This window comes from Flavobacterium sp. N3904 (assembly GCF_025947305.1).
In the GTDB taxonomy this organism is placed as follows: domain Bacteria; phylum Bacteroidota; class Bacteroidia; order Flavobacteriales; family Flavobacteriaceae; genus Flavobacterium.
The window spans coordinates 2757748-3219120 of record NZ_CP110009.1; the positions used below are offsets into that span (position 1 = coordinate 2757748).

General features: G+C 33.7%; 376 protein-coding genes, 4 tRNA genes, 3 rRNA genes, 1 other RNA gene and 2 pseudogenes (2 of these 386 cut by a window edge). 203 read left to right on the forward strand and 183 right to left on the reverse strand.

Translation table 11 applies throughout. The features are described 5' to 3' along the window. The 5 genes from nadC to priA all read left to right on the forward strand — a co-directional run. Positions 1–405, forward strand: partial view of a carboxylating nicotinate-nucleotide diphosphorylase gene (gene nadC / locus OLM57_RS11705; RefSeq protein ID WP_264563878.1) — the 3' end only. It extends 453 nt beyond the left edge of the window; 405 of the gene's 858 nt are visible here — the last part of the coding sequence; the start codon falls outside the window, past its left edge; it ends in the stop codon at positions 403–405. A 4-nt stretch (positions 406–409) separates the two neighbouring features. Continuing rightward, on the forward strand, positions 410–1342 hold the full coding sequence (locus tag OLM57_RS11710) for a YihY/virulence factor BrkB family protein (RefSeq protein WP_264563879.1): 933 nt from the start codon (positions 410–412) through the stop codon (positions 1340–1342). A 113-nt stretch (positions 1343–1455) separates the two neighbouring features. Next, positions 1456–1890 carry a DUF2147 domain-containing protein gene (locus tag OLM57_RS11715; RefSeq protein WP_264563880.1) on the forward strand — a complete coding sequence of 145 codons (435 nt, stop codon included), beginning with the start codon at positions 1456–1458 and terminating at the stop codon, positions 1888–1890. 16 nt (positions 1891–1906) lie between these two features. Then, positions 1907–2659, forward strand: coding sequence for a subclass B1 metallo-beta-lactamase (bla-B1-FLAV, locus tag OLM57_RS11720; RefSeq protein ID WP_264563881.1), 753 nt, complete (start codon positions 1907–1909; stop codon positions 2657–2659). Between the two features lie 24 nt (positions 2660–2683). Continuing rightward, entirely contained in the window at positions 2684–5134 is a 2451-nt protein-coding gene (gene priA, locus OLM57_RS11725) for a primosomal protein N' (protein ID WP_264563882.1), read from the forward strand. 8 nt (positions 5135–5142) lie between these two features. Here priA and OLM57_RS11730 read toward each other — a convergent pair whose 3' ends face one another. Then, the gene (locus tag OLM57_RS11730) at positions 5143–5838 is read right to left on the reverse strand and encodes a LytR/AlgR family response regulator transcription factor (RefSeq protein WP_264563883.1); all 696 of its coding nucleotides are present in this window, start codon (positions 5836–5838) and stop codon (positions 5143–5145) included. 165 nt (positions 5839–6003) lie between these two features. Here OLM57_RS11730 and rpsF point away from each other — a divergent pair, with 165 nt between their 5' ends. The 19 genes from rpsF to OLM57_RS11825 all read left to right on the forward strand — a co-directional run bounded on the left by rpsF (position 6004) and on the right by OLM57_RS11825 (position 23623). After that, on the forward strand, positions 6004–6345 hold the full coding sequence (rpsF, locus tag OLM57_RS11735) for a 30S ribosomal protein S6 (protein ID WP_103806287.1): 342 nt from the start codon (positions 6004–6006) through the stop codon (positions 6343–6345). A gap of 5 nt (positions 6346–6350) precedes the next feature. Then, the gene (rpsR, locus tag OLM57_RS11740) at positions 6351–6647 is read left to right on the forward strand and encodes a 30S ribosomal protein S18 (protein ID WP_007138295.1); all 297 of its coding nucleotides are present in this window, start codon (positions 6351–6353) and stop codon (positions 6645–6647) included. A gap of 65 nt (positions 6648–6712) precedes the next feature. Continuing rightward, entirely contained in the window at positions 6713–7156 is a 444-nt protein-coding gene (rplI, locus tag OLM57_RS11745; RefSeq protein WP_264563884.1) for a 50S ribosomal protein L9, read from the forward strand. A gap of 132 nt (positions 7157–7288) precedes the next feature. Beyond that, entirely contained in the window at positions 7289–7762 is a 474-nt protein-coding gene (locus OLM57_RS11750) for a DUF6495 family protein (protein WP_264563885.1), read from the forward strand. Positions 7763–7927: 165 nt separating this feature from the next. Further along, complete coding sequence (gene ligA, locus OLM57_RS11755) at positions 7928–9931, forward strand: NAD-dependent DNA ligase LigA (RefSeq protein WP_264566905.1); 2004 nt, start codon at positions 7928–7930, stop codon at positions 9929–9931. Next, positions 9921–10613, forward strand: coding sequence for a hypothetical protein (locus OLM57_RS11760; protein WP_264563886.1), 693 nt, complete (start codon positions 9921–9923; stop codon positions 10611–10613). Before ligA ends, OLM57_RS11760 begins: the two co-directional genes overlap by 11 nt. A gap of 283 nt (positions 10614–10896) precedes the next feature. Continuing rightward, positions 10897–11415: a DUF6913 domain-containing protein gene (locus OLM57_RS11765; RefSeq protein WP_264563887.1), complete on the forward strand. Its 519-nt coding sequence runs from the start codon at positions 10897–10899 to the stop codon at positions 11413–11415. Positions 11416–11423: 8 nt separating this feature from the next. Continuing rightward, positions 11424–12311: a 4-hydroxy-tetrahydrodipicolinate synthase gene (gene dapA, locus OLM57_RS11770; protein ID WP_264563888.1), complete on the forward strand. Its 888-nt coding sequence runs from the start codon at positions 11424–11426 to the stop codon at positions 12309–12311. 131 nt (positions 12312–12442) lie between these two features. Then, positions 12443–13237, forward strand: coding sequence for an outer membrane protein assembly factor BamD (locus tag OLM57_RS11775; protein WP_264563889.1), 795 nt, complete (start codon positions 12443–12445; stop codon positions 13235–13237). Between the two features lie 6 nt (positions 13238–13243). Continuing rightward, complete coding sequence (locus OLM57_RS11780) at positions 13244–13561, forward strand: DNA-directed RNA polymerase subunit omega (protein WP_116761231.1); 318 nt, start codon at positions 13244–13246, stop codon at positions 13559–13561. A gap of 8 nt (positions 13562–13569) precedes the next feature. After that, positions 13570–14781, forward strand: a complete 1212-nt coding sequence (gene coaBC / locus OLM57_RS11785; protein WP_264563890.1) for a bifunctional phosphopantothenoylcysteine decarboxylase/phosphopantothenate--cysteine ligase CoaBC — start codon at positions 13570–13572, stop codon at positions 14779–14781. Beyond that, positions 14774–15655: a DUF4835 family protein gene (locus OLM57_RS11790; RefSeq protein ID WP_264563891.1), complete on the forward strand. Its 882-nt coding sequence runs from the start codon at positions 14774–14776 to the stop codon at positions 15653–15655. The genes coaBC and OLM57_RS11790 overlap by 8 nt, the downstream gene beginning before the upstream one ends. A gap of 54 nt (positions 15656–15709) precedes the next feature. Further along, positions 15710–17362, forward strand: a complete 1653-nt coding sequence (recN, locus tag OLM57_RS11795) for a DNA repair protein RecN (RefSeq protein ID WP_264563892.1) — start codon at positions 15710–15712, stop codon at positions 17360–17362. An 89-nt stretch (positions 17363–17451) separates the two neighbouring features. After that, positions 17452–18642: an enoyl-ACP reductase FabV gene (fabV, locus tag OLM57_RS11800; protein ID WP_264563893.1), complete on the forward strand. Its 1191-nt coding sequence runs from the start codon at positions 17452–17454 to the stop codon at positions 18640–18642. A gap of 105 nt (positions 18643–18747) precedes the next feature. Continuing rightward, complete coding sequence (locus tag OLM57_RS11805) at positions 18748–19554, forward strand: enoyl-ACP reductase (RefSeq protein ID WP_264563894.1); 807 nt, start codon at positions 18748–18750, stop codon at positions 19552–19554. A gap of 118 nt (positions 19555–19672) precedes the next feature. Next, entirely contained in the window at positions 19673–20665 is a 993-nt protein-coding gene (locus tag OLM57_RS11810) for a glycosyltransferase (protein WP_264563895.1), read from the forward strand. A 7-nt stretch (positions 20666–20672) separates the two neighbouring features. Beyond that, the gene (gene coaE / locus OLM57_RS11815) at positions 20673–21269 is read left to right on the forward strand and encodes a dephospho-CoA kinase (protein WP_264563896.1); all 597 of its coding nucleotides are present in this window, start codon (positions 20673–20675) and stop codon (positions 21267–21269) included. Positions 21270–21328: 59 nt separating this feature from the next. Beyond that, positions 21329–22912, forward strand: coding sequence for a sensor histidine kinase (locus OLM57_RS11820; protein WP_264563897.1), 1584 nt, complete (start codon positions 21329–21331; stop codon positions 22910–22912). Positions 22913–22915: 3 nt separating this feature from the next. Next, complete coding sequence (locus OLM57_RS11825) at positions 22916–23623, forward strand: response regulator transcription factor (RefSeq protein ID WP_264563898.1); 708 nt, start codon at positions 22916–22918, stop codon at positions 23621–23623. Between the two features lie 39 nt (positions 23624–23662). Here the strand turns inward: OLM57_RS11825 and OLM57_RS11830 are convergent, their stop codons facing one another. From OLM57_RS11830 to OLM57_RS11860, 7 genes are all read right to left on the reverse strand, one after another. Next, positions 23663–24403 (reverse strand): acyl-[acyl-carrier-protein] thioesterase, encoded by a 741-nt coding sequence (locus OLM57_RS11830; protein WP_264563899.1) that lies wholly within the window; start codon positions 24401–24403, stop codon positions 23663–23665. A gap of 16 nt (positions 24404–24419) precedes the next feature. Then, positions 24420–25346, reverse strand: a complete 927-nt coding sequence (gene miaA / locus OLM57_RS11835) for a tRNA (adenosine(37)-N6)-dimethylallyltransferase MiaA (protein WP_264563900.1) — start codon at positions 25344–25346, stop codon at positions 24420–24422. Positions 25347–25493: 147 nt separating this feature from the next. Next, entirely contained in the window at positions 25494–26342 is an 849-nt protein-coding gene (locus tag OLM57_RS11840; protein ID WP_264563901.1) for an ion transporter, read from the reverse strand. A gap of 10 nt (positions 26343–26352) precedes the next feature. Continuing rightward, positions 26353–27714, reverse strand: coding sequence for an exonuclease domain-containing protein (locus OLM57_RS11845; protein ID WP_264563902.1), 1362 nt, complete (start codon positions 27712–27714; stop codon positions 26353–26355). 61 nt (positions 27715–27775) lie between these two features. Further along, on the reverse strand, positions 27776–28435 hold the full coding sequence (locus OLM57_RS11850) for a YggS family pyridoxal phosphate-dependent enzyme (protein ID WP_264563903.1): 660 nt from the start codon (positions 28433–28435) through the stop codon (positions 27776–27778). Positions 28436–28455: 20 nt separating this feature from the next. Beyond that, positions 28456–29343, reverse strand: coding sequence for a 3-hydroxyacyl-CoA dehydrogenase family protein (locus OLM57_RS11855; RefSeq protein ID WP_264563904.1), 888 nt, complete (start codon positions 29341–29343; stop codon positions 28456–28458). Between the two features lie 92 nt (positions 29344–29435). Continuing rightward, complete coding sequence (locus tag OLM57_RS11860) at positions 29436–30401, reverse strand: Gfo/Idh/MocA family protein (protein WP_264563905.1); 966 nt, start codon at positions 30399–30401, stop codon at positions 29436–29438. A 144-nt stretch (positions 30402–30545) separates the two neighbouring features. Between OLM57_RS11860 and OLM57_RS11865 the strand changes: the two genes are divergently transcribed. The 3 genes from OLM57_RS11865 (at position 30546) to OLM57_RS11875 (ending at position 35917) form a co-directional block, all read left to right on the forward strand. Continuing rightward, positions 30546–31187 carry a protein-L-isoaspartate(D-aspartate) O-methyltransferase gene (locus tag OLM57_RS11865; protein ID WP_264563906.1) on the forward strand — a complete coding sequence of 214 codons (642 nt, stop codon included), beginning with the start codon at positions 30546–30548 and terminating at the stop codon, positions 31185–31187. Positions 31188–31238: 51 nt separating this feature from the next. Further along, positions 31239–34991: a transglutaminase domain-containing protein gene (locus tag OLM57_RS11870; protein ID WP_264563907.1), complete on the forward strand. Its 3753-nt coding sequence runs from the start codon at positions 31239–31241 to the stop codon at positions 34989–34991. 287 nt (positions 34992–35278) lie between these two features. Next, on the forward strand, positions 35279–35917 hold the full coding sequence (locus tag OLM57_RS11875) for a PAS domain-containing protein (RefSeq protein WP_264563908.1): 639 nt from the start codon (positions 35279–35281) through the stop codon (positions 35915–35917). 78 nt (positions 35918–35995) lie between these two features. On the opposite strand, the gene OLM57_RS11880 is transcribed toward OLM57_RS11875, so the two are convergent. Then, complete coding sequence (locus OLM57_RS11880; RefSeq protein ID WP_264563909.1) at positions 35996–36664, reverse strand: hypothetical protein; 669 nt, start codon at positions 36662–36664, stop codon at positions 35996–35998. A gap of 87 nt (positions 36665–36751) precedes the next feature. Continuing rightward, complete coding sequence (gene smpB / locus OLM57_RS11885) at positions 36752–37204, reverse strand: SsrA-binding protein SmpB (protein ID WP_264563910.1); 453 nt, start codon at positions 37202–37204, stop codon at positions 36752–36754. A gap of 70 nt (positions 37205–37274) precedes the next feature. On the opposite strand from smpB, the gene OLM57_RS11890 reads away from it, so the two are divergent. Next, on the forward strand, positions 37275–37496 hold the full coding sequence (locus OLM57_RS11890) for a VF530 family protein (protein ID WP_264563911.1): 222 nt from the start codon (positions 37275–37277) through the stop codon (positions 37494–37496). A gap of 3 nt (positions 37497–37499) precedes the next feature. On the opposite strand, the gene OLM57_RS11895 is transcribed toward OLM57_RS11890, so the two are convergent. The 4 genes from OLM57_RS11895 to OLM57_RS11910 all read right to left on the reverse strand — a co-directional run bounded on the left by OLM57_RS11895 (position 37500) and on the right by OLM57_RS11910 (position 40596). Beyond that, positions 37500–38048 carry a DUF3575 domain-containing protein gene (locus OLM57_RS11895; protein WP_264563912.1) on the reverse strand — a complete coding sequence of 183 codons (549 nt, stop codon included), beginning with the start codon at positions 38046–38048 and terminating at the stop codon, positions 37500–37502. Between the two features lie 140 nt (positions 38049–38188). Next, the gene (locus OLM57_RS11900; protein ID WP_264563913.1) at positions 38189–38740 is read right to left on the reverse strand and encodes a GNAT family N-acetyltransferase; all 552 of its coding nucleotides are present in this window, start codon (positions 38738–38740) and stop codon (positions 38189–38191) included. After that, positions 38740–39681: an alpha/beta fold hydrolase gene (locus OLM57_RS11905; RefSeq protein ID WP_264563914.1), complete on the reverse strand. Its 942-nt coding sequence runs from the start codon at positions 39679–39681 to the stop codon at positions 38740–38742. Before OLM57_RS11905 ends, OLM57_RS11900 begins: the two co-directional genes overlap by 1 nt. 63 nt (positions 39682–39744) lie before the next feature. Next, positions 39745–40596 carry an aldose 1-epimerase family protein gene (locus OLM57_RS11910; RefSeq protein WP_264563915.1) on the reverse strand — a complete coding sequence of 284 codons (852 nt, stop codon included), beginning with the start codon at positions 40594–40596 and terminating at the stop codon, positions 39745–39747. Between the two features lie 169 nt (positions 40597–40765). Between OLM57_RS11910 and OLM57_RS11915 the strand changes: the two genes are divergently transcribed. Then, a complete protein-coding gene (locus tag OLM57_RS11915) occupies positions 40766–43030 on the forward strand; it encodes a M1 family metallopeptidase (RefSeq protein WP_264563916.1) in 2265 nt (754 codons plus the stop codon). Positions 43031–43135: 105 nt separating this feature from the next. Here the strand turns inward: OLM57_RS11915 and OLM57_RS11920 are convergent, their stop codons facing one another. Beyond that, on the reverse strand, positions 43136–44176 hold the full coding sequence (locus OLM57_RS11920) for an agmatine/peptidylarginine deiminase (RefSeq protein ID WP_264563917.1): 1041 nt from the start codon (positions 44174–44176) through the stop codon (positions 43136–43138). Positions 44177–44365: 189 nt separating this feature from the next. Between OLM57_RS11920 and OLM57_RS11925 the strand changes: the two genes are divergently transcribed. Next, positions 44366–45892: a choice-of-anchor I family protein gene (locus OLM57_RS11925; RefSeq protein WP_264563918.1), complete on the forward strand. Its 1527-nt coding sequence runs from the start codon at positions 44366–44368 to the stop codon at positions 45890–45892. A gap of 111 nt (positions 45893–46003) precedes the next feature. On the opposite strand, the gene OLM57_RS11930 is transcribed toward OLM57_RS11925, so the two are convergent. The 7 genes from OLM57_RS11930 to OLM57_RS11960 all read right to left on the reverse strand — a co-directional run bounded on the left by OLM57_RS11930 (position 46004) and on the right by OLM57_RS11960 (position 50728). After that, the gene (locus OLM57_RS11930; RefSeq protein WP_264563919.1) at positions 46004–46891 is read right to left on the reverse strand and encodes a carbon-nitrogen hydrolase; all 888 of its coding nucleotides are present in this window, start codon (positions 46889–46891) and stop codon (positions 46004–46006) included. Between the two features lie 175 nt (positions 46892–47066). After that, on the reverse strand, positions 47067–47720 hold the full coding sequence (locus OLM57_RS11935) for an NADPH-dependent F420 reductase (RefSeq protein ID WP_264563920.1): 654 nt from the start codon (positions 47718–47720) through the stop codon (positions 47067–47069). Between the two features lie 108 nt (positions 47721–47828). Beyond that, positions 47829–48233, reverse strand: a complete 405-nt coding sequence (locus OLM57_RS11940) for a VOC family protein (RefSeq protein ID WP_264563921.1) — start codon at positions 48231–48233, stop codon at positions 47829–47831. A gap of 47 nt (positions 48234–48280) precedes the next feature. After that, on the reverse strand, positions 48281–48646 hold the full coding sequence (locus tag OLM57_RS11945; RefSeq protein ID WP_264563922.1) for a DUF2200 domain-containing protein: 366 nt from the start codon (positions 48644–48646) through the stop codon (positions 48281–48283). A gap of 28 nt (positions 48647–48674) precedes the next feature. Then, positions 48675–49067, reverse strand: a complete 393-nt coding sequence (locus OLM57_RS11950; RefSeq protein ID WP_264563923.1) for a DUF1801 domain-containing protein — start codon at positions 49065–49067, stop codon at positions 48675–48677. Between the two features lie 36 nt (positions 49068–49103). After that, positions 49104–49502 carry a VOC family protein gene (locus tag OLM57_RS11955; RefSeq protein WP_264563924.1) on the reverse strand — a complete coding sequence of 133 codons (399 nt, stop codon included), beginning with the start codon at positions 49500–49502 and terminating at the stop codon, positions 49104–49106. 599 nt (positions 49503–50101) lie between these two features. Then, positions 50102–50728, reverse strand: coding sequence for a hypothetical protein (locus OLM57_RS11960; RefSeq protein WP_264563925.1), 627 nt, complete (start codon positions 50726–50728; stop codon positions 50102–50104). A 396-nt stretch (positions 50729–51124) separates the two neighbouring features. Between OLM57_RS11960 and OLM57_RS11965 the strand changes: the two genes are divergently transcribed. Then, positions 51125–52150 (forward strand): LLM class flavin-dependent oxidoreductase, encoded by a 1026-nt coding sequence (locus OLM57_RS11965; RefSeq protein WP_264563926.1) that lies wholly within the window; start codon positions 51125–51127, stop codon positions 52148–52150. A 326-nt stretch (positions 52151–52476) separates the two neighbouring features. Here the strand turns inward: OLM57_RS11965 and OLM57_RS11970 are convergent, their stop codons facing one another. Further along, positions 52477–53328 carry a L,D-transpeptidase gene (locus tag OLM57_RS11970; RefSeq protein WP_264563927.1) on the reverse strand — a complete coding sequence of 284 codons (852 nt, stop codon included), beginning with the start codon at positions 53326–53328 and terminating at the stop codon, positions 52477–52479. Positions 53329–53474: 146 nt separating this feature from the next. Between OLM57_RS11970 and OLM57_RS11975 the strand changes: the two genes are divergently transcribed. Further along, on the forward strand, positions 53475–55229 hold the full coding sequence (locus OLM57_RS11975; protein ID WP_264563928.1) for an ABC transporter ATP-binding protein: 1755 nt from the start codon (positions 53475–53477) through the stop codon (positions 55227–55229). A 174-nt stretch (positions 55230–55403) separates the two neighbouring features. Here the strand turns inward: OLM57_RS11975 and OLM57_RS11980 are convergent, their stop codons facing one another. From OLM57_RS11980 to OLM57_RS12030, 11 genes are all read right to left on the reverse strand, one after another. Next, positions 55404–55574, reverse strand: a complete 171-nt coding sequence (locus tag OLM57_RS11980; RefSeq protein WP_264563929.1) for a hypothetical protein — start codon at positions 55572–55574, stop codon at positions 55404–55406. Positions 55575–55612: 38 nt separating this feature from the next. Then, on the reverse strand, positions 55613–56086 hold the full coding sequence (locus OLM57_RS11985) for a DUF6169 family protein (RefSeq protein ID WP_264563930.1): 474 nt from the start codon (positions 56084–56086) through the stop codon (positions 55613–55615). 12 nt (positions 56087–56098) lie between these two features. Beyond that, positions 56099–56221: a hypothetical protein gene (locus OLM57_RS11990; RefSeq protein ID WP_255557953.1), complete on the reverse strand. Its 123-nt coding sequence runs from the start codon at positions 56219–56221 to the stop codon at positions 56099–56101. 123 nt (positions 56222–56344) lie between these two features. Further along, positions 56345–57214: a DUF808 domain-containing protein gene (locus tag OLM57_RS11995; RefSeq protein WP_264563931.1), complete on the reverse strand. Its 870-nt coding sequence runs from the start codon at positions 57212–57214 to the stop codon at positions 56345–56347. 422 nt (positions 57215–57636) lie between these two features. Beyond that, entirely contained in the window at positions 57637–58677 is a 1041-nt protein-coding gene (locus OLM57_RS12000) for a GMP reductase (RefSeq protein ID WP_264563932.1), read from the reverse strand. A 112-nt stretch (positions 58678–58789) separates the two neighbouring features. After that, entirely contained in the window at positions 58790–59173 is a 384-nt protein-coding gene (locus OLM57_RS12005; RefSeq protein WP_264563933.1) for a hypothetical protein, read from the reverse strand. Then, positions 59170–59523, reverse strand: a complete 354-nt coding sequence (locus OLM57_RS12010; protein ID WP_264563934.1) for a hypothetical protein — start codon at positions 59521–59523, stop codon at positions 59170–59172. The genes OLM57_RS12005 and OLM57_RS12010 overlap by 4 nt, the downstream gene beginning before the upstream one ends. Positions 59524–59541: 18 nt before the next feature. Then, positions 59542–59826 (reverse strand): YtxH domain-containing protein, encoded by a 285-nt coding sequence (locus OLM57_RS12015; protein WP_264563935.1) that lies wholly within the window; start codon positions 59824–59826, stop codon positions 59542–59544. 715 nt (positions 59827–60541) lie between these two features. Further along, entirely contained in the window at positions 60542–61210 is a 669-nt protein-coding gene (locus OLM57_RS12020; RefSeq protein ID WP_264563936.1) for an HAD family hydrolase, read from the reverse strand. A 13-nt stretch (positions 61211–61223) separates the two neighbouring features. Next, positions 61224–61553: a hypothetical protein gene (locus OLM57_RS12025; RefSeq protein WP_264563937.1), complete on the reverse strand. Its 330-nt coding sequence runs from the start codon at positions 61551–61553 to the stop codon at positions 61224–61226. Between the two features lie 437 nt (positions 61554–61990). Next, positions 61991–64474: a T9SS type A sorting domain-containing protein gene (locus OLM57_RS12030; protein ID WP_264563938.1), complete on the reverse strand. Its 2484-nt coding sequence runs from the start codon at positions 64472–64474 to the stop codon at positions 61991–61993. A gap of 398 nt (positions 64475–64872) precedes the next feature. Here OLM57_RS12030 and OLM57_RS12035 point away from each other — a divergent pair, with 398 nt between their 5' ends. Then, positions 64873–65355 (forward strand): hypothetical protein, encoded by a 483-nt coding sequence (locus OLM57_RS12035; RefSeq protein ID WP_264563939.1) that lies wholly within the window; start codon positions 64873–64875, stop codon positions 65353–65355. Between the two features lie 734 nt (positions 65356–66089). Here OLM57_RS12035 and OLM57_RS12040 read toward each other — a convergent pair. Further along, positions 66090–66608, reverse strand: a complete 519-nt coding sequence (locus tag OLM57_RS12040) for a hypothetical protein (RefSeq protein WP_264563940.1) — start codon at positions 66606–66608, stop codon at positions 66090–66092. A 250-nt stretch (positions 66609–66858) separates the two neighbouring features. Further along, positions 66859–67413 (reverse strand): hypothetical protein, encoded by a 555-nt coding sequence (locus tag OLM57_RS12045; RefSeq protein ID WP_264563941.1) that lies wholly within the window; start codon positions 67411–67413, stop codon positions 66859–66861. A 265-nt stretch (positions 67414–67678) separates the two neighbouring features. Here OLM57_RS12045 and OLM57_RS12050 point away from each other — a divergent pair, with 265 nt between their 5' ends. Further along, a complete protein-coding gene (locus OLM57_RS12050) occupies positions 67679–68680 on the forward strand; it encodes an IS110 family transposase (protein ID WP_264563942.1) in 1002 nt (333 codons plus the stop codon). A 274-nt stretch (positions 68681–68954) separates the two neighbouring features. Here the strand turns inward: OLM57_RS12050 and OLM57_RS12055 are convergent, their stop codons facing one another. The 4 genes from OLM57_RS12055 to clpB all read right to left on the reverse strand — a co-directional run bounded on the left by OLM57_RS12055 (position 68955) and on the right by clpB (position 76495). Then, positions 68955–69308 carry a DUF86 domain-containing protein gene (locus OLM57_RS12055; protein WP_264563943.1) on the reverse strand — a complete coding sequence of 118 codons (354 nt, stop codon included), beginning with the start codon at positions 69306–69308 and terminating at the stop codon, positions 68955–68957. Continuing rightward, complete coding sequence (locus OLM57_RS12060) at positions 69301–69600, reverse strand: nucleotidyltransferase family protein (protein ID WP_264563944.1); 300 nt, start codon at positions 69598–69600, stop codon at positions 69301–69303. The genes OLM57_RS12055 and OLM57_RS12060 overlap by 8 nt, the downstream gene beginning before the upstream one ends. Before the next feature lie 563 nt (positions 69601–70163). Beyond that, positions 70164–73460, reverse strand: a complete 3297-nt coding sequence (locus OLM57_RS12065; RefSeq protein WP_264563945.1) for a YCF48-related protein — start codon at positions 73458–73460, stop codon at positions 70164–70166. Positions 73461–73891: 431 nt separating this feature from the next. Beyond that, positions 73892–76495 (reverse strand): ATP-dependent chaperone ClpB, encoded by a 2604-nt coding sequence (clpB, locus tag OLM57_RS12070; protein WP_264563946.1) that lies wholly within the window; start codon positions 76493–76495, stop codon positions 73892–73894. Between the two features lie 153 nt (positions 76496–76648). Between clpB and ytxJ the strand changes: the two genes are divergently transcribed. Next, entirely contained in the window at positions 76649–77038 is a 390-nt protein-coding gene (gene ytxJ / locus OLM57_RS12075) for a bacillithiol system redox-active protein YtxJ (RefSeq protein WP_264563947.1), read from the forward strand. A 22-nt stretch (positions 77039–77060) separates the two neighbouring features. Here the strand turns inward: ytxJ and OLM57_RS12080 are convergent, their stop codons facing one another. From OLM57_RS12080 to OLM57_RS12155, 16 genes are all read right to left on the reverse strand, one after another. After that, positions 77061–77447, reverse strand: coding sequence for a GxxExxY protein (locus OLM57_RS12080; protein WP_264563948.1), 387 nt, complete (start codon positions 77445–77447; stop codon positions 77061–77063). Between the two features lie 51 nt (positions 77448–77498). After that, positions 77499–78686, reverse strand: a complete 1188-nt coding sequence (locus tag OLM57_RS12085; protein WP_264563949.1) for a hypothetical protein — start codon at positions 78684–78686, stop codon at positions 77499–77501. Further along, positions 78670–79668: a DUF2157 domain-containing protein gene (locus OLM57_RS12090; protein ID WP_264563950.1), complete on the reverse strand. Its 999-nt coding sequence runs from the start codon at positions 79666–79668 to the stop codon at positions 78670–78672. The genes OLM57_RS12085 and OLM57_RS12090 overlap by 17 nt, the downstream gene beginning before the upstream one ends. Positions 79669–79878: 210 nt before the next feature. Next, positions 79879–80457, reverse strand: coding sequence for a hypothetical protein (locus tag OLM57_RS12095; RefSeq protein WP_264563951.1), 579 nt, complete (start codon positions 80455–80457; stop codon positions 79879–79881). Positions 80458–80645: 188 nt separating this feature from the next. Further along, positions 80646–81926 carry an argininosuccinate lyase gene (gene argH, locus OLM57_RS12100; RefSeq protein ID WP_264563952.1) on the reverse strand — a complete coding sequence of 427 codons (1281 nt, stop codon included), beginning with the start codon at positions 81924–81926 and terminating at the stop codon, positions 80646–80648. 218 nt (positions 81927–82144) lie between these two features. Next, entirely contained in the window at positions 82145–83215 is a 1071-nt protein-coding gene (locus OLM57_RS12105) for a M20 family metallo-hydrolase (RefSeq protein WP_264563953.1), read from the reverse strand. Between the two features lie 4 nt (positions 83216–83219). Continuing rightward, the gene (gene argB, locus OLM57_RS12110; RefSeq protein WP_264563954.1) at positions 83220–83996 is read right to left on the reverse strand and encodes an acetylglutamate kinase; all 777 of its coding nucleotides are present in this window, start codon (positions 83994–83996) and stop codon (positions 83220–83222) included. Position 83997: 1 nt separating this feature from the next. Beyond that, complete coding sequence (locus OLM57_RS12115) at positions 83998–84951, reverse strand: N-acetylornithine carbamoyltransferase (RefSeq protein ID WP_264563955.1); 954 nt, start codon at positions 84949–84951, stop codon at positions 83998–84000. Positions 84952–84995: 44 nt separating this feature from the next. Continuing rightward, positions 84996–85709 (reverse strand): DUF3307 domain-containing protein, encoded by a 714-nt coding sequence (locus OLM57_RS12120; protein ID WP_264563956.1) that lies wholly within the window; start codon positions 85707–85709, stop codon positions 84996–84998. Further along, entirely contained in the window at positions 85706–86350 is a 645-nt protein-coding gene (locus OLM57_RS12125) for a SatD family protein (protein WP_264563957.1), read from the reverse strand. Before OLM57_RS12125 ends, OLM57_RS12120 begins: the two co-directional genes overlap by 4 nt. A gap of 139 nt (positions 86351–86489) precedes the next feature. Next, positions 86490–87251 carry a glutamate 5-kinase gene (gene proB, locus OLM57_RS12130; RefSeq protein WP_264563958.1) on the reverse strand — a complete coding sequence of 254 codons (762 nt, stop codon included), beginning with the start codon at positions 87249–87251 and terminating at the stop codon, positions 86490–86492. Between the two features lie 160 nt (positions 87252–87411). Next, positions 87412–88608 carry a glutamate-5-semialdehyde dehydrogenase gene (locus OLM57_RS12135; RefSeq protein ID WP_264563959.1) on the reverse strand — a complete coding sequence of 399 codons (1197 nt, stop codon included), beginning with the start codon at positions 88606–88608 and terminating at the stop codon, positions 87412–87414. A gap of 36 nt (positions 88609–88644) precedes the next feature. Continuing rightward, the gene (locus tag OLM57_RS12140; RefSeq protein WP_264563960.1) at positions 88645–89784 is read right to left on the reverse strand and encodes an aspartate aminotransferase family protein; all 1140 of its coding nucleotides are present in this window, start codon (positions 89782–89784) and stop codon (positions 88645–88647) included. Positions 89785–89866: 82 nt separating this feature from the next. Beyond that, positions 89867–90844 carry an N-acetyl-gamma-glutamyl-phosphate reductase gene (argC, locus tag OLM57_RS12145; protein ID WP_264563961.1) on the reverse strand — a complete coding sequence of 326 codons (978 nt, stop codon included), beginning with the start codon at positions 90842–90844 and terminating at the stop codon, positions 89867–89869. Between the two features lie 217 nt (positions 90845–91061). Continuing rightward, entirely contained in the window at positions 91062–92261 is a 1200-nt protein-coding gene (locus OLM57_RS12150) for an argininosuccinate synthase (protein WP_264563962.1), read from the reverse strand. A gap of 110 nt (positions 92262–92371) precedes the next feature. Beyond that, the gene (locus OLM57_RS12155) at positions 92372–92989 is read right to left on the reverse strand and encodes a GNAT family N-acetyltransferase (RefSeq protein ID WP_264563963.1); all 618 of its coding nucleotides are present in this window, start codon (positions 92987–92989) and stop codon (positions 92372–92374) included. A gap of 657 nt (positions 92990–93646) precedes the next feature. On the opposite strand from OLM57_RS12155, the gene OLM57_RS12160 reads away from it, so the two are divergent. Both OLM57_RS12160 and lpxA (OLM57_RS12165) read left to right on the forward strand, forming a co-directional pair. Then, positions 93647–94210 (forward strand): Crp/Fnr family transcriptional regulator, encoded by a 564-nt coding sequence (locus tag OLM57_RS12160; protein WP_264563964.1) that lies wholly within the window; start codon positions 93647–93649, stop codon positions 94208–94210. A gap of 64 nt (positions 94211–94274) precedes the next feature. Next, a complete protein-coding gene (gene lpxA / locus OLM57_RS12165) occupies positions 94275–95048 on the forward strand; it encodes an acyl-ACP--UDP-N-acetylglucosamine O-acyltransferase (RefSeq protein ID WP_264563965.1) in 774 nt (257 codons plus the stop codon). Between the two features lie 59 nt (positions 95049–95107). On the opposite strand, the gene OLM57_RS12170 is transcribed toward lpxA (OLM57_RS12165), so the two are convergent. Continuing rightward, positions 95108–96292: a hypothetical protein gene (locus OLM57_RS12170; RefSeq protein ID WP_264563966.1), complete on the reverse strand. Its 1185-nt coding sequence runs from the start codon at positions 96290–96292 to the stop codon at positions 95108–95110. 138 nt (positions 96293–96430) lie between these two features. Next, the gene (gene fahA / locus OLM57_RS12175) at positions 96431–97714 is read right to left on the reverse strand and encodes a fumarylacetoacetase (RefSeq protein ID WP_264563967.1); all 1284 of its coding nucleotides are present in this window, start codon (positions 97712–97714) and stop codon (positions 96431–96433) included. A 107-nt stretch (positions 97715–97821) separates the two neighbouring features. On the opposite strand from fahA, the gene glyA reads away from it, so the two are divergent. From glyA to OLM57_RS12190, 3 genes are all read left to right on the forward strand, one after another. Further along, positions 97822–99096 carry a serine hydroxymethyltransferase gene (gene glyA / locus OLM57_RS12180; protein WP_264563968.1) on the forward strand — a complete coding sequence of 425 codons (1275 nt, stop codon included), beginning with the start codon at positions 97822–97824 and terminating at the stop codon, positions 99094–99096. Between the two features lie 131 nt (positions 99097–99227). Beyond that, positions 99228–99821, forward strand: a complete 594-nt coding sequence (locus OLM57_RS12185) for a tRNA-(ms[2]io[6]A)-hydroxylase (protein WP_264563969.1) — start codon at positions 99228–99230, stop codon at positions 99819–99821. A 96-nt stretch (positions 99822–99917) separates the two neighbouring features. Further along, positions 99918–100439 carry a GNAT family N-acetyltransferase gene (locus OLM57_RS12190; RefSeq protein WP_264563970.1) on the forward strand — a complete coding sequence of 174 codons (522 nt, stop codon included), beginning with the start codon at positions 99918–99920 and terminating at the stop codon, positions 100437–100439. Between the two features lie 304 nt (positions 100440–100743). Here OLM57_RS12190 and OLM57_RS12195 read toward each other — a convergent pair whose 3' ends face one another. Beyond that, the gene (locus OLM57_RS12195; protein WP_264563971.1) at positions 100744–101037 is read right to left on the reverse strand and encodes a GIY-YIG nuclease family protein; all 294 of its coding nucleotides are present in this window, start codon (positions 101035–101037) and stop codon (positions 100744–100746) included. Positions 101038–101356: 319 nt separating this feature from the next. On the opposite strand from OLM57_RS12195, the gene OLM57_RS12200 reads away from it, so the two are divergent. The 4 genes from OLM57_RS12200 to OLM57_RS12215 all read left to right on the forward strand — a co-directional run bounded on the left by OLM57_RS12200 (position 101357) and on the right by OLM57_RS12215 (position 104975). Then, positions 101357–101821, forward strand: a complete 465-nt coding sequence (locus OLM57_RS12200) for a VOC family protein (RefSeq protein ID WP_264563972.1) — start codon at positions 101357–101359, stop codon at positions 101819–101821. Positions 101822–101941: 120 nt separating this feature from the next. Then, positions 101942–103036 (forward strand): efflux RND transporter periplasmic adaptor subunit, encoded by a 1095-nt coding sequence (locus OLM57_RS12205; RefSeq protein WP_264563973.1) that lies wholly within the window; start codon positions 101942–101944, stop codon positions 103034–103036. Next, positions 103036–104292, forward strand: a complete 1257-nt coding sequence (locus OLM57_RS12210; RefSeq protein WP_264563974.1) for an ABC transporter permease — start codon at positions 103036–103038, stop codon at positions 104290–104292. The genes OLM57_RS12205 and OLM57_RS12210 overlap by 1 nt, the downstream gene beginning before the upstream one ends. A 2-nt stretch (positions 104293–104294) precedes the next feature. Continuing rightward, on the forward strand, positions 104295–104975 hold the full coding sequence (locus OLM57_RS12215; RefSeq protein ID WP_264563975.1) for an ABC transporter ATP-binding protein: 681 nt from the start codon (positions 104295–104297) through the stop codon (positions 104973–104975). A gap of 4 nt (positions 104976–104979) precedes the next feature. On the opposite strand, the gene OLM57_RS12220 is transcribed toward OLM57_RS12215, so the two are convergent. After that, entirely contained in the window at positions 104980–105549 is a 570-nt protein-coding gene (locus OLM57_RS12220) for a pentapeptide repeat-containing protein (RefSeq protein WP_264563976.1), read from the reverse strand. A gap of 264 nt (positions 105550–105813) precedes the next feature. Here OLM57_RS12220 and OLM57_RS12225 point away from each other — a divergent pair, with 264 nt between their 5' ends. The 5 genes from OLM57_RS12225 to OLM57_RS12245 all read left to right on the forward strand — a co-directional run bounded on the left by OLM57_RS12225 (position 105814) and on the right by OLM57_RS12245 (position 113425). Next, positions 105814–106209, forward strand: a complete 396-nt coding sequence (locus OLM57_RS12225) for a hypothetical protein (RefSeq protein WP_264563977.1) — start codon at positions 105814–105816, stop codon at positions 106207–106209. Between the two features lie 327 nt (positions 106210–106536). Further along, positions 106537–107619, forward strand: coding sequence for an efflux RND transporter periplasmic adaptor subunit (locus tag OLM57_RS12230; protein ID WP_264563978.1), 1083 nt, complete (start codon positions 106537–106539; stop codon positions 107617–107619). A 22-nt stretch (positions 107620–107641) separates the two neighbouring features. Continuing rightward, positions 107642–110809, forward strand: coding sequence for an efflux RND transporter permease subunit (locus OLM57_RS12235; RefSeq protein WP_264563979.1), 3168 nt, complete (start codon positions 107642–107644; stop codon positions 110807–110809). After that, on the forward strand, positions 110802–112232 hold the full coding sequence (locus tag OLM57_RS12240; RefSeq protein ID WP_264563980.1) for a TolC family protein: 1431 nt from the start codon (positions 110802–110804) through the stop codon (positions 112230–112232). The genes OLM57_RS12235 and OLM57_RS12240 overlap by 8 nt, the downstream gene beginning before the upstream one ends. Positions 112233–112381: 149 nt before the next feature. Beyond that, the gene (locus tag OLM57_RS12245) at positions 112382–113425 is read left to right on the forward strand and encodes an NAD(P)-dependent alcohol dehydrogenase (RefSeq protein ID WP_264563981.1); all 1044 of its coding nucleotides are present in this window, start codon (positions 112382–112384) and stop codon (positions 113423–113425) included. 92 nt (positions 113426–113517) lie between these two features. On the opposite strand, the gene OLM57_RS12250 is transcribed toward OLM57_RS12245, so the two are convergent. The 26 genes and pseudogenes from OLM57_RS12250 to OLM57_RS12375 form a co-directional block, all read right to left on the reverse strand. Continuing rightward, the gene (locus tag OLM57_RS12250) at positions 113518–117252 is read right to left on the reverse strand and encodes a metallophosphoesterase (protein WP_264563982.1); all 3735 of its coding nucleotides are present in this window, start codon (positions 117250–117252) and stop codon (positions 113518–113520) included. A gap of 425 nt (positions 117253–117677) precedes the next feature. Beyond that, positions 117678–117884 (reverse strand): annotated as a pseudogene (locus OLM57_RS12255) (helix-turn-helix domain-containing protein); the annotation flags it as partial. A gap of 176 nt (positions 117885–118060) precedes the next feature. Further along, the gene (locus OLM57_RS12260) at positions 118061–121636 is read right to left on the reverse strand and encodes a T9SS type A sorting domain-containing protein (protein ID WP_264563983.1); all 3576 of its coding nucleotides are present in this window, start codon (positions 121634–121636) and stop codon (positions 118061–118063) included. A gap of 705 nt (positions 121637–122341) precedes the next feature. Then, positions 122342–123454, reverse strand: coding sequence for a hypothetical protein (locus OLM57_RS12265; RefSeq protein ID WP_264563984.1), 1113 nt, complete (start codon positions 123452–123454; stop codon positions 122342–122344). Positions 123455–123589: 135 nt separating this feature from the next. Next, positions 123590–128155: a DUF4157 domain-containing protein gene (locus OLM57_RS12270; RefSeq protein ID WP_264563985.1), complete on the reverse strand. Its 4566-nt coding sequence runs from the start codon at positions 128153–128155 to the stop codon at positions 123590–123592. A gap of 170 nt (positions 128156–128325) precedes the next feature. Further along, positions 128326–129264 carry a M91 family zinc metallopeptidase gene (locus OLM57_RS12275; protein WP_264563986.1) on the reverse strand — a complete coding sequence of 313 codons (939 nt, stop codon included), beginning with the start codon at positions 129262–129264 and terminating at the stop codon, positions 128326–128328. A 30-nt stretch (positions 129265–129294) separates the two neighbouring features. Continuing rightward, positions 129295–129882, reverse strand: coding sequence for a hypothetical protein (locus tag OLM57_RS12280; protein ID WP_264563987.1), 588 nt, complete (start codon positions 129880–129882; stop codon positions 129295–129297). A gap of 8 nt (positions 129883–129890) precedes the next feature. Next, positions 129891–131249 (reverse strand): ATP-binding protein, encoded by a 1359-nt coding sequence (locus tag OLM57_RS12285; RefSeq protein WP_264563988.1) that lies wholly within the window; start codon positions 131247–131249, stop codon positions 129891–129893. Continuing rightward, positions 131239–132162 carry a hypothetical protein gene (locus tag OLM57_RS12290; protein ID WP_264563989.1) on the reverse strand — a complete coding sequence of 308 codons (924 nt, stop codon included), beginning with the start codon at positions 132160–132162 and terminating at the stop codon, positions 131239–131241. The genes OLM57_RS12285 and OLM57_RS12290 overlap by 11 nt, the downstream gene beginning before the upstream one ends. 63 nt (positions 132163–132225) lie before the next feature. Then, positions 132226–133056 (reverse strand): hypothetical protein, encoded by an 831-nt coding sequence (locus OLM57_RS12295; RefSeq protein WP_264563990.1) that lies wholly within the window; start codon positions 133054–133056, stop codon positions 132226–132228. 10 nt (positions 133057–133066) lie between these two features. Continuing rightward, the gene (locus OLM57_RS12300) at positions 133067–135574 is read right to left on the reverse strand and encodes a hypothetical protein (protein WP_264563991.1); all 2508 of its coding nucleotides are present in this window, start codon (positions 135572–135574) and stop codon (positions 133067–133069) included. 66 nt (positions 135575–135640) lie between these two features. Beyond that, positions 135641–138934, reverse strand: a complete 3294-nt coding sequence (locus tag OLM57_RS12305; RefSeq protein ID WP_264563992.1) for a contractile injection system tape measure protein — start codon at positions 138932–138934, stop codon at positions 135641–135643. Then, complete coding sequence (locus OLM57_RS12310; RefSeq protein ID WP_264563993.1) at positions 138918–141647, reverse strand: hypothetical protein; 2730 nt, start codon at positions 141645–141647, stop codon at positions 138918–138920. The genes OLM57_RS12305 and OLM57_RS12310 overlap by 17 nt, the downstream gene beginning before the upstream one ends. An 8-nt stretch (positions 141648–141655) precedes the next feature. Further along, the gene (locus OLM57_RS12315; RefSeq protein ID WP_264563994.1) at positions 141656–145408 is read right to left on the reverse strand and encodes a hypothetical protein; all 3753 of its coding nucleotides are present in this window, start codon (positions 145406–145408) and stop codon (positions 141656–141658) included. Continuing rightward, a complete protein-coding gene (locus tag OLM57_RS12320) occupies positions 145408–145842 on the reverse strand; it encodes a GPW/gp25 family protein (RefSeq protein ID WP_264563995.1) in 435 nt (144 codons plus the stop codon). The genes OLM57_RS12315 and OLM57_RS12320 overlap by 1 nt, the downstream gene beginning before the upstream one ends. Then, positions 145835–146134 carry a PAAR domain-containing protein gene (locus OLM57_RS12325; protein ID WP_264563996.1) on the reverse strand — a complete coding sequence of 100 codons (300 nt, stop codon included), beginning with the start codon at positions 146132–146134 and terminating at the stop codon, positions 145835–145837. The genes OLM57_RS12320 and OLM57_RS12325 overlap by 8 nt, the downstream gene beginning before the upstream one ends. A 5-nt stretch (positions 146135–146139) precedes the next feature. Continuing rightward, positions 146140–147939: a type VI secretion system tip protein VgrG gene (gene vgrG / locus OLM57_RS12330; protein WP_264563997.1), complete on the reverse strand. Its 1800-nt coding sequence runs from the start codon at positions 147937–147939 to the stop codon at positions 146140–146142. Next, a complete protein-coding gene (locus tag OLM57_RS12335; protein ID WP_264563998.1) occupies positions 147940–148614 on the reverse strand; it encodes a hypothetical protein in 675 nt (224 codons plus the stop codon). It abuts the gene before it with no gap. Positions 148615–148625: 11 nt separating this feature from the next. Beyond that, positions 148626–148796: a DUF5908 family protein gene (locus tag OLM57_RS12340; protein ID WP_264563999.1), complete on the reverse strand. Its 171-nt coding sequence runs from the start codon at positions 148794–148796 to the stop codon at positions 148626–148628. 6 nt (positions 148797–148802) lie between these two features. After that, on the reverse strand, positions 148803–149267 hold the full coding sequence (locus OLM57_RS12345) for a phage tail protein (RefSeq protein ID WP_264564000.1): 465 nt from the start codon (positions 149265–149267) through the stop codon (positions 148803–148805). Further along, positions 149260–149724: a phage tail protein gene (locus OLM57_RS12350; protein WP_264564001.1), complete on the reverse strand. Its 465-nt coding sequence runs from the start codon at positions 149722–149724 to the stop codon at positions 149260–149262. Before OLM57_RS12350 ends, OLM57_RS12345 begins: the two co-directional genes overlap by 8 nt. 64 nt (positions 149725–149788) lie before the next feature. After that, the gene (locus OLM57_RS12355) at positions 149789–151366 is read right to left on the reverse strand and encodes a phage tail sheath family protein (RefSeq protein ID WP_264564002.1); all 1578 of its coding nucleotides are present in this window, start codon (positions 151364–151366) and stop codon (positions 149789–149791) included. A 36-nt stretch (positions 151367–151402) separates the two neighbouring features. Beyond that, positions 151403–152233, reverse strand: a complete 831-nt coding sequence (locus OLM57_RS12360; protein WP_264564003.1) for a hypothetical protein — start codon at positions 152231–152233, stop codon at positions 151403–151405. After that, on the reverse strand, positions 152230–152799 hold the full coding sequence (locus OLM57_RS12365; RefSeq protein WP_264564004.1) for a DUF4255 domain-containing protein: 570 nt from the start codon (positions 152797–152799) through the stop codon (positions 152230–152232). The genes OLM57_RS12360 and OLM57_RS12365 overlap by 4 nt, the downstream gene beginning before the upstream one ends. A gap of 353 nt (positions 152800–153152) precedes the next feature. Beyond that, positions 153153–154019: a helix-turn-helix transcriptional regulator gene (locus OLM57_RS12370; RefSeq protein WP_264564005.1), complete on the reverse strand. Its 867-nt coding sequence runs from the start codon at positions 154017–154019 to the stop codon at positions 153153–153155. 455 nt (positions 154020–154474) lie between these two features. Continuing rightward, a tRNA-Arg gene (locus tag OLM57_RS12375) sits at positions 154475–154548 on the reverse strand. A 114-nt stretch (positions 154549–154662) separates the two neighbouring features. Between OLM57_RS12375 and OLM57_RS12380 the strand changes: the two genes are divergently transcribed. Then, a complete protein-coding gene (locus OLM57_RS12380; protein ID WP_264564006.1) occupies positions 154663–155175 on the forward strand; it encodes an adenine phosphoribosyltransferase in 513 nt (170 codons plus the stop codon). Between the two features lie 129 nt (positions 155176–155304). Here OLM57_RS12380 and OLM57_RS12385 read toward each other — a convergent pair whose 3' ends face one another. From OLM57_RS12385 to OLM57_RS12400, 4 genes are all read right to left on the reverse strand, one after another. Further along, the gene (locus tag OLM57_RS12385; protein WP_264564007.1) at positions 155305–155445 is read right to left on the reverse strand and encodes an SsrA-binding protein; all 141 of its coding nucleotides are present in this window, start codon (positions 155443–155445) and stop codon (positions 155305–155307) included. A 70-nt stretch (positions 155446–155515) separates the two neighbouring features. Continuing rightward, a complete protein-coding gene (locus OLM57_RS12390) occupies positions 155516–157399 on the reverse strand; it encodes a M56 family metallopeptidase (protein ID WP_264564008.1) in 1884 nt (627 codons plus the stop codon). A 70-nt stretch (positions 157400–157469) separates the two neighbouring features. Next, entirely contained in the window at positions 157470–157838 is a 369-nt protein-coding gene (locus OLM57_RS12395) for a BlaI/MecI/CopY family transcriptional regulator (RefSeq protein ID WP_264564009.1), read from the reverse strand. 218 nt (positions 157839–158056) lie between these two features. Further along, a complete protein-coding gene (locus tag OLM57_RS12400) occupies positions 158057–161485 on the reverse strand; it encodes a polysaccharide lyase family 8 super-sandwich domain-containing protein (RefSeq protein WP_264564010.1) in 3429 nt (1142 codons plus the stop codon). 354 nt (positions 161486–161839) lie between these two features. On the opposite strand from OLM57_RS12400, the gene OLM57_RS12405 reads away from it, so the two are divergent. The 5 genes from OLM57_RS12405 to OLM57_RS12425 all read left to right on the forward strand — a co-directional run bounded on the left by OLM57_RS12405 (position 161840) and on the right by OLM57_RS12425 (position 166078). Further along, positions 161840–162442 carry a DUF1684 domain-containing protein gene (locus OLM57_RS12405; protein WP_264564011.1) on the forward strand — a complete coding sequence of 201 codons (603 nt, stop codon included), beginning with the start codon at positions 161840–161842 and terminating at the stop codon, positions 162440–162442. After that, positions 162442–163104, forward strand: coding sequence for a TatD family hydrolase (locus OLM57_RS12410; RefSeq protein ID WP_264564012.1), 663 nt, complete (start codon positions 162442–162444; stop codon positions 163102–163104). Before OLM57_RS12405 ends, OLM57_RS12410 begins: the two co-directional genes overlap by 1 nt. Positions 163105–163119: 15 nt before the next feature. Continuing rightward, the gene (locus OLM57_RS12415) at positions 163120–163836 is read left to right on the forward strand and encodes a tRNA threonylcarbamoyladenosine dehydratase (protein ID WP_264564013.1); all 717 of its coding nucleotides are present in this window, start codon (positions 163120–163122) and stop codon (positions 163834–163836) included. 143 nt (positions 163837–163979) lie between these two features. Continuing rightward, complete coding sequence (locus tag OLM57_RS12420; RefSeq protein WP_264564014.1) at positions 163980–164633, forward strand: HAD family hydrolase; 654 nt, start codon at positions 163980–163982, stop codon at positions 164631–164633. Between the two features lie 599 nt (positions 164634–165232). Continuing rightward, a complete protein-coding gene (locus OLM57_RS12425) occupies positions 165233–166078 on the forward strand; it encodes a DUF2911 domain-containing protein (RefSeq protein WP_264564015.1) in 846 nt (281 codons plus the stop codon). A gap of 106 nt (positions 166079–166184) precedes the next feature. Here OLM57_RS12425 and OLM57_RS12430 read toward each other — a convergent pair whose 3' ends face one another. Both OLM57_RS12430 and OLM57_RS12435 read right to left on the reverse strand, forming a co-directional pair. Further along, positions 166185–167918 (reverse strand): sodium:solute symporter, encoded by a 1734-nt coding sequence (locus OLM57_RS12430; RefSeq protein WP_264564016.1) that lies wholly within the window; start codon positions 167916–167918, stop codon positions 166185–166187. Positions 167919–168038: 120 nt separating this feature from the next. Continuing rightward, positions 168039–170570, reverse strand: a complete 2532-nt coding sequence (locus OLM57_RS12435; RefSeq protein ID WP_264564017.1) for a PIG-L family deacetylase — start codon at positions 170568–170570, stop codon at positions 168039–168041. Between the two features lie 288 nt (positions 170571–170858). Between OLM57_RS12435 and OLM57_RS12440 the strand changes: the two genes are divergently transcribed. After that, entirely contained in the window at positions 170859–171815 is a 957-nt protein-coding gene (locus OLM57_RS12440; protein WP_264564018.1) for an alpha/beta hydrolase, read from the forward strand. A gap of 78 nt (positions 171816–171893) precedes the next feature. Here OLM57_RS12440 and OLM57_RS12445 read toward each other — a convergent pair whose 3' ends face one another. The 8 genes from OLM57_RS12445 to OLM57_RS12480 form a co-directional block, all read right to left on the reverse strand. After that, on the reverse strand, positions 171894–173543 hold the full coding sequence (locus OLM57_RS12445) for a hypothetical protein (protein ID WP_264564019.1): 1650 nt from the start codon (positions 173541–173543) through the stop codon (positions 171894–171896). Positions 173544–173768: 225 nt separating this feature from the next. Next, positions 173769–174266, reverse strand: a complete 498-nt coding sequence (locus tag OLM57_RS12450; RefSeq protein WP_264564020.1) for a hypothetical protein — start codon at positions 174264–174266, stop codon at positions 173769–173771. 37 nt (positions 174267–174303) lie between these two features. After that, a complete protein-coding gene (locus tag OLM57_RS12455; protein ID WP_264564021.1) occupies positions 174304–175425 on the reverse strand; it encodes an AI-2E family transporter in 1122 nt (373 codons plus the stop codon). A 69-nt stretch (positions 175426–175494) separates the two neighbouring features. Beyond that, positions 175495–176028: a mechanosensitive ion channel family protein gene (locus OLM57_RS12460; protein ID WP_264564022.1), complete on the reverse strand. Its 534-nt coding sequence runs from the start codon at positions 176026–176028 to the stop codon at positions 175495–175497. 13 nt (positions 176029–176041) lie between these two features. After that, positions 176042–176626 carry a Maf-like protein gene (locus OLM57_RS12465; protein WP_264564023.1) on the reverse strand — a complete coding sequence of 195 codons (585 nt, stop codon included), beginning with the start codon at positions 176624–176626 and terminating at the stop codon, positions 176042–176044. After that, complete coding sequence (locus tag OLM57_RS12470; RefSeq protein ID WP_264564024.1) at positions 176619–177545, reverse strand: geranylgeranylglycerol-phosphate geranylgeranyltransferase; 927 nt, start codon at positions 177543–177545, stop codon at positions 176619–176621. Before OLM57_RS12470 ends, OLM57_RS12465 begins: the two co-directional genes overlap by 8 nt. 72 nt (positions 177546–177617) lie before the next feature. Next, positions 177618–178145 (reverse strand): KdsC family phosphatase, encoded by a 528-nt coding sequence (locus OLM57_RS12475; RefSeq protein WP_264564025.1) that lies wholly within the window; start codon positions 178143–178145, stop codon positions 177618–177620. Continuing rightward, positions 178129–178890: a Rossmann-like and DUF2520 domain-containing protein gene (locus tag OLM57_RS12480; RefSeq protein WP_264564026.1), complete on the reverse strand. Its 762-nt coding sequence runs from the start codon at positions 178888–178890 to the stop codon at positions 178129–178131. The genes OLM57_RS12475 and OLM57_RS12480 overlap by 17 nt, the downstream gene beginning before the upstream one ends. 197 nt (positions 178891–179087) lie before the next feature. Here OLM57_RS12480 and ccsA point away from each other — a divergent pair, with 197 nt between their 5' ends. After that, a complete protein-coding gene (gene ccsA / locus OLM57_RS12485) occupies positions 179088–182279 on the forward strand; it encodes a cytochrome c biogenesis protein CcsA (RefSeq protein ID WP_264564027.1) in 3192 nt (1063 codons plus the stop codon). Between the two features lie 404 nt (positions 182280–182683). On the opposite strand, the gene OLM57_RS12490 is transcribed toward ccsA, so the two are convergent. Together OLM57_RS12490 and OLM57_RS12495 are read right to left on the reverse strand one after the other, a co-directional pair. After that, positions 182684–183469 carry an anti-sigma factor gene (locus tag OLM57_RS12490; RefSeq protein WP_264564028.1) on the reverse strand — a complete coding sequence of 262 codons (786 nt, stop codon included), beginning with the start codon at positions 183467–183469 and terminating at the stop codon, positions 182684–182686. Further along, a complete protein-coding gene (locus tag OLM57_RS12495; protein WP_264566906.1) occupies positions 183469–183999 on the reverse strand; it encodes an RNA polymerase sigma factor in 531 nt (176 codons plus the stop codon). The genes OLM57_RS12490 and OLM57_RS12495 overlap by 1 nt, the downstream gene beginning before the upstream one ends. A gap of 229 nt (positions 184000–184228) precedes the next feature. On the opposite strand from OLM57_RS12495, the pseudogene OLM57_RS12500 reads away from it, so the two are divergent. The 5 genes and pseudogenes from OLM57_RS12500 (at position 184229) to OLM57_RS12520 (ending at position 192304) form a co-directional block, all read left to right on the forward strand. Next, positions 184229–185467 (forward strand): annotated as a pseudogene (locus tag OLM57_RS12500) (DUF4331 family protein). An 84-nt stretch (positions 185468–185551) separates the two neighbouring features. Then, the gene (locus OLM57_RS12505; RefSeq protein ID WP_264564029.1) at positions 185552–186847 is read left to right on the forward strand and encodes a tetratricopeptide repeat protein; all 1296 of its coding nucleotides are present in this window, start codon (positions 185552–185554) and stop codon (positions 186845–186847) included. 7 nt (positions 186848–186854) lie between these two features. After that, positions 186855–189068, forward strand: coding sequence for a TonB-dependent receptor (locus OLM57_RS12510; protein WP_264564030.1), 2214 nt, complete (start codon positions 186855–186857; stop codon positions 189066–189068). A gap of 258 nt (positions 189069–189326) precedes the next feature. Beyond that, positions 189327–190943, forward strand: coding sequence for an ABC-F family ATP-binding cassette domain-containing protein (locus tag OLM57_RS12515; RefSeq protein ID WP_264564031.1), 1617 nt, complete (start codon positions 189327–189329; stop codon positions 190941–190943). Between the two features lie 179 nt (positions 190944–191122). Continuing rightward, positions 191123–192304, forward strand: coding sequence for a DUF418 domain-containing protein (locus OLM57_RS12520; RefSeq protein ID WP_264564032.1), 1182 nt, complete (start codon positions 191123–191125; stop codon positions 192302–192304). Positions 192305–192430: 126 nt separating this feature from the next. On the opposite strand, the gene OLM57_RS12525 is transcribed toward OLM57_RS12520, so the two are convergent. Continuing rightward, on the reverse strand, positions 192431–192604 hold the full coding sequence (locus tag OLM57_RS12525; protein WP_264564033.1) for a hypothetical protein: 174 nt from the start codon (positions 192602–192604) through the stop codon (positions 192431–192433). A 258-nt stretch (positions 192605–192862) separates the two neighbouring features. On the opposite strand from OLM57_RS12525, the gene pyrR reads away from it, so the two are divergent. The 6 genes from pyrR (at position 192863) to OLM57_RS12555 (ending at position 197062) form a co-directional block, all read left to right on the forward strand. After that, positions 192863–193402, forward strand: coding sequence for a bifunctional pyr operon transcriptional regulator/uracil phosphoribosyltransferase PyrR (gene pyrR / locus OLM57_RS12530; protein WP_264564034.1), 540 nt, complete (start codon positions 192863–192865; stop codon positions 193400–193402). A 69-nt stretch (positions 193403–193471) separates the two neighbouring features. Then, positions 193472–194398 (forward strand): aspartate carbamoyltransferase catalytic subunit, encoded by a 927-nt coding sequence (locus OLM57_RS12535; RefSeq protein ID WP_264564035.1) that lies wholly within the window; start codon positions 193472–193474, stop codon positions 194396–194398. Between the two features lie 8 nt (positions 194399–194406). Next, positions 194407–194739 carry a ribonuclease Z gene (locus tag OLM57_RS12540; RefSeq protein WP_264564036.1) on the forward strand — a complete coding sequence of 111 codons (333 nt, stop codon included), beginning with the start codon at positions 194407–194409 and terminating at the stop codon, positions 194737–194739. A 68-nt stretch (positions 194740–194807) separates the two neighbouring features. Further along, on the forward strand, positions 194808–195713 hold the full coding sequence (locus OLM57_RS12545) for a ribonuclease Z (RefSeq protein ID WP_264564037.1): 906 nt from the start codon (positions 194808–194810) through the stop codon (positions 195711–195713). Positions 195714–195737: 24 nt separating this feature from the next. Then, positions 195738–196382: a pyridoxamine 5'-phosphate oxidase gene (pdxH, locus tag OLM57_RS12550; protein ID WP_264564038.1), complete on the forward strand. Its 645-nt coding sequence runs from the start codon at positions 195738–195740 to the stop codon at positions 196380–196382. A 173-nt stretch (positions 196383–196555) separates the two neighbouring features. Continuing rightward, positions 196556–197062 carry a CAP domain-containing protein gene (locus OLM57_RS12555; RefSeq protein ID WP_264564039.1) on the forward strand — a complete coding sequence of 169 codons (507 nt, stop codon included), beginning with the start codon at positions 196556–196558 and terminating at the stop codon, positions 197060–197062. A gap of 66 nt (positions 197063–197128) precedes the next feature. On the opposite strand, the gene OLM57_RS12560 is transcribed toward OLM57_RS12555, so the two are convergent. The 5 genes from OLM57_RS12560 to OLM57_RS12580 form a co-directional block, all read right to left on the reverse strand. Continuing rightward, complete coding sequence (locus OLM57_RS12560; RefSeq protein WP_264564040.1) at positions 197129–199069, reverse strand: OmpA family protein; 1941 nt, start codon at positions 199067–199069, stop codon at positions 197129–197131. 59 nt (positions 199070–199128) lie between these two features. Continuing rightward, positions 199129–199809, reverse strand: a complete 681-nt coding sequence (locus tag OLM57_RS12565) for a hypothetical protein (protein WP_264564041.1) — start codon at positions 199807–199809, stop codon at positions 199129–199131. Between the two features lie 85 nt (positions 199810–199894). After that, the gene (locus OLM57_RS12570) at positions 199895–200806 is read right to left on the reverse strand and encodes a type IX secretion system membrane protein PorP/SprF (protein WP_264564042.1); all 912 of its coding nucleotides are present in this window, start codon (positions 200804–200806) and stop codon (positions 199895–199897) included. Between the two features lie 142 nt (positions 200807–200948). Beyond that, a complete protein-coding gene (locus OLM57_RS12575) occupies positions 200949–208694 on the reverse strand; it encodes a gliding motility-associated C-terminal domain-containing protein (protein ID WP_264564043.1) in 7746 nt (2581 codons plus the stop codon). 49 nt (positions 208695–208743) lie between these two features. Next, positions 208744–209325 carry a hypothetical protein gene (locus OLM57_RS12580; RefSeq protein ID WP_264564044.1) on the reverse strand — a complete coding sequence of 194 codons (582 nt, stop codon included), beginning with the start codon at positions 209323–209325 and terminating at the stop codon, positions 208744–208746. 903 nt (positions 209326–210228) lie between these two features. On the opposite strand from OLM57_RS12580, the gene OLM57_RS12585 reads away from it, so the two are divergent. From OLM57_RS12585 to OLM57_RS12600, 4 genes are all read left to right on the forward strand, one after another. Further along, positions 210229–210729 (forward strand): CAP domain-containing protein, encoded by a 501-nt coding sequence (locus tag OLM57_RS12585; protein ID WP_264564045.1) that lies wholly within the window; start codon positions 210229–210231, stop codon positions 210727–210729. Positions 210730–211129: 400 nt separating this feature from the next. Next, positions 211130–211615 carry a SixA phosphatase family protein gene (locus OLM57_RS12590; RefSeq protein ID WP_264564046.1) on the forward strand — a complete coding sequence of 162 codons (486 nt, stop codon included), beginning with the start codon at positions 211130–211132 and terminating at the stop codon, positions 211613–211615. Between the two features lie 8 nt (positions 211616–211623). Beyond that, positions 211624–213693 (forward strand): polyphosphate kinase 1, encoded by a 2070-nt coding sequence (gene ppk1, locus OLM57_RS12595; protein WP_264564047.1) that lies wholly within the window; start codon positions 211624–211626, stop codon positions 213691–213693. 48 nt (positions 213694–213741) lie between these two features. Continuing rightward, entirely contained in the window at positions 213742–214632 is an 891-nt protein-coding gene (locus OLM57_RS12600; protein ID WP_264564048.1) for a Ppx/GppA phosphatase family protein, read from the forward strand. A 91-nt stretch (positions 214633–214723) separates the two neighbouring features. Here the strand turns inward: OLM57_RS12600 and OLM57_RS12605 are convergent, their stop codons facing one another. Beyond that, positions 214724–216823 (reverse strand): LTA synthase family protein, encoded by a 2100-nt coding sequence (locus OLM57_RS12605; RefSeq protein WP_264564049.1) that lies wholly within the window; start codon positions 216821–216823, stop codon positions 214724–214726. Between the two features lie 365 nt (positions 216824–217188). Between OLM57_RS12605 and OLM57_RS12610 the strand changes: the two genes are divergently transcribed. The 13 genes from OLM57_RS12610 to OLM57_RS12670 all read left to right on the forward strand — a co-directional run bounded on the left by OLM57_RS12610 (position 217189) and on the right by OLM57_RS12670 (position 229941). Then, a complete protein-coding gene (locus OLM57_RS12610; RefSeq protein WP_264564050.1) occupies positions 217189–218178 on the forward strand; it encodes a glycoside hydrolase family 5 protein in 990 nt (329 codons plus the stop codon). Positions 218179–218383: 205 nt separating this feature from the next. Then, the gene (locus OLM57_RS12615) at positions 218384–218827 is read left to right on the forward strand and encodes a ubiquinol-cytochrome c reductase iron-sulfur subunit (RefSeq protein WP_264564051.1); all 444 of its coding nucleotides are present in this window, start codon (positions 218384–218386) and stop codon (positions 218825–218827) included. Between the two features lie 16 nt (positions 218828–218843). Then, positions 218844–219278 carry a thioredoxin family protein gene (locus tag OLM57_RS12620; RefSeq protein ID WP_264564052.1) on the forward strand — a complete coding sequence of 145 codons (435 nt, stop codon included), beginning with the start codon at positions 218844–218846 and terminating at the stop codon, positions 219276–219278. Continuing rightward, on the forward strand, positions 219278–220261 hold the full coding sequence (locus OLM57_RS12625) for an FAD:protein FMN transferase (RefSeq protein WP_264564053.1): 984 nt from the start codon (positions 219278–219280) through the stop codon (positions 220259–220261). Before OLM57_RS12620 ends, OLM57_RS12625 begins: the two co-directional genes overlap by 1 nt. Positions 220262–220274: 13 nt before the next feature. Further along, a complete protein-coding gene (locus OLM57_RS12630) occupies positions 220275–220481 on the forward strand; it encodes a DUF4266 domain-containing protein (RefSeq protein ID WP_264564054.1) in 207 nt (68 codons plus the stop codon). 119 nt (positions 220482–220600) lie between these two features. Then, complete coding sequence (locus tag OLM57_RS12635; protein WP_264564055.1) at positions 220601–222046, forward strand: DUF3570 domain-containing protein; 1446 nt, start codon at positions 220601–220603, stop codon at positions 222044–222046. A 6-nt stretch (positions 222047–222052) separates the two neighbouring features. After that, positions 222053–222721: a response regulator transcription factor gene (locus OLM57_RS12640; protein WP_264564056.1), complete on the forward strand. Its 669-nt coding sequence runs from the start codon at positions 222053–222055 to the stop codon at positions 222719–222721. 4 nt (positions 222722–222725) lie between these two features. Further along, positions 222726–224102, forward strand: coding sequence for a sensor histidine kinase (locus OLM57_RS12645; RefSeq protein ID WP_264564057.1), 1377 nt, complete (start codon positions 222726–222728; stop codon positions 224100–224102). A 159-nt stretch (positions 224103–224261) separates the two neighbouring features. Beyond that, complete coding sequence (locus OLM57_RS12650; protein ID WP_264564058.1) at positions 224262–225380, forward strand: VIT1/CCC1 transporter family protein; 1119 nt, start codon at positions 224262–224264, stop codon at positions 225378–225380. 79 nt (positions 225381–225459) lie between these two features. Continuing rightward, complete coding sequence (locus tag OLM57_RS12655) at positions 225460–225972, forward strand: hypothetical protein (RefSeq protein WP_264564059.1); 513 nt, start codon at positions 225460–225462, stop codon at positions 225970–225972. Between the two features lie 87 nt (positions 225973–226059). Further along, positions 226060–226629, forward strand: coding sequence for a hypothetical protein (locus tag OLM57_RS12660; RefSeq protein WP_264564060.1), 570 nt, complete (start codon positions 226060–226062; stop codon positions 226627–226629). Continuing rightward, entirely contained in the window at positions 226629–227534 is a 906-nt protein-coding gene (locus OLM57_RS12665) for a cytochrome c3 family protein (protein ID WP_264564061.1), read from the forward strand. Before OLM57_RS12660 ends, OLM57_RS12665 begins: the two co-directional genes overlap by 1 nt. A 316-nt stretch (positions 227535–227850) precedes the next feature. Continuing rightward, positions 227851–229941, forward strand: coding sequence for a chitobiase/beta-hexosaminidase C-terminal domain-containing protein (locus OLM57_RS12670; RefSeq protein WP_264564062.1), 2091 nt, complete (start codon positions 227851–227853; stop codon positions 229939–229941). A 79-nt stretch (positions 229942–230020) separates the two neighbouring features. Here the strand turns inward: OLM57_RS12670 and OLM57_RS12675 are convergent, their stop codons facing one another. After that, the gene (locus OLM57_RS12675; protein ID WP_264564063.1) at positions 230021–231565 is read right to left on the reverse strand and encodes a hypothetical protein; all 1545 of its coding nucleotides are present in this window, start codon (positions 231563–231565) and stop codon (positions 230021–230023) included. 154 nt (positions 231566–231719) lie between these two features. On the opposite strand from OLM57_RS12675, the gene OLM57_RS12680 reads away from it, so the two are divergent. From OLM57_RS12680 to OLM57_RS12720, 9 genes are all read left to right on the forward strand, one after another. Beyond that, positions 231720–232889 (forward strand): 2-isopropylmalate synthase, encoded by a 1170-nt coding sequence (locus OLM57_RS12680; RefSeq protein ID WP_264564064.1) that lies wholly within the window; start codon positions 231720–231722, stop codon positions 232887–232889. 32 nt (positions 232890–232921) lie between these two features. Next, entirely contained in the window at positions 232922–234037 is a 1116-nt protein-coding gene (gene leuB / locus OLM57_RS12685; protein WP_264564065.1) for a 3-isopropylmalate dehydrogenase, read from the forward strand. 275 nt (positions 234038–234312) lie between these two features. Beyond that, the gene (ilvD, locus tag OLM57_RS12690; protein WP_264564066.1) at positions 234313–235986 is read left to right on the forward strand and encodes a dihydroxy-acid dehydratase; all 1674 of its coding nucleotides are present in this window, start codon (positions 234313–234315) and stop codon (positions 235984–235986) included. Positions 235987–236057: 71 nt separating this feature from the next. Beyond that, complete coding sequence (ilvB, locus tag OLM57_RS12695; protein ID WP_264564067.1) at positions 236058–237746, forward strand: biosynthetic-type acetolactate synthase large subunit; 1689 nt, start codon at positions 236058–236060, stop codon at positions 237744–237746. Between the two features lie 10 nt (positions 237747–237756). Further along, positions 237757–238278, forward strand: a complete 522-nt coding sequence (ilvN, locus tag OLM57_RS12700) for an acetolactate synthase small subunit (protein WP_264564068.1) — start codon at positions 237757–237759, stop codon at positions 238276–238278. 67 nt (positions 238279–238345) lie between these two features. Continuing rightward, the gene (gene ilvC, locus OLM57_RS12705; RefSeq protein ID WP_264564069.1) at positions 238346–239815 is read left to right on the forward strand and encodes a ketol-acid reductoisomerase; all 1470 of its coding nucleotides are present in this window, start codon (positions 238346–238348) and stop codon (positions 239813–239815) included. Positions 239816–240238: 423 nt separating this feature from the next. After that, on the forward strand, positions 240239–242149 hold the full coding sequence (gene acs / locus OLM57_RS12710) for an acetate--CoA ligase (RefSeq protein WP_264564070.1): 1911 nt from the start codon (positions 240239–240241) through the stop codon (positions 242147–242149). Between the two features lie 381 nt (positions 242150–242530). Then, a complete protein-coding gene (locus tag OLM57_RS12715) occupies positions 242531–242911 on the forward strand; it encodes an ankyrin repeat domain-containing protein (protein ID WP_264564071.1) in 381 nt (126 codons plus the stop codon). An 80-nt stretch (positions 242912–242991) separates the two neighbouring features. Further along, the gene (locus OLM57_RS12720; RefSeq protein WP_264564072.1) at positions 242992–243531 is read left to right on the forward strand and encodes a hypothetical protein; all 540 of its coding nucleotides are present in this window, start codon (positions 242992–242994) and stop codon (positions 243529–243531) included. Positions 243532–243626: 95 nt separating this feature from the next. Here the strand turns inward: OLM57_RS12720 and OLM57_RS12725 are convergent, their stop codons facing one another. From OLM57_RS12725 to OLM57_RS12740, 4 genes are all read right to left on the reverse strand, one after another. Further along, on the reverse strand, positions 243627–244223 hold the full coding sequence (locus OLM57_RS12725) for a DUF2238 domain-containing protein (RefSeq protein WP_264564073.1): 597 nt from the start codon (positions 244221–244223) through the stop codon (positions 243627–243629). Between the two features lie 13 nt (positions 244224–244236). After that, positions 244237–245274: a cytochrome d ubiquinol oxidase subunit II gene (gene cydB, locus OLM57_RS12730; RefSeq protein ID WP_264564074.1), complete on the reverse strand. Its 1038-nt coding sequence runs from the start codon at positions 245272–245274 to the stop codon at positions 244237–244239. 10 nt (positions 245275–245284) lie between these two features. Next, positions 245285–246637: a cytochrome ubiquinol oxidase subunit I gene (locus tag OLM57_RS12735; RefSeq protein WP_264564075.1), complete on the reverse strand. Its 1353-nt coding sequence runs from the start codon at positions 246635–246637 to the stop codon at positions 245285–245287. Positions 246638–246775: 138 nt separating this feature from the next. Beyond that, on the reverse strand, positions 246776–247864 hold the full coding sequence (locus tag OLM57_RS12740; RefSeq protein ID WP_264564076.1) for a M42 family metallopeptidase: 1089 nt from the start codon (positions 247862–247864) through the stop codon (positions 246776–246778). 82 nt (positions 247865–247946) lie between these two features. On the opposite strand from OLM57_RS12740, the gene OLM57_RS12745 reads away from it, so the two are divergent. From OLM57_RS12745 to OLM57_RS12815, 15 genes are all read left to right on the forward strand, one after another. Continuing rightward, the gene (locus OLM57_RS12745; RefSeq protein WP_264564077.1) at positions 247947–248615 is read left to right on the forward strand and encodes a DUF4294 domain-containing protein; all 669 of its coding nucleotides are present in this window, start codon (positions 247947–247949) and stop codon (positions 248613–248615) included. Positions 248616–249499: 884 nt separating this feature from the next. Continuing rightward, a 16S ribosomal RNA gene (locus OLM57_RS12750) occupies positions 249500–251013 on the forward strand. 140 nt (positions 251014–251153) lie between these two features. Further along, positions 251154–251227, forward strand: a tRNA-Ile gene (locus OLM57_RS12755). 138 nt (positions 251228–251365) lie between these two features. Beyond that, positions 251366–251439, forward strand: a tRNA-Ala gene (locus OLM57_RS12760). A 190-nt stretch (positions 251440–251629) separates the two neighbouring features. Next, positions 251630–254520: ribosomal RNA gene (locus tag OLM57_RS12765) — 23S ribosomal RNA — on the forward strand. 154 nt (positions 254521–254674) lie between these two features. Further along, positions 254675–254784: ribosomal RNA gene (gene rrf, locus OLM57_RS12770) — 5S ribosomal RNA — on the forward strand. Together the 16S, 23S and 5S rRNA genes with 2 tRNA genes alongside form the textbook arrangement of a ribosomal RNA operon. Before the next feature lie 442 nt (positions 254785–255226). Next, positions 255227–256462 carry an HD domain-containing protein gene (locus OLM57_RS12775; protein WP_264564078.1) on the forward strand — a complete coding sequence of 412 codons (1236 nt, stop codon included), beginning with the start codon at positions 255227–255229 and terminating at the stop codon, positions 256460–256462. A 124-nt stretch (positions 256463–256586) separates the two neighbouring features. Then, positions 256587–257630 carry a UDP-3-O-(3-hydroxymyristoyl)glucosamine N-acyltransferase gene (gene lpxD / locus OLM57_RS12780; protein WP_264564079.1) on the forward strand — a complete coding sequence of 348 codons (1044 nt, stop codon included), beginning with the start codon at positions 256587–256589 and terminating at the stop codon, positions 257628–257630. After that, positions 257623–259011 (forward strand): bifunctional UDP-3-O-[3-hydroxymyristoyl] N-acetylglucosamine deacetylase/3-hydroxyacyl-ACP dehydratase, encoded by a 1389-nt coding sequence (locus tag OLM57_RS12785; protein WP_264564080.1) that lies wholly within the window; start codon positions 257623–257625, stop codon positions 259009–259011. The genes lpxD and OLM57_RS12785 overlap by 8 nt, the downstream gene beginning before the upstream one ends. Before the next feature lie 69 nt (positions 259012–259080). Continuing rightward, complete coding sequence (lpxA, locus tag OLM57_RS12790; RefSeq protein ID WP_264564081.1) at positions 259081–259866, forward strand: acyl-ACP--UDP-N-acetylglucosamine O-acyltransferase; 786 nt, start codon at positions 259081–259083, stop codon at positions 259864–259866. A 105-nt stretch (positions 259867–259971) separates the two neighbouring features. Further along, positions 259972–260538 carry an elongation factor P gene (gene efp / locus OLM57_RS12795; protein ID WP_264564082.1) on the forward strand — a complete coding sequence of 189 codons (567 nt, stop codon included), beginning with the start codon at positions 259972–259974 and terminating at the stop codon, positions 260536–260538. Between the two features lie 69 nt (positions 260539–260607). Next, complete coding sequence (locus OLM57_RS12800) at positions 260608–261537, forward strand: UDP-3-O-(3-hydroxymyristoyl)glucosamine N-acyltransferase (RefSeq protein ID WP_264564083.1); 930 nt, start codon at positions 260608–260610, stop codon at positions 261535–261537. Between the two features lies 1 nt (position 261538). After that, positions 261539–261901 carry a nuclear transport factor 2 family protein gene (locus OLM57_RS12805; RefSeq protein WP_264564084.1) on the forward strand — a complete coding sequence of 121 codons (363 nt, stop codon included), beginning with the start codon at positions 261539–261541 and terminating at the stop codon, positions 261899–261901. 87 nt (positions 261902–261988) lie between these two features. Beyond that, the gene (gene sucD, locus OLM57_RS12810) at positions 261989–262861 is read left to right on the forward strand and encodes a succinate--CoA ligase subunit alpha (RefSeq protein ID WP_264564085.1); all 873 of its coding nucleotides are present in this window, start codon (positions 261989–261991) and stop codon (positions 262859–262861) included. Between the two features lie 74 nt (positions 262862–262935). Beyond that, the gene (locus OLM57_RS12815; RefSeq protein ID WP_264564086.1) at positions 262936–263364 is read left to right on the forward strand and encodes a hypothetical protein; all 429 of its coding nucleotides are present in this window, start codon (positions 262936–262938) and stop codon (positions 263362–263364) included. A gap of 72 nt (positions 263365–263436) precedes the next feature. Here OLM57_RS12815 and msrB read toward each other — a convergent pair whose 3' ends face one another. Next, entirely contained in the window at positions 263437–263829 is a 393-nt protein-coding gene (gene msrB / locus OLM57_RS12820; RefSeq protein ID WP_264564087.1) for a peptide-methionine (R)-S-oxide reductase MsrB, read from the reverse strand. A gap of 5 nt (positions 263830–263834) precedes the next feature. Next, on the reverse strand, positions 263835–264698 hold the full coding sequence (locus OLM57_RS12825; protein WP_264564088.1) for an alpha/beta hydrolase: 864 nt from the start codon (positions 264696–264698) through the stop codon (positions 263835–263837). Between the two features lie 188 nt (positions 264699–264886). Here OLM57_RS12825 and OLM57_RS12830 point away from each other — a divergent pair, with 188 nt between their 5' ends. The 7 genes from OLM57_RS12830 (at position 264887) to OLM57_RS12860 (ending at position 275900) form a co-directional block, all read left to right on the forward strand. Then, positions 264887–266317: a glycogen synthase gene (locus OLM57_RS12830; RefSeq protein ID WP_264564089.1), complete on the forward strand. Its 1431-nt coding sequence runs from the start codon at positions 264887–264889 to the stop codon at positions 266315–266317. After that, entirely contained in the window at positions 266307–267587 is a 1281-nt protein-coding gene (locus OLM57_RS12835) for a glucose-1-phosphate adenylyltransferase (protein ID WP_264564090.1), read from the forward strand. Before OLM57_RS12830 ends, OLM57_RS12835 begins: the two co-directional genes overlap by 11 nt. Positions 267588–267846: 259 nt before the next feature. Further along, positions 267847–269802 carry an alpha-1,4-glucan--maltose-1-phosphate maltosyltransferase gene (locus tag OLM57_RS12840; protein ID WP_319800248.1) on the forward strand — a complete coding sequence of 652 codons (1956 nt, stop codon included), beginning with the start codon at positions 267847–267849 and terminating at the stop codon, positions 269800–269802. After that, positions 269802–271430 carry a maltokinase N-terminal cap-like domain-containing protein gene (locus OLM57_RS12845; RefSeq protein WP_264564091.1) on the forward strand — a complete coding sequence of 543 codons (1629 nt, stop codon included), beginning with the start codon at positions 269802–269804 and terminating at the stop codon, positions 271428–271430. The genes OLM57_RS12840 and OLM57_RS12845 overlap by 1 nt, the downstream gene beginning before the upstream one ends. 42 nt (positions 271431–271472) lie before the next feature. Next, the gene (glgB, locus tag OLM57_RS12850) at positions 271473–273380 is read left to right on the forward strand and encodes a 1,4-alpha-glucan branching protein GlgB (RefSeq protein ID WP_264564092.1); all 1908 of its coding nucleotides are present in this window, start codon (positions 271473–271475) and stop codon (positions 273378–273380) included. A gap of 165 nt (positions 273381–273545) precedes the next feature. Then, the gene (locus OLM57_RS12855; protein WP_264564093.1) at positions 273546–274364 is read left to right on the forward strand and encodes a M48 family metallopeptidase; all 819 of its coding nucleotides are present in this window, start codon (positions 273546–273548) and stop codon (positions 274362–274364) included. 213 nt (positions 274365–274577) lie between these two features. Continuing rightward, positions 274578–275900: an MFS transporter gene (locus OLM57_RS12860; protein WP_264564094.1), complete on the forward strand. Its 1323-nt coding sequence runs from the start codon at positions 274578–274580 to the stop codon at positions 275898–275900. Between the two features lie 170 nt (positions 275901–276070). Here the strand turns inward: OLM57_RS12860 and OLM57_RS12865 are convergent, their stop codons facing one another. The 4 genes from OLM57_RS12865 to OLM57_RS12880 are packed head-to-tail and all read right to left on the reverse strand — an operon-like array spanning position 276071 to position 278987. Further along, positions 276071–276796: a head GIN domain-containing protein gene (locus tag OLM57_RS12865; protein WP_264564095.1), complete on the reverse strand. Its 726-nt coding sequence runs from the start codon at positions 276794–276796 to the stop codon at positions 276071–276073. 52 nt (positions 276797–276848) lie between these two features. After that, positions 276849–277916 carry a hypothetical protein gene (locus tag OLM57_RS12870; RefSeq protein ID WP_264564096.1) on the reverse strand — a complete coding sequence of 356 codons (1068 nt, stop codon included), beginning with the start codon at positions 277914–277916 and terminating at the stop codon, positions 276849–276851. Then, positions 277900–278436 (reverse strand): anti-sigma factor, encoded by a 537-nt coding sequence (locus OLM57_RS12875; protein ID WP_264564097.1) that lies wholly within the window; start codon positions 278434–278436, stop codon positions 277900–277902. Before OLM57_RS12875 ends, OLM57_RS12870 begins: the two co-directional genes overlap by 17 nt. Further along, complete coding sequence (locus OLM57_RS12880; protein WP_264564098.1) at positions 278433–278987, reverse strand: RNA polymerase sigma factor; 555 nt, start codon at positions 278985–278987, stop codon at positions 278433–278435. The genes OLM57_RS12875 and OLM57_RS12880 overlap by 4 nt, the downstream gene beginning before the upstream one ends. A gap of 282 nt (positions 278988–279269) precedes the next feature. On the opposite strand from OLM57_RS12880, the gene lon reads away from it, so the two are divergent. The 11 genes from lon (at position 279270) to OLM57_RS12935 (ending at position 300178) form a co-directional block, all read left to right on the forward strand. Further along, complete coding sequence (gene lon, locus OLM57_RS12885) at positions 279270–281723, forward strand: endopeptidase La (RefSeq protein ID WP_264564099.1); 2454 nt, start codon at positions 279270–279272, stop codon at positions 281721–281723. A gap of 179 nt (positions 281724–281902) precedes the next feature. Beyond that, positions 281903–282925 carry a type IX secretion system protein PorQ gene (porQ, locus tag OLM57_RS12890; protein WP_264564100.1) on the forward strand — a complete coding sequence of 341 codons (1023 nt, stop codon included), beginning with the start codon at positions 281903–281905 and terminating at the stop codon, positions 282923–282925. 63 nt (positions 282926–282988) lie between these two features. Then, the gene (cmk, locus tag OLM57_RS12895) at positions 282989–283681 is read left to right on the forward strand and encodes a (d)CMP kinase (RefSeq protein ID WP_264564101.1); all 693 of its coding nucleotides are present in this window, start codon (positions 282989–282991) and stop codon (positions 283679–283681) included. Positions 283682–283759: 78 nt separating this feature from the next. Continuing rightward, the gene (locus tag OLM57_RS12900) at positions 283760–285136 is read left to right on the forward strand and encodes a nucleoside permease (RefSeq protein WP_264564102.1); all 1377 of its coding nucleotides are present in this window, start codon (positions 283760–283762) and stop codon (positions 285134–285136) included. A 73-nt stretch (positions 285137–285209) separates the two neighbouring features. After that, complete coding sequence (locus tag OLM57_RS12905) at positions 285210–285563, forward strand: hypothetical protein (RefSeq protein WP_264564103.1); 354 nt, start codon at positions 285210–285212, stop codon at positions 285561–285563. Between the two features lie 314 nt (positions 285564–285877). Further along, positions 285878–287656: a 30S ribosomal protein S1 gene (rpsA, locus tag OLM57_RS12910; RefSeq protein WP_264564104.1), complete on the forward strand. Its 1779-nt coding sequence runs from the start codon at positions 285878–285880 to the stop codon at positions 287654–287656. 131 nt (positions 287657–287787) lie between these two features. Continuing rightward, on the forward strand, positions 287788–290418 hold the full coding sequence (locus OLM57_RS12915; RefSeq protein WP_264564105.1) for a leucine-rich repeat domain-containing protein: 2631 nt from the start codon (positions 287788–287790) through the stop codon (positions 290416–290418). A gap of 149 nt (positions 290419–290567) precedes the next feature. Next, the gene (locus tag OLM57_RS12920) at positions 290568–292718 is read left to right on the forward strand and encodes a T9SS type A sorting domain-containing protein (RefSeq protein WP_264564106.1); all 2151 of its coding nucleotides are present in this window, start codon (positions 290568–290570) and stop codon (positions 292716–292718) included. Positions 292719–292889: 171 nt separating this feature from the next. Next, a complete protein-coding gene (locus OLM57_RS12925; protein WP_264564107.1) occupies positions 292890–295106 on the forward strand; it encodes a leucine-rich repeat domain-containing protein in 2217 nt (738 codons plus the stop codon). A gap of 6 nt (positions 295107–295112) precedes the next feature. Continuing rightward, positions 295113–297638, forward strand: coding sequence for a T9SS type A sorting domain-containing protein (locus tag OLM57_RS12930; RefSeq protein ID WP_264564108.1), 2526 nt, complete (start codon positions 295113–295115; stop codon positions 297636–297638). An 11-nt stretch (positions 297639–297649) separates the two neighbouring features. Next, on the forward strand, positions 297650–300178 hold the full coding sequence (locus tag OLM57_RS12935) for a T9SS type A sorting domain-containing protein (protein ID WP_264564109.1): 2529 nt from the start codon (positions 297650–297652) through the stop codon (positions 300176–300178). A gap of 186 nt (positions 300179–300364) precedes the next feature. On the opposite strand, the gene OLM57_RS12940 is transcribed toward OLM57_RS12935, so the two are convergent. Next, the gene (locus tag OLM57_RS12940; RefSeq protein ID WP_264564110.1) at positions 300365–303484 is read right to left on the reverse strand and encodes a T9SS type B sorting domain-containing protein; all 3120 of its coding nucleotides are present in this window, start codon (positions 303482–303484) and stop codon (positions 300365–300367) included. Positions 303485–303647: 163 nt separating this feature from the next. On the opposite strand from OLM57_RS12940, the gene OLM57_RS12945 reads away from it, so the two are divergent. From OLM57_RS12945 to OLM57_RS12965, 5 genes are all read left to right on the forward strand, one after another. Beyond that, the gene (locus OLM57_RS12945) at positions 303648–306113 is read left to right on the forward strand and encodes a leucine-rich repeat domain-containing protein (protein WP_264564111.1); all 2466 of its coding nucleotides are present in this window, start codon (positions 303648–303650) and stop codon (positions 306111–306113) included. Positions 306114–306311: 198 nt separating this feature from the next. Beyond that, the gene (locus OLM57_RS12950; protein WP_264564112.1) at positions 306312–310649 is read left to right on the forward strand and encodes a gliding motility-associated C-terminal domain-containing protein; all 4338 of its coding nucleotides are present in this window, start codon (positions 306312–306314) and stop codon (positions 310647–310649) included. A gap of 23 nt (positions 310650–310672) precedes the next feature. Then, complete coding sequence (locus tag OLM57_RS12955) at positions 310673–311608, forward strand: type IX secretion system membrane protein PorP/SprF (protein ID WP_264564113.1); 936 nt, start codon at positions 310673–310675, stop codon at positions 311606–311608. 10 nt (positions 311609–311618) lie between these two features. Continuing rightward, on the forward strand, positions 311619–313871 hold the full coding sequence (locus OLM57_RS12960; protein WP_264564114.1) for an OmpA family protein: 2253 nt from the start codon (positions 311619–311621) through the stop codon (positions 313869–313871). Between the two features lie 188 nt (positions 313872–314059). Further along, a complete protein-coding gene (locus OLM57_RS12965) occupies positions 314060–314617 on the forward strand; it encodes a fasciclin domain-containing protein (RefSeq protein ID WP_264564115.1) in 558 nt (185 codons plus the stop codon). Positions 314618–314698: 81 nt separating this feature from the next. Here OLM57_RS12965 and pheT read toward each other — a convergent pair whose 3' ends face one another. From pheT to recG, 6 genes are all read right to left on the reverse strand, one after another. Then, positions 314699–317119, reverse strand: coding sequence for a phenylalanine--tRNA ligase subunit beta (pheT, locus tag OLM57_RS12970; RefSeq protein WP_264564116.1), 2421 nt, complete (start codon positions 317117–317119; stop codon positions 314699–314701). Positions 317120–317255: 136 nt separating this feature from the next. Then, on the reverse strand, positions 317256–318119 hold the full coding sequence (locus OLM57_RS12975) for a bestrophin family protein (RefSeq protein WP_264564117.1): 864 nt from the start codon (positions 318117–318119) through the stop codon (positions 317256–317258). A gap of 27 nt (positions 318120–318146) precedes the next feature. Continuing rightward, positions 318147–319457, reverse strand: a complete 1311-nt coding sequence (locus tag OLM57_RS12980) for a TolC family protein (protein ID WP_264564118.1) — start codon at positions 319455–319457, stop codon at positions 318147–318149. Between the two features lie 152 nt (positions 319458–319609). Beyond that, positions 319610–322708, reverse strand: a complete 3099-nt coding sequence (locus tag OLM57_RS12985) for an efflux RND transporter permease subunit (protein WP_264564119.1) — start codon at positions 322706–322708, stop codon at positions 319610–319612. A 66-nt stretch (positions 322709–322774) separates the two neighbouring features. Beyond that, complete coding sequence (locus OLM57_RS12990; protein ID WP_264564120.1) at positions 322775–323833, reverse strand: efflux RND transporter periplasmic adaptor subunit; 1059 nt, start codon at positions 323831–323833, stop codon at positions 322775–322777. A gap of 277 nt (positions 323834–324110) precedes the next feature. Further along, a complete protein-coding gene (recG, locus tag OLM57_RS12995) occupies positions 324111–326219 on the reverse strand; it encodes an ATP-dependent DNA helicase RecG (RefSeq protein ID WP_264564121.1) in 2109 nt (702 codons plus the stop codon). 191 nt (positions 326220–326410) lie between these two features. Between recG and OLM57_RS13000 the strand changes: the two genes are divergently transcribed. The 4 genes from OLM57_RS13000 (at position 326411) to OLM57_RS13015 (ending at position 329947) form a co-directional block, all read left to right on the forward strand. After that, positions 326411–327052, forward strand: a complete 642-nt coding sequence (locus OLM57_RS13000) for a hypothetical protein (RefSeq protein ID WP_264564122.1) — start codon at positions 326411–326413, stop codon at positions 327050–327052. Positions 327053–327069: 17 nt separating this feature from the next. After that, positions 327070–327516 (forward strand): YhcH/YjgK/YiaL family protein, encoded by a 447-nt coding sequence (locus OLM57_RS13005; protein ID WP_264564123.1) that lies wholly within the window; start codon positions 327070–327072, stop codon positions 327514–327516. A gap of 59 nt (positions 327517–327575) precedes the next feature. Beyond that, positions 327576–328121, forward strand: a complete 546-nt coding sequence (locus OLM57_RS13010; RefSeq protein WP_264564124.1) for a DUF1697 domain-containing protein — start codon at positions 327576–327578, stop codon at positions 328119–328121. A 341-nt stretch (positions 328122–328462) separates the two neighbouring features. Beyond that, positions 328463–329947, forward strand: coding sequence for an aminopeptidase P N-terminal domain-containing protein (locus tag OLM57_RS13015; protein ID WP_264564125.1), 1485 nt, complete (start codon positions 328463–328465; stop codon positions 329945–329947). Positions 329948–330168: 221 nt separating this feature from the next. Here OLM57_RS13015 and OLM57_RS13020 read toward each other — a convergent pair whose 3' ends face one another. Continuing rightward, entirely contained in the window at positions 330169–330906 is a 738-nt protein-coding gene (locus tag OLM57_RS13020; protein ID WP_264564126.1) for a diphthine--ammonia ligase, read from the reverse strand. A 102-nt stretch (positions 330907–331008) separates the two neighbouring features. Here OLM57_RS13020 and OLM57_RS13025 point away from each other — a divergent pair, with 102 nt between their 5' ends. Continuing rightward, positions 331009–333072, forward strand: coding sequence for a M1 family metallopeptidase (locus OLM57_RS13025; protein WP_264564127.1), 2064 nt, complete (start codon positions 331009–331011; stop codon positions 333070–333072). A gap of 83 nt (positions 333073–333155) precedes the next feature. Here the strand turns inward: OLM57_RS13025 and OLM57_RS13030 are convergent, their stop codons facing one another. Next, on the reverse strand, positions 333156–333677 hold the full coding sequence (locus OLM57_RS13030; protein WP_264564128.1) for a hypothetical protein: 522 nt from the start codon (positions 333675–333677) through the stop codon (positions 333156–333158). Positions 333678–333831: 154 nt separating this feature from the next. Here OLM57_RS13030 and OLM57_RS13035 point away from each other — a divergent pair, with 154 nt between their 5' ends. After that, positions 333832–334599 carry a sulfite exporter TauE/SafE family protein gene (locus OLM57_RS13035; protein WP_264564129.1) on the forward strand — a complete coding sequence of 256 codons (768 nt, stop codon included), beginning with the start codon at positions 333832–333834 and terminating at the stop codon, positions 334597–334599. Positions 334600–334656: 57 nt separating this feature from the next. Here the strand turns inward: OLM57_RS13035 and OLM57_RS13040 are convergent, their stop codons facing one another. Then, positions 334657–335139, reverse strand: coding sequence for a hypothetical protein (locus OLM57_RS13040; RefSeq protein ID WP_264564130.1), 483 nt, complete (start codon positions 335137–335139; stop codon positions 334657–334659). Positions 335140–335419: 280 nt separating this feature from the next. Here OLM57_RS13040 and OLM57_RS13045 point away from each other — a divergent pair, with 280 nt between their 5' ends. The 3 genes from OLM57_RS13045 (at position 335420) to OLM57_RS13055 (ending at position 339001) form a co-directional block, all read left to right on the forward strand. Next, positions 335420–335839 (forward strand): DUF1801 domain-containing protein, encoded by a 420-nt coding sequence (locus OLM57_RS13045; RefSeq protein WP_264564131.1) that lies wholly within the window; start codon positions 335420–335422, stop codon positions 335837–335839. A gap of 134 nt (positions 335840–335973) precedes the next feature. Next, positions 335974–338307: an ATP-dependent helicase gene (locus OLM57_RS13050; protein ID WP_264564132.1), complete on the forward strand. Its 2334-nt coding sequence runs from the start codon at positions 335974–335976 to the stop codon at positions 338305–338307. Positions 338308–338380: 73 nt separating this feature from the next. Continuing rightward, complete coding sequence (locus OLM57_RS13055; RefSeq protein ID WP_264564133.1) at positions 338381–339001, forward strand: L-threonylcarbamoyladenylate synthase; 621 nt, start codon at positions 338381–338383, stop codon at positions 338999–339001. Between the two features lie 274 nt (positions 339002–339275). On the opposite strand, the gene OLM57_RS13060 is transcribed toward OLM57_RS13055, so the two are convergent. The 3 genes from OLM57_RS13060 to OLM57_RS13070 all read right to left on the reverse strand — a co-directional run bounded on the left by OLM57_RS13060 (position 339276) and on the right by OLM57_RS13070 (position 341656). After that, positions 339276–340109, reverse strand: a complete 834-nt coding sequence (locus tag OLM57_RS13060) for a flagellar motor protein MotB (protein ID WP_264564134.1) — start codon at positions 340107–340109, stop codon at positions 339276–339278. Between the two features lie 74 nt (positions 340110–340183). Further along, positions 340184–341176 carry a glycosyltransferase family 2 protein gene (locus OLM57_RS13065; protein ID WP_264564135.1) on the reverse strand — a complete coding sequence of 331 codons (993 nt, stop codon included), beginning with the start codon at positions 341174–341176 and terminating at the stop codon, positions 340184–340186. Beyond that, the gene (locus OLM57_RS13070; RefSeq protein WP_264564136.1) at positions 341177–341656 is read right to left on the reverse strand and encodes a type I restriction enzyme HsdR N-terminal domain-containing protein; all 480 of its coding nucleotides are present in this window, start codon (positions 341654–341656) and stop codon (positions 341177–341179) included. An 84-nt stretch (positions 341657–341740) separates the two neighbouring features. Between OLM57_RS13070 and holA the strand changes: the two genes are divergently transcribed. The 4 genes from holA to ettA all read left to right on the forward strand — a co-directional run bounded on the left by holA (position 341741) and on the right by ettA (position 346773). Beyond that, positions 341741–342745 (forward strand): DNA polymerase III subunit delta, encoded by a 1005-nt coding sequence (gene holA / locus OLM57_RS13075; protein ID WP_264564137.1) that lies wholly within the window; start codon positions 341741–341743, stop codon positions 342743–342745. A gap of 75 nt (positions 342746–342820) precedes the next feature. Beyond that, positions 342821–344776 (forward strand): type I pullulanase, encoded by a 1956-nt coding sequence (gene pulA / locus OLM57_RS13080; protein ID WP_264564138.1) that lies wholly within the window; start codon positions 342821–342823, stop codon positions 344774–344776. Positions 344777–344848: 72 nt separating this feature from the next. After that, the gene (locus OLM57_RS13085) at positions 344849–345031 is read left to right on the forward strand and encodes a CAL67264 family membrane protein (protein ID WP_264564139.1); all 183 of its coding nucleotides are present in this window, start codon (positions 344849–344851) and stop codon (positions 345029–345031) included. Positions 345032–345081: 50 nt separating this feature from the next. Continuing rightward, positions 345082–346773 carry an energy-dependent translational throttle protein EttA gene (gene ettA, locus OLM57_RS13090; protein ID WP_264564140.1) on the forward strand — a complete coding sequence of 564 codons (1692 nt, stop codon included), beginning with the start codon at positions 345082–345084 and terminating at the stop codon, positions 346771–346773. A gap of 273 nt (positions 346774–347046) precedes the next feature. Here the strand turns inward: ettA and OLM57_RS13095 are convergent, their stop codons facing one another. From OLM57_RS13095 to OLM57_RS13105, 3 genes are all read right to left on the reverse strand, one after another. Next, complete coding sequence (locus OLM57_RS13095; protein WP_264564141.1) at positions 347047–347493, reverse strand: thiol-disulfide oxidoreductase DCC family protein; 447 nt, start codon at positions 347491–347493, stop codon at positions 347047–347049. Between the two features lie 4 nt (positions 347494–347497). Beyond that, positions 347498–347803: a GIY-YIG nuclease family protein gene (locus OLM57_RS13100; RefSeq protein ID WP_264564142.1), complete on the reverse strand. Its 306-nt coding sequence runs from the start codon at positions 347801–347803 to the stop codon at positions 347498–347500. Positions 347804–347967: 164 nt separating this feature from the next. Next, positions 347968–350133 carry an endonuclease MutS2 gene (locus tag OLM57_RS13105; RefSeq protein ID WP_264564143.1) on the reverse strand — a complete coding sequence of 722 codons (2166 nt, stop codon included), beginning with the start codon at positions 350131–350133 and terminating at the stop codon, positions 347968–347970. Between the two features lie 181 nt (positions 350134–350314). On the opposite strand from OLM57_RS13105, the gene ung reads away from it, so the two are divergent. Beyond that, the gene (gene ung, locus OLM57_RS13110) at positions 350315–350992 is read left to right on the forward strand and encodes a uracil-DNA glycosylase (protein ID WP_264564144.1); all 678 of its coding nucleotides are present in this window, start codon (positions 350315–350317) and stop codon (positions 350990–350992) included. A gap of 7 nt (positions 350993–350999) precedes the next feature. Here the strand turns inward: ung and OLM57_RS13115 are convergent, their stop codons facing one another. From OLM57_RS13115 to OLM57_RS13145, 7 genes are all read right to left on the reverse strand, one after another. After that, positions 351000–351932, reverse strand: coding sequence for a transglutaminase (locus tag OLM57_RS13115; RefSeq protein ID WP_264564145.1), 933 nt, complete (start codon positions 351930–351932; stop codon positions 351000–351002). 135 nt (positions 351933–352067) lie between these two features. Further along, the gene (locus OLM57_RS13120; protein WP_264564146.1) at positions 352068–353192 is read right to left on the reverse strand and encodes an SDR family oxidoreductase; all 1125 of its coding nucleotides are present in this window, start codon (positions 353190–353192) and stop codon (positions 352068–352070) included. A gap of 88 nt (positions 353193–353280) precedes the next feature. Further along, positions 353281–353838, reverse strand: coding sequence for a hypothetical protein (locus tag OLM57_RS13125; protein ID WP_264564147.1), 558 nt, complete (start codon positions 353836–353838; stop codon positions 353281–353283). Positions 353839–353912: 74 nt separating this feature from the next. Continuing rightward, entirely contained in the window at positions 353913–354173 is a 261-nt protein-coding gene (locus tag OLM57_RS13130; RefSeq protein WP_264564148.1) for a hypothetical protein, read from the reverse strand. A gap of 10 nt (positions 354174–354183) precedes the next feature. Then, a complete protein-coding gene (locus tag OLM57_RS13135) occupies positions 354184–355053 on the reverse strand; it encodes a nucleoside phosphorylase (RefSeq protein ID WP_264564149.1) in 870 nt (289 codons plus the stop codon). Positions 355054–355155: 102 nt separating this feature from the next. Then, complete coding sequence (locus tag OLM57_RS13140; RefSeq protein ID WP_264564150.1) at positions 355156–355485, reverse strand: translation initiation factor; 330 nt, start codon at positions 355483–355485, stop codon at positions 355156–355158. Between the two features lie 79 nt (positions 355486–355564). After that, on the reverse strand, positions 355565–356515 hold the full coding sequence (locus OLM57_RS13145) for an isopenicillin N synthase family dioxygenase (protein WP_264564151.1): 951 nt from the start codon (positions 356513–356515) through the stop codon (positions 355565–355567). A gap of 170 nt (positions 356516–356685) precedes the next feature. Between OLM57_RS13145 and OLM57_RS13150 the strand changes: the two genes are divergently transcribed. Then, positions 356686–358662, forward strand: a complete 1977-nt coding sequence (locus OLM57_RS13150; protein ID WP_264564152.1) for a dehydrogenase E1 component subunit alpha/beta — start codon at positions 356686–356688, stop codon at positions 358660–358662. A gap of 75 nt (positions 358663–358737) precedes the next feature. Here the strand turns inward: OLM57_RS13150 and OLM57_RS13155 are convergent, their stop codons facing one another. After that, the gene (locus OLM57_RS13155; RefSeq protein ID WP_264564153.1) at positions 358738–360438 is read right to left on the reverse strand and encodes a putative transporter; all 1701 of its coding nucleotides are present in this window, start codon (positions 360436–360438) and stop codon (positions 358738–358740) included. Positions 360439–360725: 287 nt separating this feature from the next. On the opposite strand from OLM57_RS13155, the gene pckA reads away from it, so the two are divergent. The 12 genes from pckA (at position 360726) to OLM57_RS13215 (ending at position 375663) form a co-directional block, all read left to right on the forward strand. Further along, positions 360726–362345: a phosphoenolpyruvate carboxykinase (ATP) gene (gene pckA / locus OLM57_RS13160; protein WP_264564154.1), complete on the forward strand. Its 1620-nt coding sequence runs from the start codon at positions 360726–360728 to the stop codon at positions 362343–362345. 409 nt (positions 362346–362754) lie between these two features. Continuing rightward, the gene (gene hisG, locus OLM57_RS13165) at positions 362755–363612 is read left to right on the forward strand and encodes an ATP phosphoribosyltransferase (RefSeq protein WP_264564155.1); all 858 of its coding nucleotides are present in this window, start codon (positions 362755–362757) and stop codon (positions 363610–363612) included. A 74-nt stretch (positions 363613–363686) separates the two neighbouring features. Continuing rightward, positions 363687–364979, forward strand: a complete 1293-nt coding sequence (hisD, locus tag OLM57_RS13170; protein WP_264564156.1) for a histidinol dehydrogenase — start codon at positions 363687–363689, stop codon at positions 364977–364979. Continuing rightward, positions 364969–366015: a histidinol-phosphate transaminase gene (gene hisC / locus OLM57_RS13175; RefSeq protein WP_264564157.1), complete on the forward strand. Its 1047-nt coding sequence runs from the start codon at positions 364969–364971 to the stop codon at positions 366013–366015. The genes hisD and hisC overlap by 11 nt, the downstream gene beginning before the upstream one ends. A gap of 4 nt (positions 366016–366019) precedes the next feature. Further along, a complete protein-coding gene (gene hisB / locus OLM57_RS13180; protein ID WP_264564158.1) occupies positions 366020–367156 on the forward strand; it encodes a bifunctional histidinol-phosphatase/imidazoleglycerol-phosphate dehydratase HisB in 1137 nt (378 codons plus the stop codon). Positions 367157–367167: 11 nt separating this feature from the next. After that, positions 367168–367515, forward strand: a complete 348-nt coding sequence (locus OLM57_RS13185; RefSeq protein ID WP_264564159.1) for a nuclear transport factor 2 family protein — start codon at positions 367168–367170, stop codon at positions 367513–367515. 4 nt (positions 367516–367519) lie between these two features. Beyond that, positions 367520–368107 (forward strand): imidazole glycerol phosphate synthase subunit HisH, encoded by a 588-nt coding sequence (hisH, locus tag OLM57_RS13190; RefSeq protein ID WP_264564160.1) that lies wholly within the window; start codon positions 367520–367522, stop codon positions 368105–368107. A 7-nt stretch (positions 368108–368114) separates the two neighbouring features. Next, entirely contained in the window at positions 368115–368837 is a 723-nt protein-coding gene (gene hisA, locus OLM57_RS13195; RefSeq protein WP_264564161.1) for a 1-(5-phosphoribosyl)-5-[(5-phosphoribosylamino)methylideneamino]imidazole-4-carboxamide isomerase, read from the forward strand. A 100-nt stretch (positions 368838–368937) separates the two neighbouring features. Beyond that, positions 368938–369693: an imidazole glycerol phosphate synthase subunit HisF gene (gene hisF / locus OLM57_RS13200; protein ID WP_264564162.1), complete on the forward strand. Its 756-nt coding sequence runs from the start codon at positions 368938–368940 to the stop codon at positions 369691–369693. A 44-nt stretch (positions 369694–369737) separates the two neighbouring features. After that, positions 369738–370337: a bifunctional phosphoribosyl-AMP cyclohydrolase/phosphoribosyl-ATP diphosphatase HisIE gene (gene hisIE / locus OLM57_RS13205; RefSeq protein ID WP_264564163.1), complete on the forward strand. Its 600-nt coding sequence runs from the start codon at positions 369738–369740 to the stop codon at positions 370335–370337. Positions 370338–370477: 140 nt separating this feature from the next. Further along, entirely contained in the window at positions 370478–372133 is a 1656-nt protein-coding gene (locus OLM57_RS13210) for a M1 family metallopeptidase (RefSeq protein ID WP_264564164.1), read from the forward strand. A 347-nt stretch (positions 372134–372480) separates the two neighbouring features. After that, positions 372481–375663: a starch-binding protein gene (locus OLM57_RS13215; RefSeq protein ID WP_264564165.1), complete on the forward strand. Its 3183-nt coding sequence runs from the start codon at positions 372481–372483 to the stop codon at positions 375661–375663. Positions 375664–375771: 108 nt separating this feature from the next. Here OLM57_RS13215 and OLM57_RS13220 read toward each other — a convergent pair whose 3' ends face one another. From OLM57_RS13220 to dnaX, 3 genes are all read right to left on the reverse strand, one after another. Continuing rightward, positions 375772–376329 carry an acetate uptake transporter gene (locus OLM57_RS13220; protein ID WP_264564166.1) on the reverse strand — a complete coding sequence of 186 codons (558 nt, stop codon included), beginning with the start codon at positions 376327–376329 and terminating at the stop codon, positions 375772–375774. A gap of 111 nt (positions 376330–376440) precedes the next feature. Beyond that, positions 376441–377004: a DNA polymerase III subunit gamma/tau gene (locus OLM57_RS13225; RefSeq protein WP_264564167.1), complete on the reverse strand. Its 564-nt coding sequence runs from the start codon at positions 377002–377004 to the stop codon at positions 376441–376443. Between the two features lie 95 nt (positions 377005–377099). Beyond that, positions 377100–378185 (reverse strand): DNA polymerase III subunit gamma/tau, encoded by a 1086-nt coding sequence (dnaX, locus tag OLM57_RS13230; RefSeq protein ID WP_264564168.1) that lies wholly within the window; start codon positions 378183–378185, stop codon positions 377100–377102. Positions 378186–378459: 274 nt separating this feature from the next. Between dnaX and OLM57_RS13235 the strand changes: the two genes are divergently transcribed. From OLM57_RS13235 to OLM57_RS13265, 7 genes are read left to right on the forward strand one after another with little or no spacing between them, the layout of a single operon-like run. Next, the gene (locus OLM57_RS13235; RefSeq protein ID WP_264564169.1) at positions 378460–379599 is read left to right on the forward strand and encodes an NAD(P)/FAD-dependent oxidoreductase; all 1140 of its coding nucleotides are present in this window, start codon (positions 378460–378462) and stop codon (positions 379597–379599) included. A 48-nt stretch (positions 379600–379647) separates the two neighbouring features. Further along, positions 379648–380358: a methyltransferase domain-containing protein gene (locus OLM57_RS13240; RefSeq protein WP_264564170.1), complete on the forward strand. Its 711-nt coding sequence runs from the start codon at positions 379648–379650 to the stop codon at positions 380356–380358. Between the two features lie 56 nt (positions 380359–380414). Continuing rightward, entirely contained in the window at positions 380415–381467 is a 1053-nt protein-coding gene (locus OLM57_RS13245; RefSeq protein ID WP_264564171.1) for a type III polyketide synthase, read from the forward strand. A gap of 17 nt (positions 381468–381484) precedes the next feature. After that, positions 381485–381913, forward strand: a complete 429-nt coding sequence (locus tag OLM57_RS13250; protein ID WP_264566908.1) for a 3-hydroxyacyl-ACP dehydratase FabZ family protein — start codon at positions 381485–381487, stop codon at positions 381911–381913. Positions 381914–381948: 35 nt separating this feature from the next. Continuing rightward, the gene (locus OLM57_RS13255) at positions 381949–383223 is read left to right on the forward strand and encodes a beta-ketoacyl-[acyl-carrier-protein] synthase family protein (RefSeq protein ID WP_264564172.1); all 1275 of its coding nucleotides are present in this window, start codon (positions 381949–381951) and stop codon (positions 383221–383223) included. A gap of 49 nt (positions 383224–383272) precedes the next feature. Then, complete coding sequence (locus OLM57_RS13260) at positions 383273–383527, forward strand: acyl carrier protein (RefSeq protein WP_264564173.1); 255 nt, start codon at positions 383273–383275, stop codon at positions 383525–383527. Beyond that, complete coding sequence (locus OLM57_RS13265) at positions 383524–384009, forward strand: 4'-phosphopantetheinyl transferase superfamily protein (protein WP_264564174.1); 486 nt, start codon at positions 383524–383526, stop codon at positions 384007–384009. Before OLM57_RS13260 ends, OLM57_RS13265 begins: the two co-directional genes overlap by 4 nt. A gap of 12 nt (positions 384010–384021) precedes the next feature. Here OLM57_RS13265 and OLM57_RS13270 read toward each other — a convergent pair whose 3' ends face one another. Then, the gene (locus tag OLM57_RS13270) at positions 384022–384618 is read right to left on the reverse strand and encodes a PolC-type DNA polymerase III (RefSeq protein WP_264564175.1); all 597 of its coding nucleotides are present in this window, start codon (positions 384616–384618) and stop codon (positions 384022–384024) included. A gap of 2 nt (positions 384619–384620) precedes the next feature. Next, positions 384621–386537 (reverse strand): DUF294 nucleotidyltransferase-like domain-containing protein, encoded by a 1917-nt coding sequence (locus tag OLM57_RS13275; protein WP_264564176.1) that lies wholly within the window; start codon positions 386535–386537, stop codon positions 384621–384623. 181 nt (positions 386538–386718) lie between these two features. Here OLM57_RS13275 and OLM57_RS13280 point away from each other — a divergent pair, with 181 nt between their 5' ends. From OLM57_RS13280 to OLM57_RS13290, 3 genes are all read left to right on the forward strand, one after another. Further along, a complete protein-coding gene (locus tag OLM57_RS13280) occupies positions 386719–387225 on the forward strand; it encodes a DUF2911 domain-containing protein (protein WP_264564177.1) in 507 nt (168 codons plus the stop codon). 134 nt (positions 387226–387359) lie between these two features. Further along, positions 387360–387902, forward strand: coding sequence for a hypothetical protein (locus OLM57_RS13285; RefSeq protein ID WP_264564178.1), 543 nt, complete (start codon positions 387360–387362; stop codon positions 387900–387902). 6 nt (positions 387903–387908) lie between these two features. Then, positions 387909–388589: a hypothetical protein gene (locus OLM57_RS13290; RefSeq protein WP_264564179.1), complete on the forward strand. Its 681-nt coding sequence runs from the start codon at positions 387909–387911 to the stop codon at positions 388587–388589. Between the two features lie 37 nt (positions 388590–388626). Here the strand turns inward: OLM57_RS13290 and OLM57_RS13295 are convergent, their stop codons facing one another. Both OLM57_RS13295 and OLM57_RS13300 read right to left on the reverse strand, forming a co-directional pair. Continuing rightward, on the reverse strand, positions 388627–389226 hold the full coding sequence (locus tag OLM57_RS13295) for an RsmD family RNA methyltransferase (protein WP_264564180.1): 600 nt from the start codon (positions 389224–389226) through the stop codon (positions 388627–388629). Beyond that, a complete protein-coding gene (locus tag OLM57_RS13300; RefSeq protein WP_264564181.1) occupies positions 389223–390035 on the reverse strand; it encodes a DUF3822 family protein in 813 nt (270 codons plus the stop codon). Before OLM57_RS13300 ends, OLM57_RS13295 begins: the two co-directional genes overlap by 4 nt. Before the next feature lie 164 nt (positions 390036–390199). Here OLM57_RS13300 and OLM57_RS13305 point away from each other — a divergent pair, with 164 nt between their 5' ends. Genes OLM57_RS13305 through kdsB form a run of 4 tightly spaced genes read left to right on the forward strand, consistent with a single transcriptional unit; the run spans position 390200 to position 393665 of the window. Beyond that, positions 390200–391624 carry an ATP-dependent DNA helicase gene (locus OLM57_RS13305; RefSeq protein ID WP_264564182.1) on the forward strand — a complete coding sequence of 475 codons (1425 nt, stop codon included), beginning with the start codon at positions 390200–390202 and terminating at the stop codon, positions 391622–391624. Positions 391625–391635: 11 nt separating this feature from the next. After that, a complete protein-coding gene (locus OLM57_RS13310; protein ID WP_264564183.1) occupies positions 391636–392034 on the forward strand; it encodes a VOC family protein in 399 nt (132 codons plus the stop codon). A 12-nt stretch (positions 392035–392046) separates the two neighbouring features. Beyond that, positions 392047–392880, forward strand: a complete 834-nt coding sequence (ygiD, locus tag OLM57_RS13315; protein WP_264564184.1) for a 4,5-DOPA dioxygenase extradiol — start codon at positions 392047–392049, stop codon at positions 392878–392880. A gap of 59 nt (positions 392881–392939) precedes the next feature. Next, positions 392940–393665, forward strand: a complete 726-nt coding sequence (kdsB, locus tag OLM57_RS13320) for a 3-deoxy-manno-octulosonate cytidylyltransferase (RefSeq protein ID WP_264564185.1) — start codon at positions 392940–392942, stop codon at positions 393663–393665. A 1-nt stretch (position 393666) separates the two neighbouring features. On the opposite strand, the gene OLM57_RS13325 is transcribed toward kdsB, so the two are convergent. The 3 genes from OLM57_RS13325 to OLM57_RS13335 all read right to left on the reverse strand — a co-directional run bounded on the left by OLM57_RS13325 (position 393667) and on the right by OLM57_RS13335 (position 397270). Then, complete coding sequence (locus tag OLM57_RS13325) at positions 393667–394377, reverse strand: potassium channel family protein (protein ID WP_264564186.1); 711 nt, start codon at positions 394375–394377, stop codon at positions 393667–393669. Positions 394378–394561: 184 nt separating this feature from the next. After that, complete coding sequence (locus OLM57_RS13330) at positions 394562–396430, reverse strand: glycoside hydrolase family 3 protein (RefSeq protein ID WP_264564187.1); 1869 nt, start codon at positions 396428–396430, stop codon at positions 394562–394564. A 174-nt stretch (positions 396431–396604) separates the two neighbouring features. Then, on the reverse strand, positions 396605–397270 hold the full coding sequence (locus tag OLM57_RS13335) for a spermidine synthase (protein WP_264564188.1): 666 nt from the start codon (positions 397268–397270) through the stop codon (positions 396605–396607). A 62-nt stretch (positions 397271–397332) separates the two neighbouring features. On the opposite strand from OLM57_RS13335, the gene OLM57_RS13340 reads away from it, so the two are divergent. After that, positions 397333–397887 (forward strand): 1-acyl-sn-glycerol-3-phosphate acyltransferase, encoded by a 555-nt coding sequence (locus tag OLM57_RS13340; protein ID WP_264564189.1) that lies wholly within the window; start codon positions 397333–397335, stop codon positions 397885–397887. Positions 397888–398048: 161 nt separating this feature from the next. Here OLM57_RS13340 and OLM57_RS13345 read toward each other — a convergent pair whose 3' ends face one another. Next, positions 398049–398504, reverse strand: coding sequence for a helix-turn-helix domain-containing protein (locus OLM57_RS13345; RefSeq protein ID WP_264564190.1), 456 nt, complete (start codon positions 398502–398504; stop codon positions 398049–398051). Positions 398505–398814: 310 nt separating this feature from the next. Between OLM57_RS13345 and OLM57_RS13350 the strand changes: the two genes are divergently transcribed. The 4 genes from OLM57_RS13350 to OLM57_RS13365 all read left to right on the forward strand — a co-directional run bounded on the left by OLM57_RS13350 (position 398815) and on the right by OLM57_RS13365 (position 403747). Further along, complete coding sequence (locus tag OLM57_RS13350; RefSeq protein ID WP_264564191.1) at positions 398815–399969, forward strand: M14 metallopeptidase family protein; 1155 nt, start codon at positions 398815–398817, stop codon at positions 399967–399969. Between the two features lie 76 nt (positions 399970–400045). After that, a complete protein-coding gene (locus OLM57_RS13355) occupies positions 400046–400525 on the forward strand; it encodes an Lrp/AsnC family transcriptional regulator (protein ID WP_116763001.1) in 480 nt (159 codons plus the stop codon). 95 nt (positions 400526–400620) lie between these two features. Continuing rightward, positions 400621–403206 (forward strand): phosphoenolpyruvate carboxylase, encoded by a 2586-nt coding sequence (locus OLM57_RS13360; protein ID WP_264564192.1) that lies wholly within the window; start codon positions 400621–400623, stop codon positions 403204–403206. Positions 403207–403231: 25 nt separating this feature from the next. Beyond that, positions 403232–403747, forward strand: coding sequence for a DinB family protein (locus tag OLM57_RS13365; RefSeq protein ID WP_264564193.1), 516 nt, complete (start codon positions 403232–403234; stop codon positions 403745–403747). Position 403748: 1 nt separating this feature from the next. Here OLM57_RS13365 and OLM57_RS13370 read toward each other — a convergent pair whose 3' ends face one another. The 6 genes from OLM57_RS13370 to aroB form a co-directional block, all read right to left on the reverse strand. Further along, the gene (locus tag OLM57_RS13370; RefSeq protein WP_264564194.1) at positions 403749–404225 is read right to left on the reverse strand and encodes a DNA-deoxyinosine glycosylase; all 477 of its coding nucleotides are present in this window, start codon (positions 404223–404225) and stop codon (positions 403749–403751) included. Between the two features lie 5 nt (positions 404226–404230). After that, complete coding sequence (recQ, locus tag OLM57_RS13375; RefSeq protein WP_264564195.1) at positions 404231–406342, reverse strand: DNA helicase RecQ; 2112 nt, start codon at positions 406340–406342, stop codon at positions 404231–404233. Positions 406343–406427: 85 nt separating this feature from the next. Beyond that, entirely contained in the window at positions 406428–406829 is a 402-nt protein-coding gene (locus OLM57_RS13380) for a DNA primase (RefSeq protein ID WP_264564196.1), read from the reverse strand. 96 nt (positions 406830–406925) lie between these two features. Further along, positions 406926–407897 (reverse strand): deoxyhypusine synthase family protein, encoded by a 972-nt coding sequence (locus OLM57_RS13385; RefSeq protein ID WP_264564197.1) that lies wholly within the window; start codon positions 407895–407897, stop codon positions 406926–406928. 101 nt (positions 407898–407998) lie between these two features. Next, complete coding sequence (locus OLM57_RS13390; protein ID WP_264564198.1) at positions 407999–409402, reverse strand: arginine decarboxylase; 1404 nt, start codon at positions 409400–409402, stop codon at positions 407999–408001. A 290-nt stretch (positions 409403–409692) separates the two neighbouring features. Beyond that, the gene (gene aroB / locus OLM57_RS13395; protein ID WP_264564199.1) at positions 409693–410760 is read right to left on the reverse strand and encodes a 3-dehydroquinate synthase; all 1068 of its coding nucleotides are present in this window, start codon (positions 410758–410760) and stop codon (positions 409693–409695) included. A gap of 93 nt (positions 410761–410853) precedes the next feature. Between aroB and OLM57_RS13400 the strand changes: the two genes are divergently transcribed. Then, positions 410854–412026 carry a proline dehydrogenase family protein gene (locus OLM57_RS13400; protein ID WP_264564200.1) on the forward strand — a complete coding sequence of 391 codons (1173 nt, stop codon included), beginning with the start codon at positions 410854–410856 and terminating at the stop codon, positions 412024–412026. A gap of 91 nt (positions 412027–412117) precedes the next feature. On the opposite strand, the gene OLM57_RS13405 is transcribed toward OLM57_RS13400, so the two are convergent. Beyond that, on the reverse strand, positions 412118–413905 hold the full coding sequence (locus tag OLM57_RS13405) for an ABC transporter ATP-binding protein (RefSeq protein WP_264564201.1): 1788 nt from the start codon (positions 413903–413905) through the stop codon (positions 412118–412120). Between the two features lie 215 nt (positions 413906–414120). On the opposite strand from OLM57_RS13405, the gene OLM57_RS13410 reads away from it, so the two are divergent. The 8 genes from OLM57_RS13410 (at position 414121) to OLM57_RS13445 (ending at position 421503) form a co-directional block, all read left to right on the forward strand. Next, a tRNA-Val gene (locus tag OLM57_RS13410) sits at positions 414121–414195 on the forward strand. A gap of 167 nt (positions 414196–414362) precedes the next feature. Then, on the forward strand, positions 414363–415193 hold the full coding sequence (locus OLM57_RS13415; protein WP_264564202.1) for a 1,4-dihydroxy-2-naphthoyl-CoA synthase: 831 nt from the start codon (positions 414363–414365) through the stop codon (positions 415191–415193). Between the two features lie 85 nt (positions 415194–415278). Continuing rightward, positions 415279–415794: a PH domain-containing protein gene (locus OLM57_RS13420; RefSeq protein WP_264564203.1), complete on the forward strand. Its 516-nt coding sequence runs from the start codon at positions 415279–415281 to the stop codon at positions 415792–415794. After that, positions 415794–417314 (forward strand): PH domain-containing protein, encoded by a 1521-nt coding sequence (locus OLM57_RS13425; RefSeq protein WP_264564204.1) that lies wholly within the window; start codon positions 415794–415796, stop codon positions 417312–417314. Before OLM57_RS13420 ends, OLM57_RS13425 begins: the two co-directional genes overlap by 1 nt. A 77-nt stretch (positions 417315–417391) precedes the next feature. Then, a complete protein-coding gene (gene menA, locus OLM57_RS13430; RefSeq protein ID WP_264564205.1) occupies positions 417392–418354 on the forward strand; it encodes a 1,4-dihydroxy-2-naphthoate octaprenyltransferase in 963 nt (320 codons plus the stop codon). 55 nt (positions 418355–418409) lie between these two features. Next, the gene (locus OLM57_RS13435) at positions 418410–419087 is read left to right on the forward strand and encodes a metal-dependent hydrolase (RefSeq protein WP_264564206.1); all 678 of its coding nucleotides are present in this window, start codon (positions 418410–418412) and stop codon (positions 419085–419087) included. Positions 419088–419214: 127 nt separating this feature from the next. Further along, positions 419215–420414 (forward strand): tetratricopeptide repeat protein, encoded by a 1200-nt coding sequence (locus OLM57_RS13440; protein ID WP_264564207.1) that lies wholly within the window; start codon positions 419215–419217, stop codon positions 420412–420414. 39 nt (positions 420415–420453) lie between these two features. Beyond that, positions 420454–421503 carry an o-succinylbenzoate synthase gene (locus OLM57_RS13445; RefSeq protein ID WP_264564208.1) on the forward strand — a complete coding sequence of 350 codons (1050 nt, stop codon included), beginning with the start codon at positions 420454–420456 and terminating at the stop codon, positions 421501–421503. Between the two features lie 44 nt (positions 421504–421547). On the opposite strand, the gene OLM57_RS13450 is transcribed toward OLM57_RS13445, so the two are convergent. The 11 genes from OLM57_RS13450 to OLM57_RS13500 form a co-directional block, all read right to left on the reverse strand. Continuing rightward, positions 421548–422420 carry a sugar phosphate isomerase/epimerase family protein gene (locus OLM57_RS13450; RefSeq protein ID WP_264564209.1) on the reverse strand — a complete coding sequence of 291 codons (873 nt, stop codon included), beginning with the start codon at positions 422418–422420 and terminating at the stop codon, positions 421548–421550. Positions 422421–422441: 21 nt separating this feature from the next. Then, complete coding sequence (locus OLM57_RS13455; protein ID WP_264564210.1) at positions 422442–423338, reverse strand: hydroxypyruvate isomerase family protein; 897 nt, start codon at positions 423336–423338, stop codon at positions 422442–422444. Between the two features lie 11 nt (positions 423339–423349). Beyond that, positions 423350–424588, reverse strand: a complete 1239-nt coding sequence (locus OLM57_RS13460; protein WP_264564211.1) for a nucleoside permease — start codon at positions 424586–424588, stop codon at positions 423350–423352. Positions 424589–424630: 42 nt separating this feature from the next. After that, positions 424631–425341, reverse strand: a complete 711-nt coding sequence (locus tag OLM57_RS13465) for a DUF1080 domain-containing protein (protein WP_264564212.1) — start codon at positions 425339–425341, stop codon at positions 424631–424633. Between the two features lie 108 nt (positions 425342–425449). After that, positions 425450–426913 (reverse strand): Gfo/Idh/MocA family protein, encoded by a 1464-nt coding sequence (locus tag OLM57_RS13470; protein WP_264564213.1) that lies wholly within the window; start codon positions 426911–426913, stop codon positions 425450–425452. Positions 426914–426924: 11 nt separating this feature from the next. Continuing rightward, positions 426925–427290, reverse strand: coding sequence for a c-type cytochrome (locus OLM57_RS13475; protein ID WP_264564214.1), 366 nt, complete (start codon positions 427288–427290; stop codon positions 426925–426927). Positions 427291–427305: 15 nt separating this feature from the next. After that, positions 427306–428358 (reverse strand): sugar phosphate isomerase/epimerase family protein, encoded by a 1053-nt coding sequence (locus tag OLM57_RS13480; RefSeq protein WP_264564215.1) that lies wholly within the window; start codon positions 428356–428358, stop codon positions 427306–427308. 10 nt (positions 428359–428368) lie between these two features. Continuing rightward, the gene (locus tag OLM57_RS13485) at positions 428369–429523 is read right to left on the reverse strand and encodes a Gfo/Idh/MocA family protein (protein ID WP_264564216.1); all 1155 of its coding nucleotides are present in this window, start codon (positions 429521–429523) and stop codon (positions 428369–428371) included. 18 nt (positions 429524–429541) lie between these two features. Continuing rightward, positions 429542–431245: a GMC oxidoreductase gene (locus OLM57_RS13490; RefSeq protein WP_264564217.1), complete on the reverse strand. Its 1704-nt coding sequence runs from the start codon at positions 431243–431245 to the stop codon at positions 429542–429544. Positions 431246–431295: 50 nt separating this feature from the next. Further along, on the reverse strand, positions 431296–431856 hold the full coding sequence (locus OLM57_RS13495; RefSeq protein ID WP_264564218.1) for a gluconate 2-dehydrogenase subunit 3 family protein: 561 nt from the start codon (positions 431854–431856) through the stop codon (positions 431296–431298). Positions 431857–432200: 344 nt separating this feature from the next. Continuing rightward, positions 432201–432599 carry a glyoxalase gene (locus OLM57_RS13500; protein ID WP_264564219.1) on the reverse strand — a complete coding sequence of 133 codons (399 nt, stop codon included), beginning with the start codon at positions 432597–432599 and terminating at the stop codon, positions 432201–432203. A gap of 70 nt (positions 432600–432669) precedes the next feature. Between OLM57_RS13500 and OLM57_RS13505 the strand changes: the two genes are divergently transcribed. Continuing rightward, positions 432670–433056, forward strand: coding sequence for an acyl-CoA thioesterase (locus tag OLM57_RS13505; protein WP_264564220.1), 387 nt, complete (start codon positions 432670–432672; stop codon positions 433054–433056). A 15-nt stretch (positions 433057–433071) separates the two neighbouring features. Here the strand turns inward: OLM57_RS13505 and OLM57_RS13510 are convergent, their stop codons facing one another. Further along, entirely contained in the window at positions 433072–434331 is a 1260-nt protein-coding gene (locus tag OLM57_RS13510) for a mechanosensitive ion channel family protein (protein WP_264564221.1), read from the reverse strand. A 3-nt stretch (positions 434332–434334) separates the two neighbouring features. Next, complete coding sequence (locus OLM57_RS13515; protein ID WP_264564222.1) at positions 434335–434610, reverse strand: DUF3817 domain-containing protein; 276 nt, start codon at positions 434608–434610, stop codon at positions 434335–434337. A gap of 103 nt (positions 434611–434713) precedes the next feature. Here OLM57_RS13515 and OLM57_RS13520 point away from each other — a divergent pair, with 103 nt between their 5' ends. From OLM57_RS13520 to OLM57_RS13565, 10 genes are all read left to right on the forward strand, one after another. Further along, the gene (locus OLM57_RS13520; protein ID WP_264564223.1) at positions 434714–435241 is read left to right on the forward strand and encodes a DUF6155 family protein; all 528 of its coding nucleotides are present in this window, start codon (positions 434714–434716) and stop codon (positions 435239–435241) included. A 109-nt stretch (positions 435242–435350) separates the two neighbouring features. Further along, a complete protein-coding gene (locus OLM57_RS13525) occupies positions 435351–436889 on the forward strand; it encodes a DEAD/DEAH box helicase (protein WP_264564224.1) in 1539 nt (512 codons plus the stop codon). A gap of 389 nt (positions 436890–437278) precedes the next feature. Then, positions 437279–438613, forward strand: a complete 1335-nt coding sequence (locus OLM57_RS13530; RefSeq protein ID WP_264564225.1) for a DEAD/DEAH box helicase — start codon at positions 437279–437281, stop codon at positions 438611–438613. A gap of 275 nt (positions 438614–438888) precedes the next feature. Next, the gene (locus tag OLM57_RS13535; protein ID WP_264564226.1) at positions 438889–440160 is read left to right on the forward strand and encodes an NAD(P)/FAD-dependent oxidoreductase; all 1272 of its coding nucleotides are present in this window, start codon (positions 438889–438891) and stop codon (positions 440158–440160) included. Positions 440161–440331: 171 nt separating this feature from the next. Continuing rightward, positions 440332–441123 (forward strand): hypothetical protein, encoded by a 792-nt coding sequence (locus OLM57_RS13540; protein ID WP_264564227.1) that lies wholly within the window; start codon positions 440332–440334, stop codon positions 441121–441123. 53 nt (positions 441124–441176) lie between these two features. Next, positions 441177–441680 (forward strand): AAA family ATPase, encoded by a 504-nt coding sequence (locus OLM57_RS13545; RefSeq protein ID WP_413614351.1) that lies wholly within the window; start codon positions 441177–441179, stop codon positions 441678–441680. A gap of 1 nt (position 441681) precedes the next feature. Beyond that, on the forward strand, positions 441682–442572 hold the full coding sequence (locus tag OLM57_RS13550) for a DUF4435 domain-containing protein (protein WP_264564228.1): 891 nt from the start codon (positions 441682–441684) through the stop codon (positions 442570–442572). A 200-nt stretch (positions 442573–442772) separates the two neighbouring features. After that, positions 442773–443549, forward strand: coding sequence for a hypothetical protein (locus OLM57_RS13555; protein ID WP_264564229.1), 777 nt, complete (start codon positions 442773–442775; stop codon positions 443547–443549). Positions 443550–443583: 34 nt separating this feature from the next. Further along, a complete protein-coding gene (locus tag OLM57_RS13560) occupies positions 443584–443721 on the forward strand; it encodes a hypothetical protein (RefSeq protein WP_264564230.1) in 138 nt (45 codons plus the stop codon). Between the two features lie 449 nt (positions 443722–444170). Beyond that, entirely contained in the window at positions 444171–445385 is a 1215-nt protein-coding gene (locus OLM57_RS13565) for a PAS domain-containing sensor histidine kinase (RefSeq protein WP_264564231.1), read from the forward strand. An 87-nt stretch (positions 445386–445472) separates the two neighbouring features. Here OLM57_RS13565 and OLM57_RS13570 read toward each other — a convergent pair whose 3' ends face one another. The 3 genes from OLM57_RS13570 to rnpB form a co-directional block, all read right to left on the reverse strand. Next, positions 445473–446702, reverse strand: a complete 1230-nt coding sequence (locus OLM57_RS13570) for a multidrug effflux MFS transporter (protein ID WP_264564232.1) — start codon at positions 446700–446702, stop codon at positions 445473–445475. Between the two features lie 216 nt (positions 446703–446918). Further along, positions 446919–447305: a DoxX family protein gene (locus tag OLM57_RS13575; RefSeq protein ID WP_264564233.1), complete on the reverse strand. Its 387-nt coding sequence runs from the start codon at positions 447303–447305 to the stop codon at positions 446919–446921. Positions 447306–447344: 39 nt separating this feature from the next. Further along, positions 447345–447690, reverse strand: an RNA gene (gene rnpB / locus OLM57_RS13580) — RNase P RNA component class A. A 260-nt stretch (positions 447691–447950) separates the two neighbouring features. Between rnpB and OLM57_RS13585 the strand changes: the two genes are divergently transcribed. The 4 genes from OLM57_RS13585 to OLM57_RS13600 all read left to right on the forward strand — a co-directional run bounded on the left by OLM57_RS13585 (position 447951) and on the right by OLM57_RS13600 (position 455843). Then, positions 447951–451364: a DUF2126 domain-containing protein gene (locus OLM57_RS13585; RefSeq protein WP_264564234.1), complete on the forward strand. Its 3414-nt coding sequence runs from the start codon at positions 447951–447953 to the stop codon at positions 451362–451364. 74 nt (positions 451365–451438) lie between these two features. After that, a complete protein-coding gene (locus OLM57_RS13590) occupies positions 451439–454030 on the forward strand; it encodes a circularly permuted type 2 ATP-grasp protein (protein WP_264564235.1) in 2592 nt (863 codons plus the stop codon). Continuing rightward, positions 454020–454889 carry a transglutaminase family protein gene (locus OLM57_RS13595; protein WP_264564236.1) on the forward strand — a complete coding sequence of 290 codons (870 nt, stop codon included), beginning with the start codon at positions 454020–454022 and terminating at the stop codon, positions 454887–454889. Before OLM57_RS13590 ends, OLM57_RS13595 begins: the two co-directional genes overlap by 11 nt. A 42-nt stretch (positions 454890–454931) precedes the next feature. Beyond that, entirely contained in the window at positions 454932–455843 is a 912-nt protein-coding gene (locus tag OLM57_RS13600; RefSeq protein WP_264564237.1) for a protein-glutamine glutaminase family protein, read from the forward strand. Here OLM57_RS13600 and OLM57_RS13605 read toward each other — a convergent pair. Then, positions 455840–456433 (reverse strand): 2OG-Fe(II) oxygenase, encoded by a 594-nt coding sequence (locus OLM57_RS13605; protein WP_264564238.1) that lies wholly within the window; start codon positions 456431–456433, stop codon positions 455840–455842. The two genes, OLM57_RS13600 and OLM57_RS13605, sit on opposite strands and share 4 nt — an antisense overlap. Before the next feature lie 229 nt (positions 456434–456662). On the opposite strand from OLM57_RS13605, the gene OLM57_RS13610 reads away from it, so the two are divergent. Beyond that, positions 456663–457454, forward strand: a complete 792-nt coding sequence (locus tag OLM57_RS13610; RefSeq protein ID WP_264564239.1) for an RMD1 family protein — start codon at positions 456663–456665, stop codon at positions 457452–457454. An 83-nt stretch (positions 457455–457537) separates the two neighbouring features. On the opposite strand, the gene OLM57_RS13615 is transcribed toward OLM57_RS13610, so the two are convergent. The 4 genes from OLM57_RS13615 to OLM57_RS13630 all read right to left on the reverse strand — a co-directional run. Beyond that, a complete protein-coding gene (locus OLM57_RS13615) occupies positions 457538–459001 on the reverse strand; it encodes a magnesium chelatase (RefSeq protein ID WP_264564240.1) in 1464 nt (487 codons plus the stop codon). A 130-nt stretch (positions 459002–459131) separates the two neighbouring features. Next, positions 459132–460250 (reverse strand): vWA domain-containing protein, encoded by a 1119-nt coding sequence (locus OLM57_RS13620; RefSeq protein WP_264564241.1) that lies wholly within the window; start codon positions 460248–460250, stop codon positions 459132–459134. A gap of 171 nt (positions 460251–460421) precedes the next feature. Beyond that, positions 460422–461210, reverse strand: coding sequence for an META domain-containing protein (locus OLM57_RS13625; protein ID WP_264564242.1), 789 nt, complete (start codon positions 461208–461210; stop codon positions 460422–460424). A 19-nt stretch (positions 461211–461229) separates the two neighbouring features. Beyond that, positions 461230–461373: the 3' portion of a YchJ family protein gene (locus OLM57_RS13630; protein WP_264564243.1), read on the reverse strand. The gene runs 237 nt beyond the window's last position; 144 of the gene's 381 nt are visible here — the last part of the coding sequence; its start codon lies off the right edge, out of view — the gene reads right to left on this strand; it ends in the stop codon at positions 461230–461232.

Below are 461373 nucleotides of genomic sequence, written 5' to 3' on the forward strand. Positions count from 1 at the left end.
ATAGGGGGCGGCGAAAACCATCGTTTTGCTTTATACGATATGGTTATGCTAAAGGACAATCACATTGATTTTGCGGGTGGTATTACATTGGCAATAGCCAAAACACAGGCTTACCTAAAAGAAAATAATTTAGACTTAAAAATCATTGTTGAAGCGAGAAACCTTGCTGAAATCGAAGAAATTTTAAAAAGCGATGGTGTACATAGAATTTTGATTGATAATTTTAATTACGAAGATACACGAACAGCTGTGGCGATGATTGGCGACAAATGTCAAACCGAATCTTCAGGAAATATCAATGAAGATACGATGAGATTATATGCAGAATGCGGTGTCAATTATATTTCATCGGGAGCTTTAACTCATTCAGTTTACAATATGGACTTAAGTTTAAAAGCAATTTAATACTATGAGTTTGATAATTGAGGCTAAACTCGAAAAAATTCCTGTAGTCAGAAACTTGATGCATATCTTAAAAAAAATTAAGATGCCGGGATTGGGAGGTTTTTCGTTTTATGATTTGTTAGAATTGTATTTTGAAGGAATAATAGATGGGGCTTTTTCGTATCATGCCAGTGCAGTAGCTTTTAGCTTTTTTATGGCCTTGTTTCCTTTTGCACTATTTATTTTAAATTTAATTCCGTTTATCCCTATTGAAGGGTTTCAGAATGATTTTCTTCAATTTGTAAAGGAAGGGGTTCCCCCAAATACCTATGATGCAATAGCCAATATAATAAATGATATTCTCAATAATAGCCACTCAGGATTAATGTCTTCAGGTTTTTTATTATCAATCTTCTTGATGGCCAATGGCATAAATGGAATCTTAGGAGGCTTTGAGTCTTCTCGACATGTTTTGGAAAAAAGAGGTTTTTTAAATCAATATTTCGTTGCTTTAGGAATTTCGTTATTGCTGTCCATTCTTTTGCTTTTGACTGTTTCTATTATTGTGGTTTTTGAGGTGTTTATTCAAAAAACAATGATTCAAGACGTATTAAGTGACCGTATTCCGTTAATTATTTTAGGAAGGTATATTTTTGTAATACTAATGATATTAATAACATCTTCCATATTATTGCGCTACGGAACAAAACAATCACATAAACCTCCATTTATAAGTATAGGGTCTGTTTTTACAACTATACTTATTATTATATCCTCGTATTTTTTCGGAATTTGGGTATTGCGATTTTCAAAATACAATGAATTATACGGTTCGATCGGAACACTGTTGATCATGATGTTTTATATCTGGATTAACTGTATGATTTTGTTGCTGGGATTTGAATTGAATGCTACAATTCATAAACTAAGAAAAAAAAATCACAGTATTAAAGTTTAGTTATAAATGACATTGTTTAAATGAAATTTTGTATTCTTGTTAAAGATTACCCAGACGCAGATTCTTTTTGTATTTGGGAATAATAAAAAAAGTGAGACAATAATTTAAGAAAAATGAAAAAAAGTATCGTATTTAGTGTAGTTGTGTTTTTTGCTATGGTTTTCAATGCCCAAAGCCAGAATGTTTTAGGTAAATGGAAAACCATTGATGATGAAACTGGGCAAGCAAAATCTATTGTAGAAATTTATGAAAAATCAGGAAAAATATACGGGAAGATTATTGATATCGTAAATCCGGAAAAAAGAAAAAATCTTTGTACAAAATGTTCAGGTGAAAATAAAAATGCCCCAATTCTGGGCATGGTAATCATTAAAGATCTTGTGAAAGATGGTGATGAATATAATGGTGGTAAAATATTGGATCCTTCAAAAGGGGAAGAATACAAATGTTTAATTGCCCTTGACGGAAAAGACAAACTAAAAGTGAGAGGTTTTGTTGGAGTTTCTTTGTTTGGAAGAACGCAATACTGGTATAGAGTGAAAAATTAATTTTCTTAAATATAAAATGAGAAAAGTAGCAGCAATAATTTTATTTTTCACAATACTGTCAAATAGTTTTGGACAATCTGAAAATTCGCCTTTGCAAATAAGTCATCTTATAGGTGACTTTTATGTTTATAAAACTTTTCATGATTATAAAGGAACTCTGATTTCAGCAAACGCCATGTATCTGGTTACGGATAAAGGTGTTGTTTTATTTGATGCTCCTTGGGATAAATCGCAATTTCAGCCACTGTTAGATAGTATAAAATCTAAGCACAATAAAGATGTTGTGATGTGTTTTGCAACACATTCTCATGATGATCGCGCTGGAGGTTTGGAATTTTTTAGAAAAAACGGAATTAAAACGTATACTATAAAATTAACTGACGCCATTCTAAAAAATAAAAATGAAAAAAGAGCCGAATTTGTAATTCCGAATGATACTATTTTTAAAGTTGGAGAATATAAATTTGAAGTGTATTATCCGGGGAAGGGGCATGCGCTAGATAATATTGTAGTGTGGTTTGATAAAGAAAAAGTACTTTATGGAGGATGTTTTGTTAAAAGTACTGATGCAAAAGATTTAGGTTATTTGGGGGATGCCAATGTGAATGAGTGGGAGAAATCCATTAAAAAAGTTCAGGCAAAATTTAAAAACCCAAAATATATTATTCCGGGTCACGAAGATTGGACAGATACAGGGTCTTTGGACCATACTTTAAAATTGGTTCAGGAATATAAAAATAATGCGTCTGTTGAATTAAATAAAAAGTAATTTTACAGAGAATAAAATCTTTACATGTATTTCGTCGAAGTCATTTTACCGCTTTCTTTAGCCAAAACATTTACGTATAGTGTATCTGAAGCTGAATTTCTTTTTATAAAAAAAGGAATGAGGGTTGCGGTGCCTTTTGGTAAAAGCAAGATCTACACGGCTTTGGTGATTGAAATTCACAATAACAAACCCACTTTATACGAAGCCAAAGAGATACATCAAATTTTAGATGATTTCCCTGTAGTAACAGAATTTCAAATTGCACATTGGATTTGGATAGCCGATTATTATATGTGTGCAATTGGAGATGTGTACCGTGGTGCTATGCCAAGTGGATTGTTATTGGAAAGTGAAACTCTAATAACAAAAAAAAGCGATTCCTTTGTTGATGAAAGTCTGCTATCGGATGATGAATATTTGGTTTATGAGGCTTTGCAACAGCAAAGTTCGTTGAAGATTCTAGACATAACTGCAATTCTCAACAAAAAGAATATTTTTCCTGTAATACAAAAATTGATTGATAAAAATATTCTGGTATTACAGGAAGAAGTTCAAGAAAGTTACAAACCAAAATTGGTACGGTACGTGCGATTACATTCCAAATATGATACTAACGAAGGCTTAAAGGATTTGCTCGAGGTTTTAAAAAGTGCCAATAAACAAAAAGAAATAGTTTTAAATTATTTCCAGTTAAGCGCATCCGAAAAAAAACCGATTACTGTAAAAAGATTAGTCGAAGCAGCACAATCTTCTCCTGCAATTGTGAAAGCATTGGTAGATAAAGAAATTTTTGAGGAATATTTTTTGCAAGAAGATCGAATAAATTTTTCGGGTAAAGGGCGAGAAGATGATTTGCAATTGAGCAATGCGCAACAATTTGCTTTTGAATCCGTAAAAGCAAGTTTCAAGCAAAAAGCAGTATGTCTTTTGCAAGGAGTTACTTCGAGCGGTAAGACCGAAATTTATATCAAACTTATAGAAGAATATTTGGCTACGGGAAAACAGGTGTTGTATTTGTTGCCCGAAATTGCTTTGACAACACAATTGGTTTCCAGATTGCGAGCGCATTTCGGAAATAAAGTGGCTGTTTTTCATTCAAAATATAATAATAATGAAAGAATTGAAGTTTGGAATCAAGTGTTGCAAAATGCTGACAAAGCCCAAATTGTTATCGGGGCCAGATCGGCTTTGTTTTTGCCCTTTCAGGATTTAGGTTTTATCATTATTGACGAAGAGCATGAACAAACTTTTAAACAGTCGGATCCGGCACCACGTTATCATGCTCGGGACGCTGCAATAGTTTTGGCCAATTCGCATCAGGCTAAAGTACTTTTAGGTTCGGCAACTCCAAGTATCGAAACCTTTTTTAATGCAAAATCAGATAAATATGGTTATGTTGAAATTACCGAACGTTTTGGGAATGTAATGATGCCCGAAATTGCATTGGTGGATTTAAAAGACAAATATTTCCGCAAAAAAATGAACGGTCATTTTAGCGATACTTTAATTGAAGAAATCACAACAGCTCTGACATTAGGGGAGCAAGTTATTTTGTTTCAAAACAGAAGAGGCTATTCGCCAATTATAGAATGTATAACTTGTGGGCATGTGCCGCATTGCGAGCAATGTGATGTAAGTTTGACCTATCACAAACATAAGAACCAGTTGCGATGTCATTATTGTGGATATTCTATGGCAAATCCTACTCTTTGTCATGCATGCTCTAGCATTGACTTGACTACCAAAGGTTTTGGGACAGAGCAAATTGAGCAAGAATTAATTGCTATTTTTCCAAATGCCAAAATCGGACGAATGGATCAGGATACAACACGAGGAAAATTTGGTTTTGAAAAAATCATTGACAGTTTCAAGAATCGAGAATTTGATATTTTGGTAGGTACACAAATGCTTGCCAAAGGATTGGATTTTGACAATGTCAATTTGGTCGGGATAATGAATGCCGATAATATGCTCTATCACCCTGATTTTAGAGCTTTCGAACGCAGTTTTCAAATGATGACGCAGGTTGCAGGACGTGCCGGTCGATCAGAGAAAAGAGGGAAAGTTATTATACAAACGTACAATCCCAATCACAACACAATACAGCAAGTTACCAATACTGATTATAATGGAATGTATAAAGAGCAATTGTATGATAGGCAAATTTATAAATACCCACCTTACTTCAGAATAATAAAATTAACCTTGAAACAACGAGATTTTGATAAGCTCAAAGAAGGGTCAATGTGGTTGTACAATGTTTTAAGCCAAAATCTTAATCTGCCTGTGTTGGGACCCGAAGAACCTGTTATTAGTAGAATTCGCAATGAATACATTCGCAATATAATTATCAAAATACCTCAAAATACGCCAATTGGAAGCACAAAAAAAACTATTCAGAAAATATTGAATAGTTTTGAGGCAGTGGCTCAATATAGAGCTATACGAGTAACGACAAACGTCGATTTTTATTAGAGTAAAGTTTATGAATAGGCAAGTGCTTTAACAAGGTCTTCTTTCTTATTGCGACTCAAAGGAATTTTTGTTACTCCAATTTCGGCAAATTTGCTGTTGAAACGGTCAATTTTGTCAATGTTAACAATAAAAGATTTGTGAACCCTTATAAATTTTTCTTTAGATAAGTCATTTTCAAAAGATTTCATCGTTGAAAGAACCAGATTGCTATCATCTTCGGTAACTACTTTTACATAATCTCCAAAAGCTTCAATCCATTTAATTTTAGAAGTAAAAATCTTTAATTTTTTGAGGTTGCTTTTGATAAAAATATGTTCGCCTTCGTCTTCCTTATTTTCTTTCTTTAGAAGAAATTGATCAATCGCTCTTCGTACAGAAGCATTAAAACGTTCAATAGAAATTGGTTTTTGCAAATAATCAGTTGCGTCATAATCAAAGGCCTTCATAGCATATTCGGCCTTAGAGGTGACAAATATAATCTGAGGTTTTGTTTTTAAACCATCAAGAAAATCAAAACCACTAATAACAGGCATCTCAATATCAAGAAATATCAAATCTACGTTATGTACAGTCATGCAACTTTTAGCTTCAATTGCATTCGAGAAATCTCCTATTAGGTTTAGATTGGTATGATTGTTTACTAATTTTGCTATAATCATTCTTTGTATTGAACTATCATCTACGACTACACAGTTTAGTTTCATAATGTCAAATTTTTGATTTGGTAGAGTAAAAATAGTTTATTTTTTTTTATAATAAGTAAAAAAACCTGTTTTTTTTCACCATTCGTCGATTAAAGTTGATTTGTACTTGTTTGTTTAAAATAAAACATTACTTTTGCACCCAAATTAACAAATAAATAAATATTTATGAATCATTATGAAACTGTTTTCATTTTAAATCCCGTTTTATCTGAAGTTCAGGTAAAGGAAACAGTAAGCAAATTTGAAGATTTTCTTACTAGTAGAGGAGCAGAAATGGTATCGAAAGAAGACTGGGGTCTTAAAAAAATGGCTTACGAAATTCAAAACAAAAAAAGTGGTTTTTATCACTTATTCGAATTCAAAGTAGCTGGTGAGGTTCTTATCGCTTTTGAAACTGAATTTAGACGTGACGAAAGAGTTATGCGTTTCTTAACTGTAAGTCTTGACAAACATGCTATCTCTTGGGCTGAAAGAAGAAGAGCAAAACTTAAATCTCAAAAAGCTTAATTATCATGGCAACATTACAACAATCTGCTTCAGGAAAAAAAGACGGGGATATCAGATATCTTACGCCTTTGAACATAGAAACCAACAAAACTAAAAAGTATTGTCGTTTCAAAAAATCAGGTATCAAATATATTGATTATAAAGATGCTGATTTCTTATTGAAATTCGTTAACGAACAAGGAAAAATTCTTCCTCGTCGTTTAACAGGAACTTCATTAAAATACCAAAGAAAAGTGTCTGTAGCTGTAAAAAGAGCACGTCACTTAGCTTTAATGCCATATGTGGCTGATTTACTAAAATAATAAAAATTAACAGTTGTTGGTTTTCTGAAACATGAAACCTAACTTCTATAAAAAAGGACAACAACATGGAACTTATTTTAAGACAAGACGTTCAAAATTTAGGATTTAAAGATGATATCGTTTCTGTAAAAAACGGATACGGTCGTAATTTTTTAATTCCACAAGGACACGCTCATTTAGCAACTGCTTCTGCAAAGAAAGTATTGGCTGAAAACCTAAAACAAAGAGCGCACAAAGAAGCTAAAGTAGTAAACGATGCAAAAGCATTGGCTGAAACTTTGAAAGCTATCGAAATTAAAATCGCTGCAAAAGCAGGTGGTGAAAAATTATTTGGTTCTATTACAAACATTGACATCGCTGAAGCTTTGGCTAAAGGTGGTCAAGTAATTGACAGAAAATTTATCACTTCTGGAATTGTAAAACGTACTGGTAAATATGCTGCTACTGTAAGATTGCACAGAGATGTTATTATCGAATTGCCATACGAAATTGTTGCTGAACAAGCATAATTTCTAAATCAATATTTTAAAATCCCATTCCGTTGTAAAACGAGATTGGGATTTTTTTTTGTTTAATTTAATTTAGAATATTTATGTTGATGCTTCACACTATAATCTAAAATTTAAAATCTAAAATTGTAAATGAAATACGCTAGATTAACAAAAGAACAATTTGAAGAGTTAACACAAGAATTTACTAACTTTTTGGCAACCCAGGCAATTGATAAAGCCGAATGGGATCAAATCAAAGCCGAAAAACCAGAAGTTGCTGAGCAAGAACTTGACGTTTTTTCAGATTTGGTTTGGGAAGGCGTGCTGTCTAAAGCAGAATATTTAGAGTTTTTCTCGAAAAATCATATTTTTCTATTTCATTGTTTCGAAAATCATGTGCAATCAATTGTTTTAAAATCATTGGTTCCCGAAACCGACTTTTTGACTAAAGAAGGTTTGCAATGGCTTAGTGACAATATGTTTACAGAAACAATTGAAATGAAAGTGGGAAAAAAAGAATTTACCGAAGAACGTAATCTTTCGATTTTTCAATTGATTCAGCAAGGGTCTTTTTTGAGTGATGGACAATTATACAATCAAATTAATACGATTATCAAGTCGTAAATTTGATTTTTAAAGTTAAAATTGGTTATTTTAGTAGATTATTTAATCGACTAGAATAGGCAATTTTGTTTTTTATGAAATGAGCATGCCGAAAAATGTTAGTAAAAACTAATATGCGATATGCGAATTACATATGACCAAAAAAAAAGCAAATATAATCTTCATATGAATATACAGCAGACCATCCAAACGCTTAGAGAAGAACTTAATCTTCACAATCATAGTTATTATGTATTGGATAATCCTACTATATCGGATTATGAGTTTGATTTGAAATTAAAGGAGCTTCAAGATTTAGAAAATAAACATCCAGAATTTTTTGATGCTAATTCTCCAACACAACGTGTAGGAGGTACTATAACCAAAAACTTTGAAACTGTTCCGCATGAATATCGGATGTATTCACTTGACAATTCCTATTCTAAAGAAGATTTGATCGATTGGCAAAATAGAATTCAAAAGGTTTTAGGGAATGTTCCTTTAGAATATACTTGTGAATTAAAATATGATGGAGCTTCGATAAGTATCACTTATGAGAATGGAATGCTAAAACGTGCTGTGACTCGTGGAGATGGTTTTCAAGGCGATGATGTAACTAATAATATTAAAACAATTAAATCAATTCCGTTGCAGTTGAAAGGAAATTTTCCCGAACACTTTGCTATTAGGGGAGAAATCATTTTGCCTTTTGCAGGATTTGAAAAAATGAATCAGGATTTAATAGAAATTGGAGAAACTCCATATTCCAACCCGAGAAATACAGCTTCTGGTAGTTTAAAATTGCAAGACAGTGCCGAAGTAGCCAAGCGTCCTTTGGATTGTTTGCTTTATTTTTTAATTGGTCCAAACTTGCCTTTTTCTTCTCAATTTGAAGGATTAGAAATAGCAAGAAATTGGGGGTTTAAAGCGCCAGCTGAAGCAAAATTGACTAAGAATCTGGATGAAGTTTTTCAGTTTATTGAATATTGGGATGTTCATCGTCATGAGTTGCCTTATGAAACAGATGGAGTGGTTATAAAAGTAAATGATTTTCGTCATCAGGAAGAACTAGGATATACTGCCAAATCACCAAGATGGGCTATTGCATATAAATTCAAATCAGAACAGGTTTCAACAAAATTAAATTCGATTTCCTATCAGGTAGGAAGAACAGGAGCTATTACACCAGTTGCTAATCTGGAGCCTGTTCAATTGGCAGGAACGATTGTAAAACGTGCTTCTTTGCATAATGCTGATCAGATTGAGAAATTAGATATTCGAGTGAATGACACGGTTTTTGTTGAAAAAGGAGGGGAGATTATTCCTAAAATTATTGCCGTAGATTTAAGTAAACGCACCGAAAATTCAAAGCCTACCCAATATATTACTCATTGCCCTGAGTGCAATACTGAGTTAATACGAGGAGAAGGCGAGGCCAATCATTATTGTCCTAATTTTTATGGCTGTCCTCCTCAAATAATAGGGCGAATTCAGCATTATATTTCTCGAAAAGCTATGGACATAGAAGGTCTTGGAGGAGAAACGGTTGCGCTGCTTTTTAATAACGGATTGTTACATAATTATGCCGATTTGTATGAATTGACAGTAGAGCAAATTTTGCCTCTGGACAGAATGGCGCAAAAATCAGCTGAAAATCTCGTAAATGGAGTTAAAAAATCAAAAGAAATTCCGTTTGAAAGCGTTTTGTTTGCACTCGGTATTCGTTTTGTGGGAGAAACTGTTGCCAAAAAACTGGCCAAACATTATAAAAATATTGATGCTTTGCAACAAGCAACTCTCGTGGATTTGATTTTGGTAGATGAAATTGGAGAAAGAATTGCGCAAAGCGTGATTGACTTTTTTGAAAATACTGATAATAAAATCATCATCGAAAGATTAAAACGTTACGGCGTACAATTTGAAATTGTCGAAAAAGTAAATCCAAATGCAACTAATAAATTCTTAGGAAAAACATTTGTCGTTTCAGGTGTTTTTTCGACTTTTTCTAGAGACGAATTGAAGACTTTGATTGAGGATAATGGTGGTAAAATTGGAAGTTCAATTTCTGCAAAAACTGATTTTGTAGTTGCAGGTGATAATATGGGTCCAGCTAAGTTAGAAAAAGCAAATAAACTTAATGTGCCAATAATCTCAGAAGATCAATTTATTACAATGTTAAATGAAAGCTAGTACTCCATCTCTTATATTGTTTTTTACAACTTCGGCTATGGTTGTGATATTTAAATTATTAGACTATGATGGTTTAGTATTATTTGGTAAGTCAATTATAATTCCCTCTTTGTTTATCTATTATTTTGTATCAAATAATTATAAGATTACTTTCTTTAAAGGATTAATTTTTCTGCTACTTTTTGTGAGAGATGTTTTTACGACGCTAAATATTAGTGAATCTCCAAAAGGTGCTTTTTTTTGCGTCTTGATGGTTTATGTTATGCTTTTATATTTAGCTCAAAAGGATTTTGAATACCTGAAATTTAGTTATAGAGATAGTATTTCGATTTTTATTTTAATTCTTGGAATTGGAAGTATTTGTTACTCCGTTTTAAATTTAGAACTTGAAAACTTAGAGATGGATTTTTCATTATACGTACTTTTTGGTATAGTTTTGAGTATTTTGAGTGTCGTTTCAATTACAAACTACATCAAAATTGGAAGTTATGCTTTTTTTAATGCCATGTTAATGTGTATTTGTTTTATAATTACAGATATCTTTTTTGTGTTGTATAAATTTTATTTTTATAATTATGCTTTTATGTTAATTAGTATTATCACTCAGTTTTTATCTTATTTTTTTATGGTAAATTATTTATTAGAGAAAGATAAAGTGAGTGAAGATTTAAATGATAATTAATTTTTTTTAATTCTATTAATCTTTCTCAAGTTAAAAGCGATGCCTATTTAATTGGTTTTAATTATTTCTTCATTATACAAAATAATTATAATTTCTTTACAAATAAAGGTTTTTAAAAATGCACTAAATCCAATTGATGAATTTGATATTTTTTGCTATAATTAATTAAAAAAATAAAATGTTAAGAATATAACAAAAAGTTTTAAAACGTCATTATACTTTTTTAGATTTACCATTTCAAATGCAACTTAATTATTTAAATTTGTAATCCTGTAAAAGTACTATGTTTTTAAATTATTTAAAGAACCTAATTTTAAATAGAAAAATAAAAAAAAGCCTGACCAATGTCAAAGCAAATAATTTTTCGGGTTCGATCAAAACAGTTGGATTGTTTATTGATGAAAGTTGTTTTTTTTATAAAGAAAAATTAATCGATGAAATTGTAAAAAATGGAATCGACATCAATAACATTAAAGTTATTTTATACAAAGAATCTTTTGAAAAAAAGGAAGTTTTTACTTATCCTACATTTGGATTAAAGGACTTCGATTTTAATGCAAGAATAAACCTTAAAGAAATTAATGCTTTTATAAATGAAGATTTTGATCTTTTAATTAATTATTATGATATTGAAAAACCAGTTTTGTTACTTTTGACAAATAATTCAAGTGCAAAATTTAAGGTTGGTTTTTCTTCAATTGACAAGAGATTAAATCATTTCATGATTGCTGTTAATGCCCAAGATTATTCCGTTTTTACTCAAGAATTATTCAGATATCTAAAAATATTAAACAAAATATAATTTAAATTATGCAATCATTAATAGGAACAGGAGTTGCCCTAATCACTCCATTCAAAGAAGATTTTTCTATAGATATTGATGCCTTAAAAAGAATAGTGAATTTTTCTATCGATGGTGGTATAGAATATTTAGTCGTGCTCGGCACAACTGCAGAAAATGCAACATTATCTCCTGATGAAAAAGAGTTGGTGATTCAAACCGTGATTGAAGTAAATTCAGGAAAATTGCCTTTAGTTCTTGGTGTTGGTGGTAATGATACTTTGAAAGTTGTTGAGGAATTAAAAACTAGAGATCTATCTGCTTTTACTGCAATTCTTTCCGTTTCTCCATATTATAATAAACCTACACAGGAAGGAATATATCAACATTTCAAGGCAGTTTCTGAGGCTTCGCCAATTCCAGTAATTTTATATAATGTTCCTGGAAGAACTGCAAGCAATATGTTGCCAAGTACGGTAATAAGATTAGCAAATGATTTTGAAAATATTGTAGCGATCAAGGAAGCTGCTGGAGATATGGTTCAAGCCATGCAAATATTAAAGAATAAACCAAAAGATTTTCTAGTGATTTCTGGTGATGACATGATTGCTTTGCCAATAGTTTTGGCTGGTGGTTCTGGTGTTATATCGGTAATTGGCCAAGGTTTTCCTAAAGAATTTTCCGAAATGATTCGTTTGGGATTGAATAAAAAAGTAGATGATGCTTTTAAATCCCAATATTTACTTTCGGATTGTATTGATATGATTTTTGAACAAGGTAATCCGGCCGGTATCAAAGAAGTCTTTAAATTATTGGGAATTTCTGAAAATGTTGTAAGATTGCCTTTGGTTACAGTTGACGAATCTTTATCAAAAGGACTATGTGATTTTATTAAAAATATTGATAAAAACAGTTGAAAATAGCCGCTTTTTTTTAAACAAAGAAATATTTTGTAATAGCTAAATTAATAACTAAATTTGCCACCAAAACTTTGGTGTCTTTTATTGTGGATTAATTTAATCCAAATAAATAAAAATAAGTAAAAAAAATGAAAAAAATAATATCTGTATTGCTTGTTGTTCTCTTTTTTTGCTCTTGTAGTGAATATCAAAGTGCCTTAAAAAGTGGAGATGTTGCAGTAAAGTTTGATGTTGCTACAAAATTATATGATGCCGGAAAATATACGAAAGCTATTCGTTTATTTGAACAATTAGCTCCAGCTTACCGTGGTAAACCTTCGGGAGAAAAATTGTTTTATATGTATTCTCAGGCTTGTTATAAAACAAAGCAATATTATTTAGCTGGTTATCAATTTGATAGTTTTGTTTCGGGGTATCCAAAAAGTGAAAAAGCAGAAGAATGTGCTTATTTAGGAGCTCAAAGTTATTCGATGCTTTCTCCAGTTTATAGTCTAGATCAAACCGATACATACAAAGCATTAGAGAAAATGCAAGGATTTATTGATCGCTATCCAAATTCAACATATATTGCTGATGCAAATGCTACATACAGAAAGTTAAGTGATAAAATTGAAAAGAAGGTGTATGAAAATGCATTAGAATATAATAGAATATCAAATTATAAATCTGCTATTATTGCGTTTGATAATTTCATTGCAGATTTCCCAGGAACTCCTTATAAAGAAAAAGCATTGTATTATAAGTTTGATTCCGCTTATTCATTAGCAATAAATAGTGTTCCTTCAAAAATGGAAGAAAGGCTGAATGCTGCTAAAACATATTATTTGAACTTGCTTAAATTCAAGCCAAATACAGAATATAAAACAAAAGCAGATGAAATGTCAGCTCAAATTGATTTAGAATTACAAAAATATAATAAATAAAAAGTCATGGATTTAAAAAAGACAAATGCTCCAGTAAACACAATAACATACAATAAAACTGTTATTGAGGAACCAACTGGAAATGTGTATGAGGCGATAACAATTATGGCTAAAAGAGCAAATCAAATTAATTCTGAGATAAAAAAAGAATTAACTGAGAAGCTGGAAGAATTTGCAACTTATAATGATAGTTTGGAAGAAGTTTTTGAAAATAAAGAGCAAATCGAAGTTTCAAAATTTTATGAAAAACTTCCAAAGCCTCATGCTTTGGCTGTACAAGAATGGCTTGATGGTAAAATCTACCATAGAGACGCCAACAAATAATTTATACAATGTCAGTTTTAAGCGGAAAAAAGATTTTGCTGGGCATTTCTGGCGGAATTGCTGCATATAAAACGGCTTCATTAGTTAGACTCTTCATAAAAGCAGGTGCACATGTCCAAGTGATAATGACACCTGCTTCTAAGGATTTTATAACCCCACTTACCTTATCGACCTTATCCAAGAATCCTGTTTTTTCGGAGTTTTACAACAAAGACGAAAAAAATGAAGAGTGGAATAGCCATGTTGAGTTGGGACTTTGGGCAGATTTGATGGTCATTGCTCCGGCAACAGCCAATACATTGTCTAAAATGTCAAATGGATTGTGCGATAATCTATTAATTGCCTGTTATTTATCGGCAAAATGTCCAGTTTATTTTGCTCCAGCAATGGATTTGGATATGTATATTCATCCTTCTACAATGGATAGCTTCAAGACTTTAAAAGGTTACGGGAATATTATGATTCCAGCCGAAAGTGGAGAACTGGCCAGTGGTTTGTCTGGAGAAGGCAGAATGGCTGAACCAGAAAATATAGTTTCTTTTTTGGAAGCAGATCTCGAAAGTAAACTTCCACTTAAAGGAAAAAAAATACTCATCACTGCAGGGCCAACTTACGAAGCAATAGACCCCGTTCGATTCATTGGAAATCATTCTTCAGGAAAAATGGGTTTTGATATTGCTAAAAGTGCTGCGAATCTAGGTGCATCAGTAATATTAATTTCTGGACCTACGCATCTTAACATAAACCATCCGTTAATTAAAGTTATACCTGTTGTGTCTGCACAAGACATGTATGAGGCTTGTCATGATAATTTTAATGGGGTGGATGTTGCAATTGCAGCAGCAGCTGTTGCTGATTATAAACCTAAAAATATTGCTCTTCAAAAAATCAAAAAAACGGCTGACGATTTTACCATTAAATTAGAAAAAACGAAAGACATACTCGCCTCTTTGGGTGAAATTAAAGAAAAACAGTTCTTAATTGGCTTTGCTTTAGAAACTGAAAATGAAATTGAAAATGCCAAAGCAAAAATCCAGAAAAAAAACTTAGATTTGATAGTTCTTAATTCGCTGCAAGATGAAGGAGCCGGATTTGGAAAAACGACCAACAAAGTCACTTTTATTGATAGTTCTTTCAATATTGAACCGATGGAACTGAAATCAAAGGAAGCCGTTGCCGATGATATTTTAAACAAAGTAATAGCACATTTTTATGATTAAATTTGTTTTATTTTTTTTTATGGGTTGTGGTTTTATTCAGGCACAACAGCTAAATTGCACGGTGACTTTGAATACCGATAAAATGAACAATGCCAATCAGCAAGTTTTTAAAACTTTGGAAACTGCCTTAAATGAGTTTATAAACAAAACAGATTGGACTGGACAAAGTTTGTCACAAAAAGAAAAAGTGAATTGTTCTATGTATATAACAGTTTCAAATTATACTTCGGATCAATTTATCGCCAATATTCAAGTGCAGTCTTCTAGAAACGCCTATTTTTCTACCTATTCATCTCCCGTATTAAACTTGAATGATAAAGATTTTACTTTTAATTATACGGAGTTTGAGAATTTGACATATGTACCCACAAGTTTTGATTCAAATTTGGTTTCTGTTATCTCTTACTATTGCTATATAATTTTAGGAATGGATGCAGATACTTTTATTCCTCTTTATGGAAATCAATATTTTGGAGAGGCTTTGAATATTGCAAATGTTGCTCAACAAGGCGGTTATAAAGGTTGGAACCAATCTGACGGTCCTTTGAGTCGATATACTTTAATAAATGATTTATTGTCTCCAACTTATAATGAGATAAGACAATCAACCTATCAATATTATGCTGGTTTAGATTTGATGTATCAAGATCAAAAAAAAGCAAAAGAAATTATTAAGGGATCGTTGATTAATTTGGAAAAGTTGAATGCCACAAAGCCCAATTCGTATCTTGTTAGAATATTTTTTGATTCAAAATCAGACGAAATTGTGTCTATTTTTTCTGGTGGTCCAAGCATTCCAATAACAGATATGGTTGACAGTTTAAACAAAACATCTACTTTGAATGCCAGTAAATGGCAATCTATTAAATATTAATTTTTATATTAGTATTGCATTATATTAATTCAATTTGTACTTAAAAATTCATAAATGATAACTTCTCTGTCGATAAAAAACTATGCGTTAATTGAAAAATTGACTATTGATTTTTCTAAAGGTTTTTCTATAATTACGGGTGAAACGGGAGCCGGTAAATCGATAATATTGGGTGCTTTAGGTTTGGCTTTGGGAAAAAGAGCTGATCTGACTTCACTCAAAAATAAAGAAGAAAAATGTGTTATTGAAGCTCATTTTGAAATTTCGAAATACAATTTAAAACCTTTTTTTGAAGCTAATGATTTAGATTATGAAAATGACACTATCATTCGCAGAGAAATTTTGCCATCCGGAAAATCAAGAGCTTTTATCAATGACAGTCCAGTAAATCTTCAGGAATTGCAGGAATTGAGTCTTTATTTAATTGATATTCATTCCCAACAACAAACTCAGGAATTGTCTGATGAGAATGTGCAATTTAAAATTATAGATGCGATTGCCAATAACCTGGAACTAATTTTTGAATATCAGGGACTTTTAAAATTGTATAAAACTCATAAGTCTCGATTGAACGCTTTGCTTAAAAGAAAAGGAGAAGCTTCTAAAGAACAGGAATACAACGCATTTCTTTTGGACGAATTGGTTGTTGCAAAACTAAAATCAGGTGAACAGGAAACGCTTGAAGCCGATTATGAGCAATTAAATAATGTTGAGATTATCAAAGAATCATTAGACAAATCTTTGGCAATTGCCAATGAAGAGCAAATTGGTGTTTCCCATAATTTGAATGAAATAAAAAATGCCATTCAAAAAATCGCATCTTTTTCAACGGATTATCATACATTATTTGAAAGAATAACAAGCCTTAAAATTGAATTTGAAGATATTGCGATTGAATTGAATCGTTGTTCAGAAAAATTGATTAATGATCCGGAGCAGTTAAATCTGATTGGCCAGAAACTCCAACTGATTTATAACTTGCAAAAAAAGCATCAGGTGATTTCGGTCGATGAGTTATTGGACATCCAGAGGAATTTGGAGAACACTGTTTTGGAACTTGGGAATATTGATGATGAGATTATAAATCTGACAGAAGTAGTTGATGACAATAGTAAACAACTCGATAAAATTTGTGATACCATTCACCAAAAAAGACTCGAGGCCATTCCTCTTTTGTCACAAAAACTGATTGCTATTTTAGAAACCTTGGGAATGCCGAATGTGCGTTTTCAAATGGAATTAAATAGTGCTTCAACGTATTTGGAAAATGGAAAAGACGAATTGCAATTTTTAATTTCGGCCAATAAAGGAACCGATTTCGGATTGTTAAAGAAAGTGGCGTCTGGAGGAGAAATGTCCCGAATTATGCTTGCGGTAAAAGCAATTTTAGCGCAATATTCAAAACTGCCAACATTGATTTTTGATGAGATTGACACTGGTGTTTCTGGGGAAATTGCCAACAGAATGGGGGAAATTATGAAAGTAATGAGCAGTCATATGCAAATATTTGCCATAACCCATTTACCTCAAATTGCGGCTAAAGGAACAGAACATTTTAAAGTGTTTAAATCTACTGTTGGTGAGGATACTCAGTCAGAATTAAAATTGTTGACCAGCGAAGAAAGAATCACAGAAATTGCACAAATGTTATCAGGAACTGTTATTTCGGATTCTGCCTTAAATCACGCAAAAGCCTTGTTGAACTAAATAAATGGACTATATTTGCCCATTCAATTTTAAAGCTTAAAAATTCAATTAATTGAAAACTTATAATATAAATTAACGTAAGACTAAATATGATTATAGAACCAAGAATGAGAGGATTTATTTGTTTGACAGCCCAACCAAAAGGATGTGAGCAAAGTGTTAAAAATCAAATTGAATACGTAAAATCAAAAGGAACTATAGACGGAGCCAAGAAAGTATTGGTTATTGGAGCTTCAACAGGTTTTGGGTTGGCTTCTAGAATTACGAGTGCTTTTGGTTCTAATGCCGCTACAATTGGTGTGTTCTTTGAAAAGGAACCTGCAGAAGGCAAAACAGCTTCTCCGGGGTGGTACAATTCTGCTGCTTTTGAACAAGAAGCTCAAAAAGCGGGTTTGTATGCAAAAAGTATCAATGGTGACGCTTTTTCTAATGAAGTAAAAAGACAGACATTAGATCTTATAAAAGCCGATTTAGGCCAAGTTGATTTAATTATTTATAGTTTAGCATCTCCAGTGCGATTAAATCCTAAAACTGGAGTTTTACACCGTTCTGTTTTGAAACCAATTGGAGCTACTTTTACAAATAAAACAGTTGATTTTCATACAGGAATTGTTTCAAATATTTCTATTGAACCATGTAATGAGGAAGATATTGCCAATACAGTTGCCGTAATGGGTGGTGAAGATTGGGCTATGTGGATTGACGCTTTGAAAGCTGAAAATTTATTGGCTCCAGGTGCTACAACCGTTGCTTATTCTTATATTGGGCCATCATTAACAGAGGCGGTTTACAGAAAAGGAACAATTGGCCGTGCCAAAGATCACTTGGAGGCAACAGCATTCACAATTACCGATAGCTTAGCCGATATAAATGGTAAAGCGTATGTTTCTGTAAACAAGGCTTTGGTAACTCAAGCTAGTTCTGCCATTCCGGTTATTCCATTATATATTTCCTTATTGTATAAAATAATGAAAGAAAAAGGAATTCATGAAGGTTGTATTGAACAAATTCAACGTTTGTACCAACAAAGATTGTATACTGGGGCACCGATGATTACTGATGAAAAAGGTAGAATCCGAGTTGATGATTGGGAAATGAGAGAAGATGTTCAGGCTCAAGTGGCAAAACTTTGGTTGGAAGCTACAACTGAAAATCTGGCAGAATTAGGAGATTTAGAAGGATACAGAAAGGATTTCTATAATTTGTTTGGTTTTGGGTTTGATGGTGTAGATTATAAAGCAGATACAAACGAAGTGGTTGCAATACCAAGTATTGGATAATTAGAATCTAGGATATTTATAATTTTAAAAACACCTTATTACTTGATGGTTTAAAATCAAGAAAATAAGGTGTTTTTTTATAATTTAATTTTAAATAATATTTTTATGTATAATTTATTAAAAGGTAAAAGAGGTATCATTTTTGGTGCTTTGGATGAAAACTCTATTGCATGGAAAACAGCTGAACGTATTCATGAAGAAGGTGGGATTTTTGTATTAACCAATGCGCCTGCGGCAATGCGGTTAGGTGATATTGATAAATTAGCCCAAAAAATCGGATGTCAAATTATTCCCGCTGATGCCACTTCGGTAACAGATTTAGAAATTTTGGTTGACAAAGCAGTTGAAATTCTTGGTGGTAAAATAGATTTTGTTTTACATTCAATCGGAATGTCGGTGAATGTTCGAAAAGGGAATCACTATACCAATCAGAATTATGAATATACTGAAAAAGGCTGGAATGTTTCTGCGGTTTCTTTTCATAAGCTAATGCAAGTATTATATAAAAAAGATGCCATGAATGAATGGGGCAGTATCATTGCCTTGTCTTATATGGCAGCTCAGCGTGTTTTTCCAGATTATAATGATATGGCAGACAATAAGGCTTTCCTGGAATCTATTGCGCGTAGTTTTGGGTATTTCTTTGGCAGGGACAAAAAAGTGAGAGTAAATACGATTTCGCAATCGCCTACAGCAACACGTGCAGGTCAAGGGGTTAAAGGGTTTGGAGGATTTATCGCTTTTGCTGAAAAAATGTCTCCACTAGGAAACGCTACAGCTGCAGAATGTGCTGACTATATTGTTGTTATGTTTTCTGATTTAACTAGAAAAGTGACTCTGCAAAACTTATTGCATGACGGTGGATTCTCCAATATGGGAGTCAGTCAAGAAGTAATGGAAATGTTTGAATAAATAATTATTAAGCTTTTTTGTTGTAAAACCATCAATCAAAAATTGATGGTTTTTTTGATGATAAAGAGTACCTTTGTTAAAATTTAAAATAAAAAATATTTAATACCGCTGTAATATTATGTTGTTTTCGTTGATCATCCCCGTTTATAATCGCCCAGATGAAGTTGATGAACTGCTGGAAAGTTTGTCAAAAACTACTTATGATGAGATTTTTGAAATTGTTCTTGTTGAAGATGGATCCACAATTCGTTGTCAGGAAGTTGCTCAAAAATATGGCGACAAACTTGATATTTCTTATTACTATAAAGAAAATTCTGGGCCTGGTGCTTCCAGAAATTATGGTATGAATAAGGCACGAGGTGATTACTATATTATATTCGACTCAGATTGTATCATTCCAAGTAATTATTTAAGCGAAGTACAGAAAGCATTAAATGAAAATTATGTAGATTGTTTTGGTGGTCCTGATAAAGCATTGGATAGTTTTTCGGATATACAGAAAGCGATTAATTTTGCAATGACTTCTTTTCTTACGACTGGAGGAATAAGAGGCGGATCCGAAAAAATTGGAAAGTTTCAACCCCGAAGTTTCAATATGGGATTGTCTCGAAAAGCATTTGAAACATCTAAAGGCTTTGGGAATATACATCCAGGTGAAGATCCAGATTTATCTATACGATTGTGGAATTTGGGATTTGAAACCAGACTGTTTTCAAAAGCATTTGTTTACCATAAAAGAAGAATTGATTGGGATAAATTTTCAATTCAGGTCAATAAATTTGGAAAAGCTAGACCAATACTCAATAGTTGGTATCCAGAGCATAATAAATTAACTTTTTTCTTCCCAACGGTTTTTATAACAGGATTTTTTGTATCTTTAATATTGTTGATTTTTAATCAAGATATTCCTCTTAAATTGTATTTTGGTTACTTTCTGGCATTATTTTTGCTTTCTTCCATACAGAATAAGAGTGTTAAAATAGGTTATTTGTCAATCGTAGCGGTCTGGAAACAGTTTTATGGATATGGAATTGGATTTTTACAGTCTTACGTTAAAGTTATTCTTTTAAAACAAAATCCAAAAGAAGCTTTTCCAGAGTTGTTTTTTTAAATTTAACATGACAAAAATAATTGGTTTGACAGGTGGAATTGGCAGTGGTAAAACTACAGTGGCCAAATTATTTTCAGAGTATGGAATACCTGTTTATATTGCCGATTTGGAAGCCAGAAATTTAATGCAGTCTGATTTAATTTTAAAGCAAATTCACAATAAATTTGGGGATTCAGTTTTTATAAACGGAGTTTTATTGCGAGACAAGTTATCTGAAATTGTGTTTAATGATACTGATAAATTAAAACAACTGAATGAAATTGTTCATCCTGCTGTAAAAAAGCATTTTAAAAATTGGCTTGCAGACAATAAAAACGCTCCGTACGTTATCTATGAAAGTGCTATACTATTTGAAAGTGGCAGTTATAACGAATATGATTTGATAATTAATGTTGTTGCTCCCCTTGAAATTAGGATTCAACGTGTAATAGAAAGAGATAAAACCACAAGAGAGAAAGTATTGGAAAGAGTGAAAAATCAATGGAATGATGAGCAAAAATCATCAAAAAGCGATTTTATATTAGAAAATACCAGTTTAGAGGGCGTAAAGTTAGAGATTGTTAAAATTCTTAAATTTTTAGGAATTAATCAAATCAAGTCTTAAATGTTAATCTTTGGTTAATGCATTATTTAATATATTGTTAAAATACTAATTTTGCTTAAATGAATAAGTTATTTTTTAGAGTACTAGTCTTGTTAATGAGTTTATCTTTGATTGGGATAATTCTTGTTCAAGTGTATTGGTTTAATAATTCATTTAAAAATAATGATGAGCAATTTAAATTTCACGTAAAACAAGTTATCGGTAATGTGGCTGATAAGTTGCAAAGCAGAGAAGCATATAGTTTTTATGATAAATACAATCATTATAAAGACAGTACCGGTAAAATTCCAAAAAGAGATGATTTATTGGAGTTTTATTATGTTCAGAAGAATCCAAAGACTAACAAAACTATTATTTATTCGAATAGTATAATTTCAGAGGATTTTAAAATTTCGGCAGGTTTATTCGATAAAAAATTTGATACTGAGAATTTTAAAAATTTTAACTCCAAAAGAGTTACCGAAGTTTACAATAACAATAAACTTGATAATTCGGGGTTACAGCAAAGTTTAATTCCGGACATCAAGATTGAAAAATCGGGTAATTTGGATGTATTGGATAATGCCCAGTTTGAAATATTTTTTAAAGACATTGCCTCTGCAATGCCTCTTGAAGAAAGAATTTCAAAAGAAGTATTAAGAGACCTCATTAAGAAAGAATTAGAAGAATATGGTGTTAAGACTAAATTCGAATTTGGAATTTACAGTAATGGGATAGCGACAAAAATAAAATCGGATGATTTTAAATACGATAAGGATGCTACCTATTCAATACCTATTTTTACTGATAACGAAGGAAATGAAAAATACAAATTGCTGGTTACTTTTCCTCATAAAAAGAAGTTTTTACTGTCAGAATTAGTGAGTATTACAATATTATCAATCATATTTACACTAATTATTATTATAGCTTATACAAGTGCATTAAACCAGTTAATACGTCAGAGACAGATATCCGAAATTAAAACGGATTTCATAAATAATATGACGCATGAGTTTAAAACACCTATTGCAACAATAAATTTAGCTTTGGATGCTATTCGGAATCCGAAGATTATTGATGATAAAGAGAAAGTTTTTAAATATCTCGAAATGATACGGGATGAGAATAAACGAATGCATGCTCAAGTTGAAAATGTATTAAGGATTTCTAAATTAGAAAAGAAAGAATTAAATATAATAAAAGAGTCTAGTGATATTGAAGAAGTCATAAATGATGCTATCGAACATGTAAGTTTGATTTTAGAAGATAGGGAGGGAAGTATAGATACTCATTTCGGAGCCATAAGGAAAACTGTTTTACTAAATGATGTTCACTTTACCAATGTAGTAGTCAATATCTTGGAGAATGCAATAAAATATACTCCGGGAGTTCCTAAAATTGATATTTATACAGAGAATATTAAGGACATGGTTCTTATAAAAATTAAAGATAATGGAGTAGGTATGAGTAAGATTGCTCAAAAAAGAATTTTTGAAAAATTTTACAGGGAGCATACCGGTGATATACATAATGTGAAAGGACACGGATTGGGTCTTGCTTATGTAAAGAGAATTGTAGATGACCATAACGGTCAAGTATATGTTGAAAGTGAAAAAGGGAAAGGAAGTACCTTCATAATAAAATTACCATTAATAAATTAAAATATGGAAAACGCGAATAAAAAAATTCTGTTAGTTGAAGACGACCTTAATTTTGGTGCTGTACTAAAAGACTATTTAATGCTTAATGATTTTGATGTTGTTTTGGCAAAAAATGGTATGGAAGGTTTTGAAAAATTCAAAAAGGATACTTATGATTTATGTATTCTTGATGTAATGATGCCCTATAAAGACGGTTATACTTTGGCCAAAGAAATAAGAGAAAAAAATAATGAAGTGCCTATTATTTTCCTTACCGCAAAATCTATGAAAGAGGATGTTTTAAAAGGATATAAAGCAGGTGCAGATGATTATTTAAACAAACCTTTTGATTCAGAAGTGCTTTTGATGAAAATTAAGGCTATTATTCAAAGAAAAGCATCTGATGCAAAACCAGAAGCGGTACAATTTGAGTTTAATGTTGGTAAATTCCACCTTAATTCAAAACTTCGTTTCTTGACTTTTAGCAACGAGGAACCTATTAAATTATCTCCAAAAGAGAATGAATTGCTTAAAATGCTGATTCTTCATGAAAATGATTTAATGCCAAGAGAGTTGGCCTTGACAAAAATATGGAGAGATGATAATTATTTTACTTCCAGAAGTATGGATGTTTATATTGCTAAACTAAGAAAATATTTAAAATTAGATGAAGATGTCGAAATTTTAAACATTCACGGTGAAGGATTTAGATTAGTTGTTAAAGCTAAATAATAAAATACAAAAAGGCTTCGATTAAATTCGAAGCCTTTTTTATTTCCAATTGAGTTGTAAGGCAAAGCATGTTTTATCCTCTTTGGTAATGCTGAAAACAGTTTCATCGACATTTATACATTCGTGTATTACAACTTTGTCTTTTAGGGAGAGTTCTTTTAAAAAGTTCATTTCAAAACTTTTTAGCTGTTGGGATATTATTTTTTTTTCATCCACTAAATCCAAACACCATTCGAGGTATTTTACATTATTGGCATGATTTACAATATCTAAATCAGATAAAAAAACTGTTCTTTCGAAAACCATTTCTTTTTCGTGAGTTAAATTTATTTTTGAAAATCCCATTTGGGTTGCTTTATTTTCAGGATACAATTCAAAATGCTGATAAGGAAGTGCCAAAGGTTCCGGTCTGCGGGCTTTGGTATTGAAAACTGCCCAAAAGGTTTCCGATCCTACTATTTTTCTCCCGTTGACATACATTTCAAGTGCTCTTACCGAACGTGAATTTTCTAAGGAATTGATCCACGTCTTTACTGTTACCACATCTCTCCATTTAGGAAGCTCCGTGATTTCTACGCGCATTCTACTCAAAACCCAAGCCTGATTGAATTCCTGCATATCGGTAAAACTGATTCCTCCAACTTCAGAATGGGCAGCTGCAGTTAATTGCAAAAGATTGCATAAATCGGTGTATTTTAAGTAGCCATTTGGAGTACATTGCGTAAAATTGATTTCCCAATCTTTGCTTAAAACAGAAGTGAAATTTGGACTTATTGGCATATAAATAAATTATGAATTATGAATTATGAATTTGATCATTTATGTAATTAATAATTTTCGTTGTATCCGTTAAATAATCGAACCATTTGGTGTTTTCATTTCGCTTGAACCAGGTAAGTTGGCGTTTTGAAAACCGGCGGGTGTTTTTTTTGATTTCTTCAATGGCAAATGGCAAAGTAAATTCACCATCAAAATAGCTGAATAATTCTCTATAGCCTACAGTTTGCAATGCATTCAGTTTTTTGTTTGGATATAGTTTTTCGGCTTCCGCCAAAAGTCCTTCATTGAGCATACTGTCAACTCGTTGGTTTATTCTTTCGTAAATTACAGTTCTATCGGCTTCTAGACCAATTAGAATTGGTGTAAAATTACGGTTGTTTTTCTTTTGATTCAAAAAAGAGGAATACGGTTTCCCGCTTCCAAGGCAAACTTCTACAAAGCGCATCATACGTTGAGGGTTTTGCAGGGTTTGCGGATTTTCGGAAGTTATTCTCTGGAAATAGTCGGGATCTAATGTTTCTAATTGCTGTTGAAGGTATTCTATTCCTAGTTTTTCGTAATTTAAATTTACTTTTTCCCGAGTCGAAGGATCGATGGAAGGAAACTCGTCGAAGCCTTTTAAAATGGCATCTACATACAATCCAGATCCTCCGACGAGAACCAGATAATCATTAGTTTGAAATAATTCCTCGATTTTGGTCAGCGCTTCTTTCTCAAAATCGCCAACAGTATAATTATCAAAAATGGATTTGTTTTGTATAAAATGATGCGTTGCCGCAGCCAATTCGTGTGGACTGGGAACAGCTGTTCCGATGGTCATTTCCTTGAAAAACTGTCGACTATCGCAGGAAACGATTTCGCAAGTATAATGGTTGGCCAAGCCGATACTCAGGGCTGTTTTCCCGATGGCTGTTGGTCCGACTATGGTGATTAAGTACTTCATGTTCTTTTTTAGCCCAGATGGAAACGGAAAGCCCAGAGTTATTCTAGTTTGTTTTTCTTGGTAAAAAAGAGCGACTGGAAGAAGCTCCTTTTGTGCCTTAGAAAAACTACTGGAATAATGAGGAGTTGCAGTGTACAGCTGGATTGGCTACTGATTATTATTTAAATTGTTACCGCAATGATAACAATATTTTGCGTTTTCGTTTTGTGTGAGCGTACCACATGCTGCACATGTAGTTTTGATAGTGTCTGCCTTTATGTCCTGATTTGTATTTCTTTTTGCAAATTCGGCCGTTACAATTCCAGTAGGAACGGCAATGATTCCGTATCCTAATATCATTACTAATGCCGCTAAAAATTGACCGAGAGGAGTTTGAGGGGAAATATCTCCATAGCCGACTGTGGTTAAGGTTACAATGGTCCAATAAATACTCATAGGAATACTTGTAAAGCCACTTTCCTTGCTTTCTACTATGTACATTATCGAACCAATAATAATGGTGCTAATGAGCACAAAATAGATAAATACTGTGATTTTTCCTCTGCTGGCCGTAAGAGCTTCTTTCATGTGTATGGATTGGCTCGTAAATTTTGGATGGTTGAGTATTTTGAATAGCCGTAACAACCGCAAGGCTCGAATGACAGATAATATTCTTGTTCCTGGGAAAAAAAGCGACAAATACATTGGTAATGTTGCGATAAGATCTATGATACCATAGAAACTGAAAATGTATTTTATGGGTTTGTTGATAGAAAATATACGTAATAAGTATTCAAGTGTGAAGAAAACGGTAATTATCCATTCTGTTAAAACAATTTCGCTGTGGTATTTTGCATCGAAGCCCTGAACGGTTTCCATCATGACTACAAATACGCTTAAAAGAATAAGTCCTAAAAGTATCAAATCGAATAACCTACCCGCTTTTGTGTTGGTGCCGTAGATTATAATTTGAGTTTTTTGTCTTAAAAGATTATATTTTGATTTGACTTTTTTCAATTATTAGTTTTTAAAAATTAATAATTTTCAGTACTCTGTTTTTTCTCAAATAGTTTTGGATATACGCCCTGATGTTTCTATTGTCTGGCATAGGGACAAGTATGTTTTTTAGAATTTCGGGATTGTTGATTTGATAATTCAAATCATAAAATGCATATCCTTTGTAAATTCCATTTTCAATCAAGATTGCACTATGTTCTCCCGTTTTTCGGCCTTTGTCTATGATGATCATATTTTTGTTGTCGAAAAGGTTTTTGTCAATGAATATCTGAACTCTGGCATTGTATTCGGCGGAAGTTATTTTCTGAATGCAAGCGCCATCGCAATCATTGTTTTCATTTTCAGAACAGGCTGTTTTTGCATCAGAAAGGCCGGTTAGTTTGGAACATAGTTGATAATTTGCCGTAATTCGATGTAGAGCTCCTTTACCTTCCTGTTGGTTAGGAAAAGCGGTTACTTCTTTTTTGCGCCCATCGGCTTTTTGCAGCTTTAAATTCAAATATCCGTGTTGGTCCTTTTCGGCATAAATGGCCCAAGACATTGTATTTTTGCGTGCCATTCGATTGTAAATGGGACGGTTTTTCTTTATTTCTTCAGATTCTTTTAATATGGAAATCAATTCGCTTCCGGTTTCTTCATAAGTTACGGTGAAAACTTCGGTTTGAATTTTTTTGGCACTGCTGGTTATTCCAGTAAAATGTTGATTGACTCTTTTCTTTATATTTTTGCTTTGGCCTATGTATATAATTTTGCCATCTTCCCGATGGATGTAATAGATACCTATTTTGGAAGGAAGGCTTTCAATTATGTCCAATAATTTTGGAGATACGCCTTTGATGACTTCAAATTTAATGAGCTCTTTTGTGATGGTTTTCTCCAAATCTTTGTCCAAAAGCATCTTAAACAGCTTGACTGTGGCCATAGCATCACCGCTGGCTCTGTGTCTGTCAGCCATTGGAATTCCAAGTGCGCGCACCAATTTTCCAAGGCTATGCGAAGGTTGTTCCGGTAATAAGCGTTGTGATAATTCGACGGTACAAAGGGTTTTTATATTGAAATCATAGCCCAATCGCCGAAATTCGGTGCGGAGAATTCGGTAATCAAAAGAGGCATTGTGTGCTACAAGTACACAGTCGTTTGTCATTTCGATAATGCGTTTGGCTACTTCAAAAAACTTTGGAGCGCTGCGAAGCATTTCATTATTGATTCCTGTAAGTTTGACCACAAACGGTTGAATGGGAATTTCGGGATTGATTAAACTGATGAATTGATCAACGATTTCATGCCCATCAAATTTATAGATAGCAATCTCCGTAATTCCTTCTTCGTTGAATTGTCCTCCAGTGGTTTCTATATCGAGTATTGCGTACAAAATTCAGTGTTCAGTTTACAGTTTTTAGTAATCAGTTTTAAAGCTGAGATCAAAAATCCAATTATCGTCCCCCAAAGATACTACTTCCAATCCGAACCATGGTACTACCGCATGCAATTGCCAATTGGTAATCACCAGACATACCCATGGAAACAGTTTGCAGTTTGCAGTTTGCAGTTTGCAATGGTTGTAATCTGTCAAAAATCGATTTCAAATGCGTGAATTCTTTCTGAATTTGTTTTTGATTATCCGTAAAAGTCGCCATACCCATTAAGCCTACAATTCGAATGTTTTTCATGTCTTTGAATGTAGGAGAGGTTAGTAGTGCTGTTAGTTCTTCTTCATCCAGTCCGAATTTTGATTCTTCTTCTGCAATGTATATTTGGAGTAAGCAATCAATAACCCGATTGTTTTTTGAGGCTTGTTTATTGATTTCTTCTAATAATTTCAAACTGTCCACACCATGAATCAAACTCACGAAAGGAGCCATAAATTTAACCTTATTGGTTTGTACATGTCCAATCATATGCCATTCGATATCTTTGGGCATTTGTTCCCATTTATCGACCATTTCCTGGATTTTATTTTCGCCAAAAATGCGTTGGCCTGCAGTATAGGCTTCCATCAAATCGGGAATGGGTTTGGTTTTGGAAACCGCTACCAAAGTCACATGTTCTGGAAGAGTAGATTTTATATGGAGAATATTTTGTTGAATGGACATTTGTTGATTAAATTTAAAGATTAAACAAACTGTTTCGAAATCTTTTCTGCTTTTTTGCTTTCACTATAATCATAAAAACCTTCTCCTGATTTCACTCCCAATTTTCCAGCTCTTACCATGTTTACCAATAATGGGCAAGGAGCATATTTTGGGTTTTTGAAACCGTCGTACATTACATTTAATATCGCAAGACAAACGTCTAGACCAATAAAATCGGCTAGTTGTAAAGGTCCCATTGGATGTCCCATTCCGAGTTTCATAACAGTGTCAATTTCATAAACACCTGCCACTTTATTGTATAATGTTTCGATTGCTTCATTAATCATTGGCATCAAAATTCTATTGGCCACAAAACCAGGATAATCGTTTACTTCAACAGGAGTTTTACCCAGTTTTTCTGATAATTTCATTATAATGTTTGTCACTTCGTCACTAGTGTTGTATCCGCGAATGATTTCGACCAGTTTCATAATCGGAACCGGATTCATAAAGTGCATGCCAATTACACGTTCAGGGTGTGCTACAACTGCTCCAATTTGAGTAATCGAAATTGAAGAAGTATTAGTTGCCAAAATAGTGTTATGGGAACAGGCTTCATTTAATTGTTTGAAAATATTGAGTTTTAATTCTACATTTTCAGTGGCGGCTTCGACTACCAAATCAACGCCAACAACACCATCTTTTATGTCAGTGTAGGTTATTATATTAGTGATTGTTTTGGCTTTGTCCTCTTCGGTTATAGTTCCTTTGGAAACCATTCGGTCTAGATTGGCAGCTATTGTTGCCATTCCTTTATCCAATGATTTTTCGGAAACATCAATTAATTTTACGGTAAAACCACTTTGTGCAAAGGTGTGGGCAATTCCGTTGCCCATCGTTCCTGCTCCTATTACAGCAATAATTTTCATTTTTATTATTTATTTATAAGTTAAAAAAGTTTAAAATTTAAAGACAAAAAATTGACTTTAAACCTTAAACTTTAATTGGATGTATTGAATTTTTATTTCTTGAAACAATCTATAATTTGATACGCTACTCTCAAAGCATCCGTTGCTTGCTCTAATGTTACGACAGGAGTTGTGTCGTTGTTGATTGCATCAGCAAATGATTCCAGTTCGTCAAGTATGGCATTGTTTTGTTCTACATCTGGATTAGAGAAATAGATTTGTTTTTTTACTCCTTCGGCATTTTGCAAAATCATATCAAAATCACCGGGCACTTCTGGAGCATCTTTCATTTTTACCACTTCGCATCTTTTTTCAAGAAAATCCACAGAGATGTATGCGTCTTTCTGGAAAAATCTTGATTTACGCATGTTTTTCATCGAAATTCTGCTGGCAGTCAAATTGGCCACACAACCATTTTCGAATTCAATTCTAGCATTGGCAATATCGGGAGTGTCACTTATTACTGAAACTCCGCTGGCATTGATGTTCTTAACTTTTGATTTGACAACACTCAAGATAGCATCAATATCATGTATCATTAAATCCAAAACAACAGGCACATCGGTTCCGCGTGGATTGAATTCTGCCAATCGATGGGTTTCAATAAACATGGGATTTTCGATCATGTTTTTGGTCGCAATGAAAGCAGGGTTAAACCTTTCAACATGACCAACCTGACCTTTTACATTATATTCTTTGGCTAATGCAATGATTTCTTCGGCTTCTTCAACCGTATTTGAAATGGGTTTTTCGATAAAAACATGTTTGCCTGATTTAATGGCCACTTTGGCACATTTATAATGGGAAAGCGTTGGGGTGACAATATCAATAACATCAACCGCATGAATTAATGTTGCAATGGTACTGAAATGTTTATAACCAAATTCTTTACTTATTTTTTCGGCGTTTTCTTGATTGGGATCATAAAAACCAACTAATTCATACTTTTCAGATTGTTGTAATAAACGCAAATGTATTTTACCTAGATGCCCAGCACCTAATACTCCAATTTTCAGCATAATAATGAAATTTCTACAAAAATAGTAATTAAATGATTAAATAATTAGGCATTAGCAACAATTATTATGTTAATTTAAAAAATAATAATCACCTGTATTTATTGAATTAGTTTTCTATTTTTGCTTTATATAAAACCCAAAATTTTGAAAGATACCTCCAAGCATCAAGGACTTCGTAATCAGTTAGTAAGTGTCTTACAACAAAAAGGAATTACCGACAAGAACGTTTTGGAAGCCATAAAAAAGATTCCGCGTCACTTATTTTTAAATTCCAGCTTTGAAGATTACGCTTATCAGGATAAGGCTTTTCCTATTGCAGCGGGTCAAACTATTTCCCAGCCTTATACGGTTGCTTTTCAAACTCAGTTGTTGGAAATAAAAAAAGGGCACAAAGTTTTAGAAATTGGTACAGGTTCGGGTTATCAGACGGCAGTTTTGTGTTTGGTAGGCGCACAAGTGTTTAGTATCGAAAGGCAAAATGAATTGTTCAAGCAAACATCTGCTTTATTACCAAAACTTGGAATTCGACCTAAGCACCTTTCTTTTGGGGACGGTTATAAAGGGCTACCCCAACACGCACCCTTTGACAGTATCATTGTTACTGCCGGTGCGCCTGTAATTCCGCAACCTCTTATGGCACAACTCAAAATAGGCGGAAGGCTTGTAATTCCTCTTGGAGAAGATATTCAGATTATGACATTATTGATTCGTAAAAACGAAACTCAATTTGAAAAACATGAATTTGGGGAGTTTCGATTTGTTCCTTTATTAGAAGATAAAAATTAAAATATCATTTATTAGCCAACCATTAATTTACTATTAAACCAACCAAAATTTATGAAAAAAACTACTATTTTGTTTTTATTGTTGTTTACAAATTTTATTTATTCTCAAGTAGATTATACGAATGTCCTGAATTTATTGATTAATAACAAGCGGGAAGAAGCCAGAATTCTATTTGATAAACAATTTGGTAAAAGCAAAACCACAAATATCGACTTGTTATTTTTGGATGCATTTATAGATGAGGAATCTGGAAAACTAAGTTTTGACGAAACACTGATTAAAAACTTAGAAAAACTCCCGAATTCTCAATATTATATTGCCCCATTTATCAATAGGGATATTGTACTAAGTGATATTTCTACCGATGCTTGCAATGATTTTACCTATAAAAAAATTGACTATCTGTCTTCGTCACCAAAGTTTAAAGATTTGCCAATTATTAAATACAGAAAAGCAGTATTTGAGCGCAAAAGAATGCAATTTGAAGAAGCCAAAAAATCATTTGCAGCAATGGAAACAATAAATGATTGGCAATTTTGCGGTGTCTTTGAAAACTTAAATGGAAGCGGTTTAGACATAGAATATGAGCCTGAACTTTATGCCAAAAATGATAAATTATTTGATGCCAACAGTAATGGAAGAATTGGCTGGTATAATCCAAAAAATGTAGAAGATGATGCGTATCAGTTTTTTATCAATGAAAGCGAATATGGTAACGGTATTATATATGCTCAAACCTTCATAGATTCGCCAGAAAAGAAAAGTTTTTTATTGAATTTTGGTGCGAGCCAAGGATTGAAAATATTTTTGAACGATAAAGAAATCTATTATAACCAGGATATAAAAAAGACCAATCTTGATGCCTATACTTTAAAAATTGATTTAGAAAAAGGAATCAACAGATTGCTTTTTAAATTATCAACATCTGGTGGTAGTGATTATTTCTCGGCACAGGTTAAAAATCTTGATGCTACTTTCCCAATTGATTTGAAATACTATAAAACATTTCAACCCTATACCGTTTCAAAAACGGAAAGTATTCAAGCAGAAATTTTGAAATTGGATTATGAGCAGTATTTTGATGATTTGGTAAAAAAATATCCCGACAATTTATTGTGCAAATTATTTCAGTTTACAGCTTATGAATCAAACAATAAAACGATTAATGCCTATGAAGCTATCGAAGGGCTGGATAATAAATATCCAAACAGTTCTTTTATAGCAAGTTATTTTTTAAGGTATTATGATTTAGTAGGAGACGAGGAGCAAAAGAAGCAGGAGATTATAAAAAATATAGAGAAAAATGATATTAATTATTATTATGCTACTTTTTCAAAAATATTAGATGGCAAATGGCTTGAAAATTCTTCTATTGCTGACTTGGAAGTGTATAGAGATCGTTCTAAAAAATACAAACAACGTTTCTGTGAGTTAATGTTTGACTTTATGATCGCTTCTAAAAAAGAAGATGTTGCAGAAATGTTTAAATTATTGGATGATATTGATAAAGATACTTTTGGAAATGAGAAGTTTAAAATAGCTTCTGCTAATTTGTATTTTAAACTTAAAAATGATAAAGCAAAAACCATTTCGCTTTTGGAAGATATCTCCAAAGATAAAATAATAAATGAAGTCGATAATTTATTGATTAATTATTATAACGAATTGAATGACAAAGCTGCAGTCGAAAAAATCGTCAAAAGAAGAATTAAAGAGTATGCCTATATAAATGTTTTTAGAGATGATTATATTAGAATTTTGGCAAATGAAAATCAATACGAGCAGGCATTAGCAGTGGTTGATGAGAATTTAAGTAATTTTCCTTATTCCTTTACAAATATGGAAAAAAAGGCAGCTATTTATAATTTAATGAAGAACAATAAAGAAGCAGAAAAATACATTCGTCAATCATTAACTTATAATTCTGGAAATGGAAAACTGAGAAAGCAATTGTATGACATTTCGAAAACACCGGATGAAATTGATGAAATTGCAACAAAGGATATATACAAATTAATTAAATCAAGAAGAAATTCAAAATTAAAAGGCGATTATGGAGTAGTACTTTTATTGGATGAATATTTGGTAAACGTTTTTCCAGAAGGCGGAAGAAAATCAAGGATTTCGTATATATACGAAATTACATCTGAGAGCGGTATTGAAAAAATGAAAGAATATTCTATAAATTTAGATAGAAATACAATTTTAAAATCTGAAATCATAAAAATCGATGGTACAATTGTTCCAGCCGAAGTGGGAGATGATGTATTAGTGTTTGCTAATTTAAAAGTTGGTGATGTTATCTATATGGAATATGAACGCATTGAAAATGGAACTGGGCGTTTCTATAAGGATTTTAACCTATCTTGTTATTTTGATAGTGATTATCCATCGACTGAAGCTATTTTTGGGCTGGTAAGTCCAGTTGATTGTCAATACGTAACCAGTTTTAGTAACGGAAATGTTGTTCCGGAAACGCGAAAAATAAATGGTAAGAATTGCAGTATTTGGAAAAGAAGTACCATCCCAGCTTTGGCGTTAAAAGAAGATTATGCTCCAACACCAGGCGATTTGACCAATGCAATTGAGGTTGGAACCATAAAATCTTGGGCCGATATTGCAAACTGGTATTCAGATTTGGTAAAGAAAAATTTAAAATTAGATAAAATTACTAAAGATACCTTTAATTCTATTTTTCCAAAAGGTGTTGCTGGGCTAAGCGATGAAGAAAAAGCAAAAAAGATTTATACTTATATAGAACAAAACATAACTTATAGTTCGTTAGATTTTAGACAAAGTGGTTATGTGCCCCAAAAACCATCCAAAACAATATCAACAAAATTGGGTGATTGTAAAGATGTATCAACCTTATTTGTTGCTTTATCAGAATATGCAGGTTTAAAATCTAATTTAGTGCTAGTTTCAACAAATGATAATGGTTTTAATTCAATGCGATTGCCTTCATTAGATTTTAACCATTGCATCGTGCAAACGAGAATAGACAATAAGCTCGTTTTTTTAGAACTTACGGATAAGTATTTGCCATACCGCATGCTTCCGACTTCTTTGTATAAGGCAAATGCATTAGTCATTTCATTCGATAAAAAAGAAAATGAAGCAAACAAATTAATAAACATCCCTTTTGATGATGCAATTCAAAATATTTTGAAAACCACTTCTGTTGTTACGTTAGACGATAAATCAAAAATATTTGTCAATACACATACTATTGAGGGAGCTACCAAATCGTATTATAATGAATTATTTTCAGACGCCACCACTGCCGATGTAAGAGAAAAAGAAATTGAAAAAGGATACAACAAACAATTGCAAAAAGTGATTAGTTTGCAATCGGTTAAACTTCTGTCAAACGAAATATTTGATAAAGGACTTATTTATGAAACTACATTTTCTATAAATGAGAATTTGCAAAAAGTAGGTGGACTCAAAATCACCGATATACCATTTATTGATAAAGTTTATACCAGAGATATTATTTCAACAGAAAACCGAAAATTTGACATCAACTATTTTGATTATGAGGCCAATAATAGATATGAATCAGAAGTTATTTTAAATATCCCTGAAGATAAAAAGTTTTCAGAAATACCGGAGAGTAAGACTTTTTTATTTAAGAGTCAGAGTTATACTTTAAATTTTGAACTTATAAAAAATAATTCTTTGAAGATAAAAAGAGATGTAACCATTCCGTGGGATAATATAGCTCCAAAGGATTATTTAGAATATAAGAAATTTGTAGAAGAAGTAATTGCTGCTGAGGAACAAATTATAGGTTTTAAATAATTTTTTTACATTTTACATTTTTTTAGAAACCATTCATTTTTCGAATGGTTTCTTTTTTTTTTTTTTATATCAGTCAGATTCATAGTAAGTTAAAAAAAAATACAACTATAAACCAGAGGATTTATTTCAGGATTTTTTTTCACAATCTATATCGATTTCGTTAATATTTGCAAAACTGATTTATATCATATTTTTAGCAAATAAGACGTTTTATATTTGTTTTGTCAAGCTTTAGTTAGTAAAACACTTGAAATACACTGAATTCTTTAATAATTTTAAAAAAAGGTATGAGCGAAGAAAAGGAAGTTACCAAAAGGCCAATCCCAATAGATAAAGAGGTGTCTTGGGATAAAACGCAAACCATTATGAGTAAAACGGATTTGTATGGTACTATCGAATATGCAAATGAAGTTTTTGTAGACGTTTGTGGTTATGAAGATTACGAGCTAATGGCTCAGCCTCATAATATTATCAGACATCCTGATATGCCAAAGATTGTATTCAAGGTGCTTTGGGAAAACATTCAAAAAGGAAATCAATTTCATGGAATTGTAAAGAACTTAGCCAAATCGGGTAGATATTACTGGGTAATTACCAATTTTGAATATTCAAGAGATGAAAATGGGAATATCGTAAATTATATCGCCAGAAGAAAAGCTGTTCCGCAGGATGTAATTACAAAGCACATTGAACCTTTGTATAAAAAACTTTTGCAGATTGAACAAGTTAGCGGAATTGGGGCGAGCGAAAAATATTTGATAGGCTTTTTAGAAGAACAAGGACTTAGTTATGTTGATTTAATTACAAAACTAATGGTCGAAAATGAAAAAGAGCAACAATTGCAAAGAGCTCCTCAAGAAGTAGTTCCAGTAGAAATTGAAGAAACAGAAAGCAGAGGCTTCTTTAGTAGATTTTTTGGGAGATAGATTTAATTTTTATATATTAAAAAAAAGGCAAAACTATAATTTTAGTTTTGCCTTTTTTTATATTTTGAGTTTGAACTTTTATTTAGACTTTGGAGCCATATAGCCGTCTTTTCTCATTTCATTTACACAAGCTTGCATGATTTCGTCAACAGTAGTATCAGTGTCAGATACATCTAGAGATTTTGTTGTTGCACTCCATACCAATTTGTTGTTTTTCAAATCAAAAATATTGGTTTCAACATAGTAATAGGTGTTTTCTTGGTAATATCCAGGTGAATAATAAGCTGGAGCATAAGCACCATACCAACCACCAAAACCAGCACCATAACCCATTCCGTAACCACCAGCATATCCATATCCCATACCAGGATACCCCATTCCACCATAATAACCGGCTGTTCCAGGAACATATTGAGTTTGAGTATCGGCTCTTATAAAACGCATTGTAATTACACCGTCAAAACCTTCAGTTTGAAGAATACTTAATTTTTGTTCTTGTGTAAGGTCAAGATTTTGTTGATTCAAATAATTATAAGATGCATTTAAAATCGCAGGATTAATAGATGCGATTCTGTTTTCGGTAGATCTTCTAGTACTTTCATCTTTTACCAGTGCTACAACTAACACTTTCTTGAAATTTTCAGTAGCAAGAGTTGCATTTGGATCTCTCCAACTTGATACTATAGAAGTGTTACTTCCACAACTTGTAAGACATACACATACAAGTGCAATAAATAGTTTTTTCATAATATTTTGTTTTTGTTTTAATGTAGTAAAAGTAATTATAATTTGATTAAACCCTAAATTATAAGATTAAATTTTGTATCAAAAGTGTTAAAAAGCCTTTTTTATTCTATCCAAATCCCGTTTGGTATCCTGTTCTTTCAACGATTCCCTTTTATCATAGGTCTTTTTACCTTTACAAAGTCCAATTTGTAGTTTGGCCAATCCTTTTTCGTTGGTAAATAATTTTAGGGGGACAATAGTTAGCCCTTTGGCTTGAACACTTCGCAACAAACCTTTCAATTCTCTCTTATTCAAAAGTAATTTGCGTTCGCTTCTCGCTTTGTGGTTGAATTGATTTCCAAAAGTATATTCTTCAATATAAGTATTGATGGCAAAAAGTTCGTTACCGCTAAATTCACAAAAACTTTCAGTAATATTTGCCTTTCCCAATCGAATGGATTTAATTTCGGTTCCAGCCAAAACGATTCCCGCCGTAAAGGTTTCAATTATTTCGTAATCAAATCGAGCTCTTTTATTGAGTATGTTAACAATTTTTTGCATAGTTGGGCAAATTTAGGAACAAATTAATGAAAGACCAATTGTTTTTAGGAAAATACCATAAATTTGCAAAATGGAAAAGCAACAATCAAAAGACCCGCTTCACGGCATTACACTTCAAAAAATAGTGGAAACATTAGTTGAATATTATGGGTTTGATACTTTGGGTGAACTCATTAAAATTAAATGTTTCAATGATAATCCAAGTATAAAATCGAGTCTTACTTTTTTGCGTAAGACCGATTGGGCAAGAAAAGAAGTGGAAGAGTTATTTAAAAGTTTAAAAAACAAATAGTTGTTATAATTTATATGATAACATTATACCACCTCTGTAAGGCAGCCATTCTCCGCTTTTGTTAAGATGTACAGCTTTTTCATATCTGTCGCCTGAACTGATATAATAGCCTTTATAAAAACCTTGATGCCAGCCCCCGCCTACAAAAAAATCAAGCATAAAGTGATTGCTTATTTTTTTTTCATATCCAATTGTAGCTCCAAAAAAATAGCCAAAGCCCTTTTCATATTTATCAGTATTTAAATAATTCCATTTTTGAAAATTATAGATAGTCATCCCAGTATTAGCCCCAGCATAAAAGCCACTGTATTTTTCTTTAAAATGATAGCGATATTCAGATGTAAAAGTGTAAAATTCTTTTGGTACTCCATTGACTGATTTCCAAAATGAGGCAACTACATCAAATTGGAAAGTTGATTTTTTACCTATACTTGTTTCAATTCCAAAATTTGGGACTAAAATAAATGCAGAAACGATATTTGTTTTAATATAAGTTTGGCTTTGAATCTGTATAGAAAGCATTATTAAAATGACAAAAATTAAGTTTTTCATATTATTATAGTAATGGATTTTTTTATACTGGTTTTTTAAAAAAATAAGTTAATAAATTATCAATGAATTTGTTTTTTTTGAGTTTACTATATTTATTAGACTTCGTTTAACTAAGTATAGTTGGATAAATACATTAATCTTTATTTATTCAAAATAGAATAGATCATAGAGTCCAGAAAACGACCTTCGTAGAATTCATTTTCAATCAAATGTGCCTCTTTTACAAAACCATTTTTCAATAAAACCTTTTCTGAACCCTTATTTTCAGGATCCAAAATAGCTTCTATAGAATGCAGTTGCATTTCTTTAAAGCCATATTCTACAACCTTTTGTAAAGCTTCCGATATAATTCCTTTTCCATTGTATTCCGGAAATAGCATATAACCCACTTCAGCTCTATAGTGTTCGGCTTTCATTCGGTAATACCCAATAATACCCAAAAGTTTTCCGGGTTGGTCATGAAAGTATATTCCCCAATTGATACCAATGCCATTTTCTATTTTGTCGTCAAACATAGCAATAAGTTCTAAGGCCTCTTCTTTGTTTTTAAGATAAGGTCTCGGAATGTATTTCATAACTTCATCATTCGAACGCAAAGCCAGAATAGCATCGGCATGATTGGTATTGACTTGTCTTAATGATAAACGTTCTGTTTTAAGATTAGGAAAAGGGTTAAAGTTGATGTGTAACATTATTCGTTTTTATTTAAAAATTCGACAATTTTTTTATTTATAATTACGGGTTGATCAATAGACATAAAATGTCCTGCGTTTTTGATAACAGCGGTTTCTGCATTTGGAACAAATTTATGCACTTTTACAAATATTTTTTCATTATTTACAATATCATGATCGCCAATCAAAACCAGCACAGGAATTGTGAGTGTTTTTAACTCCTTTTCGGAAAAGGGCAACATGTTTAGTAATCTGGGTCTGCTATTGCCGTATTTGTAAGCAAGATAAAGTTGATTTTTAAAAACACTGTTGATGTTGTCAGGACAATAGGAAAAGACGTCGAAAAATTTATTGGTGCTTTTTTCACTTGGAAATAGCTTTAGATTTATCCCGTAAAGGACTTTTCCTAAGTTTGCAACTCCTCCAAAAGTTTGTGCAGGACTTAATAAAATTATTTTTTTAATGCCGTTGTTGGGCTGTAAGGCTAAATAAGTTACCATCCATCCACCTCTTGATACTCCTAATAGATTAATATTTTCCATTTGAAAGTGTTTGAAAATTTCATTGTAAAATAATGCGGCATGTTTATTGCTTAATTTTATACAATTTGAAACCGATTTTCCTGCTTCCAAAGGATAGTCAATGGCATAAACTCTATATTCTTTACTTAGTTCTTTTATGTTAGGATACCACATTGTCGAGCTGGCATCTGTACCAGGAAATAAGACCAAAGGCTCTCCAGTTTTTGGACCACTCATGATAATGTGTGCCATCCCATAATTGGTCATTACATCTGTTTCTTCAAATGGCACATCCCATAATTTTAATGTATTGTCGTAGGAGTTGATATACAATGCTTTTTTATTAGAAGAATCAAAAACGAAAAAAGGAGTTATTTTGTTGCTGGAACAGCTTAGTAATAAGATAATTATAAGTGGTAAAAAAATGAAATTACGCATGGATTTTTGTTTACGAATTTCGTTTTTTTACTTTTATCTAAGTTTTATAGTTTTTTAAATTTCTTATATAATTACTATGCTAAAAGCAGATTGGAAAACTGCATTTGCATCTAAAAGCTGTATTCCCTCTTTTTTTAAAATATCACCAAATTTTTCGATAGTGTCAGAATAGCCATACCAAGGTTCAATACAGATGAAAGGAGCATTTGAGGGAGTCCAAATTCCTAAATCAGGAAAATTAGGGTAACACACTTTCAATATCGGTTTTGATTTTTCTAAAATGGTTATCGATTTTGAAGTTATTTTTTTGAAAACTAAGGCGTCATTTTCAAATAATTTATAATTCAAATGCAATTCGTTTTTGTCTAGTGGAAGATTATTGGTGGTATTCGAAATCAGACCTTCATCCAATAAATAATAGTCTAAAGATTCTTCTTTTTCAAAAGCTAAACTGTAATTTTCAAAATTTCCCGGCAAAGCAAATGCGGGATGCGCTCCAATAGAAAAAGGCATTGTTAATTCTCCATTGTTGAATACTTTGTATTCTATTTTCAATGATTTATTTTCCAAGGTATAAATCAAATGCAATTCAAACTGAAACGGATATTTTTTTAAAGTTTCTTCAGTCGCCTTCAACAAAAAAGTGGCACTGCTCTCTTGTTTGTCAATCAATTCAAAATCCATTTCACGAGCAAATCCATGACGGGATAAATGATAGTCGGAATTATCATATTGATAGGTATTATTTTTTATAGTCCCCACAATTGGAAAAAGAATAGGGGAGTGCTTTCCCCAAAATGCAGGATTTCCTTCCCAAATGTATTCTTTATTCGAATTGTCCTTTAAGGAAAACAATTCGGCTCCTGTATGTTTTATTTGTGCGGTTAAAATCGAGTTTGTAATAGTTGTGATCAAAATTTAAATCCGTTTTTTTTAATTAATATTATAATGTAAAGATATTTTATAATTTTCAGTTTTAAATAGAAATAGAGCAGATTATATTAAAAATAACTGATTAAATTCTCAATTTTAAGTGAAAATTTGATTTTTTTTCCATTAATTTGCTAGGTAAAACATTAAATATATGAAAAATATCCGTTTCAAAGCCATGCTGCAACTGGCTTTATTAATAGTAGTTACAATATCTTGGGCACAAGAAGCCCCAATTGACTCAACTGCTAAACCAATTTCAAAGTATGATTATCATGATGCCTTTGCTCCATTTTTTTATATGAATAATGGATCTACTACTCGTTCTGCAGGAGGTCAACCAGGTTATGAGTATTGGCAAAACAGAGCCGATTATCAATTGATGGCAAAATTGAATGAAAAAAATAACGAAATAGTCGGTTCTGCCATTATTACGTATACCAACAATAGTCCCGATAAAATGTCGTTTGTCTGGATGAATTTGGATCAAAATTTATTCAAATCCGATTCCAGAGGAAATGCTGTTATTCCATTAAATGGTAGCCGTAATGGTGCCCGTGGAGAAATTTTTGACGGAGGTCATAAAATCAAATCCGTAAAAGTAGTAAGTACTTCAAAAGGAAAATCGGTTGAAAGTGAAGCTAAATACTCTATTACTGACACCAGAATGCAAGTTTTTCTTTCGGACGATTTAAAATCAAAAGGGGGAGTTGTGAAAATCAAAATTGATTTCTCTTTTATTTCGCCAAAAGAAGGATCGGACAGAATGGGAGTTTTAGATACTAAAAATGGTAAAATTTTTACTATTGCACAGTGGTATCCACGCATGTGTGTGTATGATGATTTAAGAGGTTGGAATACTAATCCATATTTGGGAGCTTCTGAGTTTTATTTAGAGTATGGCGATTTTGATGTGAATATTACTGTGCCTTCAAACCATGTTGTGGTTTGTTCAGGAGAACTGTTAAATCCAACAGCTGTATACACAGCTACAGAACAAAAACGTATTGCCGAAGCCAAACAAAGTGAAAAAACGGTAATGATTCGCACCGCTGAAGAAGTGGCAGCCAATGCATCAAAAGCATCAGGATCTGATAAAACTTGGCATTTTAAAATCAAGAATGCACGTGATCTCTCATGGGCATCTTCACCGGCATTTATATTGGATGGAGCAAGAATTAATTTGCCAAGTGGAAAAAAATCTTTGGCATTATCGGCTTATCCGATAGAAAGTGCGGGTAAAGAAGCATGGGGACGAGCTACAGAATATACCAAAACTTCGATTGAAAATTATTCCAAAAGATGGTTTGAATATCCTTATCCTGTTGCAACCAATGTGGCTGGAAATGAAGGTGGAATGGAATATCCCGGAATTGTTTTTTGCGGATGGGAATCCAAAGGAGAAGATTTGTGGGGGGTGACCGATCATGAGTTTGGTCACGGTTGGTTTCCTATGATTGTGGGTTCTAACGAACGTTTATTCGGTTGGATGGATGAAGGATTTAATACTTTTATTAACTCATTGAGTTCTGTTGATTTTAATAATGGAGAATATAAAAGCAAGGTTACGGATCTTCATCAGAATGCTGAATATTTTACAGACCCAAAGACTGAAACCATCATGAGTTCGCCGGATAATATGAAAGAAAGAAACATAGGACTTTTGTGTTATTTCAAACCAAGTTCAGGTCTTATTGTTTTAAGAGAACAAGTTTTGGGCCCAGAACGTTTTGATTTGGCTTTTAGAACGTATGTAGAGCGTTGGGCTTTTAAACACCCGGCTCCAGACGACTTTTTTAGAACGATGGAAAATGTGAGCGGAGAAGATTTAAGCTGGTTCTGGAGAGGTTGGTTTGTAAACAACTGGCGTTTGGATCAGGGAGTAAACAGTGTCAAATATGTAAAAAATGACCCTGCCAAAGGAGCAGTTATTACTATTGAAAATTTTGATAAAATGGTCATGCCAATTGTATTGGATGTTAAAACAAAAAGCGGGAAAGTGACTCGTGTAAAATTGCCTGTGGAAATATGGCAACGTAATATTGACTGGTCATTTAAAGTTAACACTACTGAAGAAATAGAAAGCGTAGTTATTGATCCAGATCATGTATTTCCAGATAACAATGAAAGCAATAACACATGGACAGCAGGTAAAGGTGTAATCGAAAAAGATATCATTTTAGACGCTTATCTTGGCAAATTTTCTACCAAAGCAGCTCCTTTGAAAATAGAATTTACAGAGAAAAACAGCGTGCTTTTTGCAGAGATTACAAACTATCCTAAGTTTTCATTGACACCGATTGGTAAAGACACTTTCGAGTCTAAAGAAGCGGGTGTTACTTTTCAGTTTAACGAAGCAAAAACTGGATTTGACATGATCATAAGTGCAGACAAAAAAATACCTTTTACAAGAGACTAAAAGTGATTTTTTGAATAATAAAAAAGACTTGCAGTATTCTTCTGCAAGTCTTTTTTTGTTTTAATTATAATTTTAAATATTTTTTTTTAGAGTTAAGAAAATTACTTACTCTGGAATTTGCTGACTCAAGCAATGTAAAGTCCCAAATCCCCAAATAAAATCAATAGCACTGATTCCGATGATTTCTCGATCAGGGAAACATTCTGCTAAAATATTCAGGGCAACTCTGTCATTTGCATCATTGAATGTTGGAACCAAAACACAGTTATTCAAAATTAAGAAATTGGCATAACTGGCAGGTAATCGCAATCCATCAAAATCGATTCGTTTTGGCATTGGCAAGGCCACTATAATTGGACTTCTACCATTTTCTAGTTTGGCATTTTGAAGTCTTTTTAGATTGTCTTGCAACGGTTTATAGTTGTTGTCATTTGGATCCAATTCGACTATGGTCACAATCGTGTCTTCATTTACAAATCGGCATAAATCATCGATATGTCCGTGGGTGTCATCACCCTCGATTCCGTCACCTAACCAGATTACATTGGTAACTCCCAAATATTCTTTGAAAACCGCTTCGTAGTCTTCTTTGGTGAAACCTTGATTGCGAACCTGAATATTGGGATCCATCAAACATTCTTCGGATGTTAACAAAGTGCCGCGTCCGTTTACATCAATGGCGCCACCTTCAACAATTACGGGTTTGCCTTTGTATATCACTTGAGTAACAGGAATATTTAATGCTTCTCCAACTTTGTTTGGAACGTGTTTGTCCAGATTGATGTTTTTGTATTTGGCCCAGCCGTTAAAATTAAAATTTAGTGCTTCTCTTTCAGTACCATTTTTTACAATAATCGGACCAGAATCGCGCATCCAACTGCGATTGGTTTTATGAACTATAAAAGTCACATTTTCAAAATGCACATGTGCTTCTTCTAATAGTATGGCTACTTTTTCTTTTTGATTTTCATCGGCAACAACCAAAAAAACAGTTTCAAAATTGGCTACTTTCTTGATAAATTCAACAAATGCCCATTGAATGGCTTCGTATTTTCCCGGCCAATCTTTTCCGTTGTGAGGAAAACACAATAAAATTCCTTGTTGTTTCTCCCATTCTGCGGGGAAACGTCTCGTAAGTGTAGTCATAGTAAATGCAAATTGTAATGCGTACAAAGATAATCAAACAGTGGGATTAATAAATAGTATCGATGGTTACATTTTTTTGTGGATGAAATAAAATTGGGATGAATAGTTATGTTAAAGATTTTATAATGTTCCCGTAATAAGTGCCGAGAATTTGAAAGTTATTTTTGAAAAAACTTAAAACAAACCATAATGATCAAGAAAAGTATAACTGTATTTGCAGCAATGTTATTAATTGTAAGTTGTCAAAACAATAGCGATTCCAATGAAACTCCTGAACTAGTAGTAAACGAAAATCCTTCTACTTTCAAAGAAATTGGGACATTGACTATTGGAGGAACTGGCGCTGCTGAAATTAGCACCTATGATGAAACTTCCAAAAAATTATTTACAGTAAATAATAGCAGTGCCAATAAAATAGATGTAATTGATCTTTCAGATCCTACAAAACCTGTTTTGATTGCCAGTATTGATTTGGTCCCATATAATGGAGCGGCCAATAGTGTTTCTACTTTTAATGGAAAATTGGCAGTCGCTTTAGAATCCAAATCAAATAAACAAGATCCAGGTAAAGTTGTCGTTTTCGATACTTCGAATTATGCTTTAGTTAAAGAAATTACTGTAGGTGCATTACCTGATATGATTACCTATTCGAAAGACGGTAAATTCATAATGACGGCTAATGAAGGTGAGCCAAATGATACGTACTCACTTGATCCAGATGGATCAGTTTCGATTATTGATGTTGCTTCAAGTTATGCGGTAACAACTTTAACTTTTGGCAGTTTTAGCGGTCAATTAGCCGATTTAAAAACCAAAGGATTCAGAATAGCAAGTCCAACCAATAATTTTGCTGCCGATATCGAACCAGAATATGCTACTATTTCAGCTGATTCAAAAACGGCTTGGGTTACTTTACAAGAGAACAATGGAATTGCAAAAATTGATTTAGCAACAAAGAAAATTGTACAGATTTTCCCTTTAGGATATAAAGATTATAATTTGGCCGAAAATGCTTTGGATATAAGTGATAAAGATGGAGGTGTTGCTTTTAATCCTTGGAAATTAAAAGGAATGTTTCAACCCGATGCCATCAGCAATTTTGAAGTGAATAATGTTCAGTATATTGTTACTGCAAATGAAGGTGATGCCAGAGAATACAGTGCTTTTGTTGATGTTAAACGAATTAATAATGTTGCAGTACTATTAGACCCGACAATTTTTCCAAATGCTGCGGTGCTAAAAGCGGATGCAAGTATGGGAAGATTGAATATCAATACCAAAATGGGAGATACCGATGGTGATGGTGATTTTGATGAGTTAGTGGGATTTGGTGCACGTTCATTTTCAATTTGGAATGGACTTACAGGGCAATTGGTTTTTGACAGTAAAAACGAATTGGACAAAAAAGCTCAAGAATTTGGTGTTTATGATGATGCACGAAGCGATGACAAAGGAGTAGAACCGGAAGCGGTTTATGTAACTAAAATGGGAGATAAACAGATTCTTTTTATAGGATTAGAAAGAGCTGATGCTTTTATGGTGTATGATGTGAGTAATCCAATAGCACCAAAATATTTGCAAACCATAAAAACAGGAGATGCTCCAGAAGGTTTACTGTTTATTCCTGCCTCCAAAAGCCCAAACAAAAGAAGTTTGGTTGTCGTAAGTAGCGAAGGAGATGGAACTATCAAAATATTTCAACCCGATTTGAATTAGGGTTAGTTACTAAGATTATAAGAATCTTAGAGTTGTTTCTTAAAAAAAATCTACCAAAAGTAAAGATATACTCTTGGTAGATTTTTTATTTATAATTGTTTGATAAAACAATTAGTCTATTGCTCGTTTGGTAATATCTCCAAAGGCATCGATTCTTCTGTCTCTAAAGAAAGGCCAGTTTTGACGCACATTTTCCTGTAAATCCAAATCTACTTCAGCAATCAGGATTTCTTCTTTATCGTGGGAGGCTTGTGCCAAAATTTCACCTTGTGGACCCGCTATAAAGGATGATCCCCAAAACTGAATTCCGGCAGTTCCTTCAATATATTGTTCCAAACCTATTCTATTGGCAGCAGCTACATATACACCATTGGCGACAGCGTGCCCTTTCATAACGCTCATCCAAGCGCCGTGCTGGTTTTCGCCATATTGTTCTTTTTCTTGTGGATGCCATCCTATTGCTGTTGGATAAAATAATACTTCAGCACCTTGCAAAGCAGTTAAACGAGCTGCTTCCGGATACCATTGATCCCAACAAATTAAAGTTCCGATTTTTCCTTTTTGGGTTGGAATCGTTTTGAAACCTAAATCCCCAGGAGTAAAATAGAATTTTTCATAAAAATGAGGATCATCCGGAATGTGCATTTTACGGTACAATCCTGCTTCAGATCCGTCAGTATCGATGATGTATGCACTGTTGTGATAAATTCCTGCCATTCTTTTTTCGAAGAAAGGAACGATAATTACCACTCCCAATTCTTTTGCCAAAGCACTAAAAGCGATAAACGATGTGCTGTACAATGGTTCTGCCAAAGCAAAATTATCCACATCTTCACTTTGACAAAAATAATGACTGCTGTATAATTCCGGTAACGAAATCACTTCAGCTCCTTGTTTGGCAGCATCACGTACCCAACTCAAGCATTTTTTAAGGTTGTTTTCGGCAACGTCGTTTAAATTCAATTGAATGACTGCTATTTTGTATTTCTTATTTGACATGGTAAAAAAATTAGACTGCAAAAATAGTTATTTTTATAAAGAGTAGCGGTACTGACTTTTGGATTTTTTTTAAGCTCCAAGTTATTGTCTATGTAGAATGTAAATGTAAAATGCCTTCGACAGAACATATCTTACAGAAGGCATTTTAAATAATGATTTTATAAACGATTGTTTTTTAATTGACAACTTTAATGCTGAAAGTTCCCATAGTGACTCCCCAAATTTTCCACCACAATTGGAGCATTGCTTCAGTACCTCTAGAGCCTGTAATATCACCCAAATCGATAATGGCTTCTTCTTTCCATCCAATTTCTTTTAGCAAATTTCTCACTATGCTTTTGGCTTCCTCATCATTGCCACATATAAAATTGGTATGATCTCCATCATTGAGCATGGAGGGAATCATCATCAGGGTGCTCCACATGGTGTTTAGAGTCTTTACCACTTTGGTATTCGGAAAGACTTTTTGAATTTCTTCTCCCAATGAATTGGTGTTGCAAAGTCCCGGAATTAAACTAAATGTCATTCCTTTGCTCGTATCGATAGGGTTAGAAATGTCAATGAGAATTTTATTGATAATTCCATTGCCCGCTTGCCGCAATGCCTCAATCGCAAATTCACCTTTAACACAATTGAAGATGATTTCTCCAAAAGTTGCCGCTTCTTCAAAAGTACCATTACTGGCATTTTTGTCAAATTTATTTACAAATTCAATTGCTTTTTCGTTGGTTTTACTTCGGGAACCTATCATTACTTGATGACCTAATTCAATCAATTTAGTGGCTATTGTTGTGCCAACGGCTCCAGTTCCTAAAATTGCTATTTTCATTATGATTTTTTATGAATTGTTGAGTTATAAAGTTAAAAAAATAAACCAAGTAGACAAGATAAATATGAAGTTTATTGTTGTTTATACTAGATATTTTCTGTTTTCGAATCAGGGTTCCCAGAGTTCGATTTTGTTGCCTTCTGTGTCCATAATATGCACAAATTTACCATAATCGTAAGTTGCAATATCGTTTAGTACAGTCACTCCGTTTTCTTTTAGTTTACTTACCAGGTCTTCAATGTGCTGAACACGGTAATTAATCATGAAATCTTTTTTGGAAGGGGAAAAATAGTCGTCTCCTTTTTTGAAAGGGCTCCACTGAAGCGATTCGATTTCGTCTGGTTTTGTACTATTTCTGGATTCAAAAGTTGATCCCCATTCATTGACTTCAAGTCCCAAATTTTTGGCATACCACTCTCTAGTTTCCTGCGGGTTGTCTGAAAAAAAGAAAATACCGCCAATTCCGGTTACTTTTGGTGTTGTTTCGTCTGATTGATTTTTAGAGTCTTCCATTTTATTTGTGTTTTATTATACTATAATTCTATCGTTTGCAAATAGGTTTAAGCAAGTCGCAAAATCTTCTCCATCTTACGGCCTTTAGCCAATTCATCTACTAATTTGTCTAAATATCTGACTTGTTTCGTCAGCGTATTTTCGATTTCTTCCACCCGATAGCCGCAAATTACGCCAGTAATGAGGTGAGCATTGGGGTTTATGGAAGCATACTGAAAGAAGTTTTCAAAAGTTACTTTTTCGGCAATAAATTCTTGCTGTTTCTTTTCGTCATAATTGGTTAACCACTTTATTACCTGATGCAGTTCTTCTTTTGTTCTACCTTTTTTCTCGACCTTTGCGAGATAAAGCGGATATACCGAAGCGAATGTCATTTTGGCTATTCGCTCATCATGATGGCTTGTATTGTTCATTACTTGTGATTTAATTCGCACTTTCCTTTTATTTCAGCCTTTCTAATTGTCCTTTTCTTTTTACTATATTTTTATAGTCCCATTGAATGTCTCTGGATTTTTTGAGCCAACGTTTTAAATCATTTGTTTCAATTTCAGAAACAGTACTGTAGAATATGGAGGCGTCTTTAAATTTTTGACCTTTTGCGCTTAAAGATTCCTCTTCAAAGTCGGCACCGCTCCAAAACATCAATCGCAGACCTGCTTTTTGTTTGCTGTAACCAACAATTGGATTTCCGCCTAAAAACCAAACAGGGTGGGCGTGCCAAACTTTACTTTCGGCTTCGGTCAGTTCGTTATCAATGATTGCTGCAAGCTGGTCACAAATTTCTTTGTCGACCAAAGTTTGTCTTTCATTGTATGCTTTAATTTCTGGATTCATTTTTGTCTCGATTATGTTGTGTTGTCTAGTGCTGTCTTACCATAACTTTTTCTGTATTTGCCAATAATGTCCAAAAGGATCTTTGAACATTCCTTGTCTATAACCATAATCGTGGTCTGTTGCAGGACTTATTTCTGTTGCTCCTGCCTGTATGGCTCTATCCATTACTTTATCTACATCTGGGACAAATAAACCAATAACTGCAGTTAATCCATTTGTATGTATTGGTTCAAGCGCATTAAACCATTTCATTGTTTCGTGCAGGTGAAAAATGGCACCGTCGATTTCCAATTCAGCAACGTGGATGCTGCCGTCATCGTTGCGAAAACAAAAATGTTCTGTTGCCCCGAATTTTGTATAAAAATCAATGTTCATTGTCCCATTGGGAATATGCAGTTCGGGAGCAAAGTGTGTGGTATTGTCTTTTGTTGTCATACTGTTTTTGTTGTTATCTGTCTAAACATTGTAGGTAAGGTTCCTATTGCAAGGTTTTGCAAGTTTTGTAAACGAGTATTTGAGCTAAACGAAAATACGAATTAAAAAGTAAATTTCTATATATTTATACACTCACAGCAGATATTGTTTTGCTTTTATGACTTATTTGTATCTCTTTCTGCAGTGACAAGTTTTCTTTCCGCAGTTAGGAGTTTTCTCGTCGCAGTTGTGAGTTTTCTTTCCGCAGTTACGAGTTTTCTCGTCGCAGTTGTGAGTTTTCTTTCCGCAGTTGCAAGTTTTCTCGTCGCAGTTACGAGTTTTCTTTTCGCAGTTACGAGTTTCCTCGTCGCAGTTGCGAGTTTTCTCGTCGCAGTTGCAAGTTTTCTTTCCGCAGTTACGAGTTTTCTCGTCGCAGTTGTGAGTTTTCTTTCCGCAGTTACGAGTTTTCTCGTCGCAGTTGCAAGTTTTCTTTCCGCAGTTGTGAGTTTTCTTTCTGAGATTTTCTTATACTTTCAGTATTTGCAATGATCTAGGATAGAATAAAATAGGATTAAAAAACATTAATTCTACCAAAGTCCCATATCTTGCCAAAATGCTGGTTAGATACCATTTTTGTTGTTTCTAAATTCTTTGAATGAAAAATAGTTTATAAGAATTTGATTGCTCAAAAGCATATAGTAACCAAATTTAATTTGTGCAATTTCTTCCAGATATTCAGCCATATAGAATAGTATTAATGGAATAATTAACAAACAAAAATTGCTAATGCTAAGAATGAAAATAAGCTTGAACTTTTCTTTATATGATAGATATACTGAAAGTAAACACAATGCGATAACAATCGTAAAAGGTAAATAAATCATTTGTGATGCATCTTTGAGAAATTCACTTCCAAGTTCATAGCCATTTGATGTCATTTCTGATTTCCGCTTGTTAAATAAATTTATGGCAGTAAGCTTCTTTTCTCGTAACTCATCGAATGATAAATGATATTCCTTAATGGAATTTGAATCCTTTGCAAGGCTAACTTTTTCAACTGTTATTTTTTCAGGATGTGGACTATCTGATGTTGATACGGTAATTTGTGTGATTTCGGATAATGGGCCACCTTTTAAATACGGATTTTCAATAATATTTTTATCAGAACAAGTTTGAAAAAATGGAAAGAAGAGAATCAATAAACTAAATAAGGAAAGTCTTCTGATAATAGTACTTGCTGTGATCATGAATTATATATTTTGATTCTTTTAAATAGAATGTAACTTATTTATTGTTTTATAATACTTTATCACTGCATCTAATCTCGGTGAGTTTGCATTATGATTACAGTAAATGTATGTATTTAATTTTAATGTTAAACTCGCGCTATTAATATTCACAATAAAGCATCATTCCAACTGAAAAAATGAATTTCTCTTTTAGCCCCGATAGCAGTGAAAATCCTCTCTCGTTTTTTTTACGAGAGAGATTGTAACGGATAGCGGGACAATCGTTGATGAAATAGCAAATACTTCTGCTCCCAAAAATTAAACAGCAACCCCATAAATATTATAATTGAATTAACAGCGTGGACTGAATACCTGCGGTCTTAATGCCTAAATTTGTGCAAACTTGAAATGAGTATGAAAACTTCTATTCCGATCTCCTTATTAGAACTGGCGATAATTACGCAAGACAGCAATGCGAGCGAAACGATGCAAAAAACCAAAGAGTTGGCGCAACTTGCCGATGGGTTGGGGTACAAACGTTTCTGGCTGGCCGAACACCACAATATGGCACATGTGGCGAGTACGGCAACCGTTGTTTTGATTGGGTATGTAGCGAGCCAAACACAGCACATACGTGTTGGTTCGGGTGGAATTATGTTGCCCAATCATTCGCCTTTGATCATTGCCGAGCAGTTTGGGACATTGGGAATTTTGTATCCGGATCGAATTGATCTTGGTTTGGGAAGGGCTCCCGGCACCGATTCGCTAACGGCACAAGCTATTCGGACTGATTTTTTTGAGGAGTCACAACGATTCCCGAAGAATGTGTCGGCATTGCAGGATTATTTTTCGGAAGCGAATGCAACGTCGAAAGTGCGTGCTTTTCCGGCGGAAGGGACCAATGTGCCGATTTGGATTTTGGGTTCGAGTATGGACAGCGCCACGTTGGCAGCCACTTATGGATTGCCTTATGCTTTTGCGGGACATTTTGCACCAAGGCAAATGATTACTGCTTTTGAGTTTTATCGGGATAACTTTAAGCCATCTCCCTATTTGGACAGGCCTAAAACAATGGCTTGCGTAAATGTGATTGCCGCTGATACAGATAATGAAGCCGAAGTTTTATCGACGAGTTTGTACCAGATGTTCTTGAATTTGATTCAAAATACCCGAAAACCGTTGCAGCCTCCTGTAGATTCTCTAAGCGATCTTATGAATAATATGAGTGAAGAAGCTCGTTTTCATGTTAATCAAATGACGGCGGGTTCCTTTATTGGCAGTAAGCAAACATTGACCGACGAATTGAAAAAATTCATTGAATATTCGCGGGTTGATGAGTTGATGATTACCAGCCCAATCTTTGACCATCAGGATAAATTGAAGAGTTTGCGAATTGCAAAAGAGGTGATTGATGGGATAAATGAGCTTGATTTAGCTTAATGTTGCTTAAAAAAAATAGCCACATATTACACAAATTTTCACAAATTAATTAGTTGATGATTGCCTGTCCAATCTTTTACCATCAGGATAAATTGAAGAGTTTACGGATTGCTAAAGAGGTGATTGATTTGGTATTGATATAGCCCACGGTTTCAACCGCGGGCAACGTATATCTGAGAATTCTTTTTGAATCTAAATTTTCCTGGATTGTCTCCAACGGTTGAAACCGTTGGCTATGGTATAATTAAAAACATGACAAGTTTGAGGATAGTTGGAATGTTAAAAAATATTGTACCTTTTAACAAGTTTGCAAACTGTAGTTTGTTTCATCCCTTAATGGGCTGTTTTTCTCTCTTTTTCTGTTCAGCTAAAATACTGTTTAAATGTGGTTTTGTTGTTTTTGCAATTTCATCGGCTGAAATATTTAGAGCTTTTGGGTTTTGAACCAGTTGCAGCCAGGGTTTTGGTGCATCAAAATCGTATTTGCCAAAAACTATTACGGGAGTACCTTTTACAAGTATGTTTTCATCATCTTTTAATATCCATTGATCGGCCCAGGTATAAAGGTATTTGGCGTCTTTTTCCTGAAGCCTTAAACAGGAATGGGAAGCAGGATAACCGGGCAATTCATATTGATGCCAACCCACGCCCAACTTATTGGCGATATTGAAGTTCCAACGCAAATCCCACTCATCATTAAACGTGCTTGTTGTTTTTTCGGCTTTCCAATTAGTGAAGAAAAGTCCGGTAGGCGTAGGGTCTTTTTTTCGTCCCATATTGGTGGGGCCGGTGTAAATCAGATCACCGTTTTCGTAAGCGGCAAATGTTTGTGTAGGATACGAAAAGAAGATAATTTTATTGATGTCTTTCAGATAGGGAACCTCTAGCGGAAATGAAAGATAAAACTCAATATCGCCTGTCAAATCTTTGGGTACAATGATAGAATCCATTTTTGGGATATTGGTTTTGTCGGTTCTATTAACGGCTAGAGCGATTCTGATTTGTGTGCTATCGATATTCTTTGCCAACCATTCTTTTGATTTTTCGAAATGAAATGAAATACTTTTTGGGTGTTTTCGAACGATTGTTTTTTTGGGTTCCATAATCTCCTGATTCTGCTGTTTGCACGAACAGAAAAGGACAAGAAGGATTATCGATATGAGGGTTGTCTTTTGCATCGCAAATATATTTAGTGTAAAAATGAGAAATCTTGCAAAAGAGATTGTTATATAATAACGGAAAATAGTTGTGTTATTATTGTGTGAATTTTAATTTTTTGAACTCAATAGTTGTAGTTTTGCATTTCAATTTTTTAAACAAATCGATGAAAATTTTATATACCTACATAAAAGAACACAAACCACTATTGTTCTTAGCCTTGTTTCTGGCCGCCATTAACCAATGTTTTTCTTTATGTGATTCCATTATAATTGGTAAGTTATTGAATGAATGCGGCGTTGGAGTTACCAATTTCAATCATAATTTTCCAAATTTCACTAAAGCGGTTTTGGGCTGGCTGGCGCTGTCTTTGGGAGCGGCAATGCTCTCCCGAATAGCCAAGAATTTTCAGGATTATTTTACCAACATCATCATTCAGCGTACGGGTGCAAAGATGTACACAGACGGGATTCAAAAAGCGTTGGAGTTGCCTTTTCAGGATTTTGAAGACCAGCGAAGCGGTGAAACATTGGGAAAACTTCAGAAAGTAAAAATAGATTGCGAAAAATTTATCACTTTGTCTATTTCATTGGTTTTCCAATCCCTAATTGGTATCACATTTGTGGTGATTTATGCTATTTCTATCGACTGGCTGTTGGGACCTATCTTTTTAGCAACAGTCCCGGTTATCGCTTTTATCAGTTCTTTTTTGGGTAAAAAAATCAAAAAAGTTTCCAGAGAAATTTTGGGTGAAACCACTGCTTTGGCTGGTGCTACCACCGAATCATTACGTAATATAGAATTGGTAAAAAGTTTAGGTTTGACTGAACAAGAAGTGAACCGTTTGAACAGTACAACCATAAAAATATTAGGGCTAGAATTGAAGAAAGTACGTTTTATCCGTTCGCTGAGTTTTATTCAAGGAACAACGGTTCATTTTATGAGAACGGCCTTGGTTTTTGCATTATACATGTTCATTTTTAAAGGGATTATCAAGCCGGGAGATTTGATTACGTTAATGTTTTTCTCTTTCTTTTTGTTTAATCCGTTGCAGGAATTGGGGAATGTAATAGCGACTTATAACGAAACAAAAGCTTCGATGGATAATTTTGGTGATTTGATGAACGCCAAAAGCGAAGAGAAACCTTTATTTCCAAAAACAATTGGTTTTATCAATAATTTGAGGTTTTCAAATATTTCATTTAAGCACCAAACTGCCACTTCTTACGCTGTCAAAGACATTTCTTTTGAGGCCAAAGCGGGAGAAACTATTGCTTTTGTTGGACCATCGGGAAGCGGAAAAACGACTTTGGTCAAAATGTTGGTTGGATTGTACACTCCAGAGGAAGGTGCTATTTTTTACAATAATATAAACGCCAAAGAAATTGATTTAACCGAGTTGCGCCAACAATTGGGTTTTGTAACTCAAGATGCACAATTGTTTTCGGGAACGATAAAAGACAATTTACTGTTTGTAAAACCCAATGCAACCGATGAAGAAATCAATGATGTACTGCAAAAATCGGCTTGTCAGAATTTACTAGAACGCGCCGAAAAAGGCTTGGACACGACTATTGGCGAAGGCGGTATCAAAGTATCTGGTGGGGAAAAACAACGATTATCTATCGCAAGAGCATTATTGAGAAATCCAAGATTACTGTTGTTTGACGAAGCTACATCTGCATTAGATTCTATCACCGAAGAAGAAATCACACAAACTATCCGAAGCATTTCATCCAAGCAGGACCAGATTACTGTATTAATAGCCCACCGTTTGTCTACCATTATGCATGCTGACCGAATATATGTATTGGAGCAGGGAAATATTATAGAACAAGGAAGACATCAAGATTTACTGGATGAAAAAGGTTTGTATTACGCTATGTGGAGACAACAAATAGGGGAGAGAAAAATAGTTTAAGTCTCAGTTTTTGGAGCAGAAATATTTGGTATTTTTGGCAGCATGGGTCCCGCTATTCGTTGCAATCTTCCGATGAAAAATCGGAAGGATTTCCACTTCTATCGGGGCTAAAAGCGAATATTTTGCATTTTTTCAGTCATCCCAAAGAAAAAAAATAAAAGCCAAACCCAATAATTATTCGTTATTTGGTTTGGCTTTTATTTTTGCAATTTCCTCCAAGAGTTTCTCTGGAATTGGTCTGCATTGGCAATTCTTTTCGTGTTCCAAATGCCATTGAATTCTTTGTTCTAAAGTTGGGTTTTTGGGCATCTTGTTATTTAGATGCCATTCGCGATTGATGTTCATATCTATTTACTTTTGTATTGATAACTATGACTATCGGCTTATTTAAGACTGGTAAATTCATCTAGTTGTAGAGTAATATTTTCAATTACTTCATTCATTTCATAACAATCATTTTTGAATATAAAACCTAGATTGTAATTTATATTTTCTTCCTGAATTTGATATTCAAAATTAAGTTTTGAAAATTCCTTAGTTTGAAACTTTTTGTACCATTGGTCAAATAGTCTTTTTCTATAATCTTGTTTCAAATCCATACTGTCGCAGACATAATGTAGTATTGAATTTGGATGGCTCTTGAAATAATTACAAATAATGGTTGTAATTGTAATTTCAATTTTAGCGTCTTTGTAAAATTTTTGATTACCCATTTCCCAAAAATCTACAGAATATAAATTTTGAAAATAGGCATTGCCAAAATCCATTTTTCTGAAAGTTATAAAATAGTTTAGACCGTGTTTAGTCGTAAATGAAAAAAGAGGATCAACGCCCTCTTTTAGAATATATTCATACATAAAGCTTCTACTTTACTTTGTCTTTTTTACTGTTTTTTCCATAACAACCTTACGGTACTCTTCTTTCAAAGTAACCATTTTTTTCAAAACAGCAGTTGTTTTTGAATTTGGTTTTAATGTGATTGTTTTTTCCATGATTATTTTAATTTAAAGTACAAATATAATAAATGTTTTTATTATTTGTAAACTATTTTAATTCATTGTTTTATAATGGGTTATGAGCTAGTAATTGGCGCATATAAAATTATTCTGTTTCCCTTACTTTTTCCCTAACATCTTTTTGAATAGGTTTATAATTCCCAAAACAGCAAACCCAACTATAAGTCCTGTACTGAATTCTTTTACAATGGAAGGCAATTGGGGAAATAAATGATGTAAAAAATCGATATTATGTACAAATATACCGCCAGCAACTAACAGCAAAGCAATTGTACCAATAACAGCTAAACTTTTGATGACTTTTGGTAGTGCTTGTACCAGAATATTACCAATAGTTTTGGATACACTGCGTTCTTTGGAGCTCAGTCCGATAAGTTTAAAACCCAGTTCATCCATTCTGACAATTAGGGCCACAATGCCATAAACCCCAACAGTTGCTAATATTGCAATTATGGAAACTACAACAATCTGTGATAGAATCGATTCGCCTATAACGGTGCCTAGCGCAATGATTACAATTTCTACGGATAAAATAAAATCGGTTACTATGGCTGATTTTATTTTTTCTTTTTCAAAAGTCAAAATTTCTTCTTCAGTAAAAGTTTCCATTGTGATTTCGGCTGTTGAATGGGAGTGTGGAAAGAAGTATTCGTATATTTTTTCGGCACCTTCATAGGCTAAGAAAAGTCCGCCAAGCACCAGAATTATTATAATTGCCAAAGGAAAAAAAGCACTTAAAAGAAAGGCGATTGGCAAAATAATTAATTTGTTGATAAAAGAACCTTTTGCAATTGCCCATAATACGGGGAGTTCTCTCGAAGAAATAAATCCCGAAGCTTTTTCGGCATTTACGGCCAAATCATCGCCTAAAATGCCAGCTGTTTTTTTAGCAGCAATTTTGCTCATTACGGCAACATCATCCATAATTGCTGCGATATCATCTAATAGTGCGAAAAAACCTGATGCCATTATAATTTGTTTTAAGAAGTGTATTGATTTTGGGATTGTTTGATTATGCGAAACTAGTACTTTTTGATTGAACCAAGAATAAGCATTAGATTTTATTTCGCAGAGAAACGCGAAGTATTCTCAGAGTTTCACAAAGTTTTTTAAACTTAATGTCAAAATCCTTTTTTTCTTTGCGAATCTTTTGGCTGTCTTTGAGCATCTTCGCGAAATCTATTTTTATTGAGTGATTTCGATTAATGTTTTTTGAAATCAATGTTTTGAAACACTAAATTTATCGTCTAGCCCCGATGGAAGCAAGTATCCTTTTATGCCGGCGTTCGGCATAAAAGATACTGTGTACAGCGGGAGTAAAGCTGTCATGAAAAACTATTGCTTTGCTCCTAAAAAAAACACCGGCTTTCGACCAGTGTTTTCGTTTAAAATTACTTATTGAAAATGACATTTTCTTGTTCTAAAACTCGAATAAACGTGGTTCGTTTGGTCAATTCCTTCAATTTGGAGGCGCCCACATACGTACAAGTGCTTCTGATGCCGCCAAGAATGTCTTTTAAGGTAATGATAACGTCACCTTTGAAAGGAACCTGAACCGTTTTTCCTTCACTGGCCCTGTATTCGGCAACTCCGCCCACGTGTTTGTTCATGGCAGTTTCTGAACTCATTCCGTAGAATTTTTTGTATTTTTCACCTTCGATTTCGACTAATTCACCACCACTTTCGGTATGTCCCGCTAGCATTCCGCCTAGCATTACAAAATCGGCACCGGCACCAAAAGCTTTGGCTACATCACCCGGTGTGACACATCCGCCATCACTTATAATGTGCCCTCCTAACCCATGAGCGGCATCGGCACATTCGATGATGGCTGAAAGTTGGGGATAACCTACACCCGTTTTTACTCTTGTGGTACAAACCGAGCCAGGACCTATGCCTACTTTTACAATATCGGCGCCGGCCAATAGCAATTCTTCGACCATTTCTCCAGTAACGACATTTCCGGCAATAATTACTTTATCTGGGTATTGTTCGCGTGCTTTTTTCAGGAAACTCACAAAATGCTCCGAATAGCCATTGGCTACATCGATGCATATGAATTTTAGCTGTGGATTGTGTTCGAATATTTCTCCTATTTTCTTGAAATCATTCTTTCCGGTTCCGGAACTTACCGCAATATAATCGGGAATGTTCTCGGGTGCATTTTTCATGAATTCATTCCATTGTTCTAGCGAATAATGTTTATGAATGGCCGTAAAAAGGTTTTCTTTGGCTAGTGCCAATGCCATTTCAAAAGTGCCTACCGTATCCATGTTGGCTCCCATAATTGGAACTCCTGACCAATTGGCGGAACTGTGCAAAAACTTGTATTCTCTCTCCAACGAAACCTGTGATCGACTCTTTAAAGTAGAGCGTTTAGGTCTGATCATTACATCTTTAAATCCTAATTTAAGTTCGGTTTCTATTCTCATGATTTTCAAATATGGTTACCTAACAAATGTAAAGTTTTAATGAAAAAACAGCGATAAATATGAGTTAAATATTTGAAGGTCTTTTGATAATTATTTGGATTATGAAGTTTTTTTAGTTTTTGCGTTTGTTCAAAAAATGCTTCAAAAGATTGTTTCCAATTGTTTTAATCGTATCTGAATGTTTGGCAACCAGATTGGCTATGGCAAATTGAGCTACGGTTCCAATTATTCTTTTTATCGGACTGTGAGAGCCGTCAACCAAAAGTTTTTTGGAAAGAAATCCAGTGCCCAATCCAATAACATTGCTAGCCAAATCATTTTGTATTTCAGGAGAAGCAGTTACGTCGTGAAATACATTTTTGATAAGGTTGATAGGTTTTAAACTTTCATAGGCTACTTGAAATTGTTCTCTTAGGAGTTCCAATTCAGTATCATATTTTTGTTCCTGAAGAATTATCAATTCATTCAATGAATCCGTTTCGTTTGTGTTTTTCATACAATTTTCTCTTTTAGCATTTGCTTAATAATAGAATTACTAACTGGATATTTAAGCCATTTTTCGCGGAACAGGTGAAGAAGAATTGCAATAAATGCATAGAAACCGCCAACTATGAAGAAACCATAAAATGCATCGCCAAGTAGTTTCCCTAACCATAATGCCACTCCTATACTAGTAATTAAAACTGAAAATACAACGGTCATGATAACGGCAAGTCTTGAAACGAGAGAGGAAGCTACATCGGCCGATTTGTCTATGGCGTTTAGCCGTAACAACTTTAGTGATGTTTTGCTATAATCTTCTGCTCGTTCAAAAAGCGTTGCTATGGGTGTTGTATCTTCAGTCATAATTGGTATTTTTTAATATTAATAATTTGATGGACTGTGATTTACATCATTTTTTACTTCATCAAACTCTGCTTTTCCATTTTCGACAAGTTCTTGAGTAAAATCCTTTGCTCTTTGTAGTTTTTCTGAAATAGAATCTGCAAACTCGCTGTATTTTGACTTTAAATCATCTGCATAATCACTTCCTTTGTCCATGATTTGTTTGCGGGTTACCGAACCTTTTTCGGGAGCAAAAAGAATCCCTAAAATTCCGCCTATAGCAAGACCTGCTACTGTTCCTAATACTACTTTACCTGTGCTCATAATTGTTTTGTTTTAATTGTTGAAAATATTGTTTCTTAGAATATAAATTTTTAGCTACATTGACCCAAAAGCATATAGATAATTATAAAAACCAAAATGGTACCGAAGCATCCACCTCCCAGTTTTTTTGCTCCATAACCCGCTATAAGACCTCTGAATATGTTGTTCATCTTGTTTCTGTTTAAGTTGTTGTACTTAATTTTAATTTACTTATTTGGGGTCAGTTTTGATTTTGTAAAGTTGGGATTCTTATTCGAGGGTTGTTTTATAATACTTTTATAAAAAGTTACATGATTTACAGATGTCTTAATTGTCTCGTTCGAAAATTGCTGCTGTAAATCCTTGCTGTTTATGATTTTGCAATCGCCAACAGCTTTTATATCGAAGTTATAATTAACGTGTTGGATGCAATTATTAAAAACGTCAGTTCGAATGTTTTTTGTGGAGTAAAACGTAACAAAAAATGTATCGAGAACCGTTTTTAATGAAATTTTTCTTGTTCTCGATACGATTTTCTAACGAAAATCACTCGAACTGACGAAAAATTATCATCAAAAACTAATTGCACCCAACGGTTTATGCTTATAAAAAGTAAGGCATAAAAAAACTGCAAAGTGTTAGTGCTTTGCAGTTTTTTCAAAAGTATTGTTTTTGGTTGCTAACCAAAGATAAAGAATTTTTTTATCGATTTTCGCTTCCTATCGCTATGGTTGTGTTAGAGGGTGACACCATCAAGCTGTAAAATCGAGATTAAATGCAACGGATGGTCGAGAACATATTTTGCTCCATTTGCAACTAGTTCTTCTTTGGGACGATAGCCCCATGAAACTCCCACCGCAAGCATATTGGCATTGGTCGCCGTTTGCATATCAATACCAGAATCGCCCACAAAAATGATTTCTTCGGATTTTAATCCTAATTTTTTGCCTATTTCTAAGGCTTCAGATGGATTGGGTTTCTTGAGCGATTCAGTTGTTAAACCCACAATAGGATCAAAATAGTTGGGGAATAAAGCTGTCGTAATTTTTTTGGTAAGTTCATCTGACTTATTTGAAAACACACTCATTTTTATGTTGTGCAAAACTAAATGATCCAATAATTCAATAATTCCTTTATATGATGTTGTTTTACGTGTACAATTATCACGGTATTCTTCAATCATCAAATGGTAACAACTATCGATATCTTTTTCATCATTATGTGTTGTGGGAAGTGATTTGCTTACTAAATTCCGTAAGCCACTACCGATGAAATATTGATAATCATCATAACTGTGAGTAGGGTAGTTTTGGTTTTGCAGCACGCTGTTCATAGCATCTGCAATGTCTTCCAATGAATTTACGAGTGTTCCGTCTAAGTCAAAAATAACTCCTTTAAACTTCATTTTTTTTTATAAATTATAGGATTTCCAAAGGAATTTGAGGGGCTACAACTATAGGTTTCTCGACAGGCGTATCAATTTCTGCAGATCTGTAGGAACGCATATTGGTAGCCCATTTTAGATATTGCCCCAAAAAGAATATAAAAGCATAGACAACATCGTATTGAAAGGCAAAAAAATCAATTACCATTTCCAATGGTGATGCTTGCTTAATCTTCGATCCTAATTTTACCAAAGGGTTCAATATTAAAAGTATTGCATCGTAAACCAAGTCATATATAGAAGCAAAAAAATCAATTAAGATGTTCAATGGTTCTACTTTGTTGCCTTTTACTGTTAATCCCATAGTAGTGATAGTTAAGTTTTTTATCCCTTTTTGCTACTGCAATAAATAGTTTTTTACGGCAGATAATTTTTAAAGGCTGTACCAAAGTTAGTTAAACTTTATTTAAAAATCGATAAAATGCATTTTTTTTAAATTATAATAAGAAAAAACGTTATTGTCGTACAAAAGCAATAATGTGAGTATCCCTTACCCGAAAACAAAAATTCTCCCATGTTATACGGCCATTGGTGATGATGTTTATCTTTTATTTGGTTATATACAAAATGTCAAAGCAACCCGTTTATGGAGTTGCTTTTCTATTTTTGGATTGTAAGGACTCGGCTTGCGTTTACGAGCTGGAGGCATCGTATGAGTGAAATTGATTCTCAATCAAGTGGGTAAATAAGCTGGGCCTAATTTCTTTATTATACAATTAGTTAGATTAGATTTTTTTTAATTTACTCCTTTATAAACTTACTTATAAATTTATTTCCAACTTTTAATAAGTATAGCCCATTTAATAAGTTATGTATATCTATACTATTGCCCTCTTCAACTTTACCTCTAGAAACCTCTTTACCTGAAAAATCTATAATTGTATACTCAGCCCCTTGTTGTTTTGTAGTACTGAATAATTGAAAATTACTTTTGGTAGGGTTGGGGTAGAGTATTATCTTGGCAGTGTCCTTTTGTTCATTAATTGGGACATTATCGTTTGCATATATTCTTGCAATTCTATTTCTACCAATAGTATTATAACTAGTAAAATCTCCACCAATAATAATTTTACCATCCGACTGAATCGCAGAAGATTTAATAGAACTAAATTGATTGATACTTGTTCCAGGATTAAAATTAGTCTCTAAGCTACCGTCTTTATTTAAACAGACAATACTATTTATTTCTGTATCATTATACTGTTTAAAATCACCAGCAGCAATAATTTTACCATCCGATTGAAGTGAAATAGTATAAATAGACCCATTAGGTCCTGTTCCTGGGTTGAAACTGGTATCTAAACTTCCGTCTGAATTCAAACGACTAATAGATCTTTCCTGTATGTTGCTATTCCCAGAATAACTTCCGCCAATGATAATTTTGCCATCTGACTGAACTGCGATAGCCAGACAAAAAATATTTTTTATACGTGGGTTAAAGCTTGTATCCAAACTTCCATTGATATTTAGTCGTGCAACCGTATTGGTAAAAACACCACCAATAAGGATTTTACCATCAGATTGAAGTGCTGTATGCCATACACCATTGTCTGCAGCATTTCCTGGCTGGAAACTATTATCTAAGCTGCCATCTGAATTTAATCGTGCAATATTTTTTATAACCGTACCATTATATTCTCCAAAATAACCGCCAATAATAATTTTGCCATCGGTTTGATATGAAATAGAAAGAATATTACCATTTGCACCACTACCAGGATTAAAACTAGTGTCTTTACTGCCGTCGGAGTTCAATCTAATTATAGAGTTAATTATTACTCCATCTTTTACATAACCTCCACCTATAATAATTTTACCATCGGGTTGCACAAACAAAGTACTTACTATATCCTCAGCAAGCAAATCAGGGTTAAAAGTCATGTCTTGGCTACCATCATCATTAAGCCTTGCGATGTGGTTGGTTGGTTTACCGTTATATCTTTTGAAATTACCACCAATTATAATCTTGTTATCAGCTTGAAGTGCGACAGTAGATACTGCATCATCTGCGGCTGTTTGAGGATTGAACGTAAAATCTAAACTACCGTCTGCCTTTAGTTTTACTATATGACTTTTATTTGTTGCATTGTAGCCACCAAAATGTCCTCCGATAATAATTCCTCCAGAGGGTTGAATTAAAACCGTAGAAACTCCTCCATTATAATAGCTTTCATCTTTTCCATTAACAGGATTTTTTGAAAGCGATCTAGGATCAAAACCAGCGTCTAAACTGCCATCAGTATTTAATCGGGCAATAGAATGTATGATAGTTTCTTTGTAAATACCAAAATCACCACCAATTAAAATTTTACCATCTGATTGAGTGGCAGTAGTTGAAACACCTCCAAAAAAATCCTTATCAATACTAAAACTACTATCCAAACTTCCATCTGGATTTAAACGAAATATTCCTTTTCCGTTACCAAAATTACCACCCATTATAATTTTGCCATCAGACTGAACTGAAGTAGTCGAAACAACTTCTCCCTGATTTCCTATTTGAATAGGAAAATTAGAGTCTAAACTACCGTTTGAATTTAATCTCACGATAACTGTTCTATTTGTTTCAGCGGTATTATAAAACACACCGCCAACCACTATTTTGCCGTCATTTTGAATTGATGTAGTATGAATTAAACCCTTTGGTGGCACTCCTGATGAGAAACTATTGTCAATACTGCCATTGGTATTCAAACGAATAATATAGGTCATAGCACTGCCAAATTCATAATAATAACCACCAATTATGATTTTACCATCATTTTGGATTAAAGAGGTCGTAATACTAGTATCAACATCTATATTTAAATTTGGATTAAAGCTTTCATCCAAACTACCATCTGGGTTTAATCTGGCAATATGATTTCTGGGTGTGCCATTATAACTCGTAAACTCACCTCCAATAATAATTTTACCATCCGATTGAATTGATATGGTTTGAATATCCTTATCAGTCCCTAAGTCTGGATTAAAAGATCTGTCCAAACTACCGTCAACATTCAATCGAGCTATATTTTTACAAGCAGTGTCATTATAAGAATTAAAATTTCCTACTATAACAATTTTACCATCAGTTTGAAGTGAAGAATCCAAAACATTAGAGTTTGCTCCGGGTGCATTACCATATCCAACATCCAAAGGGTTGAAGGTGTAGTCAATAGTACCCGATTGAGAAAAACAAAGTAATGAGAAATGCAAAATTAAAAGAGTAATTATTTTTTTCATATTCGTTTATTTAAGATTTTTAAATTTTGATAAATTTAAGTTTTTTTCGCTCTTATTATTCTTGGAGCAAATGTAGTTTGTTTCCCCTAGAAAAAAAATAGTCTAACTTTTAATTCTATAAGTTCTTGATTCTAAAAGAATAATGATATCCTAAGATAGTGCAGACGGTAGGAGAGAAGTTGACGAAAACTAAATGCTGCTGCTCAGGATCGTGTGGCAGCTTTAGCCCAACACTCCATTTTTGAATTATTAGGATAATAGTAAGTTAAAATTTATGAATATAATTTTCTTTGTAAGAAAGAATAGTATATTAAATTCATGTTAATTGTTTAAAGTAAGAATAGTTTGATTTAATTTTTTTTAAATTTCAATTATTATAAACAAACAACACCTATTTTATGGCAAAAATGATTACGACCTTTGCGTCACCAGCAGTACTTACTGCTTTCACTACCGCTGTTAATACAGCATTAACTCCGCTGAATCCGTTTAAGATCAATCTGAGAGATGAGCAAAAAAGAGGCACACGCTCTATGGCTGAAGGCAGAGAGGGTTATGCCCGTTTGATTTCGAGAATTGCCAACCAATTTCCCAACTCATTGAGCCGTGTCGATGTACCGTCGGAGCTTGCATCAATTTTGGATTATTACAACAATCTCGAAGCCAGTAGAATGGCACTGTTGCAAGCCATGGAAACTATCGAAGAAATTCAGTTGGCTGCCGCTACCGATGTAATGACTTTGGTAGATCGCTATGCTGCCAACCTGCAAGTGTCCCGAGGAAACGAAGGTTCTCTTAATCTTGCGATGGGCGAAGTGGATGAATGGAATAAGCGTTATGCCAATAAAAAGGAAGAGCCAGCAACTCCTGCAGTAAAGTAACAACTGTAGTAATACCGATTGTTTAAGGATAAATTTACTTCGGCTGTGTCATTTCGACGAAGGAGAAATCACATTAGTTATTCTCTTTATGTGATTTCGCCCGTTGGTCGAAATGACAAATAACCCCCAGCTAAGCGACATTGATTCCTAAACGGTATAATTTCTGTCCCTACAATTTTAATTTCAAAAACCAAGCTACCTAAAAAATAGCTTGGTTTTTTTTTGGAATGCCGCGCCATAACAATATTACGGCGCGCCTCGCGATTTGGTAGGCGTTGCCTTTGTTTTTGATAGGCCCGCCTTCCATTTTTGTAGGCGTCGCGTACTATTTTGATAGGCGCGCCTATCGATGTGGCAGGCATCGCCTTTGTTTTTTATAGGCGGGCATCTCGATTGTTTAGGCGGGCTGTAATATTAAATAGGCACGCCTATGGTTTTGGTAGGCACGCCTATAGTTTAGGTAGGCGTGCCTATGGTTTAGGTAGGCGTGCCTATAGTTTTGCTAGGCGTGCCTATGATTTTGGTAGGCATGCCTATGGTTTTGGTAGGCTCGCCTATAGTTTTGGTGGACGCGCCTATGTATGTGGGAGTAGTAATTAGATTGTGTAAACAAAAAAAAGCAACCCGTTTTGGAGTTGCTTTTCTATTTTTGGATTGTAAATATTTGTCTTGTTGGCTCGAGCCAGAGGCATCGCGCGAGCGGAAAAGATATTCAAACCAGTGGGGGAGTAAAGTTATTCCTCCTCATTTTCATTGTCTTCACCATCCTCAAAATTGAAAAAATCATCAGAATTAAAAGGAATGTCTGCATCGGGGTCTTTATCGTGTGCATTTACACCAGGAGGGTTGAACAAACCCCAATCGTCTTTGATATAATTCCAAACATCAAAGCCAGCAACCCAATCAATAAACAAGAATCGGAATTCATCGATTTCTTTTCTAAGTAAATGGATGTAGTCTTGGTCTAAAATAGCTTCTTCAAAGCGCAAACTACCTGCTTGGACATATAATTCTCTTGCTGCTTTTCGAATGATGGTCGCGTTTTCCATTTTCAAATCATACAACGTAAGAGCTTGCGATCCAGAAACTTTGGCTAGTATAATCAATGCATTTTCCATCATAAAGCGAGCCGTAGTTTCTTGTAAAAATTCATTATCAGCAGGAATAATTGCAACTAATCCTTGTGTGATTTTAAAGATCTGTTCTGCTTTTTGATATAAAGGGAATTTCTGTAATTCGTCTCGTTTTGACATACATATTAATTTAAATTCAATGATATGTTTAGGAATAGATTCATAGCAATGATCTGATATTAGGTTTGATTGCAGAGCTACGCAAAGTGTCCTATGCGTTTTTAAAAAGTTCTTGATAATCGTAAATATATCAAAAGTCCTCTGCGAGCGCGAGCGTCCCGCTCGTGCCGATTTCAAATTTATAATCGCTTGCTTATGCTAGTGCTGACGAGCGGGACGCTCGCGCTATCTGGCTGTTGTCAGTAGTTTTTTAATTTTCGATTTTTACGATTGTCTTTTTTTCAAAGTTTTTATTGTCGGAAGTGCTACAATTAAATGTAACTTCGTAGTTATCAGAAGTAAATTTGCATTCGCTTTTTAGTTTTTTGCTAAATTCAAATATTTTATCATCATCATAAGTATCATAAATTTCTATTTGATTTTTTATTTCCTCAATTGCAAATAAATTTTGATTTGCATTTATAGTTGCATTTTTATATTTAAAAGGGTGGTCAAATTTTAACGAATATGTATTTTCTAGTAAAGAATTATCGTAGACCGTTCCTCTTTTAAAAGCATAGCATTTTGCAGATAATCCTAAATCTAAACTGGCAATAAACTTGGCATTATATCTAATTCTAAAAATTATATCTTTTTTCAATACATCTGTTTGTGTAAAAATATAAAATTCTTTTTCTTTATCTCTTTTATAAATTGTGGCTCCGTTAAACTCAATATCTGAAATCAAATAATGTTGTGGTGACCAACATTCACTCATAACAATTAGAAAAAGATAAATTCCTATAATCTTAAATAGTTTTCTCATATCAATGATTTAATTTTCTTCTTTTTCGGGTAACGTTCTGGCACTACCTTTAGATTTGCATAATAAATTATTCGTAAATTTAAATTAACAACCAAACTGACAAAGTACACCATTGGTACTACAAAGTTTTTAGACTTATCCGCTGATTAGGACTTTGTCAGTTTATATTGAGCAAGCATCAAATAGTAATTCAGGTTTTAAGGCCTATTTTCAAGGTTACGAGTGTGTTCAATAATTTGGTTGCTAATCCTTAAAATCTTTTCTTATGAGTAAATTTAAACATTTTTTAGGTATTGATGTGTCAAAAGAATATTTTGATGCCGTAGTAATTTTGGATAGAAATAAAGAAAAATCAATTCACAGCCAGTTTGTAAATGATTACAAAGGAATCAAGTCCCTTTGCAAATGGCTCAAGGAACAAGGTTCGACGTTTGAAAACACGCTTGTTTGTTTAGAACACACAGGAATGTACGGTAAGTTAATAATCAAATGTCTAATGATTGAAAAGTTCTCACTTTGGGTCGAAATGTCACTGAAAATTATTCGCAGCATTGGGGTTCAAAGAGGCAAAAACGACAAAGTTGATGCCCAAAGAATTGCTTTTTATGCCATGAAAAATGTGGAGGAAGCAGTTATTTTTAATGCTCCCAGAATGGAAATCAACAAAATGAGAAATCTTTTGTCCCTGCGGGAAAAATTAGTTGCAACAAAAGCTTCTTTGTTGCGAAATGTAAAAGAACTCAAAGCCTTTGATTTGGAAGTAGCCAGACTCTCTGAAAAACTACAGAAAAGCACCATCAAGGGAATTGATTTGGATCTAAAAAACATTGAAAAACAATTGGACAAAACAATAAGTGACGATGAAAATATTTCTAGAATTTTCACTCTTGTCACATCTGTTATTGGCATAGGAAAAGTAACGGCTTTGTTTTTGATTTGTTTTACAAACGAATTTACAATGTATACAACTCCTCGCCAACTGGCTTGTTATGCAGGTGTTGTACCTTTTGAACATACCTCGGGGAAAAGTATTCGCTCAAAACCAAAAGTCCATTATGTGGCTAACAAAAAATTAAAAAAACAGCTTCATATGTGTGCCTTGTCAGCAATTACCAGTGATCCAGAATTAAAAAATTATTTTAATCGAAAGGTGGAAGAAGGTAAAAACAAGATGCTTATCATAAACAATGTTAGGAACAAACTTGTACATAGAGTATGTGCATGCATAAGAGAAAACAAAATGTTTGAAAAAAGACAAGTAGCGTAAAAAAAACATTAAATAAAATTTCTTTTGAAAGGAAAGAGAAAAAAATGCTCTTCCCCTTCGCAAGACTTTTTTGTTTTTTCTAAACCAAAGTTATTAATTATTCGCAAAAAATAGATGGCTTTTTTTATGAATTTTTATTTGGTAATTTCATAGTAATCAGCGGGTTTGGGACTAAATTAAGCCCATTATTCGGATTTGCCAAATATTCCAAATACAAAACCAATTTCCTATTAAGCCAAATGCCCAAATTGCTTGTAGCGTGTGTTGGCAGTAGTTATTTTTCTTCTTTTTGGATTAAATTGTCAATCTCTATTTTCAATTTCGGTAAGTGATTGATTAAGATTGACCAAATATTCTCGTCAGAAACATTATCATAAGCATGAATCACATGATTTCTGAGTCCAATAATTGCTTTTGCGTTTGATATTTTATCAACAAAAGAATCATCTCGAGTAATTATTCGGTTGATTGCTTCGCCAATAATTTCAAGATTTCTTTCAACAGCTCTTTTACGCATTAAGTTACTTCGATATTTGAAAAAATCTTTCTCTTCATTATGGAAGAACTCGTTTATTTCATCAATGGACATTTTTATATCAAACAACCATTTAAGAATCCTTTCATCCATAAATTAGTTCTTTTGAATTGTCGATTGATTTAATTAAGATTGGATTTTTTAAAGTCTGTTCTTCAAGTAGGTCAACTTCTCGACCAAATAAAGACTCTAATTTTTCTTTGAAGTTTATGTAGTTGTCAAAATATTTTGAAAGTTCAATTTGCTTAAACTTAACTAATAAATCAACATCGCTTTTTTCGTTAAAGCTGGAATTCAGGGATGAACCAAATAGATACATTTTTTCCACATTGTATATTACACAAAGCTTTTTTAAGTTATCTATATTATTGTCAATAATTCCCATACTACAAATTTAAACAAAAATATCTTTTAAAATCGATTCGTCGAATAATTACTGCCAACTCATTTATTGGTCTGACAAAATCCGACTTATCTACCTTAAATCAGATAGCTTGGTTTGATAAGGATCAGGTTTTATTTATTTTCAAATATATAAAAATATCATTACAAATGTTAATGGTTTTCACTTTACAATAAATTCAAATTGAAAATAAGTTTTTCGGAATAGTTCTTTGAAAAACTAAATATCTCGCTTAGCCCCGATGGAAGCAAATATCCTTTTGGGCTGGGGTTCAGCCCAAAAGATATTGTGTACAGCGGGAGTGAACTTGATGAAAAACCAAATACATATGCTCCTAAAACAAAAAAAAACACCAGCCTTTCGACCGGTGTTGTTGATGAGCTTTGCCAAAGTTCAAAATTTCGGCAAAGGTCTTAGTAAGCTCTATTAGTATAACAACTCGGTTTGATTTCTAAAAACGAGTTCGCCGCTCGTGACGATTTCAAATTTATAATTGTTTGCTTATGCTAGTGTTCACGAGCGGGACGCTCGCGCTAGCTTTTTTTTCAATTTAGAATTAATTTTTTAGTTATTTCTTTATTGTCCTCAAAACTAAATTTGACAAAATAAATCCCTTTTGAATGATTAGAAAGATTTATTTTAAAATTGTTTTTCAAATCTGGATTAACTTGCGAGTATATTACTTTTCCTAAAATATCAATTACCATTATTCTTTTTACATTTTTAAATTCATTTAGAAGTGTAATTGTCACTTCATTTTGAGCTGGATTTGGATATAAAAGGATTCTTGAATCATTTATAATTTCCTCACTTGTATTCAAAATACCAGAATTAAATTGAAATTTATCTGAATATAGAAAAGTTCCGTTATTTATTGCTTTTAGTCTATAATAATAAATTTGATTAGGCAAAAGGTCATTTATGGTTGCTGTTGTGATATTTGTTCCATATCCATAAGCATAATTAGGTGTACCATTAAGTGTAGAACCATAATTTTCAGTGATTCCATACTCAAACTGTATATTTGTTATGTATCTTCCATACCCATTAATTAACCCTGTTAGATTTGCAGAAGCATTGTTGTTTTTTACAGCGCTTGATGTTAAAATTATTTCTCCGGAAGTATTAAATACTCCTTCTTTGCTATAAATAATATTAGTGCCATTTAAAGCTTTTAGCCTATAATAATAATTTGTATTGGGATCTAAGTTTTGAATTGTTGTAGTTACATAGCCAGATGAGTTGTATAGAATTGTATTTGGACTAGTAGCCACACTGTTTTCATAGTTTATAGAGCCATATTCAAAAACAATATTGTTAATATCTTTACTATATGCATAAATATAGGCACTTAGTGTAGCATTGTTTCCATTAATACTAGGATTGTATAAAGAAATGGAGTATTCTGATTTTGTTGTAAATGATTTGACAGAACTAAATATTTCTATTCCATTTTGTACTGCTTTCATTCTTACATAATATTTAGTTTCTGGTTTTAGATTTATTAAATTACTTACAACATTACTCGTTGCTTTTGGAGCAATTATCGTATTATTTGATAAAACACTAAACTTTGAAAAATCTTCATTCTCTCCGTATTGAAATTCTATATTTGAAATCTCATTTTTATTCGAAGTTATGCTTCCTGTTAGTTCTGCAGTATTTGAAGAATAATTATATACATCATTCATTGTTATTACATAGTCAGCAAGAGTCGTGAAACTCATTTCTTCACTTGTATATTCAATATTATTATAAGTTCCTTTAAGTCTGTAGTAATAGGTAGTATTTGGATTTAAATTATCTATAGTAGTCGAAAAATCTAATGAAGTATCAAAAGGTACTGAATTCGGATTTGTATTAATGTTATTTTCAAAAGCAAAATAAGTACTATATTCAAATTTTATGTTTTCTATTAAACCTTCATTTGACGCGACACTTCCTGTTAGAGTAGCACTATTATTCGAAGCGTTTAAAACTGGGTTTGCAATAATTGAAATTGGATCGAATGAAATAGTGCTTTTTAATATTTTACCGTTACTGCTTCCTACATATATATTTTTTTCTACAATAGAAATAGAATTGGAGGAAGATCCATAAGAATCTATTCTAGTTAGATTTTTCCAACTTATACCTCCATTTATTGTTTTGTATAATTGCCCATAATCATCAAAAATGTAGCCTACATTTTTGGAGTAAAATTTCACAAATGTAAAATAGCCATACGGAACCTTTAATTTCTCCCAAGTAACTCCTCCGTTTTTAGTTTTATACATTAAACTATTATCACCAACAAAATAACCATTGTTCTCATCTAAAAAATCAAAACGATTGATGTTTTCATCTACATCAACATTTATATTCCAAGTATTCCCTCCGTCTATTGTCTTGTACATCCTACCACCCGAATAGCCAATACGGTGAGCATAACCTACTAGAGAATTTATAAATTGTATCTGCCCAAATTTTTCATTCAACACTTGTTGCCATGTACCACCTCCATCAATAGTTTTTAATGTTTTTCTTGTATTAAAACCTCCCGAAATAAAACCATTATTTTCATCAAGAAACGAAATAGCAGTAATTCCTTCTTCTATAAGATTCCATCCGTTATTTAGAACAACCCAAGTAATCCCGCCATCTGTGGTTTTATATACTTGACCACCATAGGTACCAGCTGTTGTCCAATAACCTAAGTTTTCATTTATAAATTTAAAGACACCTGCAAAAACGGATTGACCAAGATTTAAGAAACCAATGTTGATCCAATTAGTTCCGCTATCAGTTGTTTTATAGAGTTGATTGCCAACCCTTGCATATCCAATGTTTTTATCAAGAAATTGTAATTGATTTATATCATTATAAGTCGGAGAGTTTTGATTCCATGAATTTCCACCGTCACTGGTTTTGAGTATTATACCGCGAGCACCTGTTGCGTATCCGATATTATTATCTAGAAAATGTATGCCATAAATAGTATAGTTATAATAACGCCCATTTTGAGGACTAGCCCAATTCCATGTATTTCCTCCGTCTATTGTTTTAAAAATTACTCCATATTCACCAGTAGCATATCCAATATTTTCGCTTACAAAAGAAAAAGCGTAAATGGCATCAGAAACTCCATTCACTTTCGTCCAAGTTTCTCCGCCATCAATTGTCTTAAACATATCATTATGTTGTTTTGTATAAAAGCCAATATTTTGATTGATGAAATAAACGGTAAATAAATCTGAAGGGAAAGTATTTGTACTTTGAGTTATATACCAATTTTCTCCACCATCAATCGTCTTAAGCATTGTACCTTCTTTACAGGCAGCATGCCCAATCATGGCAGTCAAAAAAAAAGTTTTGTTAACACTTACATTAGGAATATTTTTGCTGATCCAGGTAATGCCTCCATCTGTAGATTTTATTAATGCATAAGGACTTGAAATGATTATATCGTTTTCATTGATTATGTTAACCGTATTAAAATCGAAATTAAAACCAGTTGTTACTTGTAACCAAGTGACACCGCTGTCTATAGATTTTAGTATGTATCCATTGTTACCAACTATATAACCAATGTTTTGGTTAAATTTTAAATCATTAGCACTTGTAATATCTTGTTTTTTTTGCCATGAAATACCAGAATTTGTTGTTTCTAGTAACTCATTCTCATTTATAATATAACCAGTAGTGCCTGTTGTAAAATGAATTTCTTTTCCAGTTTTGTAAGAAGGTTTTGGATTTAACAATTCCCAAGTATTTTGAGAATACATTCTTGAAATGCAACTAAGTAGAACAGCTATTAATAAAAATTTAAGCGTTATTCTTTTTTTTGGTAATAGTTGTATCATTTTTAGTTGGTTTTGGTTATGTTTTTTGAAATTATCTCAATCTATTCAAAAGAGACTTATTATAAGATATTGATTGTGTTAATTTTTTTTATTAAGATTTATTTTCAAAAATAAATAAAAAATACCCTTGAAACCTAAGAATCATTATATTAATTTTTATCTTGAATAAACGGAACTATTTCTTAAAATGAAGTTTTGCATTTTTAAAAATAATTGTTAGGATTATCGAGTTTTTCACTAAGCACAGCTGTCATAATACCTTTTGTCTCGTGCTCAAACGAGACAAAAGATATTGCGGACAGCGGGAGTGAACTTGATGAAAAACCGAATATTTCTGCTCCTAAAAACAAAAAAACACCAGACTTTCGACCGGTGTTTATGATGACCTTTGCCAAAGTTTTGAACTTTGGCAAAGGTTTTAGTAAGCTCTATTAGTGTACCAACTCACTTTGGTTTCTAAAAACGAGTTCGCCATCAAAAGAATCCAGTAAAATAATACTGTCGGGTTTTACTTTGCCAGCAAGTATTTCTTTGGAGAGTTGGTTGAGTACCTCTCTTTGTATCACACGTTTTACGGGTCTTGCACCAAATTGTGGATCATAGCCTTTCTCAGAAAGGTAGGCGATGGCCTCGGGCGTGGCGTCCATTGTGATGCCTTGTTGGGCAAGCATAGTGGTCACGCTTTTGAGTTGTAATCCTACGATTTGGGCAATGTTTTTGGCCGTAAGTGGCGTGAACATTACAATCTCATCGATACGGTTGATGAACTCGGGGCGCACGGTTTGTTTCAATAATCCTAGGACTTCGACTTTGGCAATTTCGGTGGCGGCTTCGACACTTCCTTTCAGATTCTCAAATTTTTCCTGTATAATCTGGCTTCCCATGTTGGAAGTCATGATAATAATCGTGTTCTTGAAATCGGCCAAACGCCCTTTGTTGTCGGTCAAACGCCCTTCATCAAGCACTTGCAACAAGATGTTGAAGGTGTCTGGATGGGCTTTCTCGATTTCGTCGAGCAGAATCACAGAATATGGTTTTCTACGCACGGCTTCGGTCAATTGTCCGCCCTCGTCATAGCCCACGTATCCCGGAGGCGCACCTACCAATCGGCTCACGCTGTGGCGTTCTTGGTACTCGCTCATATCGATTCGGGTCATCGCATTTTCATCGTCAAATAGGTATTCGGCTAGTGCTTTGGCCAACTCGGTTTTTCCCACTCCTGTTGTTCCTAGGAAAAGGAAGGTTCCCACTGGTTTTTTCATATCCTGCAAACCGGCACGACTTCGGCGTACGGCGTCACTCACAGCTTCGATGGCTTCTTCCTGACCAACTACACGTTTGTGCAATTCTTCTTCCAGATGCAATAGTTTTTCGCGCTCGCCTTGCAGCATTTTCATCACCGGAATTCCGGTCCATTTGGCTACTACTTCGGCAATGTCTTCGCGGGTCACTTCTTCTTTAATCAACGAAGTTCCCGATTGGTTTTCCTGTAATTGTTTGGTAAAAACGGCCAATCGTTCTTGGGCTTCCTTGATTTTTCCGTAACGAATTTCGGCTACTTTACCGTAATCGCCCTCACGCTCGGCACGTTCGGCTTCGTATTTGAAGTCTTCGATTTCGGTTTTTACGATTTGAATGTTATCAACGACTTCTTTCTCAGATTTCCATTTGGCGTAAATCTCGTTTCGGTCCTCTTTGAGATTGGCTAATTCCATTCCCAATATTTTGAGTTTGCTTTCGTCTTTTTCGCGTTTGATGGCTTCAATTTCGATTTCTAACTGCATTATTTTTCGATCCAAAACATCCAATTCTTCTGGTTTGGAATTGATTTCCATACGCAGTTTCGAAGCAGCTTCATCTATTAAATCGATGGCCTTGTCCGGCAGAAAACGATTGGTGATGTAACGTTGCGAAAGTGTTACGGCTGCAATAATTGCATCATCCTTGATTTGTACTTTATGGTGTGTTTCGTATTTTTCCTTGATTCCTCTAAGGATCGAAATAGCGCTTTCGGTATCGGGTTCTTCGATGATGATTTTTTGGAAACGGCGTTCGAGCGCTTTGTCTTTTTCGAAATATTTTTGGTATTCGTCTAAAGTCGTTGCACCAATTGCTCTCAATTCGCCACGAGCCAAAGCCGGTTTCAAGATATTGGCGGCATCCATAGCGCCTTCGCCACCGCCTGCACCTACAAGCGTGTGAATTTCGTCAATAAATAACACGATATCTCCTTCTGCCGCAATCACTTCTTTGACCACCGATTTTAAACGTTCCTCAAACTCCCCTTTGTATTTGGCACCCGCAATCAAAGCTCCCATATCGAGGGAGAATACAATTTTGTCTTTCAAATTATCGGGTACGTCGCCATCTACTATTCGGTGTGCGAGACCTTCGGCAATGGCGGTTTTACCCACTCCGGGTTCACCCACTAGCATTGGATTGTTTTTGGTTCGTCGGGTAAGGATTTGTAATACACGACGGATTTCTTCGTCACGACCAATTACGGGGTCTAGTTTTCCGTTTTTGGCGAGTTCGTTGAGGTTTTTGGCGTATTTGTTCAAAGAATTGTAATTTTCTTCAGCAGAAGCGGAGGTTACTCGCTCGCCTTTGCGCAATTCTTCAATAGCAGCTTTCAGTCCTTTTCCGGTTACGCCCTGATCTTTTAGGATTTGGGCAACCTTGCTTTTGGAATCGAAAATAGCCAGAATCAAATGCTCGATAGAAACGTATTCGTCATTCATTTTTTTTGCAATGATTTCGGCTTCGTTCAATGCAGAATTTGCCGTTCTGGAAAGCTGAATTTCGCCTCCCGAAACTTTTGGAAAACTCTGAATGGTACTGTCTAAAATTTGAAGAAACAAAGGCACATTGACGTTGAGTTTTTTCAAAATAAACGGAGCCACATTTTCGTCTACTTCAAAAATAGCTTTAAAAATGTGTTCGTTTTCGATTTGCTGTTGCCCCAAACTCTGAACCAATTGCTGTGAAAGCTGTATGGCTTCCTGCGATTTAATGGTAAATTTATTAATGTTCATGATTAAAGGTTTTATGTTTTTTTATGTTGTTTAATAACTAACTTTGCAGACTAAATATCAAATTATATTCCACTATAAATTTACGGACAATTTGACGTTTAAACTATGATTTTCATTACTTTATAAAGACAAAACGACATAAAATACGACAAAATGAGTATATTTAATTCCCTATTTGGTAGTTCAGAAGAAAAGAAAGAAACAACGAGTAAAATCAATTGGATTCCGTTAACCAACTTAGATCAACTGAATGAGATCGTTGCATTATCGAATGATAAACCAATAGCAATTTTCAAACACAGCACTCGTTGTAGTGTGAGTAGGTTTGCATTGAAACAATTTGAAAATGAATTTAATTCGGCTGAAGCAACCGACACCTATTTTCTGGATTTAATTGCGCACCGTGACGTTTCGAATGAAATTGCGAGCCGTTTTCAGGTAGAGCACCAATCGCCACAATTATTGTTGATTAAAAACGGAAAATCAGTTTATGATGCTTCGCATAGTGATATAGATGCAAAGGATTTGGCGGAGAGATTGTAGGTGTATACCGCAGATTCGCAGATTATTTATTTTTCGATAGTGCTATTCGTTTGTATTCTAATGAAAAAGAGTTGAAATTAACTAGAAGAGCTAATTCATTTTTTGATACTTTTAAATAATTTAAACATTGATTATAATGATTATTGTTAAAACAATCAACGGTTTTTATCTCTAAAATTATTTTATCAAATACTACAAAATCTGCATAAAATTTATGTTTTAGTATTGTAGTTTTATAATTTACTAGAAACTCTTTTTCTCTTTCGAAAGAGATGTTTTCTTGTTGAAATTCAAATTCGATGGCATCTTTATAGACAATTTCAGAAAATCCTTTTCCTAAATTTTTATGAACTTCAAAAAGAATACCAATAATTTTATAAGTTTCTTCTTTGTGTAAAAAATCTTCCATAATAACAATAATATTTCAAATCTGCGAATCTGCGGTCAAACCATTCTTGTTTTAAAATTCAGCACTCGAACCGCCGCCACTAAATCCTCCATCACCAAACTTCATAGGGGATTCATCTACTTTAACTTCAGGCTTCAGCCCAAATTGCGAAGCAACTACAAGAGTTTGTAGATTGGCAAAAGCATTTGGATTGGTAAAACGATCGGCTTTGAACGTGATTCCGGTTTCGTTGTGTTTTGTTCTTTTTATGGCAAAATAGGTAAAAGCGAATGTTGCCACACCACCAATGGTTAAGGCAATTTCAGGAGGTAAAATGTGATGATATATTCTAATGGTGAAAAAGGCAAAGCAGAGCGACAGAAAACCAATCCAAAGCATCATTCGGTCTTTGTTTTTCAAAGAAAAGACTAAGTAAACCACAGGAATTGAAATTGTAAATGCCCAAAAGAATAGGGCAAAAGGTATTTCAGGACTCACACCATTATAGAAATAGTCTTCAGATAAGTTGAAATTCAATTCTCTTACCACATAATAGTTTCCAGAGAGATAGAATAGAATTAGGCAGAAACCTTTGGCTAGCTTCAGTCCGTTGTAATAATAAGGAACAGTTAAATTTTGTAATGTTTTTTTAGAAATAAAATAAGATCCACCAGAAAAAAGCACCATCACAAAAGGCAATATGATTTTCCCGATTGCTAAATACTCGAATGTCGTGTACGCTAGACTTCCTGTTATTCCAAAACAGGCGAGTAGGGCTAAGGAAAGATTTAGGTATCGCAAATAAGCAATACTCGAAACGATTGCCATTACTAGGATAACAGCGAGATAGTTGGTATTGTAATTTTGTTCAAAGGTTAGTCCAACTGCCGCCAAAAAAGTTGCAATAGCTCCTAAAATAAAAGCATCATCTAGACCAAAACCAAAATAATTCATATTCTTAGACATATATTCTTTGGCTCCAAAGCCAATTGCAGCAAAAAGATAGATGAAAAATAAGTATGCATTGTCCATAATGGCCAACCCAAACAACGAAATAAATCCACAAATCGAAGAATACAACATGCAACCCAGAATAAAGAAACCAATTCGTATAAAGAGGTTGTTTTGACTTTTAAGCTTTGGTAATTGTTTCCCAATAGATTTGTATTGTTCGGTACTAATGAAACCTGACTCTTTCAATCGATTGGCTTCTTCGTCTATATAAACGTTGTCTAAAAGTGTTTTATCGTATGCTATCATCGCTAGTGTTTTTGTTAAAATGTTTAATCAATTTTATAAAACCAATTATGGAGCCAATAAAATAAAAAGGAGTAGTGAAAATGAAAACAGAGAATAGGTCTTCGAAATGGATGGATTCTAAAATCCTCACAAATAATATGTTCATACCAATATATCCGTATAAAACTGTGAAAATGAATTGAGAAATTGACCTGATTTGGAAGCTTAAATTATAAAAATAATAGGAAGTGATTCCCAACACTAATCCAAAAGCCAACCAATAATCCTGGAATAAATTGACAATACAGGCAATGCTAACCAAATGCAACGAAAAAGTAAGATAGACCAGATTGAAGTGTTTTTTTAGATTGATTTTGGTTGCATACAAAACCCAAAGCAACAAAGTCAAACCAAAGGCCAGCCCAACATAACTTAAGTAGGTATTATCAATCATCTCGTTTTCAAAAACATGTTTTGGGTCAACCGATAGTCCTAAATAGGCCGCCATTCCGGTGATTCCGATAGACAGAACGCTTTTGCTGTCGAAATAATACGCACAAAATAGACTTATAATAGTAGGTACTAAAGTAGCCAATCCATAATGAGTGGCAAATGTTTGATATTGAAACTGCAAATAACCCACAAATGTACAGCTCAATATAACTGCGGTAAGGACCAAATAATCATAAAGTGGATTAGGGAAAGAAACTTCCTCTTTTTTGAACCCTGGATGATTTTTAAAACAAAAATAAAAACATATGAAAGTTACCAAAAGCAATAATCCAAGAATTGCGGTGTGACCTATTGTATCAATATTTTGGTAAATCAGAATCCCAATACCCGAAGTAAACATCAGCATCGAAAGGTATAATAAGAACTTCAATTCGTTATGAACCGAAAACAAATTCAGTCCTCGGTATGCCTTAATAGATTCGAATTGTTCTTCTGAAATTTGATTTTTGTCAAAAAGTGTTTGCGTTGCTTGTTCTTCGAAATTCGCCATGCTATTTATTTAAGATATTACTCAAATATATAGAATTTTTAGTACTAATTAAAGAGGGAAGGAGTAGTTATTTTTAAAAGGTGAATGTGGCACAACAATATCATTTCTGCAGAATTACCTATAACTTTAATTTGCAGAAACTAAAAGCATAAAAAAACCAATTTTTCTAAATAGAAAAATTGGTTTCAATAATTGAATTAGTAAGCAATGTTATTTTTGTATTTTAATATCTACTACAATTCTGGGATCGTAACCCACTCTGTGAACGGATTTAATGTAGATTGCTCCTTTTTTACCAGCAGCATTTTTGAATAATACGACATTGGGTGTTTTATCATCTGGAAAAGAATCATCATCATCAGTGTCTATTTTAATTGACTCAAAATCAGATCCTTTTTCTATTTTGTTGAATTGATCAATAGTTAATAGGTCTTTTTGGGCATTGATAAATAAGGTAAGTGGTGCATTTTTGATTCCATAATCAGCATTATTGGGGCTCATAAAATAGTTTAAGCTATAATTTGCACTATAGAAAGCAATATCAATTTTGGGTAAAGTTGCGGCATCAATTTTACTGGTTTTAAAAGATTTTCCCAATTCTGTTGAAAAGTATAAAGCCGCATCGTATCCTTCAGATTGGTCTAAAGAAAAAGTTACATTGGTAAAGGTTTTTAGGGTAGCGGTATCCGTTGTATTCGAGTCAGTTTTTGTTTCATCATCACTTGAACAACTGTTAAATAAAAGAGAGCAGATACATACTAAAAATGCAATTGTGTAGGTTAATTTCATAGGGGGTTAGTTTTATAAATTTTTTGTGAAAATATATAATATTATGCGTGCATACTATTTTTTAATGTTAAAAAAATAGTATTTAATATGAGTTTTTGGGAATGTTTGAGTAAAGTTTTAGGGTAGAATAGGTTATAAAAAAAATCCATAAATACTTTTTATGGATTTTTAACTAGGTTTTTTTTGAATTAATATGAATTCTTCATTTTGTCTTTTATTTCCTCCAAGCACAAATTATTAATGCTTCCTTCGTGGGTGTGTTTGGTTTCTTTTGGTGATTGATAGGTTCCGTTTTCCAATTGCTCGGCAACGGCTTTGTAGGCATCTCTAAAAGGCATTCCGGCAACCACCATTTCGTTTAAAGTATCAACAGTAAATAAATAATTGTATTTTGGATCATTTAAGATATTGTCTTTTACCGTGATGTCTTTTATGGAGAAAATGGCAATATCCAAACAGGCTTTTAGGTTTTGAATCGCAGGAAACAACCCTTCTTTCAAGAGCTGTAAGTCCCTGTGGTAACCGCTTGGAAGATTGTTGGTTATCAAAGTGATTTCATAAGGCAAGGCTTGAATCTTGTTGCACTTACCGCGAATTAGTTCAAAAACATCCGGGTTTTTTTTGTGTGGCATAATACTCGAACCAGTGGTAAGATGCGAAGGCAAACCGATAAAACCAAAATTCTGGCTCATATATAAACACACATCCATAGAAAACTTAGAAAGGGTAGAGGCCACACTGCTCATGGCAAAAGCAACTGTTTTTTCAGATTTTCCGCGGCTCATTTGTGCTGCAACCGAATTGTATTTTAAGGTTTCAAAACCCAATTCTTTGGTAGTAAATGTTCTGTTGATAGGAAACGAACTTCCGTAACCTGCAGCAGAACCCAATGGATTTTGGTCCACAATTTTCAAAGCGGCGTTTAGCATCGTGATATCGTCAATCAAGCTTTCGGCATAGGCGGAAAACCACAGACCGAAAGAAGATGGCATTGCAATTTGAAGGTGTGTGTAACCCGGCAATAATACATTTTGGTGTTTTTCTGCCGATTCCATCATTAAATCAAAAAGAGTTTTTACCTGCGATTTGAATTCGGTTACTACATCTTTTAGATATAAATTTACATCTACCAAAACTTGATCGTTACGCGAACGCGCGGTGTGGATTTTTTTTCCAGCATCGCCGAGTTTTACCGTCAGTAAATATTCGATTTTGGAATGTACGTCTTCAAAACTGTCTTCGATTTCGAAATTTCCGTTTGCAATGTCCTTTATGATTTCGTTCAAAGCCAAGACCAAGGATTCGGTTTCGGCAGCTGTCAGTAGTCCAATTTGTCCTAACATTTTGGCATGGGCAATGGAGCCTAAAGCGTCGTATTTGGCCAAAACCAAATCGAGTTCTCTATCGTTTCCTACTGTAAAATGTTCGATTTGTTTGTCGGTTGGTATTCCTTTTTCCCAAAGTTTCATAAGATGTTTTTTTTAATTCGCAGAGATTCGCAGAGGAAGCTCAATCCCGATAGATATCGGGACACAAAGTTTCTTTTGGTTTCAATAATTTTCTTGTTTCCTGATGGCCCTAGCCCCGATAGAATCGGAAATCCTTTTTATTTTTTCTTTAAAAATAAAAAGATTGGAGTGGATAGCGGGATTAGCTCCTTCCTACGACTATGCTCAGGATGAATATTTTAGTTCTTCAAGAAGTCTCCCAGTATTTTGATGTATAATTGGATGCCTTCTTCAATTTCGTTTACATATATAAATTCGTCTGCCGAGTGTGACCGCAGGGATTCTCCTGGCCCAAGCTTCAAGGATTGACAACTCAAAACCGACTGATCCGAAAGGGTAGGAGAGCCATAGGTCGTTCTTCCCAATGCGATTCCGGCTTGCACCAAACCGTGCGAAACGGGAATAGACGAGGCATTCAAATGCATCGAACGCGGTGTGATTTGCGCGGTTAAATTCTTGTTGACGGTTTCCAAAATCTCGACATTGCTGTAACAGTCATTTACGCGAATATCGACTACCAAATGGCATTCGGCAGGAACTACGTTGTGTTGTTTTCCGGCATTGATTTGGGTAACGGTCATTTTTACAGGACCTAAAACTTCCGATATTTTTTCGAATTGGTAGGTGTTAAACCACTCAATTACTTTCATCGCATTGTAAATTGGGTTGTCAGGGTTGGTGTGAGCAGCGTGACTGGCGGTGCCTTTGACAACGACATCGAGTACCAATAATCCTTTTTCGGCTACAGCCAATTGCATCAAAGTAGGTTCACCCACGATGGCGCAATCCAACACGGGTAAATGTTTTAAAACACTGTTGAGGCCTTGTTTACCGCTGCTTTCTTCCTCGGCTGAGGCTACCATTACTATATTGTGAGAAAGGTTTTCGTTGGCATAAAAATAAACGAAAGTCGCCATAAGCGAAACCAAACAACCACCCGCATCATTACTGCCCAATCCGTACAATTTGCCGTCTTTTTCAATGGCTTTGAACGGGTCATTGGTATAGCCCTGATTCGGTTTTACAGTGTCGTGGTGCGAGTTGAGTAACAGTGTGGGTTTGGATTTGTCAAAATGCTCATTGTAAGCCCAAATATTATTGTTTTCCCGCTCGAAAGGAATACTGTTTTGACGGAACCAATTTTCGATTAAAAGCGCTGTTTGATCTTCTTCGCTTGAAAAGGAAGGAGTTTCGATCAACGATTTTAATAAAGCAATGGCCTCTTGTGTTAGGGTTTCTATGTTTTTCATGTTTTTATAATTCAATACTTGTATGAACGATTCCTTCGTTTTGCAACATGCTGTGGTGTCCAATTTTTATTTTCTGAACGCCTTTGGACAAACTGTTGAAACAATTGTCTAATTTAGGTATCATCCCCGAATGTATGGCTTTTTCGGCTTTTAATTTGGTGTACAATTCGTGGTTGATTTGTTCGATTACCGAACTGTCATCCTCTGCATCGTACAAAACGCCTGGTTTTTCAAAACAATAGGTCAAAGTAACTTCGAATATTTCGGATAAGGCGATGGCCAATTCACTGGCAATCGTATCGGCGTTGGTATTCAATAATTGTCCTTTTCCATCGTGCGTGATGGCACAAAAAATAGGAGTTATTCCGCTTTTTAGGAGCGTTTCCAATAAAGGCGTATTCACTTTTTGTACATCGCCCACAAAACCATAATCAATTGTGGGATGATTTCTTTTAGTGGACAGAATTAAATTACCATCGGCACCCGAAAATCCCATCGCATTGGTAGTATTGCCTTGCAGTTGAGCCACTATATTTTTGTTGATTTCACCTGCATAAATCATTACTACTACATCCAGCATTGGCGCATCGGTAATGCGGCGTCCATCAATCATTTGAGGAACTAGTCCGATACTTTGTGCCATTTTAGTAGCCGATTTTCCACCACCGTGAACAAGTATTTTGTAGCCTTCGATTTTAGAAAAATCAGTAAGGAATTGTGCCAATTCGGTTGGATCGTCGATGATGTTGCCACCTATTTTTATGATTGATAATTTTGTCATTTTATTTGTCTAATTTTTTCAAAATCTTCTGCAATACCAATTGAGCCGAATAGGTTCTATTATTAGCTTGTTGAATTACAATCGAATTTTCGCTGTCAATTACTTCATCTGTTACAATTACGTTACGTCTTACAGGCAAACAGTGCATGAATTTGGCATTGTTGGTCAGTTTCATTTTATCGGTAGTAATCGTCCAATTCGGGTCGGAATTGGTGATTTTACCATATTCTTTGTAGTTGCTCCAGTTTTTGGCATAGATAAAATCGGCATTTTCAAAAGCTTTGTCTTGGTCATACTCGATTTTTGAGTCTTTTGTGATTTCTGGATTTAGTTCATAGCCTTCAGGGTGTGTAATGACAAAATCCATTTCGGTTTGCAATTGCATCATTTCTACAAATGAATTGGGAACGGCCTGAGGTAACGCTCTCGGGTGCGGTGCCCATGACAATACCACTTTTGGGCGGTGTTTGGTCTTGTGTTCTTCCATCGTGATCGCATCGGCAAGGGATTGCAATGGATGTCCTGTTGCACTTTCCATATTTAGGATAGGCACTGTGGCATATTTCAAGAAACCGCTCATTACTGTTTCGGCATTGTCTTTTTCTTTGTCAACCAATCCTGCAAAAGCTCTAATTGCAATAATATCTGCATATTTCGAAACTACTTCAGCAGCTTCTTTGATGTGTTCTGATGCGCCTTGGTTCATGATGGTTCCGTCCTCAAATTCCAGTGTCCAGCCTTCGCTTCCAAAGTTCATTACCATAACGTTCATTCCTAAATTTATGGCTGCTTTTTGAGTACTCAAACGTGTTCTCAAACTAGAGTTAAAAAACAACATTACTAAGGTTTTGTTTTTTCCTAGTTTTTTGTTTTTGAGCGGATTTTTTTTGATTTTTATGGCTTGTTTCACCCATTTTTGGAGTGAATCTATTTCTTTTATTGAGGTGTAGTTCATGGTTGTTGTTTGTTAATTGGATAATGGACTTGCAGTTAATATATTCAGGTTTTTAATAGATATTGAGTTAATAATCCCACCAACAAGGCAATTCCAAAACTCAATAATGTTCCGATGAGTATATATTCTGTTAGTTTCCGTTCTTTTGATTCTTTTAAATCTCCAAATCTAAAAACTGATTTTGTAGCCAATAAAAAACCAACGGCCTCAAAATGATGTGTACAAATAAATAGAAATACCAACAATCTTTCGAGTATTCCAATGTATTTGCCTGCATTTTTGAGTGATTGCTCTTTTTCATTAGGTATTGCATCTGACCATGGTTTTATCAATACACCTAATATGATTGAAACAGGCTGTGTCAAAAAAAGTACTGCCGTTGCAAGAATAATAAATGTATCTGAAAGTAAAAATTCAAAAAGTTCTTTCTCTTTGTTTAGCCAATATAAGCCTAAAAATAAGATTACTACCAGGTGCATTATTTGATCAACAACAAACCAAGTGATTTTAGATTTTTCTGTTTGAAATTTTAATTTGATGTAATCTATAATTAAATGGCTAAGCATTATTATTGCTGGTAATTTCCAATCGGATATGTCAAATAAAAGCAGTAATGACAGCAAGCCGTGAATCAATGCATGAACATATAACTGCCAAGCTAATGCTTTTTTTTCTTCTTTTGCTTTTACCCAGCTATTGGGTTGCAGCAGAAAATCACCTAGAATATGTGCTAAAATTAATTTTACTAGTACTATCATTGTGTTAATCCTTTTAGCTTAAAACGATACATTTTTTCCAATTCCAGAATTTCGTCAACGTGGGCGCGTTTGAATCTGCCGCTCACTGAATTTTGACCGATACCCAAAATTGCTCCTATTTCTGCTTGTTTTTTTTCTGGATCTTCAAATAAGGTATTAAATAAGGCGGCCGAATTTACTGTCCAAGCGTCCATTTGTATAACGGCCAATTTTAGGTATAAATTCATTTCATAATCAAAATTTGGGAAAGACGATTGAATTGCCAGTGTTGTTTTTTCCTTTTTTAGCTTTTCAAACTTTTCACCCGAATTGATAAACGCTGTACCATTGCTCTCCGAAATTCTGTCAGCACTATATTCTTTTGTTCCTAAACCGATAGCCATTCGAACATCGATCGAAGTTGTTTTTTTTTGTCCTTCGGAGGCGTTGATGCTTTTTATCAATGCTTTTATTTTTAAAGATACTAGTAATGCTTCATTTGGATCTTCAATTTCGATTTGAAAATAATCACCTCTAAAGATTTCCCACTTTTTTGGTGTTGGACCATAAGTGTTTAATAATTTTTTTAGAGGAGTAATCCAGGTATCTTGATTTGTCAATTTCCTTGAATTGATAATGTCGGCTGTAATAATTGCTATCATAATTCAAATTTATGAAATAAAGATAATTCAAATTATCGTCTAAAACAATGATAAATTAAAATATCGTTTAAAAAGATGATAAATTAAATTATCGCCTAAATAAACGATAATATTAACTATCACATTAAAAACGGATATATTAAATAATCTTAGTAAATTTAATATCTCCCTTTAAAGCCTTCAACATAAAATTATCTTCCAGTCCATTTACAATCCAAGTTTCGATATTCGATTTTTTTGCAATGGCAGCCGAATCAATTTTGGATTGCATACCGCCCGTTCCGTGAGACGATTTTTTGTCGCCAATTTCTTTTTGCAATAGCGATAAATCGGTTACCAATTCTATTGTTTCCGGTACATCATCGTTTATTGACGATTTGGTGTAAATACCGTTGGTGTTGGTTGCAATAATCAGTATATCAACGTTTAATAATACTGCGGTTAATGCCGCTAATTTATCATTATCTCCAAATTTGATTTCGTCGGTTGCTACTGTATCATTTTCATTGATAATTGGTATATAACTGTTTTTGACTAAAACATTGATGGTGTTTACAATGTTGATTTTGGATTGTTCCTTTTCAAAATCAGAGTAAGAGAGCAGACATTGTGAAATATGCAATCCCAAATCACTAAAATTCTCATGGTAAATCCGCATCAAATGAGGCTGTCCAATCGATGCCAAAGCTTGTTTTACAAAAACATCCTGATCGTTATTGTCTAGTTTTACAAATTGTTTGGCAGCCGCAATTGCCCCTGAACTCACAATAATGAATTCGTATTCGTCTTGTAAAGCCGCTATTTGCACCCCAATATCCTCAATTTTTCCTCTCGAAATGTGATTGGTTTCTTTGGTTAAGGTGTTGCTGCCTAACTTTAGTAATATTCTTTTTTTAGCCATTTTTATATTTTTAAACGGTTTTAACCGCAAGGGGCGCAAAGTTTTTTATAATTGAAACGCTTAAAAACGCAATGTTCGCAAAGCATTATCTTCCTAAAAATCTTTATTCCATTATCTTTATTCTGAAATCAAAATCGTTAATCAACAATCTGCAATCTCCTCAGCGAATCTGTCCATCTCCATAAACATACCATTTATTGGTCACCAAATGTTGTAATCCAATGGGACCGCGTTGGTGCAATTTATCAGTGCTTATCGCTAATTCTCCACCTAGGCCAAATTGTCCTCCATCGGTGAATCGGGTAGAAGCGTTTTGATATACCGCTGCCGTATCCACGTTTTCCATGAATTCTTGAGCAACAGCGTCATTTTTGGTGATGATGGAAGCCGAATGTCCACCACAATATTTATTTATTTTTTCAATGGCTTCTTGATTGGAATTGATAACGCCAATTACAATTTTATAATCCAAAAATTCTTCGTACCAAACCAAATCCGATTCTATTTGAGAAACTTTTGTTGTTTTTGAAATCGTTTCGTCTCCTAAAACAGTGACGTTTTTTTGTTGTAATTCGGTAACCACTTTTTTGGCAAAAGCTTCCCAGTTTGGCAAATTCATGTCGATTAATACTTTGTCCAAAGCATTACAAACTGAAATATTTGAGGTTTTACCATTTATAATGATATTCAGCGCTTGGTCTAAATTGGCTTCCTTCTCTACATAAACAAAATTGTTTCCACGACCGCTGACAATTACGGGACAAGTAGCGTGTTTCTTGACAAAATCAATTAGATTTTCTCCACCTCTTGGTACAATTAAATCTACTTTTTGGGTTGGTTTTTCCAAAAAGGCTTGTGTTTCGTTTCGGTCGTAATTCAAATATTCGACCCAATTCGTATCTACATCATTGTCTTTTAAAGCTTGGTGCCAAAGACTGACAATCTTCAAATTGGAGCGTAACGATTCTTTACCGCCTTTCAAAAGGATTTTATTACCGGATTTGAAAGCGATACCGCCCGCTTCAACGGTTACGTCCGGTCTTGATTCATAAATAATCAATATCGTTCCGAAAGCCGCTGTTTTATTGGTGATTTTGATGCTATTATCATGTACAAAATGAAAGCGTTCTTTGCCAACAGGATCTTCTTGAGCAAACAATTGACGCAACGAAAGAATCATACCGTCAATTTTGGCATCATCCACAAGCAAACGTTTTTCCATTGCTAAATCATCACCTTTGTAATTTTCAAGGTCTTCCTGATTGCTTTTTTTGATGTTTGTTCTTTCTTGTTCGAGCAAATCTGCCATTCGATTCAGAACTGCATTTCTTTTTTGTATCGGTAATAAATGGCTCATTGGTTAGTTTTTTTGATTAGATTTTCGAATTAAAAACTACGCTTTCAATTCTGCTAAGCTTTCTTTTAAGGCGACTATAAATGTATCAATAGCTTCTTTTTTGACTGTCAAAGGAGGAAGGATTCTCAATAGATTTTTATTGTTGGCACTTCCTGTGAAAATCAGTTTTTCGACAATCAGTTTTTTACGTAAAGGACCCACTTCAAAATCAAATTCTACTCCCAACATCAATCCTTTTCCTTTTACTTTGACAATTTCAGGAACTTGTTTGATGGCCTCCAAGAAATACCCGTAAACGTCATTTACGTTGTCTATTAGTTTTTGATTTTCAATTACGTCCAAAACGGCAATACCGGCGGCACAAGCAAGATGGCTTCCTCCAAAGGTAGTTCCAAGTAATCCATGGCTAGCAGTGAATTTTGGTGCAATCAGGATTCCGCCAATAGGGAAACCGTTCCCCATTCCTTTGGCAAGGCAAATAATATCCGGTTTGATGTTGTGGTGTTGAAAAGCAAAGAATTTTCCACTTCTTCCGTATCCAGACTGTACTTCGTCCAAAATCAAAACTACTGCGTACTGATTACACAATTTCTCTAATCCTTGGAAAAATTCGGTTGTTCCTTCGTCCAGTCCACCAACACCTTGAATTCCTTCGATAATCACAGCACAAACATCGCCTTTTTTCAATTCAGCTTCGACCAAATCGAGATTGTTTAAAGGCAAGAAAGTAACAATTTGTTGTGCATTGATTGGAGCCACAATTTTTTTGTTGTCGGTTACTGCAACCGCTGCTGATGTTCTTCCGTGGAAAGAGTTGTCGAACGCAATCACTCTTGATTTTCCGTTGTGGAAAGAAGCGAGTTTTAGTGCGTTTTCATTGGCTTCTGCTCCAGAACTGCACAAGAATAAACTGTACTCTTCGCATCCCGAAAGTTTGCCAAGTTTTTCGGCCAATTCCACTTGCAATGGATTCTGAATCGCATTTGAATAAAACCCGATATTATCCAATTGATTTTTTAATTTGGCTACATAATCCGGTTGTGTGTGGCCTATGGAGATTACTCCGTGACCACTGTATAAATCTAAATATTCTACACCATTTTCATCTGTAATTGTGCAATCTAAAGCTTTTACAGGAGTGATGTTGTATAAAGGGTAAACGTCAAATAAGTTCATTGTTGTTTTTTTGTTTAAGGTTTAAAGTTTAAGGTTTAAGGTTACACGAGCAACTTTAAACTTTTAAACTTTAAACAAATTTTTAAAATCCACTTGGTTTCAAATGCAATCCCGTACTTTCTTCCAATCCAAACATTAAATTCATGTTTTGAATGGCTTGTCCTGAGGCGCCTTTGACTAAATTATCGATTACCGAAGTAATCAAAATCCGGTTTCCTTTTTTTTCTAAACTAATTATGCATTTATTCGTTTGGACAACTTGTTTCATATTGATACCAGACTTGGTGACGGTTACAAAAGGCTGGTTTTTATAGAACGCTTCGTATTTGGCTACAATATTCTCCAAACTTTCGTCGCAAGTGGTGTATAATGTTGCAAAAATTCCTCTCGGGAAATCCCCTCTGTTCGGAATGAACAGCAATTCGTTTGTGAAATCATTTTGCAATTGGTGCAAGCTTTCGGATATTTCACCCAAATGTTGGTGTTCGAAAGCTTTATAATGCGACATATTGTTGTTTCTCCAACTGAAATGCGAAGTCTCGGAAAGTCCAACTCCAGCTCCAGTGCTTCCCGTTGTGGCGTTGATGTGCACATCGCTGTTCAATAATTTGGCTTTCGCCAAAGGCAATAAAGCCAACTGAATCGCAGTGGCAAAACAGCCCGGATTTGCAATGAATTGGGCGTTTTTGATTGCTGTTTTGTTTAGTTCTGGTAAGCCGTAAATAAATTTTTTACCATTAAATACTTCGTCTTTGTGCAATCTGAAATCATTTCCTAAATCGATGATTTTGGTATGGCTTGCAAATTGGTTTTCGGTTAAAAATGTTTTTGATTTCCCGTGTCCTAAACATAGGAAAACCACATTCACATTTGGATTTACAGTATCGGTAAAATTCATTTCGATATCGCCCAACAAATCGTGATGCGCTACCGAAAGCGGTTTTCCAGCATTGGTGGTGCTGTAAACAAAATCGATAGTAACATCGGGATGAAACATTAATATTCTGATGAGTTCTCCGGCTGTATAGCCAGATCCGCCAATTATACCTATGTTAATCATAATTTTAAATTTTAAAACGTACTATAATTAGTGTTTTTTATATTTTTTTGTTGATTTGGATAACTCCAAAAATTCCTAATATTCCCTCTTTAGCCCCGACAGAAGGGAAAATCCTTTTGTGCCGGTGTTCGGTGCAAAAGATTGGAATGATGGCGGGAACCGATACCTTCTGAAAATGCTTAAACTTTCGCTCTAAATTATTCTTTGAATAACCGAATTAATCGTGTGTCAATTTGTTTACCGATGAGAATATGTTTTGTGCATTCCCCAGAATTTTGATAAATCCTTTGGCATCGTCAGACGTCCAAGCGTTGTTCATTTCGCCGTATTGACCAAAACCGGTATTCATCAAGTCGTTTTCGGACTCGATTCCGTCCAGCGTGAAGTGATACGGTTTAAGCGAAACAATCACAGTTCCGTTTACAGTAGCTTGAGTATCTTCAAGGAAAGCCTCGATGTTGCGCATTACAGGATCCAGAAATTGACCTTCGTGAAATAACATTCCGTACCAGTTTCCTAGTTGTTCTTTCCAGTATTGTTGCCATTTTCCAAGGGTGTGTTTCTCTAATAAATGATGCGCTTTAATGATGATTAGCGGTGCAGCGGCTTCAAAACCAACTCTTCCTTTGATTCCGATAATGGTGTCACCCACGTGAATGTCTCTACCAATCGCATAGGCGTTGGCTAATTTTTCCAAAGCAACGATATTTTTGGTTGGAGTATCAAGAACATCGTTGATGCCCACTAATTGTCCTTTTCCGAATTGGAGCGTTACTTTTTCTTCACCTGTTTTTTGCAATTGAGATGGGTAGGCTTCGCCTGGCAAAGCTTGGTTGGATGTCAAAGTTTCTTTTCCGCCTACGCTAGTTCCCCAAAGCCCTTTGTTGATGGAGTATTGTGCTTTTTCCCAAGAATAGTGAACGCCATTTTTAGACAAATAATCCACTTCTTCCTGTCTTGAAAGTTTTAAGTCTCTGATAGGTGTGATGATTTCAATTTCGGGAGCGATGGTTTGGAAAATTAAATCAAAACGAATTTGGTCATTTCCGGCACCGGTACTTCCGTGAGCAATTGCTTCGGCACCAACAGATTTGGCATATTTTATGGCTTCAATCGCTTGAAAAACACGCTCAGCACTTACAGATAGTGGATAGGTGTTGTTTTTTAACACATTTCCGTAAATCAAATATTTGATTGCTTTGTCATAATATTTTTCAACGATAGTCAGGTTGGCGTGTTTGGCGCTTCCTAGCTCATAGGCTCTGTCTTCGATAGCTTTTAATTCGGCTTCATCAAAACCGCCAGTATTGATTAATACGGTATGCACTTCATACCCTTTTTCATTTTTCAAATATTTAAGACAGTAAGATGTGTCTAATCCTCCACTATATGCTAATACTACTTTTTTACTTCCCATTTTTTATTGTTTTGTGGAGGTCGTGAATCTCCGATTTCATGATTTTTTATTTTTTTGCTTTTAGGCATTGGCAAGTGCCATTTGCTTTAGGCTTTATATTTCTTAGTTAATTATTTTTTTAAAAATAAAGATTTTTTAATGGCTATTAATCTATTGAGAACTCTCACATTAAAAGGATGTTTGGGAGGATCTTTCGGCTTTTCTTTTGGGTCAAAAAGCATTCCGGTACACAAACACATCTTGTGTTCCTTGCTTTTTAATATGTCATAATTGGTACAGGTTTGACAGCCTTTCCAGAAACTTGGGTCGTTGGTCAGTTCCGAAAAAGGAACTGGTTTGTATCCCAAATCCGAATTGATTTTCATCACCGCCAATCCTGTTGTAATTCCGAATACTTTGGCGTCCGGATATTTTTGCAACGAATAGTCGAATACAAATGATTTTATTTTTTTGGCCAATCCTAAATTTCTGTAATCCGGATGTACGATTAAACCAGAGTGGGCCACAAACTGACCGTGTTGCCAACTTTCGATATAACAAAAACCAGCAAAGATTCCGTTATTAAGCGCAATAACTGCATCACCTTTTTCCATCTTCTTTTGGATGTATTCTGGGGTTCTTTTGGCAATTCCAGTACCTCTTAACAGGGCAGATGATTCTATCGTATCGCATATTTCCTGCGCATACTTATAATGTTCTTCCTGAGTTACTACAATAGAAATATTCATTTCAAGAGTTATATTTTAGGTTAAAAAATGCACTGCAATCATGTTTAAAATGTTCTGGTTTTGCACTATCAAATATAGAATAAATGAAGTAAAGAACAATCCAAATAATTGAATTACAGATAGATAAAATGTGTTTGGTAATTTCTTTAGGATGTATTAATCCAAATAGATATGGAAATAATTTCAAAACGATAAAATAAGAAATGAATAAATATAATACGATTACACTATGGAGGCTATAATTATAGCATCCGTACTTCGGGAGAAGTCGTAGGTGTGATTATCCGAGAGATAATTGTTTTATATGTTTCTATTTTTTTCATCGATGCAAAAGTACAATTAAATTTTAAACTTAAACGTAAAATTTTTGCAAAAGTCAAATTTTTAACAAATCAGGTTATTTTTGTATTAAAAAAGAAATTTTGGTTTAAAAGGTAGTTTTTTTGGAGTATTTTTTATTTTTTTTATCAAAGGAGGTATGTATGTGCTAATTTAGTATCCAAAGAAAGTTAAGACATGTTGTAGTAAACTGAAGATTAAAAGAGATTATAACAAACGATTGCAAAGCTAACTTTTAGTATTGATTTGACAGTTTTTTGATTAACAAAACGTTCCGTTGTATCTTTACAAACTACAGTAATCAACAAAATATATAAGATGACCGAACTAATTGCATTTATAAATAATTTTCAAGAACTTGATTTAGAAACGGAACAAGCTGTCAAAAAATACTTTATTAAAGAAGTGTATAAAAAAAATGAATTTATTATTGAAGCCGGAAAGATATGTTCAAAAGTATGCTTCATTAAATCGGGATTAGTGCGCAGATTCTATTATGATGATGGTGATGATGTAACAAAATGGATATATTCCAATAATCAGTTTATTACCTCATTAAGTAGTTTTTTTGAACAAAAACCATCTTTCGAATTCTTTCAGGCATGTGAAGAAACCATAGTATATACCTTATCATATGCTGATGAACAAATTTTATTAGAGTATCCGTTGTTTTCTAAATTTCATATAAAACAACTTCGCCTTTACCTTTCCAGAATCAATGAGTTTCATCATTTGTATAAATTAATGAATGCTCAGGAAAAGTATTTGTATTTACTGACTTCATTTCCGCAGATTATAGAAAAAGCAAAATTAAAAAATATTGCGTCACTCATTGGCGTAAGCCAAGAAACTTTAAGCAGAATAAGAGCTTCAATTAATTGACTTTAAATCAATAAAAAATAGTTTAATAATCCCAACATTTGTCTTCAATTTAAATAGACGTAATGTGAAAAATATAATAATTGGGAAAGAAGCTAATATTGGAAAAAATGTACATATTGGCAATTTTACTATAATAGAGAATGATGTGATTATTGGTGATAATACTTGGATTGGTAATAATGTCAGTATTCTTGATGGAACTAAGATTGGGAAAAATTGTCAAATCCATTCAGGTGCTGTACTGGCAGGAATTCCACAGGATTTAAAGTATAAAGGGGAATCTACTTCATTAGAGATTGGTAATAACAACATTATACGAGAGTTTGTAACCATAAATAAAGGAACAGCATCAAAGCAAAAAACGAGTATTGGAGACAATAATTTATTGATGTCGAATGCTCATATTGGGCATGATTGTATAATAGGTAATAACTGTATTGTAGGATTTAGTGTTGGAATGGCAGGAGAAGTAATTGTAGGTGATTGGGCTAATATTAGCGGATTAACTGCAATACATCAATTTTCGGTTATTGGAGAACAATGTATGATAAGCGGTATTAGCCGAATTGTAAAAGATGTCCCGCCTTATGTAATGGCTGCTCGAGAACCTTTGAGATATGTAGGTTTAAATACTGTAGGTTTAAAAAGAAGAGGATTTGAATCTGAGAAAATAAATGAGCTAAAAGAAATTTACCGTATTATTTTTCAAGAAAAAAGAAATACCACATTGGCTCTGGAGTTCATCGAAAAGCATTTTAAACAAACAATCGAGCGTGATAAAATTATACATTTCATCACACAATCAACAAGAGGAATTATAAAAGGGAATGAAAAATAGATACTCATAAACAACTCAAAAACGAGTTGTTTTTTTTGTAATTGTAAATTTGAAACCCCTTATTTCCTAAACTGATTGCGAGTAATAATATTTTTGATTTTGGCTTTCAAATCTTCGCCAGTATCGTATACCATTTGTTCGCTGGTGGGAAAAGGAACAGCTCTTTTGTCAAAATAAGAATAATAATTGTCATCGGCAGCCCGGCGATCACCTTTGTAAGTTGAGTAAATATTTTCGAAAACAAACTCACTCGTGATAGGAAAAGAGTCTAATAACTGATTGGTTCTGAAATCAATATAATCTACTTTGGCGGTGATTTGACAGGATTTAAATTGTCTTATTTCGTAGATTTTCACAGTTGCATTAATCATATTATCAACCATTATCGGTTTTCCTTCTTTATCTAGAGCGACTCTGCCGTTGGCATCAAGCTGTTTTTTTTGTCCGTCTTTTACTTGGCGTTCTTTTACAAATTCTCTTTCCTTAATTTGTTCTGGTGAGATTAAAATACTTCTGAAATTAATTATCATTCCGTAATCATAATTAATGTCTTTTTGTTTGGTACTGTGATAAACCGTCCATTTGTCATTCAATCCGTAGGTTTTAAAATCCAATAAATCGTTTTGAAGTTGTACCGGAATAATCATGTTTGTCTCGTTTTTGGTATACACTGTAACAAAATCGGTTCCCTTAAACTGTGCTTCATCCATGATTTTGGAAATGTCTTTATAATTTGGATTTATTTTATCCAAATAGGTTAAGTCATCATAAACCCTACGATAATTCATCTTGTTTCCAGTAAGCATTAATGCTTTGGCGTTGGTATATAAATAGTTGGATAACGCATTTTTACTGCTTATGATTTGATCGTTATAATTGTCAAAAGGAAAAATGGCATTGCGTCCTTCTTTGATTAATTTTAGCGGAAGCAAAGGTTTGATTTTCTCTTGACGGTCATTTAAAGCCAAATAGGTATTGTATATTTTCTCTAAATTATTTGGATTATTCTCTTTGCTCAAAAAGCTAATTGAATTTAAATCCCGCTCTTTGGCCTTGGCGAAAGCCTCTTCCAATAAATAAATATAATCCTGTTTCCCTTTTTTTTCTTTATTGGTACGCAAATTGGAAATAGCAATATCTATAGCAGCATCGTAATTACCTGAAGCCAGGTTGTTTTGGGTTTGTTTTACGCCACAAGAAGTAAATAATATAAAAAAAGCAATTATAAAAGTAATTTTTTTCATTTTATGGGGGTAATGAATTTAGGTCAGTTTTAAACTTTAAATAGAATGCAAACTTACTATTCCTTTTGGGGATTATTTAATAAATTTCAAAAAAAAACCGACAAGTTTAAATTGTCGGTTGGTATACTATTCTTTTAATTACGGTCTTACAAAAGGAGGTAGTAATTTACTGGAGCATTCTCCAAAACCAATACGAACTTGTCCGTTCTGGCTATATCCTTTAATGATTACGGTGTCACCATCATTGATAAATTTTCGTTCGGTTCCGTCATTCAATTTTATTGGGTTTTTTCCACCCCAGGTCAGTTCCAGCATCGATCCAAAACTGTCTTCTGTAGGACCGGAAATTGTTCCCGAACCCATCATATCACCAGAGTTTACACGACAACCGTTTGAGGTGTGGTGGGCCAGTTGCTGACTCATTGTCCAATACATGTATTTGAAATTGGATCTAGAAATGATAGTTGGATTCGCATTTTCAGGAGCAATAGCTACTTCAAGATTGATATCGAATGAATGTTTTCCTTTTTGTTGTAAGTAAGGAAGAGGCATTGGTTCTTGTTTAGGGCCTTTGGTTCTAAAAGGTTCTAAAGCATCCAAAGTTACAATCCAAGGAGAAATGGTCGAAGCAAAATTTTTGGCTAAGAATGGTCCCAGTGGTACATATTCCCATTTCTGGATATCACGAGCGCTCCAATCATTCAATAAAACCATTCCAAAAATATAATCTTCTGTTTCACCTACAGGAACATTCTCACCCATTACATTAACATCGGTAGTAATAAAAGCAGTTTCCAATTCAAAATCTACCAAACGGGAAGGTCCAAAAACAGGACTGGTTTCTCCATTAGGCAACGTTTGTCCCATTGGTCTGTGTATTGGAATTCCGGATGGAATAATAGTTGAGCTACGGCCATGATAACCTACCGGTATATATAGCCAGTTGGGTAATAAAGCATTTTCTGGGTCACGAAACATTTTGCCTACATTGGTGGCATGTTCTTTACTAGAATAAAAATCAGTATAATCACCAATTAATACTGGGAGTTGCATTTCTACATCTTCCATATTAAAGATTATAATATCTCTATGTTTGGGATTGTCTCTTAAGGTTGTATTGCTTTCTTCAAAAATATCGGAGATGCGATTTCGAACTAATCGCCAAGTTTTTTGACCATCGGATATAAAGTCATTCAAAGTATCTTGCATGAACATATCATCTGTCAATTCGATGCCTTCAAAATAATTTAACTGCTGTAAAGCACCCAAATCGATAGCAAAATCACCAATTCGAGTACCTACTGTAACGATATTTTCTTTGGTAAGAAAAACACCAAAAGGAATATTTTGAATAGGGAAATCACTGTCTGGCAGTACATCTAACCATGATTTTCTACTAGTGTCGTTGGCTGTTATTGGCATGATAGTGTTAATTGTTTGTTGAAAATTACATGTCAAATATATTATAATCTAACAGTTAAACAAACGTTTTTTTGTATTTTTGCGTCAAATTAACGAAAATCAAAGAAATGCAACGCGACGAACAAATTTTTGACCTCATTCTTGAAGAACAAGACAGACAAATACACGGACTAGAACTTATAGCTTCTGAAAACTTCGTAAGTGACGAAGTAATGGAAGCTGCTGGATCTGTTTTAACGAATAAATATGCCGAAGGATATCCTGGCAAAAGATACTACGGAGGTTGCGAAGTAGTGGATGTTGTTGAACAAATTGCTATCGACAGAGCCAAAGCATTATTTGGAGCTGAGTACGCAAACGTACAACCGCACTCGGGTTCACAGGCCAATACAGCGGTATTTTTTGCTTGCTTGAAACCAGGTGATAAAATATTAGGTTTCGATTTATCTCACGGAGGACACTTAACTCACGGTTCACCAGTAAATTTTTCTGGACGTTTGTACAGTCCTGTTTTCTATGGTGTAGATCAAGAAACTGGTCGTTTGAACTACGATAAAATTCAAGAAATTGCTACTAAAGAACAACCAAAATTAATCATCGCAGGAGCTTCGGCTTATTCTCGTGATATGGATTTTGAACGTTTTAGAGTAATTGCAGATAGTGTAGGAGCTATTTTGATGGCTGATATTTCACATCCTGCTGGGCTTATTGCCAAAGGTTTAATGAATGACCCAATTCCTCATTGTCATATCGTAACGACTACAACTCACAAAACATTGCGTGGACCACGTGGAGGTTTGATTATGATGGGTAAAGATTTTGAAAATCCTTGGGGGTTAACTACACCAAAAGGAGAAATTAGAATGATGTCATCTTTATTGGATCTTGCGGTTTTTCCAGGAAATCAAGGCGGACCATTGATGCACATTATTGCTGCCAAAGCGGTTGCTTTTGGTGAAGCATTGCAAGATGAGTTCTTTACTTATGCTAGACAATTGCAAAAAAATGCCAACGCAATGGCTGATGCTTTTGTGAAAAGAGGATACAATATTATCTCTGGAGGAACTGACAATCACATGATGTTGATTGACCTTAGAAACAAAGGAATTTCAGGAAAAGATGCTGAAAATGCATTAGTAAAAGCTGAAATTACCGTAAATAAAAATATGGTTCCATTTGATGATAAATCACCATTTGTAACTTCAGGTATTCGTGTTGGAACACCGGCAATCACCACTCGTGGTCTTGTTGAAGAAGATATGGAAACGATTGTTGCCATGATTGATAAGGTTTTAATGAACCATACCAATGAAGATATCATCGAAGAAGTAGCCAATGAAGTAAACGAAATGATGAGCGAAAGAGCAATCTTTGTGTTCTAAATTTTTGTTTAATAGTTTAAAGAGTTTAAAGTTTAAGGTTTTGTATTGTGCAAAAGTTCGAACTTTAAACTCTTTTTTTTTAGAAAACCTTAAACTTTAAACAAATTTTTAAACCTTAAACTAATTTTAAAATGTCAGTACTAAGATTAAAATTGCCAACCGATCCCAGATGGGTAAATATTGTAGAAAAAAACATCGAAGAGATTCTTACGGATCATGCTTGGTGCGAACAAAAAGCGGCTACAAATGCTATTACCATTATCACCAATAATTCAGAACACCAAGATTTGGTGAAGGATTTATTGGCCTTGGCCAAAGAAGAAATCGATCATTTTGAACAAGTGCACAATATTATTATCAAACGTGGTTTGAAATTGGGCCGCGAGCGCAAAGACGATTATGTAAACGAATTGTATTTGTACATGAAAAAAAGCGGAGATGGAAGCCGTGTTTCAGGATTGGTGGAACGTTTATTGTTTTCGGCCATGATTGAAGCCAGAAGCTGCGAGCGTTTCAAAGTACTTTCAGAGAATTTTAAAGATGAAGAGTTAGCCAAATTTTATCGTGATTTAATGGAAAGCGAAGCAGGTCATTATACTACTTTTATAACTTACGCCCGAAAATATGGGGTTGGAATCGATGTCGAAAAACGTTGGAGAGAATGGCTGGAATTTGAAGAATCCATTATTGCCAATTATGGCAAAAGTGAGACGATTCACGGGTAGCTTTTAATTGTAAATGGTGAATAGTGAATAGTGAGAAGTCATTGTGGTTAATCATCATCATAGATTCTTATTATTAGTTATAATTAATTGAAATAAATGATAAAGATAGTAGCAGCTACGGCAAACGATTATAATACAATTCAAAGTATTGCATATCAAACTTGGCCTATTGCTTATGGCGAAATCCTTTCGAAAGCGCAATTGGATTTTATGTTGGAAGCTTTTTATAATGAAGAAGCGCTAAAGGACAGTGTTACCAATAAGGGACATTATTTTGTATTGGCCAAAGAAGGAGAGGAGATTTTAGGTTTTGCTTCCTATGAGCATCATTACAACCAAAAACAACAAACCAAAATTCATAAAATTTATATTTTACCACAAACACAAGGAAAAGGAATTGGAAAGAAATTAATTGATTTTGTCGAAAGTGTAGCCAAAGAGAACGATTCGACCGCACTTTCGCTAAACGTAAACCGATTCAATAAAGCATTACATTTTTATCAAAAATTAGGATTCGAAATCGTGGAAGAAGTTAATATTGAATTGGATCACGGTTACCTTATGGAAGATTATGTTATGGAGAAACCGATTGCTTCTCCTATTCGCTCAGGTCAATAAATTTATTATTGAATTTGTTACAATCTTAAAATGCGTTTAAAGAACCCTTTTGAAAATAACGCATTCAATATTCCCAAATAAATTCGGGATTGGCTTATTACCTTTAATTTTAAAATTGTATTTACTTAAGCTAAAAACATTAGAATTGACGGGAGAAGATACAAATCAATAAGGTCGTCAGTTCGAGTGTTTTTTAAAGCTAAACGGATTTTCTTTGTAAAACGAAATGTTCTGCTTTAAAAAATGTATCGAGAACCCTTACATTAATATTACTTCTCAAAATTCCAATAAGTTTAGGAAGAATTTATAATTTGAATCTTTTCTTAGCTAAATTTGGAAGGGAATCATAATCATCATTAATCAAAGCTTCTTTTTTCGCTTGTGACCACTTTTTGATTTGTTTCTCTTTTTCTATTGCAATATTTATATCTGTGAATTCACAATAAAAAACCAATTCGACAGGTCTTTTATTAAAGGTGTAACAATCTGGATAAAATCCTGATTGATGTTGAAATATTCTTTGTGCCAAATTGCTCGTAACCCCGGTATAATAAGTTTTGTTGGAACACTTTAATATATAGACATAAGATTGTTTCATAATGCTAAAGTAAATAATATTTTGTACTCTTATAAAAAGCTTCTCGATACATTTTTGGCGCATTAACTTTCGTTTTCAAATAGTAATTACTTAGGCCAAAAACACTCGAAGTTACGGAGCTCTAAAATTTTGATGGATTTTTATATAAAACCAGGTTTTAAGAGTCGATAATAAAACCTATAAATTTTATAAGTTAATCAATTTTTTTTTTAAATTAATTTCGTGTAACATTCTGTAATTCAGAAAAATGAGTAATTTTAATACTTTGTTTTATGGAATTTTTCATTTGTTAAATTAAAAACTTTAAAAATTAAAATACATGAAAACATCACACATTTACCCTGGAGCATATACCTTGAATGCCTACATAACAATCAAAGGATGTAGCGACGCTATTGAGTTTTACAAAAAAGCATTTGACGCAACAGAAAAAGGCCGATTATTGATGCCAGACGGTAAAATTGGTCACGCAGAAATAGATATTGAAGGCTCTTTACTGATGATGGCCGACGAGAATATCGATTGGGGAAATAAAAGTCCTTTGACCATTGGTGGAAACCCAATGTCTTTTGGATTGTATGTAAAAGATGCCGATGCCGTATTTCAAAAAGCACTTGATGCAGGTGCAACTCTGGTGATGGCTATTGAAGATATGTTTTATGGAGATCGAGTAGGGCAGGTAATGGATCCTTTTGGCTATAAATGGATGATCACAACGCACAAAGAAGACATGAGTTTTGAAGAAATGCAAAAGCGATTTGACAGCATGATGTCTGCACAATAATCATTTTATTTGACTACTATTTAAATTGGAATTATGTAAGAATCATTCTTTTTTTACAATTTTTTAAGTCGTATATTTATATCAGTTTTCGTATGTAAATAAGCGTCAAAAAAATACAAAATGAATTTCAAATCAATATTTGTTTATGGATATGTTTTTTTTCTGGTAGTATCTTGTTCTAAGAAAGAAGATGGCGAGATTAAGCCCACTTTTGGGGATGTTACCGAAAGTGTTTACGCCTCAGGAGTAGTAAAATCAGAGGGTCAGTATGTTGTTTATGCAACTGTAAGTGGAAATTTAAAAAAAATAGACGCTACGGTTGGACAAACAATATTTGTGGGTCAAAAGTTATTCGAATTAGACGAAGATCGAGCTAATTTGAACTCTCAAAATGCGGAATTGGCTTATCAACTCAGTAAAGAGAACAATCAATACTCTAAAGATCGTATTGCCGAAATAGAAATAAAAATTCTATCTGCAAAAAACAAAATGCTTTTAGATGAATCTATTCTAAAACGAAATAAAAAAGTGAAAGAGTTAGAATATATTTCGGATGTAGAATACGAAAGATTAGTACTCACTTACAAAACTTCAAAACTAGAATATGAAGCTGCAATAAAACAATTGGCACAACTCAAAGCGCAATTGCAAAACCAAGAAACTATAAATAGCAATACACTAAAAATCAATCAAAAAAATCAAAAAGATTTTACTGTCAAAAGCGCATTTTCGGGACAATTATTTGACATATTGGTTCGAGAAGGCGCTTATATTACACCACAAATTCCGTTAGCGACCATAGGAAAAGCCAACGCCTTCTTGTTAGAACTTGAAGTCGATGAAAACGATATGGTTCGAGTAACTCTCGGACAAAAAGTCTATGTTACCATGGACAGTTATAAAGGAGCTGTTTTTGAGGCAATAATTGATAAAATTTATCCAATTATGGTAGAACAATCCCGAACATTCAAAATTGAAGCTCACTTTGTAAAACCACCTCCTAAACTTTATCCAAACTTAACTGCCGAAGCGAATATCGTGATTAAAACCAAAAAGAATGTAATTACAATTCCAAAGAATTATTTGATTCAAAACGAATATGTTTTAGTCAGTAAAAAGGAAAAAAGAAAAGTAAAAACAGGCTTGAGTGATTATCAAAAAGTCGAAATTTTGGAAGGTCTAAAACCAGACGAATCTATTTTTAAACCCGAATAATGAACTTTAAACTCATATTAAACATTGCATTGCATTTGCTTCAAGCAAGGCTTAAACAAACTATAGTTGCTGCTATTGGCGTAACTTTTAGTATTGCTATGTTTATTGCTTTGGTTAGTTTTATGAATGGATTAAATGACCTGTTGGACGGTTTGATGCTTAATAGAACGCCTCATGTGCGTTTGTATAATGATATAAAACCATCCGAACATCAGCCGATAACTTTGGCGGAAGCCTATAAAAACAACACTAATTTTATACGATCCATAAAACCAAAAGATATTGGTAAATCGATTTATAACAGCAAAGCCATTATTGCTTATTTAAAAAAAGACCCGCGTATTATTGATGTGGCGCCAAAAATAACAACACCCGTTTTTTTTAATTCAGGAACGATTGAAATTTCGGGAATTATCAATGGAATTGATGTTTTATCAGAAGAGAAAATATTCAAAGTCAGCGAATACATTATTGAAGGAAAGGTTACCAATTTGTTACAAAATAACAGCATTATTCTTGGGAAAGGTCTTGCCAGTAAAATGATGCTCACTGTTGGGGATATTATTAAAATTACTGCTCCCAGTGGAAATTTGTCTTCCCTTAAAATTGTAGGTATTTCTCAAATGGGTATAGCCGAGGTAGACGATGTTATGAGTTATACTTCACTCGACACCGCACAAAAATTACTTGGAGAACCCACTAATTATATTACCGATATTCAAATACAATTGCACGACAAAACAACTGCACCAGAACTTTCCAAAGAGTTTCGAGACAAATTTAATTTGGATACCATTGATTACAAAACAGCCAATGCTCAGTTTGAAACAGGAAGTAGTGTTCGAACTATTATATCCTATGCAGTAGGAGTTGTGTTGCTGATAGTGGCTGGTTTCGGGATTTATAATATTCTAAACATGATGATTTATGAAAAAATGGACAGTATTGCCATTCTAAAAGCGACAGGTTTTTCTGGGAATGACGTAAGGTGGATTTTTATTTCTCTTTCCTTAATAATAGGTTTTGTAGGAGGAATGTTTGGATTGTTGTTTGGTTTTATTTTTTCTTCGATTATAGATGTGATTCCGTTCAAGACTACTTCTTTGCCCACCATAACAACTTACCCTATTTATTATGATGGAATTTATTATACCATAGGAATCATTTTTGCCTTATTTACGACCACAATTGCAGGCTACTTTCCTGCTTCAAAAGCCAGTAAGATTGATCCAGTAGAAATCATTAGAGGGAAGTAATTATGGAGAATAATATAGTTTTAGAAACAAAAGGATTGACAAAATATTTTTATGATCCAGTAAAATTCAAAGTACTTACAGAAATAAACATGAGTATTGATCATGGAGAATTTGTTTCGATTGTGGGGAAATCGGGTTGTGGTAAATCGACTTTGTTGTATTTACTTTCTACTATGGATACCGATTATGAAGGTCAAATATTAATTCATAATGAGCTTGTAACGGGAAAAGCGGATAAAGTATTAGCACAAATCCGAAATGAAAATATTGGTTTTGTATTTCAGTTTCACTATTTGTTAATCGAATATAATGTATTGAGAAATGTGATGTTGCCTGGACTAAAATTGGCAAAATATTCCGAACAGGAATTAGAGCATCGCGCATTGGAACATTTAAAAACATTAGGTATGGAAGAACAAGCGCTAAAAATGCCAAATCAGTTAAGTGGAGGCCAAAAACAGCGGGTTGCCATTGCTCGTGCATTGATTAATGATCCTTTGATAATAATGGGTGATGAACCAACAGGAAATTTGGATAAAAAAAATAGCGATTTGGTTTATGATATTTTTAATGAACTAACATTAGAAAAAAAACAAACCTTACTCATTGTTACACATGATACTGATTTTGCTAATAAAACCAATAGAATTATCACTATGGAAGACGGGAAAATTATTTCTTAAGGAGTTACTTTACTATTATGTCGTGTCTATAAAGCAAACCTTTCAGCCCTTCTAATGCAAAGATTGCTTTCTTTAATTTTGTGACTTTTGGGTCAATAGTGTAGTTGTAACTGGTCTTGAAATTGGCTTTGTTGGCAATGGCTTTGGCAAATTCGGCGCGGTACAAATCGCAATTTTCAAAGAGTACTTCAGTCAAATCGGTAGCCATAAAATCTACCGCTACCAAACTGCAATTGATGAATGGAGTTCCTTTTATTTTCAAGGTATAAAACTTCGAAAAATCCAGCACGCAATCATTAAAGCGAACTTCAAAAATGAGTTTGTTACACATGGCAAAATTGACATCTTTGATTTCACATCTGTTGAATGTTACAGTTCTCAACGCTACATGATTGATTTTGCCTTCGCTAAAAACACAATCATTAAAAACACAATCAATAAAAGTAACATCCATAAAGTTACAAGCCGAGAACGTACAATGATTAAATGTACAACATTCGAACTCCTTAAAATTGACTTCATCCACGCCATAAGTATGGTTGTTGTATTCTTTATCCAGGAAATATTCAGGCATTAAAAGATTTTAAGTTCGTTGTTTGCATCATAATAGTGGAACAAAGAAACAATTTCTACAGTTAAAAATGACAAATATAAAAGTTTATAAATATTTAAGTCAGCGTATTATTAAAACGAAATCGTTTGTTAATTAAATTTAATTCTTTCTCTAATATTATTCTTATTTGAAAACTAATTGGTTATGATGATAATGCCTATCATTATTTAAAAAAAAGTTAAAATTTATAAAAAGGAATCGCTTAGTCATTAACTTCGCCGGCAAATGAAAGCAAATTTTTTTTATATATTCTTGAGTTTCTTTCTACTTGGAGGTGGAAGTAATCTGCATGCAGAAACGCTTCCAGATCACATTGGTTACTCTTTTTCTAGTAATCTTATAAAAAAGGAACAAGTAAAACATAAAAATTCAAATCGAAAAAGTGTCATAGTTGAAGATGCTGACATAGATTTGGATGAAGAATTTCATAATACTGATGAATTTAAAATTGACGGAGCTACTAAATTTTTAGTTCCAACAAACAATTTCCTTCAAAGTTGGTATTTAAATTTATCCGATCATTTTTATTTAAAATCAAATTCTAAGTGTACTAAGACTTTAGTGCCTTTTTGTGGTCAATCCAATCGTATTTATATTACGCAAAGCGTTTTAAGGATTTGATCCAAACATTCATCAGTTACCAAATTTGCAATTAAACAGATCTTGTCAGCGTAAAATAGTTTTACTTCTGCTGGTATGGATATTCAAATTTTACTTTGGTTACTGATTTTTTTTCCTCTAAAAGGACCTTACTAATTCCAATTTTTTAATTACTTAATTTTTTAGCTCTTCGCTTAAACGATTGGGTTTACGGTATTTTTTTATAAAAATGATTATTTGAATAACAGAAGTTTTATTTCGAACTGTTTCAAATGTACAATTCTTGTTTTTTTATAAAATGACTTTTCCAATAGGTTTTTGCCGAAGACTTTAATTTCCATTTACACCATGAAGAAAATAATTGCATTCACAGGCTTGATTGCCTTGTTGTGCCTAACAAGCTGTACAACCAAAAAAGAAGAAAAAGAAGAACAGGGCAAATTTACCGTTACCAATGCTGCCATAATTGATACTTCATTTACCAAGCAGTATGTTTCTCAGATCCGTTCTGTCCGTGACATCGAGATCCGTGCCCAAGAAAAAGGGTTTTTAGAAAAAATTTATGTCGATGAAGGTCAGTTTGTAAAAGCAGGTCAACTGTTATTCAAAATCATGCCAAAAATGTATGAGGCAGAATTGCTAAAAGCGCAAGCCGAAGCCAAAGCAGCAGAAATCGAATTACAGAATACTAAAGCACTGGCAGATAAAAGCATAGTATCAAAAAGCGAACAGGCTATAGCTCAGGCCAAATTGGAACAGGCAAAAGCCGAAGTTTCATTGGCAAAACTCCACTTATCGTTCACAGAAATCAGAGCGCCGTTTGACGGAACCATTGACCGAATTCCTAAAAAACTAGGAAGCCTTATTGACGAAGGCGAACTACTGACCACTCTTTCAGACAACAGTCAGGTATATGCTTATTTTAATTTGTCCGAGCCAGAATACTTAGAATATCAAACCAATATAAAAGGACGCGGCGATAGTAAAGTAAGCTTGCTATTGGCTAGCAACGAACCTTTTGCTTACAAAGGAAATGTAGAATTGGTCGAAAGCGAGTTTGATAGTGAAACCGGTAATATTGCTTTTAGAGCAAAATTCCCGAATCCGAACAAACTTTTAAAAAATGGAGAGACTGGTTCGGTAATGATGACCGTTCCAGTTAAAAATGCATTGATTATTCCACAGAAAACAACTTATGAAATACAGGATAAGATGTATGTTTTTGTTTTAGACAATAAAAATGTGGTACGATCAAGAGAAATTACTATTGCTGGTTCAATGCCTGATTTGTATGTGGTTAAAAGCGGTATTACTCAAAATGACAAAATTCTTTTAGAAGGAGTTCAGAAAGTGAAGGATGATGAAGTCATTAAATATGATTATCAGAAACCTGAAGATGTTCTAGCTCATTTGAAATTAAAAGCAGAATAATTCTAAATCTAAATCTAAAAAAATGTTTAACAAATTTATACAAAGACCAGTCCTATCGATAGTGATATCTCTGATGATTGTCTTACTGGGTGTTTTGGCACTTGTCAAGTTACCGGTGACATTATTTCCTTCGATATCACCGCCAAAAGTAAACGTTACCGCTTCGTATCCGGGAGCAAACAACGAACTTTTGATTAAATCGGTAATCATTCCGCTAGAAAGAGCCTTAAACGGTGTTCCCGGAATGAAATATATAGCTTCTGATGCAGGTAATGATGGAGAAGGATCGATACAGGTTATTTTTAATCTTGGAACCGACCCAAATCAAGCGTCACTAAATGTACAAAACCGTGTAGCTTCGGTAGTAAATAAACTGCCACCAATTGTAGTTCGAGAAGGAGTAAAAATTACTCGTGAGGAATCCAACATGCTTTTGTATGTCAATCTTCATAGTTCTGATCCAAAAGCAGATCAAAAATTTCTTTACAATTTTGCGGATATCAACATATTATCGGAGCTGAAAAGAGTTGACGGTGTTGGAGATGCCGATATTTTGGGTAATAGAGAATATGCCATGCGTATCTGGTTGAAACCCGATCGTATGTTGGCTTACAAAATATCTGCCGACGAAGTAATGGAAGCCTTGTCCCAACAGAGTTTGGAAGCTTCACCTGGTAAAACGGGAGAAAGTTCCGGTAAAAGATCCCAAGCATTTGAATATGTATTGAAATACCCAGGACGTTTTACTACCAATGAGCAATATGAAAATATTGTTTTAAGATCCAATCCGAATGGGGAAATCCTTAGATTGAAAGATGTTGCAAAAGTAGAATTTGGAAGCTCGATGTATGATATTTATTCCAATTTAAATGGAAAACCTTCGGCTGCAATAGTTTTAAAACAATCCTATGGAAGTAATGCAACTCAGGTAATCAAAGACGTAAAAGCTAAATTGGCCGAACTAAAGATTTCAACCTTCCCAAAAGGGATGGATTATGAGATTAGTTATGACGTTTCTAAATTTCTGGATGCCTCAATCGAAAAAGTAATTCATACTTTGTTGGAAGCATTTGTATTGGTGGGCTTGGTAGTATTCTTGTTCCTTGGGGATTGGCGTTCTACTTTAATTCCCGCTATTGCTGTGCCGGTATCCTTAATTGGAACTTTTATGTTTATGCAATTCTTTGGAATTAACTTAAACCTGATTACTTTATTTGCATTGGTTTTGGCTATCGGTATTGTTGTAGATAATGCCATTGTTGTTATTGAAGCGGTCCATTATAAGATGGAGACTAAGAATATAAAACCAATGAAGGCCACCAAAGAGGCCATGCATGAGGTAAGTGGGGCTATTGTCGCAATCACTTTTGTAATGGCTGCCGTATTTATTCCCGTTGCATTCATGTCGGGACCTGTCGGAATATTTTACAGACAGTTTTCGATCACAATGGCAACCGCAATTATCCTTTCTGGAGTTGTTGCATTGACGCTAACGCCCGCGCTGTGTGCGATGATGCTGAAAAATACACATGGTCAACCCAAAAAGGAAACAATAGTAAATAAAATTGTTGAAAGTTTTAATGGTTGGTTTAATGGAGTTTCTGGAAAATATCGAAATTTATTGGGGTTGATTGTAAACAGAAGAGTCATTACTTTCGCGATGCTAATCTTTTTCTGTGTTGGGACTTATTTTTTGAATGGTAGTCTTCCTTCGGGTTTTATACCAAATGAAGATCAGGGAATGTTTTATGCAGTTATTCAAACTCCTCCAGGATCAACATTGGAACGAACCAATCAAGTAGCAGAAAAGCTTCAAAAAATTGCCGAAAAGATTGATGGGGTTAAATCGGTTTCTTCATTGGCGGGATATGAAATCCTTACCGAAGGAACAGGATCCAATTCCGGAACCTGTTTGATCAACCTAAAAAGCTGGGAAGAACGTTCTCATTCTTCACAAGAAATTATTGACGAATTGGAGAAAAAAGCCAAAGATATTCCGGGTGCGACCATTGAATTCTTCGAACCACCCGCTGTGCCTGGTTATGGAGCTGCCGGAGGATTTGAATTGCGTTTGCTGGACAAAGCAGGGTCTGGTGATTACAAGAAAATGGAAACCGTAAGTAATGATTTTGTCAAAGAACTCAACAAAAGACCGGAATTGGCATCGGTATTTACGTTTTATAGTGCCAGTTTTCCGCAGTATATGTTGAATATTGATAATGATATTGCACAACAAAAAGGAGTAACTATTGAAAATGCTACCAATACGCTTTCGACACTTATAGGAAGTAATTACGAAATCAGTTTTATTAAATATGGTATCAATTATAAGGTAATGGTTCAGGCATCTCCTGAGTACAGAGCATTACCCGAAGATGTTTTGAAATTGTATGTAAAGAACAATCGTGATGAAATGGTGCCTTTCTCGGCTTTTATGACAATGGAAAAAGTATATGGTTTGTCTGAGATTACAAGACATAACATGTACAATGCTTCAGAAATAAGCGGTCAATCTGCGCCGGGATACAGTAGTGGTGAATCCATAAAAGCAATCCAAGAAGTGGCCGAAAAGAAGTTGCCAAGAGGGTACGGAATTGATTGGGCAGGTATTTCCAAAGATGAAGTTGGTCGTGGAAACGAAGCGATATATATATTCTTAATCTGTCTTGGTTTTGTGTATTTAATTTTGGCTGCACAATATGAAAGTTTCATTCTTCCATTAGTGGTTATTTTATCACTTGTTGCAGGAATTTTTGGAGCATTTTTATTCCTGAAATTATTTGGTTTGGAAAACAATATTTATGCACAAGTTGCCATGGTAATGCTTATTGGTTTGCTGGGTAAAAATGCGGTACTGATCGTTGAGTTTGCCGTTCAGAGGCATCGAGCCGGAGATACGGTATTGCAAGCGGCCATCGAAGGTTCTGCGTTGAGATTCCGTCCTATTTTGATGACTTCATTCGCATTTATTGCAGGATTAATTCCTTTGGTTATTGCTTCTGGACCCGGTAAAATTGGAAACCGAACCATCGGTTCTGCCGCGGCAGGAGGGATGCTTATTGGAACTATTTTCGGAGTACTTCTGATACCTGGATTGTATTACATATTTGGAAGAATTTCAGAAAAAGTCCAATTTATAAAAAATGAAGAAGAGAATCCACTAACCGAAGAAATCGATCACAATGTATAAAATCAAATTATATCAATATCTTATCCCGCTAGGCATTTGTCTGGCGGTGGTAAGTTGTGCTCCGGCTATTACACCATTGGCCGAGACCACAGTTGCTCCCGAATCCTACACTACAAACAAGGATACAATCAATACTTCGTCAATTGTATGGAAGGATTTTTTTAAGGACAAATACCTAACTGATTTGATTGATGTAGCTTTAAAAAACAATCAGGAACTGAAAATTACCCTGGCCGAAATTGAAATCGCCCAAAGCGAAATTCGTGCCAAAAAGGGAGCATTATTACCATCAGTTGGCATAGGCGCTGTTGTTGGAATTGATAAGGTGGGAAGATACACTAGTACAGGAGCGGGTGATGCTTCTACAGACATAACTCCCGGACAGCCAATGCCCGATCCATTGATGAATTATGGAATTGCAGCACAAGCCAATTGGGAAGTAGATATTTGGAAAAAACTGCGCAATTCAAAGAAAGCAGCAGTAAGCCGATATTTATCAACCGTTGAAGGTAAAAACTTTGTAGTTACCAACCTTATCGCAGAGGTTTCAGATTCGTATTATGAATTACTGTCTTTGGATAGTCAGTTGGAAATTATAAGACAGAACATTAAACTGCAAAACAATGCTTTTGAAATTGTAAAAGCACAGAAAGATGCTGCCCGAACAAATGAATTGGCGGTTCAAAAATTTCAGGCAGAAGTCTTGGCTTCTCAAAGTATGGAGTTTGAAACATTGCAGAAAATTAAAGAAACCGAGAACCGCATTAACTTTTTGCTAGGGCGTTATCCTCAGGAAATTGCAAGGGAAAAAAGCGACTTTTTGAGTTTGACTCCTACCATTGTTAATTCAGGAATTCCTTCACAATTATTGGCCAATCGTCCTGATATCAAACAGGCCGAATTGGAACTTACAGCTGCAAAGTTGGATGTAAAAGTAGCTCGTGCCGAGTTCTATCCTTCGCTGGATATTTCGGCAACATTGGGAGTTGAGGCTTTCAAACCATCATTTCTGTTTACTTTGCCAGAGTCACTATTGTATTCCCTTGCTGGAGATATTGCTGGACCACTGATCAATAAAAATGCCATTAAAGCAGAGTTTAATAAAGCAAATGCAAGACAATTGCAAGCTTTGTATAATTATGAACGCACCATATTGAATGCATATTTTGAAGTATCTACCGAACTTTCGAGAATTTCTAATTTAGAAAAAGGCTATGATCTAAAATCGCAACAAGTAGGAGCGCTAAACAAGGCAATCGATGCTTCTATTGATTTGTTTAAATCCTCAAGAGTTGATTATTTTGAAGTACTCATGACACAGCGTGATGTTCTGGAAGCAAAACTGGATCTTGTAGAGACCAAAAAGGAACAAATGAATGCCGTTGTTCATACCTACAGAGACTTAGGAGGCGGTTGGAAGTAATTCCATTTTCAAAAATAATACCTCAAAAAAGAGTCGGCAAAATTTGTCCGGCTCTTTTTTTTACTTTATAAATTACTTAAAAAAATAATTAAATTATAATAACTTGATAATCAAGTATTTTTGTTATTTTTAATAAAAAATTATATATCATGATAGCAACAAAAGGTTTTGCAGTACAGGATGCCAAGTCGGACTTGGCATTATGGAATTTTGAACGGCGGGAAGTTGGGCCGCACGATGTACAATTCGACATACAGTTTTGCGGTGTTTGCCATAGTGATCTCCACCAAATCAAAGACGATTGGGGAGGCGGTATTTTCCCGATGGTTCCCGGACATGAAATTGTGGGGAAAGTTATAAAAGTGGGAAGCCATGTTAAGAAGTTCAAAGTGGGTGATCTCGCTGGAACGGGCTGTCTGGTTGATTCTTGCAGAACTTGTGATAACTGCAAAGAAGGTTTGGAGCAATTTTGTTCCAACGGATTTTCGGCCACTTATAATGGAATGGAACAAGATCATAAAACCCCTACTTACGGAGGCTACTCAAACACTATTGTGGTTCATGAAGATTTCGTTTTGCATATCTCCGATAAACTCAATTTGGCCGCAGTAGCTCCGTTGCTTTGCGCAGGAATCACGACTTATTCTCCCTTGAAGTTTTTGGGAGTAGGAAAAGGTCACAAACTGGCCGTTTTGGGGCTAGGAGGATTGGGTCATATGGCAGTTAAATTTGGCGTTGCTTTTGGTGCAGAAGTTACTGTTCTGAGCACCTCTCCAAAAAAAGAAGCCGATGCCAAGAAACTCGGAGCGCATAAATTTGTCGTTACAAGTGATCCTGAACAAATCAAAGCAGTGACTGGTTCTTTCGATTTTATTCTCGACACCGTTTCTGCGCCACATGATTTGAATTTGTATATATCACTGCTGAAAACCAAAGGAACCCATGTTTGCATTGGAGTACCACCAACCCCTTATGAATTGCAGGCTTTTGGAATTATTTTTGGACGCAAAAGTATAGTAGGATCCTTAATCGGTGGATTACCGGAGACTCAGGAAATGCTGGATTATTGTGCCGAACACAACATTGTTTCCGATATTGAAATGATAGACATCAAAGATATAAATAAGGCTTTTGAGCGGATGGTGAAAGGCGATGTTCGTTACCGATTTGTAATTGATATGGCGACCTTGTAAATTGAGTTGAAAAAAGTAAAGGACCGGAACATTCAAAAGTGTTCTGCTTATATCATAAAACAATCAAAAAGCCGTACAATTTGTGTGCAGCACTAAAAGCCATATCCCAAACCAACAGTAATTCGGGCCGGATCATCAAAGCTTTTAAAGTAAGTGACCCGGGCCGTAATTACATTGAGGCCATTCAGCCATACTCCGCCACCAACCGACTGATGCCACTTTTTGGAGTTTTCTCCACTTAGCCACACTCTTCCGTAATCATAGCCTCCCAGGATTCCATACGACATGGGTATGATACTTTTTTTGATTTTCCCAATATTCCATCGTATATCGGTACTTTGATAATAGGAGGCATTCCCCAAAAATCTTTGGTTTCGGTAACCTCTCAAATCATAATCGCCGCCAAGTGTCGCACCTTGATAAAACTCATAATTATTATTAAATAATACTTTTGATTTTAAAATGGTGGCAAAGACAATCAGCCCTTTAGCATCGATTTTATGATTGAAATTAATTTTCGCGTCCAATGTTGGGAAATTAGTTTTCGTTTCATCGATGTTCATTTTCCAACTTCCGGCCACTGAAAATCCAAAACCCATAGTAGGAAGTGACGGAACATCATAATTCTCAAAACTGTATTTTAAAGTGGCTCCGGCATATTGCTGGAAGTCAAAAACATTTGGATTTACCACACCGGGAATATTGATGTAGCGGTCGACAGTTTCTTCGACTTTAATTCTTTCAAAATTGGCAGAAAAATTTATTTCACTTCCATATCGTCCCACTTTTTTGATGGATGGAGCAACTTTTTGCGTTCGTAGTCGAACCCGATTGTAATCCATACCATAATTTTTTTCATCATTTACGGTCTCGTTTCCATAACCAAAATAGTTTATCGTAAAATTGGGGCTCGTAGATTGCAGCTGTAAGCCAAGGTCCCAGTTGCCCAAAGCCTTTGGAAAAAGACCGTTGTACGTCAATTCATATCCATCGGTTGCAAAGAAATAATTGAAGATTAGGGTATGACGCTGTGTAAACGGATTTTGTTTGAATTTGTTGACGGTATAATTGGCAATGAAGCCCAATTTGACACCGTCATCCGGATTGTAACCCCCAAAAGGATATCCTGCAAAAGCATTGTATTTTACTTTTTCATAATTGTAAAAATTAGGATCGTACTCATCTGTCAAAACGGTTTTGGTTTTTGAATCCAAAGTATAGCTGTTCGGTTTTGATTTAAAATCATATATTTTTATCTGATCCCCGTTTTCAACCGTATAAAGGTCATTATTTTGTCCTCCTATCAAACGAATTTTTATATCCGATTTATAATTTCCTTTTACTTCAAATACGTCATCGTCATCGAGACCGTAAATCCAAATGTTTTTGGTTTTGTCTGCAGTAAAATTTTTGGTATAAAGCAATTCATCACCTTCTTTTTTAATTCGATAAACGCTTATTTCGGTACAGTTTTTTGAGGTATGTGTAACCTTAAATTTGTCTTTTTTGTCGGTTCCGACAATCAAAACCGTTTTTTGCAATACCCTGTAATATTCTTTGGCATAGTTTTGTAGTTTGGTTTTTCGTACTTTGAGCTTACGTTTGATATCTTCAATCGTTGCGTCCTGAACTTCTTTGGGCAAATGAGTAAAAGCGGCATCAATGTCGGCATCGCTAAGGTGCTCCTGAATGTATTTGGCTTGGGTGATCCATTCTTTTTCATTGGCCGTTTTTAGTAATGCGATATCTTGCGGATACGCTTCGCGGTTCAGCCATTTTACGTTGCGGATGTCCTCTTTAAAAGTTTGCTGATGCCTTAGTGCAGGCATATTCATTAATAGCGACAGCAGTGCGCCATCATATTTGGTAAAGGCCTGATCCCTGTCTCTAGGTATGGGTTCGTAAACTATTTTTCCGTTTTCTTGATATTCTCCCCAACGCCATTGTTCGGTATTTCTGTCCCAGTCTCCAATGAGCATATCAAATAATCGGGCTTTGATATATTCGGGTTCATCGATGGTATATTTTTCATCTTTGTGCAAATTTTTCATTACATCTTCAGTACTGAGAATGTCTAATGGTCTTCCAAGACTTTTGGTGTTTTTTTGATTGTTTGCTAAATGCTCTTCCACCAGATACAATTCATTTCCAAAATTATAATTAAACCCTTTTAAGGAGGGCTGTTTTGGAATATAATATAAAATTGGATTGGTGTGGGATACGCCAATTTTAGCAGCCATATTTCCAACGGCAAGAGGCGTGTAGGGGTGGGAGGTAGTATAAAAATCAAACAAAAAATCTTCGGCATAGGTATCATTAAACTGATTTAAAACAAATTGGTCTTTAAATACAACGGATTGCAGAAAACGGGAAGTGCTTTTTTTTAAGGGATGCATTATATATTCTTTTCCATTTCCATCAACCAGTCGTAATGATTTTGATTGATGGTCTCGTTCTTCTCTTGTAGATTTGACTCCGCCAAAAAGGGTGTCCAAAGTGGCAGTTTTGGCTGTAATGGGCAAACTATAATATTTTCTGTAATGCAACCCAAAAAGGAATTTATGAAAAATACTTTTTTTCGTCATTTCGGTAGTATAAATAGACGTTGTAGTTGTGTTGGCAAATTGTGTTGGTAAATTTTTTGGAGCTATGGTGTCCCTAACTTTTATAATAGTTTGTTCAAAAAGTAATTTCTCTTTATGGTTTTCATTGCCGTAAAAACGTACTTCGGTTTTTCCGTTTTTATAAAGTGTCAATAGGGCGTATCCATTGCCGCCATAAGAAAAATCAGTTGGATTGACAGCCTTTGCTGCCTCAGATTTTGAGCCCGAACCGCTAATGATTTGTCTGATATTGTTTTTGGTTAGGTATTGTAAACTATGATCGTGACCGGAAACTACAATGACGTTCCTTTGGTTTTGCAGGAGCGTTTTTACTCGTTTTGTAAAATTGTTGTATACCTTGTTTTGTATATCTTGCGGATCAATACCCGATGTTTTCCGAACAAAATTGATAACTGAACCTATACCTGGAAGCGGAATTTTTTGTTCCAACGGGAAAAGTTGCTTTTCTACAGAAAATTGTCCACCATGGCTTCCGTTACTCAGCAGCGGATGGTGCAGTGCAAGCAAAATTGTTTTATCTTGATTTTTATTCAATAGGCTTTCCAATTCTTCAAAGAAATTTTCACGGGTTTTGATAGTGCAGTTGTCATTGATCGTTGGATATTTATCCCAGTCTTCCAAAAACCATTGGCTGTCTATAGTTATTAGCGTTATGTTTTTGTCAATTTTTAATTCTTCCAGACCACAGCTTTTTTGGGGCAAAAATGCTTTTTTGTCATTGAGATAAGTGGTTACCAATTTTGCCTGTTCTTCCAAACCAACAATACCGCTGTACCAATCGTTGTTGCCTGGGATGAAAATGGTTTTTCCTTTGAAATTTTTTGATAATTGCAGCTGATTATTGAGTTTTGTTGTGGCTTCAGCCCGTTCTGTTGGCGAATCTTTACTTGGTAAACCTTTTGGATAAATGTTGTCACCAAGAAACAGCAGTGTACTTTTTTTAGTTGCTTTTTCCAGCCTGTTTTCCAGGAGCGTAAGCGTTTCCTGTGATTTTTTATCTACTGTATTTCCAGCATCTCCTACCAGGAAAAAGGTATGGGCAATTTTAGAGGAATCAGTATCACTTTGAATCGTTTGATCTTCAATATTTTTGCCATATTGGGGATTATGTGTGGCACAAGATTGAAAAAGCAGCACTAAAAAAATGAAATTGTATTTTATGGCACTCTCCTTTATGAAACTTTTTTTAAAAAATAATATCATTGTTTTATTTTTAATATTAATTGCTAATAGGTTTGGTTTTTTGGTCAAAGACTCTAAATTTCTAAGCGTAATCTTGTCACAAGGCTTAAAGCTTTTTCTTATTTTGAATTGGCTAAATGCCGGGTTTTTAATGATAAAGTATCTGGAGTTAAGATAATGAATATAACTTTCAAAATTTTAAACTTAAATATCAATATTTACAGTTTTGAGTTCTCAGAAAACGCAACGAATACATCAAGTAAAGAAAATATTTCATAAATCTATTTAAGAAATGGTGTCGAAAATTGAAAAAATGACAATAATTATTTTATAGAAAGTTTTTTCAAATCATGCAAAAAAGGGTTCGCTAGGACCACCAAAAATCACAAACCTCCAAAATCAAATGACTTTGGAGGTTTATGATTTTTGCTATTGAATTAAATTTTTTAATTTAAGTTTCTATATTCATTCGGAGTATAACCTGTACTTTTTTTAAACATTCGATTAAAATGCTGCGGGTACTTAAAACCCAATTCAAACACTATTTGACTTACCGACTTATCAGTATCAAAAATTCGTTCTTTGGCAAGATTTATTAATTTTAATTGAATGTTTTCCTGCGCCGTTTTTCCAGTTTATTTTTTGATTAAATCTTAAAAAATTATGATGATTTTGATTTATAATGTTTATACAAATTATGTTCTCTAAATTTAACCATTAGCCCATATTGCCTATATGAGAATACTGATGATTTAAGAAAAATAAGAGTGTAGATAAAAAATCCTGAAATTTATTAATTTTCAGGATTTAGGATAGGGATAACTCTTTTTTACTTTTTTATAAATTTTGTATTAGAAGTTCCTCTGTCAGAAACAATTTTTATAAAATAAGTACCTGGCATCAATGTTGAAACATCAATATTATTAATGTTATTTGCATTAGAAACTACCATTATTAACTGTCCAAGTATATTATAAATTTGGATGGTTGATAATTCAATATCGTCCTTTGTATTTATATTTAAAGTTCCATTAACAGGATTTGGGTATAAAACAAAATACTTACTGAATGAAAAATCCTGAACACCTAAAACTTTGGAAATTGTTGTTGTAGGTACATTCGTTGTAATTGTGCTATTGTAATCAAAAAAGATATTAGCTGAATTACCAAAGGTATCTCCTTCGACAAGTGTAGCTTTTGTTTTTATCTTAAAAGCAAGATAACCGTCATTATTTGCGTCATCAAAAGGCAGATTAATATCCTTAAATTTAAATTCAACTTTGTTATTATCTGATATCTCAGTCGAGAATAAATGGCTTCCGCTCAAAGGAGACAATGAATTTATATCGTACTTGGCAGTATCAATTACATCTTTCACAATAATATTTTGTGCGGTATAAGTACCTGTATTTTCAAAACGAATAATATAATGTACATAATCTCCAACCTTTGTTTGCGAAATAACATTTCCTTCAATACATGTTTTATCATTTGGATCAAAAGAATTAACTACAATCTGATCAAAAGCAAAACTATTATTATTTGGTGTCTCATCTGTTTGCAATGACGAAATTTTTGCTGAGTATTTCAAAAACATTCCGCCATTTACAGGTGGTGTTTCCATTGGTGAATTTATATTTAAGACAAATGAGATTTCTCTTGTTTCTAGGGGTCTTAAATTAGAAAAATCCCATTTTAGATTATTCTGAGACTGACTTGAAAAATTAGGAGTAGTCTGTAGCACATCTATTAAGTCATCCATATAATCAAAAGATACACTACCTGAAAGCTGCTGATTACCTTTATTAGTAAATACTATTTTATATTTAGCGTCAAATCCTGGTCTTGCCGGAGTTAATGGTAAGATAGTAACTTCTAAATCTGGGTGCATGCCTTTTGGGCTAATACAAAAATCACCATTATGTGGACTCACCTGAGAAGGGAAATCTACAGCAATACTGGCAGGAACAACATTAAAATAAGATGGATTTTCGAAAACAGGAGTTAATGTATGAAATCCGTTTTTTAATGTAACAGTGTAATTTCCAGTACTATTTGCTATGTAGCTAGTTGTATTTTGATCTGAAGAAATATCCAATTTTAAATTAGCAAAAGCAATATCATTCAAATCACAGCCATTATTGTCTGAATCTAATTTATTTTGTCCCTGAACAAATTTATAATCTTGGCCCAGTAAACGAATTATTCTGCCAGCTGGTATGCCTCTGTAATTAATAAAACCTCCTGAATAAATAAGTTTTCCGTTTGATTGAGGTACAATTTTGGCAGTATAATCTATATCGCTGTTATGAAATAAATTGGTAAAAGTTTCGTCATAACTCCCGTCTAATTTTAACCTAGCAAAAAATCTATTTTTATTATTTTGAGTACTATACCCTGAAACCAAAATTTTATCATCTGGTTGCATTCCAGTCACGAATGTAACGTAATACTCACTATCTATAGGTGTATAATTAAAAGAATTATCAAGACTCCCGTTTGGATTCAATCTAAAAAAACCATTGGTATTGTTCTTTTTAAAAGATAAAATAATCTTTCCATCACTTTGAACAAATGCTCCACTTCCATTTGGTTTCACAATAGGATCGAGTACAAATGAAGTGTCTTCTGACCCATCAGTATTAAGCCTTGCTAATCCTTTGTTAGCTTTATATGCGCTTGATGACATTAAAATTTTGCCATCAGCTAAAACAATAATGTCTGATACATAAGGTAAAGGAGAATCATTCATACCTTGCCAGGTGGCTTTAAAAGTTGTATCTAAAGATCCATTGCTATTTAAGCGTACAAGCCCTAAAGCTGTATTCCCATTGTAAGTTTTAAAATCTCCAGCAACTAATATTTTATTATCAGCAAGTACAACAACTTTATGTACATCATAATCAAACCCTGTACCAATAACAAATGAATTGTCTCTGGATCCGTCATAATTCAGTCTCACTATTCTATTGGTAGTTATGTTATTGAATCCCTGAAAACCGCCACCTGCAACCATTTTTCCATCTTTTTGTACTGCAATAGAATTTACTGTAAAATTCATATATTGATCACTAAATCCTTTGACACCCCCAAATGTTAATGATTCATCCAGACTTCCATCACTGTTTAATCGCACCATACCATTTGTTATTGTTTTGGCGTTATAGCTAAAAAAAGTTCCGGCAGCTAAAATTTTGTCATCAGGAAGAATGGTTACGGCAGTTACCTGTCCATAATCAAATCCCACAACAGCATTATTAAAACTGCTATCCTTAGTCCCATCACTATTTAGTATTATAACATAATTTGCAACTTCTTTATTAAATTTATTGAACTGCCCTGAAACAAGAACTTTTCCATTTGGTAGCAAATCCAAATCATTAATCTGGTAATCTACTCCAGTTCCTGTTTTGAAAGTGGTGTCGATTGTACCATCAGAATTAAGTCTAATTATGCCATTAGAATTGGAACCTGTTATAATAAACTTCCCCCCAAGAATGATTTTACCGTCAGGCTGGATTATGATTTTCGCAATTCCTCGCGCATCCCAGACACCAATGCTATTAGTATTGAAGCTGGAATCAATAGTACCATCATTATTTAACCTTAATAATTTAACGTTATTAGTATTATTAAGACCTTCAAAAGCTGCTGAAAACAGAATTTTTCCATCCTTTTGTGATGCAATATCATATTGAACGGTTATTTTATCAAGTACGGGAGTCAAATCAATATCTAAGCTTCCATCTTTATTTATACGAAAAATTTTATTCCCGCCAGTACTTACTCCAGCCACAATAATTTTGCCATCAGTTTGTAACCTTATAGTCGTTACACCCGCATCAATAGCTGTAAAAGCAGTAAAAGAATTATCCAGACTTCCATCGTTATTGAGTCTTATCACGCCACCTTTTGCATTGAGAATTCCTGATATCAAAATTTTACCGTCAGGCTGTATGGCAACGTCGGGTATGTTATCTTCACTTGTTCCGCTAATGGTAACTCCAGGAGCTAAAACAAAACTTTTATCAACACTCCCGTCTGTATTTAATCGTACTATATTCTTAGCGCCTACCGAATTATAAGAAGTAAAATAACCAATTGCAATAATTTTTCCATCCGTCTGAATTTTAAAATTATATCCAGCATACTTAAATCCTGTTCCGGTATTAAAACTAGTATCTAAAATATTTTTGTCAAGTCTTATTAATTCTGTACCGCCAGTATTTTTACTTTTTAGAAAAATTATTTTTCCGTCTTGCTGTACACCCGCTTTTAAAATATTATAATCTATAAAATGACTTCCCAAAGGCAAGCTAAAAGTATTAAATGTAGGATCTCTGTCAGCTGGATTTTGAGCATATGCGTTAAAAATGACAAAAAAGAAAATATATAGTTTTTTCATGTTAATTTTTTTCGTAAAAATAGAATAATTTTTAATAAACCAGTAGTTTAATCAGTTTTCTTGATAATCTGTTTCAACCGAGTTCAAAATATACTGTCAAAAATAAAGCAAACGATTTTCGTAATGATAGTAGCATAGTGAAAAAAAATTTGGAGCAAACAAATGAAAGATTAGTAAAAGCAAGAAATTTGTTTATTGAGCTATATTTGTAACTTGTTGATATTTAATATTTTAATGTGAAGTGAAAGAAGAATATAATAGATTTAAAGCAGGTAATGGAAAGTCGCTTTTTAAATATTTTTGGTGATTTTTTTCATCAATTTCATCAAAGGCTTCTACTAATTGTTTTTTCAGAACTACCCGTATTAGATACTTTAACAGCTTGGATTTGATGCCTAATGTCAACTCCTTATAATTAAATGGGTTAATTGTATAAATAACAATGTATCAGTCATGCTCACAATTAGGCAATAACCCACCTTCAATGACCAGATTGTATAATTCATAGACCAGTTTTTCAACAATAACAATTATCTGCTAAACCTCATTTTCTTGAGATTGGACAGCACTATTGTTAGCATTGCTATTAGCTGCACTAGTTTGTATTCTATTTTGGAAAAATTTTTCGTATTGTTGAGCCATTTTTTGTTTTTTAGGAATCTACTTCTTAACTTATGATTTTAGCTTTTAAAACCAGAAAAAAGATTAACCTTTCTTATAATTTTTTACCACAATATCATATAGTGGAGTAGGAGTTAAGTTATTTACAGTAAGTGGGACATTTTTACAATCTTTATCCCAATGTGTAAAATCTCCATTGTCAAAGTTAATGGTACACATTATGTCGTTGCCTTGACTGTGTGAACCATGTGAACCCTCAGTAGTTCCCGGAATCCAGACTTTGTCAGCAAATTGAAAGAAGCAGATACCCAATAATTTAGTTGGGTTTTTAGCAGCATACTCAATGCTTCCTGCCAATTGCCCGTCTACAACTTGTTGATAATTAGGTTTTAATCTGTTGTATCCGATTTCTGTAAATATAATCGGCTTGTGATATTTCTCGTATGCTAAATCAACATAACCTTTTCCGGATTCTTCGGCATTTTCAAATAGATATTCACGTTCATTATAGCTTTGAGGTGCGAGGAATAAGCGCTTGTTTAAGTTTTTAGTTGTTTTTTTGTCCAAAACCGCAAATAAAGGATCCCAAAAACCAAAGCAAGGAAATTTTCCTCCATAGGTAGCAAAATCAACTGGATGTCCAATTGGTACTTCCCGGTAGTTTGGATATTTTGCTGCCTCAATATCTGCCCAGGAAGTTGTAAAATCAATATAGTTTTGAGCAGTATAACCAGCTACCCTCGGTTCGTTTCCAATAACAATTCCTGCAACGGCACTATGATAGTCTGTTTTTTCTTTATTAGAAAAGGAATCTATTAATTTTGGAATCTGTTCGTCTCTCTGGTTCAATCCTTCATTTGGTTTAACAAAATAACAAGAAACTGTTACCAGAATCTTTATATTAAAGGAATTGCAATAATCTAGAAATTTCAAATGATTATTTCGCGGTTCCCAATCGTACAATCTAATGAGAGTAACTCCCATATTGGCTAAGGTCTGAATATCATTTCTGGCCTTATTGGGTCCGGTAAGATCACAGTGACTTCCGCTTTTTGACGTATATTCTGTTCCCCATGCAGGAGCCATACAATCATAAGCGACGTCACTTCCAAAGAAGATTAAAGTTGTATTTGCAATTGATGGATTATATCCGTGAGGATAGGGAGCATAGCAAATTCCGTTAAAATTTTTGTTCATAATGGTTATTTTTTAAGGGTTATTGAATAAATTATTATTACAGAGTAATAGTTTTTTTTATGAATTTTATTAGATGTTTTTTTGCGATCAACTTTTTTGCGATTTAAAAAATACGGATGTTATATTGCTAAAGTTTTATTTTGCATTTTTCAGCTTGATACCCACACCTTTAACTTTGTCAACTATTGATTTGCTCGCAAATATGATTTTTTTTGCAGTTTCATAATCGAGACCAAAGAATATTTGAGGATTATATGCCTCTTCCAAAAGTTCAGTCCATAGAATAGTATGATCCTTTCTGATAGTCAAAGCAAAAAGGATTCTTTTTTCAGGAGACAATTTTTCCACATCAATTGGCTTAAGTCTTATACCTACATCTTTAACTTTCTCTACTATTGATTTGCTCGCAAATATGATTTTTTTTGCAGTTTCATAATCAACACCATTTAGGACCGCAGGATCATATGTTGCTTTATCAAGTTCAGTCCATAGAATAGTAAAGTCTGGCCTTGTCTCTAAAGCGGCAATAATTTTTTGTGCGTCAGTTTGTATTGGAACTACATCAGTTTTAGGTTTTTCTCTAAATTTAAAAGTATCTTCATATTCAAGTTTAGGATTTTCGGTGACGTCATATTTGTATCGCTTAATTAAAAGTTTAATTATTGATTGCACACGAACATCTGTTTTTGGTAGGTCAGTAAGTACTAATATTTGAGCGGCCAAATCATTTTCTGATATTTTTGTTTTTGGGTCAACACCGGAATCTAATAATAATTTGTTTACTGTAGTAGCAAGCAGATTTTCGATAACTCCAATTTCGCTACTTGACGGAAGAGTATTTTTTACAACAGTACCTGGATCTGCAACAACTGGTGTACCTTCAGAATCGATTAAAAACTGTAGATCTTTTATTCTTACTTTTTGCTCAAACATTAATTTCTCAATTTCTAATAATTTAGTTATCGTATTTTTATTAACTGCTCTCGCCATTTTTATCAATTGCCCGTCAAAATTCTGATAGGTATCCGGTACATTCTGACCTTCAAAAGCGTCTTTAGTTTTGGCTATAAAATCTTTAGAATGTTCAGGATAATAATCCATTATCATTGCCGGCATACCGTTGTGAAGTGTAATGCCATCAATTCCAATAACTCCTAATCCCTTATAGTCCTTTAAGATGTTTATCATGTCAATTTCTTCCATCATTAATTTGAAGTAATCATTTTTACCTGGAAGCATTTTTGCTAAAACTTTCTTTGGATCTTCTCTTAGTTTATAGACTTCTTTTTGCTTCCCTAGAAGTGGAGGTTGGATTAGCGCCGCATTTTTATATGCAGGCAGAAAAAGAATTCCGCTTCGTTTCATTTTCCAGATATTAAAACTTGTTATTAGATTTTCATTGCCTAATTCAAAAATTTCTTGAGCAATTTCTTCTGTACCTAATTCTCCAATTAAGCTTTGCAGTATTTTTACAGGGTCTTCTATTTTTTCTAATAAAAAGTCCAAATCATAAGTTGGATTATGAGATTCTAGACGTTCCAACTCATAAGCCGTCGTACCCAATTTTGGGCTTAATTTTTCTAGTATTGGTGCCAATATTTTTTCTTTTAACTCGAGAGCATAAGTGGAGAACTCATTTTTAAAATCGGCAATAATCATTTGTCTGAAATAGCCTTCCAGATTTTTAAAAGCATGTGTAGTATCAAATTCTGGATGCTTTGCTTTAATTTCAGCTATTTCATTTCTGTTTTTTTGTGGTGTAAGTTCCTGTACAAGTTTTTTTGCTTCGTATTCGACTTGAAAATCACGTTTGTCATCTACTTCTTTTGATTTCCCCCATGTCCTTTTAAGATATTCTTTTGTATCTACAATTTTGTCACTAACCGGGGCATCATTCCAGGAAACAAGAAGATGTTTTATTGTTCCTACTTCTCCCGATGACAAACCTTCACCTGTTTTGGGGTTTGCAGCTTTAGTTTTATAATGACTTAATTGTTCTTCGACCCATTTTTCTTTTCCTCCAGTTACTTTTTGAAATTCTTCATTAGTTTTGGCAAGAATAATGTTTAGTTGGTCTTCAAGAGTGCTTTTATCTTGTACTTTAGAAATTGTAATTAAAGGTTTTACAGCATCTTTAAGATCTTCATGATCTATTAAAATACCCATTACCTGATTTGGTTCTGCATCGATTTCTTTTGCGATTTTGTCTTTTGCTTCCTGAAGAATTTCACTTTTATAGTTTCTCCATAATATTCTCTCTATCCAGTGTTTTTTTTGTATTCCTCCTGGCGGAGTATCCAATAAAACTCTTTTAAAAGAAGGTACGTTTCCAAGTAATTTTTCCCACCGTTCTGCCTGAGCATTACCTCTTTCTTCTAAATAAATGACTTTTAAACCAAGTAGGGCAGGACCTTCAAGAATACCACTTCTCATACCTACATTTACAAGATTATAACCGGATAATCTAGAAATGAAGTATAGCATTTTTAACTGCCCTTTTCTACCTTCAAGTTTAAAAGATGCTGGATAATGTTCGTTTTCCCAAAATTTAATCAATGATGGTTTGGTTACTTCCGCTTTTACATCATCACCTATATTTACTGGTGTCCAGCCTATTGAGCGAACTTGTTCTATTAAATGATTTTGACTTTCATGACTTGAGTAATGTTGCGGATGCGGATGATTTAGCCCACCGGTTTTTGACCATAACAGAGCATAATTACCTGGAGGCATCCCTATAGACCCTAGGAATTTAATTGTTGATTCTTCCTCTTTTTGCAACTGTTCTTTGTCAATACCAATCCAGCTATTCTTTATTGTTTTATAAGTTTCGACTGGATCATTTTTAAAACTTTCAGCGAGAATTGATGTTTCTGAGGTTACTGCTATTGCATGAAAGTTCTTGTATTCTTCTTTTGAACTTTTTAGAAATGTATGCCAGTTAGTATTTGCATTACTTGTTTTTTCGACAAAAACTCTGTTTTCTCCAACAATTTGCTTGAAAAGATTTACCATAGCTGTTTCTGAACTTTGGTGGTTATTATCTGTAACTATTAGCACACTCATATTTGGCTTAAGTGCAAGTGCTGCTGCAACACCATACATATCTCCACTCATATGCGCTCCAATAACCATTAAATCCTTTTTTTTGTCCTTTTTGTCAGTTCCCTTTTTTTTCTCTTTTTGTTTTCCAGAAAAAAATAGATCAAATTCTTTTTTATAGATATTTGCTCCAGACAGCATGTCTTCAAGATAAAGAGCATTAATAGCCGCAAGATCTTCAGGACTAATTTTATCAGCAGACTCTGTTTTGAGAATCTTTTTCATTTCAGGACCCAAACCAAAAATTTTACGCCCATTTTTTTTGTCACCTTTTAAATCTCTTATTTCTGATTTAATTGCTTTGGTGGGCGTATTTTTTGAAGCATATTTTCGAAGTTGGCCAATCTCCTGATCATTAGCTTTTTTATTGTAACGAATGATAAAACAAGCATCATATAAACAACTACCGTCTGATCTTGGAAGAACCTTGTTTAAAGCAAATTTTTGATTGCTTTTTTCTAAAGTAAATGGTCCGCCTTCTTTTGGAATAATGACCTGAAAATGATTTCCACCCTGAAAATATAAACTTCTTCTGCTTAAAGTTCCTTTTCCAATGGTTTCCGATCGTCTAATGTTTCCATTACCAACCGGCACATAGACATTAAACTTTATAAAGAATTTAAGAGCCAATGCTTTCGCTTGATCTATAGTTCCCCAAGCCGAAGATTTTTCGACATCATCTTTGTAAGCAGTTACTTCTTCTGGAGTTACTTCTGATTCTTCTATAGCTTTATGAACCGGTTTGGTATCCAATTCCAAAGATTTGACAGGGGTTTTATAATTCCTCTTTTTATTTTTTTTTGTTCTTCTTTTAATTATAGGTTCGTCACTGTCTCTAAGATCGTTAGTTTCAAGATTTCTCCATTTTTGTTTCAATCTTTTAGATAATGCTACTCTGTGTGCTAATTCACCAATTAACTCATTAAAGGAATGTATATCTCCCTCTTCCTGAAACTTGTAAAAATTGATCCAAACAGCTGTGCTATCATCTGTGTCAAAAGTTTGGTCCCCAATTGTGACTTCTTTGCGCTGAACTATTGAAAGCAATTGAGTTGTTCCCATTGCGGGATGAGAGGGCATTGAGTAGTTGTTAGAATTTCTCTGATCCGTCATTGATTTTGCTTTCGCCCCCATAACATCGGCCTCATTTTCCAATCCTTTATCATCATTTATATTAACCTTGCCTTTCATTTGCAAAGTAGGTTTTACTCTCCCTTGTTTTTGTTGTACTACATGCCACGCTTCATGTGGTAAATGTTTTTCTTGCCCCGAAGCAATGTGAATGTCTGTTCCTTGTGCATAGGCGTGTGCATTGATCTGAGCGGGTTGCGAAGAGTTGTAATGCACTTTTACATCATCCATAGAATGACCCGAAAGATTTTCTATTCCAGATTTTAAATTTTCTGGCAAACCAGTGTTGTTTTTTCTTTGAATAGGAGTAAAAGAAGATTCTTGAGTTGCAGTTTTCTCAGAAAGTTTTTGTTGCACAACAGGCAACTCCCTATTATCTTTTAACTGTACGGCACTATTGTTACCATTGCTATTGGCTGCACTAGTTTGTGTTCTATTTTGGGGTAATTTTTCCTGAAGCTGTGCCATTTTTAGTCTTTACTTTAAAATGTATATTGCGGTTAATTATACCTATGATGGATTTTTATGACTTCAAATCCGCTTTGATGTTTGGCAGGGTATTGTTTTAATTTAGAAAGTAACTATTCTTTTATTTTTATAAATTATGCAATTTGTTTTGTAAAATAAGTTGCAGGAACTTAGCGTTCATATCCAGCTCTAGGTAAGAGATTCATCTGCTTTCGTAAATCTTGTTCCGTTATGTTTCTGGCCTTCCGATCACGATCCTGTAGATTAATCTGGTAGGTTTGATTTCCGGCAAGATTATTGTCTATTATATGTTTATGAAACTTATGTTCGGGAGGAAGGGTATCAAGTCCAACAGTATTGATTTCTTCAAGATTAGTAGTTTCACCACGGGGAAAATCCGAATACGTATGCTGGCGTGAAGATAAAATGGGCATTCCTTTTTCATCGTAAGCCCCTAAACCACGATGAAAATGATCAGAGTGAATTAGTTCGTGACCCAGACTTATGCTTTGAGGACTTGACTCTCGCTTTGTCTTTCCGTTTGGCAACCTCACTTCACCTTCACGATCTTTATCTGAAAGATTCGCATCATAGTGTACTATTGTGCCAACTCCTACTCCCGGGGTAGCACCATTTACAAAAGCTCTTGCCTCATGTGTTAAGTATCCCTTTTTTTTCATGTATTGAAAGTCTTTAAACCAATCGATTGCCTTGCCAACTAATGAATTATCTGGGAGTATTGGCTGGCTACTGAGAGAATCCGCACCCAAAGATTCTTTAATGATAGTTGTATGTGTATGATTCACTAGACTTCGAATCAGGCTGTGACCAGGAGTTGGTGTAACTTTCTCTGCGTTGCGTCTTTTTGGTAAGAAGGAGACTTCTCCTGTTTCACTGTTAACGATAATTTTACCGGTTTCTCCTACAAGTTCTCTCAAATGTTCGGTTACCTTTCTTGTATATTCAGGGTTTGTGACATCTACTTTTAGTACGCGTTGTACAACAGAATGCTCCCGATTATCTTTTAATTGAACGGTATTAGTACCACTTCTATTTGCGGCAGTTACAGCAATTTTGTTTTCGGATACTTTTTTTTGGTGATGTTCCATTTTCTGCTTTTTTAAACGAAATTTCTAACGCTATTTTTTGACTATTATACGATGAGTGGTTCTGCCTTCCAATAGTGTCACATCCACCGGTCCCAAAGCCCCCGAATAATCAATAACCGAACAAAAAGAATGGTGCTTAACCATAAATTTCAAACGCTCAAGCTCCCGATCAAAATAGGGTAGTGCTACTTTTTTACCCGTAATGAGTTGTATTAAATGATTATTTTTTAATGGATATAATTCAAACAAGGGCTCATAAATTGGATATAAAATAGTTTCATCATCAACAATATCATCGGTCTCATACATCTTTTTTTTTAGTTTTTGACTGTGTATTTGGATTAAAAGGCTGAGATGTTGCTCCATTTTATATAGAATTCCATCCATAGCTTTTTTATCTGTTTTTGCTACTAAATAAAGAGTATTACTTGTAATTAAATAGCCATTAATAAAAAAAGCGTTGTCTTTGGTGCAATGATTTAAAGCCATTGCAATTATTGTATTTACATAATTGAAATCGAATTGTTTTTTCCATGCTCCTATTTTAAGTTCAATTTTATGACTGTAAAAGTGTTTTTTGGGAGCGCAAGGTTCAGGTTTTTTTTCAATTTTTCTCATGCTAGCTATCAATTCATTCGGGTAACACCTAAAGTTCGATTTTCTTTTTTAAATTCACGTCTGATTCCTTCAAGGAGATCGTTATAACCAATCTCTGTTTCATTTTTTTGAATAGCGGTTAAAGCACAATACCGAAGCACATTGATAATGGCACCTCCTGTTAATTCAAACTGTTCGGCGATGTTTTCTATATCAATATCGGAATCCAATTTGCATTTTCCCGAAAAGGCATTTTTCCATAATAGGATGCGCTCCTCGGGACTGGGCATTGTAAAATGGATCATGGATTGAAATCTTCTTGAAAAAGCCTCATCCATATTTTCTTTTAAATTGGAGGCAAGTATGACAACCCCCGGAAAATCTTCAATTCGTTGCAATAAGTAACCTGTTTGTTGGTTGGCATGTCTGTCATTTGATGAAGATGAAGCTGTTCTTTTGCCAAATAGCGCATCGGCTTCGTCAAAAAATAAAATCCAGTCTTTATGTTGTGCTACATCAAAAATTTTGGAAAGATTTTTTTCAGTTTCTCCTATGTATTTGGAGACTATCATAGAAAGATCGACCCGATACACTTCTCTATTGGTGCTTTTTCCAAGTAAAGTGGCGGTAAGGGTTTTTCCTGTTCCCGGCGGTCCGTAAAAAAGCGTTCTATACCCTGGCTTTATTTTGTTTTCAAGACCCCACTCTGTCATTAAGGTTGTTCCATAGTTTAACCAGGCATTAATTTCCATGACTTGTTCCATAACATGATTTTCTAAAACCAAATCGGACCAATTCATATTGGTTGAAATTTGTTGTGCCGGAAACGAGACACTGTGTTCCAATCGGGGTAAATTCCCTGTTATAAAATAGTGCAGCCAACGTTCATTGAGGGAAAGAATAGTATTTAAAACGGGCATATTTGACTCCGTGGTTTCCTGGATTAAAACCTGTTCTTTCGAAAGAATATTGCTGGAGCTAAGTACATTCAATACTTCGATTCTTAATTCTGGATTAACGGCAGTAATCAAAAAACAAAAGGTTTGACCAGTGGGAATAAATCCGCTATGGCTTTTGTTGATTACACCACCGAACTCCGTAAAACCACGATCGTACATTGCATTTTTACTAAAGAAAATATCCAGTATTTCGGGTTTTATTTGTGGAGCAATTATCAAGGCAAGACAAAGTCGCTCGTATTGATTGAGATTCCATTCTTTTAGTTTTTGATAAAAAGCATTGTCATCATCAATTTCGGGTAATGGAATGTCCATCCAATGTTTTTCATGTCCATCTTGAAGCAAGTAGCTACAAATAACCTGATCGATTACTTTTTGTAACCAATCCATTTCTTTATGCAGCACAATAATACCCTGATTAGTTTCCATAACTTCCGAATAATTTTTCAATATCGTCTAAATTGGAATCGGTCCATTTAAAATACAATAAAGCAGTGTTTGGATTTAATTCATTCGATTGTAACATATCCAAAAAACAAGCTTGTGCATTTTGCAGTATCATCTGTGGACTGTAAATAGTGTCATTTTGAAAATTGGAATCAAAAAAAGTATTGGCCCATTCGCTCGAATTATTTGTTTTGCTGATGAAATCACTAATAAAATATGCCAGTTTTTCGTCCTGTACAACCAGTTTTTTGGCTTTAAAATAGGCTGCTTTTCTTTTGGTTTCGCGATGATAATAGTCAATATCTTTTGATTGAATTGTTTTGGTGCTAGGATGACCAAAAATATCGACCAATCCAAAGTTTTCGATATCACTTGCCATTTCCAATTCAGCATTGGCTTCACTTGCAACGACCAATGTTGTATTTGTGGCGGTTGCACTTTCGGTTACGATATAAAGCTCCCGAAACGAGAACAATGTCTGAGTCAGTTTTATAATTAATTGCTGTTGGATTTCGTTCCAGTTATTGATTTTTACAGATTCTGGTGCTTCGGCCCGAAAAAGAAAGCTTCCTTTATTGGCAAAAGCCAGTATTTGTTTACTGAATTCAAAATGTCCTTCAATTGCGCCCTGGCCATTTCCTCGGCCTGAATACGGTTTAGACACGCCGTCACCAAAATTCCAATTTGACGGATTCAATGGAATAGTAGTACTTAATTCTACATCTTGTGGGCTGATGATACTATTGCGGTATAAATTCCCCAATAAAACAATTTCTCGATTTTTGATTTGAAAATAATCTCCCGGAAAGAGATTTTGATTTAATGGTTTGGTCGGTATAAATCCTCCTGTTTTTAAGTAAAAATGCCTGTAAAAATGCTTGTATATAAGATCCATAAACTTAAAATTTGTTGATTAAAGTCCACTGAACAAATTGCTGAAACAGTGGACATTTTATTTTTAGGAAGCTAATGCGGCAGCGTTTGCAGCAGCCAAAGCAGCTTGTAATGATTTAAGTTTTACCTGAGCCTTGTTCAAATTTGTAGTTGCTACATTCAACTGTCTGATAGTTTCATCATTTGCCTTGTTGGATTCCAAATAAGCGATTTTAGCATCACTATTGGCTTTGTAAAGCAAGGATTGTATGGAATTGTTTTCTAAAACAACTGTAGTTTCGTTCGGATTTTTTTGTCCTGTCAAGGTTGTATAAAGGTTCAAAGCCTGTTTTTGCTCGAGAGCGGTAGCGGCTTCAGACTCTAAGCACGAAGTTTGCGCTGCAAATATTGATTTTAAAGCAATCAGTGTCAAGGCAACGGCATTGTTGGCATCTGTACCGGCTGCATTTATCTTGGTAATTAAGTCATCTGAAATGAGTGGATTCAGTGATTTTTTGCGAATAACAAGGTTTGATAATTTATTGATAATTTCCACCGAATAGATGAGTTTATTAATCAATACAGTAACCTCTATGGCAACTTGCTCTGTGTTTTGATTTGCATCAGTCATTTTGGTAAATGCAATTTCAGAGTTTCCGCTTAAATCGATGGCATTTTGAATCACTTGATCGATAAGGTTTTTGTTGCTTAATGATTGGGTTCTGTAATTTTCGGCATCCAATAAATAGCCTTGGTACTTTATTGATTTTTGGGTTATGGCCGAAACAACTGTTGTTTGTTGTTGTACAACTGCTTCTGCATCTATTACTTGTGCGGTTAATAAATCAATATCTGATTTTTTCTTTTCTGTAATTCCATATCTTTTTGGATCAGAATTTAATACTTTAAGTTCCATATTTTATGATTTAATTGGTTAGTGTTTGTTGATTGTCATTTGCTGAAAAAACGAAAGATTCTTCGTTTTCCCAATCCGATAAATTATTGTTATATTGTTTTTTATTGGTTTCGGTTCCATTGTAGAAGGACAGAATTACTGGGATATACGTTTTGGAATCTATCAATGCATTACCAAAATTATCCGAAGTCGAGAAATCAATTTTGACTTCATAAGACAATGGGTCTTTAGAGGATGGTTCTGCTACACTGTAATTCCCAAAAGGGATATTTTCGGCTAATTTTAAATTGAAGAAAAAAGCTTTTTTATTTTTAATTGGTACAGGTGTCTTTAACAATTCTTTTTTAAGCGCCATATTCAATTGAGCCAAATTGTTTGTTGCGATTGTTAGTTTTGAATCAATATCTGCTTCAACTAAATTGTAATTGGCTATCGTATTTTTAATTATTAGATTTTCAGCTTTGATTGTTTCGGGATTCGCTTTAGGATCGGGGTGTTTGTTAAGTTCAGTATTTAAATTCTTGATTTTAGTTTTTAATGAGTCTAAATCTTCCGTATATTGATTGATGCCATTTTTTAAAGATTGCATCTCTTTTAATATGATAGACACTTCGATAACTTCTTCTAAATCGTCAAGTTCTTTGTTGGTGAAGAAATTGTCAGGGTAAGGCAAAAACATACATCTGTATTCCGTGATCTTATGGTCATCCTTTTTATTTACCGTAAAATTGATTGCGTAAGGAGAAAGTGTAGGTGTCTCTGAATCCTGATTATCCCTTTTTTCAGGAGCTTGAATAATTGTAACGTCTTTTATGGCATCCAAAGTTTTTTTAAGGCTAAAAGTTTCAGATGGCGCAGACAAGTAGTCGTCATAAGTATTTATTCCTTTCTTGAAATCTTCTGAAAAAACGGTTAAAAGAAAGATTACATATTTTTCTCCTAAAACAATCACTTCATTATCGGTATCCAATAAATCCAGCGTTTTGATGGTTTTAAAACCTTGTCTTTTTGATTTTTCAGCTATTTCATTTGCTTTTTTTGCTTCTTCTTCATCAGTAGTTGCTATGACCTCGGCTTTAGTAACTTCTGTTTTTGCATTAGCAGCATTTGTTAGTGCAATTTTTAAGGTATCGGCAGCAATTTTGGCTGAGTCAATGGCTTTTACTTCATTAAGTTTGGCATTTTCCAGCAATAGTTCCAGTTCATTCTGAGCTTTGATTGCGAGGGCTGAAGCCTTGACAAGTTCCGCATCTTTTGGATTTTTTTTAGCTGCTTCGGCAGCCTCAGAGGCTTTGTTTTTGGCGTGATCTAAGTCTTTTGTTACTTTTGATACCTCATTCTTGGTGTTTTGTACTGCAACATCTGAATCGCTTTTTGCTTTGGTTGCGGCAAGTACAATTGCATTCGTTTTGCTCAAATTATCCTTGGCTTCAATTGCTTTGGCTTTAGATAAGGTTGCTTTGGATGAGGCTTTAAAATAGTTGTCATAATCGGGAATAATGTTTGTACTGATATTTGATATAGCCTGAGTATTGCCGATAGGAGGAACTATTTGAATGTGTTGAAGTGCATTACTCATTAAATCTTCGGCAGCCGATGTCGAAAAAATAGATTTTTTACTTTCTTTCACTAAAAACAGATTGTAGCTTTTTACAGGGTTCTCCAATCCAAGTGAAGGGGTGTTTATTCCTTTTTCATCTGTATTAAAGGGACTTTTATAATAATCAAAGGAGACGTCATAAGAATCTTCAAAAAGGGTAGGGACTTTTACTCTTAAATTAGAATTAAGCCTTTTATTATTGATTTTATAGGCAACTTTGGCTGCTTCAAATTCTACCTTATTATATTCTATTATTCCTTCTGCACTTTTTGTAGTCATGCTGGCAGCTGCTTTTGCATCATTTTCTGTAGAAACAATGGCTGCCATTGCTGTAAAATCTGTATTGGCTACCTTGAGCAAATTGTCTATGGAAGCATCTGTGGCTTTTGCCTTGTCTTCAACTGTCGATGATGCGACTTCGGCAACAGAAGAGGAAGCTTCCATCGCATGTTGTGACGCCACTTCTGCAAGATAGGCCGTTCTATTCATTAGATTATAAGCCTCAATACTTTGTTGGTAAATTTGAGTGCCATAATCGGCAGCATTAATGATACTGAAAATGCTTCCCATATCGCTTGCCAATCGTACAATTGCATTGGTTGCAATTTGAATATTGGATGCGCTGACAGCCAAGTTGGTCACAGATTGTGCGGTGTATGTATTTTGCTGATTGGCTGACATCGTAATATTTGTGGAAATATTTTTGTTCTTGACAGCCTGCTCCTTAACAGCCTGGGCTTGATTGTATTTTTTTGTTGCCAACAGCAGTTTGTCATTGGTAACTATTTCTGCCCCTTCGGCGTAATAAAGTGCAAACATGGATGAATTCAATTGGGAATCCAACTTTTTTTGATTCATTTCCTGGCTTTCTAATGAAGCCAATACACTGGAATGTAAATTTTCACTGTAGCTGTTCATAATTGTTTTTTTTTTAGTTGATTAATTTTTTTAAGGAATCTTATTTATTTAAAGGTTTATTGTTTTTTAATAAGGCCAAATAACATGCAAGGGCTTATCCATCCAAGGGTATTTTATAATCGAAAAGGCAAAAGGAGACTTGTTTATCAAGACGTCATAAGCTCTTTTGTCTACGGTAAGCTCCCATTTGTCTGCCAATTCGACTAAGATTCCATCTCGCACAAGCCAGTTTCCCCTAAATCCGTCTATCGAGCAATCGCCTATGGCACTCCAATACGAAATGGCAGCTTTTATTAAACCGTCAATTAATTGTTTGTTGTCGTTAGAAATCTCAATTCCATCTGGTACTGCATGCGTAAGGGGCAAACCACAAAGCACTTTGTTCAATGGCAAAAAGGTTTCTTCTGTTTTGCTCAATCCTGTGATGACATATTGCAAATAGTGCACTGCATTAATTTGGTTTTCGGTACTACTAAACTGGTTATTGAGTACCAATTTAAGGCGTTCAAACAGCATAACGATATAGCTGTTTAGGATTACAATTCCGGCATTTCTCACCGCAATGCCTTCTTTGATTGGACTTTTGGCACTTTGATTGGTTTGTATTTTCTCAATCTTCGAAAGTATTTCAACCTTTTTTGAAGTTTGGAAGATTTGTTTTTCAGTATTCAGTACTTCCCTGAAGCTAAGTTGCAAAGACAATGGAAACTGATAAATATGCTTTTCAATATCCATTAGAAAATTTTTTTTGGAGACTCCTTTTTTGGTAACCAATTCCCAGATTAGTTCGTTCCAAATTTTTTCAATTGAAATAATCGTCCAATTGTTATTTGCGGAGGCCTTTATCAGCTTTCTGGTGAGAAGGCTTTGTATTTCTTTTGAAGTAATTCCTCTAAAATTGATAATGCCCAAAACGGAATGAAACTTCTGCAGAATTCTCAAATAGGACTCCTTGGTTTTGTCCAATTGAACTATGGCTCCGCATAAATGATTAAAATTCACGGTTCGGCTGAGCCAATCCATTTGAGCTTCGGGAATGAATTTTTTTTTGATTATTTTAAAAAATATTTTGGGATGTTTTAAAATGATTTCTTGAAGCAAATGGTTAATTTCAAATTTTCCTGTCCTGTCAAAATCAGTAGGAATTTGTTTTTGACAAATGATTAGGAAACACCATTCCTCTCTTTTTTTAGCGGTTAGCTTTTGGTTTAGAAATGAATTTTTATTTGTATTTGAAGGTCTGTTAGCGGCTGTTTCATTCATAATCAATCTGTTTTCTGGCATGTTGATGTCTTTATTTCCTTGAATTAATACGCAGAATTTCGTCACATCAATCGAACTATTGCTTTTCAATTGATTTAAAAAGGACTTCTGGATTTCAATTCCAAAAGATTTAATTTTTTTGGTTTGCATCAATTTTGTGATAAATTGAAAGTATTCTTTGCGTTTGCTATTGGTTACTTTTTTTGATAACTGAATAATAACAGTTTCAATAAATGATGATGAATTATGCTCGGGACGAAGAAGTATTTCTTCTATTCCAAATAGCAGCAAATCGTTATCGAGAAGTTCTTCGGGGAAATCGTATTTTTCCTTTGCATTAAGAATTTCATATACTGTTTGTATCGTTAGTACCAGTTTTGTTTTTTCAATGTTTGCTTCTTTTACCAGTAATTGCAATAGCTCGCGATTAAGAACCAACGGCAGTATTTTTTTTAGAAATTCTTTATTGCCATAAGAAAGCATAACCTCAAAAGCCATTTTGGGATGCAGGGAAATACTTTTGATGAGAGATCGTTGCAAGTCAATAAAAAGTTCTTTTTTGCTTGAAGTTTTTTGCAGTTGTAGTTCTAGTTTTGATAGTAAATTTTCGAAATGTTTTGCCGGATAATTGGAACTGTTGCGATTTATTTCGCTGCAATAAACGGCAGTCAAGTTGTTGTAAATTTCCATTGAACGGTTATTTTTTATGGAAGCAGGTATTTTTGCACTGGTAAAAGATTCCAATAATTTTTCAGTATCCAAATTATTCCTTTTGCCTAGTTTTTTTATGCAAAACAATAGGAAGTCAGTATGGTTTGCATTTTTATTTTTCAGGAGAAAAACAATTCCAATTTCCCATAACATTTTACTGTTTGTTTTCAATTTAAGATTGCTGCTTAACGTGTTCAAATAGATTATCGTTTCAATATTCAACGACGATGGAGTAGTATCCAGTTTTGAAAACAATATTTTAATCGATATTTCATTCAGATCCTGAATAATGGAAATACACGATTTTTCAGTATTCAAAACCCGATTTGCAATTTCATTAAATTTAGTTTTATTCTCATTTCTAAGGGTAAAAATCAATTCATTCAGATTGTTTTTCCCTGTTTTAGATTTTCTTTCGGTTTTGTTTTTTAATAACCGTTCGAAAATGTCCCAGTAATTGGTTTTTATTTTTGGAGGGTAGTTGTCCTTTTTTTGTGTTTCGTATTCTTTGGTCAGAGTTTTTAGTGAAAGTATAAAATTGTTGTTTTGCGTTGTTTTATCCGAAAGTTTAACAATTGTATTTTCGATTAATAAAATAAGGTCTGAGTAGGCAATATTGTAATGATTGGCCATTTGCAGAATGCTGCTTTTCATGAAGGCAATTTTATTGAAAAGTGTTCCTCGTTCCAATAACAAAAAGTTAAGTATAAAAAACCATAGATTTTTTTTGAAACTGGCTGTACTAGTTTGAACAATTGTTTCTTTGGTTTGAAGGTTAGTCATAATCGAAGCAAATTCAATTATAGGGCTACTGTTATTGGGTTCAAGTGCCGAAATTATTTTGGTTATGTTCTTTTCGTCAAATTGCCAGGCCATTCTTTTTCTTACCTGTTCGTGAGTTATTCCAGCTTTTTTGATAAGAGCAATGACTTCCGATAGGTTGTTTTGCAGTAAATCTGCCATTATTTGATTAATGGATCCTTCCTTATTTTGATAATTCCAAGGCAGATACCCTTCCATTAAAAAAATGGTGAGATTCTCCAGTATTGATTTTTCTTTGTTGAAAACGGCAATCCTATTTTGTTTTTGATTGTTTTGGTTGATAATGAGTTCGGCTATTTTTTCGCGTAAATACCTGCGTAATTTTGTATTCAAATCATATTCAAGATCATTGTAATCAAGAGAGCCAAGATTCAGTTCCAGAGATTGTATTCTCCAGCTTTGTTCAGGCGGGCAAAGTTCATTGAATACATTGGCAACCTCTCTGGGCAATGAGATTTTGCTCCAGGAACTCAAGCGTTCCTGAAGTCTGTAGGCTTCCCCTTTTTGGTCAAAAGTAGTTTCCCACTTTAGACTGGATACAATATGGCTATTTATTTCTTCCATTTTGTGCTTCTAAAATTGAGGTTAAACTGCTTACAAGACTCATTGTTGACTGAACAGGGTCTATTACGGGTTGTTTTTCTTTATTGTCATTGTATCTCAAACTTTCATACCAATGAATATAATCAGGAATAAACCCATCCAATTGTTGGCTGCTTAAAAAAAAGCATTCATAGTTGACATTGACCGGAAGGTTTATTTTAAGAAATTGTTTCAAACGTTTCTTAAATTCTGGTGTTTGAAATAGCGGAATAAAATCCGGAAATAGCAATAAAATAGTCTTTTTGAAGACTTTGCCTTCAATAGTCACTTTTTCATTTTCAGACGAAATGATGGTACGATAAAAATAATTCGATTTTTCTGTTTTTGTATAATCGTTTTGATTTTCGATTGTGGCATTGGTAGTTTCAAATGAATATTTTGTGTCAGAAAACAATAAATATCCCTGTTCCAGTTGAGAATCTAATGTGGATTGATCTAATGCGTTTAAAATATAATTTAGGTTTGTTACCGTTTGAAAATCAATATTTTCTATGCTGTAAATGCTGTAATTTACTGGGTTGCCTTTTATTATTTCAAAATCAAATTTCAAATGATTCAAGAGCAATACCGATTCAATAAGTAAGCTACCGTGTTTTTTCTCTGTAAACCACAATGCTTGCTGAATTGTTTTGGATGCATCTTGATTTAATTGCTCTCCAGTGTAATTTGTCGGAGAATCCAATTGAGTTGCGATAAAATTCAAATATAGATTTCTCAATCCAAACAGTAAATTCAGTTTTAATTCGAACGATGAAAAATTATTGAAATCTTGTGGATTTAATTTTTCTTTTTTATTGATTTGCTCAGATTTGAAGATGAAATCGGAAGTGTTGTCATTGATAAAACGTAACTGTTTTTCTTTTACCATTGATAGGTTGGTATCAATATTTCCGTCAACAGTATTGGTTATTTTTGAGGCACTTAGGTAATCGTATCCTTTTTGTCTGTTATAGGACAATAATCCAATATTTTGCAAATACAAACTCTTCAAGATTAATTGGTCTTTTCTTTTGTCACCGGTATAAACAGTGTCATTGATAATCGAATCGATAAGTATTGGAGCTTCTCCGTGTCTGGCGAGCAGGTGATCCAGTAATTTATTTCTTCGATCCAAATTTGTATTTTCCTCTTCCATCAGTTTCATCAAACCGAATATGTAGGGATTATAAGGGTCTTGTTGGTATTCAAACCAGCTTTTTTCATTTAACTCCACTTTAGATTGATTGCTGTTGCTATAATTAAAAGTGGTGTTATTTTTTAATAGAGGTTTAATATGAGGAATTGTATATAAGGATTGGTAAAAATAGCTTGGTGAAAACATTTTGTAAGGAACTGGGTATTCCAAATGTTTTTGCTCGTATTTATTTTTTACCGCATAGAATGTTTCCTCATCGGATGGGGCACCACAAACCGAATTTTTAAAAGAGAACAGTTTAGAAATATTGGCCAATTGAGAAAATTGGTTAGCCAATATTTGGTCAAACAATGTCAGATATCCTTTTAGTTGGCGCGATTGTGCAATTTGAACAGGATTTGAGTCATTCTCTATCGTATCTGTTCCAATACCGTATTGTTCCGGAAATGTATTTTGAATTGAATAATAAGTGTTTATGTCTCTAAAGTTACTTTTGGGTAATTTTACATTATTGCTGTTGTTTATAGTGTTTGTCGTTTCCTCAAAATTGTTAATGCTTGCCTGTAGGGGACCGAAAGTATCAAAAGGCAACTCTTTTCCGTTGCAACTTAATATCAGCTTTTGGTTTTTATAGGAATCAATTATATCTATGGATAGTATTTGATTCACAGTTGACTGAAGGGTAGTAACGATTTTCTCTTCTTGGTAAAGTTGAACACCCGATATTGAAATAACACCGGTTACAGATTCTATTATTGGAACTAAATCAATTGCCTGTACACTGTTTTTTTTGTTGATTAATGATTCGGTTTGAATCCAGCCATTTTTTAAATAAGGGCCGTTATATATTTCAGCCATTGAGTACCCTGTTTCTGTCAGATTGCTGTAACTTGTTTGTGTAATTTTTGAAAATAGGAAAGAACGAATTTTATTTTGCAGTTCGAGTAAAACTGCATAGTGGTCAGCTTCTTTTTGGAGTTCTAATTTGCCTCCTATCCAACAGTTTTCAGGCTGTAGCGCAATAGGGTCATTAAAAACTTCTCCCAAATTTCTACTTTTGTTAAGGTAATAAAATGCCGATTTGCAGATGTTGGTACGTTCGATGGAATCAACAATAGCAGGATTTATATAAAGATAAACTTGGTAAACCCTGTTAAAAGGGAATGCATTAGTACTATAGGGAAATAGCTCAACATTATCTATATTTTGTATGCCATCGATAAGGTATTTTTTATAATCATTGATGGTATATGGTGCAGTTGTAAGTATTTCGTTTGGTAAATAAAACTGGTTTTCAATTTCAATTTTTCCGTTAGAATCCGTTAAAATATCCTGAATACTGAAATCTGTGCAATACCCCAGTTCTGTAAGCGCATAGCAAAACTGATCCAATATGGTCACTCCGGGATCACTTGGGTTGAAGTTTGTCCACTCACTTCCAATGTGTTTATGGATATAATCGAGTGCTTCCTCTTTCAGGGATTTAAAATCCAGATGCAAAGGGAGTTGTTGGTTCGATATGTAATTTATTGTATCCATTTGTGAATCTAAAAAGTGATGTCGTGCTTAAGTGCAGGCACTAAAAGTGTTGTTGGACCATAGGCTCTGAGCATCGTTTTGTTTTTTTTGCAATCTATACGAATGCCAGTTTCGGGATTAATACAATAGCTGGAGAACGAAACATTATCAACAGTGGCAACTCCTTCGATAGTTTTGATAAAAGCGGTTACTTTTGCATCAGTCAATGGTTTGTCAATTTCTATTTGGGCAGAATAACTGGCAATCCAAGGCGATAGATACAAGTTTAAGGCGCGGTTAATAGTGTTATGTAGCAGTAGTGTTTGGTATCCACTTTCAACTCCTATTTGGGCAGAAACGCAAACATATTCGAAATTAAAATTGGAAACATTTAGGTTGGCAAAAGGAGAGGAATTCTCTTTTAAGAATTGTTTTATTTCGTCTTCAAGACAGTTTGTGACCAAAGGCACAAAAGCATTGGCATCACTGTCAGTGTCTAATTTTTTTGCGAGATAGACATTGCAGGAGTTTTGCGATTTTTTATTTACGACTTTTAGATAATAAATGGCATCGTATTTTTGAGTGATTAAAGTGTAATAATCAGTAGTGGTAATTGCCCTGTTTTTTGTTTTTAGACTGTTGCTTACTCTTTGATTTCTATTGGTTGCGCTTTCGGCAGCTTTACCTCCAAAAGAAGCAAATGGCTGAGAGAATGTTGCAATTTGAGGAATGACAGTTTGAGGTTTACTTATGGTATTGCTATTTATTTGTGGATTTATGGTATCCGATAAAAAAGAAGTACCACTGCGTTGAACACTAAATCCGTTTGTTTGTAAAAAAGTAGTTTTGGAGTACGTGTCAAGCTTTCCGGAAACTACAATCGAAATCCAGTTATTTGTTCCAGGCATAAAATTTTTACTGTTACTGCAATCGGACGGAATAGGAAGCTCTATAATACCCGAACATTTAAATTGATTGGTTCCATCCGAAAGTGCATGTATTTCGTTCCATCCCGAATCGCTTAAATAAAAATAACTAACACTGTCTCCAGAAGTGGTTGTTGCCGAATTTCGAGCTAGTTGAAAATATAAATTCAAACTGCTGTTGCCAATCAAATGATCAAGTTCGATAAATAAGGCTCCAGTATACCCAAAAGAAGGATAAAGAGGTAAACCGTCTTTAAGATCTGTTTTTGAAGAACCCACAATAGCCGTATTTATTGCTGATTCATAAACGATAGAATTATCAAATAGGGGATAGCTCGTAAACGGGGAATATAGAAAGTACTGCAACGGATAATTTTCTGTGTTGTCATCAAATTTATAAGTTACACTAGCCGAATAACTAGCCGAAAAGGTTTTAATTTTTGGCACAAATGGAACATTTGCTGCTGCAATGAATACCGCCTCTTTTTTACCTTTAGCCATAGCAAGACTATTGGCATTCTGCAAGGCAATATTGGTAACAATTTTGGAATATATTTCTGATCCAAAGCCATATTCAGGCCCCGTTAAAATCATTTTAATAAAACCAGAGGTGACCGAATTATCGAATTTTAGCGGTTTGTTCTGAATACTTGGATCTGGAGTTATAGTGCCAGTATTTGATTGCGATTTTTGAGATGACAAAGGTTTATTATATACAAAAGAGCTACTGGAATCACTAACAATAGTTTTAGTAGGATCAACATTTTTTAAATCAAATAACAAAATTGGATTTGGATTGTCTGCAATTGGAACAAATATTTTGTCTAAATCTGTTTCCGCACTTTTGCTCATTTTGAATTCTTGCCATGATTTTTCCTGAAGGAGATTAAAATCAACAGTAAAGCAACTATTGTTGTAAGTAGTAGATTTTTCTATTGGTTTTGGTTTATTTCCGACACTGGATATAATATTAACAATTTTTGAAAGTGCCTTTGTAGCATCCTTTTTATCTGGTTTTGTGGCTGAAATTTTGTCCTCCTTTTTATCCAAATAATTATTGTATTGGTCATAATACATTTCAAAATCCGAAGGTAATTTATCCCAATCAATATCAATTTGAAAGGAATCCAACGGTTTACTCAATATTTCACTATTTCCAATTATAAAATTGGAATTCGCCAGCGGAATTGGGCCAAAAGGAGGGAAGGGATTTTTAGTGCTTAGTTCCCCATAATCATTATACAATTGGCAAGACTTAATACCCGATACCGCTACTGTTATGGTAATCGAAATTACTTTTGGAGCTGTGTTAGGATTGGCGATGGAATGAAATAAGATTTTAATCATCGGCCATTCACTATGCAAGCCGTCTGGATTAACCAGGAAAGGTTCAATAGCAATTTGTGTCGGTTTAATATCGATTTTTATGGCAACAATGCAGGTCTTTTGAGATGTATTTAATGTAAAATCTGATGGGTCTAGTTCAAGTTTCAGCCAATCTTTTTGTGTACTCAAAAAGTAGTTGGCTCCCTGCAGCAAGCTTAAGTCAATTGTTGCATCAAATTCCAGACTCAAAGTAATATTTCTTTGTCCTTCTCTCAACAATAGCATTGGAGAAGCAAAAGCCATGCCTATTGGTAAAGGATTGGCAGTTGGATTGATTTCTCCAAAAGTTGGCCAGCTTAGTATTTTGTCATCTACATCTTTTTGAACACTAGTCGGTTTACTGATGGATTGCAAATTATAGGCAGAAGCGTTTGGCAGGTTTTGATAGCAAACTGTTTGGACACTTACAATACTTGCTGGATTTAGATTTACGTTTTTCTGTGAAACAAATAAAACAGGATTTTTTTGCTCGTCAATTCCAGCATCAAATAAGGTGCCACTGGGTATACTATAAACCGCATTGTTTTTCGCAAGAGCGGCACACAAAAATACATTATCTGCAGTAGCAGGTAATTCGGTTTGTTTTAAAATTTCGGTATAATAAAAATCAAGATGTCTCTGTGAAATTCCGTTCAGCTGATTCTGTTGCGCTTTTAAAACATTTATAAAAGACCGTAAAAGTGTCGTGTCTGGAAATCTGCTTTTTTTATGGCTTAGTTTTTTAAATTCATTCGTAGAATGATGGATAACAGTTTCTAAAAAATGAAACAATCGATCTCCTATTGTTGTCAAAACACCTAAACTGAAAGAAGTCATGCTATCAGCCTGATTGATGATACTCTCTTCTTTTTCAAATCCAAAAACTTCCCAAAACGGTTTTTTGTCCTTGTAATTTTTCCAGATGTCGGAATTAAAAAAACTAAATTCACTTTGAGGTGCAGTTGTAATTGTGACATTTATTCCTTTCATTGACTGGGCATACAAGTATTGTCTAAAGGATTGAACAGCCCAAAAATCAATACTGTATTTGGTTTTTACTTCGTGTATAACATAATTCTTGAGGTCATACATTTCGTCAGTTCCTTGCATATAATGCGTCCAACGTTCTATAATTTTATAAATAGAAGTAAGGTGGTCGAATAATTTATTCAAGGCATCTGAATTCAAATTTATATCATTTTCCTTTTGGTCCAATTGTTGGATCTCAGCACAACTGTTTTTGTAAATTGAGTGTAAGTTTTTGTAATTTGTTTTTGATATGGAGGCCATTAAAAAAACAGGATCTTTCAGCAAAAATGGACTCCAGTTGCCTTCAATGGTATTGGTGTCATTATAAAAATTGATTAACGTGCCAAATTCACTAAGAAAACACAGCCAATCTTGCTCGGTTCTTCCATCTATTAAAAACGGATTTGGAACGAGGGATTCGTTTAGTGAATTAATGGCGCTATTTTGATCAATTGTAATCATTATTTTTTGGCTAAGTTGGTTCCTTCTTTCAAATGAAAAGGGAACACATAATTGTGTCGGGTGTTTGTTTGTTTATAGATGTAAATTATCAATATTTCCAATAGTCCATTTATTGTATCTGTTGTGGCAACCCGAACTTCTTTGACCAGTATTCTAGGTTCGTAGCGCAAGAGCGAAAACTGAATGGTTTCTATAATTTCGCCCTTTAGGCTGTTGTCAATTTTTCTAAACATAAATTGTTGCAAACCAGAGCCAAAGTTGGCTTCCAATGTGCGTTCCCCTTTACGGGTATTCAAAATGATAGCAATCGATTCGTTTATGTTTGTCTCATTTGCAGATAAACTCAGTTGAAGATTACCCACAGAAAAGGTTACTGGAAATGACCATCCTGAACCTAAAAATACGTTCTCTTTTTTGTTTTCTATACTATCCACCAATTATAACATTAAATGCTCCTAAGAGGATTGATCCTCCATGAGCGGTTTGATCGCCAATTCTTGCGGCGGGAACTCCACCTATCATTACCGTTGCCGATCCTTTTATTATAGAATCGGGTGGTCCTACACATACGAGCATATCGCCGACTCTGGCTGCGGGTAATCCCACAATTAACACAGTTGGTTCTCCTGGGCCTATTATTGGTCCGCCTACATGTGGAATGGGAGGCAATCCGGGGGTTACCATCGGGCATTCGTGAAAATCTGTAAGTCTTGCTGCTGGTGGCATAGTTATTAGTTTATCATTACCATTGCGCCTTTCAGCGTTAATTCCATTCCTCCAGATACTTGTGCCATCTGTCCGCCTTGCGCGGAATATTGCATATCTGCAGTCTCTTTAATATTGAGTCCTTTTATGGCGACATCGCCACCACTGGACTGAATGACAACTCCTTGTGTTCCTTTGATAGTGACATTTTCCTGAGCTGTTATGTTTATGCTTTTTGGACTCGACATGTCAATACCGCTACTGGACATCACAATGCTGTTTTGGTTTTCGTCCTTAATGGTGATTTGCTTGTCTTTATCGCTAATGATGATGGTGTTTTTATTGGGTGTGGCAACGGTCCAAATTTTATTTTCATCATCAAATTCAACCGAAATTCCAGATTTGGAAACAATCGCTTTTATTGTGTTTTTTTCATTGGGTTCCAATCCTGTAAAAGGTTTTATTTTGGAGCTGCTGTATATGCTTCCCAAAATCACGGGATAGCGGGGATCTTCATTTAGAAAACCAAGGATAACCTCATCTCCAACTTCGGGAAGAAAGAAGGCTCCAGCGCCACTAGTGGAATAGAAATTGGAAAGCCTGGCCCAAATGCCTGCTCCATTGGTATCAAATAATGGAACATCCACTAATATTCGATATTGAGAATCGGGGTCGTCAAACATTTTTTTAACAGTTCCGTTAAAGAGTCCTCTTGCTCCAGGAATAAGTCCAGAGGCTGGGGGCGACATCACATCTGGTTCTTCTGTAAACCATAACGGTGAAAGTCCAAGAATTACTTCGGATATCCAATTACCTTGTGACATATCATGAACAACACCCGAAATTAAATAATCCCCATTAAAACGATCTCCAAGACCATCAAAAGTCATATATTTTCCGGGATCAATCAAATTTGTTCCTTGAAATTTGGCCTCCCCTATTATTTTTGAATATTCACTTTTTACTACTTGGGCTTTTGACCAATTATTTAAATCCGTTGTTCCCAATGGTGCCGAAGTTTGCAATTGAAATGCTGAAAGACCAATGACTTCTGACAGTTTTTTTGTCGAAAGGTTTCCAGATCCAGCAACATTTGGCATTGCCTGGCTATTTACTATTTGTTGATTTTTATAATCCCAAGTTGATGAGGTTACGTTACCCAGTTGTGTACTGGAATTTAATTTGGCATTAAACTCCATCAGATTGTCGCCATAAGTGACTTTCAAAACAGATGCTGTATTACTGTCTGGACTATTGACAGTAATCTTGCCATTCAAAGTTGTTACAATTAGTCCATTGGCCTCGGCAAGAGCCAAAATATAATCCCAATCGGTCACATAGTATTGTACCTGTTCCGGCCAAGTTGTATTTGTGGCAGTGACATCTGATGTTAATCCTGAATAGGTTCCTATAATTGAGGAAATAATTTCACTGTCTTTTTTATTAGAAAACGTAAGGCTTTTTCGGCCTACAATCATTTTTACGGCTGCATCACGACATTCAATTTCAAGAGCGGATCCAATTAAACCGTCAATTCGGAGCGACTGACAGATAATCACACCTTTAAAAATAATTTCACTTTTGGAATCATAACCAGCCTCAATACTGATGGGTGTACCGGGCAAAAAAGTGGAAGATGAACTAGCATCAAATTTTCCTGTATTTGGTTCTCCATCCAGAATTACTATTTTGGCAATTGCGATTCGGTTTACTTTTTTTTCAATATGAATGGAGAATACACTCAATTCGTCAGGGATAGTTTCTCCATTGACTTTTATAGAAAAAGTTACAATTCCTCCGCTTGATATTTCGCTTGATGTACTCATTTAATTGGTATTACTTAGGGGAGGAAATATTAGTTTGTTGATACCATCCAGATTTCTGAATTTGTTGAGGTTGTTGAATTTTGCCACTTGTATATAAAGGGAGTCATCGTCCCAGGTTTTTAGACACAATTGTGGTAAAGACATTCCTCCTGTCACATTTACAATGTGTGTGAGGTCTGGTGATTCAGGACCGTCAGTCATTGTCACCGTTTTTGGTGAAATATATTGACTAAAGGACAGAGAAATCTTTGCTCTCAAAGGACTTCCATCGGGCTTAAACAAAGTATAGGAAATATCGATAGAATTGAGGACTCCATTGAAAGTGATGTTTTGACCCCATTGTATTTTTACAAAGTTTGGACGGTGAATTTTACCATTATACGTGTAAATAATAGTTTCTAAGGCAGTTATCTCCTTCGCCATATCAATTCGTTTAGGATCTACAATACCGGTACAGTCAATTACAATTTCAAAATTCAGCTTGTCACTAGGCGTGCTTTTATACTTTTGGGAAGCAGAACTGGTTGCAGGAGCTTGCTGTTCGTTGTATTCTATACCTTTTTGTATTTTGATATTGTCCGGATTAATCATGAAAGCATAAGGATTTTCTGAGAATTTATTTTGAAATTCTTCATCGGTATATCCTGTTATTTTCATTAATTCTAAACTCGCCATTTGATTGTTGTTTACCTTTTATAACTATTCTCTTGATTTTTTTCAGAAATTAATCTTTTGCATTCTTCCAGCACTTGTTTTTTTAGAATTGACAGTTCTTTTTCCTTTATTCCAGAAGAGTATTTCGTATTTAAACTTACAATCTCTGTTTTGATGATGAGTTCTCTTATTTCGATGGGCATATATTTTTAAATAAAAAGGTTAGAAACTGTTGTAATTGGAGAAATATCAAAGTAGGTATAGGCCAGTTCGATTGATTCTATAACGATACCACTTTCTTGAGAATTCAAGTCAGAAACTGCATATTTTACAGGATAAGCGTTATGAAAAGTCCAAAGCATACATACAATACCGTTTGAATCCAGTAAACTCAATATCACATTATGGGGTTGAATCGTATTGGACAATCCTTGATCGATGCAACTGGCACACCAATACACCAATAAGGATCCAATGGGTACAATGGCTCGTTTGAGAATTAAGTTTTGACTGCTCGAAACAGTTGGGAGGCGGTATTTAAACCGATTTTCCCCTCCACAAACAATTTCTTCAATACTTAATTCTTTTGAAATCCCCGAAACTTCCTTGAATGCTGCATCTACTCCCGGAAATGAAAGCGTAAAATAGAAACTTACCGGATAATCACTAGCCATTTGTAATAATCAGTTGTTCGTGAGCAATTTCAATGGTATCAACGGCTACCTCATTTCCATCCGATTTTAGATCGGTACTAGTAATTTTTGTAGGCCAGGCGTTGTTCAACGTCCATTGCATGGTTACGGCTCCTTTTTCGTCCAGCAATTTTATTAAAACCGTTCTTCTTTTAATGGTATTCATTACCACTTGCTGATGCCAATCCCAAAAAGTATTGTCATTTACAAAGATGCCTCGCTTCATTGTAATGTTTCCGTATTTGGTGATACCTGGCATTTTTTCTACAGAAAAAAGTGGACTATTACTTTTACGATATTCTATAATTTGGTTTTCTACATCCATTCCAGTTACTTCCTGAAATGCTACTTTTGTAAGTTCTGTGCCAAGGTCTACTTCAAACCTAAATTTAGGCATGGGCCATGTTGCACCTTCTACACTACCGTCATCTGCTGCCATAATATATTTTTTTTAATTAAAATTTAATTGATTTTTTCTTTATTAACTACTGAATATTTGTTGATTAACTGGAAGTTGCCATTTGTTGTTGGAACGTAAGCACAATGAATTCTGCAGGATGTACAACGGCTACTTTTACGGTAACATTCATAAATCCGAGTAGAATATCGTCTCCTGTCATTGTAGAACCTAATCCACAGGCTACTGAAAATGCATCAGATGCACTGGCACCTTGCAAACCGCCTTGTTTCCAAATTGAAGTTAAAAAACTTCCAATCATAGACTTCACGGCTTCCCAGGTATTTTTGTCATTGGGTTGAAAAACATAAGCTTGTGCGGCCAATTTACAGGACTGCTCCAGGAAAATCATAGTTCTTCTTACCGGAATGTATTTCCAATCTTGGCTATTTCCATCGAGAGTTCTGGATCCCCAAACTAAAATACCAAGTCCATTGAATAATCGAATGGCATTTATGGATTTACCGGAAACGGCATCTACATTTAAATTTCCTTGTTGACTTTCTGAAATGCAAATTGGTAGTGATGCAGCTCCAATGATAGAGGTGTTCGCTGGTGCTTGCCAAGGTCCAACCTGATTATCAGTTGTAGTAATCACTCCTGCCATAGCTCCACTTGGAGGAAGAATATTGGCATCACTTAATACATGTTTTATGATTAACGAGTACATAGGACTCGCAATTATAAGCGCATTATTGTTTTGGGTAACCGTCAAGCCACTTTCTGGATTTTGTATATTGGCGATAATTGCTGCAACACTAGGATTGGGTGCACTCGCTGGATTAATGATCGGTTCCAATTGTTTTACATCTCCACCAAATAAGTTGGTGTAATCGATGTCTTGATTTTGCATTATGGTGGTTCCCAAGAATGGATAATAAGCCATCCCATAATTTAGTCCAAGCGAACCTGTATTCATTCTGAAATTTGAAATGTCTTGGGTGTATAAGATTGGATCGGGATCGTTACCTCCAATGATATCAAACAAGCACATCGCTGTTTGCATTTTTGTAGATTGAAGAAGCATACTTTGCATAAGAGTACCATTGTTTTCAACACTTAATAAGGTTGCTTCGGGACAAATGTACATTGTAGGTTCTGGTTCATTTAGCAATAAGGCAAGACCAGACATTAAATCGTTTACCTGCACATTTGGATTTACAATTGGAGTCCCTGGAGCCATCGGTTTTTTGGAAGGAGCTCCATAGGTACCAACAGAAACAATGTAGGCATCACCACCACCATTTTCATAAAAAAGCTTCACGCTATTGTACAAATAATAGATGGTATTGGGATCTGGAACAATTGAATAGTAAGACCCAGCAATCAACATATAGTCTCCCTTTGTTGGTTGACTTTTTTGCTGTACTAAGTAATATTCAGGACTATATTGTTTTGCAGGACTCGCAGGAAGCGGAGGATCCGGTAAACAAAAAAAAGCTTGAAAGTCAGAGAATGAAGTGATTCTTACTGGCACATTCGTGTACGATTTTCCTTCGTAAGAGGCTTGTGGTGTGTACCCAATAAATGCTGGTACAGCCGTAGCAACTGCTACAACTGAGTTCGGAAAAGCATTTAATTCTTGAATGTAAACACCAGGAGTTTGGATGGTAGATAAATTCATTGATTTTTAATTTTTAATGTTCATTTTAAATTGTTTTTATAGATAGATATACATTGGTGATGCAACTTGATTATTTTCTATAATTGCTATCCGAGAAACATCGGGGACAGGCAACCCTTTAATTATTATTTTGGCATTTGTATTCTTTTGTTTGGTTTCATCTGAGGTATTCTTTTCGATTAAGTCAAATTTATATTTTGGTTTTTCGCTGAGCTGGATATAAGTTTCATTTGAGGTGAAAAGCAATGCCTGTTCTCCCGTTTGGATTGTTACCTTCTCAGGGCCGTCAAATTGTATTGTGTTTTTTTCTGCAATTGTAGGATTGTTTAACGGGATGGCGCTTCTGTTAATGATATAGTATTGCCATTGGGTTTCTCTTGCTTTAAAGTTTATCTCAAAATGGATTGGTTTTGAACCGGTTTGGTACTTTTTTATATCTTCAAAATAAATTTTTAATTGTCCAAAAAGCAGGGTTGTTTCTTTGGTTTCCAAAGTTTGATGGAGTTGAATAGTACCATCATTATTTAGATTTTTAGCATCCTGACTATTATAAATAATTTGTCCAAGCCAGTTGATAGGCAATGCCGTAAAAAGCATGAAATTTGGATTACTGGATTTGATGCTAAAGTCAAAAAAATCCTGTTTCGTAGTTTTGGAGATGTAATCCAATACCGAATCTATTGATGAGGTAGCATTATAGAATAAATCGAACCCGTTAGCAGTAGTATTTATTATGAAACCAAATTTCCTTAGTATTTTTTCGGTTTGACCATTGGGAGTAAAGTGCAGGCAATTGCATTTATTGTTTTCAAAATAAGTATGAAATACAGATATGCCAAACACTTTTATGAAATTACTTTCTATCATACTGTTACATTGTTTTTTGTATTTGTTATGGCAGGTATAATTTCTACAGTTTCATGGCCTTGAACTTTTACCAACTTCATTTTATAAATTATTGAAGGTTGATATTTTGCTCCCATTGCAGTCCACAAACTATGCATTTGATGGTATGAAATTTTTTCATATTCAAATTCCAGTTTTGTCAGCCCTTCGGGAATAGAAGAGGAGGAGGAAGCATCTAAATAATTATTAATTTGAAAAAAATAAATAATAGCGTCAAGAAATTTCAAAGATTCAGTATAATCATCAAAATTTGTACTGATTAATAAGTCCAGATTGTATCTTTCTACAGGGTTGAAGTTGGAGTAATTCCCGTTTTCTAATTTTTTATTCTGGATATAAAAAGGCTGATTGGTTTCTTTCTCTATATTGATTAACGATAAAACCACTTTGTTTTGATTCATTTTTGGTATTGAACCATTTGGATCCACAAGATAATTCAAGACTATTTTCTCTTCGTCAAGCCTAAAACGGTTTTTTAAAAACTGTCCTAATAATTTATTTGTAAACTGAAGAGATTTATATATCATTGTAATTCGATTCTTAAATTTTGTCTAATGTACCAAAGAAATAGATTGCCTAAGTCTATTGGTAAAAGTACTTTAGAATTTAATTTGAACAGAATTTTATGAATGTACTTTTCATGTACATAATTGATTTTTTTTTGTTTTTTGTAGACAAAATATAGACAGTTTTGTTTTTTGAATGAAAAAAATAAGTTTTCATTTAGTTGTAATACAATGTTTTATGATTTTAGTCAATGATTTTTTGGGTGCAAGACATTATATTATCCAACACAAAGTTGATTATAAATAAGGTTTCCCCAATTATACATAAAATATAATCGGTTAGAATAAATAAATATAATTGGGATGAGTGTGATTTAGGATACGGTTCTTAAATACGAAATGATGTCTTGTTCTTTTTCAAGTGTTAATTTCTTCTTCAGTCGGTATTTATGGGTTCGTACACTTTCCTGATTGATACCAAGAAGATTTGTGATGTCATTATTGCTCATATTCATTTTGATATAGCAACAATATTTTAAGTCTTTGGAACTTAGCGAAGGATGTTTTTGGGCAAGAGCCAATAAAAAGTTTGGATTGGATTGTTCAAAATAGATTTTAAAATCATCCCAGAGTTTGGTATCATTGGCAACCGTTTTTATAGAATTTACTATAGACATTAATTCTGTTCGGGTACAATCATCTACATTTGGATAAAGATAGGAGATACGTTCTTTTACTTTTAGCAATACTTCTACCTTTTGATCAAGTTCCATAACATAATGACTCAACTCTCGGGTATTACATTCATTTTTTTGAAATGCTGATTCTGTAAATGACTCAACTGGTTTAATTTTTGTTTCCGTTTTTTTTAAAAGAAAGATGGACTGAATTCTATAAATGAAAAAATCTGTATTGTTGATGTGATTATAAGGATATGTAAAAACGATACAGTTTTTGGACCAGCATAAAGATTCGCATTCGTAACTTCTTGTTAAACAAAGTATTGGTGTTTCTTTTTTATTGGAATTAAAATTAGCATCGCATATTATTGGGGTGTTTTTTTTGAAACACAAAATAATTAGATCTGGATTTAATGATTTTGCAGTAGTATTTAAATCTACTACTCTAGAAACAGAAACTATAGAAAAGGTAAAATCAGATATTATGGATAAGATGTTTAATACTTTCGTTAACAGTGTTGTATCATCACATCCAATTAATATTGATTTTTTTTCGCTCATATTTGAATATTTTTTTAATACCTCTCAATAGTTGTCTGGATTTATAGATGACGTATATTATTTTCAAGGCATCCCCAGGTCATTTAATATTACTTTATTAAGATTTTTTATATGTTTTACCTTATAAAGACCATGCTTTTTAATGAATTTTGAATTTGTACAGTAATTAGCAGAAGTGAATTTACAATCAAAATTATAGTAAAAATAATAAAAATGCTACAAAGCAGGTTTTTATTGTCATAAGATGATTCGAATTTGTAGTATCAAAAATGATTTTTTAGCCTTTGACTTTATAATTATTTTTATAGATTTAAGTCAAAATAAATTTATTATTTGCATTGACATATCTTTAGTAAGGTACAATCAAGAAGGGATTTTATGGAAAAAAAGAGGATTTGGTATAAATAAAAATCCCTAAACTCTTAGTATAAAGTGTTTAGGGATTTATGTTTTTGTGACCTTGACTGGATTCAAACCAGTAACCTCTTGAGCCGTAATCAAGTGCGCTATTCAGTTGCGCCACAAGGCCATTTTGCTTACTTATTCATTGTTTTCAACGATGTGCATTGAACTTGTTTGCGGGTGCAAATATAGGAATAAATGTGTAACTTGCAAGTATGAATTTATATAAAAGTTAAAAAAAATGAACCTGAAAAATTATATACGTGATATTCAAGGATTTCCAAAGGAAGGAATTGTGTTTAAAGACATCACTCCGTTGCTAATTGATTCTAATGCAAGGAATAAATGTCTAGAAATCTTGGTGTCATCGGTAAAAGAAAAAAAAATTGACAAAGTAATTGGAGTAGAAAGTCGTGGTTTTTTCTTCGGGATGCTTTTGGCGCAGGAATTGAATGTCGGTTTTATCCCTGTTCGAAAGCCCAATAAATTGCCTTTTACTACCATCTCGGCTTCCTATGATTTAGAATACGGTACTGATACACTCGAAATTCATACCGATGCGATTCAAAAAGGTGACAGGGTTCTCATTCACGATGATGTTTTGGCCACGGGAGGAACAGCAAAAGCCGTTTGCGAATTGGTAGAACGACTAGGAGGTATAATTGTACAATGCAATTTCCTGATGGAAATCACTTTCTTGAACGGAAGAGAAAAGATTGCAGGGAATGAGATTTTTGCGGCAATAACTTATTAATTGTTTAAGGTTTAAAGTTGTTTGATTTTTGTTTAAATAAGGCAGTTTCATGACCTTTTTACTATTTTAAACTCTTAAACAATTTAAACTTTTAAACAATTCAAACTCTTTTTAAACAAACCGAAATCTTTATCCAAGTGCTCTTGTAGTTACATAATAACGATACCCAATAATAGACATTTGCCATTTTTTGGCTTTAGAAACGTCTAGTCTTTGTTTGGTAAAGCTGGGTAAAATAAGTTTGTTGATTTGAGCTAGAATTTTAAACATAGTTTTTTTTCAAAGATATAAAAAAAGACGGTCTCGATGGTGACCGTCTTTTTTTTTGGACTTTGAAAATTTATTGCTTATTTTCTTTTTCTAGCTTAGAATTGTATTCATCCATTTGTTGCTGGAATATTTTCATTTTCTCTTCAAAAACTTCCATTTCTTTGTTGAATGGTTCCATTTGTTTGTCAAATTCTGCCATTTGTTTATCAAAAGCTTCCATTTGAGGTTCTAGTTTCTTCATTTGGGCATCATAGTCCTCCATTTTCTTTTCAAACTCTTTCCATGCTTTTTTGTCTCCATTTATCGGATCACCTTTCGGGGTTTTTGGTACCTTTGGAAATGCCGGAGGGGCTGGAGTTTTAAATTTCATAACAGGTGGAGTAGGCGGCACTGGAGGAACGGGCATATTTTTGTCTTGGGTATACATTCTGTTTTTTGTTATAATACGGATTGTTTTTCCATCCTTATTCACATCCATAGTTTCGATTGTTCCTTGATCTAAATTTTCCAATTCGTTTTGGTCTACTTTTTGGCCATTGATATAAATGTCATTCTCGCTGCCTATTTTTGCAAACTTTTTTGTAATTATTCTGATTTCTTGTTTGTCATTATTTTTATTGACATTTACGGTTGCAATTTCGTTAGGATCCAATTTATCCATTTCGGCTTTGTCTGATTTTGATCCGTTGATATAAATTTGGGTATCAGCAGAAATAGGAGTGTTAGGGGAAACAACATTATTTACAACGACTAGCTTGTCAACCGATTTATCCTCTTCGACAAAATCGATTACTAACATTCCTTTTGTATCTTTAGAAATTGCTATGCCAAATGGTTTTATTGCCTCGGAACTTTTTACAGTTCTGTTTTCAGCAATTTCTTTCCCTTTTTTTAATTCAACAGTAATAGCAGTGAGTTCGTTATTGGAGTTTCTTTTTGTATTCGAAAAAAGAACGATTATGCCATAGTTTTTAGTGATTGTCTCTGCTTTTTCTTTTAATTCAGCTTCGGTGGTGTTTTTGGTGATTTTATAAACATCTTCATCATTTGAAGTTGAAGTTGATTGTTCTATTTTTGGACTTCGATTTTTCTCTTTAGCAATTACTTCCATTTGGAATAAAAATACAAAGGCAATTAATGCCGGAAGTACTAATGCATACTTCCAGGAATTCCATTTTTTTGATTGGTTTTTGTTTAACATAACGATTCGTTTTTTGATTAATGATTGATAAAAATGATTGGTAAGTACAACACAATTTTCGTGAGTTGTTATTTTTAAAAGCGTGAGTTGGTATGCTTTTTTGTCGGACATGTTTTTGGTTGCTTCGCTATCGGCAATGAATTCCAGGTTTTGCAAAATGGCTTTTTTGTACAGCCAAACAAAAGGATTAAACCAAAAAAGGATGCAAAAGAAACGTGTGATTAAGACGTCTATAGTGTGGTATTGTTCGCTGTGTACTTTTTCGTGTTCGAGTATGCTCTCCATTTCAGACTCGTTGTACAGTGATGAGTTATATACAATGGTATTAAAATAGGAGAAAGGAGCAATGTTCTCTTTGGTGTCAATAAATTTATGGTCGGCTTGTTGCTGGATGGTTTTGCCTTTTAAAACGCGATTAAGGTGATAAAAGTCCAATGCAAACTGGGCTAAAAACAATAATATTCCAATTATATAAGCAGCGACCAAAACGGGATACCAATTGATTTCAAAGTTTTCTTCTTGGACAGGTCTCATGGGAAGTTTTGACCAGTCAAAGTTGGTTGGTGTTGGTTCTACCCAAACAATTGTGGTAAAAACTATCCATGGCAAAATTGCAGATGTGAACAAACCTGCTAAAAGAAACCAACGATTTGCTGTAAAAAAAGTTTCTTTTCGCAATAGGAAATAATAAGCAATATAGAACATTGCTATCAGTCCGCTCGATTTTGCTACAAATATGAATAGTGTTTCCATTTTTTATTGTTTTTTTATTCCTAAATTTTATTTTTTTCTGGTTGTCATGAGTCCCATTTTTTTAAGCGGATTATTTTATTTCTTTTGGGGTTTCAATCATAGAAAGGATTTCACGTAATTCGGCTGCCGATATTTTTTCTTCTTTGGCAAAAAAGGAAACCATGTTTTTATAAGAACTATTAAAATAATTATCGATAGCAGTACTCATAAAACCTTTTCTGTAATCCTCTAGGCTTACAATTGGAAAGTATTGATGGGTGTTACCAAATGCATTGTGATTTACATATCCTTTTTCTTCCAGATTGCGAATAATAGTGGATAAAGTGTTGTAATGCGGCTGGTCTTCGGTGATTTCGGCCATGACTTCTTTTACGAATGCTTTTTTGAGCTTCCATAAAATGTGCATGATCTCTTCTTCTTTGTTTGTTAGTTTTTGCATGATGATTTTATTTGAAACAAACTTACAACTATATTTTTAGTTTACAAACTATAAATATAGTTATTTAACTAAAATTTTAGTTTTGTATTGATTTTGTTGAAAAAAATAAGGAGATCCACTCTGTTATATTTCGAAAATATTGAATTTGAGTTTGAAGTCTTTTAAAATGCAAAAGCCACCTCAAGTTAATGAGATGGCTTTATTTTGCACAAATAAAATCAAAGTTTTATCAATTTGATTGTTTTTGTATTAGTACCTTGTTTAATTACTGCTAGATATTCTCCGGGAGCAAATTCTTCTCCAAAAACAAAAGGTTCTCCATTATTGGTTTGAATTTTTTTTACTTTTTGTCCTAGAATATTATAAACTACCACATCAACTTTTTCGCTATTTCCACCCTTCAGTTCCAATGTAAATTGATGTTTGTTTGGGTTGGGATAAGCCAATACATCAAAAGCAACAACTTCGGAAGGAGATTTTACAAGTACTGATTTTGTCATTTTACCTGTAGGAGGTGGATTGATTGTGGCAGTGGCAGGAATGGAAATGCATCCGTTTGTGTTTTTGGCATAAATCGAGTAATTACCTTGAGATAAGTTTTCAAATAGTCCAGTGGTATTTGTGAATGTTGTACCATTTAGGCTAAAGCTTAAATCGGTAATTGAACTGGTTACTGCAATGCTACCAGTGCTTACGGCGGTGGTTGGTTGTGTAACATTCAATGTAGGCATCGCTGGTGCGCTGCTTAGTCCTGAGCATGGATTTACTGCTGTTAGATTTACTTCAACAGGTAATCCGTCTGCGAGATTGAATTGAATTACTGTTTGTGAAGCATTGGAAGATACAATGCTCGCATTTGGATTACTGGTTAAATTCCATTGATAATTTAGGGTTAATTGAGCCACAACTATTGTAGAAGGATTCGTCCCTAAGTTGGGATTGCTGATAGACAAAACGATTTCATTATAATTTTGGTTGGTACTTTGATACATAACCAAACATGGTGTATTATTGGCTTTGATGAGTCCGTTTATAAGGCTTGTATTGATTGATGGCAAAGCGTATGCCCAAGTTTTCGACGCTTTGTGCTCAATGATTTGTGATGAAATATTATTTTGATGCACGTTGTACGGTTTGGTCTGAGTGGTTTGCATGGATTGGGCAAAATCAGTCATTATGAAGGTATTTGCAAATGGGATGCATACAAATTCATACGAATTGTTTACAGGGGCAATTCCGTGATCCAAGTAAGCCAGTCTGTAATTGTTGGAGGCATTACTGGCAATTGTCGCAGCTGTTGGAAAAACCTGATTTTGATATGGAGTCGTTTGTGTTGAATTTTGTATTTTGAGTGTTCCAGAATTGGGTGAAATAAAATAACCCGTATTGTAATTATCCAAAACCCAATTAGATGATGTTCCAGAAAAAGATTCGGCACTTTGGCTAGATTTTACCACACCATTAACAAATATGTCATTTGAATTGTTATTCAGTCTTTGGAATAAAGTAGTTACGGTAGGGTTTGTGGTGTCGTTATTACTGATTCCGCTACCCAAACAAATTATATAATTGTCAATAGCAAAATAGGTTTTAGTAAATTCGAAAGTATTATTATGTGTGATTGGGCCTAATGTGGTACCGAACCCCAAATTATTACGCTCTTTAAACTTCATTGCAAACAATCCAGACTCTCCCATAGTTTTAGTCAAAGCATTTCCTGATTTTTGCTTTAATGCCAATGAACCCGCAAAACCATAGGTGTTGTATTCGTCTACTCTAGTTTTTTCGGCTTGCAATTTATCCCAAGGTAGCACTATAGTTGTGGCTCCTGGATTGTAATTCCAATCCCATCCGATGTCACTAAATCCATTACCTGTGGTTTTGTCGCCTTGATAAATTATTTCCAAAGAACCATAACTTTGGTATCTTCCGTATCTGTTTTGGCTCGTGTATATTTCAGAGCCCCATAAAACATCCGATTGACCTTTCATTGATGCAATCCAATTATTCTTTCTGTAAATCGCAAGGTTTCCATAATTGAATTGAATGTATCCCTCTTCAAAATTGGCACTTGTACTATAATTGAATAGGGAATTGACTCCAAATTTTCTATTATAAATGCCTGCCAAAAGCGGATCGGCATTTGTTAATCCTAGAATTTTACCGCCAGATATTGCAGTGTTAGACAATGTAAGCGGTGTCAAAGAAGTCGTTTTTGTCTGAGGATTTCTACCTCCCATAGCAAACGGGATTACCCCAGCATCATTACTATACATCAATTGAGCATATTGAGCATCTCTAAATCTTAGGTACGAGGCCTGATCAATTTGGAATACTGTATTTTCCAATGCTTTAATGGCTTTTGTGGCATTTTCAAAAGCATACATATAACCGTCATAATTTGCATTGTGGTGGTAACCCAAACCATCTTTTTTAATCCCATCCGTTGTTCCGTTGGTGTAAATTAAAAAGCGTTCCAAAAATCTTTTAACGGTTTTTAGGTACCTGATTTTTTCGTCATTTGTAGCAAACCAATCGGCATATGCCAATAATACGTCTAAATTTAAATATACGGTATCGGTGCTTATAGCGCCGTTAGTGGCTGTGGTTGTTATATCATAATTGGGGTCAAATAGATACTGAAATAATGCAGTTTCGGTATATAATGTGTTTCCAAACAATGCCTTAACATTAGCGGGTAAATAACTGTTGAGAAAGACAGTAGGTCGAGAGAGGTATCTATAATTATAAAAAGTCAATGCAGTATTGGTAGTATTACAATTCTGTTTGCATAAATACCATATTGCATTTATGGCTTTTGTACTAACATTAGTATCTGTAGGGTTGAATTTTAAATACTTTGCAAAAGTGTTCAAAAAATTAATCTGATTTACATCGGTTATAGCGTTTCCTGTAATCGTATTGCCATTTACAACTATGTTTAAAAGATTATATTGAGTAATAGCATCATTAATTTCTATTGTTGTTGGGGAAACAGTTCCCAAAACTTGATCCGATAAACTGGTTCTTATGGCATTCAAATCGTTTACCTCGGTTGTTGTTGCAGTAGTAAGAGGTAAATCAAAATTGAAAATTGGTTGGCAAATGGGCAGCATATTTACAAATTGAGTTCCTATTTTTAGATAATCAATAGCCAAAACCCGAACAATGTTTAGGTCATCTGCTCGAACAAAGCGTATGTATATTTGGTCTCCTACACTAGCAGTGGTAAAGGTATAATTTAATGTTGCTGTGCCAACAATTCCAGTTGCTGTAGTAATAACGGCTGTTTCTTTCAAAACTAGATTATCCGTGCTGTTGTAAATTTGCATTTTGAACTTTACATACGATGAAGCATTTTGATAGTATTTTGCCTCCAAGCTAATTTGCTGTGCATTTGTTGGAGCGCCTCCCAATAAATATTTTATACCTTGTAATGCCGGTGTAGTTGCAGTTCCTTTGATTTGCATGGCGCCATCGTTGAGACCATCTCCATTGTCGGCATCGTTTGTGGCAAGGCTATAAACAGGAGTTGTGTTTTCAATTCTTGACCAATTAAAATTTAGTGGATCAATAGTAACTTGTGCCTTTACTACATTAGTAACTAAAAGAATAATAAGTAACAGCGGTGTAAATTTTAGTTTCATAATTTTAGACTTATTAAGATTAATTATTAAAATACATTTATGAAAAATATTTTTTTCAGTTTAATTAATTCTCTCGAATATTTTTTGTGTATAAAATATTGATTTTCATAGACATAAAGATATTGAAAAATAATAAATATTTTGTTTTATTTGTGAAGAAAATATTTGCAAAAGGATGATTTTTACTTTGAAATGAATTTTAGTATGTTTATAAATTTTGATTTAATGATTTATGAAATTATTGCAAAAGACTTTCAGTAGTTAAATAATAAATATTTTAAAAGAGAGTGGTTCTATAAACATAAACTTTGTGGCTTTGTAACTTTAAACTATTTTTGCTTAAAATTTTAAAATATGAGAGTTATATTGACTTTACTTTTAGTGGCATTATTTAATGTTGGTTTTGCACAAGAAAAATTTGATGTGGAGGTTGTCGAAAAATTTCAAAAAGAACTCAATGTGGAATATGCTGATGCAAAGACGAGTCCGCTGTTACCCGAGGATTTAGCTCATTTCAAGGCATTGGATTTTTATCCTATAAATGAGAAAGCTTTTGTGGTTGCACAATTCATAAGAACTGAGAATGAGAAACCATTTGAAATGCCAACTTCTGGCACGAGAAAACCAATGTATGTCAAATATGGGGAAGCTCGTTTTCAGCTGGAAGGAAAAGAGTTGAAACTGAATATCTACCGCAATATTGAACTTTCCAAAAAAGACGAATACAAAGACTATTTATTCTTGCCTTTTTCAGACTTGTCTTCGGGGAAAGAGAGTTACATTGGAGGGAAATATATTGATTTGAAAATCCCGACTGGAAATACGATTGTTATTGATTTTAATTTATCTTACAATCCATATTGTGCGTACAGTTATAAATATTCCTGCCCAAAAGTGCCGCTGGAAAACGACTTGGCAGTAGAAATAAAAGCAGGTGTGAAGAAGTTTCATGACTAATGAAATATTTTAATTTACATACACACAAATTTACCAATCAGGATTCAGTTTTAGAACTTGTCAATCAATATCCGCAGGAGTTTGATGCTTGGATTCCTTATTATTCGATAGGAATTCATCCGTGGTATATTGATAAACAACGATTGGAATCGGATTTGCAAATTATTGAAAGTAAACTGCAAGAGCCAAATTGTCTCGCTTTAGGCGAATGCGGATTGGATAAGCGTATCGAAATACCATTCGAACTTCAACAAAATGTTTTTGAAAGGCAATTGCTTTTGGCACAAAAACAAGAAAAGCCCGTTGTAATTCATTGTGTAGCAGCTTTTCAGGAAGTAATAGCGATTAAAAAACGTTTAAAAATCATGGCTCCAATGATTATTCACGGTTTTTCAAAAAACAAACAAGTGGCAAAGGAATTGATTGATAATGGATTTTATATTTCATTTGGAAAATACTTATTGCGGAATCCAGAATTGGAACCAGTTTTTCAGAGTATTCCCAACGATCGATTTTTCCTTGAGACCGATACAGTTGAGGAAAGAATTGAGGAAGTATATGCTCTAGCAGCCAAATATAAAAATTGTAGTATAGAGGTGCTCCAACAACAAATACAGCGTAATTTTGCAGCAGTTTTTAAAAACACAACTTTAAAAATATAATTAAAACGAATTGATATGGCAGAGTGGACAGAAAGAGCCGAACTATTATTTAAAAAAGAAGGGTTACAGAATTTGCAAAATGCTCACGTCATGGTCGTAGGACTAGGCGGAGTGGGCTCTTTTGCAGCCGAATTTTTGGCAAGGGCAGGAGTGGGGACGCTGACCATTGTAGACGGGGATGTTGTGGATATCACCAATATAAATAGACAATTGCCTGCGTTGCATTCTACAGTCGGGCAACCTAAAGTAGACGTGGTAGGCGACAGATTAATGGATATCAATCCAGAATTGAAGTTGATACGCGTGAAAGAATTTCTATCGCCGGAGCGTGCCTTTGAAATTGTTACCAACGAATTTGATTATGTTTTGGACTGCATTGACAGTGTAACCCCAAAATTGAATTTGATTATTGCAGCCAAAAGAAAAAGAGTCAAAATTATAAGCAGTATGGGTGCTGGTGGCAAAATGGAAGCTTCTAAAGTAAAGGTTACTGATATTACCAACACGGTAAATTGTTTTTTTGCCAAAACCATAAGAAGACGATTGAAAGAAGCAAAAATAGATAAATTGAAAGTTGTTTTTTCTTCTGAAATTCAGGATGAATCGAGTTTAAGAATGACAGACGGATCCAATTTCAAAAAATCATTTTACGGAACCAACAGCTATATGCCAGGATTATTTGGCTTATACGCGGCAGAAACGGTGATTCGATATTTACTTAAGAAAGAGTGAAAAGTTTTAATTGTTTAAGAGTTTAAAAAGTTTAAGGTTGGGTAAAAAAATAAATTTCAGAGAATATTTTATCTATGTTAAGCGACTTTCATTAAGCAATTTGACACAAAATAAAACTTTAAACAATATAAACTAAAATTTTAATGATACAAACCGTAATTTTCGATATGGATGGTGTAATTGTCGATACAGAACTTGTACACCGTTATGCCTATTTCACACAATTTGATGAGCTCAATATCGAAGTTCCAGAAGAAATATACACTTCATTGACAGGATTATCTACTCGTAATACTTTTCAGAAATTAAAAGATCATTTTCAACTAAAAGAAGAAGTAGAAGATTTGATTTTGAGAAAAAGAGCCATCTTTAATGATGCTTTTGACAGTAAAGAGGATTTGGCTTTGTTGGATGGAGTAGAGGATTTAATTAAAGACTTCCATCGAAATGGAATGCAATTGATTGTGGCTTCATCGGCTTCAAAAGTAACCATTGACCGGGTTTTCCGTCGTTTTGATTTGCACCAATATTTTTCTCATATTGTAAGTGGAGAAGATTTTCCAAAGTCAAAACCGCACCCTGCCATTTTTTTGCACGCAGCTTCGTTGTCTATTGCTCCAAAAGAGAATTGTATTGTAATTGAAGACAGTACCAATGGTGTAAAAGCGGCCAAAGCGGCTGGTATTTTTTGCGTCGGATACAATAGTTTTCATTCGAAAGACCAGGATTTAGCATTGGCAGATGTTGTGGTCAATCATTTTGATGAATTGAGTTTTGAAAAAGTATCAAAATACTAAATTTCCTTTTTTAAAATAAAGTTATGTATAACCCGTTGGGTGCAATTAGTTTTTGATGATATTTTTTCGTCAGTTCGAGTAATTTTTGTTAGAAAATCGTATCGATAACAAGAAAAATTTCATTAAAAACGGTTCTCGATACATTTTTTGTTACGTTTTACTCCACAAAAAACACTCGAACTGACGTTTTTAATAATTGCACCCAACACGTTTATGTATAGTTTATAAATTAAACATATATCGAATTTCAAAACAGTAATACATACTTTTATAAAAATGATATTGTATTTTTTTGAGTATTATTTTTTGATTTTCCATAATAGTAATTTTTATAAAGTTGGCTATTAGTTTATTTAACAACTTCTTTGTTAATCGAGTTTAATTGCAATACAAACTTAAACGGCTATACCTTTATTCTTGTTACATAATTTATAAAAAAGCTTATATGTTTTCTAAATTTCTAGTTTGAATACTGTTTATATAATTGAATTGCGATTGTATTTGAAGGATATAGAGTAACAACCAATTTGAATTAAGGAAAATTTAACATTTCTAACTTTTTGAATTTGTAAATTTGGCAAACAACAAAAACTAATAAAATGAAAAAAATCCTTATCGCTATAGCTTTTATTATAGCTCCCTTTATCACCGAGGCGCAATTAAAAACTCCTCAGGCAAGCCCAAAAGCAACAGTTTTTCAAACGGTTGGATTGACAGATATAGAAATTGTGTATTGCAGACCTGCAGCAAGAGGCAGAGCTGTTTTTGGAAATTTAGTTCCTTTTGGAAAAGTATGGAGAACGGGAGCCAACGAAAACACAACTATATCTTTTAGTGAAGATATTATCATCGACGGGAAAACATTGCCAAAAGGGAAATATGCTTTGTACACAATTCCAAAAATTGAAAGTTGGGAAGTGATTTTTTATTCGACTACAAACAATTGGGGAAATCCAGAAGTTTGGAATGAGGCCAATGTTGTTTTAAGAACTACTGTAAAAGAAGAATCGTTGGCAAAACCAGTTGAATCGTTTACTATCGGTATCAGCAATATTGATGCTAATTTTGCTTATCTTGACATGGCTTGGGAAAACTCATCTGTTTCGATGAAATTTGAAGTTCCTACCCAAAAAATTACATTGGCCAATATCGAAAAAGCATTGGCGGGTCCTACATCAGCAGATTATTTTTCGGCAGCACAATATATTTATCAATCGAATGGCGATAATGCAAAAGCACTAACTTATGTGAATAAAGCTTTAGAAATGAGTACCGAAAAACCGTATTGGTACACTCGATTGAAATCATTGATTCAAGCCAAATTGGGAGACAAAAAAGGAGCAATAGAAACTGCTAATCTTTCTCTTGTAGCTGCAGAAACGGCCAAAAATCAAGATTATGTAAAGATGAATAGAGAAAGCATTGCTGAGTGGAGCAAGAAATAGTTTCTTAGTATATTTTGTAGCAGAAATGCAAGGCTGTATATTTTTATAAAAGATAATAAAAAATTCCCGTTCCGTATTTTAAAACGAGACGGGAATTTTTTTGTCTTTATATAGAATCTACTATTTCTTCTTTTTGTTTTCTGAAAATTGTTTTTTGCAACAAGATAGAAAGTGTTATTGTCAGTACTCCTCCAATGAAATTAAGCCACAAATAACCTAGTTTTTCTTCACCGCTAGGATAGATAAAAATGGCAAAATAATAGATTATAAAGATAGTGGTCTGACTAATGATGGCACTGTTAAAAATAGCTTTTGAATGTATTTTTTTGAAATAAAAACCAACCAAAAAAATTCCCAAAACGGTACCGTAAAATATGGAACCTATTATATTTACAAGCTGAATCAAATTTTCAAAAAGAGTAGCAATACAGGCAAAAAATATGGCTATAATTCCCCACATTAGTGTAAATAATTTGGTAGCATTCAGAAAATGTTTTTCTGATTTTTCTTCTTTTATGTTGCGTTTGTAAATATCAATTGCAGTCGTAGAGGCTAATGCATTTAGTCCGGAAGCGGTAGACGACATTGCCGCAGATATAATAACCGCCAATAAAAGTCCAATAAGTCCTTTGGGCAGATAATGGAGAATAAAGTAAAAAAACACATAATCCTTATCATTAGTCTCACTATTACTATCTGCTTTCTTGATGATTTCTCGCGCTTGTGCCCTTAAATCTTTTTCTTTGTTGGCAAGCTCTACCAATTCTTTTCTTAGTGTCGGATTATCATAATCTTGATTCAGTTGGTCAATGTACAAGAGATTGATTACTTTTTCATCTTCCGATAATTTGTTTAAATCATTTTGTAGACTTTGATATTCTTTTTTATAAATCGAATTATCGACACTTATTTTATTGTTTGGATTAAAATTTAAAGGAACGGGGTTAAAAAGGAAAAACACAAAAACCATTACTCCAATCAAAAGAATAAAGAATTGCATGGGAACTTTTAGAAGTCCGTTCATGATTAATCCCATTTGGCTTTCTTTTACTGATTTTCCAGACAGATAGCGTCCGACTTGTGACTGATCTGTGCCAAAATAGGCTAATGCCAGAAAAAATCCACCTGTAATTCCGCTCCAAAAAGTATATTTCTCATTTAAGTCGAAGGAGAAATTTACAATGTCCATTTTACCATTGGCCCCGGCAATATGAAGTGCATTGTCAAAAGTCATTTCGTTGGGCAGGTAATGTAAAATAAGAAAAAAGGTAATGACCATTCCAGAGAGAATCACAAACATTTGTTGTTTTTGGGTCACATTTACAGCTTTGGTTCCTCCCGTAAACGTATAAATAATTACCAGGATACCTATGATTATATTCATATAGGTTAGGTTCCATCCCAGTAATGCCGACAAAATAATTGACGGCGCATAAATGGTTATACCCGTCCCCAAACCTCTTTGTACTAAAAACAAAATAGCCGCCAAAGAACGCGTTTTAAGATCAAATCTTTTTTCGAGGTATTCATAAGCTGTATATACCTTGTATTTATGATATATAGGGATAAAAGTCACGCAAATTATGACCATGGCAATAGGCAATCCAAAATAGAATTGCACAAAACCCATTCCGTCATGGTAGGCTTGTCCCGGAGTCGAAAGAAATGTGATGGCGCTGGCCTGTGTAGCCATAACGGATAAACCTACCGTAAACCAAGGCGTTTCGTTATTGCCAAGAATATAATCCTCAACATTTTTGCTCCCTCGGGTTTTCCAGGCACCATAAATTACGATAAACAATAATGTTACAATCAGTACAATCCAGTCAAATAATTGCATAGGTTAAGAGTATAATTTCATAATTAAATAAAAAATAATAATAAAAATCGCATTGGCAATTAGCACTAAAGTATAGCTGCTTTTCCAAATTTTAGGTTTATTTGAATCCATTTTTCAGGTTTAGGGTTTTACTTTTTGATTCGGAAGAGTAACTGTTGATTGAATCGAAATCATATTCGACAACAATTTATAAGCCCCGGGAACACCTTCTGGCAATTCTCTAAAAAAACTCAATCCGGTATAGATGTAATTTCCTTTTCCATAAGGTGCAATTAATAAAGCACCATCTTTGGCACTTTCTCCTTTGTCGTTTGATGATAAGATAGGAGTGAACGCTTTGTCAAATTCTTTTGGATAATACAATCCCTGTTCTTGTTTCCAACCCAAGAAATCAGATGAAGTAATTTTGTTGGGGTAATTCAAAATTGGATTGTTGGGTGCCAGGAAGCGAACTTCAGCATTTTCTTCGGTAACTCTGTCACGTGAAATTTTCAAAGGATAAGGAGCAATATTTGAGGTGACTAAATCATCGGTGGTGTTGTATTGCACTATCATTGTTTTTCCGATTTTTACAAAATCAAATAGGATTTGCTGTTTATTTGCCAATGCCTGAACTGTATTGTAAGCACGGATTCCTGTCATTACAACATCAAAAGATTCTAGTTTTTCGGGTGTTATTTCTTCGGGTTTTAAGAGTGTTACTTTGTATCCCATTTGGGCTAAACTTTTAGGGACTTCATCTCCGGCACCCATAATGTACGCTATTTTTTCTTCGTTGGTTTTCAAATCAAATCTGATGCATTTTACTTCAGCCGTTTTCAAAACCTGCTGTTTGGTAATGTGGTCGTAATCAATTAGTATTTGGCTTTTGTCATATTCGATATTATCAACAATAGCAATGCTTTTCCCTGTCACTTCACTCATTTGATTGGGTGGAGTCACTTCAAAATAAACGGTTTGTTCTGATCCTTTTTTCTCTATCTTAAATGGAATTGATTTTGGAGATACTTTCCAATTTTCAGGCAATTCCAGTTTTAAATCTCCCTTAATATCGTCTTTGCCTGCTTTTATTTGTACACCAACATACTTGGTTTTGGTATCATTAAATAAAATTACTTTATCTTGAATGGTTGTTGTAACAACGGCAACAATATCAAGGTAATTATACATTTCCCCTTTTACGTCATCATTGTATTTATAAACTACGGTTCGTTCAAATGGAATTTCGATTCCATTAATTTTAACTGTAAAAACAACCTTTATTTCCCGAATGATATCTGGAATTCCTATTTTTTTTTGATCTTCAACAGTGTACATTCCAACCGAACCTTTTTCTTTCAACCAATACGGCTGGGTATAATTAATGGTTTGAGGAATTTGCAAATCGACAGTATTGTTTTGTAAAACATTGTCCTTCAAATCGATATTCAAAATCGAATTTTTTTGATCGGGCAAAGTTGTAACACTTAGCAATTGTATTTCTGTAGCACTTCTATTGATGGCTTCCAACTTTAATTTAATTGTACTTCCAGGTGTGGCTTCCTGTACATTGGCTACAGCTTCAAGGTACAAGCCTGCACAAGCAGCAATGATTTTTTTAACCTCTTCAGATTTTATGATCTTCCAATGATCTTCATCTAAGGCTTGAATCATTGTATAAGCTTTTGTCAAAGCCGGAATGCTGGAAGCTGGGTTTTTAAAATCGTACTGATTGGCAATTTGAGTTAGTAATTCACCAATGGGTTTTCCTCCTTTTATGCGGTTCCAAGAAGTGTCAATTCCTTCAAAGATTGAAGTCTTATCTTTTAGAGGTTCTCCTTTTAGAAATTCCAAATATTCTGTTTCTTGGCCACGAGTTCCTGTACTGCCAAAGCCTTGGGATTGATGCCTGCTCCGGCTCAACGCTGCAATTTCCTGATTGGATTTGCCTATTGTAGAGTAGTAAACTCCCGTTTCTAATGCGATTAGATTTTTTTTATTGGCTGCTTCAAATTTTTCTTGGCTACCATAAAACCACCATGAAGTGTTGAAAAACTGTCTTTTGGGCTGCCATAATTGAACTAGTTTTAACTGTTCTGGAAACGAATTGGGGTTGTTGGCCAAATCAAATCCTTCTACACTTAATATTGCCGATGATGTGTGATGACCATGAGTCGTTCCGGGCGTTCTATGGTCAAAACGATTGATAATCACGTCTGGTTGAAATTTTCGAATGGTCCAAACCAAATCGGCCAATACTTTTTCCTTATCCCAAATTTGTAACGTTTCATCTGAGTTTTTGGAATATCCAAAATCGTTGGCTCTGGAAAAAAACTGTTCTCCACCATCAATTTTTCTGGCTTCAATAAGTTCTTGTGTTCGTATTACGCCTAATAATTCTCTCAGTTGCGGTCCGATTAAATTTTGCCCACCGTCTCCTCGCGTTAAAGACAGATAACCGGTTCTGGCTTTTACATCATTGGCAAAATAAGAAATCAATTTAGTGTTTTCGTCATCGGGATGTGCCGCAATATAAAGAACGGAGCCAAGAAAATTTAGTTTCTGAATTTGGTTGTATATTTCGGCAGCATTTGGTTTTTGTGGTTTTTGAGCATATGTAAATGGGATTGCAAGGATAAAAAGGAGTAGTGATTTGATTACTATCTTTTGCATATATTAGGTTTTTTTGTACTTCTAAAACAATTTTTAGAAAAGGATTAAATGGATCAAGTTCAAAAATACTAATTTAATATTCGGATTATTTAACATTAGATACAAAAGTTATGTTAATGTTTATATAGAAACGGGCATCTTTAGATTGATTCTATTTTTTAAATTCGATTAAAAATAAATCACTTCAGACTGATTTATTTGATTTTAGAATGCTAAATTTGAGATAATTGGAAAGTTTTTTCGACTTTGACAATTAAATTTTTTTTTTCTGAATTTAATCAAGTTCATATGGATATAAATTACGTAGAAGATGTTTTGAAGAATGGATTTGAGCAAGCGACTATTAATCAACCAAATGATTATGAAGGGGAAGTTACATCCACTATTATTAGAAAAAGAAATCCGAAACAAACAACAAAAGCAATTTTGTGTATTCATGGATTTAATGATTATTTTTTTCAAGATATCATTGCCGATGAATTCCTGAAAAAAGGCTTTCATTTTTATGCTTTGGATTTAAGAAAGTATGGGAGGTCAATTTTGAAACATCAAAAGTTAAACAATGTTAGAGATTTATCGGAGTATTATGAGGATATTGATAGTGCTTTGGTAATTATAAAAGATGAAAAAAACGAAGAAGTGGTGCTGTATGGACATTCAACAGGTGGACTTATAATCACCTTGTATGCTTCTGACCGAAAAGGAAACGAACTATTTGATTCTCTGATTTGTAATAGTCCTTTTTATGATTTTAATGTACCATGGATTCAAAAGAAGACTATAATTCCAATTCTAGCTTTTCTGGGAAGACTAGATGCTACTATTTCTTTGCCTATCGGTTTCTCCAGATTTTATGGCAAAAGTCTGCATGAAAATGATTTTGGAGAATGGAATTATAATTTAAAATGGAAACCTCATGTTGCACCTTCTATCAATGCAGGTTGGGTAAACGCAATTTACAAAGGGCATCAAAGAATTGCAAATGGAATTACAGTCAATAAACCTCTTTTGGTATTACATTCCTTAAAATCAGTTTTTCCAAAGGAGTGGAGTGAGGAATTGTTTAAGGGAGATGCAATTTTGAACGTAAACGACATTATAGACAAATCGAAATGTATTAGAGCCCCTCAAAAAGACGTTACAGCTGTAGATGGTGCTATACATGATATGGTGCTTTCCAGAAAACCAATTCGAGATAAAGTTTTTGAAGTTTTATTTGAATGGTTGGACAAGTATTTGAAATAATTATTTGATAAAAAATAGATAAAATAAAAAAAGCTGCAACACTATAAATGTCGCAGCTTTTTTAGAATTATAAAATTACTATTTTAATTTGTTTTCAGTGTCAGTAAAGTTTCCTGTAATCGAAATATTGGAGCCTTTTGTAACTTTACCATAGATTGTGATTGATGAGCCAGAACCAATGAATTCAAGTTTTGAATTGCTGTTTAAAGTTAAATCTCCCCATATCACTACTGAACCTTCGATTTGTAATAATGCATTGCTGTTAACCATTAAAACTGTTGGGTTTGCTTGTTGGTATTTACCTTGACTCAGTGAACCATTCATTTTGAATGTGCCATTACTGTTTAAAGTAAGGTTGTTTTGAACAGAGATTGAACCACAATGTGTAAGTACCGCATTCGAATTCACGATGATAGAGTTGATGGCTGTAGAGCCATAGAAACCTTTAATTTCGTTTGAATTTAAAATCAAGTCTTTTCCTAAATTATAAGATGGTAGTCCAGTGCAAGAAGCTGATGAAGGTGCTGCAGGTTTTTCCATTTTGATGATTTTTAAACCACCTTTTCCGCTGGCAACATAAATATAATCACCACTACTTTTTACATAATTGGCAGATCCGTTGATTCCAACAGTACCCATAAGAGTTAATTGGTCTCCTGTTTTGTAAACATCCAGTCCGTTTCCACCATTAGCAACAAAAACGTATTCTTCATTTACAGAAACAGCATTGGTAACTACATCATCAGGTTCAGTTGATATTCCAGGAGTTAATGAAATAGTCTGGATTTTTGTACCCGATAACATATTGTAAACTCCCAAACCTTGATATCCCTCAGACACCAATAATTTATCACCAATAAAATCTATAGTTCTTTTTGCACCTTGAGCATCATCTCTCCAATTTGAAAAAGATTTTGTCAATTCTAAATTTGATGCATTATAAATGTTAATTCCTTTTGTGCCACTTAGGGTTACAATTTTATCATTACTGATGGCTACCGATCTTAAATCTTCGATTGCTTTACTATTGACCACTTGTTTAGTAGAATTATCAAATTTAAATAAACTTCCGGTATCACCAGAAACTGCAAAATAATTAGCACTATTTGCAGCAACATCTGTCGTTACAAAACTTGCAATATCATTTGTTGTATAAGTGGTAGAAAGTGCACCGTTTGCTGTCAATTGCATGTTGATTACAATTGCAGGACTGGTGTAGTTTGGATTTTTATCAGCATTTACGGCTCCGGCAATTATTAATTTACCATTTGTATAAACCAAAGAAGTAATATCAGTATCTGGAATTAAGGCAGACATTACCAGTGTTGGTTTGTAAGGATCTGAAACATCAATCATATCAATGGCTCCAGAATAATCGCTGCCTTGTAAGGTGTAGGATACATAAGCGTAATGTCCATTTACCGTAACATGACTTGCTTGTAAAGTTTTCCCATTAGCGTCTTTTGGTGCATTGAACTCGGCAATTTGAGTTAATGGCAATTGGCTTGATTCATTAGTTAAGCTTTTTCTTGTTGTAGGGTTTACAATAGAAATAACTCCAGAATTGGTTAAATCCAAACGTTGGTTCAATTGAGATTGATTATCATTGATAGTAATTGCATTTGAATCTGGATTTGTCACATTATCTATATTGGAGTCTTCATTGCTGGAGCATGAAGTTGCAAATGCTAAAGTTAAAATTGAAAATAAAAAAATACCTTTTTTCATGTTTTCTAATATATAATTATTGTTAAAAAAGTTTAAGTATGAAGCATGTTTTTTTTAGAATATCTCATGCTTGAATCATTTCTTTATCTTTTACCAACAACTGTGCCGAAACCGTTTAAGTTATGTTTTAATCGTTTAAAAGCAACGTTTCTTACACTTAGCATGTATAATCCTATAAAAAAAAGCGCTGATTACAGCGCTTTTTAATGATTAATTTTAAAGAAATTAATGTTTTCCTTTACCTTCATGTTTATCATGTTTTTCATGACCCTGATTACCATGACCGTGGTCGTCATGATGCTCGTGATGCTCATTATAATCACGTCTATTTTGCTGAGGCTTTCCTTTGTATCCCTTGTAGTATTTTACTTTGTGGGTGTGAAAATGTGTATAAGGAGCATTACCATGATAATCGGTTAGAACAACTTTATATCCATGATATAAATCGTAATTTCTGCAATGATTTGGTAAATTTCTAGTACGAATCCATTTCCCGTTTCCAAAATAAATATACTGAGAAGCTCGGATGTCGTAATAAACTTGAATATCAGGTAAATAGTAATATTCTACTTTATCATAGCCAACTGGACCCCAAACCGGCGGTGTTCCTATATTTACATTTATATTGGGCGTTCCTATGTTTACATTAACTGACACTTGCGCCTTCGTTGAACTGGCTGCTAAAAACAGGAGTCCGAGAATAAATAATTTAATTGTTTTCATTTGTACTTAAATTTGAGGTTATCTGGGGTTTAAAATTTTATTTTTCTATTATATCGTCAGTATCAAGCAAAGGTAATTTGATATTATTCCAGGTATAGGTTTTAGGTAAATTATCTCCCATTAAATAGCCCCATGGCTCTAGATAATCAATCCTATCAAAAATAACTTTAAAAATGGCAATAATCGGGATAGCCAAAAACATGCCCGAAATTCCACAAATAGCACCTCCAATAATAATGCCAACAATAGAAACAATGGCATTGATTTCGACTTTTGAACTTATAATTAAGGGCACTAATATGTTGTTGTCTATAAGTTGTACAATAATATTTACTACAATCACCCCAATGATTATAGATATGTCTGCAGAACCCGTAAGGGTTGCAATAATACTAAGTAAACCGGCAAACAAAATTCCTAAATAAGGAACCAAGTTCAAAATCCCAGTAATTATTCCTAGAACCAAGGTATATTTTATACCTAAAAACCAAAAACCAATAGCAGTCAAAATCGATACAGCAATCATTTCAAAAATTAATCCAAGAATATAGCTCTGCACAGAAACTTTAATTTGAAACAAAATGTCTTTGAGTTTTGGATAATATTTTTGGTCATACAATTTGGATAAAAATTTCAAAAAGTGATTTTTATACAATAATATCAGAAAAGTATAAATAGGAATTAAGGTTAGATTTACCATCACATCCGAAAGAGAAACCAATGTACTGGCAATAATTGTTTTTCCTTGTTCGGTAGAATTTTGTTTGGCATTATTTATAAATTTTGCCTGATCGTCTTTGCTTAGATGAAAATATTGGCTCATAAAGTCCTGAATAGATTCAAAATAAATAAAAACGTTTGTTTTAATGGTGTTCCAATCATTTAATATGTCGCTTATTTGCCAAGAGACAAACAATAATGTACCAATAACAATACAAACCGAAAGCGTTAAAGCAAAAACAATGGCCAAAATATTTGGAAAGTGCAATTTGCGTTTAAAAAAAATCACAACAGGTCCAAGCAAGATAGCAAATAGAAGCGCAAAGACTAAAGGAACTATAATGTCTTGGCCAATATAAAGGATAGCCACTAAGGCAATCAAACTTAATAAAGTAAATGCAAGCCGGATATAAAACGGAAACTGAATTGTGTTTTTCATAAATGATAGTTGGTGGGTTAATAGAATTGGCTTATTGAAAATTTTGGTTAAGAGTATCTTTTCAGTCGGTTAATCCGTAAAATCTACTTCTTCATTAGACGGTTTTTTTATAATCGAAATCCCTTTTTGGAAAAATAAATTATTGGGATAGATTACTATTTCTCCATCAGTTGATTTAAGAGTAACGTGGAAAGCATTGATGTCCTCAATTTCGGCTTCAATAGAAAAATCTTTATCGTGGATTTTGATAATGTCCCCAATTTTAAACGGAAAAGAAAAAAACAAAATAATTCCCGAAGTAATATTACTCAAAATAGACCATTGTGCAAACATGGCTACTCCAACCACCGTTGTTATCGATGAAAGGGCAATAAAAATATCTTCTGTTTTGACTCCCCAAAGTATAGTCAGGATTATTACAACCAATATGTTTAGGAGTAGATGTATATACTTGATCACCAAATTGGTTCTGTGTTCTAATCTATGGCTTGATTTTGCAAATCGTCTTACCAATTTTGAAATGGTAACCCGTAACACGATTGCTGCGAATACTAAAATTCCAGAGGCCAGTAATTCTTTGGTATAATCGTTAAAAAAAGTCATAGCATTTTATTTGTTACCTTAATTTATACAAATACTCAAAGACTTTATCGGTTGGCATTCCCATGACGTTGGCATAAGAACCTTCTATTTTTGTCACGCCAACAAATCCTATCCATTCCTGAATTCCATAGGCGCCTGCTTTATCATAAGGCTTATAATTCTCTAAATAGTAAAGAATAGCTTCGTCACTTAACGCATTGAAGGTAACTTTTGTTATTTCATTAATCAAATCAGAACCTTTTGTAGTCTTAAAACAAACCGAAGTAATCACTTCGTGAGTAGCATTCGATAATGATTTTAAAATTTGAAAAGCATCTTGATGGTCTTTTGGTTTGCCCAGCGCCTTATTGTTGTGCCAAACGATAGTATCACTTGTAATCAGGATTTCGTTGGGCTGCAATTCTCCCTCAAATGCATCGGCTTTTAATTGTGCAAGATAGTTTGTGATTGCTTCGGCTTTCAATTCGGGTGGAAAAATTTCTTCAATTTCTTTCAAACGAATTTCAAAATCCAAATCCAAATCTTTAAAAAATTGCTGCCTCCTCGGAGAACCAGAAGCCAATATGAGTTTGTGTTTTTTGAGTTTTTCTTTAAGCATGGTGTAATACATTATAAGTGACAATAACAATTGAAAACAGACCAAATAAAATTATCAGTTTTAAAACTGTACTTAAATGATGAAAATCTTGACTTTTTTTGGCATCGGCCATTTTTATGGCAAAATAAATTAATGGAGCTACAATACTTATCAAAGCATAAAGCGATGCAATGTATAAATTATAAGCAAAAAAGTAGTTTTTGACATAGAATATAACCATCACCAACGGAATCAAACTCAAAATCAAAACTAATTTTGCTGTTCGATTTATTCCTAAAGAAATAGGTAAGGTATTCATTCCCTGATTGTAATCACCATTTACATCTTCGAGATCTTTTACGATTTCTCTAATAAAATTGATAATAAAGGCAAATACGGCATAATCAAAAAGGATGGAAAAAATATCTGCCAATGCTTGTTGGTTTCCGGGGTTAATGACCGGTAAAAGGTCGAAAATCCCAATGATAATCACGCTGAAAGCCAACAAAATCGCAACAACAAAATTACCAATAAGCAACATTTGTTTGAGACTTGTTGCATAAAGATAAAGTGTTGCCGAAATCACGATAAAAATTGCAGCAAATCCAGGTCTCTCGATCACATTTGATAAATAAAAACCAATACCAACACCCAAAATATTCAATGCCAAATAGATATTGTAAGATTGTGTCTCGGAGATGCTTTTCCCTACAACTACTTGATTGGGTTTGTTATCGTTATCGGTTGCCTGATCCATAATATTATTAATTACATATCCCCCTGCAGCAATCAGTACTGTTGATGCTACCAATAAAAAATATTGTAAATCGCTTAGCGCCAAAGGAATGCTTTGGAAATTTAAAAAACCATAACGAAAAAGCAATTGCATCAATGCAAGCATTATCAGGTTTTGGTAGCGTATGAGTTTAAGGTACTTCATGTTTAGTAATCAGTTCTGGTTTTGAGTTATTTTTTTAATCTGAATTCTGCAGCTTAAATTTGCAACCTAAAATTAATCAAGTTTGCCGTCAAAATAAGTCATCCATTTTCCTTGTACTTTCATTACTTGTTCAATTACATCGCGGGCAGCACCTTTTCCACCATTTTTGTGTGAAATATAAGTTGAAATCGCTTTAATTTCTGGGCTTGCGTCTTGTGGACAAGTAGGTAATCCTACCAATTTCATTACGTGATAATCGGGAATATCATCGCCCATATACAAAACCTGTTCTGGGTTGATGTTGTAAACATCTGTATATTCTTTGAACGTTTGCACTTTATCGGGAGTTCCCAAATGAATGTCGGTAATACCCAAATTTTGGAGTCTCACTCGAACGCCTTCGTTACTTCCACCAGAGATGATGCATACATGATAACCGCTTTCAACAGCTGCTTTCATCGCATAGCCATCACGGATATTCATTGTTCTCAGGATTTCTCCTTCGTTGGTTACAAAAACAGAACTGTCAGTAAGTACGCCATCTACGTCAAACACAAACGTAGTAATATCATTCATTATTTCTTTATAGCTTTTTGCCATGATTTTGTATAGATTGAGTTAATATTTTATAAATAGTGGATTGATTTTCATTCGATAAAAAAGATTCATGCGCTTCAATTGTCGAAATATCATTGCGTTTGGCAGGACCAGTTTGGGCATCTTTTGGAGAAAGCGTCAAAAGTTTTTCGGCGGTTTCAAGAATCAATGGTTTCAAAATATCGAAAGGGACATGGTTTTCCTGACAAATATCGTTTCCTAATTGGTACAAATAATTGGTAAAATTATTAACAAAAACAGCAGCAACATGCAGAGCTTTGCGTTGGTGGGAATCGATTTTGTAAACATTGTCCGAAATGGATTGAGATACTTTCTTTAGAATCTCATAATCATTTTCAAATTGGGTTTCCAGACAAAAAGGGATGGTTTTAAAATCAATAGCTTTTCCTTTGGTGAACGTTTGCAACGGATAAAAAACGCCTTTTCGATTCTTATCATCCAGCGTAGCCAAAGACGCACTGCCCGACGTATGCACAACCAATCGATTTTCAAAAGGCAATTGTGATGAAACCGAAGCAATAGCATCATCAGAAACTGCTATGATGTATAAGTCGGCTTGTGCCAAAGCATTCCAGTCATTGGTGATTTTACTCGAATCGAGTAGGGGAGAAATTTGTTTTTGGCTTCTCGAATAAACCTGGATAATTTCGACCGCATTGCTTTTTGCGAAAGCATCAATCAGGTGTTGTGCAACATTTCCGGAACCGATAATCGTTATTTTAATCATTTGGCAAAATTAACAAAAAAAAATGAAGAGTTGGTTTCAATTTTTTTATCCTGATATAACAAAGATGCTCATCATTTATTGTTTTTTATATCAAAAAGCACGCTTAATTTTGGATTAAATTAACAATTGTGCTTTAAAAGAAGTGGACAAATTTGAGTACTTTTGCCACACTTTATTAAACCGAAATTTACTTCCAAATGGAAAAAAAATTATTCTCTGTCCTATTTTCTACCCGATTAATGGCTTTATTATTCTTGACTTTTGCAATTGCAATGGGAACTGGAACTTTTATAGAAAGCAAGTACAATACTGATACAGCTCGAATTTTAGTATATAATACCTGGTGGTTTGAGGCCATAATGGGATTTTTTATGATTAATTTTATTGGCAATATCAAGAGATATCAATTGCTCAAAAAAGAAAAATGGGCTACTTTGATGCTGCATTTGGCTTTTATATTTATCATAGGTGGCGCTTTTATAACCCGTTACATCAGTTTTGAGGGAATGATGCCCATACGCGAAGGCGCAGCCGAAAACCAATTTTATTCAGACAAAACATTTCTAACTCTTTTTTTAGATGGAGAATACAAAGGAGAAATGAAACGCAGGGTTTTTGAAAAATCACTTTTGTTATCGCCAGTTACAAATAACGATTTTACGATGAAAGGTGATTTTGCCGGAAGTCCGTTTAAAGTGGAATACCAAAATTATATAATGGGAGCTAAGGAATATATAAAACCCGATCCAAAAGGGAATTTGTATTTTAAACTGGTTGAAGCTGGTGAGGGAGGTCGTGAAGAACATTTCTTGAAATCGGGCGAAGTGCAAAACATTCACAATGTACTTTTTGCATTGAATAAATTTACCGAAGGAGCGATTAATATTAATACTACAGCAGAAAGTTATACCATTCAAATGCCTTTTGAAGGGAATTTTATGCGAATGGCAGACAAGCTTCAGGGAAAAGTAACAAAAGACATCGTGCAACCGTTGATGATGCGCTCTTTGTACAGTATTGGCGATATTCGTTTTGTTTTTCCGGAGCCTGCCGTGAAAGGAGTAATTGATTATGAATCTAAAAATGATTTTAAAGAAAAAAATCATGAGGACGCATTGGTAGTTAAAGTTATTGCAGACGGCAAAGAGGAAACGGTAACATTAACCGGTTCTAAAGGGAAAATTGGTGATTCTAAAACGGTTAAAATAGGTAATCTGGAATATACTTTTTTCTACGGAAGTAAAGCGTATGTCTTGCCTTTCAAGATAAAATTAAATGATTTTATCGCCCAAAAATACCCTGGAACCGAGAAAAGTTTTTCTTCTTTTGAAAGTCAGGTTACCGTTCAGGATTCAACAAAATCATTCGATTATAAAATATTTATGAATCACGTTCTGGACCACGAAGGGTATCGTTTTTTTCAATCCTCATTTGATCCGGACGAAAAAGGAACAGTTTTGTCTGTAAATCACGATTATTGGGGAACTACCATAACTTATATTGGGTATTTTATGTTGTTTTTTTCTATGATGGCGATTATGTTTACCAAGCATTCCCGTTTTTCCGATCTGAAACGAAAATTAGAAGTAGTGAAAGATAAGAAAACAAAGCTAATCACGATTTTGGTATTGTTTATGGGTTTGACTGGTTTTGCACAAGAACACAATCATAATCATTCCAATGCGGAAGCTGGAGATTCTCATACAGAAAGTGCGGGTCATATAAGAGTAAAACCGACACAAAAGCAATTGGATTCTGTATTGACAGCCTATACCGTTACTCCGGAACATGCTGCAAAATTTGGTAGATTGGTGATTCAGGATGCGGGAGGAAGAATGAAACCTATCAATACATTCTCTTCTGAATTGTTGCGAAAAGTAAGCCACTCGGATACGTATAATGGAATGAACTCTGATCAGGTATTTTTGTCAATGACACAGAGCGCCCAATTGTGGATTGAGATTCCACTTATTTATATCAAGTCAGGAAATGACAGTATTCGTAAAATTATTGGAATAGATTCCGAAGATAAATATGCTCCTTTTATTGCCTTTTTTGATGAAAAAGGTAATTATAAATTATCACCCTATTTGGATGAAGCCTACAAAGCTGGAAATCCTGACCAGTTTGAGAAAGATTTTATCGAAACCGATAAGAAAGTAAACCTTATGGAATCGGCTTTGAGTGGAAGTATATTGCGAATCTTCCCGATACCGAATGACGCCAATAACAAATGGATTTCGTATCTGGAATTGGAACACGCGGGCCTCAAAGGAATGGATTCTACCTATACCAAAAGTATTTTGCCATTGTATTTTGGAACATTGGGGAATGCCATTGAATCCAAGAATTACAAAACTGCAGATGAATTATTGGAAAGCATCAATGGATATCAAAAAAAGTTTGGAAGTAAAGTAAGGCCTAGTGACGAAAAAATTAATCTCGAAATCACCTATAATAAATACGATTTGCTTCAAAAATTGCCTTTCGCTTATTTATTTGCCGCCATTTTGATGTTGATTTTTGTCATTCTTAAAATTTTTAAAGAGTCAAAACTATTAAACATTCTGGTCAACTCCATGCATGTTATTATTGGAATTCTTTTCGCATTGCATACCATTACGTTAGGAGCGCGTTGGTACATTTCAGGTCATGCACCATGGAGTAATGCTTACGAAGCTATTGTATATGTAGCTTGGGCGACGATGTTCTTTGGTTTGGCTTTTGATCGAAAATCAAAATTAACGGTTGCTTCGGCAGCATTTGTTGCTGCAATGATCCTGGCTGCGGCTTATGCCAACTGGATTGACCCCGAGATTGCCAACTTGCAGCCCGTTCTTAATTCGTACTGGTTGATGATACACGTTGCCGTTATTGTCGCGAGTTATGGACCGTTTGCTTTGGGAATGATTTTGGGTTTTGTATCGCTGATGCTGATATTTTTTACGACCGAAAAGAATAAAGCCAAAATGAAGCTCAATATTCAGGAAATCACCTATATCAACGAAATGGCTTTGACAATTGGTTTGATTATGCTCACGATAGGAAACTTCCTAGGAGGGCAATGGGCCAATGAAAGCTGGGGACGTTACTGGGGATGGGACCCTAAAGAAACTTGGGCACTAATCAGTATTATGGTTTATGCTTTTGTGATTCATGCCCGATTTGTACCATCGTTGAGAGGAAAATGGATTTTTAACCTGATGAGTATGTTTGCTTTTGTGTCGATACTGTTTACTTATTATGGTGTAAACTTTCACCTGGTGGGGCTTCATTCATACGCCAGTGGAGAAGCACACTCGTTGAGCTGGATTTGGTATTCATTGGGAACTATTTCTGTGATTGGCGGTTTGGCCTACCCAAAATACAGAAAGTTTTATAAGAAGTAATTTCAGGTGTTCTAAAAATTAAAAAGGGTTCAACTTAGCTGTTGAGCCTTTTTTTGTTGCAGAAGTTAATTAGCTATAAATTTATTCAATTTGGTTAGTGCCAAATAGTTATGGCATAAAATGCATGTCATGTCTTTAAAAGTAATCAAAAACTTAAAATTTATTAAAAAGTATGTATTTTGGCAGTTTTATTTGCAATTAATTGATTATTGGCATGATGTTTGAAAATCAAATGTTAGATAGTTTGATTAGGTGTAGTTAGCCTAAGGTTTTGTAGATTAGATTATTAAGTTAGTAAAAGCGGACATGTCTATAAAAAGATTATCGATTACAATTAGTTAGAAAGATGCTCCAAAAGGAGCATCTTTTTTTTATAAGTAAGAATCTAGTTTCTTGAGTTTAATTTACACTTTCCCCAGTGTATACAATTGTTCCATTGTAGGGCTCAAACTTCCACCAGCGGGTTCTAATGTGATTCCGAAAGCTTCGGCATAATTGGCATCATCTACCGCAAATATTTTTTGATTATTACTGTCGAAATTTTCTAACAATCCGATGCTAGTTGGCGTTAATGGATTCAGTTTTAAAGCCCAGACCTGATACACCATTCCTTTTGGAGGTTCTGGCAATCCTTTGGCATCAACATAGACCACTTTTGTTTCTTTATTCCAGTATATTTTGGCAGATGATTTTGGGTCAACTGCTTGTCCGCTAAGTAATACAACGGTATTTTTATCATCTCTTATCACCGCTAAGCTGGTTTCGACAGCTTTATTTTTTTGTTCTAAAAGGTTTAATTCTTGATTTAATTTCTCTTTTTCGATGCCAATAGTAACTATATTGTCATTGGTTTGTCCCAATTTTTGGTACTGATATCCTATACCAATCATCAATACTATAGCAGCGGCCCAGCCCATGTATTGTTGCCAATTTGCAGCGGGCTTCATCTGGATAACACCAGAATGTTTCAATTCGAGTTTGGCTTTTATTTTTTCGAAATTTGCAACCGAATGAAAAGGAGAAAAACTGGAAGATAAAGCAACAATTCCTTTCTCAATAGCTATGATTTCATCGTTTATTTCGGGATGATTTTTAGCCATAGTACTCACTTCTATGTTTTCGACTTCACTAAGTAAACCGTAAACATAAAGTTCTAAAATGCCTGATTCTATATATTCTTTTGTATCCATTATAGTTTCAAATAAATTCTTAAATCGTTAATACAATTTCTGTTTTGTGTTTTTACGGTTCCAAGGGGAATCGCCAATTCCTCTGAAGCTTCCTGTTGAGTGTATCCTTTAAAAAAAAGTAAATCTATAATTTGAATACATTTTGGTTTTAGCTTTTTGACAAATTCCTGAATTCCAATAGTATCGATTTTGTTTACCAGTTTATTGCTGTCGTCTAATAGATGTACGAAATTATCGGAAGAAAGGTTTTTTTGACTGTCATTAAAATTTTTGGATCTCAATTTATCTATTGAAGTGTTTCGGGCAATATTGAGTATCCAAGTATAGAAACGCCCTTTACTCTCGTTATAGGAATCAATATTTTTCCATATTTTGACAAAAACGTCTTGGAGTACATCTTCAGCTTCTTCTCTATTTTTAACCATCACGTTAATTACCGAAAATAGACTTTTGGAATACATATCATAGAGATAGGTAAATGCTTTTTCATCTTTCTGGTGAATTAAAACTAACAATTCATCTTGGGTCATATTTTCTTTTTTAGTGGTTACAAACATATACAATTCCATTAATAAAAAGCAGATTATATTTTTTAAAGCAACAACTTTATTTTTTTTAAAATAATATTATGATTTTATTCTGTTTTTAAAATACTGTAAATCAAGTGTATAAAATATAATTTAATTTTTTATTCACTTTTTTAAAACCAAAACGCATTCAATCCCGTAAATGCTTCTATAACTTTTAAATTATAACAAAATGAAAAAAACAAAAATGATATTGGGTCTGTCACTGGTGGTGATTTCAGGCTTAATTTTAGTAGCAGCGGATCACATTGATGCTCCAGGAACTTCAAGTGGCGATTCGGGAGACATTACAGATGTGTATACTTTTCAAGGTCAAGATACCAATAATTTGGTTTTTGCTGTAAACACACAAGGCTTATTAAGCCCAAATGCAACTGGAGCAGCAACATTTAAAGAAAATGTGATGGTAGAAATTAACATTGACAACACTGGTGACAATGTTGAAGATTTAGTAATTCAAGCTGTAAAAAGAGGAGACAAAATGTACTTCTTTGGACCCTATGCTCCAACAACTACAGGTACTTCCAGTATTATCAAAACAAGCGCAGCTTCGGGTGAAGTAGCTATTTCTACTTATGGTGCCGTACCGACAATGGCTATTAAAAACGGAATGAAATTTTTTGCAGGGCCAAGAGACGATCCATTTTTCTTTGATTTAGGACAATTCAAATCAATTCTGGGAGGAACAGCAACCGGTTTCAATAATCCAGGGACAGACACTTTTGCAGGAACAAATGTACTTTCTATAGTTGTTGAAGTTCCAAAAACAATGCTAGGTACTTCAAGTACATTAAATGTTTGGGCAGAAACCAAGAAAAAACAATAATTAATTTAATATCCTTTAAAAATTTAAGATATGAAAACAAATAAATTCAAATTAATAACATTGGCACTAGTTTGTGCTGTTGTTTCGGTAAATTGTGATAGTAATGACAATAATACTAATGATGGTGTGCAAAGTGTGGATTTTTCAGGCACTTATGTACAACAAGATCAAATGGCAAGACCTGCAATTAACACTGTTTTTATTGCTTCGGGCCAACCAAAAGATGATTTTAATGCGGCAATCCCTTCTGCAATGGGAGCCAAATACCAGTCTATTTTTCAATCTAGATTGATGGCACTTAATTCTGGTTATACTAAAAATGCTTTGGGACAGGATGCTGCGGCATTTACAGGACTTTTATCTACAGATGTACTTAATGTTTCTAAAACGGCCAAAACTACTTTCTTTGATGGAACTAATGTTTTGACAGGAAGAGCTTTGGCTGATGATGTAATTGATGTAGAGTTGTTACTGATTTTTGGTGGACCAATGGGAACATCTAATTCTGGACTTACCTCAGATCATGTTGATGCAAATGATAAAACATTTACAGCTTCATTCCCATACTTAGCAGCTGCTTGGTAATATTTTATTTAAAAAGTAGAGTAAGTTTTGGACTGCTTGCTCTGCTTTTTTATTTCAAAACGAACAAACAAACAAAATTAGATTATGAAGACTTTAAAAATATTACTCCTATTGGTTTTTGCAATGCTAGGTTTAAACAGCTGTTCCAATAAACCGTCTCAAATAACCAAAACTTCGGATTACGAGAAATATCTAAACATAAAAGACAATAAATCTATTGATTTTGCCAATCGGGAGATTAATTTTTGGCAAACAAAAATTGATGCAGCTCCCAACCAAAAGATGTATTTGGGTATGTTAGCCTCTAATTATGGTACTCTTTTTCAATATACGGGAAACATAAATGATTTATACAAATCTGAAGAATTGCTGACACAATACAATGAAGCTTATAAATATTCTCGTGTATCGACCATTAGAGCGTTGGCTCGAAATTATATTTCTCAACATCGCTTTAAAGAAGCTTTGGATCTTGCCAATAAAGCATTGGCCATTGGCGAAGCCCGAAAAGAAACTCAAAAATTACTTTTTGATGTACAAATGGAAGTGGGGAAATATCCTGAAGCGCTAAATAATCTGAATGCTATTCACGATATGAATGATTATGATTATTTAATTCGTTTGGCCAAATGGAATGATCACAAAGGGGACTTGAAGACCGCAATACGATTTATGGAAAAAGCTCGAGATATAGCGATAAAAGATGATAATAAGGCTTTGAAAATCTGGTCTTATTCTAATTTAGGTGATTTTTATGGGCATGCTGGCAGAATACAGGAATCGTATGACAGCTATTTGAAAACGCTCGAAATTGATCCTAATTATTCCTATGCCTTGAAAGGGATTGCATGGATCGTTTTTTCACACGAAAGAAATACCACCGAAGCGAACAGAATAATCACGGCTATCGCCAAAAGACATGATACACCAGATTTTTATTTATTGAAATCACAAATCGCACAATTCAGAGGAGATAAGTCAATGGAAATAGCGAATAGAAACGCGTATTTTTCAATGCTCAAGAAGTATAATTATGGAGCGATGTACAATAAATACAATGTTTTGATTTATGCCGATGCAAGAGCTACAGCTTCAAAAGCACTCGAAATTGCTAAAGTCGAAATTGATCACCGACCAACTCCAGATTCTTATGATTTATTGGCTTGGTCGTATCTGAATTTGGGTCAAAAGGAAAAAGCTTTGCAAATTGCCCAAAAATATGTTGTTGGTAAATCCTTTGAACCTAAAGTGCAATATCACTTGGCAATGATTTATAAATCAAATAATATTATGGAAAAAGTAAAACCAATCAAAGAAGAATTATTGGGTAGCACTTATGAATTAGGGCCAACTTTGGAAAAAAAGGTGATGCAATTGTAATTTGGAAATGAAAAAATATACACCAATTTTTCTGCTTCTATTTGGATTAAATGCATTCAGTCAAATTCAAAAAGGGTTTGTAATTGATGAAAGCGGAAAACCAATTGAATATGTAACTATTACCAATGCAAAATCGAATACACATTCACATACTGATGAAACTGGAAATTTTAATATTGATAAATCCAATGTTGGAGATGTTCTCAATGTAAGTGCATTGGGATATAAAAAAACGGACTATACAATTACGGATTCTGAAATAATTATTCTGATGGAAAACGATAGTTTCAAATTGGAAGAAGTGGTTATTCAGACGAAAGTATCTGCGATGAATGTGATTTCCAAAATTGATTTGGAAACTACTCCTGTAAATTCATCGCAGGAAATATTGAGAAAAGTTCCAGGACTATTTATTGGTCAGCATGCTGGCGGAGGAAAAGCGGAACAAATCTTTTTACGTGGTTTTGATATCGATCACGGCACGGATATCGCGATTAATGTTGATGGTATGCCGGTAAATATGGTTTCGCATGCACACGGGCAAGGATACGCCGATTTACATTTTGTAATTCCGGAAACAGTCGATAAAATTGATTTTGGAAAAGGAACGTATTATGCAAGTAAAGGTGATTTTGCAACGGCTGGATATGTTGATTTTGGAACAAAAGAAAAACTAGATTTTAGTAGCATTGGGGTGGAAGTAGGACAATTTAATACCTTTAGAACGGTCGGCTTGTTTGAGCTTTTGGGAAACAACAAAAAACAAAGTGCTTACATTGCCACTGAATATATTCTTACCGATGGTCCATTTGTTTCTCCTCAAAACTTCAACCGAATCAATTTGTTCGGAAAATATTCATTTGTTTTAGAAGATAATAGTCGGTTTTCTATTATTGCTTCTCGCTTCACCAGTAAGTGGGATGCTTCAGGGCAAGTACCTCAGCGTTTGGTCGATGATGGAACGATTTCCAGATTTGGATCAGTAGATGATACCGAAGGCGGTTCAACTTCAAGGTCGAATTTTAACTTGTCAATGCGCAGACCTATTGATGAAAATACGTTTTTGAAAGCCAGTACTTTTTATTCGAATTATAAATTTGAATTGTTTTCGAACTTTACTTTTTTCCTCGAAGACCCTATAAATGGGGATCAGATTAAGCAAAAAGAAGACCGGAATTTATACGGAATCAATGCAGAATTGAACAAAAAAATAAATAAAGAGTCGGTTGAAATGCTGTTTCAATTGGGATTTGGTGTTCGAAACGATGCCACAACCGATTCTGAATTATCGCACACATTGAACAGAACTGAAACATTGGAAGTAATTAAATTGGGAGATATTGACGAGTCAAACATATTTACCTATTTGAATTCAGAGTTTCGATTGGGAAAATGGCTTATCAATCCAGCTATTCGCTTGGATTATTTTAAATTTGGTTATCAGGATAATTTAGCGACAAATTACAAAACACAGACGGAAAGCCAAGTAAAAATATCTCCTAAGCTAAATTTTGTTTACTCGCAAAACAATGATTTGCAGTTTTATCTTAAAACCGGAACAGGTTTTCATTCGAATGATGCCAGGGTTGTGATTGCGAATAATGGAGACGAAATTCTGCCAACAGCAATTGGTACGGATGTGGGTACGATTTGGAAACCATTTCCGAGGTTGATTATCAATTCGGCTTTGTGGTTTTTGTATTTGCAGCAAGAGTTTGTGTATGTTGGGGATGCTGGAGTGGTGGAACCTAGTGGCGAGACCGGCAGGTCCGGTTTTGATTTGGGAATCCGATATCAGCTGAGTGATTATTTCTTTTTTAATTTGGATGCCAATTATACCCACGCCAGAAGTATTAATGAGCCTGATGGAGAAGATTACATTCCGCTGGCACCAGATTTTACTTCGACTGGGGGATTAAGTTTTCAAAATTGGAAGAACTTTTCAGGGGGAATAAGGTATCGATACATGAAAAATCGTCCCGCCAACGAAGACAATTCGATTGTAGCAGAAGGATATTTTGTCACTGATTTTAATGTCAATTATACTTATAAAAAGATAATTTTTGGTATTTCGTTCGAAAATCTATTCAATACCGAATGGAATGAAACCCAATTTGCCACAGAGTCCAGATTGAAGAATGAAATGGTTAGTGTAGAAGAAATTCATTTTACACCAGGAACTCCATTTTTCTTGAAAATTGGAGTTATTTATAAATTTTAGTCCTAATTTAATTTGTTTGTTTGAAAACCCAGAAGCTTTATTGATACTGGGTTTTCTCTTTTAATTAACTTTTGTTCAAGTAAAATAATTTATGATAACACAAATAAATGCAATAATCGGGATGACTGCCTGCATTTTATTCCTAATACTTTAAAACGAAATTTAATACGAAATGAAGATAAACTAATTCTTAATTTGCAGTAAAAAACAATAGACATTTTTTTGTACTTTTGCACAAAATTTAATAAAGAAACATTCATGTTAACAGTCAATAATTTATCAGTTCAGTTTGGCAAACGAATTTTGTTCGACGAAGTAAATACAACCTTCACACACGGTAATATTTATGGAGTTATCGGGGCTAATGGTGCTGGAAAATCAACTTTTCTTAAAATAATTGCAGGTGAAATGGATCCGACTTCTGGTCATATTCATCTGGAACCAGGAAAACGTATGTCGGTTTTAAATCAAAACCACAATATGTTTGATGAGCACACAGTACTAGAAACTGTGATAATGGGTAACAAAGTCCTGTATGCCGTAAAAACGGAGATGGATGCACTTTATCTTGATTACAATGATAAAAATGCAGACAGAATAGGAGAGTTGCAAGTGCAATTTGAAGAGATGAATGGTTGGAATGCCGATTCTGATGCAGCTTCAATGCTTTCCAACCTTGGCATTACCGAAGACAACCATTATACCCTAATGGGAGATTTAGAAGGGAAAATTAAAGTGAGAGTTCTTTTGGCACAAGCCTTATTTGGAAATCCAGATTTGCTTATTATGGATGAGCCTACCAACGATTTGGATTTTGAAACCATTGCTTGGTTGGAAAATTTCTTGGCAAATTATGAAAATACTGTAATAGTAGTTTCTCACGACAGACACTTTTTGGATTCGGTTTGTACGCATATATCCGATATTGATTTTAGTAAAATAAATCATTATTCCGGAAATTATACTTTTTGGTATGAATCTAGCCAATTAGCTGCCAAACAACGTGCACAACAAAACAAAAAAGCCGAAGAAAAGAAGCAAGAATTAGAAGAATTTATTCGTCGTTTTTCTGCTAATGTAGCCAAATCAAAACAAGCTACTTCTCGTAAAAAAATGATTTCTAAATTGAATATTTCAGATATCAAACCTTCAAGCCGTCGTTATCCGGCAATTATTTTTGACCAAGAGCGTGAAGCAGGAGATCAAATTTTAAATATTCAGGATTTGAGTGCCTCGGTTGATGGAGAAATCCTTTTTAAAGGTGTGGATTTGAATATGGCAAAAGGCGATAAAATTGTTCTTTTTTCTAAAGATTCAAGAGCTACAACAGCATTTTACGAAATTTTAAATGGGAATCAAAAAGCAGATTCGGGTACTTACGATTGGGGAGTTACGACCAATCAAGCTTATTTACCAGGAGACAATCATTCGTTTTTTGAAAACGATTATTCGCTGGTTGATTGGTTGCGTCAATGGGTAAAAACAGAAGAGGAAAGAGATGAAGTTAATATCCGTAGCTTTCTTGGAAAAATGATTTTCTCTGGTGAAGAAGCTTTGAAAACCTGTAATGTATTGTCAGGAGGAGAAAAAGTTCGTTGTATGTTATCCCGAATGATGATGGAAAGAGCCAATGTTTTGATGCTAGACGAACCGACGAATCACTTGGATTTGGAATCGATTACAGCTTTCAACAATTCATTAAAAAACTATAAAGGTTCTGTGATTTTTACTACTCATGATCATGAGTTTGCTCAAACTGTTGGTAATAGAGTAATTGAGTTAACGCCAAATGGCGCTATTGACAGGTACATGACTTTCGATGAATATTTGGATAATGAAGGAGTACAGGAATTAAGAACTAAGATGTATTCATAAAAATATTTAAGTTTACTAAAACTATAAGCTTCTGCATTACATGTAGGAGCTTTTTTTTTTTTGGTTTTAATATTCAGCGGATGGGTTTAATTTATCATGAATTTAAAAATTGATTTTTAGTTATTGATAGAAAATTACGATACTTTTCAGTATCAATTGTTTCATTTATTAATACAACTATGTCAAACAGTACTTTTAATTTAAAAACACCAAGAGTTGAAGTTGTCGATGCCTTGAGAGGTTTTGCTATTATGTCTATTATGTTATTGCATAATATTGAACATTTTGATTACTATTATTTTCCAGAAGCCTTACCAGAATGGATGAAAGTCTTGGATAAAATAATCTGGGAAACATTATTTTTTCTTTTTGGAGGAAAATCCTATGCCATTTTTGCACTACTGTTTGGTTTTAGTTTTTATATTCAGAATGATAATCAGGAGAAAAAAGGAAAAGATTTTAGGGGTAGATTTCTATGGAGGTTACTGCTATTGTTGGGTTTTGGATTTATAAATACAATTTTTTACGAAGGTGATATTTTGATGATTTACGCAGTATTGGGACTCGCTTTAATTCCTGTTTGTAAATGGAACAACAAAGCAGTTTTTATAACTGCACTAATTTTGATGCTGCAACCTTTAGAATGGATAAGGTATTTTTATATACTGTTGCATCCCGAGTTTGTGCCTAAGCCCAATTTGTCAGATCAGTACTTTGGAATGATGGGAGAATATTTAAAAAGTAATTCTTTTACGGATTATGCGGTGGGAAATCTTAGTATTGGGAGATTAGCTTCTGTTTTTTGGTCATGGGAAAATGGACGTTTTTTTCAAGCCCCAGCCTTATTTATGTTGGGCATGTTGGTAGGACGTAAAAAGCTATTTATTACATCAATTGAAAGTAATTTGTTTTGGAAAAAAGCCCAGCAATATTCGTTTTTATTTTTTATTCCTTTGTTTGCTTTTAAAACCTTTTTACCTGAAATGATAGAAAGAAAAGCTACGATGAATAGCCTATCTATAATTATAACTTCGTGGTCCAATTTGGCTTTTATGATTATTTTGGTTTCTACTTTTATATTGGTCTATCAAAAAGAATCGATCCATAATCTTTTGTCAAAATTGATTCCTTTCGGAAAAATGAGTTTGACCAATTATATCATGCAATCTATTGTAGGTTCTTTTATTTACTATCGTTATGGATTAGGACTTGTGGAATATACAGGTGCAACTTATAGTTTGGTAATTGGAATTGTCCTGTTTATTTTACAGCTAACATTCTGTACTTCGTGGTTAAAAACGCATAAACAAGGACCTTTGGAATATATTTGGCATAAGGCAACTTGGATTAGGAGCTCATAGAGAGTTATTGTTGTTCATATAAAAACTATCTTGAGTCTAGATAAAGCATGGAGTGAATCACTAGGATTATAATATTTTTTTAAATCAAACTTTAACTCCCGTAAATTCTACGGGAGTTTTTTTGAATTAATCTTTTTTGAAAAACCTGCTTATAATAAATAGAATAACAGCAATAACTGCTATTACTATAAAAATACCTACGCCCATACCGGCTTTGAATATCCCACCAATAACTTCACAACTGTTCAAGGTTAAAAGAATGCTGAAAGCAATAAATAATTTGGAGAATTTGTTTTGCATGATATTTTTGATTTAAGTTTTTATTTTTTTATAAAATTAGGTTCAATGACTAATAAACTCTTTATATAATTTATTAGTAATGTTTCAATATTTCGCCCACTCAATTGAAAAGATTTAAATTTTTAGCTTGTAAATCCTAATTCGGAATTTGTATATTTGCTTAACCAAACCTACGGATGTTTTGAAATTGAATAAAACATTTTAAAAACTACTCAGATAACGCCGTAAATCTTTTAAAAACAAATAATTGCTACCTATATGAACCAAAAAGTGTTACTCAATTCAAAAGAAGTCAATATTATTTTGAACCGTTTGGCTTGTCAATTAATTGAAAAACATCTTGACTTTTCGGATACCGTTTTGATAGGAATTCAACCTAGAGGTACTTTTTTGGCAGAACGATTGAAAGTATTGTTAGAAAACGAATATCATATACCAAATGTTTCTTTGGGATATTTGGATATCACTTTTTTTAGGGACGATTTCCGTAGAACCAATAAACCTTTGGAAGCGAATAAAACACAAATTGATTTTTTGGTTGAAGACATGAAAGTGATTTTTATTGATGATGTATTATATACTGGTCGCAGTATTCGTGCGGCTTTGACAGCTATTCAATCTTTTGGAAGGCCCTCTGGAATTGAATTGTTAACATTAATCGATCGCCGTTTTAGTAGAGATTTACCAATTCAGCCTGATTATAGAGGTCGTCAGGTAGATGCTATAAATGGGGAAAAAGTAAAAGTTTGTTGGGTAGAGCAAGATGGTGAAGACGGTGTATATTTAGTGACCAACTAGATTTGGAAAACAAAAATAGACAAAAAGAAACTTAATTTTTAAATATAAAAACTGAAAATCTAAATAATAATGAGCGAACTAAGTGTAAATCATTTATTAGGTATTAAATATATTAACGAAAATGATATTAACCTGATTTTTGAAACTGCCGATCATTTTAAAGAAGTAATTAATCGACCTATAAAGAAAGTACCTTCTTTACGAGATATTACAATAGCTAATATATTTTTCGAAAACAGTACACGAACAAAGTTATCATTTGAATTGGCGCAAAAAAGATTATCGGCAGATGTTATTAGTTTTTCAGCAGCACAATCTTCAGTAAAAAAAGGGGAAACATTAATAGATACAGTAAACAATATACTTTCTATGAAAGTGGATATGGTCGTCATGCGACATTCCAATCCTGGTGCTGCATATTTTTTATCCAAAAATGTAAAGGCAAGTATTGTAAATGCGGGTGATGGTGCACATGAACATCCGACACAGGCATTATTGGACAGTTATTCGATTAGAGAGAAATTAGGAGACGTTGCAGGAAAAAAAGTAGTTATTGTTGGTGATATTTTGCATTCAAGAGTGGCACTTTCAAACATATATGCTTTACAAATGCAAGGTGCTGAAGTGAAGGTTTGTGGTCCGAAAACACTGATCCCAAGGTATATTGAATCGCTTGGAGTGACAGTTGAACCTAATTTACGTAAAGCGCTTGAATGGTGTGATGTAGCCAATATGTTAAGAGTGCAAAATGAAAGAATGGATGTGAACTTTTTTCCATCAACCAGAGAGTATGCTCAGCAATATGGTTTAGACAAAGCTTTATTGGATTCACTCAACAAAGAAATTATAATTATGCACCCAGGACCTATAAACCGTGGAGTCGAAATCACTAGTGATGTAGCCGATTCTCAACAATCGGTAATTTTAAATCAGGTAGAGAATGGAGTTGCTATTAGGATGGCAGTTATCTATCTGTTGGCTTCAAAAATTCAATAGTCAGTATTATGAAAGTTACTACAAAAGGACATACTATTGTAATTAAAGATACAGAAGGGAATATTGTGGAATTTTTAGAAAAAATAGATGGGCAATACAATAGTTTTAAAGATCACAATCTTATTTTAGATATTTCTCATGACAAATCGGTTGATATTAAATCAATTAAGATTTTTTCCGAATTAGCCAAAAAACATAAAAAAGAAAAAAAATCATTAGTTTTTGTTGTTCAAGATATAGATTATAATAAAGTACCTAAATCTATTGTTGTAGTACCAACCCAATTAGAGGCTCAAGATTTAATTGAGATGGATGAAATTGAAAGAGATTTAGGTTTTTAAAATCGTTTAGTCGTTTAACCGTTTAAGCGTTTAACCGATTAAACAAATAACCGATTAAACGAAATAAATTGAAACTAACAATTCTAGGCTGTTATGCCGCTACTCCGCGTACTTTTACCAATCCCACTTCTCAGGTTTTAGACATAAAAAATAGACTTTTTTTAATTGATTGTGGGGAGGGAACTCAAGTACAGTTGCGTAAAAACAAGGTTAAATTCTCAAAAATAAATCATGTTTTTATTTCGCATTTGCATGGAGATCATTTTTTTGGGCTAATTGGATTAATTTCCACTTTTGCTCTTTTGGGACGCACTACAGATTTGCATATTTATGGGCCAAAAGGAATCAAAGAGATAATTGATTTGCAATTAAAATTATCTAATTCATGGACTAATTATCAATTATTTTTTCATGAATTGGAATCGAAAGAAAGTGAAATTATTTTTGAAGACGAAAAAGTTATAGTCAAAACAATTCCACTAAAGCATCGTGTTTACACCAATGGTTTTTTATTCCATGAAAAAATTGGAGATCGAATATTAGATTTTAATGCTGTTCAAAATTTTGAAATTGAAACGTGTTATTATCAAAACATAAAAAAAGGAAAAGATATTCTTTTAGAAGACGGAAGAATTATAGAAAATAAAAAATTGACTTTTGATCCTATTCCTGCAATGAGCTATGCATTTTGTTCGGATACCAAATATAATGAAGCTATTATTCCTGTTATTAAAAATGTAGATATTTTATATCATGAATCAACTTTTTTGGATTCAGAAGAATCTTTGGCTTCCAAAACAATGCATTCAACTGCAAAAGAAGCTGCCAAAATTGCTCTAAAAGCCAATGCAAAGCAGTTAATTCTAGGGCATTATTCTACTCGATATGCAAGTATAGATTTATTTAAAGAAGAGGCTGAAACAATTTTTACAGCAGTTATATTGGCTGATGATGGTAAAAGTTTCGAATTTTAATGATATTATATTAAAATAAAAAAAATGAAAGATTTAAGTGATTATAGAAAATCGTATGAAAAAAGCGAATTGTTGGAATCTTCAATTCCTGAAGATCCCATAAATCTTTTTAACAGATGGTTTCATGAGGTTGAAGATTTTGATGGTAATGAAGAAGTTAATGCAATGACCGTTTCTACTATTGGTTTGGATGGTTTTCCAAAATCAAGAGTTGTTTTATTAAAAAAATTTAACGAGGAAGGGTTTATTTTTTATACCAATTACAATTCTGAAAAGGGGAGGGCAATTGCCAACAATCCCAATGTTTGTCTTTCTTTTTTTTGGGAGAGTTTAGAACGTCAAGTTATTATAAAAGGTGTTGCTCAAAAAACGTCTGAAAATAATTCTGATGGTTATTTTGAATCAAGACCCGACGGTAGTAAACTAGGCGCCATAGTTTCTAATCAAAGTGAGGTGGTGCCATCCCGAAATTATCTTGAAGAAAGTTTAAAACAATTGGAAAAGAATTTTGAAGGAAAAGAAATTTTAAGACCCAAACACTGGGGTGGGTATCTAGTGACTCCAATTGAAGTTGAGTTTTGGCAAGGAAGACCTAATCGTTTACATGATCGTATTCGATTTACTTTACAAGATGATTATTCATGGAAAATAAATCGTTTAGCACCTTAAAATCAGTTATTTAATGTAGGATTTATACTCTTTTATCTTAGTTAATTATGTAGTTTATCGATTTTATTTGGAAGTTTAAAGTTTAGTCAGTTTATTTGGATTAATAAATAACCTAAACCACTAATATTAAAGCAGTTTGCCCCAATCTACTTTAAACTTAAACTACTATTTTTATGAGTTCGAAATTACTTCGTTTGACTTTTTTTGCTGTTTTCTTATGTTTTATGGTTTCCTGTTCTGAAGAGAATGTTACTGCTTCTTCTGAAACTGCTTCAAATTTGCCAATTGTTTTAAATTATGATTATAGTCCTGTAGAACTAGAAACATTGACGTTGATTAATAATTATAGAATTAGTATTGGTTTAAATTCTTTAGAAAAAATAAATCATATATCATACAAATCCGAACAACATGATAATTATATGATAGCTAATAATGTTGTGAATCATAATGATTTTGAAGCAAGATCTGAAAATATAATTAAAGTTTTAGGAGCCAAAAAAGTGAGTGAAAATATTGCTTATAATTATAACAGTCCCAAAGGAGCATTTGATGCATGGTTGAATAGCGAAGGACATAAGCAAAATATAGAAGGAGATTTTACTCATTTTGGAATTTCAATAAGAAAGAATCCAGCTAATGATAAAAAATATTATACAATTATTTTTGCCAAAATTTAATTTCATAAAACAATAATAAAAATGGCTGCTAAATTTTGGCAGCCATTTTTATTGAAACCCCTTTTTTTATAAAGCGGTAATGATAAATTCACTGCGTCTATTTTGTTGATGTTCTTCTTCAGTACATATCACCCCATCAGAACATTTATTAAATAATTGTGTTTCACCATATCCTTTGCCCGTTACTCTGTCTGGGCTAACACCATTTCTAATTAACCAATCTCTTGTAGATTTAGCTCTGCGTTCAGATAATGCTTCATTGTATTTAAACGATGCCCGACTATCAGAATGAGAACGAATGTCAATTTTCATTGTGGGATATTCTTTCATGACATCTAATATTTTTGCTAAATCCAATGCTGCTTCGGGTCTTATGTTTGATTTGTCTAGGTCAAAATAAATCCATTTAATTGCAAAACATTTCCCTAAATCATCGCCTACCGCGACTTTGCATAATACTTTTTCTAATGCTAAATCCAACCTGGTAATTCCTGTTACGTGAGAGGTTATAATCGTTTTTTCTTTGCTAGTGTAGTCCTCTTTTTCAGCTCTTACACTGTATGTTTTATTACAATCAACTACAAAAGAGTAGTATCCTTTATCATCAGAATTTATTGAATTTATTTTTTGGTGTTGACTGTCATATAATGTGACAATTGCACCTGGAAGTATTTGTCCAGTAGCCAAATCGGTTATAAACCCATTTATTTCTTGTTGACATTTGATAGGTCTAATTTCTAGAAATGTGTAAATATCATCATAACCTTTGCCACCGTCTCTATTGGAAGAGAAAAAACCAATTCGTGATTTTGTATTTATCAAATATGCAAAATCATCTTTTGGGGAATTAACATCTGCACCTACATTTTGAACCTCTCCAAAAGTACCATCAGGATTCATCTTGGATACAAAAATATCCAAGCCTCCCAATCCAGAATGCCCGTCTGAAGCAAAATAGATTTCATTTTCGTCAGTTACAAATGGGAAAGTTTCCTTGCCTTCTGTATTAATAGTTTCACCTAAATTTTCAGGTAATCCAAAGCTACGGTCAAAATTTATTTTTACTTTAAAAATATCAGATTGGCCAATTGTTCCAGGCATGTCCGAAACAAAATATAGGGTCTTTTCATCTGGACTAAGTGCTGGATGAGCCGCACTATAATTGTTACTGTTAAATGGCAATTCGGTTATGTTTGTCCAATCATTATTAACATATTCGGCTTTGTAAATTTTGATTAAAGTAACTTTGTTTCCATCTTTTCCTTTTTTACCATCCAAATAATTATTGCGTGTAAAATACATGGTATTACCGTCTTTTGTAAATATGGCGCTGGCTTCATGGAATCTTGACTTTACTTTTCTGGAAAATTTTTCTGTTTTTCCTGTTTGTAAGGAATCACCACTCAATTCAGTTTCGTATAAGTTTGTAAAATATTGATCTGTCCAAGTATGTTTTCTTTGTCCTAAACTTCCTGTGTCTCTGGAAGATGTAAAAACCAGTTTATCATTATAAAATGAACTTCCGTAATCAGAATATTTTGTATTAATACCTGCATCCTTAATTTTGTATCTTCCAGAATTGGCCTTGATCTGATCTAGGTAATTCACTTCTTTCATGTAGAGTTCTCCTTTATTTGAATTACTTGATTTTTGACTGTAAAGGATCAACATTTCATTTGCTTTTTCATTTTGCCCTGTAGATCGTAAGCAATGGGCATATCGATAGTAATATTCTGGTTCAACATTCGAAGTTATTGCAAATAATTCATAATACCATTTTGCTGCTTTGTCCCATTGCGAATTAAAATAGTATGAATTTCCCAGCTTTTCAAACATTTCAGCAGATTTGTATCCCTTGTCAACAACTCTTTCGTAGGTTTTTATGGCATCTATGTAAGCATAACTATCATATTTTTTGTCTGCATTTGATACCTTAGCTTTTTGAGCATAACTGTCAAATGAAAAAAGACATATTATCGTAAAGTAAAGAAGTATAATATTTTTCATAGTGATTGTTTTTTAGGAAATCTTAATTTTGACTATTTATGGTTACTTTTTGCAATCAATTATTTGGTAGAATTTCCAGATAATTGATTGAATTTTTTTAGCATTTCATTTGATTTTTCAGTTTTACCAATTGATTTCAAAGCAATAGAATAGCGGTAATAAAACTCTGGTTCTAAATTTGTTGTTAGTTCAAACAACTCTTCATAACTCTTTGCTGCCTTTTCTAATTCATCATTGAAGTAATATGCATTTGAAATTTTTTTCAACATCTCTACCGATTTATATCCTTTGTCTGACATTCTTTCATAGGTTTCTATAATATCAATATAGGCATATGAATTTGCTTTTTTGGGAGTGTCTGATATTGATAATTTTGATTCGTTTAAAAAAGATTTTAATGTATCATCTTTTAATTTTGATTCTTCCAGAGGTTCAGCATCTACAAATATTGGAGTAATTATTCTTTTGTTATTTGGACCTAAGCTATATGTTCTAATAAATTTTGGATTGCTTACATCATATGTTGTTTTATATCCTCCAAACTTAACATCCGTTATTTCTTCTACATGATAATACTTCACTTTTTGTCCAGGTTTGAAAATCTTGTCATTTATTGCAAGAATATTTGTTTGTGGTTCAACTATTTTTTTTTCATTCAATAAAAAAGATGCATTTTGCGAAAAACAGTTCAATGAAAATGCACAAGTAAAAAATATTGAATATAGTATGTACTTTTTCATAATAATTGTTTTAATTATAAAAGTAATCTAAAAAGGCAACATAGTATCTAGTAATCTCAACTGTCCTAAGGAAACTTAAATTAATTTAGAAAAATCTAGGAGTAATTATTTTACTGTTTTTCTTGAATATTTCATATCGAATAAAAATTTCATGCGAACCATTATTATAATTATTTAATTCGGTTGTTTCAAAATCATAGGCATAACCCACATAAAAAGCATCTGTAATTTGGAATCCAACCATAGCGCTCAATGAAGCGCTCCAACGATAGGCAACACCAACCATAAATTTTTCATTAAATAAAAAATTCCCGGAAATATCAACTTGTAGTGGAGCTCCCTCAGTCATTTTTGTCAAAAAAGTTGGTTTGAACTTTATAGAAGAATTTAAATCAAATACATAACCTCCAATTAAGTAGTAGTTTATTTTTTCTTTGTAAATGGCTACATCATTATCGTTATAAGCATCAGTTTCGATAAAGTTTGGAACTGAAAACCCTAAATATGCTTTTTGAGAATGTAAGTAAAGTCCAGCACCAATATTTGGAGAAACGTCGTTGTCAAAATTTTGAAATTGAGGATCAGTTTGATCAACAGGATTCAATTTGTTAATATCAATATTGAAAATGTTAATAGTCCCTTTAATACCAAATGAGAGCTTGTAAGATTCTGAAACAGGAATAGTGTATGATATGTCTGTAGAAATTGAATTGTCGGTAGAAGGCCCTATTTCATCATTTATTAGAGATACACCAAGTCCTAGATTGCTATTATTAAAAGGTGTATTAACAGAAACGGTATTCGATACTGGTGCACCGTCTAATCCTACCCATTGAGCACGATGTAAAGCAAATATACTTAGTGCACCTCTTGAGCCCGCATAAGCAGGATTTACATTTATTGTGTTGTACATATATTGAGTATATTGAGCATCTTGTTGCGCAAAACTTACAAAGGCTGTAAACATTATAACGATTGAAAATAATTTTGTTTTCATAGTTAACTATTTGTTGGTTTAAAGTGGCTATTTTTCAATAGCATAGTTTTGAGGTTTTATCAATTTGATTGTAGTCTTTTTTTTATCAAAGTTAGTTAAGAAAATACTCTGGGAAATTTTATTCTCAGAGTATTTTTTTAATCTATTTAACTAAATATAGATAACCATCTTTTTTAACATTTAGAATTTTACCAAGACCATCTACGGTATCGTAACTTAAAATATAGAAATATGTTCCAGTTGGTAATCCATCATTTTTATTGATAGTTGTTCTTCCTTCTGATTTTCCTCTAAATGCATTGCCTTCATTGTTGTAATTATCTTTTTCAAACACAAGAACTCCCCAACGATTGAATATTTCGACTCTTATGTTTTTATAACAATCATTGTTTTCTAAGTTTTCAATTTGGAAGTAATCATTTTTTCCATCTTCATTCGCAGAGAAAGCATTATGAACAATAATAGTTTTGCAAGGGAGTACTTTACAATCGTCATTGATATCCAATTCTAAAAAGATACTTCTTGGACAATCACCAGTAATTTTATATTCGTATTTGTATTTGTTTACTGGTATTCCAAAGGCATTAAGAATGTTTCCATTTAATCCTCCTGTATTCTCTGTGTCAATCCATGTCCCGTTTGTTGGTATACCTTGTGGTAATAATGCTGTTAGATCAACTGGTGTTGTATCTGCATTACATGTTGCACTTGAAATTGTTACCGGTTCAATTCCAGCAACATTAATAGTAATTGTTGATGTGCTACAATTTGTAGGGTTTGCAGCTTCACAAACTTGATAGTCAAAGGTGTATTGACCGGCAGCTACTCCATTTACAAATGTGACATTTCCTGCATCATCAATTTTGATGTATTGTCCTAAGGCAGTTAGTAATTTAAATTTAAAATCACTAATATTTGCTGGAGAGCCATTTAGTAAATCATTGCTTAATGCATTGCGAATATCATCAATAATTGAACATTGTGTTACATTATAAGTATCTGGGGTCGCTTGTATGTTGGCAAACATTTTGCAGCTGATACCAAAGTCTATATCTAAATGCACTTGATTATTTGCAGTTACAGCAGCCGTTTGTGGATTTCCGTTTGTAGGACCACAAACTTCAAAACTTGATGGTTTGCCTGTGTTTTTAGGGTTTTCATTTTTAGTTGTACTTGGCAAGACTTTAACCAATCCTGTAGCGCCAATCGCTGAAGATTGAGCTTCTAAGTTGGCATCCATTTTTAATTCAACTTTGTAATCACCAAAAGCACCAACTGGCGGTCTGTTTCTCCAGAATCCTTGAATACCAATTATTACACTTTTATTGTAATCATTTGGCCCAGTTACAAATAAATTAGGTGATTTTGCATTACCAAAACCTGCTGCATTTAATTCTCCAACGTTTACTTGACCTTTATAACTTCCATCACCGTTAAGGTCAATCCATTCCCATTTGCTATATTCAAATGAACCATTGGCATCTGGAATATTTTGAGTAACAAGATTATCATTGTTGGCATCAAACCACTCATCTTGTATTCCGTTATTATTTGCATCATACCAAACAAAATCTCCTAATACTGGTAATTCTGATTTGTCGTATCCAAAATCGTGTGTTTGATATTTACAGTTTTCTAAAGTGGTAAAGAACAAACTTGAATTTACAGGATATAATTGATATGCGGCATTCAAATTAGCATCCTGTACTTGTACCAAATAATCTCCAGGAACCATTCCTGTAAAATTATAATACCCTTGTGCATTGGTAATTCTGATTTGGATCGGACCAGTAGTAGTTCCTTGTGGTACTAAGTTTACAGGTACATTTGCCAAAGGAGTGTTTGTGCCAGCATTGAAAACGATACCAGATATTTTTGTTTTATCGTTGCAGATAACGGTTATGGTAACAGTAGCAGTATCACAATTTCCATCATCTGCAATTTCACATATTTGATAGGTCAAAATATAAGTTCCTGCAGGTGTACCGTCTTTTAAATCTATAGAACCATCTGTATTCATTGTCATAAATCCAGTTGGATCGGGAGTTACTAAAGTTAAAGTGACATCGGCTGGATTTACGGCAACTGTATTTAAGGTGTCATTATTGAATACATTAAGAACATTTGACGCGCCATTTATTCCGTCTATTGGACCTGCAGTATCATCTACGGCATCTATTGTAAATACTGGTCTTGCAGTACAGTATGGTGTTGATGGAGGATAATGTGCTATAATTGTCTCACTTGGATTTAAAGTAAATGTTACCGATGCAGTAGGTCTTAGATTTTCGAACCCATCTGAACCTTCTATCCATTTTCCGTCAACTAATATCCAACCTGGCCAATCAATTCCATTTCCATTTGCATCAACAACAGCGCCGGGCCATAACACTTTTCCGTTTAAAGGTAAGTTTGTCATTGTAGCAACAACATTGTTATTACTATCCGTCCAAGTTAATGTCAATCCATTTACTGGAGTGAAATTATTGGCAGTTGTGGTGTAACTAAAATAAGGAACGTCATTGGTACAAGTTCCTTCTCCAGAAACGGTCATACTAGGTCCTTCAATAGTCACAGTTACAGTGGCTGTATCACAATTGGTATTATTTAATTTTTCACAAATTTGATAGGTCATTGTTTGTACGCCTACAGGAGCATTTGGCAAAACATCTATAGAACCATCAGGATTCATTTGCAAGAATGGGTTTGATGTAACAGTTGTTAGAATAACATCAGCAGGATTTACTGGTGATGCATTTAAAGTATCATTTGTGAATACGTTAATTACATTTGGAGTTGTTTGATTTACACCAACAATTGTGCCTGCATTATCATCTACAGCATCAATTGCATTTGGTTTTTCATTGACAATTTCATCATCAGAAGCACTAATTGGAGTGTCGTTTGGTGTAAATCCATCGGCCTTCGCAACATTAGTTACAGAACCTTTGTTTAAATCCTCTTGTGTTACTGTATAACTTTGAGTGTATTCTGCACTTGCACCTGGAGCTAGTACTTCTATAATTGTATCTAATCCTGTTAATGGATCTTTTACTGTTATTTGATGCAATGTCGTATTACCTGTGTTTTTTACAGTTATAGTATAGTTGATTACATCTCCAACGATACTATAACTTGCTGTTGTAGCGGTTTTTATAACTACTAATCCAGAAGTTTGTGTTAATGGTGTAATAGTACAATCAGGGCACTCAGGGTTTATTGGACAAGTTGTACAAGGCGTAGGGTCAGATGAAGTATCCGTTACAGGATTGTCTTTAGGATCTTTACCAATAACTGTTGCCAAATTGTACACATAACCAATATTGATGTCTTCTTGAGTGATTATATGTGTACCAGAGAATGTTGTAGAATCAGTTGCACCTACTGTAAGCGTTGCAATTGGTCCTCCAATAATCGTCGCATTGTTGTCGGTAACAGTTATGTTTGTTAATGTTGTGTTACCCGTATTTTTAATAACAAAATTATAAGTAACCACATCGCCTACATTTGTAATTCCATCTTGATTTGAATCTACATAAGTTCCATCTTTAGTTATATTGATCCCTGGAGTCTGTGTTAGTGGAGTGATTGTACAATCTGGGCATTCTGGATCGATTGGACATGTAGTACAAGGAGTAGGGTCAGAAGAAATATCTGTTACAGGTTTGTCTTCAGGGTCATATCCAGTAGCCGTTGCCAAGTTATATACATATCCTTTATTGATGTCTTCTTGAGTAATAACATGAGAACCAGAGAATGTAGTTGAATCTGTTGCTCCTGGAGCCAAAGTTGCGATTGGGCCTCCAGTTATAATAGCATTATTATCAGTTACAGTTATGTTAGTTATGGTTACACTTCCTGTATTTGTAATTACGAAATTATAGCTAACTATATCACCTACATTGGTTATTCCGTCTTGATTGCTATCTACATAGGTGCCATCTTTGGTAATGCTTATACTTGACTCTGAAATATTGAAGGTATAATTTGCTTTGCAACCTTTAGCATCAGTAATTTCAACACTATATGTACCATTTGTTAAGTTCGATATATCTTCGGTTGTCGCTCCATTTGACCATAAGAAAGAATATGGAGCTGTTCCTCCTGACACAGTTAGGTCAATAGAACCATTATTGCATCCAACACAATTGTTGTTGTTTATAATTACTGCTGTAGCATTTAAAGCGTCTTGTGGTTGACCAATAACTACATTACAAGTTGTTTTGTACCCTAGTTTATCGGTAACTGTTACGGTATGGGAACCTGCGTTTAGACTTACAGCTTGGGCAGTAGTTTCACCATTATCCCATAAGTAAGTGTATTCTCCGTTACCGCCAATAGCCGTTACGGTTGCTATACCATTGCTGTCACCATAACATTTGGCAGGCGCGTCTTGCGTAATGCTGCAGGACAACACGTTAGGTTGCATGATGGTGATTTCGCAAGTGGTTTTACACCCTTTGGAATCGGTAACCGTTACGCTATGCGATCCAGCGTTTAGACCTATGGCTTGTTGTGTAGTTTCACCATTATCCCATAAATAAGTGTATTCACCATTTCCGCCAAGTGGAGTGACAGTTGCTTGACCATCGCTTAAACCATTAGAAGAAACAGCTTTATCTTGAGTTATAGAACAGGTTAAAGCGTCTTGTGGTTGACCAATAACTACATTACAAGTTGTTTTGTACCCTAGTTTATCGGTAACTGTTACGGTGTGTGAACCTGCGTTTAGACTTACAGCTTGGGCAGTAGTTTCACCATTATCCCATAAGTAAGTGTATTCTCCGTTACCGCCAATAGCCGTTACGGTTGCTATACCATTGCTGTCACCATAACATTTGGCAGGCGCGTCTTGCGTAATGCTGCAAGACAACACGTTAGGTTGCGTGATGGTGATTTCGCAAGTGGTTTTACATCCTTTGGAATCGGTAACCGTTACGCTATGCGATCCAGCGTTTAGACCTATGGCTTTTTGGGTTGTTTCACCATTATCCCATAAATAAGTGTATTCACCATTTCCGCCAAGTGGAGTGACAGTTGCTTGACCATCGCTTAAACCATTAGAAGAAACAGCTTTATCTTGAGTTATAGAACAGGTTAAAGCGTCTTGTGGTTGACCAATAACTACATTACAAGTTGTTTTGTACCCTAGTTTATCGGTAACTGTTACGGTATGGGAACCTGCGTTTAGACTTACAGCTTGGGCAGTAGTTTCACCATTATCCCATAAGTAAGTGTATTCTCCGTTACCGCCAATAGCCGTTACGGTTGCTATACCATTGCTGTCACCATAACATTTGGCAGGCGCGTCTTGCGTAATGCTGCAGGACAACACGTTAGGTTGCATGATGGTGATTTCGCAAGTGGTTTTACACCCTTTGGAATCGGTAACCGTTACGCTATGCGATCCAGCGTTTAGACCTATGGCTTGTTGTGTAGTTTCACCATTATCCCATAAATAAGTGTATTCACCATTTCCGCCAAGTGGAGTGACAGTTGCTTGACCATCGCTTAAACCATTAGAAGAAACAGCTTTATCTTGAGTTATAGAACAGGTTAAAGCGTCTTGTGGTTGACCAATAACTACATTACAAGTTGTTTTGTACCCTAGTTTATCGGTAACTGTTACGGTATGGGAACCTGCGTTTAGACTTACAGCTTGGGCAGTAGTTTCACCATTATCCCATAAGTAAGTGTATTCTCCATTACCGCCAATAGCCGTTACGGTTGCTATACCATTGCTGTCACCATAACATTTGGCAGGCGCGTCTTGCGTAATGCTGCAAGACAACACGTTAGGTTGCGTGATGGTGATTTCGCAAGTGGTTTTACATCCTTTGGAATCGGTAACCGTTACGCTATGCGATCCAGCGTTGAGTCCCACTGCTTTTTGGGTTGTTTCACCATTATCCCATAAATAAGTGTATTCACCATTTCCGCCAAGTGGAGTGACAGTTGCTTGACCATCGCTTAAACCATTAGAAGAAACAGCTTTATCTTGAGTTATAGAACAGGTTAAAGCGGCACTTGGTTGAATGATTGTGATTGATTTTGTCGCTTTACAGCCTTTATTGTCAGTCACAGTTACTTCATAAGTTCCGGCTCCAATTCCTGTTAAGTCTTCGGTAGTGGCGGCGATTGCAGTTGCATCTTTTTTCCAAGAAAAAGTATAAGGAGCAGTTCCGCCAGAAATAGTCAAATCGATGGCTCCGGTGGTGTCATTATAGCAATTTACATTGGTTTGGGAAGTTACAGTAACATTTAAAGCAGCATTTGGTTGGGTAATGGTGATTGATTTTGTTGTTTTGCAACCTTTATTGTCAGTCACGGTTACTTCATAAGTTCCGGCTCCAATTCCTGTTAAGTCTTCGGTAGCGGCGGCGATTGCAGCTGCATCTTTTTTCCATGAAAAAGTATAAGGAGCAGTTCCACCAGAAATAGTCAAATCGATGGCTCCGATGTTGTCGTTATAGCAATTTACATTGGTTTGGGAAGTTACGGTAATGCTTAAAGCAGCATTTGGTTGGGTTATAATAACAGATAATTCACTTGAAGTACAACCGTTAGCATCTGTTGCTATAACAGTATACGTTCCAGCTCCTAATCCAGTTAAGTTTTGAGTGGTTGCGTATGCAGATCCAATTTTTTTCCAAGCATAAGTATAAGGACCTGTTCCTCCTGTTGCATTATTTATTGTTATAGTACCTGTTGAATCTCCAAAACAATTTATATTTGTCTGAGCAGCTAAAGTAACGGATGGGCATGAAATATTTGTAGAAGGTGTCGAAATATCTAAGAAGGCACTTGCACATGCAGAATTTCTATAATCAAGTCTTGAGGTGCTGACCGTTTTTGTACCACAAACTTTAGATTTTGGTGTCAATTCGTACTTTAATGTAATCGTCTCCACATTAAGGAAATCAATATTCCAAGAAATGACTTGTCCCGAAACTGAGGCTGTACCTTTTGAAGGTGTTACAGCCCCAATCATAAAATCAGTGTTTACTGTTTCTTTGTCAAAAGCGGTTCCGCTTATCTGTTGGGCAATCCAAGAAAGTTTTGTGAATATTTGCCCATAAATTCCAGTTAGATTTACGCCACTTTCAGTAAAGTATACCCCTGCAGATTGAATATTATTTAAGGCGTATTCAGCATTAGTTTGATCTGTTCCCGAAATAGCACCAAAAAGACCTATACAAAATATTTGATTGTTATATTCAACATTGGAAACAGTGGTTGTTTTGGCATTTGTTGCAGCAGCTATTGGTAATTGGATGCATTCTCCATCTAAACCTGGTGAACAGGATCGGTCATTTTCAACTCTATTTGAGACCCCATCAGTCAATAAAACAATACTTCTAGAAGTCACACAGTCAAAAGTTCCATGAGCAGTCAACTCTTCGTCAGCTTTTTTTATACCATCTTGAATATTGGTGCTCCCATTTGCAGTCAATGCATTTATAGCATTTATTAAATCAGTTTGTCCGGTAGACAGTGTCAATGGTATAACAACTGAAGCGCTATTATTATATTGAACGATTGAAATTCTATTTTTACCAGTTGTATTATTGGCAGGAAGAAAAGCTTTATTTATAAAATCAATAGCGGCATCCTGTGCATGTGCTAAGGGTTTTGGGTTGTTACCGTCACCCATACTTCCAGATACATCAATTACCAAAACAACTTCAAGAGGCCTTGAAACTGGGTTTGCGCCTTCAATTTTTAATTCTACATCAATTGTACCGCAAACACCTGGTCGAACCGTAACACTCTTGGTAGGAGTGATGGTTTGTGCAAATCCCAATGCAGAGGATAAAATCAAAATAACTGTGAAAAGTTCTTTTTTTAGTCCATATAAATAATTGCTGAAGTGTAAAAGTTTTTTCATATTTAACTATTTAAGGTTAATACCTAGAATTATACGTGTGAATTCTTAACTATTCCTGATTAGGATCATTAACCAAAGTATGTAGTATTGTACTTGTTTTATAAGTAGCACAATTTGTAGAACTTGCAGATATTTCAGTGCAATTCCATTTATTGACAGCTGTTCCTTTAGGCACAGTGATGTTTACTATAAAAGTGACACTTTCCCCTGGATTAATTGAAATCTCAGAAATAGAATTTGAACGAGTATCTGTAAACGAGATATTTAGAGTTATATTCCTGGCAGAATCAGATCCATCATTATTTGAGCAATTACTATTTACATTCGAATAACTTAATGAGTAAGTAGCATTTGAGACTCCATTATTTGTTAGTTGTAAATTATAGGAGGTGCCTTCTGGAGGTGTACTTTGTGTAGATCTATTTTTTTCAACTTGAAGTGTTGCCTTGCAAGAATTAGATTGAGAGTATAAATCATTCATAGCAAAAAACAAAAGTATTGCAATAAACAATTTAGAAGGGATTGACACTATTTTTTTATTATTTGAAAAAAACGAAAAAAACAAGATTAGGTTTTGAAGTTCATTCGCAAAATAATCATTAAGTAGGTTTAAAGTAGTTTCAGGTTTCATAATTAAATTATTTGACTAATTGTAAATCAGATTTTTGTGTAATGTTAAAAAGAGCGTCTGTAAATAGATGTCATTTAGATGTTTAATGTTAGGTTACGAAGAATTCAATTTTGATTTAAAATTAGGGGCAAATCAAAATTTTAATTTCATTAAATTCTTCAAAAATTATTTGAAGAATTATTTGAACTCGAAGTAGGTTATTCATTTTTGATTTCAAATTTGGGATTGAAATCAAAATACCGATAATCAGATTTTACACGGATTGCAATAAAGTAGGTTTTTGTAAATAATTTTTATTTAAATATTGATTTCGGGGTAAAAATCAAAACGTTTTTGACAAAACAAATTTATTTATAATTCAAAGCTATAACGTTTGTTTTAGATATAACACCAATATCTTTAAATAACCTAAAAACTCGTTGAAGAGTTAAATTTTTTATTAATTCTTTAAATTTTGTTTGTATTTTTTATTTTGTTTAACTCCAACTTATTTTTCTGTCTGGCACATATTATCTTAAATTAAATGATCATCCGGATTTATTTGTATTTAAATTTGAGTTTTAAACAATATTTTGATAAATATTTAGCTATACGGGTGCTAATTCATATTTTTTGTATAGCACGATCTAATAAAATAATTTAAACAAAAAAAATGCATTTAAAACATCACCAAAAGATAATAAGTTTATTATTATATAAATAACTGTTTTTACTGATTATCAGTAAATTAAAAATATTATTGTAAGATTAAAACCTTATAAAGTATTACATTAATGCATTTCATCGATTAAATTTGTATTTTAAACGAGTTTGTTGTTAATTTGTTCTGTCAAAATGAATGTTTAAATATTGTCATAAAGAAAGTTGCCCCACAATCTACTTTATACTTAATCTATTATCATCATGAATACCAAAACACTGTGTATATTATTGATTACCTCAGTAATAGCAATTATGACTTCCTGTTCATCAGATGAAAATTCAGATGCCGTTGAAGCAAAATTACCAATTGTGACGGTTTATAATTATAGTCCTGACGAAATTCAGACCATGTCTTTAATTAATAATTATAGGGTAAGTATTGGTTTGAATGCTTTGGAAAAAATTAATCATGTCTCCTATAAATCTGAGGAGCATGACAATTATATGATTGCAAACAATGTAGTTAATCATGATGATTTTGTCGCTCGTTCAGAGAATATCATAAAAGCTTTGGGAGCAAAACGAGTTAGCGAAAATATTGCCTATAATTATAACAGTGCACAAGGAGCATTTGATGCTTGGTTAAACAGCCCGGGACATAAAGAAAATATTGAAGGAGATTTTACTCATTTTGGAATTTCAATACGAGAGAATCCAGTCAACCACAGAAAATATTATACCAATATATTTGTAAAAATGTAAAATTTGTTTTGTTTGTTTGTTTTATATGAAAGCTGTCATTTATGACAGTTTTTTTTTTGGAATAAATTCAAAGTCATTTTTTGTTAGATTCAAAATTTAACCTCAATCGGCTGCAAAATTAGTTATGAAACTGATTTTAAAAAAGTAAGATGCAGCAGATTTATAACGCTGAAAAGAGCTTTTAAAACTATAAAAAAAGAAAAATCTAAATTTGGTTTAAGAAATTATAAAATAAAAAAAATATGATTCTGTTTTTTTTTTGTAAATTGTAACTCACTAAAGGTTTTATATAAAGCATAGCTTTACAGTAAAACCAAAATAAATTTACTATTAACTAGTTTTCTCCTTTAGACCTACAGTAATTGTTAAGGTTTCTTTTTTTAACTTATAGTTGTGTTTTATGAAAAATTTAATATTAATTCGGCATGCAAAATCAAGTTGGGAAGCACCTTTGCATGACAAAGAACGACCTTTGACTTCGCAAGGAATGCAAAATGCACATTTAGTATCTTCAAATATAAATGACTTTTTACCAAAGACTTATGTATTATGGAGTAGTACCGCAGAAAGAGCTATAGAAACTGCAATGATTTTTGCCCAAAATATAAATTACCCATTAGATAGTATTATATATAAGGAAGAGCTTTATACATTTGATGAGAGAAAATTAGAAAAAGTTATTAAATCATATAGTAATGGTTATGATAATATAATTATTTTCGGACATAACGAGGCTATTACAAATTTTGTTAATAAATTTGGGGATGTTTATATCGATAATGTTCCAACAGCCGGATTTGTTCACTTAGAATTAGAATCGGATAGCTGGGAAACAATCGAAAAAGGCAAGACAAAAAAAGTAATATTCCCAAGAGATTTAAAATAAATTAAAAAGTGTTAGAACAAAGGTATATAGATCGAGAAAAAAGTTGGTTGGCTTTTAATGCAAGAGTGCTTCAAGAGGCAGGAGATATTACAGTTCCGTTATTGGATCGATTAAGATTTTTAGGAATTTTTTCTAATAATTTGGATGAGTTTTTTAGAGTTCGTTTTGCGGCCATTAGAAGGTTGAGTTTAAGCGGAATTTCTGGAGAAAAATATTTTGGAGGTGTTTCTGCCCAACAATTAATTAAGGATATAACAGAGATTGTGATTCAGCAACAATCTGAAAGTTTGAGGATTCTTAATACAATTGAATCACAATTGGAAAACGAAAATATCTTTATTATAAATGAGCATGGGATAAGCAACGAGCAAGAAATTTTTTTAAAAGATTTTTTTATACAAAAGCTGAGCCCGGAACTAGTTACCATAATATTAAATGACTTGGCAGAATTTCCGGTTCTGAAAGATTCATTAGGCTATTTGGCTGTCAAATTGGTAATGAAAAAAAATCAGGAAGTACGATATGCGGTAATTGAAATTCCAAAAATGATCAACCGTTTTGTTGTTTTGCCATCAGATAACGAAAAACAATATGTTATTTTAATTGATGATGTGATTCGTCATAATCTAAGTAATATTTTTAATATTTTCAACTACGAAAGTGTTTCGGCACACATGATAAAAATTACTAGAGATGCTCAATTGGATATTGATAGTGACTTGAGTAAGAGTATGTTGGAAAAAATATCCAGTAGTGTAAAAGACAGAAGAATAGGGGAGCCAGTGCGTTTTATATATGACCAAGAAATAGATAAAGACACACTTCAATTTTTCTTGGATAAAATGAATATTGATTCAACAGATAGTATTATCCCGGGAGGTAGGTACCATAATCGACGAGATTATATGGATTTTCCAAATCTAGGAAGATTTGATTTGTTGTATAAAAAAAATGATCCTTTGCCAATTCCGGGTTTAAGCCTCGAAGGAAGTATTTTGGAAAAAATAAGTGAAAAAGATTATTTGATGAATGCTCCCTATCAATCTTTTTCCTATTTAATAAAATTTTTGAGAGAATCAGCATTAGATCCAAAAGTGACTTCCATAAAAATCACTTTGTATCGATTGGCCAAAAATTCACAAATTATTAGTTCACTCATAAATGCAGCTAAAAACGGAAAAAAGGTAATTGTTCAAATTGAATTGCAGGCACGATTTGATGAAGCTTCGAATATTTCCTATTCTGAGCAAATGCAAACTGAAGGAATTCAACTTATATTTGGTATCAAAGGACTGAAAGTGCACAGTAAAGTATGTGTTATCGAAAGACTTGAGAAAAGTAAAATAAAACGATACGGTTTTATTTCAACAGGAAATTTTAATGAATCTACTGCCAAGATTTATACAGATGTTACCCTTTTTACTTGTCATCCGCAAATATTAAAAGACATATCAAAAATATTTGACTTTTTTGATATTAACTATAAAGCCCAACGTTACAAACATCTTATCGTTTCTCCGCAATATACGCGACACCGATTTGTAAAAATGATTGATAGGGAGATTTTTCATGCATTGGCGGGTAGAAAAACCTATATGAAGCTAAAAATGAATAGTCTGTCGGATTTATTGATGATTGACAAGTTGTATGAAGCTAGCAACGCGGGGGTAAAAATTCAACTCGAAGTAAGAGGTATATGTTCTTTAATTCCTGGTGTAAAAGGATTAAGTGAAAATATTGAAGCAATTAGTATAGTAGATAATTATCTGGAACATGCTAGGATTTATATTTTTGGAAATGCAGGATTGCCCGAAGTTTATATTTCTTCTGCCGATTTTATGACTAGAAATATTGATGCTAGAGTAGAAGTAACTTGTCCTATTTATGATCAAAGTATAAAAAACGAGTTAATTGACAATTTTGATTTAGGTTGGAAAGGAAATGTCAAAGCACGTTATCATTCTTATAAATTGGATAATAAATATAGAATTAGAAATGACTCTCCAATTTTTAGAGCACAAGTAGAAACCTATAAATACTATCAAAATAAAGTAGAAGTATTTGAGCAAGTTGAGTAATAATAGATTTTCATTTCTAAATAAAAATAATCGCATCCATTAGAGAAAATGATTAAAATAAAAAAATATGCCGCTATAGATATTGGATCAAATGCCATGCGTTTACTGATAACCAATATTGTAGAAGAAGACGGCAAAGAACCACAATTTAATAAGAGTTCCTTAGTAAGGGTACCTATACGATTAGGTCAAGATGCATTTACAGTTGGTGAAATTTCGCAGGAGAATATTGATCGGATGTGTGATGCAATGAAGGCTTTTAATCTATTGATGAAAGTACATAAAGTAGAACGTTATATGGCATTTGCAACTTCAGCAATGCGAGAAGCTTACAATGCAAAAGAAGTTGTTGCACTAATAAAAAAGAAAGCTGATATTAAGATTGAAATCATAGATGGCAAAAAAGAAGCTGCAATAATAGCATCAACAGATTTGCATCACTTACTAAAAACAGACGAAACTTATTTATTTGTAGATGTTGGAGGTGGAAGTACCGAATTTACATTGTTTTCTAGCGGAAAAATGATAAATTCAAGATCATTTAAAGCAGGAACGGTTCGATTACTTAATGAGATGGTTTGCGATGTTGTTTGGGATGAAATTGAGAAATGGATAAAAACAAACACCGCAGATTATGAAGAAGTAACATTGATAGGTTCTGGTGGGAATATCAATAAATTATTTAAAATGTCGGGTAAACTTCAGGAAAAACCTTTGTCTTATATTTATATTAATGCACAATATGCTTATTTGAATTCACTTACCTACGAACAAAGAATTTCGCAATTAGGATTAAATCCAGATCGTGCCGACGTAATTGTACCGGCTACTCGTATTTATCTCAATGCAATGAAATGGAGTGGAGCCAGACAAATTTTTGTTCCGAAAATTGGTCTTTCTGATGGTATTGTAAAAGCAATGTATTATGGTAAAATTTAGTAAACTAGCTTATTATTTATGGGATAGTATTAATACAAAAAAGGGCAGTCTAGCTTAAGATTGCCCTTTTTTGCATTTAGAAATTTAAAAGTTACTTCAACTTTTGATATTTCTTTTTTTTCAATATATCCGAAGCGGTTTGATAATATGATATGGCTTCGTTTACAAGATCCGTTCTTTCTTTGGTCATTGGAACTTGATCGTAATAGATTTGGAATTCCGGTGCTACTTTTTGACCTGGTTTTAACGTCAATTGAAACTGTTTTACAGTTTGTTTTGGAGAGAGAACTGTCAAAATGTTGTCTTTTATCAATCCTAAATCCTGATAAGTAGCTATTAATGCTCTTGGATGATAGTCCGGTTTCAATACATCTTGACCAAAAAATTTGCTTTGGTAATTGAAATGTAACAAACCAAAAAGCGTTGGCATAATGTCTATTTGTGACATTACATTCGTGTATTTTTGAGGTTGAACAAAGCCCGGACTATAAATTATAGCCGGAATTCTATATTTGTCCACAGGAAGTTCAGTTTTACCGGCGCTTGAAGCGCAATGATCAGCAAGAATAACAAATATGGTGTTTTTGTACCAAGGTTGTTTGCTTGCCATTTCAAAGAATTTTCGCAAAGCAAAATCAGTATATTTTACGCCACCGTCACGAGATTTGGCATCACCGGGAATGTCAATTTTATCGTTTGGATAAGTAAAAGGACGATGGTTGCTCACGGTCATCCAATGATTGAAGAAGGGTTTGCCAGTTTTGGCTTCGTCATTCATCACCTTTATGGCTTTGTTGGCCATATCTTCGTCACAAACACCCCAAATATTGGCAAACGTAACTTCTTCGGGTGTAAATGATTTTTTATCGACAATGTCATAACCATTTCCAGCAAAAAAGTCTTCCATGTTGTCAAAAAAGGCGTCTCCACCATACAAAAATTTTACATCGTATCCTCTTTGTTCAAAAAGAGCTCCAGTAGAAAATTTGTCTTTATTGTCTTTACGTTTTACAACACTTTCTCCGGCAGTAGGTGGAAAGCACAAAGTTACGGCTTCAAGACCACGAACGGTTCTATTTCCGACGGCATATAAATTGGTAAACAATAAACTTTTCTGGGCCAGACTGTCTAAGAAAGGAGTGATGTTTTGTTCATTTCCATACGTTTTCATAAAATCGGCGCTGTAACTTTCTATAGTAATTAAAACTACATTTTTAGGAGTTTCGGCAGTATCGCTTTTAATGTCTCTTAAAGTTGAAATACCCTTAATAGAAGGAATCTGTTTTCCTAATATAGCAAAAACATCCTTTTCGGGAAGGGTTTTATAAAACTTGAAATAATCCAATTCGCTATTTACAAAGGCTAAATAGAAACGATACATCCCGTTGGCTTGCAGCTCGTTGGCAAAAACATTTTGGGAGTTTTCTTTTTTGGCTAAATATGGTATTGCCAATAAAGAAAGGCCAAATAATGTCAGATAAATTCCGGATATTTTTAATTTATCTATAAAAGTTGGAATGGCATCAATATAATTTCTGGTTCTTTTAACCATAAAATAAGTCACAGTTCCAGCAATTAGAAACAAACCGGAAAACAAAGGAATTACAGGGTAAGATTCCATTATATTTCCGATAACTTCATTGGTGTAAACCAAATAATTTACGGCTATAAAATTGTATTTAACACCAAATTCATTCCAAAAGAAATATTCGCTAATTCCGTTTTGAAGTATAAGGACAACGTATAAAAATATAACAAAAGTGAACAACCAAAATCTGATCTGGCTTCTGTATTTTGGCAAAAAAAGTAGCAATCCAAACAATAATGTTTTGATACCAACAAAAATCAAACCGATTTTTGGTAAAGCACCACCGTATTCATTCAGAATTGTTTTGCCAGAGGCAATATAAAGCAATAATGCCACCAAAAAGCCAAAAATGATATACCCGTAGGGTTTGTAGTATTTTGAATTGGATATAAAAATAAGATACAACCATAAAAAACTAGTTGCGATTATAAATACAAATAAATCTGAAATCAAACCTATTGTAAATATTTTTAAGCTATCTATAAAGACAAAAGAAGTTTGAGTTATAGGGTGAAATACCAAAACGATTCTCAAAACAAAACTCACCAAGATGTAGAAAAGAGCAAGATTATAAAAGGGGGAAAACTTCCTTAAAAAATTCATAAAGTGTTATTTTTTGGCAAAAATACGAAAATTGAATCTAAATTAATGTTTATGTAACAACGATTTGAATCTTAAATTTGACTTAGGGTCTACATTGTATGTTGTTATTTTGGCTTTCTATTGAATTTAAAGATTACAGTTTTTTTTCATTATATTGTTAATTAATCAGTGCTAAAAAAATATAAAGTGTAAAATTTTAACCATAAAAAAACATAATCATTAGGTTTATTCATATAAGTATAAAATAGTATTGCATATTGAGGATTTATTATTATAATTTTTCTTATATAATATTAAAATTTGCAATGAAAGTTTCTTGATATTCAGGAAATTAAAAAAAAACAATCTATAGCATTATGAAAAAAATGAATTTAAATTTAAAAAAGGGAAAAGTAATCATTGCGTTTTTATTGTTAATTGGATTATTATTTATGACAAGTTGTGAAAAATCGGATACTAATGAAGGAGCGGTAGCTGCAACAGAAGTTTCAACGGCTACTAAAGGTTTAACATCAAAAACAGCTTCTACTGCTGGAGATATTGGGAATGGTGTGAACTTACAGCCTTCTTATTATAATAGTGGAAATTGTGATTTGGGATGGACTTTGATGAAACAAAATACAAAGATTAAATCGGTGCGTATTGAAGTTGAACCAGGACAAGAAACAAATGCCAAACGTTGGATTTCCGAGGCAAAATTAAATGGTTTTCAAGTTATTGTAACGTATCATAAATCATCTGTTTTGGGTTCCGACAGCGCTTCAGAATTATTGGCCGCAGGAACTTGGTGGAAAAACAACTACAATACACTTGGCGGAGGTTTTATCGTTAATTTGATGAATGAATGGGGTAGCCATAATATAACGCCATCTGCTTATGCATCTGCTTATAATGCGGCAATTGCTCAAGTTCGTACAGTATATAGTGGCAGTATTATTATTGATATTCCAGGGTGGGGACAAGAAACAGCCACGGCAGCTTGTGCAGTAAAAGGATGTACTTCTGGACAAACCAAAATAACGGACACCAAAATTATTCTTTCAGCACATATTTATCCAGGAGCTTATAACCAAGCGAAAGGGCGATATATGAACACATCAGATATAGATGATTTAGCTTCATCGGGAAGAGCTTGTATTTTGGGCGAGTTCGGCAGTATTGGCGGTTCTGGTGCCGATTGGTCAGGAATTGTTGACTATGCAAAAAGCAAAGGCTGGACTGTAATTGGTTGGGCATGGGCAGGAGATGGAGTCGGAATGAATATGATTACACCTCAGTTACAATCCTATGTAAATGGAAGTCCTAAAACATACACAAAAACGAGTTACTTTAATACAGTGTATAATAAGCTGTAATTGTCAATATTCTTTTTAAATAATTCATAAACAGTCTTAGGTTTTTAAAAAAAACTTTAGACTGTTTTTTTGTCAAAAATAGTAGAATCATTTTTAAGATTCGATTCTTAAATTTGACTTAAGACCTTTTTGGCATGCAATTAAACGGTTTTTTTTGAGTTAAATTTGTAGAATATTAATTGTCTTTTTAGAAAAAAATTAATGTATGAATAGAAAAGAATTTTTCTCAAAAGTAGGTTTTGGTGCGGCGGCAGTATTTATTCCTGCCTGTATTGCTGGAGTAGTAACTAGCTGTAGCAGTGATGGATCTTCTGATTCTGGAGGTTCAACACCTGTTGTAACGCCACCGACAGGAGTTGATTTCAATTTGGATGTCAGTACAGGGGCATTAGCAACAAATGGAGGTTATTTAGTCACTAAAGGTATTGTAGTAGCCAAAACATTGACTGGAGAATTCTTGGCTGTTTCGGCATCTTGCCCACATGAAGGAACCAATGTAAAATACAGTTCATCAGGAAATAACTTTATATGTCCAAATCATAATTCGCAATTTTCAGATAAAGGTTTAGTAACTCAAGGGCCTGCAAATTCCAATTTAAAAGTGTATTCAACATCATTGTCGGGAACAACACTAAGAGTTTTTTCTTAGTATAAAAATTTAACCTATGAAATATTTACTCTACTTCCTTTTTTTAATAACTACTTCCTTTGGATATTCCCAAAATTGGAATACCAACTTTGAAGAGGTAAAAGCAAAAGCCGAAAAAGAAAATAAAAACATATTATTGGTGTTTTCAGGCTCAGATTGGTGTGGGCCTTGTATAAAATTAGATAAGGTAGTTTGGCAATCATCAGAATTTCAAGCAGAAGCGGATAAAAGTTGGGTTATTTATAAAGCCGATTTTCCAAAGAAAAAAGCCAATCAACTTTCTCCAGAAATGACAGAAAGAAATAATAAATTGGCCGAAAAATACAATAAGAATGGTAGTTTTCCATTAGTCTTGCTTTTAGATAAAAAAGGTAAGATAATTGGAGTCACAGGGTTCAAAAATGTTTCTGCTGCCGAATATATTCAACTCATTCATTCTTTCGAAAAATAATGAAAAAAATAATATCCATCTGTTTTATATTCGTTGCATTCTCATCCTTTGCACAGATAATCCATAAGCGAAAATTATCGATGTTGGGAAGTCCTTTTGAAATGACTGTTGTAGCCAAAGATACAGTCGAGGCCAATATTTATATTAATATGGCTATTGGAGAAGTGAGAAGAATTGAAAATGAAATTTCAGATTGGATTCCAACAACACCTATATCTCAAGTTAATCAAAATGCAGGTTTAAAACCGGTAAAAGTGCCAACTGAAGTATTTGAATTGGTAGAACGATCTATTAAAATTTCTGAAATTACGGAAGGTGCTTTCGATATATCCTATGCTTCAATGGACAAGATCTGGAAGTTTGATGGTTCTATGAAAGAAATGCCAACTCCAGAAGCCATAAAAAAATCGGTAGAAAAAATTGGTTACAAAAATATTATTTTAGATCCAAAAGAACATACTATTTTCTTGAAAATGCAAGGAATGAAACTAGGTCTTGGCGGAATAGGTCAAGGTTATATTGCCGATAAAATTCATGTTTTATTGTTGTCAAAGGGTTGCAATTCTGGATTGGTAAACGTTTCTGGAGATATTTTTGCATGGGGAACGCAACCCAATGGAAAACCGTGGACAGTAGGAATAGTAAATCCTTTGAACAAAAAAAATATTTTCGCCACTTTCCCATTAGAGAATAGTGCTGTTGAAACATCGGGAAGTTATGAGAAATTTGTGATTTTTGATGGAAAAAGATATTCCCATATCATTGATCCCAGAACGGGCTATCCAGCAATGGGAATAGTAAGCGTATCTGTTTTTGCCCAAAAAACAGAAATTGCGGACGCCTTGGCTACAGGTATTTTTGTACTTGGTGTCGAGGTTGGATTGGATTTGGTGAATCAACTGAAGGGAATTCAGTGTATAATAGTTGATGAAAAAGGTAAAGTGTATTCTTCAAAAGGAATAGACATAGAAAAATACAATTAATAAAAAGAAAAGTATGAAAAAACTACTATTGTTGCTGGTTATTATTGCCTTACAATCGTGTAATTCAGTAAAAGAGTATGAAAAAGTAAATATTAATGATCCAGAAATGAAACTGGCTTCAAAAACTACCGAACGTTACGAAACAACTTTTCAGGTATATAGAGAAGCTGCCGCCGGAGCCAATGGAGGAAAATCTGGAGGAGGCTGCGGTTGTAACTAGTTTGTTAGTTGCTGTGTTACTAAGATTCTTAGTTACTAAGATTTTTGGAGATAACTAAAAAAGCAAAATATTTACTTGAACTTAGAAACTCAGTTTCTTAACAAAATAATTTATTCAAAATGAAAATTTACAAAATTGTATTTCTTTTTATATTCGTAAGTTCTCTTTCTTATAGTCAAGAGAAAGATACTACTGTTGTGTTTAAAAAGCGAGTTTTAGAAAGTGCTGAAGTTGATTTTATGGCCAGTTATTACAATCAAGACGGAACACATTCTGCTGTTTCTGGAGGAATTGGATCTGAACAATTGACTGATTTTGCTTCTAATATTGTTGTTTCAATGCCGTTGAATGATGATGATGTACTTACCGTAGACCTCGGTTTATCGGCCTATACGTCTGCATCATCCAGTAATATTAACCCTTTTAATTCTACTTCTACCGGTGCTTCTGGCGGAGGAGGTGGGGATGACGATAGAAAAGTTGCTGCTATGGGTAATGGAAACCCAACTCCATGGCAAGCTTCATCAGGAGCTTCTGGAAATGATGAGTTATTGGCAGTAATAGCAAATTACACACATAATAGTGATGATAGGAATTTTATTTGGAATGCTGATGTTTCTTTTTCAAATGAGTTTGATTATACTTCATTTGGTTTTGGTGGCGGAGTTTCAAAGCTTTTCAATAATAAAGATACAGAGGTTAGTGTAAAAGCCAATGCTTATATTGACCAATGGAGACCAATTTATCCAACAGAATTGGAACAGTACGCATTGTATGGTTCCAATTTTCAAAATCAAGGATATTTGAATGGTGTTACAATTTTAGATCAAAATGGTCAACCTTCTAAAGGGTATTTGCCTTCTAAATTTGAGACAATAACTTCGGTTAATAGAAACTCTTATTCCGTTTCTTTTGCTTTTTCTCAAGTGGTATCCAAAAAATTCCAGTTTTCAGTATTTTTCGATTTATTGCAGCAGCAAGGATTGCTATCTACGCCTTATCACAGAACTTATTTTGCTGATAACCAACACTATTATATTGGTCAGCCACAATATATAAATGAGTATACCAGCCCAAGTAATACGGGTGTTTATGAACTGGCAGATGATATTGAACGATTACCCGATAATCGTTTTAAAATACCTATTGGTGCCCGATTTAATTATTATATAAATGAACGATTTATAGTAAGAACGTATTATCGATATTATACAGATGATTGGAACTTAAAAGCAAATACTTTCAATATTGAAATTCCTATAAAAATTTCTGAAAAATTTACGGCTTATCCTATGTATCGTTATTATTCGCAAACGCAATCCAAGTATTTTGCTCCTTATCAAACGCATTTATCGACAGAGAAGTATTATACTTCCGATTATGATTTGTCTACTTTTTATGCTAATCAATATGGTTTTGGCGTATCTTACACCGATTTGTTTACAACCGCTCAAGTGTTTTCATTTGGATTGAAAAATATAGATTTCAGATTCAATCATTACCTTAGAAGTGATGGCTTATATGCAAATATTGCTACAATTGGTTTTAAATTTGTTTTACAGTAAAAAAAAATGAAAATTTTAATTGTTGAAGATGAGATAGGAATTGCCAATTTTCTTAAACAAGGTTTAGAAGAAGAAGGCTATGAAGTCTTGGTTGCCAATGATGGAAAATCGGGGCTAGAAATTGCCTTGCATCAAAAAGTAGATATTATTTTGCTCGATTGGATAATGCCAAAAATGCAGGGAATCGATGTTTGCAAAGCTATTCGTATTGAAAATTCAAAGACACCAATTTTGTTTTTAACAGCCAAAGATACCATTCAGGAAACCATTGAGGGGTTGAAAGCGGGTGCCAATGATTATATCAAAAAACCCTTTAGCTTTGATGAGTTGCTGGAACGTATCAAAATTCATTTTAGAAACGAAAATCTGGACGATATACTTACATTGGGAAATATAAAAATAATTCAGTCCAAGCATCAAATTTTTGCCAATAATCAAGAAGCTTTTTTGACTCAGAGAGAATATGAATTGGTTCTTTACCTGATAAAAAATAAAGGAAAAGTTTGTACCAGGGTGCAAATTATCAATGATGTTTGGGATATTCACTTTGAATATGATACTGGAGTAATTGATGTTTTTATGAATGCTATTCGAAAAAAACTCAATTTAAATAAAGAAGAAGATCTTATAAAAACCATCAGGGGTGTTGGGTATATTGCAAATGATTTAAATTAATTAGATGTTTTCATTATCCTACAAGAATAGAATCGCATTAAATTATATCATTAGTACTGCCATTTTAATTTCGGTAGTGTTTTTTGTTATCTATAAAATCACATCTTATAGTATAAATAAACACATCAATGATGATATTCTCGAAGAATCAAGTGAATATTTGGAACAGATTGAAATTGATACTAATAACGCCTATCTAATTCAGGTCGATCAATGGAAAGCCCATGACAATAATTCCGTCAATGTAAACCCCGTTTTTGTCCAGTTTTTTGATAATAATGGTAAATTAATTGATAAGTCTCCCAATCTTAAGGGACTACAACTTCAATTATACCAATCAAATAAAGACAATCAATTTGTAGACAGCTTTTTGAACAATAGGCCAATTCGACAAATTCAAATTCCACTTTACAATAAAGAAAAAAAAGTAGGTTATCTTTTTGTGGCAATGTCGCTGGATGAAGCCACATTAATTTTGACAAACCTTAGAAACACTCTTTTTGTTGCATTTCCCCTTATTCTTATCCTTTTGTTCTTTATTGCAAGATTAATTGCAGGTCGGAGCATAAAACCGGTGACTATGATTACCAAAACTTCCAGTAGAATCACTAAAGATAATTTGAAAGATCGCATCGATTTACCTCAAAACCGAGACGAATTGTATGTGCTTTCTAAAACAATTAATGATTTATTGGATCGAATTGAGAATGCTGTCGAAAGGGAAAAACAATTCACATCGGATGCTTCACATGAATTAAGAACACCTCTTACCGTTTTAAAAGGAACTCTGGAAGTATTGATTCGTAAACCAAGAAATCAAGCCGAATATGAAGAGAAAATTAATTTCAGTATTTCTGAAGTGAATCGATTGAATAATTTGGTAGATCAACTGCTATTATTGGCTCGATTTGAAAATCAAAAGCAAAGTCTTAAGATCGAAAAAGTATACTTGAATGCTTTAATCTTAGACATATTGACTCTGTATTCAGGCAAAACAAATGCCAAAAAAATTGAAGTTGTATGTTCTTTTCCTAATGATTTTTATATAAAGACGGATAATTATTTGGTTTCTATTGTACTTGGAAATATTATTTCGAATGCTATAAAATATACGAATGAAGAAGGGCAAATTGTGATTAACCTCTCAAAAACCGGTTCAAAAACAATCTGTACCATATCAGATAATGGAATTGGGATATTGGCAGCAGATCTAAATAAGATTATCAACCCTTTCTTTAGATCAAATCCTACGAATCATCCTGAAATTAAAGGTTCAGGTTTGGGGCTCTCCATTGTTGAAAGAATTTCACAATTATTAAACATTGAATTTGAAATTGAAAGTGAAGTAAACAAGGGGACAACTGTATTTTTGAAATTTTAGACACATGAATAAACATCTGATTGGGATGATTTTACTATTATTTGAAAATGAATAATTAAGCCAATATTAATGGTTACTATTTTTTGAATTAATAGTATTGAATTATCTTTATGCAATTAAAAATCAGCTATCTCTCTTGATTTTATAAAAGCGTAAACAATGGATGTAAAGAAAATTAAACAACAATTACAAATAGAAGTCGATACTGCATTTTTGTATGAAAGTATTGCTGCGATTCAGGAAGATGAAAATTTGACCAAAGTATTACAAAGTCTTGCTGAAATTGAAAAAGGACATGCCAAACACATGCTAAATAAAATTTTGACTTTTGATAAAAATTGCAAAATGCCTTTGCCGTCTTCCAAAGCAAAGTTTCAATTGAAATTGGGTAAATTGTTCGGATATAGTTCGATTATCAGTAGTTTATCAAATATTGAAAAGCAATTTGCTGTCAATACATTAAAAAATAAAATCGAAAAAGGGGAGAAACTAACTGGTTTTGAGCACAATCATCTTAATATCATTGAAGCTGTAAACAACAATTCGGCTCTGAATGTTTCGGGAGGCTTATTGTCCAAATTTGAAAGTCGACATAAATCTGTTGGAGGAAATGCCTTGAGGGCGGCCGTTTTAGGATCCAATGACGGATTGGTTTCCAATATGAGTTTGGTGATGGGAGTTGCTGGCGCTGCGGTTTCTAATAATACAATTTTATTAACCGGTATTGCAGGATTATTGGCAGGAGCAATTTCGATGGCTTTGGGAGAATGGTTGTCTGTTCAAAGTTCAAGAGAATTAAATCAGCGTCAGATAGAACTGGAAACAGAAGAACTGGAAGCTTCGCCAGAAGAAGAAAAAAAGGAATTGGTATTGTTGTATCAGGCAAAAGGAATGAATGTCGAAGAAGCTCAAAAACTAGCCGATAAGGCATTCGAAACCCCCCAAACTGCCATTGATGCAATTATCACCGAAGAATTAGGAATTGACAAAGAAGAATTAGGAGGATCTGCATGGGAAGCCGCAATTGCATCTTTTATTTTGTTTGCTATTGGTGCAATTATTCCGTTATATCCTTTTATGATTTTGGATGGAAAAAATGCCATATTGTTAAGTATTGCCAGCAGTGTTGTTGGTCTTTTTGGAATTGGTGCAGCCATCACATTGTTGACAGGAAAAAGTATTTTATTTTCAGGTTTTAGGCAAGTAGCATTTGGTTTGGCTGCAGCAGCAATTACTTATGGAATTGGAACCTTGATAGGAGTCTCTTTGGCAGGTTGATATAAGCTTGAATAATGTAACACGAAAGGCAAATAACTATTGTAATTTTAACTAAATAAAAACTTTAAATATTAATATTATGAATGATGCACATTTACACTTGATAGTAAACCATTTTCCAATTATTGGAACTATTCTTGGTTTGGGAATTTTAATTGTAGGGATGATTCTAAAAAATATTTCAGTCAAGAATACGGCTTATATTTTATTTTTAGTTTCGGCAATTTTTGCAGCTTTTAGCATGGGAACTGGAGAAGGAGCAGAGGAAATGGTAGAAGATATGCCAAATATTGGAAAACAAATTATTCATGAACACGAAGAATTGGCCGAAAAACTTGCTTTGGTGTTATATCTATTAGGCGCTATCTCTCTAGTTGGGTTGTTCTTGAATTACAAAAAAAATGCCAAAACAAAATATGCTTCATATGCAGCACTTATTGTTGCTATCATTGGAGTTTTTATAGCAAAAGAAGTTGGAACTTCTGGAGGTGAAATTCGTCATACCGAAATTAGAGCTAATGCTTCTGCTTTGAATAGTGGAGGAGCTGAAAAAAATGCAACTACAGAGGAAAGTAGAGAAGATAACGACTGATTTAATTTTTAAAATAATGATAGAGACCCAAAATTTGATGTTAGCGTTGTAATATCGATTTTGGGTTTTTTAGTTAAAAAATTTATTATGAAAAACAGTGTCATTTCAAAGGATATAATACCTTTTATAACTTGGTTTTCTGCCATGATTTTTAGTGCAATTTTAATTGATGTTATTCTTCACTATTTTAATGTTGCTTTTATTGGCAGATATTTAGGCTATTTAGGAACTTTCACCATTTTGATTTCATTCTTGTATTCATTGAAGAAAAGAAAGATGATACATTTTAGTACTCCAAAAAGATTATTGGATTTTCATGAATATCTCGCCATTTCTGGCTCAGTAATGATTTTGGTTCATGCCGGAATTCATATTCATTCTGTTTTACCTTGGTTAGCAATATTGATGCTATTGATTAACGTCTCTAGTGGTTTGGTAGGTAAATATCTTTTGGCCCAAGCCAATAAAACAATGAAGGAAAGAAAATCATCATTTGAAAATTCAGGAATGACAGAAGATGAAATTTCTAAAGCTATTTTTTGGGATGCAACTGCAGTGGAGAGTATGAAAAAATGGAGAAAAACACATATGCCAATAACATATTTTTTGGGCTTACTATCCTTGATCCATATCGTTTCTGTAATTCTTTTTTACTGATGAAAAATAGATCTGTTTTTATAGTTATAACATTGATAATCATGGTTTTTGTGGTTAAGTTTCCTCACGAAATGTTGTCACCTGGTGATTTATATCAAGCGCACTCTGATTTAGAAAATAATTGTTTTACTTGCCATAAAGTATTTTCGGGTACACCAAACGAAAAATGTATCTCTTGTCATAAACCTTCGGATATTGGTTTGAAAAAAGATAGAAAAAGAAAGGTTATTAATGAGAACTCTAAAATTTTATTTCATAAGAACCTTGAAAACGAATCTTGTATATCCTGTCACTCAGATCACAAAGGTTTAAAAATGATAAAATCTTCGATTAAATTCGAACATTCATTATTGCCCGAGATATATAGAAATAAATGTGTAAGTTGTCATTCTCAACCCAAAGACGAACTTCATAATAGTGTTTCCAATTCATGTATAGGTTGTCATTCCACTATCGGTTGGAAATCAAAAATGGAGTTTAACCATGATTTGATTGAAAAAACAGCAAAAGACAAATGTATTTCCTGTCATAAAATTCCAAAGGATAATTTTCATAGTAGCATTACTGGTAATTGTGCTTCTTGTCATGGATTTAATAAATGGAAGCCTTCTACTTTTAACCATGACTTGTCTTTTCAACTAGATGAAAATCACAATACTGATTGTAAAGTATGTCATACAACCAATAATTTTAAGGAATATAGTTGTTTTGGATGTCATGAACATACTATAAACAATATTAGGGAAGAGCATTCGGAAGAAGGGATAACGAACTTTACTAACTGTGTAAAATGCCATAAAAATGGCAGTGAAGAAGGGGGTGAATATAATGAAGGTAAAATTAGGGAATACATTGATAAAGAATTGAAGAATAAAAACCAACAAAAAGAAGAAAATGAAGATTGATGTTTATTGATTCTAAAATATTTTCAGCAAAAAAGGCGATCAATTTGATTGCCTTTTTTTGTTGAGTTTTTCATCAAACTTTATTTGATCTTCATCACTTCACGAATTATTTAATTATATGTTAAAACCAAAAAAGTTATTCATACTATCACGTTGTCGTAGTTGGTTTTTTTTAATTGGCATTGAATTTGTTTAAAATAGTATAATATTAGCTGATTAAAGATAATATATAGCAATTAAAATATATTAAAATTAAGGTTTTGTACAATGCAGTAAGTATTTAATTCAAAACTTTTAGTAATTAAATCCCCAAATTATGAATAAAAAAATATTTTTTAGAAAGGCATTTTTAGTGTGCTTATTTTTGTTTTCAGTTCTTGGAGCTACTGCTCAAACCTTCAAAGACGATATTATGATGCAGGCATTCAGTTGGGATGTTCATAATCAGTCATCAGTAACAGCAGAAGGCGGATTGTATAATTTTCTTAACAATAGAGCTAGTAGTTTTGCGACTGCTGGTATTACAGTACTTTGGATGCCACCACCGAGTAAATCTTCAGGAGGTGTGGGGTATATTCCAACGGAATTGTATAATTTTTCTCAAACGGTTTATGGAACAGAAAGTCAATTGACTACTTTGTTAACCAACCTGAATGCTAGTAGTCCTAAAATTCATGCAATGGCAGATGTTGTTGTAAATCATAGAGGAGGATCTACAAATTGGACAGATTTTACAAACCCAACATGGGATTGTAAATCGATAACAAGTACAGATGAGGCTAATTCTGGTGTGATTACAGGAGTAAGACCTTGTGGTACAGCAGATACAGGAGATGATTTTGGTGGAGCAAGAGATTTGGATCATCGTGATGCTCAGGTTCAAAGTGGAGTTAAAGAATATTTGAATAGACTTAAAGGTTTAGGTTTTGATAGCTGGAGATGGGATATGGTAAAAGGGTTTTCTGCTAGTTATGTGGGAACTTACAATACTGATTCAGCTCCTTATGGTTCCGTTGGAGAATACTGGGACGGAAATGCTACAAGTGTAAAGGCTTGGGTTGATGGAACCAGTAAAAAATCGACAGCTTTTGATTTTCCATTGTATTATAATTTGAGTAGTGCGCTTTTAGGTAATTATTCAAAACTTGCAGGAACTCCAGGTTTATCTAGTCAAACGGGATACGGAGACCTAGCAGTAACATTCATTGATAATCATGATACTTTTGTTAAAAACGAATGGATTGCAGAAGCCAATGTAATGAAAGGATATGCGTATATTTTGACGCATCCTGGTATTCCATGTGTGTTTTTTTCTCATTATTATGGAGGAACTTATAGCAAAGATGGTGTGACAAGAACGTATACTTCCCATGAAAATGACATAAATGTTTTAATGGCTGTTAGAAAAGCAAATGCAATAAATGCTTTGAGTACATTAAGTATTCAAACAGCTACTACAAACGAGTATCTAGCAATAATTGATGGTAAAGTTGCAATAAGGTTAGGAAACACTACTACATTACCTACAGGAACTGGTTGGATTGAAAATGCATCAGGAACGGGGTATAAAGTATGGTCAAAAGTAGCGATAAATGTAGCTCCAACAGTAGCCATTTCTCCAGTAGGAGGTTCGTTTGTAGCAGGAACAACTCAATCAGTTACAATTGCCGCTACTGATGATAAAGCAGGATCTATTATGTATTATACTACAGATGGAACAACGCCAACGGCAAGTTCTAGTGTTTATTCTGCTCCAATAAATGTGTCGGCAAATACAACGATAAAAGCAATCGCAAAGGATGTTGATGGATTGTTTTCTGGTGTTGTTTCACAAACTTATACTTTTTTAGCTGTTGGAAATATTACTGTGCGTTTCTTGCCGCCTTCTTCTTGGGCAAAACCAATCAATGTGCATCACTGGGGTGCAGTACCTTCAGCTAATCTAGCGGATTCTTCTTGGCCTGGAAAAGCAATGACGGGACCTGATTCTAGTGGTTATTATAGTTATACTTTTAATAATGTAGCCAGTACAAATTTACTTTTTGATAGCGGTACGGGTGCTCCACAAACAGCTGATATCACTGGGGTAAACAAAAATACGTGTTACAATATGTCTACAGGAACAGTAGTTGAAGAATCTTGCGGAAATTTAGGCTTGGATACTCCAATTATTGGAGGAAATAAAATCACCTTTTATCCAAATCCTGTATTAGATTCATTTAAAATAAATACTGTAGTTTCGAACCTTTATATTTATGATTTAAATGGTAGAATTGTAAAACAGCAAACAAAACCATTAGAATCAAATAGTGCTATTGATGTGAGCGAACTAAGAAAAGGAATCTATTTTGTTACGGCAAAAGATGCAAATGGATCTAATTTCACCATAAAATTGATCAAGCAATAATATTTAGTTAGTTATTTTTTGAAAGGCTGCCTGATATCTTCAAGCAGCCTTTCTTATTGGATAATAAATTAAATAGAAATTATCTATTATTCAACTTGGCTTTTTCTTTTATAATAGCACTTATTTTTCGATTCTCGATTTTACTTTCGAGCCAAGAAATAATGTCAAGATATAGGAAAGCTCTTTTTTCATAAGTGTTTTTCTCTAATTCGATAAAGCGTTCTCTCATCTTAATGAATTCTTTTTTGATGTCACTTGGGTACAAAGTGCTTAAGTTCTTAAGGAAACGGATAATCTCTTTTTGCACTTCATGCAAATCATTCATTTTGAGCAAAAATTTATAGGTATTTTTAAGTTGGTTTTCCAGATAATAATCCTGACCCAACTCATAGTGTGCAATCAAGCACAAAAGTCTTGCAAAACACATTAAATCTTCCCGCATGGTAAGATTTCTATTGTTTATGATTTTTTCTAAATAAACGATGCATTCCTGATATTTTTCGTTCCCAAAATAAATACAGGCAATTTTGTAATAGAACATCATTTCGTGGTGCTCATCCAAGTGTTCATTGTGAACTTTTATTTTATTTAAAATCTCGGGAATTAGGTATTCACTTTCTGCAAAAGTACCTTCTAGTATATGATAGTTCAATTTATTGTTGTACAAATAAAGAAAGGACAATGAAGCAATATTATCATTTATCGGAAAACGGGGATCGTTAATTGTTTCTTCGAGCAACTCCAAATACTTTTTAAAATTTGATTTGTATTTGAGCATAAATAATGACTCTAATAAATAATGATTACCTTTTAGAAAGAAAACAGGATTTAAAAAAATCATATTTTTATTGTCATAAAATAAGGTTACCCATTTATAGGCATATTTATAGCAGGAAAGAAAGTCCTGAACCAAGAAACTTCGCCATAAATTGGCATTATAAAACCAATATTTTTCACGAAAACCAAATTTGGATTGGTCAAAATGCGCAATGTGTTTTACAAAATAATCATCAATGTACTTGTATTCTTCGTCACTTTTCACAAAACCCGTTTTTAGCATTATACCATAAAGCTGAAGTGACAAATTGGATAATTTACTCGAAATGGTATTACGATAATTCAATTCTTTGGCCTGAATAACCAATTCATCGGCACGACCTTGGATACTTCTGGTGATGTATTGTGATTCGATTAGTTTTTCAAATTCAACAATTTCAAAAGCCATATATTTTTCATCATTTTCGATGGCTTGTTGTTTGGTCTTATCCAATATTTTCAAACTTTGCTTGTAAAGCCCTTTGTTATAAAGAATTGCAGCAAAATCAATTTGTTCTCTCAGTTGATAACGAATGTTCTGACTGGGAATATTCAAACGAATACTCACCAAAATTTGTTTGTACAAATACGATTTTAGATTTGATAATTGGACTTTTTTTATCAAGCCGTTCTTCAATATTAGTTTTTCATCATATACTTCTGATTTATCCAAAATATTAAATAATTCGATAAACTTGGTATTAGAACTTGTTTCCAATCTGCTGGCAAATATCTTAAATTGTCTTTTTTCAGATTTGGAAAGGGATTTTATTAATACAAATAAAAAATCTTTTTGATGGTTAGCCATTGTATTATAAAAGTATTTAATCTTTTGATTTATAGATTGTTATGTGTTTATTTTTTGCTTTATAAGTAGTATATTTACTTAAAACAGGTTTAGTTTTAAGATAAATGAAAACTATTTTTGTTTTAAGATGTGAAATTACATTAAATATATTAAAATGAATAGAGAGAAAGTCCAAATTTTTGATACCACTTTAAGAGACGGAGAACAGGTCCCAGGATGTAAATTAGACACCAACCAAAAACTCGTTATAGCCAATCGCCTTGACGAAATGGGTGTAGATATTATTGAAGCTGGATTTCCTGTATCTAGTCCAGGTGATTTTTTATCTGTTTCCGAAATTTGTAAAATTGTTAAAAATGCTACTGTTTGTGGTCTTACAAGGGCTGTAGAAAATGATATTGATGTGGCGGCAGCTGCTTTAAAACATGCTGTTAGACCCAGAATACATACAGGAATCGGAACTTCTGATTCGCATATTATTCACAAATTGCAAACCACTCGTGAAGATGTAATAGCAAGAGCCAAACATGCCGTTGCCCATGCAAAGAAGTACGTTGAAGACGTAGAGTTTTATGCAGAAGATGCCGGCAGAACTGAAAATGCTTTTTTGGCAAAAGTTTGCGAGGAAGTAATCAAATCAGGAGCTACAGTTCTTAATATACCAGATACTACGGGATATTGTTTGCCGGAAGAATACGGTGCAAAAATAAAATACTTAAAAGAAAACGTAAAAGGAATCGAAAATGTAATCATTTCTTGTCATTGTCATAATGATTTAGGAATGGCAACTGCCAATTCAATTGCCGGTGCGGTAAATGGAGCTCGCCAAATAGAATGTACAATTAATGGGATAGGGGAGAGAGCAGGAAATACAGCGCTTGAAGAAGTAGTTATGATTTTCAAACAACATCCTTACCTGAATTTATACACGGATATCGACAGTAAACAATTGAACGAAATGAGCCGATTGGTTTCTGAAAGTATGGGAATGATTGTTCAGCCAAATAAAGCGATTGTAGGTGCCAATGCCTTTGCGCACAGTTCTGGAATCCATCAAGATGGAGTGATAAAAAATAGAGCTACTTATGAAATCATGGATCCCTTAGATGTTGGTGTCAATGAGTCGTCTATTATTCTTACCGCAAGAAGCGGTAGAGCAGCTTTGGCATACAGAGCTAAAAAAGTGGGTTACGAACTGACAAAAGTACAATTGGATATTGTTTATGTTGAGTTTTTAAAATTTGCTGATGTCAAGAAAGAAGTTTTGGATCATGATATTCATCAAATTATTGAAGCCAGTAAGATATATATCAATAACTATTAATAGAGAAAATTCTTTTAAAAAAATAAATAATTATGAACTTAAAAATAGCTGTACTTGCAGGAGATGGAATTGGACCTGAGGTTATTTTGCAGGCTAAAAAAGCATTGTATGCTATTAGTGTTGCCTATGATCATGAGTTTATTTTTGAGGATGCTTTGATAGGAGCAACTGCCATAGAAAAAACTAGAAATCCATTACCAGAGCAAACATTAAATCTTTGTTTGAATACAGATGCTGTTTTGTTTGGTGCTATTGGAAATCCAAAATACGATAATAATCCAGAATCCAAAATTCGACCAGAGCAAGGATTACTAAAACTTAGAAAGGAATTAGGGCTTTATGCTAATATAAGACCTATAAAGCCTTTCAAAAATTTGTTGGATGCTTCTCCAATTAAAAAAGAGGTAATCGAAAATGTTGATTTTGTAATTTTTAGAGAATTAACGGGAGGATCTTATTATGGTGAAAAGGTAATAAACGAAGAAGGTACTTTTGCATCTGATATTTGTGAATATTCTGAAAACGAAATCAATCGCATTACACATCAAGCTTTCAAAGCAGCTCAAAATAGAAGAAAAAAAGTAACATTGGTGGATAAAGCTAATGTACTGGAGACTTCCAGATTGTGGAGAAAATTGGTAAAAAACATTGCGCTTCAATATCCAGATGTGAAATTAGAATGTCAATACATTGACAATGTAGCGATGCAAATAATCACAGATCCCAAACAATATGATGTCATTTTAACCGAGAATTTATTTGGAGATATTTTGTCAGACGAAGCTTGTGCTATAATGGGATCAATCGGATTAATGGCATCGGCATCAATTGGAGATCATAATGCACTGTTTGAACCTATTCATGGGTCGTATCCACAGGCAAAAGGGAAAAATATAGCTAATCCTATTGCTTCTATTTTATCGGCAGCTATGTTGTTGGAGCATTTTGGGTTAGAAAAAGAAGCTAAGAAAGTATACGAAGCTGTAGAGAAAGCGATTGAATATAAAGTGGTTACTATTGATTTAAACCCGGGTTCAAGATTTGGGACAAACGATGTCGGCGATTTTATTTCAAATGTAATATTAAGTAAAGATGATTTGTATTTTAAAAATGATAATGTTCAAATTGGGCAATCAACTATCGTTTAGACAATATAAATCATAAAATATTGCATTATATCACTAAAAATGATTGGATTGTTGTGAAAATGTTTTTTTATTGAATTTGTTTTTAATACTTTTGCGGTGTTAAAAAATAAAAAATGAAACGCATTACCAACGTCCTTGTAGTTCTAAGTGTCATTGTGATTATCACAGATGAAAAGGGATTGGTATAAATATAAATGTGCAAACAGATATAAAACCTCCCAAAATTTTGGGAGGTTTTTTTTTAGATAAAATTTAAATACACAAATTAACATACAATGGAATTAAATAAATACAGCAAAATAATCACGCAAGACGAAACACAACCAGCTTCTCAAGCTATGTTCTACGGAATTGGTTTGACAGAAGAGGATCTAAAAAAAGCGCAGGTAGGAATTGTGAGCATGGGTTACGACGGAAATCCTTGCAATATGCACTTAAACGACTTGGCCAAAGATGTTAAGACTGGTGTCTGGAAAGAAGATTTAGTTGGTTTGATATTTAACACTATTGGTGTAAGTGATGGTATTTCAAATGGTAATGACGGAATGCGTTTTTCTTTGGTTTCTCGTGATGTTATTGCAGATTCTATCGAAACGGTTATGGGTGCACAGTGGTACGACGCTATGATTGCTGTTCCAGGTTGTGATAAAAATATGCCAGGTGCTTTAATGGCAATGGGAAGAGTAAATCGCCCTTCTATAATGGTTTACGGAGGATCTATTCACCCAGGAAAATGGAAAGGTGAAGATTTGAATATTGTTTCAGCTTTTGAAGCGTTGGGCAAAAAAATCAAAAATACAATTACACCTGAAGATTTCAAAGGAGTAATTCAAAATGCTTGTCCAGGTGCTGGAGCTTGCGGTGGAATGTATACAGCTAACACCATGTCATCAGCGATTGAAGCATTAGGAATGAGTTTGCCTTATAGTTCTTCTAATCCTGCTTTGAGTGCCGAAAAGAAACAAGAATGTGTTGATGCTGGTAAAGCTATCAAAATACTATTGGAAAAAGATATTAAACCTAGGGACATTATGACTCGTAAAGCATTCGAAAATGCAATTACGATGGTCGCTGTTTTAGGAGGTTCTACGAATGCTGTAATGCATTTAATTGCAATGGCTCACTCAGTTGGCATTGAACTTACATTAAAAGATTTCCAGGATATTAGTGATAAAACACCATTATTAGCTGACTTGAAACCAAGCGGTAAATACTTAATGGAAGATTTACATAATGTGGGCGGAGTTCCTGCGGTAATGAAATATTTATTAAAAGAAGGTCTGTTACACGGTGATTGTTTAACAGTAACTGGAAAAACGATAGCAGAGAATTTAGCATCAGTACCTGATTTGCAGGATGGACAACAAGTCATTCATGAAATCCAAAAAGCATTAAAAGCGACTGGAAATATCCAAATTCTATACGGAAACTTAGCAACAGAAGGTTGTGTCGCTAAAATTAGTGGTAAAGAAGGAGAGTTTTTTGAAGGTACAGCAGTAGTTTTTGAAGGCGAAAAAGATGTAATCAGAGGAATACAAGCAGGCGAAGTAAAACCTGGAAATGTAGTGATTATTCGTTATTGTGGTCCAAAAGGTGGTCCAGGAATGTCTGAAATGTTAAAACCAACATCTGCTATTATGGGTGCTGGTTTAGGAAATTCAGTTGCTTTGATTACTGATGGAAGATTCTCTGGTGGTTCACACGGTTTTGTCGTCGGACACGTTACTCCAGAAGCATATGAAGGCGGTGGAATCGCTTTAATTGAAAACGGAGATGTAATTACAATTGATGCGGTAAATAATACCATTGATATGAAAATTTCTGACGAAGAATTCTCAAAACGCAAAGCCAATTGGAAAAGACCAGAATCACCAATTAAACAAGGAGTTTTACTTAAATATATGCGTTCGGTCTCCAGTGCTTCAGAGGGATGTGTTACTGACAAATAATTTAAGAAAACAAACAAAGCTGTAAATCTTCAAAACAAAGATTTTCAGGTTTAAAAATATAAAATAAGAAAATGAAAATATCAGGTGCAGAAGCCGTAATCAGATGCTTATTAGCCGAAGGAGTTGACCTAGTTTATGGGTATCCTGGAGGTGCTATAATGCCTGTTTACGACGAGTTATATAAATTTCAAGATCAATTGCATCATGTTTTGGTGCGTCACGAACAAGGGGCAACTCATGCAGCACAAGGGTATGCAAGAGCTACAGGAAAAGTTGGAGTTGCAATTGCCACATCAGGACCAGGTGCTACTAATTTGGTTACAGGAATTGCAGATGCACAAATTGATTCCACTCCTATGGTGTGTATTACTGGTCAAGTTGGAAAACATTTATTGGGATCAGATGCTTTTCAAGAGACAGATATTATAGGAATATCGACTCCGGTAACCAAATGGAATTATCAAGTAACTGAGGCGCATGAAATTCCTAAAATTATAGCAAAAGCTTTTTTTATTGCAAAATCAGGACGTCCGGGGCCAGTATTGATTGATATTACAAAAAATGCACAGTTTGACGAACTGGATTTTAGTTATGAAAAATGTACTAGCATTAGAAGTTACACTCCAAAGCCTACTTTAAATCTTGAAAAAGTTAAGGAAGCGGCAGACTTAATTAATAATGCCAAAAAGCCATACATTATTTTTGGACAAGGTATCATACTTAGCGAAGCGGAAGAACAATTAAAAGAATTGGTAGAAAAAACAGGTATTCCTGCAGCGTGGACAATTTTGGGGCTTTCAGCCTTACCAACTGATCATCCTTTGAATGTTGGAATGTTAGGAATGCACGGAAATTATGGTCCAAATATCCTGACCAATGAATGTGATGTATTGATTGCATTAGGAATGCGTTTTGATGACCGTATAACAGGAAACTTAGCCACTTATGCGAAACAAGCCAAAGTAATTCATTTTGAAATTGATCCTGCTGAAGTAGATAAAAACGTTAAAACAACAGTTGCCGTTTTGGCCGATGTAAAAGAAGCATTAACCGCTTTGATTCCTTTGGTTGAAAGTAAAACGCATGATGCTTGGCATAACGAGTTCAAAGAAAAGTATAAAATTGAATTGGAAGCTGTTATCAATGAAGAATTAGCCCCAACTAATAATCGTGGAATTTCAATGGGCGAAACTATAGAAATGATTAATAAACATTCTAATGGTGATGCGATTATGGTTTCGGATGTGGGACAACACCAAATGTTTACTTGTCGGTATTCTAAATTCAATAAGTCAAAAAGCAACATTACTTCTGGAGGTTTAGGAACAATGGGATTTGCTTTGCCAGCTGCAATTGGAGCTAAAATGGGAAGGCCAGATCGAGAAGTAGTTGCAATTATTGGAGATGGTGGTTTTCAAATGACAATTCAGGAATTGGGCACCATTTTTCAAACTAAGGTTCCAGTTAAAATAGTTGTTTTAAACAATGAATTTTTAGGAATGGTACGACAATGGCAAGAACTCTTTTTTGATAATAGATACGCTTCAACTGTAATGACGAATCCTAATTTTACAGCCATTGCAGAAGGATATTACATTAAATCCAAGAAAGTAACTAAAAGAGAAGATTTGGATGAAGCTGTTGCAGAAATGATGGCTTCAAAAGATTCTTATTTCTTAGAGGTAATGGTAGAAAAAGAAAACAACGTATTTCCGATGATTCCTACAGGAGCATCGGTTTCTGATATCCGATTAAGCTAATATTCTAATTATGGAAAATAAAATGTTCACCATTTCTGTATATTCAGAAAATAACGTTGGCTTGCTAAACAGAATATCAGGCATATTCTTGAAACGCCACATCAACATATTGAGTTTAAATGTTTCCGAATCTGAAATCGAAAATGTTTCTAGATTTATTATAGTTGTCAATACCACCGAAAAGTGGGTACAAAATATTGTTGGCCAAATCGAAAAACAAATTGAAGTTATCAAAGCGTTTTATCACATCGATGAAGAAACTATATTTTTGGAAAGCGCCTTGTTTAAAATAGAATCCAGTTTGCTTTTTGACGAAAGACAAATTCAGAACATCATTAAAGACAGTAAATCTGAAATTGTGACTGTATCTAGAGAGTTTTTTGTGATTTCAAAATCGGGGAAACGATCAGAGATTGAAGATTTATATGCAAAATTAAAACCTTTTGGGATTATGCAATTTGTACGCTCAGGCAGAATCTCAGTTTCGAAAGAAAAAATGGAAATTTCAACATTATTGGAAGCACTTTCATAATAGACAGAAGGCTTTCGGTTTTTTAAATTAATTATTAAAATTTTACATTCATTAAATATTAAAAAAAATGGCAAATTATTTCAATTCATTACCACTTAGATTACAATTAGAACAATTAGGAGTTTGCGAATTCATGGATCAGTCCGAATTTGCAAATGGAATAGATGCATTGGCAGGAAAAAAAGTAGTTATTGTAGGTTGTGGAGCTCAAGGTTTAAACCAAGGTTTGAACATGAGAGATTCAGGTTTAGATATTTCTTATGCATTGCGTGCCGATGCTATTGCTGAAAAAAGAGCTTCTTTTAAAAATGCAACAGATAATGGTTTCAAAGTGGGAACTTATGAAGAATTAATCCCAACAGCTGATTTGGTTTGTAACCTTACACCAGATAAACAACACACTGCTGTAGTTACAGCAATTATGCCATTGATGAAAGAAGGAGCTACTTTGGCTTATTCTCATGGATTTAATATCGTTGAAGAAGGAATGCAAATTCGTAAAGACTTAACCGTTATTATGTGTGCTCCAAAATGTCCAGGATCTGAAGTGCGTGAAGAATATAAAAGAGGTTTTGGTGTGCCAACACTTATCGCTGTTCACCCAGAAAACGATCCAAACGGAGAAGGTTTAGAGCAAGCTAAAGCATACGCAGTGGCAACTGGAGGTCACAAAGCAGGAGTTTTAAAATCTTCATTTGTAGCTGAAGTAAAATCAGATTTAATGGGGGAACAAACTATTCTTTGCGGAATGTTGCAAACTGGGTCTATTTTATGTTTTGATAAAATGGTTGAAAAAGGAATTGAACCAGCATATGCTTCAAAATTAATTCAATACGGTTGGGAAACTATTACTGAAGCTTTGAAACACGGAGGTATTACCAATATGATGGATCGTCTTTCTAATCCTGCAAAAATTGAAGCTTATGAATTGGCAGATGAATTAAAAGACATTATGCGTCCGTTATTCCAAAAACATCAGGATGATATTATGTCTGGAGAATTTTCAAGAAACATGATGATTGATTGGGCAAATGATGATGTAAACTTATTGACATGGAGAGCAGCTACAGGAGAAACCAATTTTGAAAAAACAGCTCCAACAACTGCTGCAATTTCAGAGCAGGAGTATTTTGACAATGGAGTATTAATGATTGCCATGGTAAAGGCAGGTGTTGAATTGGCATTCGAAACAATGACAGAAGCAGGTATTATTGAAGAATCAGCTTACTATGAATCTTTACACGAATTGCCTTTGATTGCGAATACAGTAGCCAGAAAAAAATTATTTGAAATGAACCGTGTTATTTCTGATACAGCAGAATATGGTTGCTATTTGTTTGACCACGCCTGTAAACCATTATTGACTGAATTCATGAAAACGGTTGAAACCAATATTATCGGAAAACCTTTTTCTACTTCAAATGGTGTAGACAATGCAGTACTTATTGCGGTTAACAAAAGCATTCGTCAACACCCAATTGAAGAAGTTGGAGCTTGGTTGAGAGAGTCAATGACTGCCATGAAAAAAATAGGTTAATTAAATATAAATTTAGGATTACCACACATGAGGGTGTGCTGGGATTTGCATAATATCAAATAGGTTTAAATATTTTGAATTAGTAAGCACTTATTAGATAATTGAAAGATATTTATGCATTATTACATTCACTTAACTTCAACGTGTGTAAGTTAAGTGAAGTAATCCCAAGTTATTTTTATAAAGAGATTCTTTTATTTGAAAGAAGGATAAAATTGTTGTTAAATATTGTTAATAAAAGGGCATTATAGTTTTCTATTATGTCCTTTTCTTGTTTAAATTTCGGGGATAAATCTAATTTGTTATGAAAAAAGCATTAAATTTTGAAGAACTGATATTATTTATTATTTTTTTAGAACATTTTACAAATTAATAGTTTTGAAAACCGAAGAGATTTAATACTTTTATAAAAAATTAAAAAAGATGAGTTATTTTAAAATTGATAGTTTAGAACAATACTTTAAACATTATAATAAATCGATACGTGAACCAAGAAAATTTTGGGGAAAAATTGCAGAAGAGAACTTCACATGGTATCAATACTGGGACAAAGTTGTCGATTTTAATATGGCCGAAGCCGAAGTAAAGTGGTTTGTTGATGCAAAAGTCAACATTACCAAAAATTGTATCGATAGGCATTTGGCAAAAAAAGGTGAAAAAACGGCTATCATTTTTGAACCTAACGACCCTTCAGAAGAAGCATTGCACATTAGTTATAACGAATTATACGAGCGTGTTTCCAAAATGGCTAATGTTTTGCGTGAGCAAGGAATAACCAAAGGAGATCGTGTTTGTATCTATTTGCCAATGATTCCTGAATTGGCAGTTGCTGTTTTGGCTTGTGCCCGAATTGGAGCTATACATTCAGTTGTTTTTGCTGGATTTTCAGCATCTGCTGTTAGTTCAAGAATAAATGACAGTGAATGTAAAATGGTAATAACTTCAGATGGTGGATATCGTGGTAATAAAACTATTGATTTGAAAGGAATCATTGATGACGCATTGCAAAATTGCCCTTGTGTAACTTCTGTATTAGTTGTAAAAAGAACCAATTCTGCTATTAACATGAAAGCCGGTCGTGATCAATGGCTGCAACCACTTCTTGATCAAGCAATAAACAACAGTGTAGCCGAAATTATGGATGCAGAAGATCCTTTGTTTATATTATATACTTCAGGTTCGACTGGAAAACCAAAAGGGATGGTGCATACTACAGCTGGTTATATGGTTTATACAGCCTATACTTTTAAGAATGTGTTCAATTATGAAGAAAATGACATCTTTTGGTGTACAGCCGATATAGGTTGGATTACTGGTCACTCTTACATTTTATACGGTCCATTATTGAATGGAGCCACTACCGTAATATTTGAAGGAATTCCTTCTTATCCAGATTTTAGTCGTTTTTGGGAAACTATTGAAAAACATAAAGTAACTCAATTTTATACAGCGCCAACTGCTATACGTGCTTTGGCAAAAGAAAACTTATCGTATGTTCAAAAGTTCCCATTGAAGTCATTAAAAGTTATTGGTTCTGTTGGAGAACCTATTAATGAGGAAGCTTGGCACTGGTACAATGACCACGTGGGAGGGAAGCGTTGCCCAGTAGTGGATACTTGGTGGCAAACAGAAACCGGTGGCATCATGATTGCACCATTATCGTTTATAACACCAACAAAACCGACATATGCAACATTGCCGTTACCAGGTATTCAACCTGTTTTGATGGATGAAAAAAGAAATGAAATAGAAGGAAACCAAGTGGATGGAAGTTTGTGTATCAAATTCCCTTGGCCAGGTATAGCCAGAACTATTTGGGGTGATCACCAACGCTACAAAGACACTTATTTCTCTGCTTTTCCTGGTAAATATTTTACTGGGGATGGAGCTTTACGAGATGAAGTAGGATATTATAGAATTACCGGCCGTGTAGATGACGTAGTGATTGTGTCGGGTCATAATTTAGGAACAGCACCTATCGAAGATGCTATTAATGAACATCCAGCGGTAGCAGAATCTGCGATTGTTGGGTTTCCACATGATGTTAAAGGAAATGCTTTGTATGGTTATGTAATTTTGAAGGAATCTGGAGAATACAGAGATCGAGAAAATTTATTCAAAGAAATTAATCAACACGTATCGGATCATATTGGACCGATTGCCAAATTGGATAAAATTCAATTTGTTACAGGTTTACCAAAAACGAGATCTGGAAAAATTATGCGCCGAATTTTACGTAAAATTGCTGAGGGTGATTATTCTAATTTTGGTGACATTACAACATTATTAAATCCTGAAATAGTTGACGAAATTGTAAAAGGAAAAATAGTATAAAGGTTTTTAATTGCTATAAAAAACTGCTTCAGATTTTGAAGCAGTTTTTTTTTGTCCTAAAACTAATTTTATTTCTAATGTTAATTTTTTATTAATGAAAGTAACATTGTAATTGGTTTTCAGTCTATTAAATATTAGATCATTGAAATAAAAGTTATTTATGGAGACTTTATAAATTTACATTTCATTGATTTGCTTCAATAAAAAGAATCGATAAGTTAATAAAAAGTTAAATTTAAGTACTATGTGATACACAATACCTTTTTTAAGATATATATTTGCATAGGATATTATTATATGATTTTAATATTTAAAAATTATCAAACAAAAAACAAACAATTATTAAAAACAAACAATCAAACAATCAAAAAATCAATTATTATGAAAAAATCAATCGTGTATTTAGGAGTAGCTTTAGTAGCTTTTGCAAATGTTTCTTTAGCTTCAAATGGGAATTCATTTTCGGGAACAAAAGCAAAGACAGAATTCAGTGATACTGCAACGCCATTGAGTGTTGCAATTAGCAAAGGTGATCTCGAGGCGGTTAGAAAATTTATTGAATATGGTGCAGATGTAAACGAAAAATCAAACGGTATGAGTCCGTTGATGATAGCAGCTCGATACAATAAAGTGGAAATTATCAAAATTCTGATTTCAAAAGGAGCCCATCTTAATGAAAAAGATGAAAACGGATTTACAGCTTTAAAATATGCAGAATTATCAAATGCAAATGAGGCAATCGTGTTATTAAAACAATCTTAAAACAATCTTTCAAGATGAAGCATCATTTTAATTGATGATGTTTCATTTTTTAATCAATCAATCAAATAAATCAAACAATCATGAAAAATTCAATTTTAATATTAGGAATCGCATTAGTTTCTTTAACTAATGTTTGCAATGCAAAAAGCACATTTAGTAAATCAGTTAATTCATTTCAACTAGCCACATTAACTGTTGACAATGAAGTGGTTGTTCCAAATGAAGAAGTGAAAATAACAAAGCCTTCTTTAAACATAGATGCAGAAGTGTTCAATCCAGAAAATGTCATTGCTTATAATCGTAAAACGGTAAAAGAAACCATTGCTGAAGATGATAAAATCACAGAAAACACAACTTCAAATGATTTAGAATTTATGGCTTATGAAGAATCTATGAAGGAAATCATTGCACAATCTGACTTGATTACAGAAAGTAAGGTTTCAAATGAAGTTTTTCCTCTTTATATAATTAAAAGCGTAGAAGATGAAATTGCTGAAATGGAACTGATTATTGAAAGTACAGAAACCAATGAAGTGAGCCCATTGGATTTTAAAAAAATCAATAGTAATTCTATAATGACAAATACATTCAATTCTAATAGATTTGTAGGAATGAATTAAGAAATGCGATATATTTAAGCAAAAGCTTATTAGGGACTATAAAAAGCATTATTATAAAGAGTATAATGATGTTTTTTTTTATGCATAAAATTCAGTTACAGTTTTATAAGTTGTTTGTCTTGCGCTTTTGAAAATAGTACTAAAGCAACAATAGCCCCAATTGTAGCAAACAACATATCCGATTGTGTGTCCCAAACATATCCTTGTGTTCCTAAAAAAGCATCTCCACCATCTCCAGTTGCAAGTGAAACAAACCATTCAATCCATTCATAGGCTGCGCTAATTGCCAAACAAATGCAAACAATTATAAAATTGAAAAAGCTTTGGTTCGCAATTACTTTTTTTCGAATGAATAGTTCGCGGATAATCATAGCTGGAACAAAACCTTGTGCAAAATGACCCACTTTATCATAATTATTTCGGCTTTGATGAAATACTTCTTTGATGTAGTCGAAAAATGGAACTTCGGCATAGGTGTAATGTCCACCAATGAATAGAATAATGCAATGAATTAAAATTAAAGTATACGTAAAATTGGTAAATCGAAATCTTTTAAATGTCAAAGCCAAGATTACAAATCCAATTATTGCAGGAATAATTTCAAGAAAACAAGTAAATCCTTCTTTCGGATTGATAATTGACCATAGTAGCGTTAAAGTAAATAGGGATAATAGTAGGTAGATGTATTTCATTTTTTGGATTTATTTAATAACTGGTATCATCGAGTTGTACTTTCCCGTTGAATGTTCGGTATAAAAAGAAAAAATATGCGGCCAATAGAGGAGCACCAATAACAACAATAGTCAGCATAATGCCTAGTGATTTTTGAGAAGATGCCGCGTTATAAATGGTAACGTCAAACTTCGGATCAATTGTAGAAATCAAAAGTGTTGGATACAATTGCAAAGCGACAAGAATCAATAAAAATGCCATTGTTAAAGAAGAAAATATCAGTGCCAGCATATATTGCTTTTTGGAAACCAATCGAGGTACATTGGCTACTGCCAAAAATGATATAACGGGAACAATAAAATAAAGCGGATTGGCTCTAAAGTTGGCAGTAACTTCTGGGATAAAAACCAATGTATAAAGCGTAGTGATTCCGAAGCTAATAATGAAAAATATCATTCCCTTTTTGAGTAAGAATGTAAGTCTAGCGTGCAATCTCCCTTCAGTTTTCAATAAAAGATAAATGGCACCTTGTGTCATAAAAATAGAAAGTGTTGTAAATCCAACCATTATAGCGTATGGATTTAAGAATGAAAAAAATACGCCACCTTGATAACTAAAATTGGGTCCTAAAGCAAATCCTTGCAAAATATTCCCCAAAACTACTCCCAGCAAAAATGCAATCAAGATACTGGAAAGGCTATAAGTAATATCCCAACTTTTTCTCCACCACTTCATTTCTTCTACGCTTCGAAATTTGATGGCAGCGGCCCGTAGTACATTTAGCATCAAAAAAAGCATAAAAGGAACATACATTACTGACAGCATAGTGGCATACATTACTGGGAATCCTGCAAATAATGCGCCGCCACCAATAATTAACCAGACCTGATTGGCATCCCAAACGGGGGCAATGGCGTTTATTGCAATTCTTCGGCTTAAATCTTTTCTGAAAAACAAATGCCACGCACCAGCACCAAAATCAAAACCTTCTAAAATAGCATAACCGGAAAATAGCAATCCAATTACTAAATACCATAATGTTGGATAATCGATTCCTAGAAATGTTTCCATACGATAAAAATTAAAAGGATTTGAATGTTATTGTTGTTTTAGCTTCGTCATACGGTCCATGTTTTATTTTTTTGTTGACCGTATATAAAAATAAAGCTAACAATAATGAATAAACTACCGTAAACATGACCAATGAGAATACGATTTGATTGGAACTAACTTCCTGTGAAAAAGCATTACTGGTTCTTAATTGGCCATAAACAACCCAAGGCTGTCTGCCCATTTCAGCTGTGAACCATCCTACTTGATTGGCTATTTGAGGTAAAATGACAGCAAATGAGAAAATCCATAAAAGCCATTTGGTTTCAAATAATCTTCCCCGCCACCATAAAAAACTGGCGTACAATGTAAGCCCAATTAATGCCATTCCGATAGCGACCATAATGTGATAAAACTGAAAAACGGCATTTATTTGACTTGGTCTGTCTTCAACAGGAAAATTATTTAATCCTTTTATAGGAGCATTAAAATCCTGATGTACCAAGAATGACAATCCACCAGGAATTCCAATTCCGGTTACTTTTTGATTTTCTTTATCGACCCAACCGAGCAGATATAAATCAGCAGGTTTATCTTTTTCAAAATGCCCCTCCATTGTTGCAAGCTTTGCTGGTTGATTCACAGCAACACCATCTGCAGTACTATGACCAGAAACCAATTGCGTAAGTGAAAAAGCAGTAGCGACTACCAAAGAAATTTTGAATGCTTTTTTGGATATTTCGATATAACGTCCTTTTCTAATATAGTAAGCATGTACGCTTAGAACCAAAAAAGCTCCAGCCAATATAGCGCCTTGCCAAGTATGAATTATTCTGTCTACACTGGAAGGGTTAAAAACCATTGCCCAAAAATCAGTTACTTCTGCGCGAGCATGCAATCCTGCACCCACGATATGATAACCTGCTGGGGTTTGCTGCCAGGAATTGGCAACTACAATCCAAACTGCAGAGAACATAGAGCCTAAAAACACCCCTAACGTCGATACAAAATGAACCCATGGCTTCACGCGATTCCATCCAAAAAGCAATATCCCAAGGAATGTGCTCTCCAAACCAAATGCAAATAATCCTTCGGCGGCTAATGCACTCCCAAAAATATCTCCTACATAGCGTGAGTATACCGCCCAATTGGTTCCAAATTCAAACTCCATTATTATTCCGGTGGCAACACCTATTCCAAAAGTTAAAGCGAATATTTTAATCCAAAAACGGGTCAAAATTTCGTAATCTTTATTTCCGGTTTTAAGGTAAAGTCCTTCCATGATTACCATTATCAAACCGATACCAATGCTTAATGGAGGATAGATATAATGAAAGGCAATTGTAAAAGCAAATTGTATTCGAGCTAGTATTTCAACATCCATGATAAAAACATTATATTTAAAAGTATGCGTTAATTTACGACAGAAACATGATTAATTAAGTTTAAGTTGCTTATTTAAAAGAAAAAATGAAATTGCTTTCATAAAAAAAGCACCATTATAAAATGATGCTTTCGTTTTTTATTTAAAATAAGAAAACGTTTCGTTGTTCTCAATCTTCAGTAATGTTTCATAAATCAATTTGATTACGTTTTCTACATCTTCACGGTGTACCATTTCAACAGTTGTGTGCATGTATCGTAGTGGAAGTGAAATCAAGGCAGAAGCAACACCGCCGTTACTGTACGCAAAAGCGTCGGTATCTGTACCCGTAACTCTTGAAGAAGCCAAACGCTGAAACGGAATACTTTTCTCAATAGCGGTGTCTAGTATTAATTCTCTCAAATTATTCTGAACAGCAGGAGCATAAGTAACAACAGGGCCTTTACCAATTTTAGTCTCTCCCTCTATTTTTTTGTCAATCATCGGGGTAGTAGAATCATGGCAAACGTCAGTAATAATAGCCACATTCGGTTTAATGGTTTGGGTAATCATTTCGGCACCTCTCAATCCTACCTCTTCTTGAACAGCGTTAGTAATGTATAAACCAAAAGGCAGTTTTATATTGTTTTCGTGCAATAAACGAGCCACTTCGGCAATCATAAATCCTCCCATTCGATTATCAATAGCGCGACAAACAAATTTATTTTCGTTCATGATCATGAATTCATCAGGATAGGTAATTACGCAACCTACATGAACCCCCATTTTTTCGACCTGTTCTTTGGTTTCACAACCCAAATCAATAAAAATATTGCTGATCTTCGGATTCTCTTCTTTGTCTCTGTTTCGAGTATGAATAGCCGGCCATCCAAAAACACCTTTTACAATTCCGTTTTTGGTGTGAATATTTACGCGTTTCGATGGTGCAATTTGGTGGTCAGAACCTCCATTTCTTATTACATAGACCATTCCGTCATCGGTAATATAGTTTACATACCAGGCAATTTCATCGGCATGGCCTTCTATAACTACTTTGTAAGGAGCATCTGGATTGATAACTCCAACAGCTGTCCCGTAAGTGTCGGTAATAAATGTATCTACGTATGGTTTTAAATAATCCATCCATATTTTTTGACCTTCGGATTCAAAACCAGTAGGAGAGGCATTGTTTAAATATTTTTCTAAAAAGGCAATAGAAGATGCTTTTAATATTGAATCTGAACTCATAAAATTATTTTTTTGCTAAATTATAAATTTGTCTTTACAGTTCTATATATAATGTATAATTTTGTGCTAAAATTATTTCTTTATGAACTTTTATAAATTTTTAGCATTCTCATTTTTTATCACTCTATCAATTCAGGCACAAGTAACAAAAAAGGATACTATTCAAATGGGATATGTGTTAACCGAAGAGGATACTATATTTGGAGACACAATTGTTTTGCCAGAATTAATAATAGAAAGACATAAGTTAAGTGAAGATGACAAAAAGCAATTTTTGTTACTCCAAAAAAGGGTTTACATTACCTATCCCTATGCTAGAATAGCTGCAGAAAGATTGACAGCATTAAATCGCGGCATGGAAAAATTTACAAACAATAGGGACAAAAAAAAATATTTCAAAATAGTTGAAGATTACTTAAGCAATGAGTTTGAAGCAAGATTGAAAAAGCTTTCCAAAAAACAAGGACAAATTTTAGTTAAGTTAATAGATAGACAAACAGGAACTACAACTTATGATTTGATAAAAAACCTCAAAAGCGGCTGGAAAGCGTTTTGGTCCAATACAACGGCTAGCATGTTCGACATCGATTTGAAACGAAAGTATCAGCCTTACGAAGTAAGTGAAGATTATTTAATAGAGACTATACTGGTAAGAGCTTTTGAATCGGGTCGATTGAGAAATCAAACTCCTGCAAATCCTATAGATTATGACAAATTAGTGGATTCTTGGGATAATAAAGCCAATAAATAATTGAGATAATTTGATTTCAGAACAAAAAGAGGAAATTCACACTGAATTTTCTCTTTTTCGTTAACAGCAAAATCAATGTATAATAATCAGGAGCTATTTCCTGCTATCCGTTACAATCTCCTAGTGCCGAACACCGGCACTAGGAGGATTTCCGCTACTATCAGGGCTAGGGGCATTTTTTTTTTTTTCTAAGATCGAAAGTATAAAACCGCACCATAATATATAGTGTTGAAGTTCGCTAAGAAAAAAATCCACATAAATCCGTTTAATCTGTATGCTATTTCAGTGCAAGAAAATAGTAAGCCAAGCGCAAAACCTGCACAAAGGACTCTAAAACTCAAGAAAGCTGCAGAACTGCCTCATTGTAAATAGCAATAAACCAATTGATTAAAAAATACTTTCAAAAAACTTCTAAAAAGTCCTTGCAGAAACGGATAAAGGAACTACTTTTGCACCCGCAACAACGCAGACGTTCTTAGAAATCCTGACAAGCCGATAAAATCCAAATGAAAAATTATTTTCAAAAAAAAAGATTGTAAAAAGCTTGTGAGATTCGAAAACGTAAGCTATTTTTGCACCCCGCAAAACGCGTAACGTTCCTTGAAAAGCTGATAAGAAAAGAAGAAGAAAACGAAAAAATAAATTTTTCAAAAAACTTTAAAATTTTCTTGCCAGTTAGAAAAGAATAGTTACTTTTGCACCCGCTAATCGAAAGACTAGTGAGTAAAAAAAGAAGAATACGTTCCTAGACATATTGAATTGACAGCCGTTTTAAGAGAGATCTTAAAACAAAAGAATAAGAGTAATAGAATCGATAGATTTGAATATTGACCACTAGAATTGGAGTCGAATAATAATAGCTTAAGCAATTAAGCAAACAATATACGATGAAGAGTTTGATCCTGGCTCAGGATGAACGCTAGCGGCAGGCTTAACACATGCAAGTCGAGGGGTATAGTTCTTCGGAATTAGAGACCGGCGCACGGGTGCGTAACGCGTATGCAATCTACCTTTTACAGAGGGATAGCCCAGAGAAATTTGGATTAATACCTCATAGTATAGCGACATCGCATGATGATGCTATTAAAGTCACAACGGTAAAAGATGAGCATGCGTCCCATTAGCTAGTTGGTAAGGTAACGGCTTACCAAGGCTACGATGGGTAGGGGTCCTGAGAGGGAGATCCCCCACACTGGTACTGAGACACGGACCAGACTCCTACGGGAGGCAGCAGTGAGGAATATTGGACAATGGGCGCAAGCCTGATCCAGCCATGCCGCGTGCAGGATGACGGTCCTATGGATTGTAAACTGCTTTTGCACAGGAAGAAACACTCTCTCGTGAGAGAGCTTGACGGTACTGTGAGAATAAGGATCGGCTAACTCCGTGCCAGCAGCCGCGGTAATACGGAGGATCCAAGCGTTATCCGGAATCATTGGGTTTAAAGGGTCCGTAGGCGGTCTTATAAGTCAGTGGTGAAATCTCCCCGCTCAACGGGGAAACGGCCATTGATACTGTAGGACTTGAATTATTAGGAAGTAACTAGAATATGTAGTGTAGCGGTGAAATGCTTAGAGATTACATGGAATACCAATTGCGAAGGCAGGTTACTACTAATGGATTGACGCTGATGGACGAAAGCGTGGGTAGCGAACAGGATTAGATACCCTGGTAGTCCACGCCGTAAACGATGGATACTAGCTGTTGGGAGCGATCTCAGTGGCTAAGCGAAAGTGATAAGTATCCCACCTGGGGAGTACGTTCGCAAGAATGAAACTCAAAGGAATTGACGGGGGCCCGCACAAGCGGTGGAGCATGTGGTTTAATTCGATGATACGCGAGGAACCTTACCAAGGCTTAAATGTAGTTTGACCGGACTGGAAACAGTTTTTTCGCAAGACAAATTACAAGGTGCTGCATGGTTGTCGTCAGCTCGTGCCGTGAGGTGTCAGGTTAAGTCCTATAACGAGCGCAACCCCTGTTGTTAGTTGCCAGCGAGTCATGTCGGGAACTCTAACGAGACTGCCAGTGCAAACTGTGAGGAAGGTGGGGATGACGTCAAATCATCACGGCCCTTACGCCTTGGGCTACACACGTGCTACAATGGCCGGTACAGAGAGCAGCCACTGGGTGACCAGGAGCGAATCTACAAAACCGGTCACAGTTCGGATCGGAGTCTGCAACTCGACTCCGTGAAGCTGGAATCGCTAGTAATCGGATATCAGCCATGATCCGGTGAATACGTTCCCGGGCCTTGTACACACCGCCCGTCAAGCCATGGAAGCTGGGGGTGCCTGAAGTCGGTGACCGCAAGGAGCTGCCTAGGGTAAAACTGGTAACTAGGGCTAAGTCGTAACAAGGTAGCCGTACCGGAAGGTGCGGCTGGAACACCTCCTTTCTAGAGCCTTAGTGTTAGTATTTATACACGCTGAGGAAAGAAGACGAAAAGACTATTGGTTACAAAGATTGAAATTTTATTACTCTTGCTGTTAATTTAAAAAACATGTGCTAAATAAGCACAAAAATAAGAATGAAGAGTGTCTCGTAGCTCAGCTGGTTAGAGTACTACACTGATAATGTAGGGGTCGACAGTTCGAGTCTGTCCGAGACAACAAAACAGTTACGAATTTGTAAATTACGAATTACGAATTGAAAAAGTTCATAAACATAGATTGAAAGGAAATTCTAGGGTTGAAAGATTACGAATTACAGCAATTCATAATTCATAATTCACAATTCATAATTAAATTGGGGGATTAGCTCAGCTGGCTAGAGCGCCTGCCTTGCACGCAGGAGGTCAACGGTTCGACTCCGTTATTCTCCACTATTCTAGTGAATAGTAAAGAGTGAATGGTAATTAGTTTAGACTAATCACTACTTACTAAGTACTAATCACTAAGAAAAAAGTTCATTGACATATTGAGATAAGAAATAATAAAAAGTAGAAAGCAGTTTTTATACTTTTTAAGTATAGAAACGAAAAAAAACGGTCGTAATTAAGTTTACGATTGGTACAATAAGCAAAATAAGGGCGTATGGGGGATGCCTTGGCTCTCAGAGGCGATGAAAGGCGTGATAAGCTGCGAAAAGTTACGGGGACGGGCACACACCGATTGATCCGTAAATACCTGAATGGGGCAACCCACTATGTTGAAGACATAGTACACCGATAGGTGGGCAAACCCGCTGAACTGAAACATCTAAGTAGGCGGAGGAGAAGAAAACAAAAGTGATTCCGTAAGTAGTGGCGAGCGAACGCGGATTAGCCCAAACCAGTGTTGTTACGGCAATGCTGGGGTTGTAGGACCACGATATTTTATGCACAAAGAATTAGAATCTACTGGAAAGTAGAGCCAAAGAGAGTGATAGCCTCGTATAAGTAATAAGTGTAATAGATAGTGGTATCCTGAGTAGGGCGGGGCACGTGAAACCCTGTCTGAATTTGGCGGGACCATCCGCTAAGGCTAAATACTCCTGAGAGACCGATAGTGAACCAGTACCGTGAGGGAAAGGTGAAAAGAACCGTGAATAACGGAGTGAAATAGATCCTGAAACCATACGCTTACAAGCGGTCGGAGCCCTTTAGTGGGGTGACGGCGTGCCTTTTGCATAATGAGCCTACGAGTTAACGTTGCTGGCAAGGATAAGTGGTTAAGCCACGGATCCGTAGCGAAAGCGAGTCTGAATAGGGCGCTTTAGTCAGTAGTGTTAGACGCGAAACCGTGTGATCTACCCATGGGCAGGATGAAGCGCTGGTAACACAGTGTGGAGGTCCGAACCGGTTGACGTTGAAAAGTCTTCGGATGACCTGTGGGTAGGGGTGAAAGGCCAATCAAACTCGGAAATAGCTCGTACTCCCCGAAATGCATTTAGGTGCAGCGCTGGTCGCAAAGTTATATAGAGGTAGAGCTACTGATTGGATGCGGGGGCTTCACCGCCTACCAATTCCTGACAAACTCCGAATGCTATATAATGTTTACCAGCAGTGAGGGCTTGGGTGCTAAGGTCCAAGTCCGAGAGGGAAAGAACCCAGACCATCAGCTAAGGTCCCCAAATATATGTTAAGTTGAAAGAACGAGGTTTGTCTGCCCAGACAGCTAGGATGTTGGCTTGGAAGCAGCCATTCATTTAAAGAGTGCGTAACAGCTCACTAGTCGAGCGGACGAGCATGGATAATAATCGGGCATAAACATATTACCGAAGCTATGGATTTGTAATTTATTACAAGTGGTAGGGGAGCATTCTAACAGGGTTGAAGGTGTATCGTAAGGTATGCTGGACTGGTTAGAAAAGAAAATGTAGGCATAAGTAACGATAATGCGGGCGAGAAACCCGCACACCGAAAGACTAAGGTTTCCACAGCTATGCTAATCAGCTGTGGGTTAGTCGGGACCTAAGGCGAACCCGAAAGGGACAGTCGATGGACAACGGGTTAATATTCCCGTACTACTGATTACTGTGATGGGGTGACGGAGTGATGAAAGCGCCGCGAACTGACGGAATAGTTCGTTGAAGTACCTACCTATAAGCTGCGCAGGCAAATCCACGCGGCTTGGGGAAATACGATAGTACTCGGAGTCTTCGGACAAAGAGATAGTGCGCCTAAGGGCTTCCAAGAAAAACCTCTAAACTTCAGGTAATTAGTACCCGTACCGCAAACCGACACAGGTAGTCGAGGAGAGAATCCTAAGGTGCTCGAGAGATTCATGGCTAAGGAATTAGGCAAAATAGACCCGTAACTTCGGGAGAAGGGTCGCCTCTATGTAAAAATAGAGGCCGCAGTGAAGAGGTCCAGGCGACTGTTTATCAAAAACACAGGGCTCTGCAAAATCGTAAGATGAAGTATAGGGCCTGACACCTGCCCGGTGCTGGAAGGTTAAGTGGAGATGTTATGAGTAATCAGAAGCATTGAAATGAAGCCCCAGTAAACGGCGGCCGTAACTATAACGGTCCTAAGGTAGCGAAATTCCTTGTCGGGTAAGTTCCGACCTGCACGAATGGTGTAACGATCTGGACACTGTCTCAGCCATGAGCTCGGTGAAATTGTAGTAACGGTGAAGATGCCGTTTACCCGCAGTGGGACGAAAAGACCCTGTGCACCTTTACTATAGCTTAGTATTGACCTTGGATAAATGATGTGTAGGATAGGTTGGAGACTGTGAAGTGGCGTCGCCAGGCGTTGTGGAGTCATTGTTGAAATACAACCCTTTGTTTATCTGAGGCCTAACCCCGCGATTGCGGGGGACATTGCTTGGTGGGTAGTTTGACTGGGGTGGTCGCCTCCAAAAGAGTAACGGAGGCTTCTAAAGGTTCCCTCAGTACGCTTGGTAACCGTGCGTAGAGTGCAATGGCATAAGGGAGCTTGACTGAGAGACATACAGGTCGATCAGGTACGAAAGTAGAGCATAGTGATCCGGTGGTTCCGCATGGAAGGGCCATCGCTCAAAGGATAAAAGGTACGCCGGGGATAACAGGCTGATCTCCCCCAAGAGCTCATATCGACGGGGGGGTTTGGCACCTCGATGTCGGCTCGTCACATCCTGGGGCTGGAGAAGGTCCCAAGGGTTGGGCTGTTCGCCCATTAAAGTGGCACGCGAGCTGGGTTCAGAACGTCGTGAGACAGTTCGGTCTCTATCTACTGTGGGCGCAAGAAATTTGAGTGGATCTGATTCTAGTACGAGAGGACCGAATTGGACAAACCTCTAGTGTATCTGTTGTTCCGCCAGGAGCATCGCAGAGTAGCTACGTTTGGAAGGGATAAGCGCTGAAAGCATATAAGCGCGAAACCCACCACAAGATGAGATTTCTTTTAAGGGTCGTGGGAGATGACCACGTTGATAGGCTATAGATGTAAAGGCAGTAATGTCATAGTCGAGTAGTACTAATAACCCGTAAGCTTATGTACACCTTTTCCCGAGCCGAAAGGCTCGGGGAGAAACTTTCTAATAAAATACTTTTTATATTCTTTATCTCAGTATGTTACGATATTATTGCAATTACGAATTCAGAATTATGAATTACGACTTGCAGATAATTGCCCAAAGCAATTATAACAACCTTAAGGTGGTTATTGCGGCGGGGCTCACCTCTTCCCATCCCGAACAGAGTAGTTAAGCCCGCCTGCGCAGATGGTACTGCAGTTATGTGGGAGAGTATGTCGTCGCCTTTCTTTTTAAAAACCCTTCATCCTATCGATGAGGGGTTTTTTGTTTTGAAAAAATATTGCAGTTATGTGGGAGTCCCGATAGCTATCGGGAGACGTCGCCTTTCTTTTTAAAAACCCTTCATCTATCGATGAGGGGTTTTTTGTTTTGAAAAAAAAATATTGCAGTTATGTGGGAGCCCCGATAGCTATCGGGGGACGTCGCCTTTCTTTTGTGAACCCCGATCCGAAAAGGTCGGGGTTCTTTGTTTATTGGTCCGACGTGTCACTTTGTTCGATTCGTCGCCTTTGTTTTAAAAACCCTTCATCGATAGATAAGGGGTTTTTTGTTTGACAAAAAAACTGAAATAATCAATAGATTAATAAGAATATTTAAAAAAAGGAATTGACTTTTCTTTTAAAACATGCCCATTTTACTTATATTTGTTTAAATTAAAAATAAATTATAGTGCTTAATATTAATAAATTAAAAATATTTAATGATCCTATTTATGGATTTATTACCATCCCTAATGCTTTAATTTATGATTTAGTGCAGCATCCATATTTTCAAAGGTTGCGCCGTATAACCCAAATGGGATTGTCCTATTTAGTTTATCCAGGAGCCAATCACACTCGTTTTCATCATGCTTTGGGTTGTATGCATTTGATGCAAAAAGCAGTGGATGTGTTGCGTTTTAAAGATGTTATTATTAGTCCAGAGGAAGAAAATGCGTTATATATTGCTATTTTATTACATGACATAGGACATGGCCCTTTTTCTCATGCAATGGAGAGTAGTATTGTAGAAGATGTTCACCATGAAGAAATTTCTCTATTATTAATGGAGCAATTAAATATTGAATTTAAGGGACAATTGAGTTTAGCAATTCAGGTTTTTAAGGGTGATTATAATCGTAAATTTATGTTGCAACTTATATCGAGTCAGTTGGATATGGATCGGATGGATTATTTAAAACGGGATAGTTTTTATTCTGGAGTTTCAGAAGGTAATGTCAATTCGGAACGATTAATTCAAATGATGAATGTTGTCGATGATGTATTAGTCATAGAAGAAAAAGGGATTTATTCTGTTGAAAAATTTTTGATGTCCAGAAGATTGATGTATTGGCAAGTTTATTTGCATAAAACAAGTTTAGTAGCTGAATTAATTCTTACTAAGGTTTTAAAAAGAGCTAAAGAATTAACTGAAAAAGGTAGTATTTTACCTTGTAGTGAACCTTTATTATTTTTCATGAAGAATAAGGTGAGTTTAGAAATTTTTGACACAAAAACACTGACCCTGTTTGCTCAATTGGATGATTTTGATATCATTAGTGCTTTAAAAGCTTGGCAAAATCAAGATGATTATATTCTTTCATCATTAAGTAAAATGATTATTAACAGAGATTTATTAAAAATTAAATTGACAAATGAGAAAGTCTCTGTAGAAGAGTTGCTTATTCAAAAAGAACGATTTTCAATTCAAAATAATATATCTTTAACCGATTCTAATTATTTTATTTTTAAAGGTAAAATAAAGAGTCAGGCATACAGTAAAATTGCGGAACCCATTCGAATTTTGAATAAAGACAGAACAATAGAGGATGTCGTCGAAGCATCTGATCAACTGAATTTGAAATCTTTATCTAAATTGGTAACGAAATATTATATATGTTTTCCAAAACAACTGCTCCAAAATTAACATTTAAAACCTATTTTTTATATTTTTGTCGCAATGAAACGAAATAATCTATTTTTTATTAATATTGAGAGAACAATATATTACGAGTTCCATCTTAAATCTATGAAAAATATAATAAGATAAGATGAAATTTACAGCAGAACAAATAGCGGGAATATTAGAAGGAGAAATTGTTGGGGATCCCAATATTGAAGTTTCTCGATTATCCAAAATAGAAGAAGGATCTGAAGGATCACTTACTTTTTTGTCAAACCCAAAGTATATTAATTATATATACACAACAAAAGCTTCGGTGACTATTGTTAATGATACTTTTGTTCCTGAATTGCCTTTAACCACAACGCTTATTAAGGTATCAGATGCATATAAGGCTTTTTCTAAATTATTGGAATTTTATAATCAAGTAAAATTGAATAAATCAGGAATTGAGCAGCCTTCATTTATGGCTGAAAGTACTAAATTTGGTGACAACCTTTATTTAGGAAGTTTTAGCTATGTTGGAGATAACGTGGTTTTGGGTAATAACGTAAAGATATATCCTGGTTGTTTTATTGGTGATAATTCTATTATTGGTAATAATGTTATAATTTTTGCTGGGGCAAAAATTTATTCGGAAACCGTAATTGGAAATAATTGTACCATTCATTCCGGAACAATTATTGGTGCTGATGGATTTGGTTATGCACCAAATGAAGATGGTACTTACAATAAAATTCCGCAAATAGGGAATGTAATTATCGAAGATAATGTAGACGTTGGCGCAAATTCTACAATTGATAGGGCAACTTTGGGTTCAACAATAATACGGAAAGGAGTTAAAATTGACAACCAAATTCAAATTGCCCACAATGTTGAAATTGGACAAAATACTGTAATTGCTGCCCAATCTGGAATTGCAGGGTCTACAAAAGTGGGCGAGAATTGCATGATAGGAGGACAAGTAGGTATTGTTGGGCATCTTACAATAGGAAATAATGTTCGTATCCAAGCGCAATCAGGTGTTGGTCGAAATATAAAGGATAATGAAGTTTTACAAGGAAGTCCAACATTTGGATATTCAGATTATAGTAAATCGTATGTTCATTTTAAAAATTTGCCAAAACTGGTAAAAGAAATAGAAGATTTAAAAAAACAAATATTAAACCAAAAAAATGGAAACAATGGTTAAACAGAAGACCATCAAAGCAGAAATTTCGCTTACTGGAGTTGGATTACACACTGGGAAAGAAGTTAAAATGACTTTTAAACCCGCTCCAGTTAATAATGGATTCACATTTGTTCGTGTAGACCTTGAAGGGCAACCAGTAATTGAGGCTGATGCAAATTATGTGGTAAATACACAACGTGGTACTAATTTAGAAAAATTAGGAGTCAAAATTCAAACTCCAGAGCATGTTTTGGCTGCATTGATGGGCTGTGATTTGGATAACGTTATTATTGAATTAGATGCATCTGAACTGCCTATTATGGATGGTTCTTCTAAATATTTTATAGAAGCAATTGATCAGGCAGGGATTGTAGACCAAGAATTGAACAGAAATGTATATGTTGTAAAAGAGGTTATATCTTTTTTAGATGAAGCAACCGGTAGTGAAATCATGGTAATGCCCAGCGATCGATATTCTGTGACAGCTATGGTAGATTTTGGAACAAAAATTCTGGGAACTCAAAATGCGAATATGAAAGATATTTCTGATTTTAAAACAGAAATTGCAGATGCACGTACTTTTAGCTTTTTGCACGAATTGGAATCTCTTTTGGAAAATGGTCTGATAAAAGGAGGTGATTTAAATAATGCGATTGTTTATGTAGATAAAGATATTTCTGAAGCTACTATGGAGAATTTGAAAAAAGCTTTTGGGAAAGACGAAATCACTGTTAAACCCAATGGTATTTTAGATAATCTTACTTTGCATTATCCAAATGAAGCTGCAAGACATAAATTACTGGATGTAATTGGAGATTTAGCTTTAATTGGTACAAAAATACAAGGAAAAATTATTGCAAACAAACCTGGGCATTTTGTAAATACCCAATTTGCAAAGAAAATGGCTAAAATTATAAAAAGCGAACAAAGAAATTATGTTCCTACATATGATTTAAATCTTGAGCCTTTAATGGACATTCATAAAATAATGGCTGTATTACCACATAGACCACCATTTTTATTGATTGATAGAATTATAGAAATGTCTGATAGTCATGTAGTGGGAATGAAAAATGTTACAATGAATGAAAATTTCTTTGTTGGACATTTTCCTAATGCGCCAGTAATGCCAGGAGTTTTGATTGTTGAAGCAATGGCACAAACTGGGGGAATACTTGTTTTGAGCACTGTACCAGACCCTGAAAATTATTTAACTTTTTTCATGAAAATTGACAATGTAAAGTTCAAACAAAAAGTATTGCCGGGTGATACATTAATTTTTAAATGTGATTTGATAACCCCAATAAGAAGAGGTATTTGTCACATGCAAGCTAATGCTTATGCAAATGGAAGACTCGTAGCACAAGCCGAATTGATGGCACAAATTGCAAGAAAACAATAAAGGTTTAGATATTATATATCGAACCACAATAGATTTTAATCTAAGTAATATTAATATAAAAAAGAGCAGATGAATCAACCGTTAGCATACGTTCATCCAGGTGCGAAAATCGCCAAAAATGTTGTAATTGAACCTTTTACAACCATTCATAATAATGTTGTTATTGGGGATGGAACTTGGATAGGATCTAACGTTACGATAATGGAGGGAGCACGAATTGGGAAAAATTGCAATATTTTTCCAGGAGCAGTAATTTCGGCGGTTCCTCAGGACTTAAAGTTTGGCGGGGAAGATTCTTTGGCAATAATTGGGGATAATTGTACTATCAGAGAATGTGTTACTATAAATAGAGGAACTATTGCATCTGGACAAACTACATTAGGGAATAATTGTCTTGTTATGGCAACTGCACATATTGCCCATGATTGTCATATCGGTGATAATGCCATTATTGTAAATGGTGTTGCATTAGCTGGACACGTAATAGTTGGGAAATATGCAGTAATAGGAGGATTGGCAGCAATACATCAATTTATTCATATTGGAGACCATGCGATGGTATCTGGTGGCTCATTGGTTAGAAAAGATGTCCCGCCGTTTACTAAAGCTGCAAAGGAACCATTGTCTTATGTTGGAATCAATTCTGTTGGTTTAAGAAGAAGAGGTTTTACCACTGAAAAAATTAGAGAAATTCAAGAAATATATAGAATTCTTTACCAAAAAAATTACAATACGTCTCAGGCAATGGATATCATTGAAGCAGAAATGGAAGCAACTCCAGAACGTGATGAAATTTTGGACTTTATACGAAATTCTTCCAGAGGGGTAATGAAAGGATATTCTGGAAACTATTAATAAAATTGATTAGTCGTTATTTGTCAATTCGTTTAATCGAAAAACAAATTTCAATAACTCCTGATCGCATTCATCAAATTAACGAATTAACAAATAAACAATAAAATGGCATCTACATCAGATATTAAAAACGGATTGTGCATAAAATACAATAATGATATTTATAAAATTATTGAATTTCTTCATGTGAAACCAGGAAAAGGTCCTGCTTTTGTAAGAACAAAATTAAGAAGTTTGACCAATGGAAAAGTATTAGACAATACATTTTCTGCAGGTCACAAAATTGATGAAGTACGCGTTGAAAATCATAAATTTCAATTTTTATATCCAGAGGGAGATTTATTTCATTTCATGAATGTTGAATCTTTTGAGCAAATTTCTCTAAATAAAAACATATTGGATTCCCCAGATTTATTGAAAGAGGGAGAAAATGTAATGGTAAGTATTAATACAGAAACAGATTTGCCACTTTCTGTGGACATGCCTGCATCAGTAATACTTGAAGTTACTTATGCTGAACCAGGTATTAAAGGGAATACTGCAACAAATGCTACAAAATCTGCAACTGTAGAAACTGGAGCAACTGTAAATGTACCTTTGTTTATTAATGAAGGTGATAAAATTAAAATTGATACTACATCTGGTTCTTACATGGAACGAGTTAAGGAATAGTTGTCACTGTTTAGTGTTTGGTTTAATTGCAAACTGAACATTAAACACTGATTTCTGAATACTATATTTATGAAATTTCCAAAGGTTTATTCTTTACAAGATATTGCAAATTTACTTCAATGCGAATTTGTTGGAGATCCTTTGTTTCCAATTTATGGCATGAATGAAATTCATGTTGTAGAATCTGGCGATATCGTTTTTGTAGATCATCCAAAATATTATGATAAGGCTTTACAATCTGAAGCTACGATTGTTTTAATTAACAAAAAAGTAGATTGTCCAGAAGGAAAAGCTTTGTTGATTTCCGATGATCCTTTTAGAGATTTTAATGTATTGACCAAACACTTCATGCCTTTTGTGCAAGCAAATCTTTCTGTTTCTGCTTCCGCTAAAATTGGAAAAGGAACTATAATTCAACCAAATGCTTTCATTGGAAATAATGTTGTTATTGGAGAAAATTGCTTGATTCATGCTAATGTTTCTATTTATGATCACACAATAATTGGAAATAATGTAATTATTCATTCTGGTACCGTTTTAGGGGCTGATGCTTTTTATTATAAAAAAAGACCAGATGGTTACGACCAATTGATTTCAGGTGGGAGAGTTGTAATTGAAGATAATGTTGGAATCGGAGCTCTCTGTACTATTGATAAAGGTGTTACTGGCGATACTACCATCGGGGCTGGAACCAAAATTGACAATCAAGTTCATGTAGGTCATGATACTGTAATTGGAAAAAAATGTTTAATAGCTTCGCAAACCGGAATTGCAGGTTGTGTTATAATTGAAGATGAAGTAACCATTTGGGGGCAAGTGGGTACAACAAGTGGTATTACAATAGGAGCAAAAGCAGTAATTCTGGGTCAAACTGGTGTTACAAAATCAGTAGAAGGTGGTAAAAGTTATTTCGGAACTCCTATAGAAGAGTCTAGAGAGAAGTTGAAACAACTGGCTAATATTAAAAAAATTCCTGAAATTTTAAATAAAATAAAATAAGATGTCTGCTAAAGAGATAGTAAAAAAATTCTATAAATCAGATGCCTTTATTAGCGTAGAGGTTATGAAGGAATACTTGCACCCGGAGTTTATTCTGGATTGGCATAGTAGTAAAGGGTTTATTCAAATGGATTATAATTCTTTGATTGATTTGACAACAGAAATAAGTAGAGCTTATGTGAGAACAAAAGCGCGAATTACTCATATTATTGAAGAAAATAATTTGGTTTCGGTTCGTTTTTCTCACTATGTTAAGACTATTGAAAACCCTAGAGAAGAAATGTTATTGGCTCATATTATGATTATTTGGGAAATAAAAGACAATAAATTATATCGAGGCTATCAGATGAGTCAAGTGTTGTAATTGTAATTATTTTTAAAAAAAGTACAAAATAATTACAAAAGGCTTACTTTTGCATCACAATTTTAAAAACTACATAAAAAATATATCATGAGTGTTTTAGTTAATAAAGATTCCAAAATTATTGTTCAAGGATTTACAGGCAGTGAAGGTACTTTCCATGCTTCTCAAATGATTGAATACGGTACAAATGTTGTTGGAGGAGTTACTCCGGGAAAAGGAGGAACAACTCATCTAGAACTTCCTGTTTTTAATACTGTAAAAGATGCAGTTGAGCAAGCTGGAGCAGATACAACCATCATTTTTGTACCACCTGCTTTCGCTGCAGATGCAATTATGGAAGCTGCAGATGCAGGTATAAAAGTAATTATTGCAATCACTGAAGGAATCCCTGTTGCTGATATGATTAAGGCAAATAGTTATGTAAAAGAAAGAAACGCAAGATTAATTGGTCCAAATTGTCCAGGTGTAATTACTCCAGGAGAAGCTAAAGTTGGAATTATGCCAGGTTTTGTTTTCAAAAAAGGAACTGTTGGTATCGTATCCAAATCAGGTACTTTGACATATGAAGCAGCTGATCAAGTTGTAAAACAAGGATTAGGTATCACAACTGCTATTGGTATAGGTGGAGATCCAATTATTGGAACCACTACTAAAGAAGCTGTTGAATTATTGATGAATGATCCAGAAACCGAATGTATCGTAATGATTGGTGAAATAGGTGGTCAATTAGAAGCTGATGCAGCCAAATGGATTAAAGCAGATGGTAATCGCAAACCGGTTGTTGGTTTTATTGCAGGAGTTACGGCTCCAGCCGGACGTACAATGGGACATGCAGGAGCAATTGTTGGTGGTTCTGATGATACTGCTGAAGCTAAAAAGCAAATCATGAGAGAGAATGGAATTCATGTTGTTGACTCTCCAGCTGAAATTGGAAAGAAAGTAAAAGAAGTATTGGGTTAGTTTTCAATATTTTAAAAATAAAAATGCCAAAATGCCTCACGATTTTGTGGGGCATTTTTTTAATTATAAAAAATATGTACAAAGAATTAGAAAAGTTTACAGTAAAAGGGAATTTTACGTTTACACAGGAAGATAGTTTAGATGAAGTTTGTAACGCTTCAGAAACAGGGAGTGGAGTTTTCATTGTTTATGGTATTGCTGAAGGTGCCAAAGAATTGATTATGGTCGGGTCAACAGGAACCGTTCAAAACGATGGAACTTTAAAAAGTAAAAATGGCGGATTACATGATAAAATTGTAAATGGTCATCAATTTGCAAAAACGGGAAGAAAATATTCTTGGCCTGCCCAAATGAAAATTGAAAATATTGGTGCATTGGAAGTTTTTTGGTATGAAACTTTTAATGGAAATGTAAAAGGAATTCCAACTACGGTAGAAGGTCAAATTTTGCAAAATTTCTTGGATGAAAATGGAAAATTACCAAAATGGAATGTAGCTTTTTAATGTTGTCATTTAGATTTAAAAAAGGCTTTGCAAATTTGCGAAGCCTTTTTTATTTTGTTTTACAATGAAAATTTATTTTTGTTTAAAATCAACCGATAATGAATTTACACAATACCTTTGACCGGTCTTTGTAGGTCCATCATCAAAAACATGGCCCAAATGGCCACCACAATTGGCACAAACAATTTCAGTGCGTTTCATACCATGTGTTAAATCTGATATGTATTCTACTTTTCCAGGAATGGACTCATCGAATGAAGGCCAACCGCAATGAGCGTCAAATTTAGAATTGCTCTCAAACAATGGTTCCCCACAACCACCACAACAATAGGTTCCATTTTCATAATGCAGGTTGTATTTTCCTGTATGTGGATATTCAGTGCCTTTCTGACGAAGAATTCTATATCGTTCAGGTCCTAATTCTTCTTCCCATTCTTTTTCGGACTTTATAAAAGGATATTTCATGCTCTTTATTTTTTAATAAAATTAATGATTTTTTCAATTACCAGAGGGTCTGCAAGAATTTTTCTGTGCCCGAGTTCTTTGGTCAACATTAATTCTCCATTTTTAAGATGCTCATAAATATGTATTCCGGCTTTTACAGGAACTTCAGGATCGTTTTCATCATGAATAACTAAAATGGGAATAGTAGTTTTTGAAGCCGCTTTGTATGCACTAAAATCATCCATTTTCTCACCGTATTTTTTTTCAAAATACAAACGCAACGATTGACTGAATTCTGGTTTTAATTCTAATTTGGCTATAAAATCATCCAGTATATCTTGTACAATATCCCCACTTCCAATAATTACTGCACGATTAACCTGAAAACCTTCTTTTATAGCATTCAAAACAGACATCCCGCCTAAAGAATGGCCGATTGCAATTTCAAAAGGTCCATATAATTTATCAATTTCAATTATGGATGCAATAAAATCGACCATGATTGTTGAATGTCCAGGTGATTTTCCATGAGCCGGCGCATCAAAACTTAAGGTTGAATATCCTAATTTTAATAATTCATCAGCAATTTTAGACAGTTGGGTTCCCCTGCCAGACCATCCATGTACCAGTAAAACTTTCTTGTCACTTTTGCCATATTCGTAAATATTAATTTTCTTATTAATTGAAGGAATAAGTATTAATTTTTGAAAACTTTTTTTATCCATCTCCAATTCCCTTTTTGGAGCTTTATGTTTTATAGGAGTTGTGAATAATTTGGAAGCATAAATCGTACCTAAATAGGAAGATAAAAAAGAGATAAATCGACTTGAGAGTACTATAAATCTAGGAATTTTTAAAGGCTTTAGCTGATTTGAAGTGTTTTTTGTCATATTAATAAAATTATCGAATTGTCTTTAAAAATTAATTTTTTTTAACTAAATTTAAAAAACATAAAATTACTATAAATTTAATGTTAATATAATTTAATTTCATACTATAAAAATAGTATTTTATTGAATTTTGTACGCAATTGATAAGTAAGATCACGTCATAATCAAATAAGAATAAAAGGTAATTCATGGAAATATTTCACATTGGAGCAGAATGTTACCCAGTAGCAAAAGTGGGTGGTTTAGCCGATGTAATTGGAGCATTGCCAAAATACCAAAGCAGTACAGAAAATCAGGTTCGTGTCGTCATTCCGTGTTATCAAACAGTATTTAGATTAGAGAATGATTTTGAATGTGTGCATTGGGGTAAATTAAAATTGGGCAACTTTAATTTTCCTTTTAGTGTTTTGAAAGAAATATCAAATAAGTTGGGATTTGAGTTGTATTTAGTTGAGATACCTGAGCTTTTTGACCGACCCAATATTTATAATTATAGAGATGATATAGAGCGATTTTTATCGTTTCAAATTGCAACATTAGATTGGATCACAGGAAGAAGTTCGATTCCAGATATCATTCATTGTCACGATCATCATACGGCATTAATTCCTTTTATGAATAAATATTGTCCAAAATATGAAAAGCTAAGAGAAATACCCACACTGATTACCATTCATAACGGTTTATATCAAGGAATATTTTCTTTTAACAAATTATATTATTTGCCTGAATTTGATTTAATTCATGTTAAAGAATTAGAATGGGGGAATTGTATAAATTCTTTAGCAGCAGCGATAAAATGTGCAGATGAAGTCACAACGGTTTCACCTAGTTATCTCAATGAAATCAATAATTCGAATAATGGTTTGGAAACACTATTTCAACAGTTTCGTCACAAATCAAGAGGTATTCTTAATGGAATTGACATCGATGTTTGGGATTCCAATAAAGATCCAATGATTGAAAACAATTATTCGATAGAAACAATTGCTGATGGAAAACAAAAAAATAAAGAGTATTTATGTTCGCTTTTCAATTTGGATGCGTCAAAACCACTTTTTTGTTTTATAGGACGATTATATTATGAAAAAGGAGCCGATTTGCTGCCAGAGGTAGTTTTATCAGCTTTAACAACATACAAAGAAGAAATAAATATTTTAATTTTAGGACATGGAGACGTCGAATTAGAAAATCAACTTTCACATTTGCTTTCTGAATTTAGTGGAAATTATAATGTTTACATAGGTTACAATGAAGAATTAGCACATAAAACGTATGCTGGTTCCGATTTTATTTTAATTCCGTCACGAGTAGAGCCTTGCGGATTAAATCAGATGTATGCTATGCGATATGGAACAATACCAATTGTCAGAAGAACAGGAGGATTAAAAGACACTGTCGTTGATTTTGAAGATAATGGAAACGGAATTTGTCATGATAATGCTTCAGTTGAAGATATTTGTGATTCTATTCAAAGAGCTATCGATTTATATAAAAATAAAGAAATTATAGATCAAATTAGAATAAAAGGAATGAATACAAACCATTCTTGGGAAACCGTAAGCCAAGAATATATAGAATTATATAATTTAATTATTACAAAGAGGTATGAAAGCTAAAAGGAAAAAAGTTATCGCTATTATTTTAGGAGGTGGTCAAGGTTCAAGATTGTATCCCTTAACGGCCAGAAGGTCTAAACCTGCGGTCCCAATTGGAGGGAAATATAGATTGGTTGATATTCCAATTTCAAATTGTATGAATTCAGACATTTATAAAATGTTTGTATTGACACAATTTAATTCGGCATCTTTAAATGCGCATATCAAAAACACTTATAATTTCAGTATTTTTAGTCAGTCGTTTGTTGATATTTTGGCTGCTGAGCAAACGCCTGATAATCCAACTTGGTTTCAAGGAACTGCAGATGCTGTACGACAATGTATGCCTCACTTTTTAAATCATGATTTTGATTATGCTTTGATTCTTTCTGGTGATCAATTATATCAAATGGATTTTAACGAAATGCTTGAAGCACATATTGATGCAGAAGCCGACATTACTATCGCCACTTTGCCTGTAAATGACAAGGATGCCCCTGAGTTTGGTATATTGAAAACCAATTCGGAAAGTTGTATTGATTGTTTTATAGAAAAACCAGCTAAGGAGTTATTACCCGATTGGAAATCAGAAGTGAGTGATGAAATGAAGAACCAAGGGAAACATTATTTGGCTTCAATGGGTATTTATATTTTTAATAGAAAATTATTAATCGAATTGATGGCTGATCCAGATACAAAAGATTTTGGAAAAGAAATCATACCTCAGGCTGTTGGAAATAAAAAATTATTGAGCTATCAATACGAGGGTTACTGGACTGATATTGGTAATATAGACTCCTTTTTTGAAGCCAATATTGGTTTGACGGATGATATTCCAAAATTTAATCTATTTGATAATGATAATAAAATCTATACCAGACCTCGTTTATTATCTCCGTCCAAGTTCCATAAAACAATGGTAGAAAGGTCCTTAATTTCTGAGGGTTGTATCATTCATGCCAAAGCCATTACCAAATCTGTTATTGGGAATAGATCTCGAATAGGAGAGGACACTGTCATTCAGCATTGTTATGTAATGGGGAATGATTTCTATCAGAATATTGATGATATTAATGAAGATAATAAAAATGGTATACCATTAATAGGCATAGGGGAAAGATGTTTTATTGATAATGCTATTGTCGATAAAAACTGTAGAATCGGTAACGATGTGTATGTAAAAGGAGGTAAACACTTGGAAGATACAACAAATGAATTGTATTGTGTAAAAGAAGGAATTATTGTAATTCGAAAAGGAGCCATAATCCCAAATAATTTTATTATAAAATAAGTATTTCCCTTGAATTATCTTCCTAGATATTTCAAAAATGAAGATTAATTACACCAAATAGATAGTACAATTTATCGTACGATCTATTTGGTGTAACTAGTATTTAGCCGTACTACTGTCAATAATGCAAGAGAAAAACGAGTTATTCCTGTAAATTGATTTATAATTCATAAAAAATAATGCTTAGTAAATCAAATTAATAGAATATTTGTATTTTTTTAAATTAATTTTAATAAATATTTAATATTTACTAAATTACATGTTCAATTTAACTAACACCATGCAAAATCAAACCCGAATAATTATAGAAAATGTTTTACCACAACTCAATGGTGGTAGCTTTGTCATTAAAAGAATTGTTGGCCAAAAAATACTTGTTACAGCTGATGTATTTTCAGATGGACATGATGTTATCGAATGTTGCGTAAAATTCAAACACGAATCTGAAAAAAAGTGGCAAGAGGTTCGAATGACTCCTACTCAGAATGATGAATGGTTTGCAGAATTTCAAGTCAATAAACAAGGAAAGTTTACCTATTTTGTAGAAGGCTGGGTAGATTATGCCTTAAACTGGCAACATGGCACAGAACGCAAAATTAATGACAATCAATATGTAAAGTCAGAATTATTGGAAGGTGCAGAATATGTTCGTGCTATTCTCAATTTAGTTGATGCTTCCGATAATGAATATCTCAATCGACTTGTTTATTATTTTACAACCGAGTCAGAATATGATAATGCCGTTAGAGAAACAAAATCGGAAGAATTGATCCGGATTTTCAAAAAATACCCAATACGTCTTTTAGAAAATAAATCAATAGATTTAGAAGTCTATGTAGATCGAAAAAAGGCATTATTCAGCACTTGGTATGAATTTTTTCCACGTTCAGCTTCGACCGAAGAAGGAAAACACGGAACTTTCAAAGATTGCGAAAGATTGCTTCCTAGAGTTGCAGAAATGGGATTTGATACGCTCTATTTTCCGCCAATTCATCCGATTGGTGAAGTCAATAGAAAAGGAAAAAACAATGCTACAAATGCCGAATATGGCGATGTTGGCTCTCCCTGGGGAATTGGTTCTCATCACGGCGGACACAAATCTACCCATCCCGAATTAGGAACGATTGAAGATTTCAAAGAATTAGTAAAAAAAGCACAAGATTTAGGAATCGAAGTGGCCATGGATTATGCTTTGCAAGCCGCGCCAGATCATCCATATGTAAAAGATTTTCCGCAATGGTTTAAATGGAGACCAGACGGGACAGTTCAATATGCCGAAAATCCTCCTAAAAAATACCAAGACATTCAACCTATTTATTTTGAAAGTTCCGACTGGAAAAATCTTTGGAAAGAATTACTAGATGTCGCTTTATTTTGGATTGAAGAATGTAATATTAAAATCTACAGAGTTGATAATCCACATACAAAACCCTTTTATTTCTGGGGTTGGTTGATATCTGAAATCAAAAAAAAGCATCCCGATGTTTTGTTTTTGGCTGAAGCTTTTACACGTCCAAAAATCATGAACGAATTGGCAAAACAAGGTTTTAGTCAATCGTATACTTATTTTACATGGAGAAATTCTAAAAAAGAATTGACTGAATACGTAGAAGAGTTAACCCAAACCGAACAAAAAGAATTTTACAGACCTAATTTTTGGCCCAATACACCCGACATTAATCCTTTTGCATTGCAAAATGGAAATGAATCGGTGCATTTGCAAAAATATTTTTTGGCTGCCACATTGAGTTCAAATGTTGGAATTTATGGTCCTGTTTTTGAATATAGGGTCAGTACGCCAATGGCTCCTGGTAAAGAAGAATATTTAGATTCTGAAAAATACCAATGTTACAAATGGGACTGGACTATTCAAAACAAACTGACCACCCTAATTACCAGAATTAATACTATTCGAAAAGAACAAATTTCGTTGCAACAGACCAATAATATTGTTTTTTGTGAGACCAACAATGATCAGGTAATGGCATACTATAAGTTTGATGACGACAAACAGGATGAAACACTGATGATTGTAAGTTTGGATGCATTTCATACGGCCAAAGCAATGGTAAAATTGCCTTTAGACAAAATTGGAAGTCAACATATACAAGTTACCGATTTGATTACCGGAAATACCTATTCATGGAATAATGAATGGAATTATGTAGAACTTCCTTCCGAATTGCCTTTTCATTTATTTAAAATTCAGAAATAATGGCAGACAAAATTAACGAAGCCGAATATCAAAACCCATTTGTATTTCACACTGATTGGGAAGCTGCTCTTGAAGACGAAAATTTCAATAAAATTTTTGCTTCCGATATTTTAGAAAACTACATAATCAATAAAAGGTGGTATGGTGGTAAGGCCAGCACCTTAAAATATATTGAGATTGTTCATTCTTTTAAAATCTCATCAAATGATAATACCTATTACGGCGTTTTATTGGAAGTTAATTTTAAAGAAGCCTTTTATCAGCATTATTTTATGCCATTGGCATTTATGTCTGAAGAGGATTTAGATACCAATACTGTTATTGCTCCAGTTAAAATGAACGAAAAGGAGGGATATCTTGTAGATGCTTTACATCAGGAGGATTTTAGAAAATTACTTTTTGACAAGATCATCCATTCCAAAAAAAATGAGGAATCAAAAGTTACCTTTCACAAAGGAAAAGCATTGCATACCAAGGAATATGTTTCGTCCCATTTTATGGGAGTGGAACAAAGTAATACTTCTATTGTTTATAATGATAACCTGGTTCTAAAAATCTTCAGAAGAATTTACATCAGCATGAATCCTGATTATGAAATCAGTCGTTTCCTGACCGAAAGAATGAATTTTAAACATTCACCTGCCTATACTGGAAGCATTAGTATAGTTTCGTCTGAGGGAAACATCACTCTTGGCTTGATGCAAGAAATGGTGCCTAATCAAGGCGATGCATGGAAATATATGCTGGAAGAAGTAGATCGAATTTTTGACAATTTGAATACCAAAAAGATTTCAATCAGTAGACTTCCGGATATAGAATTATTCAAAAGATTAAGGTTGAATGACGTCCCTCATGAAATTATTGATTGGGCAGGGTTAAGTATTTTTCTAAAAATTCAAACTTTGGCAACGCGAACAGCCGAAATGCATATTGCTTTGGGTAGTGACATTCATGAAACTGCCTTTACACCACTTACTTATAATGGAGATTATTCGGTTTGGTTAAAAAACAGATTGACTTATCAGTTTCAAAACCGCTTGAATATTTTAGAAAATAATTTGCACAAGTTGGATGGATTAGCATTAGAACTGGCGAATCAATTTTTGGATCACAAAAAAGAAATTAGAAAAGCATTCCTTGATTTTGACTGGACACAGATGAAATCAGAACGTATTCGTATTCATGGAGACTATCATTTGGGACAGGTTTTAGTAAACGGGGATGATTTTTATATACTTGATTTTGAAGGAGAACCGGAAAGTACCATTCGCGATCGGAAAGTGAAACAGCCTCCTTTAAAAGATGTTGCCGGAATGTTTCGTTCTTTTCATTATGCTATTTATGCTACTATTTTCAACAGCAATGATAAATATCCTTATGAACAAGACGAACTTTTTAAGGCTGGTGAAATTTTATACAAATATTTTGTAGGCGTTTTTCTGAACACCTATACTGAAGTAGCTCAAGGTGGAAATCTAAATATTGGCTATATAAAAGAGATTGATTTTTTATTGAAATATTGCCTCTTGGAAAAAGCCATCTATGAATTGGGTTACGAATTAAATTCCAGACCGAGATGGTCAGTTATTCCTTTGAGAGGAATTGCCAGTATAATGAATTTTAAATAAGAATTAGTTGATTACAATTTCAACAAAAAATAAAACACAAAAATGAACAAAGTACAAACCTATTCGCTTTTTACAGATTTTGACATTGATTTATTCAAGGCAGGAAAACATTTTAGACTTTATGAAAAATTAGGGGCACATCTTATTGAAGTTGATGGAGTAAAAGGAGTTTATTTTGCTGTATGGGCACCATCGGCAAGAACGGTTTCGGTAGTTGGAGACTTTAATTTCTGGATTCAGGGGGATCATCAATTGCAGGTGCGTTGGGATTCATCTGGAATTTGGGAGGGTTTTATTCCCGGAATAGAACAAGGAACAACTTACAAATATAAAATACAATCCAACAATGGTGGAATCATTACCGAAAAAGCAGATCCATTTGCTTTTTATTGTGAAAAACCACCTCATACTGCTTCTGTCGTTTGGGATCTGGAACATAAGTGGAACGACAAAAAATGGATGCAAACCCGCAAAGAGCATAATGATTTGGATAAACCGTATTCGGTTTATGAAGTGCACTTGGGTTCCTGGAAAAGACATGGTGAAGAAAATAGATTTTTGACTTATCTAGAATTTGCTGAAGATTTGGTTAAATATGTAAAAGAGACAGGCTTTACACATGTAGAGTTCATGCCAGTTATGGAATATCCGTATGATCCATCATGGGGGTACCAATTAGTGGGCTATTTTGCACCAACATCCCGTTTTGGAACTCCTCAAGAATTTATGGTTCTAGTTGATAAATTACATGAAGCTGGTATTGGAGTGATTTTGGATTGGGTTCCTTCGCATTTTCCTGATGATGCTCATGGTTTGGGATTTTTTGATGGATCGAATTTATTTGAACATCCAGATCGCAGAAAAGGTTATCATCCAGACTGGAAAAGTTTGGTTTTTAATTATGGACGAAATGAAGTTCGTTCTTTCTTAATCAGTAACGCATTGTTTTGGTTACAACATTATCATATAGACGGGCTTAGAGTAGATGCGGTTGCTTCTATGTTGTATTTGGATTATTCCAGAGAAGAAGGGGAGTGGGAACCAAATATATATGGTGGAAGGGAAAACTTGGATACGATTAGTTTTTTGAAAGATTTTAATGAAGCGGTATATGCCAATTATGAAGGCGTACAAACCATTGCTGAAGAAAGTACTTCTTTTCCAATGGTTTCAAGACCTACATTCGTTGGAGGTTTAGGCTTTGGAATGAAATGGATGATGGGTTGGATGCACGATACTCTAGAATACTTTCAAAAAGAGACCGTGTATAGAAAATACCATCAAAATGATTTGACTTTCTCCATGACTTATACTTATACCGAGAATTTCATGCTACCGCTTTCACATGATGAAGTGGTTTATGGCAAAAAATCTATTCTAGGAAGAATGCCAGGAGATGAGTGGCAGAAATTTGCTAATCTTCGTTTGCTTTACGGCTATATGTTTACGCATCCCGGAACCAAATTATTGTTTATGGGAGCTGAATTTGGACAAAGTAGCGAATGGAATTTTGAAAGCAGTTTGGATTGGCATCTATTGCAATACCCATTCCATAACGGCATAAAATTGGTAATTACCAAGCTTAATGAATTGTACAAAACAGAGCCAGCTTTGCATGAAAAACAATTTAATCAAGAAGGTTTTGAGTGGATTAATTATTCTGATCATGAAAATGCTGTAATGTCTTTTATTCGAAAAGGAAACAATCCTAAAGATGATTTGATTGTGGTACTCAATTTTACGCAAGTTGTGCGAGAGAATTACCGAATAGGTCTGCCCAAAACAGGAAAACTTGTAGAAGTATTCAACAGTGATTCGGTTGATTTTGGCGGCAGTGGAGTTGTAAACACAAACAAATCAAAAGTGGAATCAATTCCTTTTGATGGAAAAGATTATTCTGTTGCTTTACTCTTGCCTCCATTGGCAGTTTTGGTGCATAAATTTGCATAGATATAAATTATTCATTTTTAAATCATCCTTGGATAATTCAAATGAAATTATTCAAGGATGATTTTCATTTATAAACCAATAAAAATGAAACATTCTTTTTATATTCTGTAATTTACTTAAACAGCTAAATTTATATTTTTATAAATAAATAAATAAATTAAAATTATGAATAAGCAGAATATAATGATAGTGGTTTGCACCATCGGATTGTTTTTGTCATGTGCGACTAATCCAGTTACAGGAGGGAAGAATTTAAATTTCGTATCGAACAGCCAGTTGTTTGCATCGTCATTTCAGGAGTATGATTCTTTTTTAAAGGAAAACAAAGTAATATCAGGGACACCAGATGCAAATAAAGTAACGGAAGTTGGAATGAAAATTGCGGCTGCAGCACAGAAATATTTAACTTCGATTGGCCAGCCAGAATATTTAAAAGAGTATCGGTGGGAGTACAAATTGGTTGAAAATAAAGAAGTAAATGCTTGGTGCATGCCGGGTGGAAAAATTGTAGTATATACCGGTATCCTGCCTGTTACGAAAAATGATGCAGGTTTGGCCACAGTATTGGGACATGAGGTTTCTCATGCATTGGCCAATCACGGAGCACAAAGAATGAGTGCTGCTCAATTACAAAGTTTAGGAGCGGTTGGTGTTGCAGTTGCAACAGGAAACCAAAGTGCAGAGAATCAACAAATGTGGCAACAATATTATGGAATTGGTTCTGAAGTTGGAGTGATGCTGCCTTTTAGCAGAAGTTATGAAAATGAAGCTGATAAAATAGGACTTACCTTGATGGCTATTGCAGGATATAATCCTGATGATGCAATTGTTTTTTGGAGTAGGATGGCAGCGGAATCCTCAGGACAAAAGCCACCTGAATTTTTGAGTACGCATCCATCTGATGCCTCGAGGATTGCAAATTTAAAAGCTTTGGTTCCTGGAGCAAAAGCTACAGCAGCTAAGTTTGGTGTAGTATTTAAATGAAGAAAATACAATTGAAAAAATAGCTTAAAAACCATTTCGAATGAAATGGTTTTTTTATTGGTAAGTTTTTATTTTCGATGGAAAGAAAAATGGAGTTATTTAAAATTGATAAAATGGGATTGTTTACAAACCATTAAATTACCTAATATTTAAAATAAAAAAATGCAATTGTTCTTAAAAATAGATACTTTAGCATGATAAAAAAGATAAAACATGGAGCAATTACAAAAAGGGAGTAAAAAATTATTAAATGCTTGGGCATTTTACGATTGGGCAAATTCTGTCTATCCATTGGTGATTTCATCTGCCATATTTCCTATTTTTTATGAATCTTTATTTTCCGATAGAGATCATTATATTGAAGTTTTCGGTCTGAGTCTAAAAAATTCTGCATTAATTAGCTTTGTAACAGCTGCCGCTTTTTTGATGGTTGCTTTATTTTCTCCTTTATTATCAGGAATAGCAGATTATGTTGGTAATAAAAAATCTTTCATGAAATTCTTCTGTTATGTTGGAGCCCTTTCTTGTATTGGTTTGAATTGGTTTAGTTTAGAAAATATATACGTTGGGTTATTCTTTTACTTTTTTGGTTTAATTGGTTTTTGGGGAAGTTTGGTATTTTATAACTCCTATTTGCCAGATATTGCTTATCCCGAACAACAAGATGCTGTAAGTGCCAAAGGATACTCTTTGGGATACATAGGCAGTGTGATTTTGTTAATTGTAAATCTTGCTATGGTAATGATGCCCGATACATTTGGAATCACAGGAAGTAAAGGCGAAGCTGCAATGAAAGCCATGAGATATTCCTTTATTATGGTTGGTATTTGGTGGATACTTTTCAGTCAATACTCTTATTACTTTTTGCCAAAAGGGAATAAAAATGCTGATCGAAAAGTAACCAAAGCAGTTGTTTTTAATGGTTTCAAAGAATTAAAAAAAGTTTGGGGGCTATTGGAAGCCAATATTTCCTTGAAAAGATACTTGCTTAGTTTTTTTGTTTACAGTATGGCTGTTCAAACAGTGATGCTTATTGCCACTTATTTTGGTTCGCAAGAAATAGCTTGGGAGTCTAAAAGCCAAAGCCAAACGGGATTGATTATCTGTATTTTATTAATCCAGATTATTGCTGTTATAGGTGCTATTTTGACATCAAAAGCATCAGCAAAATTTGGAAATATCCCAACGTTAATAGTTATCAATTGCTTTTGGGTGGTGCTTTGTGCTGCAGCTTATTTTATAGTATCGCCTAATCAGTTTTATATCATGGCTGCACTTGTAGGGCTTGTAATGGGGGGGATTCAAGCATTATCTCGTTCTACTTATTCTAAACTTTTGCCGGAAACGGAAGATACAGCTTCCTTTTTTAGTTTTTATGATGTTACCGAAAAAATTGGAATTGTAATTGGAATGTGTGTTTATGGCATTATTGATCAAATCACAGGAAGTCCAAGACTGGCTATTGTATTTCTAGCTGTGTTTTTTGTGATTGGTGTTGTCTTATTGCGAAAAGTACCAAAAAAACAAATAATCTAGACCAGTAAGTATAAATGGAGTTGCAATAACTGTAAATGACCGAGCAAGAACAGTAATTGTATTTGTATAAAAAAACAGTTTAGTATTATTTCATTAAACATTTATCGGCAGAACAAAAAATAGAGGCTTTATAACTAAATAAAGCCTCTTTTTATTTTATATTTTTAGAATTACATCTTCGAAATTTCACCAGAACCACTCACTTTGGTGTCTTTGGATTCAGGATTTCCTTTGTAAGCAATGTCTCCAGAACCGGAAACTCTTGCATATAAATTTTGGCTGCAATTTACTTTCATATCACCCGAACCTGAAATCGTCAAATTAGCACTTTTGGTAATTAAATCTGCTGCATCAACATCACCGGAACCCGATATTTTGGATACAAAATTATCTGAACTTCCAGTTAAAACAACATCTCCCGACCCGCTTAAGTTGGCTTCAAAATCTGTTGTTTTAACATCTAAAGTCAAATCACCCGAACCCGATAATTTAGCTGTAAATTTTGAGCCCACAATAGTATTTTTGGACTTAAGATCTCCAGATCCCGAAAGCGAAACGAAACTGATTTGTTCAAAGGGCACAGTCAATACAATCTCTTTATTGGTGTTGATATTTACATTTTTTTCAGTGTAAATTTTCAATACATTTCCATCTACTTCCACTTTTACATATGGCAATAAATTTTCTTCGCCTTTTATCGATATTGCGCCTTCTTTTCCAGAAACCAAAACCACATCAAAGAAACCAGAAACGTTTATTTCGTCATATCCTGACGTAGTTCGCTTCTCTGTGATTACTTTTCCGTTACCTTTTACTTTTTTATTTGTCCATTGTGCATTTGCAATTGTTGTAATAAACAAAGCTGCTAAAACGAATAATTGAATTGTTTTTTTCATTTTGTAGTGATTAAAATTATAGATTGATTATTGAAACCTCTTTTGCCATAAATTATTGTCCTTCATTTTTATACAATTTCACATTGCCATAATCCGAAGTGATGGTCATCTTGTTTACTCCTTTTTTCTTGAAAAAGCCACTAACTTTTTTCGTATTATTGGTTTCTTCTCTGGAATTTACACTCAATTCATTGTCATATTTAAAATCGGCATATTTTACAGAAACATCAAAATCAAAAACATAATTGGATTGAAAACCGACATCAACGCCTGTGTATCCGGCAATTATGGTGACATTATTGGCTTTGGCCTGAATAGCATCTATGGAAACATTGCTGTATTTGGTGTATAACTTCATTTGATTGGACAAAGTACCAATATCAATGGTCAAATAATTCCCATTAGCGTCCAATGAGTTTACTTTTTTAATTTTTACACTTCCATATTTGCTGTTGTATTTTACATCATTGCCTTCGGTGATTTCAATTTCGGAATAATCTGAAAGCAAATCGAGTTTGGACACTTCATCAATTTTTAATCCGGAATATTTTGAAGTTACCGTTCCGTTTTTTAAGTATTCGATAGTAGAATTGGAACAATAGCCAATTTGGATTGTGTTGCTGTTTCCGTTTAACTTCCCTAAATTAATCTTCCCGTATTTACAATTAATATCTGTAGTCGAAAAAAGGTCGGAAGTACCAATGTTTCCATACTTATTATTCAGTTTTACCGACCCGTTTTTTGGAATTTTTATGGTATAATTGATTTCAAAATTGTTGTTTCTTCCATTGTTTTTAGTACTGGTATTTGTAAAAACTGTTTTGGCTGTAACCATGTTTTTTAAACCAATAAAATCCACGTCGATTCCGTCTAGTTTTTGATTGACCCATTTTTCGTTATCTCCGCTCACTTTAATAAGTACTTCAATTTCTATTTTATCCTCATTCCAAGTCGTAACAAAAATGGTTCCGTAAGAGTTATCAATGTTGATTCCGGCATCGCTGTTTACATTATAAGCTTTGCTAATGGTTTTCTGTTTTGAATAGGTAAAATCATCGTTTGAAAATCCTAAAAAAGGAATTAAAAAAAGTAGTAAGAATATGTTATATTGTTTTTTCATCATTTAATGTTTTAAATTTTTCTGTTTCTTCAATATGTTGCAAAACATTTTGCAAAAATGAAATTCGGGTTTGTAAGTTGCTTATCATAGCATAAATAATTGGCTTGCTTTCGCCATTTACTTCCAATTCATGCTTAATTTTTTCATAATCGCTATCCAATGCTTTCATTTGTTGCAAAGCATCACTTATGATTTTTTCATTTTCTGGGGATTTTTTGGCTTTGATTTGCTCCAGTTGGTGTTCAATCAAAACAGTAAAAATCGAATCGGTTTGCTTGGTTTCTTTAGAGGCAAATTTCAATTCTTTTGGTTTTTCATTGTTGGTGTAAAACAATGTTATCCCAAACACAACAACGACAGATGCAGCAATTGCATAAATAAAACTATAATTCTTTTTTCGTTTCTTGAGAGCCAATTTTTCCGAAAATCGATTTGCATGCTGACTATTCATTTCCTGAATATCCCATTGATTTTCTAAATTTTCAAATAATTGATCTAATTTTTCATTTTCATTTTTCATAACTCATTTAATTTTTTTCTTAAGCTTTCTTTGGCCCTGCTCAGTGTTGTTCTGCAGTTGGCATAACTTATTTTAAGAATTTCGCTTATTTCTTCTTGGTCATAACCTTCGATGTAGAATAAAGTTAGAACCATGCTGTAATTGTATTTTAGGGATTGAATGGTATCCAAAACCTGTTTGACTTTTAAATCATTAAAATCGAATTTTTCTTCCAGATTTGTATCTGTTTCTTCTAGTTTATAAAGTGTTTTTTCAAAATCTTCTGTTTTAAATTGGTTATTTTTTTTGTAAAAATCAATACTGTAATTCACTATGATCCGTTTCAACCATGCACCAAAGGCAACTTCTTGCTTGAAATCATTTATTTTGGTAAATGCCTTCAAAAAGCCTTCTTGCATCACGTCTTCGGCAAAATGTTCATCCTTCACAATTCTATAGGCCACATTATACATCGCCTTGCAATAGCGATTATAAATCTCAAATTGTGCTTTCGGGTTATTCTCTTTGCACAGCGTAACTAATTCTTCGATATTTTGACTGGTCAGATTCAATTAAATAGTAATGATTTTTAGTAAAGACAAGATTATTTTTGGTTTGTTACAGTTTTATAAAAATAGTTCATTTTTTAAATCAATAATTGGTTTAATCGTTAGCTTATATCTAAATTAAGAAGAAAACGTTTATTGGTATTTATTTTGGCACAATGATTGCCTTATTTAGGCTTCAATATAATAGTGTATTTATACATCAATATTAATTCAAAATATTGTTACTATACCTTATATTTGCGTTCCGAATTAAAAAATTAATGACAAAAAGACCTAAATACTACTATGTCAAATCATAAAATACTTACTATTGACAATCTGTCACTTCAAGAATTTGATTCTGAAGCCGAATTAATTCCATTATTGACTCCAGAGGATGAGGAAGAAATGAATAACGAAGAATTACCCGATTCTTTACCTATTTTACCTTTACGTAATACTGTTTTATTTCCCGGAGTAGTTATTCCTATTTCGGCAGGAAGAGATAAATCAATCAAATTGATTAATGACGCCAATGCTGCTGGAAAAGTTATTGGAGTAGTGGCTCAAATTAACGAAGAAGATGAAGATCCTTCATTTGAGGATGTTCATAAAATTGGTACTGTAGCCCGTATTCTTCGCGTTTTAAAAATGCCTGATGGTAACGTTACCGTTATTCTTCAAGGGAAAAAACGCTTTGAATTGGCCGAAATGGTTTCGGAAGAACCTTATTTAAAAGCCAAAATCAAAGAAGTTTCTGAAAAAAGACCTGCTAAAAAAGATTCTGAATTTAATGCCATAATAGATTCGGTAAAAGAATTGGCTGTTCAGATTATAAATGAAAGTCCAAATATTCCATCAGAAGCTACTTTTGCCATAAAAAACATTGGAAGTCCATCGTTTTTAATCAGTTTTGTTTCTTCAAATATGAATTTGTCTGTAAAGGAGAAGCAAGATTTATTGTCTATTAATGGATTAAAAGACCGCGCATTGGAAACCTTGCGTTATATGAATGTGGAGTTGCAAAAACTCGAATTGAAGAATGATATTCAATCTAAAGTTCGTTTTGACTTAGACCAACAGCAAAGAGAATATTTCTTGCACCAGCAAATGAAAACGATTCAGGAAGAATTGGGAGGCGTTTCGCAGGAAGAAGAAATGGACGAAATGAGTCTGAAAGCTAAAACCAAAAAATGGGACGAAAAAACGCAAAAACATTTCGAAAAAGAATTGTCCAAAATGCGCAGAATGAATCCACAAGCTCCTGATTTTGGAATTCAAAGAAATTATTTAGAACTGTTTTTAGAGTTGCCTTGGGGCGAATTTTCAAAAGACAATTTTGATTTGAAGCATGCCCAAAAAGTATTGGACAAAGATCATTTTGGATTGGAAGACGTCAAAAAGAGAATGATTGAACATTTGGCTGTACTTAAATTAAGAAATGATATGAAGTCACCAATCATCTGTTTAACAGGGCCTCCTGGTGTTGGAAAAACATCAATTGGTAGATCTGTTGCCGAGGCGTTAGGAAGAGAATATGTTCGTATCTCATTAGGAGGTTTACGTGATGAAGCTGAAATTCGCGGTCATAGAAAAACCTATATTGGTGCTATGCCAGGGCGAATTATTCAGAGTTTAAAGAAAGCTGGAACCTCTAATCCTGTATTTGTTTTGGACGAAATAGATAAGTTATCTTCTAGTCATAGCGGAGACCCATCATCGGCTTTATTGGAAGTTTTGGATCCAGAACAAAACAATTCTTTTTATGACAATTTCCTTGAAATGGGTTATGATTTGTCGAAAGTAATGTTTATTGCGACTTCCAACAATATGTCGGCTATTCAGCCCGCATTGATTGACCGTATGGAAGTCATCAAAATGTCTGGTTACACAATTGAAGAAAAAGTAGAAATTGCGAGAAAGCATTTGTTCTCTAAACAATTGGCAGCACACGGATTAAAAGCCAAAGATTTGACCATTGGCAAGAAACAATTGGAAAAAATAGTTGAAGGATATACTCGTGAATCGGGTGTTCGTGGCTTGGAAAACAAAATTGCCCAAGTTATCCGAAATGCAGCCAAATCGGTTGCGATGAATGAACCTTATAACAAGAAAGTGACAGATGAGGATATTGTAAAAGTACTCGGAGTTCCTCGTCTAGAAAGAGATAAATATGAAAGTAACGATGTTGCTGGTGTAGTAACAGGATTAGCATGGACAAGTGTTGGCGGTGATATTCTTTTTATTGAATCTTTGATTTCACCGGGTAAAGGTATGATGACCATTACAGGGAATTTAGGAACTGTAATGAAAGAATCAGCTACTATTGCTCTTGAATATATTAAAGCCAATGCTCAATTTTTAGGTTTAAATCCTGAATTATTGTCTAAATACAACATTCATTTACACGTTCCTGAAGGTGCTACTCCAAAGGATGGGCCTAGTGCAGGTATTGCTATGTTGACCTCATTAGTTTCTTTGTTTACTCAAAAACGAGTGAAGAAAAACTTGGCTATGACTGGTGAGATCACTTTGAGAGGAAAAGTATTGCCTGTTGGTGGTATCAAAGAAAAAATATTGGCAGCCAAAAGAGCCAATATCAAAGAGATTATTCTTTGTCATGAAAACAAAAGTGACATCGATGAAATCAAACCCGAATATATGGAGGGGCTTACGTTTCATTATGTAAAAGAAATGAGCGAAGTTTTGGATATTGCGATTACCAAAGAAAATGTCAAAAATGCAAAAGCGTTAAAATAAAATATTTTTTATCCTGATAATTAATTTAGTCAAGATTAAATTCCAAATTCCAAATCTGAATTATCTCAGAGCTATTGGGATTTGGAATTTGTTTTTTTAAATTATTTTCTTTTAAATTTTCGTAAGTTTGATCCCGATAGTTATCGGGAAGTTTTAAACTTTTCTTTTTCAAAAATTGTATGTTCCAAAAAACTTTATTTTACTTTTTACTCTTAATTTGTTCTGTTACTTACGGACAAATAGGAGGGAAGTACACGTATGAGTTTTTGAACTTGATAACTTCGCCAAGGCAAGCCGCGTTAGGTGGAAAAGTAATTACCATTTATGACGAAGATGTCAATCAGCCACTTTTTAATCCTGCTTCAATTAATGAAGAAATGGACAATCATTTGTCCTTAAATTACGGGAATTACTATCAGGAAGTAACTTATGGAACAGCTTCGTATGCTTATACTTACGATCAGCATTTGCAAACATTTCAGGCAGGCGTAAATTATATCAATTACGGAAAATTTGACGGTTATGATGAGAATGGCTTGCCTACTTCATCATTTACGGGAAGCGAAATTGCACTTTCAGTCGGATATGCATATAACATTCCATATACCGATATTCACATTGGTGCGAATGCCAAATTGATTGAATCTACTTTAGAAAGTTACAATTCATTTGGTGCTGCTGTCGATTTAGGAATGGTATTTATTGATGAAAAAAATGATGTGAATTGGGCTTTGACCTTAATGAATATTGGAACCCAATTTACTACTTACGATGGTAGTAGAGAACAATTACCTTTTGAAATCATTGCAGGAGTTTCCCAAGAATTGGAGCATGTGCCAATACGCTGGCATTTTACATTAGAAAATTTGCAACAATGGAATCTGGCTTTTTCCAATCCTGTTCGTTCTGAAACTTCCATTGACGGCAGTGTCACTGAAGAAAATATATCTTTTTTTAATAATGCACTACGACACATGATTTTGGGTGTCGAGCTTTTTCCTAAAAAAGCCTTTAATCTGAGATTGGGATATAATTTTAGAAGAGCCTCTGAATTACAAATTCAAGACCAAAGAAATTTCTCAGGACTCTCATTGGGCTTTGGATTGAAACTGAACAAATTAAAATTTAATTATTCGTATTCTAAATATACTTTGGCAGGAAACACCAGTTTATTTGGGTTGATTATTAATTTTGGGGAGTAATTTTCAGAAGAAAGAGCAAAGAAAATAGAATAAAGACTTTCAATATATTTTTAAAATAAGAACATGAAAAAAATAACCATAGCAATAGATGGGTTTTCATCCACGGGGAAAAGTACTTTGGCTAAACAACTTGCCAAGCATTTAGGATACGTTTATGTAGACACTGGTGCCATGTATCGTGCCGTGACTTTGTTTGCGATGCAAAACAATTGTATCGGAGCTGATTTTTTGGATAAAGAGAAATTGGTAAAAAGCTTGCCTTCTATAAAATTGAGTTTTAAATTCAATCCTGAATTGGGTTTTGCCGAAATGTATTTGAACGATGTGAATGTGGAAACTGAAATCCGAACTTTGGAGGTTTCAAGTTTTGTAAGTGCTGTGGCAGCTATTTCAGAAGTGCGTTCAAAATTGGTAGAACAACAACAGGAAATGGGTGCAGCAAAAGGAATCGTTATGGATGGTAGAGACATAGGAACTGTTGTTTTTCCAAATGCTGAGCTCAAAATATTCATGACCGCTGGAGCAGATACTCGTGCACAAAGACGCTTTGACGAATTGCAGGCAAAAGGCGATTTGGTTTCTTATGAAGAGGTTTTAAAGAATGTGATTGAACGTGATTATGTAGATACTCATAGGGATGATTCTCCTTTGGTGATGGCAGATGATGCTATTGAGGTGGATAATTCTTATTTGGACAGAAAAGAACAATTTGATGTTGTTTTGGAGTTGGTGAATGAAGTCATTAATACTTTGTGATTTTTTTGGTAATCTCAATTTTAATAGTAGATTTACAACTTGCTAAAATCTTCAAAATAATAAAATACAAACCTACTTATGGGAATTAAAAACAGATTGATATTAATGAGTTTTCTTCAATTTTTTGTTTGGGGAGCATGGTTGATTACAATTGCAAATTATTGGTTTGGCACCAAAAACTGGGAAGGTACACAATTTGGGTTGGTCTTTGGAACAATGGGAATTGCGTCACTTTTTATGCCAACCCTTGCGGGTATTATTGCTGACAGGTGGATTAATGCCGAAAAATTATACGGAGGCCTTCAAATTTTATATGGTTTGGTTTTATTTTACTTACCCGAAGTTAGTACTCCAACAACTTTTATTTACATCATGCTTTTGGCAATGTGTTTCTACATGCCAACGATTGCTTTGAGTAATTCGATTTCCTACAATGCATTAAAAACAAATGGTTTGGATGTAGTTAAGAGCTTTCCGCCCATTCGAGTATTTGGAACCATTGGTTTTATAGTAGCGATGTGGATTACCAATTTGACGGGAAATAAGGCGACCGCTTATCAATTTTATATTGCTGGAATTGCTGCTATTATATTAGGAATCTATTCTTTTACATTACCTAAATGCAAGCCGCAACGATTGACAAAAGAGAACGCCTCGTTAACGGAGATTTTGGGATTGGAATCTTTCAAATTATTTGCCAATTACAAAATGGCTTTGTTCTTTATTTTCTCTATGTTTTTGGGGGGAGCTTTGCAATTGACGAATGCTTATGGTGATGTATTTTTGGATGAGTTTAAACATTTTCCAAAATATGCCGATTCGTTTGTGGTGAAATATTCTACTATTATCATGTCGATTTCTCAGATTTCGGAGACTTTATTTATATTGGCTATTCCGTTTTTCTTGAAGCGTTTTGGAATCAAACAAGTAATGCTTATAAGTATGCTGGCTTGGGTATTGCGTTTTGGTCTTTTTGCTTTTGGCGATCCTGTGCAGGGATTGTGGATGATTATTTTGTCTTGTATTGTGTATGGAATGGCTTTTGACTTCTTTAATATATCTGGATCTTTGTTTGTAGAAACACATACCGATGCCAAAAACCGTTCTTCGGCTCAAGGTATGTTTATGATGATGACCAATGGAGTAGGAGCAATATTGGGAAGTTTTACCTCGGGTTGGGCGATTGACCGCTTTTTTACGAAGTCTTTTGGTAGTACAACAGATTTGGCTTCTTTTTTGCAAACAGATGTCACAAATCCAAAGCTTTTGGATTTTGTAAAAAGCCAAGGAAATTCAATTACAACAGATGGTTTGTTTGATAAAGTAATTTTGATGAAAGACTGGCATAGCATTTGGTTGGCTTTTGCAATCTATTCATTGATTATTGCTATAGCGTTTGCAATTTTGTTTAAACATGAACACAATCCTAATGAAGTGGAGAATGTGATTCATTAATGATTCATTTCTACGATATACATCCTGACAGATTTTTGAAATCTGTTAGGATTTTTACTTAAAAAAACAATTTATGATAAAAAATATTTTAGGAGTAATCACGGGTTATGTCATTTTTGTAATAAGTTCTGTACTCTTCTTTAAACTTTCTGGTGTTAAACCACATTCTGAAGCTTCTGCTGTTTTCATGTTTTTGACATTTGTTTACGGGACAGTTTTTTCATTCCTTAGCGGACTAGTAACTCAAATTATTGCCAAAACAAAGAACTTAAAAGTGAATTATGCGCTTTTTTTTATTGTGGCTAGTTTTGCAACTTTTTCCCTTTTTAAATCTGATGGTAGCTCTTGGACTCAGATATTGGCCATCTTTGTTTTTGCTCCAATTTCGATTTTAGGTGGTTTGTTTATAATCAAAAAAACAATATAACCTAAGTAGCCCCGATAGAAGTAAAAATCCTTATAAGCCGGGGTTCGGCTTATAAGATTGCAACGGATAGCGGGAACAATGTCAATAAATATGCCTAATCATTCGCTCCTGAACCTTTTTTTGCTTCTTTTTATATTTCTTGTAAATATCTCGGTTTAAATATTTTGCCATATTAAATAAATGAATTACTTTTGCACACCTTTTGGTGGATAGGAGTTTCCTTTAGGTATCAATAATTTACGTAAAACAACTTCTGTATTTTTCTATCGCATGAAGAAACTCGAGAAAAAACAGAATACAAATTTTTTATCAGCATGTCTGAACAATTAAAATCACAAGAAGAGTTTTTAGCAAATTTTAACTGGCATAACTTCGAAGAAGGTATCGATGCAGTAGATGAGAAAAACTTATTGGAATTCGAAGAACTAGTATCAAAAACTTTTATTGCAACTGACCAAGAAGAAGTAGTTGAAGGAGTAGTTGTAAGAATCACAGATAGAGACGTTATCGTTGATATCAACGCAAAATCGGAAGGTGTTATTTCATTAAACGAATTCCGTTACAACCCAGCTTTAAAAGTAGGTGATAAAGTAGAAGTATTAATTGACATCCGTGAGGACAAAACTGGTCAATTGGTATTATCTCACAGAAAAGCACGTACTATCAAATCTTGGGATAGAGTTATTTCGGCTAACGAAACAGGAGAAATCGTTAATGGTTTTGTAAAATGCAGAACTAAAGGTGGTATGATTGTTGACGTTTTCGGAATCGAAGCTTTCTTACCAGGATCTCAAATTGATGTTAAGCCAATTAGAGACTACGATGTATATGTAAACAAAATGATGGAATTCAAAGTGGTAAAAATCAACCACGAATTCAAAAATGTTGTTGTTTCTCATAAAGCGCTTATTGAAGCGGATATTGAAGTACAGAAAAAAGAAATCATCGGTCAATTACAAAAAGGACAAGTATTAGAAGGTGTTGTTAAAAACATTACTTCTTATGGTGTGTTTATTGACTTAGGTGGTGTTGACGGATTAATTCACATTACTGACCTTTCTTGGAGTCGTATTAACCACCCAAGTGAAGTTCTTGAATTAGACCAAAAATTAAACGTTGTAATCCTTGATTTCGATGATGAGAAAACAAGAATTCAATTAGGATTGAAACAATTGAACGCTCACCCATGGGATGCTTTGAACGCTGATTTAAAAATTGGTGACAAAGTAAACGGTAAAGTAGTTGTAATCGCTGATTACGGTGCATTTATCGAAGTTGCTGAAGGTGTTGAAGGTTTAATCCACGTTTCTGAAATGTCATGGTCAACTCATTTACGTTCTGCTCAAGATTTCGTAAAAGTTGGAGATGTTGTTGAGGCTGTTATCTTAACTTTAGATAGAGATGACCGTAAAATGTCATTAGGTATCAAACAATTGACTCAAGATCCTTGGACTGATATCACTGCTAAATACCCAGTAGGTTCTAAACATACAGGTATCGTTAGAAACTTTACAAACTTTGGAATTTTCGTAGAATTAGAAGAAGGAATTGATGGATTAATCTACATTTCTGACTTATCTTGGACTAAGAAAATCAAACACCCATCTGAATTTGTAAATGTTGGTGAAAAACTTGACGTAGTTGTGTTAGAATTAGATGTTGACGGACGTAAATTATCTTTAGGTCACAAACAAACTACTGCTAATCCTTGGGATCAATATGAAGATTCTTTCGCAGTTGGAACTATCCACACAGGTGAAATTTCTGAAATTGTTGACAAAGGAGCTACTGTAGAATTCGGAGATGATATCGTTGCTTTCATTCCTACTCGTCACCTTGAAAAAGAAGATGGTAAGAAATTGAAAAAAGGAGATTCTGCTGATTTCAAAGTAATTGAATTCAACAAAGAATTCAAAAGAGTAGTTGCATCTCACACTGCTATCTTCCGTGAAGAAGAAGAGAAAAACGTGAAAGCTGCAACTGAAAATACTTCATCTGCATCTACTACAAATGCACCAGCTGCAACTTTAGGAGATAATAATGATGTATTGGCTGCATTGAAAGCTAAAATGGAAAAATCAGAGAAAAAATAATTTCTTGATTTTTTGAATATAGAAAGCCCCACAGCAATGTGGGGCTTTTTTTGTGATTATTTTATTTTTTTTAATAAGAAAAAATGCTATCTAAATACAAAAGTATATATTTGTTTTCTAAATATTTACTTATGAAAAAAATCTACTTTTTGGTATTGGCTTTTTGTTTTTTTAATGGATTGAATGCGCAGATTATTAATTTTCCGGATGCTAATTTTAAAGCGAAGTTGTTGGCTGCAAATTCTAGTAATACAATTGCATCAACACAAACACCGATTTATAGAGCTAGTAATGGTGTTTGGGTAGTTTCTTCTTATCATACGATCGATACCAATAACAATGGCGAAATTGAAGTTAGCGAAGCACTTACTATAAAAAAATTAGATGTTGGTGGAGCGTCAATAAGTGATTTAACTGGTATTGAAAAATTTGCAAATCTGATTTATTTGAGTTGTCGTGCTAATCAATTAACTGGCTTAAATGTTTCAAGTTTAATTAATTTAAAAAGTTTAAATTGTAGTTCTAGTCAATTACCAAGTTTAAATATTTCGGGTTTGACTAATTTACAAGAATTACATTGTGATTCTAACCAATTGACAAGTTTGAGTGTTTTAGGTTTAACTAATTTGCGAACTTTATATTGTCCAAATAATCAATTATCCAGTTTAAATGTTTCAGGATTAAATAATTTAAAAGAATTCTCTTGTAACAACAATCAATTGTCTAGTTTAAATGTTTCGAATTTATTTAACCTGCAAAATTTGAATTGCTATTCCAATCGATTACCTAGTTTAAATGTTTCTGGTTGTATTAATTTGCTAAAGTTAGAATGTTTTTTTAACGAATTGTCTAGTTTAAGTTTTTTAGGTTGTAATAATTTACAAGAGATTAACTGTAATTCTAATCAACTATCTAGTTTAAATGTTTCGAATTTAACTAAATTACAAGTTTTGACTTGTATTGGTAATCAATTAACAAGCTTGAATGTTACAGGTTGTACAAATTTAGAAAATTTGCATTGTTATCAAAATCAATTGGTTGATTTGGATCTTTCAGGTTTAACCACTTTGACAGATTTGCGATGTCCTAATAATAAGTTGTCGAGTTTAAATGTTTCAAATTTAACTAATTTAACTTATTTGATTTGTGAGTATAATCAATTAACAAGTTTGAATGTTTCGGATTTGACAAATATGCAGGTTTTGAGTTGTCAAAATAATCAACTAACAAGTTTATTTATTAAAAGCAATAATTTAAGATGGGTAACCTTAGATTTTCAAAACAATGATAATTTAAAGTATGTTTGTGCAGATGAAGAAGATGTAACCTTAATACAGAATAAAATTAATCAATACGGTTATTCAGCTACTTGTCACGTAAATGCTTATTGTACTTTTGTTCCTGGAGGCACTTTTTATAAGATCCAAGGCAGTACTCGTTTAGATACAAATAAAAACGGTTGTGATGCTCTAGATACTGTTTACCCAAATCTAAAATTAAGTATTACAGACGGTAAAACAACTGGAAATTTCATTTCAAATGCTTCGGGTGACTACTCCATTCCAGTTCAGGCAGGAAATCATATTATAACTCCAGTTTTAGAAAATCCAACCTATTTTACTATTTCTCCAACTTTGGTAAATGTTACCTTCCCAACTGATGCAAGCCCTTTTACTCAAAATTTTTGTGTTACTGCAAATGGCTTGCATCCGGATTTAGAGCTTTTACTTATACCAATTGATAGAGCAAGACCTGGCTTTGATTCAAAGTATAAATTGGTGTATAAAAACAAAGGGAATATAGTACAATCAGGAACTGTAAATTTGGCTTTTGATGATGCTGTTTTGGATGTAGTGGTTTCGAATCCTATAGTTTCTAGTCAAAACACAAATAGTTTATCTTGGAATTTCTCCGATTTAAAGCCTTTTGAAACTCGTGAAATTACTTTTACTTTAAATGTAAATGGTCCAATGGAAGTACCTGCGGTAAATGCGGGGGATATTCTACATTATACTGCCACAGTAAACTCAGCTGATGTTGATGAAAATCCAAATGATAATATGTTTGTTTTTAATCATACAGTTGTAGGCTCTTTAGATCCAAATGACAAAACGTGTTTAGAAGGTGATGTTATTACTCCTAGCTTAATAGGCGAATATGTTCATTATTTAATTCGTTTTGAAAATACTGGAACTTTTCCAGCTCAAAATATTGTAGTAAAAGATATGATTGATTTATCAAAATTTGATATTTCGACTTTGGTTCCTACCGATGCCAGCCATTCGTACATCATTAAAATTTCTGAAGGCAATAAAGTAGAATTTATCTTTGAAAATATCAATCTTCCTTTTGATGATGCCAACAATGATGGTTTTATTGCATTTAAAATAAAAACGAAACCTACATTGGTTGTAGGTGATTCATTTGATAACGAAGCTAACATCTATTTTGATTATAATTTTCCTGTATTGACCAATAAAGCTACATCTACTTTTAAAACTTTAGGAACACAAGATTTTGAGTTTTCTAATTATTTTAAAGTGTATCCAATTCCAGCGTATGAAGTTTTAAACATTTCTGCAATTCAGAATATCGAAATTCAATCCATTGCTGTTTATGACATTTTAGGACAAATGGTACTTGCACTTCCTAAATTAAAAGATACCTCAAAAATTGATGTATCTAATTTAAGAACGGGTAATTATTTTATAAATATAAAATCAGACAAAGGAAGTTCAAGTATAAAATTTATTAAAAACTAAATTAAAAAATTATTTCTTTAATTTTTTGAATATAGAAAGCTCCACAGCAATGTGGGCTTTTTTTTGTGGTTATTTTTTTATTTTTTTTTAATAAGAAAAAGTGTTAAATAATTTCAAAAGTATATATTTGCTTTTCTAAATATTTACTTATGAAAAAAATCTACTTTTTTGTATTGTCTTTTTGTTTTTTTAATGGTTTGAATGCACAGGTTATAAATTTTCCGGATGTGAATTTTAAAGCACAATTAGTAGATTCGGATGGATATTATTCTAATATAGGATATAATTCAGATTATCAATCAATAAGAATTGATGCTAATTTTAATGGTGAAATTGAGGTTAGTGAAGCTTTGAATATTTATGGTTTGGATCTTGAATCTTTTTCAAACATTTCCGACTTAACTGGTATTGAATATTTTTCAAATTTATTTTTTTTAAATTGTAATTATAATAAAATAAAATCGTTAAATCTCAATGGTTTGTCAAACTTAAATTATTTAAGATGTACAAACAATCTATTAACTTCTTTAGATGTACGTAGTAATAAGAATTTATATTTATTAGAATGTGCTAGCAACGAAATCATTTCATTACAAATAGAAAATTTATCCAAACTTACTGAACTAGTGTGTTATAACAATAAACTTACTTCACTTGATTTAACAGGCCTTATAAATATTAATAAGATAGATTGTTCTGGAAACCAGATTAACTCATTAGATTTCAGTAGTTTAGATAATATTCGACAAGTCATTTGTGTTAATAATAATTTAACAGCACTGAATCTTAAAAATGGGCATATAGATTCAATTGCTTTTTACGGTAATCCTAATCTAAAATACATATGTACAGATGAAGAAGAAGTAACAGCTATTGAAAAATTAAAAAATGACTTAGGGTATGCAACGTGTAATATAAATACATATTGTTCTTTTAATCCTGGAGGAGTCAATTATATAATTAATGGTACACAAAAATATGACGGTAATAAAAATGGTTGTGATGTGTCAGATTTACCAGCCGCAAATATAAAATTTATTATTTCAGATGGAACGGAAACAGGAACTGTAATCACTAATGATTCCGGTAATTATTCTATTAAAGTTAAAGAAGGGACTTATACAATTACTCCAATAATAGAAAACCCAAATTATTTTTCAATTTTTCCAACTTCTTTTAATGTTACCTTTCCAACAGGCGCAAGTCCTTTCATACAAGATTTTTGTATAACACCAACTGCTTCGCATAAAGATCTGGAGATTACTTTAATTCCTCTAGGAGTAGCAAGGCCAGGTTTTGATACGGATTATAAATTGGTTTACAAAAACAAGGGTAATGTTGCACAATCAGGAACTGTAAATTTGGCTTTTGATGATGCTGTTTTAGATTTAGTAATTTCAAATCCTGTAGTTTCTAGTCAAAATGCAAATAATTTATCTTGGAATTTCATTAATTTAAAACCATTTGAAACTCGAGAAATTACTTTTACTTTAAATGTAAATAGTCCGATGGAAACTCCAGCAGTTAATAGTGGAGCCATTTTGCATTATAGTGCTACAATAAACTCATCAGACACAGACGAAATTCCAAGTGACAATACATTTGTTTTTGACCACAAAGTCGTCGGTTCATTCGATCCAAATGACAAAACGTGTTTAGAAGGCGATATTATTACTCCTAGCCTAATTGGCGAATATGTTCATTATTTAATTCGTTTTGAAAATACAGGAAATTATCCCGCACAGAATATTGTTGTAAAAGATATGATTGACTTGTCAAAATTTGATATTTCGACTTTGGTCCCAACCGATGCCAGTCATTCCTATACCACTAAAATTTCTGAAGGCAATAAAGTGGAGTTTATTTTAGAAAATGTTAATCTTCCTTTTGATGATGCAAGTAATGATGGTTATGTTGCTTTTAAAATAAAAACGAAACCTACATTGGTTGTAGGTGATTCATTTGATAACGAAGCTAACATCTATTTTGATTATAATTTTCCTGTATTGACCAATAAAGCTACATCTACTTTTAAAACTTTAGGAACACAAGATTTTGAGTTTTCTAATTATTTTAAAGTGTATCCAATTCCAGCGTATGAAGTTTTAAACATTTCTGCAATTCAGAATATCGAAATTCAATCCATTGCTGTTTATGACATTTTAGGACAAATGGTACTTGCACTTCCTAATTTAAAAGATACATCAAAAATTGATGTGTCTCATTTAAGTACGGGTAATTATTTTATAAATATAAAATCAGACAAAGGAAGTTCAAGTCTGAAATTTATTAAAAAGTAAGTTTAAAGAAATCTGAGAAAAAATAATTTCTTGATTTTTTGAATATAGAAATCCCCATCACGTTTTTTACAGCGAGATGGGGATTTTTTTATGAATATTTTAATTTTTTTAACAAGAAAAAATGCTTACTAAATTCAAAAAGTATATATTTGCTTTTCTAAATATTTACTTATGAAAAAAATCTACTTTTTGTTTTTGGCTTTTTGTTTTTTTAATTGTTTGTGCGCACAGGTTATTAATTTTCCCGATGCAAATTTTAAGAACGCATTAATAGCATCCAATGAAACGAATATTTTAAGAGCCCAAGATGAATTTAAGAACTATATAAAAATTGACTCAAACAATGATGGAGAGATTGATGTGGATGAAGCTTCGATTGTTGTTTATTTATATCTTGGATTGTCATCAATTTCATCTTTAGAGGGAATTTCAAATTTTCCCAATCTTATTTACCTGCAATGTTCTAATAATTCTATTTCATCACTGGAAGTAAACTCCCTAACTAAACTTGAAGAACTTTATTGTAATGATAATCTGCTTACATCTTTAGATGTTAGTGCCTTAAAAAATATTAAAACTTTATATGTGAGCAACAATAAAATTGAAACACTCAATTTCGATGGTTTAATGAACTTGGAATTTTTAATGTTCGATGGAAATAAAATAAAATCATTAGATATCAGCAGTTTTCCAAATTTAATTGGATTAGCGTGCGGTCGAAACGAACTTACTTCAATAAAGGTCGGTTCTTTAAAGGAAATGTTATTTTTGTATTGCAGTGATAATCAATTAACTACATTAGATTTGACTGGTTTACCAAAACTTAATTCTTTTGAATGTGACAATAATCAACTACTTACTTCATTATTTCTAAAAAATGGGATAAATGAACCCTATATGACTTTCAGAAGCACTCCAAATTTGGAGTATATATGTATTGATGATTCACAATTCACTGAAGTTCAAAAGCTAGTTTCTCAATATAATTACACTAATTGCCAAATTAATTCCTATTGTTCTTTTAATCCTGGAGGAATCTATTATACTGTTGATGGAAATAGTAGATTTGATAGTAATTCTAATGGGTGTGACGCATCTGATTTCAATTATTCAAATTTAAATTTTAATATAACTGATGGTACTCATAGTGGAAATTTTATATCAGACACATCAGGAAATTATTCTATGTCTGTTCAAGAGGGAACTCATACTATTACTCCAATTCTAGAAAACCCATCTTATTATAGCGTTTCACCAACTTCTATAACTGTAAATTTTCCAACACAATCAAGTCCATTTACTCAATATTTTTGTATTACTCCAAATGGCATTCATAACGATTTAGAAATAACTATTTTGCCAATAGCTCCTGCAAGGCCGGGTTTTGACGTAACTTATAAAATTATTTATAAAAATGAAGGTACAAGTGTTCAATCAGGTTCAGTTTCTCTGAGTTTTAATGATGCCGTTTTAGATTTTATTACTGCTGTACCTATAGTAAATAGCCAAGTTACGGACAAACTAACTTGGGATTACACCAATTTGCGACCTCTTGAAAGTCGCGTAATAACGGTTACTTTGAACGTTAATTCGCCTATGGGAACTCCCGCAGTAAATATTGGAGATCGTTTGAGTTTTAATGCAATAGTCACACCTGTAATGGGTGATGAAAAACCAGTTGACAATGTTGCGGCTTTGCGCCAAATTGTGGTAGGTTCTTTAGACCCGAATGACAAAACTTGTTTAGAAGGCGATGTTATTACTCCAAGTTTAATAGGCGAATATGTGAATTACTTAATTCGTTTTGAAAATACTGGAACTTATCCTGCTCAAAACATTGTTGTAAAAGATATGATTGACTTGTCAAAATTTGATATTTCGACTTTGGTTCCAACAAGTTCCAGTCATTCCTATACCACTAAAATTTCTGATGGCAATAAAGTGGAGTTTATTTTTGAAAATGTTAATCTTCCTTTTGATGATGCCAACAATGATGGTTTTATTGCATTTAAAATCAAAACAAAACCAACTTTGGCAGTAGGGGATTCCTTTGAGAATGAAGCAAACATCTATTTTGATTATAATTTTCCTGTTTTGACCAATAGAGCTACATCTACTTTTAAAACTTTGGGAACACAGGATTTTGAATTTTCTAATTATTTTAGTGTATATCCAAGTCCCACAAATGATATTTTGAATATAGGAATGAAAAATTCTATCGAAATTGAATCTATAGCTGTTTATGATATTTTGGGGCAATTGGTTCTAGCGATTCCTGATGCTCAAAAGGTCTCCACAATTGATGTTTCCAAATTAAATATTGGGAATTATTTCTTGAGAATGAAGACCAATAAAGGAATTTCAAGCATGAAGTTTATCAAACAATAAGTACTTATGAAAAAAATATACTTTTTGCTTATTGGAATCATGACTTTTAGTGGGGTTAGTGCTCAAATTATTAATATTCCTGATGCCAATTTTAAGGCGAAATTATTAAGCTCTAATGAAAATAGTTTTGTTGCTGTAGACGTTGTAGGCAATAAAATTAGAATTGATATTAATAATAACAATGAAATTGAAATTAATGAAGCTTTACTTGTTAGTGGATTAAATATTGATTCTGCAAATATTTCTAATTTGACAGGACTTGAAAACTTTAATAATCTTGAAACATTGCAATGTCTTGGTAATTTAGTAACTGATTTAGATGCGTCCAAATTAAGTAATCTTAAAGCGTTATATTGTTATAATAATAGACTACTAAGCATAAATGTGGTTGGATTAGAAAACTTAGAAACACTTGAAATTGGTAATAATCCACTGTCAGAAATAAATTTAAATGGACTGAAAAGGCTTAAAACGTTAAATTGTTATAGTTGCAATTTGATTAATTTAAATTTAGACGGATTAAGTAATCTTGAATTTTTAAATTGTATTAATAATCAATTAATAAATATAAATACTTCTGGGACTGTCAATTTAAAAGATATAAGATGTGAAAATAATAAATTGGGGAGTGTAAATATTTCTGAATGTATTAATCTTGAAGTTTTTGATTGTAATAACAATCAAATTGAAAGTTTAAATATGAATGGTTTGGTGCATATGACAACATTAATTTGTAACGATAATCAATTAACCACTATGAGTCTAATCGGCTTATCAAATGTTGTTTATTTGAAATGTTTTAATAATAATATTCAAAGTTTAGATTTAACCCCTTTAAAAAATCTTGTTTATTTATATTGCAATAATAATAAATTGACTAGTTTAGATTTAACAGGATTGAGCAAATTATTATTTATACACTGTGAAGAAAATCAATTAACAACTTTAGATTTATCTAGTGTTGCATATATATATGATTTATTATGTGTTAATAATAAATTAGTATCACTTAATTTAAAGAATGGGAGCTCTGATAGCCAACTGCTTTTTGGGCAGAATCCAGATTTAAAATTTATCTGTATTGATGAAAGTCAGACTGAGTATGTCACTTTATTGATGAATATATTTGGTATAAAAAATTGTGCTATAAATTCTTACTGTTCCTTCACACCAGGAGGAATTTACTATACGACTCAAGGAAATAGTAAAGTGGATATTGACAATAATGGATGTGATAATAATGATTTCAATTATTCAAATTTAAACTTGAAGATAACAGATGGTATACATAGTGGAAATTTTATTTCTGACACATCAGGAAATTATTCCATTCCTGTTCAAGAAGGAACGCATACTATTACTCCAATTATAGAAAATCCTACTTATTTTACAGTTTCACCATCTTCAGTAACTGTAACTTTTTCATCACAAACAAGTCCATTTACTCAAGATTTTTGTATCACTCCAAATGGTATTCATAATGATTTAGAAATAACTATTTTGCCAACAGCTCCAGCAAGACCAGGTTTTGACGCAACCTATAAAATTATTTATAAAAATAAAGGAACGAGTGTTCAATCAGGATCGGTTTCTTTAAGTTTTAATGAAGCTGTTTTAGATTATATTATTGCTGTACCTTTAGTAAATAGCCAAGTTAAGGACAAACTAACTTGGGATTACACCAATTTGCAACCTTATGAGAGCCGAGAAGTAACAGTCATTTTAAACGTCAATTCGCCTATGGAAACTCCCGCTGTGAATATTGGAGATCGTTTGAGTTTTAATGCATTGATTACACCTGTAACAGGTGATGAAAAGCCGGTAGACAATGCCGCGGCTTTGCGCCAAAGTGTGGTAGGTTCTTTTGATCCGAATGACAAAACCTGTTTGGAAGGAGATATTATTACTCCAAGTTTAATTGGTGAATACGTGAATTATTTGATTCGTTTTGAGAATACGGGAACTTATCCAGCCGAAAATATTGTGGTAAAAGATATGATTGATCTGTCAAAATTTGATATTTCGACTTTGGTTCCTACCAAATCCAGTCATGATTTTGTGACCAAAATATCAGATGGAAACAAAGTGGAGTTTATTTTCGAAAAGATCAATCTTCCTTTTGATGATGCCAATAATGACGGATATATTGCTTTCAAAATAAAAACTTTGCCAACACTTGCAGTTGGTGATTCTTTTGAAAACGAAGCAAACATCTATTTTGATTATAATTTTCCTATTCTGACCAATAAAGCTACATCTACTTTTAAAACTTTGGGAACACAGGATTTTGAATTTTCTAATTATTTTAGTGTATATCCAAGTCCCGCAAATGATATTTTGAATATAGGAATGAAAAATTCGATTGAGGTAGAATCTATAGCTGTTTATGATATTTTGGGGCAATTGGTTATAGCGGTTCCTGATGCTCAAAAGGTCTCCACAATTGATGTTTCTAAACTGATTACAGGTACTTACTTTTTGAAAATGAAAACGAGTAAAGGAACTTCAAGCGTGAAGTTTATCAAACAATAAGAATTATACTTATGAAAAAAATATACTTTTTACTTATTGGAATTTTCTCTTTTAGTGGGGTTTATGCTCAAGCAATTGATATTCCTGATGCAAATTTTAAGTTTTGGTTATTATACGCAGATACAGACAATACAATAGCTAAAGATGTTAATGGGAACAATATTAATATTGATTTAAATAATAATAATCAAATTGAAATTGCTGAAGCGTTAAACGTCTATACTCTTGATCTTAGAAATAAAGCTATAAATGATTTAACAGGAATTTCATTCTTTACAAATTTAATAGTTTTAAATTGTCAAGAAAATTCTATCACAAACTTAGATGTTTCTACATTGAATCATCTTAAAGGTTTATATTGTATTTACAGTAATGTTACTAATTTAAATGTAAGCGGACTAATTTATCTAGAAAATCTAGAAATTTCTCAAAACAGTTTAACAATATTAAATTTAAATAATCTTGTAAGCCTTAAACATTTAAGTTGTGCGAATAATAATCTTTCAGCTGTTGATTTATCAGGATTAACAAGTTTAGAATCAATTATACTTTTAAATAATAAAATAAAGACTGCTCAAATTGATGGATTAAAAAAACTTGAATCTATTGATATTTCAACTAATGAATTAACTGAATTAAATTTATCAGGATTAAATAATCTAAAGGCATTAAATTGTCGAGAAAATAAATTGTTAGAGTTAGATTTATCAACAACACCCAATTTAATTGATTTATATTGTTCTGGTAATGATCTTACAGATTTAGATTTAAAAGGCCTAAAAATCGAAAAGCTGTTTTGTGATGGAAATAATTTAAATAATCTTGATTTGAAAGGAATTGAGACTATTCAATATTTGGATTGTGGGTTTAATAAATTAACAAATCTTGATTTGACAGATCAAATAAATTTAAATTATTTAGATTGCACTCACACCTCTTTAAAAGAGTTAAATCTTAATAATTGTACTAAATTGTATGAGTTAAACTGTGGGTTTAATGATCAATTAAATGTTTTGTTTATTAAAAATAATGTTTTTTCATATGACTATTCTTTTTCACCATGTCCAAATCTCAAATTTATTTGTACTACAGATGAACTTATAGAACATTATAAATGGATTATTGGAACTAGTCTTGATCTTTCTAATTTGGAAATTAATTCCTACTGTTCATTTGTTCCCGGTGGTACTTTTTATAATATTCAAGGAAACAGCAAACTAGATACAAATAATAATGGATGTGATGCATTTGATTTCAATTATCTAAATTTAAAATTGAAGGTAACAGATGGTATACATAGTGGAAATTTTATTTCTGACACATCAGGAAATTATTCCATTCCTGTTCAAGAAGGAACGCATACTATTACTCCAATTTTAGAAAATCCTACTTATTTTGCCATTTCGCCATCTTCAATAAGTATTACTTTTCCAACTCAATCAAGTCCATTTGTGCAAGATTTTTGTATCACTCCAAATGGTATTCATAATGATTTAGAAATTACTATTTTGCCAACAGCTCCAGCAAGACCAGGTTTTGACGCGACCTATAAAATTATTTATAAAAATAAAGGAAATAGTGTCCAATCAGGATCCGTTTCTTTAAGTTTTAATGAAGCTGTTTTAGATTATATTATTGCTGTACCTTTAGTAAATAGCCAAGTTAAGGACAAACTAACTTGGGATTACACCAATTTGCAACCTTTTGAAAGTCGCGAAATAACAGTCATTTTAAACGTCAATTCACCTATGGAAACTCCCGCAGTGAATAATGGAGATCGTTTAAGTTTTAATGCATTGATTACACCTGTAACAGGTGATGAAAAGCCGGTAGACAATGCCGCGGCTTTGCGCCAAAGTGTGGTAAGTTCTTTTGATCCGAATGACAAAACCTGTTTGGAAGGAGATATTATTACTCCAAGTTTAATTGGTGAATACGTGAATTATTTGATTCGTTTTGAGAATACGGGAACTTATCCAGCCGAAAATATTGTGATAAAAGATATGATTGATCTGTCAAAATTTGATATTTCGACTTTGGTTCCTACCAAATCCAGTCATGATTTTGTGACCAAAATATCAGATGGAAACAAAGTCGAGTTTATTTTCGAAAAGATCAATCTTCCTTTTGATGATGCCAATAATGACGGCTATATTGCTTTCAAAATAAAAACTTTGCCAACACTTGCAGTTGGTGATTCTTTTGAAAACGAAGCAAACATCTATTTTGATTATAATTTTCCTATTCTGACCAATAAAGCTACATCTACTTTTAAAACTTTGGGAACACAGGATTTTGAATTTTCTAATTATTTTAGTGTATATCCAAGTCCTGCCAATGATATTTTGAATATAGGAATGAAAAATTCGATTGAGGTAGAATCTATAGCTGTTTATGATATTTTGGGGCAATTGGTTATAGCGGTTCCTAGTGCTCAAAAAGTTTCAACAATTGATATTTCTAAACTGATTACAGGTACTTACTTTTTGAAAATGAAGACCAATAAAGGAGCTTCGACTGTGAAATTTATAAAAAAATAAAAGGCTAGAATTAAAATTTTAGCTGCTTGGATTGTTTGAAGTAGTTTTTTTTATGAGATCGAAAAAGTCTATGTTAGCCCAGATTGAAGCAAGTATGCTTTTGTGCCGGTGTTCGGAAAAAAAAATACTGTGGAAAGCAGGAGAGGAGTTGATTAAAAATCGGATGATGTGCTCCAAAAAAATAAATTATCTCTTTAGCGCAAAATGAGATTTAAACTCTTTTGTGATTCCATTTTCAGTAAAGTTTACTTTAAACCAATAATCGGTTGAGGGCAAAGGATATCCGTTGTAGGATCCATCCCATCCAAGAACAGCAGAATTGATTTGCTTTAGCAGTTTCCCGTAACGGTCGAAAATATAAATTACTGGATTGGATTGGGGTTCAAATCCAATGATATTCCAAGTGTCATTATAACCATCACCGTTCGGAGTAAAGAATTTTGGATATCCCAATACTATAATTTTTTTGCTTAAATTGGTACAACCACTAGTGTCTCTAATATTTATTGTATGCGTTCCTGCCGAAACTTCAGAGAAAATAGTTGAAGTTTGAAATGTTCCGTTGTCAAGTTGGTATTCATAATTTCCATTTCCTTGCAGAATTTGAATCGTAATCGTTGCATCGTTATTAAAACTGGTGGTTTGTATTATGTCAAAAGTGGCTGAATTTGAAAAAGTTTCTATAACGGTAGCTTCGGTTACCGATGACGAACAATTTGTAGTTTTATTGGTGGCAATAACGGAATAGGTTCCTTTTTCGGATGTTTTCAAAGTACTGCTAATTGAATTGTTGATAGGATTTCTATTCAAAAACCATTTAAAATTATAATCGGCATTATTTAATCTTGAATCTAACGTATAGGATTGAATAACTGCTTTTGTGTTTTTATCAATACAAATCATTCCGTTATCCAATAAAGGTATGGGTTTTGAGTGAATCGTAATTGTTAATTTGCCGGTATTGGAGCATTGAGCTGCATCTGGTATAAAGGTATATTCTGAAGTTGCCGAGTTATTTAAAATGGGTGACCAAGTTCCTGAAATACTGTTATTGGAGACTAAAGGAAGGGCAGCAAGTGTTTCTCCAGAACAAATAGGAGCTATTGGAGTAAATGTTGGAATTACTTTGGGATTAACAGGTATAGTGAATTTGGTAGTATTAGCACACTGACCCGCGTTTGGAGTAAAGGTATATTCTGTAGTTATCATATTATTTAAAGCTGGTGCCCAAATTCCCGAAATAGAATTGTTGGACAATAGTGGAAGAGCACTTAATGTTTCTCCCGAACAAATTGGATTAATTGGATTAAATGTTGGTGTTGTTTTGGGATTAACGTTAATAGTTAGTTTGATTGTATTAGCACACTGATCTGTATCTGGTGTAAAAGTGTATTCTGTAGTTATCAGATTATTAAAAGCCGGTGCCCAAATTCCCGAAATAGAATTGTTGGACAATAGCGGAAGAGCAGTTAATGTTTCTCCTATGCAAATTGGATCAATTGCAGCAAATGTTGGTGTTGTTTTGGGATTAACGTTTATAGTTAGTTTGGTTGTAGTAGCACATTGACCTGTGTCTGGTGTAAAAGTATATTCTGTAGTTATCACATTATTTAAAGCTGGTGACCAAATTCCTAAAATAGAATTGTTGGACAATACAGGAAGAGCTGGCAATGTTTCGCCAATGCAAATGGGAGTGATTGGAGTAAATGTTGGTGTTGTTTTTTGGGTTACGGTAATTGATCCATTTATGTTTACGCTTGCACCGCAGCCACCTGAGGTACTTATAGTGTAATTGAATATTCCTGAAACAGTTGCAATTCCTTTAATAGTAAATGTATTTCCAACTAAGCTGGTTGTTAAACCTGCTGGTAAACTTCCTGCAGTTATTGAGGCATTTGTAGCATCACCGCCAATTGTTAAAATTATATCTGAAATTGCTGTTTTTTCGCAAATTTGTTGCGAAACAGCTCCCTGTTTTAAAGACAATGTGGGCGTAGTTATACAAGTATCAAGTATACAGGATATTGAATTTGGACCAAAACATTCAGCAGGCGTACCTATTGGGGTAACAATTATTAAGACAGTTTCACCGGGAGCCACATTTGGAACAGTATACGAATATACTTTTCCAACAAATCCAACATTTACAGGTGTATTATTTCCTATTTTGTATTCAACAGAAAACTCAGCAGATCCTAAAGCCAACCAATCAAAAGTGATAGAATTTGAGGTTTTGGTGCCACAATAAAGAGAGGGAGACGCAATAGTACCAAATTGTATTTTTATATCATCAGAAACTGGGCATCCGATTCCAATTGGTGTCGCTTTCACACCATAAGTCCCAGATTGATTAACAATTATTTGAGGACCTGTTTCAAATGGAATTACCGCGCCATTGTATGTCCATTCATGTATAATCGAGGGATTTAATCCGGTTTTTAAAGTATAATTTGTTGTTGAACATATTTTTATGTCTTCTCCTAAATTAATTCCTGGAGAACTAAAACTAGCCCCTTCGATAAATACAGCCGAGTCATACAGATTATCGCCAACATTTGCTATAGCTAACTTGATATGATAGGTTTGTCCACATTGAACATCAGCATTTGCTGCCAAAAGTCCCGTAAAACCATCATATTGGATAGAAGTTCCTCCTTCATTATTCACATAATACGCACAATATTCACAAGGGCCAGCATTTGCATTTCCATTATTCAAATTATTAATGGATACAGGAAGAGTTGTACTTGGTATTAAAGCTATATTTTGTGCACTGCCAGTAAAAGGACCTGTTATTCCAGGACCACTCATAAAGAATCCAAAATTATCATTATAGGAGTCGTTTACAAATTCTGGATATTCATCTGAGGCAAAGACAAAATTAAAAGTCAATTTATTGCCTACCGGAATGAAATCAAATTCTAGAATAGCCACATTTTTGATAATTTGATTATTGGTCAAAATCGATAAATCGGCATCGCCTTCAAAGGTATTTGATGTTGGCAAAGTAGCTAAGGAACGATCATTAGGACCTTTGGCAATTATTGCATTTCCGGTGCTTAAAATAAGCCCGTTGTTTATGCCGATATTGGTAGTGGAGCCGTTTGAAAATTGTCCTATTTGATCGTTTATGGCATTTGCATTGGCAGACGAACCATTAAATTTTATATTCGAAATATTGATACCTTGTCCCAATAATACATTTTGAGCTAGTTGCAGTGGTGTTTGTGTCGTATTATCAACTACTAATTGTGCATTTATCACCCAATTGGAGATCATTAAAAGAACAAAAAATATCTTTTTCATTTATTACTTTAAGAGAATAATTTTATTTGAGCAAATATAATTAACCCATTGTAGATATTTTAGTTTTCTTACTAAATTATTAATAAAAATTAAAGCAGGAAATTGCTCTTACAAGAACATTAATTAGTTTAATATACTACATTTACAGTTCAAATTCTATTTTATGAAGAAATATTACTTTTTGTTTTTTGTGCTACTGTTGATGATTAAAGTTAATGGACAAATTATTGAGTTTAAGAGTTTAAATTTTAAGGCCCGATTATTAATTGCTAATACAGATAATGAGATTGCAAAAGATTTTTCAGGCAATTATATTAAAATAGATGAAAATAATGATTCAGAAATACAAGTAGATGAAGCTTTAAAAATAAGTGCTCTAGATTTATCTTCTTCCTATCTTGTTGATATGTATGGTATTGAGTATTTTACCAATTTAAAAAGTTTAATATGTTGGAATACTCAAATAACTAGTTTGAATATAAGTTCTTTGAAAGAATTAACATATTTAGATTGTTCTAGAAATTTTATTGAAAGCTTAGACGTTAGTCCTCTTAAAAATTTGGAAACCTTGGTTTGTGCACAAGGCATACTAAATTCTGTAAATGTTTCAGGATTAGATAAACTTCATCATTTACATCTAGATTACAATTTATTAAGTGATTTAAATCTATCGGGACTTTTAAGTTTAAAGCATATTCAATGTCAAAATAATAAATTAAAAAAATTAGACCTAACAGGTTTAACAAAATTAGAAGATTTAATTTGCAATGATAACCAGATTGAGAGTTTTACCAATCTTACAGACTGTGTTAGCCTATATAGAATGTGGGTACATAATAATTTATTAATGGATGTTAATCTTTCAAAATGTACAAAATTGTTTGAGTTATGGGCTGATAATAATAAACTAAAGACTATTAATTTGACAGGGTTGTTAAATATTAAAAATGCTAGTCTAGGAAATAATGAATTAGTTTCAATGGAATTAATAGGAACTACTAATATTGATTTTATACGATTGTCTGACAATAATTTAAGCTTTATAGATTTGTCTGGTTTTGTAAATATGACTGGAATTGAATGCCGAGGTAATAATAATCTTGTTTCAATTTTTGCCAAAAATGGGAGAGATGAATATTTAGATATTATAAATTGCCCAAATCTAAAATATATTTGTAACGATGATATACAAAATTCTCAACTTGAAAGATATTTAGCATACAATAATTATACGAATATAGCTGTGAATTCTTATTGCACATTTGAACCTGGAGGTGTTTTTTATAACATTCAAGGAAAAAGTACTTTTGATAGCAATAGTAATGGCTATGATATTAATGATGCTAAATTTTCAAGTTTGAATCTTGAGATAACAAACGGTGTTCAAAAAGGTAATGTTATATCTAATATATCAGGAAATTATGACATTCCAGTTGGACAAGGCACTCATACTATCACTCCAATTATAGAAAATCCAACTTATTTTACTGTTTCACCAGCATCAGTAAGTATTACTTTTCCAACTGCAGTAAGTCCATTTACTCAAAATTTTTGTGTTACTCCAAATGGCTCACATCAAGATTTAGAAGTTACTATTTTGCCTCTTGTTCCGGCTAGGCCAGGCTTTGATGCAACTTATAAAATTATATTTAAAAATAAAGGAAATCAACTAAAATCCGGAACTGTTACTCTCGATTTTAATGATGGTGTTTTAGATTATGTTTCATCAACTCCTGCTATTACAAGTCAAACGGTTAATAAATTGGTTTGGAATTATGTTGATTTGCAGCCTTTTGAATCAAGAGAAATTACTTTTAAATTAAACGTCAATTCACCAATGGAAACGCCACCAGTTAATATAGACGATCGTCTGAGTTTTAATGCATTGGTAACTCCACTAATAGATGATGAAAAACCTGTGGATAATTCTTTTGCTTTGCGCCAAAAAGTCGTAGGTTCTTACGATCCAAATGACAAAACCTGTATAGAAGGTCCTGTTATTACGCCAAGTTTAATTGGAGAATACGTGCATTATTTAATCCGTTTTGAAAATACTGGAACTTATCCAGCACAAAATATTGTTGTAAAAGATATGATTGACTTGTCAAAATTTGATATTTCAACTTTGGTTCCAACAAGTTCAAGTCATTCGTACATCACTAAAATCTCAGATGGAAACAAAGTGGAGTTTATTTTTGAAAATATCAATCTTCCTTTTGACAATGCCAATAATGACGGTTTTATTGCTTTCAAAATAAAAACTTTGCCAACACTTGTTGTTGGTGATTCTTTTGAAAATGAAGCGAATATTTATTTTGATTATAATTTTCCGATTTTGACAAATAAAGCAACATCTACTTTTAAAACTTTAGGAACACAAGATTTTGAGTTTTCAAAATACGTTAGTGTTTATCCAATTCCTGCTACAACTGTTTTGAATATTTCAGCAAAAAGCACTATCGAAATTCAATCCATTGCTATTTATGATGTTTTAGGTCAACTAGTACTTGTAATTCCTAACGCGGAAAAAACTACTTCAGTTGATATCTCAATTTTAAGAACAGGGAATTATTTTATAAAAATAAAATCAGATAAGGGGAGTTCGAGCTTGAAATTTATTAAAGATTAAATTTAATAGATTTAATTTTAGTAAAAATGGAAAAATCAGAGAAAAAAAATCTTAGATTTTTTGAATAATAGGAAGCCCCGCAAATTGTGGAGCTTTTTTTTGTTTAATTAAAAAAATCATTTTTTATGTAAAAACATGTTAATGTAAGGTTAACTTAATAAAAAAAGGTTATTTTTGGATAAAAATCAATAAAAATATATGGTTTCAAAACTATTTTTCCCTATAAAAATTAGGACCTATACATTTTTTTATGCTTTATCACTTTTATTTTGTTGCAACATAATTAATGCACAATGTGGAGGTACAGATAATGCACTTACTGTTTGTGATATTGCAAATCCATTAAGTAAAACAGTAGATCTTAACCCTTTATTAGGTACTTATACTGCTGGCGGAACATGGAATGATGATGATAAATCGGGTGGACTGAATAAAAATTCAGGTATTCTTAATGCTCAACAAATTAAAAAAAGTGGTACTTATCATTATACTTATACCGTACTTGGAGTTTCGGGCTGTATTGATAATAATGCTGTTATAACCGTTACTATTGGCGGTTATACTGGTGTCCCCGCCCCAAATGCCTCTATTTGTAGTAGTGAAACTGCTTTTAATTTGTTTCAGGTTTTTGATGGAAATTCACTTGCACCCCAAATTGGAGGAGTTTGGCATGATGATGATAATTCTGGAGGATTATCCAATAATATTTTAAATGCCTCTGTTCCTGTCGCCGATGATACCTATTCCTATACATATACAATAGATGCAATTGGATCATGTCCTGCACCTCCACCTTCTACTATTTTTGTTTCTATTTACCGTTCACCAGAAGCTGGAACATCAACTAATCTGTTAATATGTTCAGATCAATTAAGTTCCTATACCAATTTTGATTTAAATACAAAATTAAGTGGTGCTGATTCTGGAGGGACTTGGACAGAATCTGGAACTTCAGAAATAAGTGACGATACGGATTCAACTATTGATATACAAAATATTTATAATACCAAAGGTGCAGGTACTTATAGGTTTACCTATACTGTGGCGTCAAATAATACTGTTTGCATCAATCAATCTTCTAGTGTTGATATTATAATAAAAAAACAACTTGATTTTACAGGAACAACTTTAGCTGTTTACTCAGATATTTGTGAAAATGAAATTGCTACTGCCAGGTATATTGCCGTTCTGACACAAAGTAATCAAGTTATTCCAGACGGAATTTACGTTATTACTTATGCAATTTCGGGTGTTAGTATACCATTAATTGCTGTCCGAAGTTTTACTAATGGTACATCGTCGTTTCCAATACCTTCGAGCAATTTTCAACAAGTTAAAAATTATACGATAAGTATTTTAAATATAACGGAAAATCTTAGTTTTGGTATCTGTACTAATACGATTGGAACCATTGAAGATGTCCTCCACATTTTTCCAATTCCAAAAATAGACAATGCTACTCTTACAATTGCTCCTGTTTGTCAAACTTTCGGAGCATTAGTTGAATTTTCCGGAATTTCAAATCTTGCGGATGGGAATTATGATATTACATATAACATAAATGGTAGTAATACAGCAACGGCAATTCCAGCTGTTCTTACTATTACAGGAGGACTAGGTTCATTTACTATTCCAAAAACTTTGATTTCAAATATTGGTGTAAACTCAATTATAATTACCAAAATAACCAACACTATAACTGGTTGTTCCAATGTATCAACACTTACAAAATTTTTTACAGTTAATCCATTACCAGACATTACTAAAATGGTAGTTGGTATAAATGATGTATGTCAAGGTCTTCCAACCAATGTCAATTTATCTGGATTGGGCACTTTGACTTCAATTTCTATCGATTACACAATTTCAGGAGTAAACACAGTAGCTTCCCAGACTATTCCTTTAGCAGTAACTGCTGGTAGAACAAGTTTTTTTATACCAGCGTCAAATATTCCAAATGTGGGTGTGACCACTTTTACAATTACGAATGTTACCAATACTTTAACGGGATGCTCTGTTGCAACTTTAAATAATAAAAACTTTACTGTAAATGCAATTCCGGTTACTCCTATAGCTACTGATCAAAAATTTTGTAGTTCTGATAATGCGACAGTTGCTGATTTGATCCCTCAAGGAAATCAATATCAATGGTTTGATTCGCTACCAAGTACAGTTCCATTATTAAACTCAACATCATTGGTTTCTGGGAATTATTATGTTAAAGAAGTTAATACACTAACGGGATGTGAATCTGGTTTAAAAATGATTGATGTAATTATTAATACTACACCTCAGATTAACAGCGCTACTTTAAAAATAGATCCAATTTGTCAAACTTTTGGAGCATTAGTAGAATTTTCCGGGACATCAAATCTTACTGATGGGAATTATGACATTCTTTATAATTTAACTGGAAGTAATACAGGAACTGCAATTCCTGCTGTTCTAAGTGTTACAGGAGGATTAGGCTCTTTTAGCATTCCTTCAGCTTTGATTCCTAATCCGGGTTTAAATAGCATTACAATTACCAAAATAACCAATTCTATAACCGGTTGCACCAATTCATCAACGCTTTCAAAGAGTTTTACAGTAAATCCATTGCCTAATATTACAAATTTGGCTGTTGCTATAAATGATGTATGCCAAGGCTTTCCAACTAATGTTAATTTAACCGGACTGGGTACTTTGACATCTATCACTATTGATTATACAATTTCAGGAGTAAACACAGTTGGTTCTCAGGATATTCCTTTAACAGTGGTTGCGGGCGGAACCAGTTTTGTTATACCTGCAACTGATATTCCCAATGTAGGTTTGACCACTTTCACCATTACGAATGTTACTAATGCCTTAACGGGTTGTTCGATATCTACTATAAATAATAAAAGTTTTACTGTAAATACTATTCCGGCTACTCCTTTAGCTTCTGATCAAAAATTTTGTAGCTCTGATAATGCGACAGTTGCTGATTTAATTCCTCAAGGAAATCAATATGAATGGTTTGATTCGCTTGCAAGTACAGTTCCATTATTAAATTCAACACCATTGGTTTCTGGAAATTATTATGTTAAAGAAGTAAATACACTAACAGGCTGCGAATCTAGTTTGAAATCTATAGTTGTTCAAATAAATACCACGCCTCAAATTAATAATGCAACATTGACCATTGCACCAATTTGCCAAGGTTTTAATGCTGTAGTTAATTTTTCGGGGACTTCCAATCTTGCAGATGGGAATTATAATATTCTTTACAATCTAAGTGGCAGTAATGTTGCAACAGCTGTACCGGCAACCTTGACAGTAACAAGCGGTTTGGCCTCGTTTACTATTGCGGCTAATTTAATCGAAAATGCAGGAAATACAACAATTGCCATTATCAATATTACAAACACATCAACAAATTGTACAAATACATCAACGTTATCAAAAGTCTTTGTTGTAAATGCTTTACCAGATATTTCCAATATGGTTGTGACAATAAAAGATGGATGTTTGGGGCAACCTATAAATGTTCAGCTTTCGGGATTAGGAACATTAACAAATATAACATTGACATATTCAGTATCTGGATCAAATACAATAAGTTCACAGATAATTCCTTTGGTTGTAAGTAATGGAAACACTAGTTTTTTGATTCCAGCATCCAACCTTGGTAATATAGGGATGAATACATTGGTGATTACAGATTTGACAAATACTGGAAATAGTTGTTCTACTACCATAACTTCAGTTTCTAAGAATTTTTCAATTAATCCAATTCCTAGTAATCCAACGGCAAACAATCAAGAGTTCTGCGAAACAGATTTAGCAACTGTTGCTAATTTATTACCAAACGGAAATCAATACAAATGGTTTGATTCTGCAACTAGCAACACACCATTATCTTCTGGTACACTTTTGGTGTCTGCCGATTATTTTGTAAAAGAAATAAATTTGACTACTGGTTGTGAATCTGGAGCAACACAAATAAGTGTAGTTATAAATGTAGTTCAAGCGCCAGTTTTAAAACCAAATGGACAAGAATTTTGCGGAGCAGACAAACCAACAATTCAAAGTTTGTCAAACAACACCAATTCAAATGGAAATTTAGTTTGGTACAATGCAGCTTCCAACGGGACTTTACTTGCCAATACTGATTTATTGATTGAAGGGGCTACTTATTACGGTTTCGATTTTAACACAATTACAAATTGTTATTCCAATCCTTTACCAGTCACCGTTTCACTTACCGATTGTACCGCAACACCGGATAATTTTATTATTCCTAGTGGATTTTCTCCGAATGATGACGGCGTTAATGACACTTTCCAAATTGTAAATATCGAATTTTTATATCCAAACTATACATTGGAAATTTTTAACAGATATGGGAATGTTTTATTCAAAGGGAATATTAGTAAACCAGCTTGGGATGGGAAAAATTCTAATTCAAACTTTATAGATGGTAATGCACCATCAGGCGTCTATTTTTATATTATCAATTATAATAAAGATAAATTGCGACCAAAGCAAGGAAGCCTTTATTTAAACCGATAATTTATTACTTAAAATATATTCAAATGAAGAAATTATTATTTCTTGTGTTTTTTTTCCTTTCGATACTAAAGGTTGTTGGACAACAAGATCCATTATATACGCAATACATGTATAACATGAGTGTTGTAAACCCTGCATACGCAACTGCTACACCATCAGTTTTAAATCTGGGGACTTTGTACCGGACACAATGGGTTGGAGTGGAGGGAGCTCCAAAAACATTTACCCTTTTTGCACATACTCCAATAAATGACAAACTGGAAACTGGTTTTTCATTAATTTCAGATGATATCGGTGATGGCGCCAAAAAAGAAACTAATTTTTATGCGGATATCGCTTATATTGTTCAATTAAATGAAACGCAAAAACTTTCTTTTGGTGTTAAAGCTGGAATAACTTCTTTGAATACCAATTTTAATGGTTTTGTTTTAAATAGCGGAGACGCAACAACCGATAAAGCATTTGCAGAAAACGTAAACAAAACATTGCCAAATCTCGGTGTAGGAGCCTATTATTTTACCGATAATTATTATGTTGGATTTTCTGCTCCAAATTTACTTTCAGCCGAGCATATAAAAGAGAGGTCTGAGATAAGTTCGCTGGGGATTCAAAATATTCACTCTTTTTTGACTGGAGGTTATGTTTTTAATATCAATGATGCTTTCAAATTCAAACCTGCAGTTATGGCGATTTTTGTAAAAGGAGCTCCCGTTTCATTAGATTTTACTGCAAACGTTTTGTACAATGATAAGTTTGAATTGGGCGTTGCCTATCGAGTTGATGATTCTGTAAATATTTTAATGAATATCAATGTATTGCCAAATTTCAGAGTGGGTTATTCGTATGATTATACCCTTTCAAATTTGAGTCAGTTCAGTTCAGGATCTCATGAATTTGTTTTATTGTATAATTTAGATTTCTTAGGAAAAGGATATGATAAATCACCAAGGTTCTTCTAAAAAAGTAAATATGAAAAGAATATTCTTAATCCTAATCGTATTTTCGATACAGTTTATATACAGTCAGCAACAACAAGATTTGCAGCGAGCCAATCGCTTGTATGACAAAACATATTATAGTGCAGCCATTCCTTTGTATGAAAAAATAAGTGCAACAAATCAAAGCGTTGAAGTCATTCGAAAACTTGGAAATTGCTATTATTTCACTAGTGATTATGAGAACGCTCAGGGGCAATATCATCTATTAATGTCAAAATCGGGAGTAAATCTTACTGAACAAGATTATTTTAGATATTCCGAAACACTTAAAGCAACAGGAAAATATGCCGAAGCAAATAACGTAATGCGTAATTATCTTGTTGCTTCAAATAATAAAGAAGCTGTTGAAAAATTGGATAAGGGTATCAATACTTTAAATAATGTCTCTGCAATTGGAAATCGATTTGAAATAAAAAATCTGTCAATTAATACCATAAATTCTGAATTTGGAGCTGTAGTTTTGGGAGATAATTTAGTTTTTGCGGCTGTTAAAAAGAAGCCCAATTTATTCGATAAAACCTATAAATGGAACAATGAAACTTATCTGAATTTAGTTTCTATTCCGATAAAAAATGTCAATGAAAGCGATTCTATTGTCAACTATTTTTCGAAAGAATTAAAATCTCCAATGCACGAATCCAATGCTATTTTTACTAAAGATGGTAAGACAATGTATTTTACCAGAAACAATTCAAACGACGGAAGAAGAGAAAAAAATACTGATAAAGTTTCGACTATTCAAATCTTCAAAGCTGAATTTGTTGATAATAAATGGACAAATATTAAAGCGCTACCTTTTAATAGCCCCAATTATTCGGTTGAACATCCTGCTTTAAGTCCAGATGAGCAAACATTGTATTTTGCTTCGGATATGCCGGGGACATTGGGTTCATTTGATATTTTTAGTGTTACAATAAATGGAAATACTTATGGAACACCAGTAAATTTAGGAAATACAATTAATACAACGCAGAGAGAACAATTTCCTTTTGTTTCCAATGATAACAAATTGTATTTTTCATCGAATGGGCATGAGGGCTACGGATCTTTGGATGTTTTTGTATCCGATATTCAAAATAATTCATATTCTGAAGCTTCGAATGTTGGACTTCCTGTAAATTCTGGTTATGATGATTTTGCCTTTTATATGAATCCAGATTCGAAAGAGGGTTATTTTTCTTCAAATAGGCCAGGAGGAAAGGGCAATGACGATATTTATTCGCTAAAAGAAATAAAACCATTACTGATAGAAAATTGTAAACAATATATTGCTGGAATTGTAACAGATACTGATACGCAGCTAGCATTAGAAAATGCAATTGTTATTCTAAAAAATGCATCTAATCAAGAAGTTGAAAAAGCAATCACTGCAACAGATGGAAAATTTGCTTTTACCGCTGGATGCGAAACAAATTATTCAGTATTTGTAACCAGAGAAAATTATACCGAGAATTCAAGGAATTTAAAAATTTCCAGTGAAAGATATAAATCCAATGATGCTTCAATGGACATTCGATCAATAGAAGCCATAAAAAAAGGGGAACAAATCGCTTTGGAACAAAAGAAAGCAGCCGATTTAATTCTTGCTCAGCAATTGAAAGCTGCAGAATTGTTAGCTCTTCAACAAAAGAAAACTGCCGACGCTATTGCGCTAAAAGAGAAAAAAGCAGCCGATGCCATTGCTAAAAAGAATAATGCAATTGAGCTTGAAGAAAAAAGACTGGCCGATTTAGCAGCACTTCAACAGCTTAAAAAAGAAAAAATTACTGCTGACCAAAAGCGAAAAGAATTGGATGCCATCCAGAAAAAACAAAAAATGGATGCTATTGTTGCTGCAGAAAAAGATGTTGTAAAACAAAAAGATCGATTAATTATAAAAACCGATCCCATCTATTTTGATTATAATATGTGGTACATTCGAAAAGAATCAAAAACTATTTTGAATCGAGTTGTCGAATTGATGAAAAAATACCCAGAGATGGTTGTTGAAATTGGTTCACACACCGATAATCGTGGAAATGCCAAATTTAATTTAGATCTTTCTCAAAAACGTGCCGATGCTACGAGAACGTATATTATAGAACAAGGAATCGTTAAAAGCAGAATTTTCGGAAAAGGATATGGAGAAAGCGTTCCAATTGTAAAATGCATTCCAGAAAATTCATGCGATGAAGAGCAACATGAATTGAATCGAAGAAGTGAATTTGTGATTAAAAATTTATAGTGTAAAAATTTAAATTCTAAAAGTCCCAATCCTTTATTGAATTGGGACTTTTTTTGGGAATAAAAATATAGGTTTAAATAAATTTATTTTTAATGTATTGATAATTAATAAAATATTTTTATTTTTTTAAAACCAAAATCGAGTTTCTATCGTAAATGCTTTTATAAATAACTTATAAAACAGATTTTATGAAAACTAGAAAAATTTTATCGATTGCATTATTTGCATTAGTGTTTGGAGCTACTTCTTTTGCTCAAAAAAGTGTTATGGTTGGTGGAGCTGAAATGTATCCTACCAAAAATATTATTCAAAATGCTATGAACTCCAAAGAGCATACAACATTAGTGGCAGCAGTAAAAGCCGCAGGATTAGTTGAAACTTTAGAAAGCACAGGTCCATTCACCGTTTTTGCCCCAACAAATGAAGCTTTTGATAAATTGCCTAAAGGAACAGTAGACACATTATTGAAACCAGAGAATTTAAAAATGCTGCAAAGTATTCTTACTTACCATGTTGTTGCAGGAAAAATGAGTTCAGCTGATTTGCAAAAAGCGATTAAGGCAGGAAACGGAAAAGCGATGTTAAAAACTGTAAATGGAGGAATGTTAACTATTTCTATGAAAGGGAAACAGCTAATTCTTACCGATGAAAACGGTGGAAATTCTATGGTAACTATTGCAGATGTTTTTCAATCAAATGGAGTTATTTTTGTTATAGATGCGGTTTTGATGCCAAAGCAAAAATAATTTATTAGTAACCTACGATTATAAAAAAATCCTAATTCAATCTGAATTAGGATTTTTTTTGTTTTTAAAGAACAGGATTATTTATCTTAAACTTGCTCCAAGTTCCGTTTCAAAATTATTTTTCAATTTGCTCATGATTGAATCTATTTGGGTGTCCTCCAAAGTTTTTGTGAGATCCTGAATGATAAAGCTCAATGCGTATGATTTTTTTCCCTCGGGTAAATTTTTCCCTTCGTATACGTCAAACAAATTAATGTCTTTTAATAAAGATTTTTCTGTTTGTCTTGCGATCTTGTAAATACTGTCATACGTAACATTTTGATCTATCAATAATGCTAAATCTCTGCGAACTTCAGGGTATTTGGGAATGTCAGTATATTTAATTTTGCTTGACATTAATTTTAAAACGGTTGCCCAATTGAAATCAGCATAGAAAACGTCTTGTTTGATTCCAAAATGCTTCAATATAGATTTTTTCACCAATCCAAATTCTACAATAGTTTCACTTCCCAATGCAAAAGCAATTCCTTCAGAAAAAATATCTGAATTTACAGCAGCACTTTTAGTTTTAGAAATTCCAAGTCGAGATATTATACTTTCTACGTATCCTTTAAACAAAAAGAAATCAGAAGGTTTTTGAGCATTTGTCCAATTTTCTTGGTTTCTGTTTCCAGTTTGAAAAAGAGTTAGATGCTTTATTTCTTCATAACCAGCAAGGAATTTGTGGTATGATTTTCCGAATTCAAAAAGTTTTAAATCCGAATTTTTTCTGTTTATGTTATACGATATAGCTTCCAATCCAGAGAACAATAACGATTGGCGCATGGAGGCCAAATCACTGCTTAATGGGTTCAACATGGTTACATTGTGCTCTTCTTTCAATATTTGGGAAAGTTGAACATACGAAGCTGTGGTCAATGAATTGGCCATCATCTCGTTAAAACCTAACGAATTTAGTTGTGTCGCAATACTATTTTGTACTTTATAATCTTCGTTTCTGGGTGAATTTGAAACGGTTGCATTCAATTTTTTTGAAAATATAATATTGTTATAACCGTACACTCTCAAAATTTCTTCGATTACATCAATTTCTCTTTGTACATCTACTCTATACGCAGGAATCGTCAAACCCAATCCGGCATCCGAAACGCTGTTTATTTTAATTTCTAAAGAAGCCAAAATTTGTTTGATTGTATCTTTTGGTAATTCTTCACCAATAATTCTTGCTACATTTTTAAAATTTAAAAATACAGGAAAGTCTTCTATCTTTTTTTGGTAAATATCAATGATGTCAGATGTTATTTCGCCTCCTGCAACTTCAATAATTAATAAAGCAGCTCTTTTTAATGCATATTCTGTAATAGTTGGGTCAATTCCTCTTTCGAATCTAAAAGAAGCGTCTGTATTAAGTTGGTGTCTTTTGGCCGATTTACGAATACTTACGGGATTAAAATAGGCACTTTCCAGAAAAATGGCATTTGTAGTTTCTGAAACTCCAGATTTTAAACCTCCAAATACTCCTGCAATACACATAGGACCTTTTTCGTCACAAATCATTAAATCTTCTTCGTGCAGCGTTCTTTCTATATCATCTAAAGTCTTGAATTTTGTTCCGGATGGAAGTGTCTGTACGCTTATTTTTCCACTTATTTTTCCTGCATCAAAAGCATGTAGCGGTTGTCCCAAATCATGCAGAACATAATTGGTCACGTCAACAATATTGTTCTTTGGATTAATTCCAATGGCTTTCAATCGGTTTTTTAACCAATCTGGAGATTCCTTTACTGTAATTCCAGAAATAGTAACGCCGCAATATCTTGGAGCAAGATGAATGTCTTTTACGTCGACATCAATTTTTAATGTTCTTTTGTCAACTCTGAAATTACTTACTGACGGTGTTATTAATTCTACATTAATTCCAGTCTGTATCAATCCAGCCCTTAAATCACGTGCGGTTCCAAGATGACTCATGGCATCAGCACGATTTGGGGTTAATCCTATTTCAAAAACTTCGTCATTTTCTATTTTAAAAACAGTAGATGCTAAAGTTCCTGCAGGAATCGTTTCGTCAAGAACCATAATTCCGTCATGGTTTTCACCAAGACCCAATTCATCTTCTGCACAAATCATTCCATGACTTTCCTGTCCTCTAATTTTTCCTTTTTTTATGGTGAAGGAGTTTCCGTCTTTATCGTATAAAATAGTTCCGATAGTTGCAACAGGAACTTTTTGACCTGAAGCTACATTGCTGGCTCCGCAAACAATTTGCAATGGAATTCCATCTCCAAGATCAACTGTTGTAATTTTTAAACGATCGGCATCTGGATGTGGTATGCAAGTAAGAACATGTCCTACTACAATACCTTCCAAACCACCTTTTACCGATTGGTATTTTTCGACTACTTCTACTTCAAGTCCCAAATCCGTAAGCAATGCCGAAGTTTCATCGGATTTCCAGTCTATTTTAATGAACTGTTTTAACCAGTTGTATGATATTTTCATTTAATGATGTTTTTTACAAAATTACTTCGTCCGTTCGCCCTACCGGCTCGGGTGCAAATATAATCAATGTTTCTTGAGGTTCAAAGTTAGTGAGTGCCAAAAATCAATTCTATTGTAACAAATTTTGCTGCACTTTTTAAATCAATTCCTCTACATGTTTTTTGATGTTTTCGGCAATTTTCTTTGTTGGCAAATCATTATCGTCATAACCAAAAGGATCTTCAATTTCTTCGGAAATTAATTCGATGCTTGCTAATACAAAAAAAATAAAAGTGACTACCGGAATTACATAATACCCCAAAGTAAAAGAATATGGAAAGGGTAGTGTTAAAACAAAAATAAATATAAATTTTTTGATAAAAATACTGTAAGAATAGGGGATTGGTGTGTTTTTAATCCTCTCGCAAGCACCGCAAATATCAGTAAAAGATTGAATTTCATTGTTTAAAATAATCAATTGGTCTCCCGAAATTTTATGTATGACATACAAATCATTTATCTTTTGAAATAACATTTTAGCGATTTGATTTGGTCTGTGTTTGTGATTATCCAGAGCTAAATCTACATGATCAAATAATTGCATACTCGTTTCTTCGTCTTTCAAATGTTTGTTTAGCATCGAAGCATAACTTGGAATTAATTTTCTAAAATATGCTAAATCCTTTTCATCTTTCAATATGACAGAAAGTTTAATGGCTAGATTTCGACTATTATTGACCAAAGCTCCCCATAATTTTCTCCCTTCCCACCAACGGTCATAAGCCGAATTAATGCGATAGGCCAAAAGCAATGAGATAACAAAACCCAATGTGATATGAATTACAAAAAGGTTTTTAACATGACTGGTTTCGTCTAGTTTGAAATAATCCAACTCTAAATAAGCAATCGCACCCGAATATAATCCAACGAAGAGTAAAATTGGCGAAAATTCTTTAATTGATTTCGATTGGTGTAAACTAAAGATGTAAGTGAACCAAATTTTTGGATTGTACGATATCATTCTGTTTTTTTTTTGAAGTCGAAAAAATTAAAAATTAAGATTACCCGCTAATTCTCTTAATGTTATTTCAGATAATTTTGCCTGAAATTGGGCGTTACTTAATCGTATTTTGGCGTTGATGTAATTTAATTGAGCGGCTCTAAACTCAACCGAAGTTATAGTCCCAATTCTGAATTTTTCAGCAGTTATTTGAAGATTCTGTTTTGAAATATCAACATTATTAATTTCTAAATCTATTAAACTTAAATTGATTGTATACGTTTGAAATGCGATTGTCAATTCCGAGTTTAAAATGGTTTTTTGTTGCTCTATTGCCAAAGTGGAATTGTCGACTTGCATGGATGCAATTTTTTCATTTCTATTTTGGGCATTTCCATCAAATAAATTTAAGGAAGCCGTAAAACCATAATTTAAGCCTCTTGCCGATGACTGGGTTGTAAAACCAAGACTTGAATTAGTATCATTAAAATTGTATCCTGTATTTAATTTAATTGTTGGATATCGTTCCCCTTTTACTTGCTTCAATTGCAATTCTGATACTTTTTTATTGATGATTTGTATTTCTAATTCTGGATTTTGCTTTTCTGCTAATGCCATTAGTTCGTCAAACTGCAGTTTACGGTCTACATTTATTACTTGAGAAACTTTAAAATCTGCTTTTAAATTTCTTGCTAATAGCTGATTCAGTAGGGTTTTGGTATTCGAATAGGTTTGTTTTTGTTTTAATAAATTACCAAGGTCGGTATTCAAATCTACTTGAGCATTCAACATATCCAATTTTGATCCTTTTCCTATGGTATACCTGTTTTTGGTGAATTCTAATCTTTTTTGAGAAATAACAATGGTTGAATCCAAATCGGTTAGTTGTTGTTGCTGTTGCACCAAATCATAATAGACCGAATTAACATTGCTTATTTTGTTGATAATGGTCAATTTTAATTGCGCATCACCCATTTTTTGCAATTCTTTTAATTGATCGTATTTTGCAAACATTTTTAAACCGTCAAAAATGGTCCAGTCCAATCCAACACCATAGTTTAGATTATTGTTTTCTGCATTTTTTAAATTAATTTCTGTACCATCCGACCTTGTTTGGTTCGTGTTTTGAATACTATTATTATCTGTAACCAATGCACTTATTGATGGTAACATTCCTGCATTACCAATAGCTACATTGGCTTGATCAATTTTTAAATTATTAGCAGCAATTTTTATTTCAAAATTATTCTCTAATGCTATTTTTACAGCATTTTCGAGAGTCAAGATTTCTTGTGCATTTCCTATTGCAAAGCAAAAGAAAAACAAAAAGAGACTTTTAAAAAACAGTTTTGTATTCATGTTATTTTTTTAAGGTAGATGCTAAGTCACTAAGCGGCTAAGATTCTAAGTTAAGTTTTTATTTTTCTTCTAAACACCCGTTTGTTTATATTTCCTTTTACGGATATATACTTAAAAAGCTTTCCAAAAACTTAGTAAATTGGAGTCTTAAATTATTTTTTTACTTCGTTTTCATATTCATCAATATGATCAAATTCTGGATAATGTTTTCTGGCTTTAGACCACATTAAATATAAAGCCGGAATTACAAATAAAGTAAGGACCAAAGAGAAAATTGTTCCTCCCACGATAACAACCCCCATTCCAATTCTACTTGTGGCAGCCGCACCTAGTGACAAAGCAATTGGCAATGCTCCCAATGAAATAGCCAAACTCGTCATCAAAATAGGGCGTAACCTTGACTCTGAAGCTTCCAAAATGGCTTCCAGTTTTGGTTTTCCCTGTTCCCGCAATTGATTGGCAAATTCAACAATTAAAATTCCGTTTTTGGTAACCAATCCAATAAGCATAATGGTTCCAATTTGGCTAAAAATATTCCACGTTTGGTTGAATAACCAAAGTGAAAATAATGCCCCGGCAACTGCCATTGGTACTGTTAAAATAATAATGAAAGGATCGACAAAACTTTCAAATTGAGCCGCTAATATTAGAAAAATTAATAATAAAGCCAATCCAAATGCGAAAGAAGTATTCGAACTACTTTCGACAAAATCTCTCGATTCTCCACCTAAATCAGTGGTAAATGAATCATCCAGCACTTTGGCTTTGATTTCATTCATCGCATCAATTCCATCGCTTAAACTTTTTCCTGGAGCGAGGCCTGCAGAAACTGTGGCCGACATATATCTGTTATTATGGTACAATTGAGGCGGATTACTTTGTTCTTCAATTTTAACCACATTGTCCATTTGAATCAATTCTCCTTTGTTGTTTTTGACATACATCGATGTCAAATCCAACGGTTTGGAACGATCTTGTCTTTCAAACTGACCAATTACTTGATATTGTTTTCCGTTTCTGATAAAATAGCCAAAACGCTGCCCGCTTAAGGAAAGTTGTAAGGTTTGGGCAACATCTTTCACCGATATTCCTAAACTTTCGGCTTTGGCTCTATCAATCGAAACATTGATTTCTGGTTTATTGAATTTTAAATTCACATCCGTAACAGAAAAGACATCACTTTTTGCAGCCTCATCCATAAACAAAGGAATTTTTTCTCTTAGCTTTTCAAAATTGGGCGCTTGAATAATATACTGAACCGGTAAACCACCACGTCTGTTTACGGCGATAGTAGGCTGTTCAATTACTGATGTTTTGGCCTCCGAATACTGACTGGTCAATTTGGTTAATTTATCGGCAATTTCCTTTTGTGACATTTTTCTTTGATCCGGTTCCACCAATGAAACCCGAATAAAACCACTGTTTACAGAAGATGAGTTAAAACCTGGGGAGGTAATCACCAAACTCACTTTCTTTTCTGGAATAGAATCATCTACCAATTTGGAAACTTCCTGCATAAAACGATCCGTATAATCGTAGGAGGATCCTTCAGGAGTAGTCATACGCATCACGAAGCCACTTCGGTCATCATAAGGAGCCGTCTCTTTTTTTAGAATATTAAAAAATAAATATATCAATCCAAAACATACGATAAGAATTGGAAAACTTAACCATTTTCTCTTCATAAAACGTTCCAATGCATTGGCATAAGTGCTATTCAACTTTTGAAAATAAGGTTCAGTACGAATATAGAACTTTGATTTTTTTTGTTCACCACCTTTCATCAAGTAGGCGTTTAGCATCGGGGTCAATGTCAAAGACACAAAAGCTGAAATCAATACGGCAGCTCCAATGACCACCCCAAACTCTCGAAACAATCTTCCGACAAAACCTTCGAGGAAAATAACCGGTAAAAATACAGCCGCCAAAGTAATGGATATCGAAATTACCGCAAAGAAAATCTCATTAGAGCCTTTTATTGCTGCTTCAATTGGAGACATTCCTTCTTCTACTTTTTTGAAAATATTCTCTGTAACCACAATACCGTCATCTACAACTAGTCCGGTAGCAAGAACAATGGCTAGCAGTGTAAGCACATTTATTGAAAACCCAAAAAGCCACATAATAAAGAATGTTGCAATCAAGGAAACCGGAATATCGATTAAAGGTCTGAACGCAATTGCCCAATCCCTAAAAAACAAGAAAATAATTAAAATTACCAATACAATTGATATTCCTAGCGTTTCGGCTACTTCAATCACCGATTTTTTTACAAAAACGGTATTGTCAATGGCTATATTTAATTTAATATCACTTGGTAAATCCTTTTTCAAACGTTCAAACTCTTTGTAAAATGCGCTTGCGATATCCAAATAATTGGCTCCAGGTAGCGGTACAATTGCCACACCAACTAGGGGAGTGCCCGACTGCGTCATTTTAGTCTCTACGTTTTCAGGGCCTAATTCGGCAGTTCCTATATCGCTAAAACGAACTATTTTTTCACCAACAGATCGAATGATAATATTGTTAAACTGTTCAGGTTTTGAAAGATTTCCTACTGTTTTTACAGTCAGTTCTGTATTATCACCTGTAATTTTTCCGGAAGGTAATTCTACATTTTGGCTATTCAAAGCATCACGCACTTCTGCAACGGTACAACCGTAAGAAGCTAACTTTTCTGGATTAATCCACAATCGCATCGCGTATCTTTTTTGTCCCCAAATTTGAACTCCACTAACGCCTGGAATGGTTTCGAGTCTTTGCCCGATTACATTTTCGGCATAATCACTCAGTTCCAGTGCACTTCGAGTATCGCTTTGTACGGTCATCGAAATAATCGCATCTCCATTGGCGTCAGCCTTAGAAACAACTGGTGGTGCATCGATATCTTGGGGTAAATTTCGAATCGCTTGTGAGACTTTGTCACGAACATCATTGGCTGCTTCCTCCAGATTTTTATCCAAATTGAATTCGACGGTAATCGTGCTGCTTCCTTGAGCACTTGAGGAAGTTACATTTCGAATTCCGTCTATGGAATTGATTGCTTTTTCTAGAGGTTCCGTAATTTGAGATTCTATAATATCCGAATTGGCTCCTGTATAATTCGTTCGAATAGAAACTTGCGCAGGATCTATCGACGGGAATTCTCGAACCCCCAGATAAGTATAACCAATAATACCAAATAATATAATCGTTAAGTTCATAACGATGGTCATTACAGGTCTTTTTATGCTTAAAGTGGATAAACTCATTTAAGTAATTTTAGATTTTAAAGTTAGATTTAATAGTGAATACTAAATCTAAATAAACAGTTGTTTTTATTTAATGATTACCTTAACAGGAGTTTCATCTTTTAATGACATTACACCACTAGTCAACAAAGTATCTCCGGCTTTTAAACCAGAAAGTACCAAGATAGAAGCATCGGTTCTAGTGGCAGTTTCTACCATAACTTCTTTGGCAAAACCGTTTTTGGATATATAGACTTTCTTACCGTTTTGAACTGGAATAATCGCTTCTGTAGGTACAACAATTGCATCTTTTATAATACTCAAAGGCAATGCAACATTTGCAAAAGTACCCGGCAATAGTTTTCCCTGACTATTTTCTGTAATTGCCCTTACTTGAAGCGTTCTGGTAGCTACGGCTACTTCTGGTTCAATAGCATAAACTTTAGCCGTAAATTTTTCGTCAGAACCTTCAACGGTAAAACTCAAAGGGGTATTTGTTTTTACCTGAGAAGCATATTTTTCAGGTATAGAAAAAGTAATTTTCAATTTACTGCTGTTTACCAATTTGGCAACCAAAATAGTAGGAGTGATGTAAGTTCCGGGCGAAATAGTGCGAAGTCCAATTTTTCCTGAAAAAGGAGCGCGTACCGATGTTTTTGCAATTTGGGCTTTAATTAACTGACTTTGCGCTTGAGCTGATTTGTAATCTGCCCTTGCAATGTCATATTCTTCTTGGCTAATGGCTTCTTTTTGCAACAACAGTTTGGCCCTTCTTTCATTTTCGGAAGCCAAACCTTCTTTTGTATTTGCCTGAGCCAATTGTGCCCTTAATTCGATATCATTAACTTTGAACAAAAGTTGTCCTTTTGAAACATTACTTCCTTCTTGAAAATAAATCCCTTCAACAATCCCTGATACTTCCGAGTGAATTTCAATTTGTTCATTGGCCTCAATAGAACCCGAAAGGGATAAGTTATTATCAAAAGTCTTAGGATTGACTATTATGCCTGTTACGGTCATTGGTTTGTCTTTATTCTCTTTGTCTTTTGAACCATTATTTTTGGCATTATTCGAAGTAATTCTATAGGCGATAAATCCACCAAACCCTATTATCAATAAGGCATAAACAAGATTTTTTATTTTCATTGGTTTAATATAAAAGAAGTTTAACATATCCTTCGATAAGGAATCTACAAATTTAGGTTTTAGAATTGTGAAAAGTGGAATTGTTAATTTTTATTTAACGTTTGTACATACAAATATTAAAATTTAGCCAAAAACTCTTTTTCTAGTTAAAAGATAAGACGGTAAAAAAATGGAAAGGTTTAATGGTTTAGAAAAGATTCTAAGGTTCTAAGTAACTAAGACTGTGAGTCTTTTTTTTAAACAACCTAGAATCTCAGAAACTTAGCAACCTCAAAAACTAACTTATATAATTCCAAATATTTTTCTTTTTGGTCAATTCTATAAAAACGGCTTTAAGGATAGCGTTTTCTGGTTTTTGCAAAGGGGCATCTTCCTTTAGAATTTTTATCGCATAATTTCGTGCCAAAAGTAAAATATCCCGATCCCGAACAATGTCGGCAATCTGAAGGTTGAGTACGCCACTTTGTTGTGTTCCCATTAAATCTCCTGGACCGCGAAGTTTCAAATCGACTTCGGCAATTTCGAAACCGTCATTGGTACTCACCATTGTTTCCATTCGGGTTTTACTGTCACTTGATAATTTGAAAGAAGTCATCAAAATACAATAACTTTGATCGGCACCGCGACCCACACGCCCTCGCAATTGATGGAGTTGTGACAGTCCAAAACGCTCGGCACTTTCAATAATCATTACGCTCGCATTGGGAACATTGACACCGACTTCTATGACCGTTGTTGCTACCATAATATTGGTTTTCCCTTCGGAGAAACGTTTCATTTCGGCATCTTTATCGGCAGGTTTCATTTTTCCGTGAAGGATTGAAATAGAGTATTGAGGCAATGGAAAATCTCTGGAAATACTCTCGTAACCGTCCATTAAATCCTTGAAATCCATTTTTTCCGATTCCTGAATTAACGGATAAACAATATAAATTTGGCGCCCCAATGCAATTTCATCCCGAATGAATTTCCACACTTTCAATCGATTCGAATCAAAACGATGTACGGTTTGAATAGGTTTTCTCCCCGGAGGCAATTCATCTATCACCGAAATATCCAAATCTCCGTATAAACTCATCGCCAAAGTTCTAGGAATAGGAGTGGCGGTCATCACCAAAATATGAGGTGGAATTGCATTTTTCTTCCATAATTTGGATCGTTGTTCTACTCCAAAGCGGTGTTGCTCGTCGATAACAGCCAATCCTAAATTTTGAAATTTCACTTTATCTTCCAATAGAGCGTGTGTGCCGATAAGGATTTGCAAAGTACCGTTTTCCAATTCTTCGTGTATAATTCTACGAGCCGCAATTTTGGTTGATCCCGTCAGTATTTTGATGTTTATATTTAAAGATGTAGCCAATTCTGATAATCCTATAAAATGCTGATTGGCCAAAATCTCTGTTGGCGCCATCAAACAAGCTTGAAAACCATTATCAAGAGCCAAAAGCATACTCATAAAAGCAACAATAGTTTTCCCGGAACCTACATCACCTTGTAGCAATCGGTTCATTTGGGCATTGCTCCCCATATCGGTTCGAATTTCCTTGATTACCCTTTTTTGTGCGTTTGTCAATTCAAAAGGCAAGTGATTTTGATAAAAATCATTGAAAAATTGGCCTACTGTTGTGAAAGGATGTCCTTTTATTTTATGCTTCCGAATCAAATTTTTCGTTATCAATTGCAACTGAATATAGAACAGTTCCTCAAATTTGAGCCGGAATTGAGCTTTCGCCAAAATTTCGGCACTTTTGGGAAAATGTATGTTGAATAAAGCTGCATTCTTTGGAATCAATTTGAGTTCGTTTATCAAATATGAAGGCAAAGTTTCACTGAATAATGCCTGTGTTTCGAGAAACAATTGATGCATCATTTTGTTCACGACTCGATTCGATATACCGCGATTTGCCAATGTTTCGGTTGAAGGATACACAGGTTGCATTGCAGAACGTAAGCTTTTTTCGTGTTCGCTCAACAACTCAATTTCGGGATGTGCCATACTGTATTGGTTTCCGTATTGAGCACATTTTCCAAAAATAACAATGACTTCATTGAGCTTCAAGCTTTCTTTAATCCATTTGTGACCTTGAAACCAGTTGAGATCCATTTGCCCCGTATCATCTACAAATGTGGCGACCAATCTTTTTTGGTTGCGACCAAATTCGACTGTTTTTATATTAATTATTTTACCTATAATCTGGATTTCGGCAACATTATTTTGCAACTCATTTATCTTATAATAGCGAGTGCGATCGATATAGCGGTTTGGAAAAAAATTGACTAAATCTCCGTATTTAAAAATTCCCAATTCCTTACGCAACAACGCGCCCCGATTGGGACCAACGCCTTTGAGGAATTCTATGGGAGTTTCTAGGAGGTTGTTGGACATTTTTTTGATTGCAGATTTTAGATTGTAGATTTTAGAATATAGAATATAGAATTTCGACTCTACTCTTTTCTCTTTTTTAAGAAAGCGAAGATAGTTTTTTGTTTGGAAATTTGGAAATGGGAATGTTTAGGAAATTGATTTATAAAATTATAGATTTGGAAAATAAATTTTAAATCCTATAACATTAAACAATGAGTGTACAAGAATCTGAATTCTTAATTAGAAGAGGCTTAACAGATAATTATCCAAGGAAATTAAAAATTAGCAAAGAGTTTATACAATTTGAGGATAGTAATTTATATACAATCCCATCTACTCTTTTTAAAAAAGAAGATATAATCGAATACAAATTTGGCATACATTGGATGCAATATAAATTTGTTTTTGGAAGAGAATATTTAATTTTCCTTCGCAATAAAGAAAATAAAATTCTTAAAATAAATTTTAAAACCTATTTTGGAAATAAAAAGAAAGAATATCATATCCAATTTAATGAAATTTTGGATTTGTTGTGGGATTTTCATTTTAAGGATATCACAAATAAGTTCATTGAAAAACATAAAAATGGCCAAGATTTTAGCATCGGAGATGTTGGTTTTACAAAAGATTTTATAACAATCAATGTAAGTAGTGTTTTAAATGAAATTGAGAAATCAATTCCATGGGACAAAGTTAGAACAAGAAATTATCATACTTATTTTGCAATATATTCTGAGGATGATGCAAGAAATATTAATAGAGGTTTTAGTTATTTAAAAGATTGGAATACTAGTGTTTTGTATAGTGTTTTGAGAACTTTATTAAGGGACAAGGGAATTGAGATTTATAATTAAAAACAAAAAAGTACAAAATGGTTATTGACAAAATTGAAAATTACAGGCTATACAGCCAACTTACCAAAAGAATGGCAAAAGGATTTGAATTCATTACAAATACTGATTTAGTTGCTTTAGAACCTGGAAAATATGAAATTGAGAACGATGCTATTTTTGCTATTATTCAGGAATATGACACCAAAGATGAGAAAGATTGTGTTTTAGAAGGGCATCATAAATATATCGATATTCAATATGTTATTCAAGGAGTTGAATTTATGGGATTTGTTCCGCTTACCAATCAAGAGATTGTTGAAGAAAATTTAGAAAAAGATTATACGTTCTATAAAGGCGAAACATCAATGCTTAGGGTAGAAGAAGAAATGTTTACATTGTTTTTTCCCGAGGATCTTCACAGACAAAGTGTAAAAGCAGGTCAAATTTCGAAAGTAAAAAAAGTAGTTGTAAAGGTGAAAATTTAATAAATACTCCTTATAATACCAATAAACACAATACTTTTGCAATTCAAAATAACAATAAAATGACAACTCATCTCGCACTCCTTCGTGGCATCAATGTTTCGGGTCACAATATGATAAAAATGGACGCTTTGAAAGCTACTTTAGAAGCTATTGGTTTCAAAAATGTGCAAACATATATACAATCGGGAAATGTTTTTGTGGATTGCGAGGAGGAAAATGCGGCTTCAGTTGGTTTTAAAATAAAACAGGAAATTTTCAAGGCTTTTGGGCATGAAGTTCCTATCGTTGTCATTGGAAAAACCGATTTAGAAAAAAGTCTCCAAAACAACCCTTTTTTGAAAGAGAAAGAAGCTGATTTAAAAAAATTATATGTCGCTTTTATTTCGACAACGTTGCGAAGCGACAGTATCAACGATTTGAAAATTAGTCAATTCAAACCAGATGAAGCCAGCATTGACGAAAGCAGAATTTTTATAAAGTACGCTGTAGGAGCTGGCAAAACCAGATTTGACCAAAAATATATTGAAAAAAAACTGAATGTAACGGCAACAATTCGCAATTGGAATACCGTGACGCAGCTTTTGAAAATGTATGAGGAAAGATAAATGTATCTTTTTGAAAAAAAAATTCTATCCTCACGCAACCTTTTAGAATAAATGCAATCTATATTAATGATGTTACTGAACATTTTTGAAATTGAATACAAAAAAGTAATCAAATTAAGGATTGTTTAGGGCGTTTTGTTAATAGTTTGATGTTTTGGTTAATTTCAATTTATGACAAAATCTTAAAAGAGAACTCTAAGGCGTACGCTATTATTGTTCTCTTTTTTAATTGGTAACAGTCCTGTGAAGAAAAAAAATACATGCCAACACCAAAAAATATTTATATTTACTTTCGATTTATCAAAAATCTATCGGTATTAAATTCTAAAATTGAAATAAATATGAAATTCAAATTTTCTTTTATTCTCACAGTGGTGTTTGTTTTTGCAGCAATAGCTCAAAATGGAAATCCAACGGATTATTTGTCGGCTGAATTTCACAAGGAGCGAAGAGAGGCTTTACGCCAAAAAATGCCAAAGAATAGTGTGGCAGTATTTTTTGGAAATGCTGTTCGAAACCGAGCCAATGATGTCGATTTTGTATATCATCAGGATCCAAATTTCTATTATTTAACTGGGTATAAAGAGCCCAATTGTGTTTTGGTCATTTTTTCGGAAAATCAAACCAATAAAGAAGGTAAAACATATAATGAACTACTTTACGTTCAGGAAAAAAATCCCAAAGCAGAGCAATGGACAGGCGTTCGTCTTGGAGTTGACGGAGCCAAAAAAAATCTAGGTTTTGATAATGCCCTTAACGGAAAAGAATTTCTGAACTCAGGAATTGACTTTTATAGTTTTAGCAATGTGTTTTTTACAGATTTCAAAGATGATTACCGCGATTCCAAGAAAGAAGAAGCCGATTTATATAAATTAATTGGTTCGTTTAAAAGCCAAATTGGATACAATGTAAAGTCGGACGTAAAAACAGATTCGAATTTGCAAAATGAGATTAGTGCAACCAAAACTATTGCAGCAAAAAAAACAAATATAGATACTAAAGCTATTATCACTTATATGGCAAGTTTACGGGAAGTTAAGTCTAAAGAAGAGATGACATTATTGACCAAAGCTGTTCGTATTTCGGCAATGGGACAGCGCGAAACGATGAAAGCCATGCATCCCGGTATGTCTGAAACCGAAATTCAGGGCATTCATGAATTTGTCTATAAAAAATACGGCAGTGAGTACGAAGGCTATCCTTCGATAGTTGGCGCCGGCAACAACGGTTGTGTTTTACATTATATAGAAAACACCAAAATGAAAGTAGATAATGATTTGGTCTTAATGGATTTAGGAGCCGAATATCACGGTTATACCGCCGATGTGACCCGAACTATTCCTGCCAACGGTAAGTTTTCTCCTGAGCAAAAAATAATTTATGATTTGGTTTACGAAGCCCAAGAAGCAGGAATTGCAACAGTCAAAATTGGAAATAGCTTCACAGCTCCAGATAAAGCAGCCCGTGATATTATTACCAATGGTTTAATGAAATTGGGAATCATCAAAACAGCCGAGGAATCCAGAAAATATTTCCCTCACGGAACTTCTCATCATATCGGGCTGGATGTGCACGATCCCGGTATGTACAACACCTTCGAGAAAGATATGGTGCTTACAGTTGAGCCCGGAATTTATATTCCAAAGGGTAGTGATTGTGACAAAAAATGGTGGGGAATTGCGGTACGAATCGAAGATGACATCTTGGTAACAGATAATGCTCCAGTCAATTTATCTGCCGAAGCTCCAAGAAAATCTAGTGAAATAGAAGCGCTTATGACCGAAAAAAGCGCATTGGATACTTTTAGTTTGCCAAAGCTGGACTAGAACATCATTCTTGTTTTTATTTATTTGGGCGTGACCCTCCGTAAAAACTACGGGTCGGGTCTTTCGTTTCCGCTTTTTTTTATCCCTTAAAAAAACGGGATAAAAAAAGAGCTTCACTACAACCCCTCACGCGAGTAACTGCTAAAAAACAAATTAAGTTATTTCAATTTACAAAAAACAAAAAAGCACTGTAATTACAAGACTACAGTACTTTTTCATTTTTATTTTGCTACCAAATCACAATACCAAAATCCATAATCAAAAGCATCCGGAGCCGAAGTGTCGCAAGCGGTATCTGAAGTATCTTCTTTTTCAGGTTTTTCATATTTACGATAAACCACTTCGCCAATTTCAAATTCAATCGGTTTACTGAAAATTGGTCCATCAAAAGTAAACGTATGAAATTCTCCGTTTTCGCCACAAACATCTACATTTTTGGGTAAATCATTAATAAATTTTTGGTCAATTACCCGACCCACAAAACTTTTGTCCAAAAAACGTTGGTTGACACAAACTACAATCGTTTTGAATCCCAAGGCAATAAATTCCTGAATCAACTCTTGCGTTGGAACTTTCCAAAGCGGAAAAACGCCTTCAAAACCCATTTCAGCTAATTTATCTTCTCTGTATTTTCGTAAATCTTCGAGAAAAATATCGCCAAAAATTGAATGTTTAACTCCTTGTTCCTTTAATTTGGAGAGTGTTGTTTGCATAACCGCTTCGTACACTTCCATAGTTGGCATTTCGGGAATTTGCATAATCTCTAGAGGTAAACCAATACTTTTGGCTTGTTGTTCCAATAATTCGACCCGAACACCATGCATCGAAATACGCTGAAACTGCTGATTTACACTAGTTAGCAAACAGCAAATTTCATATTCTTCTTCTCGTAAGGTTTTGTATAATGCTAAAGCAGAATCTTTTCCGCTGCTCCAATTAAATAAGGCTTTCTTTTTCAATGATACATGTTTATTTTTTCGAAAGTAAACTTACAATTTTAGTTCGATTTGTTGGTTAAACCTTTGTAACTTTGGATAAATTAAGCTTCAAATACAGTTTTAATGAAATATCTTTTTTTGTTTCTATCCACATTTGCATTCGCACAACAATCGAAATTCGTAGATTTTAAATTTGTCAATGGTCAAATTACGATTAACCCTATTGACAAAAGTATCAATGGGGCAGTTACTTATTGCTTTCAAGTACTAAAACCTATTGACACCATTAAAATTGATGCACAAAATATGACTTTTTCAGAAGTGGAACTAAATGAAAAAAAGATTTCGTTTTCCACCAACGGAAAAGAATTGCTTTTGATTTATCCATTCCGCAAAGGAAAAAATTTCATTCAGTTTTTATACGAAGCCAAACCCAAACAAACGATTTATTTTGTAGGTTCGGAGGCGACCAACAATTTACAGATTTGGACACAGGGACAAGGAAAATACACCAGTAATTGGTTTCCGAGTTTTGATGATGTCAATGAGAAAGTGATTTTTAATATGGATATCGTTTTTGATTCTAAATATCAAGCAGTATCAAATGGACTTTTAAAAAATAAAGTCGAAAACAATGGTGTTACCTATTGGAGTTACAAAATGAAAAAACCAATGAGTTCTTATTTGTTGATGCTAGCCATCGGAAATTTTGACAAAAGCACATTGAAAGCCAAATCTGGAATTCCATTAGAAATGTATATTGATCCTAAAGATATTGCCAAACAAGAACCAACGTATCGTTATTCCAAAGAAATGTTTGATTTTTTGGAAAAGGAAATAGGAGTGAAGTATCCTTGGGAAGTCTATCGTCAGGCTCCGGTTTGTGAGTTTTTGTATGCCGGAATGGAAAATACTACCACAACATTATTTTCTACCCGTTATGTTGTAGACACTATTGGTTTTGAGGATCGAAGTTATACGAATGTCAATGCTCATGAATTGGCACATCAATGGTTTGGAGATTTGATTACAGCCCAAAGCGGAAAAGACCATTGGCTGCAGGAAGGATTTGCAACCTATTATGCCTTATTGGCTGAAAGGGCAATTTATGGCGACGATTATTTTTATTCCAAATTATATGAATCGGCTATGCAACTCAAACAAGCCTCCAAAACCGATACGATTCCGGTGCTGAATGCCAAAGCGAGTTCGTTAACTTTTTACCAAAAAGGGGCCTGGGCATTACACGTTTTACGCGAAGGAACTGGAGAGAAAGCGTTCAAAAAAGCAGTAAAAAATTATTTGCAGAAATATGCCTATCAAAACGTAACCACCCAAAATTTCTTTGACGAAATAAAGAAAGTATCGAATTATGATTTGGATAATTTCAGTAAAGTATGGCTGGAAACTTCTGGTTTTAATAGTGAAATTGCTAATGCTTTATTGGCCAAAAATAAAGCGATGCAAGTTCAACTCGAAGTGGGTAAACTCAGAAATAAACCTCTTTCAGAAAAGTATGTTTTTTTCGAAAAAACACTTCAATCGGATGTGTATTTCACTGTGAAAGAAGCTATTGTTGGGCAACTGACAAAAGAAAAATTCGAAGACAAAAAACAGCTGTTACTATTAGCGCTGAAAACCCAAAATGTTCAGGTTCGCCAAGCGGTTGCAAGTACTCTTCAAAAAATCCCCGAAGAATTTAGATCCGATTATGAGACTTTGCTCGATGACAAATCATATCAAACCCAAGAATTTGCATTGTATTATTTGTGGAATAGTTTTGAAAATAAAAGAGTAGAGTATCTTGAAAAATCAAAATATTGGGTAGGATTTAACGATTTTAATCTTAGAATTCTGTGGCTATCATTGGCTATTTCAACACCCGAATATGCAACGAATAAAGAAATATATATTCAGGAATTGATCAATTATTCTTCGCCAAATTATGAAGCCACAACCCGACAAAATGCTTTGGAATATTTGATAAATTTCAACATAATCAACGAGGCGGTTTTTAAGAATCTGGTCAATGCCACCACGCATCACATGTGGCAATTTTCTAAATTTGGAAGAGAAAACATTCGGGTATTATTAAAAAATTCCGAAATTAAAGCTTCTTTCCAAGAAATACTTCCCAGTTTGACCGAAAAAGAACAATTTCAATTGGAACGTTTGTTGAAAGAGTAGATGTTATAATTTAAAAAAAAGCTAAGTTTCTAAGATTTTTGTCTTAGAAACTTAGCCTCTCAGAGTTTTAGAAACTCAAAAAATTACCACATTTGGCTCACTTCTTTTTTGATATATCCCAAAGCCGCATTACTTGGTGTTTGTCTATCCAATAAATCATTTAATAAAGCTTCTCGCAATTGATCGGCATTATTAACTATTGGACTCATCGCCGCTTTTCGAATCATTTGGATTGTAGCATTTTTGGCGGTAGTGATAATTGTCCAACACTCGTCGGTCATGTAGATTTGTTGTGCCAAATTGTGTTCAAATTCTTGATCGATTTGAGCGATAACAAAATTTGCATAATCATTTTTATCGGTAGAAATAGGAGAAATTCGAGTCAGTAAATTCGAAAGACTAATGCGTTCCAAGAACAAAGTCATGCGCTCGTAGGCTTGTAAACGCAAAGGCATAGAGTTTTTTTGTCCGTCTTTCATCAATAAATAGCGGCGTCTTCCTTCCTCGTTTTTGGTATGTAAATTAAAAAAGTAATAGGCAACCATTCCCGTGATAATTGCGGGTAAAGTATAACTCAGTAATTCTAAGATTTTTGAAATGTCCATTTTGTTTTCGTTTTAAAAAAGCAAAAATAATCTTTTTGAAACTAAAACAATAGCTAATTTATCGCAATAATTTAAAGCGGAATAGTATTTTTGCCCATCACAATCTCGACTTCCTTCGACCAGACAAATTATTCCCGAATCGAAATTTAACTATATGGAAACCTACATTATCGTATTACTTTGTTTAGCAGCCTTTTTTGCAGGATTTATAGATGCCATTGTCGGCGGCGGCGGACTGATACAGACGCCTGTAGGACTGATATTATTGCCCAGTCTTCCCGTATCTACAGTAATAGGATCATTGAAAATTCCGGCATTTAGTGGTACTTCATTTGCGGCGTATCAATATATGAAAAAAGTAGATGTCAATTGGAAAATTCTTGGTACTATGATGCTGTTGGCTTGCCCAGCAGCTTTTTTGGGATCGACAGTATTGACTTATGTAAGTAATGATTTTATGAAACCTTTATTACTAGTAGTACTTTCATTATTAGTGATTTATACCTATGCCAAGAAAAATTTTGGACAGCACCAAGCCAGAGATATCTCTGCCAGAACCCAAATCCTGAATGCGGTTGGAATCAGTTTTGTAGTAGGTTTTTACGACGGATTTATTGGTCCTGGCACGGGAAGCTTTCTTGTTGTTGCTTTCATCGCTATAATGGGATTTGACTTCTTGCACGCCTCTGCCAATGCCAAGATGGTCAATCTGGCAACTAATTTTGGTTCTATTTGCTTGTTCATGCTTAAAGGTAAAATCATTTGGGCCATCGCCTTACCTATGGCTGCAAGCAACGCAACAGGAGGATGGATAGGTGCCAAACTCGCCATCAACCGTGGCAATAAGTTTATCCGAATTTTCTTTTTGGTTGTAGTGATTGGTACTTTAATTCGTTTTGCTTATGATGTTTTTTTTAAATAGTAATGATGATGAACAATTAGAATTTAAGTAAACTCAGAAGTATATTCAATTTGACTACTATTTTTCTACACAATCTACAGTTGTAAATTTATATTTAACACGATCAAAATCGATGGGTGTGCCTTTGGCAAAATAAGATCTCCCCAAATAGGTTTCAATTTTTCCACTGCCTAGAATGAGTTCATTCCCTTTTTTTAGCATTGCCATTGGATTTTTGAATGTTGTTTTAGTATTTGTTCCTTGAATAAATGAGTAATCAACAAATAATGTGTCACCATGAAATTCTCCAGCAATTTCCCCAGTCTTTTCGGGCATACCATCAATTTTCATTACCATATTTCCGGTTATTTTTCCAGTTTTTAAAGTATTGATTTTTAAATCAATTGTGTCATTTTCATACAACGCTTTGTAGCATGCTGCACTTACAGGTTTTTCGATTTCGACTTTGGTAGTTTCAACATCTTTTGGAATTTCACTCTTTTTACAGCTTTGGATTGCAACACTAGCCAATAACAAACAAAATAGGCCTAAGTTTTTCATAATAGTAAATTATTTAGTTAATAATTGTGGCTATAGCCATTGCTAATTTACGAATAAAATTGCGTGAATCAATACAGATTGGCTTATAATTATATAGCGATTATTAGAATAAAACATTACTATTAAAACTTATTTATTTACAGTCCTGAATTCAATATTTCTTTTAAATACAGAGTTTATACGAAAAAGATGTCCCAGTTTGACAGTGATAAACATTCATGAGTTCACAAAGTTTTTTTATCTTTAAAATGTTTAATTATAAATTGAAAAAAATATACTAATGAAAAAAAATAAAACAATTGAAACCGAAAATAGTGTTGTCGACTTTTTAGCCAGGATAAGTGAGAAAAAAAGACGTGAAGACTGTGCCTCATTAATCGCTTTGTTAAGCAAACTATCTGGATTTGAACCTAAAATGTGGGGAACAGCTATTGTTGGTTTTGGTATTTATAATTACAAATACGAAAGCGGATTTGAGGGTAATGCACCTCTTGTCGGGCTTGCCTCTAGAAAAAATGCTATTACGGTATATATCGCTTCTACTTTTGACGAGAAAGAAACGCTACTTTCTCAGCTAGGAAAGCATAAAACCAGTAAAGCATGCTTGTATATTCAAAAACTGGAAGATATTGATATTAGTATATTGAGTCAATTGGTACAAAGATCAATCGAGCGTATTAAGGAATTATATCCAAGTTGATGTTTTTTAAAGCTGTATTGCAATAGTTGATTTATTAAAAAGAAACTGTATTCTGAAAACTAAAATCTGAATTTCACTAAGGCTCGTTTATTCATTCTTAAATTCTTATTTTTGCATGAAACAGAACTTATTTCATGCAAAAGTATATAGAACAACTTAACGAGGCACAACGCGAACCGGTATTGCAAAAAGATGGTCCTATGATTATTATTGCAGGTGCGGGTTCGGGAAAAACTCGTGTGCTTACCATCAGAATTGCTTATTTGATGCACCAAGGTGTAGATGCATTTAGTATTTTATCACTTACGTTTACCAATAAGGCGGCGAGAGAGATGAAGAAACGTATTTCGGATATTGTAGGCGCCAGTGAAGCAAAAAATTTATGGATGGGGACTTTTCACTCGGTTTTTGCTCGAATTTTGCGCTCCGAAGCCGATAAGTTGGGTTATCCTTCAAATTTCACGATTTATGATTCTCAAGATTCTTTGCGCGCCATTTCTGGAATTATCAAGGAAATGCAATTGGATCGTGATGTTTACAAACCCAAGCAAGTGTTGAGTCGGATTTCGAATTTTAAGAACAGTTTGATTACCGTAAAAGCCTATTTTAATGATCCCGATTTGCAAGAGGCCGATGCGATGAGCAAAAAACCTAGAATGGGCGAAATTTATCAAAATTATGTAGACCGCTGTTTTAAATCGGGTGCAATGGATTTTGATGATTTATTATTAAAAACCAACGAATTACTGACTCGTTTTCCGGAAGTTTTGGCCAAATATCAAAACCGTTTTCGATATATTTTGGTAGATGAGTACCAGGATACAAACCATTCGCAGTATTTGATTGTTCGCGCTTTGTCTGATAAATTTCAAAATATTTGTGTGGTAGGCGACGATGCACAGAGTATTTATGCGTTTCGTGGTGCTAATATCAACAATATCTTGAATTTTCAGAAAGATTATGAAGGGGTAAAAACTTTTAGACTAGAACAAAATTACCGTTCGACCAAGAACATAGTCGAAGCAGCCAACACCATAATTGATAAAAATAAAGTAAAACTGGATAAAATTGTTTGGACGGCCAATGATTTTGGTCCAAAAATAAAAGTACACCGCAGTTTGACCGATAATGAAGAAGGGCGTTTTGTAGCAAGTACTATTTGGGAGCAAAAAATGAATCATCAATTGCACAATGGTGCTTTTGCGATTTTATACCGTACCAATGCACAATCTCGAGCTATGGAGGATGCGCTTCGAAAAAGAGATATTCCGTATCGAATTTATGGAGGATTGTCTTTTTACCAACGAAAAGAGGTAAAAGATGTTTTGTGTTATTTGCGATTGGTAATTAACCCAAAAGATGAGGAAGCTTTAGTACGCGTGATCAATTATCCGGCACGTGGAATTGGGAATACCACCATCGAAAAATTGACTATTGCGGCCAATCATTACAAACGTTCAATTTTTGAAGTGATGCAAAACATTGAGCGAATCGATTTGAAACTGAATTCAGGAACCAAGCATAAATTACTAGATTTTGTGACTATGATTCAGAGTTTTCAGGTGATTAATGAGAATCAAGATGCTTTTTACTTGACAGATCATGTAGCAAAAAAAACTGGTTTGATTCAGGAACTGAAGAAAGACGCTACTCCCGAGGGAATGGCTCGAATTCAGAATATAGAAGAGTTATTAAACGGGATAAAGGATTTTACAGAAGGCCAAAAAGAGATTGATGGTGCCCGTGGCGCATTGTCTGAATTTATGGAAGATGTCGCATTGGCAACTGATTTAGACAAGGATACTAGTGATGAAGATCGTGTGGCTTTGATGACAATTCACTTGGCCAAAGGACTAGAGTTTCCGCATGTATTTGTGGTGGGAATGGAAGAAGATTTGTTTCCTAGCGCTATGAGTATGAGTACCCGAAGCGAATTGGAAGAGGAACGTCGATTATTTTACGTAGCTTTAACACGTGCGGAGCATCAGGCCTATTTGACATATGCACAATCGCGATACCGTTGGGGAAAATTGACGGATAGTGAGCCCTCACGTTTTATTGAAGAAATTGACGGACAATACCTAGAATACCTAACACCAGCCGAAAATAATTACCGTTATAAGCCTACTATAGATAGTGATATTTTTGGAGATGTTGACAAATCAAAATTGCGATTGGCAAAACCAGTAGGAGGAAGCCCTCCAATTCCAGGAGGGGAAGTAAAACCCGATATAAATATTAGAAAACTAAAACCAGTTTCAGGAAGCAACCCATCATCTGTAGGAAGTGCTAATTTATTTGACAACAAACTGGTTGCAGGAAATGTAGTTATGCACGAACGTTTTGGCAAAGGTCAAGTTGTAAACCTAGAAGGTGTAGGCGCCGATAAAAAAGCAGAAATCAAGTTTGAAGTAGGTGGAATAAAAAAATTATTATTGCGTTTTGCTAAATTGGATATTATAGGGTAAATAAATGTTTAGAGTTTCAAGTTTTTAAAAAATGCAACTTTAAACTTTTTCAAACGTTAAACAAAAAATAAAAATGGCTCAAATTATAAAAATATATCCCGATAATCCTAATGAAGCGGCGATAGCCAAAGTAGTTAAGGTTTTGAGAGACGGTGGTTTGGTTATTTATCCAACGGATACCGTTTATGGACTGGGTTGCGATATCACCAATTCCCGTGCCCTTGAAAAAATTGCCAAAATAAAAGGAGTGAAGTTGGAGAAAGCCAATTTCTCATTTATTTGCCATGATTTGAGTAACTTATCCGATTATGTAAAGCAAATTGATACTTCTATATTTAAATTACTCAAAAGAGCACTCCCAGGCCCTTATACCTTTATTCTCCCAGGAAATAATAATTTACCAAAAGAATTTAAAAAGAAAACCACTGTAGGGATAAGGATTCCCGATAATTCTATAGCTTTAGAAATTGTTCGTCAATTGGGTAATCCTATTGTTTCAACTTCCATTCGAGATGAGGATGAAGTGATAGAATATACTACTGATCCAGAGCTTATTTTTGAGAAATGGCAAAATCTTGTGGACTTAGTTATCGATGGTGGTTATGGTGACAACATTGGGTCAACTATTATAGATTTGTCTGGTGACGATCCAATTGTTGTAAGAGAAGGTAAAGGAAGTTTGGATATTTTATAAAAAAGTATTAATTTTTTTATAAATTAATTGGAATACTGATAATAATGTACTTATTTAGTGAAATATTTAAAGTATGTAATTTATTTTTCAATAGCATTTAAAAGATGCCATTCTTAATTTATATTTAATTGGTTGTTAAAGAAGAAATTAGGGATGCATAAAGCAGGACTTCGGTTCTGCTTTTTTTTGTGCATATTTTTTTAAGATTAGATTTTTAATATTAAAAAAAAACGCCTCGAAATTCGAAGCGTTTTTTTGTAAAATTGAAAAAATATTATTTTGTTTGTTTTTTCATTTCTTTTTCAACCATTTCATAAAATTGGTCAATTTTTGGTAACACAACAATACGAGTTCTTCTGTTTTTTGCTTTGTTTTCTGGAGAGTCATTTGGAACTAATGGTACATACGAACTTCTTCCTGCAGCAATAAGTTGGGATGGATTTACTCCTAAATCACCAGATAAAACACGAATGATTGAAGTAGAACGTTTAACACTTAAATCCCAATTGTCAAGTAAATATTTATTTGGGATGTAAGGAACATCATCAGTATTTCCTTCGACCATACATTCAAAATCTGGTTTATCCTTAACAACTTTTGCAACTTTAGCTAATACTGCTTTTGCTTGGTCTGTTACTTCATAGCTGCCGCTTTTGAACAACAATTTATCTGCAATTTGTATAAACACAACTCCTTTTTCAACATTAATTTCTATATCAGGGTCAGAAATACCTACAGCACCTTTCAAGCTTGTTACAACTGCAAGTGTTACACTGTCTTTTTTGGTTAATGCATCTTGCATTCTGCTGATTTTTAAATCTTTTTCTTTGATTGACTCTAATGCTTTTTCGATATTTTCTGCTCCTTTAGTAGTAAGAACAGTCATATCTTTTGAAGTGTTTATTAGGTGCTGATTGGTTTCTTTTAAACCTGCAACAGTTGCAGTAAGACCTGCTTTTTCTTCTAAGCAAGAATTTAATTTTACCGTACAAGTATTTAATAAATCTTGAGTTTCTTTGTTTTTAGCTTCTAAAGCGGCGTACTCTTTTTTGGATACGCAGGATGTTAGCAAAGCTAAAGCCGATAGGGTAATCATTATTTTTTTCATAGAATGCAAAATTTAATTAAACGAGTGAATTACAAAGTTAGTTTTTAAATGTTAATTTTAAATGTAAATTATTGTTAAATTAAGTTACCAAAAATTGTGCCATTTTTAACATAATATCCATAAACGATGCTTTTTGTTTTAAAGTATATTTCAACTTGTTTTTTTTCTCTTTTTTTATAATTTTTTAAAAATAGCCTGTAAAAAGAAAAATGTGCCCGTATAATAGCCCAACAATGAATAAATTGACCTTCTATTATGAATTTTATTCCCGCGATTCCATCCAGCAGCATTCGGATTATAAGCACTTGAAAAAGAGTGTCTTGTGGTAAATTTTTGGTTAACATTAGCAATGAATTTCTAAAATTCAGATACGTTTTTTGAGGATTAGCTTGTTTCAAAGTGGCGCCTCCTACGTGATAAACTATTGATTCTGAGTTGTATTTTATTTTGTATCCTTTATTGATTGCTCTCCAACATAGATCAATTTCTTCCTGATGTGCAAAAAAATTTTCATCAAAACCGTTGAGTTCTTTATATACAGTACTTCTAATAAAAAAACAGGCTCCTGAAGCCCAAAATATTTCTGTTTTATCGTTATACTGACCGTTGTCTTTTTCTAAAGTGTCAAAAATGCGTCCGCGACAAAAAGGATATCCAAATTGATCTATGAATCCACCCGCTGCACCGGCGTATTCAAAATAGTCTTTTCGTTTAAAGTCTAATATCTTGGGTTGGATAATTGCCGTTTCGGGTTCAGATTCAAACGTTTCCAAAATGGGTTTCAGCCAATTCTCGGTAACTTCAATATCTGAATTTACCAATGCATAAATCTCGGCATCAATATGTTGTAAGGCATCATTGTAGCCGCCTGCAAAACCTTGATTGGTTTTGTTTCGAACGATTTTGATTGTTGGATAATTGTTCTTTACAAATGCTATCGATTCATCGGTTGATGCATTATCAGCAACATATATAGTTGCCTCGGGCGAATATTGAATTATGGAAGGCAAAAACTGTTCTAAAAGTTTTACTCCATTCCAATTCAGTATGACTACAGCTATTTTCATTTAGATTTTTAGATTGTTGGATTGTTGGATTGTTGGATTATTGTAATCGGGTAGTTCTTTCAAAAATTCATATTTTTCATTTTCGAAATCCATTAGGCAGAAATAATGATTTAGTCCATTGGTTACCATCAAAAATTCGGCTTCGAGAGTCATATTATATCTCGCAATTTGATCAAATGTGGCTTGAGCAATTTTTACTTCAGGCGCTTTGCATTCAATTAATATAAAAATTGTTCCATTTGGATTAAAAACCACAACGTCATAGCGTTTTCGCAAACCGTTGACCATTAAAACTTTTTCGACATTAATCAGGGACTTTGGGTATTTTTTTTCTTCCAATAAAAACTGAACAACATGTTGGCGAACCCATTCTTCTGGTGTGAGAATGATGAATTTTTTCCTGATTGCATCAAAAATAGATACTTTATTTTCGCTATTTTTGAAACGAAAAGGATAAGAAGGAAAATTGAGTTTTTGCATGTGGCAAAATTAGTTAATTTAGTTTAAAGTTTAAAGTTTCAGGTTTTCCTTAGAACTTTAAACTTTAAACCTGAAACATAAAATATGGACGAAGTTGTAAAAATTGTTAATGATATAAAAGCCGGAAACATTAAACCCATTTATTTTTTGATGGGAGAAGAGCCTTATTACATTGATAAATTATCAGAATATATAGAAAAAAATATCTTGTCAGAAGAAGAGAAAGGTTTCAATCAAACCGTTCTCTACGGTAGAGATGTGAGCATAGAAGATATTGTGTCTACAGCCAAACGGTATCCTATGATGGCTGATCGCCAAGTAGTTATTGTAAAAGAGGCCCAAGATTTGTCCCGTACGATTGACAAAATAGAAAGCTACGTAGAGAACCCAATGCCTTCAACGGTTTTGGTATTTTGCTACAAATATAAAACGTTGGACAAAAGAAAAAAAGTAACTAAGCTTTTGGCTAAAAACGGAATTGTTTACGAAAGTAAAAAACTGTATGAAAATCAAGTAGGTGATTGGATTAAACGCGTATTGGCAGGAAAAAAGTATACTATTGAACCCAAAGCATCTGCTATGCTGGTTGAATTTCTTGGAACCGATTTGAGTAAAATAAACAATGAACTCGAAAAATTACAAATTATATTGCCTGTCGGAAGTGTGATTTCGGCCAAAGACATCGAAGAGAATATAGGTTTCAGTAAAGATTACAATGTATTTGAATTGCGGAAAGCAATTGGGGAACGCAACCAACTCAAAGCCTATAAAATAGCAGAGAATTTTGCTCAAAATCCAAAAGACAATCCATTGGTAATGACAACGGGTTTGATTTTTGGATTTTTCATTCAATTATTGAAATACCACGGATTGAAGGATAAAAATCCAAAAAATGTGGCTTCAGTTCTGGGTGTAAATCCTTTTTTTCTAAAAGATTATGATGTTGCTGTAAAAAATTACCCGATGCGAAAAGTGAGTCAAATTGTTGCTTCCTTGCGAGAAACTGATGTAAAAAGTAAAGGAGTTGGCGCCAATAGTTTATCTCAAGCCGATTTACTCCGAGAGATGCTTTATAAAATATTCAACTAAAAGAATAGAATTATGTTTAATAAATGTGTAAGAATCAGTAGTGTCCTTTGTTTATTTTTTATTTCAACCCTTTGTATGGCGCAACTTTCAAAAACAAATTCCATTAAGTATCAATCTTTTGATGAATATCCAGTTTATCTAAAAGATGATTTGGGAGTTTTATATACATTAAATCAAACAACAGTAAAGCTTTGGAGCCCGAATGTTGAAGAAGCAAAAATAAATCTGTACAAGCAAGGTAGTGGTGGAGAAGCGTTTGATGTTCAAAATTTATTGTATGATAAAAAAACAGGAGTTTTGGAAATTATATTAAAAGGGAATTATCACAATACCTATTATACTTTACAAGTAAAAAATAATGGAATTTGGTCCAAAGAAATGCCAGATCCCTATGCAAAAGGAGTTGGCGTTAATGGTAATCGGGGTTTGATATTTGATTCGAAATTAACCAATCCATCCAACTGGAACACCGATAAACAACCTGTTTTGAAATCTATTTCGGATATCATTATTTATGAAGCGCATGTTCGTGATTTCTCAATAGACCCATCTTCGGGTATAAAAAATAAAGGAAAATTTCTCGGTCTAACAGAAAAAAACACCAAAAACACTTTTGGAGAAGCAACAGGATTGGATCATTTGAAGGAAATTGGAATTACCCATTTGCATTTGCTTCCGGTTTTTGATTATAAATCTGTTGATGAATCTACATTAGATAAAAATAATTACAATTGGGGATATGACCCTCAGAATTACAATTCTTTAGAAGGATCATATTCAACAAACCCTTTTGATGGATTAGTACGAATGAATGAGTACAAACAAATGGTTTTGGCTTTGCACGAAGCAAAAATTCGTTTGGTAATGGATGTCGTATATAGTCACACGAGTTCTACCGATATTTTTGATCAATTGGTTCCGGGTTATTATTATAGAAGTTGGCCTGACGGAAAACGTTCAGATGCAACAGCCTGCGGAAATGAATTTGCTTCAGACCGAATCATGGCCCGTCAATTTATGATAGAGTCCCTTAAATATTGGGTAAAACAATATCATATTGATGGATTTCGATTTGACTTAATGGCTGTTCATGATATAGAAACAATGAATATAATTTCGAAAGAATTAAGAAAATTAGATCCTACCATTTTTCTATATGGGGAAGGATGGACCGCTGGAGATTCTCCATTAATTATTGAAAAAAGAGCGTTGAAGAACAATGTAAAAAAATTGGATCAAATTGCTGTTTTTTCAGATGATATTCGAGACGGTGTAAAAGGACATTGGTCGAACGTAGAGGAAAAAGGATTCGTAAGCGGAAATCCGAATTATAAAGAAGTAATTCAATTTGGTATTGTAGCTTCTACTAATCATCCGCAAATAGAATATGACTTAAAAAGAAGTTATGCTCAATTCCCGTATGCTGACAGTCCGACAAAAGTGATTGGATATGTTTCCTGTCATGATAACAACACTTTGTACGACAAACTAAAAATTGCAAATCCAACAACTACAGAAGAAGAGTTGGTAAAAATGGATCGATTGGCGAATACTATCGTTTTGACATCACAAAGCATTCCTTTTTTGCAAATGGGAGTAGAGATGAAACGAACCAAATTGGGAGTAGAGAACTCTTATAAATCTCCAGACAGTATCAATAAAATTGATTGGAATTGGAAACACGAGAATAAGGAATTGGTGCAATATTATAAAAACCTGATTGCACTTAGGAATCATCATCCCGCTTTTAAAATGACATCTGAAAAGATGATTCAAGAGCATTTGGAGTTTTTGACATTAGATTCACCTTTATTGATTGGCTATACTTTGAAAAACAACGCAAACGGTGACAAATGGAGGAACATTAGAGTTTATTTTAATGGAGATGACAAAGCGATAACACAACCCATTGAGGGTTCTTGGAAATTAGTTTGTAATGGAGAAAGTATTGATGAAAAAGGAATAGACTCAATTCAGAATAAAACAATAGTAATACCGAGCAGAAGTGCCCTAATTTTGTATCAAGAATAACAAGGTTTTTATTCAAAATTATTCTAAAAAATCACGATATTTGCACTTCTTAAAAATTAAAATACCACAATTATGGGAATGAATAAAAATACTATTTTAGGATGGGCTACCTTTATAATGATACTCATGGGATTATTATTGATAGGATTAGGAGTTTTTAAATACAGAGACGTTTCAGGCTGGGGATTCGCAGCTGTTGGAATTGGTTTTTTTGCCAATGCGTGGGTATTTAGTTCTCTTAAGGGTAGGTTATAATATACATTTCAAACCAATAATTAATCACATATAAATTAAAACATTTAAACATGTCAGACGATAAGAAAGTAATTTTCTCAATGCAAAAATTGAGCAAAACCTATCAGGGAGCCGATAAACCTGTGCTTAAAAACATCTATTTGAGTTTCTTTTACGGAGCTAAAATTGGTATTCTGGGTCTAAATGGCTCTGGAAAATCTTCACTTTTGAAGATTATTGCAGGTGTCGATAAAAATTACCAGGGAGATGTTGTTTTTCAACCGGGTTATACCGTTGGGTATTTAGAACAAGAACCAATTCTTGATGATTCTAAAACCGTTATTGAAATCGTTCGTGAAGGGGTTGCAGAAACGATGGCCGTTTTGGAAGAATACAATAAAATCAACGATTTATTTGGCCTTCCAGAAAACTATGAAGATGCAGATAAAATGGATAAGCTAATGGACCGTCAAGCTGCTTTGCAGGACAAAATTGATGCTCTTGGCGCTTGGGAAATCGATACCAAACTGGAAATCGCCATGGATGCTTTGCGCACACCAGAAGGAGATACGCCTATTAAAAATCTTTCAGGAGGAGAGCGTCGTCGTGTAGCATTGTGTCGATTGTTATTACAACAACCCGATGTTTTACTTTTGGATGAGCCTACGAATCACTTAGATGCCGAAAGTGTACTTTGGTTAGAACAACATTTGGCTCAATATGCCGGAACTGTTATTGCGGTAACTCACGATAGATACTTTTTGGATAATGTTGCAGGTTGGATTTTGGAATTGGATAGAGGAGAAGGTATTCCGTGGAAAGGAAATTATTCTTCTTGGTTGGATCAAAAATCAAGCCGTATGGCATTGGAAGAAAAAGTAGCTTCAAAACGTAGAAAAACTTTAGAGCGTGAGTTAGACTGGGTTCGTCAAGGAGCCAAAGGTCGTCAAACCAAACAAAAAGCACGTTTGCAGAACTACGATAAACTTTTGAATGAAGACCAAAAACAATTGGATGAAAACTTGGAAATCTACATTCCAAATGGTCCACGTTTAGGAACCAATGTTATTGAAGCCAAGAATGTAGCGAAAGCTTTTGGGGATAAATTATTGTATGATAATTTGAATTTTACTTTACCACAAGCGGGAATTGTTGGAATTATCGGACCAAATGGTGCTGGTAAATCAACCATTTTCAAAATGATTATGGGAGAGCAAAAAACAGATAGTGGTGAATTCTTGGTTGGAGAAACCGTGAAAATTGCTTATGTAGATCAAGCACATTCGAATATTAACCCTGATAAATCCATTTGGGAAAATTTTGCCGATGGTCAGGAACTCATCATGATGGGCGGAAAACAAGTAAATTCAAGAGCTTATCTGTCAAGATTTAATTTTGGAGGAGGCGAGCAAAACAAGAAAGTATCCATGCTTTCGGGTGGAGAAAGAAACCGTTTGCACCTTGCGATGACATTGAAAGAAGAAGGAAACGTATTGTTGTTGGATGAGCCTACGAATGATTTGGATGTAAACACGCTTCGAGCACTTGAGGAAGGTCTAGAGAATTTTGCAGGATGCGCCGTAGTGATTTCACACGACAGATGGTTCTTGGACAGAATTTGTACACACATTCTGGCGTTTGAAGGAGATTCTGAAGTGTATTATTTTGAGGGTGGATTCTCTGATTATGAGGAAAACAAGAAAAAACGTTTGGGTGGTGATTTGACTCCAAAACGATTGAAATACAGAAAGTTAATTAGATAATAATTCAATTTTTATAAAAAGTAAAAGAGGATGTCCACAGAAAGGCATCCTCTTTTTTTAGACAAAAAAACTAATCATCTCTTTTTATTTGAATTTACAATCAATCTCACAGTTCCAATTAAACCAATAATTACCAATCCGAAAACAACTACCATTATAAACGCACCGTTTTCCTATGAGAAAGATAGACATCTAATAAAAATTAACTTTTTAGATGAGTCAAATTTATAACAACAATTTAGTTAAAGAAATGACATTTATCATGAAATCAAATTATTCTAAAAATTTTATTTTTAATTCGGGAGTTGGTATCATACAGCTTTCTTTTTTGCCATACCAATTGTATCGATTTTTGGCTATGTAATCGTAAATCCAGTTTCTTATTCCTGTTGGGATGATTTTAAAAATAATTCCCATTGGCAATAATCCGTCCAAATTTTTTGCAATTTGTATTGCTGCATCCGATTTGTAATAATAGGCTATTCCAGGTTCGTATAAAACAATACTGTCTATCTTGGCGAAATCAATTCCGATGTATTTTAAAATATCTAAACCCAAATCTGATTGCAATGGCACAAATCTAAAAACATCTTTTGTATCATGTTTGATGATAAACTGCACTGCCGAATTACATAGATTGCAAACGCCATCAAAGAGAATTATTTTTTTGTGCATTGCAGTCTTTGCGAGGTACGAAGCAATCTCACTATGTGTTTCCATTTTATTATTCAGTCATTATATTTTTAATATCTTCAAACAAATCTTTCCAAGTTGGATTAATTGAACGAATTAAATCATTTTTAGCTTTTCTTGAACCTGCCTTTATTTGTTTCTCTCTTGTTATTACATCTCCAATCAATTGAAATTGTTCATAATAAACTAATATATTTACATTATATCGAGCGGAAAACGAAGCAGGATATTTTTTCTCTTTATGTTCTAAAATTCTTTGTGGTAGATTTGAAGTAACACCAGTATAGTCAACTGTCTGATATTTATTAGTAATAATATAAACAAATCCTGGCTTCATGTTTTTTCAGATATTTTCGTTTGATCTGTTATTGAGTGGAACGAGGCAATCTTAGTTTGTATTTTTATATACAGTATTTGCTTATGCTAGTGTGGTTGCTTCGTTCCTCGCAATGACTTATTGTTGTCTATTAATATATTAAACTGAAATCTGCCAACTGAATACTATTTTTTTCCATGTTCAACAAATTCCAATTCATCCAAACTCACTTTTGACGTAAACACGCCATAATTTACAACAGCTTTATTTTTTTCAATTTTATCAATGCTTCCCACTGATTTTCCATCCAGCATACGCACGCGATCTCCAACTTTTAGAATGACATTGGGTTTTACAATTACAGGTTTTAATTTCTTCTCTTTCTTTTCTTTACGAATTTCCTCAACGACAACAGTAACTTCTTCAATAATTTTTTTTTTCTTCTGGATAATGGCTTTGGCCTCTTTGGGAGTGGCTTTTTTTCGTTTGGAGTTTTCTATTTCGATGATTTTCAAAAACTCGCCAATCAGGTCCTTCTTATTTTTATTGTTGAAATACTTTTCGGCAATATCCTCTATTTTTTGACCAATGTAAATCGTCTTTTGATTACTGTCATACAATTCCTGATAGCTTTCTAGTTTTTGTTTGATTTTGACATTGATATCTTCCATTTTCTTGCCTTCCTGACGCGCTTTGGTTTCTTCTTCTTTGAGCGTTTGAGAGGTTTTCTCCATTTTGGAACGTTCCTTTTGCAAGTTGGCAATTGTTTTATCAAAACGAACCTTTCCAACCTCAATTTTTTTCTTGGCTCGATTGATTAAGCTATAAGGTATTCCGTTTTTTAAGGCGACTTCAAAAGTAAAAGAGCTTCCTGCTTGTCCCAAAGCCAATTTGTACATCGGTTCTAATGACTTTTCGTCAAACAACATGTTGGCATTGGTAGCACAAGGGAGTTCATTAGCAAGAATTTTTAGATTCGAATAATGCGTGGTTATTAATCCAAATGCTTCACGATGATAGAATTCTTCTAGGAAAATTTCGGCCAAAGCACCTCCCAATTCCGGATCCGAACCTGTACCAAATTCATCAATAAGGAACATGGTTTTCTTGTTGCACTTTTTCAAAAAGTAGTTCATGTTCTTAAGGCGGTAACTATAAGTACTTAGATGGTTTTCAATAGATTGGTTGTCTCCAATGTCTGTCAGTATTCTGTCAAACAGAAACGTTTCACTGCGCTCGTGCACAGGAATCAACATACCCGATTGCAACATCAATTGTAACAAACCAACCGTTTTCATCGAGATAGTTTTACCTCCGGCATTAGGTCCCGAAATAACTATTATTCTGTTTTCCTGACTCAATTCGATAGTTTGCGGATGGGTAACTTCCTTTTTCTGTTTATTGTTCAAATACAAAATAGGATGATAAGCATCTCTAAAATAAAGACGGCGTTCCTCGGTAATCGTTGGCAGAATTCCGTTGATTTTATTGGCGTATTTAGCTTTGGCTGCAATCACATCAATATCGCTCAGGAAATCCTGATACTGAATCAACAAAGGCAAAAAAGGACGAACCGCATTTGACAATTGCTTTAGGATTCTGGTAATTTCCTCTTTTTCCTCGTATTCTAAATTACTGAGTTCACGGGAATATTTAAGCGTATTTTCAGGCTCAATGTAAGCAATGCTCCCTGTTTTGGAACTTCCCAGAATAGAACCTTTTACTTTTCGTCTGTACATGGCTAATACAGCCAAAACACGGCGATTTTGTACAAAACTCTCTTTTATATCGTCCAGATATCCCAAACTATTGTATTGTGTCAAAGCCGAGCCAAAACTTTGATTGACTTTTCCTCGAACCAAATTCATTTCACGTCTTATTTCCAGTAGTCTGGGAGAAGCATTATCTTTTATTTCACCATATTTATCAACCACGGCGTCTACGAGCGTGATAATTTCTTTGGTGAGTTGAATTCCGGAACTTTTGGCACAAAGATTCGGATAATAATCATTGAATTTATTTAAAAAGTTCAAAAGAACATTCGTTGTTTCGGATATTGTGGCAATTTTTCTAAATCCACCCACTTCGAGAAAACTGTCTTCGATGGCGAGAAATTTTATTTCGTAAGTGATGGCATCGAAGCCATGATTGGGAATAGCATTGTTGTTTTGGAATGAAGAGACATATTCTGAGGTTTGCAGCAATGAGGCCATCAAAGACTCTTTATCTCTAAAAGGGATTATCTCAAACGCTTTTTGTTTCCCAATATCGGTATTGCAAATTTCGGAAATCGTTTCGAGAACCGTAGGAAATTGTAAATCTTGAAGTGTTTTTTCGGTAATGGAGATCATTATTATGCTTTAATTTTTCAATACAAAAATAAGACTATTTTAAGAAAGAAACATAGGGTTATTTAACGGAGATTCGCAGAGAAAAAACCGTAGAGTTTCACTAAGAAACATAACGTTTTGTTTTGTTAATTTTGCGAATATCTTTCAAATCTTCGTGTATCTTTGTGAAATAACTTTTGATATGCAAATCAACTTAAGTACTTCCTGGCAAACAATTTTAACTGATGAAATAGAGAAACCTTATTTTCATGAATTAATGGAAACTGTTGAACAAGAATATCAAAATTCTATTTGTTTTCCTCCAAAAGAGTTGATTTTTTCGGCTTTTAATACTTGTTCTTTTGAAGATGTAAAAGTGGTTATTATCGGTCAAGATCCTTATCATGGCGATGGGGAAGCCAATGGTTTGTCCTTTTCGGTAAATGATTCGGTTAAAATTCCTCCATCATTGCGCAATATTTTCAGAGAAATAAATACCGATTTCGATTCTATTTTTATGCCGACTTCCGGTAATTTGGAATTTTGGGCAAATCAAGGGGTTTTGCTTTTAAATGCTTCATTAACGGTTCGAAAAGATAACCCGAATAGCCATAAACGTCTCAAGTGGAATTTGTTTACAGATGCTGTTATTCAAAAGATATCCGATGAAAAAGAGAATGTAGTTTTTATGCTTTGGGGAAGTTTTGCACAAAAAAAAGGAGCTAAAATTGATAGACAAAAACATCTGATTTTAGAATCAGGGCATCCTTCGCCCATGAGTGCCAATCAGGGAAAATGGTTTGGCAATAAACATTTCAGTAAAGCTAATATGTATTTAGAAAAAAATAATATAAAACCAATTGATTGGTTGCCAGTATAGTTATAATTTACTCCAATGTCAGCGCACCCAAAATTTCCTCGGAAAGAAATGGCCCTCCCGGATATTTTGCAGTATAATCAAGGTTTAGCCACACTTGGTTGTGTTCGTCAATGTGGTAATTGATTTGTTTGTTTCGGCTTTCCTCGGCAAATAATACATTTTTGATTAGAAAATTTGCTTTTTCAAGGTCTTTCATACTTCCTATTAAAATTTCGGGATAAATATGTCCTTTGGTATGAATCAGTCTCGGAGTGCCGCCAATTGATCGTATAGCGGCGGCCATCAAAATGGAATGATCATCACAGTCGCCCGAAAAATAGAGTAAGGATTCATGGGCTGTGGCGATGTAATCTCCGTTTTTGGGATCGTTTACATAATTCCAACGACTGTTTATTTCTTTGAATACGGCAAAACACTGTATTAGGTTTCGATACTCATAATATCCCTTTATATTTTTAAAATGCTTAGTTGTAGCCATAATGGCAAAATTTCGCACTTTTGGATTCTCGTATTCGATTGCTTTTAAAATTTCATCTTTATTGGGAAATGGTAGTAATTTGGCAATTATAATATCCTGTGGATAAGGATTATTATTCATGGTGTACAACATCGAATTATAATCATCAAAAACCGAATTGAAGCTAAAATTACCAAATAAACTTCCATAAATAAGCACCAATAAATAGAGTGCCAAACAAACAATAATTATGGTTCTTAAGGTATATAAAGCATAATGAACAACTGTCAAAACAATAATAAAAAGCAATATGCGATCCAAATTAAAATACCAATTTGGATTGATTAAATTTTGATGAAGTACTATAAATAATGGAATCGTAATTAGGATACTTAAAAAAAAGATAACAAAACTATCCCAAGGTTTTTTCAACTGAAACTTGGACTTTACGATGTTAAAATTAGTTTTATTAAGTTGTATCATAATACCCAAAAGTAGGGACTTGTATTGCTTTTTGTAAAAGTACTTTTTTTTTAAGAGTTTCTAAGATTCTTAGTGGCTAAGTTTCTTTTTTTTTAGTCTTAGAAACTAAGAATCTTAGTGACTTAGTAAGTTTACTTAAACATTAATATCCTTAAAATCATTCAAAATGGCATAACGTATCATATTGGTAAATGCTTCACTGTCTAATTTTGGAATTTCAAGAATTGAGTTTAGTAAAGTGGTATCGTATTCGTTGGGATTGGTAATAAAATAAGGCTTTAAATGTTTACCAATGCTTTCATAATACAATTTTTCGATGTTGTTTTTATACTTGAAATCAAGAGGATTTTTTATTAAAGTAAAATTAGTATAACCCACTTCTTTCATAATCAATTGCAAGCCTTTTACAATATTGAAGCTTTTGTCGTTTACAATATTCAATTGCTCGATGTCATCTCGTTCGAAAGTATTTACAATCACTCTGGCTACATAATCGACCGGAATAATATTTAGTCCAGTTTCTTCATTAATGATAAAACGAACATTTTCCTGTTCGCCTTTTCGTTGTGAAGTAAAGTGAAAGAATTTGGCCAAAAGATAAAAAACCATGTATTTTGGAATGAAATAAGGGCTTTCGGTTCCCAACATTTTGCCTCCAATAACGCTCGGTCTTAAAATCTGGAATGGCAATCCCAATCTTTTGCATTCTTTGGCTATGAAATTCTCAGAATGGAATTTGGCATCCTCATAAGCGTTACGATGCTCTGGAGTGAAATCTAGATTATGAAAATCATTGTCAATCAATCCACCTCGGATTCCGGATGAAAATTCGGTCCCGATGTAAATGAATTTTTTGATAAAAGGATGAAATGTTTTGAATAGCGATTTGGTTATTTTGGCATTTTCGTCAAAAATTTTCTCTTTTAAGTTTTCATCAGTAGATAAATTAACGTAACCTGCGGAGTGGATAAAGTAAGCTCCTTTAATTTTTTCGGAAAAAGTATCCTTAAGATTCGCCAAATCCGAATCGATGATTTCTATGAATTGATGCAGCTTTTCTAAACCTCTTTTTTGTAAAAGTAAAGGAGTATAATCGCTAGTCAAAAGCTCATTAATACGGTCAAAAGCACTAACTTTCCCTTTGTTTCTCGCAATAATGAAAAGCTTTCCGTTTTTGTTTTCGTTGATAAAAAGCTCCAGAATGTCATACATAATATGCGATCCTAAAACACCAGTAGCTCCTGTAAGTATTATTTTCATTGACAAATTTTTCAAACCGTAAAGATAGTTTTAAAAAAAGGAATGTGGATGTTAAAAAAAAGACTTAAAAAGGAACTTTGTTTTTATTCTATTGAGACAAAAAAACAATACATTGCTCACGAATAGCCCACAATTGGTCGAAAGTACTTGTAGCATTTGAATTGGATAACCATTTTTTGAAAAAATTTTGATGATATTCAATTTTGAATTTTCCCACTTGAAAAGGTTCAATTTCAATTTCTTCCAATAGATCTTTTTCTATTTTTGCAAAATTCGATTTAGGAGTAGTACAGTCAATTCGAATGTTATTAATTTTCAAATAACAATGGGCTTCTGGTATGAAATCAATGTTATTGTCGGTTAAGATTTTGCCAATCTTGGTATTGGTTTCGTTCATTTTATAAATTCCAATAATGAGTTTGACGTTTGGAATTGAATTTTGATTGGCGACTTCTTTTAGAAATGCGTGTTTGGAACTGCAAGTTCCTTTGTTTTCTTTTAAAACCAAAGACAAATCGTTACGATTGGTATTTCGACCGTAGGGAATATTTTTTACATAAATCAATAAATCTTCCCAAGTATCAATTCCTAAATTTTGAATTTGTTGGGTTAATGTATCCGAAGATGTGAAAACTATTTTAGTCATTTATACTGCCTTTAAATCTCAAGCAACAATTCTGAAACCATTGGGGTCTAACTACTCTTAAAAAACATATTTTTTTATTTATAATTTTCCATTAATACTATTGTTAAAATAAAAACAATCACTCCCAAAAAAAGGTTTTTGTTTTGACCAGTAAAGCCATTTTTATCAATTTTATTATTTTGATTGTATATGTAATATTCTAAATCTGCTGAGTATTTTTTAATATATAAAATATTATAAGCTAGAAAAAGTAACCATCTTGTGATAGCTCCAATCCCTAAAAAAAATCTTTTTTGGATTCCAAAAATAAAATGCAGTATTAAATGTATTATCATAATTGGAAACCTATTTACTCAACTTCTCCAAAGTATATTCTATCAATTCATCCACCGCCTTGTAAGGATCGCTGCTGAAAGTTCCATTGGCACGATTGGCAATAATGGCATTTAGTGACAGCGCCTGATGTCCCAAAAGTGCGGAAAGCCCATAAATGGCTGAAGTTTCCATCTCGAGATTGGTAATTCTTGTTCCATTAAAAAGGAAATTATCCATTTTGGAATTTAATATAGGGTCTTGAATATTTAAACGCAAAACACGTCCTTGAGGTCCATAAAAACCACCTGCAGTTGCCGTGATTCCTTTGTGCATTTTTTCGCTTTCTATTCTTTTTTCTAATACCGAAGAACAAGGAATAACAACAGGTCTTCCTTTTCGCAAGTCCCAATTGGTGTGTTCAATAAATGCATCTTCCATTTCAAGATTTGAAACAGCATCAACCAAATAGGAGCGAAGCATATTGTCGAGTCCCAAACCAAATTGAGCCATCACAAAACTATCCACGGGGATATTTGCGTGCAAAGAACCCGAAGTTCCTATTCGGATAATATTTAAGGAAGTCAGTTTTTCTTTTGGTTTTCTGGTTTCCAAATCAATATTGACAAGCGCATCCAGCTCATTGATGACAATATCTATATTATCAGGGCCAATTCCAGTAGACATCACCGTTAGACGCTTGCCTTTATAAATTCCTGTTTGGGTTTTGAATTCTCTTTTTTGGGTAGAAAATTCAATGGAATCAAAATGTTTGGTGATTTTTGCCACTCGATCTTGATCACCCACAAAAATAATATCGTGAGCGATATGTTCGGGTTTCAAATTAAGGTGATACACACTCCCGTCAGGATTGAGTATTAATTCAGATTGTTGAATAGCCATTATTTGTTTAAAGTTTGATTTTTATTTAAAGTTAATTTTTTGTTTAAAGTTTAAAGTTGTTCAACGGTTCAACAACTTTAAACTTTAAACCCTAAACTTTTTCTATCCTCCAACACGTTTTACCTTAAACCCTTTTTCTTTTAAAATGCTCATTATTTTATCACGATAATCACCTTGAATAATAATAGAATCATCTTTGAAAGTCCCGCCAACACTCAGTTTGGTTTTGATTTCTTTGGCCAGGATTTTAAAATCCTCGTCGGTTCCTTCGTACCCCTCAATGATAGTGGTCGCTTTGCCTTTTCTTTTTTCGAATTTGCAAATCATAGGTTCTTTTTGAACGTATAATTCGTGTGGTTCTTTTTCAATTAACTCCTCGGGAGCCATTTCATGGTCTGGAAAAAGATTCTTCAATTGGTCTTGTAAATCCATATTTTTCAAATTATAAAAAACCAAAAGCCAAATTCCAAAAGTGTATCATTGGAATTTGGCTCTTCAGCTTTTTGGAATTTTATTTCTTAATTAAACCTAGATCAACTAGGCGCTCGTATAAATAATCCCCAGCAGTAATATCCTCGAATTTTTTAGGATTTTCGGCATCTATACAGTTTTCTAAACAGTTTAACTTCATGTCACTAACCGGGTGCATAAAAAATGGAATAGAATAACGTGAAGTTCCCCATAATTCTCTAGGCGGATTAACCACTTGATGAATCGTAGATTTCAGTTTGTTATTGGTATGGCGAGATAGCATATCACCTACATTTATTACCAATTCATCTGGTTCTGCTACTGCATCGATCCAATCGCCATTATGGTTTTGAACTTGTAATCCTTTACCTTGCGCACCCATCAATAGAGTAATCAAGTTGATGTCACCATGAGCTGCTGCACGAATCGCATTCTCAGGCTCTGATGTAATAGGAGGATAGTGAATAGGTCTTAGGATTGAATTCCCGTCTTTGGCGTATTCGTCAAAATAAAATTCATCCAATCCAAGATGCAATGCCAAAGCTCTCAATACATAAACACCTGTTTTTTCAAGCATTTGGTAAGCTTCTTTACCAACAACATTAAAACGTGGTAATTCTTTTACCTCAACATTTTCTGGATATTCTGAAGCATATTTGGAATCTTCGTCCACATACTGCCCAAAATGCCAAAATTCTTTCAAATCCCCTTCTTTACGACCTTTGGCATGTTCTTTTCCAAAAGAAACATAACCTCTTTGTCCACCAATTCCAGGAATTTCATAGCTGTGTTTGGTTTCTAATGGCAAGGAAAAGAAATTCCTGATTTCGCCATACAATTCATCAACTAATTGATCGTTTAAAAAATGCCCTTTGAGCGCTACGAAGCCAATATCTTCGAATGCACTTCCGATTTCATTTACAAATTTTTGTTTACGTTTCGGGTCGTCCGAAAGGAAATCACGCAAGTCAACACTAGGAATGTTTTGCATATTAAGTCTGTATTTAATACTTTAGAAGTTTTAAACTTCTAAAGCACAAAGATAAAAAATAAAACAGAGAACTCTTTTCAATAATTATTCATAATTTAAAATATTATAACAATTAGACTAAAAACTGTTATATTTATTTATCTTTGAGTTGTATCAATAAACCCCAAAAAATGAATTTCGATAAAAAAAATCTATCCAACGATACTTTATTAGATCTATATAAAAGAATGCTAAAACCGAGATTGGTAGAGGAAAAAATGCTAATCCTGATCAGACAGGGAAAAGTATCCAAATGGTTTTCTGGTATAGGGCAGGAAGCCATTTCTGTAGGTATTACAGCTGCTTTAGATAAAGATGAATATATTTTACCAATGCACCGCAACTTAGGTGTATTTACAGGAAGAGACATTCCATTACATCGACTATTTTCTCAATGGCAAGGCAAAGCCAATGGATTTACCAAAGGAAGAGACCGAAGTTTTCATTTTGGTACGCAAGAATATAAAATCATTGGAATGATTTCGCATCTGGGACCTCAACTGGGTGTTGCTGATGGAATAGCATTGGCCAATAAATTACAGAAAAACGGAAAAGTAACTGCTGTTTTTACCGGTGAAGGCGCCACTAGCGAAGGCGATTTTCATGAAGCTTTGAATATAGCAGCGGTCTGGGATTTGCCTGTTTTTTTTATAATTGAAAATAACGGATATGGTTTATCTACTCCTACCAATGAACAATACCGTTGCGAAAACCTTGCCGACAAAGGAATAGGTTACGGAATCGAAAGCCACATCGTTGACGGGAATAATATATTGGACGTTTTTAATTTAATTACCGAATTAAAAGCATCGATGACTGAAAATCCACGGCCAATTTTATTGGAATTCAAAACATTCCGAATGCGCGGACATGAAGAGGCGAGTGGCACCAAATATGTTCCTCAGGAATTAATGGATTTATGGGCCGCAAAAGACCCTGTGGATAATTACAGAAGTTATTTATACCAAAATGATATTCTTACCAAAGAACATGATGACGAAATACAACATGAAATCAAAAAAGATATAGATGAAAGTTGGGCTATAGCCAATGCCGAACCAGAAATTGTACCCACTTATGAGGGGGAATTAAATGATGTTTACCAGCCGTATATTCATGAAGAGTTTCATCCGAATTCGGAAACAGAAAATATTCGTTTTATAGACGCTATTTCGAGTAGCTTGCGCCAATCAATGGTTCGACATGAAAAATCGGTTATCATGGGACAAGACATTGCCGAATATGGTGGCGCTTTCAAAATAACGGATGGTTTTGTGGCGCAATTTGGTAAAGACCGTGTTCGAAATACACCCATTTGCGAAAGCGCCGTAGTTTCGACAGCGATGGGATTGTCCATTAATGGTTATAAAGCCATCGTCGAAATGCAATTTGCTGATTTTGTGTCCACCGGATTTAATCCAATTGTGAATTTATTGGCCAAATCTCATTACCGTTGGTTGGAGAAAGCCGATATTGTCGTTCGAATGCCCTGCGGCGGAGGAACACAAGCAGGGCCTTTTCATTCCCAAACCAATGAAGCCTGGTTTACTAAAACTCCAGGTTTAAAGGTTGTTTATCCAGCCTTTCCTTATGATGTCAAAGGTTTGCTGAATGCTTCGATAAATGACCCGAATCCTGTTTTATTCTTCGAACACAAACAATTGTACCGAAGCATGTCACAAAATGTACCCACAAACTATTATACTATTCCATTGGGGAAAGCGGCCTTACTCAAAGAAGGAGACGATGTCACGATTATTTCTTTTGGAGCAGCGGTACATTGGGCTTTGGAAACTTTAGACAAAAATCCAGAAATAGAAGCAGATGTGTTGGACTTAAGAACCCTCCAACCTTTGGATACGGAAGCAATTTACACCTCGGTCAAAAAGACAGGAAAAGTGATTGTTTATCAAGAAGATTCTATGTTTGGCGGAATTGCCAGCGATATTTCAGCATTGATAATGGAAAATTGTTTTGAATATCTGGATGCGCCCGTAAAACGTGTTGCCAGTTTGGATTCCCCAATTCCATTTACAAAAGCATTGGAAGATCAATATTTGCCGAAAGGCCGATTTGAAATAGAATTGAAAGCGCTTTTGGAGTATTAATTAAGAAACTATAAATTGAAAAACAAAAAGGATGTCTAATTGCAGACATCCTTTTTTATAGAAATGAAATAAAAATCAACTCGCAAAGAGCAAAATAAGCAATTGTGCCACCAATATTCTACTGATTGTTACCAACGGATAAACCGTTGCATACGATTGATTAGGAATATCAGAATCCAAATATTTGGTACTAAAAGCCAATGCAGCAGGATCGGTATAAGAGCCGCTCATAATTCCTACCATTTGATAAAAATTAAGTTTAAATACAAATCGACTTATTAATACCAATAGTGTCAAAGGGATAAAAGTAATGTAGCAACCGTAATAAATCCACATCCATCCGTCATTTGCTATAAAATTGTCATAGAAACCATGACCTGCTTTAATTCCGACTGCAGCAAAGAACAAACAAATCCCGAAATCTTTCATGAAATGTATTGCTCCGTTATTGATATATGAGTGAATTACTCCAACACCACCGTATCTACTAATGAATAATGCGGCCAAAAGCGGTCCGGCAGCCAATCCTAATTTTAAAGGAACGGGCAAAGAAGGAATCATAATTGGAATTGAACCAATGATAACCCCAAAAATCAAGCCTCCGAAAAGAGAAAGGAAATCGGGTTCCAAAAGTATTTTTTTTGAATTTCCTATAATGTTTTCAGCTTCTTCGATGGCTTCTTTACTACCTACTACCAATAAAGTATCACCATAATAAAGTTCCAATGTAGGCTGTGCTAAAATTTCTAATCCAGAACGAACTACACGAGTCACTTTTAAACCAAATTGATTGTACAAATCCAATTGTGCGAGCGTTTTGTGCGTAGCGGTTTTTTTAGTTACACTTAGTATTTTTGTTGTAACATCGTCTTCAGATTCGATAAATAAATCGGTGGATACTTTTCCAGCAATATCGATAAATTTATTAATGTCTTTTTGTTTGGCCACCACCATCAAAACGTCTTTGTCTTTTATTATAGAATCTAACGAAGGGGAAAACACCACCTTGGTTCCGCTTTGTTTTTGTCTGGATATAATTACGTCTTCAATGTGGAATTCCTTAAATACCTGTCTAATTGTTTTTCCTACTATATTTGGTTGTGTAACTCTACATTTTTGACGAACTATTTTATTTTCTGAGTCTTTATTTTTTTTATTAAGCAAAATAACTTCATTAGATAAGTCTATTTTCAAAAAGTTTTTGGCTAATATTATAATGAGTATAATTCCAAAAACTCCAATAGGATAAGTGATAGCATAAGCAATGGCAGGATCTGAAAAGTGATCAGCAGGAAGATTCAATTGTTTTTGAATTTCAATCAAAGTCGATTTGGCAGCTCCTAATCCTGGAGTATTTGTAACCGAACCCGACATTAATCCAACAGCATTTTCAACTTTTACATTAGCAAATAAATGGATTAAATAGGCAATAATACCACCTAAGAAAACAGTTCCAACACCTAATGCATTAAAAATAAGCCCTTCTTTTTTGAAAGAAGAAAAGAAAGTAGGACCAACTTGAATACCGATACCGTATACAAAAAGAATTAAACCAAATTCTCGAACGAATTGAATTAATTCCGGTTCCATACTAAAACCTAAGTGACCTAAAAATAGGCCAACAAACATAACTGCGGATACACCGAGTGATACACTGCCTATTTTGAGTTTTCCTGCAAAAAAACCTACGCTAATAGCCAAAAATAATACAATTAATGACTGTGTCATATCCGGCGTTTCTGTCGGAGTAAACAATATTTTAAACCATTCGAACATAATTTTATAATATTTAGTTGTAAATAATAGTGTAAATGAATTAAATAATTTGTTATTTTTATATGATAAAAATCAGTTTTGTATGATTTTGTTTTCTAATAATCAAATTGTTACCACAATAAATAAAGATCTATAAAAAACCTGTAACCCCTTGTAATACACCATGAAAGCGCAAACGTTTGCGTATATTTTTTCTGCAAACATGATAAAAATCAGCTTTTTTCCTTATTTGCTAAAGTACCTTTGATAAAGAAAATAACACATCAAATTATTATAAATAGAAAACCATGAAAAACATCAAAATTATTCAGGAATTACACAATTTAGGAATCACAGGTTACCATGAAGTTGTATACAACCCTTCTTATGAAGAATTGTACAAAGCTGAAGTTTCTAATAAAAGAAAAGGATACGAAAAAGGAGCATTAACTGATACTGGTGCTGTTGCCGTAAAAACAGGAGTTTTTACAGGACGTTCTCCTAAAGATAGATATATTGTTAAAGATGCAACATCAAGAGATACTATATACTGGGATGACAAAGTAAATTTTCCAACTACTCAAGGAATTTACGATGATTTAAAAGGATTAGTTTTAAAACAACTTTCTACATCTCCAAAATTATATGTAGTTGATGCTTATTGCGGAACAAATGTTGACACAAGACTTAAAGTACGTTTCGTAATGGAAGTGGCTTGGCAAGCACACTTTGTAACTAATATGTTTATCAGACCTTCAAATTACGAATTGGAAAACTTTGGACAACCCGATTTTATTGTAATGAATGGTTCAAAAACTGTAAATCCAAATTGGAAAGAACAAGGGTTAAACTCTGAAAACTTTGTAGTATTTAACCTTACTGAAAAAATCCAAATTATTGGAGGAACTTGGTATGGTGGTGAAATGAAAAAAGGTATGTTCTCTATGATGAACTACTACTTACCTCTAAAAGGGATGGCTTCAATGCACTGTTCTGCAAACGTAGGTGAAAAAGGTGATGTTGCTGTATTCTTTGGACTTTCTGGAACTGGAAAAACTACACTTTCTGCAGATCCAAAAAGATACTTAATTGGAGATGATGAACACGGATGGGATAACAATGGAGTATTTAACTACGAAGGTGGTTGCTATGCTAAAGTAATTGACTTATCCGAAGAAAACGAACCAGATATCTGGAGAGCAATCAAAAGAGATGCTTTATTAGAAAATGTGATTGTTGATGAATACGGAGAAATTGATTATTACGATCATTCAATCACAGAAAATTCAAGAGTTTCTTACCCAATTTATCATATCAACAAAATTGTATTGCCATCAAAAGCTGGACATGCAAGCAAAATCATCTATCTTTCTGCTGATGCATTTGGAGTATTGCCTCCAGTATCAATCTTAGACGAAGATCAAGCTCAATACCACTTCTTATGCGGATATACCTCAAAATTAGCAGGAACTGAAAGAGGAATTACTTCTCCAGAACCTTCTTTCTCACCAGCATTTGGTGAAGCTTTCTTAACATTACACCCAACAATGTATTCTAAAACATTAATTGGAAAAATGAAAGAGCATGGAGCTAAAGCATATTTGGTAAACACAGGTTGGAATGGAACTGGAAAAAGAATTTCTCTTAAAAACACAAGAGCAATTATTGATGCCATCATCAACAGTGAAATCGATGCTGCTGAAACAAAAACTATTCCTTTCTTGAACTTGACGATCCCAACTGCATTAACAAATGTTAGTGAAGGAATTCTTGATCCAAGAGATACTTACAAAGATGAAGCTGAGTGGGAAAGCAAAGCAAAAGATTTATCTGCACGATACATTAAAAATTTCGAACAATATACAGATACTGAAGAAGGAAAACGTTTAGTCGCTGCTGGACCTTCTTTGGAAGCTGTTTTAAATTAGTAAGTTACTAATAATTATTTAGGGTTGGTTTTAAAACATCTATTGCTAGTGTTCAAAAAATATTAGTAATAGGTGTTTTATTTTTTATCAAATCGATTCTTTGTGACGATTAAACATTCTATTGCAGTCTTTATTTAACAAATATTTGTTGTTACGTTAAATTAAAAATAGGTTTGTAATTGTTTTATCTCTTATATTTGCAAAAGAAACAAAGAGTTATCTAAATTTATAAAGTTATGTTATCAATTCAATTACATCATCATCATTCTCATAATTGCTCTCAAGCGATGTGTTAATGGTATGCGTGTAAATCACAATAATCTAAACCCGTTTGAGTACATCAAACGGGTTTTTTATTGCCTATTCTTTGTACTCAACCATATTCTAAACAACAAACAAAAAAACTAAAATGAGTACACTTAAAATTGCAATTCAAAAATCTGGACGCCTAAACGAAGAAAGCATCCAAATCCTAAAAGACGCAGGGATCTCAATTGATAATGGAATAGATCAATTAAAAGCAGAAGCTTCCAATTTTCCTTTAGAGGTTTTATATCTGCGAAATTCAGATATTCCCCAATATTTAATCGATGGAGTAGTAGATATTGCTATTGTAGGAGATAATTTATTAGTTGAAAAAGGGAAAAACATTGAGGTAATTCAAAAATTAGGTTTTTCAAAATGTAAAGTTTCGGTAGCAGTTCCCAAAACATTTAATTATAAATCAGTAAAAGATTTAGAAGGGATGCGCATTGCAACTTCTTATCCAAACACAGTAATTGATTTTTTTAATTCTAAAGGAGTAACAGTTGATATTCACCAAATATCAGGTTCGGTAGAAATTGCCCCAAACATTGGTTTAGCAGATGCTATTGTCGATATTGTATCCAGCGGAAGCACTTTATTTAAAAACAATTTGAAAGAAGTTGAAGTTATTTTTAAAAGTGAGGCGGTATTAGCTGTTTCTCCAAAAGTAAGTCCTGAATCTCAAAAAATAATTGACACATTAAAATTTAGAATCGAATCGGTTTTAAGAGCAAGAAAATCAAAATATATTTTGATGAATATTCCAAATGACAAAATTGAAGCTGTTGGCAAGATTCTTCCCGTATTACGTAGTTTAACCGTTTTGCCATTGGCAGAAGAAGGTTGGAGTAGTGTACACTCGGTAATTGACAAAGACACTTTTTGGGAAGTAATTGACCAATTGAAAGAAGTTGGTGCCGAGGGAATTTTAGTTTGTCCAATCGAAAAAATGGTACTTTAATTTAAGCGTAAATATAAGATTAAAATAGTGATTTTTAAATCTATAAATTCTTCAATCTTTAAATTAAAATTATAATGAATAAAATATACAATCCAAAACCAGAAACTTGGTCAGCAATTTTAGAAAGACCAACTAAAACAGTTGACGATATTGAAGCAACTGTAAAAGGGATTTTCAAGGAAGTACAGTCAAAAGGGGATTTTGCTATTGCAAAGTATACATCACTTTTTGATGGGGTTTCAGTTCCTGATTTAGAAGTTTCCCAAACCGAAATAGCCACTGCAATCGCAACTATTTCTAAAGAATTAAAAGAAGCCATTCAGTTGGCAAAATCAAATATTGAAAAATTCCACGCTGCACAAAAAACAAATCGTGTTGTAGTGGAAACCACTGAAGGTGTAAACTGTTGGCAAGAGAAAAGACCAATACAAAAAATTGGTTTATACATTCCAGGAGGAACCGCTCCTTTATTTTCAACGGTATTGATGCTTGCGGTACCCGCTAATCTTGCAGGCTGCAGCGAAATCGTCTTATGTTCTCCTCCTGATAAAAATGGAAATATCAATCCAGCCATTTTGTATGCCGCTTATCTATGTGGCGTGACCAAAATTCTGAAAGTTGGCGGAATTCAAGCCATTGCAGGAATGACTTTTGGAACTGTTACTATTCCAAAAGTGTATAAAATATTTGGTCCCGGAAACCAATTTGTAACTGTTGCCAAACAATTGGCTACACAATTTGGTGTTGCCATCGATATGCCTGCAGGTCCATCGGAATTATTGATTGTTGCTGATGACACTGCAGTTCCTGCTTTCGTAGCTTCCGATTTATTGTCTCAAGCCGAACACGGAACAGATAGCCAAGTGATTTTAGTTTCTACTTCAAAAAAATTGATTGATGCTGTTGAAATTGAAATCCAATCTCAAATGGAGGTTTTACTAAGAAAAGCAATTGCAGAAAAAGCGATTGCCAATTCAAAATTGATTTTTGTCGAAAATGATACAGTAGCTTTAGAATTAATCAATGAATATGGGCCTGAACATTTTATTATTTGCACCAAAGACGAAGCTTTTTACATCGATAATATAGCCAATGCAGGTTCTGTTTTCATTGGAAATTACACTCCAGAAAGTGCCGGTGATTACGCTTCGGGAACCAATCATACCTTGCCCACGAATGGTTATGCCAAAAATTATAGCGGAGTTAATTTAGATAGTTTTCTTAAATCGATGACTTTTCAGAAAATTTCTGAAAAAGGAATACAAAATATTGGTTCGGCAATTGAAATTATGGCTGAAGCCGAGGGATTACAAGCCCACAAAAATGCAGTTACTTTACGATTAAATGCCCTTGAAAATGATAAATAGTTTTAATTTAGATAGTTTAGTTCGTGACAACGTCAAGGTTTTAAAGCCTTATTCGTCTGCCAGAGATGAATTTGAGGATTTTGACACCGCCGATATGGTTTTTTTGGATGCCAATGAAAATCCTTTTAATAGTGGTGTAAATCGGTATCCCGATCCGCAACAAGCTTCGGTAAAAAGTATTCTCGCAAAGCAACACAAAGTAAATCCAAACCAAATGTTATTAGGAAACGGTAGTGATGAGGTTCTGGATTTGATTTTTAGAGCTTTTTGTGAGCCAAAAGTGGATAATGTGATTACATTGCCACCTACTTACGGAATGTATGGTGTACTGGCAAATATCAATGCAGTAGAAAATAGAGAAGTATTGCTTTCAACTGATTTTCAGCCTCAAATTGAGAAAATCTTCAAAGCAATTGATGATAATACCAAAATGATCTTCTTGTGTTCCCCGAATAATCCAACTGGAAATTCGTTTTCAGAAGAAAGTGTGACGACTTTATTGGAGCATTTTAATGGTATAATTGTGATTGACGAAGCGTATATTGATTTTTCAGAAAAAGAAAGTTGGTTACAAAAATTAGAACAATATCCTAACTTAATCATCACACAAACACTTTCAAAAGCGTATGGTTTGGCGGGAATTCGATTGGGAATTTGTTATGCCTCAGCAGAAATAATTTCGGTTTTAAACAAAATAAAACCGCCATATAATGTAAACGAATTAACTCAGAAAAGAGCTTTAGAAAGATTGGATAACACCAATACTGTAGAATCTGAAATCAAATCTATAATAAGACATAGAGAAGATCTACTTAAAGTATTACTTGATATAAAATACGTTGAAAAAATTTATCCAACAGAAGCCAATTTTATATTGATTAAAGTGGATGATGCCAATAAAAGATACGATGATTTGATAGCCAAAGGGATCGTAATTCGAAATAGAACGACACAGCCTTTATGTGAAAATTGTTTGCGTTTGACTATTGGAACAGAGGAAGAAAATAAAAAATTAATTGAGGCATTAAAAGCTTAATAAAATGAAAAAAGTACTTTTTATAGATCGTGACGGAACCATTGTTTTAGAACCAGAAGGATATCAATTAGACAGTTTAGACAAACTTGAATTTTACCCAAAAGCGTTTCAGTATTTGGCAAAAATAGCCAAGGAAATGGATTACGAATTGGTTATGGTGACCAATCAAGACGGATTGGGAACCGACAGTTTCCCCGAAGATACTTTTTGGCCAACCCAAAACTTCATTTTGAGAGCTTTTGAAAACGAAGGTGTTCTTTTTGATGATATTTTTGTAGATCGTTCTTTTCCTGAGGATAATGCACCAACACGCAAGCCTCGCACGGGAATGTTGACTAAATACATTGACAACCCTGAATATGATTTGGCCAACTCATTTGTTTTGGGAGATCGTTTGACGGATGTGGAATTGGCCAAAAACTTGGGCGCTAAAGCCATTTTCATGAATACCACCGAAGGAGCAGGAAGTTCGGAAATTGCTGCAAAAAGAGAGGAATTAGATGAAGTGATTATCTTGCAATCTACCGATTGGAAAGTGATTTATGAGTTTTTGAAACTTGAAGCGCGTTCTGCATCGATTACAAGAAAAACCAATGAAACCGATATTTGCATCAATTTGAACTTGGACGGAACCGGAAAAAGCAAAATTGAAACCGGAATTGCTTTTTTTGACCATATGCTTGACCAGATTTCACGCCACGGACAAATGGATTTAGAGATAACCGTAAAAGGTGATTTAGAAGTTGATGAACACCACACGATTGAAGATACAGCCATTGCGCTTGGTGAAGTTTTTGCCAAAGCATTAGGAAATAAATTAGGCATTGAGCGTTATGGTTTCTGTTTGCCAATGGACGACTGCTTATCCCAAGTAGCGATTGATTTTGGAGGCAGAAACTGGCTGGTTTGGGAAACCGAATTCAAACGGGAGATGGTAGGTAAAATGCCAACAGAGATGTTTTATCATTTCTTCAAATCTTTCTCGGATGGTGCCAAAGCCAATATCAACATCAAAGCCGAAGGAACCAACGAACATCACAAAATTGAAGCCATCTTTAAAGCTTTTGCAAAAGCAATAAAAGTAGCGGTAAAACGCGATACAGAAAAAATGATTTTGCCATCAACAAAAGGAATGCTTTAATACTACCAATTATGGATGCTCAAAAATTTGCCGAACAATGGATTGAATCATGGAATTCTCATGATTTGGAAAACATAATGCAACATTATTCTGAAGACATTGAAATAACTACACCAATGATAAAATTGGCTGGAGGAATAGAAAGCGGTTCACTTGTTGGAAAAAAATCAGTCAAAGACTATTGGAATAAAGCCCTAACTAAGTTTCCTGATTTACATTTTGAGCTTTTAGAAGTTACATCTAGTGTTAATTCAGTGGCTTTATATTACAAATCCATCATGAACAAAATGGCTATTGAAGTTATGTTTTTTAATGATAAAGGATTGGTAAATAAAATGATAGCACATTATACTAATTAAGAAAATGAAAATAGTAATCATAAATTACGGATCCGGAAATATTCAAAGCATCATGTTTGCCATCGAAAGATTGGGGTTCAAAGCAGTTTTGAGCAACGATCCGGAAGAAATAAAGTCTGCTGACAAAATAATTTTTCCTGGAGTAGGAGAGGCTAGTTATGCGATGAAAATGCTTAAAAAAAGTGGTTTGGACACTTTGATTCCAACTCTTAAGCAGCCCGTTTTTGGGATTTGTTTGGGTATGCAATTGATGTGTAATAAATCGGAGGAAGGAAGTACAGAAGGATTGGGGATTTTTGATGTGGATGTCATTAAATTTTCTCCAAAAGTAAAAGTTCCCCAAATGGGTTGGAATAACATTTATAATTTAAAATCAGATTTATTTAAAGGAATTACAGAAAATGAATACATGTATTTGGTGCATAGTTTTTATGCGCCTATTTGCAAAGAAACCATTGCAACTACTGATTATGAAGTGGAATATTCTTCAGCTTTAGAGAATGATAATTTCTACGGAACACAATTTCACCCAGAGAAAAGCGGTGATGTTGGTGAGCGCATTTTAAACAACTTTTTAAACATTAAACTTTAAACAAATTATGCGAATAATCCCCGCAATAGATATTATAGAAGGAAAATGTGTTCGCTTGTCCAAAGGCGATTACAATACCAAAATCATATACAATGAAAATCCGCTTGAAGTAGCCAAATCATTCGAAGCACACGGAATCGAATACTTGCATTTGGTAGATTTGGATGGCGCTAAATCGAGCAAAATTGTAAATTATAAAATATTGGAACAAATAGCTACGCAAACCAAACTGAAAATTGATTTTGGTGGCGGATTGAAAGCTGATTCTGATTTGAAAATAGCTTTCGAAAGTGGTGCCAACCAAATCACAGGAGGCAGTATCGCAGTAAAAAACAGAGCTATTTTTGAAAAATGGATTGCCGAATATGGTTCGGATAAAATTATTTTAGGAGCTGACGCTAATAATGAAAAAGTAGCCGTCTCAGGTTGGTTGGAAGATTCTGATGAGGATTTAGTTCCGTTTATCCAAGATTATCAAAGCAAAGGAATTCAGTATGTGATTTGTACCGATATTGCCAAAGACGGAATGCTGGAAGGACCAAGTTTTGATTTGTATGCTAAAATTTTAATGGAAGCCAATGGTATAAAATTAATTGCATCAGGTGGAATTTCTACTTTTGATGAATTGCCTAAATTAGCAAAATTAGGTTGTGAAGGGACTATAATCGGGAAAGCGATTTATGAAGGTCGAATTTCATTGAAACAATTGGAAAATTATATAATAAAATAGATTATTCCGCAAAGAAGCACAAAGTAGACGCAAAGATTCACCAAGATTTTTGTGTATCTCTGCGAAACCTTTGCGAATCTCTGTGTAACAATTATAAAAAATGTTAACAAAAAGAATAATACCTTGTCTCGACATCAAAAACGGAAGAACCGTAAAAGGCGTTAATTTCGTAGATTTGCGTGATGCGGGCGATCCTGTGGAATTGGCCAAAATCTACTCGGATGAAGGTGCTGACGAATTGGTTTTTCTTGACATTTCTGCAACTGAAGAACGCAGAAAAACTTTGGTGGATTTGGTTCGAAAAGTGGCTGCAACTATCAATATTCCATTTACAGTAGGCGGTGGAATTTCAACCGTAGAAGATGTTGAAGTTTTATTGCAAAATGGTGCGGATAAAGTTTCTATCAATTCTTCGGCAGTAAAAAATCCGCAGTTGATTAATGATTTGGCACAAAAATTCGGGAGCCAATGTGTGGTGGTGGCGATAGATGCCAAGCAAATTGAAGACGAATGGATGGTGCATTTGGTAGGAGGGAAGGTTCCTACGGAAATTCGATTATTCGATTGGGCACAAGATGTAGAACAAAGAGGAGCAGGAGAAATCCTTTTTACCTCTATGAATCATGACGGAACCAAAAACGGATTTGCAAATGAAGCTTTGGCAAAACTGTCACAATTAGTCAATATTCCGATAATTGCTTCGGGAGGAGCAGGGAATATGCAACATTTTGTAGATACCTTTATTGATGGAAAAGCGGATGCAGCATTGGCGGCAAGCGTGTTCCATTTCAAGGAAATCGAAATTAAAGCTTTAAAAAAAGAATTAAAAAACAACAATATAGAAGTTCGGATCTAGTTTTACTTTAAAAACATTCAACTTTACAACTATAGACTATAATTATGAACATAGATTTTTCAAAAAGCGCACACGGGTTAATTCCTGCAATAATCCAAGATAGTGAAACCAAGAATGTTTTGATGTTGGGTTACATGAATGCCGAAGCTTACCAAAAAACAATAGATACCCAAAAAGTAACTTTCTACAGCCGTTCCAAACAAAGACTTTGGACAAAAGGGGAAGAAAGTGGTAACTTCCTGAATCTGATTGATATCAAAAACGACTGCGACAATGATACATTATTGATTCAAGTGCAACCCGTGGGACCAACCTGTCACAAAGGAACGGACACCTGCTGGGCAACCGAAAATAAACAGGATTATGGCTTTATCTCTAATTTGGAGGAAACTATCAAAACCCGAAGACAAAATGCCGATTCTGACAAAAGTTATGTTGCTTCCTTATTCAAATTGGGAATCAACAAAATTGCTCAAAAAGTGGGAGAAGAAGCAGTAGAAGTGGTCATTGAAGCCAAAGATGATAATGATGATTTGTTCTTGAGCGAAGGCGCCGATTTACTTTTTCATTACTTAATCTTGTTGCAAGCCAAAGGTTTTCAATTAAACGACGTGGTTGAAGTTTTGAAAAGCCGTCAGAAGTAATATAAGTTTTCCAAATAATCAATCAAAATTAAGAACTTATATTTTCTAAACCTCAATGGTAAATTAATTGCTATTGGGGTTTTATTAGTTATAAAAAACTCAAAAAAAGTACGTAGTTTTGGTGGAAAATTATCTAATTCATGAAAAAACATCTTAACCTATTATTAATCACGTTTTTAATTTCCACTGGAATCCAAGCTCAAGGTTTGCTTACCAAATCGGATATTGTTTTTACCAGACAAGATTCTTTAAGAGGCAGTATTACTAAAGAAAGAGTATGGTGGGATGTAAAACACTATAATTTGGATGTAAAAGTAAATCCTGCAGACAGTACAATTACAGGATCTAATACTATTCAATATAAAGTGTTACAACCTTATAATGTAATGCAAATTGACTTGCAAAATCCAATGGAAATTACCAAAGTTACCCAAGATGGTGTAGCATTACAATACAAAAGAGATGGTAATGTTTTCTTTATAACATTGGCATCAACTCAAAATGTAGGGGCTATTAAAGAGGTAAAAGTATTTTATCACGGTAAACCAAAAGTAGCCGTTAGACCACCATGGGATGGTGGGTTAACTTGGAAAAAAGATAAAAACGGAAATGATTTTATTGCTTCTTCTTGTCAAGGATTGGGCGCCAGTGTTTGGTGGCCAAACAAAGACCATATGTATGATGAAGTCGAAGGAATGAAAATCAGTGTGAATGTTCCTGACAATTTAATGGATGTTTCGAATGGGCGTTTGCAAAATGTAAAAAAGTTAAAAGACGGTACCAAAACATATACATGGGTTGTAAAAAATCCAATCAATAATTATGGTGTAAATATCAATGTTGGTGATTATGTTACTTTTTCGGAGAAATACAAGGGAGAAAAAGGTGATTTAGATTGCACTTATTATGTTTTGAAAGATAATCTGGCAAAAGCCAAAGAGCAATTCAAAGATGTACCTCGAATGTTGAAAGCTTTTGAACATTGGTTTGGTCCTTATCCTTTTTATGAAGACAGCTACAAACTGGTGGAAGCTCCTTATTTAGGAATGGAACACCAAAGTTGTGTAACCTACGGAAATGGCTTTAAAAATGGATATTTGGGACGCGATTTGAGCGGGACGGGTTGGGGACTGAAGTTTGATTTTATTATCATCCATGAATCGGGACACGAATGGTTTGCCAATAATATTACTTATAAAGATATTGCCGACATGTGGATTCATGAAAGCTTTACTTGTTATTCAGAAAGCCTTTTTCTAGAATACTATTATGGAAAAGAAGCTGGCTATGAATATGTGAGAGGTATTCGAAAAAATATTGAAAATGAAAAACCAATCATTGGGTATTATGACGTAAACAATGAAGGTTCGGGAGATATGTATTATAAAGGAGCCAATATGTTGAATACTCTGCGTCAGCTCGTAAATAACGATGAGAAATGGAGAAGTATTTTGAGAGGCTTGAACAGTACTTTTTACCATCAAACGGTAACAACCAAACAAATTGAAGATTATTTGAGTCAACAAGTTGGTGTGGATTTAAATCCGTTTTTCAATCAATATTTGAGAGACATCCGAATTCCTACTTTTGAATATACAATACAGGACAACATTTTGAAATACCATTGGACAAATATTGTTACTGGTTTTGATATGCCTGTAAAAGTTGCTCTAAATGGGACTGAAGTTACTTTGAATCCAAAAGCAGAATGGACTGAATTTACCAACTCTTCAAAAATTGAAAATGTTGCATTGGATCCTAATTTCTATGTTTTCAGTAAAGAAGGTCAAAAATAAGAATTTGATTCTTCTTGGTCTACTGGTAGATGTGAATAAAAATTTTTAATCTGGAAGGGCTCAAACTTAACACAAGTTTGAGCCTTTTTTATAATTATATTTTAATCTTTAGGGGTTTTATGCGCTACAAGGTTTTTAATTATGAACAAAATTTAAAAAAAATAAAGGTAAAGGTTAAGTGCTTGATAATCATTTTGTTTTCGTTTGCTGTTTTTTTATTAACATTTATCAAAACTACATCGATAGAGTTGTGATAACTTTAAAATATGAAGTAACAAATAAAATATAGTGTAATTAAAATGCAAATAAATTATTAATTTCATAAATTATTAACCAAAATAAACCTTATGAAATTAAAAAATTATTTTTCGTTACTCTTTATTATTCTTTTACATTCTATTGTTTTTGCTCAATCAAAAGCTACTGGAAAAGAAGTTATGATTCAGGGATTTCACTGGACTACTGATGTATCTGCCACCAAATGGTATGAAGTCATAAAAAGTAATTCAGCAACATTGCAAACAGCCGGCTTTGATGCCATTTGGCTTCCGCCTCCCAGTAAATCTACTGGAGGAATGGGTTATATACCAACAGTTTGGTATGATTTGAATAATGCTCAAGGCACCCAAGCTCAATTGGTATCTTTAATAACCGATCTGCATTCTAAAAATATTAAAGTAATTGCAGATATTGTTATTAATCACAGAGGAGGAACCTTAGGATGGTATGATTTTTCAACACCTTCTTGGAATACACCAACGGAAACTTGGTCTATTTGTAACAACTCCAACATCAGTGCTTCGGGGCAAAAAGGCACGGGTGCTGCAGATTATGATCCAGTAGCGGCGGGTTTAAAATCACCTGGTGAATCAGGATCATTCTCGGCAGCAAGAGATTTGGATCACTCTAATGTTGAAGTTAGAAACGGGATAAAAACTTGGATGAATTGGTTGAAAAATGACATTGGTTTTGATGGATGGCGTTATGATTTTGTACATGGCTATGACGGAAAATACCTAAAGGAATACAATGATGCTACCAATCCATATTTCTCTGTTGGAGAATTATTGGAAGGGGATAGAAATAGAATTGTAAAATGGTTGGATTACACTAAAGGTAGTGGAACTACGGCCTCTTCAACAGCTTTTGATTTCGCAACAAAAAAAACGTTGCAGGATGCTTTCAATCAAAATAATTTAAGCTACCTAAAAGATGGCTCTGGAAAAGCTTCAGGTTTGATTGGTGTTTGGCCATCAAATGCAGTTACTTTTTTAGATAATCACGATACAGGTCCAAAACCTTATGGTCAAGATCTGTGGATTTTTCCTGGTGATCAAGTCTTAAAAGGATATGCTTATATTCTAACTCATCCAGGTACGCCAATGGTTTGGTGGCCACATTATTTTAATTGGGGAATCAAGAATGAGATTGATGCTATGATTAAAATCAGAAAAGATAATGGACTTAGCAGTACATCGAATTTAAATATTGTAGCTGCAACAAACAATTTATATGCTGCCATTATTGATGATAAAGTAGCTATGAAATTAGGATCCGATAGTTGGTCGCCATCTGGAACTGGTTGGATTCTAAAATTATCTGGAACTGGTTTTGCAATTTGGGATAAGGGAACCGTTATAGATGTACCAAGCTTAACCAATTCTCAAGTTGGAGGCACATTTACTACAGGAACTACTGTAAATGTTGTACTAACAGCGAATAACACTTCTTCTACAATATATTATACTTTAGATGGCTCAGTTCCAACAACTGCATCGGCTTCTGCTGTTGGTACAAAGACTTTGGCAATTACAGCAAATACTACACTAAAGGCTTTTGTAAAAAATACAGCAAATGTCAGCTCTTCGGTTTATACAGAAACCTATACTTTTGGAGTTGCTCCAACTTTTACGGTCTATTTTAAAAAACCATCAACTTGGAATGCAGCTGTTAAAGTATATTATTGGACTCCAACTGGCACAGCTCCAGTAGTTGCATGGCCTGGAGTTGCTATGACGCAAGATTGTGGCGATTGGTATAAATATACATTTCCTTCTACTGTGAGTGCTACAAACTTATTATTTGATGACGGGACGTTAAAAACTGCAGATTTGACTGCAACCGCTGGAATCAAATATTATGATGCAGCATGGCTTATTTCAGAGCCTGCAAACAGATGTCCTAGTATTGCACCAGATTTTACAATCTCTCAAGCTGGTGGTACTTTTACAACAGGAACTACGATTACGACGGTTTTGACTGCAAATGAAACAACTTCCACAATTTATTATACATTAGACGGTACAGTTCCAACAACGGCTTCAGCTTCATCAGTTGGTACAAAAAGCTTAGCTATTACAAGTAATACTACTTTAAAAGCATTTGTAAAAAATACTGCCGGAGTATCCTCAACAATAAAAACAGAAGTTTATAATTTTGCGACTCCAACCACTTTTACCGTTTATTTCAAGAAACCATCAACTTGGAATTCTGCAGTGAAAGTATATTATTGGGCAACTACTGGCACAGCTCCTGTAGTAGCATGGCCTGGAGTTGCGATGACACAAGATTGCGGCGAGTGGTATAAGTTTACTTTTCCTTCTACTGTGAGTGCAACAAGCTTATTATTTAATGATGGGACGCTAAAAACTGCAGATTTGACTACTACAGCCGGAATCAAATATTATGATGCCGCATGGTTAGGTGCTGAACCTGCAAACAGATGTCCTGTAATTGCGCCAGATTTGACAATTTTGCCAGCAGGAGGAAATTACACAACTGGAAATACAGTAAATGTAGTATTGACAGCAAATGTGAATACTTCTACGATTTATTATACATTGGATGGTACAACCCCAAGTACTTCTTCAGCTTCTGCTATTGGCACAAAAACGATTGCTATAACTGCCAACACAACTTTGAAAACTTTTGTGAAAAATACAGTAGGAACTGCTTCTGCAGTAAAAACGGAAGTTTACAATTTCTCAACAGTAACTACCTTGACAGTTTATTTCAAACCACCAACTACATGGACTGGCGTGCCAAAAGTGCATTATTGGAATGCCATTCCAGCAGGCAGCGTTGCAAATACGACTTGGCCGGGAGTTGCAATGGTAGCAGATGTTAATGGCTTTTATAAATATACCATTACAGGTCCAACATCTATTAATTTGATTTTTAATAATGGATCTAGCGGAACCGCAAATCAAACAGCTGACTTGTTAAATAAAACAAATGGTTATTCATATACTTGGGGTGCTAGCACAGCTAAATTGGGGTTAAAAGGGACAGTTGAAACAGAAAATACAACCGTTTCAATATTTCCAAATCCGGTAAGCAGTTTGTTGCAAGTGAGTTCTAGTTCAGCTGTTTCGGATTATCAAATAACATCTTTTAATGGTACTCTTGTTCAAACAGGAAAAGCGATTAGTAATACTATTGATGTAAGTAATTTAAGTGATGGTCTTTACATAATCAGAATTCGTTTTGAGAATGGGCAAGAACTTCAACAAAAAATTATTAAAAAATAAAATAATAATTATATAAAAGTAAAGGCTCAAAACATCAGTTTTGAGCCTTTTTATTTGGATTAAAGATTTAGGTTTAATCCTTTTGAAACATTGTGAAGCAATATATTTTTAATATGGTAAAACTCTTTTGTTTTTTACTTCTTCCAATAATTCGGCCATAGCCAAATAAAAGGCACTACTGCCACAAATCACGCCAATTATACCTGCTATAAAAGTGATATTTTCATTTCCTGTGAATTTAGAAATTGCCAAAAGAAAAAATAAAACCGTAAGCGACAAGAAAACAAATTGTTGCACTTTACTGCCTCCCCAAGTTCCCCACCACATAAAAGCAGTAAATAAACCCCAGATTACTAAGTAGCATCCAAAAAATGGAGCGGGAGTTGTACCAGCCATTTCAAAACCAGTATTTGGAAACAACCAAATACCCACTAGGGAAATCCAGAAAAAACCATAAGATATAAAAGCAGTCCCAGCAAAAGTCTTTCCGTTTTTGAACGAAAAGATACCAGCAATTATTTGTGCCAATCCACCATAAAAAATCCCCATCGAAATAATAACAGCACTAACGGGGAAAAATCCCATATTATGTAAGTTTAAAAGAATTGTGGTCATTCCAAAGCCCAAAAGGCCAAGAGGTGCAGGATTTGCAAGTTTGTTTTCCATTTTAATTGGTTTTTAGTTAAAAAATTATGGTTTTAAAAATAAGAAAGCAATATATGTAAAAATGGTACAATAATGACATTTTTCAATACAATTGTATCATCATCAGATTATTTAAATGTCTATGTCTAAACCAAAAGTTGTTCGCAACAATTCAATATTTGGATTTATTTCTAACAGTCTGTTGTAGCGATCCTGATCATTAAAACTTCTTTTTATGTCAATACTTTCATTGACAATGACAGTAATTGTAATATTGTGATTGTGCAAATGACTTCGCATGTGACTTAGAAGACCATGCATTTCGCTTTCAAAATCCAGTTTAGAACCCTCGTTTGGCAATTCAAAAGATATTTTGGTGCCTGATAATTTTGGATCATTAATCAATAATAAGGATTCCATTATCTTATAACCTTTGTCGCCTAGGCGTTGCGCATATTTGGTCCATTGCAGCAGCATTTCTGTTTCGGTAAAAGATTCTGTAGGTAATTGTGTTGTCTCTTTTACAAAACCTTTTAAATTTTCCTCTAATGCTTTTTTTGCCCTAATACTCGAAAGAGATAAAGCCGAAAATTTAGGTTCATTACTTGCTGAAGAAACAGCAGTAACTTTTGTAATCGGAGTTTCCACTTCTGCAGGAACTACTGGTTTCGAAATTGTCTCTACTTCTTTTGGCAATGAGATTTCATCAGCTTCTTTAGCAACTGGTGTCTGTATTTTGGGATTTTCAACAATTGAATAATCCGCTGCCTTTCTAAAATAAGTGGGTGGAATTATAAATTGATTAACTTTTTTTTTTCTCCATCATAAGTGATGGAGGCCAATTGCATCAAACAAAGTTCTACAAGCAGTCGTTGGTTTTGACTGACTTTGTATTTCAAATCACAATCATTGGCAATTTCGATTCCTTTTAATAAAAATTCCTGACTGCATTTTTGAGCTTGAACGCCGTACATTTTTTGAGCTAGTTCGCCTACTTCCAGTAAAACAAGGGTAGAAGGTGTTTTGCTAACCAATAGATCTCTAAAATGAGTAGCCAAACCTGAAACAAAATGATGACTGTCAAATCCTTTTGACAAAATATCATTAAAAGCCATCAATAGATTTGGAATCTTATTTTCGAGTATTAAATCGGTAACTGTAATGTAAGTTTCGTAATCCAAAACATTTAAGTTTTCGGTTACGGCTTGGCGTGTTAAGTTGTTTCCGCAAAAAGAAACGACCCTGTCAAAAATAGACAAAGCATCGCGCATGGCACCATCCGCTTTTTGAGCTATAATATGCAAGGCATCATCCTCAAAAACAACTCCTTGACTAGTAGCTACATCGGCAAGATGTTCTTTAGCATCTTTTACTGTGATTCTTTTGAAATCAAATATCTGACAACGCGATAAAATAGTCGGAATAATTTTATGCTTTTCGGTCGTAGCCAATATAAAAATAGCATGTTTAGGCGGTTCTTCCAGCGTTTTTAAGAAAGCATTGAAAGCAGCCGAAGACAACATGTGTACCTCATCAATAATATAGACTTTGTATTGTCCTGTTTGCGGCGGAATACGAACCTGGTCAATTAAATTCCGAATATCATCAACGGAATTATTGGAAGCAGCATCCAGTTCGAATACATTAAAAGCAAAATCTTCGTTGGGATCATCATAACCTGGCTGATTTATTTTACGAGCCAATATTCGGGCGCAGGTAGTTTTGCCAACTCCACGCGGACCTGTAAACAATAAAGCCGAAGCCAAGTGATTGCTTTCTATGGCATTAAGTAATGTATTGGTAATGGCTTTTTGTCCCACCACATCTTTAAATGTTTGTGGACGGTATTTTCGAGCCGATACTACAAATTGTTCCATAGGTTTATTATTCGAAAGCAAATATAGGACTTGAAAAATCAAAAAGCAAACGCTAAAATTTAATTTCAAAAAAGTAAAAACGAAATTTCGAATTATATTTTTTTTGTTATTTTATAAATGATTTTAGCTATTACTTTTTAGAAAATCTATTAAAATATCCGTAAATTGGACATTTACAAAATATGTGAATTTTAAAAATAATATTTTTTTTATGTAACTGTGTTTCATAAATTATGCTTTTTCTTTGGAATAGAAACAATCATCTAAGTTTTTCATGAATAAAAATGATGCAATACTAATTATTGGGGGTGGTTTGGCTGGACTTACGGCAGCAATTCATTTATCTAAAAAGGATTTAAAAGTCATCTTGATTGAAAAAAATGAATATCCTAAGCATAAGGTATGTGGAGAATACATTTCAAATGAAATTTTACCGTACTTAAATTGGCTTTCACTGGATATTTCCGAATTAAATCCTACCCATATAACAAAATTAGCCTTTTCAATTGCAGATGGGAAGATGATAGAATGCAATTTGCCACTTGGAGGATTCGGAATCAGTAGGTATGCATTGGACGAATTTTTATATAAAAAAGCCTTGGAAAACGGTTGCGAAATTCTGCAAGATAGTGTTGAAAATATCGTTTATGAAAACGACATTTTTACGGTTTCAACATTAAACAATAGGGTTTTACAGTCAAAAATTTTGATAGGTGCGTTTGGAAAAAGATCAAATATGGATCAAAGATTACAACGATCATTTATTCTGAAAAAATCGTATTGGTTGGCTGTAAAAGCGCATTATTCTGGAGAATATCCTAATGACTTGGTTGGTTTGCATAATTTTGAAGGTGGATATTGTGGCGTATCGAAAGTGGAAAACAATACTATTAATATTTGTTATCTGGCAAGTTATGAAACATTCAAAAAATGCAAAAATATCGAAGAATATCAAAATCAGGTAGTGAAACAGAATCCGCATTTGGAATTAATTTTTAAAAATTGCACACTGCTTTTTGATAAACCAATATCAATTAGTCAGATTTCGTTTGACGAAAAAGCAAACGTAGAAAATCATATTTTAATGATTGGAGATACTGCGGGACTTATTCATCCTTTGTGCGGAAACGGAATGGCAATGGCAATTCATAGCGCTAAAATCCTCTCGGAATTGATTGAAAAACGGTATTCAAATGAAATAAAAACACGTGAAGAATTAGAACAAAAGTATATTCAAGAATGGAATTTTAATTTTAAAAATAGACTAAGAATTGGACGTTTTTTGAGTTATTTATTGCAAAAACAAAAGTTATCAGCAATATTGATGAAAATATTGATTAATTTTCCTTTTCTAATGCCAATTATTATAAAAAGTACCCATGGAAAACCAATTGCAGTAGCGTATGAGCATTAACAATGGTAATCTCAAGAAATTTCTTTCTGAATTTAATATACTAAAAAAATGTTTTTGAAAACCCAATATAGAACGGACAAACCCGAAATAATGGATGATTTTGCTTTGGAAGGTGTTGCATTAAAAGAGGCTTTGGATAAAATTGCGAGGATTAATCAATTATTGGGAGGCAACCAATTAACTCTAAATGGAATTAAAAAAATACTTAAAAAAGCAAATAGATTAGACACAATACGAATTGTTGATGTTGGTTGTGGAAATGGTGATATGTTACGAAAAGTGGCTGATTTTGGAGTTCAGAATAACTTAAATTTTGAATTAACAGGAATCGATGCCAATTCATATACTATAAATTATGCACAACAGTTATCAATAAATTATCCAAATATACAGTATCGTTGTGAAGATATTTTTGATAAATCTTTGAATGATATAAAATATGATATAGTGCTAATTACATTGACATTACATCATTTTAAAGACAGTGAAATTGAAGAAATATTGCAGTTATTTAATAAAAATTCTAAGCTAGGAATTGTAATAAACGATTTGCAAAGAAGTATAATTGCTTATAGATTATTTCAATGTTTATGTATAGTTTTTCAATTAAAAAATATGTCGCGAGAAGATGGTTTGACTTCCATATTAAGGGGGTTCAAAAAAAAGGAACTGATTCAGTTCTCTAAAAAGCTGAACTTAAAAAAGTATAGTATTCAGTGGAAATGGGCATTTCGATATGAATGGATAATCGAAAAATAAAAGTATTAAAAAAAGGGCTTTTTTTTATTAATTAGAATTTGACACAAAAAACAATAATGAGTGTAAAAATAAAATGTGTTGCCAAGCAACTGCCCAAATATTATAGAACAACCGAAGAAATTATTCCTTTTTTAGATGCCTGGTTAGTGGATCAAGATGAACGATTTATCCGCAAGGTGAAAAAAATATTTGAAGGAGCAGCTGTTGATAAACGATATTCTATTATGGATCCGATTGAGGTTTTTACCAAAACGTCTTTTGAAGAAAGAAATGATATTTATGTTCGGGAAGCAATAGTTTTGGGAGAAAAAGTGTTGGAAAAAGCTTTAAAAAAAGCAAATTGGGAGCCTAAAGAATTGGATTATATCATCACAGTGAGTTGTACCGGAATTATGATTCCTTCATTAGATGCATACTTAATTAATGGTTTGCAATTGCGTCAGGATATAATACGATTGCCGGTTACAGAAATGGGTTGTGCGGCAGGAATTTCGGGTATGATTTATGCAAAAAACTTTCTTCAGGCTAATCCAGGCAAGAAAGCGGCTATAATTGCGGTAGAAAGTCCCACAGCAACCTTTCAATTGGATGATTTTTCGATGGCAAATATAGTGAGCGCAGCCATTTTTGGAGATGGTGCAGCTTGTGTATTGCTTTCATCTTGTGAAGGAGAAACAGGACCCGAAATTATTGATGAGCAGATGTATCATTTTTACGACAATATTCACATGATGGGTTTCAAACTTACCAATTCTGGGTTGCAAATGGTTTTGGATATAGAAGTTCCTGAAACTATTGCATCTCATTTTCCAGATATAATTCATCCATTTTTAAAAAAAAATAATTTAAAAATGGAAGATATTGATCATTTAATTTTTCATCCTGGCGGAAAAAAAATTGTGCAAACAGTTGAAGATTTGTTTTCGGAACTGGGAAAAAATATAGACAACACAAAAGAAGTGTTAAAACAATATGGTAATATGTCCAGCGCAACCGTATTGTACGTCTTGGAGCGTTTTATGGAAGATTATCCCGAAAAAGGATCTAAGGGATTAATGTTGAGTTTTGGTCCCGGATTTTCGGCTCAAAGAATATTATTGAAGTTTTAAAACATTCAGATTAAATGATGAAAAAACAAGATATTATTTCAAAATTGCCTTATTCTAAACCTTTTTTGTTTGTTGATGAAATTTTAAATATTGACGATAATAGGGTAGAAGGAGTTTTTACATTTGATGAAAATTTAGATTTTTACAAAGGTCATTTTAAAGATAATCCGGTAACACCTGGCGTTATTTTGACTGAAGTTATGGCTCAAATTGGTTTGGTTTGTTTGGGTATTTTTTTATTAAATGAAAAATACAATATAAATACCGCAATTGCCATGACATCAACAAATATGGAATTTTTAAAACCGGTTTTTCCAAATGAAAAAGTGACTGTCATTTCGGAAAAAATGTATTTTAGATTTGGAAAATTAAAATGTAAAGTACAAATGTTAAATAAAAATGGAGTTGTTGTTTGTACAGGAATTATTTCTGGAATGCTTATTTAATTTGACTGATTTTAATTTTAAAATTTGAAGTGAAAATGAATAGAAGAGTTGTAATAACAGGACTTGGTGTAGTTGCTCCAAATGGAGTAGGGCTAGATGCGTTTACTTTTGCAATTAAGAATGGAATTTCGGGAATTAAACATTTTGAAGAGTTGGAGAGATTAAAATTTTCATGTCAAATAGCTGGAAAACCTGATGTTTCAGAAGAATTGGCATTGCACTATTTTACAGATTTAGAATTGAAAAATTTTAATTCATCAGGCATTTTATATGGAGTTATTGCAGGCTTGGAGGCATGGAAAGATGCGGGTTTATCTGCAGCAACGCATGAAGAACCAGATTGGGATAGCGGTACAATTTTTGGATCTGGAACATCTGGAATTGATAAGTTTAGAGAAAGTGTTTATAAAATTGATGATTTTAAAGTCAGAAATTTGGGTAGTACGGCAGTAGCTCAAACAATGAATAGCGGAATTAGCGCTTATTTGTCTGGAAAATTGGGTTTAGGTAACCAGGTTACAACCAATTCATCAGCATGTACCACTGGAACAGAAAGTATTTTAATGGCTTACGACCGCATTATATCTGGACAAGCAAAACGAATATTAGCAGGGAGTACCAGTGATTCTGGACCTTATATTTGGGGTGGTTTTGATGCAATGCGTGTATGCACTTTCAAACATAACAATTCACCCGAACAAGGATCAAGACCTATGTCAGCTTCAGCTTCAGGGTTTGTACCAGCAAGTGGAGCTGGGGCATTAGTTGTAGAAGATTTGGAAACTGCTCTTGAACGTGGAGCTACTATATATGCAGAAATTTTGGGAGGCAATCTAAACTCTGGCGGTCAAAGAGGACTCGGTACAATGACTGCTCCAAATCCGATGGCAGTTCAAAAATGTATTCAAAGTGCTGTTGCAAATGCTGGAATTACTGCCCGAGACATCGATGCAATAAATGGACATCTAACAGCAACATCAAAAGATAGTCTTGAAATTTTGAATTGGAGTACAGCTTTGAATAGATCAGGAAGCGATTTTCCTTATATCAATTCTTTAAAATCGATGGTGGGTCACTGTTTGTCTGCTGCAGGAAGTATTGAAAATGTTGCAACTGTATTGCAAATAAAGCATGGATTTATTTTTCCAAATATAAATTGCGAGGATTTGCATCCAGAAATAACATCCATAACTGATGAATCCAGAATTCCTAGGCAGTTAATTGAAAAAGATATAAATATCGTTGCCAAAGCTAGTTTCGGATTTGGAGATGTAAATGGGTGTATTATTTTTAAAAAATTTAATACATAAAAAGATAGTATCTTAGTAATCTTAAATTTAGAAACTTTAAACAAAAAAGATGAGTAGACCAGAAACAATTGAAGAGTTAAAAAATATTGTTAAGCCCTACATTCAAGACCAAGATGCTTTTGAAGCACTTACTGAAGACACTGATTTTATAAATGATTTAAAAATAAATTCGGCCAATTTAGTAGATGTTATTTTGGATATTGAAGAGAAATATGATATTATAATTGATAATGAATCCATGGAAAAAATGGTCAATGTAAAAGCGGCTATGCAGATTATAGAGACTGAATTATCAAAAAAATGATTGGAAATGACATTGTAGATTTAGATTTGGCTAAAAGAGCAAGCAATTGGAAACGAAAAGGATTTTTGGATAAGATTTTCACTTCAAATGAGCAAGAATTGATTTTGAGTTCAACTATTCCAGATACTTTGGTTTGGAATTTATGGACAAGAAAAGAAGCAGCTTATAAAATTTACAATCGTCAAATGGGAATAAGAGGCTTTTTCCCATTACGAATGGAATGTCATTATACTGATCAAAATTACGGAACAGTTTCTATCAATGATTTTATTTTTTATACAAAAACCGAAATTACAAATGATTATTTATATACGGTTGCAATAAATGAAAAAGGAAACTTTGATGATGTTAAAACTTTAGAGTTAACTAATCAAATAAAAAAAGAAAATGGTATTCCATTTAGAATTGATTTGGGTACGAAACATATTATTCCAGTTTCAATAACACATCACGGAAAGTTTAAACGAATTATTTCTTTATAGGCAAGAACGATTTTACTTAATACCAAGCCTTGATTTGAGTTTCAAAAATAACAAAGCTATTGTATATGCATCTTCAGAAGGTGTATTTCTGAATGTTTTAGGTAATTTAAAAATATCGGATAATTCATCTAGTGAAAATTGCTTATCATTAATATCCATCAATTTTCGATACATTACATCAATATCTAACGCTTCATTTTTTAATTTGCCACAATCCAATCTTTCTAGTGTAGCATTAATTATATCGACATCAAAATCTACATGATGTCCAATTAATACAGCATTGCCAATATAATCTATAAAGGCATGAATGGCTTCAAGTTCGCTTAGTTTTTTCATTTTACTTTCTAAAATGAATTCATTGGAAAGACCATTATCATGAAAATATTTATATTGCAAAAGGACGGCTTCAAAATTATCACCAATTAAAATACTGTTATCAACTATTGCAAATGATCCAATTGATAAAATGACATCCTTATTCGAGTTCAAACCCGAAGTTTCTGTGGTAAAAACGACAAATCTTTTCGATTTTTTATCAAATTTTGAAAGATACGTTTTCCAAAATTCCGGATATTCTTTATTTATATTTTTTAACCAATCAAGCATAATTATGAAAATTGTGTAAGTTTAAAATGACTTTTTATTAATTCTTCTAAATCTTTCATTGGTGTAAAAGCATTTTTTAATTTTTCTTTATCCAATTTTGACAATTCATCCAAATTAATATATTGCCCAGAATTATCATTTTTTAGACCTTCTAAAACTCTAAATTTTGATAGTGTCAAAAAGGCTTCAGCACAATTTAAATAAATATCAGAATTATTTGGATCTACAATTGCCAATTGCTTAAATCGTAGATAAGTATTGTTTTGTTCTTTGATATTAAATTGCAAGGCAAATAATCTTGCACCATCAATTAAAGGCATCAGTGCTCTTGTTTTTATATCAAATTTATCTTTATTAGGGCCTTCTTCCTCCAATACAAATTTTCTAAAAAAGGTAAGCGGAGAACTTTTTTTCAATGCATCGTTACCAAGAAAATCAAAAAACAAAGAGTTATTTTCCAAATTTTTAAAAATTAGATTCTCTAAAGCTTCGTAGATCTTCTTTTCGCCAAAAACTAGTTCCAAATCAAAGAAAATACTACTCAAATCATTACTGTTTTCGCCAGGAGTATTCATCCAACTGTCATATTGTTTTGTCCAGTCTGTAAAAGATTTGCACCACAGCATATTACTCCCCATATGGCCATTTGGGCATAATTCGTATCCAGTTTTCTCTAGTGTTTGGGTTGTCTTTTTTCCCAATTTCAAAAAATAATCCCTTACATCTCTGTATTTATCAGGTAGAACATCCTCAAAAACTAAAATGCTATCTTGATCGGTAAGCAATAATTGTTCTTTTCTTCCTTGGCTACCAATACTTAGCCAGGCAAAACGAGCAGGAGGTGAACCTAAATCTAAAATTGCCAATTCAACGGCCCGTTTTAAAATGGCTGAGTTGATTTCGCTAGCAATAGTATTGATATTAGAAAGCGGAATATTTTTATGAATGGAGTTTTGTATTAATTCAGATAGTCGTTCGCGTATTTGTTTTAAGTCTTTCGCAGATGATGCTCTTTTTATTTCTTTTATTAAAACGCCAGGATTACTTGCTTGAGCAATAATTAAGTCGTGTTCTGAAATGACTCCTTTAACAACTGTTTTATCAGTTCCATCAAGGGTTACACATAAGTGAGTTACATTATTCTTGAGCATCAATAATTGTGCTTCTGCCAATGAAACGTTTTCTACAACCGTAACTACTGGCGAAGACATAATGACATCCATTGTAATTGTTAACGGAAATTGACCAGTGGCAATTTTGGAACACAAATCGGTATGAGTTACTATTCCAATAGGCAAATGGTTTTGACAAATAATAATGCTTGTCGAAAGATTCTCTGTCATTCGATAAGCAACATCTTTTGCAATGTCGGTGATAGTAGCTATAAGAGGAGATCTGTTGTATGTTAGCGACTGAAAATACTGCATTTCAGATTTTTGATCAGAATAATAAACATTATCTGAGGCTAGTTTTCTACTTAAATTTTCTTTGTCTTTTGGATTCCAAGTATTAGTAGCAAAACTTTCTAAAAGAAAATTTAAGACATCTGGGTTATTGGCAACAAAAGGTCTAAAAGTTGCTATTGGAATTGCATAAACGATACTTTCTTCACGTGCCTTGGCCGTCATCATGTAGTTGTTTTTGGCAAAAAATGGACGCAATCCAAAAACATCTCCAACGTGACATTTATTTAACAAAGTTTCTTCAGCATCTGCGATAACAGATAAATTAACCATACCAGAAGCTACTACATAAAAGCTGTCGTGCAACTTGTCATTTATTTGAAATAAGATTTTGTTTTTTTCTAGATTTACAACACGAATACTAGTGGCTATTTCTGATAATTCTTGAAAAGTTAAATTATCAAAAGGAGCGTATTCTTTTAAAAAGGCAGCAATTTGTTCCGCTATCGTATTCATATTTGAATTATTCTAATGTATTACTGGTAAAAATAATAAAATAACTCCTCAAAAAGAAGCCTATAGTAAAGGAAAGCATTTTATTTGTGAAATTGTTAATTATTTCACAATTTACATACGATTTAAAATAAATTAGAAGGAGTTATTCTAACTTTATTCATTAATAAATAAGACAAAAACTATGAAACTATTCAAGAAAACATTTTTATTGCTTGTCGCAGTTTTCGCAACGATTGCTGTAACCGCTCAAGATAAGCCAAAAAGTCCACCAGAAAAAGTTACCGGAACAATAAATGGTGCAACCATCGAAATTGATTACGGAAGCCCATCGGTAAGAGGTAGAAAAATTTGGGGAGAGTTAGTTCCTTTTAATGAAGTATGGCGTGCCGGTGCAAACGAAGCCACAACTTTTGAAACCAATAAAGACTTGATAATTGAAGGTAAAACGTTGCCAGCAGGAAAATATTCGTTCTTTATAATTCCGAGTAAAACAGATTGTATTGTCATTTTTAATAAAGAAGCCAAACAATGGGGAGCCTATAAATATAAAGAAAAAGAAGATCAACTTCGTGTTACGGTAAAACAACAAAGTACAGACCAAACAGTAGAAAAGTTGGTATATAAGATTAATGCCAACGATATTGTTTTAAGTTGGGACAATTGGAATATTGGATTTATTGTAAAATAAGGAGATATCAATTTTGATATAAAAAAGCATTGTCATTTTACGGCAATGCTTTTTTATGTTTTTATTTTATAGAAAAAAGAATATAATTTTCTTTGGTATTGTAAAAATACTATTATATTTGAAAAAAACCTTTTATGAAATACTCCAGATTGATTTCTTTTTCTTTACTGTTTATCCCGTTAATGACAACTCTTGCTCAAGATATTTCTTCAGTAGAGAAAAATTTATTTAAAATTAATTTACTTTTACCTGGCGTGGTTTATGAGCATGGTTTCAGTTCTAAAAATACGCTTTATTCAGAGTTCAGTTTTGGACTTGGTTATGGCTTTAGTGATTTTGAAGGTTCTACATTTGCATTTTATCCAAGAATCAACGAACAATTCCGTCATTATTATAATTTAGAAAAAAGAGCGGGCAAGGGAAAGAGAACAGGTGGAAATTCTGGTAATTTTTATGCTCTGAATGCGATTTATAATTTTAAATCAATTAACACAAATTCCGATTTTTCATCTTCGAATACATCATTTACAATCGCGCCAGTCTGGGGATTCCAAAGAACTTACAAACACAATTTCAATCTGAGTTTGAATGGAGGCGTAGGCTATAATTTTGAAAAAGATAATAATCAATTCGCTCCAGTTATAAACTTTACTTTGGGTTGGGTAATTGGAAAATAGGATATTATGAAAAAAATATTTGTTATTCTATTATTCACCATGTCATTAGGTATTAATGCACAATTGATTAGACCCTTTATTGGAGGTTCTTTATACCTTCAATGGGATTTTGAAAAATCTAAATACGCTGGAGTCAATGCTGGAGCTGAATTTAAAATAGCCCCATATTTTATGCCCGAGGCAGAATGCAGTTATTATTTTGGAAGTATTGAAGATGCTTCCAGATATAATAGCGAATTGGTTGAAACTTCATTATATATCAGATCTGTTTCGGCGTTGAATTTTAGTTTTTGTCCCAAAATTTGCCTTGGAAATAAGAATGATGGAACAAACTATGTTGTTATTTTACCAAGATATACATTATCTAAAATCAGTGCTGAAGGAAGTTTTAGCAAATACAACGAAAGCGATAATACAGTTGTAACCGATGAATCTCAAACCGATATACAACATTCTCTGGGTTTGGGTATTGGGATTAATGTTTTCTTGTCTAGTGAAACTTCAAGTTCATTATGTCTTATTTTGTATTATAATGGTGTGAATATGGGGAAAGTAATCAATGAATTGGGGCACAGCAGCGGTTATGAATTTAATTCAAATGGAGTTCTTGGAGCTGGATTTAACTATTACTTTGGTAAAAGGACAATAAAAAAACCAAAAGCTTTGAAAAAACCAGAACCTTTATAATGTAAGATTCTGGTTTTTTTTTATGTTGTTCAACAAGCTAATCTTCGTCGTCTTCGGTAGTTCTTGTATTGGTTTTATCATCTATTTCATCCTCATTTCCTTCCAATTCGAAGAAACTAAAAATAGAACCACCATAACTTTTCTGGAAAGAGAAATGAATCATGTGATCGAGTTTGGTGTATTTGGAATGTTCAATCACCATCATTCCTTCTTTGTTGAGTAATTCTTTCTCAAAAATCAATAGTACAATTTTCTCAAAAGTTTTTTGGTCTAATGCATACGGAGGATCGGCAAAAATAATATCGTACGAGGTTTTGTTTTTTTCTAAAAACGAAAAAACATCACTTTTGGTTGCCGCAATATTAAAATCATATTCGGTGGCCACTTGTTTAATAAATTTTACACAACCAAAATCAGCATCTACAGACGTAATTGGCGAACAGCCGCGTGAAGCAAATTCATAACTGATATTTCCTGTTCCCGCAAATAAATCCAAAATTTTCAGACCTTCAAAACTAAAATGATTATTCAGTACATTGAATAAAGCTTCTTTGCTCATGTCTGTGGTTGGACGTACGGGAAGCCCTTTTGGCGGAAAAATGCGTCTTCCTTTGTATTTTCCGGATATGATTCTCATGAGTTAAAAAGTATGAAATGTTGCTGATTTTGAGCTTTAGTAAAGGAATTATTTTTTTGCAAATCAGTTGTATCAAAAAAAGATATATTTCGAATATAATTATAAGCAATTTTATAAAAAGCATCTTCTTCAGAAATACTGCCTAATAATTCTAATTTAAAAATTTCCGGATTCATATTCATTTGTTCTGCGGTAAAAAGCAAATAATAAATAAAATCTTCGGGTGTTTTGTATTCGAATGAATTGAATAAAAGTAATTTTTGGTTTTGAACAACAATAATCTCAAAATGTCCAGGATTAAAATGCACGATCATTTTCTTCGAGTCGTTGTTTTTGGATGCGTCCAAAAGCTTTGAGACCAGAATACTATTGGCATGTTTATAATCGAAAGAGCCAAATTGGTCTATAAAAAAATTATTAATATTGACATAAGGAATATAAACGGTATTCATCTGATAGTTTGTGATTTCATCAAATGCAAAAAAATCTGTTTCAAAAACCTTCGTATTGTATTGCAAATAACTGCCCAAAAAATTCTCGTCAAATAAGGCGGTCGGAACAAAAGTAGAAAGGTTGTTGTTGTGAATTACCTGAATTTCATCATACGAATCTTTTAATTCCGGATAATCCCGAAAAGCGCCAGAGAATAATTCCTCAATTTTTGTCGCTTTATGAAAAGTGTCAAACTGAATTTCATTTAGAGACGTAATAGTATTGTTTAGCGTGTCAAAACAACAAAAAGAAAGCCCAGTCAAAGAAACTTGAATGGAGAGTTTTTTATATTTCTTTTGGGTTATGTTCGTATTCATAGTAATTTTTTCAACATTGCAAACTTACAATTTTTATTTTTTAGTTTAGATGAGTAGAATGGTTATTCGCTTTGAAGGTTTAATGCTTAGTTTATTAAATCTAAACTTCTAAACTCATAATCTTTTCGCCTTTTTTACTTTACTTTGCAAACTAAATGTACCCAATGAATTCCTCTATCTTTTACAGCTATTTGCAGAAAAAATTTCCTTTTCAGCCGACTTACAATCAGGATATATTTTTTCAAAAAATAGCCATTTTTTTGACGGATACCCACAATGAAACGATTTTTGTGTTAAAAGGATACGCAGGAACTGGAAAAACAACTATTATTTCGACAATTGTAAACAGTTTACTGGAGATTAATAAAAAGTATGTTTTGCTTGCCCCAACTGGACGTGCGGCAAAAGTGATAGCCAATTATTCAAACAAACCGGCTTTTACGATTCACAAAAAAATCTATTTTCCGAAGAAGAATTCGGCTGGAGGAGTTTCGTTTACTTTGCAGCAAAACAAACATAAAAATACTGTTTTTATAGTCGATGAAGCTTCGATGATTTCAGACACTAATTCGGATTCCAAACTGTATGAAAACGGTTCTCTGCTTGATGATTTGATTTCATATGTGTATTCAGGAACCAACTGCAAAATGATTCTGTTGGGGGATACGGCACAATTGCCACCGGTGAATTTGGACATAAGCCCGGCTTTGGACATACATACGCTTAGCATAAATTACAACAAAGAGGTTGAACATATTGAACTTGACGAAGTAATGCGTCAGGAAGAAAATTCAGGAATTTTGCACAACGCAACCGAATTACGGGAATTATTAAAGGACACTTTTATAACTGAATTCAAATTCAATGTTCGAAAATTCAAAGACATTGTACGACTGGTTGATGGATACGATATTCAGGATGCCATTCATTCGGCTTACAGTAATTTTAGTATTGAAGACACGGCTTTTATTGTTCGTTCGAATAAAAGGGCGAATCAATACAATGAGCAGATTCGGACCAAAATTCTTGATAAAGAAAGTGAATTGTCTACAGGTGATTTCCTGATGGTGGTGAAGAATAATTATTTTTGGTTAAAGGATTCGGATGAAGCCGGATTTATTGCCAATGGTGATATTATCGAGATTTTGGAAATGTTTGGCATTAAAGAATTATACGGTTTTAAATTTGCAAAAGTAAAAATCCGAATGATTGATTATCCCGATCAGAAACCTTTTGAAACCGTGCTTTTGATGGATACGATAAAAAGTGAATCACCTTCTTTAACATTCGAGGAATCGAATCGTTTGTATCAGGAAGTGATGAAAGATTATGAAAGCGAAACGACAAAGTATAAAAAGTTTCAAAAAGTTAAAGAAAACGAATATTTCAATGCGCTTCAAGTCAAATTCTCATATGCCATTACCTGTCATAAATCGCAGGGAGGACAGTGGAATACAGTATTTATAGAGCAGCCGTATTTGCCAAATGGAATCGACAGAGATTATATTCGATGGCTCTACACCGCTATGACAAGAGCCAAAAATAAGTTATATTTGATAGGTTTTAAAGATGAAAGTTTTACAGAATAAACAGTTTAAAAATGAAACAAAAAATTGCTCATATTGCATTGCTAGTTGCTGATTATGATGATGCCATTGCATTTTATACTCAAAAATTACATTTTGACTTAATAGAAGATATTAAACTGAGTGAAGACAAACGTTGGGTTTTGATAGCACCAAAGGAAACAATTGGATTTAGTTTGCTTTTAGCAAGAGCCGACAATGAAGAGCAAAGAAGTAGAGTAGGAAATCAAACTGGAGGGAGAGTTTTCCTATTTCTAAACACAGATGATTTTGATAGAGATTATCAAAATTTATTAGACAATAAAGTAGCAATTATAAGAAAACCAATAGAGCAACCTTATGGGAAAGTAGCTGTATTTGCTGATTTATATGGAAATTTATGGGATTTAATTGAACGAAAAGAGATTTTGTAAAAGCTTTTTATCATGAATAATTTAAACGACTTACATAAAATATCAGGCTCTTTTTCTAATACTGAAAAAATGCCTGTTTTATTCTTGGGACACGGAAGCCCAATGAATGCCATTGAAGAGAATCAGTTTGTGACTGGTTTTAGAAATTTGGCTAAAACGTTGCCCAAACCCAATGCTATTTTGTGTATTTCGGCGCATTGGTTTACTAACGGAACCAAAGTTACAGCAATGGAAATGCCAAGAACCATCCATGATTTTGGAGGATTTCCGCAGGAATTATTCGAGGTGCAATATTCCGCCAAAGGGAGTCCGGAATTAGCAACAGTTACTCAAGAATTATTGTTTCCTACTGAAGTTGAATTAGACCAACATTGGGGACTAGACCATGGAGCTTGGAGTGTAATTAAACATTTATATCCTGATGCCGATATTCCTGTAATTCAGATGAGTATCGATTACACAAAATCAGGACAATATCATTTTGAATTGGCGCAAAAATTAAGTGCGTTGCGAACCAAAGGAATCCTGATCGTAGGCAGTGGAAATATCATTCATAATTTAAGAATGGTTGATTTTAGAAACATCAATACGGATAATTACGGTTACGATTGGGCAGTTGAAGCTAGATCTGATATCAATGACTATTTGCTCGATGGCAATTTTCAACCGCTTATTGATTTCGAAAAACAAAGCAAAGCTTTCCAATTGTCGATTCCCACACCAGAACATTATTTACCTTTAATTTATACGTTGGGATTAAAAAGAAAATCAGAGGAATTGAGTTTGTTTAATGACAAATTGGTAGCTGGCTCATTAAGTATGACTTCGGTGAAAATTTCAAATTAGTTTTAGATTATAAAAACATATATTTGAAAATCTAAATTAAAAACAGAAGAATAAATAAAATGAAAATAATAGCAGTTATTCCAGCCCGTTACGCATCTACACGATTTCCAGCAAAATTGATGCAGGATTTAGGTGGTAAAACGGTAATTCTTAGAACCTATGAAGCAGCAATAAACACCCAATTGTTTGATGATGTTTTTGTGGTAACCGATTCAGATTTGATTTTTGATGAAATTGTTTCCAACGGAGGAAAGGCCATTCGAAGCATCAAAGAACACGAATCTGGGAGTGATCGAATTGCAGAAGCTGTTGAGAATTTGGATGTAGATATTGTCGTAAATGTACAAGGGGACGAACCATTTATAGACAAAGCTCCCTTAGCAAAAGTGATTGAAGTTTTTAGAAATGATGAATCAAAACAAGTAGATTTGGCTTCTTTAATGCGTGAAATAAAAGATGAAAACGAAATTAACAATCCAAATAATGTAAAAGTAGTAGTCGATCAAAACGGATTTGCTTTGTATTTTTCACGTTCGGTTATTCCTTATCCAAGAGAAATTAATGTAGGCGTTCGTTATATGCAACACATTGGTATTTATGCTTTTAGAAAACAAGCTTTATTGGATTTTTATAGCTTACCGATGAAATCATTGGAAGCATCCGAAAAACTGGAGCAATTGCGCTATCTCGAATTCGGAAAACGAATCAAGATGGTTGAAACCACTCATGTCGGAATTGGAATTGACACTCCTGAAGATTTAGAAAAAGCGAGAAAAATGATTTAAATCAATCTTGATTTTCATGGTCAAAATATCCTTTTGCTTTGATTTTGGAAGAAAAGAAATTAAGAAAAAGAACAACAAAAAACAGAAAGAGTAAAGCTTGTGTAGTCACCAGAAATTTTCCAACAGTTGTGACTGGATGATAATCACCATATCCGATTGATGAAGAGGTAATAATGCTAAAATAGATGGCATCAAACCAATGATGAAAAGGTTTATTCAAATAATTTCCACAAGAATACAAAACAGCAAATGCAAATGAAATCTCTAAGTAATTGAAGAATAGTAAAAGCATAGACCGTTTATAAGAGCGAGGTCTGGAAAACATATCGGAAGCAAAAATGAGTGTTGGAATATAAAAAACGGTTTCCAAAAAAACGTAAATTAAGATACCAATCACCCAATGATAGACTTGCCAATGGTTGAACAATATTAAAAGAGGAAAACAAACTTTGAGTAAAACATAAAAATCGACAGCCAAATCTTCATATTCAACCCCTTTTTTATTGGCTAAATATTTAATGTAAATTCCAGGAAAAAGGAGTTGTGAAGAAGAAAGGAATAATCGAACAATTTTTTCCAATCCATTATCATCTTCATGATCATTATTCCAAATTGCTTTAATGTTTTGAAATCGTTTTTCTAGAGGATTAAATTTAGATTTTGGTCCTCTAGTTGCTTTCCCCAACAATAATTTTTTGAGAATATTTTTCATCAGATTTGTAATTGAATACTTTAGAAAGGTACGAAAAATTAAAATATTTTTCCCCCGATTAAGGGTGAAAAATGCAGTCATTAACAACTATTGTTTAATATAAAAAAACAGTATATTCTAAAAACAAAAAATGCTCAATCATAAGTGATTGAGCATTTTTTGTTAAACCTATTTTGTAACTCATTTAATAATGCAATCCAAACCCAAAAGGGTATAAAGGATTTTTGGAGTCATAAGGAACATCTTCTTTTTGATTTTTTACCGCTTCCATAGACGAAGGTAATTCAAAAGGTAATTTGCCCTCAGGCTTGGCAATACCAAAAACAACATCCATAAGCGCTGCGTCACTGGCACCATAATTGGCAAAAACAGCTTTGGCGGCACCATTTATTTCTGGAAATACACCAGGACGATCCAAATAAATATCTACAATTGTCGGAACCGCTTTGCAAAGTGTTAAAATATCTTCCAAATCATTTCCTTTGAAATCTAGGTCGCCATGATGAAATCCTTTTGCAAACGGATTATCAGTGTTTAGTGGAATCCAAGGCGTATTCAAACGAATAATAGCAATATCAGCCTGCTCTGGCAAATCAACAATAATTCCGTACTGGGAAGCAATTTTTGGGTTAATATTTTTTACATAAATTTTTAATTTACTAGAAACTGCCAAGGGTAATTTTATATCATTTTTTAACAATGTCATGGAACGGCGTTGAGTATCTTCTCCTAATTTTTTAAAATCGGCACGGCCTACAATTTTGGTTGCATTTTCTACATCAATATAAGGATTATCAAACAAGCCCAAAATGAATTTTTGACGCAATAATCTTCGAACGGATTGATCAATTCTGGATTCTTTTATTTTTCCTTCTTTGACTAATTGTATTACATATTGTGGGCAATTTTCACCACCAAATTGATCGCAACCTGCATCAATTATTTTTTTAACTCGTTCAATTTCGCTTAAATTTTCAACTCCCCAAGCTCTTGCTGGCCAAATGATAGCTCCCATGTGAGTATCGGAAACTAAACCCCAATCGGTACAAACAACCCCGTCAAATTTATATTTTTCACGAAGCAATTTGGTTATAATGTCTTTATTATACGAGAAACCAACATTCTCAGATGTTTGATCGATAGGCACTCCATAATAAGGCATAATACAAGCAGTTTTTGCTTTGAATGCTGCTTCAAACGGGATTAAATGATAATTGAAATTTTTCCCAGGATAGACTTGCCCTTTTTGATATTGAAAATGGGGATCCAATCCTTCCTTTTGAGGGCCACCACCAGAGAAATGTTTAGTCATACAGGCCACACTTGTATTGCCCAATGTAGCACCTTGAAACCCTAAAATATAAGCTTGTATCATTCTTGCAGATAGATTGGCATCTTCTCCAAAAGTGCCACTTACACGAGGCCAGCGAGGTTCTGTTGCCAAATCTGCCATAGGATGCAATGCTTCTCGAATTCCAACCGCCAAATATTCTTGGCGGGCAATATCCCCAAATTTTTGAGTCAAAACTGCATCATTTATGGCTGCAAAGCCCAATTGTTCTGGCCATTGCGAAAACCCATTGGCTTCCATTGCAAATACATTATTGCTGAAATAATGACGCGGATCAGACGCAATGGTTACAGGAATTCCGAGTCTGGATTCTTCAGCAACTTTTTGAATCGCATTGTAGCCCATAGCGAGTTCTTTTACACCAGGGGCTTGCCAATAATTAAAATGATTCATTTTTTTATCTTCGATCAACTCCCGTGCCGAAGGAATTCTTGCTGCCATTCCCGTTGCACCATCTTGTTTGTCGATACTTCCATCAGTATTTATGAGTGTTCCATTGATGAACATCATTCCTGCTTTTTCATCGATATTCATTAAGGAAATGAGATTGTCGATTCGCTTTTCTATTGGAAGATTTATATTTTCATAAGGATCCATTTTGCCATTTTTATTCAGATCTCGATATTTTGGAGGATCAATAAATGAAAGTGAAGCAATAACATAAATGGTTAAGATAAATAGTGGTTTGAATTTATTTCTCATTTGGAATATGAATTAAAAAATTATTACAATGTGTTATTTTGACACAATGTACAAACAATTATTTAATTATAAATAAAAATTAAATATAAAACTTTGAATAATAGAAAATTATGAGATTTAAATTACTAATAGTACATCTTTTAAACAATTTTGATTCTATTAATAAAATGCTTTCTAGACTAATTTTTCAATTATTATTAATTCATTATGTTCTTCAATCCTCGGAATAGAATGAATTTTAAAGTTAAAATCATTAAAATTTTTAATATAGTTTTGATTTCTAAAATTATGACCTGCTGTCAAACACATTGTATTAAAAAGCACGATACCTTTGCTCTTTAATAAATAGCAAATGCGATTAACAAAATATTTTTCAAACAAAAAATTTGGCATCGTCGTATCCTGAAAAATATCAATAATTATCAAATCATATTTATCTTTTGTTTTTAAAACAAATTCAAATGCATCATCAATAATAATTTCTAGATTTTCAATTTCATTAAGTTTAAAGTAAGTATTAGCAATAGCAATAATATCAGGGTCAATTTCGACTCCAGTAATTTTTGATTTAAAATTTATTTCGTCTACCAAAGTTTTGATTACACTACCACCCGCAACACCCAGAACAAGAATGTGTTCCATTTTGGCAATTTTTTGAAATCCAATATGATTTAATCCCTTTCTTAAAATGCGCTGCAAACTTCCATAAGAATAGTTAGTGTTTTGGGAGTCTAAAACTAGTTCTCCATTTGCCCAAGTAATCTCAATAGTTTTGCTTAATGCAGAATTTACTTTGTGTATTTTTATAGGAATAAGATAACTTAATAGTTTTTTTAACATTAATTAGAGTTTTTATCAAAAATAAGATTTAAATTATTTATTTTGTATAAAAAATCAAACTTATGAAGAAACAAATTTACCAATGGATATTTTTCAAAATAATGGGTTGGAAAATGGTTGGAAATTTTGATAATACTATCAAAAAATGTGTTTTTATTGTTATGCCTCACACTAGTTGGCATGATTTTTTTATTGGGCTTTTTACGCGAGGAGTAATGAACGAAGAAGTCAATTGGGTTGGAAAAAAGGAATTATTTCGTTTTCCTTTTGGATTTTATTTCAGATACATGGGAGGAGCACCTTTGGATCGTTCAGGTGGTTTAAATAAAGTAGAAACAATTGCTTCACTTTTTTCAAAAAGAGAAGTATTTAGACTTGCATTGGCACCAGAAGGAACCAGAAAAAAAGTAAAAGAGCTCAGAACTGGATTTTATTATATTGCATTAACTGCCAATGTCCCCATAATTGCAGTTGCACTTGATTTTAGTAAAAAAATTGTCAGTTTAGGGCAACCTTTACAACCTTCAGGTGATATAGCTTCAGATTTAGCGATACTAAAAAAGCACTATATAGGTGTAGAAGGTAAATTTCCTGAACAAGGTTTTCAAATTAAATAACCTTAATATTTTGCACCCTGAGAATGGGATAAAATATTTTTTTTGAATAAAGGTATAAAATATCGCATTCTCGTTTAAAGTGTATGACTTGTATCGGACTATCATTTCTTTAAATTATCGGTTAACCCAAATTTAGTTTTTCGATTAATTTTTTTTATAAATTAATTAGGCAAATACACTTTAAAAGTTCCATTTTTATAAAAAAAAACAATTTTATCCAAATCTTCAGAAGCGGCTTCATTTTTTAAAATTATATTTTTAGCTCTTTCGGTTTTAAATGAATTTTCTTCAGTTTCTTTTATTTCAGAAAATAAATTGATTGTTGAATTATCTTGTTCTGGTAGAGTAGTGGTATTTTCTTTTAATTTTTCAAAAGTGCTTTGTTGATTCATTTTAGGAAAAACACCTTTACCATTGAGTATCCAATACAAATCTACATCGGGAAAAATATCAATTATTTTTAAAATAAAATCCAGGCTTGGTTTGTTTCTTCCAGAAAGTAAGTGTGACAAACTAGAGCGTTGTACTCCAATTTTATCAGCAAAAGAAGAGGCATTCAGACTGTAATAATCAAGTATAATTTCCAATCGTTTTATAAAATCATCTGTGTTTACCATTGTGAATTTTAATTAAAAATCATTAATTCACAAATGTAATCAAAAGACAGTTCGTAAGCAAGTTTACAATGTTAAAATTAAAAATACAGTGTACAATACCGAATCTAAGGCATTAGATAAGAATCTCTAAATAACTGAAAATGATATAATTAATATTTGTTGTTTGAGGAGATACATTTGTTAACATTACTACCAAGTCAGGAACGTATTATTTAATCAAACCTGTTTACAAGTATAAATTATTTCGATTTTTTTAAATTTACATTTGTAAATATAAAGATGTTTACTTTTGTAAATCAATTATTATAACATGGATTTAGAACAATTATTTATTCAAAATAAAGAAAAAACAATTCAAGGTCGTTACATAACTTTGGATTCGATTGAACCAATACTCAATAGGTTCGATATTAAAAATGATGTCAAAATAATAGGTAATTCGGTTTTAGGAAAACCAATTTATAGTTATGTAAAAGGTTCCGGAAAAACAAAAATATTTCTATGGTCACAAATGCATGGAAACGAAAGTACAACTACCAAAGCGCTTTTTGATTTTATCAATCTACTAAACAACGGCTCGGATTTGGCAAATCAACTTTTAACTTCATTTACTTTTTATTGCATCCCAATGCTTAATCCTGATGGAGCTAAATTATATACTCGTGCCAATGCAAATAATATAGATTTAAATCGGGATTCGCAAAACCTTACACAACCTGAAAGTAAAATTCTTAGGGCTGTTTTTGATGAGTTCAAACCAAATTATTGCTTTAATCTTCATGATCAACGCACTATTTTTGGTGTCGCTGATACTGGAAAACCAGCAACTGTCTCTTTTTTGGCGCCATCTTATAATGAAGAAAGAGAAGTCAATGAATCCCGATTAAAAGCTATTAATTTAATTGCAAGTATTAATGAAGTTTTGCAAAAATACATTCCTGGCCAGATTGGGCGATTTGATGATTCCTTCAATATTAATTGTATAGGAGATACATTTCAGTTTTTGGGAGTGCCAACAATTTTATTTGAAGCAGGTCATTTTCCGAATGATTATGAGCGAGAAGAAACAAGAAAATTCGTCTTTATGGCTCTGGTTTCGGGTTTTATTATTCTTAGCGAAAACGATATAGTTAGCAATATAAATGATAAATATTTAAACATTCCTCAGAATAATGTCGTTTTTTTTGATTTTATGTATAAAAATGTCAAAATAAATTATGATGGTATCGAAATAATCACGAATTTTGTTGCTCAATATAAAGAAGAGTTAATTGAAAATAAAATAAATTTTAATGCTTACATAGTTGAAGTAGGTGATTTAGAAGGTTATTATGGTCATTTTGAGTACGATGCAAAAGAGGCACTATACAAAGATGATTTAAAGAATATCCCAATTGAAAATCAAAAAGCCAATTTCAATTTTGATGAAAAAATATTTTTTGTTAATGGAGCATTAATAAAATAAATTTTATGTCGTTAATTTAATTTTTATTTATAATTTTAACTTTTTTAGTATCAAATAACCATATAATAAAAGAATTATGAGTAAGTTTCGTTTAGATGAAGTAGATCACCAGATTTTAGATATGTTGATAGACAACACAAGAGTACCGTTTACTGACATTGCTAAAAAATTATTGATTTCAGCTGGAACGGTTCATGTTAGAGTAAAAAAAATGGAAGATGCCGGAATCATTATGGGGTCGTCTTTAGTCCTTGATTATGATAAATTGGGATATTCATTTATAGCTTATGTTGGTGTATTTCTAAATAATACTTCTCAGACAAAATTTGTTTTGGAGCGTATTAATGAAATTCCTTATGTAACTGTAGCTTCTGTAACAACTGGAAAGTTTAATATTTTCTGTAAAATTAGAGCAAAAGATACTAAACATGCAAAAGATGTAATATTCATGATTGATGACATTGAAGGTGTTTATAGAACCGAAACAATGATTTCATTAGAAGAAAGTATCAACGATAAGAAGCGTTTGATGCATACTATCTTTAAAGAAATGTAAGAAATTCTTGAAAGCTATATTTAAAATATAACCTCAAGAGAATTCTTGAGGTTTTTTTATGCTAGAACAACCAACAACCAAACTAATACAATTTTATGTACACGCTTCCTAAAATAGAACGTTTTAATCAAGATGTTCTTTCAAAATATCATATATACAATAGTGTTTTTATAACCTTGCCTTTTGATTCCATTGATAATACAGGTGTTTTATTGCCTCTATTTACAGAAGTTTGCGATTCTGGTTTTAAAAAACAAAAAACACCAAGAGAGATTGTTGATTTTTTTTCAGAGAAATACCTTCACAATGGATCTGAAAAAGATAAAATAAATCTAATGTTTCATTTTATTCAATATATAGAACGTCAAATTGTATTATTTGATGCTATCGAAGATGCTGCATTTCCTGTGGTAAATAATATGGAGGGAAGAGGATCTCTGCGCGATATCAAAGAAAAATCGGATGCTAAAAATAACAAGGAAGAACTAATTGAATTTCTAGAAAATTTTAATGTTCGAACTGTTCTTACTGCACATCCCACTCAATTTTATCCAGGAGCAGTTTTAGGGATTATAAATGATTTGACTGAGGCGATTCGCAAAAATAATTTATTGGATATCAAGCAATTGTTGGCTCAATTGGGTAAAACACCTTTTATTCAAAATGAAAAACCAAATCCGTTTGATGAGGCTGTAAGTTTGATTTGGTATCTCGAAAATGTTTTTTATAATACATCTGGGGAAATGGTGCATTATCTTCAAAAAAATGTTTTTGAAGGAGAATCTATCAAAAATCCATTAATCAAACTTGGTTTTTGGCCAGGAGGGGATCGTGATGGAAACCCTTTTGTTACGACCGAAATTACATTAAAAGTAGCTGAACGATTGAGAACTTCAATTTTGAAATGCTATTATATTGAAATGAGGAGTCTGAAAAGAAAGTTAACTTTTTCGGGTGTTGATTTTTTGGTATCAGAATTAGAGCAAAAATTATACAGATCTGTTTTTTATTCTAAAGGTGAAATATTTATCACATTAGAAGAATTTAAATTGCAATTAAATAAAATAAAAACAATTGTAATTGAACAACATCAATCTTTATATGTTGATGAAATTGAATCCTTGTTAATTCGATTGAATTTATTTGGATTTCATTTTGCATCATTAGACATACGTCAAAACAGTAAAATACACGATGCTGTTTTTAATGATATCTTTTGTTATTATTCAAAATCAAATTCAAATGTTTTTCCCGAAAATTATTATCAATTATCGGAGAAAGAAAAATTTGAAGTTTTATCAAATATTAAAGGAAATCTTGATTCAAGCGATTTTGAAAATGAAATGACAAGATCAACAATTGAGTCGATTCAAGCCATTAAAACTATACAGGAGAAAAATGGAGAATTTGGAGCAAACCGTTATATTATAAGTAACAATGAAAGCGCCCTAAATGTGATGGAAACCTTTGCATTATTCAAATTAAGTAATTGGGAAAATGCGACAGTTGATATTATTCCGCTTTTTGAATCTGTTGACGATTTGCAAGATGCACATAATATAATGGAAAAATTATATACAAATGAGGCCTATGCAAAACATTTGATGAATAGAGGAAATAAGCAAACTATAATGCTAGGTTTTTCTGACGGTACAAAAGACGGTGGCTATTTGATGGCAAATTGGAGTATCTATAAAGCAAAAGAAGCGCTGACAGAAATTTCAAGAAAATATGGAATTCACGCCATTTTCTTCGATGGGCGTGGAGGACCTCCTGCACGTGGTGGTGGAAAAACACATAAATTTTATGCTTCGTTAGGGCCGAAAATCGAAAACAATGAAATTCAAATTACGGTTCAGGGACAAACTATCAGTTCCAATTTTGGAACGTTGGATTCTTGTCGCTATAATTTAGAAAACTTGCTAAGTGCTGGAGTTGCAAATCAAGTTTTCAATAAAGGTCAAAATGAATTGTCGGTTGAAGAAAAAAACATTTTGGATCAAATGGCAGAATTGGGATATAATAAATATTTAAGTTTTAAAAATCATCCCAAATTTATTCCTTATTTAGAACAAATGAGCACCTTGAAATATTATGCCAAAACAAATATAGGCAGCCGTCCTTCAAAAAGAAGTAAGTCTGAAACTTTGGATTTTGCCGATTTGCGTGCCATTCCTTTTGTAGGTTCATGGAGCCAATTAAAGCAAAATGTTCCTGGATTTTTTGGTGTGGGTTCCGCTTTAAAACATTTTGAAGATACCAATCAATGGGACAAAGTTCAAGATTTGTATGATGGCTCTTTATTTGTAAAAACACTTTTGGAAAACAGTATGATGTCGTTGGCAAAATCATTTTTTCCGTTAACGGCTTATATGAGTAAAGATCCAGAATTTGGAGAGTTTTGGCAAATTATTTATAATGAGTTTCTTGAAACCAAAAGATTATTATTGAAAATTGCAGGTCATACCGAATTGATGGAAAATTACCCGGATGGAAAAGCTTCAATTCAAGTAAGGGAACGTATAGTATTGCCTTTGTTAACAATACAACAATATGCTTTGTTGAGAATAAACGAAATTAATAAAGAAGAAAATCCCGATTTGAACTTAATCAAAGTATATGAAAAAATTGTAACTCGTTCTTTATTTGGAAATACCAATGCGAGTAGAAATTCAGCATAAAAATAATTTTTAAATTCTATAGGTTATGAATTCAAATCAATTGCCAGTAAATGAATATTCCAATTTCAACGCTACTTATATAAAAGCTCTTGAAAATGTAGAATTATTTGAAGAACTAGAAATTAGTTTGCATGATTTTATAAAATTTGTCCAAAATATTCCATTGGACAAATTTGATTATAGTTATGCGGAAGGAAAATGGACTATCAAAGAAATCATTCAGCATATTATTGATGCCGAAAGAATTTTTAGTTATCGTGCACTTCGAATCTCCAGAAATGATAAAACACCATTACCGGGATTTGAAGAAAATGATTATGTTGTCAATACAAATGCAAAAAGCAGAAGTATTCAAGAATTGCTAACTGAGTTTTCTGCAGTAAGACATTCGAATTTATTGATGTTCAAAAGTTTTTCTGAAGATCAGTTGGCAAGAATTGGAATTGCATCCGAACATGAAGTTTCGGTGAGAGCTTTAGGTTTTTTGATTATTGGACATATGAAACATCACCAAAAAGTTTTTGCGGAAAGATATTTGTAAATTACTCGAAGCAAGTTGACCAAATTTTCAATTTGTTTTCAAAAGACATTGTATTAGCAGGACTAGTCGAAGGCATTACATAATACGTTATGCCTTCGATCTGTCCAAATTTTTTAGAAAAAAAAGCATGACTTTGTTTTCCATTGAAAATAATTTTGGTAATAGATGGAAATTGTTTGAAAAACATTTCAAAATCATTTTCTTTTTGATTCTTGATATGAATATCCAAACTTCCTTTTCTTTCACAATTTTCTAAAACATCCCATAACCCAACTTTATGATTTTGAAGAAATTTAATTTTTTCTTCAAATCTGTCAGGAATTGGCAAAGCATTGAAATACGTATATAAAATTTTCCAAAAATGGTTTCTGGGATGTGCGTAATATTCCTGTTTGGTCAGAGACTGTACACCAGGCATGGTTCCCAAAATCAAAATTTCGGTTTTTGAATTTACAAAGTGTGGAAATGAGTATATCATTTGAATTAAAGACTAATAGTTTCCTTTTCTAGAACAGCCAAGCCAATTCTAATTTTATCATAAGGAATCTGCTCTTCAAAGAATTCAAAGTAGGGCTTTAACGCATTTGGAGATTCTAATTTAATTTTAGCTTCCGCAATTTTTGAAATTTCTACTTCTGTTATATAAATACTCAAATCGATAGGATGCCCATCAAGATATAATTTTGCCAAATGTGATGTGATAGTTGTTACTCCCAATTTTCTTTTTATTGCAATTTCTTCAACGGACATTCCACTTTGAAATAATTCCAATGTTTCTTTATAAGTACTGCCTTCCTTTTTTTTACGAACCGTTTTGTTTTTTTGAAAATCAATAATGGCTTTTATAAAGGTATCTCCATATTTTTCAAGCTTGGTTTTTCCAACTCCATCTATGGCAAGAAATTCATCATCGCTCATCGGTCTTTGAATTTCCATTTGTTTTAAAGTGGCATCATTAAAAATAATATAGGCAGGAACCTCTTCTTCTTTTGCAATTTCTGAACGCAGTTTTCTGAGAACTTCAAAAAGGGAATTAATTGTTTTTTTACTTTCGCGTTCTGTAATTTCTGATTTTTCTTTGTTTATTTTTTGAACTGTTGTTAATTGTACTTTTTCACCTTCAAACAAGACTTTCTTTGCGAATGGAGTCAATTTAATTTTGTTTTGCTGATGAAAAGCAATTTCACAATACCCTAAATTAATAAGTTGAATGATGTATTGGTTCCAATCATACCATGATATTTCGGAACCAACATTATACGTTTTTAAATTTTGATATCCTTTGTCATAAATAGAAGCATTTTTTGAACCTCTCAAAAAGTCAACAATTACTGGCAATGCTTCCGATTCCTGCAAACGCATTACTGCTGACAATGCTTTTTGAGCAATAATAGTTCCATCAAAAAAAGCGGGAGGGTTTTTGCAAATATCACAATTGCCGCAATTTTCTGAAACCAATTCCCCAAAATAAGAAAGCAATATTTTTCTGCGACAACTCAATGCATCGGCATATTGCTTCATTCTTTCCAATTTTGCCAGTTGCACTTCGGCATTCAAACCTTCGGAAGCAAATTTTTGCAACTGAATCATATCACCATAACTTTCAAACAAAACCGTTTCCGATGGCATACCATCACGACCAGCCCGACCAATTTCTTGATAATAGCCTTCTATATTTTTTGGCAGATTATAATGAATCACCCATCTTACATTCGATTTATCGATTCCCATTCCAAAAGCAATAGTCGCGCAAACCACTTGACATTCGTCATTTATAAATTCATCTTGAGTTTTGGAACGTATTTTATTGTCCAAACCAGCATGATAAGCTTTGGCTTTAATACCAATTTTCCGCAATTTTTCTGCCAATTCTTCAGTAGTCTTTCGACTTAAACAATAAACAATACCCGATTCATTTGGTTTGTATTTTATAAAATCTATAATTTGTTTTACTCTATCCAAAGCGGGTCGTACTTCTAGACTTAAATTTTTTCTGTCAAATGAAGCTACGAATATCTTAGGATTTACCAAATTTAATTGATTGGTAATATCTGTACGCGTTGCTTTATCGGCAGTTGCGGTCAATGCGAGGATTGGAGTAGAAGGGAAGCGGTTTTTGAGATATCCCAAATTGGTATAAGCCGGTCGGAAGTCATGGCCCCAAGACGAAATGCAATGGGCTTCATCAATAGCAATAAGACTTATAGTGATTTGAGAAAAAACATTTTCAAGATAAGCTAAACTTTCTGGAGCAACATAAACCAGTTTGACTTTATTGTCTTTCAGATTTTGAATATGGTGTTGCTGTTCATCATTTGATTGGCTGCTATTAATAAAGCAGGCCGCTATTCCATTGGCTTTCAAGCTGTCTACTTGATCTTTCATCAAGGCAATTAGTGGAGAAATAACAATCGTAATTCCAGTTAAGATTAAGGCGGGTAGTTGAAAACAAATTGATTTTCCTCCTCCAGTAGGCATAATCGCCAGGGTGTCTTTTCCCGAAAGAATACAATTGATAATATCTTCTTGATTGGGTCTGAATTTTTCAAACCCGAAATTTTCTTTGAGTTTGGCGTGTAGAATTTTTGTTGTCATTTTGGCGTATATTTTTTAGTACATAAATCTAATAAAAAAAGGAACTCAAAATAGAGTTCCTTTATATTTTTTAGAAAATTACAAATTAATCTTCATCATCTTCATCGTCGTCTTCGTCTGCAATATCTTTATCATCAGCATCTTCATCGTCATCATCTCCATCAACATCTGGTTTGTCTAGATTGTCATCATCGTCATCGTCATCATCATCGTCTTCAACATCCAATTCAAGTCCGCTGATTGGTTCAACCACATCATCGATTTCATCATCCTCATCAAAATTTCCAATTCTGTCAGCCAATTTAGTACTTACTTTTACTAGATATATAGTGTCTTCTGTCCGAACTTCAACAGCTTCTATTAATTCATTTTTGGCATTTCTAAAGCGTATGATGTCTGAATCATCATATCCATCAGGGAATTTTTCGACCAAAAGGTTTAAAATTTCGTTGGTCAGTTTTGCGTAATCAACAATTACTCTTTTCATATGTAAATAATATTGTTTTTATTGGAATATGTAATTCGCATATCTTCATTGGTGTTTGCGACCAATTTTCGGTTATGCTCATTTCATAAATAACTTTTATAAATCTAACAAATAAGCAAAAATTAATGGAGCTACAATTGTAGCATCAGACTCAATTATAAATTTTGGAGTTTTTATATCTAGCTTACCCCAGGTAATTTTTTCGTTTGGAACAGCTCCAGAATAGGAACCATAACTGGTTGTAGAATCTGAAATTTGACAGAAATAACTCCAAAAAGGAATGTCGTGCATTTCCATATCTTGGTATAACATTGGTACAACACAAATTGGAAAATCACCAGCAATTCCTCCGCCAATTTGGAAAAATCCAACACCATTTTGGCTATTTTTTGGATACCAGTCAGATAAGTAAACCATATATTCTATACCCGATTTCATGGTTGAAGCTTTTAATTCCCCTTTTATAACATAGGATGCAAAAATGTTTCCCATGGTACTATCTTCCCATCCTGGTACAATAATTGGTAAATTTTTCTCGGCAGCTGCATACATCCAACTGTCTTTTAAGTCAATTTCATAATATTCTTCCAGAACGCCTGAAAGTAACATTTTGTACATGAATTCATGAGGAAAATATCGTTCTCCTTTATCATCTGCATCTTTCCAAATTTTGTAAATGTGTTTTTGTAAACGACGAAATGCTTCATGCTCAGGTATACAAGTGTCAGTAACACGATTTAATCCTCTTTCCAATAGGTCCCATTCGTCTTGAGGAGTCAAATCACGATAATTTGGAACTCTTTCGTAATGAGAATGTGCCACTAAATTCATGATATCTTCTTCAAGATTGGCTCCTGTACAAGATATGATTTGAACTTTGTCCTGACGAATTATTTCGGCAAAAATCTTTCCAATTTCAGCGGTACTCATTGCACCGGCCATACTTACCATCATTTTTGCACCATTGGCTAACTGCTGTTCATATGCTTTTGCAGCATCAACTAAGGATGCAGAATTGAAATGCAAATAATGCTTTTCAATAAACTGACTGATTGGTCCTTTACTCATTTTTCTTTTCTTTTTTTTTATTTATTATTTAAAAGGTAATTGAGATTTGGATTTACAAATAAAAGAAATTTATAAATATCAAAATCGTAAAACACAATTATTTATTGTTTTTTATTATAACCTAATATTTTTAGTACATCCTCTGCTGTTTGTTGCTCAGAGAAAACTTCTGTTGCTAGAATACCATTTTCATCCCTGTCTATCAGAATATGTTTTGGTTCTGGGATTAAACAGTGATGCAAACCACCGTAACCACCTATGGTTTCTTGATACGCACCAGTATTAAAAAATCCTATATACAAAGGTTTTTCCTTATTGTATTTTGGCAAATATATGGCATTCATGTTTTGCTCTGAGTTGTAGTAATCATCACTATCACAAGTCATTCCACCTAGTAAAACCCTTTCATAAGTATCGTTCCATCGGTTGATAGCCAACATGATAAAACGTTTATTGATTGCCCAAGTATCTGGTAATGTAGTTATAAAAGAGGAATCAATCATATTCCATTTTTCCCTGTCGTTTTGCTGTTTTTGATACAAGATTTGATAAATAGCTCCACCGCTTTCCCCAACCGTGAATGAACCAAATTCGGTAAAAATATTAGGAACATCTACTTCGGCTTCATCGCAAGCGATCTTTATTTGATTGATAATTTCGTCAATCATATACTGGTAATCGTATTCAAATGCTAATGAGTTTTTTATAGGAAAACCTCCTCCAATATTTAACCCGTCTAAGCTCGGGCATTCCTTTTTTAAAGCAACATACACTTTGATACATTTTACAAGTTCGTTCCAATAATAAGCATTGTCATTGATACCTGTATTGATAAAAAAGTGCAACATTTTAAGTTCCAGTTTTTTATTTTCTTTGATTTCTTTTTTATAAAAAGGAACTATATTTTTATACCCAATTCCCAATCTTGAAGTATAAAACTCAAATTTTGGTTCTTCTTCTGCTGCAATTCGAATTCCTATTTTGAATTTTCCTTTAATTTGGGATTGCAGCAAATCTAATTCCTCATAATTATCAATTATAGGAATTGTGTTTTTGTGACCGTTGTTGACTAGTCTTGCGATATTATCAATGTATTGATCTCTTTTGAAGCCATTACATATTATATAGGTGCTTTTATTTATTTTACCTTTATCCAATAAATTTTCAACAATATTAATGTCAAAAGCAGAGGAGGTTTCGATATGAATGTTATTCTTGAAAGCTTCATTCATAATGTATTCAAAATGAGAGCTTTTGGTACAATAACAATAATAATATTTAGCCTCATATTTGTTCTTTTCCATCGATTTACGAAACCAACTTTTGGCTTTGCTGATGTTATTAGAAATTTGTGGCAAATAGGTAAATTTTAATGGTGTACCATAAGTTTCTACCAATTTCATCAAATCAATATTATGAAAGTGAAGGTTGTCTTTGTTTAATTTAAACTCTTCTTGAGGGAAATAATAGGTTTGATTTATTAAATCGGAATATTTTGTATTCATCTGTAAATTTGTATTTTATATTAATTATATCTTGAAATAGAATTAATATAAATTCAAACCCTAATGTTTGCATAGATAATTTGTAGCTTATCGTAGTCTGCCCTGAAATATTGAAAAACGTCAAAACTAAAGTTTCCTTTAATACCATAAAAACGCTTCAACAATCTTAAAAAAGATCTATTGTTGCGATTTCTTTTGGCTGAGAAAATTTTATTATTTTGATTTTTATTCATTGGAGCAAATGTAAAAAATAATATATACGTAAAGCAATGCTTTTTATTAAAAAAAAACTAAGATTTGTAATCTTCAAATGCATTTAGAATTAATTCGTTTTCAACCAATTGATTGATTTTTATTTTTCCGATTCCTTCGATTAATGCAAATTGGATGCTTCCATATTCATTTTTCTTGTCGTGAATCAATAATTCTAGGATTGGATCTATATCATTTTCTTCAAAAACTACATCTTCATAAATCGATTTTAAGGTCGTTTTTATTTGATTGTATTCGTCTTGGTTAATTAAATTTTTGCGCAACGAAATATAACTTTCCAGAACCATTCCAACAGCAATTGCTTCTCCATGAAGTAACGTAGTTTTGCTTTCATTTTCTAAAAAATAACTTTCAATAGCATGACCCAAGGTATGACCGAAGTTTAATGATTTTCGAATGTTTTTTTCTGTTGGATCTTGCATTACAATTTCATTTTTAATTTCTACTGAACGGTAAATTAATTCATCGAAATCTGCAAAATCAATTGCTTTTAAATCCAAAAATTGTCCCCAATATTCCTTGTCAAAAATCAAACCGTGTTTAAGCATTTCGGCAAGTCCGGAACGCATTTCGTTTTGAGGAACGGTTTCAAGATAATGAGTGTCAATCAAAACCATTTTTGGGGTATTGATTACGCCAATCTGGTTTTTTAAATTTCCCAAATCTACACCATTTTTACCTCCTACAGAAGCATCAACCATTGATAAAAGTGTTGTTGGTACATGTATGAAATCAACTCCTCTTTTGAAAGTAGAGGCTACAAAACCTCCCAAATCTGTAACAACACCACCTCCAACATTAATAATCAATGTTTTTCTGTCGGCTCCAAGTTCTGTGAGAACATTCCAAATCTGAATGCAGGTCTCAATATTTTTATTGATTTCACCAGCTTCAAATTCGATAATTTCTATCGTAAGATCGGTTTCTAATTGAGGCAAAAAATGAGGTAAGCAAAACTCATTTGTATTGCTGTCTACAACTATAAATAGGTTTGAATATTTGTTGTCTTTTAAATGTTGGTTTAGTGTTTTATATCCTATTTCATTGAAACATACAGGATAATTATTAGCTTGAATAGATTGCATCTTTTTTATTTAAATGAAAACGCAAAATAAGGTAATTTTTGCTAAATATCAGTGATAGTCTCTTTATATTTGCATAAAAAAATATAACATAAAATGGATAATTTATTCAATAATACACAAATTGCGTTTGCACTAAAAAGTGACACCGAACTTGATAGAGCTTATTTTCTTTTTAAATTAATTAACAATCAACCTTTAGTTCGAATTGGAACTGCTGTCACCAATTTTGCCATAAAAGCAAATCTACCCGTAGAAAGTTTAATTCGTGCTACCGTTTTTGATCATTTTTGTGGTGGTGTAAATGAAGATGATTGTCTCTCTGTAGTTGATAAAATGTATACCAAAGGAGTTTCGTCCGTATTAGATTATTCTGTTGAAGGAAAAGAAGAAGAAGATCAATTTGACGCAGCACTTAAAATGACCTTAAAAACCATTGAATTTGCCAAGGAACGTAAAGCTATTCCGTTTGCAGTATTTAAACCAACTGGTCTAGGCCGTTTGGATTTGTATGAAAAACTAGGAGAAAAACAAGCTTTGACGTCAGAGGAACAAGCAGAATGGGATAGGGTTGTAGCTCGTTTTGAATTGGTTTGCAGTGAAGCTCATAAAAAAGATGTTGCGCTGCTTATAGATGCTGAAGAAAGTTGGATGCAAGAGGCCGCAGATGATTTGGTTACCGAAATGATGCGAAAATACAACAAAGAAAAAGCAATTGTTTTTAATACTTTGCAAATGTACCGTTGGGATCGTATGGAATATTTAAAAAAATTACATGCTCAAGCCAAAGCCGAGGGATTCTTTATCGGAATGAAATTGGTTCGTGGTGCCTATATGGAAAAAGAAAATGAGCGTGCTATTGAAAAAGGATATCCATCTCCAATTTGTGCTACTAAAGAAGCTACCGATTTAAATTATGATGCTGCTGTTCACTACATGGTAGAACATTTAGATACTATGTCCATTTTTGCTGGAACCCATAATGAAAAGAGTACTTATACTTTAATGGAATTGATGAAAGCCAAAGGAATTCAATCTAATGAAGATCGTGTTTGGTTCGGACAATTATATGGAATGAGTGATAACATCAGTTATAATTTGGCGTCAAATGGTTATAATGTTGCTAAATATCTACCTTTCGGACCAGTTAAAGACGTTATGCCATACTTGATTCGCCGTGCAGAAGAAAACACATCGGTTGCAGGACAAACGAGTCGTGAACTTTCTATGATAAAAGCAGAACGCAATAGAAGAAAAGGAAAAAATTAGTATTCAGTTTTGAGTGTTCAGTTTTCAGTTTAAAAAAAAATCCATTTGTGAAGTTTTCACAAATGGATTTTTTCTTTCTATAAAAGGAGAACTATGAATTGCTAAACTGCAAATTACTTAAGTTTTTATACAAACCATTTTCTAAATTAATTAATTCCTGGTGCGTTCCTTGTTCACTTATTTTTCCATTATCAAGCACTAAAATTTGATCGGCAGAACGAATGGTAGAAAGACGGTGAGCAATAATAATGCTCGTTCTTCCTTCCATCAAAATTTCAAGAGCTTCTTGGACTAATTTTTCGCTTTCACTGTCTAATGATGATGTGGCTTCATCAAGAATTAAAATACTTGGATTTTTCAATAGCGCACGTGCAATCGCAATTCGTTGTCTTTGTCCACCTGACAATTTAATTCCTCTTTCACCAACTATCGTTTCGAATTTTTCTGGGAATCCTTCAATAAAATCGAATGCATTGGCTTGTTTAGCAGCGAGATTTATTTCTTCAACTGTAGCATTTGGTTTGCCGTATGCAATATTTTCTCTAATTGTTCCTCCAAACAAAATCACATCCTGAGGAACTATGCTCATATTTCCACGAAGATTTTCCAAATCATAGTCATAAATATTTTTCCCATCAATTAATATCTCTCCACCATTGATGTCATAAAAACGCAATAACAAAGAAGCAATGGTTGATTTTCCCATTCCGCTTGGCCCAACAATTGCTATTTTTTGACCAAAACTTGCCGTAAAATTAATGCCTTTCAAGACTTGAATTTCTTTTCGCGAAGGATAACTAAAAGTGACATTGTCAAAAGTCACATCTCCTTTAATTTTATTTATCGTTGGAATATGCATATCGGAGTTGATTTTTTCAGGAACTTCGTCCAATAATTCAAAAACTCTTTCGGTAGCACCAATTGCTTTTTGCATTTGTGCATACAATTCGGCAATACCTCCTGATGAAGCACCCACGTAACTTGAATATAATATAAAGGTAAATAATTCACCAACTGTAATTTCACCGGCAATACTCAATTGCACACCATACCATACTACCGCTACAATAGTTCCGAACAAACAAATAATGATAAAAGAAGCAAAGAATCCTCTAAACTGTCCGCCTTTAATACCAATTTTGACTACTTCCCTAATTTTTTCTCTGTAGCGGGCAATTTCGTACCATTCATTGGCAAAAGCTTTTACAATACTGATGCCCTGCATGGTTTCTTCAACTACAACCTGACTTTCGGCTACTTGATCTTGAACTTTTTTAGAATATTTTCGAATAAATCTACCAAAAATTACCGCAGCCACACCAACCAAAGGAACCACAGAAACCATCATAATGGTCAATTTAATGTTGATACTGGCCAACATGATAAAACTTCCGATGATTAATATAAATTGTCTTAAAAATTCGGCTATAGTAGTAGTTAAGGTATCCTGGATTTGGGTAATGTCATTGCTAATTCTACTGTTTAATTCCCCAACTCGTTTGTGGGAGAAAAAAGTCATTGGTAATTTTACCAAATTTGTATACAATGCCAAGCGAACATTGGCCAAGGTATTTTCTGTAAAATTTACAAACAGTGAAAGTCTGAAAAAAGAGAATATAGATTGAAAAAGCAAAACCAAACCAAGACCTAAAGCAATTTGATTGGCCAAATGTGCATCTTTTTTGTTGACACAATCCACAAGCATTCCCATAAACTTAGGAAAGGCCAATGCAGTAACACTGGTAAGTAATAAGAAAACCAATCCTACATAAAATTTCCATTTGTGATTGTTGGCATATTTAAAAATGAGTATTGTTTTTTGAAGAGAACTTGCAGTAATTTTAGATTTTGGTAAATCGTTTTCTTTATATCGAGCCATTATATATATATTATTATACAAATGTAGCGTTATAACCAATCTGTGACAAAAAAATAATCATGTTTAGTAATTCAATAAAATACTGCAAATGAGTTATTAAGAAAAGAGAGTCTTAGTTTTATTGATATTTTCTGTTTTTTTGCTTGCAAATACGAGTTCTAGTTGTATATTTGCACACGCAATAACGGCAACGAAAGTTGTAAAATTGTAAAATAGGGCGATTAGCTCAGCTGGTTCAGAGCACCTCGTTTACACCGAGGGGGTCGGGGGTTCGAACCCCTCATCGCCCACAGAATTTTAAAAACTCCAAAGTCATTTGATTTTGGAGTTTTTTTATTCTTACTATTTCCCCTTTTATATGTTTTTTAATAACTTTTGTCGTTGACCGATTATTTTACTTTAGAAATATAAAAAATGACTTATTTTTACACTGAAAATAATTTAAAAGTAAAACAGAATGGATTGGATAACAGCCAAAGAATTTGAAGATATAACCTATAAAAAATGCAATGGTGTTGCCCGAATTGCATTTAACAGACCCGATGTGCGCAACGCTTTTAGACCAAAAACAACATCCGAATTGTATCAGGCATTTTACGATGCGCAAGAAGATACCTCAATTGGGGTTGTTTTGCTTTCTGCTGAAGGACCATCATCTAAGGATGGGGTATATTCATTTTGTAGTGGAGGCGATCAAAATGCCCGTGGTCATCAAGGTTATGTAGGAGACGATGGTCAGCATCGTTTGAATATTCTTGAAGTACAACGATTAATTCGTTTTATGCCAAAAGTGGTTATCGCTGTTGTTCCTGGCTGGGCTGTTGGTGGTGGACATAGTTTGCATGTAGTTTGTGATATGACTTTAGCAAGCAAAGAGCACGCCATTTTCAAACAAACCGATGCAGATGTTACCAGTTTTGACGGAGGCTACGGTTCTGCTTATCTTGCCAAAATGGTAGGACAGAAAAAAGCAAGAGAAATTTTCTTTTTGGGTCGAAATTATTCTGCTCAAGAAGCAATGGATATGGGAATGGTGAATGCCGTTATTCCTCATGCTGAATTAGAAGATACCGCTTATGAATGGGCACAAGAAATTCTTGGAAAATCCCCTATGGCCATCAAAATGCTCAAGTTTGCTATGAATCTTACCGATGATGGTATGGTGGGACAACAAGTATTTGCTGGCGAAGCAACAAGGCTCGCCTATATGACCGAAGAAGCTAAAGAAGGTAGAAATGCATTCCTTGAAAAACGCAAACCGAATTTTGAAAAGAAATGGTTGCCATAAAAAATGGTTTTGGAGTTTAAAAGTTAAGGTTTCAAGTTTTGTAATTTGAGACCTTAAATTTTATATTTATTTAGAAAAAAAGAAAATGGAAAATTTTACAAATGTGACTATCGATACTACCCAACTTCCTAAATTTGAGGAAGTAGAATTCTCTATTTTACACCCGAATTATTGGAAAGTAACTTTGATAACCTTATCCGTATTTTTTTTGATAATCGGAATTGGTGTAGGTTTTCTGTTTTATTTCAATGAGGAGATTGCTCCCTATATTTCTCAAATCGGAATTATTTATGTGGTTTTGTTGCTATTGGTTCTTTTCTTTTCGAGAATGAGTTTTAAGAAAAAAGGATTTGCATTTAGAACTCATGATGTATTGTTTAGACATGGAATAATTGCCACAAATACACTGGTAATTCCTTATAATAGAGTACAACATGTAGCTTTACATGAAGGTTTAATTTCGAGGTTTTTTGGATTGGCAAAAATCGAAATCTTTACAGCCGGAGGAAGTTCAAGTGATATAGAAATTCCCGGAATTGCCAAAGAGCAAGCCGAGAACATCAAACAACTTTTGATGGGAAAAATTCAAAAGCAATTATAATGGAAGCCAATTTCAATCAACCACAACGACAATCCATCGTTGGGATTTTTGTTATGTTTATTTATTCACTTCAAGGATATGCAAAGGCATTGTGGCCTATTTTGGTGATTTGGATTTTTAAATTCAATGAAATTAATAAAGGTTATTTATTGGTCGGAACAATAGCTGTTTTTGCTGTCATTGGAATCATTTCTTATTTAAAATACTTGAATTTCACCTTTTACATAGATCAGGAAAATGACGAATTTATTATAACCGAAGGCATTTTCAATAAAACCAAAACAACCATACAACTTTATAAAATCCAACAAGTAAATATCAACCAGTCATTGATTCAGCGATTGGTAGGGGTCTATGAATTGGCTGTTGATACTGCGGGTTCCAATAAAAAAGAGGGAAATATCAGGGCCATTTCGCATGAATTGGCATTAGACCTAAAATCTCGTTTATTAGAGAATGAAAATAAAGAAGATATAAATGTTGATGATGCAATTGGTGCTTTAAGCGAAATTTTAACTGAAAAGGCTATCAAAACAGAAGTTCCATTTATAAAAATTAGTTTTTTGAGTTTATTGAAAATCGGAATTACTTCCAATTATGTAAAAAGCTTTTTTGTTTTGCTAGCGTTTTTCATCACACTTTTCGATCACATTAAGCAAATAACGGGCAGGGATGTTTTGCACGATGAAAACATCGAAGATTATGTCGATAAAAGCCAAGTCTTTACTGCTTTTTTAATGCTATTTATCATTTTCTTTTTGGCAGTTATTTTAATTAATTTGGTCAAAACAATTTTCACTTATTTTGATTATAAAATAGCCAGACAAAAAGGTTCGTTATTGCTTTCTTATGGCTTATTGAATACCAAAAGTACTATCATAAAACCCGAAAAAGTTCAGATTACAAGTATTACCCAGAATTTTTTTCAAAAGAAGATGAATGTGTTGCATCTTAAAATAAAACAGGCAACTGGAGGAGAAAAAGAAGACCATAAACTAGCTATAGAAATTCCAGGATGTGACAGACTCGAAAAAGATGCAATTTTGAAATTGTTGTTTCAAAAAATCCCTGAAAAAGGTGTGATGCTCAAACCTAATTTTAGAAAACTCGGATTTTCAGTTTTCCTAACTATTGGGTTACCGTTGCTAGGTTTCTATTTTGTTAGAGATTTTATAATAGAACAATTGCCAATGGTAGATTATTTTGTGCTTTTTTATGTTGTTTTTGTTGGTATAATTCAATTTTTTGCATTCAAAAATAATCGCCTTTATATTAATGATGACTTCATAATTCTCCAAAGCGGTGCTTGGGATGTTTCTAATAGAATTATTATACCGAGTAAAATTCAGGCGATTACAACTTCACAACTCTTTTGGCACAAAAATATCAATATTGGTTCCTTAACTTTGCATACTGCAGGAGGGGATATTAGTTTTCAATTGGGTAATTTTACAGCTATAAAACAATATGTCAATCTTTGGTTGTACGAAATGGAAACATCTGATAGTAATTGGATGTAAAACCAAGAGAATAAAATATAGGTCTCCGTTTAAACAATTTAAACTTTTAAACCTTTTTAAACAATTAAACAACAAAAATGAAACACTGGATTGAAGCCGCAAGATTAAGAACATTACCATTATCAGTTTCTGGAATAATAGTTGGAAGTATGTATGCGTTGGCAAACCCAACAGATAATGTATTGACTCCAACAGATGTTTTCAATTGGGAAATATTTGCTTTTGCACTTTTGACAACATTAGGATTACAAGTGCTTTCTAATTTTGCCAATGATTACGGAGATGGTGTCAAAGGAACAGACAATGAGGATAGAGTAGGGCCAAAACGGGCCATACAAAGTGGTGTGATAACTCCTCAAGCAATGAAACGTGCTTTGGTGATTACCTCTCTACTTACATTATTTTCAGCAATATTCTTGATTTATGTTGCATTTGGAGAAAGTAATCTCGTTTATTCTGTATTTTATTTGATTTTAGGAATTATGGCTATAATTTCTGCAATTCGTTATACTGTAGGTAATTCGGCTTATGGATACAAAGGATATGGTGATATTTTTGTATTTGCATTCTTCGGATTGGTGAGTACTTTAGGCGTTAATTTCTTGTATTCAAAACAATTGGACTTGATACTTATTTTGCCAGCTACAGCAATTGGATTATTGAGTGTTGCTGTTTTAAATTTGAATAATATGCGCGACCAAGCTTCGGATGCCAAATCAGGAAAGAATACCGTTGTGGTAAAAATGGGTGCCGAAAAAGCCAAAAAATACCATTATTTCCTGATTGTTTCCGCTATGATTGCGGTAGTTACGTTCGCCATATTGAGCGATTTTAGTTTTGATCAATACTTGTTTTTATTGGCATATATTCCGCTAACCAAACATTTAATCACAGTATCCAAAAATCAAGATCCAAAATTATTGGATCCCGAATTAAAGAAAGTAGCCTTGAGTACCTTTTTGCTTTCGATATTATTATCTTTATGTATGATTTCCTTGATATCCGATATTTTTGTGAATCTTTTCTTGGGAGGACGATAAGTAATTCAAAAATTAATCAAAGTTGTGTTTTCTAATATTTTAAACTTTTACTAAAATGAAAATAACATTCTACGGTCACGCCTCTTTGGGAATTGAAGTTAGTGGCAAACACATTCTTGTGGATCCCTATATTTCTGCCAATCCAAAGGCTTCCCATATTAACATTAACGATCTTAAAGCCGATTTTATCCTTTTGACACACGCTCACGGTGATCATATACTCGATGTCGAATACATTGCATCTAGAACCAATGCTGTGATTGTGTCGAATGCTGAAATTGCGGGTTATTATGGTAAAAAAGGTTTTCAATCACACCCTATGAACCATGGTGGTAGCTGGAATTTTGATTTTGGAAAACTAAAATATGTAAGTGCTATTCACTCCAGTTCTTTTCCTGACGGGATGTATGGCGGGAATCCAGGTGGTTTTGTAATCGAGGGCGAACACAAAAATATCTACATTGCCGGCGACACCGCGCTTACGATGGATATGAAATTGATTCCGATGCGTACACAACTCGATTTGGCGATTTTACCAATTGGGAATAATTTTACCATGGATGTTGAGGACGCTATAATAGCCTCCGATTTTGTGGCTTGTGATAAAATTCTGGGCATTCACTTCGACACATTCGGTTATATCGAAATCAATCACGAGCAAGCCATTAAGAAATTCTTCGATAAAGGAAAAGATTTGATGTTGCTCGAAATCGGAAGTTTTATTGAATTATAATAATTAGGAGCTATTCCTGCTATTCGTTACAATCCCCGCCCAAAAGCGGGGGATTTTCACTACTATCAGGGCTAGGGGATTCCTATATTTAATATCTTTTGTTTAAAAAAAGACCAATATTTTCATAATGGAAAAAAAATATTTTCTACTATTTATTTCACTTTATATTACCATCAATGCTTTCTCTCAACAAGATGGTTATTGGGACAAAGACAGATCGACTACCAAAGAAATCAACGTTTCTGCCAGAGACCGAATCGTCATAAAAACTGAAGATTTACCGCTTGGAACTACAGAAATTGTTTATAGAATTACCCTTTTGGATGAGAACCAACAATTGGCCAGCAGTTTGGTTTCGGTTCTAAAATCAATTCCCGATCCCACTGGAATCAGTCAAGGTTCAGCCGGAGCCGTTTTTGTTTTGTCAAAAATATCGGGAGACGATAAATGTACCTACGCTATTTTTTCAACAGACAAATTGGCTTTAGAATACAAAGACTCTGGAAAAACATTGGAATCCTGTTTGATTCAGGAAGAACCAGTTAGCAAAGATGCCAAATTACTTTCAATAGAGAAATCAACGTGTTTAAACGGAAATGCCTTGTGGTTTGGTTTTGAAAGTAAAAACTGGATTATGAAGCAAAAAATCATTTTGGAAGTTGTGCCTTGGGTTGATAAAAAGTTAAGCCGTGGTTGGAGTCTGGACAATAGAAAGACAATTATTGAGCAATGCAAGACCTCCAGTTTGGCTCAAAAAATGGTAAATTCGGATGATTTTTGTGTTTGTGTATTAGATAAAATTCAAACTAAGTATAAATATCAAGAGTTTCAAAAGCTATTGTCAGTAGAAAGATCCAAAGTTTTTAAAGATTCCGGAAATAGTTGTTTTGGCGAAACAAGTACTTCTGGTGCTGTTTATGCAGATTTGCGAAATCATGCAACACTTCTTGCAAAGCAAGGTAAAAACGGTGAAGCAATTACAAAATTATTAGTTTTAATTAATGATGGCAAAGCGACAGCATTAGATTATAGTGCAATTGGAAGCTGTTATCTTTTGACCAAACAATACGGAAAAGCACTAAAATACCTTCAAGATGGTGAAAAACTCGATAACTCAGAACTTTTGATTCAATTGAATTTAGCCCACGGGTATTTGCTAAACGACAATTACAAAGAAGCCAAAAAAATCTACAAGAAATACCAAAACCAAAACGTTACCGACAGTTTGAGCTGGACTCAAAAAACCGAACAGGATTTCAAAGCTTTCCAAAAAGCAGGAATTCTGAACGAGGATTTTGAGCGAGTACTTAAGTTGATGAAAGAGTAGTTAAAAATCCAAAAGTCCAATAAACTATAAATCTAAAGTATGCTCGCTTCCTACCACAAATATATTCTCAATTTCAAACGTCCATCGGGAACTTCCCGTGGTGTAATGACCGAAAAGGAAACTTGGTTTATTGTTTTGGAGCAAGACGGTAAAAAAGGAATAGGGGAGTGTGGTATTTTGAGAGGTTTAAGCATCGACGACCGTTCCGATTATGAAGAAAAATTAATATGGACTTGTGACAATATTTATCTTGGTAAAGACCTACTTTGGGAAGCTTTGTTAGAATTTCCGTCCATACAGTTTGGAGTCGAAATGGCGTTTCAGTCTTTAGAAAGTGAAACACCTTTTTTACTCTTTCCATCGGACTTCACAGAGGGTACAAAATCAATCACAATAAATGGATTGGTTTGGATGGGAAAAGAGGCTTTTATGAAGCAACAAATTGAAGAGAAATTAGCCAATGGATTTCAATGCATTAAACTCAAAATTGGAGCCATAGATTTTGATAAAGAACTACAATTATTGCGTTTTATTCGCCAACATTTCACTCCTGAACAAATCGAAATTAGAGTTGATGCCAACGGAGCTTTTTCGATAAATGAAGCTTTAAATAAATTACGACAATTAGCTGTTTTTAAATTACATAGCATCGAACAGCCTATTGCGAAAAATAATATGAATAGCATGGCCGACCTATGTAAAAGCACTCCATTGCCAATTGCTTTGGATGAAGAATTGATTGGAGTATTTACTACGTATGAAAAAGAAGAACTATTGCTTAAAATAAAGCCACAATACATCATTTTGAAACCTAGTTTTGTGGGTGGTTTTCGCGGGACTAAGGAGTGGATATCATTGGCTGAAAAACACAATATTGGCTGGTGGATTACCTCTGCTTTAGAAAGCAATATCGGGCTTAATGCAATCGCTCAATGGACCTACTTGCAGCATAATTTGATGCCGCAAGGTTTGGGAACAGGAGCATTGTACACCAATAATTATGAATGTCCTTTAAAAGTTTCAAAAGGGCAATTGTGGTATGACAATGATTTAAATTGGAATTTTGATTTTCATACTTTAGAAATATAAAAGACCAAAAATCAATACTGTTTATTTCTGCTGAGGCTTTTGTTTTAGATTAATTCTTTGGATACATATTCCCAACTTGTTTTAATAGAGTTAGTTGGATTTGGAGAATAATTCGTTTCTTGTTCTACAAAAAAGTATTGCATTCCAGAAAGTTTGGCTTCAGCAAAAATCGCTTTAAAGTTGATACTTCCTTCTCCAATTTCAGTATTCCATTCTACTTTTGATTTATCCATATCTTTTACATGCCACATTTTAAATCGCCCAGGATTTGTTTTAAACAATTGCAAGGGGTCATTTCCTGAACGGACAACCCAATACAAATCCAATTCAAAATCCACTAATTTTTTATCTGTTTCTTGCAATAAAATATCATATCCTATTTGATTGCCAAACTTCTTGAACTCAAAATCATGATTGTGATACGCTAATTTTAATCCCGCTTGTTTGCACAAAACGGCTGCCTCGTTTGCTTTTTGGGCAATTAGTTTGTAATCGTCCAACTTACTTCTTAAGTCTTCTGCTAACCACGGAATAACTACATATTCACTTCCTAGTTGATTTGCACATTCGATAGATGACTTCAGAAAATCGGCATTATTGTCTTTTATAAACGATTTAAAATCATAATGACCGCTTGGTGCTTTTAGTCCATTATCATTAAGAATCTTTTTGAAATCTTTTGGCGAAGTACCAAAAAATCCTTTTTCAGCAGAGTATCCATAAGTTTCCACTTCTTTATATCCAGTCTTAGCAACTTGTTCCAAAACTCCTTTTACGTCTGTAGAGAACGACTCTCTCAAAGTATACAATTGAAGACCAATATTTTTTGGTTTAATTGAAAAGGCAAGGGAAGGGGCTATTGCCAATGCGCCTAATGCCAAACCGCTGTTTATTATAAAATCTCTTCTTTTTATCATTGTTTTTACTTTTTATAAAAATTAAATATCACAAATTTCAATTGCCTTTTTCAAAGAGGCTATTTTATCTTTTTGTTTTGGAATAAACTCTTGCCCCACATAACCTGAAAAACCAGTATCTGCAATGGCTTTCATTATAGCACTGTAATTGAGCTCTTGGGTTTCATCAATTTCGTTACGGCCAGGAACTCCTCCAGTATGATAATGGGCAATGTAGTTGTGATTTTCTTTGATATTTCGAATTACGTCACCCTCATCAATTTGCATATGGTAAATATCATACAGCAGTTTAAAATTTTCAGAATTGATTCGTTTCACCAATTCTACTCCCCAATAGGTTTTATCACATTGATAATCTTTGTGATCAATCTTACTGTTCTGTAGCTCCATAACCAAGGTTACTTTATGTTTTTCGGCCAATGGTATCAATGTTTTCAATCCAAGCACACAATTATTCCAGCCTTCCTCATCTGTTTTTCCTCTTCTGCTTCCGCTAAAGCAAATCAAGTTTTTGTAACCCGCTTCAGCAACTAAAGGAATCATTTCAGTATAATTTTTAATCAGTTGTTCATGAAATTCGGTGTCATTAAAGCCATCTACCAAATTCAATTCGGCACCATTACACATTGAAGAAACTAGATTGTACTTTTTTAAGGTTGACCAATCTTTTGGTCCTACCAAATCAATTCCGGTAATTCCTATTTTTTCTGCCTCAAAGCAAAGTGTTTCTAAATCAAAATCATTGAAACACCAACGAGCTACCGAATGTTTAATTCTTCCTTTTAATATATTCGAAACTAATTTTGATTCCTCTTCCGAAGAGGTCAAAACTGATGCAAAGCCAGTTGAAATTCCTAAAGTTACTGTTCCTGCAAGAATTCCTTTTATAGCCGATCTTCTATCAAAATTGGCACTCATTTTTTCTGCTTTTAAAATGCTGAAATTTCATCTTGTGTTTTGTTTTTATCTTGAAATAAAAGAGCAAAAATCAAGAACACTGCAAAAGCAATTCCTGCAGGTATTATCCAAACCATTTGCCAGTTGATTGCCCCATCAACAGTTTTGTAATTATCTGTAATCCAACCCGCAACTGCAAAACCAATTAACATTCCAATACCATAAGTGGCTAACGTTATCAATCCTTGAGCGGAACTTTTGTATTTTTCTCCTGCTTTTGAATTCGTATAAATTTGTCCGGAAACAAAAAAGAAATCATAGCAAATTCCGTGCAAAGCGATTCCAAGAATAAGCATGAAACTCAAATCGGTACCATTGCCATAAGCAAATAAAACATAGCGAACAGCCCAAGCGAGCATTCCCACCAGAATTGTTTTCTTAAATCCAAATCGGGCAAAAAACACCGGAATAAACAATAAAAATAAGGCTTCGGATATTTGTCCAATTGCCATTTTTCCGGTTGGATTTTCAACTCCGGCAGCAGTCAAAAATGGATGTGCATTTTGATAATAAAAAGCCAACGGAATACAAATTAGAATGGATGAAATAAAAAATATTAAGAAATTTTTATCTTTTAAAAGTTTTAAAGCATCAAGACCAATAAAATCCCCAATTTTAATTTTTTCTTCACTAACTTTTGGAGGTGTTTTAGGCAATGTAAAACTTAACAAACCTAAAACCAAAGCTGCAATTCCGGCCAAAAGAAATGTGTTTTTAAGTAATCCATTAGTAACAGCTTCTGCAGAATCCCAATGAAACAAGAAACTAATAGACAATCCTGCTAAAATCCAACCAATAGTTCCCCAAACTCTAATATTGGCAAACTCTTTCTCCGGATCTTTCATTTGATTGAATGCCACTGAATTTACCAATGCCAATGTAGGCATGTACAAAACCATATAACTCAACACATAGATATAAAATGACCCAACATCTGCCGATTGATACATTTGATGCATCAAAAATGCACCCGCTAAATGCAAAATACCTAAGATTTTCTCCGCATTAAAATATCGATCTGCAATCAAACCAATAATAAAAGGCGCAATGATCGCTCCCCATGATTGAGTGGAAAAAACTGCTGCCGTTTCTGAACCAGAAGCTTTTAAATTGTTTCCTAAAAAAGTACCAAGAGTGACAAACCATGCCCCCCAAATAAAAAATTCCAGAAACATCATTACAGATAATTTAATGCGGATAGTTGTATTCATAAAAAGAGAGGTTGATTTTTGGTTAAGTTTGTTTTAGAGCTATTATTTGCAGCCAGTTGTTGTTTCCATCGTATTCCATTCTTTAATCATGATGTTACGATACCACACATTATTGCCGTGATCCTGCAAAGCAATTTTTCCTTTTTTAAACGTTCCAAAACCTGGCCAAGCAGCAAATTTGCTTCCTGCAACCAATGCTTTAAAGTTGTCATCCCAAAGAGTTGTTTCAATAACAATAACTCCGTTTAAAACGTAAGTCAACTTCCCGTTTTTACAAACAATTTCGGCTGTATTCCATTCTCCAACCGGTTTTACTGGTTCTGATTTACTTTGAATTAAATCGTATAAATCTCCAGCACGATGTTTGGTTATTTTTCCGTCCGGATGACCATCATTATCTAAAACTTGCATTTCTAAACCAGTTTCATACGTGTTTTTATATTTTGCAGGATTTTCATTAATGTAAAAAATAATTCCACTGTTGGCATTCGGAGCTACTTTCCAGTCTACTTTTAAATGAAAATTTTCATATTCCGCATCAGTTACTAAATCTCCTCCTTGACCATTTTTGGCTGCCTCTGGATCAAAATGCAAAACGCCATCCTCAACTTTCCACCCGTCATTAACGTTAGTTTTGCCGTAAGTATGCCAACCTGTTGTTGTTTTTCCGTCAAAAAGAGGTTTAAATCCTTTTTGAGCTTGCATAGTTTGAAATAAAGTGAAGACTAATACTGTTGTTATTATTTTTTTCATAATAGATAATATTTGTTTTTTATTGGAATATGGAATCGTCATTCTTCATTTTTGTTTGTATTTTAGAATCATGGCGATTTCATGGGTTTACTATTTAATTTTATTTTTTTAAAAACTTAGGTTTTTCCAACCTTCTCGATAATTACGTTTAACAAATTGATTGACATCATCTATATTGGTTACTTTTTTGGCTTCATTATCCCAAAGAAGTTTAACCGAACGACCCGGATACACCTCTTCGCCTAATACTTCTTTGTGTAAATCATAACCTCTTACGGCAAGATTGGCCATTAATAAAGCTTCTGTCAAAGGGCCGGCAATTTCAAATGGAGAACTCAATTCTTTTTTGCCATATCCTGCGATACAACCTTCTATCCATTGTTTTTGATGACCACTGGCACCATCTTTTACTCGAGGATATTTTTCAGCTATTTTTAGATTTTCATTGCGGCTTAAAGGCAATAATCTTGGATTTTCACTATAAGTGTCACAAATCATTTTTCCTTTGGTTCCAATGAACAAAGTACCATTTCCACCATCACCAAAGATTTCGTTTGCTCCTAATTCTTCTGGACGTTCTGGTTGAATGCCTCCATCCATCCAATGCATTTTGATATCGCCTTTCGTTTTATCTGTTTTTGGAAATGTCAATACCACATGACTAGAAGGAGGACAACTTTCTGGAAAATAACCTCTTTTGAATTCATCTACATAAACAGAACCTACACTACACTGAACGTCTTTGGCATATTTTAGATTTAATACTGAGAAGGGTGCTTCCATTAAATGGCATCCCATATCGCCCAATGCACCAGTTCCATAATCCCACCAGCCGCGCCAGTTGAATGGCACTAATTTGTCTACATAATTTTTGTTTGGAGCAGTTCCCAACCATAAATCCCAATCCAGTTCTTTAGGAATTTCTGTTTTGGCTGTTGACCATGGAATGCCTTGCGGCCAAACAGGTCTATCGGTCCAAGCATAAACGGTGTGAACATCTCCAATCAAATCGGCATCGTACCATTCTTTTAGAATTCGAGTGCCATCATTGGATGATCCTTGATTACCCATCTGTGTTACAACTTTATAACGGGCTGCAGCCAATGTCATCATATGGGCTTCATAAATATCATGAGCCATCGGTTTTTGCACATACACATGTTTGCCCAACTGCATAGCCGAAAAGGCTTGAATAGCATGATTATGATCGGGTGTAGAAACGGAAACTGCATCAAAGTTTTTATGCTCTTTATCAAACATTTCCCGCCAATCCTTGTAAAATTTGGCTTTAGGTAAAGCTTTTACACTATCAGCAGCTCTTCTAGTGTCAACATCGCATAAAAATGCAACGTTTGCAAGACCACTTTTCTCAAACGATGCAACATCTGACCTTCCTTTTCCTCCAACACCAATACTGGCGATTAATAATCGATCACTAGGCGCAACAAAACCTCTTCCCATGACATGTCGTGGAATAATCATGAATGCTGCTGTTGCTAGTGCTCCTTTTTTTAGAAAATCCCTGCGAACAATAGATTCCGGTTCTTTTTTTTGATTAAGGTCTTGATTCATAAAAATTCAATTTATTTATTCAATGATAAAATGTATTTGGCAATTTTTTTTGCATCGTCTTTTTTTAATGAAGCATGAGCTGCCATAGGTATAGAACCCCAAACTCCAGAACCTCCTTTAATAATTTTATCCGATAAATAGTTAATGTTTTTATCATTCATTGGATATTTTTTTGCAATATCTAAAAAGGAGGGGCCAATTACTTTTTTGTCTATTTTATGGCAAGTGGCACAATCTTGTTTGGCCATTATTTTTTCGCCTTCGGACTGTTGGGTTTCATTTTTGATACTATTATATTGTGTTGGAACTGTTTCAAAATCCGAAAAAGAACTTAAAGCTCCTAAAGCTATTAGTGCTGCTAAAATTTTAGTTTTCATATTACTCGATTAATTTTATATTCCTAAATTTTTCCTGTTAAGCAGTGTATTGGTTTCAACCGCTGCAAAATCATCAAAAGCTTTATCAGTCACTTTAATAATATGTTTTTTTATAAATTCGGCTCCTTCACGGGCTCCATCTTCTTGGTTTTTCAAACAGCATTCCCATTCCATTACTGCCCAACCTTTATAATCATATTGTGCTAATTTGCTAAAAATGGTTTTGAAATCAATTTGTCCATCACCAGGCGAACGATACCGTCCTGCACGATTCAGCCAACTTTGATAGCCACCAAAAGTTCCTTGTTTCCCTGTTGGGTTAAATTCAGCATCTTTCACATGGAAAGCTTTGATTCGTTCATGATAAAAATCGATGTATTGAATGTAATCCAATTGTTGGAGTACAAAATGTGAAGGATCATACAAAATACAAGCGCGTTGATGATTGTTTACCGCTTTGAGAAACATTTCGTAAGTTTCACCATCAAATAGATCCTCACCGGGATGGATTTCGTAGCAAACATCTACGCCATTATTGTCAAATTCATTGAGGATTGGCAGCCAACGTTTAGCCAATTCTTTGAATCCATCTTCAATTAAACCTGGTGGGCGCTGAGGCCAAGGGTGGAAATATTGCCATAATAGCGAACCGCTGAAAGTAGCGTGAGCATTAAGTCCTAAATTTTGAGATGCTTTTGCTGCATAATGTAATTGTTGCACCGCCCATTCTTGTCTTGCTTTTGGATTGCCACGCAAGGCTTGTGGTGCAAATCCATCAAAAAAATCATCATAGGCAGGATGAACGGCAACCAACTGACCTTGTAAATGGGTAGAAAGTTCAGATATTTTTAATCCATAGGAGCCAACAATTCCTGTAAGTTCATCAGCATAAGTCTTGCTTTCGGCGGCTTTTTTCAAATCAATAAATCGAGAATCCAGAGTTGGTATTTGAATCCCTTTAAAATCTAAATTGGCGGCCCATTGGCAAATTCCTTCCAAAGAATTAAAAGGAGCTTCGTCAGAAATAAATTGCGCTAAAAAAACCGCAGGTCCTTGCATTGTGGTCATTTGATTCGATTTAAATTTTAAATTCAGTCCATTTTTGAGTTGATTTCCCTGAAGCGATTACATTTTCTACAAAAGCCATTCCTCGAACACCATCTTTTGCTGTTGGAAAATCAAGCATACTTGCTGTTGGTTCTTTGGCTTCTAATTTTGATTGTAAAGTCAAAGCAAAGTTTTTGTATAAATTCCCAAAAGCTTCCAAATATCCTTCTGGATGTCCACTTGGAATTCGAGTATTAAAAGCCGCTATTGCTGATAAATATCCATTTCCGGTACGATACAATTGAGTAGGAGAGTCTAGCCATTTAACTATCAAAGTGTTCGGTTCCATTTGATGCCATTCTAAACCTCCTTTTTCGCCATAAACTTTGATTTTTAAACTGTTTTCTTCACCAGCTGCAATTTGGCTTGCTACCAAAACTCCATTGGCGCCATTTTCAAATTTAAGTAATACATTTCCATCGTCATCCAGTCTTCTGTTGGCAACTACAGTATTAATATCAGCACAAAGTTGTGTGATTTTTAATCCTGAAATGTATTCGGCTAAATGAGCCGCATGAGTTCCAATGTCTCCCATACAACCACTAATACCGCTTTTTGATGGATCTGTTCTCCAAACTGCCTGTTTGTTTCCACCGTTTTCAAAATCAGTGCTCAACCAGCCTTGAGGATATTCTACCATTATTTTTCGAATGGTTCCAAAATCATTTTCAGCTATCATGTTTCGGGCTTGTTTCACCATTGGATAGCCAGAGTAAGTGTGCGTTAAACACAAATAGAGCCCAGTTTCTTTTACTTTTTGCTCTAATAATTTAGCTTCAGCCAAGGTCAACGTCATCGGTTTGTCCAATACAACATGGAAACCATTTTCTAATGCTAACATAGCAGGAGCAAAGTGCGCATGATTTGGAGTCACTATCGAAACAAAATCCATTCTGTCTTTTGGAGATAATTTTGCTTCTGTCTCAATCATTTTAATATAAGATTCATAACATTTTTCTTCTCGCAAGCCTAATTCTTGACCAGATTCAAGGGACAACTCCGGATTGGAACTAAAAGCACCACAATGCAATTCGATTAATCCATCCATGTTGGCTGCAATGCGATGTACTGCTCCAATAAAAGCAGTTTTGCCGCCGCCAATCATTCCCATTTTTAATTTTTTCATAATTGATTAATCAAAAATTTAAATATTTTTTTTCTTTAATTCTTTTACTGCATAATCACAAGCTCTAGCCGTTAAAGCCATGTACGTTAACGAAGGATTTTGACAAGCACTTGAGGGCATGCAAGAACCATCAGTAACAAATACATTGCTCACTTCATGCATTTGATTCCATTTGTTCAACACCGATTCTTTCGGATCATTTCCCATACGGGCAGTTCCCATTTCGTGAATAGTCATTCCGGGATAACAACCGTTATCATAAGGTTTTATATTTTTCATACCTGCAGCTTCAAGCATTTCGGCAGCGTCATACATCATATCCTCACGCATTTTCGCTTCGTTTTCTTTGTATTCGCAGTCAATTGCCAATACCGGTTGCCCCCATTTGTCTTTTTTAGAATGATCTATATAAACTTTATTTTCGTAGTAAGGAAGCATTTCTCCAAAGCCACCTAATCCCATTGTCCATGAGTCAGCTGGTCGTGATAGCGTTTCTTTGAAATCGCCACCAAAATCCAATTCGGCCACTTCTTTATGCCAGTTTCCTCTACTTGCTGCGCCTTGATATCCAAAGCCACGCAAATAGTCCCGTTTGTCTCCATTAAAATTTTGGTATCTTGGAATGTAAATGCCATTGGCTCTTCTCCCATAAGTGTATTTGTCTTCAAATCCTTCAGCGCTTCCTTCAGCACCGCACCTGAAGTGATGATCCATTAAATTATGCCCCAATTGCCCGCTACTATTGCCCAATCCATTTGGATGAGCCTCAGAAGTCGAATTCAATAATACAAAAGTCGAACCTAGAGTAGATCCATTTACAAAAACGATTTTTGCATAAAACTCCATGCTTTCATTGGTCTGAGCATCAATAACCATTACGCCTTTGGCTTTTTTGGTTTCTTTGTCATAAATGATATGATTGACAATCGAGTAGGGGCGAACTGTTAGTTTTTTCGTAGCCATAGCTGCTGGCAATGTTGAAGACTGGGTACTGAAATAGGCTCCAAATGGACAACCTCTGCTGCATAAATTTCTATACTGACAACTACCTCTGCCCAAATGCGGCACTGTAAGATTTGCAGTTCGGCCAATAGTTAAAATCCTTGATTTATTATAATGTTTTTCAATGCGCTCTTTCACTGATTTTTCGACACAATTCATATCCATAGGCGGCAAAAATTGACCGTCGGGCAATAAAGGCCAATTTTCATTTTGACCGCTAATCCCAGCAAATTTCTCAACATAATCATACCAAGGAGCAATATCTTTATATCGAATTGGCCAATCATTACCATGACCATCCTTGGCGTTATCTTCAAAATTGTAATCACTTAAACGATAGCTCTGACGTCCCCACATTAATGATTTTCCTCCCACATGAAAGCCTCTGTACCAATCAAAACGCTTGTCTTCGGTATAGGGACATTCCAAATCATTGACCCACCAGCTTTCATTGGCCTGGCTGTATGGATAATCTCTTGTTTGTACGGGATGGGTTCGCTTTTGTTCTTCTGTCATCTTTCCTGCGTATGGAATCTCCCAAGGAGCTTTCATGGCCGAATCATAATCTTTAATATGTTCGATGTTCATACCACGTTCTAACATTAGGACTTTTAATCCTTTTTCTGTTAATTCTTTGGCTGCCCATCCACCACTTATTCCCGAACCTATAACTATTGCGTCATAAGTATTTTGTTTTTTTAAATCAGTGTTGATATTCACGAGTCTCTTTTTTTGGAATTAATAAGGAATTTGTTTGTAAGTGCACAACATTATGTTGCCCATGCTTTCTGACCTGTTTTGTATTCTACATTCCCATCATATTTTCCTGGTATAGGCAAATATTCTCTAGCCATTGTACAACCAATTTCCGAAGAAAAATAACCCAATAGTGTCAAATCTCTGGCAATCAAAAAGAAGGAAGCCTGCTTGTTGGTATCGATAGCCTGTTGCTTCAATTCATTCATAAGCTGATTTTTTTCTTCGTTACTGAGACTCAGAAATTCTTTATTGAATTGAGTTTTGCATTTGGACAACATATCGTTATATCCGTTTTTGAAAACTTCCTGTAGATGAGGAGGATAACAATCTTTTACAACTAATGGAATAAAAGCACCAACACCTGCAGCTTTTGCTCCTGGTGATTTTGCAGTGGTGGGTAAAATAATTTCTGAAAATTCGGCAAAAATTTCTTCATCCGTGGCTGAAAAGAAATAGGTATTCTTTTCAGCATCAAATACGGTAAAACTCTCAAACAAAACACTCATTGTTGTTACAGAAATTGCTCCTCCCATCAAATAAGCAATCTTTTTTAACGCCTCTCGTCTTTCCATTTGCAGATTATTAAAAAATGTTATGTAATTTTTACTAATAATACAATTATCAATACAATACAATAATAAGTAAAAAAGAAACATATTGATTTTTTATATGTTAATTAATTACAATAAATTAATAATTCACAACTTTATTATCATTTTGTTGATTTATTTAAAAAAATTAGAGCATCAATTAACAAGTAGTCAGAAAGAAATGCATTGTTTTAAGAATCTCTATTTTTAGTAAATGGTAGAATTGAAGAACTATTTGAGATTTTATAGCTAAAAAATCTTGTTAAAAAATTTATTTAACCAAAATAAAAATTCCATTGCGTTAAAACAACACAATAATTAATGAATTAACTCTCAATATCAAATAGCTGAATTTGACTTTTTAGCCGTTCGATAAGTAAGCCCATCATTCGTTTGTTTAGACTTGAAGAATTTTTGATATAAAGTGCATATTCCTCAGTAGTGAAGAGTCCTATAATCATACCTTTGAGGGCATTTCTAAACTTAATGTCTTTTTGAATGGCATTTTCTATGACAGCCAATTTATTTTCGACAGTTTTAGAATAAAAATCCCTTTTGTATTTACTGATATAGTTTAAAAATGAAGCAATGAATAAATCATTCTGTAATTTTAAAATTGGTCTAAGTACTTCATTTTGAAACAACTCATCAGCAGAAGATTGATTGCTTACTGTTCCTAATGATTCCCCGCGAAATTCTTTTATAAAATTATCTCTCTGATTCATCTTTTTTTCTTTAAAATTATAAAAATTACTCTTAGCAAAGTCTTATTTTAGCATTATTAAATAAAAAAATATGCGATTTCATACTAGAAAATGGGTAAAACCAGAAGACTTAAACCCCAATGGAACTTTATTTGGAGGAAAATTATTGGCTTGGATTGATGAAGAATTGGCTTTGTACACCATTATACAATTGGAAAATTCCAGAATTGTTACCAAACATATGTCTGAAATTAATTTTAGAAGTTCTGCGAGACAGGGCGATATAATCGAAATTGGGATTGATGTGGTAAAATTTGGCCGTAGTTCTATCGAATTAATATGTGAAGCCAGAAATATGATGACACGCGAAACAATCATTACTATCGCAAGCACAACAATGGTTAACTTAGGAGACGATGGAAAACCCAATGCACACGGCAAAACTGAAATTGAGTATGTAAAAGATAGAATCAGCTAAAAACAGCAAGATTATTTACAACGGCTTTACAACATTCTCAGACGGCATTACAAAAATTTCCAAATCAAAATACGAAACCGAAGCAATGATATGATCAAATATATCTGATTGGATGTATTCATAGTTTTCAAAACGTTTGTCTTTAGAAAAAGCATATACTTCTAGCGGAACGCCATAAGGTGTAGGCTGCAATTGACGACAAAGCATCAGCATGTCTTTATTTAAACCTGGATATTGCTGTAAATATTGAGTAATATATTTTCGAAACAAACCCAAATTGGTTAAGTTTCGACCGTTTATTGGTAAACTTTTATCAATTTTATGCCCGCGATTGTAGTTGTCAATTTCAGTTTTTCGGGTATCAATGTACGTACTCAAAAGGTCGATCTTTTTCAGATCAATTAGTTCCTGATCTTCCAAAAACCGAATACTGTTGGCCTTGATTATAATATGCCTTTTGATGCGTCTTCCATCTGAGTTGAGCATTCCGCGCCAGTTTTGAAAAGAATCAGAACTTAAGCTATAAGTTGGGATTGTGGTGGTTGTATTGTCAAAATTTCGAACTTTTACCGTCGCCAGATTAATTTCGATCACATCACCATCGGCGCCATAACGGTCCATAGTTATCCAGTCACCTATTCGAACCATGTCATTTATTGCTACCTGAACACTCGCTACAAATCCCAAGATAGTATCTCTAAAAACCAAGATGATTACTGCCGAAACAGCTCCAAGAATGGTCAATAATTCATTTTGATTAATGTCAAATAATTTGGATATAATCAATGTGATTCCAAACATCCAAAGTACAATCATGATTACCTGAATGAAGCTATCAATTGGTTTATCGCTATATCTGGGAATCAATTTCAGATAATCCCTAAGCGAATTGAATATGGTTCTGATTATCCATAAAATCAACAATACAATATAAATACCAACCAATTTCCCAAAGACATCTTCCCAATATTCAAATTTGTCCAAAATAACGGGAACTGATCTGAATATAAAAAACAAAGGAAATAAATACGCGATATATTTAGCTGTCTTATTGCTTATCAGCAAATCATCAAACCTTGTCTTGGTTCTTTGAGCAACTATTGCCATTATAGTTACCAAAATAAAACGGAAGACAATATAGACGCCATACGTCAGAAGACAAAGTAGAATTATATTAAAAAACAAACTCAAATAAGTCGAAGAACTTCTGCTCATTCCCCAATCTCTGAAAATAGGGTAGAGGAAACTAAAAATGGAATGAATGAGCTTGTTCATGTTCTAAAGGTATTTTTTTTCGATATAAAAAGTTCCAAACGGTACTATCGAAGCAATCAATATAATTCCAAAAGTTTTGAGATCCCAATTTTGCGATTTTCTAAGCAAAATGGCCAATAGCACATAACCAATAAATAACGCGCCATGTCCCATTCCAAAAGGACGTACTATAGTTTGATAAAGTTCCGGGTTATTGGTTTTTAGAATCAACATATTTGCAATTAATACCAAATAAGTTATTCCTTCTATGATGGCCGTAACCTTGAAAATCTTGAGCATTTGTTTTTTTTTACAATTATAAAGGTCAAAATTAGGTAATAACATTGATTTTAGCGGTATTCGTTATAAAAGTAATTTACTTTTGTATTCTTAAACTTTGATAATGAGCAAACGTGATTTAAAAAAATACCTGAACGAACTCAATAAAGAACAACTCGAAGAGCAAATTCTCGAATTGTATGATAAATTCAGTACCGTAAAAGTCTATTATAATTTTGTATTCAATCCCAAAGAAGAAACACTGTTGCAGGAATGCAAACTCAAAATCTTTCATGAATATTTTCCGCTGCAAACAAGAGGCAAAAGAAAAAAACCTAAAATGAGACGTTCGGTGGCTCACAAATATATTAAGCATTTTATACTATTAGGTGTAGATCCGTTTGTTATTGCCGATGTAATGCTTTACAATATTGAAATAGCTCAAACATTTGCTGCAGAAAACCCAATCAAACAGGAATTATTTTACAAAAGCATGTTTAATTCTTTTGAACAGGCAGTAAAATTTATAATATCGAATGCAATTTTGACTGAATTCAAATCCCGAATTATAGCAATTCACAAACAAGTTTTATTTCAGAAATGGTACAATGAGCCTGATTTTAAATCCTGTATCGAACTATTAGAAGACTAGGACACTGATTTAAAATCAATATTAATTAATCCATCCTATATTTTTTAAATAAATTTTGGCTTAAAAACTGTTTTTTAGGTGTATTTTTGCAAAAATCCAACAAAATACAATGCACCAAAACACTTTAGAAATAGAAATTGAAGACAAAAAAGAACTTTACGCATACCAAAAAGGAGATATTGACGCCATCTTCGAGCGTATAGACAATGCTCCCCCACAACACCATTTACTGTACCAATTGCCTACGGGTGGTGGGAAAACGGTAGTTTTTTCCGAAATCGTTCGCCGTTATTTATCACAACATGACAAGAAAGTGGTTGTATTGACGCATCGTATTGAGTTATGTAAGCAAACTTCAAAAATGCTAAAAGGGTTTGATGTAAAAAACAAAATTATCAACAGTAAGGTAAAAGAACTTCCGGATCAAAACGACTATTCCTGTTTTGTGGCCATGGTCGAAACTTTGAAAAACCGTATCAATGACGAAAAACTGCATTTAGACAATGTAGGTTTGGTTATTATTGATGAAGCCCACTACAATTCCTTTAGAAAATTATTAAGCTCTTTCAAAAATGCATTCATACTTGGAGTGACTGCAACACCATTGAGTTCGAATATAAAATTGCCAATGCACGAAAGCTATGACGAACTTATCGTAGGTGATACTATCAGTTCATTAATAGAAAATGGTTTCTTGGCAAAAGCAATCACTTATAGTTATGATGTAGGTCTAACATCGCTAAAGGTTGGTATCAATGGAGATTACACCGTCAAATCTTCAGACGATTTGTATACCAATATGGCCATGCAAGAGAAATTATTGCATGCTTACACCGAGAAATCATTGGGCAAAAAAACCCTGATATTCAATAACGGTATCAACACATCGCTTTATGTTTACGAGACGTTTAGGGAAGCGGGATATGCCATTCGCCATTTGGATAATACCAGCAACAACGAAGAAAGAAAAGAAATTTTACATTGGTTCAAACATACTCCTGATGCTATTTTAACATCGGTTGGTATCTTGACAACAGGATTTGACGAACCCACTGTAGAAACCATAATATTAAACCGGGCCACAAAATCATTGACTTTATATTATCAAATGATTGGCCGTGGATCTCGAAAACTACCCAATAAAGATACCTTCAATGTAATCGATTTGGGAAATAATGCCGCACGTTTTGGCTTGTGGAGTGAGCCGGTAAACTGGCAGCATATTTTTAAATCTCCAGAATTCTATTTGGAAAACCTTCGTGATGATCAGGAAATCGAATTGTATTTCAAATATACAATGCCACCAGAATTACGTGCCAAATTCAGCAAAACCGAAGATGTAACTTTTGACGTAGACGAAGAACATAAAATGGCCATTGCACAAAATTTAAGATCCAAAGTAGTTCTTGAAAAATCCATCGATCAGCACGCTGCGATGTGTGTAGACAATACCGAGGAATTGCAAGAAGCAAAATCTCTATCAAAAGAACTCGAAGCCGATATAGAATGCCGTGTCAAACGCTATTCCAAATGTTTGAGTCAATGCAGTAAAAACTACAGAGAATGGTTGGTTGATGATTATCGATTAAAAATGACCTTGTTAATCGGAAAGAAATATCGTGAGAAAATCATGAACGAAGCCGATTAAGGGAAGTGGTCAGTATTCAGTAAAGAACATACATCAAACTCCACTTTCTCCCGATAGCTATCGGGCAATCTCATTAAGTTAAGCTTTGTTTTTTCTCGCCAAGACGCAAAGGCGTAAAGTTTAGAACCTATTTCTTTGCGTCTTTGCGTCTTTGCGAGAGTTACATTTTGAAAAAGTATAGTGAGAGATCGGTAAACTTAATGAGATTGAGCTATCGGGATGGAGAAGGGGCTGGGGTGAGGTTTTTTCAGGAGCTAATCCCGCTATCATTCCAATCTTTTTTTAGGCTAAGAAAAATAGCCTAAAAAAAGGATTTTCCCTTCTATTGGGGCTAAAAAGCAAAGTGGTAATCAACACCATTTTTTATAAAATTAAAAAAACACAAAAGCATGTCAGCACAATTCTCAGATTTAGGAGTTTCAAAAGGAATACTAAAAGCGATTACCGAAATGGGAATTGTAACCCCAACCGAAATTCAGCAAAAAACCATTCCGTTATTGTTATCAAACAGTAGCGATATTGTGGGACTTGCCAAAACAGGAACAGGAAAAACCGCTGCTTTTGGATTGCCTTTATTGCAATTAATTGACACAACGGCTGACAGTGTACAAGCCGTTATATTGGTTCCCACAAGAGAATTGGGACATCAAATTTTTACTAATCTGGAAAGCTACGCCAAGTACCTTCCCGAAGTTTCTATAGCTGCCGTTTGTGGCGGAATCCCAATCAAACCACAAATCGAACGATTAAAAGCTCCAACGCATATCGTCGTGGCAACTCCGGGTCGATTAATCGATTTGTTGCAACGCAAAGCAATTAGCCTAAAGGAAACAAAATTCCTCGTTCTCGACGAAGCCGATGAAATGGTCTCCATCCTTAAAGAAGCTTTGGACGAAATCATAACCGAATTACCCAAAACATACAGAACCTTTTTGTTTTCGGCAACTATGCCCGGAACCATCAAGCAGTTAATCCAGAATTACCTATACAAAAACGTAGTGACGGTAAGCGCAAGTATGGAAACCGTCGGTAATCAAGGAATCGATCACCACTATATTGTGGTAGACCCTATAGAAAAACTAGATGTTTTGATGCATTTTTTGAATTCAAAAGACGGAGAACGCGGTATTATTTTTTGCAAAACCAAAGCCGCTGTCAATAAACTGGCCAAAAATCTGGCGATAAACCGATTTTCATCAGGTGCTTTGCACGGCAGTTTGTCACAAGGAATCCGTGACCGTATCATGGAGCAATTCCGCGAGGGACACATCAATATTTTGGTGGCTACCGATTTGGCAGCGAGAGGAATCGACGTAAAGGAAATCTCCTATGTAGTCAATTATCATTTGCCCGACACCTATGAAAACTATGTACACCGTAGCGGAAGAACCGCTAGAGCAGGAGCCAAGGGACTTTCTTTAACTATTTTGCAACCCGAAGAAGTTGCCGAAATTGCCGATTTCGAAAAAGAATTGGGAATCCAATTTACCAAATACAAAAAACCATCCGTAGCGAGTATCGAAGAAAACAACACCCTTTTGTGGGCGAAGCAAATCTTCAAGACCAAACCGAACCACGACTTGGATGCCGAATTAAAGACAAAAATAAAAACCATTTTTCATCACTTGACCAAAGACGAGTTGATAGAAAAATTGTTGGCCAACTATGTATTTCAAAACAAAACCGAAATAGCAGAAAAGCCTGTTAAAAAATTCAAAAACTAAATAGACCACTTTATATTTTTAACCGCAAGGAACGCAAGTTTTTTTTGGCTTTTGTAAAAACGCAAAGAACGCAACGCTTTGCGACCTTAGCGGAATACAATTAAAGATGGAAAACCTTGCGCACTTTGCGGTTAAGAATTTGTGAAAATTTGTGAAATTTGTGGCTGAAACTAACTCCACAAAAATTATCTATCTAGCTGTTTAAAAAAATATTCAAATTAAAAATTGTACTTTTATGAGAAACAAAAAACTAATCATTCTCATAAATTCTCAATATGCAAATAGTAATCATAGGTGGTGGTTTTGCCGGAATCAATTTAGCCAAAGAACTCACAAACCACAACGGCATAGAAGTAACGCTTGTTGACAAAAACAATTACAATTTCTTTCCTCCGCTCATCTATCAGGTAGCAACCGCTTTTCTGGAACCCTCAAGCATAAGTTATCCGTTCCGTAAATTTTTTGCGGGCAAGAAGAACCTGAAGTTTCGCTTGGGCGAACTCCAAAAAGTAATTCCTGCCGAAAACAAAATCATCCTCAATAACGGCGAATTGCAATACGACCATTTGGTTTTTGCAACTGGTGCCGAAACCAGTTATTTCGGGATGGAAAATGTCAAGAAAAATGCCATTCCGATGAAAACCCTCAATGATGCCATCGAAATGCGCAACGCATTATTGAAAAACCTCGAAAAAGCAGCCATTTGCAAAGACATCCGCAAGCGAAGAACACTTTTGACCATTGTCGTGGCCGGTGGAGGACCCACAGGAGTGGAAGTTTCGGGTATGTTTGCCGAAATGCGAAAAAATATTTTACTCAAAGAATATCCCGAACTCGACACCACCGCCAGTAATATTTATTTGGTCGATGGGGGAGACGCCTTACTGTCGCCTATGAGTTTGGAATCACAAGCAGATACACTCGAAGCAGTAACAAAATTGGGAGTGGTCGTAAAGCTAAACACCCGTGTGGTCGATTACAAAGACGACACCGTATTCTTTGCCGATGGAAAAACCATTCAAACCAAAAATTTAATTTGGGCGGCAGGAGTTTCAGCACGAGAATTTGAAGGAATTCCGGCAGAAAGTTACGGTCGTGGCAAACGAATGGCAACCGACGCCTTCAACAAAGTAAATGGTACCGAAAACATCTACGCCATTGGCGATACCTGCATCCAACTCAACGATGTAGATTTCCCGGGCGGTCACCCGCAAGTTGCGCAAGTGGCTATCCAACAAGGAATAAATTTGGCCGAAAATTTTAAACTAATACTTCAAAATAAGCCATTAAAACCCTTTAAATACAAAGACAAAGGTTCTATGGCGATCATCGGAAAAAACAAAGCCGTAGTCGATTTGCCCAAACCCAAAATGCATTTCAAGGGCTTTTTCGCCTGGATGATTTGGCTTTTCGTACATCTAATGTCTTTGATAACCTACCGCAACCGAATCAATACCTTTTACCATTGGATGATTGCCTATTTCTCCAAAGACCAATCGTTGCGTATGATTATTAGACCAGAGAAAAGAACAAAAGCTGATGCATAGCTCAAAATAGTTTTCATTCAGGCCGTAATTTCTGATAAAAAAGATTTATATTTGAGAAATACAAAGTAAGACAAACCTTCGTATAACAATCCAATTTTGGATAGCTTTGCGAAGGTTTGTTTTATATATACACAAGTTGGCAGTAATTAATAACATATATAACTTAAAAATATGATTACAAAGATTGAAGTAAAAGAATTATATGGTGCATTTGACCATCCAATTAAATTAAAGGAAGAAAATATAACAATGATTTTGGGTGAAAATGGTCTTGGAAAAACTGTCATATTGAAAATGATAAAGGCTTTTTTCGACAAAGATTTTTTTGAACTTCAAACATATCTATTTAAAGAATTTATTTTAACGTTTTCAAATAATGATGTGGTTTCAATAGAAAAAGAAATTAATGATAATGGTTGCGCATTAAAGTTCTCACATCATACAACAACAGGCAAAAAAAAGCCAGAAACCTATATAATGAGTTTTTCAGAAAATCAAAGACCTATACATAGACTTCGTCGAAATAGAGATCTTTATTATCATGACGAAATTCATTATGAAATTGGCAGATATTTACCATTTCCAATTGAAAAAGTTGGTCCGGACACTTGGCTAAATTCTCACGAAGGTGAATTATTTTCAACACAACAACTATTTGAGCGATATGGTGAATTCTTGCCTGCGAATATTAGAAAACAGTTCGAAAGTCTTCCTGATTGGCTAGTAAAAAAATCGTCTTCGATAAAAACAAAATTTATTGAAACACAACGACTATTGATTAGAACGAAAGCTCAAGAACAAGAGTACAAGTCTTCAGTAGTTAATTATTCGCAAGGTTTAATCGAAAAAATAAAAAATAAAACTGTTGCTGCAACTGATCTTGCTTCGAAATTAGACAGGAGTTATCCAAATAGGGTCATTAATCAAATTACACATCCAAAAAAAATTCTGATAAAGAACTAGAAGAAGGACTTAAGGAACTAAGTAGAAAAAGTGAACTTTTAAATAAAGTTGGTCTGCTTGATAGTGAAGAAGAGAATTTACCGATTAACTTTCAAACTACACACAAAAATAAGGAAATCTTAAAGGAAGTTTTACAAGTTTACCTTCAAGATAGTAATGAAAAATTAGAAATTTATAATGAACTAGCGACACGAATCGACCTTTTATTAAATATAATTAATAAAAGATTTTTATACAAAAAGTTGAGTATTCATAAATCCAGAGGTTTTGTCTTTACATCTCAATTAACAGGGAAAGATATTCCTTTATCTGGTCTTTCGTCGGGCGAACAACATGAACTTGTACTTTTTTTCCAACTTTTGTTTGATACTGAACCTAATTCACTTTTATTGATTGATGAACCCGAAATCTCTTTACACATTTCATGGCAAAATCACTTTATAAACGATTTAAAGGAAGTGATTATACTAAATAACTTGTCTGCTATTATTGCTACACATTCACCAGATATTATTAACAAGAACTGGAAATTAACTGTACAATTAAAGGGAGAATAATATGCGCGAACATTTAACTCCCGATAGGATTGCTAATTCAATATTGCAAAAATCCCGATTTAAGGGAACATATTTAATTGTTGAGGGCAACAGTGACTATACACTCTATCGAAAATTTACTGATCAAGAATTCTGCGAAATAGAGATCGCGTTTGGAAATTGTAACGTAATACAAGTAATTGAAGAACTTCAGCAGCGCGGATTTACAGATGCTCTTGGATTAATTGACTCAGACTTCCGAAGATTGGATGATGATTTACCACAAAACAAAAATGTAATTATGTCTGACGATCATGATATCGAAGTCATGATTATTAAATCTAATGCTCTTGATACAATATTGACACATCACTGTGACCCTACTAAATATTCAACTTATCTCGAAGATTTAAAAATAAAAGACATTCGGGAAGATTTGCTTAACCTAAGTAAATCAATTGGTATACTTAAATGGGTAAACAAATCTGAGAACTTAGGGTTACTATTTAAACCACATAAGGAAGATGCTCGACCATTGGATTATGCCAAATTTATTGATGTAAAATTATTTAAATTTACTGGAAATGAAAATCTGATAAATGCAGTTATAAATTATTCAATGAATAAAACAAAAATAAATACAACTAATAAAGCCGCTCTTCAATCTCTAAATTCAAAAAAATTAGATGGTGTCGAATTAAATCAACTTTGCAATGGCCACGACATTTGCCAAATTTTGAGTTTGGGGCTAAGAAAAAAACTAGCCTCACTAAATTCTAATGTTTTATCAGCGGATCAAATAGAACTTGAATTAATTTTAGCATATGATTCACGATATTTTGAGCAAACAGACATTTATAAACAAATTAAGTCATGGGAGAAACAAGTTGGAAAACAAGTTCTGAAATTTTAACTACTTACCCGAAAGAGTGGATTTGGAATCCGTGCCCGCAATTATAAGATAAACATTTTGTATCTCCTAAAGTCATTAATATAGCACAAAAAAGAAAGCTACTATCATACAGTAGCTTTCTTTTTTGTAATATAAATAGTGTAAATTAAAATTTATTTTTATTTTTGAAATTATTCATCAATACTTTAAACTTTCAATACATGACAGCTACATCAGGCTCAAAAAGCACCAACACTGCCAAAACCAAAAGTACTGTGAGTGAAACGGGGCACGCAAAGAACGTGGCAAACCTTCAGGATGTAATCGCTTTCGTAACAGGATACGGGCCAAGTTACAACCCGAGCAAGAAGGCATTAAAGTTGCCTCAGCTTACAGCACTGGCAATGGCAAGTCAGGCAAGTTTGGCCGATGTAATAACAAAAAATACAGCTTATAACAATACCGTAAACGACAGGGCTGCGGCCTTTAGAACACTAAAACCACTGGCAACAAAAGTCGTAAACGCATTGCAGATCACCGATGCCATTACCCAAAAAGTAGACGATGCAAAAGGGTTTAATAAAAAACTGCAAGGCCCCAAAGAAAAAAAGAACAAAAAGCCAACGGACCCAAATACAGTTGTGCCCAAAACTATTTCTACAAGTCAGCAATCCTACGACCAGCAAATACAGCACTTTGCGGCATTACTTTCGGTAGTACAGTCAGAAACCAGTTATGCCCCAAACGAAACCGAATTAAAGATGGCATCCCTAACCGCAAAACAAACCGACCTCATTGTCAAAAACAATGCCGTTGCAACAGCCTATGCGGCAGTAAGCAATTCAAGAATCGCGCGCGACACCTTATTATACAAAGAAGAAACAGGATTACTCTACATTGTAGACGATATAAAAAAATACATAAAATCAATCTACGGAGCAGCATCACCCGAGTTTGCCCAGGTAAAAGGATTAAAATTCAGAAAGAAACTAGCTTAATTCCAAAAGCAAAACAGGATAGGCAAAACCACAAATGCCTGTCCTGTTTATAAATCACCCATCACCATTTACGGTTATACCAATGTCATTTACGGTTATGGCGATGTCATTTACGGTTATCGCGATGTCACTTACGGTTATGGTAATGTCATTTACGATTATAGCAATGTAATTTACGGTTAGAGCAATGTCATTTACGGTTATGGTAATGTCATTTACGGTTATAGCGATGTTATTTACGGTTATAACAATGTCATTTACGGTTATAGCAATGTCATTTACGGTTATGCTATTGTAATTTATGGTTATGGCGAAGTCACTTATGGTTTTGACACTATAATTTATATTTCACCGTAAACAAATTAATATAAACAAAACCCCGATAGTGTTGATTTGCAATCACCATCAATAAACTAGATCTACAATCAGGATTATCGTGTTGTTATTCAAAATTAAGAACTGAAACTTCCTGCAATTACTTGAGATTTTAACATTTGATCTAATCTAAAAATAGTTTTTAGTAGATGCCACAACAAATCCGATGATTTGACGTAATTTAGCCTGAAATAAAGAAATGGTATAACCAATAATGGTTAAGACAATACCACATATTTCAACATAATGGCTCAATTAAATACAATGGAAACCAAGCAAAACTTCACAAAAATTCTTAAAAACAAATATGTTCCAACCGCTGAATTTTATAGCCAAATAATCGATAGTTTACAAGACTATTCCATTTTTACATTAGACAATGATTTTATTATAAATAGTTGGAGTTCTGGTTCTACAAAAATATTTGGTTACGAAACGGATGAAGTTATCGGACAACCTTTTGATTTGATATTTACAGAGGAAGATTTAAAAAATGGTGTTCCTACAATAGAAATCGAAACCTCTTTAAAAGAAGGTAGAGCAACCGATAATAGATGGCACATTGCCAAAGACAAGAGCCTGTTTTATGCTTATGGGTTGGTTTTTCCACTCATTGGTTTAAACGGAGAAATGCTTGGCTACGTTAAGGTTTTGAGGGACTTGACTGATAGAAAACAATCAGAAGATGCCATAAAAAATTACATTAAAGAATTGGAAGATCTTAATACTCATAAAGAGAGTGTTATGGCAATACTTTCGCACGATTTAAGAAGTCCGTTGTCGGCAATTATTGGAACAGCAAAATATCTAAAAGAAAATTTCCGTAAAATGAGTCCTGATGCTATGCAGGAAATGCTGGACTTGCTTTATAAATCATCTACAGATGAATTGGAAATGTTGGACTATTTGGTGGAATGGGCAAGAATAAAATACGCATCAGACACCTTTTCTCCTTCAAAATTAAAACTAATCGAATATATTAATAAAGTTTTTGATACTTTAAACGAAACGGCTTCAATAAACACCATAAATCTGCATCACGAAATCGAAGAGAACACCTCTGTGTTTGCCGACAGTAAAATGTTGATTTCCATTATTCAAAATATCGTATCAAATGCGATAAAACATACCGAAAAAGGGGGCTCGATTACAGTTTCAGCAAAAACCAAAGAGGATAAGATTATTGTTCAGATTAAAGACACCGGAATTGGAATGTCTAAAGAAATAATGGACAAATTGTTTACTCCCCAAATGAAAACGCTTTCAGAAACAAGAAAAAAGAATAAAGGAGCCGGCATTGGATTGTTATTAGTAAAAGGCTTTTTGGAAAAAAATGGCGGTGAAATCTGGGTAGAAAGTATTGAAGGGGAGGGTTCTACTTTTTATTTTACGTTGCCAATTGAGAAACCTTTATATAAAATAGGCAGTTCAGACGAAATTATGTTTGATGAAAGTGCATAATTTTAATGTTATTCGAAAAAATAAATCTTCTAAACTTTGCACATTTGGGTCTTTACGAGAATCAAATTTAGAAAAATAGAAGCAAGATTAATGTCCCATTATAATTTCATCATCTCCAGAATTCATAATGGTTTTCTTGATTTTTCTTTTACCAATATTCAAAATAATAAAAGCGATAATCGTAGTACACGTCATAATAGCAACTATAGGTACCATAGAATCTTTCACAAAAACACCCACAGCAAACGAAGCCAAAGCCCCAATTCCCAATTGAGTGGCACCCATCAATGCCGAAGCACTTCCAGTATTTTTGGCAAAAGGAGCAAGGGTTAATCCCGCAGTATTGGGATTGGAAATACCCAAACAGGCCAAAAACAAGAATAGCATTGCAATCGTACCATACAATCCTAAAACATCGTTGATTACCAAAATCAAAAAGGCAACACTAATGATTATTTGAGCAATTAAAGCACCAAAAATCATCTGTTCACTCGAGAAACGTCTCAACAATAGAGAGTTCAACTGACTCGAGCCAATAAAACTCAAAGACATAAAAGCAAAAATCCAACCATAGATGGTGGCATCTACCTTTAAAATATGCATAAACAAAATGGGAGATGCAGCAACATAAGTGAATAATCCAGAAAATGCTATAGAACCAGTTAAAGCATACGTGTAAAATTGAGGCACTTTGATAATTGACACAAAATTATTGATGATGGGCTTTGGTCGTAAAGAAATTGATAAATCGGGTTCATGTGTTTTTGGCAGACCCATTTGAGAAGCAATCAATACAAAAATTCCCATACACATCAGTATAAAAAACACAATATGCCAACCCCAATAACTCGTTACATAACCGCCAATCGTTGGCGCCAACATTGGAGAAAGCCCAACAACCAACATTAATTTGGACAAGACATTGGGTATTTCTTTCACAGGAAACAAGTCTCGAACCATTGCAACCGAAGCCACCGTAGCTGCACAACTACCAACTGCCTGAATAAACCGAAGTCCTATAAAAGTATTGATATCAGCAACAAAAACACAGCCTAAAGAAGCCAAAATATAAATCAATAACCCAATAAACAAAGGCTTTTTTCGACCAAAACGATCCAATAATGGTCCATATAGTAATTGACCAAACGAAATTCCAATAAAATAACTGGATAAAGACATGGAAACTTCAGTAACAGTAGTTTGAAGGTCTTCGGCAATTCCGGAAAACCCGGGTAAATACATATCAATTGAAAATGGTCCAAGCGCGGTCATTGAACCTAGAATCAGAATTAATTGGATGTATTTTGCTTTTGTCATTTTAATTTTTTTTTGCAAAAGTAACTTCTTTAGATTTAATCTTTTCAATAAAATAGAAGTACTTTGGTCGATTAGATAAGTAAACCATTACAAAGAGCTAAGAAAGTAGCATTTTTTATCGTTTTCTTACTTGATTTCAGTAATAAACAAATGAACTATAATTTATATTATGTAAAATAGAATTATTCAATCCAGCAAACATAATTTTACTCCATTCTACTTTTTTGAACTAGCAATAACCAATAAAGCCAAAATTAAAGCACAACTGTATTCCATTCCTCCTTCACCATGTTCGCCAACCCACCAGCCATTTTGATAATGAATAATTATATTTCCCATAATTAGCATTAAAATAAATCCCAATGACAAATATTTTATGTAGAAACCAAAACTCAATACAATTCCTCCAATAATTTCATAAATTGTAATTCCCCAAACCATTGCACTTGCCGCCAAAAAACCTTTACCTGACAAAAAATCGGCAAATTGGTTTATTGTACCGTTTGCAATTCTTGTCACTGCATGAGCCACAAAAAATAATGGAATACAGATACGTAGTACTAAAATGGAATTTGGTAACGACAGAAAAGAGACTTTTTTCATATTTTTTTTACTAAAATAGTAAATTAACATTAAAATATAAAAAAATGCAGACCTATAAGCCGGATTCTGTCCTCGTCCCGTTCAAAAGAACAAAACGATACCTTATCATTTATCTAGTCTCGTTGTTACCAACGAGATCAAGCTATCTACCCTTCAGCAACGGGCGAGAAACCCTTAAATGCTGATATACTTGATATTTCACCGCATAGAGTTTACCTGGTTTCACTACAGCATTACCTGTACATACTTTCTGTTGCACTTGTCCTATCTTATTCCGAAAAATCAGAACAAAATGACGGGTGTTACCCGCTATGCTTCTCTATGGTGTCCGGACTTTCCTCCCTCCTGTCCATAAAGACAGGACGACGATAAGGCGGTCTGCAGCGCAAAAGTAAGTTATTGGAAGGAATCATCAGTTTTTATTTGAACTTTTTATTAAAAATAAAAAAAACAATAATCAAAAATCATCATCAATTTTAGTGCTTTTAATTCAATTTTAATTATTCGCAATTATAAAAGCCAAAATTGATAATTTGGAGATATTGTACCTAAAAATACTTGTATTATTATTATATAAATTGAATAAATAGTGATTTTTTCACAATATTTGTATATACTGTATAACGCCGAAAATAACACTTACTTATGTCAATAAAAATAGCCATTTCACACAAAACTGCTTATAAATTTGATCGAAGTGTAAAACTATTTCCTCACATTTTCAGATTAAGACCCGCCGCACATTCCAGAACTCCAATTGAAGGATATTCATTTAAGATTTATCCCGAAAATCATTTTATCAATTGGCAACAAGATCCATTTGGTAATTATCAAGCAAGGGTCGTTTTTAATGAGAAAACAACTGAGTTAAGAGTTGAAGTTGAAGTTATTGCTAAATTAGAAGTTATCAATCCATTTGATTTTTTTGTCGAAGAATACGCTGAAACCTTTCCTTTTCTCTACGAAAATAAACTACACAAAGAATTATGGCCTTATCTTGAAGTTAAAGAAAAAGGGATGAAATTTGATGAGTTTGTGTCAAAACTGACACAAAAAAAGGACTTAATCACGGTTGATTTTTTGGTTTTTGCTAACCAATTGGTTTTTCAAACATTAAAATACAATATTCGTCTCGAAGTAGGTGTTCAAACCTGTGAGGAGACACTTGAGATACAAAGTGGTTCTTGTCGTGACTTTGCTTGGCTTTTGGTTCAAGCGCTCAGAAGTATTGGTCTGGCCACACGATTTGTATCGGGGTATTTAGTTCAATTGACTTCAGATCTTAAATCGCTTGATGGTCCTTCTGGCCCAGAAAAAGATTTTACAGATTTGCATGCTTGGGTAGAGGTGTATTTACCCGGAGCTGGCTGGATTGGTCTCGATCCTACTTCTGGGCTTTTTGCTGGCGAAGGGCATATTCCGTTATGTTGCACTCCTGATTATGAAAGTGCTGCTCCTGTAACTGGTGCAAGTGAGGTATGCCAAGTTGAATTTGAATTTGACAATACCGTGACCCGCATTCACGAAGATCCAAGAGTTACAAAACCCTACACCGAACAACAATGGGAAAACATTATGAAGGTGGGCAATGATGTAGAAAAAGATTTGATTGAAGGCGATGTCCGGTTGACAATGGGAGGCGAACCCACTTTCGTTTCTATCGATGATTTTGAATCACCTGAATGGAATTCTACTGCCGATGGCCCTTTGAAACGTAAACTCGCTTATGATCTAGCGCTTCGATTGAAAAGTCGTTTTGCTCACGGAGGATTGCTTCATTTTGGCCAAGGGAAATGGTATCCCGGCGAATTATTTCCGCGTTGGCAATATGCTTTATATTGGAGAAAAGATGGGTTGCCGTTGTGGAAAAACGATGCTTTAATTGCTAAAGAAGATGGCAAAAAGTTCACTTTTCACGATGCAGAACGTTTTGCCATTGAATTGACAAAATATCTTGGTATTGACATTAAAAATATAAATCCAACATACGAAGATCCCATTTATTGGGCTTTGGAAGAAGGAAAACTACCCGTTAATCTCGATCCGCTTGCCGTAAATCTAAAAGATTCTGTTCAGCGTCATACATTGGCAAAATTATTGGAAAAAGGACTGAATAACCCTTCTGGTTTTGTTGTACCATTAAAATGGATTCACACAACCAAAAGTTGGGTAAGCTGTGTTTGGGAATTTAGAAGAGGGCAATGTTATCTGATTCCTGGGAACTCCCCTATTGGTTTGCGCCTGCCTTTGGAATCTTTGCCTAAAGTTTCTAAAAATAAAAGGGAACAACCTGTTTCCCGAAGTTTATTTGAAGAATTATCGCCATTAGGTGATTATCATCAATCTTTGGAAGAACGGTATGGCAGTATTTCAGAAAGTTATAAAGCAACAGTTGCTTCGAATGCTGAAGAGGAAATAGATAAAAAAGAATCTCTGTTATTTGAGGTAGAGACTTTTTCGACTGCCATGTGTGTAGAAGAACGTGACGGAATTATATATGTTTTTCTACCCCCTACAGATTATTTAGAAACTTATTTAGATTTGATTGCTTCGGTAGAAACTACTGCCGAAAAATTACAAATTCCTGTTCGAATTGAAGGCTACCAACCCGAAACGGACTATCGCATCGAAAAAATGATGGTTACTCCAGATCCTGGCGTTATCGAAGTCAATGTTCATCCCGCCAAATCGTGGCAGGAAATTGTGGACAACACCACAGCTTTATACGAAGAAGCTTTTCTTTCTCGTTTAGGAACCGATAAATTTATGGTTGATGGTCGTCATACCGGAACTGGTGGCGGAAATCACGTTACACTGGGAGCTGCAAAACCAGAAGACAGTCCATTACTGAGAAGACCCGATTTATTACGTAGTTTAATTACTTATTGGCAACATCATCCTGTTTTAAGCTATCTTTTTGCTGGACCTTTTATTGGACCAACCAGTCAAGCACCACGCATTGATGAAGGTCGTGACGAACGCTTGTATGAAATGGAAATTGCTTTTGAACAAATTCCGAAAGATAAAGATATTCCGTTTTGGATGGTCGATCGTATTTTTAGAAATTTACTCACGGACATCACTGGAAATACGCATAGAACTGAATTTTGCATTGATAAATTATATTCTCCCGATTCGTCAACAGGGCGTTTGGGAATATTAGAGTTAAGGGCTTTTGATATGCCACCACACAAACACATGAACTTGGTACAAAACCTATTGGTTCGTTCTTTGATAGCTAAATTTTGGAAAAACCCTTATGAAAAAAAATTAGTGCGTTGGGGAACCGAATTGCACGATAAATTCTTGCTACCACACTTCGCTTATTTGGATATGATTGATGTGGTGAATGATTTGAAAGAGGCTGGTTATGATTTTGATATTTCCTGGTTTGACCCATTTTTTGAATTTAGATTTCCACATCACGGAGGTATTACGGTTGATAATATTCAATTGGAAATTCGTTTAGGAATAGAACCTTGGCATGTTTTGGGTGAGGAATTATCGAGTAATGGAACAGCTCGTTTTGTAGACTCATCGTTAGAAAGATTACAGGTTAAAATTTCAGGAATTATTCCTGAACGCCATATCTTATTGTGCAAAGGTTGCAGAATTCCGTTAAGAAGCACAGGGACGAAAGGCGAATACGTAGCAGGAATCCGCTATAAAGCATGGAATCCTCCATCTGCATTGCATCCTAATATTGGTATAGATGTACCTTTGGTTTTTGATATTGTGGATACTTGGAATAATAAAGTAATTGGTGGTTGCACTTATTTTGTCTCACATCCCGGAGGACGAAGTTTTGAAACTTATCCTGTAAATAGTTATGAAGCTGAATCCAGAAAAATAAGTCGTTTTTGGGATTTTGGTCATACACCATCAACAACTTCAGAACAGAGCGCCCCGGTTATTAATACACCCACCGTTTCGAGATTTGTGGCCGAAAACAAAACCAATCTAAAACCCGATACTCCAATTGAATTAGTTAATCCTGAATATCCAAACACATTGGATTTGAGGCATTTTTGGGTTGCAAAAAATAACAGCTTATTTTAAATAATTTAATTGTTGTTCGGTCAAAAACCACTATTTTGCATAATTATAAAAAGTAAATCATTCACAAAGAACAAATGATTCAAGATATTTCATTAGGATTACTCAACACTTATAAGCAGACGATCAATAGCTACGACGAAGTTCTTGACCAAAATGGTCAGATAAAGCCTTATTGGCAAAAACTTTTCGATACTTTAGAATCAATAGGTATTGAAGGACTGGAATTGCGTAATCAAGAAATAATCAAGAAATTAAAGGAAAACGGTGTAACTTATAATGTTTATGATTCAAATAAAGAATCAAATCGTGCTTGGAAATTAGATCCAATTCCGTTCCTGATTCATGAATCAGAATGGAAAACCATCGAACAAGGATTAAAGCAAAGAGCTCGTTTGTTGGATTTGATTTTAAAAGACTTTTACGGTCCTCAATTATTAATTAAAAATGCTATTATTCCAGCCGAATTAGTTTTTGATAATTCTGGTTTTTTATTGCCCTGTTTTGATATTAGACAAAAATCCGACAAACAATTACTCAATTATGCAGTAGATTTGGCTCGTGGTCCCGACGGAAAAATGTGGTTGCTGGACAATCGCACGCAAGCCCCTTCGGGTGCAGGATATGCACTAGAAAATAGAATTGTTATGAGCAAGGTTTTTCCAGAGCTCAACAAAAAAACATATAGAAGCAGACTGTCTCCCTATTTTAGTCAATTGCAGCAAACTGTTGATACGTTAGGAAATAATTCTAATGAAAATCCGAATGTGGTTTTCTTAACTCCCGGCCCTGGAAATGAGACCTATTTTGAACACGTTTACCTTTCCTCCTATTTGGGATATACTTTAGTGCAAGGAAATGATTTGTTGGTGAGAGATGGTTTTGTATGGCTAAAATCTATCGATCAGCTAGAACGTGTAGATGTTATTATAAAACGATTGGACGATGAATGGTGCGATCCACTCGAGTTGCGCAGAGATTCTTTGCTCGGAATTCCCGGTTTATTACAGGTAATACGTTTAGGAAATGTTGCTGTATTCAACCCTCCAGGAACCAGTGTTTTGGAAAATTACGGCCTAATGGCTTTTATGCAAAATGCCTGTAAGTTTCTGCTAAATGAACCTTTATTAATGAGTTCGGTAGCAACTTGGTGGTGTGGACAAACCAAAGAATTAAATTTTGTTTTAGCCAATTTACCTAAACTAATTATAAAAAAAACCAATCGCAAACAAGGATTTAGATCCATTTATGGGCGATTATTGAATGAAGAGCAGCTTAATGATTTGAAAAACCTCATACTTAAAAGTCCAAAAGATTATGTGGCCCAAGAAGAAGTCAGTTTATCTACCACTCCTTCTTTTATAAATGGAACAATCGAACCAAGATATGCTGCAATGCGTTGCTTTTTGATTGCAGATGGTGACGATTATAAAGTAATGCAGGGAGGCCTAACAAGGAGTTCTGCCTTGAAAGGAAAGTTTGAGATTTCGAACCAATTGGGCGGTATTTCTAAAGACACTTGGATTATTACTGATGCTCCAACAGAACATCACGAAAAAACTGTTGAACGAAAAAATACCAACAACCAGCTTAACAATTCTTTGACCAGTCGAAATGCAGAAAATTTATTTTGGGTGGGACGTTTGTGCGAAAGAACAATGGCGCTTCGTAGTTTTCTAAAAATAATTTTGAACAGACTCAACGAAAATGTAATTAAAAATGGGAATAAACAACCCGATTTTTTAGTTGTATTATTAAAATCACTAACACATCTTACTCAAACGTATCCGGGATTTGTTGGAAAAGAAATTAAAGACAGCGAAGAATATGACAATGATACCATTTTTGAAAACCCAATTGCCGAGCTCTTGCTTTTGATCAATCATTCAGAAAAAGCGGGTTCTGTAGTATACAATCTTCAATCATTGTTGAATACAATTAACCAAGTTAGTGAAAAATGGAATCATGATACCCGACGCATTATCAATTTAGTCGAAGACAGCCTTTTTGTATTAAAAAACACCAACACAAATAATATCAACCAAGTCAACCATGGTCTGGATAAATTGCACATTCGCCTTTTTTCTTTTTACGGAAATATTTACGAAACATTACCTAGAGACAATGGTTTTTATTTGCTGGAAACAGGAAAAAATGTAGAACGAATTTTATCCTTGTTGTCTGTTTTCCGCTCTACTTTCAATTTCAAAAAAATCGAGGAAGAAGAAGCGGTTCTGATGGAAGCCATATTAGAAAATCATCACTTATTGGCACAATATAGAAATATTTACAAATCGCATTTGAGCTTAAAAGCCGTCATCAATATGGTGTTTTTAGAAAAGAATTTACCTTATACGCTTTCTTTTCTATTAGACACGCTTTCGTATTATCTTTCTAAATTGCCTAAAACAATAGAGCCACATCGATTGAGTATTGCCGAAAAATCAGTTCTTGAAGCCAGTACGATTATCAAATTGATTGATGCCGAAATTTTAATACAAGTAGATTCGGCCACTCAATTTCGCACTGAATTGGATCAAACACTTTCAACTGTTTTTGAATTGATTTCGAATGTTTCAAATAATTTGGCAAGTTTATATTTCAATCATTCTGTAATGCAACATTCAGTTTTAGACACACTTAAAAATATAGATTCTGATGAAATATAAATTAAAACATCAAACTATTTACAGCTATGCAAATGCAGTTCACAATTACCAAAGTATTTTGTGCCTGCAACCCTTGAATTCATCCAAACAAATTTGTAAAAATTTTAAAATAGAGATAGAGCCCAAGCCCTCCAAAATATACAGCCGCACTGATTATTTTGGAAATGTCCAACATTATTTTTCGATTCATGAGTCTCATAAATCATTAAAAGTTGTAGTCTCCAGCGAAATTCAAGTTTTATATAAAGAAGTACAACTTTTTAATTCAATTACTTGTGAAGAGGCTAGAATGAAGTTTCAAACAGATCATGCATTAAAAATTGAAGTTTTACAGTATCAATTGCCCAGTCAATTCATTAGTTGGGATGAAGAAATAGTTGCTTTTGCCGAAACCTGTTTGATTGCCAATGTTTCGCTTTTTGAAGGAGTTTTAAATTTAATAAAAAAAATATATACTGAATTTCAATTCAAATCGGGTTCAACCAATGTCAATACGCCACTAAAAACTGTACTTAAAGAACTAAAAGGAGTTTGTCAGGATTTCTCCCACTTGGCTATTGCAAGTTTGCGTAGTGTTGGTATTCCGGCAAAATATGTAAGTGGTTATATCGAAACGCTACCGCCAAAAGGAAAACCAAAACTTGAAGGTTCTGATGCCTCTCATGCCTGGATATCGGTTTATATTCCAGAAATGGGCTGGTGCGAATTTGATCCAACGAACAATATGATTCCTCAACAACGTCATATTGTAACAGCTTATGGAAGAGATTTTGCTGATGTATCTCCACTAAAAGGAATTATTTTTAGTTCTGGAGATCATAAAGTAAAAGTAGAAGTTGATGTTATACCTTTCATTTAATTTATTTAAAAATTTAAAAATATCATAAAAAAACACCCTCTTTTGACCAACAGAAAAGCTTCTATAATTGACAAAAATACTGTTAATACTTTATTTTTTGAAATTATAAAATCTGGAATTCCTTTTGGTTATCAACAAGCCAATTGCCATAATATTTCGCATTATATCTGTTTGCTATTAGAATCTAAAGGCTATCAATGTGCCAAAATTTGGGCTTTTGCACCTGTTGTTTATTCTATGAATAGTTCTCGGTTAATCACTTTTATAGACAAAAAAAACATGTCCCCTACCGGAAAAATAGATTGGGGCTATCATGTTGCTCCAATACTTCAGGTTAGAATTAAAAATAAAGTTCGGAAGATGGTCGTCGATCCTGGACTATTTCCCAAAGGGCCAGTTCGCTATAGAACATGGCTTGCGAAACTCAAAACTAGAAAACTCATTTATTTAATAATGGATTCAGAATGGTATTTGTTTAATTCCTCAATAATTCCAAATTCACAATTACAACCCAATCTTAATGAATTTTCAGAGGTAATTGAGCCAAATGTCAAACTACCCGATTGGTTTTCGGACAAACTTATTACGGATTTTTTTAGATATGAAGAGGATTCCTTCAACCAACATTGGATTGAAAAAGGATTAGCGGTAAACGAAACTGCTGTAGCTTTTTATAATACCGAAATTAAACCAATACTAAATTCTAATCTTCATCAAAATTTAGTTCAGGATTATAAAATGTTGGTAGGGAATGTTTTTAATTTTGAAACGATTTTTAGAGATAATAATTGGAACTATGAAATGAATGATGATTTTCAATCTAAACATCTGGAAGTAATTGCCAAATACAGGAATATTTATTCTGCCAACCTAATAAAATGGCAAGAAAACTTAGTTTTATTGACAGAAAAAATAAGAAAAAAAACTGTTTCACAAACCAAAGGTAAATTTTAATCACTTTTTAGCCAACCCGTAATACTCATTCTGGTATTTTGGGTAACCAAAACCTCATGGACAAGCTCGTCGCTTTTGAAGAAAACCGTTTTTCCTTGCGTTGGACTAATCTTTTGATTGTTGTCTAGTTGATGAATCAGCAGTTCTCCCCCATCACTCTCCTGCCAATCGCTGTTCAAATAACTAATTATGGAATACTTCCTGCTTGGATTGTTCTTGAATTGATCTAAATGTTTCAGATAAAAATCACCTTTTTCATATAGGGAATAATGAAATTCATACCCAGTAATTCCGGCATAGCAACTTTCATTTAGATATAAAATAAAAGCTTCCATTTGGGCAAAAAACTCATTTTCGAAAATATTGTTGTGTTTTTTGTCCAGCCAATAAATAGAATCACTTCGGACGGCTCCATCGTATGACAACTTCTCCGAATTGCCTATTCCAGCGGCAGATAATTGACTGTTTTTATTCAACGTATATAAATTCTGTTTTAAGTTATTGGCCAAATCATCACTCAAAAAATGCTCCGATATTCCTACTTTATTTTCTATATAAGTAGCAATCAAATCCTCAAAACTGTTTTCCATGTTTGTTTTTATTGACTGCATAGACCGCCAACGGGACAAGGTAGACTAAATAAAATGGGAAAGGTCCCAAAATAAAATATTCTTATTTTTAGTTTTATAAAAAGTAGTGCTACGGCTTTTGTTTTTAATATATAAATGGCTAACTTTAAATTACTTTATACCATTTATTTAAATCTAATTTTTATGTACAATGCCATTCTTTAAATTATTTTTTTAATATAAAGTAAACATGAAAGCAGATACAATCAAGATAGAAGCCTTTCAAATCGCTGAAGCTTTTAATATAAAACAATTGAGGGCTGAATTTGAAGTTGAAGCCTATTCGGGTACTACTTCTGAGCTTTTTTATACATTTAAAGAAAAAGATCGCTATCTCTATATTTTTGACTATGGTGTGATTGTTTTTGCAAACTATACTGCAGCTGAAAAAGATAAAATCATTCAGTTTCTCAAAAACTACGCGACAACTTTGGTTGATCTGGATTTGTTTGAAGAATATAAAATAGAAACCGATCAAAATATTCCTAAATACCTAGTTAAAAATGATTTTGTGACTGTCAATGAAATTAATCCATCAGTATTGCGAATTGTTATGCTTAACACAGGTCAGTCTGTTGCGCTCGAATATTATGAGGTTTTGACCGATGCATTGATTACTTCATCCAAAGTATACATTCAGGAATTAGAACAACGAGGAAAACTGAGCATTTCAAAAAATAATTTACTTAAATATATTGGAAAAGTATTAAATGTTAAAAACAGTATTGTAGATAATCTTTACATTCTGGATGACCCCAATCTTGTTTGGGACAATGAAGATCTCAGTTTATTGAATCGCAATCTTAAAACCAATTTTGATATAAATCCTCGTTTCAAAGATCTGGATTATCGATTACGAATTATCGAAGACAATTTAAAACTATTTACCGACGTCTTGAATGTTCGCGAAAGCTCCCGCCTGGAATGGATAGTCATTATTTTAATTGCAATCGAAATTATTATTGCCTCGATTTATCATTAATAGACAAAACATAACTTACGATATGTTATAAAGAAGAAAGCCGAAACTATATTTCGGCTTTTGTTGTTAAAAATCTGAATTCATTATAATTTGCTGATATAACTCCCGAACATATCCTTGAATTGATACCCTTCAGACAGACGGTCTTTGTTCAGTTTCTTGTATTCTACCAACCCCCAAAGGATAAACTCTTTCATGAAATAACGATCTTGTTTTTCCAGTTCGGGTTGGTATTTTGCTATTAATTTATCCAAAGGAGTAATACTATCCAAAATAGATTTGTATTCTTCATCAGAACAATCATCCAATAATTCGAAACCGCTTTCGGTAAAAAACCAATCCAAAATATCGGTATAAACGGTTCTTTCTCCGGGTTTTTCCAGTTTTTCAATTTTCGGAAAATAAGCTGGAAAAAAAGTGTGTATCGCATCACCTATCAAGTGTTGGGCCACAATGGCAGCTCCCTCCTGCTCTCCTTCGTACACCAATTCGACTTTACCGGTTATTGATGGAATAATTCCCATAAAATCGGATAAACGCAAAGTTGTAAAATCAATTCCTGATCGTAAAGCGCGGCGTTCTGCAGTACTCAATAAATTTTCGTAAGCAGTAATACTCAATCTGGCACTGACACCACTTTTGTTGTCAACGTATTCACTTTCTCTGGCTTCAAAACTGATTTGCTCCAATAAATCTTTGGCCAACGAAGGAACGTAAACCAGATTGGTTTGATTTTCATCTAATTTTGCTTCCTGCGTGGTAATCGTTCTTGCAATTTTTATGGTTTCTGGATAATGTGTCAAAATTTGCGAACCAATTCGGTCTTTCAAAGGAGTTACAATACTTCCTCTATTGGTATAATCTTCAGGATTTGCGGTAAAGACAAATTGCATATCGAGTGGCATGCGCAATTTAAACCCACGAATTTGTATATCGCCTTCCTGCAGTATGTTAAATAGTGCTACTTGAATTCTTGCTTGCAAATCAGGCAATTCGTTAATCACAAAAATACAACGATTGGCACGTGGAATCATTCCAAAATGAATCACACGATCATCGGCATAGGATAATTTTAAATTGGCTGCTTTTATCGGATCGACATCTCCTATCAAATCAGCAACGGTAACATCTGGAGTAGCGAGTTTTTCGAAGAATCGCTCGCTTCTGTGTAACCAGGAGATTGGAGTATCATCCCCTTTGGCAGCAATTAAATCTTTGGCAAAACGGGACAATGGATGAAATGGATCATCGTTGATTTCAGAACCCGTTACAAACGGAATGTATTCATCCAATAATTCGACCATTTTACGAGCCAATCTTGTTTTGGCCTGACCGCGAAGCCCCAATAAATTGATGTTGTGACGGGACAAAATGGCTCGTTCCAACTCAGGAATAACAGTATTTTCAAAGCCGTGCACTCCTTCAAAAGTAGTTTGCCCTGATTTAATTTTCTCTCTTAAATTGTACCGTAATTCATCTTTAATATTCTTGCTTACGTATCCCAATTTCTTTAACTCCCCGAATGTATTTATGTTTTCTATTTTCATATTTTTCTTTTAAAGTTGCTAAGATTCTAAGTTTCTAAGAATCTAAGTTTTATTAATTCCGTTTATTTTATAAAATGACAAATGCTTCTGCTACAAACAATGCTCAAAACTCATAACTCATAACCCAAAACTACTTAACCCTTTTTTTCCTATTGGTTTCATAATCTTGAAAAATCATTTCGCCCAAGCCTTTTAATCCAGTATAAAACGCTTTTCCTTGGTTGGCTTCGGTGAAGTGATTTACAAATTTTTGCAAATAAGGATCACTGGCAATCATAAAAGTAGTGATCGGAATATGCAATTTCCGTGCTTGTTGGGCTTGTGTATAACATTTGTCAACGATATATTGATCCAAACCGTTGCTGTTCATGTAATATGAGCCGTCTTTTTCTCTCACACAGCTCGGTTTCCCATCGGTTATCATAAAAATTTGCTTGTTGGTATTTCGTTTTCTACGCAATAAATCCATGGCTAGTTGCAAACCAGCAACAGTGTTGGTATGAAATGGTCCCACTTTTAAATATGGTAAATCGTGAATAGAAATTCTCCAAGCATCGTTACCAAAAACCAGTATATCCAAGGTGTCTTTTGGATAGCGGGTGGTAATTAATTCAGCCAAAGCCATTGCCACTTTTTTGGCAGGAGTTATTCGGTCTTCTCCATACAGGATCATACTGTGACTGATATCAATCATCAAAACGGTGCTCATTTGCGATTTGTATTGCGTTTCTTCGACAACCAAATCATTTTCGGTAAGCATAAAATCGGCAACACCATTATTGATTTGTGCGTTACGCAAACTTTCGGTCAATGAAATTCGCTCTAAACTATCGCCAAAATGAAACTCCCGGAACTCTCCTGTATGCTCGTCACCGTTGCCCACGTGTTTGGTTTTGTGGTTACCGCTCCCCGACTTTTTTATGTTTCCAAAAATGTTGTCTAAAGCCTGTTGTCGTATGGCGCGTTCGGTCTTGGCGGTAATTCCAACTCCAGAAGTTCCATCCTCTTTGAGTTCTTCCCGGATGTATCCTTTCTTCTTTAAATCATCAATAAAATCATCAATAGTATAGGATGGTTCAGTTAGTTTGTATTCTTTGTCCAATTCGCGCAACCAACTAATAGCCTCGTCAAAATCTCCTGATGTGTGTGTGATAAGCTCTTTAAAAATAGCAAAGAGTTTATCAAATGGAGATTGAAACGGAGCTTCATAACTCTTAAAATAAAATCCTTTTTTTATCGTATTGTTCATAATGATAAATTTAGATTATTTTAAAAGAACTTATTATAAACAAATTATAATTTTACGTTAAAAGCCAAATTGGTAATTAGTGAAAAGTTAATCGGAAATAGTAATTGTACGATTTTTTCAATACCTCCAAAAAAATAAATTTAAAGAATCTCTATTCACTTTTTACCAAAATCAGTCCACTTTTTTAAAAACTAACTTTCCCCCGGATGGATTTGTAAGCACCAATTTCATATTCTCCACTTTATAATTGGTAGTACTTTGTAAAGCTTTAAGAAATTCGTTTTCTTTATTATTTTCTCCACAAGCCATTCTCGTATTAATAATATTGGTAAAACGAAGCAATCCTCTTTCGAAGAAAATGGTTCCATTCATTCGATTACAACCTGCGTAACCCATAAATCGATTGGTTGAACTGTTTATTTCAAGATTGGGTAATTCTTTATTGAAGTTTGTCAAACTCACTTTTCCTCCATTAAGTTTTTCCAGAACCCAAATATCGTGCAAACGTGGGTCTGTAATGTAGTTTCCACAACCGCTCAAAAACGTAGATTTGTTGTCTTTTACAATTTCGATGCGAACAGAATATGACGATTTATCACCCGACATGGTATTGGTACATTCCTGTTGCATAATCTGGATAATCATTAACCCTGCTCCAGTAGTAACCCTGTACATTTTCACATTGGCATCCATCGCTCTGATAGGCTCAACATGAGTGCCATTAAAAGATTCAAAGCCAGGTATTAGAGATGTAAATTCAATGGTTTTTTCGGATATTTTCAAACTCCAGCCAGTTTCATTTCCATTTCCTCTAAAATAAATACCATTTTCCAAATTTTCCATTTGTTGCTTGTAGGCAGCTGTTGGTTCCGTTTTTGCAGGTTCATTCGGTGTTGCTACAGCACTTTTACAGCTGGCTATAAGCACAATAATTACTAATAACTGAATCCACTTTTTCATAATTTAGAGTATAAAATAATTACTTAAACTTTCCATCTACATAAAACCAACTGCCGTTTTCTTGTTTAAAAGTAGAAAATTCATAATGTACTTGGTTTACATTATTCTCGTCTATGAAATACGCTTTAAATTCGACTGTGTTTTCTGTAGCGGAAATGATTTC

What these genes read in the sequence shown, in the direction of transcription:
- OLM57_RS13010 (WP_264564124.1), top strand. Translation starts at nt 327,576, where the DNA reads ATGACAACTCATCTCGCACTCCTTCGTGGCATCAATGTTTCGGGTCAC.
- OLM57_RS12670 (WP_264564062.1), top strand. Translation starts at nt 227,851, where the DNA reads ATGAATAAAAAAATATTTTTTAGAAAGGCATTTTTAGTGTGCTTATTT.
- glyA (WP_264563968.1), top strand. Translation starts at nt 97,822, where the DNA reads ATGCAACGCGACGAACAAATTTTTGACCTCATTCTTGAAGAACAAGAC.
- OLM57_RS13525 (WP_264564224.1), top strand. Translation starts at nt 435,351, where the DNA reads ATGCACCAAAACACTTTAGAAATAGAAATTGAAGACAAAAAAGAACTT.
- ligA (WP_264566905.1), top strand. Translation starts at nt 7,928, where the DNA reads ATGAATATACAGCAGACCATCCAAACGCTTAGAGAAGAACTTAATCTT.
- OLM57_RS12080 (WP_264563948.1), bottom strand. Translation starts at nt 77,447, where the DNA reads ATGGAAGATTTTTTACACAAAGAAGAAACTTATAAAATTATTGGTATT.
- OLM57_RS13465 (WP_264564212.1), bottom strand. Translation starts at nt 425,341, where the DNA reads ATGAAAAAAATAATAACAACAGTATTAGTCTTCACTTTATTTCAAACT.
- OLM57_RS12095 (WP_264563951.1), bottom strand. Translation starts at nt 80,457, where the DNA reads ATGAAATTAACCTACACAATTGCATTTTTAGTATGTATCTGCTCTCTT.
- OLM57_RS12395 (WP_264564009.1), bottom strand. Translation starts at nt 157,838, where the DNA reads ATGCAAAAACTAACAAACAAAGAAGAAGAGATCATGCACATTTTATGG.
- OLM57_RS13445 (WP_264564208.1), top strand. Translation starts at nt 420,454, where the DNA reads ATGCTCGCTTCCTACCACAAATATATTCTCAATTTCAAACGTCCATCG.
- OLM57_RS11970 (WP_264563927.1), bottom strand. Translation starts at nt 53,328, where the DNA reads ATGCAAAAGACAACCCTCATATCGATAATCCTTCTTGTCCTTTTCTGT.
- OLM57_RS12015 (WP_264563935.1), bottom strand. Translation starts at nt 59,826, where the DNA reads ATGAGCACAGGTAAAGTAGTATTAGGAACAGTAGCAGGTCTTGCTATA.
- OLM57_RS13285 (WP_264564178.1), top strand. Translation starts at nt 387,360, where the DNA reads ATGAAATACTCCAGATTGATTTCTTTTTCTTTACTGTTTATCCCGTTA.
- OLM57_RS13280 (WP_264564177.1), top strand. Translation starts at nt 386,719, where the DNA reads ATGAAACTATTCAAGAAAACATTTTTATTGCTTGTCGCAGTTTTCGCA.
- OLM57_RS12050 (WP_264563942.1), top strand. Translation starts at nt 67,679, where the DNA reads ATGAGTAAATTTAAACATTTTTTAGGTATTGATGTGTCAAAAGAATAT.
- OLM57_RS12875 (WP_264564097.1), bottom strand. Translation starts at nt 278,436, where the DNA reads ATGAAAAATGAAAATGAAAAATTAGATCAATTATTTGAAAATTTAGAA.
- OLM57_RS13610 (WP_264564239.1), top strand. Translation starts at nt 456,663, where the DNA reads ATGAAAGCAGATACAATCAAGATAGAAGCCTTTCAAATCGCTGAAGCT.
- OLM57_RS12715 (WP_264564071.1), top strand. Translation starts at nt 242,531, where the DNA reads ATGAAAAAATCAATCGTGTATTTAGGAGTAGCTTTAGTAGCTTTTGCA.
- OLM57_RS12745 (WP_264564077.1), top strand. Translation starts at nt 247,947, where the DNA reads ATGAACTTTTATAAATTTTTAGCATTCTCATTTTTTATCACTCTATCA.
- OLM57_RS13050 (WP_264564132.1), top strand. Translation starts at nt 335,974, where the DNA reads ATGCAAAAGTATATAGAACAACTTAACGAGGCACAACGCGAACCGGTA.
- OLM57_RS12815 (WP_264564086.1), top strand. Translation starts at nt 262,936, where the DNA reads ATGTACAAAGAATTAGAAAAGTTTACAGTAAAAGGGAATTTTACGTTT.
- OLM57_RS12645 (WP_264564057.1), top strand. Translation starts at nt 222,726, where the DNA reads ATGTTTTCATTATCCTACAAGAATAGAATCGCATTAAATTATATCATT.
- OLM57_RS13150 (WP_264564152.1), top strand. Translation starts at nt 356,686, where the DNA reads ATGAATTTCGATAAAAAAAATCTATCCAACGATACTTTATTAGATCTA.
- OLM57_RS13275 (WP_264564176.1), bottom strand. Translation starts at nt 386,537, where the DNA reads ATGAATACGATAGCGGAACAAATTGCTGCCTTTTTAAAAGAATACGCT.
- hisD (WP_264564156.1), top strand. Translation starts at nt 363,687, where the DNA reads ATGAATAAAATATACAATCCAAAACCAGAAACTTGGTCAGCAATTTTA.
- OLM57_RS13270 (WP_264564175.1), bottom strand. Translation starts at nt 384,618, where the DNA reads ATGCTTGATTGGTTAAAAAATATAAATAAAGAATATCCGGAATTTTGG.
- OLM57_RS12120 (WP_264563956.1), bottom strand. Translation starts at nt 85,709, where the DNA reads ATGATAGTACTAGTAAAATTAATTTTAGCACATATTCTAGGTGATTTT.
- OLM57_RS12900 (WP_264564102.1), top strand. Translation starts at nt 283,760, where the DNA reads ATGGGAATTAAAAACAGATTGATATTAATGAGTTTTCTTCAATTTTTT.
- smpB (WP_264563910.1), bottom strand. Translation starts at nt 37,204, where the DNA reads ATGCAAAAAATTGTTAACATACTCAATAAAAGAGCTCGATTTGATTAC.
- OLM57_RS12570 (WP_264564042.1), bottom strand. Translation starts at nt 200,806, where the DNA reads ATGAAAACAAAATTATTTTCAATCGTTATAATGTTTACAGCCTTTGTA.
- OLM57_RS13485 (WP_264564216.1), bottom strand. Translation starts at nt 429,523, where the DNA reads ATGAAAAAATTAAAAATGGGAATGATTGGCGGCGGCAAAACTGCTTTT.
- OLM57_RS12000 (WP_264563932.1), bottom strand. Translation starts at nt 58,677, where the DNA reads ATGAGAATAGAAACCGAACTTAAATTAGGATTTAAAGATGTAATGATC.
- OLM57_RS11790 (WP_264563891.1), top strand. Translation starts at nt 14,774, where the DNA reads ATGATTAAATTTGTTTTATTTTTTTTTATGGGTTGTGGTTTTATTCAG.
- OLM57_RS12980 (WP_264564118.1), bottom strand. Translation starts at nt 319,457, where the DNA reads ATGAATACAAAACTGTTTTTTAAAAGTCTCTTTTTGTTTTTCTTTTGC.
- OLM57_RS11890 (WP_264563911.1), top strand. Translation starts at nt 37,275, where the DNA reads ATGGAAAAGCAACAATCAAAAGACCCGCTTCACGGCATTACACTTCAA.
- OLM57_RS12380 (WP_264564006.1), top strand. Translation starts at nt 154,663, where the DNA reads ATGAACCTGAAAAATTATATACGTGATATTCAAGGATTTCCAAAGGAA.
- rpsF (WP_103806287.1), top strand. Translation starts at nt 6,004, where the DNA reads ATGAATCATTATGAAACTGTTTTCATTTTAAATCCCGTTTTATCTGAA.
- OLM57_RS12470 (WP_264564024.1), bottom strand. Translation starts at nt 177,545, where the DNA reads ATGAAGTACCTTAAACTCATACGCTACCAAAACCTGATAATGCTTGCA.
- OLM57_RS12560 (WP_264564040.1), bottom strand. Translation starts at nt 199,069, where the DNA reads ATGAAAAATATTATACTTCTTTACTTTACGATAATATGTCTTTTTTCA.
- OLM57_RS12245 (WP_264563981.1), top strand. Translation starts at nt 112,382, where the DNA reads ATGATAGCAACAAAAGGTTTTGCAGTACAGGATGCCAAGTCGGACTTG.
- OLM57_RS13095 (WP_264564141.1), bottom strand. Translation starts at nt 347,493, where the DNA reads ATGGAAACACATAGTGAGATTGCTTCGTACCTCGCAAAGACTGCAATG.
- OLM57_RS11780 (WP_116761231.1), top strand. Translation starts at nt 13,244, where the DNA reads ATGGATTTAAAAAAGACAAATGCTCCAGTAAACACAATAACATACAAT.
- OLM57_RS13550 (WP_264564228.1), top strand. Translation starts at nt 441,682, where the DNA reads ATGCGCGAACATTTAACTCCCGATAGGATTGCTAATTCAATATTGCAA.
- OLM57_RS13155 (WP_264564153.1), bottom strand. Translation starts at nt 360,438, where the DNA reads ATGTTCGAATGGTTTAAAATATTGTTTACTCCGACAGAAACGCCGGAT.
- OLM57_RS13405 (WP_264564201.1), bottom strand. Translation starts at nt 413,905, where the DNA reads ATGGCTCGATATAAAGAAAACGATTTACCAAAATCTAAAATTACTGCA.
- OLM57_RS11730 (WP_264563883.1), bottom strand. Translation starts at nt 5,838, where the DNA reads ATGAAACTAAACTGTGTAGTCGTAGATGATAGTTCAATACAAAGAATG.
- OLM57_RS12045 (WP_264563941.1), bottom strand. Translation starts at nt 67,413, where the DNA reads ATGAGAAAACTATTTAAGATTATAGGAATTTATCTTTTTCTAATTGTT.
- OLM57_RS12310 (WP_264563993.1), bottom strand. Translation starts at nt 141,647, where the DNA reads ATGGATACAATAAATTACATATCGAACCAACAACTCCCTTTGCATCTG.
- OLM57_RS12540 (WP_264564036.1), top strand. Translation starts at nt 194,407, where the DNA reads ATGAAAGTTACTACAAAAGGACATACTATTGTAATTAAAGATACAGAA.
- OLM57_RS13295 (WP_264564180.1), bottom strand. Translation starts at nt 389,226, where the DNA reads ATGAGAATCATATCCGGAAAATACAAAGGAAGACGCATTTTTCCGCCA.
- OLM57_RS12065 (WP_264563945.1), bottom strand. Translation starts at nt 73,460, where the DNA reads ATGATACAACTATTACCAAAAAAAAGAATAACGCTTAAATTTTTATTA.
- OLM57_RS12480 (WP_264564026.1), bottom strand. Translation starts at nt 178,890, where the DNA reads ATGATTAAAATAACGATTATCGGTTCCGGAAATGTTGCACAACACCTG.
- hisH (WP_264564160.1), top strand. Translation starts at nt 367,520, where the DNA reads ATGAAAATAGTAATCATAAATTACGGATCCGGAAATATTCAAAGCATC.
- OLM57_RS12435 (WP_264564017.1), bottom strand. Translation starts at nt 170,570, where the DNA reads ATGCAAAAGATAGTAATCAAATCACTACTCCTTTTTATCCTTGCAATC.
- OLM57_RS12030 (WP_264563938.1), bottom strand. Translation starts at nt 64,474, where the DNA reads ATGAAAAAAATAATTACTCTTTTAATTTTGCATTTCTCATTACTTTGT.
- kdsB (WP_264564185.1), top strand. Translation starts at nt 392,940, where the DNA reads ATGAAAATAATAGCAGTTATTCCAGCCCGTTACGCATCTACACGATTT.
- ygiD (WP_264564184.1), top strand. Translation starts at nt 392,047, where the DNA reads ATGAATAATTTAAACGACTTACATAAAATATCAGGCTCTTTTTCTAAT.
- OLM57_RS12630 (WP_264564054.1), top strand. Translation starts at nt 220,275, where the DNA reads ATGAAAAAACTACTATTGTTGCTGGTTATTATTGCCTTACAATCGTGT.
- OLM57_RS12350 (WP_264564001.1), bottom strand. Translation starts at nt 149,724, where the DNA reads ATGGCAGCAGATGACGGTAGTGTAGAAGGTGCAACATGGCCCATGCCT.
- OLM57_RS12860 (WP_264564094.1), top strand. Translation starts at nt 274,578, where the DNA reads ATGGAGCAATTACAAAAAGGGAGTAAAAAATTATTAAATGCTTGGGCA.
- OLM57_RS11830 (WP_264563899.1), bottom strand. Translation starts at nt 24,403, where the DNA reads ATGCCAATAAGTCCAAATTTCACTTCTGTTTTAAGCAAAGATTGGGAA.
- OLM57_RS12935 (WP_264564109.1), top strand. Translation starts at nt 297,650, where the DNA reads ATGAAAAAAATATACTTTTTACTTATTGGAATTTTCTCTTTTAGTGGG.
- OLM57_RS12420 (WP_264564014.1), top strand. Translation starts at nt 163,980, where the DNA reads ATGATACAAACCGTAATTTTCGATATGGATGGTGTAATTGTCGATACA.
- OLM57_RS13575 (WP_264564233.1), bottom strand. Translation starts at nt 447,305, where the DNA reads ATGAAAAAAGTCTCTTTTCTGTCGTTACCAAATTCCATTTTAGTACTA.
- OLM57_RS12975 (WP_264564117.1), bottom strand. Translation starts at nt 318,119, where the DNA reads ATGATATCGTACAATCCAAAAATTTGGTTCACTTACATCTTTAGTTTA.
- OLM57_RS13325 (WP_264564186.1), bottom strand. Translation starts at nt 394,377, where the DNA reads ATGAAAAATATTCTCAAAAAATTATTGTTGGGGAAAGCAACTAGAGGA.
- OLM57_RS13145 (WP_264564151.1), bottom strand. Translation starts at nt 356,515, where the DNA reads ATGCAAAACATTCCTAGTGTTGACTTGCGTGATTTCCTTTCGGACGAC.
- OLM57_RS12140 (WP_264563960.1), bottom strand. Translation starts at nt 89,784, where the DNA reads ATGAACTTATTTGACGTTTACCCTTTATACAACATCACTCCTGTAAAA.
- OLM57_RS13260 (WP_264564173.1), top strand. Translation starts at nt 383,273, where the DNA reads ATGAGTAGACCAGAAACAATTGAAGAGTTAAAAAATATTGTTAAGCCC.
- proB (WP_264563958.1), bottom strand. Translation starts at nt 87,251, where the DNA reads ATGGCTAAAAAAAGAATATTACTAAAGTTAGGCAGCAACACCTTAACC.
- acs (WP_264564070.1), top strand. Translation starts at nt 240,239, where the DNA reads ATGAGTTATTTTAAAATTGATAGTTTAGAACAATACTTTAAACATTAT.
- coaE (WP_264563896.1), top strand. Translation starts at nt 20,673, where the DNA reads ATGACAAAAATAATTGGTTTGACAGGTGGAATTGGCAGTGGTAAAACT.
- OLM57_RS13570 (WP_264564232.1), bottom strand. Translation starts at nt 446,702, where the DNA reads ATGACAAAAGCAAAATACATCCAATTAATTCTGATTCTAGGTTCAATG.
- OLM57_RS13065 (WP_264564135.1), bottom strand. Translation starts at nt 341,176, where the DNA reads ATGAAAATAGCTGTAGTCATACTGAATTGGAATGGAGTAAAACTTTTA.
- OLM57_RS13035 (WP_264564129.1), top strand. Translation starts at nt 333,832, where the DNA reads ATGGAAACCTACATTATCGTATTACTTTGTTTAGCAGCCTTTTTTGCA.
- OLM57_RS13605 (WP_264564238.1), bottom strand. Translation starts at nt 456,433, where the DNA reads ATGGAAAACAGTTTTGAGGATTTGATTGCTACTTATATAGAAAATAAA.
- OLM57_RS12555 (WP_264564039.1), top strand. Translation starts at nt 196,556, where the DNA reads ATGAGTTCGAAATTACTTCGTTTGACTTTTTTTGCTGTTTTCTTATGT.
- OLM57_RS12720 (WP_264564072.1), top strand. Translation starts at nt 242,992, where the DNA reads ATGAAAAATTCAATTTTAATATTAGGAATCGCATTAGTTTCTTTAACT.
- OLM57_RS12235 (WP_264563979.1), top strand. Translation starts at nt 107,642, where the DNA reads ATGTTTAACAAATTTATACAAAGACCAGTCCTATCGATAGTGATATCT.
- OLM57_RS12115 (WP_264563955.1), bottom strand. Translation starts at nt 84,951, where the DNA reads ATGAACTACACCTCAATAAAAGAAATAGATTCACTCCAAAAATGGGTG.
- OLM57_RS12660 (WP_264564060.1), top strand. Translation starts at nt 226,060, where the DNA reads ATGAAAAACAGTGTCATTTCAAAGGATATAATACCTTTTATAACTTGG.
- holA (WP_264564137.1), top strand. Translation starts at nt 341,741, where the DNA reads ATGGACGAAGTTGTAAAAATTGTTAATGATATAAAAGCCGGAAACATT.
- OLM57_RS13105 (WP_264564143.1), bottom strand. Translation starts at nt 350,133, where the DNA reads ATGATCTCCATTACCGAAAAAACACTTCAAGATTTACAATTTCCTACG.
- OLM57_RS13365 (WP_264564193.1), top strand. Translation starts at nt 403,232, where the DNA reads ATGAATTCAAATCAATTGCCAGTAAATGAATATTCCAATTTCAACGCT.
- OLM57_RS13305 (WP_264564182.1), top strand. Translation starts at nt 390,200, where the DNA reads ATGAATTCCTCTATCTTTTACAGCTATTTGCAGAAAAAATTTCCTTTT.
- hisF (WP_264564162.1), top strand. Translation starts at nt 368,938, where the DNA reads ATGTTAACAAAAAGAATAATACCTTGTCTCGACATCAAAAACGGAAGA.
- OLM57_RS12390 (WP_264564008.1), bottom strand. Translation starts at nt 157,399, where the DNA reads ATGGAAACACTATTCATATTTGTAGCAAAATCGAGCGGACTGATAGCA.
- OLM57_RS12170 (WP_264563966.1), bottom strand. Translation starts at nt 96,292, where the DNA reads ATGAAAAAAATTACTTTTATAATTGCTTTTTTTATATTATTTACTTCT.
- OLM57_RS12260 (WP_264563983.1), bottom strand. Translation starts at nt 121,636, where the DNA reads ATGAAAAAACTATATATTTTCTTTTTTGTCATTTTTAACGCATATGCT.
- OLM57_RS12190 (WP_264563970.1), top strand. Translation starts at nt 99,918, where the DNA reads ATGATAAAGATAGTAGCAGCTACGGCAAACGATTATAATACAATTCAA.
- OLM57_RS12055 (WP_264563943.1), bottom strand. Translation starts at nt 69,308, where the DNA reads ATGGATGAAAGGATTCTTAAATGGTTGTTTGATATAAAAATGTCCATT.
- OLM57_RS13135 (WP_264564149.1), bottom strand. Translation starts at nt 355,053, where the DNA reads ATGGCTATTCAACAATCTGAATTAATACTCAATCCTGACGGGAGTGTG.
- OLM57_RS11805 (WP_264563894.1), top strand. Translation starts at nt 18,748, where the DNA reads ATGTATAATTTATTAAAAGGTAAAAGAGGTATCATTTTTGGTGCTTTG.
- OLM57_RS12230 (WP_264563978.1), top strand. Translation starts at nt 106,537, where the DNA reads ATGAAGAAAATAATTGCATTCACAGGCTTGATTGCCTTGTTGTGCCTA.
- OLM57_RS13060 (WP_264564134.1), bottom strand. Translation starts at nt 340,109, where the DNA reads ATGAAAAAAATAATGATTACCCTATCGGCTTTAGCTTTGCTAACATCC.
- OLM57_RS13500 (WP_264564219.1), bottom strand. Translation starts at nt 432,599, where the DNA reads ATGAATCAGAGAGATAATTTTATAAAAGAATTTCGCGGGGAATCATTA.
- OLM57_RS13000 (WP_264564122.1), top strand. Translation starts at nt 326,411, where the DNA reads ATGAGTGTACAAGAATCTGAATTCTTAATTAGAAGAGGCTTAACAGAT.
- OLM57_RS13290 (WP_264564179.1), top strand. Translation starts at nt 387,909, where the DNA reads ATGAAAAAAATATTTGTTATTCTATTATTCACCATGTCATTAGGTATT.
- recG (WP_264564121.1), bottom strand. Translation starts at nt 326,219, where the DNA reads ATGTCCAACAACCTCCTAGAAACTCCCATAGAATTCCTCAAAGGCGTT.
- OLM57_RS12940 (WP_264564110.1), bottom strand. Translation starts at nt 303,484, where the DNA reads ATGAAAAAGATATTTTTTGTTCTTTTAATGATCTCCAATTGGGTGATA.
- OLM57_RS12615 (WP_264564051.1), top strand. Translation starts at nt 218,384, where the DNA reads ATGAATAGAAAAGAATTTTTCTCAAAAGTAGGTTTTGGTGCGGCGGCA.
- OLM57_RS12465 (WP_264564023.1), bottom strand. Translation starts at nt 176,626, where the DNA reads ATGCTTAAAGAAAAACTCAAAAAACACAAACTCATATTGGCTTCTGGT.
- OLM57_RS13390 (WP_264564198.1), bottom strand. Translation starts at nt 409,402, where the DNA reads ATGAATACAAAATATTCCGATTTAATAAATCAAACCTATTATTTCCCT.
- OLM57_RS12135 (WP_264563959.1), bottom strand. Translation starts at nt 88,608, where the DNA reads ATGAGCCATTTATTACCGATACAAAAAAGAAATGCAGTTCTGAATCGA.
- OLM57_RS12270 (WP_264563985.1), bottom strand. Translation starts at nt 128,155, where the DNA reads ATGGCACAGCTTCAGGAAAAATTACCCCAAAATAGAACACAAACTAGT.
- lon (WP_264564099.1), top strand. Translation starts at nt 279,270, where the DNA reads ATGTCAAATCATAAAATACTTACTATTGACAATCTGTCACTTCAAGAA.
- OLM57_RS13555 (WP_264564229.1), top strand. Translation starts at nt 442,773, where the DNA reads ATGACAGCTACATCAGGCTCAAAAAGCACCAACACTGCCAAAACCAAA.
- fabV (WP_264563893.1), top strand. Translation starts at nt 17,452, where the DNA reads ATGATTATAGAACCAAGAATGAGAGGATTTATTTGTTTGACAGCCCAA.
- OLM57_RS11975 (WP_264563928.1), top strand. Translation starts at nt 53,475, where the DNA reads ATGAAAATTTTATATACCTACATAAAAGAACACAAACCACTATTGTTC.
- OLM57_RS12215 (WP_264563975.1), top strand. Translation starts at nt 104,295, where the DNA reads ATGGAGAATAATATAGTTTTAGAAACAAAAGGATTGACAAAATATTTT.
- leuB (WP_264564065.1), top strand. Translation starts at nt 232,922, where the DNA reads ATGAACTTAAAAATAGCTGTACTTGCAGGAGATGGAATTGGACCTGAG.
- OLM57_RS13045 (WP_264564131.1), top strand. Translation starts at nt 335,420, where the DNA reads ATGAAAAAAAATAAAACAATTGAAACCGAAAATAGTGTTGTCGACTTT.
- OLM57_RS12740 (WP_264564076.1), bottom strand. Translation starts at nt 247,864, where the DNA reads ATGAGTTCAGATTCAATATTAAAAGCATCTTCTATTGCCTTTTTAGAA.
- OLM57_RS12920 (WP_264564106.1), top strand. Translation starts at nt 290,568, where the DNA reads ATGAAAAAAATCTACTTTTTTGTATTGTCTTTTTGTTTTTTTAATGGT.
- OLM57_RS12060 (WP_264563944.1), bottom strand. Translation starts at nt 69,600, where the DNA reads ATGGGAATTATTGACAATAATATAGATAACTTAAAAAAGCTTTGTGTA.
- OLM57_RS12800 (WP_264564083.1), top strand. Translation starts at nt 260,608, where the DNA reads ATGAAATTTCCAAAGGTTTATTCTTTACAAGATATTGCAAATTTACTT.
- OLM57_RS12515 (WP_264564031.1), top strand. Translation starts at nt 189,327, where the DNA reads ATGTTAACAGTCAATAATTTATCAGTTCAGTTTGGCAAACGAATTTTG.
- OLM57_RS12090 (WP_264563950.1), bottom strand. Translation starts at nt 79,668, where the DNA reads ATGGCGAATTTCGAAGAACAAGCAACGCAAACACTTTTTGACAAAAAT.
- OLM57_RS13560 (WP_264564230.1), top strand. Translation starts at nt 443,584, where the DNA reads ATGCCTGTCCTGTTTATAAATCACCCATCACCATTTACGGTTATACCA.
- OLM57_RS13355 (WP_116763001.1), top strand. Translation starts at nt 400,046, where the DNA reads ATGAGTAAGTTTCGTTTAGATGAAGTAGATCACCAGATTTTAGATATG.
- OLM57_RS11855 (WP_264563904.1), bottom strand. Translation starts at nt 29,343, where the DNA reads ATGAAAATTATTGCTGTAATAGGAGCAGGAACGATGGGCAACGGAATT.
- hisG (WP_264564155.1), top strand. Translation starts at nt 362,755, where the DNA reads ATGAGTACACTTAAAATTGCAATTCAAAAATCTGGACGCCTAAACGAA.
- coaBC (WP_264563890.1), top strand. Translation starts at nt 13,570, where the DNA reads ATGTCAGTTTTAAGCGGAAAAAAGATTTTGCTGGGCATTTCTGGCGGA.
- OLM57_RS12985 (WP_264564119.1), bottom strand. Translation starts at nt 322,708, where the DNA reads ATGAGTTTATCCACTTTAAGCATAAAAAGACCTGTAATGACCATCGTT.
- OLM57_RS13415 (WP_264564202.1), top strand. Translation starts at nt 414,363, where the DNA reads ATGGATTGGATAACAGCCAAAGAATTTGAAGATATAACCTATAAAAAA.
- OLM57_RS13335 (WP_264564188.1), bottom strand. Translation starts at nt 397,270, where the DNA reads ATGTTAAAAAAACTATTAAGTTATCTTATTCCTATAAAAATACACAAA.
- OLM57_RS12840 (WP_319800248.1), top strand. Translation starts at nt 267,847, where the DNA reads ATGTTCAATTTAACTAACACCATGCAAAATCAAACCCGAATAATTATA.
- OLM57_RS13515 (WP_264564222.1), bottom strand. Translation starts at nt 434,610, where the DNA reads ATGCTCAAGATTTTCAAGGTTACGGCCATCATAGAAGGAATAACTTAT.
- OLM57_RS13400 (WP_264564200.1), top strand. Translation starts at nt 410,854, where the DNA reads ATGGATAATTTATTCAATAATACACAAATTGCGTTTGCACTAAAAAGT.
- OLM57_RS11960 (WP_264563925.1), bottom strand. Translation starts at nt 50,728, where the DNA reads ATGATCACAGCAAGTACTATTATCAGAAGACTTTCCTTATTTAGTTTA.
- OLM57_RS13370 (WP_264564194.1), bottom strand. Translation starts at nt 404,225, where the DNA reads ATGATATACTCATTTCCACACTTTGTAAATTCAAAAACCGAAATTTTG.
- OLM57_RS11985 (WP_264563930.1), bottom strand. Translation starts at nt 56,086, where the DNA reads ATGTATGAATATATTCTAAAAGAGGGCGTTGATCCTCTTTTTTCATTT.
- OLM57_RS12005 (WP_264563933.1), bottom strand. Translation starts at nt 59,173, where the DNA reads ATGAAAAACACAAACGAAACGGATTCATTGAATGAATTGATAATTCTT.
- OLM57_RS11995 (WP_264563931.1), bottom strand. Translation starts at nt 57,214, where the DNA reads ATGGCATCAGGTTTTTTCGCACTATTAGATGATATCGCAGCAATTATG.
- OLM57_RS11825 (WP_264563898.1), top strand. Translation starts at nt 22,916, where the DNA reads ATGGAAAACGCGAATAAAAAAATTCTGTTAGTTGAAGACGACCTTAAT.
- OLM57_RS12360 (WP_264564003.1), bottom strand. Translation starts at nt 152,233, where the DNA reads ATGATAGAAAGTAATTTCATAAAAGTGTTTGGCATATCTGTATTTCAT.
- OLM57_RS12305 (WP_264563992.1), bottom strand. Translation starts at nt 138,934, where the DNA reads ATGGAAGAAATAAATAGCCATATTGTATCCAGTCTAAAGTGGGAAACT.
- OLM57_RS13255 (WP_264564172.1), top strand. Translation starts at nt 381,949, where the DNA reads ATGAATAGAAGAGTTGTAATAACAGGACTTGGTGTAGTTGCTCCAAAT.
- OLM57_RS13340 (WP_264564189.1), top strand. Translation starts at nt 397,333, where the DNA reads ATGAAGAAACAAATTTACCAATGGATATTTTTCAAAATAATGGGTTGG.
- ilvC (WP_264564069.1), top strand. Translation starts at nt 238,346, where the DNA reads ATGGCAAATTATTTCAATTCATTACCACTTAGATTACAATTAGAACAA.
- OLM57_RS13100 (WP_264564142.1), bottom strand. Translation starts at nt 347,803, where the DNA reads ATGAAGCCAGGATTTGTTTATATTATTACTAATAAATATCAGACAGTT.
- recQ (WP_264564195.1), bottom strand. Translation starts at nt 406,342, where the DNA reads ATGACAACAAAAATTCTACACGCCAAACTCAAAGAAAATTTCGGGTTT.
- OLM57_RS12600 (WP_264564048.1), top strand. Translation starts at nt 213,742, where the DNA reads ATGATTAAAATAAAAAAATATGCCGCTATAGATATTGGATCAAATGCC.
- glgB (WP_264564092.1), top strand. Translation starts at nt 271,473, where the DNA reads ATGAACAAAGTACAAACCTATTCGCTTTTTACAGATTTTGACATTGAT.
- OLM57_RS13265 (WP_264564174.1), top strand. Translation starts at nt 383,524, where the DNA reads ATGATTGGAAATGACATTGTAGATTTAGATTTGGCTAAAAGAGCAAGC.
- OLM57_RS11935 (WP_264563920.1), bottom strand. Translation starts at nt 47,720, where the DNA reads ATGAAAATAGCAATTTTAGGAACTGGAGCCGTTGGCACAACAATAGCC.
- OLM57_RS12805 (WP_264564084.1), top strand. Translation starts at nt 261,539, where the DNA reads ATGTCTGCTAAAGAGATAGTAAAAAAATTCTATAAATCAGATGCCTTT.
- OLM57_RS12950 (WP_264564112.1), top strand. Translation starts at nt 306,312, where the DNA reads ATGGTTTCAAAACTATTTTTCCCTATAAAAATTAGGACCTATACATTT.
- rplI (WP_264563884.1), top strand. Translation starts at nt 6,713, where the DNA reads ATGGAACTTATTTTAAGACAAGACGTTCAAAATTTAGGATTTAAAGAT.
- OLM57_RS11900 (WP_264563913.1), bottom strand. Translation starts at nt 38,740, where the DNA reads ATGTTACACATCAACTTTAACCCTTTTCCTAATCTTAAAACAGAACGT.
- OLM57_RS13460 (WP_264564211.1), bottom strand. Translation starts at nt 424,588, where the DNA reads ATGAATACAACTATCCGCATTAAATTATCTGTAATGATGTTTCTGGAA.
- OLM57_RS12325 (WP_264563996.1), bottom strand. Translation starts at nt 146,134, where the DNA reads ATGCCACCAGCAGCAAGACTTACAGATTTTCACGAATGCCCGATGGTA.
- dapA (WP_264563888.1), top strand. Translation starts at nt 11,424, where the DNA reads ATGCAATCATTAATAGGAACAGGAGTTGCCCTAATCACTCCATTCAAA.
- OLM57_RS13540 (WP_264564227.1), top strand. Translation starts at nt 440,332, where the DNA reads ATGATTACAAAGATTGAAGTAAAAGAATTATATGGTGCATTTGACCAT.
- OLM57_RS12725 (WP_264564073.1), bottom strand. Translation starts at nt 244,223, where the DNA reads ATGAAATACATCTACCTACTATTATCCCTATTTACTTTAACGCTACTA.
- OLM57_RS12610 (WP_264564050.1), top strand. Translation starts at nt 217,189, where the DNA reads ATGAATTTAAATTTAAAAAAGGGAAAAGTAATCATTGCGTTTTTATTG.
- OLM57_RS13435 (WP_264564206.1), top strand. Translation starts at nt 418,410, where the DNA reads ATGAAAATAACATTCTACGGTCACGCCTCTTTGGGAATTGAAGTTAGT.
- OLM57_RS12440 (WP_264564018.1), top strand. Translation starts at nt 170,859, where the DNA reads ATGGATATAAATTACGTAGAAGATGTTTTGAAGAATGGATTTGAGCAA.
- vgrG (WP_264563997.1), bottom strand. Translation starts at nt 147,939, where the DNA reads ATGAGTACATCAAGCGAAATATCAAGCGGAGGAATTGTAACTTTTTCT.
- OLM57_RS12410 (WP_264564012.1), top strand. Translation starts at nt 162,442, where the DNA reads ATGAAATATTTTAATTTACATACACACAAATTTACCAATCAGGATTCA.
- OLM57_RS12490 (WP_264564028.1), bottom strand. Translation starts at nt 183,469, where the DNA reads ATGGATACAAAAGAATATATAGAATCAGGCATTTTAGAACTTTATGTT.
- OLM57_RS11710 (WP_264563879.1), top strand. Translation starts at nt 410, where the DNA reads ATGAGTTTGATAATTGAGGCTAAACTCGAAAAAATTCCTGTAGTCAGA.
- OLM57_RS12335 (WP_264563998.1), bottom strand. Translation starts at nt 148,614, where the DNA reads ATGGCGAGTTTAGAATTAATGAAAATAACAGGATATACCGATGAAGAA.
- pckA (WP_264564154.1), top strand. Translation starts at nt 360,726, where the DNA reads ATGAAAAACATCAAAATTATTCAGGAATTACACAATTTAGGAATCACA.
- hisC (WP_264564157.1), top strand. Translation starts at nt 364,969, where the DNA reads ATGATAAATAGTTTTAATTTAGATAGTTTAGTTCGTGACAACGTCAAG.
- OLM57_RS11850 (WP_264563903.1), bottom strand. Translation starts at nt 28,435, where the DNA reads ATGTCCATTCAACAAAATATTCTCCATATAAAATCTACTCTTCCAGAA.
- OLM57_RS12290 (WP_264563989.1), bottom strand. Translation starts at nt 132,162, where the DNA reads ATGGATCTTATATACAAGCATTTTTACAGGCATTTTTACTTAAAAACA.
- ilvN (WP_264564068.1), top strand. Translation starts at nt 237,757, where the DNA reads ATGGAAAATAAAATGTTCACCATTTCTGTATATTCAGAAAATAACGTT.
- OLM57_RS12155 (WP_264563963.1), bottom strand. Translation starts at nt 92,989, where the DNA reads ATGAATATTTCTATTGTAGTAACTCAGGAAGAACATTATAAGTATGCG.
- OLM57_RS11940 (WP_264563921.1), bottom strand. Translation starts at nt 48,233, where the DNA reads ATGGAAGACTCTAAAAATCAATCAGACGAAACAACACCAAAAGTAACC.
- OLM57_RS12520 (WP_264564032.1), top strand. Translation starts at nt 191,123, where the DNA reads ATGTCAAACAGTACTTTTAATTTAAAAACACCAAGAGTTGAAGTTGTC.
- OLM57_RS12240 (WP_264563980.1), top strand. Translation starts at nt 110,802, where the DNA reads ATGTATAAAATCAAATTATATCAATATCTTATCCCGCTAGGCATTTGT.
- OLM57_RS13345 (WP_264564190.1), bottom strand. Translation starts at nt 398,504, where the DNA reads ATGGTAAACACAGATGATTTTATAAAACGATTGGAAATTATACTTGAT.
- OLM57_RS12150 (WP_264563962.1), bottom strand. Translation starts at nt 92,261, where the DNA reads ATGGGAAGTAAAAAAGTAGTATTAGCATATAGTGGAGGATTAGACACA.
- OLM57_RS13210 (WP_264564164.1), top strand. Translation starts at nt 370,478, where the DNA reads ATGAAAAAACATCTTAACCTATTATTAATCACGTTTTTAATTTCCACT.
- aroB (WP_264564199.1), bottom strand. Translation starts at nt 410,760, where the DNA reads ATGCAATCTATTCAAGCTAATAATTATCCTGTATGTTTCAATGAAATA.
- OLM57_RS12965 (WP_264564115.1), top strand. Translation starts at nt 314,060, where the DNA reads ATGAAAACTAGAAAAATTTTATCGATTGCATTATTTGCATTAGTGTTT.
- OLM57_RS12315 (WP_264563994.1), bottom strand. Translation starts at nt 145,408, where the DNA reads ATGATTACAATTGATCAAAATAGCGCCATTAATTCACTAAACGAATCC.
- OLM57_RS12085 (WP_264563949.1), bottom strand. Translation starts at nt 78,686, where the DNA reads ATGATAGCATACGATAAAACACTTTTAGACAACGTTTATATAGACGAA.
- cmk (WP_264564101.1), top strand. Translation starts at nt 282,989, where the DNA reads ATGAAAAAAATAACCATAGCAATAGATGGGTTTTCATCCACGGGGAAA.
- lpxD (WP_264564079.1), top strand. Translation starts at nt 256,587, where the DNA reads ATGAAATTTACAGCAGAACAAATAGCGGGAATATTAGAAGGAGAAATT.
- OLM57_RS12830 (WP_264564089.1), top strand. Translation starts at nt 264,887, where the DNA reads ATGGAAATATTTCACATTGGAGCAGAATGTTACCCAGTAGCAAAAGTG.
- OLM57_RS11925 (WP_264563918.1), top strand. Translation starts at nt 44,366, where the DNA reads ATGATCAAGAAAAGTATAACTGTATTTGCAGCAATGTTATTAATTGTA.
- OLM57_RS12455 (WP_264564021.1), bottom strand. Translation starts at nt 175,425, where the DNA reads ATGAAAAACACAATTCAGTTTCCGTTTTATATCCGGCTTGCATTTACT.
- OLM57_RS13350 (WP_264564191.1), top strand. Translation starts at nt 398,815, where the DNA reads ATGGATTTAGAACAATTATTTATTCAAAATAAAGAAAAAACAATTCAA.
- OLM57_RS11920 (WP_264563917.1), bottom strand. Translation starts at nt 44,176, where the DNA reads ATGACTACACTTACGAGACGTTTCCCCGCAGAATGGGAGAAACAACAA.
- OLM57_RS12415 (WP_264564013.1), top strand. Translation starts at nt 163,120, where the DNA reads ATGGCAGAGTGGACAGAAAGAGCCGAACTATTATTTAAAAAAGAAGGG.
- OLM57_RS12835 (WP_264564090.1), top strand. Translation starts at nt 266,307, where the DNA reads ATGAAAGCTAAAAGGAAAAAAGTTATCGCTATTATTTTAGGAGGTGGT.
- OLM57_RS13115 (WP_264564145.1), bottom strand. Translation starts at nt 351,932, where the DNA reads ATGATACAACTTAATAAAACTAATTTTAACATCGTAAAGTCCAAGTTT.
- OLM57_RS12495 (WP_264566906.1), bottom strand. Translation starts at nt 183,999, where the DNA reads ATGACCCAAGATGAATTGTTAGTTTTAATTCACCAGAAAGATGAAAAA.
- OLM57_RS13215 (WP_264564165.1), top strand. Translation starts at nt 372,481, where the DNA reads ATGAAATTAAAAAATTATTTTTCGTTACTCTTTATTATTCTTTTACAT.
- OLM57_RS13590 (WP_264564235.1), top strand. Translation starts at nt 451,439, where the DNA reads ATGATTCAAGATATTTCATTAGGATTACTCAACACTTATAAGCAGACG.
- OLM57_RS12650 (WP_264564058.1), top strand. Translation starts at nt 224,262, where the DNA reads ATGGATGTAAAGAAAATTAAACAACAATTACAAATAGAAGTCGATACT.
- OLM57_RS13535 (WP_264564226.1), top strand. Translation starts at nt 438,889, where the DNA reads ATGCAAATAGTAATCATAGGTGGTGGTTTTGCCGGAATCAATTTAGCC.
- OLM57_RS12225 (WP_264563977.1), top strand. Translation starts at nt 105,814, where the DNA reads ATGAAAGCAAATTTTTTTTATATATTCTTGAGTTTCTTTCTACTTGGA.
- OLM57_RS13245 (WP_264564171.1), top strand. Translation starts at nt 380,415, where the DNA reads ATGAGTGTAAAAATAAAATGTGTTGCCAAGCAACTGCCCAAATATTAT.
- OLM57_RS11980 (WP_264563929.1), bottom strand. Translation starts at nt 55,574, where the DNA reads ATGAACATCAATCGCGAATGGCATCTAAATAACAAGATGCCCAAAAAC.
- OLM57_RS13360 (WP_264564192.1), top strand. Translation starts at nt 400,621, where the DNA reads ATGTACACGCTTCCTAAAATAGAACGTTTTAATCAAGATGTTCTTTCA.
- OLM57_RS12275 (WP_264563986.1), bottom strand. Translation starts at nt 129,264, where the DNA reads ATGGAACATCACCAAAAAAAAGTATCCGAAAACAAAATTGCTGTAACT.
- OLM57_RS13070 (WP_264564136.1), bottom strand. Translation starts at nt 341,656, where the DNA reads ATGCAAAAACTCAATTTTCCTTCTTATCCTTTTCGTTTCAAAAATAGC.
- OLM57_RS11760 (WP_264563886.1), top strand. Translation starts at nt 9,921, where the DNA reads ATGAAAGCTAGTACTCCATCTCTTATATTGTTTTTTACAACTTCGGCT.
- OLM57_RS12195 (WP_264563971.1), bottom strand. Translation starts at nt 101,037, where the DNA reads ATGAAACAATCTTATGTCTATATATTAAAGTGTTCCAACAAAACTTAT.
- OLM57_RS12265 (WP_264563984.1), bottom strand. Translation starts at nt 123,454, where the DNA reads ATGAACAAAAATTTTAACGGAATTTGCTATGCTCCCTATCCTCACGGA.
- OLM57_RS12930 (WP_264564108.1), top strand. Translation starts at nt 295,113, where the DNA reads ATGAAAAAAATATACTTTTTGCTTATTGGAATCATGACTTTTAGTGGG.
- OLM57_RS12025 (WP_264563937.1), bottom strand. Translation starts at nt 61,553, where the DNA reads ATGGGATTAACAGTAAAAGGCAACAAAGTAGAACCATTGAACATCTTA.
- OLM57_RS11930 (WP_264563919.1), bottom strand. Translation starts at nt 46,891, where the DNA reads ATGTCAAATAAGAAATACAAAATAGCAGTCATTCAATTGAATTTAAAC.
- OLM57_RS11955 (WP_264563924.1), bottom strand. Translation starts at nt 49,502, where the DNA reads ATGACAACAAAAGACAATACCACACACTTTGCTCCCGAACTGCATATT.
- OLM57_RS12020 (WP_264563936.1), bottom strand. Translation starts at nt 61,210, where the DNA reads ATGAAGTTTAAAGGAGTTATTTTTGACTTAGACGGAACACTCGTAAAT.
- OLM57_RS12185 (WP_264563969.1), top strand. Translation starts at nt 99,228, where the DNA reads ATGTCAGTACTAAGATTAAAATTGCCAACCGATCCCAGATGGGTAAAT.
- hisB (WP_264564158.1), top strand. Translation starts at nt 366,020, where the DNA reads ATGAAAAAAGTACTTTTTATAGATCGTGACGGAACCATTGTTTTAGAA.
- OLM57_RS12580 (WP_264564044.1), bottom strand. Translation starts at nt 209,325, where the DNA reads ATGAAACCTGAAACTACTTTAAACCTACTTAATGATTATTTTGCGAAT.
- recN (WP_264563892.1), top strand. Translation starts at nt 15,710, where the DNA reads ATGATAACTTCTCTGTCGATAAAAAACTATGCGTTAATTGAAAAATTG.
- ilvD (WP_264564066.1), top strand. Translation starts at nt 234,313, where the DNA reads ATGGAATTAAATAAATACAGCAAAATAATCACGCAAGACGAAACACAA.
- OLM57_RS12210 (WP_264563974.1), top strand. Translation starts at nt 103,036, where the DNA reads ATGAACTTTAAACTCATATTAAACATTGCATTGCATTTGCTTCAAGCA.
- OLM57_RS13235 (WP_264564169.1), top strand. Translation starts at nt 378,460, where the DNA reads ATGAATAAAAATGATGCAATACTAATTATTGGGGGTGGTTTGGCTGGA.
- OLM57_RS12625 (WP_264564053.1), top strand. Translation starts at nt 219,278, where the DNA reads ATGAAAAAAATAATATCCATCTGTTTTATATTCGTTGCATTCTCATCC.
- OLM57_RS12345 (WP_264564000.1), bottom strand. Translation starts at nt 149,267, where the DNA reads ATGGCTAGTGATTATCCGGTAAGTTTCTATTTTACGCTTTCATTTCCG.
- OLM57_RS12040 (WP_264563940.1), bottom strand. Translation starts at nt 66,608, where the DNA reads ATGTCAAAACGAGACGAATTACAGAAATTCCCTTTATATCAAAAAGCA.
- OLM57_RS13470 (WP_264564213.1), bottom strand. Translation starts at nt 426,913, where the DNA reads ATGAATCAAGACCTTAATCAAAAAAAAGAACCGGAATCTATTGTTCGC.
- OLM57_RS12855 (WP_264564093.1), top strand. Translation starts at nt 273,546, where the DNA reads ATGAATAAGCAGAATATAATGATAGTGGTTTGCACCATCGGATTGTTT.
- cydB (WP_264564074.1), bottom strand. Translation starts at nt 245,274, where the DNA reads ATGGAAACATTTCTAGGAATCGATTATCCAACATTATGGTATTTAGTA.
- OLM57_RS11810 (WP_264563895.1), top strand. Translation starts at nt 19,673, where the DNA reads ATGTTGTTTTCGTTGATCATCCCCGTTTATAATCGCCCAGATGAAGTT.
- OLM57_RS13030 (WP_264564128.1), bottom strand. Translation starts at nt 333,677, where the DNA reads ATGGACATTTCAAAAATCTTAGAATTACTGAGTTATACTTTACCCGCA.
- OLM57_RS12300 (WP_264563991.1), bottom strand. Translation starts at nt 135,574, where the DNA reads ATGAACAGCTACAGTGAAAATTTACATTCCAGTGTATTGGCTTCATTA.
- OLM57_RS13025 (WP_264564127.1), top strand. Translation starts at nt 331,009, where the DNA reads ATGAAATATCTTTTTTTGTTTCTATCCACATTTGCATTCGCACAACAA.
- OLM57_RS12845 (WP_264564091.1), top strand. Translation starts at nt 269,802, where the DNA reads ATGGCAGACAAAATTAACGAAGCCGAATATCAAAACCCATTTGTATTT.
- OLM57_RS13130 (WP_264564148.1), bottom strand. Translation starts at nt 354,173, where the DNA reads ATGATAATACATTTAATACTGCATTTTATTTTTGGAATCCAAAAAAGA.
- OLM57_RS12675 (WP_264564063.1), bottom strand. Translation starts at nt 231,565, where the DNA reads ATGGCTAACCATCAAAAAGATTTTTTATTTGTATTAATAAAATCCCTT.
- OLM57_RS12205 (WP_264563973.1), top strand. Translation starts at nt 101,942, where the DNA reads ATGAATTTCAAATCAATATTTGTTTATGGATATGTTTTTTTTCTGGTA.
- lpxA (WP_264564081.1), top strand. Translation starts at nt 259,081, where the DNA reads ATGAATCAACCGTTAGCATACGTTCATCCAGGTGCGAAAATCGCCAAA.
- argB (WP_264563954.1), bottom strand. Translation starts at nt 83,996, where the DNA reads ATGACAAAATTATCAATCATAAAAATAGGTGGCAACATCATCGACGAT.
- OLM57_RS12605 (WP_264564049.1), bottom strand. Translation starts at nt 216,823, where the DNA reads ATGAATTTTTTAAGGAAGTTTTCCCCCTTTTATAATCTTGCTCTTTTC.
- OLM57_RS13480 (WP_264564215.1), bottom strand. Translation starts at nt 428,358, where the DNA reads ATGACCACAATGCAAGGACCTGCGGTTTTTTTAGCGCAATTTATTTCT.
- OLM57_RS13125 (WP_264564147.1), bottom strand. Translation starts at nt 353,838, where the DNA reads ATGACTAAAATAGTTTTCACATCTTCGGATACATTAACCCAACAAATT.
- OLM57_RS11875 (WP_264563908.1), top strand. Translation starts at nt 35,279, where the DNA reads ATGAGCGAAGAAAAGGAAGTTACCAAAAGGCCAATCCCAATAGATAAA.
- OLM57_RS12475 (WP_264564025.1), bottom strand. Translation starts at nt 178,145, where the DNA reads ATGGCAAAAAGCTATAAAGAAATAATGAATGATATTACTACGTTTGTG.
- OLM57_RS11915 (WP_264563916.1), top strand. Translation starts at nt 40,766, where the DNA reads ATGAAAAATATCCGTTTCAAAGCCATGCTGCAACTGGCTTTATTAATA.
- ytxJ (WP_264563947.1), top strand. Translation starts at nt 76,649, where the DNA reads ATGAGTATATTTAATTCCCTATTTGGTAGTTCAGAAGAAAAGAAAGAA.
- OLM57_RS12355 (WP_264564002.1), bottom strand. Translation starts at nt 151,366, where the DNA reads ATGAATTTATCTACCATCCAAACTCCTGGTGTTTACATTCAAGAATTA.
- OLM57_RS11880 (WP_264563909.1), bottom strand. Translation starts at nt 36,664, where the DNA reads ATGAAAAAACTATTTATTGCACTTGTATGTGTATGTCTTACAAGTTGT.
- OLM57_RS13510 (WP_264564221.1), bottom strand. Translation starts at nt 434,331, where the DNA reads ATGAACAAGCTCATTCATTCCATTTTTAGTTTCCTCTACCCTATTTTC.
- OLM57_RS11820 (WP_264563897.1), top strand. Translation starts at nt 21,329, where the DNA reads ATGAATAAGTTATTTTTTAGAGTACTAGTCTTGTTAATGAGTTTATCT.
- OLM57_RS13085 (WP_264564139.1), top strand. Translation starts at nt 344,849, where the DNA reads ATGGGAATGAATAAAAATACTATTTTAGGATGGGCTACCTTTATAATG.
- OLM57_RS13625 (WP_264564242.1), bottom strand. Translation starts at nt 461,210, where the DNA reads ATGAAAAAGTGGATTCAGTTATTAGTAATTATTGTGCTTATAGCCAGC.
- ung (WP_264564144.1), top strand. Translation starts at nt 350,315, where the DNA reads ATGCAAATCAACTTAAGTACTTCCTGGCAAACAATTTTAACTGATGAA.
- OLM57_RS12955 (WP_264564113.1), top strand. Translation starts at nt 310,673, where the DNA reads ATGAAGAAATTATTATTTCTTGTGTTTTTTTTCCTTTCGATACTAAAG.
- OLM57_RS11950 (WP_264563923.1), bottom strand. Translation starts at nt 49,067, where the DNA reads ATGAATCCAGAAATTAAAGCATACAATGAAAGACAAACTTTGGTCGAC.
- OLM57_RS13140 (WP_264564150.1), bottom strand. Translation starts at nt 355,485, where the DNA reads ATGGATTTACAAGACCAATTGAAGAATCTTTTTCCAGACCATGAAATG.
- OLM57_RS13420 (WP_264564203.1), top strand. Translation starts at nt 415,279, where the DNA reads ATGGAAAATTTTACAAATGTGACTATCGATACTACCCAACTTCCTAAA.
- OLM57_RS11945 (WP_264563922.1), bottom strand. Translation starts at nt 48,646, where the DNA reads ATGAACAATACAAGCCATCATGATGAGCGAATAGCCAAAATGACATTC.
- OLM57_RS12960 (WP_264564114.1), top strand. Translation starts at nt 311,619, where the DNA reads ATGAAAAGAATATTCTTAATCCTAATCGTATTTTCGATACAGTTTATA.
- OLM57_RS13495 (WP_264564218.1), bottom strand. Translation starts at nt 431,856, where the DNA reads ATGGAAAGACGAGAGGCGTTAAAAAAGATTGCTTATTTGATGGGAGGA.
- OLM57_RS12735 (WP_264564075.1), bottom strand. Translation starts at nt 246,637, where the DNA reads ATGGATGTTGAAATACTAGCTCGAATACAATTTGCTTTTACAATTGCC.
- OLM57_RS12865 (WP_264564095.1), bottom strand. Translation starts at nt 276,796, where the DNA reads ATGAAAAAAACAATTCAATTATTCGTTTTAGCAGCTTTGTTTATTACA.
- efp (WP_264564082.1), top strand. Translation starts at nt 259,972, where the DNA reads ATGGCATCTACATCAGATATTAAAAACGGATTGTGCATAAAATACAAT.
- OLM57_RS12405 (WP_264564011.1), top strand. Translation starts at nt 161,840, where the DNA reads ATGAGAGTTATATTGACTTTACTTTTAGTGGCATTATTTAATGTTGGT.
- OLM57_RS12125 (WP_264563957.1), bottom strand. Translation starts at nt 86,350, where the DNA reads ATGATAGCAATTATTACAGCCGACATTATCAATTCAAGGAAATTGACA.
- OLM57_RS12640 (WP_264564056.1), top strand. Translation starts at nt 222,053, where the DNA reads ATGAAAATTTTAATTGTTGAAGATGAGATAGGAATTGCCAATTTTCTT.
- OLM57_RS12370 (WP_264564005.1), bottom strand. Translation starts at nt 154,019, where the DNA reads ATGAGCGAAAAAAAATCAATATTAATTGGATGTGATGATACAACACTG.
- OLM57_RS12510 (WP_264564030.1), top strand. Translation starts at nt 186,855, where the DNA reads ATGAAAAAATATACACCAATTTTTCTGCTTCTATTTGGATTAAATGCA.
- OLM57_RS13455 (WP_264564210.1), bottom strand. Translation starts at nt 423,338, where the DNA reads ATGAGTGCCAATTTTGATAGAAGATCGGCTATAAAAGGAATTCTTGCA.
- OLM57_RS11715 (WP_264563880.1), top strand. Translation starts at nt 1,456, where the DNA reads ATGAAAAAAAGTATCGTATTTAGTGTAGTTGTGTTTTTTGCTATGGTT.
- pdxH (WP_264564038.1), top strand. Translation starts at nt 195,738, where the DNA reads ATGAAAGATTTAAGTGATTATAGAAAATCGTATGAAAAAAGCGAATTG.
- OLM57_RS12285 (WP_264563988.1), bottom strand. Translation starts at nt 131,249, where the DNA reads ATGGAAACTAATCAGGGTATTATTGTGCTGCATAAAGAAATGGATTGG.
- OLM57_RS13385 (WP_264564197.1), bottom strand. Translation starts at nt 407,897, where the DNA reads ATGAGTAAAGGACCAATCAGTCAGTTTATTGAAAAGCATTATTTGCAT.
- OLM57_RS11895 (WP_264563912.1), bottom strand. Translation starts at nt 38,048, where the DNA reads ATGAAAAACTTAATTTTTGTCATTTTAATAATGCTTTCTATACAGATT.
- OLM57_RS12280 (WP_264563987.1), bottom strand. Translation starts at nt 129,882, where the DNA reads ATGAGAAAAATTGAAAAAAAACCTGAACCTTGCGCTCCCAAAAAACAC.
- OLM57_RS13185 (WP_264564159.1), top strand. Translation starts at nt 367,168, where the DNA reads ATGGATGCTCAAAAATTTGCCGAACAATGGATTGAATCATGGAATTCT.
- argC (WP_264563961.1), bottom strand. Translation starts at nt 90,844, where the DNA reads ATGATTAACATAGGTATAATTGGCGGATCTGGCTATACAGCCGGAGAA.
- OLM57_RS12825 (WP_264564088.1), bottom strand. Translation starts at nt 264,698, where the DNA reads ATGACAAAAAACACTTCAAATCAGCTAAAGCCTTTAAAAATTCCTAGA.
- OLM57_RS12565 (WP_264564041.1), bottom strand. Translation starts at nt 199,809, where the DNA reads ATGAAAAAGTACATACTATATTCAATATTTTTTACTTGTGCATTTTCA.
- pyrR (WP_264564034.1), top strand. Translation starts at nt 192,863, where the DNA reads ATGAACCAAAAAGTGTTACTCAATTCAAAAGAAGTCAATATTATTTTG.
- porQ (WP_264564100.1), top strand. Translation starts at nt 281,903, where the DNA reads ATGTTCCAAAAAACTTTATTTTACTTTTTACTCTTAATTTGTTCTGTT.
- OLM57_RS12945 (WP_264564111.1), top strand. Translation starts at nt 303,648, where the DNA reads ATGAAGAAATATTACTTTTTGTTTTTTGTGCTACTGTTGATGATTAAA.
- OLM57_RS13530 (WP_264564225.1), top strand. Translation starts at nt 437,279, where the DNA reads ATGTCAGCACAATTCTCAGATTTAGGAGTTTCAAAAGGAATACTAAAA.
- OLM57_RS12430 (WP_264564016.1), bottom strand. Translation starts at nt 167,918, where the DNA reads ATGCAATTATTTGACTGGATTGTACTGATTGTAACATTATTGTTTATC.
- OLM57_RS12105 (WP_264563953.1), bottom strand. Translation starts at nt 83,215, where the DNA reads ATGAAAAACATAGAAACCCTAACACAAGAGGCCATTGCTTTATTAAAA.
- OLM57_RS13440 (WP_264564207.1), top strand. Translation starts at nt 419,215, where the DNA reads ATGGAAAAAAAATATTTTCTACTATTTATTTCACTTTATATTACCATC.
- OLM57_RS12010 (WP_264563934.1), bottom strand. Translation starts at nt 59,523, where the DNA reads ATGACTGAAGATACAACACCCATAGCAACGCTTTTTGAACGAGCAGAA.
- OLM57_RS12340 (WP_264563999.1), bottom strand. Translation starts at nt 148,796, where the DNA reads ATGCCCATCGAAATAAGAGAACTCATCATCAAAACAGAGATTGTAAGT.
- OLM57_RS11750 (WP_264563885.1), top strand. Translation starts at nt 7,289, where the DNA reads ATGAAATACGCTAGATTAACAAAAGAACAATTTGAAGAGTTAACACAA.
- hisIE (WP_264564163.1), top strand. Translation starts at nt 369,738, where the DNA reads ATGAACATAGATTTTTCAAAAAGCGCACACGGGTTAATTCCTGCAATA.
- OLM57_RS12535 (WP_264564035.1), top strand. Translation starts at nt 193,472, where the DNA reads ATGAGCGAACTAAGTGTAAATCATTTATTAGGTATTAAATATATTAAC.
- dnaX (WP_264564168.1), bottom strand. Translation starts at nt 378,185, where the DNA reads ATGGAACAATTTGTAGTATCGGCTCGAAAATACCGTCCACAAACATTT.
- OLM57_RS12635 (WP_264564055.1), top strand. Translation starts at nt 220,601, where the DNA reads ATGAAAATTTACAAAATTGTATTTCTTTTTATATTCGTAAGTTCTCTT.
- OLM57_RS12425 (WP_264564015.1), top strand. Translation starts at nt 165,233, where the DNA reads ATGAAAAAAATCCTTATCGCTATAGCTTTTATTATAGCTCCCTTTATC.
- OLM57_RS12870 (WP_264564096.1), bottom strand. Translation starts at nt 277,916, where the DNA reads ATGAAAAAACAATATAACATATTCTTACTACTTTTTTTAATTCCTTTT.
- OLM57_RS13615 (WP_264564240.1), bottom strand. Translation starts at nt 459,001, where the DNA reads ATGAAAATAGAAAACATAAATACATTCGGGGAGTTAAAGAAATTGGGA.
- OLM57_RS12220 (WP_264563976.1), bottom strand. Translation starts at nt 105,549, where the DNA reads ATGCCTGAATATTTCCTGGATAAAGAATACAACAACCATACTTATGGC.
- rpsA (WP_264564104.1), top strand. Translation starts at nt 285,878, where the DNA reads ATGTCTGAACAATTAAAATCACAAGAAGAGTTTTTAGCAAATTTTAAC.
- OLM57_RS13220 (WP_264564166.1), bottom strand. Translation starts at nt 376,329, where the DNA reads ATGGAAAACAAACTTGCAAATCCTGCACCTCTTGGCCTTTTGGGCTTT.
- OLM57_RS13330 (WP_264564187.1), bottom strand. Translation starts at nt 396,430, where the DNA reads ATGAGAAATAAATTCAAACCACTATTTATCTTAACCATTTATGTTATT.
- hisA (WP_264564161.1), top strand. Translation starts at nt 368,115, where the DNA reads ATGCGAATAATCCCCGCAATAGATATTATAGAAGGAAAATGTGTTCGC.
- OLM57_RS11860 (WP_264563905.1), bottom strand. Translation starts at nt 30,401, where the DNA reads ATGCTGAAAATTGGAGTATTAGGTGCTGGGCATCTAGGTAAAATACAT.
- rpsR (WP_007138295.1), top strand. Translation starts at nt 6,351, where the DNA reads ATGGCAACATTACAACAATCTGCTTCAGGAAAAAAAGACGGGGATATC.
- OLM57_RS12575 (WP_264564043.1), bottom strand. Translation starts at nt 208,694, where the DNA reads ATGAAAAAACTTTTACACTTCAGCAATTATTTATATGGACTAAAAAAA.
- OLM57_RS13040 (WP_264564130.1), bottom strand. Translation starts at nt 335,139, where the DNA reads ATGAAAAACTTAGGCCTATTTTGTTTGTTATTGGCTAGTGTTGCAATC.
- OLM57_RS12925 (WP_264564107.1), top strand. Translation starts at nt 292,890, where the DNA reads ATGAAAAAAATCTACTTTTTGTTTTTGGCTTTTTGTTTTTTTAATTGT.
- OLM57_RS13250 (WP_264566908.1), top strand. Translation starts at nt 381,485, where the DNA reads ATGAAAAAACAAGATATTATTTCAAAATTGCCTTATTCTAAACCTTTT.
- msrB (WP_264564087.1), bottom strand. Translation starts at nt 263,829, where the DNA reads ATGAAATATCCTTTTATAAAGTCCGAAAAAGAATGGGAAGAAGAATTA.
- sucD (WP_264564085.1), top strand. Translation starts at nt 261,989, where the DNA reads ATGAGTGTTTTAGTTAATAAAGATTCCAAAATTATTGTTCAAGGATTT.
- ettA (WP_264564140.1), top strand. Translation starts at nt 345,082, where the DNA reads ATGTCAGACGATAAGAAAGTAATTTTCTCAATGCAAAAATTGAGCAAA.
- OLM57_RS12665 (WP_264564061.1), top strand. Translation starts at nt 226,629, where the DNA reads ATGAAAAATAGATCTGTTTTTATAGTTATAACATTGATAATCATGGTT.
- OLM57_RS13475 (WP_264564214.1), bottom strand. Translation starts at nt 427,290, where the DNA reads ATGAAAACTAAAATTTTAGCAGCACTAATAGCTTTAGGAGCTTTAAGT.
- ccsA (WP_264564027.1), top strand. Translation starts at nt 179,088, where the DNA reads ATGGAAAAAAAATTATTCTCTGTCCTATTTTCTACCCGATTAATGGCT.
- OLM57_RS12620 (WP_264564052.1), top strand. Translation starts at nt 218,844, where the DNA reads ATGAAATATTTACTCTACTTCCTTTTTTTAATAACTACTTCCTTTGGA.
- OLM57_RS11965 (WP_264563926.1), top strand. Translation starts at nt 51,125, where the DNA reads ATGAAAACTTCTATTCCGATCTCCTTATTAGAACTGGCGATAATTACG.
- OLM57_RS13425 (WP_264564204.1), top strand. Translation starts at nt 415,794, where the DNA reads ATGGAAGCCAATTTCAATCAACCACAACGACAATCCATCGTTGGGATT.
- fahA (WP_264563967.1), bottom strand. Translation starts at nt 97,714, where the DNA reads ATGCCAATAACAGCCAACGACACTAGTAGAAAATCATGGTTAGATGTA.
- OLM57_RS11870 (WP_264563907.1), top strand. Translation starts at nt 31,239, where the DNA reads ATGAAAAAAACTACTATTTTGTTTTTATTGTTGTTTACAAATTTTATT.
- OLM57_RS13595 (WP_264564236.1), top strand. Translation starts at nt 454,020, where the DNA reads ATGAAATATAAATTAAAACATCAAACTATTTACAGCTATGCAAATGCA.
- bla-B1-FLAV (WP_264563881.1), top strand. Translation starts at nt 1,907, where the DNA reads ATGAGAAAAGTAGCAGCAATAATTTTATTTTTCACAATACTGTCAAAT.
- OLM57_RS12505 (WP_264564029.1), top strand. Translation starts at nt 185,552, where the DNA reads ATGAAGACTTTAAAAATATTACTCCTATTGGTTTTTGCAATGCTAGGT.
- OLM57_RS12400 (WP_264564010.1), bottom strand. Translation starts at nt 161,485, where the DNA reads ATGAAACTAAAATTTACACCGCTGTTACTTATTATTCTTTTAGTTACT.
- OLM57_RS13585 (WP_264564234.1), top strand. Translation starts at nt 447,951, where the DNA reads ATGTCAATAAAAATAGCCATTTCACACAAAACTGCTTATAAATTTGAT.
- pulA (WP_264564138.1), top strand. Translation starts at nt 342,821, where the DNA reads ATGGCGCAACTTTCAAAAACAAATTCCATTAAGTATCAATCTTTTGAT.
- OLM57_RS13055 (WP_264564133.1), top strand. Translation starts at nt 338,381, where the DNA reads ATGGCTCAAATTATAAAAATATATCCCGATAATCCTAATGAAGCGGCG.
- OLM57_RS13450 (WP_264564209.1), bottom strand. Translation starts at nt 422,420, where the DNA reads ATGATAAAAAGAAGAGATTTTATAATAAACAGCGGTTTGGCATTAGGC.
- OLM57_RS12990 (WP_264564120.1), bottom strand. Translation starts at nt 323,833, where the DNA reads ATGAAAATAAAAAATCTTGTTTATGCCTTATTGATAATAGGGTTTGGT.
- OLM57_RS12385 (WP_264564007.1), bottom strand. Translation starts at nt 155,445, where the DNA reads ATGTTTAAAATTCTAGCTCAAATCAACAAACTTATTTTACCCAGCTTT.
- OLM57_RS12200 (WP_264563972.1), top strand. Translation starts at nt 101,357, where the DNA reads ATGAAAACATCACACATTTACCCTGGAGCATATACCTTGAATGCCTAC.
- OLM57_RS13520 (WP_264564223.1), top strand. Translation starts at nt 434,714, where the DNA reads ATGAGCAAACGTGATTTAAAAAAATACCTGAACGAACTCAATAAAGAA.
- OLM57_RS13300 (WP_264564181.1), bottom strand. Translation starts at nt 390,035, where the DNA reads ATGAATACGAACATAACCCAAAAGAAATATAAAAAACTCTCCATTCAA.
- OLM57_RS11905 (WP_264563914.1), bottom strand. Translation starts at nt 39,681, where the DNA reads ATGCGTAATTTCATTTTTTTACCACTTATAATTATCTTATTACTAAGC.
- OLM57_RS11990 (WP_255557953.1), bottom strand. Translation starts at nt 56,221, where the DNA reads ATGGAAAAAACAATCACATTAAAACCAAATTCAAAAACAACTGCTGTT.
- OLM57_RS12590 (WP_264564046.1), top strand. Translation starts at nt 211,130, where the DNA reads ATGAAAAATTTAATATTAATTCGGCATGCAAAATCAAGTTGGGAAGCA.
- ilvB (WP_264564067.1), top strand. Translation starts at nt 236,058, where the DNA reads ATGAAAATATCAGGTGCAGAAGCCGTAATCAGATGCTTATTAGCCGAA.
- OLM57_RS12365 (WP_264564004.1), bottom strand. Translation starts at nt 152,799, where the DNA reads ATGATATATAAATCTCTTCAGTTTACAAATAAATTATTAGGACAGTTT.
- OLM57_RS12525 (WP_264564033.1), bottom strand. Translation starts at nt 192,604, where the DNA reads ATGCAAAACAAATTCTCCAAATTATTTATTGCTTTCAGCATTCTTTTA.
- OLM57_RS12160 (WP_264563964.1), top strand. Translation starts at nt 93,647, where the DNA reads ATGACCGAACTAATTGCATTTATAAATAATTTTCAAGAACTTGATTTA.
- menA (WP_264564205.1), top strand. Translation starts at nt 417,392, where the DNA reads ATGAAACACTGGATTGAAGCCGCAAGATTAAGAACATTACCATTATCA.
- OLM57_RS12915 (WP_264564105.1), top strand. Translation starts at nt 287,788, where the DNA reads ATGAAAAAAATCTACTTTTTGGTATTGGCTTTTTGTTTTTTTAATGGA.
- priA (WP_264563882.1), top strand. Translation starts at nt 2,684, where the DNA reads ATGTATTTCGTCGAAGTCATTTTACCGCTTTCTTTAGCCAAAACATTT.
- OLM57_RS13015 (WP_264564125.1), top strand. Translation starts at nt 328,463, where the DNA reads ATGAAATTCAAATTTTCTTTTATTCTCACAGTGGTGTTTGTTTTTGCA.
- OLM57_RS12785 (WP_264564080.1), top strand. Translation starts at nt 257,623, where the DNA reads ATGGTTAAACAGAAGACCATCAAAGCAGAAATTTCGCTTACTGGAGTT.
- OLM57_RS13380 (WP_264564196.1), bottom strand. Translation starts at nt 406,829, where the DNA reads ATGAAAAGAGTAATTGTTGATTACGCAAAACTGACCAACGAAATTTTA.
- OLM57_RS12460 (WP_264564022.1), bottom strand. Translation starts at nt 176,028, where the DNA reads ATGACTTTTTTTAACGATTATACCAAAGAATTACTGGCCTCTGGAATT.
- OLM57_RS13505 (WP_264564220.1), top strand. Translation starts at nt 432,670, where the DNA reads ATGCGATTTCATACTAGAAAATGGGTAAAACCAGAAGACTTAAACCCC.
- OLM57_RS13565 (WP_264564231.1), top strand. Translation starts at nt 444,171, where the DNA reads ATGGCTCAATTAAATACAATGGAAACCAAGCAAAACTTCACAAAAATT.
- OLM57_RS12250 (WP_264563982.1), bottom strand. Translation starts at nt 117,252, where the DNA reads ATGATATTATTTTTTAAAAAAAGTTTCATAAAGGAGAGTGCCATAAAA.
- OLM57_RS12680 (WP_264564064.1), top strand. Translation starts at nt 231,720, where the DNA reads ATGAATAGAGAGAAAGTCCAAATTTTTGATACCACTTTAAGAGACGGA.
- OLM57_RS12445 (WP_264564019.1), bottom strand. Translation starts at nt 173,543, where the DNA reads ATGAAAAAAGGTATTTTTTTATTTTCAATTTTAACTTTAGCATTTGCA.
- OLM57_RS13310 (WP_264564183.1), top strand. Translation starts at nt 391,636, where the DNA reads ATGAAACAAAAAATTGCTCATATTGCATTGCTAGTTGCTGATTATGAT.
- OLM57_RS12035 (WP_264563939.1), top strand. Translation starts at nt 64,873, where the DNA reads ATGGCAAAAATGATTACGACCTTTGCGTCACCAGCAGTACTTACTGCT.
- OLM57_RS12295 (WP_264563990.1), bottom strand. Translation starts at nt 133,056, where the DNA reads ATGGAACTTAAAGTATTAAATTCTGATCCAAAAAGATATGGAATTACA.
- pheT (WP_264564116.1), bottom strand. Translation starts at nt 317,119, where the DNA reads ATGAAAATATCATACAACTGGTTAAAACAGTTCATTAAAATAGACTGG.
- OLM57_RS12585 (WP_264564045.1), top strand. Translation starts at nt 210,229, where the DNA reads ATGAATACCAAAACACTGTGTATATTATTGATTACCTCAGTAATAGCA.
- OLM57_RS13240 (WP_264564170.1), top strand. Translation starts at nt 379,648, where the DNA reads ATGTTTTTGAAAACCCAATATAGAACGGACAAACCCGAAATAATGGAT.
- OLM57_RS12655 (WP_264564059.1), top strand. Translation starts at nt 225,460, where the DNA reads ATGAATGATGCACATTTACACTTGATAGTAAACCATTTTCCAATTATT.
- miaA (WP_264563900.1), bottom strand. Translation starts at nt 25,346, where the DNA reads ATGAAGTACTTAATCACCATAGTCGGACCAACAGCCATCGGGAAAACA.
- OLM57_RS12450 (WP_264564020.1), bottom strand. Translation starts at nt 174,266, where the DNA reads ATGAAAACAATTAAATTATTTATTCTCGGACTCCTGTTTTTAGCAGCC.
- argH (WP_264563952.1), bottom strand. Translation starts at nt 81,926, where the DNA reads ATGAAACTTTGGGAAAAAGGAATACCAACCGACAAACAAATCGAACAT.
- OLM57_RS13120 (WP_264564146.1), bottom strand. Translation starts at nt 353,192, where the DNA reads ATGAAAATAATACTTACAGGAGCTACTGGTGTTTTAGGATCGCATATT.
- OLM57_RS11765 (WP_264563887.1), top strand. Translation starts at nt 10,897, where the DNA reads ATGTTTTTAAATTATTTAAAGAACCTAATTTTAAATAGAAAAATAAAA.
- OLM57_RS13620 (WP_264564241.1), bottom strand. Translation starts at nt 460,250, where the DNA reads ATGAACAATACGATAAAAAAAGGATTTTATTTTAAGAGTTATGAAGCT.
- OLM57_RS13005 (WP_264564123.1), top strand. Translation starts at nt 327,070, where the DNA reads ATGGTTATTGACAAAATTGAAAATTACAGGCTATACAGCCAACTTACC.
- OLM57_RS11775 (WP_264563889.1), top strand. Translation starts at nt 12,443, where the DNA reads ATGAAAAAAATAATATCTGTATTGCTTGTTGTTCTCTTTTTTTGCTCT.
- clpB (WP_264563946.1), bottom strand. Translation starts at nt 76,495, where the DNA reads ATGAACATTAATAAATTTACCATTAAATCGCAGGAAGCCATACAGCTT.
- OLM57_RS12905 (WP_264564103.1), top strand. Translation starts at nt 285,210, where the DNA reads ATGATAAAAAATATTTTAGGAGTAATCACGGGTTATGTCATTTTTGTA.